A 454407-nucleotide genomic window follows, 5' to 3' on the forward strand; every position below is an offset into this window, starting at 1 on the left:
CCATGCCAAGAAATCCGGGCCGCTCGCGCTGCTGGAGCCGGGCGAGCCGTTGATCCTGGGCGGCACCTCGCGCCTGACGCCGGTGCTCCCGATGATCGGCTCGCCAACGAACCCGTCCGCGCGGGTCTGTATCGACCTCGGCCAAGACCCGGCCGGATTCATCGGCCTCTCCGCACCCGAGCTCCTGGCGCGCATCCGGTCCAGCCGCTCGCCCGTCAGGCAGGTCAAGACCAACGCGCAGCCTGTGTTGTTTGCCTGGGACCAAGCGGTACATGCGCTCGCCGAGCCCGAGCCCGAAGCAGTGTATCGTGAACGGGCCCGGGCACTATGGGCGCACCCAACCTTCACCCGCCAGCTCGCGCTGGCGCTGCAGGACCAATACGCCGATCGGGAGCCTTGCGCCTGGCGGCAAGAAGCTGGCAATGCTTCCCGCCGATGCGTTCGAGCAGCCGGCCTACAAGCATCACTACGTCGCCGGCGGCAGGATTGCGATCTACGCCGCCGGCTGCGGCTTCGACCATGTCAACGCCGCCGCCACAGGCCTCGTCGGGCTCGCGCGACGCCTGAAGGCGGCGGTCCATAAGCTGTCGACGACGACGCAGACCGATCTTCGGATGCGATCGGAAGAGCTCAACAAAGACCACTACGCCGCCCTGACTACGAGCGCCGATGGCTACCCCTGCAGCGATCTCGGGTTCGACACCTGGATGATGCAGCACATCCTCCCGCGCGGACTGCCTCTCGCCGGCTCACCCGTCTCGGTCGGGGACCGCTGCCTCGTCGTCCGTCTGCCGGCCGGTATGACCCCTCGCGAATTCGACAAGCAGCTCGCCTTCAGGATGAAGAGCGCTCGCCTGAACAGCTGGCTCAGGACACCGGATGGTGAGCGCCACTGCCAGTACCTCGGGATTGACCCGGCCCAGCTCGCGCGCGGTACGGCGTACGGGTTCAACGAGGCCTTGCGGCGCTCGGCCGGCGAGGAGATCTACTTCTTCCGCCCGAAGTCGTTCGACGCCGACCGGCTGCTCCGCCTCGCGGAGACGATCGTCTACCGGTACGTTACGACGCCGCCGGCCCTGCGCCGTAACATCTCCTGGCGCTCCCGAGCCCAAGGGACGCGCTCGGACTTTCGGCCGGCCGCACCCTAGCGTCACTCCCGAGAACGGCCTCCAAGGCGCGTCGGATCTCCTCGCCCTGGCAGTGCGCTTCACCGACGAGAAGAGCTACTTCGTCTCGGAGGCGTCGCATGGCTTTGCGAAACGCTGGATGTGTCGCGCTCGGGCTTCCATGCCTGGCTCAACCGGTCACCGAGCCGTCGAGCACGCGACGACGAGGAGATCGGCACCAGGGTCCGGGCAAGCTTCCTTGGTTCGGATCGGACCTATGGTGCCAGGCGTGTCTGGCGAACCGTGCTGGCGGAAGGCATCGATTGCGGCCTGCATCGCATCGAGCGGCTGATGCGTGCCCAGGCTTTGCGTGCCAGGCCGCGTCGGCGCAGCCTGCCCAAAGACGGTGGCCAGCGATCGGCCATCGCCCCGAATACGCTCGGCCGGGAGTTCAGTGCCGAGCGTCCGAACCAGCGCTGCCTTGATGCCTGCCGAAGCCAGGACCGCCAAGCCCGCCATAACCTATCTCGACACCCAGATGCCAAGAATAAAGCCGGCAGTCGCGGCCCACCCCAACGCCCGTACCGGCCGATCTCGAATCTCTTCGATAATCAAGCGTTGCAGTTCCGTGGCGCGTGCTCTCCCGGCATCGGAGAGCTCGTCATCATCGTCGAACTGCTTCAGCCTTGATGAACCGGGGGCAGGGGTCTTGCCTGGAGCGTCAGCGTCCGCATGCTGGGACATGGTCTTGAAGCCGTTTTCGGTATCCATGATGCTATTCCTTTCGCGCCCGTAACGAGGCGCTCCATCGTGCTGGCCTAACTATTACGCCCCCCCTCTGTTCCGAGGCGGACGACAGAAAAGACGGTCAGCTTCGGTCGCCGGGCTGGCCTTAGAATTATTCCGCGAGTAGGGCCGCCTGGCGGGGCGCTGTCTTATGACTTTGCGGAGAACGGCTTTGGCTGCGTAAGCTTGGTTATCGGCGGACCAGAGTGACATGGCAGAAGACACGAGCGAATCGGCAGAGTGCAGGCTGCGCGCGCGAGAAGCGGAATTCGCCCGTATTCAGCGGATAGGCCAGATCGGCGGCATGGAGGTCGATCTGCGGGGCAACAATTTCAAGAACGTGCGCTCACCAGAGTATCTGGTCGTGCATGGCCTGCCGCCCGACGCAACCCACGAGTCCCATGAGGCCTGGGTAGCCCGAATTCACCCGGAAGACCGTGACCGTGTGCTGAGCCACTTTCTTGCGACAGTAAACGGGCCGGAAACGGAGTATGAGGTCGAATATCGGATCATACGGCCCAGCGACGGACAGACACGCTGGATTCTCGCGAAAGCAGAAATAGTCCGGGACGATGCGGGAGCTCCCCTACGCCTGATTGGCGCTCACATCGACATTACCGCTCGCAGGCGGGCTGAAGAGCAGCGTGAGCTGGTCTCCCGCGAACTGTCGCACCGCATCGCCAACATCTTTACCGTCGTCAACAGCCTCGTTCGCATGGCAGCGAGGTTCGAGCCCACAAACAAGGAATTCGCGGAGAAGCTCGAAAGTCGGCTTCAATCCCTGCATCGCGCTCATGCTTTCGTCTCAAGAAAAGAGGTTGGAGATGGGGGGTTAAAGTTGCTCCTCGCGCGCGTGTTGGAACCATACCATGGCACTTCGGGCCGACGGGTTTCGATCGAGGGGGACGATGCCATTGTGGGCCCGAACGCAGCGACGGCCTTGGCTCTGGTCTTTCATGAGCTTTCTACCAACGCCGTGAAGTATGGCGCCCTGTCCATCGATGAAGGATCTGTTTATGTCGTGGTGGCGGCAGCGGCGGGGCAGCTGCGCCTTCTATGGCGTGAAGAGGGAGGTCCTGCGATCGTCAACGCGCCCTCCGGTCCAAACGGATTCGGGAGCGTACTTGTCGAAAGGGCTGCGCGGTCCCAGCTAGGTGCGAGCATGACCTATGACTGGCGCCCTGAAGGCCTCTCGGTAACAGTCGAAGTAAGCCTCGTCGATTTGGCGCGCTGAGTGCTCCAACCTTGGCTCATTGTGGGCGTCTACGGCTCGCCGTTCGGATATCTGGCGACGGGTCCTGAACCGTGATCGACCCGCCCCAAACGGGTTCTGGCCTCATGCCGCAGCTGACACGCCAAAAGCCCTCGCCCGTCGATTCGGCGTGTCGCCCGGGTAAGAGCGAGAGAGCGCCAGCGTCATGCCGCTCGGATCTGCTCTTCGAATTCATCCGGGATTTCGCCGTGACGCGCTGGGGAATGCCGTCCTCGAAGAAGGCCTTGCTCGACGCCGCGTCGAAGCGCGCCGACAAGCTTCGGGCCAAGGGAAAGGAGGTCGGAAACGATCGATCTCTATGCCTTTCTGACGACCGAGCCGAATGCTGAGGTTGGCGCGATCCACCCGAAGGCGATGCCGGTGATCCTGACGAGGCCAGAAGAATGTCAGGCTTGGATGACGGCGCCATGGGACCAGGCGAGGTCGCTGCAGCCACCTTTGCCGAACGGTTCGTTCGATATTGTGGCGCGCGGTGTAAAGACGGATGGGCTCCCCGACTTCCTGCCCGAAGGCGGCGGCACTCTTTTCGGCGGCGGATAGATCGTTCTTGCGCTTCGGCAGCCGCCCAGGATTCTCAATCGGGGCTGCTCAAGCCCTGCTTGGTTGCGGCGCCGACTGACGGTGGATTGGCATTCATGAGCCGTTGTGCGGCGCCGACGAGATCAGGCGGCGGCATCACGTCATGTTGCAAGTGTCGTTCGACGTAGCTTCGCTTCTGCCCCAGCGAATTGGCGAGATCCGCGACCCAATCCCGCTGCGGGAACAGCTGTGCCATCAAAAGAGCGAAACCAGCCCCGGTTTCGCGGGCTAGGGCGTCTGCAATGCTTCTTTTGCCGGCGGCCTCACCGCCCATGGTGCGGTCCCAATCGTCGGCAGCTAATAGGAGATGACGGAGTTCGCTTTCTTCCGCGACGGTTGCGGGGCTTCGGTTGCGAAGCTCCTGCACTCGGGCGATTGCCGTTTCGTAGTCGTCCTGGGATCGGATCGTGAAGGCCATCGGCAACCCTCCTGCCGGCACTACCCGTAAGAGAGAGATAGGTTCCGACGATCTCGGATGATGACTTTCGCCGGCCGTAAGATCGACCGTTTCACCGCCAAGCCCCTATCCACCAGCCTCGCATAGTTCGCAATATTGGCACTTATCCAAGCCAGCAGGTCAACGGAGTTGGGTTAATCACTGCCGCCTTGTCGCCCGGCAGCCATCTCATTTGCCTCGGGAGGAACATAAACCTCGTCTCAGCGGTTGCGATGACAAATCACGGAGTGTCGCAATGCGGATCGATGCGAAGGACCGTCTTATTCTGGCTTTGGCGGCGCAATTGCGAGCGGAGCGTGAGACACGAGACGCTCTTGCATGGGTCGTTGGGAACGGCCAACTGGACCCCGCCGTGTTGACCGCCATTCTCACTGACCCGGTCCCACTTGTCACCCATGAGGATGCTGCGCGGGCCGAACTCCTCGTCGCCCAGCCTGCAGGCCCCGCGCGCCGGCGTGAGGCGGCGTGATGGCCCCGCGCCCCGCCTGGAAGGGCTATCTCAAGCTCTCGCTGGTATCCTGCGCCGTCGAGCTGACCTCGGCGACCGACCGTAGCGAGAAGGTCTCTTTCCGTGTGATCAACCGCAAGACCGGCAACACCGTCCGCCGCCAATATGTCGACAGTGTCAGCGGCAAGCCGGTCGATCCCGATGACGAGGTCAAGGGCTACGAGATCGGCAGCGACGAATACCTACTGATAGAGGAGGACGAGATCGACGCGGTCCAGATCGAAAGCTCGCACACGCTCTCGATCGTGCAGTTCGTCGACCGCACTGCGATCCCGCAGATCTATTTCGACCAGCCCTATTATCTCAGCCCCTCCGACGAGGTCTCAGAAGAGGCCTTCGCTGTGATCCGCGAGGCGATGGCGAAGCAGAAGAAGGCCGGCATCGCCCGCATCGTGCTCTATCGCCGCGAGCGGCCGGCGATGATCGAGCCCTTCGACAAGGGGCTGCTGCTGACGACGCTGCGCTACGACAAGACCGTGCGCCAGCCGGACGAGGTCTTCGACGGCCTGCACGAGAGCAAGCTCGATCCGGAACTGGTCGATCTCGCCACCCACATCATCGACAAGAAGCAGGCGAAGTTCGATCCGAGCGGCTTCGAGGATCACTACGAGGAGGCGCTGCTCGCGCTGATCGAGGCCAAGCGCAAGGGCAAGAAGCCGCCGGTCGCGAAGCCGGCCGAGCGTCCCACCAATGTCGTCAACCTGTTCGAGGCGCTGAAGAAGAGCCTCGGTGAGGAGGACTCGCCGCGCGAGCCGCCGCGCAAGAGCTCTTCGCAGCGCAAGGCTTCGCCCGGGGCCGGCAAGCCGACGAAGAAACCTGCCGCTGCCAAGACCAGGAAGAGTGCCTGACCCGCCACGGAGGGCGCCATGGCCAATCTCGATCTCTACCGTTCGAAACGCGACTTTTCACGGACGCGGGAGCCGAAAGGCGCGGCGAAACGCCGGAGCAGGGCGGAACAGGCCGGCGGCGCCTTCGTCGTCCACAAGCATGCTGCCCGCCGCCTGCATTACGATCTCCGGCTCGAGCATGGCGGCGTGCTCTGGTCCTGGGCGGTGACGCGCGGCCCGAGCCTCGACCCCGCCGAGAAGCGTCTCGCGGTCCATGTCGAGGATCACCCCCTCGAATATGGCGGCTTCGAGGGCACGATTCCCGAGGGCGAATACGGCGCCGGCTCGGTCATCATCTGGGACGAGGGCAAGTGGATCCCCGAGGGCAACCCCGCCGGCGGCATGGAGAAAGGCCATCTCGCCTTCACGCTCGAAGGCCACAAGCTCGGCGGCCGCTGGAAACTGGTGCGGCTGAAGTCCCGCCGTGGCGAGAAGCGCGACAACTGGCTGCTGATCAAGGTCGACGACGATTTTGCCCGTGATGATGAGGATATTCTCAAAACCGCGCCGGACTCGGTGGTTTCGGGCAAGAGCGTCGAAGAGGTTGGCGACGATCCCGCAGGCGACGTCTGGTCCACCGACGAGAAGCCCGCTAAAGGGCGTAAGCCCCGAGGCACCAAGTCCAGCACAGCAAGATCCAAGGTATCCGGCCGCCCGGCCAAGATTGAAGCCGAGCCGCTGCCGCGCTTCGTCGAGCCATGCCTCGCGACCCTGGAGGACAAGCCCCCAGCCGGCGAGCATTGGCTGCACGAGGTCAAGTTCGACGGTTACAGGCTGCAGGCGCGGATATCCGGGGGAAAGGTCAGGCTGCACACTCGTACCGGCCTCGACTGGACCGATCGCTTCCGAGACCAGATTGCCGCTGCCTTCGCGGCACTTCCCTGCGACACTGCGCTGATCGACGGTGAAGTCGTGGCGCTGGGCAAGGACGGCATCTCCTCATTTTCAGCGTTGCAGGCGGCCCTATCGGACGGCGAGGCCACTGACCTCGTCTTCTATGCCTTCGACCTGCTCCATCTCGACGGTGAGGATCTGCGGGCGGAACCGCTGCTCGCGCGCAAGGAAAGGCTGGAGGAGCTGCTGCAGGCTACGAAACCCGACGCCGCCCTGCGCTATAGCGAGCACTTCGTCGAGCCTGGCCAGACCATGCTCCGCCATGCCTGCCGCATGGGGCTCGAAGGCGTGATCTCGAAGCGGGTCGACGCGCCGTATCGCAGTGGCCGGGGTCGCGACTGGATCAAGTCGAAATGCACGCAGCGCCAGGAATTCGTGATCGCCGGCTATGTCCCGTGCAAGGCCTCGCGCAACCAGCTCGGCTCGCTCGTCCTCGGTTATCATGAAGGCGGGGAACTGAAGCCGGCAGGCCGCGTCGGCACCGGCTTCACCCGCAAATCGGCCGCAAACCTGAAGCGGCGGCTCGACGCGATCGCCGCTGAAACCGCGCCTTTCGAGGGGGCGGCGGGGCGCGAGCGTGGTATCGTCTGGGTCAAGCCTGAACTCGTCGCCGAGATCGCCTTCGGCTCCTGGACGGCCTCGAAGACGCTGCGGCATTCGGCCTTCCTCGGCCTGCGCGAGGACAAGCCGGCTGATGAAGTGATCGAGGAGAAGCCGGTCAAGGCTGCGGCGAGCAGGACGCGATCAGCGGCAAAGCTGATGCCGCCGAGGGCATCCCGGCGGGAGACCACAGTGACGTTGAGCAATCCCGACAAGCCGCTCTGGCCCGATATCGGCTTCACCAAGCAGAACCTGCTCGACTACTACGCCAGTGTCTGGGAGCGCATGGCGCCCTTCGTCGTCGAACGACCCCTGAGTCTGCTGCGCGCGCCGGACGGGATCGGCGGCCAGGTCTTCTTCCAGAAGCACGCCGGCGCCGGGCTGCACAAATCCGTCTCCCGGATGAAGGACAAGGATGGCGAGGAGCTGCTCTTCATCCGCGATTTCGATGGTCTTGCGGCGCTCGTTCAGCTCGGCACGGTCGAGATCCATCTCTGGGGCGCGAAGGTGGATGCCGTCGAAACCCCGGATCAGGTGATCTTCGACCTCGACCCGGACAAGGGCGTGCCCATGGAGCGGGTGCGCGCGGCGGCGCTGACGGTCCGCGCTCGCCTTGATGAGCTCGGTTTTGCGAGCTTCCTCAAGACCTCCGGCGGCAAGGGTTTCCATGTTGTGATGCCGCTGAAGCCCAAGGCCGGCTGGGACGAGATCAAGGCATTCGCCCGCGGTTTCGCCAAGGCGATGGAGCAGGCGCAGCCGAAGCTCTACACGGCGACCCTGTCGAAACAGGCGCGCAAGGGTCGGATCTTCGTCGACTATCTCCGCAATGGCCGCGGTGCGACTGCGATCGCCCCCTATTCGACGCGGGCGCGGCCGGGTGCACCAGTAGCAATGCCGGTTGCGTGGGCTAGATTGGGCCAGCTCGCGCCGGACGCGTTCAAAGCCGGCACTATAGGTGCAGGCGAAAGTGAAGACGAAGCTTGGCGCGGCTTCTTCGAATTAGCGAGAACACTTACCGGGCGTCGCGATGCCGAGTAGCGTCCTCCATGGCGTCGCTGAAGGCGTCGGCTGCAGGTGTTCGGGCGGATCACTGTTGAGGGTGATGTTTGGATTGCTCCTGAGCGGCGCGAGCGAGCAGAGCTTCCAGCTGAGCGAGCGCCGCCGGCGACAGGATTAGTTCGACGTCCGCGTCAGCTTCTGTTTCAAATTTGACCAAGGCCCCTTCGCCTGGGTCACCGCTGACGGTGATCTTTGAGACGCTGACGACGGGGATTTCGACAACGGGCTTTTCTGGCATGTGGCTATTGAGCTCCAGACCGATTTTCAAGGCAAGTGCTCGAGAGCAAGGAACCTGCACCGTTCTCCGATGTTGCGAGGAGGACGCGGAGGTTCTGACATGCGAATCGAGAGCAAGGAAGAGTTTGCTGCCGCAGCTGCCCGCGCCAACGCGCTGAGTGACGCAGCTGAGGGCACGCCGGCGGCTGATGAGCTCGCGGCGCTGGTTTCAGCGATCCGAAACTGGGAGGCGCGTCGAAAGACCGAAGGTCACGGCGCCGAAGAGAATCCCGAGCCGGGCACGAACCGCAGTCCCGATGACCTCCCGTTTTCAGGACTGCCGGGCAACCTCGGCAAGCTTCGAGAGTAACCGTCCGGTCCCAGTCTGGAGCACGAGGGAGGCATCGATGGGCAAGACAACGATCGAATCTGAAAAGACCGGCGGGCAAGCTCGCAGGAGCGCAGATAGTCGCCCACGGCCAGGAACTGACATTCCCGAAGCCAAACCGAAAGGCGGGAGCGTGCGAACCTCGAGGGAGGAGGCCTCCAAGGGCGAACGGAAGCCATCGGAGTCGTGGAGCCCGATCGATCCAGGCCGGCCGACGCAGGACGATTAAGTGGCTTCATCCCCCCAGGGTCGATAGAGCGCCTTCATATTTCGCGATCAACCTTTCACGCGTATCTGAGGGCAGCTGGGCCAGCCGGGTACGGCTTAGATTGTCTTTGAGATCCTCGACCGTAACAGGGCGAGCGAGTACGTTCGCCGCGGCTCGGTGAATGAAATCGCCGTAGGGCTCGTCCTCTGGCACGGCTCCCCATTCGAGCCAGCCGTTGGGCTTTCCGATGGGAATGTAAGGTGAACTCGAGCTTGCTCTTGCCGGTCAACCAGAACGCTTCCTGCGATTGATTTTGGCGCGCCTGCTGGGATGCTGGCGCTGAACGTGATTAGGCGCAAGGCGACTGGTAGACCCCTTAGCGCACTTTCATTCGCGCCCGCAAAGGGAAGTTGCAGCCGCCCCTGGTTGCCGCCAACATTGCTGTTTCGTCAGGAACCAATTGGCGTCAGATGCGTTGACAGAGATCAAGGAGTAAAAGGGATGCGGCGAGCCTCACCGCGAACTAGCGCCAGATCGAACTGTGAGGGCGTCGTCTCTCATCTGGATCGGTGGCGTGCTTCTTGGCTGCCTCCCCCCAATGTTCTTGGTGTTGAACGCCAATATGCATGCCCGCTATCCGCATGGATGGCGGGTTTTTCTTTGCCAATCTTAGCGCGATCGCTTGGACGATCGTTGTCGATGGAACGCTGATCGTGGAAACCGCGATCAAACTGCTTCTGATTTCTGCAGGGATGCTGGGTGTTGCCGGTGCAACTTGGTTAATCGCCGAAAAATGGAAACTCTGATCGGCGGCCACATTAACTACATGCCGCATGGGCTCGGGACCATCTGGCAGGAAATGCCGGTCATCAGGATTCCGTCATTGCGCCGTCGCTCGGCATGGAGCGACGGGAAGTCTGTCGGAGGGATTTCAGTAGCGATGAGTCAACGATGCGGCAGTCAGTTCCGCGCTGGCGCCGGCATCCTGCAATCGATTCCATCTCGGCTTCCCGAATAGAGCGCACTCGCGCTTTCCAAGCACATGCGCCGTTCCTGCCCAAAGCGAAGGCTTTCGGGCCTGCCTGAATATCATACCGAGCGTAATGGTCCTGACATTTGTACCCCATGCCGCGCGGCATGGCGTTTGCTGACGTGCTCAGCGCTAACAAAGCAATCCCCCCGACTGCCAAAGCCACAATTGTCACGCGTGATCTCCACATTTTGGCCGCACTTCGTACTTGGCTGGAGCTAAGCTCCTGCGTCAAGTCGGCTCGTCTCGTACCGCGATGCTAGAGGAACGATGGGCCGACTGCGGACCGGCAGCGCGCAAATCGCTGTGCTAACCCGCCACCAGCAGCCCGCAGTCGCCTGGTCCTCGCAAGGGCTGCCCTCCTTGGGCGTTTCTCCCTGACTGGCCCGGTCTCGCTCGCGCCAGCGGGGCTTTTTTGTTTGGAGATGCCGCCCTCCGTGCAGCCCCTGTCCATGGTCTGCATGTCATTTGACATAGTGTGCAGCTCGAAGTGCGATTAAGCGCGAGGAATGCGAGAAATTGCTTCCGACCTGGTCCCGGTCCTAGCGGATCGATATGCCGCTTTGGCAAAAGAGGCTTTTGAAGCTCAGGCTTCGCTTGGCCGAGGCGGGGACGCCGAGCGGAAATGCGACTGGATGGCGTTTGCGGTGGCCCAGAAAAAGGTCTGGGAACTCATGATTGAGATTCGCGCCATTCAAGATCGAACGGCTGACGAAGCATAGATCTCGTCTCGCTTGGACTAAGGGCGATTATATTCGTCGGCAGGGGAGGGTAAAATGCCATTTCGATCATTGACCGACCCGGTCGATCTGGCCCGCGCATTTGCAGCCGTCGAGGAAGCCTGGGCAGAAATCCGATCGTCTTCACATGATCGAATGGGCACCGAGGAGCAGGAGCGCGAGCGCCTCAAGTTCATTGTCGCAAGCCTCGTTCCTATGGTGCTTGACGAGCAGGAGTTGGTGGCGCGAGCCGTTGAGCAATTTACCCGCACAGTCCGAACAAGCAGCGTTCTGTCCGGGCCTGAGAACGAGGAACCGCGCGCGCGGTAGTGCGTTACGACGATGGCGCTCTGAAGTCTCTTTCGTGCGCCAGGCCTGCGGCCCTCTTTCTTTTGAGCGGAGGCGCTCCGTGTTGCGTTGGGAAGCGTGTCATGGAAACAGATCGCGTCGAAAACATCGCTAGGGCGCTTTGCCGATCGGCAGGCTTTGATCCAGACGCCCTTCTTCCTCCTGAAATGAACTATGCATTGATGTCTCCGGCCCGAGAGCGGCTACCCGCGTGGCAGCGCTTTCGACGCGCTGCGGAAGTCTATTGTCAGGCCGGCGGTTATGAACATGCGGGCGAGCCGCAAAAACGTCCCGCCAGGATGCCTTCGATTTAGGGCTTCTGGGACGTATAGGATCGCAAATCCCTCGAGGACAGGCTGTGACGCATTGCCACCGTTCTGCTTCGACTGTTGATCTGACGCAAGGCCCCCTGTTAACGCCTGATCGAACTCTAGACAGAGGGCAAAAATCTGGACAGGTCTAGTGGTTACGGGCGGAATGCTAAGCGTTGCTGCCGTTACCTGGTGGGCCACTCGGCACTGGTCTCTTTAACCGCGCATGCAATCTCATTCTGGCGCCCGGTCCCGTTCACATCGGGGCCGGGCGCCTTTTTGCGTTAACGGGCGCCGTACGAGCTTCCGCGCCGGCTGCTCACGAAAGCGGTAACGTCGGGTGCGAGGATGTCGCGGCGTTCCGCCCATGAAGCGAAGAGCCCTCGTGCGGTCTCGATTTCGATTTCTCCACGGACCGCTGCAAGGCAGCCTTTCAACGCCAAGGGATGGGTTGCATCACGCTGCGCGACCGGCCAGTCGGTGAGAAACATATAGGCCTCCATAGCAGAGGAAACCGCCGTAGGGACGCCGAACCGGGTCAAGATGACGACCGGGCGTGCGAATTGGTCTGACAGGAGTGCCAAAGCCATATCCTCCTAGAGCAACATGGTTTTAGAGTCGCAGCGGAGCGAGAGCTGCGCGCTGGCGGCGCAGATAGATTTATTGCCCGAGGGGACCAGTTCAAGACGGCGAGGCCGCGCTCCTTTCTCGCGCATATGTCGAGCGCCTGGGCGGCGCTTGCAGGCTTGGTACGTTGCTCTACATCTGCCCTGGGATATGCCTATGGGAGACGCAGATGCCATTCAGTTCGTTGACGGATCCGGTCGATCTGGCGCGAGCGGGCGCAGCTCTGGAAGCGGCCTGGACCGCGATCAAGGTGCAGCAACCTGAGATTGACGAAAAGGAGCGGGAGCGGCTGGCATTCATCGTCGCCAGCCTCGCGCCGCTTGCAATGGATGAGGAAGACCTTGCGAAGCGGGCGGCCGAGAAGTTCCGTTCTTGAAATCCCTTGCCCGAGTGTGACGAAGAAGAGCCCCGCCAGCGCACGCCAGCGGGGCTTTTGCTTTTCGTGCTCAGGCGGCCTCGAGATGGCCGATGCCGTCCACCAGCATGTTGCAGCCGCGGCTGGCGAGACCCCACTGACGGGTGACGACGCCGGTCGCGGTGGTCAGGACGCCGCCCGTGGTGAGGGCGATGCCCAGGATCTTCTGGCCGATGCCGGCGCCGGCCACGGTGTCGAGCTCGTCATCGGTCAGGGCGATGGAGGTGTCGCGGGCGGTGTCGAAGGCGTTGGTGGCGGTCATGGTCGGTTTCCTCTCACTTCCGGCCGGCAACTGCTTCGTCCGGCCTGATGAGAGGCATTTGACCGTCTTGCGCTTACACGCACCTTACAGCCGCCGCGGGCATGGCTTGGAAGAGATCGGTCCGGTTGATGGCAAGGCTAGAGCGGTAAAGCTGGCGGTCGGTGGCGCCGTCTGCAGTGCCCGCCTGCCAGGGGTTAGGGATACCGCAGAGGATGAAGCCGATCGTGAGGATCACCAGACCGACGGCAAGCAGCCATAGGGCCGTTGGAGAAGACATCTCTAGCGTCTCCGGTCGAGAATGCGAAACACATTCGATATTGCGATCTGTGCTCAACGGCCGCCCCCGCTTCAGCCGATTCTCTCCGCACAAAAATTGGCCCCACTGGCTCGCGCGCCCGCAGGGCCTATTTGCAAGTTTAGCGGGCGGTTTTTCTGCTCCGATGCGCCCGATACAACCAAGCAGGGCGTTTTATGGCGCCGAGGATCCGACGGTCGGTCGAACGTACGGAGTTGCGTTGGCATCGAACTGCGTCCAGCCCTCCCGCTCATAGTCGGCCCGGCGCTGGACCATATCGATCGGGGTTGCACGGTCCATGATCGCCTCCGCTTCGGCGACGCGACCGTCAGCGGCACGAACCGACACAACCGATCCACCACGCCGAACGCTTTCTGCGTAGACGTGGGCTTCGCGCTCGTCGACGCCGGCACTGGTCATCGCACCGATAATGCCCCCCGCAGCCGCGCCCGCTGCGGCACCGGCGGCGGTCGCCGCTAGCCATCCGGCCGCTACAACGGGTCCGATACCGGGAATGGCGATCATCCCGAGGCCCGCGAGCAAACCGGCGGCTCCGCCGACACCAGCGCCAATTCCAGCACCTTCCCCTGCGTTGCTGTCATCGCCGTCATCGTTGCGAGGCCCGATCACGCTGATTTCAGAATCCGAGAAGCCGGCCCTTCCCAGGTCCTCCACGACTGCGGTCGCCACTGCGTAATCATCGTAAGACCGAGTGATTGTGCGAGTCATTGCAGATCTCCTTACAGAATAAACGGTCAATGGCGGGTGATGTTGCCGCGATAATCCACGCTCACGGTGACCGGCTGGCCGCCATGCGTGGCCGTGCCCTTCCAGACGCCGTTGTCGTCCTTCTTGAGCTCGCTGATGGCGCTGTATCCGTTGGCCTCAAGGCGGCTCTTGGCCTGGCCTTCGGTGAAGCTGTTCGCTCCCGGAAGCGGAGCATTCGCATCCGCCGGGGCTGGCGCCGGAGCAGGCGATGTCGTTGGTGTCTGGGCGTAAGCTCCGAGAGCGAAAAGCGATGCGACGATCGAGGCACTGAGTTGCCTTTTCATAGCGTCCTCCCACAGAATTCAGGCCAGATGGCCGATGCTAGGGGAACGGAGCTTGTGGGAAGATGTTCCCGGCAATCTGGTGGGCGCTTGGTTCTTTGAGCCGCGATGCCCCGGCACACTATGGCTTCAACCGGCATGAACCGCGGCTGACGATCTCGATCGCGCGCAGCGCATGATCGAGATTCTCGAATGTTTGCGCGACCATGTCCCCTAGAAGATAGGAAACGCGTTCGGTCGGCACTATTCGAACTTGGCCGGGACCTAGGGCCCAGACTCATAACCAGTAGCTGACGATCGCTGCGATGCAGACGGCGGCGAGGAAGTTGACGGCGTTTCGGTCGTATCGGGTTGCGACACGGCGGAAGTCCTTGAGGCGGCAGAACATACGCTCGATAGCGTTGCGGTCGCGATAGAGCTCCGGCGAGAAGCAGTTCTTCCAGCGCCGGTTCACTTTGGGCGGGATGTTGGGCATCGTGCCGTTCTCCTCGACCTGTCGGCGGATGGCGTTGCTGTCGTAGCCCTTGTCGCCATGAAGGATGCGCGCTGGCGGCATCTGCTTCAGCAAGGCTGATCCGGCCGTGCAATCAGCGACCTGGCCGCCGGTGAGCAGGAAGGCGATGGGTCGGCAGTCTCGATCGGTCAGCGCGTGGATTTTGGTCGTTCGCCCGCCGCGCGAGCGGCCGATGGCCTGGTTGCGTTCCCCCCTGTTCCACCTGAGGCTGAGCGGTGTGCCTTCACGGCGGAGGAGTCAATGAGCACCTGGGCCGGCGGACCACCGGCGCTCGCCAGAGCATGGAAGAGATCGAACCAGACGCCTTTGGCGGCCCAGCGGACGTAGCGGTTGTAGAGCGTCTTGCGCGGCCCGTAGTCAGGCGGCGCATCGATCCACCGACCACCGGACTTCAGAACATGGACGATGCCGCTGATCACGCGGCGGTCGTCAACACGCGGCTTGCCACGCGTATCCGTCGGTAGATGCCGCTCGATCCGTGCGAATTGCGCGTCCGTGAGCCAGAAACGATCCCGGTTCATCCGTGCTTCCTCCCGGAAGCCGTGAATCACACCGAGCCCACGACGCCAATCATTTTATGGGTCCGAACCCTAATCGCTCGATGCGACCCGCACACCGCCCAAGGAGATCGGTGAGAATCCAGCGGTCCGGCGCGGGGTTGGTGACGTTGAAATCCATGTTTGCCCTCCAAGCACCGCTAGCAACATCGCCGACCGTCACGCCGGTTTAAAAAGCTCCAGACCGAGGCTGATCGCAGTTCGGAGGGCCGCGTCGAGCAAAACGGCCGGGGGGAGTGGCCCGAATTCGCAATGACAGTCCAGCCTTCGGCCGCATTTAGTTGCAGCAGCTACAAAGATGCGGCCACGCGGGTTTCCGCGGTTGTCTTCAACGAAGCCGGTCACACCGGTCAAAGCAAGAGCGAAATCTACTGGAGCGTGCTCTAATGTTCCTTCCGCCATTGCTCGAGCGACGGGGCGCGAAACTGCGGAATATTCTTCGATGAGCGTCGGCGGAATTCCGAGCGCACTGATTTTGGCGGCTACCATATAGGTTACGAATCCGCCAAAGAGGACGTCGCCAGCTCTCTCGGGCTGCGCCAGGCTGTTAGCCAGAGCACCCGCGCTGCAGGATTCAGCGACGGCTATGGTACGGCTACTGTCAGAAAGACGCGAAACAAGCTGCTCGGCGAGCTTGGTAAGATCCGGCATCGACGAACCCGGCGGATCGTCGATGAACCGTGAGTACCAGTGAATGGAGCTGTCCATATCAGCCACGCCTTCAGGTCAAACCTGGCACGCTGCAACTGGGTTTAGCTCGAGCGTGCTTAGCTCGCATTTCATAATCTTCGCGGATTTGCGCGAGCTTCTCCTCATCGAGTTCTTCAAGATCCATGAGTTCCTCTCGAGCACCTTCGACCTTTGAAAGTGATCCACCCCCGTTGAATTGGTCCACCCTGAAGTATGTCTTTTGGCAGACAGGAGGACCGCCATGCCGAAGAAGCGCCACAAGCCCGAAGAGATCGTCGCGAAGCTGCGGCAGGTCGATGTGCTGGTCTCGCAGGGGCAATCCGTTGCCGACGCGATCCGCTCGATTGGCGTGACGGAGGTTAGCTATTACCGCTGGCGCCGGGAGTTCGGTGGGCTGAAGACGGATCAGGTCAGGCGGATGAAGGAGCTGGAGGCCGAGAACGCCCGGCTCCGCCGCGCCGTCGCTGACCTGACGCTCGACAAGCTGATCCTGAAGGAAGCCGCGTCGGGAAACTGGTAAGCCCCGCGCGTCGCCGTGTCTGCATCGACCACGTTCGGCTCGCTCTCAAAGTGTCGGAGCGGCGGGTCTGCCGCGTGCTCGGGCAGCATCGCTCGACCCAGCGCCGGATCCCCGCGCGGACGCGACGATGAGGAGCAACTCATCGCCGACCTCGTCGAACTGGCCCGCTGCTACGGCCGCTACGGCTATCGCAAGATCGCCGCGCTGCTGCGTTCGACGGCGGGCTGGGTCGTCAACGACAAACGGGTCGAGCGGATCTGGCGACGCGAGGGGCTGAAGGTTCCAGCCCGACAACCCAAACGCGGCCGTCTCTGGCTCGCGGACGGATCCTGCATCCGCCTGCGCGCCGAGCGCCCGAACCATGTCTGGTCCTACGACTTTGTCGAGGACCGCACCCATGACGGGAGAAAGTATCGCATGCTCAACATCATCGACGAGTTCACGCATGAATGCCTCGCGATCCGCATCGACCGAAAGCTGAAGGCGATCGACGTCATCGACGTGCTCTCGGACCTGTTCATCCTGCGCGGCGTGCCAGAGCATATTCGTTCAGACAACGGCCCCGAATTCGTCGCCAAGGCCGTGCAGGCCTGGATCGGCGCGGTTGGCGCCAAGACTGCCTACATAGCGCCCGGCAGTCCCTGGGAGAACGGCTTCATCGAGTCGTTCAATGCCAGGCTCCGCGACGAGCTTCTCGACGGCGAGATCTTCTATACCCTCGCTGAAGCGAAGATCGTCATCGAAAGCTGGCGGCGCCACTTCAACACGGTGCGCCCGCACGGCTCGCTCGGCTACAAGCCACCGGCTCCGGAAGTCTTCGTGCCCGCCATGACCGCGCGGGCGGCTGCGCTATCCAGACCAGCTACGCCGCCCGCGCTGGCCCCGAGGCCAACCGCACACTAACATTAAACCCGGACCTCTCGGCGGGGGCGGACCATGCTCGCGTAGCCACGCCTTCTGATCGTCGCCGAGATTATCCCACTCATCCCGTGCCGCGTGCCAGAGCTGGTGATGGAGACGCATCTCCTCGCCGGCGAGCATGGCAATGACGGCCTCGGGCAAGGGGGCCGTCTTCCGCGCATCGGCAAAGTCGTGCTTCACGGCGTAGAAGGAATAGCTGGCGCCCGCCGGCGCACCATCATGCTCGACTGTTCGGATGACGGTGCCCACCAGCGTTGGCTTTTGGATCGCCTGGGGCTTGAATTGCGGCTGGCGCGGCCACTGGGGTGCCAGAACGCATTGGTAGTCATAGATCCAGGATTGCCATGCCGAGCCCTTTCGGCCCGTGGCTCGGAAATTCAATGTAACGACATCGCCATCCGTGTAGATGCCCTCGACGAACAGAAAGGGGCCGCCAACCGCATGCGATTTTTGGATGCGCTCATCGAGCTCTTAGAGCCCCGGCGCAAACTGCTCCCCCATTTCCCGTTCCAGATGCTCATGGGCGTGCTGCGGTGTTGCCGTCTTCGTCCTGGCAGGCCTCGCGATAGAGTTCGAGCGGGATCGGAACGGGGACGCTAGCGACCTTGTCGCCCGCTTGGGCCTGTTTCGGTTGGGCACGCATCGGGAGCAACCTTAGCCCTTCAGCGAGTTGTCGGCTTGCAGGCTCTTTTTCAAAGCGTCGAAGAGATTAACGACGTTGGCGGGCCGGTCTTTCTCGCCGGAGCCGGCGGATTTGCGCGAGCCCTTGCGCTTCTTCGACGCGATCAGCTTCAGCAGGTGCTCTTGAACCGGATCCTTGACCAAGTCCGGTGACCAGTCCTGCGTCTTGGTCGCGATAAATTTTTGCGCGAGCGACAACAGCTCCGGTGCCGCCTTCTCCTTGGCGATCCCGCTGAAGTAATTCTTCTCGTCGCGGACTTCGTCGCCATATCGCAGCGTCCAGAGCACGATGCCCTGATCCCGGGGCTCCAGCATCACCGCCCGCTCGCGCCGGTAGAGCACGACCCGCGAGATTCCGACCATCTTCGTCGCTGCCATGGCGTCGCGGATGACGGAGAAGGCCTCTTCTCCCACCTCGTCATCGGGGACGAGGTAGTGCGGGCTGTCGAAATAGATCCAGGGAATGGAGTCGCGTGGGACGAAGGCGTCGATATCGATCGTGCGGACGGTATCGAGCCTAACCGCTTCGAGCTCCTCGTCCTCAACGATAACGAGCCGACCGGCCTCGGCCTCATAGCCCTTGGCCTGGTCATCGGGCTCGACCGGCTTGCCGCTGTCCGCATCGACATAGCGGCTGACAACGCGATTGCCGGTCTGCCTGTTCAAGGTGTGAAAGCGCACCTTCTCGCTCTCGGATGTGGCCGGGCTCATGGCGACAGGGCAGGTCACGAGCGAGAGCTTGAGATAGCCCTTCCAATAGGTGCGGGCGGGCATGGCGACGCAACTCCGGACACGAAACTGCCGAGTCAATGCAGTTGGACCAATAGAGTTCCCGTGGTCGGGAACCATGCGAGTTGCTGCGGATTGAATCGCTTGGGTTGCGATGTGGAGTTGCGTGTCATGGTCGCGGCGCGAGCGAACTGGAAGGGCTATCTGAAGTTTGGGGAAATCAGTTGCCCTGTCGCGCTCTACACCGGTGCGAGCACCTCCGAACGCATCTCGTTCCATACGGTTAATCGCGATACCGGCCACCGCGTTCGCCGAGAGTTCATCGATCCGGTCACCGAGAAGCCAGTCGAGCGGGAAGATCAAATCAAGGGCTTCGAGATCGACACCGACCGCTATGTCGAAGTCGAGCCAGACGAGATCGCGAATGCGGTTCCCGATAGCAAGAAGCTCCTGGCTGTCTCCTCCTTCATCCCCTGCAGCGAGATTGACACAGTCTTCTTCGACAAGCCCTACTATCTCGCCCCCTCCGGCAAGATCGGAGAGGATGCCTTCGCCGTGATCCGTGAAGCGCTGCGGGCGAGTAAGGTCGGCGCGCTCGCGCATGCCGTGCTATTCCGGCGCTATCGCGCTCTGATGATCCGGGCCCAGGGGCTTGGTCTCGTCGCCCACACCCTGAACTTCGACTACGAGGTTCGGTCCGCGGCCGAGGCCTTCGACGAAATTCCCAAGCTCAAGATTCAGAAGGAAATGCTCGAGCTCGCCAAGCACATCATCGAGACCAAGAAGGGCGAGTTCGATCCGTCGAAGTTCGATGATCGGTACGAAGCGGCGGTGGCGGAGATGGTGAAGGCGAAGCTCGCCGGTAAGCCTGTGAAGGTCCTCCAGAAGGCTAAGGCGCCTAAGGTGGTCGACCTTATGGACGCGCTGCGTGCGAGCGTCGGTGCTACCACCGAGGCGCCAAGGAGAAGCCGTCCTGTGAAGAGCGCAACCAGACTGAAGAAGGCGAGCTAGCGTCCTTGCATCGCGCTCCGATCACCGAGCGTGGCGACCGGCCAGTGGGGTGAGCGCAGCCAATCGAACAAATCACCGAAACTGACGTTCAGGCTTCAGGGCGGGCTTCCCTAACGTCCTCGAAGAGGTCTTCCCATGGTGCGGCAGTCTCGTTTGGCCGGCGTGGCCGTTACGGCTCTGTTGTTCGCAGGTTGCGGCAATCGGGAGCTGCCTGAGGAGGCAGGGTACGGGCCAAATCCCACGCTGCCGGAGCCTCAGTCGAGCTGGAGTTGACCCGTTTCCGTGGACTGTTCACGGCTATAGCGGGTCAGGTCAGTTCGTGGTGCTTCCTTTCGTATTCGATGGGCGAGAGGTATCCCAGCGCCGAATGGCGGCGTGACGGGTTGTAGAAGCCTTCGATGAAGTGGAAGACGGCCATCCGCGCCTCGCTGTGCGAGCGAAAGCGGTTTCGGTCGAGCAGTTCGCATTCGAGCGTCGCGAAGAAGCTCTCGCACATGGCATTGTCGTAGGCATCGCCGACCGAGCCGGTCGAGGGCCTGACGCCGGCGTCCTTGCAGCGATTGCCGAACGCCAGCGAGGTATATTGGGCGGATTCAACCGGTCGTCGCAACACCGGCATCATACTGCTGAGCGAGGAACTGATTGAGCATTTCGATCGGTGTTTTCCATCCGAGCGTTTTGCGAGGCCGCGTGTTCATCGCGTAAGCGACGGCAGCCAGCTCCCCGGTTGAGTGCCGGCTGAGATCGGTGCCTTTCGGGAAGTATTGGCGCAAAAGGCCGTTGGTGTTTTCGTTTGAGCCGCGCTGCCACGGGCTTTGCGGATCGCAGAAGTAGACTTCCAGCCCGCTCTCGATGCGGAGCCGTGCATGCTGAGCCATCTCGGCTCCCTGGTCCCAGGTCAGCGATTGACGAAGCGTCGCCGGCAGTTCGCTCATGGACTGGACGATCGCCGTGCGAACAGCTTCAGCACCGTGTCCGGCCAGTGGCGGGCCGTTCTTGACCCTCTGTCCCCGCTGATATCCCTCTTGGCGCGGCAGGTGCAGCAGCATCGTGAAGCGCGAGCTGCGTTCGACGAGCGTGCCGATCGCCGAGCTGTGCAGGCCCAGGATGAGATCACCTTCCCAATGCCCCGGTATCGCCCGGTCTTCGACCGCCGGTGGTCGTTCACTGATCATGATGGCGTCGCCCGCGCCGATGCGGGCCTGCCACGCCAGGCGTAATAGCCTGACGCGGAGACCTTGAAGACGCGGGCCATGGTCTTGATCGGGAAGATGGCCTGATGCGCGCTCATGAACCGGAAAACCCGTTCGGGTTCGCCTTGCTCTCCCGCGCGAACCAGGCCGCCGCCTTTGACAGGATATCGCGCTCCTGACGCAGGCGCTGGTTCTCGCGGCGGAGCCGGATCAACTCCTCTCGCTCGGCCGATGTGGGGCCGTCGGTTCGCTTGCCGGCATCGCGCTCGGCCTGACGGAACCAGTTCATGATGGATTGTGCTGTCGGCTCGAACTCGCGCGACAGCTCTTCAGGCGTTCGTCCTGATCGGACCAACTCGACCAGTTGCCGCCGGAACTCCGGCGGGTAGGCGCTTCGAAAACGCGGCATGGGACACTCCAGAAAATGACTTCAAGGGTGTCCACAAAACCGGGTCAACTCCAGGTCGGTTCGAATTCCAATGTCGGGGAGAACGGCATGACGGAGGAGGAACGCAGGGCGGCCGTCCTGGAGATCGATACGACGACGGGCGCGACGCAAGTCTTCGCTAGCGGCTTACGTAACCCGGTCGGCATCGACTGGAACCCAGTCACCAAGGAGCTTTGGGTCGCGGTCAACGAGCGCGATGAGATCGGCGACGACCTTGTTCCCGACTACATGACGTCGGTCAAACCCGGCGGCTTCTATGGCTGGCCCTATAGCTATTTTGGCCAGATCGTCGATAAGCGCGTCGAGCCGCAAAAGCCGGATCTCGTCGCCAAGGCGATCAAGCCTGATTACGCCCTCGGGTCGCATACGGCATCGCTCGGAATGACATTGGTCAAGAGCGAGGGGCTCGGGCCGAGGTATCTGGGGGGTGCCTTTATTGGCCAGCACGGTTCCTGGAACCGCAAGAATCCAGTTGGCTATCGCGTGATCTTCGTCCCGTTCGCCAATGGCAAGCCTTCGGGCATGCCAATCCCTGTCCTGACCGGCTTTCTGAACGACAAGGGGCAGGCTCGGGGGCGTCCCGTCGGCGTAATCGTGGATCGCCGCAATGGCCTGCTCGTCGCCGATGATGTTGGAAATGTCATTTGGCGTCTAACCGTGCCCCCGACTTGACTATCACGCCGTCCGGCGAGACCTCGATCACTCCGAAGGCGGGCAAACACGACCTCGATGAAAGGGGCCGCGCGATAAATCGCGAAACCCTGTCATTTGCTATTGCGCGTTTCTCAGGGCATCGCCATGCACCCTTGGCCGCTGGGTTTTGTCGATGCCTATCTCTCAATCGCAGTTTCTAAGATCCAACCTCATCCTGCTTGCAGGAGGGGCGCTGGTGCTGCTCGCGATTGTCTTCGCGTCCTTCTGGCTCACCCGGATTTCGGAGCGCCAGTTCGACGAGGTGGTCGCGGCGCGCGAGATCCGAAGTGCAGCCGCCGACCTGCTTTCGCTTGCCCAGGATGCCGAGACCGGCCAGCGCGGCTATCTGCTTTCGCGCGACGTTGCCTATCTTGGTCCCTATACGAACGCAGTCTCCAGGTTCGACACGACCCTCCAGCGTTTGAAGGAAACGGCCGGCGCCACTGACGTTACGCGGGCAGAGTTCAACCGTCTCGAGGGTGCGTTGCGCAGCAAGCTGGCGGAACTTGCCCAGGTCGTCACCCTGGCTGAACGGGGCGGCTGGGAGGAGGCAATCGCTGCGGTTCGGCAAGGACCTGGCCGTAATCTGATGGACGAGGCACGCGCCGGACTCAGTGCAATTGTCTCGCAATCGGAGCAACGATTGCAGCACGCCATTGCAGGGCAGGAGGCGGCGTCGGCTCGATTGCGCTGGACCATCGCGGCCGGCGCGGTTGCCCTCATCCTTTTGGCTGCAGCGGCGTTCTGGACGATTGCACACTACACGCGCGAGATCAGTGCCGCCCGAAACGAGGTCGCCGCCCTCAATCTCGGGCTCGAACAGCGGGTCCAGCAGCGGACCGAGGCTCTCACCAGGGCCAATGAAGAGATCCAGCGCTTCGCCTATATCGTGACCCACGATCTGCGAGCGCCACTCGTGAACATCATGGGCTTTACGAGCGAACTCGAAGCGACAGCAGCTCCGATCAAGGCGTATTTCGAGGCCGGTTCGTCGGCGGCCCCGGCGGCGCTGGAGGAGGCCAGCACTGCGGTCAACGTCGATCTTCCGGAAGCGATCAGCTTCATTCGCTCCTCGACGCGCAAGATGGATGGGCTGATCAACGCGATCCTGAAGATATCGAGGGAAGGCAAGCGCGTCCTGCGTGCCGAGGCGATCGATCTACCAGCGACGCTGGAAGCCGCGGCAGCGGCCGTACATCACCAGGCGACCGAGAGTTCCGAGAGCGGTGGTGGCGTAATTGTCGAGTGCCAGCCGCTCAAGATCCGCACCGATCGTCTTTCCATGGAGCAGGTGCTCGGAAACCTGCTCGACAATGCCATCAAGTATCGGTCATCGAGGCGACCGCTCAAGGTGGTCATGCGCGGCAAACGTGAGAAGTCGGGCTGGGTGGTTGTCGAGATCGAAGACAACGGCAGAGGTATTTCGCCTGCCGATCACGAACGGATTTTTGAGCTTTTTCGACGATCAGGGACGCAGGATATGCCGGGCGAGGGCATCGGTCTCGCACATGTCCGGACGATCGTTCGCAACCTCGGTGGCGATATCACCGTCAGCTCCGAGCTGGACGTCGGCACCACCTTCACCATTCTATTGCCGCCCGACCTCGGCGCGGTTCAGCGGAGTTCCACGACGTGAGCAACGGGAAGCCGGTTTCGATCGTGATGATCGAGGATGACGAAGGTCATGCTCGTCTCATCGAGAAGAATATCCGCCGCGCGGGGGTCAACAACGATATCATCCCGTTCAGGAACGGCACCGACGCGCTGAGTTTCCTGCTCGGCGAGGACGGTACGGGCGAGGCCAGCTCGGGGAGGCAGTTGCTGATCCTGCTCGACCTCAACCTGCCGGACATGGCCGGCGTCGACATCCTGGAGAGGGTCAAGGCGAATCCGCATACCAAGCGCTCGCCGGTTATCGTCCTGACGACGACTGACGACAGCCGCGAGATCCAGCGCTGCTACGATCTTGGCGCCAATGTCTACATCACCAAGCCGGTCGACTATGACGGGTTCGCGAACGCCATCCGGCAGCTGGGACTGTTCTTCTCGGTGATGCAGGTCCCGGAAACCGAATGATGCAGTCGGCGAAGACGCGGTAATGCCCAACCGCATAATCCAGGCTGTCTATATCGACGACGATGCCGCACTCGGGCGGCTCGTCCAGCGCATCCTCGGCCGCCGCGGTTACGAGGTCGAGCACGTCACGACCGCAGAATCCGGGCTCGCCCGTATTGCTGATGGCGATGTCGATGTCGTGATCCTCGATCATGACCTCGGAACGAGTTCCGGTGTCGCCGTTCTCGAAGCGCTCCGGGTACGAGAGCAAAGCCCACCGGTCGTTTACGTCACTGCCTCGACGGAACTCTCCATCGCCGTCCAGGCGCTGAAGGCGGGGGCCGTCGACTATGTCGTGAAAACGGTCGGAGATGATTTCGAAGTTCTGCTCGTTGCTGCACTGGAGCAGTCGGTCGAGCGCGCCCGGCTGATGCGGGCAAAGGAAGAAGCGGAGCGCCAGGTCCGGCAGGCAAAGGATCGGGCAGAGATGCTTCTTGCGGAGGTCAATCATCGCGTGGCCAACAGTCTGGCGCTCGTCGGCTCGCTCGTTCGGATGCAAGCGTCGGCCGTGGTCGATCCCGGTGCCAAGGCCGCTCTGGCGGAAACGCAGGCGCGGATAACCGCGATCGCGAACCTGCATCGCAGCCTCTACACATCGACGGATGTTCAGCAGGTCGATCTCGCCGCCTATCTGGAAACGCTGGTCGGCGAGTTGGGCAATTCCATCACGGCTTCAGGCCGGACGCCTACGATCAAACTTCACGCCGAGCCGGTCTCGATCAAGACCGATCGCGCCGTGTCCGTGGGCATGATCGCGACCGAGCTCGTCACAAACGCTTTGAAGTATGCCTATCCCGTTGGCGAGGGCGAAGTTCGCGTTAGTCTGTCCCGAACTCCGCCCAATCAGGTTACCCTGAGCGTTAGTGACGATGGCATCGGCTGGAACGGCAACGGGACGGCGAAAGGGAGTGGTCTCGGCAGCAAGATCATCGCTGCAATGTCGAAGAGCCTGGGTGCGCAGCTCGAGTATCACGATCGGCCGATCGGTACGCTGGCTTCGATCACGTTCGACGAGATGGCAAGCTAGCGACGGTGCCGACCTCCGCTAACGGAGCTCGCGTGCCCCATTCAGAGATTTATCGCCAGAGAGAGCGCGAGATTGAGGACCAGGGCAAGGAAGAGCCAGAATTCAACTGAAACGCCGTACCGCATCGAACAGTCCCTCGCTGGTCGCTTAGCAATTCGCAGTGAGGGCGATCGTTCCGATTTAGTTCAAATGCTGCCGACGATGGTTAACTGTCGGTTGCGCCCGGCCTCACTGCGCAACAAGCGCTTGGGATCCGCGTCTGATAGGGCGTGCAGGAACGGGAACCTAGGCGTCCTGGCGGGCAAAGAGGAAAGCGATGGATTGGATCCGCACGACCCAGAACCTCATTCCGAAGAGGGCCGATGGATAAAGAACAATATCTGCAAGGACTGGTTCGGAAGCTCGAGACCAGCTCCCCCCTTCCGTTAGAAGAGCGCGAACAGCTGCATCGCCTGCCGTTGACCCTGAAGCGTTTCGAGGGCGGCCAGGACATCGTCAGCGAAGGTGAGCGCACCAAGCAGTGCTGCCTCGTCTCGGAAGGCCTAGTCTGCCGCTACAAGATTGTCGGCGACGGACAGCGCCAGATCCTGTCTCTGCACCTTCCAGGCGACATTCCGGATATTCATTCTCTGCTCGTCGAGCAGATGGATCACAATCTGGGAACGTTAACTCCGGCGACCGTCGGCTTCATCCCGCATGAGGCGGTCAAGGCCTTGACGCGTTCCTATTACCGGATCGCCGAAGCATTCTGGCGCGAGACCCTTGTTGAGGCCTCCATCTATCGCGAGTGGATGGTCGGGATTGGCCGACGTTCTGCCCCGAGCCGTATCGCTCATCTATTTTGCGAGTTCATCACCAAGATGACCGCGATTGGACTATCTGACGGCGTCACATGCGAGCTGCCTCTCACACAGTCAGAAATTGCCGACGCGCTCGGACTGTCCACCGTCCACATGAACAAGAAACTGCGCGAAATCCGGCAGGCTGGGCTGGTTCGGGTCCGTTCAAGCCGACTGACCATTCTCGACTGGAATGGCCTGTGCGAACTGGCTGAATTCGATCCCGACTATCTGCACCTTCGACGCAGCTCCAAAATTTGAGATGGCGTCGGAACACCGGGCTGTGAATCGCATTTCACAAACATGCCCAAGTACTTCTTCCACACCCGAGACGGCGGACATGTCGAGCTGGACGACGAGGGCACTGACCTGCCCGACGATCAGGCCGCGAAGAACGCCGCCAAGGAACTCCTATCCGGGTTGAACCTCGAAAAGCTCCCGAACGGAGATCATATGGAACTAGCGGTCACCGTGAAAAACTCAGCCGGCGCGGAAGTGTATTCGGTGACCCTGAACCTGGATGGGCATTAGGGCGCCGCCCACTCGACAACCGTGTCGCTCAGTCCTTTCGGTCTGCGGCGTCGGCCCCGCGCAGGCCGATAGGCATTGCCGGCCCCTTCGTCGTGTCTCGATCTGTCTGCCGCTCGGCCTCGGAGTTCAATTCCGCTCCAATCAGCAGGATTGTCGCGGAGAGCCAGATCCACGTCAGCAAGCCGATCACCGCGCCGATCGTGCCGTAAGTCTTGTTGTAGTCGGCGAAATTGGCGACGTACCAGGAAAATGCGATCGAGCCCGCGATCCAGGAAATTGCGGCGAAGAGGGCGCCTGGGCTGACCCAGCGCCATTGAGCATCGTCGCGGCTCGGGCCAAGCCGATAGAGGATGGCGAGAGCGGCCATGAGGACAATGAATAGCACCGGCCAGCGCCCGACCGAGATCAGCCATTCGCTGAAGGTGCCGAGATAGAGATAGTCGAGAACCACGGGAATCACCGCGATCGCTCCCAGGGCCGTCAGGAGGAACAGCAGGATTCCGACGGTGAAGGCGAGCGAGATTGCATTGAGCTTGAAGAAGCCTCGCTTCTCATCTTCGCCATAGGCCACGTTCAGTGCGTCGAACAAGGCCTTCACGCCGGCATTGGCGCTCCAGATCGCAACGGCGAGACTGATGAAGAATGCCACGCCAAGCGTTGCGCCGCCGCTGCCGCGAATTCGAGCAACCTCATCGCGGAGGAAGTCGAGAGCGCCCGCCGGCAGGAAGCCATCCAACAGGGCGAAGTGGCCGGCGATGGTTCCGGGATCGGCCGCGAGGCCATAGAGCGACACGAAAGCCGTCAGTGCCGGGAAAAGTGCCAAGAGGCCATAGAAGGTCACGCCAGCAGCGACAGCCAGGACGCGGTCGCGCCCGACTTCGAAGTAAGTGCGCCGAAAAATCTCCTTCCAGCCTGGGAAAGGTATTTCGGTGGGAGCGGACGCTTGGTTTCCCTGGTCGCTTCGCGAGACCGCCTTACCGTCATAATGCCGATCGCGTGCGCTTCGGGCTCCAACACCCGTCGCCAGGAGAAATGCGAGCAGCAGGCCGAGCGAGCCAGCCAGGGCAGCCATCACGCTGGTTGAACCTCTATCGCGATCCGCCGGCACTGGATTGGTCGAGCGCTTCCGCCTGATCGACGCAATGGAGTGGGCGTTACGCCGATGCCGCTTGAAAGCACCTTGCCAGAGTGAGGTGAGATCAATCTGAGCGGCCATGCTTGCTCCTGCGCTGCTTCATTCCCAACAGCGGGAGAACCGATGGGTTCCCACCGAGCAGATCGCGCGTGGCGACACTCGTTCCAACCGCTGGCAAAGGCGGGCCTGCGGTCTCTCACCCCGTGCGCGAAGTCGTCCAGGACGCGGACTGGCGGTGGTCGTCGCTGAAGTTGGACTGAGCCGCCGCCAAGGATGCTGCCGCTCTACTGCAATGGGACGCGATCGGATCGGGCGAGGAGAGAGATAGCAGGCTGGAAAAATGCGATTGTTCGGCAGTCGTGGCCAAGATCGGACTACGCCGGTACGACAACTGTGGCAGTGCTTGGATCCGGAAGACGCTACGCTTCTGGCTCGCCGAGCGCCTCGATCTTCTCGATGACGAAGTCAAAAGACTTCGTTTCTTCCATCAACGCCATGTTGAGGTCGCCGCTTTTGAGGGCCGAAAGCAGCTTGGCCTTAAAATCGACGGCTGCCTGGGCCCCTTCATGTTTTGCGATATGTGTCATTGCGAAGGCGATGCATAGATAGAGCGTGTTCAAAACGATCTTGATCTGCTCCATGTCGGTTCCGTCGACACTTTCGGGTCCGTCCGCCATTTGCTCGGCTCCTTCCTTGGCTGCCCTCCTAACCCGCTATCGCTCTGACGGTTCCTAGGTCGGCAACGGACGACGCGGCAAAGGCTCACGCTGGTGTCCGAAATGCGGCTCGTTCAACGGGCGGTGACATCCCGTGCGCACGGCAAGATCACGCGGAATTGGGGGCGAAGCATGAAGAAGCTGTCCACCGTGATGTGCTGCCTGCTGTTGGCGGGATGTGCGGGCATTAGCAGGGGCTCCGGGCGTGGATCCTATGCAAAGCGATGGGCACAGCTATGTGCCGGTCGGAGCAGGAACCTATGATCCGCCGCCCGATGAACATCGTCCTGTCAGTACCTGCACGATGAGAGGGCAGAACGTCGTTTGCCGCTGAACACATGTCTCCGACCGGATTGGTGCTTCTCACTGTCGCGAGCTGAGCTTCCTGCCACGCAGCTCGGAAAGTACGACGACCTGTGTGCGCCCGCTATTTGCGGCTGCTGGATGGAATGCAAGGACGGTGAAACTGCTGGCCGAGCAAGCGCGCACAGTTGACCAAAGTGACCTTCAGCGCGCCGCCGGGCCGGCGGTCATCGGCAGGCGTCGAGCAGCAGCGCTGCGAGGCCGGCCCAGCAGACGCCGATAAGGCTCAGACCGTCGAGTGCAAGCGCCGTCAACCGTATGAACCGTTCGGCCTCGCAGCTTCCGCTCGTGTCGGTATTTCGGACGGTTCTGTGGGCGTGCAACAGGATCGCGGCAATCGCGAAGAAGGTCGAACCGGCAACGATCGCATCATGGGCCGCCGGCTCACTCCAGCGGCAGGCCAGCGATTCCGAGGCATAGACCGCGAGAAAATGGGCGGCCCAGATGACCGGCCCGGTCAAGGCAAAGCCGGCCCGGCGCAAGGGGGCGGTGTTGCTCATGTCTGCGCAACCAGCCGCGGGAAGCCATGGGTCAGCAGGAGCCCGAAAGCTGCCTGGCCGAGCGTGTAGAGCCAGAGGAGCATCAGGACATCGAAGACCGCCCGCCGGTTGCGGTCGAGCCGGTGGGCGAGAAGGCGTGCGACGGTGAACAGGGCCGTGACGAGGACGGCTGCTGCCATCTGCGCCTGCAGGGCGGCATTCGCGTAGACCATCGCGGTATAGCCGCTGGATTGCGGGCGAAGGCCGCTACGCCAATGGCTGGCGACATCGATGAAGAGCGCGCCGGCAAGCGCCGCTCCCCCGGCGATGAGAAGACTGGCTACGAGACCGGGGCGGGGTACATCACGACCAAGGACGAAACGGGTGCCGGCAAGAAGCGCTCCGCTGGCGCCCAGGGTCGCCAGGGACACCCATGCGCTGACTGCCGATGGCAGGTCGGTTTGCCGGGGCCATCCCTCGGGACCGACCGTCCAGAGGTAGAGGTAGCCGAACAGGTAGGAGAGATAGAGCGCCGCGGCGACCAGCAGCAGGATGATCGTCGCCCACCAGCTGTGTGAGATCGGCCCCGACGCATAGGTCGGGAGCATGATGCCGCCGCCGATATCGACATTCCCCGCCGACGGCGGATCACTGTTCCACATCCAGACCAGGATCGACGCCACGGCGAGAACGCCGCAGGTCGCTGCGAGCATCACGGCCTTGACGGTCAGCAGCAGGAAGAAGGCGGCGGTGAACAATGCGGCGCATAGATGCGCGTAGCCGGGGCGGCTGAGGCGCATGACGTATTGCGGCTCAGCCTCGATCGGCGAGGTCACGATCGTCTCGCGCGCGCCGGTCGCCGTTCCCGGCAGGTAGTATGCGCCGGCCTCCACATGTCCTGCGAGGTCGGGCTGCTGCCAGAGCGGCTCTCGACCGCGGACGCGCGGTATGCTGCGCGTGGCATAGGCGTGGTTCGGTAGCCATTCGAGCGTGCCCGCACGCCAGATGTCGCCAGCCCCGCGCTCGCCCGTCAGGCGCATGTTGCTGATGACGTCGATCAGGAAGACGAGGATGCCGGTGGCGAGGATGAAGGCGCCTATCGTCGAGACCAGGTTCAGCCCGTCCCAGCCCATCCCGGCCGGATAGGTGTAGACGCGCCGCGGCATGCCGATCAGCCCGGTCAGGTGCATCGGCAGGAAGGCGATATTGAATCCCGCGAATATCAGGCCGAAAGCCCAGCGGCCGAGCCGTTCGGACAGCGGCCGGGTACTGAAGGCCGGCGTCCAGTAGTAGATCGCGGCAAAGAGCGGGAAGACCATGCCGCCGAACAGCACATAGTGGAGATGGGCGACGACGAAATAGGTGTCGTGCGCCTGGCGATCGAACGGGACCATCGCGACCATGACCCCGGTCAGTCCTCCCAGCGTGAAGATCAGAAGGAAGCCGATCACGAAGAGCGACGCCACGGTCAGCCTGAGACGTCCGGCGGCGATCGTCGCGATCCAGGCGAAGACCTGGATGCCGCTCGGGATCGCGACTGCCATGCTCGCCGCCGAGAAGAAACCGAGCGAGCGGGCCGGGATGCCCGTGGTGAACATGTGGTGGACCCAAAGGCCGAAGGAGAAGAAGCCGACGGCGATCAGCGCCACCACGATCAGCCGGTAACCGACCAGTGGCGTGCCGGCCATGGTCGGGACGATCATCGAGACCATGCCGGCCGCCGGCAGGAAGATGATGTAGACCTCCGGATGGCCGAAGAACCAGAACAAGTGTTGCCAGAGCAGGGGATCGCCGCCGCGCTCGGCGATGAAGAAGGGCCAGTCGAAGGCGCGCTCGAGTTCGAGCAGAATCGTCGCCAGGATCACCGCCGGGAAGGCGAAGACGATCATCCCGGCGAAAATCAGCATGGTCCAGGCAAAGATCGGCATGCGTGCGAGCGTCATGCCGGGAGCACGAGTACGCAGCACGCCGACGATGATCTCGATCGCGCCCGCTATGGCCGAGATTTCGATAAAGCCGATTCCCAACAGCCACCAATCGGCGCCGACGCCGGGTGAGAAGCGGGCTCCGGTCAGCGGCGGGTACATGAACCAGCCGCCCGAGGGAGCGACCCCGAAGAACAGCGTGCAGAAGAACACCGACCCGCCGACGAAATAGGCCCAGAAGGCGAAGGCGCCGAGCCGCGGAAACGGCAGATCGCGGGCGCCGAGCATTTGCGGCAGCAGCAGGATGCCGACTGCCTCGACGGCAGGTACGGCGAACAGGAACATCATCACCGTGCCGTGCATGGTGAAAATCTGGTTGTAGGTCTCCTGAGAGAGGAAGTCGTTCCCGGGCGCCGCGAGCTGGAGGCGGATGAGCAGACCGAGCACGCCGGCGAGCAGAAAGAACAGGAACGCGGCGGCGATGTAGAAGTAGCCGATTATGGTGTTGTTGACTTCGCTGACGATGCGCCAGCCGCGCGGCCCCTTCCAGACCGCTTCCAATCTTTCGAGCTCGCCCTCCGGCCGCGGCAAGGTCGAGGGCAGCTCGGCCGCGGTTGCCGGGCCCATTTGCGGGCCGGCACTCATCGCAGGCTTCCGAGGTAGGCGGTCAAGGCGTCCATCTCCTCGCTCGTGAAGATCGCGAACGGCGGCATCAGCGCACCCGGCTTCGCGACCTGCGGATCGGTCATGAAGCCTGCAAGGTTCTCGGCGGTGTTGCGCAGGGTCGCGGCGGCGAGGAAGCGCCGGCCGCCGACCCGGCTGAGATCGGGGCCGACCATGCCTGCGGCCTGGGTGCCGCGAACCGCATGGCAGGCTCCGCAGCCGGTCGAGAGGAAGAGCTTTTCTCCCGCAGCGACCTTGGGTTCGGCCGGTTCGTTTCGAGCATCAGCAGCAGCCAGCCATGCCTGAAATTCGGCCTCTGGCACGGCGACGATCTCCAGGGCCATCAGTGCATGCGGTCCGCCGCAGTATTCGGCGCATTGGCCGCGATAGATGCCGGGCCGCTCGGCTTTCAGGCGAAGCGTGTTGGTCCGGCCGGGGATCATGTCGAGCTTGCCGCCGAGGCTCGGCACCCAGAAGGAATGGATCACATCGTTGGAGCGCAGCGCGAAATCGATCTCGCGGCCGACCGGAATCCTGATCTCGTTCGCCTCGCGAACGGGCGCGGCGCCGTCGCGCTGATAGTGGACGCGCCACCACCATTGTTCGCCGGTCACCGCGATACGAAGCGCCGGCGTCGTCTGCGCCGCTATGGTCTCGCGCATCAGCCAGAGGCCGTAGCCGAGCAACAGGGTCAGCACGACCGATGGAAAGACGATGCCGCCCCATCTGATCGCGCCTTCGCTGCCGATGACACGCCGCACGGGCTCCGCACCACGGATCGCTAGCGCCAGGGCGGCGATCACGATCAGCAGGATCGCCGTTGCCCCCACGAACAGGATCCAGCTCAGCAAAGCGATGCGCTCGGCCTCATCGCCGGCAGGAGAGAGGGCTGACTGCGGCGCCCAGCCGGGGAGGGCGGCCAGGATGAGGATCGCCGCCAGTCTGCGTCCGCGCACTGTCATCGGGGGGCCTCGCGGGGCGCAGCGAGGCTTGCGAAATAGGCTGCCAGATCACGCGACTGCGCCTCGCTGAGCCGGCGCGCGATCGGCGCCATGATCCGGCCCGTTGCACTGCGATCGTTGAGACCCTTTCGCCAGACCGCAAGCTGCCCTTCGAGGTAACGCGCCGGTTGGCCGGCGAGGTGGGGGTAGCCGGGAGCAGCGCTTTGCCCGTGGCAGCCGAGGCAGGACGGCACGCCATGCGAGGGGACGCCGTCGCGCGCAATCGCCTCACCGCGTGCCGCCGCGGCTTGATCGCTTGTCTCGATGCTGGCTGGCGGGCGGGGCAATGAGGCGTAGTAGGCCGCGAGGTGCCTGACCGTGCTGTCCGGCAGGCCGATGGCTGCTGTCTGCATCACGCCGCTGTCGCGCTCGCCCTTGGCATAGGCGCGCAGAGCGTTTTCGAGCATGGCGGCGGGTTGACCGTGCAGGATCGGCACAAGCCGGCTCGGCGGTCCCTGCCGCGCGCCGTGGCAACGGGCACAGGCGCCGATCGCATCCGGCTCGCTCTGCCCCGTGGCGACGTCCATGCCGCGCTGCGGCTCGGGTTCCACCTCGCCGAGCGCGAGGGCGCGATAGCCAGGGCGGTCCAGGCTCGGCAAGCGGCGCAGGAAGGCGATGACGGCCCAGATCTCGTCGTCGCGGTGCAGCGAGGGAAAGCCCGGCATGCCGGCATATTTCAGCCCGTGCTTGACGATCCAGAAAAGCTCTCCGTCGCTCCAACGGCCGACCCTTTCGGTGAGAATCGGTGGCGGCGGCAGCATGCTCGCGGCGACCGGACTGATCGGCGTCCCCGGTGAGCCATGGCAGTAGGCGCAGCCGGCATGGAAATGACCGGCGCCCAGGCGCACAAGGCTCTCGTCGATACCGGGCGGAAGGCTTGTCGAAGGAGCGCGCGCCCGAACCGAATTCTCCATGCCGAAGCGCAGGAAGTGGTCGACGACGCGGAAATGGCCGGTGCTCGCCGCGACATTGTAGACGCCGCTCCAGGCGAACAGCACGGCACCGGCCAATACCAACACCAGGGCCGAAATGGCCGCGACCAAAACGCGGGACGGCGCCGCAAGAAGCCACGCCGCTGTCCGCCTAGCGTGCGCGAGCGGTTGCATCGTCGGATCTGGGATTGTCGTCGAGGCGACCAAGCAGCCTGGCAGCGAGCGCCACGCCCGTGACGAGATAACTCAGCGGACAGGCGGTGATCATCAGCAGGCCGGCGAGGTGCTGGTCGGCGATCGTCGAGGGCCCGGTCGCGCAAAGCGAGAGGGCAAGCCCCGGCAGTTCGTAGAGATCGCGCGGGGCAAAAACCATCAGTGCCCCCAGCAGGCAGGCAAGCTTGCCTGTCAGCAGCAAGGCGGCGAGGGCTCGCCAATCGGCAGCCGCGATCACGGCCGACCAGAACCAGATGGCTGTGGCGCCCAGCGCTGCGATGAGAGCGAATTGCGCGAGCCCCGAACTCGCCGCCAGCTGCTGAATCATCGGGGCGTGCCACGCCCAAAGGGCAACTATTTGCGCAAGGCCTGCGGGAAGGATCGAGGTGCTGGCGTCGAAGCGATGGCGGAGCAGGACTGCGATGACGGGGGCGACGATGTTCATCAACCCGAGATGCAGCATCATCTGCACGGATAGCGGACCGGGTTCGACCAGTGGCAGCGTCACCCCTCCGGCGACGAGCAATGCAGACGCCCCGGCCAGGACCGGAACGGTGCTCGAGCTTGGCCGATGGACGTGATGCAAGCGCTCTCCCCCCGGTATGACAACCGGTGGATGCGGTCTGGGTTCCCCGCCAATCGCTCAAAGAGGGCGCCGGCCGACTCCCTACTACGCGGTGGCGCACAGCCTTGGCGCGGCGATTATCATTCCTACCGGACCGCGTAGTGAAGGATCACCCAGGCCAGCCCGGCCAACAGAAGTCCCCCGATCAGAACAGCCAAAACGGGTCTGCCGAGGAAGCCTTGCCGGCTTTCAACGGGCGTCGCCACAGCAGGGTCTTCGCTGGAATGGTCGTCGGCGCGCATGGGTGCCACCACTGAACCGCCGGGAAACTCGCTCTGCCTCTCGGCGCGGGCGGTCGCCTGCTTGATGTCGCTGTCGTTTGCATTGCTCATTGCACCACACCTCGATCAGGCCGCGCGTTTAGCCGTCGCAACCGATAGGGAGACCGTTGGGCTGCACGATTGTTCCACACGATGCTCTAGGCAGCACGCACACTGGCTCGTCGACTATCGGCGTTGCTTCTGACGGCGGTTCTGACGAAGTGCTGCCTGTTCTGACGCATCAAGGGGCAGGGAACATCAGACACCGCGACGCGTTCTCCGCGTGCCGACGACAGGAGCCTTGTCCGCTGGCCGAGTGAGCCGCGGAGGTTCATGGCAACTGGGTTGCGGGTTTGAGTCTCGCGTGGGAGACACTGCCATGGACGAATCCCGCGTCCGAGCGATCGCTAGGGCTCTTTGCCGATCCGCACGCGTCGATCCAGACTCCCTACTTTCAACCGATGCGGCGTGTTCGTTGCCCGAGCCGTGCGTTTCGCCAATTGCGTCCACACCCGCTTGGGAACGCTTCCGCGCAGCAGCTCAAAAATACTGCGAAACGGCCACTGTCCAAACCGAGGTTTTGCCGGCACGATCCGCTTCCAGGTGCACGATGGCGGGATAGCCGCTGAGGTACGATCCGGTTACAAGCTGTGGCGCGCTAAGAGGCCGAGGGTGCGGTTCTCATTTCCTCACAGTCACGCCTTCCCTGGCGCCCGTGTCATCGTTGCCGACGACGGTCTGGCCGAAGGAGAATGCCTGGTCGAGTTTGGGGATGGAGGTATGGTCCTTGCCTCGTTTCGAAGATGCGGTGGCGCGCTCCTTCTGAAAGTGCCGACCTATCGGACCGTCAGAGGCTCCGAAGTCGGAACGCGGCAATGGCTGATCGAGCTCCTGAACGGCGAGAGCTGGCGGGCGAGAGAGGCATAGCCGCGCTCTAAGCGGAACAATGCCTCCCGCCTGAACGGGCTCAGACGAGTGGGAGAGCAATCAGGGTCCCCAACCCCACCACGATAGCCGCCCTAATCCAGGCGCCACGAACGTCGGATGAAATAACGCGCCGCAACATGCCACATATCTCCGCCCTCCCTAGGCTGGGGAGGCCGAGGCATCGAGTCAAGTTGGATCAATCTTGTCGGCAACCGCGTCCTTTTTCTCCTGTGGTAGAAGCGTCATGGCCAGGATGAACAAGGCGAGCAGGAAGCAGACACTGTTTGTGAGGATCAGGGGCCACTCTCCGAGCCCAACTCCATACATGGTCCAGAGCAAGAAGCCTGAAACGGTGAAGCCATACGTCGTTGGAGAAATCGAGCTGGTATCTCTGCTCCTGACGATGCGCCAGGCTTGTGGAACGAAACTGATCATTGAGCACATGGCGGCTAGCGCGCCAGCGACAGTGATCCAGTTCACGGACAAGCTCCCCCAGTAAATCGGCGGCCGTGCTGGCCTCACGCGGAGAACGACCGACCTAATCTACGGTTCCGTCGTTGGGTAGTTCATCGCACCAACGAGTTTCGTAAGGCATGAGGCGCTCATCATTGACGCCACATGCAGGACGAGTTCGTAGCGCGCAGCCGATCACTCCACGAACCGAACGAGCGTCCTGGGCTTGACCATCTGCGCCAATTCCTCGGCATCCCAATTCGTCAGCCGGATGCAGCCATGGGAAGATGCCTTGCTGATCCGCGACGGCTCGGGGGTGCCATGAATGCCGAAAGTGGGCTTCGAGAGTTCGATCCAGATCGTTCCAACGGGGTTGTTGGGTCCCTTTGGCAAAACCAGCCGGCGCTTGTTCTTCCCCTGCTGGAAATTTTTGCCCGGATCGTAATGGTATGTGGGGTTCTTCACCACGCGAACCACCTGATGCTCGCCTTCCGGCGATGGCGTATCTTCGCTGCCTATGGTCGCCGGGTAGCTAGCTATGACCTTTCCAGTAGCATCCAGAGCACTCAGCGTGCCGCGGGTCTTATCAGCCTGGATCAGCGTGACTTCATCGGTCGGTCGTGTGCGGTCGGACGCAACAACATAAAGGGTTTCGCCGCGGCGCCGAAGGCGTGCGTCCGGGCTAAGCGCGATAAATAGCTTCTCGCTCATGTGAAATCGTTCGGCGAACATTTCGACCGGCTTTTTGTAGGCAAGTCGCTTCATACGGGCCTGACGGGCGTAATCGTGCGGTATTCGTCTGACGTAGCTGTACCGTGCATCCTCCTTGGTGATGCTGTATTCGGTGATGATGTCGCTGCTGCTTGCTTCAAGCAGAGCCTGCCATGTTGCAGCGTCGATAACGTCGCCACTGCCGAGATTCGCACGGCTTCGGAAGTTCGCGACCGCTTTCCGATAATTCTCGCCATCGATGCCGTCGATCTCGCCAGGTGAGATGCCTTGGCGCGCCAACAGCACCTGCGCTTTCACAATCGATGATGTGGGTCGGGTCACCTTGCTCCGTCCTGGAACGGGAGGCCCGGCCTTGTTGATCTCATCCAAGGTAAGGGCTTCGGCACTTCCGATCGCAAGCGCCAGGCAGTACATCCAGGCCGCTTGGCGTTTTAGAGTATTGAGGATGCGCATAAGAAGGGACCGTTGCTGCGAAAATATCTGTCGCTAACGCTGCGCCGCAGCTGACAGTTCCCTCCTACTCATTGCTGGAGCTAGCGAGATTTCAGAATCCGATCGGCAGCTGCTGCCGAGCCGAGCTCGCGCATCCGGGGGAGAGGCAGGGGTAATGACCGCGATGGCGGTTCAAAGCGGTCATCCCCAGAAGTCGTCAGGCTGCCCGACGACTGTGCTTCCCTTCCTGAAGCTCCTCGATGATCTTGGCGATGAAGGCTGGCAGATCATCAGGCATGCGCGAGGTTATCACGCCGTTGTCGGTTACCACCGCGGCATCTTCCCATTGGGCGCCGGCGTTGATGAGATCCTGCTTGATCGTCTTATAGGACGTCACCTTTCGAGCCTTTGCGATTCCCGTATCGATCAATAGCCACGGCGCATGGCAAACGGCCGCAACGACCTTGCCCTGATCAAAAAAGGCCTTGATCAACGCGAGAGCGTTTTCGTCGCCGCGCAACGTATCCGGATTCATCTGGCCGCCAGGAAGAACGAGAGCGTCGTAGGAGGCGACGTCGACCTCGTCCAGGGTCTTGTCGACATTCACGGCGCGCCCCCAGTTCTTGTTGTCCCAGCCCTTGATCCCTCCGGGCTCCAGCGAGGCGACGTGCACGTCCGCTCCCGCTTCCTTCAATCTCGTCTGCGGCAGCTCGAGCTCCGACTGCTCGAAGCCGTTCGTTGCGAGAATCAGAATGGCCTTGCCGTTCAGGGCGCTCATGGCGTGCTCCTCACTGATTGGGTTCGAAGACCAACCAAGGAAGCGATGAAGCGTTCCCACAAAGCTCGCCAATCAAAATCCGTCCCACAGCTGGAGCATCGGACCATCCCGCCCAAAGACCGGGTCCATCAAAGGTCTGGCGAGCTTGCTGATAGCGGCTCGGATTTCTGCAGTGGGCGCGTCGCGCAGAATGTCGCCGCTTTGGCCTGGCGGGTAGGCGCCGACAACCAGCAAGTCCGCGGTGGCCGTCAGCCGTCGGTGACCTGTGCCGGCGGGGAGCAGGATCACGTCACCGACCGACACTTGGAGTTCTCGTCCTCCTGCGCCGCCAATCATCAACTCGGCCGAGCCGTGCGCAATGCCGAGGACCTCGTGGCCTTTGGAGTGATAATGGTGGAAGTCGTAGATGCCGTTACGCCAAGCTGGCGGCCAGCCGTTATGATCGAAGCGCTCTTCCATCAAGCTCGCGAGATCAGAGATATGGCGCCCGAATGCCGCCCGATAGACGAGTGCTGGGAAGCGCTGGTTGTTGGGGATGCTGCCCCGCTCTTCGAAAGGCAGCGCCAGAATGGTTGGCGTCGACATCGCTTCGCCTTTCATTCGCGCCCTGCCAGGCTGGAGCCGGGTAGGGCTTTCAATCCATTTTTCGCGGTCAGATACCTGGCCTGACATAGGGCGTCGCATTGGCATCGAACTGAGTCCAGCCTTCGCGCTCATAGTCGGCTCGGCGCACCGCCATGTCGATCGGTGTCGCGCGATCCATGATCGCCTCCGCTTCTGGCGCTCGCTCCTCAGCAGTGCGAAGCGAAACTACGGATCCGCCGCGCCGGACGCTCTCGGCGTAGACGTGCGCGTCCCGCTCGTCGACGCCGGCGCTTGTCATGGCACCGATGATGCCTCCTGCAGCCGCCCCGGCCGCCGCCCCGGCGGCTGTTGCCGCGAGCCATCCTGCCGCCACGACTGGTCCGATCCCGGGGATGGCAATCATGCCCAGGCCTGCGAGAAGCCCGGCCGCTCCGCCGACGCCTGCTCCGATGCCTGCACCTTCCCCGGCATTGCTGTCCTCGTGATCCTCGCGGTGCCCGATGACGCTAATGTCGCTGTCCGAGAAGCCAGCATTTCCCAGCTCCTCCACGACCGCGGCCGCAGTGGCGTAGTCCTCATACGATCGGGTAATTGTGAGGGGCATTTCAAATCTCCTTTCAGCGACCTTGGTCAGTGACGGGTAATGTTGCCGCGATAGTCCACGCTTACGGTGACCGGCTGACCGCCATGCGTGGCAGTGCCCTTCCAGACGCCATTGTCATCCTTCTTGAGCTCGCCGATGGCGGTATAGCCGTTGGCCTCAAGGCGGCTCTTGGCCTGGCCTTCGGTGAAGCTGTTCGCTCCCGGAAGCGGAGCATTCGCATCCGCCGGAGCAGGCGACGTCGTCGACGTCTGTGCAAACGCCCCTAGCGACGTGAACGACGCGACTATCGCGGTGATGACGAGCTTTTTCATGTGTTCCTCCCGAGAACGCAGGCCTGAAGGCCGATGCCGCAGAGAACGGGGGCAGCCAAAATTAGTTCCAGTTCGGAGGTGGTTTAGACGCCGTCGGACGACGCGGAGGAAACGCTTTCCGGAGGCTTTGACGCGATCGCGTCTTCAAGGGCCTTGCCAAATCCCGATGTCTGGAATGCCACGGAACAATTGCGACCAGGCAGGATTGGATCACTGCCAGATCACGGTGGCCGCCCAGGGCTCCTGGGTGCAAATCGAACTCTCGAGGTTTCCCATGCGCATGACCGTTGCAACCCTTGGCCTGTCGCTGCTGACGAGCGCCGCTTTTGCGCAGTCGGCGCCGACATTGGCTCAGCCGCCCATGTTCACGGAGGTTAATCAGGCTTCAGCGCTTGGGAGCAGTCTCAAGGGCCTGAACGTGAAGAATGCCGGCGACGAAACCGTAGGCGAGATCGAGGATCTCGTTGTCGTCGGCAACACGCTCGCGTCGTACATTCTTTCCGTCGGCGGTTTCCTCGGAATGGGAACCCACTATGTCGCGGTCAGCCCGAACTCCATCGCCATTACGTGGAATGAAGCCGACAAAAAGTGGAATGCCCGGATCAACGCAACGAAGGATCAGCTGAAGGCTGCGCCCCAGTTCAAATACGAAGGCCGCTTCGCCAGATAGCGCTCTGCTAGTTGCTCATCATGGCCCCGCTGACTCCGGTTGGCGGGGCTCTCTCTTCGGCTCGCCACGGGCCAAAGCCCGCAGTCGATCGCGTCGGATTAATACCGGGAAGGTGTGCCACCCAGGGTGGCCGTCACGGATCACATTAGACAGAAGAGAGCCCGTTCGGCAGCGATCGCCCAGAGGGCGTCGTGAGACCGTCGCAGCAAAAGCCCTAGGTCGGCGGTATTCGGGCCAAGGGACGGGCGTCGGGGAGGAACTGGCCTGTTTCACTGGGAGCGCTGAACGAAGGCGGAGCGTCGATTAGACGCCCCGGGAACGGCAGGCGTCGCGCAGCGTTGAATTGGCCAATGAGCGCGGTGCCGCTTCTGGCGCCGCCGAGCCGGGCAATTCAGGGAGATTGGCTGATGAAGGGGACCAAGCAATCCAAACCGGGAAATGCCGGTGAAACACATCAGACCGCAACGGGGCGAGAACAGCGGATCACGACGAACCATGGCGTACCGGTCAGCGACAACCAGAACTCGCTCCGGGCCGGCTCACGAGGTCCTAGCCTCCTTGAAGACTTTGTGCTGCGCGAAAAAATCCAGCACTTCGATCACGAGCGCATCCCCGAGAGGATCGTGCACGCACGGGGTTCGGCGGCCCATGGGTTTTTCGAGCTCACGGATTCGCTTGAGGAATTCACTCGCGCCAGGATCCTGACCGAAGTCGGAGCGAAGACCGAGGTTTTCACCCGCTTTTCGACCGTGGCGGGTGGCGCCGGATCGGTCGACACCCCACGAGACGTTCGGGGTTTCGCGGTCAAATTCTATACGAAGGAAGGCAACTGGGACCTCGTTGGCAACAACATCCCGGTGTTCTTCATCCAGGACGCGATCAAATTCCCTGACCTAATTCACGCGGTCAAAATGGAAGCCGATCGGGGCTATCCGCAGGCCGCGAGCGCCCATGACACTTTCTGGGATTTCGTCAGCCTCATGCCTGAAGCAACGCACATGATCATGTGGGCGATGTCGGACCGCGCGATCCCCCGATCCTACCGCATGATGGAGGGTTTCGGGGTCAACACCTTCCGCCTGCTGAACGACCGTGACGAAGCTACGTTCGTCAAGTTCCATTGGCGTCCCAAGCTTGGGACGCAATCGACCTGCTGGGATGAGGCAGTCAAGATTGCAGGTGCCGACCCCGACTATCATCGTCGCGATCTATATGAAGCGATCGCTGCGGGCGACTTCCCTGAATGGGAATTCGGGGTCCAGCTCCTAAGTCAGAAGGATGCTGATGCATTGCCCTTCGACATCCTGGACGCAACGAAGCTGATCCCGGAAGAGCTCGTGCCAGTCCGGATGGTGGGCCGAATGGTTCTCAATCGGAACCCCGAAAACTTCTTCGCCGAAACCGAGCAAGCCGCATTTCTTCCGACCAATATGCCGCCCGGCATCGACGTTTCGGAGGACCCCTTGCTGCAGGGGAGGTTGTTTTCCTATCAGGACACGCAGCTATCGCGTTTGGGTACGGTGAATTTCCACCAGATCCCGATCAATCGGGCGAAGGGGTGCCCTTTCCAGAACCTCCAGCGCGATGGCCAGATGCAGACGCAGGTCTTCGCCGGCCGCGCCAACTACGAGCCTAACAGCCTGAATGAAGCGGGCGAGGAGGGCGGGCCTCGTGAAGACCCACGCGGTGGCTTTCGAACGTTTGCCAAGGATCTCGATGGAGCGAAGGTTCGGCTCCGCGCCGAGAGCTTCGCCGACCACTATTCACAAGCTCGGCTATTTTTCCGCTCACAGACGGAGATTGAACAGGCCCACATCGCCAGCGCTCTGGCTTTCGAGTTGTCGAAGGTCGCTCTGGAGCACGTCCGAGTGTGCATGCTTTCCAATTTGCGGAATGTCGACGAAACCCTGGCCAAGCGAGTTGCCGACGCTTTGGGCATGCCGCTGCCGACGGCTTCTCAACCCGCTCTCGCCCCGCAGGACATGGAGGCGTCGCCGGCCCTTCGTATCATCGGAAAGTATCCGCAGACCCTGGAGGGCCGAACCATCGGCATCCTGGTTACCGATGGCGCCGATGGCGAGATGATCAATGCTCTCAAGACAGCAGTCGAAACGGAGGGTGGCAAGACTAAGATCGTCGCGCCCAGGATAGGCGGCGTTTCGTTGAAGAAGGGCGGGAAGCTGAAGGCAGATGGTCAACTGGCCGGGAGCCCTTCGGTGATTTTCGACGCAGTCGCGCTCGTCCTGTCCGAAGAAGGCTGTATCGGCCTGCTTGATGATGCCGCCGCGGTCGACTTCACCAAGGACGCCTTCGGTCATCTCAAAGCGATGGGCTTTAGCCCCCAAGCAAGGCCGCTGCTGCAAAAGGCTGGTGTATTCGTCGATGCAGGTATCGTTGCGTTGAGTGATGACCCAGCTGCCTTTGTGGAAGCTGCTCGCACGCGGCAATGGGACCGAGAAGCCCAAGTTCGCTCACTCGCCTGAAGCAGTGAGCCGGCGACTGCGATGAGCTTGCTCTCGGCCATCGCCTCTAAGCTTCCTCCTCGAGGCGCTTGGTTTTTGTCCCTGCTGCGCTTCGCCGCCGCAGCCGAACAGGAACCAGCGCTCTGGCAGCCGGTTATGTCGCCGTGAAGTCGGAGTTTGCACCATGACCACAGATGCGGCTTTCGAAACGCTTCGACGGTTCGGCCAAGCGCCATCCACCGCACAGTTCTGGATGTCATCGACCCCGGCGAGAAATTTCAGCACCCTGAATGAATGCCTGCTGTTTCTCGCCGATGCGACTGAAGGCGAGCCCCTTCCGGATGTGCGCGTCCACTCTGAAACTGGCGACATCGCCTTAAACGGCCCAGAGCTGGAAAAGCTGATCTCAGCTGCCAGGCTGCTCCGCTCTCCCGCGTAGGGTCTTTAATCGACAATTACCGGCTGGCCGTCGGGGAGTAGCTTTGGATGCCGTCTATAACTGGAAAGCCCATTATTGAGATCCCGGTCGTGAATGTCTCGGAGGTCGTCGTCACTACGGATATGGGGGAAGGCGCGATGATCAAGCTAGAGACGGAAGTGTCAAACGGCCCGCAAAGTTGCCCCCCGATCGGCGTCCAATGTTGACCCCTTGAGTATGCTTCGCGGCGAGGAGGCGGCGCGGCGGAGCTGGTCTGGATTGCGCAGCCGCGCCGGCTCCGGATCGGTGGTGTGCGGGGAACTCAGAGCCTGTTCTTGAAGCGCCAGCTCTCGTTGCCCGTCTCGACGATGTCGCAGTGATGAGTGAGCCGGTCGAGGAGCGCGGTGGTCATCTTGGCGTCGCCGAAGACGGACGGCCATTCGCCGAAGGCGAGGTTCGTGGTGACGATGACGGAGCTCTGCTCGTAGAGCCTGCTGACCAGGTGGAAGAGCAGTTGTCCTCCGGACTGTGCGAAGGGCAGATAGCCGAGTTCGTCGAGGACGATGAAGTCCATGCGGGCGAGATAATCGGCCATGCGGCCCTGGCGGCCGGCGCGGGCTTCGGCCTCGAGCTTGTTGACGAGATCGACGACGTTGAAGAAGCGGCCGCGAGCGCCGGCGCGGATGCAGGCCCGGGCGATCGCGATGGCGAGATGGGTCTTGCCGGTCCCGGTGCCGCCGACGAGGACGACATTGCGCTGATGGGCCAGGAAGTTGCCGCCAGCGAGATCGTGGACGAGTGCTTCGTTGATCGGCGTGTCGTCAAAGGCGAAGTCGGCGATGTCCTTGGCGAGCGGCAGCTTGGCGATAGTGATCTGATACTTGATCGAACGAGCCTGCTTCTCGGCGATCTCGGCGGCGAGCAGATCGGCGACGACGCGCTGGGGCTCGTGCTGGCGCTTTACCGCCGAGGCGATGATCTCGTCGAAGGCGGCCTTCATGCCATAGAGCTTGAGCTCGCCCATGGTGGCGAGAATCTCCGAGCGTTCCATCACACGGCTCTCCTGAGGCTGTCGTAGCGGGCACAATCGGCGGCGGGCTCATGGCGCAGCCGCAAGGCATCGGGCGTCATGATCGTGATCGCTGCCGCGGGCTCGCGGCGCCGGGCCAGGATGTTGATGATCACGTCGGCGGAATGGACGCCTTGCCGCAGAGCGTCCGCGCAGGCGGCTTCGACGGCAGGCAGCCCGTCGCTGAGCACCGCCGTGAGGATCTCGACCATCTGCCGATCGCCGTCTTGAACGGCAGCGAGCTTGCGCCGGACCCGGTCGATCGCGCCGGGCAGAACCCAATCCTTGAAGGGCGCGCCATTGCGCAGAGCGCCCGGTTTGCGAGCCAGCACCGGGACATAGTGCCAGGGATCGTAGATGGTCTGGTCGCGGCCGTAGCAGCGGGGATGCTCGCCGACGAGGCGCCCGTCCTGGCGCAGTTCGATCCGATCGGCATAGGCGCGGATCTCGACGGGGCGCCCGACCGCACTCGCGATGACCGAGTACTTGTTGTTGTCGAAGCGCACGAGGCAGGTCTTCGACACCGAGGCCGGCAGCGCATGGAAGCCATCGAACCGCCCGGCGTAAGGCACGAGGCTCGACCGCTCGGCTTCGAACATCTCCCAGATCGTGCGGTCACGTTGCTCCGGATGGCGGTGAGCCTTGGCGTAGCGGAGCACCTGATCCATCAGCCAGGCGTTCAACTCGTCGTAGTTCTTGACCCGCAGGCGCGGGGCGAAGAAACGCTCCCGCACGAGCCCGACCTGGTTCTCGACCTGTCCCTTCTCCCAGCCCGAGGCCGGCGTACAGGCGACGGGATCGACCAGATAATGGCTGCACATCTGCTGGAAGCGACGGTTATAGGCCCGCTCCTTGCCGACGAAGATCGTCTCCACCGCGGTCTTCATATTGTCGTAGATGCCGCGCGTGCAGGCGCCTTTGAAGAAGGCGAAGGCCCGGTCATGGGCGTCGAAGACCATCTCCTGGCTCTCGCGCGGATAGGCCCGCACGAACAGCATGCGCGAGTGACAAAGCCGGACGTGCGCGACCTTTACCTGGGTCGTCACGCCGTTGATGACGACGATCTCGTGGCTCCAGTCGAACTGGTAGGCCTCGCCGGGCGCAAAGCTCAAAGGCACATAGGCGTCGGCCGTGACGGCGGATTGCTCGCGGCGCCAGCCTCTCGCATAGCGACGAACGGCATCGTAGCCGCCCTCGAAGCCGAGATCCCGCAGCTCTTCGAAAAGACGGATCAGCGTCAGGCGCTCGCGGGCCGGCTTGCCGTCGTTCGCCATCAGCAGCCGATCCAGCTCCTGGCGCCAGGGCCCGATCTTTGGTTGCGGCTGAACCTTCCGCTCATACTCGAACGACGTCGCGCCCGAGCGCAGCACCTTCCGCACCGTGTTCCGAGAGACGTGCAGCTCGCGGGCGATCTCCTTGATCGTCTTCCCGCGGATCGAAAACTCGCGCCGGATCCGCGCAATCGTATCCACGCCCTTCATCCCCCGCCCGCCCATCCGAAACCAGGACGGGCAGTCTCACCGAAACCGGCTCAAGGGGGTCAAAGTTGGACGCCGATCCCCCGCCTCACGGGGTCAAACTTGCACGCCGAAACACAACGGAAGCCGACGCAGATCTTTGGCTTGTCCTCTCGCCGACGGTGCTTGTCCAATTGGAAGTCATGCTCGCGCGCGCAGCGCAGGAGCAGGCCAAAAAAGTGCCAAGGCAGTAGTCTAACCGTGCCGAGGACGGCACTGGCCCGCTGCAAGCTCAGCCGCAAGCGGAGCACCATCTGGGATCGCGCGCGCAGTGACCTGAAAGGAACCTGCTGCGGGTTGGGCGGTTGCTCCGTGGGGGGCGATGGAGGAACCCATGCGTGACGGTCACGGCAACAAGCTCTCGCCCGAAGAGCAAGAGCGGGCAAAGTCGATCCAGGGTGCCCCTGACAAGGACTCCTTGAACAAGGTTTCGATCGATCCGCACGCCGACAAGGATACTGGCGAAGCGGACAAGCCCGATGTGAAATCGGAAGACAAGCCGGCCGCCGGGCCAGGTGAATAAGGTGGGCCATCGGTTGGGCATCAATTGCTTGAGGGGTCAGGCCGGCTTTGAAGCAAGGAACGGAATTGGCTGAGCGAGCAAGGCAGCCGGGAGCTTGCTTTCTTCTCCGCGATCGGCCGCCATTTCCCGAAGATCGATGAGCCGGCCAGGACTACGACCCGCTAGCTCCGCGTTTCCGCTTGCCCGGATTGTCGGAGACCACCGCAGAACTGTGTCTTCAGATCGCTTTAGCCAAGATGACCTGGCGTATCAGTTGGCAGGGCTTGTCGGTCGTCAGGAATGCAAGGTCTGCGGCATCTCGCCCGTGCACGATACGGACCAGCCCCTCGATCGGAGCGAGCCTGGTCGGATCGACGAGCCACCATCGATTATCCAGAAAGACCTCCATGACCGCGTGAAAGTCAGGCGGTTGCAGGTCGACTGCGTAGGCACTGACCGCTCGTGATGGAATGGACAGCGCCCGGCAAAGCGTAATGCCTAGGTGGGTGAAATCTCTGCAAACGCCGGCGCGAACCGTGAATGTGTGCGCGGCGTCGGTCTCGGCGGTGCTGACGCCGGACACATAATCTACGTTTCGATTTATCCATTCCATGATCGACATGACCCGAGCGACCCCGTCCTCCGCCTGACCAAACTCGCGCAATGCGAAGCGCTGGAACTGGTCGCTGGGGCAAAAGCGGCTTGGAAGCAGATAGGGCAGAACGTCGGCTGGAAGTTCGCTCCAGAGGTGCTGCCGGGCGGCCGAGGGCAGGAGCGCGCGCGTGCCGTTGTCGACCACGGCGTCGTAGGAGATTGTCACTTCCCCGGACAGACAGGCCCGGAAGCCCCGCTCGCCGTCGGGACCGGTATCGCATGCCAGTTCTGTCGAGGGCATCGCCGAGAGTGCTTCGGACAGCACCGTTTGATCCGAGGACCGGGCTGCCTCGATCTTGCCAATCACCTGGGTTGGAAAGGCAAAGCCGTAGACCAGGGTTGTAGTCGTTCGGACTTGCATTCTGTCGCCTCGAATAGTGTCGCGCGATCAATCGTGACCGCCGACCAGCGTTCAATCGGTATTGGCTCGATGAGGATTTTGTCGCGCGTGCGGATTTCAGCGTCGCTGCAAATCACTGGCTCCGACCGCTGCCTCTCTCGAAAAGGAGGTCGCTCCCGTCATGTAGAGCGCTTCTTCCTACGGGCGTGCGATGAGGTTGGCGTCGCGGCCGACTTCGATCGCCGTTTGGGCGTGACGTCCTTCGCTCGTCGGGCTCGGGCCTCGATATTCAAGCGATAGACCCCATAAGCTATAGTACCGGCAACGAGAACGGGTGTCGGCAGACGAGATGCGAGCAACGTCAATGGCACTGCCATGTTCTCAGGGATTTCGCCGTGAGCAACATCGTGCGCTATCCACGCACCCGCTAGGCTAGAGAACGAAGCTTTGATCATTGCTTATCCTCTGTGCCGCCTGGTATGACGGGAACCTGTTCGGCAACCGGGTCGCTCGCTGGAAAGGTGTCCTTCAAAGCCTTCTCCAGCTTTTGGTCGACCGTCATTTCGCGTTCTTCCTTGCGCTGAGCCTTCTGTTCCTGCTCGAGGCTTTTCACCGCGGGACTCTTCTTTTCGGTCACGTCGCCCTCCTGGGTGCTCGATCTTAGAGGTAGCAACGCGAGGCGCGCGTCTGCGTTCCCGCGCCGGCCGATCGATAAACTGCTCCAGGGCGGCAGCTAGCGACGTAGATTGGGTGCCCGCATTGCCGGAGTCACGAGCTTCTGGCCGTCCCGAGGCGGCTGAGCTGGCGCGTTGCGATCGGCTGGCCCGGCTGCTGGCCGGGGAAGAGCCAGCCGAGGGGCCGCTTCACCCGCCACCACTGCCGCAGGAGGCGAGCATGACATAGCGGTCCTTGCGGCCCTTGCGGCGCCCAGCCCGCCTCGATCTAGCGGCCTATCCGCACCTGCCGAAGACGGCAGTGAAGACGACCTCGGCCGCCGATTATGCCGTTCTCCTGCCTGGAGCGGCGGCATGACGGGCCCGGCGAAGGAGGTGATGCCGGCGGGCACCACCGCGGGAACGCCGCAGGTGCTGCTGGCCCATCACCTCAAGCATCTGAAGCTGCCGACGGTCCTGCGCGAATACGACAAGGTCGCGCGGGAATGCGCCCGGGACGGCGTCGATCATCCCCGCTACCTGCTGCGGCTGGTCGAGCTCGAACTGATCGACCGGGAACGGCGCATGGTCGAGCGGCGGATCCGGGCGGCGCGGGTCCCGGCGGTGAAGAGCTTCGACACCTTCGACTTCACGGCGATCCCGAGCATCAACAAGATGCTCGTGCTGGAACTGGCGCGCTGCGGCTACATCCTGCGCCAGGAGAACATCATCGCGCTCGGCAACAGCGGCACGGGCAAGACCCATGTCGCGATCGCGCTCGGGCTGGCCGCCTGCCAGAAGGGCTTCTCCGTCGCCTTCACCACGGCGGCTTCGCTGGTCAGCCAGCTCCTCGAGGCCCGCGACGAGAAGCGCCTGCTCAGCCTCCAGCGCGAGTTGCAGGCGGTCAAGCTGCTGATCGTTGACGAGCTCGGCTATGTGCCGCTGTCGCCGACCGGCGCCGAGCTTCTGTTCGAGGTCTTCTCGCAGCGCTACGAGCGCGGCTCGACCATCGTCACCTCGAACCTGCCCTTCGAGGACTGGACCTCGGTCCTCGGGTCCGAGCGGCTGACCGGTGCGCTTCTCGACCGGCTGACCCACCACGTCAGCATCCTGGCCGTGAACGGCAACAGCTACCGCCTCAGGCAATCCGCCGGCCGTCGCCGCGCCACCGCCGCGGCGGAGCAAAACCAGGCCACCGCCGACGAAGCCGATCCCGAAACCGGCGAGATCATCGCCTGAGCAATCCCGGCAGCGCGATATGGCGAGGGCCCCGATCGGGGCCCTCGCCATAGCCGCCGCACGCTGGCCTGGAATCCGACCGTCGTTGACACAGTGGCCTTTGATCGGAGAACGTTCAACGCCCCAAAAACAAGTAGCTACCTTATGGTATGAATTATGGTAGGAATGATGGTATGAATTGAAATCAGATGGCATTGTAAATATTTGATTTTATTTACTTATTGTCGTTATAGGTGCGTATCCCCTAGGGAGCGCCATTTTCGGCCAGATGCGCCTGTTTTATAAGGCCTTTTTTTGCTCTTCTTGCCCCACCTCGGAATCCGGTGGGACAATTATCGATCCAGCCTGAAGCTTCCTCATCGCTGAATCTGCCATCAGTGGCTTGCGAGCTGCGCGTGCGTAGCGTTCCACCTCCTCCAGTGTCTTGTGGCTCGTCACCGACATCAATTCATGTGGGGTCGCTTGGCTTTCAGTCAATCGCGCGGAGAGCCGAACCTTCAGTTTCCCAGGCACGCGGACGTACCACCGCACATTGCTGTGCCGGCCCACGTCTTTGCTGAGCCGCGGAGGGGTCGGACGAGGCATTAGGCGACATAATCCCATGGGTTAGCGTCAGACGTAGGCTCCGGTATCTGCGTGTGTCCAAGCAAGCCGTGGCACGCGCAGCAAATAGGAGCGGTGCGGGTGCCCGCTTTGGTCGCGATATTCGCTTCAGCGACGATGACGTTCGGGCGCTTTGGGAAGCCATGCGTTGCCAGCCTACGGGCAATCTTGGCCGGCATCTCGATCCGCTCCGTTCGCAGCAGAAAAGGCGTACGCAAGCCTTCGGAAAATGGCAGAGGGGAAGCGCAATGCGGTCCTGGCTGAGGGCCAACGCCGAAAAGAGGCGAACCAGCGTCTGCGTGACGAGACGCTTTCTGAGAAGGCCGCGCGCCTCCTAACCAGCGGCAGGCGGCCAAAGCAGCCAAAGTCATGAGCGACGATTCTACCCGCCCCGTATTCGTTAGCCGCACCACCGCTGCTGCACCGATGGAAATCAGCGCAGATACCTTCGACACGTGGGTGCGCATCGGTTTCGTTCCTCCCGCCCAGATCAATAGGGGGCAGATCATCCGCTGGCACTGGCCGACCGTCGAGGCACAGCTATCGACGCGAGCCTCGCAGCAGGCCCACGATCCGAGCATTGTAACGGGCAGGTATGTGTCCGATCGAACCCGCCCCAAGAAGCCCAAGTCCTCCCCTTCGACCCCTGCCGCCCCGGACCATTCGGTTGCGTTGAAGTCGTAGCCGTTGGCTGCGGCGAAGGCGGTCACATCCTCAGGCGACGCGCCCTGCGCCGCGCCATAGGCCGAGATTCAGCGGCCAGCGAGATATTCGTATTTTTGGAGGCGCATGGGGATTAGGATCGGCAAGCACAGCGTATCGTTGCACCAACGTTGCCCTTCGCATTCGCAATGGGATCTGACTATGCCAGACACATCTTCAAATGGCATCGATCGGCGAGACCTGATATTAGCCTCCATCGCCGCGGCCGGTACCATCGCTGCATCCAGCGTCACACCTGAGCCGGCCAATGCGCAGAGCACAGCTTCATCGCCTGCCAGATCGCCATTTGGGACAGTTTATACTGGTGATGTGATCGATGGCAAAAAGGTCGTCAGCAAGCTCGATGTTGCCGATCTGGAGCCGGGCAAGAAGCACTGTTTGTATTTTCAGGGCGTGAAGGCGCCCACCGGCCAGCATTGGTACGTGTCAGTCACTGTCGCCAAGGGCGCAAAGCCCGGAAAGCGAGTTGTGATGACAAGTGGCGTACATGGCGATGAAATGAGCTCCATTCATACGGTCCACACCGTGATGAGCCAACTCGATCCGGCGCAAATGTCGGGTACGGTGATGGCGGTCACGGATATTTCCCGCCCTGCATTGGAAGGTATGCAACGCCGGTGGCCCAATCAGGGCAGAGGCATTGATCTGATCGACATGAATCGTGAATGGCCCGGCAATGAACATGGCCTCACCGCGACGAGCCGCCATGCCGGATTGCTGTTTAACCGGCTGCTGAGTCCGAACGCCGACGCCGCGATCGATTTCCATACCGGAACCACTGGGATCGAGGTTACTGCATTCAATATTGGCGAGATCGATAGGCCCGAGGTTAAGGCTATGTTGGATCTCTATCCCGTCGGACAGATCTTTAATATGCCGAAACTTGCCTACCCAACCGTCCTGCATAATGCGTTCATCGATGTAGGTATCCCCGCCTTTACACCGGAGATCGGCGCTGCGCGCGTGCTCGACGCCAAGATGATACCGTTGTTCGTGGAAGGAACGATGAACGTTCTGAAGCATCACGGCATTATTGCCGGGCCGATGGGCCGGACCGGAAAAGACGTGGCTGTTTTCGTGGGAAACAGTGGCTTCCCAATCGTCGCCAGCGAGGGCGGAATCGTCGAATATCTGGTCACACTCAACGAAAAGATTGAGCCAGGACAGAAAGTTGCCATCCAACGCAACAGCTTCGGCGAAGTGATCAAGGAGTATACCAGCGCCATAGCTGGCGAAGTCATGGGCCTGCGCACCGATGCGATGGCCGAGCCCGGTAACCCTTTGGTTATGATCCTTTTCAATAGCCCGACGCAGGACGGCGTTGATACCTATCCCGAATAATCAATTGGACGTCAGCTCTGACGAGCGTCGATTACATCCGCAGCCGACGCCGGTTCTCCGCTTGCGCGGTGTCTCGCAGTCAGGCAGTCATGGATCTCCACTGCTAGCCAGCCTGCGTCATTATTTGACTGGCAGATGACCAAGAGCAATTGGAAATAAAGAATCCTGCAGTTCTTGCTGTTCGTGAAGCCGCATGCATGATGCATCGCGTGTCTACCTGACATCGCTTGCGAGGCGTTATGTTGAGACTGACTGCGGCTTTGATTTTGGCTTTTTTTTCCGCGCCCGCCTTTTCTCAAAGTCACCCATCGGACTTGATGAAAGAGCCGTGGATCAGGGCGAAGTGGTCTCAAGCGATCAAGGGCGCGAACCTCAAGCAATGGGATTCCTGGATCCGCGACCTGAACGGTGTGGGCTCGGGGCCTGACGACAAGCGGGACGCATCGGGCAAGAGCTGGACGGTCGCGCAGCTCTGCCAGCCACATGACTGCGCCGACAACAACCTTGCGGTAATTATCGATCGCCAGAATCGGAACCTCTGGGGCTTGCTCCTCAGGGCCAACCCGACCTCCCGCAAATATTTCGGCAACCCCGGCCCCGAAGAGAAGGCGATCCTGGAGGCCGTGTTTCACGGCAGCCTCGCCAACGTGCGTAGCAGGAGCACGGGCGTTGTCGCCGCGGAGCAAGACGATAGCGAAGTGCTGCTCAATACACTGCCCGAACCGCAGCAGAGCGCTCCGGCGCGCGCCGCCTCGCAGAGCGTACCGGCAGCCGCACAGGATCGGCCCCCGCGAGAGCAGCCGTCTGCCGATCCGGCGGTATGGCGCTATGGCAATCACCCGTTGTTCGGGTTATCCGCACATGTCGACGTAAACGGCGAGAGCGTCGGTCTAGCCTGCGGGTTTCGGGGCACCGACCTGATGCGGGCCGATTCCGTCCTGTTTCGGATTACGCGCGGCTTATCGCCGGACGCCACAAAGCCCAGTCACGGGATAATCATCGTCGAAGGCACGCCATACGCAGGCACTTCGCTGTTTACGGTTCACGCGCGAAGCTTCCTTGAGGAGAAGGAAAATGCCTGTGGCGTGATTCAGGCGCTGCAGCGCGGGAAGGCGATCCACTTTCCCGAGGGCATCATGACTGGCACTGAGTTTGCGACCAACAAGTATACTCTTACGCTGAAGCAGCGCGGCATAGAGAAGAAAATCAGCGGCGACCGCGACCTGCACAAGCTGGTCGATACCAAGCGGATACCATTGACTGGGGCGGCGAAGGCCATCCGGCAACTGATCAACGCCTGCCCTGCGATCAGGGCGGATTTCAGGAATGACTGCGGGGTTTGATTTCCTACACCGGCTGGGGCCAGTACATCCGTGCTCTCCAGCCGGTTTACCGCTTACGCAGCGTCTCTAAGGCAATCCCCGACTCTGTCGGGCCACCTATGGACAACGGCCTGATGGGTCGCGATCGGCGTCACGGTGGTCATGAGCAGGAACCCGCCGACACCGCCGTTCCCGTTTCATCGCGGTAGGCGCGCTGCTCTGCGGCCATGTAGTCCCGCGCTAGGCCGTGATCGATCTCTCGCAACGGCTTGGACGCCGTAGCCATGAGGGGGCTTTTCTTGGTCGACGGGCCGCCGACGAGAGCAACCCAGAGGCGCGGAGATTCCGCCCAGTCCGGGTCATGCTGTTTGACCTGCAACCGAACGCCGTCAGGGACTGCAGCAGCGCATACGGCGAGCGCAGCAGCGGCGATCCGTCCCCTACGCAGCCAAGCGCCGGCTCCCGGGCATCGAGGTCGGAGCATCGCGCCGCCGTCCCGCGCCTCGCACGATCCCGCCGACCAGGCCGCGCAGTGAAATCCCCATAGCGCACGGCCCCGGCAGCGGCTTCCTCCATTGGAGGCTTTCGAACGCCGGCCTTCAGCCCGGTACAAACCAGCCCGCACCGGCCGGCACCCGAAACCCTTCACAACTGCGGACATTGACCGCATGCCGCGAAAGCGGGCCTCCCTGGTTGGCTTCGAGCAAAGTGGAGAAACCGCGCGACAAGGCCGCAGGCTTGAACCGTCTTGAAAGACGATGGATAGCTGCCCAATATCCTCGATGGCCACTAGGCCCACCAACAGTATTCAGTGAGGGAACAGTATGTCGGATGCCCTGCGCATCGCGCACGGAGCTTTCGGCCGGGTGGCGCTGCTCGACATGGATCGCAGCCTAGTCCGGCACGCACACCCGCATTGCCATGTGCTGCTCAAGGTCGACGGCGACGACACGCGATTCCTGGTCGGGGACCATGTCGCGCCATTGACCGATGATCTCGCCGTGCTGGTCAATGCCTGGGAGACGCATGCCTATGTCCATGATCCCTCCAGAAAAAATGCGTTGATCCTGGCGCTTTACATCGAGCCGGACTGGCTGCGCAGCTTCCGGCCGAACTGGGCGGCGAGCGGTTCGCCCGGCTTCTTCGAGCATTCGGCCGGTGAGGTCAGCGCCCATATCCGCCAGACCGCGCTCGATCTCGCTGCGGAGATGGTGCACGAGCCCGGCGCGAGCCGCCGGCAGGAGGAGCTGCTCTCGGAACTGATGATTGCCGTGATCGAGCGGTTCACGCCCTGGCGCTCGATCGGGGCCTCGTTGCGCGAGATCGCGCGCTCGAACGCGGTCGATTTCCGGGTGCGCCGGGCGATCTCGCTGATGCGCTCGAATCCGGCGGCATCGCTCTCGATCGAGCGGCTGGCGAGCGAAGCCGGTCTGTCGCGGGCGCATTTTTTCCGGATGTTCGAGGCCTCGACCGGCGTGACCCCGCATGTGTTCCTCAATGTGTTGAAGGTCGAGCTTGCGGTCGGCGCTGTCGTCGACGGCGATGAGAACTTCAGCGCGATCGGGGACCGGCTCGGCTTTAGCGCGCCAGCCCATTTCACCCGTTTCTTCCGCGACCATTGCTCGGTGGCGCCGAGCGAGTTCCGCAGCGTGGCGCGTCTCGGCCGCTGAGGCCGTTCCTTCGAATTTGAGACTTTTCGGTAAGTCGCGAGACTGGGCGGGATCGAACCTGGCCGGCCGATGACCGATTCTTCCCGTGAGGCGCCTCCGTAAGAGCGCCTCACGGGAGCTGAACGCTGGTGAAGGCTGAAACCATTTCTTGGACCGGTCAGTCCGTGGAGCGCGTCGAGGACGCTGCCCTGCTGACTGGCCGCGGACGTTTCATCGACGACCTCGGCACCAGGCCGGGCACGCTGCACGCCGCTATCCTGCGCTCACCGCACGCACATGCCGACATCCTCTCGATCGAGACCGGGGTCGCCGCTGCGCTCCCGGGCGTGGTGGCGATTGTCACGGGACGTGACCTCGCAAAGCTCACCACACCGATGGTCGCCGGGCTGAAGATCGCCGCCGAGAACTGGCCGATGGCCGTCGAGCGCGTGCGCTATGTCGGCGAACCCGTCGCGATCGCGGTCGCGCAGAGCCGCTATCTCGCCGAGGATGCGCTGGATGCTATCGAGGTCGCATACCGGCCGCTGAAGGCCGTCGTCGATCCCGTCGCCAGCATAGAGGAGGGTGCGCCCGTCCTGCACGAGAAGGCCGGGGCTAACCTCGTCAGCGACCGGCGCTTCCGTTATGGCGAGCCTGATGCTGCCTTCGCCGCCGCCGCCCATACCGTCTCGGTCAGCATCGCCTATCCGCGCAATACCGGCTCGCCGATGGAGACCTTCGGGGTCATCGCCGAATACGATCCGCATGAGGACGTCTACGACATCCTCGCCAATTTCCAGGGCCCGTTCAGCATCCACACCGTGCTGGCGCGCGCCCTGAAGGTCCCCGGCAATCGCCTGCGGCTGCGCATGCCGCCGGACTCCGGCGGCAGCTTCGGCGTCAAGCAGGGCGTCGCGCCCTATGCCGTCCTCATCGGCGCCGCCGCCCGGATCGCCGGACGGCCGGTGAAATGGATCGAAGACCGGCTCGAGCATCTCGGCGCGGCGGTCGCGGCGACCAACCGCGTCACCACGCTCAAGGCTGCCGTCTCCGCCGAGGGACGCATCAGCGCGCTCGACTGGGATCAGCTCGAGGATTGCGGCGCCTATCCGCGCGCCCCGGAGCCGGCGACGCTCTACCGGATGCACGGCAACATGACCGGCGCCTACGACATCCGCCACGTCGCGATGCGCAACCGCGTTGTCCTGACCAACAAGGCGCCGACCGGACTGGTGCGCGGCTTTGGCGGCCCCCAGGTCTATTTCGCGCTGGAGCGGCTGATGCAGCGCATCGCCGTCGAGTTGCAGCTCGATCCGCTCGACGTCATCCGCCGGAACCTGATCCCGGCCGACGCCTTTCCCTATCGCACCGCGACCGGCGCGCTCTACGATTCCGGCGACTACCAGGCCGCGGTCGAGCAGGCGGTCGCCAGCCGCCTCGCCGATCTGAAAAGCCGCCGCGACGAGGCGCGCGCCTCCGGCCGGCGCTACGGCATCGGCTTTGCCGCGGCGGTCGAGCCCAGCGTCTCCAATATGGGCTACATCACCACCGTGCTGACCGCCGAGGAGCGGCGCAAGGCCGGGCCGAAGAACGGCGCGCAGGCGACGGCGACGATCTCGATCGACCCGGTCGGCTCGGTCAGCGTCCATGTCGCCTCGACGCCGCAGGGCCAGGGCCACCGCACCGTGCTGGCTCAGGTCGTCGCCGACATCTTCGGCCTGCCGCACCGCGAGATCAGGGTCGTCGCCGACCTCGACACCGGCAAGGACGCCTGGTCGATCGCCTCCGGCAACTATTCCAGCCGCTTCGCCGCTGCGGTGGCGGGGGCCGCCCATCTCGCCGCGACCCGGCTGCGCGACAAGCTCGCCTTGATCGCCGCGGATCAGCTCAAGGCTGAAGCCAGGCAGATCGGCTTCGCCGGCGGCGTGGTCTTCGCCAAGGGGAACCCGGACAAGACCGTTCCGTTCGGGCGGATAGCGGCGCTCTGCCACTGGTCGCCGGCACTGCTGCCGGAGGGCGTCGACCAGACCATCCGCGAGACCGCCTTCTGGACGCCGCCGCAACTCGCGGCGCCGAGCGAGGGCGACGAGATCAATTCCTCGCTCTGCCATGGCTTCATCTTCGACATGGCCGGCGTCGAGGTCGACCCGGCGAGTGGGAGGGCGCGGATCGACCGCTACGTCACGATGCATGACTGCGGGCGCGTGCTGCATCCCGGCATGGTCGAGGGCCAGATCCGCGGCGGTTTCGCCCAGGCGCTCGGTGCGACCTTCTACGAGGAGCTCGCCTATGCCGAGGACGGCGCCTTCCTGACCGGCACCTTCGCCGACTATCTGCTGCCGACCGCGACCGAGACGCCGGACATCGACATCCTGCACATCGAGACGCCGTCGCCGTTCACGCCGCTCGGCACCAAGGGGGTCGGCGAGGGCAATTGCATGTCGACGCCGGTCTGCCTGGCGAATGCGATCGCCGACGCACTCGGCGTCTCCGAAATCAACCTGCCACTGACCCCGGCCAGGCTCGCGGCGCTAGCCGCCGGGCCGGAACCGGTCCGGCCGGCGACGAGCCGCGCGGCGGCGCCTGCCGCCAGGCCGGGCGATCGCAGCCTGCGCGGGGAAGGCGAGGCCAGGGTCGCTGCCGCGCCCGAGGCGATCTGGGCGATGCTGCTCGACGTCGACACGCTCGCCTCGATCATCCCGGGTTGCCATGGCGTGCAGAAGCTCTCCGAGACGCATTTCAAGGCCGATGTCACGCTCGGCGTCGGCCCGGTGAAGGGGCGCTACAAGGCCGAGATCGAGCTCTCCGACCTCGACGAGCCCAGGGCCGCGACATTGACCGGCTCGGTCTCCGGCGCGCTCGGCACCGGCGGCGGCCACGGCCGCGTGACGCTGACGCCGGATGGCGCGGGCGGCACGGTGATCGGTTACTCCTATGAGGCCGCCGTCGGCGGCAAGGTCGCGGCGATCGGCGGGCGCCTGCTCGACGGGGCGGCCAAGGCGATCATCGGCCAGTTCTTCGCGGCGCTGGCGCGCAAGGCGTCGCCGGGCAGGCCCGGCCTGCTCACCCGCCTGCTCGGAAGGCGCGCATGAAGCCCGCGCCCTTCGACTATCTCCGCGCCGGCAGCCTCGACGAGGCCCTGGCGGCGCTCGCCGAGCATGGCTCCGACGCACGCATCATCGCCGGCGGCCAGTCGCTGCTGCCGATGCTGAACATGCGCCTCGCCAAGCCGACCCTGCTCATCGACGTCATGGGAGTCGCCGGTCTCGACCAGGTCCGGCGCGAAGGCGAGATGATCGTCGTGCCGGCAGGCGTGCGGCAAGCGGCGCTGCTGAAGCGGCCGGGCCTTGCGAGCGAGCAGCCGCTTCTGGCTTTCGCCTTGCCCTGGCTCGGCCACTACCAGACCCGCGCCCGCGGCACGGTCTGCGGTTCGGTCGCCCATGCCGATCCCAGCGCCGAGATCCCGCTCTGCCTGGTCGCGCTCGCTGGCGAGGTCCGCCTGCGCTCGCGCCGCAAGCGCCGGGTGCTCAAGGCGGCCGATTTCTTCTCCGGCATGATGGTCACCGAGAAGGCCGATGACGAGCTGATCGAGGCCGTCGCCTTCCCGGCGGCCAGGCCCGGCACCGGCTATGCCTTCAACGAGGTGGCGCGCCGGCATGGCGACTTCGCAATCGTCGGCTGCGCCGCGATAGTCGAGGCCGGGCAGATCCATCTCGCCGTCGCCGGCGTCGCCGACAAGCCGGAGCGCCGGAGCTGGCCGCGCCTCGACGGGGCGGCGCTCGACGATGCGCTCAACGTCTTCGCCTGGGAGCTCGACGCGCGCGAGGACCTGCATGCGAGCGCCCGGCTGCGCCGCGACCTCGTCCGTACGCTCGGCCGCAGCACGATCGAGGAGGCCAGCCGATGCCTCGCCTGAGCGCCGCTACCCGCCACCGCATCGGCTTCACGCTGAACGGCAAGCCCGTCTCGATCGAAGCCGAGCCACGCCTGCTCGCGACCGACGCGCTGCGCCACGGCCTCGGCGCGACTGGCACCCATGTCGGCTGCGAGCACGGCGTCTGCGGCGCCTGCACCATCCTGATCGACGGGGTACCGGCGCGTGCCTGCCTCACGCTCGCCGTCCAGCTCGAAGGTCGGCAGGTCACCACGGTCGAGGGGCTGGCGCCGGCGCAGGATCGTCTCTCGGTGCTGCAGGCCGCCTTCCGGCGTCATCATGCGCTGCAATGCGGATTCTGCACCGCCGGCATCCTGGTCTCGCTCGAAACCTTCCTGCGCGAGCAGCCGGAGCCGAGCGAGCAGGAACTGCGCGAGGTCGTCGGTGGGCATCTCTGCCGTTGCACCGGCTACACCCCGATCATCGCTGCCGCGCGCGAAGCCGCCGCCCTGCTGCGTCGTCCGTCTCAGACCATTACCGCGGAACCCCTCGATGTTTGACCTCGGGACCAGCTTCACCGCCAGCGTGGCGCGAACTCCGGACGCGCTCGCCATCGTCGATGGCGAGGTTCGCCTCAGCTATGCGCAATGGCTGGCGCGCATCTCCTCGCTCGTCGCCGCCTTCGACGGCCTCGGGCTCCGGGCGGGCGATCATCTCGTCACGGTTCTGCAGAACCGCTGGGAAGCGGCGAGCCTGCACTGGGCCTGCCAATTCGCCGGGCTGATCATGACCCCGATCAACTGGCGGGCGAAGCCGGACGAGATCGACTTCGTGCTGGAGAACGCCGGCGCCAGAGCGATCGCCTTCGAAGCCGTCTCCGCTGCTGCCATGGCCGAGAGTGCGCTCGCCAAGGGCCTGCTGAGAATCGCGGTCGGCAGCGATGCCGGGTCCGCCGACCTCGGCTTCGCGCAGATGATCGCAAGCGAGGCGCCGACCGCGATGCCCCGCGCTGGCGCCGAAGACTGGTCGTTGATGCTCTACACTTCCGGCACCACGGCCAAGCCGAAGGGCGTGCCGCGGCGGCACCGGGCCGAACGCATGGCGGCGCTCGCCCATGTCGCGCAGAACCTCTATGGCAGCGGCGAATGCACGCTCGGCGTCATGCCGCTCTATCACACGATGGGCGTGCGCTCGCTGCTGGCGATGTCGCTGATCGGCGGCACCTTCGTCTGCCTGCCGCGCTTCGATGCGGCGCGGGCGCTGGAGCTGATCGAGGCCGAGCGCGTCAGCAACCTCTACCTCGTGCCGACGCTCTATCACGACGTCGTCCATCACCCGCGCTTTGCTGCAGCTGACGTGTCCTGTGTGCGCAAGCTCGGCTTCGCCGGCGCGCCTATGACGGACGGGCTGCTCGGCAAGCTGACCGAGGCCTTCAGGCCCGAGCTCTTCGTCAACCATTACGGCTCGTCGGAGATCTACACTTTCACCATCAACCAGAACGCGGCGGCGAAGCCGGGCTGTGCCGGCAAAGCGGGGCTCAACCAGCTCATCCGCGTGGTCCGGCTCGGAGCGACTTCGGCCGCTGAGCTGGCCCGGGCCGGCGAGGAAGGCGAAGTCGTCGCGCTCGCCGCCAGTGACGAGGCCTTCGAGGGCTATTGGCGCCGGCCCGAAGCCGACGCCAAGTCGCTGCGCGACGGTTGGTACTTCACCGGCGACACCGGCTATTTCGATGAGGACGGCGACCTCTTCGTCACCGGACGCGTCGACGACATGATCATTACTGGCGGCGAGAACGTCTCGCCGGTCGACATCGAAAGCTGCCTGTCGCTGCACCCGGCCGTCTCGGAAGTGGCCGTGGTCGGCCTGCCGGACGAGCGCTGGGGCAAGATCGTCGTCGCTTTCGTGCACCGCACCTCAGCCGTGACTGCCGAGGAGCTCGACCTGCACTGCAAGGTCTCCGGCCTCGCCAATTTCAAGCGTCCGCGTCGCTACGAATTCGTCAAGGCGATCCCGAAATCGCCTGTCGGCAAGCTGCTGCGCCGCCAGCTCGTCGCCGGCGAATACGAGCTCGAACGGCCAGATCTCGCCGCCGAATAATCCGCCCCCTGCAATCGAGAGCCAACAACATGAACGCAGTCACCCCGATCCACCCCAGCCTTACCGGCCTCGACGGCTTCCGCGTCGAGATCGATCCCGCTCGCGAGCGGGCCGACATCATCCTCGACCGGCCGCCGATGAACACGGTCGCGATGGCCCAGCGCGACCAGCTGCGGAAGGTGTTCGAGGCGCTCGACGAAGACGATCGCGTGCGCATCATCGTGCTGCGCGCCGTGGGCGAGCACTTCTCCTCCGGCGGCTACATCAAGGGCTTCCTGGAGGCCTCGCCGGAGCATGTCTCCAAGCTCGCCTGGAACATTGCCGCCCCGGCGCGCTGCTCCAAGCCGGTGATCGTCGCCAATCGCGGCTACAGCTTCGGCGTCGGCTTCGAGATCTCGCTCGCCTGCGATTTTCGCATCGTCTCGGAGACCTGCCAGTACGCCCTGCCGGAGCAGAAGCTCGGGCAGATCCCCGGCTCGGGCGGCTCGGCCCGCTTGCAGAAGATCGTCGGCATCACCCGGACCAAGGACATCGTGATGCGCTCCAAGCGCATTTCCGGCAAGCAGGCGCTCGACTGGGGCATCGCCACCGAGTGCGTGCCGGATGGCGAGCTCGAGGCCGCGACCGACCGGCTGGTCGACGAGCTCCGCTCGTTCTCGCCGATCGCCCAGCGCACCGCCAAGAAGCTGCTCAACGACACCGAGGATTCGACGCTGGCGATCGCGATCGAGCTGGAAGGGCATTGCTACAGCCGCCTGCGCCAATCCGACGATTTCCGTGAGGGCGTCGAGGCCTTCCACGCCAAGCGCGCGCCGAAATTCACCGGGCGCTGAGCCCGCGAACGACCCGCGCGGACGAGGTTTCGCGCGGGGCCACCAGGCCGATATCGCAGAACAACAACCAGAACCGAGGGAACGACACCATGAAGACGACCGGATATTTCGCTGCCGTCGCCGGGCTGCTCGCCGCGACGGCGCTCACCGGCGGCGCGCTCGCTCAAAGCGGACCGATCAAGATCGGCGTCGTCACGCCGTTGTCGGGCACCTATACCCCGATCGGCCAGCAGGTCCGCTGGGGTCTGGAGCTCGCCGCCAAGGAGATCAATGCCGCCGGCGGCATCGCCGGCCGGCAAGTCAACCTGATCTTTGAGGACGAAGAGGCCAACCCTGCCGTCGCCGTGCAGAAGGCCGAGAAGCTGTTCCAAGTCGAGAAGGTCGACTTCCTTGCCGGCACGGTCAATTCCGGCTCGACCCTTGCCGTCGCCCAGCTGGCCGAGCGCAACGCCAAGCTCGCGGCGACGACCGTCTCCTTCGCCGACTCGATCACCACCGACAAATGCTCGCCGAACATGTTCCGCGTGAATGCGCGCGCCGAGCAACAATCGGTCGCGCTCGCCGCCTGGCTCGCCAAGGAGAAGCCGAAGGCCAAGGTTTATTATCTCGGCCCCGATTACGAGATGGGCCGCTCGACCGTCGCAGCATTCAAGAGCAGCGCCGAGAAATCCGGTGCGCCGACCGGCGGCGAGGTGTTCGCGCCGCTCGATTCCAAGGACTACACCCAGTATTTCGGCCAGATTCGCGCCTCGCGGCCGCAGGTGCTCTATACCTCAGTCGCCGGTAACGACACGGTCAGGCTGCTGACCCAGCTGCAGGATTTCGGCCTGCTCACTAACCTGCAGGTCGTCGGGGCGTCGGGCACCGTGACCTCGCAGAACATCGGCGCGATCGGCCAGGCGGCCGAAGGCTTCGCGACCGGCGTCGGCTACTCCCCGCAGATCGACACGCCCGAGAACAAGGCGTTCGTCGCGGCGTTCCGCGCCGCCAACAAGGCCGATCCGGACCTCTACGGCGCGGACAGCTACGGCCTGCTCTTCGCCTACAAGGCGGCCGTCGAGAAAGCGGGCTCGACCGAGACCGACAAGGTGCGCGAAGCCTTGCGCGGGCTGAGCTGGCAGACCCCGCAAGGGACCAAGACCCTCCGCGCCGGCGACCACCAGGCGATGCAACCGATGTATGTGGTGCGCGTCGCCAAGGGCAAGTTCGACATCATCGACAAGGTCGATGCCGACAAGGCGATCGGCCCCGACGCCTGCACCCGGTTCTGAGGACAGGCGCCGACCCCTCCCGTCACAGGGGAGGGGTCACACCGCCCTCGCGAAAGCACATGACATGAATGCCCTCGACTACCTCCAATTCGTGCTGGCGCCACAGGTCGTCAACGGGCTCGCGCTCGGGGTCGCCGTGGTGCTGGTCGCCCTCGGGCTGACGATCATCTTCGGCATGCTCGACGTCATCAATATGAGCCATGGAGAGTTCTACGCTATCGGCGCCTATGCGGCCCTCGCCCTGGGCGCGGCCGGGATCAGCTTCTGGTTCCTGCTCGTGCTGGTGCCGGTCCTGATGGTGCCGCTCGGCATGGCGGCCGAACGCCTGCTGATCCGGCCGGTCTTCGACAGCCGGGATCGACACGTCACCACGCTGCTCGTCACCTTCGGCCTCGCGCTGGTGGTCGAGGACCTGCTCAAGGTCGCCTTCGGGCCCAACACCCAGCGTCCGCCGACGCCGATCCCGGGGGCGATCGAGTTCGCCGGCATCATCGTGCCGAATTACCGGCTCTTCCTGATCGTGGTCGGCGCGGCGATCGTCACCGGCGTCGCCTATGTCGTCTACCGCACACGGCTCGGCGCGATGGTGCGCGCCGCCGCCTTCGACCGCAACATGGCGGCCTCGCTCGGCGTGCCGGTGGCGTTGGTCTATGCCGGCACCTTCGCCTTCGGCGTGGCGCTGGCCGGCCTTGCCGGCGTCCTGCTCGCACCGATCTATTCGGTCTTCCCGACCATGGGGCGAGACTTCATCCTGCTCGCCTTCACCGTCGTCATCGTCGGCGGCATGGGCTCGATCTGGGGCGCGGTCGTCGCCGGCCTGCTGCTGACGCAGGTCCAGGCGCTCGCCAGCCTGGTGATCTCGCCGGTCTGGACCGATCCGATCGTGTTCGGGACCATGGTCGCTTTCCTCGTTTTCCGCCCGCAGGGCCTGTTCGGGAGGCTCGGCCATGCGTGACCGGCTGACGCTATCAATGCGCGCGAGCCATTTGCTCGCCCTGATCTTCGTCGCGGCTGCGCTCGCGCTGGCCGCGATCGGCGCCACCAGCGGCGACACCTTCTATCTCCGCCTCGGCACGGAGGCGCTGATCTTCGCAGGGCTCGCGCTCTCGGTCGACCTGCTGCTCGGCTACTCCGGCGCGCTCTCGCTGGGGCAGGCGCTCTATTTCGGCGTCGGCGCCTATGTCTCGGCGCTGACCTTGCTGAAGGTGCCGTCCTTCTGGCTCGCCATGGCGGCGGCGGGCGGGGCGACGCTCGTCGCCTCCATCCTCGGCGGCCTGATCGCCAACCGGGTGCGCGGCGTCTATTTCGCGCTGATCACCTTCGGCCTGGCGCAGGTCGTCGCCAAGGTCGTCTACAATACCCGCGAGCTCGGCGCTTCCGACGGCATGATCGGCATTCCCGTCATCGAGATCGGCTTCGGCCCAGTTTCGGTCTCGGCCGGTAATCCGGTCGGCTTCTTCCTGATCGTGCTCGCGATCATCATGGGGCTGTACGGGCTCACCGCCTATCTGCTCGACACGCCGTTCGGGCGGGTGCTGACCGCGCTCAAGGCGAATGAGAAGCGCGTGCCCTTCCTCGGCTATTCGGTCTGGCGGGCGCGGATGTTCTCCTATGTGCTGGCCGGGCTTATCGCCGGGCTCTCGGGGGCGCTCTATCCGATGCTGCGCGGCTTCGTCTCGCCGGAGCTGATGTTCTTCGCCACCTCCGGTAATGCGGTGATCTCCGTCATCCTCGGCGGCGTCGGCACCCTGATCGGCGCGATCTACGGCTCGGTGCTGCTTGTCGTGCTGAAGTCGATTATCGGCAGCTGGACCGAGCACCATCTTATCGTGATCGGCCTGATCTTCATGGTCTGCGTGATGTTCCTGCCCAAGGGGCTCGTCGGCTTCATCCGGCCGCGCATCGAGGAGCGCCTGCTCGCCGGTGCGCGCGAGCAGGCTGCGCCATCCTTCGCTCCGGCCAAGCTCGAAACGGGGAGTGCCAAGTCATGACGGGTCCTGTCCTCGAAGTCTGCGATCTCGGCATCGCCTTCGGCGGCCTGAAGGCAGTCGATCAGGTCAGTTTCAGTGCGCAGCGCAACCGGATCACCACCGTGATCGGGCCGAACGGTGCCGGAAAGTCGACGCTGTTCAACCTGATCAGCGGGGCGCTCAAGCCTAAGTCCGGCCAGCTCCTGATCGACGGCGTCGACATGACCGGCGCCTCGCCGGCCCGAACCAAGGCGGCCGGGCTGTCGCGCTCCTTCCAGATCACCAATCTGTTCTTCGAGCTGACGGTGGCGGAGAATCTGCGCATGGCGGCACAGGTGCTGGAGCCGAAGGCCCGTGCCTTCCTGCCGCTCCGCCGCTCGATCCGGGCGCTCGCCAAGACCGCCGAGATGCTCGAGCGCTTCCATCTCGGCCACAAACGCGACGAGTTCGCGGGCAATCTCTCGCATGGCGACCAGCGCCGGCTCGAGATCGCGGTCTGCCTGGCGTCGGAGCCGAAGATCCTGCTGCTCGACGAGCCGACGCAGGGCATGAGCCATGCGGACACCGCCGACACCGCCGCACTCGTGCGTGAACTCAGTCGTGACGTCAGCGTGCTGCTGATCGAGCACGATATCGGGCTCGTCATGGACCTCTCGGACCATGTCGTCGTCATGCATCAGGGCCGCAAGCTTGCCGAGGGACCGCCCGCCACGGTGCGGGCCGATCCTGCCGTGCAGGCCGCCTATTTCGGACATCACTGACATGCTCGCGATCAACGGACTGCACAGCCATTACGGCCTGAGCCATGTCATCCAAGGCATCGATCTCTCGGCCGCACCCGGCGAGGTGATCGGCATCTTCGGCCGCAACGGCGTCGGCAAGACGACGCTGCTGAAGACGATCGCCGGCTGGGTCAGGCCGAGCGAAGGCGCGATCACGCTGGGCGGGCAATCCCTGAACGGGCTCGCGCCTGATCGGATTTGCCTCTCCGGCGTCGGGCTGGTGCCGGAAGACCGGCGCATCTTCCCCGGCCTCACCGTCGAGGAGAACCTGCAGCTGGGCCTGCTACAGGTGCGAGGCCGGGCAGCGAAAGCGGAGCGCGCTGCCATCGACCAGATCTACGACCGCTTTCCACGTCTCGGCGAGCGTCGTCGCCAGCTCGGCACGACGCTGTCCGGCGGCGAGCAGCAGATGCTCGCCATGGCGCGCGTGCTGGTCGGCGAGCCCCGGCTCGTGCTGGTCGACGAACCCAGCGAAGGGCTGGCGCCGATGATCGTCGCCGAGGTCTTCGCCATCGTGCGCGAATTGCGCGAGCGCGGCTGCATCGTGCTCCTCGTCGAGCAGAACGTGCATGAGGCGCTTTCTGTGACCGATCGCTTCGTCGTCATCGAACGTGGACGGATCGTGCTCAGCGGGGACGCCGAAGACCCGGAGGACCGCGCGAGGTTGCTGACTGCCCTGGCCGTCTGATGCCGAAACGTCATGTCGCAGGCCATTGGCTGCACTACAGGCTCTGGGGGGCTTTCTCGGGTCAGCTGGCGCCGATCGTGATGCTCCATCACGGCTTCGGTCATGCCGATGGCTGGGGCGGTTTTCCTGCGAGGCTCCATACGGCGACTGGTCGAGCCGTGCTCGCCTATTCGCGGCGCGACTGCGGGCGTTCCGAGGCGAGCGATGGAGACCGCCCCAGGGATTTCCTGGAGTACGAGGCCAACGAGGTGTTGCCTGCGGTGCTGTCGTCGTTCGGCCTCAGGCGCGCCTGCCTGTATGGCCATAGCGATGGTGGCAGCATCGCCCTGATCGCTGCCTCCCGCCACCCCGAGCTATTCGAGGCCGTGATCGCGGAAGCGCCCCACGTCTTCGCGGAGCCGCTCACGATCAAGGGGGTGCGGACGATGGCCCATCGCTTCGAAACCGACGCCCGCTTCCGGCGAAAGGCGCTGCAGGGGCATGAGCACGGCGCCAGACCGTTCCAACTCTGGCGCGATTTCTGGCTGCATCCACCGATGGCGGAATGGACGATCGCGGTGGCCGCCGCGTCGCTGCGCATGCCATTGCTGCTGCTTCAGGGCGACCGCGATCCGTTCGGTACGCCAGCGCATGTCCGGATCGCAGCGGAGAGAAATCCAGGGGCGGAGATCAACCTTCTGCCCGGCGTCGGGCATTCGCCCCATCAGACAGAAGCCGGGCTTCCGGACATGATCCGGGACTTCCTGAAATGTGCTGATCGATAATCGACTATGGTGGATTGTCGAAAGCGCCGGAAGCTGGAGCACGGTTGCGGCCGAGGAGCAGACACCAGTTCCCTGAGTTTGGCTCTGCGGGACGCGAGCACGTAGCTGTCGGTGCTGTGGGTGAAAGCTTCCGGCGCGACGGCTGCTCGCCGCGCCGGCTTGGTCACAGATCAGTCTGCTCGGACAGGAGCAGGGCATCATCAACTTCGATGCCGAGGTAACGGACGGTACTTTCCAGCTTGGAGTGCCCCCAGTAGCAACTGGCAGGCGCGAAGGCTGCCGGTACAATCTCAAGCGTATACGACCGATCATCATGGCGGTGATCTGATCGCGAAAGGTTCGGATCAGCGCGCAACGACGATGATCGTGATGACGCCCTCCGAAACAGGTCGGCCACCACCGTCTACCCCGACCCGCGCACAATTCTCATTATGCTGTCCATGTTCGCGACCTTGGCGCCGTCTCGGCTTTCGAGATCATGATCGTGGAAGCGGCGCCGACAGCTCTGCCGATTCCTACACCTTCTCCAGGGTGACAAGCGCCGGAGAGCGTTTGCTTGTTCCCCGCGATGATGAGCGCGAGGAAAGGATGGAAGGCCGCGCCCCGACTGTCGGTGAACTCGGTGGTGTCCTGCAGAATAAGGATCGGTCCCTCGCTCGCCACGCAGTGCATAGCGGTCGCAGTAGAATGGCTGGCCAGCGCCCCGCGCTCGGTGACGCGCGGGTTGTCGAAGAAACGATAGGCCGCCTTCGTCGCCGCCCAATCCCCGCAAGGCGCCGAGACCGGCTGACCAGGCGCTGCCGACATCTGATCAAGCAGGTGGCGCAACCAGCCCGCCAAGCACTTGTCCAGCAGCCCCGCCGGAACGACTTCATCGTCAAACCAGCCTGCGCCGCCGGCTTCCGTATTCCCGCTCATCTGTGACGCCTCCGCGATTCGGCGTCACAGACAGAATCACGGACGATTCAACGCGCGCAAATCCCCCGCATGTCAACGGCGGTCGGATTCCAGGCCAGTGTGGCGGAGCAAAAGCAGGCCGCTGGCGTCGAGGTGAGGTGTCTATGGCAGGGGCCCCGATCGGGGCCCCTGCCATATCGCGCTACCGATGTTGATCAGGCGATGATCTCGCCGGTTTCGGGATCGGCTTCGTCGGTGGTGGCCTAGTTTTGCTCCGCCGCGACGGTGGTGCGCCGGCGGCTGGCGGATTGCCTGAGGCGGTAGCTGTCGCCGTTCATGGCGAGGTTGCTGACGTGGTGGGTCAGCCGGTCGAGGAGCGCGCCGGTCAGCAGCTGCGATCCCAGGACCGAGGTCCAGTCCTCGAAGGGCAGGTTCGAGGTGACGATGGTCGAGCCATGCTCGTAGCGCTGCGAGAAGACCTCGAACAGGAGTTCGGCTCCGGTCGGAGGCAGCGGCACATAGCCGAGCTCGTCGACGATCAGCAGCTTGACCGCCTGCAACTCGCGCTGGAGCCTGAGCAGGCGCTTCTCGTCGCGGGCCTCGAGGAGTTGGTTGACCAGGGAAGCCGCCGTGATGAAGGCGACGGAGAAGCCCTTCAGGCAAGCGGCCAGCCCAAGCGCGAGAGCGAGATGGCTCTTGCCCGTGCCGCTGTTGCCGAGCGCGATGACGTTTTCCCGGCGCAGGATGTAGCCGCAGCGCGCTAACTCCAGCACGAGTATCTTGTTCAAGCTCGGGATCGTCATGAAGTCGAAGGTGTCAAAGCTCTTCACCGCCGGGAACTGCGCTGCCCGTAGCCGCCGCTCGACCGTGCGCCGCTCCCGGTCGATCAGTTCGAGCTCGATCAACCGCGTGGAGCCCCGAGCAAATCGCCCATCGATTTCGGATCGATTACCCGGATGATCCCAGCATGCGCATCAGCTACGAGGCGATCTACCAGTCTCTGTACATGCAGGGTCGTGGTGCGTTCCGCTGTGAGCTGACGGCTGGCTTGCGCTGGGGTCTAGCTCTGCGTGTTCCGCGTGAGCGGACCTGCGGCCGTGGAAAGACCTTGGTGGGTGATGCCATCATGATCAGCGAACGGCCACCGGCGGTCGAAGACCGGGCAATTTCGGGGCATCGGGAAGGTGATCTCATCCTGGGCCTGCACAGCTCGGCGATCGGCACTCTCGTCGAACGCAGCTCGCGCTTTACGATGTTGCTGCACCTACCGCGCCAAGAGGGATATCAGCGGGGACAGCGGGTCAAAAACGGCTCGCCACTTGCCGGCCACGGTGCTGAAGCCGTCCCTACGGCGATCGTCCAATCCATGAGCGAACTGCCCGCGACGCTTCGTCAATTGCTGACCTGGGATCAGGGAGCCGAGATGGCTCAGCACGCACGGCTCCGCATCGAGAGCGGGCTGGAAGTCTACTTCTGCGATCCGCAGAGCCCATGGCAGCGCGGCTCAAACGAAAACACCAACGGCCTTCTGCGCCAGTACTTCCCGAAAGGCACCGATCCCAGCCAGAACTCAGCCGAGGAGCTGGCGGCTGTCGCTCACGCGGTCAACACGCGGCCTCACAAAACGCTACAATGGAATACACCGATCGAGGCGCTCGATCAGTTCCTCGCTCAGCAGTATGATGTCCGTGTTGCGACGACCGGTTGAATCCTCCCAATATTCCTCGCTGGCTTTCGGCAACCGCTGCAAGGACGCCGGCGTCAGGCCCTCGGCCGGCTCCGTTGGCGACGTCCACGACAACGCCACGTGCGAGAGCTTCTTCGCGACGCTGGAATGCGAGCTGCTCGACCGGAAACGCTGCCGCTCGGCTACCTCTCGCCCATCAATACGAAAGGCTGCATTATGAACTGACCTAGCCCGCCATAGTCGTGAACAGTCCACGGAAGCGGGTCAACTCCAGCATGATATAAAAGCTAGGCTCAGGCAGGCGGCAAAATGAAGGACCAACAGCAATGTCAAAGGATAAAGATAAACCGGGAGTCGGCGCTGTCGCGCTTGCCTCCAAATCTCGAACGCTGATCGCCGGCGGGAAAACCTCAATAGGGCAAAACGGTAAGTCTCTCGGGAAGAAGGTCAGTTGCAGAAATAATTAGTAAGAATATTAATGGTAAATAAAATAATTTTTTGAAGCCGAAAATCAGAAAATTCGGATTAAGGCAATTGATTTTAAAATAACACCGCATGAATAAATCCAGTCTATTGGCAATTTTTATTGTTTTGGATTTCTGGATGCTCTTTTAGATCGCATCACGGCGAACGAGGTCAGCAGCCTTCTCCGCGATCATCAGCACAGCCGCTTGGGTGTTCCCCGAAATGATCGTCGGCATAACCGAAGCGTCGGCGATACGCAGGCCCTCAATGCCCCGGACGCGCAGTTCGGAATCGACCACCGAACCCGGCCCTTGTCCCATTCGGGCGGTGCCGCAGGCGTGATAGATCGTCTGCCCATTATCGCGGGCGAAGGCTAGCCAGTCGGCGTCACTCTCGCAGGTCTCTCCAGGCGCCATCTCATAAGCCCGATAGGGGTCCATCGCGGCCTGCCCGATGATCATGCGGGCGGTCTTCATGCCATCGACCATGCATTGCTGGTCGGTCACGGTTGCCAGGAAGTTCGGGCGGATGGCCGGCGGCGCGGCCGGGTCCGGCGAGCGCACATGGATCGTGCCGCGCGATTCCGGTCGAAGCTGGGTCACCCCGATCGTCATGCCCGGCTCATGGTCGAGCTTGCGCTCGGCGGCGTTGGCGTAGCTTGCATGCATGAAGAAGTATTGGACGTCGGGCCCCTCGATCTCCGGCCGCGTCCGCACAAAGCCGTAGGCCAGCCCGGTGCCGAGTGTCAGGATGCCCTTGCGCGTCAGGAAGTACTGCGCCACGGCGGCCCCAAGCCGCCAGCCGCGCGTCGTCTCGTTCAGCGTCACCGGCAGCTTCACGCGCCAGTTCATGCGCGTGCAGAAATGGTCGATATAGTTGGCGCCGACGCCGGGCAGCGCGTGGCGTAGAGGCAGGCCCGCCGCCGCGAGGACCGCCGGGTCACCGATGCCCGACAATTCAAGCAGATGCGGCGTCTGGATCGCTCCGGCGGTCAGGATGACGCTGCGCCGGGCGGTGGCCTGTCGCTCTTCGCCTGCACGGCGATAGGTGACGCCGGTGGCGCGTGCGCCGTCCAGATCGATGCGCCGGGCATGGGCGCCGGTCAGGACGCGCAGATTGGGCCGGCCGCGGGCCGGCGCCAGATAAGCGTCGGCCGCGCTGACCCGGCGGCCGCTGCGCTGATTGACCTGATAATAGCCGAAACCGTCCTGCGATTCGCCGTTGTAGTCCCGGTTGCGCGGATAGCCCGCCTGTCTCGCCGCCGCGATGAAGGCCTCGGCGACTTCCGGCCGCTCCCTGACTTCGGTCACCGGGAAGGGGCCTTCGCGGCCCCGCGTCTCGTCACCCTCGCCGTCATAGGCTTCGAGCTTGCGGAAATAGGGCATGACATCGTCATAACCCCAGCCGCCGCAGCCCTGCTGGGCCCAGCCGTCGAAATCCTGACGCTGGCCGCGCACATAGATCATGCCGTTGATCAGCGTCGAGCCGCCCAAGCCCTTGCCGCGCGGCACGGCGATGGTGCGGTTGTGCGTATTCTCCTCCGGCTCGGTCTGGAAGCGCCAGTTGAAGGCCGGGTTGACCAGGAGCTTGCTGAAGCCGGCCGGGATCGGGATCCAGAAGCCCTTGCCCTCGCCGCCCGCCTCCAGCAGCAGCACCGTGCGGCGGCCGTCCTCGCTCAGCCGGTTGGCCAGCACGCAGCCGGCGGTGCCGCCGCCGACGATGACGTAGTCATAGCTCTCGGTTGCAGGCGTGTTCATACGGCCGCTCCGGCCAGCGGCGTGCCGCGCTCGGCCATGGCCCTGGCGATGCCGGCCATCACCTCCTCGCGCCCTGCAAAAGCCGCCCGCTCCAGCACCTTGGAGATCGTCGGCGAGGCCTCGCGGCCATGCACGCGCTGGACCGGCTGGTCGAGCCAGTCGAACAGGCGCCGGTGCAACTCGTCGGCCAGCATCGCACCATAGGAGGTGCCGCGCGCACCCTGCTCGACGATCAGGACATTATGGGTCTTGCGCACGCTGGCGCCGATCGTCTCCCAATCGAGCGAGGCACGATCGAGCGTGCGCAAATCGACGATCTCGGCATCGACGCCAAGCGCCTCGACAGCCTCCAGGCTGCGATGGAGCATGGCCGAATAGGTCAGGATCGTGAGGTCGCGGCCGACGCGCGCGATCCGGGCCCGACCCAACGGGATAGTGTAGTCGAGGTCGCCAGCCGGAATCATGCCGTTCATCTGGTAGAGATCGACATGCTCGATCACCAGCACGGGATCGTGCCCCTTCAGCGCTGCGTTCATCAGGCCGATATAGTCCTGCGGCGTCGAGGGCGCGACGATGCGCCAGCCCGGTGAGGTCGCGAAGACCCCTGCCGGGTCGAGCGAATGTTGCGAGCCGTAGCCGGTCCCCATGGCGATCTTGCTGCGCAGGATCAGCGGCACATCGGTGGTACCGCCGAACATGTGCCTTGCCTTGCCGATCTGGTTGAAGACCTGATCGGCGGCGACCCACATGAAGTCTGGATACATGAACTCCACGATCGGCCGGTAGCGCCCGTCCATGGCGAGTCCGCCGGCTAGTCCGGTGAAGGCATTCTCGCTGATCGGAGTGCCCAGCACGCGCTGCGGAAAGGCGGCGGCGAGCCCGCGCGTCGCCCCGTTGGTGCCGCCCTTCAGCCGGTGGATATCCTCGCCCATGATCACGATGGAGGCGTCAGTCTCCATCCGGCGATGCAGCACGTCGGCGATGGCATCGACGAATCTGCGCTCGATCTCAGGCCCTGCCGGCGCCGGTTCCTGTGGCAGGCTCGGGAGTTCGCCGCGCAAGCCGACATCGACGAAGGCAGGGTCGGGCCAGAGCTCGGGACGGATGCGACGGCGATTGCCCTCGGGCTCCAGCAGCCGGTCGGCGATGCCCTTCATCAGGGCGACGCAGCGCTCGCGCAGATCGCCGACGATGCCGTCATCGATGAGTCCGAGCATCGTCATTTCGCGCGCGACGCGCGCCAGCGGATCGCGCGTGCGCCACGCCGCCTCCTCATCCTTCGGGCGATAGCCGAAGGCCGAGCCGGGCAACGGGCCGTTCTGGTGGAAATAGCGGTAGACTTCGACCTCGATCAGGGCAGGGCCCTTGCCGGCGCGCAGCAGCGCGGCCGCCTCCTGCGTCGCCAGATGTACGGCGAGCGGGTCCATGCCATCGACGCGCCATGAAGCAACGCCGAAGCCTGGGCCGCGCCCGGACAGGCGCGTCTCGCGTGTCGCCTCGTCGACATGGGTCGCGACGGCATAAAGATTGTTCTCGACGAAGAAGATCAGCGGCAGCGACCAGGCGGCGGCGAGGTTCATCGTCTCCAGCGTCGAGCCGATATTGATCGCACCGTCGCCGAAATAGGTCACCGCGATGTCGCCGGTCCCGGCGAGCTTGTGCGCCATCGCCGCACCGGCCGCCAATGGCACGCCGCCGCCGACGATCGCGTTGGTGCCGAGCGCGCCGGCCTCGATCCAGCGCAGATGCATCGAGCCGCCGCGACCATGGCCGAAGCCGGGTTCGAGCCCGAGGATCTCCGCCAGGCTGCGGTGCAGCACCGTCTCGACCGGCCTCTCGAAGCCCGCACTCGGATCGAAATGCGGCGCCACATAGGACAGAGCCTTAGCCAGGAACTGGTGGTGGCCGCGATGCGAACCGTTGACCTGATCGCTGGCGCGCAAGCCGATGACCGAGCCGACTGCTCCACCCTCCTGCCCGATCGAGGAATGCGCCGGCCCGTGGACCAGCCCGTCGCCGGCGAGTTCGAGTACGCTCTCCTCGAAGGCACGGATCAGATGGAGCTGCGTAAGCATGCTGCCGAGCAGGGCGGGATCGGCGGCCTTCCAGTCAGCCGGCGTCGAGCGCAGTATCGTCCAGGGCGCTTCCGCGTGAAGCTCCTCGCGCTTGGGCATCAGCGGGTTCCTCCGGCTGCGGTCTCAGAGATAGCCATTGGCGCTCCAGCCTCCATCGACGCCGGCGACCTGTCCGGTGATCGCGCTCGCCTCGTCGCTGGCCAGGAAGGCGGCGAGATCGGCCACTTCGCCGGCTTCGATGAAACGGCCGATCGGCATGCGCTCCGTCAGCCTGCCGGCATCGAGCCGGCCGCGCGCGATCAGGTCGGCGAGGAAGGGGGTGTGGACATAGCCCGGCGCAAGCGCATTGACCCGCACTCCGTGGCGCGCCCATTCGAGGGCCAGCGCCTTGGCCATCATCGCGACGCCACTCTTGGAGGCGCAGTAGCCGAGCCGCTCGGGCGCTGCGACGACGCCATACATCGACGACATCAGCAGGATGACGCCTCGCCGGCGCGGAACCATGCGTCGTCCGGCTTCCTGCGCGGTCAGGAAGACGCCGTCGAGATTGACGCCCATCACCTTGCGCCAGTCGGCGAAGCTCAGCTCCAGCGTCGGGCTGTTCTGCGAGATGCCGGCATTGGCGACGACGATGTCGAGCGCACCGCAATCCGCTTCGGCCCGCCGGAAGGCCGCGGGGACGGCTTCCGGATCGGCAACATCGCAGGGGATCAGCGTGATATCAGGCAAGCCGGCCAATGTCTTGGCGGCGCCGGGATCGCGGTCGAGCACGACGACACGGGCTCCGCGCGCCGCGAAGCGCTCGGTCATGGTGAGCCCAAGGCCGGCGCCGCCGCCGGTGATCAGCGCGACTTTGCCTGCGAGATCGTAGTTGCGGTCGCGGGGGGGAGCAGCGCTCATGCAGTCATCCCCATGAAGTCCGCCATCATCTCGAGCTGGCATTCGAGCATCGGCAGGCCGTAATGGATGCGGCAGCCCTTGGCCTGCGCAGCCGCCAAGAGCGCAGTGACGCGGGGCTGCATGATGACCTCGGCGACGATCTGTCGGTCCGTCAGGCGCGATGCGTCCAGTGGCAGCGGATCGCTCTCGGCGAGGCCGAGCGAGGTGCCGTTGACGACGATGTCGTAGTCGGCCGGGTCGGCACCATCGAGGTCGACACGCAGTTCCGGGAAGGCCAGCGCCAAACGCCGCGCCAGATCCTCCGATTTCGCCCGGGTGCGGTTCGCGATCGCGAGGCTGGCAACGCCGGCCCCGGCGAAGGCGAAGGCGATGGCATTGGCCGCGCCGCCGGCGCCGAGCAGCAGCACGCGGCGGCCCTTCGGCTCGCAGCCCTCGCGGCGCATCCCGGCAACGAAGCCGAGCCCGTCCAGTATCTCGCCGACGAGCCGGCCATCGGCCTCGCGGCGGACGCAGTTGACCGCACCGACCAGTCGGGCCTGGCGCGAGACCTCGTCGCAGAGAGCGACGATTCCGGTCTTGTGCGGCACGGTCACCACGAATCCGCCGAACGTCCTCATGCGCTTGAGGCCCGCGACCACGGTCGCGAGGTCGTCCGCGCCGACATGCACCGGCACCATCACCCCGTCATGACCGCGCGATTGCATCAATGCGTTCAGGTTCTGCGGTGTCAGCACATGGCGGACGGGGTCGGCGAGGATCGCATAGACCCGGGTATGGCCTGAGATATCCGTCATCTGCCCCTAGATCCCGAGATAGGCTGTCTTGATATGCGGGTCGGCGAGCAGGCCGGCGCCGGTGTTCTCCATGGCGATGCGACCGTTCTCGATCACATAGGCGCGCTGCGCGATCTTCAGCGCATGGAAGGCCTTCTGCTCGACCAGCAGCACCGTCGTACCCATCGCGCAGATACGCTCGACGATGCTGAACATCTGCTGGACAATGATCGGAGCGAGGCCGAGCGAGGGCTCGTCCAGCATCAGCAGCCGGGGCTTCGCCATCAGGCCGCGTGCGATCGCGACCATCTGCTGTTCGCCGCCCGAGAGCGAGCCTGCGAGCTGGTCGAGCCGTTCGCGGACGCGCGGGAAGATTTCCAGCACCTCCTCGAAACGGGCGGCTGAGCCCTCGCGGGCATTGGCGTGGTAGCAGCCCATCATCACGTTGTCCCGGACGGTCATGACCGGGAAGAGCTGGCGGGCTTCGGGGACCATGACGAGGCCGCGTCCGACGATATCGGCAGGTGTCGCCCCCGCAATCTCCTGTCCGTCGAACGCGATGCTTCCAGCGCTCGGCTTGACCAGCCCGGAGATCGCACGCAGCAGCGTCGTCTTGCCGGCGCCGTTGGCGCCGATGATGGTCACGACCTCGCCCTTGCCGATCCGGATTGAGACGTCCTGGAGGATGGTGGTGCGGCCGTAGCCGGCCGTCAGCTCAGAGACCTTGAGCATTGGCGAAATCCTCTCCGAGATAGGCCTCGATCACGCGGCGGTCGCGCACGACGGCCTGCGGGTCGCCCTGCGCGATCACCTTGCCGGAGTCGATGACGATGATGCGGTCGGACAGGCTCATGATCGCCTGCATGTTATGCTCGATGGCGATCACCGTGACGCCGGCGTCGCGCACGGCACGGATCAGTTCGACCATCTTCTGGGTGTCGGCCTGACTCTGGCCGGCCATGACCTCGTCGAGCAGCAGGATGTCGGGTTCGGTCGCGAGTGTGCGGGCGACTTCGAGCCGCTTGAGATCGCCGATCGGCAGGTTGCGCGCTTCGACCTCGCGGACGTGCTGCAGGCCGACGAGGGACGACACGCGCAGGGCCACCGCCCGCGCCGAGGCGACATCGGGATGGCGCATGAAGGCGCCGATCATGATGTTCTCGATCACGGTGAGCTTGCCGAAGGGCTGCACGATCTGGAAGGTGCGCCCGACGCCGGCCCGGGCGAAGGCATCCGCCGTCGCGGGCGTCGTCTCCTGCCCGTCAGAGACGATGGCGACGCTGCCCGAGGAGGGCTGGAGGAAGCCCGAGATCTGGTTGAACAGCGTCGTCTTGCCGGCGCCGTTGGGACCGATGATGCCGAGGATCTCGCCGCGCTTCAGCACCATCGAGACGTTGTCCGTCGCGGTCAGGCCGCCGAAGCGCATGACGAGGTTCTTCGTCGCCAGCATCGTCTCGCCCGGCGCGCCGGTGATCTGGCGCAGCGCCGGAGCCTCCTGCTCCGGCCGTGGTTGGCCGCCGGGCAGGCGGTCGACCCAGCGCCCGACGCGCACCCCGAAAGTGCCGACGAGACCGCCGGGCAGCGTCAGGGTGATCAGCACCAGCACCGTGCCATAGACGAACCCGTGCAGGCCGTTGGCCTGTGCGCCGAGCCAGCCGCGTGCCAGCTCCGCGAGCGGGACCACGAGCACCGTCCCAAGCAGCGGCCCCACGACAGTGCCGAGCCCGCCGATCAGAGAGAACATCGCAATCTCGATCGAAGTCGACAGCGAGAACATCGTCGCCGGCTCGAGGAAGGTTGTATACATCGCGTGAAACGAGCCGATCAGGCTGGTCAGCACCGCCGAGACGATCACAGCCTTGAGCTTGACCGTCGTCGGGTTAATGCCTGCGGCCGAAGCGGCGTCCTCGCGCTCGCGTACGGCGGTCAGATAGTAGCCGAGACGCGCATTGCGGATGATGTAGGACACGATCAGCGTCAGCAGCAGCAAGCCGAAGGCGATGATCAGGTAGTTGAACTTGTCCTGGAAGATCATCCAGGCCCAGCCCAGCTTCAGCGGCACGATCAGGCCGGCCGAGCCCCCCGTGACACCGTGGAAGTGGATCGCCAGAAGCCGGACGACCTCGAGGAATGCAATCGTCGCCAGCGCGAAGAACGGCCCGCGCAGACGAAAGCAAGGATAGCCGATGCACACGGCCACGAGTGCGGATAGCGCGGCACCCGCCCACATGCCGATCCAGGGCGAGAGACCGAAGTGCTGGATCAGCAGCGCGGTGGTGTAGCCCCCGATGCCGTAGAACATCATGTGACCGAGCGAGAGCTGCCCGGCATAGCCGCCGACGATGTTCCAGGCTGTGGAGAGCCCCGCGAAGACGCAGATCGTCACGAAGACGTGGATGATGAAAGCCGAGCCGCTGAGCGCCGGAACGATCAGGAGCAGCGAAAGCAGGAGCAGCGCGCAATAGACGCGCGGATGCGTCAGGACGGCGAACGGGCTGGGCTTGGGGGCGACAACGGACGCCACAATTGCGGTCTGCGAGGTCATGCGCTCACTCCGTCCCCCGACCGAAGCCGAACAGGCCCGTCGGCTTGAAGATCAGGATCAGGATGAAGATCGCGAAATAGACGACCTCCTTGAGGTCGGGCGCGATGTAGTAGCCCGACAGGGAATCGACGATTCCGATGATCATTGCCCCGGCGAAAGCGCCGTACATGCTGCGCATGCCGCCGAGCACGACGACGACGAAAGCCGTCAGCACGAAATAGGAGCCGATCGTCGGGGTGACGGGGAAGAGAGGCACGATCAGCGCGCTCGCCAGTCCAACACAGGCCGCCCCCAGGCCAAACGAGATGATGTAAATGCGATCGACACGCACCCCCATCAGCATCGCCGCGTTGCGGTTCTGCGCGGTGGCTCGAATGGCTCGGCCCAGCGGTGTCTTCTGCATGAACAGGTGCAGGCCGGCGACAAGCAGGAAGGCGCAGGCCAGAATGACGAGCTGGCCGGACAGCACCGTATAGCCGCCGAGCGAGACCGACTGGCGGGCGCTGGGCGTGGAGACGGAGTAGAGATCGGCCCCGAAGATCATCAGCGCCAGATTCACCAGCGCCGTCGAGAGGCCGACTGTGGCGAAGATCTGGATGTGCTCGTCGGCATTCAGCAGCGGCTGGATGATGAAACGCTGCACCAGCGCGCCGACGCAGAACAACAGCACGATGATCGGCACTGCTGAAACGTAAGGATGCCAGCCGAGCTTGGCGGCGAGCAGATAGGTCGCGTACATGCCGATCATCAGGAACTCGCCATGGGCGAAGTTCACGACGCGGACGATGCCGAAGATCAGCGTCAGGCCGACGCTGATGATGGCGTACATGCTGCCGAGCATGATGCCGTTGAGCAGCAACTGGACAAGCACGTCCATGAAGGGCGTCTCCGAAGTCGGATCGGTCGAAGAAAAGGTTTGTCGAGCACCGGGCATGAAGGGGTCGCTGCCTGCGGCCCCTCAGCCTTCGTCAGGTCCCGAGCGGACGGGACGGGCCGTCGGCGTTCAGTTGGCGCCGATGCCGACTTTCATCTTGGCGACCGCGGCATCGGCCGGAAACACGGTGACGAGCTCACCACCCTGCCACTGCATCAGGAAAGGCACGGCGCGGCCGTTCTGCCCGCTCTCTGCGAATTTCGCACCCCAGCCCGTGGCGGTCGCGCCCACCGGAACATCGACCTTCATCACCGAGGCGCGAATCGAGGCCGCCTTCAGGTCGGCCGCCTTCTCCATGGCATCGAGGAAGACCAGCGCCCCCATATAGTTGGCGAGCGAGTGGCCGGAGCGCGGTGCAGTGCCGTACTTGGCCTGGTATTTCTTGACGAAGGTATCGATGCCGGGCGCCGCCTTCGGATTGGTGCGGAACTGGGTGAAGTCGACGTTGAGCGCGCCCTCCATGTTCTCCGCACCGATCGCCAGCATGGTGTCGCGCAGCGAGTAGCCGCCGCCGGCACCGATCATCGCCTTGGGCTTGAACCCCTGTTCCTTCATCTGGCGGAAGAACAGCACTGTGTCGTTCTGGTAGGAGGTCTGAAGCACAACCTCGGCGCCTGCCGTCTTGAGGCGCAGGATCACGGGCGTCAGATCGACCGACTTGGCCGAATAGGGCAGCGTCTCGACGACATTGACGCCCTTTTCCTTGGCGCGCGCCGTCTGGTAGCCGGCGACCGTCTGGCCATAGAGCGAGTCCTCGTGGATGATCGCGACCTTGAGCGATTTGGCATCGACGCCGAGCGCCGGCGCGATCGCCTCACTGACCGCATCGACCATGCGGCTGGCAAAGTCCCGGGCGGTCGGATTGGTGCGGTAGACGTTCTTGAAACCGCGCTCGGTGATCGGATCGGAAATGGCTCCGAGCTCGAAATAGGGGACGCCGGCGAGTTCTGCGACCTGTGTCGCCGCGATCGAGAGCGACGAGGAATAGGTCCCGAAGATCACCGGAACCTTGTCGACCGAGGTCAGGCGCCGCGCCTCGCCGACCGCCTGGTTGGGCTCGACGGCATCGCCCTTGACGATCTCGAGCTTCTGGCCTTTCAGGCCGCCGGCCGCATTGCGTTCCTCGATGGCGATCTCGAGCCCCCGGAAGCTCTCGTCGCCGAGAAGGGCAAGGCCGCCCGAGAATGGATAGAGCGCACCAATCTTGACCTGGGCGAAGGCTTGCGTTGCCGAAAGAGTCAAAACCGCGGCGAGCGCCGCGTGTTTTACGAACCTCATCATGTCCTCCCTGAGACCGCTGTCACATTCATTTCTTGCGGTCCCCATCGCATGATGAGGCCGGCCGTTTCCCGGCGGGACGAATAATGCAGATAACCATGTTGCCTGACAAGTAGGGGTTTGCTAACCCTTGAGCCAAGGCTGGGCGGACCGGAAACGAGCGGTTCAAGCCTGCGCGAAAAGCGCGCCGTCGAAATGCGCGCATCGTGGAGGAGGGACAAACATCATGGTATTGCCGCAGACGATGAAGCAGGTGCTCTTTTCCGGGCCGGGCGGCCCGGAGGTGATCGAGGTCGAGACTGCGCCGGTACCTCAGCCCGGCCCAGGCCAGGTGCTGATCGCGGTCGCGGCAGCCGGCGTCAACCGGCCCGACTGCCTGCAGCGCGCCGGGGGCTATCCGCCGCCTCCGGGGGCGACCCAGGTTCCCGGACTCGAAGTCTCCGGCGTGATCGTCGCCGTCGGTCCCGGCGTGGCTGCGAGCCGCATCGGCGAGAAGACCTGCGCGCTGGTGATCAGCGGCGGCTACGCTGAGTACGCGGTGGCGGACGAGCCACTCTGCCTGCCGGTGCCGAAGCCGCTTTCGCTGCTCGAAGCGGGCGGGCTGCCCGAGACCTACTACACCGTCTACGACAACGTCTTCACGCGCGGCGGCTTGAAGAAGGGCGAGACGATCCTGATCCATGGCGGCTCCAGCGGCATCGGCTCGACTGCGATCCAGCTGGCGAAACAGGCCGGCGCGACGGTCTACGCGACGGCGGGATCACCTGAAAAATGCGCCTTCTGCCGCTCGCTCGGTGCCGACGAGGCGATAAATTACCGCGCGCAGGACTTCGTCGAGGAGGTCAAGCGGCTAACCCACGCCCGGGGCGTCGATGTCGTGCTCGACATGGTCGGCGGTCCCTATGTCCAGCGCAATCTCAACGTTCTGGCGCTGGAGGGCCGGCTCGTTCAGATCGCCTTCCTGCAGACCAGCAAGGTCGATCTCGACCTGATGAACGTCATGTTGCGGCGCCTGACCATCACGGGATCGACGCTGCGCGCCCGTTCGGTTGCCCTCAAAGCCGAGATCGCCGGGCATTTGCGGCAGGATGTCTGGCCGCTGCTCGAGGCCGGTACGGTCAAGCCGATCATCCATGCGGTCTTCCCGCTGGAGCAGGCCCGCGCAGCCCATGAGCTGATGGAATCGAGCGCCCATCTCGGCAAGATCATGCTCGAGGTCGCACGATGACCAGCCATCGCGGTAAGGTTGTCCTCGTCACCGGAGCCGGGCGCGGCATCGGCCAGGCCATAGCCGACGCCCATGCGGCAGCGGGCGCCAGTGTCGTCTATCTCGACCATGATGCGGGCCTTGCCGAGACCGCAGCCGCGGCTGCGCGGGCACGTGGTGCCAGGACCTGCGCCGTCGCTGCGGACGTCGCCGACGAGGCCTCCGTCAAGGCAGCCGTTGCGCATGTCGCCGAGGTGCTCGGGCCGATTGGCGTTCTTGTCAACAATGCCGGTATCTCGCCGAAATCGGGGGCGGACGGCAAGCGCGCCCGCCTCGGCGAGATGAGCGCCGATGAATGGCGCAGGGTCCTTGACGTCAACCTGACCGGGGCCTTTCTCTGCACCAGCGCGGTCGTACCGTTCATGCGAGCGGCGGGGCGCGGCGCGATCGTCAGCGTATCCTCGGTCGCCGGCAAGACCTATTGTGACATCGTCGGCGTCCATTATGCCGCAACCAAGGCCGCGCTCATCGGCTTCACCAAGCATCTTGCCGGCGAACTCGGCCCCGAGGGCATTACCGTCAATGCTGTCGCACCCGGTCGCATCGACACGCCTTTGATGCGCGGCACGGCGCCCGATGCCAATGAGGCAGCGCGGATGGCGACTCCATTGCGCCGGCTCGGCAGCCCCGAGGACGTGGCGCAGACCTGCCTGTTCCTGACTTCCGACAACGCCACCTTCGTCACCGGACAGGTCTGCGACGTCGCGGGCGGCTGGCTTATGACCTGACGCGCGCCATGATCGATTTCTCCGGCAAGGTGCTGCTGCTTACTGGTGCGAACGGCATGATCAGCCGCGCGGTGGCGCGGCTCTTCTACGGGCAGGGCGCGCTCTGCGTCCTGACCGACCTGGATGGCGACGGCGTCGCCCGCTTTGCGCACGAGCTCGACCCCGATGGCACCCGCACGCTTTCGCTCCGGCAGGATGCGGCCCTGGCTGAGGATGCCGAGCGCGCTGTCGCGGCTACTGTCGCTAGATTCGGCCGCATCGACGCGCTGGTGACGGCGGCTGGGCTCTATCGCGATCGGCTGGTCAGCGAGATGACCGAGGCCGAATGGCGCCAGTCCATCGCGATTAATCTCGACGGTGTGTTCCACAGCTGCCGCGCCGCTATTCCGCATCTGAGCGAGGGCAGCGCAATCGTGAACATCGCCTCGATGGCCGGCCATCGAGGCAGCTATGCGCACGCCCATTATGCCGCCGCCAAGGGTGGGGTACTGAGCCTGACACGTTCGCTGGCGCTGGAGCTCGCGCCGCGTATCCGCGCTAACGCCGTGTCGCCCGGCCTGATCGAAGGTCCGATGGTGCAGCCGCTCATCGCTGCCAGACCGGAGCTAATCCAGAACACGCCGATGAAACGTCTGGGGACGGCCGAGGAGGTCGCGGGCGTCGTCGCATTCCTCTGCTCGCACCTGGCTCAGTTCGTGACTGGCGAGACCATTCATGTCAATGGCGGGCTGCATATTGCCAGCTAGAGCATGGCGCGAGGAAGTGGATACCGGCTTTTCGCAGAAGTCATGCTCCAACTCTTGATCTAACGGGATTCGAGCCATGGTCGCCGACAAGAGCAGGTCCGAGCCGGTGCGCGATATCTTGGGCCGCGCGCCCTCGCTCGCCGACACGCTGGCGCTGCGCCTGCGCGACGAGATCGCATCCGGGCGCATCCAGGCTGGCGAGCGCCTGCCCACAGAACAGCAGCTTGCCCTCACCTATGGTGTCAGCCGGCCGATAGTGCGCGAAGCCGTAGGTCGGCTCAAGCATGATGGGCTGGTGGTATCGCGCCAGGGCGCCGGTGCCTTCGTCGCCGATCCCGGGTCGAGTTCCGTCTTCCGGCTCGACGTCGCGGACTTCTCGAACAAGGAAGAGTTGCGCAACATCGTCGAGTTGCTGATGGCGGTTGAGGCGTCCGCCACCGAGCACACGGCCGAGCGACGGAGCGAGGCCGATCTAAGGGCGATCCGGGCAAGGCTCGACGCCATGCAAGCCGCCATCGATCGCGGCGAATCCGGCGTCGATGAGGATGTCGCCTTCCACCGTGCCATCATCGACGCAACCGGCAACCCGTTCTTCCGCGATCTCTCGGAATTCCTCGACCGTCGCGTGCGCAACTTCATCCGCACCGCCCGGGCTAACACCGCCCGCCTGACCGGCATGGCCCAGACGGTGCAGGGCGAGCACCGGGCGATCTTCGACGCGATCGCCGCGCGGGATCCGCGGTCCGCCCGCGCCGCAGCCGAGATTCATCTCAAGAACGCAGCCAAGCGACTCGCGCTCTATCTCGGTCGGTAGGCGCGGCCTGTAAGCCAGGGGCGGGCCCGGCAGAGCCTTGGCATAATTCTCAAACGGACCTTGATGAGGCAAGTCACAAGGCTTCCATCATCTGGTAAAGATGCCCTTGTCGCCCCACCGCCTCCAGCGGTCATAGAGCGTCTTGGAGGAGCCGTATTCCTTCGGCGCATCCCGCCATCTGAGCCCATTGCGATTGACAAAGATGATGCCGCTCAGAACGCGCCGATCGTCAACGCGCTCGCGACCATGGCTCTTTGGAAAAGAGGGCCGAAGGCGAGCCATTTGCTCGTCCGTCAACCAAAACAAATTACTCATACTTCAGTCTCCTTGTAGGAGGCCTGAATCACCATCGTCAGCCAAGATCAACGGGTCCGACCCTAGGCGGGCAGATAGTTGACCCGGCTCAGGGGCACGTCGACGCCGACGATGTGCTCGTCCGGCAGATGCGACTCCCCGCGGGCATGGGGGATGTCGGCGAAAACCTCGCCTCCCTCCGTCCGGATGCCATAGCGCACCGAGGCTCCCAGGAACTCCTTGTGGGACACCTTGCCTTTGACCCGCACGCTGGCCGTCTCGGCTTGGCCTCCGGCGAGCGCCAGCCGCGCGTTTTGCGGCCTGAAGAACAGTTTGGCGCCGTTGCGGTGCTCGTCGGGCACCGGGAACCGGCTGCCGCAAGGCAGTTCGAAGACCTGCTCGCGTCCGTTCGTCCGCATCGCCCCGTCGAGGATGTTCGCCGTTCCGAGGAAGCTGGCGACGAAGAGATTGACCGGGTTGTCATAGAGCGCCATCGGCGTCCCGACCTGCTGGATCACGCCATCCTTCATCACGGCGATGCGGTCGCAGATCGTGTTCGCCTCCTCCTGGTCATGGGTGACGAAGATCGTGGTGAGGCCGAGCCGGCGCTGCATCGCCAGCAGGTCGCGCCGCACCTGCACGCGCAGGCTCGCATCGAGATTGGACAGGGGCTCGTCGAGCAGCAGCACCGTCGGCTCGATCGCGATGGTCCGGGCCAGCGCGACACGCTGCTGCTGGCCGCCGGAGAGCTTCGAGGGCCGGCGCGAGCCGAGATGCCCGAGGCCGACCAGTTCCAAAGCCTTGTCGACGCGGCGGCCGATCTCGTCCTTGGGCAGCTTGCGCTCTTCTAGCCCGAAGGCGACGTTCTTGCGCACGCTCATATGCGGCCAGAGCGCATAGGACTGGAAGACCATGCCGACATCGCGCTTCCAGGGCGGCAGGGACAGCACCTCGCGCCCGCCGACCGTGACGCTGCCGCTCTGCGGCGTGTTGAAGCCCGCGATCACCCGCAGCAGCGTGGTCTTGCCGCAGCCCGATGGTCCCAGGAAGGCGAAGAATTCGCCGGGCTGGATCTCGAGGTCGACGTTCTTCAGGACCTGCAGCGAGCCATAGGACAGGTTGACCTTGCGGATCGAAATGCCGGCGGTCTTGAGCCCGCTCGCGTCGATATGTGTCATGGCGCCTAAACCTCCGGCGATGGGACGTCGGGAACAAGGAAACGGGCGATTCGCGCGGCCATCACGCCGCCTCCTCGCGCCGGCCCGGGGCCGAGCGCCGCTCGAGATAGACATGGCTGAGATAGGTGCAGATGCCGACGATGACGACGGCGAGCACGCCGAGCGCCGCGCCGGCGCCGCGCCCGGCCGGTGACTGCATGAAGACGTAGAGCCCGTAGGCGAGCGGCGCATCGGCGGTCGACTGCACCAGCATCATGGTCGCGGACAGTTCGACCGCCGCGGTGGCGAAGCTGGTCACGAAGCCGGCGACGATGCCGCCGGTCATCAGCGGCACCACCACTCGCCGGATCGTCCGCGCCTTGGTCGCGCCGACATTCTCCGCCGCCTCCTCGAGCGAGACCGAGACCTGCTGCAGGGCGGCGCTGCAGGCCCTGAGGGCGTAGGGCAGGCGGCGCACGCTGAGCGCGATTGCGATCATGCCCCAGAACGCGGCCAGCGATCCGCCCCAGGGCAATTCGATCGCGTAGTAGGTGCGCAGATAACCCATGCCGAGGACAACCCCGGGTACGGCCAGCGCTGACATGGCGATGAAGTCGAGCCAGCGGGCGCCGATCACCTTGGTCCGCGCGACGATGTAGGAGATGGCGGTGCCGAGGCAGACGCCGATGATCCCGGCCAGTGTGGCGTAGATCAGCGTGTTGGTGATGAGCTGCGAGGATTCGCCGAAGATCGTGCGGTAGTGCGCCAAGGTGAAGCCGTCGGGCAGCGGCGCATAAGACCAGATCGTCGCGAAGGACAGCAGCAGCAGGCCAAGATGTGGGGCGAGCACGATCGCCAGGATGAAGCCGATCACGCCATAGGCGAAGACTGCGTCCAGCCGCGTCATCTGCCGCTTGGAGAGGCCGCCGCCGCCGCGCTGGATGGTGGCGTAGTCCTTGCCCCGCGTCGCGAAGGAGGCCAGCCAGAGAGCGAACACCGAGAAGAGGATCAGGACGACGGCGATGACATAGCCGATCGGGTCGGCAATGCCGATCGAGGTGATCCGCAGGAAGGCCTGCGGCGCTAGCATGTCCTGGACGTTGAGCAGTAGCGGCGTCGCCAGATCGTCGAAGACCTTGACGAAGACCAGGGAGGCGCCGGCGATGTAGCCCGGCATGGCCAGCGGGAACACCACCTTCCGGAACAGCCGGAAACCATGCGCGCCGAGATTCTGCGCCGCCTCCTCCATCGCCCGGTCGATATTGCGCAGGGACGTCGAGAGGTTGATCAGGATGAACGGGAAATAGTGCACCGCCTGGACGAAGATGACACCGTTGAGGCCCTCCATCAGCGGGATGTTGATGCCAAACCAGTCTCCCAGCAGCAGGTTGACCGTGCCGTTGCGCCCGAACAGGAGCTGCATCGCGATGGCGCCGGCGAAGGGCGGCATGATCAGCGGAATGATGCCGAGGGTCTGGATCATCACAGCGCCCCGGAAGGCGAAGCGCGTCGTGATGTAGGCCAGCGGCAGGGCGAGCACCGTCGCCCAGAGCACGGACATCAAGGAGACGTAGAGCGAATTCCAGAACGAGCGGAGAAACAGCTCGTTGCGCAGGAAGTCGTAGACATTGATCAGCGTGAAGGCCCCGCTGTGCTTGTCCTGGAACGCAGCCATGATCACTGTCAGCACCGGGACGACGAGGAAGGCGAGCAGGAACAGCGCGATCAGCCCGGCTGCAGCGTATTGCCCGAATGCGACGCCGCCCAGCCAGGTGGCGAATCCCGGCCGGTCGGCCAGGTCGGTCTTGGTAATCGACGACATTATGAGCCTTGTCCCCTGCGCCACTCGATCTGGAAGGGCGGCTCCGACGCCTGCCGGAGCCGCCTTTCGCCTGGGTCAGCCGGCCAGCTGGGCGGCCTTGTCGGCCAGTTGCTGCGCCCTCGCATAGTTGTCGCGGGCGAAGCTCGCCCATTTCTGCTCCAGTTCTGCCTGGCGCGGGCCCTTCTTTTTCTCGTTGGAGCCGTGGAAGGCCTCGGCGAACTCGGCCGATTGCGCCTCCTTCTCGTCGAACGGCATCAGGGCGATGGCTTCGCGTGCCTGCGCGGCCAGCGCCGCCGCCTCGGCATTCGGACGCTTGGCGATCTTGGCATTGACGGCGTGCAGGGTCTTGGTGACGTTCTTCAGCGGCTGAAGCTGGAAGCTGATGAGCTGGTCGAAAGCTACGTCGACGATGGCGTAGCGCTTCTCGGAACGGTCGACGTCGAACTTGAAGCCGCCGCCGCCGCCCCATTCGATCGCGAAGGGGTTGGGCGTGCCAGCGGGCGCCTTTTTGTAGGAATCGGGGCGCACCGGTAGCCGGCCGACCTTCGGCTCGAACAGGATCGCCTGCCCATCCGCCGAGAGCATGAACTCGATGAACTTCTGCGCGATGGCGCTATTGGGGGCATCCTTCACGACGCCGATATTGGAGGGCACTATCGTCGTGTCGCTCGGGTGCACGAACTCGACCGGGAAGCCGGCACCGCGCGCAGCCAGCGCCTGGTAGTCGAGCACGACGCCAAAGCCGAACTGCCCGGAGGTCACGCCGTCGGGCACGCCGAAGGAGCGCTCGGTAATCAGCCGCATGTTGCCGCAGACCGACTTCAGCAGCGCCCAGCCATTCTTCCAGCCTCGCGCCTGCAGGATGGTCTCGACCGTCAGATGGGTGGAGCCGGAACGCGAGGGCATCGCCATCGCGACATGGTCGAACATCACCGGAAGAGCCAGATCGTTCCAGCCCTTCACGGCCGGCAGGTTGTTGGCCCGGACATAGCGCGAGTTCCACATGATCGCTGCGCCGGACAGCGCGAAGCCGGCATAATAGCCCTCCGGATCATTGATCGGATAATCGCCGATCTTGGCCGGCACGCCGGTGTCGGTCGGCACGAACTTGGCCAGAAGGCCCTCGCCCTTGAGCACCTCGAAGGCATCTGGCGCCGAGGCCCAGAAGATGTCGGTCGCGCTCTTCGCCCGCGTCTCGCGCAGATAGGTGACGGTGGCTTGGGTTCCGCGCTGCTGGACTTCGACGTTGATGTCCGGATTGAGCTTCTCGAACGCCGCCTTGTAGGCCGAGGAGAGTTCCTTCGGCAGAGAGGTCACGATCGAAAGCGTCCGCTTCTGCTGCGCGTTGACAGATGCCGACAGAACGACCGGCGCAAGGCACGAGCCGATCAGAAAATCTCTACGCTTCATGTGTTTCCTCCTACCATGTTGGTTTTGATTTTCTTTTTTCCTGCCTTGTTCTTGTTGTCGTTGAATCCAAACAGACGTTCAGAAGCTGAAACGCGTATTCCTTCCTCCCGCACCGGCCGATCCGATCGGCCGGTGCGGACCCTGGGTTGAGGATCAGGCCAGCCGGAACGGTCAGGCCGTGCCGTTGAGCGCGAAATCGAAGATGTCGAAGTTCCGCAGGCGTTGCGCTCCGACGCGCGCCCGGTATTCGGCGTTGAGCGGGCGCGAGAGCATGAAGGGCACTGGCTGCTCCGAGAGCCCGCCATGCGAGCGCAGCTTGTGGCCGTTGAGACCGGAAAGATCGTGCTCGTCGGGACGCGAGCCGATCACGGTATGGGTGTCGCCGATCGCGACGAAATCGCCCTCGCGCTCGAGCGGCATCTCGAAGCGCCCGGCGGCGCTGACGCCGTCGAGCACCAGTCCGACACCCGGGATACGAGCGGCCGCGTCCATCAGCACATCCGCCGGCGTGTCGCCAGTGGCATAGACCCGCACGAACGAGCCGAGCGCGCCGTGATGCTTCACGAAAGGATCGGTGATCGGGCAGATCACCCGGGCCGAACCCGCGCCGAACTGCTGGTTCAGCAGGGTTTCGAGATAGACCACCTGGGGGCGGCCGTCGGGCCCGCTCTTGTCGGTCATGCCGTGATCGGCGACGATGCCGACGACTGCGCCCAGTTCGAGCAGGCGGCCGACGCGCTGGTCGACATCGCGGTTGAACTGGTCGGCCAGTGCATCACCTGGCGCCGCTGCGTGCTGCACCATGTCGGAAAGCGAAAGATAGAGCAGGTCGGCGCGCCCGGCTTCGAGCAGCTTGATGCCGGCATCGAGCACGAAGAGCGAGAGATCGGGGCTGTACATATCGGGGACTTTGCGCCCGACCAACGCCTCGACATTCTCGATGCCGTTCTCCGCGAGAGTGGCCTCGTCGGCGCGTTCCGAGGAGAAGCAGATTCCCTTCAGGCCACTGCCGAGCATCTTGCGCAGCTTGTCCTTGGCGGTAATCGCCGCGACGCGTGCGCCCGCATCGGCAAGCGCAGCCAGGATCGTGCCCGAGGCGACCAGCGAGGCGTCGGTGATCATCACCTCCTTGCCGGTCGCCCGGTCGAGGTAATAGTTGCCGGCGATTCCATGCACTTTCGGCGGCGCGCCGGCGACGATCGACATGTTGTTCGGGTTGGTGAAGGTCGGCATCGCGGCATCGGCGATGGCATAGAAGCCCTGCGAGATGACCCGCGAAATATTGGGGAGCAGGTTCGCTTCCAGGCCATGCGCAATGTAGCGCGGATCGCAGCCGTCGAAGCAGATCACGACGGTCGGAACGATCGGCTTGCGGTAGCTGCGTCCGTTGACCCTGATCTCTGCGTTGGTCTCCATCGTCATGCCAGCCATTCCTTCGTTCCAGGCGATGGGCTGACGATAGGGGCTTAAATTGCGCGAAAAAATCGATAATATCTCACTCATCTGTGCGCTGGAGTCACATGTGATGAAGCCTCGAGAATTGCCGCTCTCGGCCCTGCGGGCCTTTGCAGCCGCGGCCCAATGGACCAGCCTCGGTCGCGCCGCCGATGAGCTCGGCGTGACCCATGGCGCCATCAGCCGGCAGATCGGCAAGCTCGAGCAGTGGCTGGGACAGGACCTGTTCAGTCGTCAGGGCCGCCAGCTCGTGCTGACCCCGACGGGCGAACTGCTCGCTTCGCGGATCGGCCATTCGCTCACCGAGATGATATCGGCCTGCAGCGACATCGCGGGCACCGGCAAGCGCCATGTCGTGACGATCGAGGCGCCGACCACCTTCGCGATGTACTGGCTGCTGCCGCGGCTGAAGGAGTTCGAGGCGCGCGCCCCCGACACCGAGATCTCGCTGGCGACCCGGATGACCAATCAGAGCTATGACGGCCCGCTGGGGGACATCGTCATCACGCGTGATCGTGGCCTCGACCGACGCCTGCAGAGCTTCGAAAAGTTCGTGCTGATGAACGAGGATATGCGCCTGCTAGCGACACCGTCATTCCGAGAGACCGCCGATATCAGAAGCGCGCGCGACGTGTTGCGTCACCAAATGATCGGCACGGTGACGCGCCCGAGCGACTGGCCCAACTGGCTGAACAGTGCCGGATTGCGCGGGGAGCATGTCCGCTTCCGCCATCTGTTCGATCATCTCTTCGTCGCGCTGCACTGCGCCCGCGACGGGATCGGAACCATCGTAGCCCCGCACAACCTGTTCCAGAACGATGTAGGCGGGCCGATCTTCTATCCGGTTCTTCCGGAGATCGGCTTTCCCGGGCTGGCTTACTATGTCCATTATCGCTCGACGAGCCGGGCCGGATCGATCGCAAAGGTCGTCGAGCTCTTGCTTGGATGCAGATCGCGCGGGCTCTGAGAGGGGAGTAGGGCCAAGTTCGACAAGGACGCGGCCATGCTCCTCCTCGCTCAATTGAACGGCCTGAAGGCAGAGGTTCCAGACGTCAGCAGAGGGCCAAATGGGCTCTTCTGCAACAAGATCGACTCATAGACCTGCGGCGCATCCGCGCATCGTTGACACGGAGTAGGTGACGCGCTCGGCGGTCGCGTGCCGCGGAAGATTGCTTAGGTATAGGTCCAGGCCAGATCGAGGGCGCTTGGCAGAGTAAGCAGGACGGCCACGAAGGCTATGGATTGCGAGATGTTGTCAGCCCGTCAAGAGCGAGGATGGAGCAGGCGCTTCTCATTTTCCTGGCCGCCGTTCCGAGCGCTCATCCTCACACCCGCACGGTCCGCCCTGCAGGCTTTCCCAAGCGTGCTCCAGCGGAACTGGTACTGGACGGCCCACTGGCGCCGGTCGGCTATGTCGCGGACATGCTGAAGGGGTGGCAGATGCCGCGAGCCAAGAACGACCTGGGCTATGGTGAGCCGGTCTTCATGGGTCTCGATCTCGGCCCCGAAGAACTGAGAAAGTCGAAATAGCCCGACGCCTCTTCGACGATGAGGGCATTGATGGCCGCGAGCTGCTGTTCAGCGCTCCCCCAAGTCAATGACGCTTGGGGCGCGCAGCTTCACCCTCATAAGGATCTGATCGAATTGATTTTCGCCAAGGCCAGCAGCACGCGCCCTCAGGCGAAGTTCCTGAAGTTTGGTTGCATGGACGAATTGTTCTTTCAGCAAGGGGATTAGCGGGAACATGGCTCAGCTCCAGGCGACGCCGAACGCCCAGTAGGAGAATCGGTCTGCCTGCGACAGCCGGCCCTTCCGCTTCGCGGTGAGCGCCTTCATCGTCTCGACCTGCTCACGACGGCGCACGGCATGGATCGGCGCCGCGATTTCGTTCTCGGTCATGCGCAGCGCCACCTCGATCACGCGGTCGCTGACATCTCGGCCATAGCTTTTTGTTGTCCGCGGCTCGGCCTGCGCCAGCACCAGTTCACGAGCCACATGCAGCGGCTCGCCGGCGGCGTAGCGGTCTTCGATCTCAGCCCAGACATCTCGGGACCTCTAGCCCGGACGGCGCGGCGCAGCTTGGCGTTCAGAGCCTCTATGGCGTTCGTCGTGTACAAGATCCGGCGCACGTCAAAATGCAACGCATAGAACGGTACGACCTCGGTCCAGGCTCGGCGCCAGCTCCGGGCGATAGCCGGATAGCGGAGGGCCCAAAGCCCCTCCTCGAAGGCCCGTAGTTCCGCTTCGTCGGCCTCGGCGTCGACGGCGCGGTAGATTATCTTCAACGCGGCGGCGACGGGCTTTCGACCCTTGTAGGAGACGAAATCCAGGCTGTGCCGCAGCAGGTGGACCACGCAAGTCTGGACCACGGCCTCCGGGACCACGGCCCGGATCGCGTCGGGAAGCCCTTCAGGCCATCGATGACGGTGAGCAGAATGTCCTCGACGCCGCGGTTGCGCAGCTCGTTCATGACGCGCAGCCAGAACTTCGCGCCCTCATTCTGTTCCAGCCAGAGGCCGAAAATATCCCTGGCGCCATCGGCGCGCACGCCAAGAGCAATGTGGACGGCCTTGTTGCGCACGATGCCCTCGTCGCGGACCTTGACACGCAGGGCGTCGAAGAAGACGAGCGGATCGATCGGCCCCAGCGGCCGCGCCTGCCAGGCGGTGATCCCCTCCAGCACCGCGTCGGTGACGGCGCTGATCAGATCGGGCGAGACCTCGATCACGTAGAGCTCGCGCAGATGTCCGACGATCTCGCGGGTGCTCATGCTGCGGGCGTACATCGAGATGATCTTGTCGTCGAAGCCGGGAAAGCGGCGCTGGTACTTGGCGATCAACTGCGGATCGAAGCTCGCCTGACGATTGCGCGGAATCTCCAGCTCGATCCGGCCAGTCTCGGTCCTCACCGTCTTGCGCCCGTAGCCGTTGCGGCTGTTACGGGCTTCATCGCCCGCCAGGTGATGATCCATCTCGGCGTTCAGGGCCGGCTCGGCCAGCGCCTTCTTCAGATCGTCGAGCAGCCGTTGGCGTCGAAGGCCGTTTTCGAGACGGCGCCGGCCAGCAATTGGTCCAGCGGCGCGTCAGGAATGCGGGCAGCTTTGCGTCGTGCCATCGAGAACCTCCTTCAGGTCCATTATGGCCGCCCGCACACGGAAATCCTGCCAATCCAAAAGTGACGCGCAGGGCCAACAACGCGAAGTCGAAGATCCGGTCCCGGGTTGAGCATGTCTTGGCCGAGCAGAAGGCGAGGATGGGCCTCTTCGTGCGCAACATTGGCATTGCCAGGGCGAGGACTAAGATCGGCATGGCCAATCTCGTCTACAACATGCGCCGGCTTGTCTGGCTCACCCGGATAGCCGCAGCATAGCGCGCCTCAGCAGCACAATGGTCCAGGCCCATGCAGCTGCCTTGGGGGACGAAATCCAGGTTCAACTCGTCTCGACCGACCCAGGCACATTGAAAACACCCCGACCGGCCTAAAATTCGGGTTCTTCGAGCCCTCCAACTGTTCCGGCAACGCCGTGGTCGAGATCTTCTTCACGAAGCACAATCCGAGCCAATTGGAGCGGCAGGGCGCGCAAACTCGAAAACGGACTCCAAGCTCCCGGAGCAAATCCAAATTGCGGCCGAGCGGACCCTCTTGCCTCGTAGTCGCGCGACTTGCCTTTCGCGCTTGTCTCCGGCAGGGGCTTGCTGACAGATTGACGCTTTCCTGGCTGCTCGCCGGACGATCAGTGAACCGGTTCGATGGCCTTTACTCAAAAACTCATCATGCGTGGCGCGTTCTGGACGATCGGCGCCTATGGTGCCTCGGTCGGTCTGCGTTTCGGTTCGAATGTCCTGCTGTCGCGGCTGGTTGTGCCGGAGATTTTCGGCATCATGCTGATCATCAACACGCTGCGTAACGGCATCGAACTGATCTCCGATGTCGGGATCGGCCAGAACATCGTCCATAATCCGCAAGGCGAGGCCAAGTCCTTCCGCGACACGGCCTGGACGATCCAGATACTGCGTGGTGCGCTGCTGTTCTCGGCGCTCTTCCTTGCGGCCGCGCCGTTGGGTCAGCTCTATCAGCTTCCAGCATCGGCAATCGAATTGTCGGCGCTGGCGCTTGCGATCATGGGCGGTGCCTCGGTCTCGGTCTATCTTCTGCAGCGCCGGCTCCAGTTCGTCAGGCTCAACCTGTTCGACCTCGGAGTCGACTTCGTCGGGGCCCTGCTGGTCATCGGCCTCGCCTTCTACAGCCCGACGATCTGGTCGCTGATCGCGGCCAATATCCTGACCGCCGTCTTCCGCACGGGCATGACCTATCTTCTGCCCGAGGCCAGAAACTGGCTAGCCTGGGACCGCGTCCATGCGCGCCAGATCCTCTCCTTCGGCAAGTGGATCTATTTGTCCTCGCTGCTCGCCTTTCTGTGCGCCAGCTTCGACAAGCTCTATCTCGGCCAGAGCATCCCGCTGGCCCTGCTCGGCATTTACGGGCTGGCCCGCAACGTCGCCGAACTGCCCGCCGCCCTGTTCTCGCGGCTCGGGCATTCGCTGGTCTTCCCCGTCATTGCGGCCCAGCAGTCGCAGCCGCGCCACGAGATGCGGGCCCGCCTGTCACCGCTGCGGCTGAAGCTGCTGCTGGTCTGCGCCGCCTGCCTGGCCTTCGGCATCGCCTTCGGGGATTTCGCGATCCGCATCATCTACGACTCGCGCTATCATGCGGCGGGCTGGATGCTGCCGGTCATGCTTGCCGGTGTCTGGGGGGCGATCCTGTGCAGCATGAACGAATATGCGCTGATGGGGCTGGGCAAGCCGCTCTATGGCGCGGCCGGCAATCTGGTCAAACTCCTGAGCCTCGCGATCGGAATTCCGGTCGGGCTCCAGATGGCGGGACTGAGCGGCGCCATCCTGGTGGTGGCTCTCAGCGATTCCCTGCGCTATCTGCCGGTCCTGATCGGCCAGCGCCGGGAGCAGGTCTCGTTTCTCCGACAGGATCTCGCGGTGAGCCTCTTCATGTTTACACTGCTCGGCCTGTTCACGCTGCTGCGCGCATGGGCCGGATACGGCACCGCCTTCGATGGCTTCCTGTCCTGAGGCCGCGATGACCGGCGAGGCGACAGCGCAGCTTCCGGGCGAGCGGCTCGGCATCGTCGTGATCGGGCGCAATGAGGGAGAGCGTCTTGTCGCCTGCCTGGATTCGCTGGGGGCGCTCGCAGCGAACGCGGTCTATGTCGATTCCGGTTCGAGCGACGGCAGCGTCGAAATGGCCAGGGCGAAGGGTGCCGCGGTGGTCGATCTCGATCTCGCCAAGCCCTTCACCGCCTCGCGGGCCCGCAATGCCGGCTTCGCCGCACTGCAGGAAAGGCTCCCCGATCTCGCCTTCGTCCAGTTCGTCGATGGCGATTGCCGCCTCGCCGCGGGCTGGCTCGATAGGGCGGCGGCGTTCCTGCGCGGGCGCGACGATGTCGCGGTGGTCTTCGGACGGCGGCGGGAGCTTCATCCGGAGCGTTCGGTCTACAATCGGATGTGCGACCGCGAATGGGATGTCCCGATAGGCGAAGCGCTGGAATGCGGCGGCGATACTCTGATCCGGGCCGAGGCATTCCGGCAGGTCGGCGGCTATGCCGACGAGCTGATCGCCGGCGAGGAACCGGATATGTGCGTGCGGCTGCGGAGCGCCGGCTGGCGCATCTGGCGCATCGATGCCGAGATGACGCTGCACGACGCGGCCATGACGCGCTTCGGACAATGGTGGCTGCGCTCGGTACGCAGCGGCCACGCCTTTGCGGAAGTGTCGCGGCGGCATGCCGACTCGCCGTTCGGAATCTGGAAGCGCAGCACCTCTCGCGCGCTGATCTGGGGGCTCGCCTTGCCCGTTGCCGCCATTTTGGGGGCGGCATGGCTTCATCCCGCCCTGCTCCTGCTGCTGCTCGCCTATCCGCTGCAGGTCGCCAGGATCGCGCTGCGGTCCGGGGGAAGCAAACCGGAAAGCTGGCTCAATGCCGGGTTCGCGACGCTGGGGAAGTTCCCTGAAATGCAGGGCGTTGCCCGTTTCTATCTCAGCCGGCTTTCGGGCCGCCGCCGGAAATTGATCGAATACAAGTAGCCGGCGGCCCGCGGTCAGCGGGCAAGGCGCTCCGCGGACCCGCTTGCCGCCATCAGCGGCTTCAGTTCGCGGGCAAGCTGGCGCAGGTCATGCAGGCGCTCGACGCGCCGGCGCCCCTCCTGTCCCATCCGGGCGATCTGCGCCGGTTCGGCGGCAAGCGCGGCGCCGATTGCGGCGACAAGCTGATCTTGGTCGCCGGGCGTCACCAGCCAGCCGCATTCGGAATCGACCAATTCGGGGATGCCAGCGATCGTTGTGGTGATCACCGGGCGGCCCAGCGCGAAGGTCTCCATGATGACGATCGGCAGGCCCTCCGCATAGCTCGGCAGCAGCAAGGCGCGGCTTTCGGCGATCGCCTGCCGGACCTCGTCATTGGACGCCCAGCCGCGCAGCACCACCTCGCGGCCGACATCGTGCCGCGCGATCTCGCTTTCGATCTCGGCACGGCTCTCGCCATCGCCGACCAGCACGACCTTGATCGTCGGGAGACGCTGCTTCAGCGCCGCGACCGCCGCCGGGATGTGGACCTGGCCCTTTTGCGGGCAGAGGCGGCCTACGCAGACCAGGGTCTGGTTCTCCGCCTCGATCGGCGGCGCGACCCCGAACTGGCTGAGATCGATGCCGCAGCGCGCGATATGAATTTTGGCGGCGGCCTCGTCGTTCCCGGCCAGCCCGGCGAGGAGGTTCCGGCAATAGTCGGAGATCGCCACGACGAAGGCGGCCTGCTCGATCTTCAACGGGAAGCTCAAGCGCGGTGCCTCGACGAATTCATCCGGGCCATGCGCGGTGAAGCTGAAACGCGGGCCGCCCAGCAGCGCCGACAGCATCGCGACCGCCGCGGCATTGTTGCTGAAATGGGCGTGGACATGTCGCACATCCAGCCGCGTCGCCGCCTGACGCAGCGCTGCCGCCTGCATGAGATAGGCGACATGCCTGACGAAGCCGCCGCGCGCATTGCGCAGCAGTGTCCGCCATGCGGGCAGGGCGCGGCCGATGCCGGCTGGATTGGTGAAGAGTTCGCGCAGCGCGGCCACGAACAGGCCGGCGAGATTGCCTTCAAGCAGATAATGCGTCCGCCCGGCGTCGCGGATATCCGCCGGCTCGACGAGTAGCCCGGCGAAGCGGCGGACGGCGAAACGCGTCACCGCGACGTCGATCTCCTCCAGAGCCTCGATCTCGCGGCGGATGAAGGTGCCGCTCGGAGCGGGGTAGGTATTAAGCAGATAGGCTACCCGCATCGCCTCACGCTCGGCCGGCTCAGGCGGCATCGCGTCGTCCCGCCAGCGCCCCGAGGCGCGCCTGCTGCGCGACGATCGCGATCTCGGTCGAAAGCAGGCGCTCGGCGATACCGGGATTGGCCTTGTTGATCACCGAGCCGATCAGCCGGTCGCGGAAGGATCCGCCGACGGCAAGCGCGGCACGCAGCGTCTCCGCCGAAGCCTTGCCCCATTCGACGACAAGCAGGATGGCATGGATATGGGCGGCAGCGGCCCGCAGGTCGCCGGCCGCGACCAGCGGCGGCATGTCGAAGATGATCAGGTCGTAATCGCGCGCCTGCTCGAAGAGCGGCTTCATGCGGGCGGACCACAGGATCTGCGCGGTTGCGGCGCGGTCTTCCGCCTTGCCGAATGGCAGGAAATGCAGGCCGGACGCTGGGTCGGGGCGGACATGCTGCGCCAGGCCCGAAGCGGGATCGTCGAGAAAGGGCGCCAGACCAGCCGTCGCCGCCGGGGCCAGCATGGCGGAAAGCGCAGGGTCGTAGAGCTGGGCATCGACCAGCAGGATGCGCCTGCCGCTGCTCGCGGCCATCAAAGCGAGGTTCGCCGCGATCGTGGTCTTGCCTTCGCCGCCGAGGGCGGAGGTCACCGCCAGCGAGCGGGGGCCGGCCAGCGGGGCGGACAGGTCGCTGGCGACGCTGACATGGCGCAGGGCCTGCCAGAGCGGGGAGAAGGGCTTCGTCTGCGCCTCGGAGAGGATGGCCGGAGCGCTGGCCGGTGGTTCGGTCGAGGCCTGCGCCTCGTCGGCTTTCCTGGCGGAACCGGCCGGACGGAGCAGGGGGACGATGCCGAGGCATTCGACGCCGGTCACGGCCTGGGCCTGGTCCGGCTCCCGGATGCTGCGATCGAGGAAGGCGAAGATCAGCGCCAGCATCATCGCGAGGGCTGCGCCGACGGCCGCCGCCCCGCCGATGATCAGAATGCCGCGCAGATTGCTCTTGTCGAGCGGCGGCAAGGCGGCGGAGACGATATGGGCCTGAGGGCCGGCGCCGCGCATGCGCTCGCGCAGCCAGCTGCTGGCCGACTGCACGGCCTGCTCGCGGTCGGTGTTCAGCTTCGCGATATAGGTTGCGGCGACCGCATTGGCGACGAGCGCCGCCTGGGCCGGATTGTCGGCCGTGAATGAAACCTGGACCAGATTGCTCTGCCGCAATTGCTGCACGCCGAGGCTGCTGCGGAACTGCTTGAGGGCTCTTTGGGCATTGCCGCGCATCGCGCCGGCCAAGTCGAGCTTGTCGATCACCGCCAGGATCACCGGGTCGGAGGAAACCAGCTGAACCTGGGTGTCCAGGAATGACGGATCGAAATAGGATTCGGAAAAGAGCGTGTCCTGCCCACTCGCGGACAGGCGCAGATTGGTGACGTTGAGCACCGTCGAGGCCGTGTATTCGGAGGGCCGGAGGATTACGAAGCCGATCGCCAGCAGCGCGCCGATCGCCGGCAGGAGCAGCATCAGCCGCCAGCTGCGCAGCAGCGCCCGCAGCATCCATTTCCAGTCATAGATCGGTTCGCCCGCGGACTGTTCGGGGGCTGCCGGCATGGCGTAGATCGTTTCAGGCATGGTTTGGCTCATTCGGAGGCAGGCACAGGAGTCGCCGCCCGGTCGCCACCGCTTTCGATGCCCGCTGACGGTCCCGCGGATTCCGCGCTCTCCAGGATCTTGAAGACCTTCACGATATCGCCCGGCCGCACCGGCGTGGTTTCCGTCGCCTCGAATTCCTGGCTCGGTTCGCCGACGCGCAGGATCGTGTAGCGCAGCCGCGGCGTCTCCCGCGAGACTTCGCTCTGGACGATGTCGGAGGAGTACGAGGCGGCGCTGTCGAGCATCCGCGAGAGCGCCCTTTGCTGCTTGTCGACGGCGCGAAGCTGGGCGTTGACCCGCTGGATGCCGGCGAGAGCGTCGGCGCGCCGCTGGTTGTCGAGATTGGCGGCGATCGAACGAGCCTCGGACAGGCCTTGCTCGGCTCTGAGCTTGCGAATTTCCAGCTCCTGCTGCTCGCGCAACACATCGGCCAAGGTGCGCTCGAGCGGGAAGAGGCGATGCACGGCGAGATCGCGTTTGACGAGGCCCCGAACCTGCGCCAGCTCCTCCTCGGTGACCTTGCGCTTGCGTTCGAGATCGGCCTTCTGCGTCCCGAGCGATTCGATTTCCTTCTCGCGGGCAGTGAGCCCGATCTCGAGGGCGAGCTTTTCGGAGCGGCGCCTTTCCAGCGAGGCGTCGAAGATGCGCCGCTGCTCCTCGAGCGCGCCGAGGAATTGTGCGTCGGCATCATCGGGAAAGGGCGGGAACTTCGCGAGATCGTCGCGCTCGGCGCCGAGCCGGACTTTCTCGGCCAAGAGATCCTGCCGGCGCAGGGCGAGGACCGCGAGTTCGCCTCGGCTGCTGATCGTCACGCGCTCGACATCCCATTCCGACCGTCTTTCGGCGCGGTAGGCGCCGCCGGCGATGCTGACGGCATTGAGGACGACCATCCCGGGCCGGTACATGTACTCGCCGGGGGTGGTGACGCTGCCGAGAATGTAGAAGGGGCGATAGGCGACGATGTCGACGGTCACGTCCGGCAGGTTCGGCAGGCCGGCCTTGTCTTTGAGCCGTTCGGCGACGGCCTTGGCGAGCTCCACCGTATCGAGCCGGGCGGCGGGAACCTGGCCGATCAGCGGCAGGGTGATGTCGCCGCGGGCGCCGACGACGACCTCGCCGTTCAGCGCTGGCCATTCCGAGACATGGATGCGCAGGCGGTCCTGCACGCCGAGCTGATAGCCGGCTGCATCGGCGGCCGGCGACGACAGGATCGCCGCGACGAGCGTCATCACCGCAAACGCGACCTGCCGGATGATCATCGCAAGGCGGCTCATCTTTCCGGGTCTCCCATGACTTCGGCATGACGTAGCGCCAAGAGCCTAACAGCGGCTAAGGATCGGCCCGGTGCGGCGCCCGCCAGGGGCGAACTCGGCCGGCTTTGTCCATTCATGGTTACCATCCTGCCCGGATTCCGCCCGTTGCCGCCGGCATTCCGGCCCCGGCCGGCAGTGGCCTGCGCAGCAGCGGCAGCGCGTTGCGGCGGCGCCTCGCATTCATCCGCAGCGATATCCCGAAGATCATGCCCATGGTGTAGACGACGAGATACTGCACTTCCTTGATGAAGAAGATCCATTCGTAGAAGGAATGCAGGCAGACGATCAGTAATGCGATGCCCAGGCCGAGCAGGAGCGCTCCGCCGGCGTTGCTTCGTTCTCGCCAGCCGGTGCGGAAGGCGCAGGCCAGCGGCACCAGAAGCGCCAGGCAGAAAGTCACCAGTCCGAAATAGCCTGTTTCCGCGGCGGCGAGCCGATAGGCGCTGTGCACGATGTTGTTGCGGTTGCCTTCGGCCCGGGCCACGCCGGCCCGCTCGGAATAGCCCTTGTCCCTGGCGACATGGACATAGTGGTTCGAGCCGACGCCCAGCGGGTGGTCCGCCAGGATGAAGGAGGCCGCCCGGTTGAAGGCGGCGCGTTCGTCATACTGGTCCTCGTTCAGCGGGGTGTTGCTGAAGCGCTTCTCGAAGGACGACATGGCGAGCGGCGCGACCACCGCCAGCGCCAGCACCCCTCCCAGAGCGAACGCGACTTTCCTCTGGGTCAGGCCCGCCAGAGCCAGCACCAGATAGGTCAGGCCGATGCCCAGGACGGTGAAGCCGACCGTGGCGCGCGAGGCGGTGAAGACGACCACGACGATGGTGGCGAGCGTCGCGAGGATGAGGTTGCGGGTGCCCGGATAGCCGTGCAGCAGCAGGGCCAGATGGGGGAAAAGCACCATATGGGCGGTCATGCCCAGCGTGTTCTGGTGGATGAACAGCCCGTGTGCCTGAGGCAGGTTGAGCGCCAGACGCTGGTGGAGCACGGCGACGAAATGCGCCGCCATCCCCAGGGCCATCCCGCGCAGAATGTAGATCGCCGTTTTCGGCTCGAGGCAGGCACGCGCCACCACCACCATGATCAGGAACATGCGCGCGATCTGCCCGGCGCCGAAGGAGGCGGCAAGCGGTTCGTCCGCCTGGAAAATCGACAGGGTGACGGCGACGACATAGGCTAGGAACGGCAGCTTGCACCAGAGCGGAAGCCGCCCAGCAGGCAAAGCGAGGAAAGCCGCGACGGCCAGAATGTCGATGATGGTGACTTCGAGGCTGTAGACGAATCCGATCCACGAGCCCGCCAAGGAAACGATGCCCATGTCGAACATCGGCATCGCGGCGGAGAAAAACGGCAGCATTCCGAAGACCGTCCAGAAGACCGGCGCGAACTTCGGGTTGCCCCGCAGTATGAGGCTAAGCGGAACTATACAGGAGATGGCTATGAAAAGAGCCGCGAATTTCAAGTTGAATTTCTCTCTCTATTAACGGTTGGGATGTAACGCCGCGACATGACGGTCGGGTTAACGGCGCGCGGCATTCATCGATAGGGTTAATCTGAACGTGCAGCTCAAGGACGCCCCCGGAACAATCCTGGCCCTGTTTGCCTTCGTCCTGCTGATCGCAGGGGTGAGTGGCGCGAGGGCGGTCGAAGTCCAGTCGATCGGCCTGTCCGCCCCGGATGTCATACAGGTTACGCTGCTCGATCCGCCGTTCCGGCGGGGCCGCATCGAACGCCTCGAGCAGCCGCGCTCCGAAGCGAATGGCAGCTGGGTCTCCAGCAAGGGCGAATGGGGACTGGTGATAGGGCCCGGGCGCGATCATCTGCGCCTCTCCGACGCGCCGCCCGCGCATTTCCTCGACCGGGATGCCGTCGACCGGGCCTCGGCCTATGCTCCGGTCGGCGGCCGCCGGGTCATCGCGGTCTACCGCAAATCGATGCCCTATAATTCCGGATTGTTCCGGACGGCGGGCGGCGATACGCGGTCGGGGGCGAGCTTTCGGCACGAAGTGCATCTGCAGCTCGACGGACCGCTTCCGGCAGGGGCGCATGTGATCGGCTGGCCGGCCGGGACGCTCGCGGACACGCCCTTCCGGTTCGACGATCAGGCGACCCGCTCCCCGGCGATCCGTGTCAGCCAGAACGGTCACCGGCGCGCCGACCTAGCGAAGACCGGCTTTCTGGCGCTCTGGCTGCCGGGCGGGCCGGAGCAAGGTGCGGTCGATTTCCGACGCTACGGCATCGACCGCTTCAGGGTTCTCGACGAGGCCGGCGCGGAAGTCTTCGCAGCGCCGATCAGGCTGCGCGCAAGCCCCTCGGATCCCGAGCCCGGCAATGGTCTGCCCGGCGAATTGCTCGACTATGCGGATGCCGCCGCTCCGCGCCTGGCGCTGCTGCGGCTCGGCAACGGCAAGTTCGCGACGCGCGTGCCTCATGGCTTTTCCGTCGGTCAGCGGGTCGCCCTCGAAAGATTGCACGGCGACCAGGATGCCGGCGCGACCTTCGCCTCCGTAGCGTCCGTGACGACCTCCGAATTCGAACTCGCGAGCATCGGCGGCGAGGTGCCGGCGCGGCTGTGGTCAGGCGCCACGATCACGGCGGCCCACCGGGCCAATCGCGCCGGAACCTATGTGTTCGAGCTCGACTATTCGGATTGGCGCCCTGCCCGCGACGGGAGCTACCGGCTGCAGATCCCGGGGCTCGGCGTATCCGATCCGGTGTTTATTGCCGACGATGTCTGGCTCAGATCGGCCCGGATCTCACTCGCCGGCCTGTATCATCATCGCAGCGGCATCGCGCTTGATGGGCGCTTCGGCTATGCCCGCCCCGTTGCCTTCCGTCCCGGGCGCGATCTGACCATTCGCGAAAGCCGCCTGCCGCTGCTCTGGTCTTCCGAATTCATGGGCGGTTTCGTGCCCTTCGCGGATGGCGCCGGCAAGAACTGGATTACCGAGAAGGCGGCTCCGGCGGACTATTGGGGCGGATATATGGACGCCGGCGACTGGGACCGGCGCATCCAGCATCTCGACGTGTCCTCGCTGCTGCTCGAAGCCTTCGAGAGTACGCCGGCCGGAAAGCGCGCCCGTTCCTTCGGCCTGCCGCGCTCCAGCGACTATCTCGATCCGGGGCTCTATGGCGACACCAACGACCTGCCCGAGCTCGTGCATGAGGCGATCTGGGTGCTGGACTTCTTCCGCCGGCTGCAGCGGCCCGATGGCAGCGTGCGTGGCGGTATCGAAAGCGCCAGCCATCCCGCCAAGGGCGAGCCCAGCTTCCTCGAGCACCAGGGCGTCTTCGTCTATGCGCCCGACCACGTTTCGACCTATCGCTACGCTGCCGTCGCCGCGAAGCTCGCCCGCATTCTGAAGGAGCTGCACAGCGACCGGCTCGCTGAGGTTTTCGCGGCGAGCGCTTCCCTGGCCTGGAAGGCGGCGGAGCGCGGCTTTGCTGACCCGGATGCCTACTATGCCGAGGCGATCGCCGCCGGGACCGGCGCCGGTGCCTTTGGCGGTGCGCCATGGGAGCAGAGGCGCCGGCAGATCCAGGCCCTGGCAGCGGAGTACCGGCGCGCCGCAGCCGCCTCTCTGCTGCGTCTTGGCGGAGAACCGGGCTATCGCGCGATCTTCGAGGCCGAATGGCGGGCGCAGGCGAGCCTCTACGCGCATAATGGCGATGCGGCCTGGGACTATCTTGGCAGTCAGGGCGCCGATCCTGGGATCGCGGCCAGCATCACGCAGGCTTTCCTGTCAGAGGCGGCCTTCGTCGTAGAGGCGCAAAAGCGCTTCGCCTATCCCAGCATGAAGCATCCGGCGGCGCCTGCCGGTTGGGGGCAGGGCGGCGCGCCCGCCTATCACGAGATGCAGCTCCTGCTGCGCGCGCACCGCCTCGGCCGGGACCCGGAGATTCTGCGGACGATGGAGCTCGCCCATCACGTCATGCTGGGAGCCAACCAGCTCGGGCTCAGCCTGATGACAGGGACTGGCGCCCGTTTCGCGTCGAATCCCCTGCACGAGGACAGTCTCGCCATGGGCGTCGATGCCCCGGTGGGCATCACGATCTATGGCTGGGCTTCGCAGGCGCAGACGGCGCATGGCTGGATATTCGGCCCGCCCTGGTCCCCCTTGCCGGAGGTTGGTACGGCGGAGCAGGCGAGGCAGCGCCGCATCGAGCCGCCACGGTTCTCGCTGCCTTATTTCGACTATCTGGTGGAGCACCCTGCGGTGATCATGCAGCAGGAATACACGGTGCAGCAGACGATCGGCACGATGGCCACGCTGGCGCTGTATCTCGATGCGCAGTGAGCGCCGGCCTCAGCTCCGCCCGAGGATCCGGGTGGCCCAGCTCTGGCCGACCTCCTTCGCCGCCAGGCGCATGAGGGACGGCACGGCGAAGACGTAGCGACGCCAGAGCCGCTTCGGATCGGAGGCGAGACGGTGCACCCACTCGACGCCGACCTTGGTCATCCAGCGCGGCGCGCGCTTCTTCATGCCCGTCATGAATTCCAGGGAGGCACCGATGCACAGGCAGGTGCCCGAGGCACGCGCATCTCTGGACAGGGCATGGGCGATGATTTCCGATTGCGGGCTGCCGATGGCGATGAAGATGAAATCGGCCCTCTCGCGGAGCACGAACTCGACGCATTTCGCCAGTTCTTGGGGGTTCTCGGCGACGCCCAACGGCGGGACATGCACCCGCAATTGCAGATGCGGGTGTTTCCTCCGCATCGTCTCGGCCAGTTGCTGGCTCGACGCGATCAGGGCCAGCTTGTGTCCGGGCCGGATCACCTCGTTGAAAAGGCACACGGTCAGATCCGAGCCGGTCACGCGCGGCAGGATCATCGGCATGGCGCGCGCGAGCAGCATGATCGGCTTGCTGTCGCAAAGCGTCAGCCAGGCATTGTCGTAATAGACGCCCAGTTCCGGATGATGTGCCAGCCTTACGACGTGGTCGACATTCGGGGTTACGACATAGCGAAAGCCCGGATCGTGCTGCGTCTCCCCAATCAGCTTCAGGACCTCAGTGAAGGTGATCCTGTCGAAGGGGGTGCCGAGGAAGCGCAGGCGCGGGATATCGAAGCTCGCTGGTGACCCCCGACTAAGCTGGGCGGGGCCGATAGTGCCCGACATCGTTTGCGCTCCTCACTTTGCTGGACTGGACGGATGTCTTGGCGCACTGGCAGCCTTCGCGACCTAAGAACATCGGCGATACCCTATCGTCAAGTTGGCTAGTTTTCGGAAGACGGAAATGGAGGAACATCGTTAAATTCGGCCGCGACCAATCTCTTCCGGCAGAGTGAAAATCGAACTACTGTGCTGCCGGATTTATCTTCGTGCCTCTCCGGTAGCCGAGAGCAGAAAACGCTCATGATCGCCGTCTTCATCCTGTTCTTGCTCGCCAACCTCACCTTGCTGGTTCCGGCCTCGGTATTTGCCGTCGAGGTCCTGGCCGGCGCAACGCGGCGCGGTCATGCTCCGGCAGCCCTTCCGGGGAGGCGGCCTGGCGTGGCGGTCCTCGTCCCGGCGCATCAGGAAGAGGCGGGTATTGGCGAGACAGTGACCGCGTTGCGTGCTCAACTCGGCCCGGCGGACCGGCTGCTGGTGGTGGCCGACAATTGCTCGGACGAGACCGCAGCGCTGGCCAGGAGCGCGGGGGCCGAGGTCGTCGAGCGCCGCGATCCGGACCGGCGCGGCAAGGGCTATGCGCTGGATTTCGGCGTCAGGCATCTCGAAGCCTCGCCGCCCGAAATCGTGCTGATCGTCGATGCCGACTGCACACTCGCGGCCGGCGCCATAGATCGGCTCGCGGTTGAGGCGGTGGCTTCCCGGCGTCCGGTTCAGGGGTGCTATCTGATGGCGGTGCCGCCCGGGGGCGGGATCGGGATGCAAGTCGCGGAATTCGCCTTTCTCGTCAAGAACCGGGTCCGCCCGGCCGGGCTGCATCGGCTGGGCCTGCCCTGCCATCTCACCGGCACGGGCATGGCATTTCCCTGGGCGGTACTTCGCGACGCCGATCTCGCCCATGGCAGCCTGGTCGAGGACATGAAGCTCGGGCTCGATCTGGCCATGAAAGGCACCGCGCCGCGCTATTGCGAGAGCGCCCGGATTCACAGCTATTTCCCCTATTCGCAGACGGGCGCCGCGACGCAGAGGCGGCGCTGGGAGGAAGGCCATCTCGGCTTGCTCGCGCTTGCTTTCTCCCGCCTGCCCGTTGCGCTGGCCGCTCGGCAACCCGGCAGCGTCGCGCTGACCCTCGATATCCTGGTTCCTCCGCTGACGCTGCTGCTGCTGTTCGTCGGCGCGGCCTGGCTGGTGACCGGCGCCGCGACCCTTATGCTGGGCCTGCCGGCCCTGGTGTGGGGAATCGCCAGCGCGAACCTCATGCTCCTGCTGCTGGCGCTGGCGCTGGCCTGGCATGTCTTCGGGCGGGCCGTGCTGCCGGCACGTTCGCTGGTGCTGGTCGTGCCCTATGTCCTGCAGAAGCTGCGCCTCTATGGCGGCATGGCGCTCGGCTCGCGCAGCCGGGGCTGGGTGAGGACCGACCGGCAGGGGCCGAAGGAGTAGAGGCGCCGCCCAGGCGCTATGGCAGGCGCCACATTAAACGCAGCATCTCGCGCAGGCGCCTTATGGTGGCGCGGAAATAGCCGGCTTCTGCCAGTACGTAGGCGTCGCGCATATAGGCGGTATAGGCGGGGATGAAGTCGCGCGTGATCGTCGCGCAATCTGCCCCAGGCGGCAGCGTATCCGCGACGGCTCTCCCGCTCAGAAAGCGCGCCGCGGCTGTGCGCAGCGTCGCGGCGCGGGCGGGGTCGAGCCAGGCCGGCGCCCAGGCCTCCGCGATCTCGCCGCCGAAGAGCGAGGCATAGGTCACCAGGGCCATGAAATAATTGCCGGTCTCGGTGAGATGCACCTTGTCGCTGAACAGCAGCGCGACGATCTCGCCGGGCTTCAGGCCCTCGAAGCCCGGCTTGCCGCCATCGGAGGTCAGGTCGGCGACCAGTTCGGCCAGGGCCAGGGAGGCCGGAACGAAGCGGATGGCGTCCTTTCGGCTTTCCCGCACCAGCCCGTCATTGGCGCGCCTGACCACGCATTGCCAGACGCGCGAGGCGCCGCGCTCATAGTCGATCCAGGCCTGGGGGGCGGCGCGATCCGAAAGATCGGCCCAGGGCGCGTAGAAATAGGTCGTTCCCGCTGGGTTCGATGCGATGAAGCGATCATGGACGGCACGCAGATGGCGCACCGTGTCCTCGCGGTCGATGGCGTCAAGCACGCGGTGCCATTCGGTGATCAGGAGCACCTCGTAGCCGGGGCCAGTTCCGAATGCCGCCGCCATGTCGATCGGCTTGCCGTCGCGGTCGAGACCGGCGGCGTAGCCGGAGCCGGGAGGCGTGCCTTCGTCGCCTTGTGATCGGCGCTTGATCGTCGAGCCGCCGATGTGCTGGCGCTGCCATGCGAGCGGGCGGCCGGCCTGTGCCGCGATCGAAGCCATCATGTCGGGCATAGGCCGGTCGGTCAGGCTGTGGCCGGAAATGAACAGCCGCCGCGCTTGCGCCTCGGCGAAGGCCGGCGCCGGCAGCAGGGCGCCGGCCAGGCCGGCGGCGAGAAGCGTGGCTGCGGCGAGCCCGTATGCGGAGAGGCTAGCCATGGGCGGCGATCAGTCCGGCGCGTTCGCCATAGAGCTTCTCCTCGTCGAAGCAGCGGCCGGTGGCGGCGGCTTCGCGTACCAGACGTGCCAGCCCTTCGCGGTCGCCATGCAGGCGCGCGAGCGCGTCGGCGAGGGCCGCTGGATCGTTCAGCGGCGAGAGCAACCCGCCACCGCCGCGTGCGAGCAGGCCGGCCGGATAGGCGCCGGCATAGCCGACGATCGGGCAGGCGCAGACCAGCGCCTCGATCAGGCAGCGTGGCGATTCCGGGGTCTTGTGGCAGAACAGGAAGATATCGGCCTGCCGCATCCGGGAAAGCACGACCTCCCGGTTGCCGACATGCCCGGCGAAAGAGATGCAATCGGCGATGCCGAGCGCGGTGGCGCGCTGCCGCATCGCGGCGAGCAGCGGGCCATCGCCGAGCCATTCGGCCTGGAATTCGACGCCGCGGCTGCGGGCTCCGGCGATCGCTTCGAGCCAGTCGATCGGCCCCTTCATCTCGGCGGCGCGGCCGATATAGACGAGGCGCAGCGGCGCCCCGCTCTCGATCCGGGCGATCTTCTCGGCGATCGCCGGGGCGCTGGCGAAATCCTCCGCGAGGGTATGGACGTCGTAGACGCAGGCCGGATTGGTGGAGAAGGCGGAATAGGCGTTGAACGTGTCCATGCCTTGCAGGAGGGCCAGGCTGCTGCGGCGCGTCAGCAGGCGGTGATAGGGACCCATCGCCAGCAGCATAGCCTGTTCCTTGAATCGGCGCTTCAGCGGCAGGCTGGGCAGGAGGTTGCGGATCACTTCATGCTCGACACGGTCGAACCAGACCGCATAGCGGCGCCCCTGGGCGTGGGCTTCGAGCGCAGCGATGGCAGCCCAGTCGCCGATCACATAGCCCAGGGTGAAGCACAGGCTGTCGGCCTGCCGGATCGCATCGGCCAGGAGCTTGCGGGTGGCGCGATAGGTGCGGGCGAATGCGCCGACCCTGTAGGCCATGGGCAGGGCGTGGAAAGTCAGTTGCGCGGCGCAAGGAAGGCGGGCGACATCGACCCAGTCGGCCGTGGTTCCGTCTTCCTGCTCGGTCTCCAGGAGAATGCCGGCAAAGGCGACGTGGTTGAAATGCTCGGCCCAGCGACAGATGCCGGCGCAGGTCTGGGAATCGAGCTGCAGCCCGTTCGGACCGCGGCGCAGGCGGACGGCCGTCACCAGAAGCAGCCTGCCATGCGGTTGCGGGCGAAGCCGGTCCGGTGCCGCCAGCGAAGGCGGGGTGGTCGTTTCCGCGAGGCTCGGTGCGGCAGTCATGAAAGGCTCCCGGCCAGCCATTCCGGCCTGGCTGCGATGTCGCGATGTCCGAGCATGGTCGCGGTCGCGATATGGCCGTCGGCGATCGCAAGGCGTCCGTGCAAGCTGTCCCCGGCTCGGAACGGCGCGGCATCGACGGTAAAACGGGCGGTGAAACGACTTTCGGCGGGGTCGATCTCGATATCCAGGGCCTGAAAGTCAAGCAGCTGCCGCGACAGCGGATACTGGCATTTATAGGCGCTTTCCTTGGCGCTGAAGACGGCGCGGGCCAGGACGCCCTGCCGTTCTGCCGGGAGGCTCGCCAGCCAGGCGCGTTCCGCCGGCCCGCAAATCTCCGGCACCAGATCCGGGTCGAGCGCTTCGTCCGGCTCGATGTCGAGGCCGAGCGAGACGAAGCCGTCCGCCAGGCGCGCCACCGCGACCACGCAGAGATCGGCGCAATGGCTGATGCTGCCGGTCATGCCTTCCGGCCAGAGCGGCGCCCGGTCGGGACCGGCGGGGATTGCGGCGGCCGGCAGGCCGAGCGCCTGCATCGCCTGCCGGGCCAGCGCCCGCCCGCCGAGGAATTCCCGCCGCCGGGTCGGGGAGGCTCCCCGCAACGCAGGCTCCTCTGCCGGCAGCGGCCCGGCCCAATCGCCTCGGGGATCGCCCGTCGCGATGCGGATTGCCGGGTCGAAGAGCTCTTCGAGCCCCCTCATCCGGCTCAGCGCTCCCGCATCAGCGCCGCCCGGCGGTCGCCGAGGGCGGCACGGCGCATCGCGGCGCGGTCCGCGACCTTGCTCAGCCGCTCATCCGCCTTGCCACGATCCTGGAGATGCGCAGCGAGTGCCGCGACAGTCGGGAAGCGGAACAGGTCGGTGACGGTCAGTTCGGGGGCGACCCGTGATTTCAGCTCCTGATGTGCCTGCACCGCCAGCAGGGAGTGGCCGCCGAGCGCGAAGAAGCTGTCGGAAAGCCCGACCCGTTCGACGCCGAGAATACGCCGGAAGGTCTCGGCGATCTCGCGCTGGATGCCCTCAGCCGGGGCGACATAGGCGGCGGCGCTGCGTTGCGGCTGCTTGTCGGGGGCAGGCAGGGCCTTGCGGTCGATCTTGGCGTTCGGGGTCAGCGGAAAGCTGCCGAGCGTCACGAAATGCGCCGGCACCATGTAGTCCGGCAGGTGCCTGGCGAGATCCGTCCGCAAGCCGGCCTCGTCCAGCGCTGCGCCGGAGAGGCGCAGATAGGCGACGAGGCGGACATCGTCGGCCCGGTCCTCGCGGGCCATGACGACGACCTCGGCGACGCCCGGGAAGCTCGCGATCCGGGCCTCGATCTCGCCGAGCTCGATGCGATAGCCGCGGACCTTGACCTGATGGTCGCTGCGGCCGAGGAAATGCAACGTGCCATCCGCCGTATGGCGGGCGAGGTCGCCGGTGCGGTAGAAGCGGCCCGGGGCGAACGGATTGGGCAGGAAGCGCTCGGCGGTCAGGTCGGGGCGGTTGTGATAGCCGCGCGCCACGCCGTCGCCGCCGATATAGAGTTCCCCCGGCACGCCTGGAGGCACCGGGTGTCCGGCTTGATCGAGCACATAGAGCTGCGTGTTGGCGATCGGCCGGCCGAGCGGCGCTACGCCGTCACCGGCCGCGATGGTCGCGGTCGACGACCAGATGGTCGTCTCGGTCGGGCCGTACATGTTCTCGATGCTGGCCGATGTCACCCGTTGCAGTTCGGCGACCAGCGAGGTGGGCAGCGCCTCGCCGCCGATGAAGAGATGGCGCAACTTGCCGAGCGCATGACGGCTGGCATCGTCGAACAGGAACATCCGCGCCATGGAGGGCGTGCATTGCAGATGCGTGACGGCGTGCGAGGCGACCTCCGCCGCGAAGCCGGATGGCGCCGCGGCAGCGGCCGGCAGCACCTCGCGCGAGCGGGCCACGACCTGCGCCAGCGGCTCGAGATGGGAAAGCACGGTCTCGCCCGACACGCCGAAATCGATCAGGCAGGCGACTTCGTCGACGCCGATCGCGGCGATCTGGTCGATCCGGTGCAGCGCGTCTTCGACCGTTCCGAACAGGCCGCTATCGTCGAAATAGCGCTGGAAGGCGAAATCGAGGATCGTATCGAGCTCGGAGGCATCAAGCCCCTGCAGATCGATCGCCTCGGGATTGGGGATGCCCTGGGGCTTCTTGAAGGCGGGGAAGGCCCAGGCATATTGCTTGATCAGCGCGGTGGCGCTGCGCAGGTAGTCCTTCATCGGCTCGCGCGCCAGTTCGCGGACCTCGTCGCGGTCCGCGCCGACCAGCGTGTGCAACATCAGCGTGACCTTGTAGGCGGCGGGGTCGCGCCCCTCCTCGGCCAGGGTGCGGCGGTAGAGGGCGATCTTGCCGGCGAGTTCCTCGATCGATTGGCCGAGCAGATGGGTCAGCACATTGGCGCCGAGCCGGGCGGCATCGCGATAGGTCTCGGGATTGCCGGCGGTCGTCACCCAGATCGGCAGTTCCGCCTGGACGGGGCGCGGCTGGGTCAGGACGCCGATCTTGCCGCTGCCGAAGTCGAACTCGACCTTTTCGCCGCGCCAGAGCCGGCGCACCACCTCGATGTCGCGGAGCATGCTCGCCTTGTTGTGCGGCGGCGCATTCTCCGGCCGCAGGATGAAATCCTCCGGCATCCAGCCCGAGGCGAAGGCGAGACCGACCCGGCCATTGCTGATGTTGTCGATGACCGCCCATTCCTCGGCGACGCGGGCCGGATGATGTAGCGGCAGCACGCAGCTTCCGGCCCGGATCGACAGGTTGCGCGTCACGGCGGCGACGGCCGCCCCGGTGACGGAGGGGTTCGGATAGGGGCCGCCAAAGGCGTGGAAATGCCGCTCCGGGGTCCAGATCGCCTGGAAGCCATGCGCATCGGCGAATTTGGCGCCCTCCAGCAGCAGCCGGTATTTCGCCGGGCCGGCGCCGTCGTCATTGCCCCAGTAGAACAGGCCGAAATCCAGTGCCTTGCCGGATGCCGACATGCCGCGCCGGACGCTGGCCTCCTGAGTCTCGCCGACGTGGATCACGACCTTGAAGCCGCGCGCCAGCGTCCAGAACAGTTCCAGCACCGAGATATCGAAGGAGATGCTGGTGACGGCGAGCCAGACCGGCTGGCCCTGCGCAGGCAGGGGAATGCGCTCGTCCATGCCGGCGAAGAAGTTCGCGACATTGCGATGCTCGAGCATCACTCCCTTCGGCCGACCGGTGGAGCCGGAGGTGTAGATCACATAGGCGAGATTCTCCGGCGAGGCCGTGTTCGCCGGGCGGTCGGCCCTGCCGCTGGCCTCGACCAGATCCTCGAGGCAGAGAAGCCTGGCGCCCGGCACCGCGAGCGAGCCGCTCAGGGCACGCTCGGTCAGCACCACGGGGGCAGCGGAATCCTCGACCATCAGGGCAAGACGGTCGGACGGAAACAGCGGGTCTAGCGGCACATAGGCGCCGCCCGCCTTGAGGATGGCGAGCGCGCCGACGGCAAGGTCGACCGAGCGCGTCAGATGCAGGCCGACCATGACATCGGGGCCGATACCTTGCGCCCGTAGCGCGTGGGCGGCGCGATTGGCGCGTTCGTCGAGTTCGCGATAGCTCAGGCTGCGGCTGCCATCGACGACCGCCGGAGCGTCGGGCGTCAGATCGGCCTGGCGCTCGAACAGCACATGCATGCAGGCATCGTCATAAGGAAGGGCGGTGGCGTTCCAGTCGCGCAGGACGAGCAGGGTCTCCTCCTCGCTCATCAGCGGCAGCCCGGCGAACGTGCCGGAGCCGCGAAGGAGAGCGGGCGCCAGGACGCTCAGGCGACGGGCGAGCTGTTCGGCAGCGCTGTCCGCGATCCGCGTCCGATCGTAGACGAGCCTGTCGCCTGCGGCGGCCGCGACCAGCGCCAGCGCGCAACTGGTCGGCAGATCGGCGTCGGTGCCGCCTTCGCCCTCGACGAAGCCCGCCGTCAGGTGCGGGATCGCCAGGCCGGGGAAGCGCTGCGGCAGATCGAGGAGATAGCTGCCCCGTTCGCGGCTGGCGGCAAGGGTGCTGGCACTGCGCTCTCTGAAATCCGCGACGGAGATGCCGGCCGGCGCCTGGCAGTCGAGCGGAAGGCTGTCGGCGAAATAGCCGGGGAACTGTCGGGAGAGCGCAAGGCTTTGCCCATTCGCCCAAGCAATGGAAACCTCGTCCTGGCCGGTCAGCCGCAGGATGGTGGCGGCGAAGGCGGCGAATTTGTCATCGGGCGAAAGCTCTTCCGGCAAGGCAAGCGGCAACGACGCGATGTCGGGCCGAAGCGCCGGCGTCCAGGGCTTGACGTCGATGAGATCGGCATCACGCGCAGCGGCGAGGCCGGCCCGGATCGAGGCCTCGTTCCGGGCGGCCCGGGCGGCTTCGGCGTTCAACCGGCCGGCGTCGAGGCTGTCTGGCGCCGGCAAAACCATGCCGGCTGCGAGCTGGGCCGCAAGCGCGGCACCGTCGCTGCTGCGCCGGGCCCGGATCACCACGGGATCGGTCCTTGTCGCCACGGTGACGTCGTCACCGGAGACAGAGAGCACGGTTCCAGGATCGCCCCGGCCAGCATCAGGAGCGATCGCCAGCGAAGTGACGGTGTAGGCGCCATCGGGGCCGAGGAGTTTCGGCGTGAGCAGCGGATTGGCATAGCCGTCGCCGAAATCGAGGGCCCTGACCAGGCGGTCGAGCTCCACGGCCGCTCGTTCGAAGCGCAGGGTGCCGGCGAGATCCGGGCGCTGGTACCGGCCATAATAGCTGCGCTCGCCAAGCTGCTGCGGCCAGCCGGTCAGGGTGTCGCTTTCGATCCTGTCCCAGAGGGTCGTAAAGGTCGCGATGCCCGCCTCGAAACAGCGGCTGTTCAGCGTCAGCGCGGTCTCGCCCGGTTCGATCTCGAAGAGCTGCTGTTCGTAGATCAGGCCCTCGTCGACACGGGAGGCGATGGCGTGCCAGGTGACACCGTGGCGGGTCTGTCCTTCGAGGATCGCCCAGGCGGGAGCGTTCAGGCCCGCATAGCGCGGTAGCGGGCCGTCATGGAAATTCGCCGCTCCGGCCTTGGCCTTGCGCCAGACGGCGTCCGGGATGATCCGCAGATTGGCGATGCTGAACAGCCAGTCGTATTCGACGCCCGCCAGCGTCTCCTCGAGTTTCTCGCCCCAGGGCGCTGTCCTTATGCCGTGCTGGTCCGCATAGGAGCGGATGGCGGGGTTCTCCGAGACGATCTGCGCGATATGCTGATCGTTTCGGCGCAGAATCTCGGCGCACTGTACAAGAAGCAGCTCATTGCCGATCAGGACGTTGTTGAAACGGTGTTTAACCATATGCCTGTCCCAGCCTCCGGAGTTCCGCCGTCTCTGATCTTGAGTGTCAGATGATATGAGTCGACGATAATGTCATGGCGCCGGATTGCCATAGAGTCCCAAATCTCTGGTTAAACTCGTCGATGACGTTGTGCCTTTCAGGCAGGATCAGGGTGGTTACCCAAATGTTATGGTCGTTCGATTTAACGACCTTTTCAATTTTCGATGTTACGTGGCGGGTTCGACGCCATCGGGCGGGCCGAGCAGAGAAGACGCGCCCGGTCGGGCGGCTATCGACGCGAGCGGCTCCGCCGCGCGGATGTTCTGTCTCTACGCCAAGGCGAGATCAATGCTCGATTCCAGCGACCAGAGCTCCCCGAACGACATCGCCATTGTCGGCATGGCGCTGCGCGTTCCAGGGGCGCGCAATACCCGCGAGTTCTGGTCGAACCTGCGCGAGGGCGTCGAGTCGATCCGCGATGTCTCGGAAGAGGAACTCTTGGCGGGCGGCGAGGCGCCGTCGCGGATACATGCTCCCAACTATGTGCGGCGCACTGCCGAACTGCCGGACATGGAGATGTTCGACGCGGATTTCTTCGGCCTCGGGCCGAGGGAGGCGGCGATCATGGATCCGCAGCATCGGCAGTTCCTCGAATGCGCCTGGGAGGCGATGGAGGACGCCGGGCGCGTGCCGGATTCCGACTCCGGGCCGGTCGGTGTCTTCGCCGGCTGTGGCATGGGCTCCTATTTCTATTTCAACCTGTGCAGCAACCGGCAGCTCGTCGATCAGGTCGGCATGTTCCTGCTCAGGCATACCGGCAACGACAAGGATTTCCTCGCCACCCGCGCCTCCTTCGCCTTCGACCTGCACGGCCCCAGCATCAATGTGCAGACGGCCTGCTCGACCTCGCTCGTCGCCGTGCATCTCGCCTGCCAGAGCCTGCTCTCCGGCGAATGTGAGATGGCGCTCGCCGGCGGCGTGACGATCGAGCTGCCGCATCGGCGCGGCTATCTCCATCAGGAGGGCGAGATCCTGGCGCCGGACGGGCATTGCCGCGCCTTCGACCACCGGGCCGGCGGCACGGTGTTCGGCAGCGGGGTTGGTGTCGTCGCCTTGCGCCGACTCTCCGACGCGATTGCGGATGGCGACGTCATCCATGCCGTGATCAAGGGCTCGGCGGTCAACAATGACGGCGCCAGCAAGGCGACCTATCTGGCGCCGAGCGTTACCGGCCAGGCCGAGGCGATCATTGAGGCACAGGGCCTGGCCGGCGTTTCCGCCGATTCCATCGCCTATGTCGAATGCCACGGAACCGGCACCTTTCTCGGCGACCCGATCGAGATCGAAGCCCTGACCCAGGCCTTCAGACAAAGCTCGGAGCGGACGGGCTTCTGCCGGATCGGTTCGGTCAAATCGAATATCGGCCATCTCGACACCGCCGCCGGCGTGGTCAGCCTGATCAAGGCGGCGCTCGCGGTGAAGCATGGCGAGATTCCCGCGAGCCTCGGCTTCGAGAAGCCGAACCCGGCGATCGATTTCGCGCGCAGCCCGTTCATCGTCAACGACCGGCTGACGGCCTGGCCGCGTAGCGAAGGGCCGCGCCGAGCTGCGGTTAATTCGCTCGGCGTCGGCGGGACCAATGCACATGTCATCATCGAACAGGCGCCGTTCGCTCAGCGGCAGGCCCAGCGGCAGGGCCAGGAGGCCACGGAAGGCGCCGAGCCGCAGCTCTTCCTGCTCTCGGCCAGGAATCGCAAGCTGCTCGATCAGGCGATGCTGCAGCTTGGCGACGAACTTGAGCGCAGCCCCGAGATCTTGTTGGCGGACGCGGCGCTGACCCTGCATGCCGGACGCAAGCATTTCGAGCATCGTCGCGTGCTGGCCGCCCGGGGGCGCGCCGAGGCGGTGGCGCTGCTGCGCGATCCCCAGAGCAGGCGGGCCTTCAGCCACACCGCCATCGAGGCGGTTCGAGGCGCGGTCTTCCTGTTTCCGGGGGGCGGGGCGCAGCATCCCGGCATGGCTCGGCAGCTCTATCGCGAAGATGCACGGTTCCGCACCGATATCGATGAGGCGCTCTCGGCGCTGAAGCCGGAGGCGGCGGCCGAGATCCGGCGCGTCTGGCTGGATTTCGGGACGGATGCGGCTCAGGCCGCCGCTGCCTTCCTGCGGCCTTCACTGCAGCTTCCGGCGATCCTTGCCGTCGAGGTCGCCGTCGCGCGCCATTGGCTCCGGCAGGGCGTCTCGCCGGTCGCGCTGATCGGCCATTCCATGGGCGAGAACGCGGCCGCCTGCATCGCCGGCGTGATGAGCCTGCGCGATGCGATCAATCTGGTGCGCCTGCGCGGCGAGCTGTTCGATACGGTCGAGGCCGGCGGCATGCTGAGCGTGCCGCTTTCGGCCGCGGCGCTGGCGGCGCAGCTCCCCGCCGATCTCGATCTCGCCTCGGTCAATGCGCCCGAACTCTGCGTCGTCTCCGGCCGCAATCACGATCTGGAGGCGTTCCAGGCGGTGCTGCGCGAGAAGGGCATCGAAGCCTCGCGCATTCCGATCGATATCGCGGCGCATTCGCGCATGCTGGAGCCGATCCTCGGGCGCTTCGAGAGCTTCCTGCGCGGCATCGCGCTGAATGCGCCGGCAATCCCGATCGTCTCGAACCTGACCGGCCTCTGGCTGACGGAGGCGCAAGCGCGCGATCCGCTTTACTGGGTGCGCCATCTGCGCTCGACCGTCGAGTTCGGCAAGGGCGTGGCGCTCTTGGCGGCGGAGCCCGGCCATGTCTTCATCGAGGTCGGGCCGGGGCGGGTCCTGTCCTCGCTGGTCAAGATGCAGCCCGGGATCGACGCTAACCAGGTGATCAACAGCCTGCCGCATGCCGAGGAGGAGGCGGATGACCGCGGCCACCTGCTTGCGGCGCTGGGCCGGGCCTGGGCGACCGGGTTCGACCTGCCGCTCGGCCGGCTCTGGGAGGGCGGAGGCGCGCGGCGGGTCTCGCTGCCGACCTATCCGTTCCAGCGCCAGCGTCACTTCATCGAGCGGAGCATCACGGCTTCGGTGGGCGAGCCCGAGGAAGAGGTTTTGCGCAAGCTGCCGGACCTCGCCGATTGGGGCTATCGGCCGACTTGGCGGCAATCCAGCGCCGATTTCCTGCTCGGTGTCGACAAGGCGCCGGCCTCGTTTCTGGTCTTTCTGGACGATGCCGGGCTCGGCGGTCCGCTCGTGGCGCAATTGCGTGCGGCCGGGCATGGCGTGTGCACCGTTCGGGGCGGTGACGCTTTCGCCCGGCACGCGGCCGACGAGTACAGCCTGTGCCCGGAAGATGGCCGGGCGGGCTATGATGCGCTGCTCTCCGGGCTTGCGGCCGATGGGCCGCTGCCCGGCAGGATTCTGCATCTCTGGCTGGTGACCGCCGACGAGGCCCATCGTCCCGGCTCGAGCTTCCTCAACCGCAACCAGGAACGCGGCTTCCAGAGCCTGTTCCATCTGGCCCAGGCGCTCGGCGATGCCGGCTTCGCCGAAGGGCTCCAGATCACTGTCGTCACCAACGGCATGCAGCGTGTCGGCGACGAGCCGTTGCCCTATCCGGAAAAGGCGACGGTGCTTGGCCCCTGCCTGATGATCCCGAAGGAAATGCCGGGCGTCACGGTGCGCCAGATCGACCTGCAATTGCCGGAGCGCGCGCCGACGGGCCGCGGCCAAAGGCTGCGCGGCACGAGCGGCGCGGCGGATGCCTGGGAGGGGCTGCGGATGCAGCTTCGCGAGGATCTCTTCGCCGGTGCCGGTTCCGAGATCGTGGCCTATCGCGCTGGGCGGCGCTGGACGCGCGCCTATGACGGGCTGGCGCTGCCGCCGGTGGCGGACGGGCGGGAGGGGTTCCGGCAGGGCGGTGTCTATCTGATCACCGGCGGCTCGGGCGATCTCGCATTGGTGATGGCGCGCGAACTGCACGCGCGCTTCGGTGCGAGGCTGATGCTGGTCGGCCGTTCGGCCCTGCCGCCACGGGCGGAATGGCCGCTCCATATCCGCTGCCGACCCCGGCACGACCGGATGCGGCGGGTGATCGAGCTGATCGCCGCGGTCGAGGCCGAGGGCGGCCGGATCGCCTACCGGAGCGCCGATGTCGGCAATCCCGAGGAGATGGCGGGCGCCCTGGCGGAGACGGTCGAGAGGTTCGGCGCGCTCAACGGGGTGCTCCACACGGCCGGGCTCGTCGATGACGAGTTGATGCAGGTGAAGACCCTGGAGCGGGCCGAGGCCGTCCTGGCGCCGAAGCTGCACGGCACCATCGTACTCGACCAATTGTTGCGCGACGTGCCGCTCGAGCTGTTCGTGCTGTTCTCCTCGACCAGCACCGACACAGCCCCGGCCGGTCAGGCCGATTATGTCGCGGCCAATGCCTATCTCAACGCCTATGCCGAAAGCCGGGCCGGCATGGCGGGGCGCAGGACCGTCGCGATTCATTGGGGCGTCTGGAACGAGGTCGGCCTGGCGGCGCGCGCGACCGCGGCCCAGGCCGCCGGACCGGCCGAGATCGTGGCGTCGGTTCCGGCGAAGGGGCCTTTCTTCACGCATTGGGTAGAGGATATCGACGGCGTCTCCTGGCTCGAGACCGAACTCGCCGCCGCCACGCATTGGCTGCTGGACGAGCATCGCATGCTCTCGGGCGAGGCGGTTCTGCCGGGTACCGGCTATGTCGAGATCATCGCCCAGGCGCTGCGGGAATACGGGATCGAGGGGGCTGTCGCCATCCAGGATCTCGTGTTCATGCGCCCGCTGACGGTGCCGGATGGCGAGCGGTTCTCGTTGTGCGTCAGGCTCGCGCCCGAGGCGGAAGGCTATCGGCTGGAGGTCAGGGCCGGCCGGGCCGGGGAGGACGAAGCCGGCTTTGCGACCTATGCCGAGGCCAGCCTTCGCACGCTTCCCGCAGCGGCGGTCGTGATCGCCGATCTGGAGGGGACGGCCGCCAGGTGCACACGCGTCGAGCAGGCCAACGATATGCAGGCCCTGCGCTCGGTCCAGGCCGGCCATTTGCGTTTCGGGCCGCGCTGGCAGGTGCTGCGCGCGACCGCCTTTGCCGAAAGCGAGGCCTTCGCGACGCTGAGCCTGCCGGAGGCCTATCGCGCCGACCTGGAAACGGTGCTGATCCATCCGGCGCTGCTCGACATCGCGACCGGTTTTGCGATGCAGATTGCCCCGGACTATGCCGCTTCCGGCGTGCTCTGGGCGCCGATGTCCTATGGCCGGATCGCGCTGCTGACTGCCTCCCTGCCGGCCGGGATCAGGAGCCGGGCCCGCCGCCGCGACGATGCCGGGCTCGGCCAGGGCTATGCCTGTTTCGACGTGACGATCACCGATCCGGAAGGACGGGTGCTGATCGAGATCGAGCGCTTCGTGATGAAGCGCCTGGATGACGATCTCGGCCTGCTCGCGGCGCGGGCGCGTCCGGAAGCGGGGGTGCGGGCGCAGCAGCGTGCAGCGGCCCGGCCGGCGGCCCTGCAGCTTGCCGCGCAGGTCAGCCAGGGCATCCTGCCGCAGGAGGGCTTCGAGGCCATGCGCCGCGCGCTGGCTACCGGCGAGCCGCAGCCCGTGATTTCCTCGATGGAGCTGGAGGCGCTGCGCCGCCGTGCTTCTCAGCCGCCGCGTGCCTCTGCTGCCTCGGGCGAGCATTTCGAGCGCCCTGAGCTCGACAGCGACTATGTCGAGCCGCGCAACGAAATCGAGCGGACGCTGGCCCGGTTCTGGGCCGAACTGCTCGGCGTCGAGAAGATTGGCGTCGAAGACAGCTTCTTTGATATCGGTGGCCATTCGCTGATCGCGGTCCGGCTGTTCAGGATGATCAAGCAGGAGTTCGCACTCGACCTGCCGATTTCCGTGCTGTTCGAGGCGCCGACCATCGCCGCCTGCGCTGCGCTGATCGCGGAACATTGTCCTGACGCCGGCGACGGACCGGTCGCGGCGAAGGTCCCGGAGCCAGCTGGGACACGCCTTCATCTTGTGACGATGAGCGCGGGCGGCAATGGGGCGGGGACGCCGCTCTTCCTGTGCGCGGGCATGTTCGGTAATGTGCTGAACCTGCGCCAGCTCGCCATGCATCTGGGAGCGGACCGCCCGGTCTATGGTCTGCAGGCACGCGGACTCTATGGCGACCAGGAGCCGCACGAAACCTTCGAGGACGCGGCGCGGGACTATCTTGCTGAGGTCCGCACGGTGCAGCCGCATGGTCCCTATCTGCTGGGGGGCTTTTCCGGTGGCGGCCTTGCCGCTTACGAGATGGCGCGCCAGTTGCGGGCGGCGGGCGAGGAGGTCTCACTGCTCGTCATGCTCGATACCCCGCTGCCGTTCCAGGCACCGCTCGCTATCCAGGACAGGATCCTGATGAAGCTGCAGGATCTGCGCCGCCATGGTTTTTCATTCCTGGGCAACTGGATCCGCGAGCGCGTCAGATGGCGGGAGGAACAAAGCCGTAAGCGCGAGGCGGCCGGCAATGAGGCGATGGGAGCCCAGTTCCACAATATCCGGATCGAAGCGGCCTTTCGCGCGGCTCTCACCCGCTACCGCCTGCTTGCCTATGACGGATTTGTGCTCCTGCTGCGGCCGAAGCTGAATATCGTCTATCGCCTCAGCGGCGGGCGCCGCCTTCAGGAAGGACGCAACGAGGCCATTGAGGACAATGGCTGGACGCCCTATGTCGCCGAACTGCAGGTTCAGGAAGTTGCGGGCGACCATGACAGCATGGTGCTCGAGCCTTTCGTCCGCGTGCTTTCGAGCCGGATGCGTTCGGCGTTGGCGGAGGCGGATATGGGCCGGGTTCTGCTGCGCGATGCGGCGGAATAGGAGGAAAGGCGCTACTTTTCCGCCTGGGCGATCGCCAGCGACGCCGGCGGCGCCATCAGCCGCTCGATCAGGCCGGTCTCCGCCGCCAGGGTGTATTCGGCCGCCTGCAGCTCGTATTTGGCGAGGTTCATGCTCGTCTCGGCACTGGTGAGGTTCTCGATCGCGCGGATTTCGTCGAAGGTCGAGCGCTCGCCGACCTTCCTTTCGGCGCGCACACCCTCGAGCATCGCCACCGCGCTGCGCCGTTCGGCCTGGGCGAGCGTGTGCATTCGGCGCGCGCGCGCCCGGCGCTCGAAGGCCGAGTTCACCGCCGCGGAGACCCCGTCCAGGGCCGCTTCGCGGTCGAACTGAGCGGCGAGCTTCTCGTCCGACCGGCGCCGGATCGTCGCCGAGTGCACGCCGCTCAGGTCGAAGGGCATGGAGAGACGCAGTTCCGCCCTGCCGCCATGGATCTTGTCGGCAACCGCCAGCTCGGTCTTTTCGCCGACGGCCCGCATGCCGACCGAGACCGTGGGCAGCAATTCACCCTTCGCCTGGTCGATCCGGGCCTTAGCGGCGTCGACCCTGGCGCCGCGCTCGCGGATGCGGGGGTTGTTCTGCAGTGCCAGGTCGATCAGGGCCTGCTTGCTCTCGCCGAGCTTCAGCTGCGCGATACGGGGCGGCTTCGCATTGGCAGGGGCACCGAGGCGCTTCGTGGTCCGTTCGGCGTCGGCAATGGCGAGCTGCGCGCTTTCGCGGTACACGGCGATGCGGGCGACCTGGCGGCCGATATCGTCGAGATCGACGCGGCTGGCGCTGCCGGCGGTGAGTTCGACCTGCACATTGTCATGGAGCTTGCCAAGCGCGCTGCGCTGCCGGTCGAGTGCGGCAATCAACTCGCGCTGCTGCTGGATGCGCAGCAGGGCGATCGCCAGCTCGTAGCCGGTCGCGACGCGCCTGTCCGTGGCCGCTTCGCCCGAGGCCCTGTAATCGGCGCGCGCGGCGGCGATGGCCGCATCGGTCCGACCGCCCTGATAGAGCGGGATCTCGACGCCCAGCGCGTAGGAATAGACGTTCCCCGAGCGCTGGCCGGAATACCCCGCATAGCTGGAACTATACTCGCTCCCGGCACCATAGCTCGCCTGAATGCCGGCGGTCGGCAGCTTGGCGGCGCGCGCGATGTCGATCTCCTCGGCGGCAGCGCTGTGCCGGGCTTCAGCTGCCAGGACTTCCGGGCTCTTGGCGACGACGTCGAGCGCGGAGCCGGCGCGTAGCGATGGCGGCAGCGACAAGGCCGCGACGGTTGAAGTGGTGTTCGGTACAGCAAGCGTGCAGTCGGAGGCGGTGGTCTCGTCGTTCTCGCGCGGTAGGCACTCGGGCGATGTGGAAGCGCCTTGGAGACCGTTGCTCGCGCAGCCCGCCAAAGCGGACGCTGCGACTGCGAGCGCAACAAAGGCCACGATTTTCTTGGCTTGTCCCATCGTGTCGCTACTCGCCGGCCGGTGCCCGATATCTGCAATCGACGCCAGCCACTGGCCGACCACCCGTCATGGCTAAGAACAGGTAAAGATTCTGGGTAAACAAACTCCTAATGCGGTCAGTGCGGGGGAGACCGCTCCACATGCCCGTCAGCACCACACGAGGAGCGTTGTCAGGTTGCCCGCCGGCTTCCCGGTGGCTCGGGTGCGGCGGATCACGTCCGCTACCGCGGCAACGACGGTCGGATGTCGGGGGTCGCCGACATGTCCGAGACTGGCGGCGAGATGCGCTGGCCCGATGAAACCGCCGTCAACACTCTCGAACGAGGCGATCTCCTCGCGCCGCTCCAGAGCTTCGCCGGTCTCGGCCTGCACGAGCAGGCAGAGTTGCTCAGCGGCTTTCCTGGCATATCCGGCAACCCGGCCGAAGCGTGTTGCCCGTGTCAGACCAGATACCTACGCCCCCCTTCGGGCGTATAGTCGCTGAAGCTGTCGACGGTGTGGTCCTTATCCTCGTTTCCGCGATAGGTGCCTGCGTTATAAGTGCCCGGTGGGCCAGTATTTCTCTCATTTCTTCTTGCATGGTCGCCGTTTGTGTCGTGCGCTCCATCGCGTATGCCTGCTACTTGCTTTGGGCCGACGGTGATTGTGAGGTCTATCTCATTGCCGATGGGCTGAATTCGTGGCCAGCAGAAGCCATGTCTGTAATTCAAAATTTTGCGTCAAATCATCTTTCCAAACCGAGAGATGACAATGACAGAAGGTATCGCCATTCTCATCGGATGGATTTACATGGTCCTGACCATGTTTTACGGGTTTCTGCTCGTGAGCTGTTTGGTGGCAGGACTGCGCGTAGGGCTATAGCGATCGTCTCGCGCGCTCAAGAAACTGTGTCCGGACTATCGCGAGCCTACGCGACCGGTCCGCGCCGGTGGGGCCGGGGCTTCCCGATGCCTCCCTCCATCCCGATGAACATTGACCGACGGTCTTGTTCACCTCCCGTTGACCTGTGCCGGCGTCCAATGCCGGGAGAGAAGGAGAAATCATGCATAAACTTTTCGCGCTGGCGGCCTTTACGGTCGGCGCTGCCTTTATCACCCCCATTCAGGCTTCCGAGGCCATTCCTCAGAGTCTGGCGCAACGGCTGGACGGCACCGCGGCCGCGTACAGCATGACCGAGGCCAAGCGGCGCCGGCTCTACATGATGGATCAGGCCAATCGGCAGCAGCGCTATGGTCGCGGTGGCCCAGGGTATAATCGTGGTTACGGGCCGCCGCCGCGCTACGGATACGGCCCCGGGTACGGTTATGGCCCGCGTCCGGGTTATGGTCGCGGTCCGGGCTATTATGGTCCCCGTTCGGGGTATCGTCCGCCTCCGCGGTGGTGATGTTGGAGAGCGACGGGCAACCGTCGCTCTTTTCTTTGCGCGCAGGTTCATGAGCGCGCTCCGCTCCCGACGCGGACGGCCTGGACCTCGGCTACGCCAATATTCTCCAAACACCTAAGGTGTGCATACGGTTGCTCTCCGGGCTCCGCCGGTGGGCTGGGAGGCGACTCGTCCTCCGTCTCGGGCCTCAGGGGCGCGGTAAAGCATCTCGCCCGGACGCCCTCCGGACTCGTCAGCCGATACCCGCCGCCGTTTCCCAGTTGGAATAATTTCATCTCCGAGCAGACCTGCGTCGAGCATAGTAAGTGCTGACAGTGCGGGATTTTGAATAAATATACTTATTCTCCCGATGCTATTGATCAAGCATTCGATCCAGGTACGAATATCGATGACGACGGCCTGCCGAAGTCAGAGTGCAGTCATAGCTGCCTCAAATCTTATCGAGAGCGTATCATGGCATCTGGACACGATCATTTCGCGGCGCTGGTCGGCGATACGCCGCTGCTCGAACTCAACCGCTTCGCCGAGGGACTTAAGCTCGGCGCGCGGATCCTTGCCAAGATCGAGTATCTGAATCCTGCCGGCAGCATCAAGGACCGGACGGCCTGGGGCCTCATTCGCGACGCCGAGGAAAGCGGCCAGCTGAAGGCGGGCCAGCGTATCGTCGACCTCACCAGCGGGAATACGGGGATCGGGCTCGCTGCGCTGGCAGCCGCGCGCGGCTATCCCTCGAAGTTCTATCTGCGCAACACGATCAGCGACGACAAGCTCAAGCTGCTCCAGCATTATGGCGCCGAGATCGTTCTGATCGACAACAGCGTCTTCCTCGAACCGGGCGCCATTCACGCGATCATCGACCGGGTCCGTCGCGAGAACCCGAATGCCTACTACACCAATCAACGGGCGAACCCTGCCAATCCGCGTATCCATTTCGAAACGACCGGCCCCGAGATCTGGCGCGGGACGGAAGGCGAGATCGACATTTTCGTGGCAGCGGTCGGAACCGGAGGCACGATCTCCGGCACGGGGCGCTTCCTGAAGGCGCACAATCCCGAGGTGAAGGTCGTCGTCGTCGAGCCCGGACCGGCCTCCGTGCCCTCGCTCGAAACACCTTATCCGGACGCCATCGAGGGCGTTCACAAGGTCACGGATGTCGAACCCGGCTACTTGCCGGAGAATTTCGACGCATCCGTCGTCGACGAGGTGATCGTGACGGAGACGGCGCAGGCGCGGGAGTTCGTCCGGATTCTGGCGCAGCGGGAAGGTATCCTGGCCGGAACCTCGTCCGGCGCGGTGCTGTTCGCCGCCTCTGCGCTCGCGCGGCGGCCCGAGAACGCCGGCAAGACCATCGTCGCCATCGTCGCAGACAGTGGCGAGCGCTATCTCAGCCCGCCAAAGCTCGGCCCCGCTCTTGCCGAGAAGTCAGCGCGAGCGCCCTTTTCGGACGCTCCTGCGTAGCCGAGAAGCAGGGCCATCGCCGTGCAGCGACCAATCGTCTCGCGTTCCGGTCGCTTAGAAACAAATCCTCGCCTCATCTGACGAAAAACGCATGTTTTGTTTCGTTGCAATAAATAATAATCCAAGCAACAATCCTGAATGCGTTGATGCCTCGAACGTCTTCGCCGCGGGATTTGCTGGAGCAGCTTGCGCCGCGTCAACAACGCTAAAAGCACCACGATGTCTCGTGGGCTCCTTTTATTTTGGAGGCGCGAATGTCCATGACGTTCAGTACAGCAAAATCGGCCATGGGCTCGGTCTTCCATCGAAGGCCCTGACCTTCTGAGCCGTCGCCAGGAGCGGCTCGGGCCGCGATCCTGCACTCCCTTCGATTCAGTCACAGCCCTGGATCGGCGCAGTCCCATGCGGGCCGCAAGCGCGGCTGCGCAATCGAACCCGCGCGTCCATCCAGTCCAGACAGGCCGCTTCCATGTCCGATCTCAAGGAATATCTCGCCCAGAAGCGCGACGCCGTGCTGCGGCGCAGGGCTCATGCCCGCTCGGAAGGCGCGCACCCGCTGCGCCTGCAGGCGCGAGCCCAGGCAGAAGGGCGCAGCGGCGTCCGGCGTATCCGCATCCGTGACTTCCAGGTGATCAGCGACAGCCTGCCCGATTTCGCCGGCTACGATCTCGGGCCGAGCTCGCCGGAGCTGCTGCTCGGCGCGCTGTCGAGCTGCTTGACCCACACCTATCTCATCCAGGCCGCCGACCTGCAGATCGCGCTGGAGGATGTTTCGGTCGAGGTTCTCGGTCAGCTCGATCCGCGTGCCGGAGCGCCCGGCCACGAGACCACGCCGATCTATCCGCACGATCTGTCCTACACGGTGAGGCTGACGACGGATGTGACCGAGCTCGCTGCCCTCCACGCCGCCGTCGAGCGCTTCTGCCCGATCCTCAACCTGCTTCGGCAGGGCGTCGCTGTACGCGGCACCGTCGAGCGCATTCCCGCCAGCCGCGCCGCGGCCTGACCTTTCCCGACCCAGCATGCCGCCGCGACCGGAGCGGCAAGGAGCGACCATGACCCAGACCAGCTTCCCCTCCCGCCGTACCCTGCTGCGCGGCGCCGCCGCGCTGGCTGCCGCGCCGCTCGCCGGACTGGCCGGGCACCACGCCTTCGCCCAGGTCACGCCGCTGAAGCAGCGCCAGACGATCAAGCTCGCCTGGGGCCAGACCGCCGTCTGCCAGTCGCCGATCTCGGTCGCGCTGAAGCAGGGGTTGTTCGAGAAGTACAATCTCGCGGTGGAACCGGTGAATTTCAGCGGCCCGACCGACGCCCTGCTGCAGGCGATCGCGACCGGCCATGCCGATGGCGGCATCGGTATGGCGCTACGCTGGCTGAAACCGCTGGAGCAGGGTTTCGATGTCGGCCTCACGGTCGGCACGCATGGCGGCTGCATGCGCCTGCTGGTGCCGGAGGCCGCCAATATCCGCAGCCTCAAGGACCTCAAGGGCAAGGCGGTCGCCGTCACCGACCCGGCGAGCCCGGTGCGCAACTTCTTCGCCATCCGGCTGGCCCAGATCGGACTCGACCCCGAAAAGGACGTCAGCTGGGTACAGTATCCGCAGGACCTGTTCGGCGAGGCGCTGAAGAAGGGCGAGGTCCAGGCACTGGCCGGCGACGATCCGCATCTCTACCTGATCCGCGAGCGCGACAAGCTCGTCGAGCTCGCCACCAATCTCGAAGGCGAGTACGCGAAATCCACGTGCTGCGTGCTGGGTCTGCGCGGCGCCCTGATCCGCGACCAGCCTGAGGTCGCCGGCGCTATCTCCCGTGCGATCGTCGAGGCGCAGGCCTGGACTGCCGCCAACCCCGACAAGACGGCCGAGATCTTCGCGCCCTTCGTCCCGGCCAAGGTCACGCCCGAGACGGTGGCCGCGATCCTGCGCAGCCATACCCATGACCACCATTCCACCGGCGCGGCCCTGCGCGACGACGTCGCGCTGTTCACCGAGCAGCTCAAGCTCGTCAACGTGATCCGCAAGAACACCGACGCCAAGGCCTTCGCGCAGAAGATCGTGCCCCATGTCCCCGTTTGAACAGACCGGCGCCGTATCGGCCTTCGCCCAGCCGCGCCTGCAGGTCGATGGCTCGGTCCTGGCGCGGGGCGCGCTGGCCACGGCGGCGTGGACCGCGGTCGCGGCCTCCGTCACCCTGCTCGCGAACAGGAAGGTCGGCTTTGCCGACCCTCTCTATGTCGCCGAAACCAACGCCGGCTTCGTCGGCTGGGCCGTCGCCCTGGCTTTGGCGACGGTCGTGGGCGCGCTCTGGCCTCCGCTGGGCCAGCGCCTTGGCCGGGCGGCGCCCTGGCTCGTCGTCCTCGCGCTCCTCGTCGGGGTCTGGGATCTGCTGACGGCCAAGCTCGGCCTGCTGCCCGTGCCCTTCTTCGCCCCGCCATCCTCGCTGGTCGAGGTCTATGCCGAGGATTGGCCACGGCTGGGCGAAAGCGTGCTGCATTCGCTGCGCCTCCTGGCGCTCGGCTTTCTGTTCGGGACGGTCTCCGGCTTCGTCACCGGCGTCGCGATCGGCTGGTCGCGGGGGCTCGGCTACTGGGTCCATCCGGTGCTGCGCTTCCTCGGCCCGATCCCCTCGACCGCACTGCTGCCGATGGCGTTCTTCTTCTTCCCGTCGAGTTTCTCGGCGGCGATCTTCCTGATCGCGCTCGCCACATGGTTCCCGGTCACGGTGCTGACCTGGTCCGGCGTCGCCAGCGTCGACAAGGCCTATTACGACGTCGCCCGGACGCTGGGTGCAGGTCGCGCCTTCCTGATCTTCAAGGTCGCGATCCCTGCTGCGCTGCCGCATGTCTTCGTCGGGTTGTTCATGGGGCTCGGCGCCTCGTTCTCGGTGCTCGTCGCGGCCGAGATGATGGGGGTCAAGTCAGGCCTGGGCTATTATCTGCAATGGGCACAGGGCTGGGCCGCCTATTCCAACATGTACGGCGCGCTGATCGTGATGGCGCTGATCTTCTCGAGCCTGATCACGCTGCTCTTCACGCTGCGCGACCGCCTCCTCGGCTGGCAGAAGGATGTGGTGAAATGGTAGCGGCCCAGTTCGCCCTCTCGCCGCAGCCCGGCGCGCCCGCGTCCAGCGGCGCCGAGCTCACGATCGCCGGGGTCTCGTATGCTTTCGATCTCGACGGCCGCCCGCTACCGGTCCTCGACGACATCGATCTCGACATCAAGGCCGGCGAGTTCGTCGCTCTGCTCGGGCCGAGCGGTTGCGGCAAGTCGACCCTGCTCAGGCTGGTCGCCGGTCTCGAACAGCCCTCGCAGGGCCGGATCGCGGCGGCGGGCGAAGAGATCACCGCGCCCGATCCGTCCCGCGTCGTCGTCTTCCAGGATCCCACGCTCTATCCTTGGCGCACGGTCTGGAAGAATGTCGCGCTTGGGCTCGAGGCGCGGGGCCTGCTGGGCAGCCAGAACGGCCGTGTCGACGAGGCGCTCAAGACCGTCGGCCTCGCCGGTTTCGAGCGAGCCTTCCCGCGCCAGCTGTCCGGCGGCATGGCCCAGCGCGCGGCGCTGGCCCGCGCCCTCGTCAACGATCCCAGCGTGCTCATCCTCGACGAGCCGCTCGGCAAGCTGGATTCGCTGACCCGGATCGCCATGCAGGCCGAGCTCGCCGAGCTCTGGCGCCAGCGCGGCTTCACCACCCTTCTCGTTACCCACGATGTCGAGGAGGCGCTGTTCCTCGCCCAGCGTGTCATCGTGCTGAGCGAGCGCCCGGCCCGGATCAAGGCCGAGATCGTCAACGACCTGCCCTATCCGCGCCATCGCGGCGACCCGCGCCTGGCGGAACTGCGCGGACAGGCGCTCGCCCATCTCGGTCTCGATGCGAGCTGGTGAGCAAAACCCTTCCTTCTCTCCTCACAGGATGATCTCCATGTCTCGCCGTTTCGGGCTGGCGCTTGCCTTCGCCCTCGTTGCTTCGCAGGCTTTCGCGCATGCTCATCTCAAGACCGCATCTCCCGCCGACGGTGCGACGGTGGCTCCTCCGGGCGAGATCATTCTCGGCTTCACGGAGGAACTGGAGGTCAAGCTGAGCAGCATCACCGTCAAGGATGCGCGCGGCGCGACCGTCAGCCTGGCGCCGGTCGAGGCCGTGCCCGGAGACCGCAAGGCTCTGAAGGTTCGGCTGAAGCCGGTTTCGGCTGGCGCTTACAGCGTTGAATGGGCTGCGACTTCGGTCGACACCCACCGCGTCACCGGGCAGTATCGCTTCAACGTCAGGCCCTGATGTGGATGCGTTGATCGGGCCGGCTCTGCCGGCTGTCCGCTTGCTCCACCTGCTCGCCCTGTTGTCAGGGCTCGGCATCGAGGCCTTTCGTCTCCTGTCGCATCGCCTGCTCGCCGGCACGCCGGAAGGCCGGGAGCTTCTGTGCGGGTTCGCCGCCTGCAGCCGCCTGCTTGTCATCCTGGCGCTCGCCAGCGGCGCGGTCTGGTTCTGGTTGCAGGGCAGCGCCATGCTGGGCCGGCCGCTGGGCAGCATCGAGGCGGGCGCAGTGGTGGCGGGGACCCGTTTCGGCGAGGCTCTGCTGCTGCGTGCCGGCCTTCTCTTGCTGGCGGTCCTGCTTCTGCGCGGCAAGGAGTCTATGCGGGCGGCGGGGCTGATCCTGTTGGCGGCTGCGGCCTTGCTGCAAGGTCAGCTGGGACATGGCGCCGCGGTCGATCTCTGGACGGCGGTCGCTCTCGGCCTGCATGTCCTGGCGGCCGGCCTTTGGTTGGGAGCCTTGCCGCCGCTCCTGGCCGTCTGTCTTCGTCTGCCGGCGCAAGCCCCCGCGATCGCCCGGCGGTTCACGCCGCTCGGCTTCGGCTGCGTCGTCGTGCTCGCCGCGACCTCCGTCCTTCAGGTGCAGACGCTGGTCGGTGGGCTGCCGGCGCTGCTCGGAACCGATTATGGCAAGCTTGCGCTCGCGAAGCTCGCCATCTTCGGCGGGCTCCTCTTGCTGGCGCTCGCAAACCGCTTCCGCTTCGTGCCCTCGGCCGAGACCGGCGGCTCGGTGCGGAGCCTTGCCCTGTCGATCGCCACGGAGACCGGGCTGGGTCTGGCGATCGTGGCAGTCGCGGCCGCGCTCGCCAGCGAACCGCCCGCGATCCACGTGCCGCCGGCCTGGCCTTTCGCCCTGAGGCCGGTTCCGGCGTTCTGGGAGGATGCCTATCTGCGTGACGGGCTCCGCCGCCTGCTGAGCCCGGTTGCCATTGCCATTGCTCTCTTCGCCCTGGCCATGGCAGTTCGCAGGCTGCGTTGGCCGGCCTTCCTCGCCGGAGCCGTCAGCCTGGCTTTCGTCCAGCTTCCGCCCTGGCGCCCCTATGTCGTGGCTGCGGTGCCGACGAGCTTCCAGCCATCCCCGACCGGCTATGGCGCGCGCTCGATCGCGAACGGTCGGGACTTGTTCCAGAGCGGCTGCGCGAGCTGCCATGGTGGGGATGCGCGTGGCCGCGGAGCCCTTGCGATCGCCCAGTCCGTCTGGCCGCCGGATCTCTCCGCGCCCCTGATCGCAGGGCGGCCGGGCGGCGAATTGTTCTGGTCGATCAGGCACGGCATCGGCGCGATGCCGCCGGCGGCAGGGCTCGACGACGCGGCGATCTGGTCCCTGGTCGATTTCATCCGGCTGCGTGCGGGTGCGCGCATCTTCTCCCCTGACGAGATGCGCTGGTCCGGTGCCGTGCGCATGCCGGGCTTCGTCGCGCGCTGTGCCGACGGTGCTATCGTCGCGCCCGGAAATGGCAGGCCGCTGCGGATCTGGACAGGGCGCGATGAACATGGCGCGAGCGCACGGGTCCAGGTCGATGGCCTTGGCGAGCGTTGCGCTATCGAGGATGCCGAGCCGTTGGCGGCGGCTTTGGCCGAGCTGGCGGGCGGTTCCGTGCCGCCGGCGCAAATCCTCGTCGACGCCAATGGCTGGCTGCGGCGCGCCTTCGGTACGGACGGCGATGCTTCGCAAGACAGCGTCGCATCGGAGCTCGCGCTCATCCGCGAGCGCCCCCTTGACGGCGCGGCGCGACATCACTGATCGCCTCTCGGGCTTCGCCGCCGGTGATCGGGGGGAGGTGCTGGCGATGAGGGCTGACCTGCAAGGCTTGAAGCGATCCGGCAAGGCTTGGCCGCCTGCAACGGGCATCCCGCGCTAGCGGCCGGCCCGCCTGGGTCTGCAGTCGCCACGAAGCCGCCGGTCCGCGCTGAGCGGCCCGAACGGAAATGCTCTCGGCCGGTCGAAGCCAAGCTAGGAACAACTGGCTCGCTCCGGCGCATGTCGCCCTTTCGATCGGTGCTCAGGCGGCAAGGACGCCATGGGCGGCCAGCCGCGCCAGGATCAGGGCTTCCTGCTGATGCTTCAGCGCGGTGACGCGCGCCGTCGCAGCTTCGAGGGATGCGGCCGGTTCGTAGATCGGCGAGGTCCCGGATTGCCCGGTCTCGGCGCCGATGCGCTTTTCGAATGGCAGCGAGCGGTAGAGCGCCGGATCGGCGGTCACGTCGAATAGCGGCCGATAGCCCAGCTTGATATAGAGCGCCGTCGCCTCGGGCTGGCGGAAGCCCGTCGTGAGATAGGCCCGCCTGTAGCCCTGTGCGGCGGCCCGCGCTTCCAATTCGGCGACGATGCGCTCTGCCAGCCCCTGACGGCGAAATCCGTCATCCGTCCAGATGCGCTTGAATTCGGCCGTCTCGTCGTCATGGCTCATGAAGGCGCCGCCGGCGATGGTTCGGCCGGACCGCTGCAGCAGGATGAAGTCGCCTAGCGGTGGCGAAAAGGCTTCGGCCGGATAGCGGAACAGCTCCGAGCGCGCCCCGCCGGGCCGGCTGTTCGCGCCATAGCGGCCGTCATATTCGAGGATGAGCCCTTCGACGAGCGGCCGCGCCGCCTCGCAATGATGCGACGATCTGAGGATGACGTCGCTCATGGAAGCAGCCTCCCGACCCGGCCGTTCGATGGGACCCGCCCGTCCGGGGCAACGGCAGATGCAGGAGGCAATGTCGACATGGCACTCGGCTTCCGACCTGACGTATCGGCTGGAGCAGTCCGGTCAAGTCTTCAAGATGCAGAAAATCGGTTTCGTTAAGCCGTTTGGCTATTTTTAATAAGATAATTCTTCCGTCTCTAGGTCAAATTAAATGATCGAATAAGCTTTTTCGCCTACCGAATATTGGATTTGTGTGCGAAGTATATTTTTCATATGCAGATTGTAATTGAGTTTTGTTCCTTTTTTTATCGGTTGATTGGATTTTCTATACTCGAGAATGGCGTGTTCCGGGCTTCAGGTCGGCACTGCGCCGATGGCTCTGCTCACGATGCCCGCATCGAGCTCCGGCCTGCACAGCTCGATGAAGCGATGGGCGTAGCCGGGCAGGAAGCGCCCGCGCGGCGCTGCGATGTAGGATGTCGCTGTTGGAAAAAGGCCGTCGGCGATCTTGACCAGACCAGGATCGCATTCCGGATCAAAGGCGACTTCGGCGACGATGCCCAAGCCCAACCCCAATGCGACATAGGACTTGATCACGTCGGAATCGATGGCAGAGACGACGATATCGGGCCTCAACCCGCGATCATGGAACGCCGCATCGATCAGCGGGCGCCCGGTGAAGCCCTGGCCGTAAGTGACGATCGGCCGCTCCGCGATCTCGGACAGGCCGACATCGCTGCGGCTGGCGAGCGAGTCGTTCCGGCCGGCGATGACGATGTGGCGCCAGCTGTAGTAGGGGAAGGCGACCAGATCCGCCGCCTGGGCAAGGCTTTCGGTGGCGATGCCGATATGGGCGCTTCCTTCGCGCAAGCGGGCAACGATCTCGGTGGGCTCGCTCTGCCGGATCGAGAGACGCACGCGGGGAAACTCGTCCCGGAATTGCTTGATGATGCGAGGCAGCGCATAGCGCGCTTGGGTGTGCGTCGTGGCGATCACGAATTCACCGGAAGCGGGATCGCGCAACTGGTCAGTGACGCGCTTGATGCTCATCGCGTCGGCAAGGATGCGCTCGACATAGCTGATGACGGAGCGGCCCGCTTCGGTGAGGCCGATCATGCGTTTGCCGCGTCGCTCGAACAGCTCGACGCCGAGTTCCAGCTCAAGGTCCCGGATGTGCTTCGACACGCCGGATTGCGAGGTGTTCAGCGCCGCCGCAGCCTCGGTGAAGTTGTAGCCGCTGCGGACGGCTTCCTGGAGAATGCGAAACTGCTGCAGATTCATCTGGTTGGCGGCGTTTGTCCGGGCCTGGTGGCTCTTCGGCCATGATAGGGCCCGCCCGCGAGTGGGTCTTTGCGAAATCGGCCGCTTCCGGAGAACGAAACGACGCTGTCACGGCCTGACACGCATGGGTTTTTCCAGGCGCGGCATCGAAGCGGCAATCCGGCCGGAACCGGCTCTGCAAAGAGCAGCATCGCCCCGGCGTTTGGCCCCATCGGTTCCGGCACCGTTCAGGCCCGGGGCGGCGGCTTATTCATCGCAAAGTTTGCGAGAAACGGAGAATAGCCTTGCCGCTGGAAAGCGCGTGAAGGGAATATACGTATTGTTTCTTCGCCTTATGATCTATTTCGATAAGTAAAGATGAAATACTTGTTTCACTCCGCCTGCCGGTCGACGCGTAATTTATCGCATGTCGCTTTCCACGGCGCCGGCGGAGCCGAACATGACCTATTTTCTGAGCCTTCTCGACAAGAGCCCGATTCCCGGGGGCTCCAACCCTGAACGTGCCCTGGCCGATACCGTCGCCTATGCACGCCATGCGGAGAAGCTCGGCTATCATCGCTTCTGGCTGGCCGAGCATCATGGCAGCGCGGAGGTCGCCGGCGTGGCGCCGGAAATCCTGGCCGCGTGGGTTCTGGCATCGACGGAACGTATTCGCGTCGGATCCGGCGGCGTCATGCTGCAGCATTACAGCCCCTTCAAGGTCGCCGAGACCTTCAGGCTGCTGGCTGCGCTCGCGCCCGACCGGGTCGACCTCGGGATCGGCAGGGCGCCCGGCGGATTGCCGCAGACCACCCAGGCGCTTCAAGCTCGCCTCGACAAGTCGGCTCCGCCCGATTTCGCCGCTCTGGCCGAGGAGCTGGACGGACATCTGAACGGCGAACTCGCACGCCCGCTGCCGCGCGTCGCGCCGCGGCGGGTTCTGCTCGGCGGTTCCCCGGACAGCGGTGCGCTTGCCGCCCGACTCGGCTGGGATTTCGTCTTCGCCGGCCATTTCAATGGCGACGCGGCTTTGATCGAGGCCAGCCTCGGCGCTTATCGCGCCGGCGGGGGCCGCGCACCGGCGCTGGCCGTACATGCCTTCGCGGCAGCTTCGGCAGCTTCGGCGCGGGACGCGGTGCGCGAAACGCGCATCTTTCGCGTCACGCTGTCGGACGGTCGCGCGGTCAATCTGCGCAGCCGCGAGCAGGCCGAGAGCTTCGCGCGGCAGGCGGGCGACAGCGGTTTCACCATCCGCGAGACGCAGCCCCACGTCATCGCCGGCTCGGGCGAGGATGTGCGCGCCGCACTCGATGCGCTCGCAGCGCGCTTCGACGTGAACGAGTTCGTGCTCGACAACCCGGTTCCCGATGGCGCCGCGCGCCGGCTCTCCATCGAGTTGATCGCCACCGGCGCCCGCCGCGCCGCGGCCTGACCGCTGACCTGAAAGGAATGAGGCGCCCCATGACCGCGACCGACAAGAAGCCCGTAAAGTTCGGCATCATGCTGCATGGCGCGGGCGGGCACATGAATTCCTGGCGCCATCCCTCCGGCCGGGCCGATGCCAGCGTCAATCTCGACTTCTACATCGACACGGCACGGAAGGCCGAGGCGGCAGGCGTTACCTTCGCCTTCGTGGCGGACGGCCTCTACATCAACGAGAAGTCGATCCCGCATTTCCTCAACCGTTTCGAGCCGCTGACGATCCTGTCGGCGCTGGCGGTGGCGACGACGAAGATCGGTCTCGCAGGCACGGTCTCGACCTCCTATTCCGATCCCTTCACGATCGCCCGGCAGTTCGCCTCGCTCGACCTCATCTCCAAGGGGCGGGCCGGCTGGAACGTCGTCACCACGCCGCTCGAGGGCTCGGCCAACAACTACAGCCGCCAGCATCCCGAGCATGCGCTGCGCTACGAGATCGCCGACGAATATCTCGAGGTCACGCAGGGTCTTTGGGATTCATGGGATGACGACGCAGTCTTGCGGGACCGCGAGACCGGCCGCTTCTTCGATCCCGCCAAGTTGCATCGGCTTGATCACAAGGGGCGCTTCTTCCAGGTCGAAGGTCCGCTCAACATCGGTCGTTCGAAGCAGGGCCAGCCGGTGATCTTCCAGGCCGGCTCATCGGAGGCCGGCATCAAGCTGGCTGGCAAATACGCAGACGCCGTCTTCACCCATTCGCCCTCCGTCGCCGAGACGAAGACCTTCCGTGATCAGGTGCGCGCAGCGGCCGTCGCGCATGGACGACGCGCCGACGATGTGAAGGTCTTCCCTGGCATCGGCCCGATCGTCGGCCGCACGGCGCAAGAGGCGCAGGCGAAGTACGAGGTCATCCGGAACCTCCTGTCGATCGACGACGCGCTGGCCTATCTCGGCCGCTATTTCGACCATCACGACTTCACGCAGTACCCGCTCGACGCGCCATTCCCGGAACTGGGCGAGATCGGCAGGAACAGCTTCCGCTCGACCACGGACCGCATCAAGAAGAACGCACGGGAAAAAGGCCAGACGCTGCGCGAGGTCGCGCTCGAGGCCGCGACGCCCAAGCCCAACTTCATCGGCACCGGCGCGCATGTGGCGGATGAGATCATCCGCTGGATCGATGCGGGCGCAGCCGACGGCTTCATTCTCGGCTTCTCGGTGACGGCTGAGGGGCTGAGCGACTTCGTCGAGCTGGTGATCCCCGAACTCGAGTCGCGCGGCCGCTACAGTCGCGATCTTTCCGGCGAAACCCTGCGGGACCATCTCGGCCTGCCCTTCAAGCCGAGCCGCTACGCCGAGAACGAGGCGCCTGCGCTGCGGGCGACGGCGCGATGAACGCTCCGTTTCGAGCCCCGCCGCTCACCACGCCGGAGGTCGCGGCGGAGCTCGACCGCTTCGTCGCGCTGCGGCGCCATTTCCACCAGAATCCGGAGCTTTCGACCAAGGAGCGGCAGACGGCGGGGCGGATCGCGGAGCTGCTCGTCGAATGGGGCTACGAGGTCGAGACGGGCATCGGCGGAGAGGGAGTCGTCGCCTCCCTGCGCAATGGGGCCGGCCAGCGCGCCATCGGCATCCGTGCCGATTTCGACGCGTTGCCCATCGCCGAGGCGACAGGCCTGCCCTATGCGAGCCGGAGCCCAGGCGTGATGCATGCCTGCGGTCATGACGGGCATACGACGATCCTGCTGGCGGCCGCCCGTGCGCTCGCCCTGAGAAAGTCCTTCGACGGCACGCTGCGGCTGATCTTCCAGCCGGCCGAGGAAATCAGCGTCGGCGCTCGGGCGATGATCCGTGACGGGTTGTTCGAGCGCTTCCCGGTGGATGGGATCTTCGGCCTGCATAACTGGCCGGGCGTGCCCGAGGGCGTCTTCGGCTTCGCCGACGGGCCGGCCATGGCAGCGGTCGACAAGGCGGTCATCACGGTGGCCGGTAAGGGCGGGCATGGCGCCGCGCCGCACGAGACCGTCGATCCGGTGCTGGCAGCCGCCCATCTGGTCACGGCGCTGCAGAGCCTCGTTTCGCGCAATATCGATCCGCTGGACGCGGCCGTCGTCACGGTGGGCTCGATCCATGGCGGCACGGCGTCGAATGTCATCCCGGATTCGGTCGAGCTTCAGGCGACGATCCGCAGCTTCACGCCCGAGGTTCGCGCGTTGCTGGCCGAGCGGCTGCCGGCGCTGGCGCAAGCCCAGGCCGCCGCCTTCGGCGCGAAGGCCGACGTCGATTACCGGCTCGGCATGCCGGCCGTGGTCAATCACGCCGCCGAAACCCGCTTCGCGCGGGAGGCCGCCCTGTCCACCTTCGGCGCAGCCGGGGTGATCGAGCATCTGCGGCCACGCTCCGCGAGCGAGGATTTCGCTTATTTCCTGGAGCAACGCCCCGGCGCCTTCCTCTTCATCGGGGCTGGGGAGGGCCCGCCGCTCCATTCTCCCCGATACGATTTCAACGACGCGCTGATCGCGCCGGCCGCGACCTATTGGACGCGTCTCGCCGAGCGATTTCTGGCCTGAGCGAGGGAGATCCGATGGCCGATCAGTTCTTTTCGACCAGCCCGGCCGATCCGCTGGCGCAACCGTTGATCCAGGGCCTCATCCGTGAATATGACGGCCGCTATGGCGACATTCCCGGCCGCGACCCGGCGGTCGTCGAGCTGCACCGCTATCCGCCCGAGCTCTTCCTGCCGCCCCGCGGCCGCTTCCTGCTCGTGCTGCGTGCCGGCGAGGCGATCGCCGGTGGCGCCTTCATGCCGCATGCCGAGGAGGCGACGGCCGAGGTCAAGCGGGTCTGGGCGCGGCCCGATCTGAGGCGGCAGGGGCTTGCGGCGCGAGTCGTCATCGAACTCGAACGGCTCGCGCGGCTGCAGGGCTACACGGACCTCTACCTGACGACCGGCAGCCGCCAGCCGGAAGCCGTGCGGCTCTACCGGTCGCTCGCCTACGAGCCGCAATTCGACCTGAACGTCGATGCCACGAAGTTCAGCCTTCTGTCGTTCCGCAAGCGGCTCGCCACGCCCTTGAGCGCGCTGGCCGATGCGGCCGCCCTCCCGGCCTGAGCCCAAATCCCGAAGAGGAACCTGACATGTCTCTCGCCGTCGACGGCTCTGCGGCCGCCGTGCCCCTGTCCCAGCCGCGTCTCGACGCGGCCGGCCTGCGCATCGTGCCGGCCCGTCATCCCTGGCGCTTCGTCGGCGGAGCCTTCGCACTCGTCCTCGTCTTCGCGGTCGTCAACTCGGTGCTCGGCAATCCGCGCTGGGGCTGGGACGTCTTCGCCGAATGGTTCTTCTCCGAGCCGGTGATCGCGGGGCTCGGCCGCACCTTGCTGCTGACGCTGCTTGGTGCGCTCTTCGGCTTCTCCATCGGGGCTCTCCTGGCGCTGGCACGGCTATCCGGCTCGGTGCCTCTGGCCGCGGTGTCCTGGACCTTCGTATGGCTGTTCCGTTCAATCCCGCTGATCGTGCTCCTGCTGATCCTCAATAATCTCGGCTATCTCTACGAGACGGTTTCGCTCGGCGTGCCCTTCACGGGTTGGAACTTCTTTTCCTATCCCACCACGCAGCTCATCAGCCCCTTCATGGCGGCAGTGCTGGGCCTCACGTTGAACCAGGCCGCCTTCTCGGCCGAGTTCATCCGCGGCGGGCTGCTCTCCGTCGACCAGGGCCAGCATGAGGCCGCCGCGGCCCTCGGCCTGCCGCGGCAGCGGCAGTTCTTCCGCATCGTGCTGCCGCAGGCGATGCGCTCGATCATCCCGACGGCCTTCAACGACATTATCGGCCTCGCGAAGGGCACCTCCAACGTCTACATCCTGGCGTTGCCGGAACTGTTCTACACCGTACAGGTGATCTACCGCCGCAACCTGGAGGTGATCCCGCTGCTGATGGTGGCGACGGTCTGGTATCTCGTCATCCTGACCGTCCTCTCCCTGGTCCAGACGCAGATCGAGCGCTACTATGCCCGCGGCGCGCTCCGCCATCTCCCGCCTTCGATCTTCGATCCGTTGCTGCGCCGTCTCGCGCGCCGGGCCGTTCCCGCCGTGCCGCCGGCCGCCGCTTCCGCCGCGCCGGTGGATCCCGCCCCGCTGGCCTGGCGTCGCGGGGGTGAGATCACCATCCGGAACGTCTCGAAAAGCTTCGGCGAGCTGAAGGTCCTGGACGACGTCTCGCTCACCTTGCCGTCCGGATCGGTCACCGCGATCATCGGCCCCTCCGGGTCCGGCAAGTCGACGCTGCTGCGTTCGATCAACCATCTCGAACGCCTCGACCGCGGCGTGATCACGCTGGACGGCCAGCTCATCGGCTATCGGCAGGAGGGCGAGCTGCTCTACGAGCTGAAGGAGCGAGAGGTGCTCCGCCGGCGCGTCGATGTCGGCATGGTGTTCCAGAACTTCAACCTGTTCCCGCATCTGACGGCGCTCGAGAACATCGTCGAGGCGCCGGTCAATGCGCGCGGCGTCGCCCGCGCCGAAGCGGAAGCCGCCGCCCGCGAACTGCTTGCCCGCGTCGGCCTCTTCGACAAGGTGAACGCCTATCCGCGCCAGCTCTCGGGCGGCCAGCAGCAGCGCGTCGCGATTGCCCGCGCCCTGGCGCTGAAGCCCAAGGCGCTGCTTTTCGACGAGCCGACATCCGCGCTCGATCCGGAGCTGGTCGGCGAAGTGCTCGCCGTCATCAAGGAACTCGCCCGCTCCGGCGCGACGCTGGTCATCGTCACCCATGAGATCGGTTTCGCCCGCGAAGTCGCCGACACGGTCGTCTTCATGGATGCCGGCCGGATCGTCGAGGTCGGCGCGCCCGAAAAGGTGCTCGGCGCACCCGAGCATCCGCGTACGGCGGAATTCCTCGCGAAGGTCCTTTGATCCCCCTCCAACACGCGTTCTCTCCGAAGATTGAAAGGCTGATGCTCATGACGCATTCCCTCGCCATGCCGCGCCGCGTTGCGCTCGGCTTCGTCGCCCTTGTCGCGCTCGCCCCCTCGCTGGCTTTCGCCCAGCAGCAGTTCGATCTGACCTCCGTGCAGAAGGCGCAGCCGCGCGCCGAGCTCGTGCCGGAAGCGGTGAAGTTGCTCGGCAAGGACGTGAAGCTCGCCAAGCCCGGCACCTTCACCATCGCAACGACCGGCCAGCGCCTGCCCTTCGGCATCAATGCGACCGACAATCAGAGGATCATCGTCGGGTCCGAGCCCGATATCGGGCGGCTGATCGCCGACGGGCTGGGTCTCGAACTGGAGGTGGTGCAGGTGGCCTGGGCCGACTGGCCGTTGGGTGTCACCTCGGGCAAGTATGACGCGGCGATCTCCAACGTTACCGTCACCGAACAGCGCAAGGAGCGGTTCGACTTCTCGACCTATCGCAAGGACCAACTCGGCTTCTATGTCGGCAGCAAGAGCGCGATCAAGGAGATCGCCAAGCCGGAGGACGTCGCCGGCCTCAAGGTCATCGTCGGCTCGGGCACCAACCAGGAACAGATCCTGCTGCGCTGGATCAAGGCCAACGAGGCCAAGGGCCTCAAGACCACCGAAGTGCAGTATTTCGACGATGACGTCGTGCTCTATCTGGCCTTGGAATCCGGCCGTGCGGACGCGTATTTCGGTCCCAACGGCACGCTCGGCTTCAAATCCGCGCAGATCGGGACCACCCGCCTCGTCGGCTCCTTCTCGGGGGGCTGGCCAGAGATCGCCGAGATCGCGGTGACGACGAAGAAGGGCGCCGGTCTCGCCGAAGCGATCACCGCCGTGCTCAACGCGCAGATCAAGAACGGCAACTACCAGAAGTCGCTGGCGCGCTGGGGGCTCGCGCCGGAGGCAATCGAGGTCTCGCGCACCAACCCGCCTGGGCTCCCCAGGAGCTAACGCGAACCGCGAAACCGCGATGCGGGACGCTCAAAGCCGGCGGCCCGCTCCTTTCAAGGAGCAAACCAATGTTCATCCGCAAGGCGGCGCTGACCGCCGCCGCCATCGCTGCGTTCGCCACGCTCGCCTCGGCGCAGAGCGTCTATGATCTGAGCCCGCAACAGCCTGGCCGGCCTCGTACGCAGCCCAATCCCGCGGCGATCGCCGCCATCGCCGGGGACGCCAGGCTCGTCGAGCCCGGTATCCTGACCGTGGCGACCAATGCGAGCACGCCGCCGCTGGCGACCTATGCGACGGATTCCGCGACCCTCGTCGGCGCCGATCCCGATGTCGCGCAGCTCATCGCCGACAGCCTCGGCCTCAGGCTCAAGCTCATTCCCACGCCCTGGGCCGACTGGCCGCTTGGTGTCGCATCCAGAAAATACGATGCGGCCATCTCCAACATCGGCGTCACGGAGCAGCGCAAGGAGAAGTTCGATTTCTCGAGCTATCGCGCGGGCCTGCACGGTTTCTTCGTCAAGGCCGACAGCAAGGTCGGGAAGATCGCCGAGCCAAAGGATGCCGCGGGGCTGCGCATCGTGCTGGGGGGCGGCACCAATCAGGAGCGCATCCTGCTCGAATGGAGCAAGCAGAACCTTGCGGCGGGGCTGAAGCCGATCGAGCTCATCACCTTCGACGACGAGGCCAATCGCCTGCTGGCGTTGTCTTCGGGCCGCGCCGACGTGATCGTGCAGCCGCACGCGCAGCTGCTTTTCATCCAGCAGCGCGACAGGAACATCAGGCGCGTAGGCGTGCTGAGCGCGGGCTGGCCGGAAAGGTCGGACGTCGCCGTGGCGACGCGCAAGGGCGCTGGGCTGGCCCAGGCGATCACGCTCGCCCTGGAAGGCGCCTATCGGGACGGCACCTTCGATGCGGCGCTCAGGCGCTGGGGTGTCGAGGAGGAACGCCTCGAAAAGCCCGAGACAAATCCCCGCGGCCTGCCGAAATATTGAGGGCGCGATCATGAGCCCTCAAACGGCGGACATCGTCGTCCTCGGCCTCGGCGCCATGGGATCGGCGGCCCTGTTTCAGCTTGCATCGCGCGGGGCAGACGTCCTCGGGATCGATCAGTTCCATCCGCCGCACGAGTTCGGCTCGAGCCATGGCGAGACGCGCGTCACGCGCCTCGGCGTGGCCGAAGGCACGACACTGGCGCCACTGGTGAAGCGCTCGCATGAGATCTGGAAGGAGCTGGAGGGCCGGACTGGCGAAAGCCTGTTCGGGCAGGTCGGCTTCCTGGCCATATCGAGCGAGCCTTCGCAGCCCGGTGCAGCCGACTATGTCGAGCGCACGCTCGCCGTGGCTCGGCGCAGCGGCACGCGACACGAGCTGATCGCCCCCGAAGAGGCGCGCCGCCGCTATCCCTGGCTGAACGTCGCGGACGGGGACCGGGTCTATTTCGAGCCGGAAGGTGGGTACCTGCGTCCCGAGCGCTGCGTCGCGGCGCAGCTTCGGCTCGCCGCCGCAGCCGGAGCGCGGCTGGTGCTCGACACGCGGGTCGAGGCGATCGTCCCGCACGCCGGTCATGTCGAGATCAGGACCGGCAAGGGCAGGATCCTCGCGGGCCGCGTCGTGGTCAGCGCCGGCGCCTGGGCTGGCCGGCTGCTGGGGCCGCAGGTCTCCGGGCTGCTGCGCCCCACGCGCGAAATCCTGCACTGGTATGCGCTCGAGCCGTCTGCTCCGGCCGGATGGGGCGAGGCGCCGGTCTATATCTGGTCCTACGGGCACGGCGTGGAAGAGGGCTTTTACGGCTTTCCCGCCTTCGACGGCTCGGTGAAGCTGGCCCATGGCGAGAAGACCCGCAGCGTCGACCCGGATGGTTTTGATCGATCGAGCGAGGAGGAGGAGTCGCGTGAATTCTATGCGCGTTCCATCGCCGGGCGGCTGAAAGGCCTGCGCGTCGACCAATCGCGCCGCAAGACCTGCCTCTACACGGTTTCTCCGGATAACGGCTTCATCATCGACCAATGGCCGCAATGTGAGCGTGTGCTCGTCGTCTCGCCCTGCTCGGGGCATGGCTTCAAGCACTCGGCTGCGATCGGTGAGGCCGTCAGCCAGCGGCTTCTGGATGGCGCAAGCCGCATCGATCTCGCGGCTTTCGGACTGGCGCGGTTCGGCCATGCGCCGCTTCCTGACGTTGCTGCCTAGCCGACATATCGCCGAGCCGAGGCCGGAAGAGCATCCGGCCTGGTGCTCGATCACGATAGGCAGAGCCTCGCGGCCTTCGCCCGGTCCAGGGTGCCGGAGATAGAGCATGGCCGGCCGCCGCCAACCTTTCACAGAGAGCATCGATCCCGTGTACGACTTCGACCTCGCGCCAGACCGCCTCGAGACCGGCAGTACGAAATGGAGCCGCTATCCGGCCGACGTCCTGCCCATGTGGATCGCCGACATGGATTTCGCCGTCGCTCCTGACATCGTCTCGGCGCTGAAGCGGCGGCTCGACCATCCGGTATTCGGCTATGCCGTCGCCAAATCCCAGCTTCGCGAGCAGATCGTGGCCGATCTCGACAGGCGGTTCGGATGGCGGATCGCGCCCGATGACATCGTGTTCCTGCCGGGTATCGAGCCCGGCTTCAACATGGCCCTGAAGGCGAGCCTCTCGCCCGGCGAAAAGATCCTGATCCAGACGCCGATGTACAAGCCCATCCTGGATGCGCCGAGCCATTGGGGCCTCGAGGCGCTTCATGTGCCGCTCGTCCGTGGCGAGAAGGGCTACGGGCTGGATCGCGGCGCGCTGGCGGAAAAGCTGGCCGGGGCTGGCGCGTTCCTCCTGTGCAACCCGCACAACCCGACGGGCCATGTCTACGCGCGGGACGATCTCGCCTTCATCGCCGCGGCCTGCGAGGCCGGGGACACATTGATCATCTCCGACGAAATCCATTGCGATCTCGTCTTCGACGGCCGGTCGCATGTTCCGATCGCGAGCCTCGCTCCGGAGATCGCGAAGCGGACCATCACGCTCATGTCCGCCAGCAAGACCTACAACATCCCGGGACTCAAGACCGGCTTTGCCATCATCACCGACCGCGAGCTCCGCGATGCCTTCAACGCGGCCCGCAGCGGCATGGTCGACAGTGTCAATCTGATGGGGCTCGAAGCCACATTGGCGGCTTATCGCGACGCCGGCCCGTGGCGCGCGGCGCTTCTCGACTATCTGCAGGAGAACCGCGATCACCTGGGCCGCGCGCTTTGGCGGCTGATCCCGGACATCCGCTACCATCCTCCCGAGGCCTCTTTCCTGGCCTGGCTCGACTGCAGCGCGCTGGGCCTGAAGCAGAGGCCGCATGTCTTCTTTCTCGAGGAAGCGAAGCTCGGACTCTATGCCGGGGAGGTTTTCGGGGCGGGATACGAGCAGTTCGTCCGCCTGAATTTCGGCTGCACGCGAGCGACGCTGACGCAGGCGGTCGAGCGCATGGCTGCTGCCCTATCGCGGAATGCCGGGAACTGAGTTCCCTCACGGCGGGGCGGCGGTATTCCGGCCGCCTCCGATCTTGCGCCTCCGCGGCGGCCTTAAGCCGGCGCTTGGCTGGCGAATATCAGTCGGAACGCAGGCCGAGCGCGGCCGAGGCCTCCTCCGGCAACCAGCCCAGCCGCTCGTAATTGCCGCGCCAATAGGCCAGAGCGGCGTTTTCGCTGCCGAGCCGGATCTCGCGGACGCGGCCAATGACGATCGCATGGGAGTGCCGCTCGATCAGATCCTCCACCTCGCAGTCGAGAGCGGCCAGCGCGCCGACGAGGAGCGGAGCTCCGGTCGGGCCTTCGCTCCACTCCACCCCGGCATAGCGGGCCGCGCCCTTTTCGCCGCCACGGCCAGCGAAGCGATCCGCGACCTTGGCCTGGGCTGCGGTCAGGAAGTTGACGCCGAAGGCGCGGTGTCGGCCGAGCAAGGGAAAGCTCGACGATGCGAGGTTGAGCCCGAACATCACCGTCGGCGGTTCGGCCGAAAGGGACGACACCGAGGTTGCGGTCAGGCCGGTGCGGTCCTCGCCACGCCCGACGGTGACGACGCTGACGCCACCGACGAGCCGACGCAGCGCTGCGCGAAACGTGGCGGTATCGGGCGAGGCAGGTTGCTGCCGGAGAGCTGCCCTGGTGTGGAGCGGGATGATGGTCAAAAGGCTAGCTCCGTTTCAGCGCGCCATGCCGAATGCCGACGGCGCGCTTGATCGAGTAATCGACCGGCGGAAGGCCACGCCGTTTCTGGCTGGCGTCTCGTCAAAGTCGGTAAAAAACTCGCTCAGACAAGTTCTGACGTCAACAAGAATGTTCTTTTTAAAGAATGAAATGTCGAAACAATGTATTCTCTCGATCGGAGATACGGTAGAAAATATGCACTTTGCGCCGATATCGAGTGGCTATAAGTCCGGTTTGTGGGAATTTGTTGTTCTATAAAGAGAATGACTTACCGCCGTCTGCGTGTCGTTCCAAGCGCGCAATGGGCATCAACCGGACGGGCGCTCCTGCAGCGCGCCGTCGAGCGGTCGATCTTCAAGGCCAGGCACGCCCGACGCGGCTTGCCGCATGCACCGTGCAGGCAGGAGCCACCGCCTTCCGCCTTCGTCTAGTCCGCCTCCTTGATTGACGGCCTCGGCTCAAATCCGGAGGCAAATCAGGGTCTCGGCTCAGCGACAATCTCCCGAGAGTCCCGGGTCGTCTTCTCGCCGCCATGAGCCCTACGAGCTTGCCACGATCTTGTCGGCCAGCAGGCGAACGCGGATGGGATCTCGAGCCGCCCATGGATGGATCTGATGGGGAGCGTCGGGAAGATCGAGGTGATCGAGCATGGCCGAGGGGATGGCTCGGCGATAGGCTTCGATCACGCTAGCGGGAATTACGTGATCCTGCCCGGCGGTGACGAGGAGCACTTTTCCACGGAATGTGCGGAGGAGTGGGAGAGGGCGGGCATTCGCGAAATCCCGGCTCTGCCGCAGAACCTCAGTGAAATGATGATCGAAGTGCACATCGAATGCCTCCGCCACGTAAAGGGCGGGGCAGGAGAGCACCAGCGAACGCGGCTGCAGGAATGCGAGCAACTCGGCTGCCACATAGCCGCCCATGCTGTTGCCCATGACGATGCTGGGCTCGCTTTCGCCCATGAATGCGGCCGCGGCACGCGCCTGGTCGAGCCGTAGCCTGAGGCTGGATCCGGAGATCTGTCCGGAACTCTCGCCATGGCCGGAGAAGTCGAAGGCGAAGGTCGAGACGCCCCGCTCCGCCAAGGCCCGGGCAAGATAGCCGATACGCTTGCGGTTCCCCGAGCCGCCGCCGTGCAGATACAGCATGTGCCCCGTCGCGCTGCCGCTGGGCGCTACCCAGGTGTAGCGCAGCGTCTCGCCCGTGGCCTCGAAGCTGCCGTCCTGGCAGCGGATCAAGCGAGCCTCCCCAGGCTGGCTAGCGATGGAGGATTTGCCCGAGGAAGGCCTTCGTCCTCTCGTTTCGCGGATTGGTGAAGAACGCTTCCGGAGGCGCCTCTTCGACGATCTCCCCCTTGTCCATGAACAGGATGCGGTCGGCGACGGTGCGCGCGAAAGCCATCTCGTGGGTGACGCAGACCATGGTCATGCCCTGACCGGCGAGCTCGACGATCACGTCGAGGACCTCCTTGATCATTTCCGGGTCGAGGGCCGAGGTCGGCTCGTCGAACAACATGGCCGTCGGCTTCATGCACAGCGCCCGTGCGATCGCCACGCGCTGCTGCTGCCCGCCGGAGAGCTCGCCAGGGTATTTGTCCGCCTGCTCTCCAATGCGAACACGCAGCAGGTATTCGCGCGCCGTCGCCTCCGCTTCGTCCTTGCTGACGCCCTTGATCTTCACGGGGGCGATCATGAGGTTTTGCAGGACGGTGAGGTGCGGGAAGAGATTGAATTGCTGGAACACCATGCCGACCTCCTGCCGGACGGCGGCAACACTGCGCATGCTGTGGTCCAGGGTGACGCCGTTGACGAGGATCTCACCGTCGCGATGGTCCTCGAGCCGGTTGATGCAACGGATCAGGGTCGATTTTCCTGATCCGGACGGCCCGCAGATCACCACGCGCTCGCCGCGCGCGACCTCGAAGTCGATTTTCTTCAGAACCTGAAAGTCGCCATACCATTTGCTCACGCCGCGGAGGCGGATCATCGGAGCGGTGTCGGCTGCCGCCAGCGTCGATGTCGTCATCGTTTCGTTCCTTAGAAGCCTAGCTCGCCATCCAGCCGCCGTCGACGAGGAGATTCTCCCCGGTGATGAAGTTCGCCTCGTCCGAGGCCAGGAACAGCGCGGCGCTCGCAACATCGTCCGGCCTGCCGAAGCGCGGCCAGGGCGTCCGGTTGCGGGAGTATTCGAGCCAGCGCTCTTCGACTGCACGGCCGGTCTTGCCCGTCAGGATCTTGCCGGGAGCCACGGCGTTGCAGATGATGCCGTGTCTGGCATAGTCGGCGGCGATCTGCCGGGTCATGTAGACGACCCCGGATTTCGAGGTTCCGTAGGCGATATCCTCCGGAGCGGCGATCATGCCGTGCTGCGAGGAAATATTGACGATCCGGCCGCGAGCCTCGTTGCGGATCTCCTGGGTCATCATCTGCCTGACGGCGGCGCGCGCCATCAGGAACGGCCCCGTCAGATTGACCGCCAGAACCCTGTTCCATTCGGCGAGGCTGGTCTCGACGAGCGGCTTGCCGACGCCGATCGCGGCGTTGTTCACGAGGACGTCGAGCCGGCCGAAACGGCGGGTCGCTTCGTCGACCACCCTTTCGACATCCTCTTCGGTGGCGACGTCGGCCTTCAGAAAGGCGATGTCGTGTCCTTCGCGGCGAAGCACCGTTTCGATCGGCTCGCCACCCTCGCGGACCTCTTCCGTCCGATCGACGAGCACGAGACGTGCGCCTTCCGATGCGAAGCGCAGGGCGATGGCCCGCCCGATGCCGGATGAAGCCCCGGTGATGATCGTCACCTTGCCCGAAAGCCTGGTCATGGCCGTGCCTCCCCGAGCGCCGCAAGCTGGCGCGTCCAGTCGAGATATTCGCTCGCCGCCGCAGCGAGCTCGCGCCGGGCGGAGAACCCGGTGTCGGCCGCGAGGGCGGCGGTGCTCAGGGCCGGGCGATCCTGCTTGAGATTGTAGGCGATGCTCGCCGGCTCGCCGGCCTCCGCGAGGCGGTAGCGAAGGCCCGTGTGCCGGGCGATATGGCTGCACCATTCGAGTAGGTCGGTCGTGCTGCCAGCGCCGATATTGTAGATCCGCCGTTGCAAGGTCTGGCCGAAGAGAACCGCGACGATGCCGGAGGCCGCATCGCGCGAGTAGATCCAATCCGCGGCCATCGGGCGCGGCAGCACGACCTCTTGCCCGGCAAGAGCCTGATCGAGGATCTGCAGATGCGGGCTCATCGCGTCGCGCGCGCCGGAGCGATGTTCCCAAGGGCCAAAGACGGGCCCCAGGCGCACCACCCGGACATCGATGTCATACAGGCCGCCGAGATGCAGGGCAGCCTGTTCGGAGGCGAGCTTGGTGATGCCGTACAGCGAAGCGGGCGAAGGGCAGGAGCTTTGCTCCTCATAGGTGCCCGACAGGCCAGGAGGCGAGAAGCCGTAGACGGCGACGGAGCTGAGCATCGTCAGGCGCCGTATCCCGCCATGCTCGTGCGCCTGCTCCAGAACGTTCAGAGTCCCGTTCAGGTTGACGTCGACGATGCTGCGCGCGTCGGTCCTTTCCCTTTGCGGCCCGGCGGTGATCGCCGCCGTATGCACGATGCGGTCTATCGGGCAGCCGGCAAGCGCCCGACGGATATCGTCGGCGCAGGTCACGTCTCCGAGTACGGGCCTTGCCGCCTGCCCGAACTGCTTCAGGGCGTGGGGCGGGGGCTGGCGGGTATCGAAGAGGACGATGTCCTCGCCGCAGGCGAGCAGCTGCTCGGCGATCGCAAGGCCGACGAAGCCTGCGCCTCCGGTGATAAGAACGGTCATGGCAGATCCCTCAGCGGACGATCATGGTGCGCCGCTCGAGCTTCGCGACCCAGCGGGCAAACGGCCAAAGCAGGACGAAGAAGATCAGCGCCGCGGCCGTGAGCGGAGTCGGATTGTAGGTTTGTTCCTGTGCCACACGGGCGGAGCGCAGCAATTCGGGCAGGGCGACGAGGGCGGCGATCGAGGTGGTTTTCACGAGCTCGAGCGAGTTGCTCGCCAGGGGCGCCAGGACGTTTCGGATCGCTTGCGGCAGGATGATGTAGACCACTGTGCGGATCGGGCCGAAACCGAGGGCGTGGGCGGCTTCCCTTTGGCCCTTGGGTACGGATTCGACGCCTGCGCGCAGAATCTCGCCATAATAGCCGGAGTTGTTGACGGTTATGGCCATTACCACGGCGGCAAAGCTGCCGAGCTTGAGGCCCAGGAACGGCAGTCCGTAGAAGATCAGCACCAGCAGGACGATGACTGGAAACGAGCGCAGCACATCGACGTAGATCAGCAGCAGGATATTGAGCCAGCGAATGTGGAAGCTGTACAGGATCGCGATCAGCAGGCCGCAGAGCACGGCGAGCGGCAGAGTGACGATGGCCAGCAGGAGCGTCAGCTCCAGGCCCTGAACCAGAAGCGGGTATATCTGGATCAGAGAATCGACGTTGAAGAAGTTCTCGAGAAAGATGTCCATCGTGCCTGTACCTCAGCGGCTGCGCGGGCTGAACTTGCGTTCGACCCAGCGACTGGCGATGACCAGCGGGATGAAGAAGGTGAGGTAGAAGGCGGCCGCCAGCGTCAGGGGGGAGGGGTTGGCGACGATCGCCATCACGCTTTGCGCCTGCCCAAGGGTTTCCGGCAGGGCGACGGCTGTGCCCAGCGCAGTTCCCTTGCTGATCGCGATCGCACGGTTGGTCAGGAGCGGAATCGCCAGGCGGATGGCCTGTGGCAGCACGATGAGGAACAGTGCCCGAAAATAGGTGAATCCGAGCGCTTCGGAAGCTTCCCATTGCCCGCGCGGCACCGCCCTGATGGCCGAATGGAAAATCTCGGTGGCGAAGGCGGAGAGCACCAACGCGAGGGCGACGACCGTGGTGGCGAACGGCGACAAGGCCAGGCCGGCATAGGGTAGGCCGAAATAGACGAAGATGATGACGACGAGCTGGGGCAGCGTCCGGAAAAGATCGACATAGACGACGATCGCCGCGCTCAGGGCCCTGCTATTCATGCAGTGCAGAACGGCGAAGCCCAGCCCGACGCCGATGCCGAGTATGATCACTAGAACGGAGACCAGCACCGTCAAGCCAAATCCGCCGAGGACCGTCGGGAAGGCCTCGGCCATGACCTGAAGATTGAAGTAGTTCTCGACGATCTTATCCATGACAGATGTCCGCCCAAGGTCCGTCGCAGCCGGAACGGAGCCCGGCCGCGGTGGATTTTGCGTGCTTCACGCCAGGATTACTTGCAGTTGAGCGCGCTGGGCGTGGCTTCGAAGCCCTTGAAGCCGGGGGCGCCGTAGCCGAAATAGACGGTATCGATCGCGGAGCCGTCGTCCGGCTTACCGTACCATTTCTCGTGCATTTTCCGCATCGTGCCGTCGAGCTTCATGCATTGCAGGATGTCTTCGACCTTGTTGCGATATACGTTGCTTTCATTCCGGAACGCATATCCGAAATTGCGGCCGTTATAGTCTTTGAAGGCGACCTTGATCGCCTTGTTCTGCTTGGCAGCGTAGACGGCCGTCGGGATCTCGTTGAGCGCCGCGAAGGCGCGCCGCGTAATGAGCGCCTGGACGGTGTCGGGGAAAGCATCGTAGCGCTGGACCTCGAAGCCGTATTTCTCGGCATTTGCCGTGGCCCAGGTGTCGGAAATCGTGCCGCGATTGACGGCGATCGCCTTGCCCTTCAGGTCTTCGAAGCCTTTCATTTCATCGCTGGTGCGAACGAGAAAGCCGTTGCCGGTCGCAAACAGAGGCTCGGTGAAGAGCATCCGCTCGGATCGTTCCGCTGTGATGTTCAATGGGTTGACCGTGAACTCGATCCGCTTTGCGAACAGGGCGGCGAACAGGCCGGAGAAGGGAATGTCGACGATCTCGACCTTGGGGCGACCGAGGCGCTTGCCGACTTCGTTGATCAGGTCGGCGCCAAATCCCTCCGGGCCGCTCGCGCCGCGGACCATCCAGGGGGCCACGCCAAAATCGGTGCCGACGACCAGCGGCGCGTTTGCCGGGTGATCGGCTTCCTGCGCCAGGGAGGCGCTGCCGGCGAAGAGCGTCGCGCCAAGCAGAGCCGCTGCCGCGACTGTCAGGTTCTTGAAGTGTTTCATGGGGTTCCTCCTCAATTGTTGTTCTGGGTCGGGATCAGGGCCTTGCCGGATGGGTGGCCAGCCAGTGGCGCGCGATATCGGCGCGGCGGCAGACCCAGACATCCGGATGGCTGGCGACGTGGTCGAGAAAGCGCTCGAGCCCGGCCGCTCGGCCGGGGTGGCCGACGAGGCGAAGATGCAGTCCGACGGACATCATCTTGGGCGCCTGCGCGCCCTCCCGGTAGAGCACGTCGAAGGTGTCGCGCAGATATTCGAAGAGCTGGCTTCCGGTCGACATGCCGCCGCGAATGAATTTCGCGTCATTGTTGACCAGGCCATAGGGCACGACGAGGTGAGATTTGCCGTCTACTTCGGTCCAGTACGGCAATTCGTCGTTGTAGGCGTCCGAGTCGTACAGAAACCCGCCATGTTCGACGAGGAGGCGACGTGTATTGGTGCTCGATCCGTATCGGCAGTACCAGCCGAGCGGCGCCTCGCCAAAGAGGTGCGTCAGCTTCGCGGTGGCGTTGCGGATGCGCTCGCGTTCTTCCGCCTCGCTCATCCCCTGATGATGTTCCCAGCGCAGCCCATGGGAGCAGACATCGTATCCGCGAGCGCGGATGCGAGCGCAGACTTCCGGGTTGCGTTCCAGCGCCAGGGCGCATCCGAGGATCGTCGCGGTCATGCCGCGTTCCGCGAGCAGCCGGTCGACGCGCCAGAAACCCACCCGGCTGCCGTATTCGAACATGGACTCGGCCGCGAGGTCGCGCCCCTTGTAGCCGGAGGTTCCGCCCTCGGTCAGTCCGCTCTCGCTGGTGGCGTCGCCGTCCGGAACGGAGGGCTCGCCGCCTTCTTCGTAGTTGACGCAGATGTTCAGCGCGAGGCGGGCATTGCCGGGCCATTGCGGATGGGGCGGCTCGGCGCCATAGCCGCGAAAGTCGCGACGCAGATGATCAAGGCTGGACATGGCTTGCTCCCACGACGGCAGGCGCCGGGCTACGGATCTCGACCGGGCGATCGAGATCGAGGAAGACGTCGTCATCGTTCCGGCCGGTCAGCGACATGACCACGGCGTATTCGGCGGGCTGGTCGAGCGCGGTGAAGCCGTGGTGCCAGACGTCGCGGCCATAGGTCACGCCATGGTCCTGGGGCACCAGGAACGCGCGCAGCGTCCCGAGATCGGGCCGACCCTCGGCATCGGAATGGCAAACCACCGCGAGATGCTCCACGCCGCGCAGCGGCAGGAAGGTCTGTGCGGAGAAGGGATGGCGCTCCAGGTGGCGGACGATCAGGGGTAGGGTCACTGCGGCCGCCACCTGGCTGACCCATAGGGTCGGCTGTCCGGCCTCGTCGGTGCGTTCGAAAGCGCGCGGGACGTAGTGGCGGCGGGCCGTCCCGGAATGCAGGACAACGGTTCCGAAGGGGGCGAAGCCTTCGGCCGTGAGAGGCGCGACCTCGATCTGTATCGGACCGGCCGCCATCACAGGGCTCCCCGTCCGAAGGCAGCCAGAAACCCTTCACGGATATTCTCGAGATGGCGGAACATCGCCTCCTGCGCGGCCTTGCCGTCGCCGGCGCCGAGCGCGTCGATGATGGCGAGATGCTCTTCGCGCGCATGGCTTGTGCGGCCCGGAACCCGTTCGATATGCGACAGGCGGATGCGCCTGCGGGCCTCGCCGATCATCAGGGCGAGCGAGCGGTTGCCGCAGTGCTTCGCGATGAGGTCATGGACCTCGTCGCCCTTCAGCCAGGTATTGGTGTCGTTGTGATCGGCCGCGGGATCGTCGACATGGTCGCGTGCGGCCTGCAAGGCAGCGGCAGGAATCCGACCCGCGGCCATGGCCGCGGCCTCTGGTTCCAGCAGGCGGCGCACCAGGAGCAGCTCAAGCACCTCGCCGGCGCCTATATCCCTGACGACCATCGTGCCGTTCGCCAGGCGCACGAGATATCCCTCGCCTTGCAGCCGGCTCAGAACGTTGCGCAGCGGCGTTCTTGACACCTCTAGCGCCTCCGAGATGCGCCTCTCGTCGAGCACGGATCCCGCGCCGATCTCCCGGTTCTCGATCCAGCGAAGGATCGTTTCATAGGTGCGTTCGGTCACGCTCGAGGCGGCGGGCGGGGCTGGAGGCTTTGGGATGGGAGGCACTCGATCCTCTATGGCATTCATGGATTATTCTCTTGGGATACCAAGAGAGCGCCAGATCGCGCCGCTGTCAAGTTCCTGAGTGAGGCGCTGCCGTCAGGCTGGTGTGAGCGCCGGCGTCAGCAAGTCTTCAGGCGCGGAGGTCACGCCTCCCGGGCTTGGACATGGGATGATGGGACGCCGCCGATCCCCAGTGTGCGACACTCAGGTGAAGCGGATGCGGCGCCGAGATGATGTGGTTCCGATCGCGATTGTGGCGAACGTCTCGGCCGTTGTCCTGAACAGCACGCCGTGGCGAGCCAGGGGGGGAGCGCCTCAGCCTAGCTCGACCTGGAACCCTGCTGTCTTTCACCATCTGGGTTCGCCTGGAGCTCCGCGAGCAGCCAACTGATAAATGCCGCAACGATGGGCGCTTCCTGGGTGCCGCTCGGGCAGGCGAGATACAGTGATCGGTTCGCAGGAACGCTGGCGGCGAACGGGGCGACGAGCCGCCCGGTATCGAGGGCGTGCCGCGCTGTGAGATCGTCTCCCAGGGCGACGCCCTGACCGTAGATGGCCGCTTCGAGAGAGAGCTGGGCATCCGGAAGATATTGCCGGGCGTAAGGTCTTCCCCGCACGCCCGAGGATTGCAGCCATCTCTGCCATTCCGCCCCGTCATCGGCGTGCAGGAGCACGTGCCGGTCGAGATCGCGGATCGATCGGAGCGGAAGCCGGCCGGCGAGATGCGGGCTGATCACCGGGAAGAGGTTCAGGCCCGCGAGCAGATGAACCCACATGTCCGGCCAGTCGCCGTCCCCGTACAGGATGTTGACGTCGCCTTTTCCGACATCCGGGCCCGAGGAGCTCGTGGAAACGAACCGGACCTCGACATCAGGCAGATGCGCTCGGATCGCCTCGAGCTTCGGCATCAGCCAGTAGGACAGGAAGGCCGGAACGCAGCCCACGCAGAGCTTTCCGTGCGATATCGGCTTTTCGATCTTCGTTATCGAGCCGGACAGGATATCGAAGGCTGCGGCGCTGTCGGCATAGAGCTGTTCGCCCGCTCGCGTGAGGCTGACTTTCCGCTTTCCCTTTTCGAGCAGGCTTATCCGCAGGCCGGCCTCGAGCGCCCGCAACTGATGGCTCACCGCGCTCGGCGTGACATGCAGCTCCCCGGCTGCGCCGGTGAGGCTTCCATGCCTGGCAACGGCCTCGAAGGTTCTGAGCGCGTTGAGAAGGAGAGGTCGACGGCGCATCGGATCTGCCAATTTTTCTCATCATAGACCTGCTGATATTCTCAATTGCAATAGATTTTCTCGCAGGCAATCTGTCTGGACCACTCGCCATCGTCATGGATGCAGGGAGCCAGCGACAATGTGGAACTCCGATGATCTTGCGGCGCTCCGGAGCCGGTTCGGAACGGCCTCAGGCGGGGCAATGGAGACGCCGGCCTATCAGCGGATCGCCGACCTGATCTTCAAGGACGGAGACCGGCGCGAATTCCCCTATGCGGGTTTTCCGACCCTGCTGGATGCGCCCGCATTGAACCTCGTCGAAAGCCCGGAGCGCCTCGGCGCGTTGCAGGTCGCGCTTCTGGGTATCCCGATGGACCTCGCCGTGACCAACCGGGCCGGCTCGCGGTTTGGCCCGCGCGCCTTGCGGACGGTCGAGCGGATCGGGCCTTACAACGACGCGCTCGCCTGCGCCCCGGTCCACGAAATGCGCGTGGCCGATATCGGGGACGTGCCGTTTCGCAGCAGGTTCGACCTGGCGACGAGCCATGAGGACATCGAGCGCCATATCGGCAGGATCGTCGATGCCGGCGTCATCCCGCTCTCGGTCGGTGGAGACCACTCGATCAGCCATCCCATCCTGAAGGTTCTCGGCCGCCACGGCCCTGTCGGCATGATCCATATCGACGCCCATTGCGACACCGGTGGCGTCTATGAGGGCGAGCGCTTTCACCATGGCGGCCCGTTCCGGAACGCCGTGCTCGACGGCGTGCTCGACCCCACCCGGACGATTCAGATCGGGATCCGGGGCTCGGCCGAGTACATCTGGGAGTTCTCCCGGATATCGGGGATGACGGTGATCCCTGCCCGGGAGATTTCCGGGCTCGGCCTGCCGGCGATCATCGAGAAGGCGAGAGCTGTCGTGGGGGATGGGCCGACATACCTCTCCTTCGACATTGACAGCCTCGATCCGGCCTTCGCCCCGGGCACCGGCACGCCGGAGGTGGGCGGGCTCACAAACCGCGAAGCCCTCGAGATCCTGCGCGGGATGAAGGGCGTCAATCTGGTCGGCGGCGATGTCGTCGAGGTCGCGCCTGCCTATGACGCGACGAGCAACACGGCCCATAACGCGGCCCAGATGCTGTTCGAGATTCTGAGCCTCATCTTGTTCAGCCCCTCGCTCCGCGAGGCGGATCGCGCTTGATCGGCTTCCGGCAAGCAAGGCTTGGAGGCCGGCCTGTGCTTCCTTCCGCCTACGGGGGCGGCATCGGCCGGGCGAGGTGGCCCGGCCTGCCGCCGGCGCTGGGGATTGGTCTGGCCGCGAAAGGGTAAGTCGCCCGGATTTCATCAGCTTTCCCGGTAGATCATGCCCGATCGATGTCTCCGCCAGATGGGTCGCGCTGATCAATGCCTCCAGTACTGCGGCCTCGTTCTCGGCATCGAGCGCGGCGCTGGCCTCGTCTAGTAGGATGACCGGCGCAGCCTTGTGGGTTTCGCGATCGGCGGCGCAAGGGCATGTCAGGCCGGTGTCGCCTGATCGCTATTCGTGTCCACGGCGACTTGCCCACCGAGCAGGGCGCGGTGCGGTGCTGAGGCCGGCCTGTTTCCGGTCGTCTGCGCTCCGGCCCGCGAAACAACCCGGATCGGATCGTTCAGCAGCCGCAGGCCGTTGAGAACGACGAGAACCGTCCCGCCCTCGTGCCCGAGCACTGCGAATGGCAGAGGCAGGTCGAAAAAGGCGGCGCCGGTGACGAGAAGCAGCATCGCGCCGATCGCGAACATTAGGTTCTGGCGAATGATCCGTGCGGCTCGCTGCGACAGTCTGTGCGCCGCCGCGAGCCGCTCCATGTCTTCCGAGAGGAGGGCGACGTCGGCAGCCTGAAGGGCCACCTCGGAGCCGGCCGCGCCCATGGCGATGCCGACATCGGCACGCGCCAGCGCGGCCGCATCGTTCACGCCGTCGCCGACGAACGCGATTTTCCGTCGTTTCGCTGCCGCGGCTACCAGCCTGACCTTGTCCTCGGGCAGCATCTCCGCATGGATCTCGTCGCCGCTCAGGCCCAGCTCCGCACCGATCCGCAGCGCGACGGGACGTCTGTCGCCCGTCATCATGAGAATTGTTTCGACGCCGCTTCGCCGCAGCGCGGCGAGCGCGGCCGCGGAGGTTTCGCGCGGCTTGTCGGCGACGCTTGCGGCGCCGAGGAGGCGGTTGCCACGCCCCAGATAGACCACGGTCTCGGCTGCGTTGTGCAGTGCGCTTAGCGCCTCGTGATCCAGTGCTGCGCCCATGGCCTCCGCCATCCGGCGGTTCCCTGCCCAGAGCGGGCCGGCATCGTCTTCTCCCGTGATCCCCCTGCTGGGCAGCGCTTTCACGTTCCGCACTTCACGGATCGGCAGCCCGCGCCGCGCGACTTCGCGGCGCAGGGCATCGGCAATATGATGCTCGGAATGGGCCTCAAGGCTGGCGAGAGTCGACAGGAGGTCGCGCTCGTTCCCGTCGAGAGCGACGACGTTCGTCACGCTGGCCCGTCCTGCCGTCAAAGTTCCGGTCTTATCGAACGCAAAGACCTTGACATCGGCCAGGGTCTCCAGTGCCGCGCCGCCCTTGAAGAGAACGCCTCCGCGAGCTGCCGCCGCAAGCGCCGAAAGGATTGCGGCCGGCACGGAGATGACGACTGCGCAAGGACTTGCCGCGACCAGCATGGTCGCGGCGCGATAAAGGGCGATCTCCCAGCTGTTTCCGAGCCAGAGGAAGACAGCGAGCGCGGCGGCGGAGCCGGCGAGCACCGCGATCGTGTAGCGCTGTCCGAACCACGCGCTGAACCGTTCGGAGGGCGCCTTCGCCGCCTGAGCCTGCGTGACCAGCGCGATCATCCGGGCGACCGTGCTCTGCGCCAGCGTCTTGGTGACCCTCAGCTCGAGCACGCCATCGAGATTGACGGTCGCCTCGAAAAGCAGCTGGCCCGGCTCCTTGCTGACGGGCATCGACTCGCCGGTGATCGTGGATTCGTCCAGCGCACTCCGGCCGGAGACGACCACGCCGTCCGCCGGAACCCGTGAGCCCGGGCGAAGGATCAGCAAATCGCCGATCCGCAGATCGGCCGCAGGCACTTCCTCGACCCCGCCATGCGGCATCTTGCGGAAGGCCGTTTCCGGCCGCAGCGCCATCAAGGCCTCGATGGCACGCTTGGCGCGCCCCATGGCCCGTTCCTCGAGCGTCGTCGACAGGCTGAACAGCGTCAGCAGGATCGCGCCTTCGAGCGAGGCGCCGACGACTGCCGCGGCGATCGCCGCGACGATCATCAGGAGATCGATATCGAGGACATGGTCGCGTGAGAGCGCCGTCAGGGCCCGCCAGCCGGCCGGCACGCCGCCGGCCAGGTAGACGAGGGCCGTGCCGGCCAGGGCGGCTCGTGCCCCAGTCTCGCCCCCGAGGATCCAGTGGCCCGATACGGCCAGCACGAGGCCAATCACCGTGGCCATGGTGAGAACGACCGGGAGATTCAATCGGAAACGCGGCAACACCCCCTCCAATACGTGATCGGTGCCAGGCGGTCTTGGGACGTGGCATAGATTAGAATTGTTCTAATCTATGCCTGATGCACTCTTCGCGCAACTGCCGGGCCATCCGGACCGGATCATCCCAGCCGGCCGATCCGGAGCCGGACCTCGAAGCCGTCTTCGTGTCCCTCTCTCGGAGAGATCAGCTCGAGGCTGCTGCCGGTACCGGCGGCGATCGCCTTCGCGATGGCCAGCCCGAGCCCGGCGCCTTTCGCCTGCGTGCGGCCGCGCTCGAACGGGTCGAGCAGGCGGGCGAGCAGATCCTGCGGCACGGCCGGCCCGGCATTGGTGATGCGCAGCAGGCCGTCCATCGACAGCGTCACGCGGACCGGTTCGGTTTGCGAGCCGTGCTTCAGTGCATTCTCGATCGGGTTCCGCATCAGGATCGCGAAGGCATCGGGGTCGATGCGGGAGAGTACCGGGGCATCGGGCAGGGCCAGCTCGATCGGCCCGGCTGCGCCGGCGTTGGCGGTCAGTTCATCCACGATCAACCGGAGTAGGGCGCCGATGTCGACCGGCTTGGCGCCATGCAGGCTGCCGCCTTCCGCCCTGGCCAGCTGCATCAGTTTTTCCGAGAGAGCCGAGAGCCGCCGCAATGCGGTTTCAATGTCGCGAGCGCGGTTGCGTGCGGCTGCGTCGGTCGTTTCAACGATCAGTCTCTGTGCCTGCGCGAGCGCGGCGGCCACCGGCGTGCGTAACTCATGCGCGGAGTTGGCGGCAAAGCTGCGCTCGGCTTCCAGAGTGCGCCTGAGCCGTTCCAGCAGCTGGTTCACCGCCCGGGCGACGGGTCGGATTTCCGAGGGCAGGTCGTCGGCGGCGACGGCGGTCAGATCGCCGGCGCCGCGAAGTTCGATCTCGGAGCGGAAGCGCCGCAGGCTCATCGTCGACAGGCGTATGACGGCCCACACGCCGATCAGGCTGATCGGAACGATCAGGGCGAGCGGGCGGGCCAGTCCGACAAGCACTTCCCACGCCACGGCGCGACGGCGGATCTGCGGCTCGGCGACCGTGATCGTGATCGTGCCCTGCAGCGCAGCGTCCGAGTAGAGGCGGTGGGTTGGCGTATCGGAGAAGCCCATGCCGCTGAATGGCGGAAAGATCGCCGGGTCGGCTCTATGCGAGCGCAGCAGCACCTGCCCTTCGGCGTTTCGCACCACATAGGTGAAGTGCTCGTCATGCTCGCGCATCGTCGCGACGCTCTGGCTGGCGGCGTCGTCGCTGTCGCGCCCGATGATGTCGCGCACGGCCAGAGGCAGCAGACGCTGCCCGGTTTCGGCAAGAGCGCTGTCGAAGACCTCCTCCATTTCGTGACGCAGATTCTGGGCGGTCACCGCAGCGGCCAGCGCCCAGACGAGCGCGATGGCCAATCCCAGCCAAAGCGACAGCCGCCATTGCAGGCTTGTCGGCGCGATCATCGCGCGCTTCCGAGCCGGTAGCCTATACCGCGCAGGGTGTGGACGATCTCGGGTCCGAGCTTCTTGCGCAGGCGGCTTATATAGACCTCGATCGTGTTGCTCTCGACCTCGGTACCGAAGGCATAGAGCCGATCTTCCAGCTGTGCCTTGGAGATCACCAGGCCCGGGCGCTGGACGAAGGCCTCGAAAAGCGCCCATTCGCGTGCGGTGAGATCGACGAGCCGCCCGCTTTTCACGACCGTTCGCGCCGCGAGATCGATCTGCAGGTGGCCGATCTCGACGAGCGGGTTGGGATTGCCGCTGTAGCGGCGGGCCACCGCGTTCAGCCTGGCGGAGAGTTCCGAGAGGTCGAACGGCTTGGTCATGTAGTCATCCGCTCCCGCATTCAGCCCGGCGATGCGGTCGGAGATCTGGTCCAGCGCGGTCAGGATGATGACCGGCGTGGCGCAGCCCTTCCTGCGCAGCTCACGCAGGAAGGCGAGCCCACGCCCGTCGGGAAGCATCAGGTCCAGCAGGACCAGATCATAGGCGGCGCTGTCGAGATGCTCGGCGGCGCGATCGAGGCGGCCGACCCAGTCCACCGAATGGCTGTCGCCGACGATCTGGTCGCGCACCGCGGCGCCGAGGATCGTGTCGTCCTCGATCAGAAGAACTCTCATGAAGGCGCAATCCCATCTGTCGCAGACCAGTTGCCTGCGGAACCTGTCAGCTTGCTGAAAGGGCGGGCTCTGCCCGCTTCAGCTGCGCGTCAGGAAAGCTTGCCATCATTCCGGCTTGTGGAGACTGATCAGGGACAAATGCCATGATGAAGCAGTTCGTGGCGGGCTTGCTGCTCCTTGCCGTCGCTGGATCGGGCGCTGCGAGGGCCGATGACGATTGCGACGTGCCCCTGGGGCAGTGGCAGCCCCGAGAGGCCGTGCAGGCGATGGCGCAGGCCCGTGGCTGGCAGGTAGACCGGCTCAGGATCGATGACGGCTGCTACCAGATCAGGGGCACCGACGAGACGGGACGGCCTTTCAAGGCCAAGATCGATCCCGCCACTCTGGCGATCGTCAAGATGAAGCACCGGTCCCGGAGCGGCAGGCACCGGCATGAGCGGGCTCCGTCGGCCCCGACAGAGACGGCCGAGCCATCCGGCCCCGTGTCCCCGAAATCCCTGTTCGACCGCGGCGAACCGCCGAAGGCCAGGGTGAACTGAGCGGGCCGGACACCGTGTCCCGGGACGCCGCATCCCTTCGTCCAACGCTGGAGAAATGGCCATGTCCGTCGCAACCGCGCGCTATTCGAGAAGCCTGGTCGTCATTCACTGGGTGACGGCTCTCGCCGTGCTCGGCGCATGGCTGACGGCGGAAGGCGGCCGTGAAGTGGTCCGGAATCCGCCTTTGCTGCATTTCTGGCTGGGCCTTGCGGTCCTGGTTCTGGTCGTTCCTCGCCTGATCCTGAGGCTGGCCGAGCCCGGTCCCGAGGCCGGCCCGCGGCATGGCTGGCTCGCCATCGGTGCCACGCTCGGCCATGGGCTGCTCTATCTGCTCCTGATCGCCTTGCCGCTCACCGGCTGGTACGCCGCCTCGCGCATGGGCGTGTCCGTCCCCATTTTCGGCCTGCATCTGCCGGCCATCGCTGCCCCGGTGCAGGGCCGCCCCGGTCTGATCGCCGAACTCCACGAGAATGGCGGCACCTTCATCCTCATCCTCGCCGGCCTGCACGCCCTGATGGCGATCTGGCACCAGTTCGTTCTGCACGATGGGAGGCTGCGGCGGATGAGCCTGCGCTGAGAAGGCCGGCGGCCCGCGCCCTCCGCCTCTCCCGCCCTGCCTGCATCGGTCGCGGCGGGGAGGGCCGGAGACGCGCGGCATTTCCCACGATCCCGGCTCTTCCTGACGCCTGGCTGAAGCCGGAACCGTCACGGCGTCAGGAGGCCGTCAGCGCAGGGTCCCAGGTTGATCGTGCCGGATGGCGGGGCGCTGGCCTCGCCGGTGCGGCTCGATGCTCGCCGGCCGGGACATGCCGTTCTCGGGGCCGGGCAAAGGAGGTCCAGCTACCATGAAGACGATCCTGCCGGCCATCGCGTTGGCCACCGCGCTCACGCTGCCCGCTCTTGCCGAGGCGCGACCGCTCAAGCTCACAACCACGCTGGCCAATTATGGCGGCGACGGTGCCTATCTCGCATTCTATGTCACGAATGCGCAGGGGGCCTATGCCGGCAGCCTGTGGCTGGCTGGCCGCAAGTCGAAATACTATTCGCACCTGTCGGGTTGGCACCGCGCAACCGGCGGCAACCCCGCCGAGATCAACGGTATCACGGGCGCCAGTGTCGGCGCGGGCCGCACGCTCGAGATTTCGCTCGATCTGGCCGATGCGCTCTTCGACGCAGGCTACGTTCTGCATGTCGATGCTGCCGTGGAAGACATGCGCGACAGTCCGAACGAGATCGCAATCCCGCTGACGAGCGCGGGCGCGAAAACGCCGCTCCGTGGCCGGCGTTATATCTCGAGCCTGGCTTATTCTTTCTGAGCGGTGGCCGGCATGATCCGTGTTGTCCATCGCTGGCCGGGTCTTCTCGCCGGCCTTCTTCTGCTGGTGCTCAGCCTGAGCGGCGCGCTTCTCTCGCTATTCCCGGCCATTGAGCGCCTCTCCTCGGTGCAGCCGGCGGCACTTTCGACGGCGGAGCTCGCGGAGCGCATCCAGGCGGTTCATCCCGAGGTCGAGCAGATAAGGCGCAGGCCCTCGGGCCGGATTACCGCCTACTGGTCCGAGAACGGCGTGGCGCGGGCGGCGGTCATGGATCCCGCGAGCGGCCGGGAGATCGCCTCCGCCGATCCGAATCCGTTCGAGCGCTGGTTGACCAGGCTGCATCGTTCCCTCCTCTTCGATGATGCCGGCCGCATACTGACGGCGGTCGGCGCGGCCGCCATGCTGGTGCTGGCCGTTTCCGGGGCCGTGCTCGTCGCGCGGCGGGCTGGCTGCTGGCGGCGCTGGCTCTCGCCGTTGCGGGGGCCGTTCGCGGCACGCCTGCATGTCGAGATCGCGCGGATCGCCGTCGCCGGCCTGCTGCTGTCATCTGCCACGGCCCTGTGGATGTCGGCCTCGAGCTTCGACCTCCTGCCCGACGGGGCGCCTTCGGCCGTGACCGAGGCCGAGGGAAGCGGCCGGACGGGAATGCCTGTCGCAGATATGGACATGCTGAAACGGACACCGGTTTCCGAGCTGCGCAGCCTGTCCTTTCCCGATCCGGCGGATGCGGCCGATGTCTTCACGCTCAAGACGGATCGCGGCATTGGCCATCTCGATCAGGGAACCGGCGCGCTTCTTACCTGGAGCGAACCGAGCGCATGGCAGCGCGTCTCGGCAACCCTCTACATGCTGCACACCGGAAGGGGCGCAGCCGCCCTGGGGCTGATCCTTGGCTTCATGGCGCTCGGCGTGCCCGCGATGGCCGGGACGGGCTTCGTCCTGTGGTTCGCGGGCCGGCCTGCCCGTCCGCGCATTCGCGGCAATGTCGCAGCCGGGCGCGCCGAGACGATCCTGCTCGTCGGTTCCGAGGGCGGCAGCACATGGGGCTTCGCCGCGACGCTGCATGCGGCGCTCTCTGCATCCGGGCAGGCCGTTCATGCCGCACCGATGTCGTCCTTCGAGCCGGCCCGCTACCGGCAGGCGCGGCGCATCCTGATCCTGACCGCGACCTATGGCGATGGCGATGCACCGGCCTCCGCGCGCGGATTTCTCGACCGGCTGAAGTCCGTGCCGGCGGCTGCGCCGGTCGCACTCGCGGTTCTCGGCTTCGGCGATCGCAGCTTTCCCGGTTATTGCGCTTTCGGGCGCGCCGTCGCCGAGACGGCCGAGGCGCGGGGCTGGTGCATGCTGGTTCCGTTCATGGCGGTGAACCGCCAGTCACCGCAGGATTTCGCCCGCTGGGGCCGGTCGCTGGGGGCTGCGATGGGGATGACTCTGGACCTCGTCCATCATCCGGTCCTGCCGGCGGTTTTCCCGCTGAGGCTGGTTTCGCGCCGCGATCATGGGGCCGAGGTGCAGGCTCCGACCGCGATCCTGCGCTTTGCGCTGCCGACGCCGCCATTCTGGCTGCGGCTCACCGGCCGCGGTTTCGGGCGCTTCGTGGCCGGAGATCTCCTCGGTGTCCTGCCGGAAGGCTCTGCCGTTCCCCGGTTCTACTCGCTGGCCTCCGGGTGTCGCGACGGTTTCATCGAGATCGTCGTCAGAAAGCACCCTGCCGGCCTGTGCTCCGGCCAGCTCTTCGAGCTGCAACCCGGCGATACGGTCAACGCCTTCATGCGGCAGAATCCCGGCTTCCATGCCGGCCGTGACACCGCGCCCCTCATTCTCATCGGAGCGGGGACGGGCATCGGGCCGCTGGCAGGCTTCATCAGGGCCAATGCCCGGCGCCGCCCCATCCGTTTGTTCTTCGGGATGCGGCATCCCGACAGCGATTTTCTCTATGGCGATGAGCTGAAGGGCTGGCGGCGGAGCGGGCAGCTGCAACGGCTCGCCACGGCGTGCTCGCGCACGCAGCAGCCCAGCTATGTGCAGGATGTTCTGCGCGAAGAGGGAGCCGAGATCGCACGCATGGTTCGCGAGGGGGCGCGGGTCATGGTCTGCGGCGGGCGCGACATGGCAGCCGGCGTCTCCGCGGCGCTCGCCGACATTCTCGCGCCCACGGGGCTGACCCCGGCGCGGCTCCGGGCGGAGGGACGCTATGTCGAAGACGTCTTCTGACCGAGGTCGCCGGGCACTGAGCGGGCCGACCATGGGTACGCGCTGGTCGGCGCTGTTCCACACGATCTCGGCCTTCGACCCCGCGCCGGTTCGGAGCGCGCTTCAGGCTGCGGTGGACGAGGTGGACGAACAGATGTCCGGCTGGAAGCCGGATAGCGATCTGATGCGCCTCAATGCCGGGCCGGTGGGGCGATGGATGGCGGTGCCGGAACAGCTGATGAAGGTGCTCGGGCTCTCGCTCGAAATCGGTCGCGCCTCGGCCGGAGCGTTCGACATCGGCATGGGCGACGCCGTGGGCGCCTGGGGGTTCGGTCCGTCCGGCGCCGACCGGGCCCTGATCCGGGAAGAGCTCGAAGCTCCGCGGCTGGCCGCCCATGAGGTGCTGGAGCTGAATGTCGAGGGCGGCGAAATGCGCAAACGCGCTCCCATCGTCCTCGATCTCAACGGCATCGCCAAGGGCCATGGCACCGACCGGCTGGCCGAGACGCTGCGTGGCTTCGGCATCGTTTCCGGGCTGGTAGGCATCGATGGCGAGATGCGAGCCCTTGGCCTGCGCCCGGATGGCGAGCCGTGGACGATCGCCGTCGAGAAGCCCGATTTCGCCTCCCGTGCGCCGCATTCGATGCTTGCTCTGCAGGATGCCGCGGTGGCGACTTCGGGCGACTATCGGCACTGGGTGGACGTCGCTGGCCGTCGCCTGTCGCACACGATGGACCCGCGCCGCGGCGCACCGCTGGCGACGCCGCCCGCCTCGGTCACCGTAGTGGCGCGAACCTGCGCCGAAGCCGACGCCTGGGCGACTGCGCTGATGGTTCTGGGCCCTGGAGAGGGGGAAAGGCTGGCGCGGCGGCTCCGGCTCGACGTGCTGTTCCTGATGCGCGAGGGCGAAACCGTCCGGTCCCGGGCGGTCGGGGCCTTGTTCGCAGATGGCCCGTGCAGCCAGGCCGCGTTCTGAAGTTCGCGAGGCAGCCCTATCGCCACGACCGCAGCATGCTGCCGCACTTGCCTTGTTATCAATATATATTATATGTAATTGTATATTGATTTCTGATGAGGACGCAGGATGATCACCGAGAAGATCGTCGAAGCCGAGACCGTCACGATGCATCGCGCGGCAGGGCAGGGCTTCTGCCGGCTGAGCGAAGGGAAGGGCCGCGCCGCCGTTCGCAGCGCTCACGCCATCCACAGCGAACCGGAAACCCGCCCATGAGTGTCTATTGGCCTGTCTCGATGAGGCTCGGCCCGGCTCTCCCGTTCGTCGCGGCGATGACGACAGGGACGCTGCCGCAATGACCTGGACCCTCATTCCCGCGCTCGCGTCCGGCGGCCTCGTCGGCTTCAGCCTCGGCCTGGTCGGCGGCGGCGGCTCGATCCTTGCCACGCCGCTGCTGCTTTATGTCGTCGGTGTCGCCAGCCCGCATGTCGCGATCGGCACCAGCGCGCTGGCGGTCTCGATCAATGCCTATGCGAACCTCATTGCGCATGCCCGGAAGGGCCATGTGCGCTGGCTCTGCGCGGCCGTCTTCGCGGCGGTGGGCACGCTTGGCGCCCTGCTCGGTTCCAGCCTCGGCCTCGTCTTCGACGGAACGCGCCTTCTCCTGCTCTTCGGCGTGCTGATGGTCGTCGTCGGGCTGCTGATGCTGCGCCCACGCGGCATCGGAGGTGGCGAGGAGCGGCCGGTCGACCGGCGCACATGCGCACTCACCGCCGCCGCGGCGCTCGCGACAGGCATGGCTTCCGGCTTCTTCGGCATCGGCGGCGGCTTCCTCATCGTGCCGGCGCTGGTCCTCGCCACCGGCATGCCGATGATCAACGCCATCGGCTCCTCCTTGCTCGCGGTGGGAACCTTCGGGCTGGCGACGGCGCTGAACTATGCCCGCAGCGGCCTCGTCGACTGGGGCATCGCAGCGCAGTTCATCTCCGGTGGCGTCCTGGGCGGGATTCTCGGCATGCTGCTGGCGACGCGTCTCTCGGCGGGCAAGGCCACGCTGAACCGCATCTTCGCAGCGCTCATCCTGACCGTCGCGACCTATGTGATCTTCAAGACCCTGCCGGCGACGATCGGCTTCGGGTAGCCGCGGAGGCAGGCGTTGACTGCACCTGACCGCCGCCGGCCGGCGAACCGCCCGGGAACCCGGCGAGATCAGCGCGACCGGAGTGTCGCGCCTTGCCTGAACGGCGGCGACGCCGCGTGCATAGCCGCTATGGAGTCTGAACCAGCATGGATGCGCGATCAAAACAGCCGAGCCTGGCCGGTAGCAAGCCGAAGAAAACAAGCGTCTTCGGCCGGCGAGTCGTCCGGCGTGCCCTTGCGGGCATCGGGATCATCGTCACGCTTTTCGGTGCCGGCGTCGTCTACAGCAACCGTCCGGTCGAAGTCGAAACGGTCCGGCCCGAACGCGAGGTCCCGATCCGCGTGTTCGGGCTGGGCACGGTCGAGGCGCGGGTGACGTCGAAGGTCGGCTTCGAGGTCGGAGCCGCGCTGGTGGAACTCCACGCGGATCACGGCGACCAGGTTCGTAAGGGGCAAGTTCTGGCCCGGCTCAGTCTCGGCGAGCAGGAGGCCAAGATGGCAAAGGCACGTGCCGCACTTCGGATCGCCGAAGTCAGCATCGAGCGGGCGGACGCGAATCTGGAGAAGACGCGTGCCGTTCTGGCGCAAAGGCAGGTTGCCAATCGGCGCCGGCAGGAGCTCGCCGGGCGCAGCATCGTGTCGGAGCAGTCGGCCGAAGAGTCGGCCCGCGACGAGGCCGTCGCCAAGGCGGACGTCACTGTTGCCGAAAGCGAGGTCGCGAGCAGCAGGGCACAGCTGGTGGACGCCCGGGCGCAAGTCCAGTTCGAAGAGACCTTGCTGGGACACCGGACATTGACGGCGCCCTATGATGCGATCGTCATCGAACGGCACAAGGAGCTGGGCACCGTCGTCAAGGCCGGCGATCCGATCTTCACCCTGATCGCAAACGACAGCTACTGGGGTCTTGCCCATGTCGACGAGGCGCGTGCCGGCTTCATCGCCGAAGGCCAGCGGGTGCAGGCCCGCTTGCGTTCACGCCCGCAGGACGTCTTCACCGGCAAGGTGGTCCGCATCGGACTTGAAAGCGACCGAAGCACCGAGGAACGGCGCGCGTTCATCAAAGGCGATAATCCGCCGGCCCGCGTCTTCCTGGGAGAGCAGGTGGAGTTCCTGATCACGGCGGCCACGCTCGCCGAGGCGCTCCTGGTTCCGGAGGCCGCCGTCCATGGCTACACCGGACATGAAGGAACGGTCTGGACGGTCGAGGATGGTCGGCTGAACCGGCGGCTCGTCAGGTTCCGTCACCGCGCCGAAGATTCGCGCCTCGAGATCGTCGATGGGGTGCCTGAGCGCGCGCAGGTGGTCGCGCGACTCGCGCCGGGCCTGCGGGTCGGGCGCCAGGCACGGATCAGCGAGGTCAAGGGGCCGTGAACCTCGCCTATCGCGACATCAGACATGGCTTCGGGCGCTTCATCCTGACCTGTATCGGGCTTGGGCTCCTGCTCGGCGTCGTGCTCGCCATGATCGGCATCTATCGCGGGCTTGTCGTCGATGCACTGACCATCGCCCGGGCTCCCGCCGTCGATCTGTGGGTCGTCGAGGCCAATACGCGCGGTCCCTTCGCCGAGGCCTCGCGGATACCCGGCGACGTCCGTGACGCCGTCGCGCGCATAGCCGGTGTGAAATCGGCAGGCGGCATCACCTACCAGACGGTCGAAACCGAGCATATGGGCGCCAAGCTCCGGCTCTATGTCATCGGCTATGAGCCGGCGCGCCCTGGGGGGCCGCCGGAGGTCGTCGCCGGGCGCGGGATCACGCGCAGCCATTACGAGATGGTGGCTGATCAAAGCACCGGCCTGACGCTCGGCGATCGCCTCCATGTCGGCCGGAACACGTATTCGGTCGTGGGGTTGACGCGCCACCAGGTCAGCTCCGGCGGCGATCCGGCCGTGTATATCACCCTGGCGGATGCCCAGAAGCTGCAGTTCGACCTCGCACCGCCCGCTATACGTATCCAGCAGGCGCGCGGTGCCATCGCAGCGAGCCGCGACACCGTGAACGCCGTCGTCGCACGGCTGCAGCCCAATGCTTCTCCCGAAGCGGTGGCAGAAGCCGTCCGCCGCTGGAAACACCAGACTGCGATCACGCAGGAGGCCCAGGAGCAGATCCTGATCCGCTCCCTGGTCGACCGCGCCAGGCGTCAGATCGGCCTCTTCACCTCGCTCCTGCTCGTCGTATCCGCCGTGATCATCGCCCTGATCATCTACACCATGACCATGGAGAAGACGAAGCAGATCGCCACGCTGAAACTGATCGGCGCCCCGGACAGAACCATCATCGGGATGATCGTTCAGCAGGCGCTGGCGCTCGGTCTCATCGGATTTTCCATCGGTGCCACGCTGATCGTCGGCATCAGCGACCATTTTCCGCGCCGCGTGATCCTCGAAGCCGACAACATGTTCGCGCTCGGCCTCGTCGTGGTGGTCGTGTGCCTGATCGCGAGTGGCCTCGGGGTTCGCGCAGCGCTCCGGGTGGACCCCGCGACCGCATTGGGGAGTTGAGAGTTGGCAGATCATCCGCTCGTCCGCTGTGAGCGCATCTCCAAGCATTTCGGCGAAGGCGAGACGCGCGTGGATGCGCTTCGCGATGTGAGCCTGGACGTCTACCCGCGCGAGGTCGTCGCCTTGCTCGGCCCTTCCGGCTCCGGGAAGACGACGCTCCTCAACATCATCGGCTGCATTCTCGATGCATCCTCGGGCGCGATGGCGCTCGACGGCGAGACGGTGCTGAGCGAGGGACGATGGCTGAAAACCAATCTCAGGCAGCTCAGGCTTCACAAGATCGGCTTCATCTTCCAGTTCCACAACCTGATCCCGTTTCTCGACGCGACCGACAATGTGGCTCTCGTGCTGCAACTGGCCGGGGAAGAAGCGGGCGTGGCCCGGGCGCGAGCGATCGAGTTGCTCGACTATCTCGAGGTCGGGCACAGGCGGAATGCGATGCCCGCCAAGCTGTCGGGCGGCGAGGCGCAGCGTGTTGCCATCGCGCGCGCCCTGGCCAATCGGCCGCGCGTCATTCTCGCTGACGAGCCGACCGCAGCACTCGACTCGAAACGCGCTGGGATCGTCATGGACCTGCTGCGCAAGGTCGCCGTCGAGCAGGAGGCCGCGATCATCGTCGTCACCCATGACGAGAAGATATTCGACTGGTTCGACCGCAAATACGTCCTGCGTGACGGTCGTCTCGAACCAGACGATGGCGCCGTCCTGGGTGCGCATGGGACGTCGACCAACGAGGCGGAATAGCCGCGGATCCGCGACCTGCAACCCAAGCTGACCCACATCCGGATCCAGAAGTCCGGGGCCGTCGCCTTCGATCTCGGCCGTGCCCATCGAGGCTGCGAACTCGATCCATCTTTTTGTGCAAGCGCCGGCTTCACCCGAGGCGAGGATTCCGCTTTTCGGTCCGATGCACGAGCCGCGGTGGCAGCGGCTTCGACGGCGAGGCCCAAGCAGGCCGCATGCTCGGCTCAGTGATCCTCGCTCCGTCCACTTTCGTCGGCGGGCTCCGGCGCCGGGTAGACCACCTTCCCGTCGGCGGTTCGCTGAGCCCCCTGCGTCGGCGCAGCATGTTCGATGTGCCCCGGCCCCATCAGATGGTCGACCGCATGGCCATTCAGGAGCAGATAATCCGTGATGATCCGGCGATGGCACCGCCACCAGACCGCCTCCGAGCACATCAACGACAGGCGGCGATCCTCGCCGAGGCGAAGCAATTCCCGGAAGGCCGTGCCAAATTCGTCGCTCAGTGCGAAGTCGGCGTAGTTGTGGAAGCTCTGCACCTGCCAGAGCGCATTGAGGTGGCCATCCACCTCCTTTTGCTTTGGCCGCCGCCCGCCGAGGGCCTCAAAATGGCGATAGCCGATCTGGAAGCGCGCCAGATCGCTCGGAAGCCGGTCGATATTGAAGGCCGCATTGGCCCTCGATCGAGGAAATGCCCGGACATCGATCAGCAGATCGACACGGGCCTCCTGCAGCATCGATACGAACTCGGCAAGGGAGCGGTTGGAATGGCCGATGGTGGTGAACTGCGCCATCATCCATCGATCTTCGTCAGGGCAGCTTCCTTATGGGCGGCAACATGGTCGGTTCTGTCGCTCTTGATCTCGTATTGCGGCTCGTCCCTTGTGGCGCGATGCCGATGGCCCTTGTAGTCGAAGTCGGCGTGATGGACCTTGATGATCCGGCCGCTCACCATCCCGGCTTCGGAGTTCCACCGGACGTGGTCGCCTACGCTGAACCTGGTCATAAGCTCCCTACCTTTGCCGGGAAAACCCGGTCTCAGTGAGGTTGGTCCGGGCGGTCGAGTATTGAATTCCCACATCGCGATGTCGATGAGCCGCGCTGCTGTCTGACGTATACCCGACCAGCGTGAAGCGTCTCCCGGACTCCGTTCGAGAACGTCGCAACGGCGCCGGCCTAGGCTGGTCCGACGCCGGACATGTCGTCCATGGCCTGGGCTGCCCTAGGCTCGGGACTCAATCACACCAGAAGGTGATTGCAGCTGCGATGAAGACGCCTGCCATGAAGTTGGTGGCGAGCTTGTCGTAGCGGGTCGCGATGCGGCGCCAGTCTTTCAGCCTGCACCAGAGGCGTTCGACGAGGTTGCGGTTGCGATAGGCGTTACGGTCGTAAGGGATCGGGGCCTTGCGGCTGCGCGTAGCGGGGATGACAACCTCGGCACCCTGCTGCTGGATCGCGGCACGGATGGCATTGGTGTCATAGCCGCGGTCGGCGATCAGCTTGTCGAAGCGACCGCGCGCCGCTTCGATCAGAGCTGGTGCCATCGTCATGTCGGACGTGTTGCCCGGCGAAATCAACAGGATGCGCGGCCGTCCGGCGAGATCGGTCAGTCCGTGGATCTTGCTGGTACGTCCGCCGCGCGAGGTGCCGATGCCTTGTACGAAGGCCCCCCTTTTGCGCCGGCCGCCGAGCGGTGGACCTTGATGCTGGTGGAATCGATCGCGACCGCACCCCACGCGCCGCTGTGGCCGGTCAACGCCTCGAACACCGCAAACCAGACGCCCTGTCGGCTCCAGCGGTGAAAGCGATTGTAGATGGTCGTGTAGGGGCCATACTCCGGCGGGCAATCGCGCCAGCGCGCCCCGATCCGCAGCATATGCACGATCCCCGAGATTACCCGGCGATCATCCACACGCCGGGCTCCACAGCGACCGCGCGGCAGAAACGGCTCGATCCGCTCCCACTCCGCATCGCTTAACCAAGTCAGCGACTTGCCCATCCATGCCTCCACAACAGCAGAGACTTTGAATCAGCCGAGCAAACCAACCGCAACCCGATTGAGTTCAGAGCCTAATTCAAGCACAGCTGTCGCAAGATGCCGAGTGTTCGCACCGTGCTTGCCGGTCCAGGCCGCGATGCGTGCCGGAAAGGGCTTCGTCGGGCGGCAATCGCCGCCCGACATCTCTCCGGCGGTCCCGGTGTCCTAGAAGCCGAGGGCGATACCGTCGCCGCGCGGATCCGCCCCGCCTTCATAGATTCCGCTTTCCTGGTCGATGCGGATGGCCTGGGCATGGCCGAGGGTGCCATCCCAGGCGTCGACGGTCTTCACCGGGTGGCCGCGCAGGCGCAGCTCGCGCCGCACCTCGTCAGGGATGCGGGCTTCCAGGGCGAGATCGCGGGACGCCGTGCCCCAGGTCCGGCCCATGAGCCAGCGCGGGGCCTCGATCGCCTGCTGCACGTTGAAGCCGAAGTCGATGATCCGGGTCAGCATGGCGGCCTGGGTCTGCGGCTGCCCTTCGCCACCCATCGTGCCATAGGCGAGCACCGGTTTGCCGTCCTTCATCAGCATCGCCGGGATGATGGTGTGGAAGGTCCGCTTGCCCGGCTCGAGGCTGTTCGGATGGGAGGGGTCGAGCGAGAAGAAGGAGCCGCGGTTCTGCATGACGATGCCGGTATCGCCGGCGATCACCGCCGCTCCGAAGTCGTGGTAGATCGACTGGATGTTCGAAACCACGAGCCCGTCGGAATCGGCCGCGCAGAAATAGACGGTGTCGCCCGTCGGCGCCTGCCGCTCGGCCTTGCTGCCATGGCGGATGCCGGGCTCGATCGCCTCGAAGGGCCGCGCGGCGACCGGGTCGATCAGCTTGCGGCGCTCATTCGCATAGTCCATCGACAGGAAGCGTGCGAGCGGGATGTCGACATGGGCCGGGTCGCTCAGCCACTCGTCGCGATCAGCGAAGGCGATTTTGATCGCCTCGACGAGGTGGTGGTAATAGGCCACCGTGTCGCTGCCCCAGCTCCTCACATCATAGCCTTCGAGCAGGTTGAGGATCTGCAGGGCCGCAAAGCCTTGCGTCGAGGGCGGCAGCTGGAAGACCTCGTAGCCCCGATAGCGGCTCGAAATGGGCTCGCTCCAGCGTGCCCGATAGTTCGTCAGGTCCTCGAGGCGCAGCGGCGAGCCGGCCGCCTCCAGCGATCTTGCCATCTCCTTTGCGATCGGACCCTCATAGAAGCCCTCGCGCGGTCCGTGCTCGGCGAGGAAGGCGAGGGTCTTGGCGAGGTCCGCCTGGATCAGCCTCTCGCCGTCGCGCTGCGGCCTGCCCTTCGGCAGGAAGATGCGCGCCATATCCTTGTCGCCGTTGAGGATCGGCGCGTCGGTCACCAGCCAGTCGGCAAGCGAGCGGGTGATCGCCATGCCGTTGCGGGCATATTCGATCGCATCGGCGAAAAGGCTCTTCCAGGGCAGCTTGCCATGGCGCTCGTGAGCGAGGCGCCAGCCATCGACCGCGCCCGGCGCGGTCAGGGCGGCCAGCGGCCCGCGCATCGGAATCTGCTCGTCATGGCCGTTGGCCTTGTAGAACTCGCGCGTCGCGAGGCGCGCGGCAGGGCCGCTCGCCTCGATCGCCTCGACGCCCCTGGCGGCGCCCCCCGCGATCAGCCAGAAGGCGTCGCCGCCGAGCCCAGCCATGTGCGGATAGACCACGCAGAGCGTCGCATTGATGGCGATCGCGGCGTCGACCGCGCTGCCGCCGCGGCGCAGGGCGTCCTGCCCGGAGGCGGAGGCCAGGTAGTGCGGCGAGCTCACCATGCCCCTCGCAGCCTGGATGGCGGGCCTGCCGGTTCTCGGTCCGTTAGCGTTGATCATGATGGTCTTTCTTCCTTGAAATGGATGGGAAGGGGGCCGGGATCACTTCTTCGGCGGGAACAGCATTCGCTGCAGCGGCGGAATGATCGCGGCCATGCTCAGGGCGACCATCCCGGTCGTCGAGACGAGGCGCCAGTCATGGCTCGTCCCAATGCTGATCAGGGGCAGCGCCGCGAGGAACAGCAGGAACGAAACGCTGAGATAGGACAGTCTATTCTGCAGGATCCGCTTGATCATCTTGTTCCTCCACTCACTGGGTCACGAGGACCAGGGCGACCGTGGCGATGCCGGTGGCGACAAAAGCCATGACGGTCCAGGGGATGGTCTTGCGCAGGATGGCCCCTTCCTGCCCGTTGATGCCGGTGGTGCTGGCGCCCATCACCACATTGGCCGGGGCAATGGCGTTGCCGATGGCGCCGCCGGCGCTCTGCGCAGCCAGGATCGTCGCTTCCGGCAGGCCCTTGGCGCGCGCCAGCGTGACCTGGAGCTCCGAGAACAGCACCTGGGACGAGGTGCTGCTGGAGGTGATGAAAGCGCCGAGAATGCCGATGCCGTTCGCCAGGAAGGCGAAGACATAGGCCGGAGCGACTTCGGCGATGCCGAGCGCCAGCATCGTGTTCTGCCCCGAATGCTTCATGATCGAAGCCATGGTCAGGAAGGCGAGGATCGGCACCGAGGCCGGCACGGCGCTGGCGACCAGGCCCCAGACGATGCCGGGCTGCGCCTTGCCGCTGCGCCGGGCCCATTGCGCGAAGTAGCCCTTGCTCGCGAAAACCAGCCAGATGATCAGCGCGGTCAGCAGGATGGTGGCGCCGGGATGGCTGAGGAAGCGCAGCGCGGAGTACTGCTCCGTTGCAGCCGTGGTGATGCCCAGCCCGGTGGTCACCGCCGGGAAGGCCCAGCCGACGGCCGGGCCGTCCAGCATCTGGCGCAGCGGCTCGATCAGCGAGGTTCCGGTCGCAAGAACGGTCAGCAGGCCGTAGGGCGCCAGTGCGGCGAAGGTGCCCATGGGGGGCTCGGCGCCGCTCTCGTCCAGATGCGCGTCCTCGCGCATCGCCGGCCGATCGACGATGTCCGCGGCGGGCTGGCTGTAGCGCGACCAGCGCGACAGCGGATAGAGCGCGAGCAGCGCGACCGTCGCGGGCAGGAAGGCGGCGAGCACCGGGTCGATCCATACGGTGATGATCTGGCCGATGCCCTGGATGGCGGAGATGATCAGCACCAGCGGCCAGCCAGCGCGGATCGCCGGCCAGCGACCATAGAGCCAGACGATGGTGAAGCCGCCGAGCACAGCCTGGATGACGATCAGCAGCGCGGCCTGCACGCCGGTCGAGAAGGCGGTCGCGGCGTCGATATCGACGACCTGCAGGGTCGCCAGCCAGCCGACGCCCAGCGTGCCGTAGAACTTCGCCCAGATATGCGCGATGATCGGGATCGCGACCGCATAGATCGGCTTCATGCCGAAGGCGACGAGCAGCGGGGCGACCACCGCGATGGGTGTGCCGAAACCGTCGATCCCCTGCAGGAACGAGGTGAAGACCCAGCCGAGCGCAACGATGATGAAGAGCTCGTTGCGCGACATCCGGGCAATGCCGCGGCGCAGCGCGTCATAGCCGCCGGACTGGTTCATGATCTGGTAGAGCAGCAGGGCCGGCCAGATGACGTAGAGGATCGGGATCGCGTCCCAGATGCCCTTTGCCGAAGCCACCGCCAGGGTCCGTGCCGGGGTCTCGAACGCGAAGGCGGCGACACCGGCGGCGATGAAGATGCCCGTGCTGCCCGCCTGCTGCGCGGTCCAGCCGAGGCCGACCATGAGGACGATGAGAATCACGATCGGCACTGATGCTAATGTCCAGTGAAGCAAGTCTACGCTCATCAAGATAAATTACCTCATTTCTTTGGTGTAGATTGTGAATTTACCCCGCTATTCAGGTATCGATTCTGCGAAATGAATTGCCTGATCTAAAAAAATTTACTGCAATATATACAAATTAGATTGAAAGAATGTGTGGGGATTGCTCATGACTTACTTCATTGATAGGCGCGTTGATTTGATTCAGATCAACACGGCGGGCGGGGTGTCTGACTCCGGCGGGTCGACCCGGATACACGTTTAGGCTCGGCCGGCCCGATCGGGCGCGAGGCCGGTGGCGCGGAACAGCGGTGCCCATGCCTTGCCCTGGTCGTGACCCAGGTGACGAGCGGGCGCCATAGCGGTATCGGCGAGCCAGCGCATGCGGCCTTCCGGCAGGTCAAGGCGGCGAAGGGCCATGAGATCGTGACGATTCAGGCTGATCTCTCGCAGGCCGACCAGATGAGGAGTTCGATCAACGACGCGGCGGCAGCGCTCGGCGGCGTCGACATCCTCTGGGCTCATGCTGGCATTCCCGGCCCCGGCGGCATCGAGGACCTCGATCTTGTCGCCTATGATCAGGCCATCGCGCTCAACGTCACCTCCGCCGCACTCGCATCGGGAGAGGTCGTCGGTCACATGCGCAAGCGCGGCGGCGGCTCGATCTTCTTCACGGCCTCGGTCTCGGGCCTGGTCGGGTCGATGTTCAGTCCGATCTATTCGGCGGCGAAGTTCGCCGTCGTCGGACTGACCAAATCCCTCGCCCAGCGCTTCGCGCCGGACAATGTCCGCGTCAACGTCGTTTGCCCGGGGCTGGCCGATACGCCGATGAAGCTCGGCTTCACCGGGCGCTCGGGCGATCCGAAGCAGGCGGAGGAAAACCAGGCGCGGATGATGGCGGCGGTGCCGATGGGGCGGCTCTGCAAGGCCGAAGAAGCGGCCCATGCCGCGCTCTGGCTGGCCTCGGACGATGCGTCCTTCGTCACCGGCGTTGCCTTGCCCGTCGATGGCGGCTTCACTGCGCGCTGAACGGAGAACAGCCGCGCCATGCCGGGCCCGCTTCACGGTATCAAGGTCGTCGACCTGACCACGGTCATCGCTGGCCCTTATGCGACGCAGACCCTCGGCGACATGGGAGCCGAGATTCTGAAGGTCGAGCCGCCGGGCGGCGACATCATGCGCGCGCCCGGCCCGGCCAGATCACCGGGGATGGGAGCGGCCTTCCTCAACTGCAACCGCAACAAGCGCAGCATCACGCTCGACGTGAAGTGCGAACAGGACCTCGCCAAGCTGCGCGAGCTCATCGCGGAGGCCGACATCTTCGTCCACAATATGCGGATGGGCGCGGCACGCAGAAGCGGCCTCGATCCGGAGACGCTGCTCGCCCGCCACCCGCGCCTGATCTATTGCGCCATTGTCGGCTTCGGGCAGGACGGCCCTTATCGTGACCGGCCGGCCTATGACGATGTCATCCAGGCTGCCGCGGGCTGGGCCGCGCTCGCGGAACGTGCGGGCGAGGTGCCGCGTTATGCGCCCACCGTCGTCGCCGACAAGACCACCGCTCTTTTCGCCGTCGGCGCGATCAATGCGGCTCTCTATCACCGGGAGGTTTCGGGGGAAGGACAGGCGATCGAGGTTCCGATGTTCGAGGCGATGGTGTCGTTCCTCGCGATCGAACATCTCGGAGGCCGCAGCTTCGCGCCGCCGCTCGGCCCCAGCGGCTATTCGCGTGCCCTGTCGCCGCATCGGCGCCCCTACCGGACCGCGGACGGCTTCATTGCCGTCATGCCCTATACCGGCGCGCATTGGCGCGCCTTTTTTCGCGCCGCCGGGCGTGACGACTGGGTGGACGAGCCGGCGCTCGGTGAGGCGGCAGCCCGCGCCGCGATGATCGATACCCTCTATGAACGTCTCGCGGATTGCCTCACCGCACGCCGCACGGCGGAATGGGTCGCGATGCTGGAGGAGGCCGATGTGCCGTGCTCGACGATCAACAGCTTCGAGAACCTGCTCGACCACCCGCATCTGAAGGCGACCGGCTTCTTCGAGACCGTCGAGCATCCCAGCGAGGGACGGCTGGTCGGCACCAGGCCGCCGGTGCGCTTCAGCAAGACGCCCTGCTCGATCGACAAGCAGGCGCCTGGCCGCGATCCGGCGAATATCTGAGATGCGGCGCTGAAAGCTGAAATCGGGCCGGATCTCGCCCCGATGCGCTCCGCCCTGCCGCTTTCTCAGCCCAGCTGTTTAGTCCCTGCGTTTGATGGATCGGGTCCGGACCGTGCGGCTGGTCGTTTTCTCTGCCTGCTGCCTGCCTATCTCTGCCATCGGATCACCGCGCGAGCGCTGGTGATATCCGTCACAAGACCGGTCACGGTGTCGGCCTCGGCCTTCGGAACGGAGATCGTCAGAACTGCACCGGTATCCGTGAAGGCCTGATCGCAGAGCTGAACGCCCGGGATCACCGCAAGACGGGCCTGGACGAGCGCCAGATCGCCGAAGCCGCAGGCTATCGTGCCCGAGATGCTCTGGACGAGCATCGTCTTCTTCGCCTCCCGCAGGCACAGGGCCGCGGTTCCGCCATAGGCGCGGATCAATCCGCCGCCGCCCAGCAGGACGCCGCCGAACCAGCGCGTCACGACGACGGCGACACCATCGAGGGCTTGGCCATCGATCGCGGCGAGGATCGGCTTGCCCGCGGTTCCGCCGGGCTCGCCATCGTCATTGAACCGATAGCGCTGGCCGAGGCGCCAGGCCCAGCAATTGTGATTGGCGGCCGGATCGGCCTGCGCGGCGATGAAGTCCTTGGCCGCCGCCTCGTCGGCAACGGGGCCGGCGAGGGCCAGGAAGCGGCTCTTCTTGATCTCCTGTCGTGCGGTGGTGAGCTCGACGAGGGTCAGGCGCGTGATCATGCGCCGATCTATCATGGTGCCCCGTCATCACAAGCCCAGAGCAGCCGGGCGCACGGTCCGCGCGGCGAGGAGCGGTCATGGGAGGCGCTGCTTTGGCGGTCCTGGGGGGCCGCTCCCGGAAGCGTCCTCCGCGAGAAGGGCGCTGAAGGCCTGCGCGGCCCGGCTGAGATAGCGTTCCTTGTGCCGCAGCATGATGAAACGCCGGGCCGGAATATCCACTGCGACTTCGACGAGCGCACCCGAATGCAGGGCGTTGGCGACGACGAGCCGCGACATCAGGCTGGCGCCGGCGCCCGCCTCGACCGCGGCGCGCACAGCCTCGTTGGCGGGCAGTTCCAGTGCGATATCGAGCGCGGCGAGCGAGCCTCCGGCGTCGGCGAGCACGGTGTCCAGAAGTTGCCTCGTGCCCGAGCCGGGCTCCCGCAGGATCCAGGATGTCTGGTCGAAGGCCGATGCATCGATGTGGTCCCGCCTGGCCCAGGGATGCTCCGGCGCCACGACGATCGTCATCTCGTCCATCGCCACGACCTGACTCGCCAGATGGGGATCGTCGACCTCGCCTTCGACGAAGCCGATATCGGCGAGCCCGTCATGGATCGCGGCGGCGACCGTCTCGGTGTTGCCGATCACCAAGGACGTCTCGATGCCCGGATGCCGGGCGCGAAACGCTGCGAGCCGGCGCGGCAGCCAGTAATTGCCGATCGTCTGGCTCGCGGCGAGGGCCAGCCGGCCGCGCTTCAGCCCGGCGAGATCCGACAGGACCTGCTCGCCGGCCGTGGCGCGGGCGAGGATCGCGCGCGCTTCGACGAGGAACAGGGCGCCGGCATCGGTCAGCATGATCCGGCGCCCGACGCGGTCGAACAGCTTCACCGCATGGCGCTGTTCAAGCGCGGCGATGGCGGCGCTCGTTGCCGATTGGGTGAGGTTGAGCGCTGCGGCTGCGCGGGTGACGTGCTCGCGCTCGGCGACCGCTACGAAGATGCGAAGCTGCTCGAGGGTCATCGACTGCCAGCTGGTTCACAGAGCTGAGCGGCGAGCACGCGCGATTGTTGCTGCCGATCGATGCTGGACGGCGCCATTGGAGCACCCTTCTCGCCGAACGAGTTATTATGATCGATATTATCGATCATAATAACTCAATCAACCCGTTTGATTGATTGAAGGAGGCGAGGCAAAACTCGCCCCGTCAGATTCTCAGGTGCTCCAATGACTTTGCAGACCCAGGGCCAGGCCGGGCTGGCCGACCAGATCGCCGCCAAGGCAAGGCATTTCGGACCGGGCCTGCTGCTGTGTCTGGTCGTGTCGGGCGTGGCGCTGGCCGCCGAGCATGTCGAGGCCGGTTTCTTCGGGCGGGCCTGGCTCGAAGCGCTGGTTCTGGCGATCCTGATCGGCACCATGGTCAGGTCCCTCTGGCGTCCCGGTCGCCGCTGGCTCCCGGGCATCGCGCTCTCGGCGAAGACGCTGCTGGAGATCGCGGTCGTCTTGCTCGGTGCTTCGCTGAGCGCCGCGACGATCGCCGCAGCCGGCGCGCCGCTGCTGCTCGGGATCGCCGCGGTCGTCTTCGTGGCGATCGGCCTGAGCTATGGCATCGGCCGCCTGCTCGGCCTGCCGCAGCGCATGGCGATCCTCGTCGCCTGCGGCAACTCGATCTGCGGAAATTCAGCGATCGCGGCTGTCGCGCCGGTCATCGGGGCCGATGGCGACGATGTCGCGGCGTCGATCGCCTTCACGGCGGTGCTCGGGGTCGCGGTCGTCCTCGGCCTGCCGCTGCTGATCGCGCTGCTCGGCCTCAGCGTCCACCAGTTCGGCATCCTGGCGGGCCTGACGGTCTATGCCGTCCCTCAGGTCCTCGCGGCCACGGCGCCGGCCGGCCAGGCGGCGATCCAGCTCGGAACCCTGGTCAAGCTGGTGCGCGTGCTGATGCTCGGGCCCGTTGTGCTCGTGCTGTCGATGCTGTCGATCCGGCTGCGTGGACGGACAGACGCGCCTGCCGCCGGGCACCGGTTCGCCCCTCATCACATCGTGCCCTGGTTCATCGTCGGCTTCGTGGTGATGGCGGCGCTCCGCTCGGCCGGACTGATCCCGACGGTATTGCTGAGCCCGTTGGCCGGTCTGGCGAACCTGCTGACCATCATCTCAATGGCTGCGCTCGGGCTCGGCGTCGATCTTCGCTCCGTCGCCAAGGCCGGCCCTCGCGTCAGCGCCGCAGTCATCTTGTCGCTTCTCGCGCTCGGAGCGATCTCGCTCGGGCTGATCCATCTGCTCGCAGTGCCTTGAGAGCTGGCCCGGACGGGGAGGGGATATCCTCCCCGTCCGGGCTCGGTTTCAGCCCGGCAGCTCCCGTCACCGTCCGACGCGATAACAATGAGCAGATCGCCGTGATCGCGTCCGAACGGACGCGCGGCGATCTAGGGGCTTTCAGCTGCGGCTCGGCCGGCGATGGCGCCGAGCCAGAGCGAGACCGCCACCGCGCCGCCATCGGGCACGCCGAGGGCGCGATCGCCGAGATAGCTCGCGCGGCCGAGGCGGGGCTTCATCCCGGCTGTCGCCTCGGCGCCGCTCCGTGCCGCCTCGGCCGCCTGCGCCCAGGCTTCGGTTGCGGTGAGATCGCGCCGGACGGCGTCGGCCAGAGCATCGGCGGCAGGCAGCAGGGCGTCGAGCATGGTCCGGTCGCCGCCCCTGGCGCCGCCGAGCTCGGAAATGGCGGCGACGCCGGCCGCGAAGGCGGCGCTCCAGCTCTTCAGATCGCTCTGCGGTTCCCCGGCGAGCTGGCGCGCCGCACGCAGCAATCCGACGGCGTAGAACGGTCCGGAGCTGCCGCCGATCGCCCGCCGCAGGGCGCCTGCCAGCAAGGCCAGGACCGAGGCGGCGTCGGCCGAGCGGCTTGCTGCGCAGCTCGCGCGGATCGCATCCGCCGCCCGCTTCATGCTGATGCCGAGGTCGCCGTCGCCGGCGCCGGCGCGGCTGTCGAGTTCGGTGAGCTGCGTCTCGGCAGCTTCGAGAGCGGTTGCGGCGGCAAGGGCGGCGCGCCTGAGCGTTTCGCCGAGCGCGTCCGCCGAGACGACGGTCTCATTATCCGCGGCAGGCTCTCCGACCGAGACGATGCTCGCGCGCTGCGGCACGAGGCCGGGGCCGGCCCAGGCCGGAGCCTGGGTCGCCTGGTCGAGCAAAGCGAGGCGGGCATCGTCCAGCGCCATCACCGAGAGCGAGAAGCCCGGCATTTCGAGCGCGCTCAGCAGGGTGCCGGCCCAGGCCCGTCGCACGACCAGACCATGTTCGCGCAGTCGGGCGAGCGCGCGCCGGGCGACGACCGCGAGCTCCATCGTCGTGGTGCCGCCGAGATTGTTGACCAGCAGGGCGACGGGCGTGCCGGCGGGATAACCGCGATCGGCGAGGATCATGTCCAGCATCCGGTCGGTGATTGTGTCGGCCGATGCGATCTTCTGGCGGGCGATGCCGGGCTCGCCATGGATGCCGAGGCCGAGTTCGATCTCGTCCTCGCCGAGGCTGAAGCCCGGCGTGCCGGCGGCCGGGATCGTGCAGGCGCCGAGCGCGACGCCCATGGTGCCGGTCGCCGCCGCCGCTGCCCGGCCCGCCGCCGCGATCCTCTGCAGGTCCGCGCCGGCTTCGGCCAGCGCGCCGACGATCTTGTGGATCAGCACCGTGCCGGCAATGCCGCGCCGGCGCTCTTCCGGAACCGTGTCACGCAGGGCGACATCGTCGGCGACGACGACGATCTCGGTCGGGATGCCGCTGGCGCGCGCGAGTTCCGCCGCGAGCCCGAAATTCAGCCGGTCTCCGGTATAGTTCTTGACCACCAGAAGCGCGCCGGCCGGCCCCGCGACGGCCCGGATTGCGGCGAGGACCGCGTCGACGGAGGGCGAGGTGAAGACATCGCCGGAGACGGCCGCATGCAGCATGCCCGTGCCGACATAGCCGGCATGGGCGGGCTCATGGCCGGCACCGCCGCCAGAGATCACCGCGACCTTGCGCTGCGCCGCCTCCGGCGTGTCGCTGCGCAGCACGACGTCATGCTCCGCCAGCAGGGCGAGACCGGGATGAAGGGCAACGATCCCTTCCAGCATTTCGCGGACGACCTGGCGGGGATCGTTGATCAGCTTCTTCATGGCATCCTTCCAGAAGGCACGGCGCATTCTGCGGCACAGACTGGCGCATAGTTGAGCCCGGTCAACCCGGGAGGAGGCCCGGATGCCATGCGGCAGCGGCCGGGCGCCCTCAGGCGGGGTCTTAGTGGCGGCGCAATGCGTCCGAGAGGGTCTCGGCCAGGCGTCTCGTTTCAGGATCGAGCCGCGTTTCGCGCGCGGTCTGGCTCGCTTTGGCGCGCAGGCTGCCGGCATCGGTTCCGGCCGCTCTGCCGTTTCGGCAGAGGATCTTTCCCTCGACCATGGTCATGACGACGTCCCGGCCCGTCGCCCGCGCCAGCATGGCCTCGAGGACTTGCCCATCGGGGTCCAGATAGGCCCCCTCGGACGCCGCCAGATCGATCGCGACCAGATCGGCCTTGAGCCCTGCGCCGATGCGTCCCGTCCCGTCGAGAAAGGCGGCGTCGGCGCCTCGCTCCGTGGCGGTGGCGAGGAAAGCGCGCAGCTGTTCGGCCGGCGCCGCCGCGGCCGATCGCCCGAGCAGCCGCCCGAGCCGCAGCTCCGAGAGATAATCCTCATTGTCGTCGAGCGCGCAGTTATCGGTGCCCAGCGCGAAGCCGATACCGGCCTCCATCAGGGCCGCGACCGGCGGGGCGCCGTTGCCGAGGCGCAGATTCGAGCCGGGATTGACGACGATCCCCAGGCCAAGGCGTGCCGCATCGGCGATGTCCTCCGCCGTCGCCTGGACGAAATGCGCTGCGCTGGCGCGAGTCTCGAAGAGGCCGAGTGCTGCGAGCCGCACCAGCACCCGTTCCGGATAGAGCGTGCGGCAGCAGGTGGCCTGCGCCGGCGATTCAAGGAGGTGGAAATGCATGCCGACGCCGCGCGCGCCGGCGTCGGCGGTGAGAGCCCGCCAGGCTGCGTCGCTGACCCATTGCGGCCCGGCCGGCCCATAGGCGAAGCCCAGCCGCGGATGGCCGGCGTATTCGGCGCAAAGACGCGCCATCAGGCCGATCGTCTCGTCGAGCGGCAGGTAGCCTGGCCTGCCGGCACCGAGCAGCGCCTGTACATCGGCGGGCAGCGTCGCCAGGAAGGCGCTTTCGTCGGCCGGAGGGTAGACGAGGCCGCCGCGGTCGGCATAGCCGACGCAGATCGTGGCGCGCATGCCACTGTCGTCATAGGCTCGGATCGCGGCGCGCAGCTCCGCCTCATAGTCCCCCGAACCATAGGAGTAATTGGCGTGCAGCGTTGCGGTCACGCCGTTCTCGATCATCTGCAGGGCGGCGAGCCGGGTCAGCGCGTAGACATCGGGCGCGGCCCGTCCTCGCCGCCGGGCGATCCATGGCTCCAGCGCATCGTCGGGGAAGCCGAGCTGGATCTGGCTCAGGCCGCGGCCATGCTGATGCGCGTTGATCAGCCCCGGCATCAGGCAGGCATGGCCGAGCGAGACGATCTCGGCGCCCTGATGGGCGGCCCGCAATTCGCCGGCGGCGCCGCAGGCGGCGATGAGCCCGTCACGAACCAGGACCGCCCCGCCCGCGATCACGGGCGAGGCGGCATCCCGCAGGAGATAATCCGCCTCGAGAAGCAGCACGTCAGAACAGCTTCTGCGGCAGCCAGAGCGCCATTTGCGGCCAGAGGACCAGCAGCGCCGTGAAGCCGAGCATCAGCAGCACGAAGGGGAGCGCGCCATAGATCACATCCATGATCGAGCCCTGGTTCCTTACGCCCTGCACGACATAGAGGTTCATGCCGATCGGCGGCGTGATCAGCCCGATCTCCATCATCAGCACCAGGAAAATGCCGAACCACACCGGGTCGATGCCGAGATGCACGACCAGCGGGAAGACCACCGGAATGGTCGCGATCATCATGGAGAGCGTCTCCATGAAGCAGCCGAGGATCAGGTAGAAGATCACCAGGATCAGGATGATCTCGAGCTGGGTGGCACCGAACTGCGAGACGAACGAGGTCAGGGCCTGCGGGATGCCGAGCACGCCGATCACGAAGTTCAGGAAATGCGCCCCGACCATGATCAGCAGGATCATCGCGGAGATGCGCACCGTCGCGATCATGCTCTCATGCAGCAGCGCGAGCGAGAATTGCCGCTTCGCGATGGCGACGCCGAGCGCGCCGACGACGCCGATCGCGGCCGATTCCGTCGGGGTCGCCCAGCCGAGATAGATCGACCCCATGACGATGACGAAGATCACGAAGGGCGGGAAGATGTCGAGCAGGCTCTTGATCTTCTCGGCGCGCGGCCGGGCGGGCAGGACCGGCCCGGCGAGGCTCGGCTTCAGCAGGGCCATGACCACGATCAGGGCCATGAACAGCGCGGTCAGGATGAGGCCGGGAACGATGCCCGCCGCGAAGAGCTGGCCGATCGAGGTGTTCGTCATCGAGCCATAGATGATCATGTTGATCGATGGCGGGATCAGGATGCCGAGCGTCGCACCGGCCGCGATGGAGCCGGTGGTGAGGCGGTCGTCATATTGGCGCTCGTGCAGGAGCGGCACGGCGACGGTCCCGATCGTCGCGGCGGTCGCGACCGACGAGCCGGAGACCGCGGCGAACACCGCGCTCGCGCCGATATTGGTATGGAGCAGCCCGCCCGGTAGGCGCCGCAGCCAATCGGACAGGCAGCGATAGAGCCCGTCCGCGACGCCGGAGCGGACGAGGATCTCGCCCAGGAACACGAAGAGCGGAATGGCGGTCAGGATGAAGTCGTTCTGCCCGCTCCACATCTGGTTGCCGAAGCCCATCAGGGTCGGCCAGCCGAGGAAGCCCCAGGCCCCGATGAAGGCGGTCAGGAACAGCGCGATCGCCACGGGCAGCCCGATCATCATCAGGCCGAGCATCATCACGAAGCCGATCGCGGCGCCGGTTACCCCGATCATCGGCCCTGCACCTTCATTTCGAGGGTCGGCACGGTTTCCTCCTCGATGATCTCGTCGAGTGTCTTGACGCCGTAGAAGCGGTTCAGCCCCGATCGGTCGCGTGCCATCAGCCAGCTCGCATGCAGGGCGACGGCGGCGGAGGTGACGGCGAAGAACAGCAGGCCCGCGAACCAGAGGGTCTGCGGCTGCCATAACGGCGTCATCAGCGGGGTTCCGGACAGAGCGCGGTACTCGATGCTCTCGCTCAGCGCGGCATAGGCGCGCCAGGCCATGAAGCAGGCCATCACGGTGACGCACCAGGCCGAGATCAGGTTGAGGATGGAACGCGCACCGGTGCCGACGCGCTCGAGGAGAATCTCGACGCGCGTATGCGAGCGCTCCAGCAAGGCGTAGGAGAAGCCGAAGGCCGCGAGAATCGCCAGCACATAGCCGCCGAACTCGTCCCCGCCCTGCAGCGAGAAGTTCATGAAGCGCCGCAGCAGGATTTCGGTGGTGACGAGCAGCGCGAGGCCGAGCAGCAGATAGCCGGCGATCAGCGACAGCGCCCTGGCGGCGGGCAGCAGAGCGCGCGCGACCGGGTTTGCCTGGGTCATGACCATGTTCCCTGAAAAGAAGGGCCACCCCGGAGGGTGGCCCTGTTGGTTACTGGATGGTCAGGCCGACTGCGGCGCCCGCGGTCTCGCTCCATTTGGCCGAGCAGGTGGCGTCGACCGCATTGCAGGTCTTCTTCCAGATCGGCAGCACGACCTTCTCCGCGACATCCTTGATCGCGGCGCGGTCGGCCGCGCTGATCTCGACGAGCTTCATCGAGAACTTCTTGTGCGACTTGCAGCCGGCCTGCCCGGTGCTGCAGGCCGTGGCGTCGTCATTGGCGGTGATGGCGAGGTTCCAGAGCTGGTCCTCGAGTGCCTTGAACTGCGCGGAGAGCTTCGCCTGCTGCTCGGGGGTGAACTTCTTCCAGGTGTCGAGATTGATGAAATGTCCCTGGACCGAGCCGGATACCGAAAGCGGCAGGAGATGGGTCGTCACCTCCGGCCAGTTGCCGGTATTGCCCGAGGTCGGCGAGGTGACGCCGCAGGAAGCGACCCCGCGCTGGAGCGCCGGATAGACCTCGGAGAACTGCAGGGTGACCGGCGTGGCACCGAAATGCTCGAGCATGGCCGACATCGACGGCGTGAACGAGCGCACCTTCAGGCCCTTCAGATCCTGCAGGGACTTGATGTCGTGGTTGCAGTAGAAGACCTGCGGCCCGAACGGCCACAGCGTCAGCACCTTGGCGTTGAAGCGCGCCTGCAGGCGCGCATCGAAGGCGGCACGATAGGCGTCGACGACCTTTCGCAGGCTCGCCATGTCGGTGGCGACGCCGATCAGATCGACGCCTTCGAAGAAGGGATCGTCACGCGAGGCCATGCCGATCTGCACCGACATGACGTCGAAGGAGCCGCCGCGCAGCATGCGCAGGGCGTCCGGCGCCTTCACCCCGACGACATCCATCGGATTGTAGTTCATGGCGATCGGCACGCCCGCCTTGGCGCCGAGCGCATCGAAGAACGCCCGCTCGATTTCGACCTGCTTGACGTTCTGCGAGAAATTGCCGGCGACCCGAAGCGGTGTCTGAGCCGATGCGGAAACGACGCCGGCCACCATGGCCGCCGCGAAAGCCAAGCGCGGAAATAGATTCCTCATATCTGCCGTCCCCTTTTGCATTTTGCATTCAGAATGAGCATTGATCGTCAAAAAGGCGCTCTCGCCGAGACAATGCACATTTCAGGCCAGGCCGGTTCCCCAGGCGCACTCGCATCTGGTGAAGATGTGGAGCGCTCTTGCGGTTTTGAGCAGCCTATCGCGAAAAATGGCTCGTACAATAAAAAAATCGGCTCAGCGCGCACTTGCCAGCGATGTCGGATTCGCGACATACAGAGGTTTGAAATCTGGCGACCAGCCTATCGCCCTCCGGCTCTGTGAGTGATTTCTGAATGCAATATGACGTTAAGCCGACCGTGATCGGCATGCTCACCCCGTCCTCCAACACGGTGCTCGAGCCTTATACGGCAGCCATGGCCTGGCCGCTTTTTCCGGCGGTGAGCGTGCATTTCAGCCGCTTCCGGGTGACGAAGATCGCGCTCGACGCGGCGTCCAACAGCCAGTTCTCGCTCGAGCCGATCCTTCAGGCGGCAGATCTGCTCGCCGATGCCCGCCCCGATGTCATCGCCTGGAACGGCACCTCGGCGAGCTGGCTCGGCTTCGACAGCGATGAGAGGCTCTGCGCCGCCATCGCAGAACGGACCGGCGTGCGCGCCACCAGCGCGATCCTCAGCCTCAACCATCTGCTCAAGGCGATGGGTGTCAGGCGGCTCGGGCTGGTCACGCCCTATACGGGCGATGTGCAGCAGAAGATCATCGCCAATTATGCCGCGCTCGGCATCGAGACGGTCGCCGAGCGGCACAGCGGCAGGTCCGACAATTTTTCCTTCGCGGAAGTCGTCGAGGCCGAGATCGCCAGCATGTGCCGCGAGGTCGCCGCCAGTGCGCCGGATGCGATCGCCATCGTCTGCACCAATATGCGCGGCCCGCTGATCGCCCCGCAGCTCGAGCGGGAACTCGGTATCCCGGTCCTGGATTCCGTCGCCTTCACCTTGTGGGGCTGTCTCGATGCCACGGGCGCCGATATGCAGCCGCTGCGCAAGCTCGGTCGGATGTTCGGGCATCGAACACTGGCCGCGCCGGTTGTCGCGTGAGGCAGGCCTTGCCGGTGCCACCCACCTTTCCTGAGCCGGAAGCTGCGCCGATGGCGATGCCCCCGACCCTGCACGAGGCCCTGATCGCGCAATTGCGCACGCTGCTGCTCAATGGCGAGCTGGCCGACGGCAGCCGGATTCCCGAGGCCAAGCTGTGCGAGCGCTTCGGGGTATCGCGCACGCCCTTGCGCGAGGCGCTCAAGGTCATGGCTGCGGAAGGCTTCGTCACCTTGCGGCCGAACCGCGGGGCCGTGGTCGCGCCGATCGACCCCGGCGAGGTCGGCCCGCTCGTCGAGTTCAAGGGCGCGCTGGAGCGGCTGATCGGCCTGCTCGCCCCGGAGCGCGCGAGCGATGCCGACATCGCCGAACTCGAGCGCCTGCATCTTGCCCTGAAGGACGCCCTGATGCGGGACGAGCATGCGAGCTACACGCATCTCAATTTCGCCTTCCACCAGAAGCTGGCGCAGACGACGCAGAACCCGGTTCTGGTGCAGAGCTACGAGGCGCTGCAGCAGAAGATCTGGCGCTATCGCTTCACCATCAACGAGCTCTCCGAGCGGCTGGCGCAATCCTACCAGGAACATGAGCGGATCATGATCGCCCTGCGCGCCCGCGCCCGGCTCGACCTCGCCGAGCGGCTCGAGGAGCATAACCGCCTGACCGGCGAGGCCATGTCCCGGGCGCTCGCAGCGGTCGCCAGGCCGGGCAAGGCGCCGAGCGCCCGCAGACGGAGGAAGTCGGCATGAGGACGTTCGACACAATCATCCGCGGCGGGCGCATTTCGACCGCCTCCGACACGTTTCACTGCGATATCGGCATCAGGCATGGCAGGATCGCCGCGCTGGGCGAGGATCTCGGCGCGGCCGAGCGCGTCATCGACGTGCAGGGGAAATGGGTTCTGCCCGGCGGCATAGACAGCCATGTCCATATCTCGCAGCCCTCAGGCGAGGGCATCCGGATGGCCGATGATTTCGAGAGCGCGACGCGCTCGGCGGCACTTGGCGGCAACACCACCGTCCTGCCCTTCTGCCTGCAGGAAAGCGGGGTTCCGCTGCGCCAGAGCGTGCAGGCCTATCACGCCATGGCCGAAGGCGCCTGCTATACCGACATCTCCTTCCATCTGATCATCTCGGACCCGACCGAGCAGGTTCTCGGCCAGGAGCTGCCGGCGCTGGTCGGCGACGGCTACACCTCGTTCAAGGTCTTCATGACCTATGAGGGCCTCGCCCTGAGCGATCTGGAGCTGCTGAAGGTGATGGCGGTGGCGCGCGAGACGCGCGCACTCGTCATGGTCCATGCCGAGAATTACGACGTCATCCGCTTTCTGACCGAGCAGCTCGAGCAGGCGGGCAGGACGGCGCCACGCTTCCACGCCACCTCCCGCCCGGTCATCGCCGAGCGCGAGGCGACCTATCGCGCGATCTCGCTGGCGGAGCTGTCCGACGTCCCCCTGATGGTGGTGCATGTCTCCAACCGCGAGGCGATGGAGGAGATCCGCCGGGCCCAGCAGAAGGGCCTGAAGATCTTCGGCGAGACCTGCCCGCAATATCTGACCCTGACCGAGCAAGATCTAGACGGTCTCAACATGGAAGGGGCGAAATATGTCTGCTCGCCGCCGCCCCGCGATGCGGCTAGCCAGGAAGCCTGCTGGGAAGGGTTGCAGCAGGGCGTGTTCTCGGTGTTCTCCTCCGATCACTGCCCGTTCCGCTATGACGATCCGCAGGGCAAGCTCGCACCGAAAGGGCGCACCAGTTTCCGTTGGGTTCCCAACGGCATTCCCGGCGTCGGCGCGCGCCTGCCGATCCTGTTTTCCGAAGGGGTGATCGCAGGGCGGATCGATATCAACCGCTTCGTCGCCCTGACCGCGACCAACCATGCCAGGACCTATGGGCTCTATCCGCGCAAGGGTACGATCGCAGTCGGTGCCGACGCCGACATCGCGATCTGGGATCCGCAGATCGAGCAGGTGCTGACACATGCCATGCTGGACGACGGCTCCGACTACACGCCCTATGAAGGCATGAAGATCACCGGCTGGCCGGTCATCACCCTGGTCCGCGGCGAGATCGTCGCCCGCAACGGCAGGATCGAGGCCCGAAAGGGCCACGGAACCTACCTCAAGCGAGAGATCAGCCAGTTCGCCTGAGCCGGGAAAACCCGGCCGGCGCGACGGGCTTCGGAATTCGAGGCGGGCTGCTCAGCCCCGCATGCTGCCCGTCTCGATGAAGCGCTGGTGCCAGGACAGGGCTTCGGCCGGCAGGCAAGGCGATTGCAGACCGTAGGATCCGGCCTGGGCCCGGCGGTAATAATCCTCCAGTGCCGGCCGGTAGTCCGGATGCGCGCAGTTGGCGATGATCGTGCGGGCGCGCTGCTTCGGGCTGAGGCCGCGCAGATCGGCGAGGCCCTGCTCGGTGACGATGACCTGCACGTCCTGCGTGATGTGGTCGACATGGCTGGCCTGCGGCACGATCGCCGAGATCGTGCCGCCCTTGGCGGTCGAGGGCGTCATGAAGATCGAGATATAGGCGTTGCGCGCGAAGTCGCCCGAGCCGCCTATGCCGTTCTGGATGCGCGAGCCCATGACATGGGTCGAGTTGACGTTGCCGTAGATGTCGGCCTCGATCAGCCCGTTCATGGCGATGCAGCCGAGCCTGCGTATCAGCTCGGGATGATTGCTGATCTCCTGTGGTCGCAGGATCATGTGGTTGCGGTAGCGCGCCATCCCGGCATTGATCTTCTCGGCCGCCTGCGGGCTGACCGAGAAGGCGGTGGCCGAGGCGAGCGTCAGCTTGCCCGCATCGATCAGGTCGATCATCCCGTCCTGAATGACCTCCGTATAGGAGGTCAGGTTCTCGAACGGCGCGTCCAGCAGGCCCGAGAGCACGGCGTTGGCGATGTTGCCGACGCCCGATTGCAGCGGCAGCAGCGAGGCGGGCAGGCGGCCTTTCGCCACCTCATGGCTGAGGAAAGCGATGAGATGGCCGGCGATGGCCTTGGCCGCCGCATCCGGCGGCGAGAAGGGCAGGTTGCGGTCCGGCGCCTCGGTCTCGACGATCGCCGCGATCTTGGCGGGGTCGCAGCGCAGATAGGGTTCGCCGATACGGTCCTGCGGCTTCACGAGCGGGATCGGCACGCGGTGCGGCGGCAGGGCCGTGCCGTAATAGATGTCGTGCATGCCTTCGAGCGCGGTGCTCTGCCAGCGATTGACCTCGAGGATCACCTTGTCGGCGCGGTCGAGCCAGGTCTTGTTGTTGCCGACGGAGGAGGACGGAATGAGCGAGCCGTCCTCGCGGATGCCGGTGACCTCTACGACCGCCACGTCGAGCGGGCCGAGAAAACCCTGCCAGGCCATTGGCGCGACCTGCGAGAGGTGCATGTCGAAATAGTCCATCTGCCCGCTGTTGATCTTCTCGCGGGCGATGGGGTCGGAATTATAGGGCAGGCGGAATTCGATGCCGTCGACCTTGGCGAGGGCGCCGTCGAGCTCCGGGCCGGTCGAGGCACCGGTCCATATCCTGACGCGGAACGGATCGCCCGCCGCATGGGCCGCCTCGATGCGCGCCGCCAGGGCCAGCGGCACCGCCTTCGGATAGCCCGAACCGGTGAAGCCGCTCAATCCCACGGTCATGCCGCTCTTGACGAGCGCTGCTGCATCCTGTGCGCCCATTACCTTCGCGCGCAGTGCCGCATTCGCAATTCTCGACATCTCGAAATCCGTTTCTGATCGATCCGGTTCAGGCGAGCCGGAGGCTGCTCCGGTCAAATTCGTGGTTGAGAGAGCTCCACGGGGCTGAACCGGTCGCGGCCAGGGCAGTGTCCCCGCAGCCGCTTCCTGGTTCTTCCACGCCGAGACGGGGGCCAAGGTCAAGCCGTGCTTTGGTCGCAGCGGGCGCGGGCGGTGCTTCAGGGACGCCCCGGTCTGTGCGGCGGTGCCTGATCCGCGGCAGGATCTGGTGTGTGAACAGGCGTGAACATCGCCGCAATTCTAGCGATCCGATTGAACCGGATTTGACGCGCTTCGGGCATTTTGCGTGCACGTTCATCTGTTGGGGAAACCATGAAAAGCTGTTCGGTCATGATGCTCGCCTTGGCGGCGTTCTGCGGTGTCGAGGCGGGCGATGCGCGCTCTGCTTCAAATGAGGCCGAAACTGCCATTCTCACGGCCACGCCGGGGCGCGACGATCCTGCCAAAGCCGGCCTCGTGCTTTCAGCCACCCGATCTGTCGCGGATGACGAGCTCTTCGACTTCGAGACATTGGGCCATCTGGCCGCCTCCCACGGTCCCTACGACCATAATGGGAGCCTGATGAAGATGGCGTTCGAGCACGGCCTCATCGTCTACGAGGAGCCGAAGGCCTCCCTGAACGGCCTCGCCCGGAAGGGGACGGTCCTGTTCCGCGGACAGCCCTTCAAGGAAGGTGGCAAGCTTTCGGGCACCGCCTATGCGTTCAAGCAGGGTTGCCCGCCCGCACCCTACCAGGTGACGGGCGGATATTCGAAGGATCGCGCGACGGTGACGCTGCGTGGGGCGGGGCCGGTCCGGGAGGGCTGCAGGGTCGTCGGGCTCTCCTCGAAGAGCCCCCATTCGGTCCTGGTCTTCAGGAGCCTGATGAGCGATTGAGCCGGCATCGGGCGCCGATCGTTCGGCCGCCGCGACGCCATTTCGACGGACGGGAGCGGGTGGGGATCGGCGCCGGAAACATGGCACAGCCTGCCCGCCGTATCCGCGTCTGCCGCCTGCCAAAACGGGCGGGCATCGCGAAGCGCGGTTGCGGCGAGGCCACAAAAACCGTTCGGTCGCTATGCGGTCATGTCAGGTCCGCTTTCCCGCTCCGGCGTTCCTCACAGCTCCGCTCCGTGACAAGGAGGGGCGATCGCGTCCCCCGAGCTGGCGGCGCGCCGAGAGATCAGGGAGGGCTATCGTGAGAGAAACCGGCGCAACCGCGCTGTCCTATGGCGCGGGGCTGGCCGACGCGGCTTCGATCCGCGATCTGCGCACCCTGTCGCAGCGCCGCCTTCCGAAGGCGGTCTTCGACTATATCGACGGCGGGGCCGAGGACGAGACGGCGCTGCGCGACAATGAGGACGGCTTCCTCGGCTGGCATCTCGTGCATCGCATCGCCGTCAATGTCGCGGAACGCTCGGCGAAGGTCGAGCTGCTGGGGCGCGAGCAGGCGCTGCCGCTGGTCTTCTCGCCCACCGGCCTGACCGGATTCTACCACCCCAATGGCGAGATCCTCGCCGCGCGGGCCGCCGGCCGCATGGGTATCCCCTACACGTTGTCGACCATGTCGGTGGCCTCGATCGAGGAGGTCGCGAAGGGCGCGCCCGAGACCGATCTCTGGTTCCAGCTCTATGGCCTGCGCGACCGCGACTGGATGCACGGTCTGGTGCACAGGGCGCAGGAGGCGGGCTATCGCGTGCTCTGCGTCACGCTCGACCTGCCGGTCTCCGGGCGGCGCGAGCGCGACGTCCACAACCGCTTCACCATGCCGCTGCGGCCGAGCCTCGCCAATGTGCTCGATCTGGCCCTGCATCCCTCCTGGTCGCTCGGCGTGCTGCGCTCGCCGCCGCGCTTCGGCAATTTCGAGGATGCCGGGACGACCGGCTTCACCAATATCGCCCAGCGCATTGCCGGCTCCTTCGACGCGTCCCTGCACTGGGGCGATGTGCAGAAGCTGCGCGATCTCTGGCGCGGCCCGATGGTGATCAAGGGCGTGATGCATCCGGAGGATGCAGCGAAGGCGGTGGAGATCGGCTGCGAAGCGCTGATGGTCTCGAACCATGGCGGACGCCAGCTCGACCATTCGCCCGCTCCGGTCACGATGCTGCCCGAGATCGCGCGGGCGGTCGGACGCCGGGCGCAGCTCATCGTCGATGGCGGCGTGCGGCGCGGGACGGACATACTGAAGGCGGTCGGCCTCGGTGCCACCGCCTGCAGCATCGGCCGCCCCTTCCTCTGGGGGCTGACGGCCGGCGGCCAGGAAGGCGCGGAGAAGGCGATCGCGCTGCTGCGCCACGAGCTCGACGTGGCGATGATCCTGCTCGGCGTGGCGCGGCTCTCAGCCGTGACGCCGGATCATCTGCGTCCGGCCCAGCGGCGCACCCGCACCTGACGAAATGCTTGTCGGCCGGGCCCCGAAGGGCCCGGCCGGATTGGTCTCAGCCTTCGGCCCAGCGCTGCTGCAGGGCAGTGACGGACATGTAGTCATAGGCGAAGTCGGAGATCGCCCAATAGCGCAGGCTATCCTGCTGATACGCCCAGAGATGGTCGTAGATCTTCTTGAAGTTCGGGTTGGCGGCCGACATCTCGGCGTAGAGATCCTTGGTGATCTTGTAGCTCGCCTTGAGGATGTCGTTGGGCAGCTGCCGCAGCTGGGCGCCGCCGGCGACCAGCCGCTTGAGCGCAGCCGGGTTCAGCACGTCGTATTTCGCCTGCATGTCATGGCCGGTCGCCTCGGCGCAGACCTTCAGCGCCTTCTGATAGGCCGGCGGCAGGCTGTTCCACTTCTCCAGGTTGATGAAGAAGCTGAGCTCGGCCGAGCCGTCCCAGAAGCCAGGATAATAGTAATAGGGCGCGACCTTGGCGAAGCCGAGCTTCTCGTCGTCATAGGGGCCGACGAACTCCACCGCATCGAGCACGCCGCGCTCGAGCGCGGGATAGATGTCGCCGGCGCCGAGCTGCTGCGGCACCACGCCCATCTTCTGCAGCACATTGCCGCCGAGCCCGCCGATGCGCATCTTCAGGCCCTGGAGGTCGGCGGCCGACTTGATCTCCTTGCGGAACCAGCCGCCCATCTGCGCGCCGGTGTTGCCGGCCGGCAGGTTGTAGATGTTGAACTTGGCATAGAACTCGTTGAGCAGCTCCAGGCCGCCGGCATGGTAGAGCCAGGCCTGCATCTGGCGGCTGTTCGGGCCCCAGGGGATCACGGTTCCGAAGGCGAAGGCGGTGTCCTTGCCGATATAGAAATAGGAGCCGGAATGGCCCATCTCGACGGTACCGGTCGTCACGGCATCGGCGACCTGCAGCGCCGGCACGATCTCGCCGGTGGCGAAGACCTGGATCTTGAACTTTCCGTCGGTGACCGCAGCGACCGCTTCGGAGAAATGGGTACAGGCTCCGAACAGGGTCTCCAGCGACTTCGGATAGCTCGAAGCCAGGCGCCAGGTGATCGTCGGCTGGCTCTGTGCGATCGCCGGGCTGGCAATACCGGCGGCCACGCCGAGGCCGGCACCCTTCAGGAATGAGCGGCGTTTCATCAGTAACGTTTCCTCTGGAACAGCAGTTTTGTAGGCCACCGGTATCGGCTTGGGCGCGACCATGTCAGCGCCCTCCACCGGTGGCAAGCCGGACGGTCAACCCCGTAATTAGGCGAAGCAGGCGAAAGGCGAAGCTTTTGGTCCCGGGAGGCCGGTTTTCTGGAATAAACCACAGGGCGTTGGGCTTTTGCCGGCCTGCCGGCGCGCACCGAATTTTTGTTGCAGACGATGTCCGGGTGGCGCGCGAAGGCCGGCGGGATGATGGAGCCGCGCATTCGCTCCATCAGGGCATCCGTCCGGGATGATTGATTCTGCCGATGCGACGCGCCCGCCGATCCCGGAAACGCCCCCAGGAGCTTGCCGCTCCGGGCGCGCAGGCCTTAGTCGAGCGCCGTGACGCGTAGGCGCAGCGCGTTGCCGATCACGCTGACCGAGGACAATGCCATCGCCGCTGCCGCGATGATCGGCGAGAGCAGGATGCCGAAGAACGGGTAGAGCAGGCCCGCGGCGACGGGGACGCCGGCGGCGTTGTAGACGAAGGCGAAGAACAGGTTCTGTCGGATATTGCTCATCGTCGCGCGGCTGAGCTGGAGCCCGCGCACGATGCCCTGCAGGTCGCCCTTGACCAGGGTGACACCGGCGCTCTCGATCGCGACATCGGTTCCGGTGCCCATGGCGATGCCGACATCGGCGGCAGCGAGGGCAGGAGCGTCGTTGACGCCGTCGCCGGCCATCGCGACGACCCGTCCCTGGGCGCGCAGCTTGTCGACCACGGCGCTCTTTTCCTCGGGCAGCACCTCGGCCTCGACCTCGTCGATGCCGAGCTGGCGCGCCACGGCCTGCGCCGTCGTGCGGTTGTCGCCGGTCAGCATGACGACGCGAATGCCGGCGTCGCGGAGCGACCGGATCGCCGCCGGCGTCGTCTTCTTGATCGGATCGGCGATCGCCAAGAGGCCGGCGAGCTTGCCGTCGATGGCGACGAAGATCACCGTGCCGCCTTCGCCGCGCAGGGTCTCGGCCTCGGCGGACAACGCGGAAAAGTCGATGCCGAGCTCGCCCATGATCCGGTGGCTGCCGATGACCAGCGCGCGGCCTTCGACGCTGCCGGTCACGCCCTTGCCGACCGGGCTGTCGAAATCCCGGGCTTCGGCGAGGGCGAGGCCGCGCTCCTTGGCGGCTTCGACGATCGCGGTCGCGAGCGGATGCTCGCTGGCGCGCTCGAGCGAGGCGGAAAGGCGCAGCAGCTCGTTCTGGTCGATGCCGCCGGCCGTCCGCATGGCGATCAGCCGGGGCTGGCCCTCGGTCAGCGTCCCGGTCTTGTCGACGACCAGCGTGTCGACTTTCTCGAAGCGTTCGAGCGCCTCGGCATTCTTGATCAGCACGCCGAGGCCGGCGCCGCGCCCGACCCCGACCATGATCGACATCGGCGTCGCCAGGCCGAGCGCGCAGGGGCAGGCGATGATCAGCACCGCGACCGCGGCGATGAGGGCGTGGGCGAGGCGCGGTTCCGGGCCGAACATCATCCAGGCGGCGAAGGCCGCGATGGCAATGACGATGACGAGGGGGACGAACCAACCGGAGACCTGATCGGCCAGCCGCTGGATCGGCGCGCGCGAGCGCTGCGCGTCGGCGACCATTTTGACGATCCGGGCGAGCATGGTGTCGCTGCCGACCTTGCCGGCGCGCATGATGAAGCCGCCGGTGCGGTTGAGCGTGCCGCCGATCAGCGCGGCGCCAACCTCCTTGGTGACCGGCATGGATTCGCCTGTGACCATGGATTCGTCGAGCGAGCTGCGGCCCTCGACGAGCTCGCCATCGACCGGCACGGTCTCGCCGGGGCGCACACGCAAGCGGTCGCCGACATGGACGGATTCGAGCGGGATATCCTCATCCTCACCATCCTCGCGCACGCGGCGCGCCGTCTTCGGCACGAGGTCGAGCAAGGCGCGGATCGCGCCGCCGGTCTGCTCACGGGCCCTGAGTTCGAGGACCTGACCGAGCAGCACCAGCACGGTGATGACGGCGGCGGCCTCGAAATAGACGGCGACCGAGCCGTCGGCGGCGCGCAATGTCGACGGGAAGATGCCGGGGGCGATGGTCGCGATCACGCTGTAGATCCAGGCGACACCCGTGCCCATGGCGATCAGCGTGAACATGTTCAGGCTGCGATTGACGAGGGATGCGAAGGCGCGCTCGAAGAAGGGCCAGCCCGCCCAGAGTACGACCGGCGTCGCCAGGACGAGTTGCAGCCAGTTGGAGTTCTGCGGCGCGATCAGCTGGTGCAGGCCGAGGAGATGGCCGCCCATTTCGAGGACGAAGACCGGCAGGGTCAGGACGAGGCCGACCCAGAAGCGCCGGGTCATGTCGACGAGCTCGTGGCTCGGCCCCTGATCGGCAGTCGGCATCTCCGGCTCGAGCGCCATGCCGCAGATCGGGCAGCTGCCCGGGGCGGGCTGGCGGATCTGCGGATGCATCGGGCAGGTATAGATCGTGCCCTCGGGCGCGGGCGCTGCGGCGGGCTTCGGCGTCGTGCCCTCGGCATAGGCGGCCGGCTTGGCCTCGAACTTGCCGCGGCAGCCATCGGAGCAGAAGAAATAGCGCTTGCCGGCATGGGAGGCGCTGTGCTTCGCCGTGGCGGGATCGACGGTCATGCCGCAGACCGGGTCCTTGACGCTGTCCGGCGCGGGCGCGCCATGGCCGTGATGGTGACCATGCTCGTGATGTTCGTGGTGCTGGTGATCAGCCATCGTGCCTTCTCTCTTTCCCCGCGCCGTGATGCGAAGCCGGCGGGATCTGCCCGCCGGTCTCTCTCTCGGGTCAGCGCGTCAGCTGTGCGCTGGGGGTGTAGCCGGCAGCGGTCACGATCGCGCTCAGCGCTGCGAAATCGGCGCCGCCGCGGACGCTGACCAGCTTGGAGGCGGGGTCGGCGTCGACGCTGGTTCCCGGCAGCTTGCTCTCGATGGCGGTCTTGATGGTGCCGGCGCAATGGCCGCAGGTCATGTCCTCGACCCGGAAGCTGACGGCGCCTTCGGCCGGCGCCGCGGCGGTCGCGGCGGCTTGGGAATGTTGCTGGCAGGAGCACATGGTTCGCTGTCCTCGGTTGACGATGACAGCAGCCTGCACCTTCCCACAGTGGTAAGGTCAAGCCCTTCTGCACGTGCCGAGTGCGAAGCGCCGCGGCGGGCTCAGCCCGCCGTGTCGGCGAGTTCCTTCTGCCTGATGCAGGCGACGCTGTGGCCGAGGCCGACCTCCTCGATCTCGGGGATCGCGCTGGCGCAGGCGTCGATCACATGCGGGCAGCGCGTGCGGAAGACGCAGCCCGAAGGCGGGTTGAGCGGGCTCGGGATGTCGCCCTTGAGGATGACGCGCTCGCGCTTGATGCTCGGATCGGGCACCGGTGCGGCCGAGAGCAGCACCTTGGTGTAGGGGTGGCGCGGATTGGCGTAGACCTCCTGCGCCGGGCCCTTCTCCATGATTCGGCCGAGATAGAGCACGACGATGTCGTCGCAGAGATACTCGACGACGGAGAGGTCATGGCTGATGAAGACCATGGTCAGGCCGAGTTCGCGCTGCAGCTCCTGGATCAGGTTGAGCACCTGGGCCTGGACCGAGACGTCGAGCGCCGAGACCGGCTCGTCAGCGATGATCAGCTCGGGCTCCACCGCGAGCGCCCTTGCGATGCCGATGCGCTGGCGCTGGCCGCCGGAGAATTCATGCGGGTAGCGCCGTGCGTGCTCGGCGTTGAGACCGACCCGGTCGAGCAGCTCGGCGATCCGCGCCTCACGGGCCTTGCCCTTGGCGAGGCCGTGCGTGTCGATCGCCTCGCCGATGATCTCGCCGACCCGCATGCGCGGGTTGAGGCTGGAATACGGGTCCTGGAAGATGATCTGCAGCCGCCGGCGATAGCCGCGCAGCGCCTTCTCCGGCAGGCCGAACAGGTCGACGCCGTCGAACACGGCTTCGCCGCCGGAGGGCTCGACCAGACGCAATATGCAGCGCCCGACCGTGGTCTTGCCCGAGCCGGATTCGCCGACGATGCCGACGATGCTGCCGCGGCGAACCTCGAAGGAGACGTCGGAGACCGCCCGGACCTCGCCGCCACGGGTCGAGAAGACCTTCTGAAGATTGCGGACGGAGAGCAGCGGCGTCTCCGAAGCGACCGGGTTTGCGGGCGTGCTTGCAGCCGTCACAGCGCGTCGTGCCTCCAGCAGCGGGTGAGATGGGCGGCCGCGACGTCGAGCAGCGGCGGCACGGCCTGCGTGCAGCGTTCTTCGGCCAGTGGGCAGCGCGGCGCATAGGTGCAGCCGGGCGGCAAGGCGAGGGGGCTCGGCACGCTGCCAGGGATGGCGTTGAGCAGGCGGCGGCCCTGGCCGGGAACGCGGTCGCGCCTTGCATCGGGAATGCAGGAGAGCAGGCCGCGCGTATAGGGGTGGCGCTGTCGTGCGAAGACGTCGGCGACCGGCCCCTGCTCGACGACTCTGCCGGCATACATCACCGCGACCTCATGGGCGATCTCGGCGACGACGCCGAGATTATGGGTGATGAACAGGATGCTCATGCCGATCTCGGCCTGGAGCCGGCGCAGGAGGTCGAGGATCTGCGCCTGGATGGTGACGTCGAGCGCAGTCGTCGGCTCGTCCGCGATCAACAGGGCAGGATTGCAGGAGAGCGCGAGCGCGATCATCACGCGCTGGCGCATGCCGCCCGACATTTCGTGCGGATACTGTGCGAGGCGCCGCTCGGCCGCGGGGATCTCGACCAGTTCGAGCATGCGCTTGGCCCGTGCCCGCGCCTCGCGCCGCGACAAGGGCTCGTGCAGCAGGATCATTTCCATGATCTGGTCGCCGACGGTGAAGAGCGGGTTGAGGCTCGTCATCGGCTCCTGGAAGATCATCGCGATCTCGCTGCCGCGGATGGCGCGCATCCGCTTCAGCGGCAGCTGCGCGAGATCGACGACCTCGCCGCTGCGCAAGCGGTAGAGGATGCGCCCGCCGACGATGCTGCCGGGATGGGCAAGTAGCCGCATGATCGAGAGGCTGGTCACCGACTTGCCGGAGCCGGACTCGCCGACCACGGCGAGCGTCTCGCCGCGGCGCAGCGAGAAGCTGACGCCGTCGACCGACTTCACCGCCTGCGAGCCCAAGAGGAAATGGGTCTGGAGATCCTCGACCCTGAGCAGGATGTCGTCCTCGGCCGCGCCCGCGGCGACGGCTGTCGTTTCCGTGGTCGCCATGGTCAGAGGTCCTTGCGCAGGCGCGGATCGAGCAGATCGCGCAGACCGTCGCCGACCAGCTGCAGCGACAGCACGCTCAGCACGATCGCGGCGCCGGGGAAGAGCATCATCCAGTCGGCCTGGCCGATGTATTGCCGGCCGCCGGCGATCATCGTGCCCCAGGTCGGGATCTCCGGGCTGACGCCGACGCCGAGGAAGGACAGGCTTGCCTCCGCCAGCATCGCATAGGCGAAGATGAAGGTGGCCTGGACCAGGATCGGCGAGACGAGGTTGCGCAGGACATGGCGGGTCATGATCCGCCAGGTCGGCACGCCGAGCGCCCGCGCCGCCTCGACATAGGGCAGTTCGCGGATGATCAGCGTCGAGGCGCGCACGATGCGGGCGAGGCGCGGCGCGTAGACGATGCCGAGCGCGACGATGACCGTGGCGAGCGAGGGGCCGAGCGCCGCGACCAGCGAGATCGCCAGCAGGATGTCGGGGAAGGCCATCATTGCGTCGATGATGCGGGCGATGACGCCGTCGGCCCGGCGGAAGAAGCCGGCGACGAGGCCGAGGGTGATGCCGAGGATCGCGGCGAGCGTGGTCGCCGCCGCGCCGACCAGCAGCGAGAGCTGGCCGGCATAGATGGTGCGGCTGAAGATATCGCGGCCGAACTCGTCGGTGCCGAAGAACCAGCGTTCGCTCGGCGGCTTCAGCCGGTTGACCACCGAAAGCCGGCTCGGCGAATAGGGCGCGATCAAGGGCGCGAGGATCGCCAGCAGGGCGATGACGGCGATGATGACGAGGCCGATCACCAGCGTCTTGCGCTGCAGGATCAGGCTGGCGAGCCGCGGACGGGCGGCGGGCGAGGAGGGGGCGGCCATCAGTAGCGCACCCTGGGGTCGATCGCGAGATAGAGCATGTCGATCAGGAAATTGATCAGCACATAGAGGGCGGCGATGACGAGGAGCGCGCCCTGGATGACCGGATAGTCGCGGCGCAGCACGGCCGAGACGACGAGATTGCCGATGCCCGGCAGGCTGAACACGGTCTCGGTCACCACCGCGCCGGAGATCAGCAGTGCCGCGGTGAGGCCGATCACGGTCAAGACCGGGATCAGCGCGTTCTTGAGGGCGTGCTTCATCACCACGCCCCATTCGCCCATGCCCTTGGAGCGGGCGGTACGGACATAGTCGTCGTTGAGCACGTCGAGCATCGAGGCGCGGGTGAAGCGGGTGATCAGCGCCGAGGAGACGATGCCGAGCGCCAGCGCCGGCAGGACGAGATGGCGCAGCCGCTCGAGGAAGGAGGCGTCGGGGCCGCCATAGCCGGAGGCCGGCATCCAGCCATAACGCACGGCGAAGATCTGGATCAGGATCAGGCCGAGCCAGAAGCTCGGAATGCTCGCGGCGAACATGGCGAAGGTGGTGGCGAGCTGGTCGAAGAGCGAGCCGCGCTTGTAGGCCGAGAGGATGCCGACCGGCAGGGCGATGGCGCTTGCGATCAGGATCGAGAACAGGGTGAGGAAGAAGGTCGGCTCGGCCCGCTCGGCGAGCGCGCTCAGCACGGGCATGTTGAGGAAGATCGACTGGCCGAGATCGCCGCGCAGGAGCTGGCCGAGAAACAGCACGTATTGCGTCGGCAGCGACTGATCGAGCCCGAGCCGGCTGCGCAGGGCGCTGATGTCGGCGGCCGTCGCATCGGGGCCGAGCATGACCGCAGCGGGGTCGCCGGGGGCGACGCGGACGATGATGAAGACGATCGTCACGACCGTGAACATCACCGCCAGCATGCCGAGGATGCGCTGCATCACATATCGCGTCATCGCGTGCCGATCTTCCCTTCTGTGCTTCCCGGCGTTCATCGCCGGTCAGCCGCCGTTGCAGGCGTGTTCTGCCCATCGGCGTTCGAAAAACTCTGGTCATCCCGGACGGAGCGAAGCGGAGATCCGGGATCCATGCCGGAGCCTTTCCGCAAGAGTTTCCGGCATGGATCCCGGGTCTCCCTACGGTCGCCCGGGATGACACGCGCTTGATCGGGAGCAGCCCGAGGCCGCTCCCGAAGCGTGTGGAGTTGGCTTCCTGACGATCGCTTACGGCTTGAGCGAGGCGTTCCAGAAGTACGGCCAGGGCGAGGCGGTGTAGCCGTTCAGGCGCGGCGACTTGGCGCTGAGGGCGGCGAAATCGCCGACCTTGTAGAAGGGCACCTCTTCGAAGATCAGCTTCTGCAGGTCGGCGAAGATCGCCTTGCGCTTCGTCACGTCCGCTTCGGCGTTGAGCGCGTTGAGGAGCTTGTTCTTGCTCTCGCTCGCCCACCAGCCGGGATAGCTGTCGGGCAGCGGCGCGATCAGGGCCGGCTCGGCCAGGAACGGGCTGTGGGTGATGAAGATGTCCCAGAGGGCCGGCTCGGCGCGGCGCTGCACCAAGGTCGCCCAGTCGACGACCTGGAGGTCGACCTTGAGGCCGGCGGCCTTGAGGTATTCGGCCGCGACCTGCGCCATCTTGTAATGGAACTCGTATTGCCGGCTGGTCAGGATGCGGATCGGCGCGCCGTCATATTTCGCGGTCTTCGCCAGGGCCTTGGCCTTGTCGGCATCGCCCTGGTTGTAGGCCTTGATGCCGGCATCGCTGCGCCAGGCATAGCCTTCGGGGTACATGGCGCCGTCGACCTTGTAGAACTCCGGCTTGCCGAAGGCGGCAGCCAGCATGTCCTCGGCGTTCAGGGCAGCCTGGACAGCCTTGCGCATGTCCTGGTTGGTCATCATGCCCTGCTTGTTGTTCATGATGAACATCGGCCAGCCGAAGCCCTGCATCAGCAACGGCTCGGTCTTGGCCTGGCCCTTCAGCCGGTCGAAAGCCTCGACCGGGATCAGGTCGGCGAAGTCGAACTGGCCGGCGAGCGCGCCCTCGACGCGGGTGTTGGCGTCGGGCACCGGTACGAAGCGGATCTCGTCGAGATACTGCTTGCGGGCGCCGCCGAAGCCGTCGGGCTCGCCCTGGCGCTGCTTGTAGCCGTCGAAGCGGGTAAGCTGGATGTACTGGTCGGGCTTGCGCTCCTTGAGCTGGTAGGGCCCGGTGCCGATCACGTCCTTGATCGGATTTTCCATCTTGTCGGCTGGCATGATCACCGCCGCCGAGTTGTTGAAGGCGAGCAGCGCGGTCAGCGGCGCGAACGGGGCCTTCAGCGTGATCTTGACCGCCTTGTCGCCCTCCGCCTCGATCGAGGCGATGTTCCCGGCGACGAGCTTGCCGCGCGAGGCGAGCTCGGTCCAGCGCTTCAGCGAGGCGACGACGTCCTGCGCGGTCATCGCCTTGCCGTTGTGGAAGGTGACGCCCTGGCGCAACGGGATGGTGTAGACCTTGCCGCCGTCGCTGATCTGCGGAAGCGCCTCGGCCAGAAGCGGGGTCAGCGCCCAGTTCTTGTCGAAGGTGTAGAGCGTCTCGTAGAAGTGCTGGGTGATCATGCCCAGAAGGTCGCCGGCGGCGACCATCGGGTCGAGCGTGTTGGGCTCGCCGATCGTGGCGACGTTGAGCGCGCCGCCCTTCTGCTGGGCGAGGGCCGGCGCTGCGGCGCCCCATCCCGTGACGGCGAGCGCGGTCACGCCGATCCGGGCCAATTTCGTCAACATCTCAGCTTCCTCCCTGTGGTTTCTTGTCAGTCGGTGTTGAAATCAGCTGTGCGTCCCGTCAGCGCTGGCGGATGGTCTCCACGACATGGGCCAGCTGCTCGACCACGGCGGCGGTGATCTGCTCGCCCTTCTCGCGCGTCGCCAGCGAGGGGTCGCCGACGACCCCCGTGCCGCCGGACATCTCGTGCATCGAGCGGAACAGCGCGCCGCGGGCCGGCAGGATCATGTCGGCATTGGCCCAGTCATGGGTGCCGACATAGCTCATCCCCGAGACCAGCGCGGTGCGCACGCTTTTGGGCGCGCCGAGCAGCATCAGCGAGGTCTCGAATTCGCAGGCATGGTTGATGCCGGCAAAGCTGCTCTCGCGGATCGTGCCGAGTTCCTTGGCGGCCAGGCGCCACCAGGTCAGGAAGGCGACGCGGCAGTCGCGATGCTTCGTGCCGAAGGTCTCCAGCAGCACCTGGCCGATCGCCTGGTTGCCGCCATGGCTGTTGAACAGCACGATGTTGCGGAAGCCGTGGCGCACGACGCTTTCGAGGATATCCCCGACATAGGCCAGGAAGGTCTCGTGGCGGACGCTGAGCGTGCCGGCGAAATCCATGTGGTGCTCGGAGCAGCAGACCTTCACCTGTGGCAGGATCAGGACCCGATCCCCCAGCTTGGCTTCCAGCGCCTGCAGGAAATGATCGCCGATAACGGCGTCGGTTTCGAGCGGCAGATGCGGGCCGTGCTGCTCGATGGCGGCGACGTTCAGGACGACCGGGATGTGGCGATCGAGCGCGGCGACTTCGTTCGTCGTGAGGGGTTCCCAACGCATGGTTCTGGTCCGGCTCTCAGGAGATGGTGCGTTCGGAGACGCGGAAGCGGGCGATCGCGGCCTCGTCGAGGACGATGCCGAGCCCCGGCCCGTCATCGGGAATGCGCACATGCGGCGGCTCGAAGGCGAGCGGCTTGGCGAGCAGATCGTGGCTGCGGATCATCCGGCCGAAAATGTCGCTCGGCCAGACGCAGCTCTTCGCCGCGGCAGCCTGGTGGACATACATCGCTTCGAGAATGCCGAGATCGACCTCCGAGCCGTGCCAGCAATAGACGCCGGCGGTCGAGGCGATGTGGTCGAGCGTCTGGAACTTGGCGAGGCCGCAATTGAAGTTGAAGCCGTCGACGGCGCCATGGGCGATGGCGTTGATCGCGTCATGGGCGCGCTGGCCCTGATAGATATAGGGCAGCGAGACATGCAGCACGATCGGGATCGAGGAGAAGCGGCGCAGCTCCGCGAAATCCTGCAGCATCCAGCGCGGCAGCGGATCCTCGAGCAGCAGGACGTTGCCGATTTTTTCCAGCTCCCGGATGATCGGGCGCGCATTGCCCGAGTTCTCCCAGCGCTGGTTGGGATCGAAGATCACCTTCATGCCGGGCGCGTGCTGCTTGATCTGCGCGCACCAGCCGGCGACGTCGTCCTCAAGGTCGCATTTGAACTTGATGACCTTGTAGCCCTGCTCGAAATAGCGCTTCACCCAGGGGCCGACCTCGTCCTGGGTGCGGTGACTCGACCAGGCGCTGACATTGACCCGGTCGCGGATGGCGCCGCCGAGCAGCCGGTGCATCGGCACGCCCAGCGTCTTGGCATAGGCGTCCCAGATCGCGCATTCGAAGCCGTCATATTCGCGGCAGAGCGGCAGCGGCAGATCCTGCAGCGGCAGGTCGAAGATCGACTGGCCGATCAGGTTGGCGCAGATCGCCTCGAGGCGGGGCCATTCATGGTCGCGGTAGAACTCGCCGATGCCGACGACGCCGTTCTTCAGCGTCATCCTGACGATCAGCTTGGGGAGCTCGTCGAACTGTACGCTCCAGCTCGCCTTGCCGCCGACCGGCAGCATATGCAGCGGCTTGGCGAGGCTCTCGGAATTGATCACGCCGGGATTGGCGGGGACGATGACCTCGTCGAACTGGAAGGACAGGATCGTTCCGTCGGCTGGCTGCATGGCTCGGCTCGTCTTCTGGTCATTGGCGCGTGGCGCGCGACGGGCCGGGAATGTAGCTAGATTACATTTACTGTCAATCGAGCCGAAGATATTTGCACATGCGATGACGCTGTGGCGCCGTTTTACAAGGGGCGAGATGCCTGTGGGCCGGGCGCTGCGCAGCTGCCAAGGTGTCCTGATCGAACGTTATCTGATTGATTCTTCGGTTTTTTCTTTGAGGCAATACGCCGCTGCGCCATGCCGAGGGTCTCGGCCGGCTCTCAGGGTTTGTGGATGTAGCAAAATTACCTGATCGCGGAATCAGTCGCCGATCGGCTGCCCCTCTGTGCTGCCATGCAGGGCGATGAGCGTCGCGCGGGCGCGCCAGAGCTTCTTCGAGACGCTCTTCATGCGGCGGGCGCCGAGCAGGGTCGCGATGCAGTCGAGCAGGAAGAGCTGCCCGTAGCGGCCGCGATTGGGCATGTAGAAGAACTTTTCCTCGTCGAAGGCCTGGAGCGGCACGAGCACGCTGGCGAGTTCGGCGAGCGGGCTCGGCGGGTGGGTGACGGCGATGACGCCGGCGCCCTGGCTGCGGGCGATCTCGGCGCTGTCGAGCAGCGAGCGCGGCTTGCCGGTGACCGAGAAGATCAGCAACACGTCGTCGGGCCCGCAGGTCGCGGCCATCACGCGTTGCTGATAGGGGTCGGCCGTCGAGGATGCGGCGACATCTAGCCGGAACAGCCGGTTCTCCGCTTCGGTCGCGACATTGGCCGAGCTGCCGCCGACGCCGAAGCAGAAGATGCGGCGGCCCTTGTCGAGCAGGTCGACGGCGGCCTCGATCGCCTGCGGATCATGCTGGGCGAAGGCCATCGACAGCGCCTGCACGGTCGCATTGTAGACGTGCTCGGCGACCTCGTTGCCGGTGTCGGCGGGCTGCTGGCGCTCGGCGGCGAGATACATCCGGCCGATCGCGTATTCCTGGGCCAGGCGGATCTTGAAATCGGTGAAGCCGTCGCAGCCCATGCGGCGGGCGAAGCGCACCACCGTCGGTTCGCTGACATGGGCCTGGGTCGCCAGGTCGCGGGTGCTGATCCGGGCTGCGCCGTCGATGTCCGCCAGAATGATCTCGGCGACATTGCGCTCGGCCCGGTTCATCTCGGGGGCTTCGAGCCGCATGCGATCGATCAGGCTGCTCACGTGGCGCATCGTCCCCTTTCCGGCATTCGCAGTTGCGGCGTCGCATATCCCGTGATCGGGACCAAGGGTATCCGTGCGGTCGCGGGCGGTGTTCCACAGCCCGGCATGCGGCTCCGGCGAAACGCCGATTATCGCGACATGGACGGGCAGGGCAAGGCGTGTCGCCACAGGCCTGCCGCGAGATGGTCACGAAATCACCCCGCGGGAGCTCGGCCTCTGCTCCCATTCGTACGGTCTTATGCAGACGATCGACAATCAGGGGAGGAGGTCTCATGCGCACGATCACGATAGCGGCCGTCGCAGCGCTCGCCCTGGCGGGTGTGGCGCAGGCTCAGACGGAGCCGAGTGGAACGCCGCCGGTGCAGTCGCCGGTGGCTTCTCCCGACATTGTGCCGGCTGCTTCCGAGATCACGGCCATTCACGTGGTCGAGCTCGACGATCTGCCCGATGAGGCGAGGGCGAGAGTGAACCAGCATGTGGCGACCCGCACGGCCAACGAGGTGCAGCAGCTGCAGCAGGCGATCGAGGCTGTGCCGACGGTCAGATCGGCGGTAGAGGCGCAGGGGTTTTCGGTCCGCGACGTGGTGATGGCCGAGATGAGCGACGAGGGGGAACTGACCATCGTCACCAGGCGCATCGGCTGACAGCGGCGCCTTCGGCTATCGGCTTCCCGGACGGCGTCGCTCCCCGGTGAAGGAGCACTGTCACGCCGTCCGCTTCTTCTTCATTGAAATCGCCGGGGCGGGGGCGGGCGACAGTGTCGCCCTATGTGCTCAAGCCCTGCCTCCGGCGTCGCTTATCGACAGATCCAGCTTTCAGATGGCAACGTTGGACACTGCCATTTGAAAGCGTCCGGTACTAGCTCCAGAACCCATCCTGATGGGCGCGTGGCGAGAACGTTTCCGAGTCGTCCTGCTGGGTCGTCTCGATGTCGTCCTCGTGTTCGGCGTCAAGCGCGCCTTCCGAGTCGTGCCGTTCGAGCATGGTTCTCTCCTTTCATGATCTAGGGGGAGTTTTGCTTCTGGCACACCAAAGATAGGCCTTTTTGCTGCGCTGCACAAGGTTTTGGGCGGGGCAGGGATCTTCCCGAAGGGCAAGACCGGCTCAGCCATTGCCCCCCGAGGACCCTTCCGCAACGGTCGCCGACTGGCTTTCCGCAGCGCGATCCAGGCATGCGGCCATGGCCGACGTGCCCCAGGAATGCTTCGAGCATTGCGCCGTTCCGACGGTCAGATTGGGGGCCGATCCCTGCGGCTGCTGCGCTCCGCCGCATCCGCTGAGAGCCAGGGCGAGTATGGCCAGGGTCAGTCGCATTTTGGTCTCCCGTTTCGAAAGCCGACCAGTCGATCACAGAGATTTGGCAGGAGTTTGAAGTTGCACAAACGTCGATGCTGGCGCGCGATTTGCGCGTAAGAGATCAGACCGTGCCGATGCCGTCCTATTTCGAAACGCCTTGCTCCATAACAGCGCAATCGGAGACGTCCCATGTCGTCGCGCCCCCTGTCTCTGCGTCTGGCTCGCGTCTTCGAGCGCCTTGACCGGCGCAAGCGGGCTGCCCGAAAGGCGGCGGCTGCAAATGCCGTTCGGAACCCCGAGCTGCATGACGCCGAGATGTCGGAGACGAAGGAGGGCGGCAAGAAGCCGGCCCAGGCCGGCGAGAAATAGCCTCTCTCCTTTTTGACTGCCCACTGCCCGATCGGCGACGGGTGCAGGTTCGGCGTGGAGGGCGCCGAACCTGCACCCGCCGGCTGTCACCAACTCTGACGATCGTACCAGCTATCGATGTCCGCCTTCACGCGGTCCTTCTCGATGCCGTAGCGCTCCTGAATCTTGCCTTCGAGCTGGTCGCGCTTGCCGGCGATGACGTCGAGATCGTCGTCGGTCAGCTTGCCCCATTGCTCCTTGACCTTGCCCTTGAGCTGCTTCCAGTTTCCTTCGACGCGGTTCCAGTCCATCGGATCACTCCTTTCAAGGGGGAGGGGTAGGAGGCCGCCCAGGCGGCCGCGCGGTCAGATCAACGGGCCACGATAGGGCTCGGCCCGGTCGTCGAAACGACTCCAGCCGGTTCTGCGATATTCGGCGAGGCGTTCGTCGCGGTCGATCGGCGTGGCGCCGTCCATGATCGCCTCGGCGGCGGGCGCCCGGTCGTCGCTGGTGCGGACCGAGACGACCGATCCACCGCGGCGCACCGTTTCGGCATAGTAGTTGGCGTCATCCTCGCTGGCGCCCGCGCTGGTCAGCGCGCCGACGATGCCGCCCGTGGCGCCGCCGGCGACAGCGCCAGCCGCGGTCGAGGCGAGCCAGCCGGCCGCTACCACCGGCCCGATGCCGGGAATGGCGATCAGGCCGAGGCCCGCCAGCAGGCCGGCGGCTCCCCCGAGCGCGGCGCCGATGCCGGCACCTTCGCCGGCATTGCTGTCATCGGCCTTCTCGTGCCGCCCGACGAGGCTGATCTCCGAATTGGAGAAGCCCGCGGCTTCGAGCTGCTCGACGACGATGCGAGCGGATTCATAGGTGTCGTAGGATCGCGTAATGGTTTGGGTCATCTCTGCTTGTCTCCCGAAATCGATGAGGTCGCTCAGTTGCGGGTGATGTTGCCGCGGTAGTCGACCGAGACGCTGACCTGCGTGCCCGAATGCGTCGCCGTTCCCTTCCAGACGCCGTTGTCGTCCTTCTTGAGAGCGCTGACATTGGAGTAGCCATTGGCCTCGAGGCGGCTCTTGGCCTGGCCCTCGGTGAAGCTGTTGGCCCCCGGCAGGGGCGCATTGGCGTCGGCCGGCGCCTTCGGGGTCGGCATCGGCGATGTGGTCGAGGTCTGTGCCTGCGCGCCGGTCGCAATCAAGGCGCAGAAGATCGACGTGAGAACCACGTTCCGCATCATTATCTCCTTGTGGAAAAACGGTATTTCGTCCGCTGCCAATAAAACTGGCGGCGGACGGACAAGTTCCCGGAAAACTGAAAATGCGGCCGGCGCCGTCCGTTCCGCCGGGGTGGCGGGGACTTGCCGGGCGCGGCGTCGGGCGAGCGCGGCTCGTCCGCGGCTCAGCCGGAGAAGGCGAAATCCAGGCCTGCGGCGACGTGGAGCTGCGTCGTGTCGAAGACCGGCAGAGCGAAGTCACCCTGCGAGAGCAGCAGCGTCAGCTCAGTGCAGCCGAGGATGACGCTGTCGATCGCCTGAGGCCGCATGCGCTCGATTTCGTGCAGGCAGGTCGCGCGCGATTGTGGGCGTATGATGCCGCAGCAAAGCTCCTCGAAGATGATGTCGCTGATCGCGAGGCGCCCCAGCGCGTCGGGGATCGCCGGAGACAGCAGGCCGCCTTGCGCCAGGCGCTGACGATAAAAGCCCTGTTCCATGGTGTAGCGGGTGGCGAGCAGGGCCGGCCGCCGGCAGCCCGCGGCCTCGATGGCGCGTGCGGTGACGTCGACGACATGGATGAGCGGGATCCCGATCGCCGCCTCGATCTGCGGAGCGAGGCTGTGCATGGTGTTGGCACAGATCATGACGCCGGCCGCGCCCGCCCGCTCGAGGCCGCGGGCGGCTGCGGTCATCAGCTCCGCCAGCTCGGCCGTGGCGCCGGCCGCCTGAAGGCGGGCGATCGCGGCGAAGTCGAAGGAATGCAGCAGGAGCGGGGCGGAGTGGAGCCCGCCGAGCCTGGCCCGCGCGCCCTCGTTGAGCAGGCGGTAATATACCGCCGTGCTCTCCCAGCTCATGCCGCCGAGCAGGCCGAGCGGTTTCACGATCCGACGGCGTCCTGCGGGGCGTCGCCGTCGCGGAAATGCGGCCCGCTCATCGCTTCTGCGTATGCGCGAAGACGTCGTAGTTCAGCTCGGCGATGCGGAACCATTGCTGGATCTCGTCGCGGAAGCGCGTCCACGGCTCGTAGATCCGCCGGAACTCGGCATTGCGCGCCGCTTCCTCGCGATAATAAGCGTCTGCCGCCTTGAATGCGGCTTCCATCACGTCGCGGGGGAAGGAGCGGAGCTGTACGCCAGCACCGACCAGGCGGCGCAGGGCGGCCATGTTCTGGGTGTCGTACTGCGCCAGCATCAGCATGGTCGACTCGGCGCTAGCCGTCTCGATCGCCGCCTTGAACTCGTCGGGCAGGGCGGCCCAGGCCTTGTCGTTGATGTAGAGGCTGATCTGGGGACCGCAGTCCCACCAGCCCGGCGAGTAATAGTAACGTGCGACCTTCTGGAAGCCGAGGCGTTCATCATCGGCCGGGCCGACCCATTCGACCGCGTCGATGGTGCCGCGTTCCAGGGCCGAATAGATGTCCCCCGCCGCGATGGTCTGCGGCACGACGCCCATGCGCGACAGGATCTCGCCGCCGATGCCGGGAATGCGCATCTTCAGGCCGGAGAGATCGGCGACGCTGTTGATCTCCTTGCGGAACCAGCCGCCCATCTGGCAACCGGTGTTGCCGAGCGGGAACTGAACCACGCCGAAGCGGGCGAAGAGGGGCCGCAGCAATTCGAGGCCGCCGCCCTGCATCATCCAGGCGATGTGCTGGCGCGAGTTGAGGCCGAAGGGCAGGCCGGTATCGAAGGCGAGCGCCTTGTCCTTGCCGGTATAGTAGAAGGTCGCGCTGTGGCCGCATTCGATGGTCCCGGCGCCGACCGCATCGAGCACCTGGAGCCCGCCGACGATCTCGCCGGCAGCGAAGACCTGGATCTTGAACCGTCCCTTGGTCAGCTGATCGACCCGGCGCGCCAGGTTCTCGGCGGCATTGAACAGGATCGGCAGGGATTTCGGGAAGCTCGAGGCCAGGCGCCAGCGCAGCTCGCCGGATTGCTGCGCTATCGCCGGTGCTGCGATCGTCGTGGCCGCGGCTGCTCCGGCCAGTATCCGCCTACGCGTGAACGCCATTTTCTCCTCCTCCGAGAATTGCGTCGGCTTCGATCTCGATCAGGATGTCCGGGTGGATGAAGGTGATCCCGGCCAGAAAGGACGTGACGGGCTGGATCTGCCCGAAGAACTCGCCGTGGATCTTTCCGACCTTCTCCCAGTCTTCGGCATGGCGCAGGAAGATGCGGGTGCGGACCGTGTTCTCGAGCCCGTTCATGCCGCAGGACGTCAGGGCTTCGGCGATCTTGCGCAGGCTCTCCCGGGTCTGGACCTCGACATCGCCCGTCCCGGCCACGCCGTCCGGGCCGAGGGCGGTGGTACCGGCGACGACGGCATGGTTGCCGACGCGGACGGCGCGACAATAGCCAATCCGCTTTTCATAAGGGCCGTCGCTGGCTACCTGCTGTCTCACAACCGTCCCGCCCTCTTATGTTCCGTTCGGAACATAAGAGGGCGGGCGCCGATCCCTGTCAATCGGATTCAGCGCGCATGCGAGATTCAGCGAAGGCCATGCTCACCGGCAACGCGATCACTACCGGCTACCGGATCAGCTTCCTGGCCAATTATCTGATGGGCGTGATCTATGCCCGGGTGCAGGCCGATCTCGGCTTCAACCGGGCCGAGGCGGCGATCCTGTTCTGCCTGGCGCATATGACGCCGCTGAGCGGGATCGAGATCGCCGAGATGACCGGGAGGCCGCGCAACAGCATCAGCCCGGCGGTCGGCAAGCTGGTAAGGCTCGGCCTGATCGCGAAGGAACCGGCCGAGCAGAACCGCAAGATCGAGCTGCTCTCGCTGACGGAGGAGGGGCGCGCAATGAGCGAGAAGGTGGTCGCCTATTTCGTCGCGCGCGAGCGCCCGATGCTCGAGCCTCTGGTCTCCACGGCCGAGCGCGAATTGCTGGACGGGCTTCTCGCCCGGCTGATCTTCCGCGAGGACAACTGGCTCGACACCACGGTTTAGCGCGCGGCTTCCCTCGCCTTGTACCTTCGCTCCGGCTGGAGCGAAGGGAATACCGGATGAGACCGGAACCTAGCTGGCGCCGCTCGCGAGTTGACGGCGATATTCATCGACAGGCAGGCCGCCGACTCCCCAATCTTCAAAAGCGACCTCGTCGATCACGACGAAGGTGGTCGCCGGCTTCTTGTCGAGGATTGTAACGAGAAGATCCGTGACGCCTTTGATGAGCATCGCCTTCTGTTCCGCTGTCGCACCCTCGCGTGTGATCTTGATGTTGACGTAGGGCATCGCGTTACTCCGGCTTGCGCTCGATGATCTGGAATATCTTGGCCATGATGCGCCACTGCCCATCGACCTGCACCAGCGTCAGGAAATCGACGAAATCACGCGCGCCTATGGTACAGCGCACGCGGGCGAAGGCCGTGTTGTCGCCGGCGAAATCGATGGCGTCGATGACGTCGCGGCGTTCATCGCCGCGACTGGCCGGGGATTTTCTGGCCGCGATGGCCAGCATGTATTCCGGCATCGTGCGATACAGCAGCGGCGTTTCGTCAGCCGTCGCGTATATTGCTTTCGGATGAAAGACCTGCTCGAGCTTCGCGGCGTCGCAATAATATAGCCCGTCGAAATACGCCTCGAGGACCGCGGTGACGGCTTGAAATGGCGCGCTCATGCGGCGGCCTTCTCGATCAGCCCTTCGTCGACCATCGCCTTGCGGACCGCCGGCCGTGACGCCACGCTGGAGACGTATCGTTCGACCTGAGGCCAGCGGCTGAGGTCCAGTCCGACAAATCTCGCCCAGTTCAGAACAACGAACAGATATGCATCGGCAACACTGTAGGTTGCTCCGAGGACAAAGCTTCGTCCGTCGGCAAGCGTGTTTGCGACATCGCCGATCCGCCGGGCAAGCACTGCTTCGGCAGCCTCCTTTTCCGTTTGCGAGAGCAGGCGCTCGCCGAAATAGGGCGAAAACGCTTTGTGAAGTTCCGAGGAGATGAAGTTGAGGGCTTCCTGCAAGCGTGCACGATCGAGCGTGCCGGCCGCGGGTTGCTGCGCTTCATCGCCATAACGGTCGGCAATATATTGCAGGATCGCTGGATTTTCGGTGATGACCGTGCCGTCCTGAAGGACGAGCGCCGGCACATAGCCTCGCGGGTTGATCGATCGATAGTCAGCACCGGCTGCCGTCAGACCGGTCTTGGTGTCGACCTGCGTGGCTTCGAAAGGGATATTGAGTTCGGTGAGAACGATACGCGCGGCAAGTGAGCACGCGCCGGGCTTGAAATACAGGTGCATCAGCTACTCCATGTCGTCTGCTGGTTGACCGTCGACGATCTCAAGCTATGAATTTCGGTTACTAGTGGCAACGAAGTTTCCATTGGAAACCATCGTTTCACGTTTCCGCGGAGTAACCTGGTTTCGAGATGCCGATTAAGGTCAGAAAAAATCGAAGCGAGGCGCCGCCGCCGCCGTGCGCGCTCACCGAATGCATGGCGATCATAGAGGGCGCCTGGGCCCCAAATGTCATCTGGCAGTTGCGTGGCGGACCTCGCCGCTTCAGCGAGTTACGTATGGATATTCCGCCGATTTCCGCAAAGGTCCTCTCCCAGAGGCTCCGGGAATTGGAGCAACGCGGCGTCATCTCCCGACATGTTTTGGCGACGACGCCGCCGACTGTCGAGTATCGCCTGACGCCTCTCGGAAGCGAACTGCTTCCGGCGTTGAACGCCATCGTCGAGGTTGGTCATAAGCTCAAGCTTGCTGGTTTTCACGCTGATCAACGTTCGTGATCGTGGTCTGCCACTCGACGCCTTGCCGGTCGATGTGTTGAAAAACCTCCGTTTCTGCGTGGGCATGCACAGTTTTTACTTGCTGGTTCCTGCCGACGCTTTTGGGGGAAGGTGTCAGAAACAACATTGTCGCGACTGCGATGATGCCCCCGCTGCGCTCGGGGGCGGGCTTCCCAAAATGGTTGGCGTCGCCGGCCCGGTATGACTCGCGGCTTCCGAAAAAAAGGGGGCAGCGACCGGGATCGATTCCGGCTGACAGATGCGCAATTCGCGCGGATCGCGCTGCATCTGGCGACGGGTATAGGGGGCAAGCCGCATGTCGATGACCGCCGGGTCATCAGCGGCATCATAAATGGTTTGGAATTCGACGGAGGCTGGATCGACGCATCGTCCGATCAGGACGCGCGCAAAACGCTCTGCGATAGCTTTCGGTAGCTGCACTGCTTTGCGACTTGTCCGGAATGAGGCTTAGGCCGGACCAGAAATTACTCTCGCGCAGCGCCGGCGTTGCTTTCGGACAATGGTGCCGTCCGCTTCGCTTTTCCGTGCGGCGATAACGCAATTTACACAAGGTCACCCCTATCAACGGCGGTGATGCGGGGGGCATCGCAGCGCCGTCTTGCCCCCGCCGGAGCGGTCAGACGCGTCCGCAAAGAGGGGGTAGGGTTCGATGGAGATGTCCGTAAGCGGTGACCGTGCCGGTGTTCTGCATGGTGTCGTCGATCCCTCGCTGCTGCGGGATGAGCTGCTCTCCGAGATCTTCGAGGCTTCGGTCGTACGCACGCCCGAACGCACCGCGATCGTCTTCGAGGACCGGCGCATCAGCTATGCCGAGCTGAATGCGCAGGCCGACCGGGTCGCCCGGGCGCTGCGCCGGCAGGGGGTCAAGCCGGGCGAGTTCGTCGGGCTGTGGATGTCGCGCTCGCTCGACCTGCATGTCGGCCTGCTCGGTATCCTGAAGAGCGGCGCCGCCTATATCCCCTTCGACGTCGACGCGCCGGCAGAGCGCATCGGCGAATGCCTGAGCGATTGCGCGGCGAAGGTCATCGTCATCGATGCCGTGACGGCCGGGAAACTCGACCGCGAGCTGCCGGCGACGGCGCGCGACTGCCTGGAACTCGTCGCCGAAGGCGGGGAGGGCGCACCGCTCGACCTGCGGGCGGATGGCGTCACGCCCGAAACCCCGGCCTATGCGATCTACACCTCGGGCTCGACCGGCAAGCCCAAGGGCATCGTCATCGAGCACCGCAACATCTGCCACTATCTGCGCTCGTCCAACGCGATCTACGGGATGACGCAGGACGATGTCTCCTTCCAGGGCGCCTCGGTCGCCTTCGATCTGTCGCTGGAGGAGATATTCGTCCCCTACCTCGTCAGCGCGACGCTCTGGGTCGCCTCCCAGAAGGTGCTCGGCGAAGTCGAACGCCTGCCGGAGCTGATGAATGCGGCCGGGATCAGCGTGCTCGACACCGTGCCGACCCTGCTCGCCATGCTGCCGCAGGACGTCCCGAGCCTGCGCATCATCATCCTCGGGGGCGAGGCCTGCCCGCCCTCGGTGAAGCAGCGCTGGTGCCGTCCCGGCCGGAAGATCTTCAATTCCTACGGCCCGACCGAGGCGACGGTCGTCGCGACGGTGGACGAGGTCACGCCCGAGGAGGTGGTGACCATCGGCGTGCCGATCCCGAACTACACTTGCTATGTCGTCGACGAGCAGATGCGACTGGTCGGCCCCGGCGTCGAGGGCGAACTGCTGATCGGCGGGCCGGGCGTCGCGCGCGGCTATCTCGGCCGCCCGGACCTGACCGCCGAGAAGTTCATTGCGAATCCCTTCCACCCGATGGCCGGCGATCCGGTGCTCTACCGCTCGGGCGATGCGGTCAGCGTCGCCGAGAACGGCAAGATCCTGTTCCATGGCCGCATCGACGATCAGGTCAAGCTGCGCGGCTTCCGGCTCGAGCTCGGTGAGATCGAGGCGCGGCTCTCCGACCTGCCGGGTATCGCGCAGGCGACGGTGGTGCTGCGCCGCGATGACGGCATCGACCGGCTCGTCGCCTTCGTGGTGCCGGCGGCCGGTGCCGCGCTCGACCGCGCTCAGATCCGCAGCGCACTGAAGCAGACATTGCCGCCCTATATGGTGCCCTCGCATTTCGAGGAGATGGCCGAGCTGCCGCGCCTGACCTCGGGCAAGGCCGACCGCAAGGCGCTGAAGGCGGCGCCGCTCAGCGCCCCGGCCGAGACCGAGGAGCAGGAGGAGCCGCAGACCGAGACCGAGGCGGCGCTCCTGGCCGCAGCCAAGCCGCTCTTTCCCGGCCAGAATGTCGGCTTCGATGCGGATTTCTTCGCTGATCTCGGCGGCCATTCGCTGCTCGCCGCGACCTTCCTGGCGGCGGTGCGCGGCAATCCGGATCTGCCGGCGATCACGCTGGAGGACATTTACAGCCTGCGTACCTTAAGGGCGATCGCAGCCCGGATCGACGAGCGCGAGCAGGCTGCGGGCGGGCGCAAGCGGCGCGATCTCAGCTTCACGCCGCCGCCGCTGCTGCGCCGGGTGCTCTGCGGGCTGGCGCAGCTCGCCTGCATGCCCTTGCTGCTGCTGGCGCTGACCGGGCCCTGGCTCACCATCTTCGTGACCTATGAGCTGATCACCGTCGACGAGAAGGTCGAATTTCGCGAAGTCCTGATGCTGATGGGCGTCTACATGCTGGTGACGCTGGCGATCCTGATCGCCGGCATAATCGGCAAGCGGCTGGTGCTGTGGCGGACGACGCCGGGGCGCTATCCGCTCTGGGGCGTCTATTTCTTCCGCTGGTGGCTCGCCCGGCAGCTCACCTCCTTCATCCATCTCAACCGGATGCAGGGCACGCCGCTTGGGCCGTTCGTGCTGCGCCTGCTCGGCGCGAAGGTCGGCAAGCGCGTCTTCTTCAGCGGCTTCGAGGCCGGCGCGGTCGATCTCGTCGAGATCGGCGACGACGTCACCCTCGGCGGCAAGCTCAGCATCGCCAATGCCGAGGTGATCGGCAACGAGTTGGTGATCGGCAGGGTGACGATCGGCCAGGACGCCTATATCGGCACCTCCTGCGCACTCGGCCACGACACGGTCGTCGGCGAGGGGGCCGAGCTTTCCGACCTGACGGCGCTGTCGCCCGGTATGCGGGTCGGCGCCTTCGAGCACTGGGACGGCTCGCCCGGCCACAAGATAGGGACCGTCGACCCGGCGAACTGGCCACAGCACGCCCCGGCGCCCTCCGCTCCGGTCCAGGCCCTGCAGACGCTCTATTACGCGCTGCTGGTCCTGGCGATGCCGGCGCTCAGCCTGCTGCCGATCTTCCCGGCCTTCTACCTTTTCGACCGCTACGACACGGTCCTCCAGCAGATGGTCGGCGTCGACTATCACTGGTACCTGCCGGTGCTGACCTGGCCGACGGCGATGCTGATGATGCTCGGCACAGTGCTGCTGGTGACGGCGATCCGCTGGGTCGTGCTGCCGAGCGCGCCGGCTGGAACGAAGTCGATCCATTCCGGCTTTGCGGTGCGCAAATGGACGGTCGGGCTCGCCTCGGACGTGATGCTCGACAGCCTGAGCTCGCTGTTCTCGACCATCTATATGCGGGTCTGGTACCGGCTGATGGGTGCGAAGATCGGCAAGGACACCGAGATCGCCACCAATTTCGCCGGGCGCTACGACACGATTTCGATCGGCGACCAGTGCTTCGTCGCCGACGAGGTGGTGCTCGGCGACGAGGATGTGCGCCGCGGCTGGATGACCTCCGGTCAGGTCAGCACCGGTTCGCGCGTCTTCATCGGCAATGATTCCGTGCTGCCGCCCGGCGCCTCGATCCCAGACGGCGCGCTGATCGGCATCAAGTCGAAGCCGCCTGCCGACAAGCCGATGCAGCCGAACGAGACGCGTTTCGGCAGCCCGCCGATCCTGCTGCCGGCCCGCCAGCGCTTCGACGATGCCGATGTCGCCAAGACCTTCCGGCCGCCGGTCTGGCGGCGCGTGCTGCGGGCGGTGTTCGAACTGTTCAGCGTCTCGATGCCGACGATGATGTTCATCACGCTCGGCACCTTCGCCGCCGAATACGTGCTGTTCCCGGCACTGGAGAAGTCGCAGAGCTGGGCCGAGTTCGCGCCGGTCTTCATCGCGACCTGCGTCGCCTGCTCGATCATCCTGGCGAGCGTGGTGCTGGCGGTGAAATGGCTGCTGATGGGCGTCTACCGCCCCGGCAATCACGGGCTCTGGTCGTGGTGGGCGCTGCGCACCGAGGCGATGACGACCTTCTATTGGGGCACTGCGGGGGCGCTGTTGCTCAACGCGCTGCGCGGCACGCCGATGCTGCCCTGGGTAATGCGGATGTTCGGCGCCAAGGTCGGCAAGGGCGTCTTCCTCGACAGCACCGACATCACCGAGTTCGACTGCGTCGAGATCGGCGACCATGCGGCGATCAACGCGACCTCCAATCTCCAGACCCATCTCTTCGAGGACCGGGTGATGAAGGTCGGCCGGATCGAGATCGGCCAGGGCACGGCGATCTCGGCACTGACCACGGTGCTCTACGACACCCGCATCGGCGACTATGCGAGGCTGGGCAACCTCACCATCGTGATGAAGGGCGAGGCGATCCCGGCGCATACGCAATGGGCGGGAGCGCCGGCGCAGCCAGCGGCGGCGTAGGACGGTGGCGGGTCAGCGCAGGATGCTGGCGGCGAAGTCGCGGGCGATCTCGTCGATGCTCATGCGTTCGGGCCGGTACCATTCACCGGCCCAGTTGACCGCGCCGAGCAAGAGGAGACGCACCGCATCCTGCGAGACGCCCGGGGCGAGGAGCCCGGCTGCCGCGGCTTCCGTCACCAGTCCGCGCCAGATCTCCTCATAGCGTCGGCGCTCGACGCGGCAGTCCTCCTGGACCGCGGCCGGCAGGAAGGCGAAGGCACGGATGCTGGCCGAGGTGTAGGCGCTGTGCTCGAGCGAGGAGAGCAGGTGCGCCTTGATCGCCGCCTGCATCCTTTCGCGCGGCGATGCCGATGACCCGAGTGCCGCGAGCGCGCCCGTCACCGCCTCATGGACGACGCGCACGCCCTCGTTGACGACGGCACTGACGATCGCTTCCTTCGACGGGTAGTGATGATAGATGCTGCCGGCCTTGATCCCGACGCGGGCGGCGATCTCCCGCGTCGTCGTGGCGTCATAGCCCTGGCGGAGCAAAGCCGCGGCGGCGTCGAGGATCTGGCGGCGCGCGCCGCCTTCCGGGCGCTGGCCGCTCGCCGGATTGCCGGCCGGGTCCTGCTTCACGGAATTTCGCCCCAGGCAGTGCCGGCGATCCGCCGGCGTCGCATCAGCAGCCGCGCGGAGCCCTGCTGGACAACCGTTCCAGCCTGGTTCTCCAGCGCGATGGCAAGCCCGATCAGGCCGTGATCAGGGTGCTTGACTGCTCGCATCTCGGTCACCTCGATGATGGCGCGGATGGTGTCGCCGGCGCGGACGGGAGCGCGAAAATCCCAGTTCACGCCGAGCAGCGCGATCACCGTTCCGTCGATCAGGTCTAGCCGTGAGGCCAGTCCGAAGGCAATGCCGATGCCCATCGGGCCATGGGAAACCGGGGTCTTGAACTCGGTCTTCGCGGCGAAATCCGCATCGGTGTGGACGGGGTTGTAGTCGCCGGTGAGGCCGGCGAAGGCGCCGATATCAGCCTCGGTGATCGTCCGGCCCGGCGTGACGAAACGCTGGCCGAGCGAGAATTCGTCATAGACGCGCCCCATCGAAATCCTCCCGGTCTGCGGCAGGGCGCCCGCTGCGTAACCGCGCGGAAGGGCCTTGCCTATAGCGGCTCCCTACCGGTAGTTAGGTAGCAATGCCGCGGCGCGCGGGCAAGGCGCTGGCCGGCAGGTTGCGGGAGGCTTGGGCGAATGCCGGTGATCGAGAGCAGGCTGCGCGGCGGGGCCGAGCAGGACGAGCGGCGGGCCGCTTATGCAGGGCTGGTCGAGACCTTGCGCGAGCGGCATGGACGGGTGCTGGCCGGCGGCGGCGAGAAGCTGCAGGCGCGCCATCGCGAGCGCGGCAAGATCCCGGTGCGCGAGCGCATCGACCTGCTCGTCGATCCGTTCTCGCCCTTCCTGGAATTGTCGCCACTCGCGGCCTGGGAGCTCTATGGCAACGAGGTGCCGGCCGCCGGCATCGTCACCGGTATCGGCATGGTCTGCGGCACGCCCTGCATGATCATCGCCAATGACGCGACGGTGAAGGGCGGCTCCTTCTTCCACGAGACGGTGAAGAAGCATTTGCGGGCGCAGGAGATCGCCTTCGAGAACCGTCTGCCCTGCCTCTATCTCGTCGATTGTGGCGGCGCCTTCCTGCCCGAGCAGGACCGGGTCTTTCCCGACCGCGACCATTTCGGCGGCAGCTTCCTGCAGCAATGCCGGATGTCGGCTTCCGGCCTGCCGCAGATCTCGGCGGTGTTCGGTGGTTGCACGGCGGGCGGCGCCTATATCCCGGCGCTCTCCGACGAGGTGGTGATGGTGCGCGGCACCGGTCGCATCCATCTCGGCGGTCCGCCGATCGTCAAGGCGGCGATCAACGAGATCGTCGATGGCGAGACGCTGGGCGGGGCCGAGATGCACACCCTCGTCTCCGGCGTCAGCGACTATCTCGCCGAAAGCGAGTTCGAGGCGATCGCCAAGCTGCGCGACATCGTCGGCGCGCTGAACTGGCCGCCGGCGCCGCGTCCGCAGCCGCGCCCGGCGGGCCCGCCGCTCTACGATCCCGCCGAGATCGAGGGCATCGTCGGTACCGATCTGAAGCAGCCCTTCGACGTGCGCGAGGTGATCGCCCGCATGGTCGATGGCAGCGTCTTCGAGGCCTTCAAGCCGGATTATGGCGCGACCCTGGTCACCGGCTTCGCCCATATCCACGGCCAGCCGGTCGGCATCCTCGCCAATAACGGCGTGCTGTTCTCCGAAAGCGCGCTGAAGGGCGCGCATTTCATCGAGATCTGCGACCAGCGTCGGATTCCGCTGCTCTTCCTGCAGAACATCACCGGCTTCATGGTCGGCACCGAGGCCGAGCGCGGCGGCATCGCCAAGCATTCGGCCAAGCTCGTCTATGCCGTCTCGAACGCCCGTGTGCCGCGCTACACGGTGATCATCGGCGGCTCATATGGCGCCGGCAATTACGGCATGTGCGGCCGGGGCTTCCAGCCGCGCTTCCTCTTCGCCTGGCCCAATGCCCGGATCGCGACGATGTCGCCGGAGGTCGCGGCGACGGTGGTGACCGAGCTACGGCGCTCCAGCCTGACGCGCGGCGCCGCCGACGAAAGCGAGATCGACAGGGTCGACCGGGCGACGCGGGCGCAGTTCGAGGAGCAGAGCACGCCCTATTACGCCACCGCCCGGCTCTGGGACGACGGCATCATCGAGCCGGCCCAGACCCGCGACGTGATCGGGCTCTGCCTCGCGCTCGCCGCGCGCGAGGTCGAGCTGCCCGGGCATCGCCCCGTCTACCGGATGTGACCCAGATGATCGGCTCTCTTCTCGTCGCCAATCGCGGTGAAATCGCCGTGCGGATCATGCGCACCTGCCGGCGCCTCGGCATCCGCACCGTCGCCGTCTTCTCCGATGCGGATCGCGATGCGCTCCATGTCGCATGCGCCGACGAGGCGGTGCGCATCGGCCCGGCTGCGGCGCGCGACAGCTATCTGCGCGCCGAAGCGATCATGGAAGCGGCAGCGCGCAGCGGCGCCGAGGCGATCCATCCCGGTTACGGCTTCCTCTCCGAGAAGCCGGATCTGCCGCTGCTCTGCCGGGAGGAAGGACGCATCTTCGTCGGGCCATCCGCCGAGTGCATCACCGCCATGGGCCCGAAGATCGGCTCGAAGCTGATCGCCGAGCGGGCCGGCGTGCCGAGCGTGCCGGGCTATGCCGGCGAGGACCAGTCGAACGCCGCGCTCGCCGAGGCCGCGGCGCGGATCGGCTATCCCGTGATGATCAAGGCCTCGGCCGGCGGCGGCGGCAAGGGCATGCGCCGGGTGTTCCAGGCGGCGGAGCTCGTGCCGGCGCTCGACATGGCCCGCGCCGAGGCGCAGGCCGCCTTCGGCGATCCAACGCTGCTGATCGAGAAGCTGGTGCTGCGCCCGCGCCATCTCGAAGTGCAGGTCGCGGGCGACAAGCATGGCAATGTCGTGCACCTGTTCGAGCGCGACTGCTCGGTCCAGCGCAACAACCAGAAGGTGCTGGAGGAGGCGCCGGCGCCGAACCTCGCCCCGGTGATCCGGGCCAAGCTGCTGGAGCGCGGCGTCGCGCTCGCCCGGACCATCGGCTACGACAATCTCGGCACCGTCGAATTCATCCTCGAGGACGGCTTCGACGAGCCCTGGTTCCTGGAGATGAACACCCGTCTCCAGGTCGAGCACCCGGTGACCGAGGCGATCACCGGCTATGATCTCGTCGAATGGCAGATCCGGATCGCGGCCGGCGAGCGCCTGCCGGCGCTGCAGCACGAAATTCGTGAGAGCGGTCATGCGATCGAGGCCCGGATCACCGCCGAGCGGGCCGATCAGGGCTTTCGTCCCGATGCCGGCCGGATCGAGGGGTATCGTGAGCCCGGCGCGATCCGCATCGACAGCGGCGTACGCATCGGCTCGGAGGTGACGCTGTTCTACGATTCGCTGCTCGCCAAGGCGATCGCCGCCGGGAGCGACCGGGCCGAGGCCTGCGCCCGGCTGGCGGCAGGCCTGCGCGATTTCGCCATTCTCGGCCCGGCGACGACGCTGCCCTTCCTGGCCGATGCCGTCGAGCACAAGCTCTTCGCCGAGGGCCGGGCGACGACACGCTTCATCGAGGAGGCCTTCCCGGAGGGCTGGGTGGCCCGGCGGCCGCACCACCGTCTGGCGCGCGCCGCCGCCGCCTTGCTCTGGCTCGCGCGGCAGGAGGCGGCGCGACCCGGCGGCGATGCCTGGGCCGGGCTGTCCGGTTTCCGCGTGCTGGCGCCGGCGGGCGGCCTCGCCACCAGCCATCTCGTCGCGAGCGAGGAAGGCAAGGCGACGCGGCTGGAGGTTCGGGCCCTGCCGGACGGCGGGCGTGCGGTTCGCGACGAGGACGGTGAGATCGTGCTCATCCTGCACAGCGGCGGCGAGAGTTTCGAGGTCACCTGCGAGGGAAGGTTGTTGCGCGGCAGCCATGCCGTCGCGGATGGAGGCGTCAGGCTGATGCTCGACGGCGAGAGCTTCGATTTCAGCCTCGCGAGCGCGACGCGGATCGCAGCCGGCGCCAATGGCGCCTCGTCGGGATCGGGTGCCGTCAATGCCTCGATGCCGGGCGTGGTCGCAGAGGTCAGGATCGTCGCGGGCGAGCGGGTCGAGGCCGGGCAGGTCGTCGTCGTGCTCGAATCGATGAAGCTGTTCACCTCGCTGGCCGCCGAGATCGCCGGGGTCGTCTCGGATGTCGCTTGCCGGACCGGCGAGACGGTTTCTGCCGGCAAGCGACTGGTGCTGATCGAGCCGGCGGGCTGAGCGGCGCGCCGGCCCGGCCCTCACAGGCTCAGTTGCTCGCCGGAGCCGTCAGCAGCGTGGCGGTGTCGAGCAGGCCGCGGCGGCGCGCCGCCTCGGACGGCGTCAGCGCGGCGGCATTGCGCGCCTGCCGGTCCGCACCTGCCGCCAGCAGGAGTTCGGCGAGGTCGGCGGCGCCGGCGTCGTCATCGGGCAGGCAGAACAGTGGCGGATCGCCGGAGCGCGTCGGAGCGTTGGCGAGCCCCGGGGCTTCGGCGAGCAGCGCCTCCAGCCGCTCGCCCTCGCCGGCGCGGCAGAGCGCACCGATGTCGCGGCTGCGGGCGGCGAGCAGCGCCTGTGCGGCGCTCGCGCCCTGATGATGGGCCCAGCCGAGCGGCGTCGCGCCGAAACGGTGCTCCACCGGATCGATCTCGGCGCCGGCCGCGAGCAGCAAGGCGATGATCTCGACTGCGTCGGCGCCGGCCGCCTCGTGCAAGGCGCGCACGCCGTCGCGGCTTTCGGCATCGGGGGACAGGCCGAGGCCGAGCGCCAGGGCGGTGATTTCGGGACGGCCCTGGCGGATGGCGACCTGCATCGGGCCGGGATCGAGACGAAACTCGGGATGCGCTTGCAGCAGCCGGCTCGCCTCGACGTCGTCGGCACGGGCGATGGCGGCGATGAAGGCCTCGCGCTCGCCGAGTTCGACCGGGGCGGCGCCGTGATCGAGCAGAAGCGTGACGAGGTCGTCGCGGCCGTCGAGCAGTGCCTGCCTGACCAGGCTGTGCTTCGTGTGGGCATCGACCGCGTCGGCATGCGCGCCATGGGCGAGGAGCCAGGCGGCGCGCCGGGGCTGGCGCGGCACGGCATTGCCGAGCAGGTAGTCGAGTGGCGGCGCCGGCAGTTCGCGGATCGGCTCGTGCCAGCGGCCCTGCTGACCGCGCTTTGCCGTTTCGTCCCAGAAGAGTTCGAGCCAGAGCGTCGCGTCGGCGCCGAGCGAATTGTTGTAGAGCGCCTGCCCGTCGAGCGGATCGGCTCCGTGGGCGATCAGCAGCGGCACTAGCCCCTCTGCTTGCGGATGGGCCGGCTGGCCGTTCTCACCGCCGCCGACGGCGCCGGTCAGGGCGGTGAAATGGTTGCTGCCATCACTCCAGAAGCCGTTGGCGTCTGCGCCATGCGCGAGCAGGAGCTCGGCGATCCCCAGCGCATTCGCTGCCGCCGCGTGGTCCGGAAGCCGGGTGAAGGCGAGGCGGAGCAGCGGCGTCCAGCCGTCGAACGCGCTCCGGTCGGTCGCGAGAGCGGGATTCTCTGCCAGGAATGCGCCGATGGCGGCGAGGTCATGGGCGGCGACGGCAGTGTGGATGCTGTCGCGGGCGATTTCGGGGTGGCGTTCGAGTAGGTGCAGGGCAAGCGCGCCGCGGGCAGGGCGGTCGGCCTCATAACCTCCCCATTGCTGCGTGCCGGGCCGGACGCCATAGCGCAACGCCGATTTTTCCAGGAATAGCGCGACGACCGCCGCCTTGCCGCGCGCCGCGAGCTCACGGGCCGCGAGTTCCTGCTTCAGCGCCGCCCAGCTGGCGAAGCCGTATTCGCGGGCGAGGGCATGCTGGACCTCGCGCAGCTTCGGCAGGCGGGTCTGGTTCTGGGCGTGCCAGCGGGCGAGGGCTGCGCCGTCGCCGGCCTCGATCTCCTTCAGCCAGCGTTTGGCCTGGCGGCGGATGGTTTCGAGGTTCGAACGGGGTGTGAGCTCGCGGACGGACAAGGACATGGTTCTTCCTTCCGGAAAGAGCCTGATGTCCGCTTCACAGGCCGGAAGAAAGCGATGGTGAGATGCGCTCTAGCCGATTTGGGTGGGAGCAGGCTCCCTTGCCGCGGACAGGTGGCGCCCCATGCGCTCTGCGGCGATGAGAAACGCATGGCAGCGGGTAAGTCAATGCGATGGCTTGCTCCACCGTCATGCTCGCCCTTGTGGCGAGCATCCACGTCTTGAACACTGCCTCGATCAAGGAAGGCGTGGATGGTCGGCACAAGGCCGACCATGACGACAGGGGCTCACTTTGCCCGCTTCGCCCCGACGAGCTCGTCCCATTTGCGGAAGGCGACGACCATCTTGTCGGGCTTCAGCGGCAGCTCGATCGGGTTGTTGGCGATCAGGTCGGCATATTCCGGCCGGCCGAACTCGGCGATGACCTTCTGGCTCGCCTCCGGCGCCAGCGAGAGCGGTACGTTCCTCACCGCAGGACCCGGATAGAGATAGCCCTCGTCATAGGAATAAGCCTGCATCTTCGGCGTCAGCACATGGGCCATGATGTCGAGCACGACGGCGAGGCGATCGTTCGGGACGCCCTTGGGCACGCACATGAAGAAGGCGTCCGAGACCCAGTGGAAGCCCTTCAGCGTCTGGATCCTGGCTTCCTTCGGCACGATGCCGAGCGCGCGGGGATTGATGTCCCAACCGGTGGTCGAGATGATGATGTCGCGCGAGCCGTCGCCGAACTCCTTCATCGTCGCGCCGGTGCCGGCCGGATAGTACTCGATGTACTGGCCGAGCTCCTGGAGATAGGCCCAGGTCTTGTCCCAGCCATTGACCGGGTCCTGCGGGTCCTTGTCGCCGAGGATATAGGGCAGGCCCATCATGAAGGTGCGGCCCGGGCCGGAATTGGTCGGGCGGGCATACATGAACTTGTTCGGGTTGGCCTTGGCCCAGGCGAGCAGCTCCTCGGCGGTGGTCGGCACGTTCTTGACCCTGTCCGGCATGTATTCGAGCAGCGGGCCGGAGGGGTAGTAGTTGACGACGACGCCGAAGCCGTCGCCCTGCGCCTTGTGCAGGTTGAGCGCCGCCGGCTCGTAATTGGCCTCGATATTCGGGAACTTGTCGGAGAAATCGGGCAGGATCTTCTGCCAGAGCTTCTGCTCGAGGCCGGCGGCGAGGCCGTCGCTGCCGGTCAGGATCAGGTCGAGATCGACCCGCCCGGCATCCTGCTGCGCCTTGAGCTTGCTGGCGAGCTCCGGGGCGGGTGCCTTCACGAAGGCGATGCGCGAGACCAGCTTGGGATTGGCGGCGCGGTAATCCTCGAACGCCTTCTGCATCAAAGCGAGCGCGCCGCCGACATCCATGATGCTGATCACGACCGGGCTCGTCGGCAGCGGCGGCGAGGCCGCGAAGGCCGGGCCGCCGGCGGCGACCGCCGCGAGACCGCCGAGCACGGTGCGGCGGCTGATGGCATTGAAATCCTCGGTCATCGCGTTCCCCTGTTATTGCTATGGCGTCTTGCTAAGGCGTCGCGGCGGCTCAAGGCCGGCGTTCGTAACGGCGCTCGGCATCGCCGATGCGGATCCGCTCGACGAAGAGGCCATCCGACCATTCAACCGCGCCTTCGGCAAGGGTGATGCCATGCGCGTCGAGCGCTGGCCGGATTGCGGCGAGCGGATGGCGCGAGGCCATGGCGAGTGCGTCATCGGCGGTGGCGATACCCCAGGCGACGAGATTGCGCACCGCCTGGTCGAGGCAGAGCGCCGAGCCGGCGAGCAGGCCTTCGCCTTGGCGGACCGAGCCATCGGCGGTGAGATCGACCGCCATGCCGGCGAAGTGATAGCGGCCGATGGGGGCCGCGGCGGCGACCACAGCATCGGTGACCAGGATCGAACGTTCGAAGCCCTTGGCCCGGATCAGCGCCTTTAAGGCCTTGGGATGGAGATGGATGCCGTCGGCGATGAAGCCGGCCATCAGCCGGTCCTCGGCGAGCTGGGCGAAAACCGGGTTGGCGAGCTTGTGCAGGCTCTGCGGCAGGCCGTTGCCGAGATGGGTGGAGAGGCTGAGCCCGGCATCGGCGGCCGCAGCGACCACGTCGAAATCCGCCGCGGAATGGCCGATGGCGACGATCTTGCCGGCCTCGGCCAGCGCCTTCGTCAAAGCGAGGGCGCCTTCGCGCTCGGGGGCCAGAGTCACCATCAGGATCGGGCGGGTCAGGTCGCGCTCCAGCCCGCTGACGAGGTCGAGCTTGGCCGCGGTCATCGCCGCAGGCGGATGGCAGCCATGATAGCCCGGCGCGGGGTTCAGGAACGGGCCTTCGAGATGATAGCCCGGGCACATCAGCGGCCCGAGCCGGCTCTGCGACACCGCGGCGTCGAGCGCCCGGAAGCGCTCCTGCAATTCGTGCGGATGGGCGGTGATCAGCGTCGGCAGGCAGAAGGCGACGCCGGTCTTGAGCATCGCCTCCAGCGCCCGGTCGAGATCGGCCGCGGTGATCGCGGGATCGTTGAAATCGACCCCGCCGAAGCCGTTGACCTGGAGGTCGATGAGACCGGGCGAGACGGGCATCGCCGTCTCAGCCCTGCTTCAGCAGCGAGGCGGCCGCCGGATCGATGAACATCACGGTATTGGCGTGCCGGCGCAGGATCGAGGCCGGGTACTGTGGCGAGATTTCGCTTTCGAGCGCGTGCTGGACCGCCTTGGCCTTGCGGGTGTCCGAGACCGACAGGATGATCAATTCGCTCTTCAGGATCTGGTGCACGCTCATCGAGATCGCACGCTCCGGCACGGCTTTGAGGCTCTCGAACCAGCCTTCTCCGAATTGCTGGTTGCGACAGGCTTCGTCGAGCGTGACGACGATATAGGAGTCTTTCGTCTCGAAATCGGCCGGCGGATCGTTGAAGGCGAGATGGCAGTTCTCGCCGATGCCGGCGAAGCAGAGATCGATGCGCCGACCGGCGATCAGGGCGTTGAGGCGGCCCGTTTCGGCCTGCGCGTCGCCCTCGCCATTGACCGGCACGAAGGTCACCTTGCCGCCGAGCGGGGCGACGAAGCGCTCCTGCAGATAGCGCCGGAAGCTCGCCGGATGCGATACGGGCAGGCCGACATATTCGTCGAGATGGAAGGCGGTGACCTTTGACCAGTCGATGCCTTCGGCGGCGACGAGGTTCTGCAGCATCTCGAACTGGCTGGCGCCGGTGGCGACGATGATATTCGCTTCGCCATGACGGGCGATGGCGGCGCGGATCGTCTCGGCACCGAGTGCCGCAGCCTGCCGGCCGAGCTCCTGCTTGTCGGGGGTGATGCGGATATCGATCATGCTGCTCCTGCCCGGCACGACTATGGCGGTCGCCATCTGGGATACTACCATCCCAGCTGTCAGCCTAGCATGGGCGCGGGGCTATGCACCTGTCGCGAAGGCATGGCGCCGCAGCTTTTCGCGGGGCTTGCGCGCACAGGTTCGCAGCCAGCCAACGCGGTCTTTGACCACATCTGCGGCGACCCGATCCAGATCGGCCCGCGGCATGGATGGGCGGAGCGTGCACTCGCGCATAATAGCGGTCAGACTGCCGCTGAACCTCCTTCAAGGCGTGCAAGGACCTCATCCAACGTCAGGCGATACCACTTATTGTCGTGCACGAGATGGAATGTATCGCCCTTGCCATCGATCCAGGGCTGATACGGCAGCGTGCCCTCGGAGAGGCTGATCGTCGACATCGGCTAACCTGGCTCAGCGCTCGGTGATCTTGAACTCGACGCGGCGCCTGCCGCTGGCGATGGATGGCAAGCTCTAGCACAGCCGTGCCGGAAGGCATCGGCGGCCGGCGTGGGTGGTTCGTTCCCGCCGGCATGACGGGGGCCTTCCAAGCCCGCCAGCCCGCCAGAGCGTGGTCCGCTCCGTGATGTTCCGCGCAGGCTCCGTCAAAGATCGGATGTTAAACATCGGATGAATGATTGCAGGTGGTCCCGCGCTGTGCGAAAGAGCTGACACGAAGCCAACAAGGCGAAGTCAGGGAGGCGGAATGCGGCGTGGCGTGAAGCCCGGCAAGATCGGTGCGATCGTCGCCCATCTCGGCGCAGCGATCGTGCGTGGCGAGGTCGCTCCCGGCGCGGCGCTGCCGCCCGAGCACGAGCTCGAGGCGCGTTACCAGGCCGGGCGCGGGGTGGTGCGCGAAGCCGTGAAGATCCTGGCCGCCAAGGGGTTGGTCAGCGTACGCCCGCGCCATGGCACCCATGTCCGCCCCGCACATGACTGGTCGATGCTCGACCGCGACGTGCTCGGCTGGCTGCGCGGCGGCGACGGCCTCGGCAACGAGATCCTGCTGGCCCTCGACGAGACCCGCGCCATCATCGAGCCGGCCGCCGCGGCGCTGGCGGCCGAGCGGGCGACGGCGGAGGACTGCGCCCGGATCGAGGCTGCTCTCGCCGCGATGGAGCGCGGGCAGGACGATCCGGCCGCCGCGATCGCTGCCGACAAGGCGTTCCACCTCGCCATCATCGACGCCACGCACAATCCGATCCTGCGCAGCTTCCGCGGCGTGATCGACACCATTCTGAGCGCGCTCTTCGACATCACGGTCGGCGTCTTCGCCGGCAATCTCGCAAATCATGCGGCCGTGGCGCAGGCGATTTCCGCCCGCGACCCCGCAAAGGCGCGCCGGGCGATGGAAGAATTGCTCGGCTACACCCAGCAACACCTCCTCTCCGGCAGCCTGAAGCCGGCGCGAACCGAGAACGACAAACCCTAGGGAGAACGAGATGAAACTGAAGAGCCTGATGATGGCGGCCGCCCTCGCGGCCACGAGCTTCTCGGCGAGCGCGGCCTGGCCCGAGCGCCCGATCACGCTGGTCGTGCCCTGGGCCGCCGGCGGCGGTACCGACGCGGTGGCGCGCATGGTCGCTGCCGGACTCGAGAAGGAACTCGGCAAGCCGGTCAACGTCGTCAACCGCACCGGCGGCGGCGGTGTCGTCGGCCATACAGAAATGGTCAACGCCAAGCCGGACGGCTACACGATCGGCCTCGCCACGGCGGAGGTCACGACCTTCTACTGGTCGAACACCGCCCCCTTCACCTATGAGAAGCTGACGCCGATCGCGCTGGTGAACTTCGATTCCGCCGCCTTCAACGTCGCGGCGAACTCGCCCTGGGGCGATCTGCGCGCCGCGCTCGACGACATCAAGAAGCAGCCGGTCGGCAAGTACAAGCTCTCCGGCATGGCTGCCGGCGCCGCCTATCACCTCGCCTTCGCGGGCCTGCTCCAGCTCGAGGGCATCGACCCCAAGGCCGTCGTGGTGGTGCCGAGCCAGGGCGCGGCCCCGGGCTTCCAGGAACTGGCCTCGGGCGGCGTGCAGATCGTCCCGTCCTCGCTGCCGGAAGGCAAGCCGATGTTCGATGCCGGCCGGGTCAAGTCGCTCGCCGTGATGTCGAAGGAGAAGATCGGCGCCTTCCCGGCCGTTCCGACCGTCAAGGACGCGATCGGCAAGGACTACGAGGGCGGCACCTGGCGTGGCCTCGCGGCGCCGGCCGGAGTTCCGGCCGAGATCACCGCCAAGCTGGTCGAGGCGGCCGACAAGGTCGCGAATTCCGAGGAATACAAGAAGTTCCTCGCCGAGCGCGGCTTCGGCCATGCCTATGCCAAGGGCCCGGCCTTCGGCGAGTTCCTCGCCACGCAGCACAAGAACAATGGCGAGATCATGGGCGCGCTCGGCCTGCGCCTGCGCCAGTAGCAGCGAGACTCGCTCGCCTTATTCCTTGCGGAGCGCCGTCCCGGCGCTCCGCTCGCTCATCCGGGCAAATGCGCATGAAGTTCAATGATCTCGTCGCCGGGCTGATCTTCCTGGTGGTCGCCGGCCTCTTCGCTGCCGGCTCCTGGAACCTGCCCAATCCGTCGCAGCAGCCGCTCGGCCCTTCCGCCTTTCCGCTGATCCTCGCCGGCTTCCTGGTGCTCTGCGCCACGCTGCTCGCCTGGCAGGGCGCCCGCGCGCCCGAGCGTGGGCCGGCGCTGGCGCTGGCCGACTGGGCGCGGAGCCCCGTTGCGCTCGTCAGGCTCCTGCTCGTGCCCGGCGCGGTGCTGTTCTACGTGTTTGCCTCGGAAGCGCTCGGCTTCCTGATCGCCGGGTCGGTGATCCTGGCCGTACTCTTCCTCGCCGGCGGCGTCCGGCCAAAGCTCGCCGTGCCGCTCGCGCTCGCCGCCGCGCTGGTGATGCATTCGATCTTCTATCTCGGCCTCGGGGTGCAATTGCCCTGGGGGCTGCTCGAACCCGTGCGCTGGTGAGACCATGCTCGACGCTTATGTGACCGCGCTGGGGATGGTGCTCGATCCCTATGTGCTCTTCGTCATCACCGCCTCCGCGATCTACGGCCTGGTCGTCGGCTGCATTCCCGGCCTGTCGGCGACGATGGCGACGGCGCTGCTGGTACCGCTGACCTTCTTCATGCCGCCGGTGCCGGCGATCGCCGCGATCGTCACCACCTCGACCATGGCGATCTTCTCCGGCGACATTCCAGGCTGCCTGCTGCGCATTCCCGGCACGCCGGCCTCGGCGGCCTATGTCGAGGATTCCTACAAGATGACCCAGCGCGGCGAGCCGGAGCTCGCGCTCGGCATCGGGCTCTGGTTCTCGGTTCTGGGTGGGCTCTTCGGCACGGCGGTGATGATGGCGGCGGCGCCCGCGATCGCCGATTTCGCGCTGGGCTTCGGCTCGGTCGAGTTTTTCTGGATCGTCATGCTCGGGCTCGGCGGCGCCGTGTTCATCGGTTCCTCGACGCCGCTCAAGGCCTGCATCGCGCTGCTGCTCGGGCTGATGATCGCCATGGTCGGCATGAACAATCCGGCCGGCCAGCCGCGCTTCACCTTCGACTCCACCGAGATGCTCGGCGGCGTCTCGCTGATCCCGATGATGGTCGGCATGTTCGCCTGCTCGGAGGTGATGCGCCACATGATCGCCGATGGCAGCGCGCCGCAGATCAAGATCAAGAAGATCGGGCCGATCTTCGCCAATATGTGGCGGCTGACCAAGCAGTACCCGGTGCAGCTCCTGCGCGGCAGCGCGCTCGGCACGGTGGTCGGCATCCAGCCGGGAAGCGGCGCCGACATGGCGGCCTGGATGTCCTATGCGATGAGCAAGCGCTTCTCGCAGGAGCCGGAGAAGTTCGGCACCGGCCATCCGGAGGGGCTGATCGAAGCCGGCGCCTCGAATAATTCCTCGCTCGCCGGCGCCTGGATCCCGGCGCTGGTCTTCGGGATTCCCGGCGATTCGATCACCGCCATCGCCATCGGCGTGCTGATGATGAAGAACATGGCGCCGGGGCCGACGATCTTCGTCAGCAACCCGCAGAACGTCTATGCGCTCTTCCTCGTCTTCGTCATCGCCAATCTGATGATGCTGCCGCTCGGCTGGGCGATCATCAAGGTCGCTTCGAAGGTGCTGACGGTGCCGCGCAAAGTCCTGATGCCGATCATCCTGGTCTTCGCCATCCTCGGCTCCTACGCGATCAACAACTCGCTGTTCGATGTCGGGCTGATGCTGGCCTTCGGCGTGCTCGCCTTCGTGATGGAGGAGAACGGCTTTCCGGTCGCGCCGGTGATCCTCGGCGTGGTGCTCGGGCCGCTGCTGGAGGAGTATTTCATCAACTCGATGATCAAGTCCGATGGCAGCCTGCTCGGCCTCGTCGACCGGCCGATCGCCGCGGTGCTGGCGACGGTCACGATCGGCATCGTCGCCTGGACGATCCTCGCCTCGGTGCGGGGCGGGCGGCGCCGCGAGGTCACGGCGCAGGACCTGTAGGGACAGGTCGCTCCTGCTCGCGCTGCCCGGCGTCGCGCAGCGCAAGAGGACGGCACCGGATTTGTAGCGCCCGCAGGCCCAGCCTGCGGGCGCTTTTTTCGGGTGGGAGGATCAGGTTCCGGAAAGGCCCTTGAGATCTGCCGGCTCCGGGGCTACAGGCCTGCCATCGGCAGAAGGAAGTTTATGCGCAGAGGCCTCGTCTGAACCGCATCCAGCGGTGTCATCAGCCCCCCAAGGGGCTTCTCTGCTTGCATTCCGATCTGCGGAAACATCATGAAAAACCTGGAAACCACGATCCGCGCCTATGAGGCGTCGACGGATCTCGAAACGCTGTCGGCCATCTGGTTCGCAGCTTCGCTTCTGGCCCACCCCTTCATCGGCGAGGAGCGCCTGCGTGAGCAGCGCGTCCTGATCGAGACGAAATATCTCCCCGAGGCGGAGACCTTCGTGGCCTGCCGCGCCGGAGAGCCGGTCGGTTTCGTCAGCCTCCTCGACAACTTCATCGGCGGGCTGTTCGTCGCGCCCGGCCAGCAGGGGCATGGCATCGGCAGGACCCTGGTCGCCCATGCGCTGAAGCTGAAGGGCGAGCTCGTGCTGGAGGTCTATACCGGCAACGTCCAGGCCCTTCGCTTCTACGAGGCCCTCGGCTTCGAGGAGCAGTCGAGAAGGGCGCAGGACGATGAGGGCCTGCCGTTCGAGAACGCGCAGCTGCGCCTGAAGGCCTGAAGGCCTGAAGGCCTGAAGGCCTGAAGGCCCGGCCGGGCGTCGCTCTGCCTTTCCTCGCGAATGCGGCCCCGGCCGCATTCGTTTCCGGTGCGCCTCAGCGCTCGGTGATCTTGAACTCGATGCGGCGGTTGCGGCGCCAGGCCTCGTCATTGTTGGCGACGTCGAGCGGCTGGAACTCGCCGAAGCCGGTTGCGGCGATGCGGTCGGCCGGGATGCCCTTGGTGATCAGATACTCGACCACGGCGACGGCACGCGCGGTCGAGAGATGCCAGTTCGAGGGGAACTGGGCCGAGCGGATCGGGCGGTTGTCGGTATGGCCGTCGACGCGCAGGATCCAGGGAATGTCCGGCGGCATCTCGCTGCCGAGATCGGCGATGATCGTGCCGAGCTTGTCGAGCTCGGCACGGCCTTCCGGCTTCAGCACCGCCTGACCGGCATCGAAGAAGACCTCGGACTGGAAGACGAAACGGTCGCCGACGACGCGGATGTCGGGCCTGGTGCCGAGCACCTGGCGCAGCCGGCCGAAGAAGTCGGAGCGGTAGCGCGCCAGCTCCTGGACGCGCTGGGCGAGGGCGACATTGAGCCGCGAGCCGAGCTCGGCGATGCGGGTCTGCGATTCCTTGTCCTTGGCCTCGGCGGCACCGATAGCCTCCTCCAGGGCGGCGAGCTGGCGGCGCATGGCGAGGATCTGCTGGTTGACCAGCTCGACGGTGGCCTGAGCCCGCGCCGAAAGCTGCTTCTCGGCTTCGAGCGCCTTCTGGCTCTCGGCGAGCTGCGCCGGAGCCTTGCCGTTGACGCTGTCGAGCATGCCCTGGATGCGGCTGCGCTCGGCCTGCTCGGTGGTCAGGGTCGACTGCAGCAAAGCGAGCGAATCCTTGGCCTCCTTGCCGGCGGCGCGCTCCAGCGCCAGCAGGTCGGTGAGCTCGGAGAGCTGGCGGTTCAGCCGGTCGAGCACCGTGTCCTTGCCGGAGATTTCCTGCGACAGGAAGAACTGGCCGAGGACGAAGACCGAGAGCAGGAAGACGATGCCGATCAGCATCGTCGAGAGCGCATCGACGAAGCCCGGCCAGAAATTGACGTCCTCGCGGCGATGGGAGCGGGACAGGGCCATGCGCTAGCTCCTTGCGGTCAGAGCCGGCCAGGACCGGAGAACCGGGCCGGGCTCATGGCTCGGTCACCGTGTCGGCGGTCAGGCGTTCGATCAGGCGCTTCAGATCCTTTTCGCGGGCGGCCTGCGCTTCGACCCAGTCGCGAATCAGCTGCTGCTCGGAACGCATGTGTTGGACGAGGCCCTGGATGCCTTCGGCCAGATTGGTCATGGCCTGCGCCGCGGCGCGGCTGTTGGCGCCGTCCTGGATCGCGGCATGGAGCTTGTCGAAGCGCTCGCCGAGGCCGTCGAGGCCGGCACTGGTGCTCGTGGCGGTGCTGGCGCCGAGATAGCCCTCGATCTCGTTGCGGAAGCGGCGCTGGGCCTGCGCGACCTGGAGTTCGAGGAAGCCCAGCACCAGCGAGCCGGCGATGCCGAACAGCGAGGACGAGAAGGACAGGCCCATGCCCGCCAGCGGCGCGGCGAGGCCGGCCTTGAGCTCGTCGAACAGGACGCCGGCCTCGGCACCGGTGCGCAACGACTTGATGACGTTGCCGACGGAGGACACCGTGTCGAGCAGGCCCCAGAAGGTGCCGAGCAGGCCGAGGAAGACGAGCAGGCCGGCGAGATAGCGCAGGACCTCGCGGCCGTCGTCGAGCCTGACGGCGATCGATTCGAGCAGGCTCGCTGCCTGGTCGGAGGCGAGGCTGCGCCGTTGCAGTGCGGGCAGCACCGCGGCGAGCGGGCTGATCACCTGCGAGCGGCGAAGTGCGGCGTCCGCCGGGCTGGCGGCGAGCCGCGTCGCGGCGCGCGCCTCGCTGTCGATGCGCCAGAGCTCCCGCAGCGCGATCAGCACGCCGACCAGCAATGCGCCGACGATCAGGCCGTTCAGGCCCGGATTGGTCATGAAAGCGGAACGCAGACCGCCCTGGAGGATGAAGACCAGGAAGCCGATCAGCGCCAGGAATACCAGCGCCCGGACGAAGTAGCGCAAGGGCCGCGAGAAGCGGAGCGTTTCGGAATGCAATGCGGGCATCGGCGCCGCAGCCGCATCCTCCCGCGCCACGGCCTCTGGGGCCGCTTCGTCATTGGCCATGCGTGGTATTCCGTTCCGTTTCTCCGCCCTTGGCAATGTCGCCTCCCGCCACGCCGGGATCAAGCGCGAATGCGGTCTACCCCGCCTCAGACCACCGTTTTGAGGGCGGCGCGCAGCGCGGGCTCGCCGGCTTCATTGCCGCAGATCACGTCATGGGCCGAAGTCGGCTGCTTGCCGTCGAGCGTTCCGAAGGTGCCGCCGGCTTCACGGACCATCACCGCCGCCGCGCCGAAATCCCAGGTGTTGAGGCCGCGCTCCCAATAGGCGTCCATGCGTCCGGCAGCGACATAGGCGATGTCGAGCGCGGCCGAGCCCATGCGCCGGACATTGGCGAAGCGCGGCATCACCGCCGCCAGTTCGCGCAGGAAGAGCGGGTGGCCGCCCTTGCCGATATGCGGCACGCCCATGCCGATCAGCATCTCGGACGACTCGCGGCGGCCGGAGACACGCATGCGGCGGTTGTTGACATAGGCGCCCTTGCCCTTCTCGGCGATGAAGAGCTCGTCCTTGGCGGCATCGTAGACCACGCCGGCGATGAACTGGTTGTCGCGCTCCAGGGCGACGGAGATGTTCCAGTGCGGAATGCCGCGCAGGAAGTTGTGGGTGCCGTCGAGCGGGTCGATATGCCAGCGATTGCTCTCGTCGGTGCCGACGACGACGCCACTCTCCTCCATGACGAAGCCATAGCCCGGCCGGGCCTTCTCCAGGGCGGCGCGCAGGATCTCCTCGGCCTTGTGGTCGGCCTTGGAGACGAAGTCGCCCGGGCCCTTGGCCAGGACCTGCAGGTTCTCGACCTCGCCGAAATCGCGCTTCAGCGAACGCGACGCCTTCATCACGGCATCGGTCATCACGGTCATCAGCGGGGAACGGATCATCTTACGAACCTCAGGGCGCGCCGGGGGCGGCAGAACGGGAGTGGCTATCAAAGAGCGGGCAGTTGGCGCCGGTCGGGTGGCGCGAATTCCGCCGTCACTTGCTCGGTTGGCTCGGCGTCGTCAAGGCCGTGGCCTCGATCCGGTCGGCGGCGAGGCGGGCGACGCGGGCGAGTTGCTCCGGGGAGAGCCGCTCCAGCACCTCGTCCAGCGTCGCATCGGCGAGGCCCTGGCCGCGGGCCGCCAGATGCCAGGCCGCGGCCTCGGCGAGGTCGGGCGGCACGGTGCGGCCGAACTGGTAGAGCTTGGCCAGCCGGTTCTGGGCGATGGCGTTGCCCTTGTTGGCGGCGCGGATGAACAGCCGCGAGGCGGCGCGCTCATCCTTGGCGACGCCGTCGCCATTGAACAGCATGATCGCGTATTCGACCTCGCCGGCGACATTGCCGCTGGCGGCCGCCTTGGCCATCCATTGCGCCGCCTTCTCCGCATCGGCGGGAACGCCGCGGCCGATCTTGTGGAGCACGGCGAGCGCATGCATGGCGTCGCCGATCCCGGCATTGGCGGCGATGCCGAGCGAGGCGAGCGCACGCTTGTCATCGGCCGGCTGGCCGGTGGCGAGCAAGGCCAGAGCGAGATTGTAGTTCGCGGCCGGGTGGCCGGCGGCGGCGGCCTTCTCGAGCAGGGTGCCCGCCTTGGCGGAGTCGCGCGGCACGCCCTGGCCCTCAAGCGTCGCCATGCCGAGGGCGAAGATGGCGTTGATGTCGCCCCTTTCGGCGGCGAGCCGGTACCAGTCGGCGGAGGTGGCCGGGTCAAGCCGGATGCCGAGGCCCTGGCGGTAGATCTCGCCGAGCAGCGTCATCGCAGCAGCGTCGTTCGGATTGGTTTCGAGCCGCTTCAGCGCTTCGGTCTGGGCGCGGCGATAGTGACCGGCCTGATAGGCGCCATAGGCGAGGTCGGGCTCCGCCGCCCGGGCCGGCAGGGCGATCGCCAGCGCCAGCAAAGCGAGGCGCAGCCTCATCGAGCCTCCTTGCGCGCGGCATGTGCGGCGATCGCCGCATCGGCGGCGGCGACCTCGGCGCGGATATCGACCCCCTCGGCGAAGAGCCACGCGCCCAGAGCCAGGAATTCGGCGCCGGTCTCGACCAGCGCGGGCACCGACTCGGCGTCGGGCGCATAGGCGATGCAGGGTGTCTCGAAGATCTCGGCCCACCAGGAGGCGCGCTCGAGCACTGCGGGGAGCGGCGGCAGCGAGCCGTCCGGCCGCGGCTCGCCGAACATCACATAGTCGACCCCGGCCTCGCCGGCATCCATCGCGTCATGGCGCGAGCGCAGGCCGCCGACGCCGATGATCCGCTCCTGGCGCAGGCTGGAGCGGGCTTCGGCGATCGCCTCGATGCCCTCGGTGACATGGACACCGTCGGCGCCGCCGCGGCTGGCGACCTGGGCCGAGGCTTCGACCACGAGCGCGACGTTCTGCGCCTGCACCGGCGGGGCCAGTGCCTTGACGCGCTCGGTCAGGCTGCGCTCGTCGCCGGGCGCGAGCCGCAGCAGCACGGCCGCGACATCGCCGCCGGCGAAGGCCTGCATCAGGCGAAAGGAGATCGCGCCGGGGTCGAGGACCGGGGGCGTGACCAGCATCAGACGGGTGCGGGGCGGTTGTGTGCTCATGATCGGCTGCGCAAACGGCCCGCGACGTGGTCCAATGTCAAGACCGCGAGGCCGGCGACGAGACTCCAGAAGGCCGAGCCGACGCCGAAAAGCGACAGGCTCGAGGCGGCGACGGCGAAGGTGACGACCGCGGCGAAGCGCTCCTTGTCGCTGCCCATCGCCTGGCCGAGCGCGCCGGTGAGCGAGCCGACGAGGCCGAGTCCGGCGACGGCGATGATCAGCGCCTTCGGCATGGCGAGGATCAGCGCCAGCAAGAGGCCGGCGGTGGCGGCGATGGCGAGCCAGAAGAAAGCGTACCAGATTCCGGCCTTCCAGCGCTCCTTCGGGTCGGGATGGGTATCGGCGCCGGTACAGATCGAGGCGCTGATCGCCGCCATGTTGACCATATGGGCGCTGGTCGGCGCGGTCAGGAACGACATCAGCCCGGTGACGAACAGGCAGGAGGCGGTCGGCGGATGATAGCCGGAGGCACGCAGCACGGCGAAGCCCGGCAGGTTCTGCGCGGCCATGGTGACGAGATAGAGCGGTATGCCGATGCCGAGGATCGCCGTCAGGTCGAGATGCGGGGCGATCAGCTCGATATGGGTCAGCGCGACCGACCCGGCCGGCAAGGTCGCGGTGCCGGTGGCGAAGGCGAGCGCGAGGCCGGTGCCCAAGGCCGCGATGACGCCGAGGAACGGGTTCCATAGCCGCGCCAGCAGGAAGACGACGAGCAGGGGCAGCACCAGCGCCGGCTGCAGGCGCATCTCGTCGAAGACGGCGACGACGAAGCGGAAGATCACGCCGGCCAGCATCGCGGCGGCGATGCTCATCGGAATGCGCTCGACCAGCGCGCCGAGCGGGCGGAAGGCGGCGGTCGCCATCATCAGCGCAGCGGCGGCAAGGAAGGCGCCGACGGCCGAGGCCATGTCGACGCCGCTCGCAGCCGCGATCAGCGCGGCGCCCGGCGTCGACCAGGCGCAGATGATCGGCATGCGGTGCCGCCAGGACAGGATGAGGCTGGCGAGCCCCTTGGCGATGGCGAGACCGGCGAGCCAGGAGACGGTCTGGCCGGGCGTCGCGCCGAGCGCCTGCGCCGCCGCCAGCACGACCGCGACCGAGGCCGCATAGCCGACGAAGACCGCGACGAGGGCCGAGAAGAGCTGCGACATCGGCGCGCCCTTACGAATCCCAGGCGGTCGGCCAGGTCTCGGCGAGCTCGGGACCGATCCTGACCGCCGAGACGAATTTGGCGAGGCCGCTGACATCGTCGGTCTCGACGGCGATGCCGGAGAGCGTGCCCTGGCCGAGCGCGGCCTCGAGCCTGGAGCCCGGCGTCTTCTGCAGGAAGCGGCGGATCGACTCGTCCTTCTGCATGCCGAGGATCGAATCATAGTCGCCGCACATGCCGGCATCGGACTGATAGGCCGTGCCGGCGGGCAGGATGCGGGTGTCGGAGGTCGGGACATGGGTGTGGGTGCCGACGACGAGGCTGGCACGGCCATCGAGGAAATAGCCCATGGCCAGCTTCTCGCTGGTCGCCTCGGCGTGGAAGTCGACGACGATCGCATCCGCGACGTCACGCAGCGGGCAGGCGGACAGCTCGCGCTCGACCGCGGCGAAGGGATCGTCGAGCGGGTCCATGAACAGGCGGCCCATGACATTGACGACGAGGACGCGGGCCCCGTTGCGCGCCTCGACCACGGCGGCGCCGCGCCCGGGCGTGCCCGGCGGGTAGTTGGCCGGGCGGATCAGCCGGGGCTGGCGCTCGATGAAGACCAGCGCCTCGCGCTGGTCCCAGGAATGGTTGCCGAGGGTGATGACGTCGGCACCGGCGGCGAGGATCTCGTCGCAGATCGCCTCGGTGATGCCGAAGCCGCCGGCGGCGTTCTCGCCATTGATGACGACGCAGTCGAGATTCCAGCGCTGGCGCAGGCCGGGGAGGCGGTCCAGCACGGCCTGGCGGCCGGCGCGCCCGACGATGTCGCCGAGGAAGAGTAGACGCATTGTCGGGGTCTCTGTGGCAGCAGCGGTCGCTTTCACTGCCGCGATTGCGTCGGCAAATCAACCGCTGCGCCGCTCAGGCGCAGCGTATGGTTTCGTTCTCGGTGACGATCCAGTCGAGGCTGCGGTCATGCGGTTCGTCGGGGACGGCCGGGATTTCCTGCGCGGCATAGCCGATGCCGACCGTGGCGAGGGGGCGCAGCTCGGTGATGGCACGGTCGTAATAACCCTTGCCGTAGCCGATGCGGAACCCGCGCCGGTCGAAGGCGGCGAGCGGCACGATCAGCACGGCCGGCCGGAGCTCGGCCTCCGAAGGCTGCGGCACCAGCGTGCCGAAACCGCCGGGGACGATCGGCTCCCAGGGGGCCCAGCGCCGGAAATGCATGCGCCCGGCGACGATCGCCGGCAGGCAGAGCGGCAGGCCGCGCTCATGCAGCGCTTCGAGAATCGGGCGCGGATCGGCTTCCGAGCGCATCGGCCAATAGGCCGAGACCGGGCCTTCCGGGAAAGCCGGCAGCGCCAGCACCCGCTCGGTGATGGCCTCGTCCCAGATCAGCCGGTCGTCGAGCTCGAGCGCGTCGCGCCGGGCCAGGGCCTCGGCACGCAGCTTGGCCTTGCGGGGGGAGGGGGCGGGAGAGGTGGCTTCGGTCATGGACAGTGCGGAGCCACCTCGGCCGTGGAGATTTCGATCCCGGGACACCTACAAAGTAGGTGGGCGCCGTGTGTCCGGGTCCAGGGACCCGGTCAGGGACAGCTCCCTAGGGAGTCGTATGGGCCCGGGAATACATGACTCTCACGCACCAGGCAGCCCCGCCCCGCCAAGGTAAGGCGCATGTCGGCAAAGCGCCAGAGGGTTCATGTGATCGCCCGAGAAATTATGCGGCACTCCACCGCGAACCCTCATCCTGCGAGACGCCGCCTCGTGCTCGCCCCTCAGGATGAGGGCGCTGCCGGGTGTGTGCCTCAGGCCCCCCGCGCCAGCCCGTGGCGGATCACCCGATCGATCAGATCGGGATAGGCGATGCCGCTGGCGGCGAGCGCTTTCGGGAACATGCTGATATCGGTGAAGCCGGGGATGGTGTTGATCTCGTTGACCAGCGCGCTGCCGTCCGGGCGCAGGAAGAAGTCGACGCGGGCCATGCCGTCGCAGCCGAGCGCATGGAAGGCGCGCTTCGCCAGGGCCTGGAGCTTCGCGATCGTCTCCTGCGGCAGATTGGCCGGCACCTCGACCCGGGCCCCGTCCTCGTCGATATATTTGGCCTCATAGGTGTAGAAGCCATGGCTCGCGGCGGCGGCGATCTCGCCCGGCAGCGAGACGATGGTCTCGCCATCGGCCTGTTCGAGGACGCTGAGCTCGATCTCGCGGCCTGCGATGAACTCCTCGACGAGGACGACGCGGTCGTGGCGGAAGGCCTCGGCGAGCGCGGCCGCGAAGCTCTCCGCGCTCGTCGCCTTGCTGACGCCGACCGAGGAGCCCTGCCGAGCCGGCTTGACGAAGAGCGGCAGGCCGAGCGCTTCGGTGGCCTGTTCGAAGCTCGGCATCTCGCCCGGCCGGGCGGTGAGCGAGCGGGCGACGCCGAGTCCGGCCTCGCGCAGCAGCCGCTTGGCGATGTCCTTGTCGAGCGCATTGGCCGAGCCGACGATGCCGCAGCCGGCGAGCGGGACGCCGGCGACCGCAGCCAGTCCCTGGACCGAGCCGTCCTCGCCGTCGAGACCGTGCAGCACCGGGAAGAGCACGTCGATCTTGGGCAGGGCCTGCGGCGCGGCGCCATCCTGCAGGCGCAGCAGGCGCCCGCCACCGCCGGGCAGCAGGCAGAGCTCGGGGCCGCCCTGCGGGATCGGATCGGGCAGGACCCCGTTCTCCAGCGCGAGCTCGCGCCACTGGCCGGCCTTGGTGATCAGGATCGGCACGACGTCGTATTTCGCTTTGTCGATCGCCTTCACCACATTGGCGGCGGACATCAGCGAAACCTCGTGCTCGGCGGATTTGCCGCCGAGGAGAATTGCCACCCGGACCCTGTCGCTCATCATCATCGCCTTCATCGACTCGTTCAGCTCCCGAGCCTCAGTCCGGGATGATTGAGGAATTGCAAAGGCGGCGGTGCCGCCGCGATGATGGCTTGATCAGCCCGCCGCGGTCGGAAGCAGGCTGCGCGCCACGCCCTCGATGCGCTCGGCCGCCGCTTCGAGCGCATCGGCCGCGCGCTGCTCGATCTCGCCGGCGCGCTGGTCGGCCGAGCCGGCGTGGCCCTGCAGCGAAGCCAAATGGTCCTCCAGCCTTGCGACCTTTTTCTGCAACTCGCTGACCTCGTCGGCGACCATCAGCGCGGCCATGACATGCAGGCGCATATCGCCGATCTCGCCGAAAGCCTGACGCATCTCCTCGATCTTGCCGTCATAGAGGCGGGCGAGATTCTCCAGATGGGGCTCCTCGCCCTCGCCGCAGGCCATCCGGTAGGCCTTGCCGGCAATGGTGACGTTCACCTGCGGCATCTCTGCTCTTTCTTCAGCTTTCAGCGTCGTCCGGCGCTTCGGCGCGCGCGATCATCTCGTGCAGGGCCGTCATCGCCTTGTCGAGCCGACGGTCGACCTCTTCGGCAGCGCCCTGGACATGGCCGAGCTTCGCCATGGTGCCGTCGAGCTCGACGGCGAGGCGGGCACGGTCGTCCTGCATCAGCGTCAGCTCGGTTTCGAGATTGGCACGGCCGCGCTCGGCCTCGAGCCGCCGGCGGGCGGCCGCTTCGAGCTGGCCGAGCGCGCCTTCGAGGCGCGACAAGGCGTGATCCAGTGCCGGAGACGCCACGTTTCTTCCTTTTCAGGCCGGCGCAAGCCGGCTCAACCGATTCGGGAGCCTAGTGCATGTCGCCGCACCCCGAAAGGCCGACCTTGGCCCGGAAACGCCTCTAAGGCTCTGAAGCGCCGGGCGATTCACAGGAATTCCATGCCGTGCGCTAGCCGCTACCAGTCCGGGAAGCGGTGGATTGCGCCAAAATCGCCTGGGCGGTTCGAATTGACTCCGCTCGCGGCGAAGGCATATCGAACGCGCGCCTTTTTCCGCAACCGTTTCCCGCTCGCCGGCCCGTTTTCACGCGCGAGCGGACGTCCTGCCCCCCGGAGTGAGCCAATGACGATGCCCGCGATCGACCGCGCCCAACACGAGCGGCTCGCCAACGCCATTCGCTCGCTCTCCATGGATGGTGTCGAGCAGGCCAAGTCCGGCCATCCCGGCCTGCCGATGGGCGCCGCCGACATCGCCGCGGTGCTGTTCTCGCGCATCATGAAGTACGACGCGGCCGCGCCGTCCTGGCCCGACCGCGACCGCTTCGTGCTCTCGGCCGGCCATGGTTCGATGCTGATCTACGCGCTGCTCTATCTGACCGGCACGGGCGGCCTCGGGCTCGACGACCTCAAGAAGTTCCGCCAGCTCGAATCGAAGACCCCGGGGCATCCCGAAAACTTCATGACCAAGGGCGTCGAGACCACCACCGGCCCGCTCGGCCAGGGGCTCGCTACCGCGGTCGGCATGGCGATGGCCGAGCGCATGCTCGCCGCCGAGTTCGGCAAGAAGCTGGTCGACCACAAGACCTATGTGCTGGCTTCCGACGGCGACCTGATGGAGGGCATCAGCCAGGAGGCGATCGCGCTCGCCGGCCACCACAAGCTCAACAAGCTGATCGTGCTCTGGGACGATAACGGCATCTCGATCGACGGGCCGCTGTCGATTTCCGATTCGGTCGATCAGGTCGCCCGCTTCAAGGCCTGCGGCTGGAAGTCCGAGCGCGTCGACGGCCATGATCCCGATGCGATCGAGGCGGCGATCCGCCGCGCCCAGAAGTCGAACAAGCCGACCATGATCGCCTGCAAGACGGTGATCGGCTTCGGCGCGCCGAAGAAGGCCGGCACCTCCAAGGCCCATGGCGAGCCGCTCGGCGCCGAGGAACTCGCCGCCGCCAAGAAGGCGCTCGGCATCACCGGCGGACCGTTCGAGGTCGCCGCCGACGTGCTCAAGGCCTGGCGCGATCTCGGCGCCGCCGGCGCCGCGGCGCATAAGGAATGGCAGGGGCTGCTCGCCGGCCTCTCCGAGCGCAAGCGCGGCGAATTCGAGCGCCGTCTCGGCCTGACCCCGCCGGCCAAGCTCGGCAAGGCGGTCATCGCCCACAAGAAGGCGCTCGCTGCCAATCCGCAGGCGGTCGCGACCCGCAAGGCCTCGGAGCTGGCGCTCGACGCGATCGTGCCGGTGATGCCGGAGCTGGTTTCCGGCTCGGCCGACCTGACGCCGTCGAACAACACCAAGGCCAAGGGCCTCGAGGACTTCACCCCGAAGACCCCGAAGGGGCGTTATATCCGCTACGGCATCCGCGAGCACGCCATGGCGGCGGCGATGAACGGCATCACCCTGCATGGCGGCTTCCGCACCGCCGGCGGCACCTTCCTGGTCTTCGCCGACTATGCCCGCCCGGCGATGCGCCTCGCCGCGCTGATGGGGCTGCCGGTCGTCTATGTGATGACCCATGATTCGATCGGCCTCGGCGAAGACGGGCCGACCCATCAGCCGGTCGAGCACCTCGCCTCGCTGCGCGCCATGCCGAACATGCGCGTGCTGCGCCCGGCCGACGCGATCGAGACCGCCGAGTCCTGGCAGATCGCGCTCGAGCGCACCGACGGGCCGACCGTGCTCGCCCTGTCGCGCCAGAATCTCGCGCCGCTGCGCCAGGACGGCACGGCGACCAACCGCTCGGCGAAGGGTGGCTACGAGCTGCTCACCGCCGAGGGCGGCAAGGCGCAGGTCTCGCTCTTCGCCTCGGGCTCCGAGGTCGAGATCGCGGTCGCGGCGCGCAAGCTCCTGGCAGAAAAGGGCGTGCGCGCCCGTGTCGTCTCGGTGCCCTCGCTCGAGCTGCTGCTGGAGCAGGACGAGGCGGTGAAGGCGGCGATCATCGGCGAGGCGCCGGTCAAGATCGCGGTCGAGGCGGCGGTCCGCTTCGGCTGGGACGCCGTGGTCGGCGCCGATGGCGGCTTCGTCGGCATGTCCTCCTTCGGCGCCAGCGGCCCCTACAAGCAGGTCTATGCGCATTTCGGCATTACGCCGGAAGCAGTGGCGGAAGCCGCGCTCAAGCGCCATAACGCCTGAGTTTCTGCGGCCGAACCATGCATCCGCCATGGTTTGGCCGATTTGCCCGCACTAATGGCGCTGACTGCGCCGCCTGAAGGCGAAGGAGAGGATTGAGATGACGGTCAAGGTGGCGATCAACGGCTTCGGCCGCATCGGGCGCAATGTTCTGCGCGCGATCATCGAGTCGAAGCGCAAGGATATCGAGGTCGTGGCGATCAACGACCTCGGCCCGGTCGAGACCAATGCGCATCTCTTCCGTTTCGATTCGGTGCATGGCCGCTTCCCCGGCACCGTGACCGTCTCCGGCGACACGATCGATGTCGGCCGCGGGCCGATCAAGGTCACCGCCGTGCGCGATCCCAAGGATCTCCCGCACAAGGCGCTCGGCGTCGATATCGCGCTGGAATGCACCGGCATCTTCACGACGCGCGAGAAGGCGAGCGCCCATCTCGCCGCCGGCGCCAAGCGGGTGCTGGTCTCGGCCCCCTGCGACGGCGCCGACCTCACCGTGGTCTACGGCGTCAACCATGGCGAGCTGACCAAGGACCATATCGTCGTCTCGAACGCCTCCTGCACGACCAACTGCCTCGCGCCGGTGGTCAAGGTGCTGCATGACGCCGTCGGCATCGACAAGGGCTTCATGACCACGATCCATGCCTATACCGGCGACCAGCCGACGCTCGACACCATGCACAAGGATCTCTATCGCGGCCGCGCCGCGGCGATGTCGATGATCCCGACCTCGACCGGTGCCGCCAAGGCGATCGGTCTCGTCATCCCCGAGCTGAAGGGCCGCCTCGACGGAACCTCGATCCGCGTGCCGACGCCGAACGTCTCGGTCGTCGACTTCAAGTTCATGTCGAAGCGCAAGACCACGGTCGAGAAGATCAACGACGCCATCATCAAGGCCAGCAAGCGCGGGCCGCTGAAGGGTATCCTCGCCGTCACCGACCAGCCCAACGTCTCGATCGACTTCAACCATGATCCGGCCTCGTCGACCTTCGCGCTCGACCAGACCAAGGTGATGGACGAGAAGCTCGTCCGCATCCTGACCTGGTACGACAATGAGTGGGGTTTCTCGAACCGGATGAGCGACACCGCCGTCGCCATGGCGAAGCTGATCTGACCCGACCGGGTCCATGAATGGCCGCGCCCTGCGCGGCCATTCCTCTTTCACGAACGGGAAAGCCAGAGCGCATGAACAAGATCGAGCCTACCGTCGCGAACCCGTCGCCCGCTCCCGAGGCGATCATTCCGCCCGCCCCGACCATGGCCGAGGCCGCTGCGGCCCGCGCCGCCGAGATCAAGGTCGCCGAGCCGGTCGCCGCCGGCGATCCGCGCAAGCTCGACCAGCTCTCGCGCATCGAGGAGAAGGCGGCCCGGATCGAAGAGAAGTTCGCCCGCTACGAGGCCGTGCTGACGCGCGCCGAAGCCTCGCTCGAGCGCAGCGCCCAGAAGGTCGATCTCGCCGCCGGGACCATGGACTTCGCCGGGCTGCGCGAGGAGCTTTCTGCGCTCCGCCAGCGCGTCAACGCGACGCCGCGTTTCGGCGCGCTGCTCCTGACCGGCATCGTGACCGCGATCCTGACGGTGATCCTCACCGTGATCGTGCTGAAGAACGGCTTGCCCGGTATCCTGCCGCCGAGCCTGCCGCGCTGACGCTGCCCACGCCCCGACCATCAGAAGAGATCGCGATGCCCGCTTTCCGTACCCTCGACGACGCCGACCTCGCCGGAAAGCGCGTTCTCGTCCGCGTCGACCTCAACGTGCCGATGGAAGACGGCAAGGTCACCGACGCGACAAGGATCGAGCGGGTGCTGCCGACCATTCGCGAGATCTCGGAAAAGGGCGGCAAGGTCGTCCTGCTGGCGCATTTCGGCCGGCCCAAGGGCCGCGACGACAAGAACAGCCTGCGGCAGGTCGTTCCGGCACTCGCCCATGCGCTCGGCCAGCCGGTGATCTTCGTCGCAGATTGCATCGGCGAGGATGTCGCCAAGGCGGTCGCAGCGGCGAAGAACGGCGAGGTGCTGCTGCTCGAGAACACCCGCTTCCATGCCGGCGACGAGAAGAATGACCCGGATTTCGTCAAGGCGCTCGCCGCCAATGGCGACATCTATGTCAACGACGCCTTCTCCGCGGCGCACCGGGCGCACGCCTCGACCGAGGGGCTGGCGCATGTGCTGCCGGCCTATGCCGGCCGCACCATGCAGGCCGAGCTCGAGGCGCTCTCGGCCGGCCTCGACAGCCCGGCGCGGCCGGTGATGGCGATCGTCGGCGGCGCCAAGGTCTCGACCAAGCTCGAACTGCTCGGCAATCTCGTCAGGAAGGTCGATGTGCTCGTCATCGGTGGCGGCATGGCCAACACCTTCCTGGCGGCGCGCGGCGTCAATGTCGGCAAGTCGCTCTGCGAGCATGATCTCGTCGGCACTGCCCGGGAGATCGAGGCGAAGGCCAAGGCGGCCGGCTGCGAGATTCTGTTGCCGGTCGATGCGCTGGTGGCGCGCGAGTTCAAGGCCAATCCCGGCCACCGTGTCGTCTCGATCGGCGAGGTCGCCGATGACGAGATGATCCTCGATGCCGGGCCGCTCAGCGTCGCCGAGGTCGTGCTCAAGCTCGACAAGGTCAAGACCGTGGTCTGGAACGGCCCGTTCGGCGCCTTCGAGTTGCCGCCCTTCGACACCGCGACGGTGACGGTCGCCAAGGCGGTGGCGGAACGCGCCCGGACGAACCGGCTGGTCGCGGTCGCAGGCGGCGGCGATACCGTCGCGGCGATGAACCATGCCGGTGTTGCCGACGAGCTGACCTATGTCTCGACCGCGGGCGGCGCCTTCCTCGAATGGATGGAAGGCAAGGCACTCCCCGGTGTCGAGGCGCTGCGGCAGGGCTGACCGGCGGCCGCAGCCTGCGGTTGCACGACGTCGTGTTTATGCTATGTTCTCTTTCTGGAGTGCGCGAAGCTCAGGGATGGGCTGATCCGCTGGACGCGAGTCGTGAGGCTTTTTTCCTCTTGGATGCGATGTCACGACGATTTCGCTGGAGCCGCGTTGCGATGAGCGAAAATGTTCAGACTGCAATGTTCGAGATATTGAAGAAGATTCAGGCGGACATTGCCTCGTTCCGAACCGACGTGAACGAGCGCTTCACGCGTGTTGAAGCGCGCTTCGAAGGGCTCGATGAACTCGTCCGCAAGCAGCGGCGCGACACGGCTGGCCTCCTCGTCATGGCCAAAGCCGTGACCGGCGACTTCGCCGAGCAGGTCGCGGCTATCGAGGAGCGCGTCGCGGCGCTCGAAACACGCGGTCGCTGACCGCGTTCACGCTGTCGGCGCCTTTCGCTTTGCGTCCGCCACAGTTCGATTCTAAACCCCTTCAGATAAGTCAGAATCCACCCGGAGGACCGCTGTGGCCCGTATTACGCTTCGCCAATTGCTCGACCATGCCGCCGAGAACGACTACGGCGTGCCCGCCTTCAACATCAACAACATGGAGCAGGCGCTGGCGATCATGGCGGCTGCCGACGCCACCGACGCGCCGGTGATCATCCAGGCCTCGCGCGGCGCGCGTTCCTACGCCAACGACATCATGCTCAAGCACATGATGGACGCCGTCACCGAGATCTATCCGCATATCCCGGTCTGCGTGCATCTCGACCACGGCAACGAGCCGGCGACCTGCATGACCGCGATCCAGGCCGGCTTCACCTCGGTGATGATGGACGGCTCGCTCAAGGCCGACGGCAAGACCCCGGGCGACTGGGACTACAATGTCGGCGTGACCAAGACCGTGACCGAGATGTCCCATCTCGGCGGCATCTCCGTCGAGGGCGAGCTCGGCGTGCTCGGCTCGCTCGAGTCCGGCGAGGGCGAGAAGGAGGACGGCCACGGCTTCGAGGGCAAGCTCAGCCACGACCAGCTCCTGACCAACCCGGACGAGGCGGTGAAGTTCGTCGCCGAGACCAAGGTCGATGCGCTCGCCATCGCCATGGGCACCTCGCATGGCGCCTACAAGTTCACGCGCAAGCCCGACGGCGCGATCCTCGCGATGCACGTCATCGAGGAGATCCACAAGAAGCTGCCGAACATGCACCTCGTCATGCACGGCTCGTCCTCGGTGCCGCAGGACCTGCAGGACATCATCAACCAGTATGGCGGCAAGATGCCCCAGACCTGGGGCGTGCCGGTCGAGGAGATCCAGCGCGGCATCAAGCACGGCGTGCGCAAGATCAACATCGACACCGACAACCGGATGGCGATGACCGGCCAGATCCGCAAGATCCTGTCCGAGAACCCCGGCGAGTTCGATCCGCGCAAATATCTCAAGCCGGCCATGGAGGCGATGACCAAGCTCTGCAAGCAGCGCCTGGAAGAGTTCAACACCGCCGGCCAGGCTTCGAAGATCAAGCGCGTCATCACCCTGGCCGACATGGCCAAGCGCTACGCCAAGGGCGAGCTCGACCCGACCTTCGGCGCCAAGAAGGCGGCTTGAGGTAACGCGACCTACTCCCTCTCCCCTTGCGGGAGAGGGTTGGGGTGAGGGGTCGCGCGACGTTTCCGAGGAGAGCTCCAAGGCTTTTCCGGAGGCGTCGGGCGACCCCTCATCCGTCTCCGCTTCGCGGAGCCACCTTCTCCCGCATGGGGAGAAGGAAAGATCTCACACGCCGATCTTGCCGCCGCCCTTGCGGGTGATCGCCACCACTGAAGGGCGCACCGGCATGTCGGGCCTGAAGTCGGGCCAGCGGGTCGAGAGGTCCTCGTAATAGGAGCGGCGGCCGAATTCCGGCCAGTCCGGGCCGTCGTCGCCGGGGTGCTGGACCGCGACGAAGGCGGTGGTGTCGTCGGGCGTGAAGCAGGGGCCGCAGAGCTCGGCGCCGTGCGGCACGCGGTAGAACAGCTTCGAGGTCCGGCGCGCCGCGCCTTCGGTGTCGACTGCCCAGAGCCCGTCGGTGCGGCCGGTCTCCTTGGGTCCGTTGCCGTCGGTCGCGACCCAGAGGCGCCCGGCGGAATCGACCACGGCATTGTCGGGCATGCCGAACCAGCCATTCTTGCTGGTCTCGGTCGAGAAGCTCGCCCCGACCGCGGCGACCGACGGATCGCCACAGGTCAACAGGATCTCCCATTTACCCCTGGTCGCGGTGAAATCGCCGTCATCCTCGATGATCTCGATGATGTGGCCGAAAGCGTTCCTGGCGCGCGGATTGGCGGCATCGACCTGGTCGTCCTTGCGGCGCGTATTGTTGGTCAGCATCACATAGACACGGCCATTGACGCCGTTGGGGGTGATGTCTTCCGGACGGTCCATCTTGGTGGCGCCGAGCAGATCGCCGGCGCGGCGGGCCTCGATCAGCACATCGGCCTGGCCAGAGAAGCCGTTGGCGGCGGTGAGCGGCCCCTCTCCGAAGGCGAGCGGCAACCATTGGACCGTGCCGTCCGCCGCGAATTTCGCGACATGGAGCGTGCCGGAATCGAGCAGATCCATGTTGGCGGCGCGATTATTCGGATCGAAGCGGCCGGTCGTGACGAATTTGTAGACATAGTCGAAGCGCTCATCGTCGCCGAGATAGACGACGACGCGGCCATCCTTCGCGACGATGTTGTCGGCGCCCTCATGCTTGAAGCGGCCGAGCGCGGTGCGCTTCTTCGGTACCGAATTCGGATCGAAGGGGTCGACCTCGATCACCCAGCCGAAGCGGTTGGCCTCGTTGGGCTCGCTGGCGAGGTCGAAGCGCTCCTCGAAACGGCCCCAGGCATAGGGCGAGGAGGGGATGGCGAGACGCTTGTAATTGGCCTCCTCGCGATGGCCTTCCGGCAGCTTGCCGGAGAAATAGCCGTGGAAATTCTCCTCGCCGGAAACGAAGGTGCCCCAGGGCGTCATCGCGCCCGAGCAGTTGTTCAGCGTGCCGAAGACCTTGCGGCCGCTGGCATCGGCCTTGGTCCTGACGCGCTCGGTCCCGGCGACGGGGCCGGACAGCTGCATCTCGGTGGCGGCGGTGAGGCGGCGGTTCAGCTTTGAATCCCTGACCAGCGCCCATTTGCCGTCGGTCCGGCGGATCTCGGCGAGGGTCGCGCCATGGGCCATCGCCTCGATGGCGTAGCGCTCCCGGGTCGCGTTCTTCATCACCGGCTTGCCGTCCTTGATCTCGACGACGCCCGGGAACATCAGATGCGGGTTGGTGTATTCGTGATTGATGAAGAGCACGCCATGGCCGGACGGATCGGCGGCGCCCGGCAGGGGCAGATAGCCGACGAAGTCGTTGTTGTAGCCGAACTGTCTGGCCTGGGCCTCCGGCGTCTGCCCGGCCGGATCGAAGGCCGGCGCGTCGGGGAAGAGCGGGTCGCCCCAGCGCAGCAGGACATCGGCGTCATAGCCTTCGGCGACATGATGGTCGGCATCGACACCGGCTTCGACCTCCTTGAAGGCGAAAGCCGAGCCCTCGGCGCCGCGCGCTTCGGCGCGTTCGGCGGTCGCCAGTGCGGCGGTGCCGACCGTTGCGGAGATCGCCGAGACGGCGAGCGCGCCCTTGAGCAGGCCGCGCCGCGAGAAGCGCTGGCCGATTAGCTCACCCAGGGTCGGGTTGTCGGTGGGGTTCTGCGGGGCGGCATCCTCATGCTCGAGCAGGCTCGCGCCGAAGGTCGATTCATAATGGGGATCGTCGCTCATCACCGTCTCTCCATGGCCTGCCTCGACCCGGTCGTACCTAGCCGTTCGGCTTGACGGGGCCGTGACAGCGCCGCGACGGCCGACGCCGTTCAGGCCGCGCGATTGCGATGGGACAGGTTCTCGAAGGCTTCGGCAAGCAGCCCGGCGTGGTGGGAAAGCGATTGCGCCACGCCGAGCACGTCGCCGACGCTGGCGCCGGCGATCTGGGCCGCCTCATTGACCGAGCCGATGGTCTGGGCGACCTCCTGGGTGCCCTGTGCGGCGAAGTTGACGCTGCGGGCGATCTCCTCGGTCGCGGCGCGCTGCTGCTCGATCGTGCCCGCGATGTTCAGCGTCGTTTGGTCCATGCCCGAGACGAAGCCGGTGATGCTCTCGATGGCGAGAATCGCCTCGCGGCTGCGAGCCTGCATGGTGGGGACCTGTGCGGCGATCTCGTCGGTCGCCTTGCCGGTGCGCTCGGAGAGCTGCTTGACCTCCTGGGCGACGACGGCGAAGCCGCGTCCGGCCTCGCCGGCACGGGCTGCCTCGATCGTCGCATTGAGCGCCAGCATCGAGGTCTGGCTGGCGATGGTCCTGATCAGGTCGACGACCGAGCCGATGGTTTCGGCGGATTGCGCCAGACTCTTGACGATGACCTCGGTGGTCCGCGCCGCGGCGCTGGCGTCGTGGGTCTTGGTCGTGGCGCCGGTGATCTCGGCGGAGATGTGGCTCAGCGAGATCGACAGCTCCTCCGTCGCATTGGCGACATTGCGGACATTCTCGGACGCCGCGTCGGAGGCGCTGGCTGCCGCCAGCGCCTGGAAGCTGGTTTCCTGGACGGTGTCGCTCATGGTGCGCGCCAATGTCTCGATCACCCGGGCGCTGCCGCCGACCGAGGCGACGACGTCGCGAACCGTGACCTCGAAGGCCGCGATTTCGGCCTGGCTGCGCTCGCGGCTCTGCTTCTGGACGAGGGTATAGGTCTCGAGCAGCAGTTCGAGGTCGAGCTGCACGGCCTTCTGCAAGGCGGCGCGCAGAGCTATGCGCCGGTTGAGCTCGCGACGCTGCCAGAAGCGCAGCTGTCCCAGGCCGACGCGCAACAGGCCGAGCTCGGCCCCGATCGCATTGCCGACGATGGCATGGCAGATGGCGACGCCGTGGACGGGCACACCATGAGCATGGAAGGCGCTGGCCAGCGCATGCGCCGATTTCAGGAACCCGTCGTCGATCTCGCCCGAGACCAGCCTGATCCAGTGCGCGAGGCGCAGCGCGTGGACCTCCGGTTCCTGCATGGCCCGCAGGATCTCGGGCCAGGCCTCGAAGCTGGCGTGAAGTTCCTCCAGCAGGCTGGGAAGGCGGCTCTGGGCGAAGTCGCGCTGCCGCTTCAGCAAGGCGAGGTCATAGGCTTCGATGCGAAAGGTGCGCAAGCGAGCGTCGTGTTCGATGATGGCGTCGCTCATGCGCAACTTCTGATCGCCTGGGACATGGAGAAAGGTGCTCCTGGCGACTTTGCGAAGAGTTCGAAAACAAAGCCTTAAGCACGAGCCGCCGTTGCGTTATCCCGAACCCGGCGCCCTGTGCGCTTGCTTCCGGCCGACGCCACTGACTATAACGCGCGCCTGCGCGCGCCCGCGGGCAGGCACAGCGATCAGAGCGGAGGCGACCAAGCCATGGCCGGGCATTCCCAGTTCAAGAACATCATGCACCGAAAGGGCAAGCAGGACGCGGTGCGTTCCAAGCTGTTCTCGAAGCTGGCCCGTGAAATCACCGTCGCCGCCAAGATGGGCATGCCCGACCCGAACATGAATCCGCGCCTGCGCATGGCCGTGCTGGCCGCGCGGGCGGAGAACATGCCGAAGGACAATATCGAGCGCGCGATCAAGAAGGCGATCGGCGGCGAGGGCGAGAACTATGACGAGGTCCGCTACGAGGGCTACGGCCCGGGCGGCGCGGCCGTCATCGTCGAGGCGCTGACCGATAACCGCAACCGCACGGCCTCGGCGGTGCGCTCCTACTTCACCAAATCCGGCGGGGCGATGGGCGAGAGCAATTCGGTCTCGTTCATGTTCAACCGGGTCGGCGAGATCAGCTATCCCGCCGAAGCCGGGGATGCCGACAAGGTGATGGAGGCGGCGATCGAGGCCGGCGCCGACGATGTGATCAGTGACGAGAACGGCCACACCATCCTTTGCGCCTTCGATGCGCTGAACGATGTCAGCAAGGCGCTGGAGACGTCTCTCGGCGCGCCGGCCTCGGCCAAGCCGGTCTGGCGGCCGACCACGACCGCACCGCTCGACGAGGACAAGGCGGCGTCGATGATCCGCCTGATGGAAGCGCTCGACAATGACGACGACGTCCAGAACGTCTTCGCCAATTTCGAGATCGCCGACGAGGTGATGGCCAAGCTCAGCGGCTGAGGCTGGACAGGCGGAGCGCGATGGTCGGGCCCGTCCCGACCATCCGCGTCTTCCGCTGTGAAGGGCGGTGGCCAAGGCCTGGGTGCTCGCCACAAGGGCGAGCCTGACGGCTGTGGTGCGTTAGCGCCCGAGCAGCGCATCCCAGAGCGGCAGGCCGGCGATCGCGCTGAGGAAGATCGTCAGATAGGCGATGCGCCGGAAGGTCTGCTCGGAGGCGAGCCTGAAGGCGTGCGTGCCGATCCAGAGGCCGGCGCCGTAGATCAGGAAGAGCGGCAGCGCCATCATCAGGGCCGCGACGCCGAGAATGCCCTTGATCCAGAGGATGGTGCCGCTGACGATGGTGCCCAGGCCGAAATAGGTCTGCATGTTGGCACGCGTCTTGTGGCGGTCGTTGCGCTGGGCACCGAGCCAGAAGACGGCGAGCGGCATGCCGCCGATGCTGGCGAGCCCGTTGCAGAGCCCGGACAGGGCGCCGACACCGAGCGAAAGCGGGATGCCAGGCCGGCCGTGATAGCGCCAGCCGGAGGCGAGCAGCGCCACCGTGGCGAGCACGAGCGAGGACAGCAGCCAGCGCATCGTCGTCTGGTCGAGCCAGACCAGCAGGGTGAGGCCGATCGGCAGGGTCAGCGTCGCGGCGATCAGCAGCGGAACGACCTCGCGCCATTCGGCTCTTTTGGCTGAGCGCGCCGCCAGCGGCAGGGCGAAGGGCACGTCGATCACCCAGATCAGGCCGAGCGCCGCGACCGGGCCGAGCACGACTGAGGCGAGCGGCATGAAGACCATGGCGAAGCCGAAGCCGGTAAAGCCGCGCACCAGCCCGCCGAGAAAGGTGGCGAAGAGCAGTGTGGCGATGCCCGAGGCGGTGAGGCCGGGGAAGAAGGGGGCGATGAGTTCGAGCATGGCCTCGGGCGGGGTGACTGAACTCTCAACTCGCCCCAAGCGGCCATGCGATCAACCCCTGTTGCCGTGATGACGGCGATGACCGTCAAGCATCGATCGGACGATGGGCGTTCGTGAAGACCAGCCGCATGATGGCGTGAGGCTTCGCCCCGACGGAGAAGGCAAGCTGCCCGGAACGTGCTCTAAGCTGCCGTGATGAACGCGATTCGCATCCTCGGCATCGACCCCGGTCTGCGCAAGACCGGCTGGGGCGTCATCCTCAGCGAGGGGACCAAGCTCGCCTTCATCGCCTGCGGCGTGGTCGAAAGCGAGCAGAAGGCCCCGCTGGCCGAGCGGCTGCGGCAGTTGCATGACGGCATCGCCGGCGTGATCGCTGCGCATGCGCCGGGGGAGGTCGCGGTCGAGGAGACTTTCGTCAACCGCGATCCGCAATCGGCGCTGAAGCTCGGCCAGGCGCGCGGAGTCGCTTTGGTGGTGCCGGCGCTGGCGGGGCTCGAGGTCGCCGAATATGCGGCGAATCTGGTCAAGAAGACGGTGGTGGGCGTCGGCCATGCCGACAAGAAGCAGGTCCAGGCGATGATCCGCGTGCTGCTGCCCAAGGCCGAGACGAAGAGCGCCGACGCTGCCGACGCTCTGGCGGTGGCGATCTGCCATGCCCAGCATCGTGGGGCCCGGGCGATGCTGGCGAAGTATCAGGTCCGGTAGGCGTAGAGTTCGGCGTCCGGATCGCCCTTGCCGGTGAGCCCGGCCCGGACGATCTCGGCGCCGATGCGGCTATAGGTGATGCCGTTGCCGCCGAAGCCCATGACCGCCCAGCAATTCTTCAGCCCGGGCAGCTCGCCGATCGTCGGTAGCCCCGTGGCCGAGGCGCCGAAGGTGCCGGCCCAGGCAAAATCGGCCCGTATGTCGAGTTCCGGGAAGAGCCCGGCGAGCTTCCTCTGCAAGGTTTTGGTCTTGGCTGCGATCAGCCGGTCGCGCGCCTCTTCGTCGACGAAATCCTCGTCCTCGCCGCCGCAAATCACCCGGCCATCGGGCGTGGTGCGTAGATAGAGATAAGGCTCGGAAGCCTCCCAGACGAAACAGCGCTCCGGCCAGAGGCGGCGCGGCTGCGCGGGGGTGGCGATCGCCCAGGTCGAGATCGCCTGATGTCCCTTCGGCTTCAGCCCGAGCGGGATCTCGTAGCCGGTGCAGAACACGACATGGCGGCAGCTTATATGCGTGCTGGCCTTGGTCCGCAGAACGACCGAGCGCGGTCTCGCGTCGATGTCGACGATCTCGACCGGGCTGGCGAGCCGCGCACCGCGGCCGATCGCGGTGCGCAGGAAACCAGCGGCGAGTGCGCGCGGATCGACCTCGACATTGTCATAGCCGAGCAGGGCGGCCCGGTGTGCGATGCCGAAACGCTCCTCGACCGCGGTTGTGCCGAGGAAAGCGGTCTCGAATCCGGCGCGGCGGCGGGCCTCGCCCTCGTGCGACAGGGCCTCGGCATCGAGCAGATCGCCGGCGAGATAGAGGGAGTCGCGCCGCCGCATCGGTGCCAGCGACAAAGCTCGGATGCGGGCGTAAAGCCCGTCCAGGGCCAACCGAGAGCGCCGCCAGGCCCGGATCGCCGCTTCCTCGCCGATCTGGCGCGAGAGCTTGGTCAGGGGCTGGTCGATCTCGTATTGGAGGAGGGCGGTGCTGGCGACGGTCGAGCCGTGCACGGGGCCGCGCCGGTCGACGATCAGCACGTCCAGCCCGACCTCGCTGAGCGCGTCGGCGACCATGGCGCCCGAAATGCCGGCGCCGATGACGACGACATCGGCACGCGCATCAGCCGCAAGTTTCCAGCCCGGCACGGACGGCGCCCGCTTCTCCTGCCAGACCGAGCGGCCGGTCCGCAGGTCTCTCTTTCTCGTCAGCACGCGGCGCCCCCATTTCCAGCGAAGAACGCATGATCGCCGCGAATGATCCGCGCTGGCCGAAAGGGGCGATCATGCTAACAGGTTGGCATGATCGGAAAGCTAAAGGGCCTCATCGATTCGTATGGGGAGGACTTCGTCATCGTCGACGTTCAGGGCGTCGGCTATGTCGTGCAGTGCTCGTCGCGGACCCTGCAGCGCCTGCCCAAGACGGGCGAGGCTGCGGCCCTGTCGATCGAGACCCATGTCCGCGAGGATGCGATCCGGCTCTACGGCTTCCTGTCGGATACCGAGCGCGACTGGTTCCGGCTGATGCAGACGGTCCAGGGCGTCGGCGCCAAGGTCGCGCTCGCGATCCTCTCGACGCTGGAGCCCGGGGCGCTGGCAACCGCGATCGCGACCGGCGACAAGGCAGGGGTTGCGCGCGCGCCCGGTGTCGGGCCAAAACTGGCCCAGCGCATCTGTGCCGAGCTCAAGGACAAGGCGCCGTCCTTCGGCCATATCGATGCCGGCGTCGCCGAGCTCGCCGGTGCGCTCGACGACAAGCGCCTGCCGCAGCCGGTCGCCGATGCCGTCTCGGCCCTGGTCAATCTCGGCTATCCTCAGGCGCAGGCGGTGGCGGCGGTCGCGGCTGCGTCCCGCGCCGCAGGAGAGGGAGCCGGGACGGCCCAGCTGATCCGCCTCGGCCTGAAGGAGCTGGCGAAATGAGCCACGCGCCCGAACTGGTCCGCGACGTCGAGGACAAGAGCGCCTTCCTGGCGCTGATGATGCGGCATTGGGGCTCGCATCGCATGATGATCGGCCTGAAGACTTATGATTGCGCCGAGATCCCGCTGCTCGGCCTGTTCTCTGCCGCCGGCGAACCTTTGGCGCTGGCGAGTTGGTCACCCGATGGCGACACGGCCGTGCTCTGCGCGCTGCATGCGCTGAAGCCTGGCGAGGGCGCGGCGGAGCGACTGCTCGAGGCGGTCAAGACCGCGGCGAAGGCGCGCGGCGCCGTCAGGCTGCGGGCGATGCTGACCAATGACAACATGCCGGGCCTCGCCTTCTACCAGAAGCTCGGCTTTCGTTTCTCGGGGCTCTATGTCGAGGCGATCGACGCCTATCGCTCGGTGATCCCGACGATCATCAAGACCGGCTATCAGGACATTCCCGTGCGCGACGCGCTCGAACTGGAGATCGCGCTGTGAGCGAGCCGCGCCGATTGGTGACGCCCGAGCGCCGCGAGGACGACAGCGAGAACTCGCTGCGGCCGCTTTCGCTCGCCGATTTCACCGGCCAGGCGGCGGCGCGGGCGAACCTCCAGGTCTTCATCAATGCGGCGCGGGCGCGCGGCGACGCACTCGACCATGTCCTGTTCGTCGGGCCGCCTGGCCTCGGCAAGACGACATTGGCGCAGATCGTGGCGCGCGAGCTCGGGGTGAATTTCCGCTCGACCTCGGGGCCGGTGATCGCCAAGGCCGGCGACCTCGCGGCGCAATTGACCAATCTCGAAGAGCGCGACGTGCTCTTCATCGACGAGATCCACCGGCTCAACCCGGCCGTCGAGGAAATCCTCTATCCGGCGATGGAAGACTACCAGCTCGACCTGATCATCGGCGAGGGGCCGGCCGCGCGCTCGGTCAAGATCGACCTGCCGAAGTTCACTTTGGTCGGCGCGACGACGCGGGCGGGGTTGCTGACGACGCCGCTGCGCGACCGCTTCGGCATTCCGGTGCGTCTGCAATTCTACACGGTCGAGGAATTGCAGGGCATCGTCGCGCGCGGCGCGCGGGTGCTCGGCGTGCCGATGTCGGATGACGGCGCCAACGAAATCGCGCGCCGGTCCCGCGGGACGCCGCGCATTGCAGGGCGCCTGCTGAGACGCGTGCGCGACTTCGCCATCGTCGATGGCGACGCCATCGTCACCCGCAAGGTCGCCGACAAGGCGCTGGGCCTGCTCGAGGTCGACGGCATCGGTCTCGACCTGATGGATCGGCGCTATCTGACCATGGTCGCGGTGAATTTCGGCGGCGGGCCGGTCGGCATCGAGACCATCGCTGCGGCGCTCTCCGAACCGCGCGACGCGATCGAGGAGATCATCGAGCCCTTCCTGCTGCAGCAGGGCTTCCTGCAGCGTACGCCGCGCGGGCGCCTTTTGACCGCGCATGCCTTCCGGCATCTCGGCATGGCCGAACCCAACCGCGAGACGGCACAGTTCGGCCTGTTCGGCGACGACGAGGACGCCTGACCGGGGGCCTAACGGCGCGCGAATTTCGCGCGCTGCATGGCCGGCAGCTGGCCGGCATGCTCGAGCGCGCCGGAAGGCGCCTCCCGAGCATTCTCGATCGGCTGCATGCCTTCGCCGGCGTTGCGGCTGTCGGGAGGTGTCGGCCCGGTTTCGGCCTTGCGCTTCTGATCGAGCGCCTTGCGGGCCCTGGCCTGCTGGGCTGCATCTCGCAGCTTCGACATCGGCAAGTCTCCTCGTGTCCTGCGAGGATAACCCCGGGGTCCCGGTCGGGTTCCGTGCCGGCATGCACTTGACAGGATGATCCGGAAACTGCTCGCACGGTGGGCGCGCCACCTAGCAAAGGAGCAAGCCAGCTCGCGATGACCGATTTGCAGCCCAGGCCCGCCGACCATAAGTCCGCCGACCACAAGCCCGCCGGCCACCGGATTTCCGTCCGCGTCTACTATGAGGACACGGACTTCTCCGGCGTCGTCTATCACGCCTCCTATCTGCGCTTCATGGAGCGCGGCCGCACCGAGCTGATCCGTGCGCTCGGGATCGAGCAGCGCGAATTGTTCGACGGGGATGCGGCTCTCGGCTTCGCGGTGCGGCGCATGACGATCGATTTCGTCCGACCGGCGGTGATGGACGACCTCTTGACGGTCGAGACGGTGCCGACCCTGGCGCGCGGCGCCACCATGGAGCTCGACCAGCGCGTCCTGCGCGGCGAGGAGGTGCTGATCACCGCGCAGGTCAAGGTCGCTTGCGTCGGTGGCGGCAAGGCGCGACGCATCCCCGACGTGCTGCGGCAGAGGCTCGGGCTGGAGATCGTCTGATCGGGCTTGCACGGGTTGGCATCGACGCTCGTCGGTCACCATGTTAGGGCCGCTAACATGAGCTGGAAACGCAACGAGCCCGAGCAGCCGCGCGGCTACCATCACGGCAATCTCAAGGAGGCGCTGGTGCGCGCCGCGCTCGGCCTGATCGGCGAGAAGGGGCCGAACGGCTTCACCTTCGCCGAAGCCGCCCGGATGGCCGGTGTCAGCCCGGCTGCGCCCTATCGGCATTATCGCGACCGCGACGAGTTGCTGGCGGATGTCGCGGCGCGCGGCTTCGCCGCCTTCGAGGACGCCTTGGCGAAAGCCTGGGACGAGGGCAGGCCCGATGTCGAGACGGCCTTCCACCGGCTCGGCCGGGCCTATCTCGCCTTCGCCCACGATCAGCCGGCTTTCTATTCGGCGATGTTCGAGGCCGGCGTGCCGCTCGACGCCAGCCCGGAACTGCGCAATGCGGCGGAGCGCGCCTTCCAGCAATTGCGGCAGGCGGCCGAGACGCTGATCTCGGCCTTGCCGCCGGGCAAGCGGCCGCCGGCGCTGATGATGGCGCTGCATATCTGGGCGATGTCGCATGGTGTCGCAGCCCTGTTCGGACGCGCCGATGGCGGCCGGCGCCCGCTGCCGATGTCGGCTTCCGACCTGCTCGAGGCGGGCATGCTGATCTATCTCAAAGGGCTCGGCCTGCCGCCTGACAAGGCCGGCTGAAGCTCGCCCGCACATCTTCAGATCATCGACGTCCCGAGCGTAGCGAAGCGGAGATCCGGGAGCCATTCCGGGATCTTCTTCGGAAAGGCTCGGGCATGGCTCCCGGATCGGCGCCGCCGGCGCGGCTTGTCCGGCAAACCGAGTTGATGGCGGGCAGGGAAGGTGCCTGCGCAAAAATTTGTGGCCCTCGTCTTGAAAGGCTTGGCAGCTGCGGCCAGATATGTGAATGTGATTTACATTCACACGATCGACGCTCGTCGATCGAAGGGTTGGCCGGCAGCTTCATCCGTCGCTGCCATTCAGTTTCGAGAGGGAACGATGCCGATCGTCGCCAAGTTGGACGAATACGGGAAAGGGGCCTGGATCGCCTTGGCGGTGCTCGGCTTCATCGTCTGGTGGCCGCTGGGTCTGGCGACCCTGGCCTTTCTGTTCTGGAGTGGACGCATGGGACATGGTTGCGGACAGGCGCGTTACGAGCACCGGATGAGCCGCCTGCAGGACAAGATGGAGCGCCTGCGCGACCGCATGGGGGGCGGGCAGGGCTGGGGCAGCTCCGGCTTCGGCGGCGGTTGGGGGCGCGGCCCGTCCAGCGGCAACCGCGCCTTCGACGAGTATCGCGAGGAGACGCTGCGTCGCCTCGAGGATGAGCAGCGCGAATTCCAGGACTTCCTCGGCCGGCTGCGCATGGCCAAGGACAAGGCCGAGTTCGACGAGTTCATGAGCGAGCGGCGCCGCGGCGCAACCGATGCCGAGACCGGCGGTAACGCCTGACCCTACGGCCCGACAGACTACGCGACCCGCCTTGTCAACGAGGCGGGTCGTTTGCTTTTGCGGGCTCCTTCGCCGCTTCCGGCTTCTTGCGGCTGGTGGTGATGAAGAAGATCACGATGGTCAGCGCCGAGGTCAGCGAGGCGATGACCGCGGTGAGCTGGCCCTTCAGGCTCTCGATCTTGTCGATGCGGCCAGAGACGATGTTGTGACGCAGCTGCAGGGCGGTCAGATGCGCGCCCGCCTCCTGCACCATGGCGCTTTCGAGCGCCTGGATGTTCCGGACCGTGCCGGCATCGCTGTAGTCCTGGTCGACCAGCGCGTCATAGGCGGCCATGCGCGCCTGCCAGTCGCCTGGGTGGACGATTGCCGTGATGCGTCGCACCGCCTGCTTGGCGTTCTGCCGGAAGAGCCGGTCGAGCAGGTACTTGTACTGCATCTCGGCCGTGGCGCCGTTCATCACGAGCAGAAATGCGCCGCGACCGAGCTGCAGGGTCTCGAAGGCCTTCACCTGTCCGTCGAGCGCGCCGATATCGCGGGTGATCGCGTCGCGTTCGCCCGAGAAGCGGGCGACGCGGCGATCGAGCGAGTTCGACATCGCAAAAGTGCCGAGCGAGGACAGGATGGCGGGGGAAGCGATCAGCATCGCGCTCAGCGTCGTGCGGTTCCAGAAATAGCGCCGGAACGTACCGGCCACCTGCTCGCCCAGCTGCATTTTCCCGCTCCCGCGCGCACCCCGATTCGGGCCGGAGCACCGGCGCCATAACCCGATGTTAACCACGCGGGTTGTTAAGGTTGACCGGGCCTTAATCCGAAACAAGGCCTTTGGCGCGCCGAATATCGCCGTTCGGCCCATCTTTCGCCGGATTCAGCGGCGATTGGTTCTGACGGCATATCCCCGGAGCGCAGATCGGGCGGCGGCGCGAACTTCGCGGCGCGTCTAGCGGGCTGTGCGGAGTCGGTCGGATTTCGCATCGGCCAGGCAGAAGGATGACAGGATGAACCCCGCCGCGGAGGTCGCGCAGGTCGCGCCGCAGATCGACATGTCGTTCTGGTCGCTGTTCTGGCACGCGCATTTCGTCGTCAAGATCGTGATGATCGGACTCTTGGCTGCGTCCGTCTGGTGCTGGTCGATCATCGTCGACAAGACCCTGCTCTACCGCCGCACCCGCCGCGACATGGACGCCTTCGAGGAGGTGTTCTGGTCGGGTCGCTCGCTCGAGGAGCTCTATCGCGAGCTCGCCAACCGGCCGGTCAGCGACATGGCCGCGGTCTTCGTCGCGGCGATGCGCGAATGGAAGCGCTCCTTCGAGAATGGCGGGCGCTCGGTCGCAAGCCTGTCGCAGCGCATCGACAAGGTGCTCGACGTCACCATCCAGCGCGAGGCCGAGCGGCTGGAATCGAAGCTGCTGGTGCTTTCCACCATCGCTTCGGCGGCTCCGTTCATCGGCCTATTCGGCACGGTCTGGGGCATCATGAACTCCTTCACCGCGATCGCGGTCTCGAAGAATTCCTCTCTCGCCGTCGTGGCGCCGGGCATTGCCGAGGCGCTGTTCGCCACGGCGATCGGCCTGTTCGCCGCGATCCCCGCGCTGATGGCCTACAACAAGCTCCAGGCCGAGGTCGCCAAGGCGCAGAACCGGCTGGAAGCCTTCGCCGACGAATTCTCCGCGATCCTGTCGCGGCAGATCGACGAACGGCTGGCGGCGTAAGGGGCGCTGGGCATGGGCATGTCAGCTGCTGCCGGCGCCAGGGCCGGGGGACGCCGCAGCCGCCGCCGGCGGCACGGCGCCATCGCCGAGATCAACATGACGCCGTTCATCGACGTCATGCTGGTGCTCCTGATCATCTTCATGGTCGCCGCGCCGCTGATCGCGACGGGCGTGCCGATCGACCTGCCGCAGACCGGCGCCAAGCCGATCAATGTCGACCAGAAGCCGATCACCATCGCCATCGACGACAAGGGCCAGATCTTCCTGCAGGACCAGCCGACGCTGGAGCCCGACCTCGTGCAGAAGCTGCAGGCGATCGCCAAGCAGGGCTTCGACGATCGGATCTATGTTCGTGGCCACAAGCAGGTCGACTATGGCCGCGTCGCCTCGGTGATGTCGACCATCACCAGCGCCGGTTTCAAGCGCGTGGCGCTGGTCACCGAGCCGAGCACGCACTGAGCGAGAGGATGCTGCCGCGTTGATGGTTTCGCGTTCCGAACCGGGCTTGGCGGTTTCCGCCCTGGGCCACGCGTCCTTCCTGGTCGCGGGGCTGCTGGCGTTTTCCTCGCCGAACCCGCTGCCGGAGCATATGGAGGCGATCGCCGTCGAGGTGATCGACCCGTCCGCGCTGAACCAGGTGACGCGCGGCGAGCGCCAGGCCGAGAAGGTCCAGGAGCAACCGCAGCAGCGCGCCGAGCGCCAGTCCGAGGTGGTCGAGCGCAAGGAGGCCGGAGAGGCCAAGCACGACACGCCGGCGCCGCCCTCGCGTCCGCCCGAGCTCAAGGTCGCCGAGGAGAATGTCGCGGCGCCTCTGCCGCCATCGCGGCCGACGCCGAAGCCGACCCCACCGGCCGAGCCGGTGAAGCAGCCGCCGCAGAAGACCGAGCAGGCCGCGGCCCGCGAGGCCGAGCAGCGCCGCGAGGAGCTGGCGAAGCTGGCCGAAGAGGCCGAGCGCGAGAGCAAGGCCAAGCAGGCCGAGGAAGAGGCCAAGGCGGCCGCCAAGGCGAAGGCCGAAGCGGAGGCGCAGGCCAAGGCGGAGGCCGCCAAGCTCGCCAAGGCGAAGGCCGAAGCCGAAGCCAAGGCCAAGGCGGAAGCCGAGCAGAAGGCCAAGCTCGCGGCGGAAGCCAAGGCGAAGCGCGAGGCGGAGGCCAAGGCCAAGCGCGAGGCCGAGCTTGCCAAGAATTTCAATCCGAACGACATCGCCAAGCTGCTGCAGTCGAAGGAGCAGGCGCAGTCCTCGGGCTCGAGTGCGCCGCAGATCAACCGCACCGCTTCGCTCGGCACCCAGACCGGAACCTCGCAGAAGCTCTCGCCCTCGCTGAGGGCGCAGCTGATGGGCATCATCCAGGACCAGTTGCAGAAGTGCTGGAACGTGCCGATCGCGCTGCAGAGCTCGCAGAAGCCGGTGGTGCCCCAGGTCCGGATGAAGCTCAACACCGACGGCTCGCTGCTCGGCCAGGCGAGCGTAACCAATTCCTCGTCCGACCCGCTCTTCCGGGTCGCGGCGGATTCGGCTCTGACGGCGACGCGGCGCTGTTCGCCGCTGCGTATTCCCGCTCAGTTTGCCGCGTATTATGACGATTGGCGTGATGTCGTCGTCAATTTCGACGCAAGGGACGTGCTGTGACCGCGATCGACCGCTATCCTCTCCCCATCATCCGGACGGCGCCGTGCGCGCCCGGGCTGACGCGCCGCCATGCCTTGGCTCTCGGCGGCGCCGCACTCGCCGGCACGGCCTTGTTGCCGGCTGCGGCGCGCGCCGAGCTGGTCATCGACCTGCGCAAGGGCACCTTCCAGCCGATGCCGATCGCGATCGCCGATTTCGCGGGCGAGGGCGGCGTCCAGGTTTCGGGCATCATCACCAATAATCTGAAGCGCTGCGGCTATTTCCTGCCGATCGAAAAGGCGCGCCATCCCGAGAAGAACCCGCCCTTCGACAGCGTGCCGCAATTCGAGGCCTGGAAGAGCGCCGGCATCCAGGCGCTGGTGACGGGCCGCGTCTCGCGCGACGGTGCCGGCCGCCTCAAGGCCGAGTTCCGGCTCTGGGACGTGCTGACGGGCCAGCAGATCGACGGCCAGCAATACTTCACCGATCCCAATAATTCCCGCCGCGTCGGGCACATCATCTCGGATGCGGTGTTCACCAAGGTCACCGGCGTCGGCGGCTTCTTCGACACCCGCGTCGTCTTCGTCGACGAGTCCGGGACGAAGGAGAACCGTCGCAAGCGCCTCGCCATCATGGACCAGGACGGTGCCAATGTGCGCTATCTGACCGGCGGCGAGACCGCCGTGGTCACCCCGCGCTACTCGCCCGTGGCGCAGGAAGTCACCTATATGGCCCAGCGCACCGGTGAACCGCCGCGCGTCCATGTGCTCAACATCGAGACCGGGCAGCGCCAGGTCGTCGGCAACTTCCCCGACATGACCACGAGCCCGCGCTTCTCGCCCAATGGCGCGCGCATCGCACTCAGCCTGCAGCAGGGCGGCAACGCCAATCTCTACGCGATCGACATCGGCTCGCGCACCACGACGCGGCTGACCTCGACCCCGGCGATCGACACCTCGCCCTCCTATTCGCCCGATGGCGCGCAGATCGTCTTCGAGAGCGATCGCGGCGGCTCGCAGCAGCTCTATCTGATGGGCGCCGGTGGCGGCGAGGGCAAGCGCATCTCCTTCGGCCAGGGCTCCTATTCGCAGCCTTCCTGGTCGCCGCGCGGCGATCTCATCGCCTTCACCCGCCAGGGCGGCGGCGCCTTTTCGATCGGCGTGATGCGGCCCGACGGCTCGGGTGAGCGCATCCTGACCGAGGGGTTCCACAACGAGGCGCCGAACTGGGCGCCGAACGGCCAGTACATCATGTTCTTCCGCGATCCCGGCGGGCAGTCCGGGGGCAAGCTCTACATGGTCGACATCACCGGGCGCGTCGAAGTGCCGGTGCCGACCCCCGCCTTCGCCTCGGACCCGACCTGGTCGCCGCTGCTCACCGCCGCGCGCTGAGGCAGGCGGAGAGCATCCGGGGGCTCCGCGCCGGCGCGGCGCCGAGCCCTGAGGACCTCTGCCCGGACCGCGCCGGCAGGCAGGCTGTTTTCAGCGGCGCTCGTACGTTTGCAGGACGCGGAAGGGCAAACCTGCAGCGAGCCTATGGTACATTTTTGCCACGGGCGTGCGAATGCAGTAGATCGTGGCATTTCATTAACCATGCGCCGCAATGCCGCCACTTCGCCTTGGTTTGGCAAGGTCTCGTTTAGGTTGATACATCATTGATTGCAGGACGTGCGACGCCGAAAAGGCGCGTCCTCGCCTTGGAAAGCCCGGAGAAACATTATGCTCGCGTCCTTCGCCGCCAGCGCGCGCACCGCGCGCTTCGCCGTCGCCATGCTGGGCGCGCTCGCCCTCGGCGCCTGCGCCAAAGACCAGAATGCCGATGGCTTCGGCGCCGGCGGAGCGGCGACCCCGGGCAGCGCTCAGGACTTCGTCGTCAATGTCGGCGATCGCGTGTTCTTCGAGACCGATTCGACCGATCTGACCCCGACCGCCGTGGCCACGCTCGACAAGCAGTCGGCCTGGCTCGGGCGCTATCCGCGCTATACCTTCACCATCGAGGGCCATGCCGACGAGCGCGGCACTCGCGAGTACAACTATTCGCTCGGTGCCCGCCGCGCCCAGACGGTCCGCGACTATCTGGCTTCGCGCGGCATCCCGGCCAACCGGATGCGCACGATCTCCTATGGCAAGGAGCGCCCCGTTGCGGTCTGCAACGACATCTCCTGCTGGTCGCAGAACCGCCGCTCCGTGACCGTGCTCGACGCCGGCGCCGGCGTCTGAGGTTCCCTCCGGGACGCGAGAGGGCCGGCGCTTCCCGAGAGGAAAGCGCCGGCCCTTTCACATTTTGGCCGTGGTATCGCGGTGTGATAGGCTCTGGTTTCGACGTAGGGCGGTTTGCTGGATGATGATCGGGTCGAGAATCTGCGTTTCCTCTGCGAAGCGACGGGGTGTTCTTCATGGCGTCGCCGCCGCGGCGCTGGCCTTTGTCGTCGGCGTCGGGGCGCTGCCGGCCTCTGCGCAGGATGCCGCCGACCTGCTGGTGCGCACGACGCGGCTCGAGAACCAGCTGCGCCAGCTCTCGGGCCAGATCGAGCAGCTGCAGTTCGAGAACCGGCGCCTGACCGAGCAACTCCGGAAATTCCAGGAAGATGTCGACTTCCGGTTTTCCGAGCGTGGTGGCGCGCGTTCCGGCGCCGCGCCGGCCTCGCCGCCGCCCCAGCCATCGCGCCAGCGCCGCGGCGACGCCTTCGATCCCGCGGCCAATCCGAGCGCGGCCGGTGCGCCGCGCCGGATCGGCGAAGTGATCGACGATGATTTCGCCGGCAGCTCCACGGCAGGGCAGGGGCCGCTCGATATTTCCGGCGTCGGCCGTCAGCCACAAGGCGCGCTGCCGCCGGCCGCGCCGCGTGGTCCGAGCGTCGCCGCCGCCGGTCAGGCCGCCAGCCCGCGGGAAATCTACGACGTCGCCTATACCCATGTGCTGCGCAAGGAATATGAGCGGGCGGAGATGAGCTTCCGCGAATTCCTGCAGAGCTATCCGCGTGACCGGCTCGCGCCCGACGCGACCTTCTGGCTTGGCGAGAGCTATTTCCAGCGCCAGCGCTATCGCGAGGCCGCCGAGCAGTTCCTGAAGATCTCGCGTGATTATCCCAAGGCCGGCAAGGGCCCCGACAGCCTGCTCAAGCTCGGCATGGCGCTGAACGGGCTCGGTGCCCGCGACCAGGCCTGCGCCACCTATGCCAAGGTCGGGATCGACTATCCCGGCGCCTCGAACGCGGTGCGCAAGGGTGTCGAGCGCGAGCAGAAGCGCGCCCGCTGCGCTTGAGCGCGGCGCCGCCTGCCGCCGCCGCGCCGGCGGCTCTCTCGGAGGCCGAAGCGGAGGCGCTGTTCGCGCCGCTGGCCGCCGAGGAGGGCCTGCTGGTCGCCGTATCGGGCGGCCCCGATTCCATCGCGCTGCTCGCCCTGCTCTCTGACTGGGTGAAAGCCCGTGCGGGGCGGCCGGCACTCCATGCCGCGACCGTCGATCATGGCCTGCGACCTGAGGCCGCCATGGAGGCGGCTGCGGTCGGGCGCCTCTGCCGCAGCCTCGATGTTCCCCATGCCATCATCCGTTGGGAGGGCGAGAAGCCCCGCTCGGGCCTGCAAGAGCAGGCACGGCTGGCGCGCTATGCGCTGCTCGCCGAGCAGATGAAGGCGCTTGGCGGGGGCGTCATCGTCACCGCTCATACGCTCGACGACCAGGCCGAGACCCTGCTGATGCGGATGGCGAAGGGTTCGGGCCCTGGCGGCCTTTCCGGCATGCGCGCGCGTACCGTCAAGGAAGGCGTGCCGCTGGTCCGTCCGCTGCTCGGGGTCGCGAAGGCGCGCCTCGTCGCCACCTGTCTGGCACGCGGTCTCGATCATGCCAGCGATCCGTCGAACGAGGATTCGAATTTCACCCGCGTGCGCTGGCGCAGGCTGATGCCGCTATTGGCGGAGGAGGGGCTGACATCGGCCCGGCTTGGCCAGCTCGCGACACGAATTGCACGAGCGGAACAGGCGCTGGATCAGCGTATGGCGGCCTTGCTGCCCGCCTTGTCGACGTGGGGTGAAGACGGTTTGCGGCTCGATTTCGAGGCCCTGTGCCGCGAGCCGGAGGAGATGATCATCCGCGTTCTGGGGCGAGCGCTGGCGGCGTTCCAGCCGGATGTCGCAGCGAGGCCCGACATGCGTCTCGAAAGACTGGAAAGCTGTGCTCTCGCCCTGGCCGAGGCGGTGCGAGATGGCCAACCGCTCCGACGCACGCTAGCCGGCTGCGTGCTGCGGCTTGCCGGCGACGGGGTCCTGACCGTAACGCGCGAGCCGCCGCGGCGACGCGGCGTTCACCCTGCGGCGGAATGAGGCGGGCAAAACGCAGCCTTCCCTTGGCAAAAAGGGCAGAGGCTCCTAGATTAGACCGTGAATATCTCAGGCTCGTCCGGCACTTCCGCTGGAGAGCGGATCGGAACCCTGATGAATCCGAACTTCCGAAATTTTGCCCTCTGGGTGGTGATCTTCCTGCTGGTTCTGGCGCTGGTCACCCTGTTCCAGAGCCCGAGCCAACGGGTCAGCACCAATGAGATCCCCTACAGCCAGCTGATCAACGAGTCCGAGGCCGGGCGTATCACCAATGTCGTGGTGGCCGGTCAGGAGATCACCGGCACCTTCTCGGATGGCCGCAGTTTCGTGACCTATGCGCCCTATGGCGACCCGGCCCTGCTGAAGACGCTGGCGCAGAAGGGCGTTCAGGTCTCGGCCCGCGCTCCGTCCGAGGGCACGCCCTGGTTCATGGCGCTGCTGGTCAATTCGCTGCCCTTCGTGATCTTCATCGGCCTGTGGATCTTCATGTCCCGCCAGATGCAGAACGGCGCCGGCCGCGCCATGGGCTTCGGCAAGTCGAAGGCGAAACTCCTCACCGAGGCGCATGGCCGCGTCACCTTCGAGGACGTCGCCGGCATCGACGAGGCCAAGGAGGATCTGCAGGAGATCGTCGAGTTCCTGCGCGACCCCCAGAAGTTCCAGCGCCTCGGCGGCCGCATCCCGCGCGGCGTGCTGCTGGTCGGCCCTCCGGGCACCGGTAAGACGCTGACCGCGCGCGCCGTCGCCGGCGAGGCGAACGTGCCGTTCTTCACGATCTCGGGTTCGGACTTCGTCGAGATGTTCGTCGGCGTCGGCGCATCCCGTGTCCGCGACATGTTCGAGCAGGCCAAGAAGAACGCGCCCTGCATCATCTTCATCGACGAGATCGACGCCGTCGGCCGTCATCGCGGCGCCGGCCTCGGCGGCGGCAATGACGAGCGCGAGCAGACCCTCAACCAGCTCCTGGTCGAGATGGACGGCTTCGAGCCGAACGAGGGCGTGATCATCATCGCCGCGACCAACCGGCCCGACGTGCTCGATCCCGCCCTGCTGCGCCCGGGCCGTTTCGACCGCCAGATCGTCGTGCCGAACCCGGACGTCGCCGGCCGCGAGAAGATCCTGCGCGTGCATGTCCGCAAGGTCCCGCTCGCTCCGGATGTCGACCTCAAGGTGCTGGCCCGCGGTACGCCCGGCTTCTCCGGCGCCGACCTGATGAATCTCGTCAACGAGGCCGCTCTCCTCGCCGCCCGCCGTGGCAAGCGCATGGTCACGCATCTCGAATTCGAGGATGCCAAGGACAAGGTCATGATGGGCGCCGAGCGCAAATCGATGGCGATGTCCGAGGAGGAGAAGAAGCTGACCGCCTATCACGAGGCCGGTCACGCCATCGTCGGTCTCTATGTCCCGGCCGGCATTCCCGTCCACAAGGCGACGATCATCCCGCGCGGACGCGCCCTCGGCATGGTCAAGTTCCTGCCGGAGGGGGATCGCTACTCGATGAAGTTCAAGGAGTTCACCTCGCAGCTCGCGGTCGCCATGGGCGGGCGCGTCGCCGAGGAGATCACCTTCGGCAAGGAGAACATCACCTCCGGCGCGACCGGCGACATCCAGCAGGCGACCAAGATGGCGAAGGCCATGGTCACGCAGATGGGCTATTCGGAGGAGCTCGGCCTGGTCGCCTATGGCGACAATCAGGAGGAGGTCTTCCTGGGCATGTCGATGGGCCGCAGCCAGAGCATCTCGGAATCGACGGCGCAGAAGATCGACAGCGAAGTCCGCCGCCTGGTCAACCAGGGCTATCTCGACGCCAAGGAGATCCTCAGCAAGCACCATGACGAGTTCGTCGCGGTGGCCGAGGCGCTGCTCGAGTTCGAGACGCTGACCGGCGACGAGATCCGCGACCTGATCGCCGGCAAGCGCCCGATGCGCGATACCGACGACACGCCGCACGCTCCGCGCGGCTCGGCCGTGCCGAGCGCCGGCAAGGGCCGCAAGCGCGACGAGCCCGATGCCGGTCTGGAGCCGCAGCCGCAGGCCTGAGGCGGTTTTCAGGAGAACGAGATCGGGCGGCCCACCGGGCCGCCCTTTTCTTCGAGAGGGGCAGGCTTCGGAAGGCTCTGACCGGCGGTTTTCCTCGAAGGCGTCCTTGGCGGCGCGGGGCGGATACGTTTCGTCACAATTTGTGAGGAGATGAGCGGGCTTTCAGCCTGTATGACCGCACAAGGTAATGTCGAGCCGGCAAGGCTCCAGGGAAGAACTTCGACCATGACACGCAAATACTTCGGCACCGATGGCATTCGCGGCCGCGCCAATGGCGTGATCACGCCGGATCTGGCGCTGCGGGTGGGCCAGGCGACCGGTCTTGCCTTTCGCCGCGGCGAACACCGCCATCGCGTGGTGATCGGCAAGGACACGAGACTGTCGGGCTACATGATCGAGAACGCGCTCGTCGCCGGCTTCACCTCGGTCGGCATGGACGTTCTGCTCCTGGGGCCGATGCCGACGCCCGCCGTCGCGATGCTGACGCGCTCGATGCGTTCCGATCTCGGCGTGATGATCTCCGCCTCGCACAACGCCTATGAGGACAATGGCATCAAGCTGTTCGGGCCGGACGGCTACAAGCTCTCCGACGAGGTCGAGTCCGAGATCACCCGGCTGATCGACTCCGATCTCGGCAAGCAGCTTTCGGCTTCGCCGGCGCTCGGGCGAGCGAAGCGCATCGAGAGCGCCGACGCCCGCTATATCGAATTCGCCAAGCGCACCTTGCCGCGCAATCTCAGCCTGGAAGGGCTGCGCATCGTCGTCGACTGCGCCAACGGTGCCGGCTACAAGGTCGCGCCCGAGGCGCTCTGGGAACTCGGGGCCGAAGTCATCGCCATCGGCGTCGAGCCGGACGGCTTCAACATCAACCGCGATGTCGGCTCGACCAAGCCGGAGGCGCTGAGCCAGAAGGTTCGCGAGCTGCGCGCCGATGTCGGCATCGCGCTCGATGGCGATGCCGACCGCGTGCTGATCGTCGACGAGAACGGGCAGGTCGTCGATGGCGATCAGCTGATGGGCGTGATCGCGCGCAGCTGGCAGGAGGACGGGCTGCTTTCGGCGCCGGGCATCGTCGCGACCGTGATGTCCAATCTCGGGCTCGAGCGCTATCTGGCGGGGCTGGGCCTGTCGCTGGCCCGCACCGCCGTCGGCGATCGCTATGTGCTGGAGCATATGCGGGCCAATGGCTTCAATCTCGGCGGCGAGCAGTCGGGCCATATCATCCTCTCCGATTATGCGACGACCGGCGACGGGCTGGTCGCGGCGCTGCAGCTGCTGGCGGTGGTGAAGCGCAAGGAGAAGCCGGTTTCCGAGGTCTGCCATTGCTTCGAGCCGCTGCCGCAGATCCTCAAGAACGTCCGCTACAAGCAGGGACGGCCGCTGGAGGAGAAGCCGGTGGTCAGCGCGATCAAGGCCGCAGAGCAGATGCTGGGCGAGAGCGGGCGCCTGGTGATCCGGCCCTCCGGCACGGAGCCGGTGATCCGGGTCATGGCCGAGGGCGATGATCGCGACCTGGTCATGCGGGCGGTCGACGAGGTCGTGGAGGCGGTGGCGAAAGCCGCGGCCTGAACCCGGCTTTCGTTTCGCCGCGTCTTCCGTCGCCGCGAACCAGACAGGACTGCAAATCTCGGCAGCGCCGGAGCCATGCGCAAGGCTCCGGCGCTTCTTTGTCTCGTGGCCCCCGGGCCGGCCCGGTATTCGGCGCGGTCAAGCATGGCCAAAGGTGATGTGGCCGAGAGTCTGAGCTCCGGGGCGCTGCAGCACTCTCGTTCACGCAAAAGTAGGGTTAGGTTTTAAGGTTAAGTGTCGTTTAAGAAATCAATGGCAAGGTCTTCCCATCGGTAACTCGCGCGAGCTGCGTTCCGCCTGCGCAAACACGAAGGAACCCTGCCATGGGCAGCCTTAAAACCCTAGCGCTCGCCGGCGCCATGGCTCTGGGCGCTTCCGCCGTCGCCAAGGCTGCTGATTTCCCGGTCGCACCTCCGCCGCCCCCGCCGGAGCCCGTCGCGCTGCGCGGCACGCTTTCCTCGGGCATCTATCTGCGCGGCGATGTCGGTGTCGGTATCACCAGCATCGGTAAATACGAGCAGGACGATCTGCGCAATGGAGGCGGAGTCTTCATCAGCGAGGGCGATCGCACGACGACCTTCTTCGCCGGGCTCGGCCTCGGCTATCGCTTCAACAACTGGTTCCGCGTCGACGGCACGCTCGAATTTCGCGGGGGCGGCGAGGCCAGCGCCACGGACAGGTGGGATTACACCAACCAGTACGGCCGGCCCGGCATCCTGACCAACACCTATAAGGGCAATGTCAGCTCGATGGTGGCGTTGTTCAACGCCTATGTCGATCTCGGCACCTGGAACTGCCTGACGCCCTATCTCGGCGCCGGTATCGGCGTGGCGCAGAACCGCGTGACCGGCCTCACAGATCAGGGCGCCAACTGGATCGATCCCACCGGCCAGTACGCCGCGATCATCCAGCCGACGCTCGGCACGGCCAGCAGTGGCTCGAACACCAACATGGCCTGGGCGCTGATGGCCGGTGTCGGCTACGAGGTGAACAAGAATCTGACCCTCGAGCTCGGCTACCGCTATCTCAATCTCGGCGACGCCCATTCGGGCCGTCTGGTCAATGCCTTCACCGGGCAGATCCAGGGCCCGCTGAAGGTCAAGGACATCGACAGCCACGACATCAAGATCGGCATGCGCTGGAATTTCGGCGACCCGGATTGCTGCGGCCCGAAGGAGCAGCCGATCTACGCGCCGGCCACCCACGTCGTTCGCAAGTACTGATCCGTCTCCGCCTTGCATCACGAGGCCGCGCGAACCCGGTTCGCGCGGCCTTTTTCGTTGCGACCAGCTACCGGGTCGGTGTTTCGGGGGCGGCTCGGGTCGGAAGGCCGCGTTCCTGCGGGCTAAGGGGCGAGCCGCCTTCGCAAGGCCGCAGCGACCTCCTCCAGCTCCTGCACGGGGGGCTGCGCCGGCAGCGTGAAAGCCTCGATGCCCTGCTCGAGATAGACGGCCGAGGTGATGTCGTGCCGGTGATGCATCGGCACGATATGGGCATGGGCGTGGTTCACATGGATGCCGGTGTAGAGCATGGCGACCCGCTCGACCGGGTAGAGCGCCTTCATCTCGCGGGCGAGGCGTTGCGATAGCGTCATGATCTTGCCGGCGAGCTCGGGCGGGATGTCCTCGAACCAGGGATAATGGGCGCGCGGTATCACCAGCGTATGGCCTGGCCGGACCGGATGGATGTCGAGAAAGGCGAGGACATCCTCGTCCTCATGAACGGCGTGGCAGGGGATCTCGCCGTGCGCGATCCGGCAGAACAGGCAATCATTGGTCATCCCGGCCTCCAGCCCAGCATCCGGCGCGCAGGTCCGCTGGCCGGGGAGAGTCCTATGATTGACATACTCCCCTAGAGTATTCTAGGCCTAGAGAATGAAATGCCATGCCGCATAGCCCGGAAGAGAAGAAGCGTGCTGTCGCGCGCCTGCGCCGCATCCGGGGGCAGGCCGAGGCGCTGGAGCGCGCCGTCGAGGCCGGCACGGATTGCAGCACGCTCTTGCAGCAGATCGCCGCGTTGCGCGGCGCGGCCAACGGGCTGATGGCGGAAGTGCTCGAAGGCCATCTGCGCGAGACCTTCGGCCAAGCGCGCGGCGGCTCGCCGGGCGGGCAGGGGGCGGCGGACTTCGACGCCGATGCCGAGATCGACGGCATCATCAGGACATTGCGCACCTATCTGAAATAGGCGCGCCGGGACCAGTTCAAGGAGGACATCAAGATGAAGACACGCGCCGCCGTCGCCTGGGAGGCCGGAAAGCCGCTGACCATCGAGACCATCGAGATCGGCGGCCCGAAGGCCGGCGAGGTGCTGGTCGAAGTGATGGCGACCGGCATCTGCCACACCGACGCTTATACGCTGTCGGGGCTGGATTCCGAGGGCAAGTTCCCGGCGATCCTCGGCCATGAGGGCGCCGGCATCGTGCGCGAGGTCGGCGCGGGCGTCACCACGCTGAAGCCGGGCGACCATGTCATCCCGCTCTACACGCCGGAATGCCGCAGCTGTAAGTCCTGCCTGTCGCGCCGGACCAATCTTTGCACCTCGATCCGAGCGACGCAGGGCCAGGGCCTGATGCCGGACGGCACCTCACGCTTCTCCTGCGATAGCGGCACCGTGTTCCACTATATGGGCTGCTCGACCTTCGCGAACTTCACCGTGCTGCCGGAGATCGCGCTCGCCAAGGTCCGCGAGGACGCGCCCTTCGACAAGATCTGCTATATCGGCTGCGGGGTGACGACAGGGATCGGCGCGGTGATCTATACCGCCAAGGTCTGGCCCGGCGCCAATGTCGTGGTCTTCGGCCTCGGCGGCATCGGCCTCAACGTGATCCAGGGCGCCCGCATGGTCGGCGCCGACAAGATCATCGGCGTCGACATCAACCCGGCCAAGCGCGCCATGGCCGAGAAGTTCGGCATGACCGACTTCGTCAACCCGCGCGAGATCGGCAACGACAAGGTGGTGCAGGCGATCGTCGACCTGACCGGCGGCGGCGCCGACTTCTCCTTCGACGCGACCGGCAATACCGATGTGATGCGCCAGGCGCTGGAGTGCTGCCATCGCGGCTGGGGCGAGTCGATCGTCATCGGCGTCGCCGAGGCTGGCAAGGAGATCGCGACGCGTCCGTTCCAGCTGGTCACCGGCAGGGTCTGGAAGGGCACGGCCTTCGGCGGCGCGCGCGGGCGTACCGACGTGCCGAAGATCGTCGACTGGTACATGGAGGGCAAGATCAACATCGACGATCTGATCACCCACAAGCTGAGCCTGGACGAGATCAACCATGGCTTCGACCTGATGCATGAGGGCAAGTCGATCCGCTCGGTGGTGGTCTACTGAGGCGGTCGTTCTTCCGCCGCATCGAGCGGGCAGCAAGGCGGTAGGGTCGGTCTTGAGCCGACCATCGTACAGAACGGTGCTGCCGTCATGGTCGCGCTCGTGGCGACCATCCACGTCTTCGGTCGCCACAGGCGGTGGTCAGGACGTGGATGCTCGGGACAAGCCCGAGCATGACGCGAATGTGCCGCCGGTGGTCCGGCGGGCGATGAACGACCGAAAGGAATTGCGATGGAACTCGTCTCCTCCTCGAAGGCTTTTGGCGGCCAGCAGCGCGTCTATCGCCATGACAGCGCGGCCTGCGCCTGCCCGATGACCTTCGCGGTCTTCCTGCCGCCGCAAGCGGAGGCGGGCCCGGTTCCGGTGCTCTGGTATCTCTCCGGACTGACCTGCAGCCATCAGAACGTGATGGACAAGGGCGAGTACCGGGCGGCGGCGGCCGCCAACGGCATCGCCATCATCTGCCCCGATACCTCGCCGCGCGGCGAGGGCGTGCCGGACGAGCCGGAGAACTGGCAGTTCGGCTCGGGCGCCGGTTTCTATCTCGACGCGACGCAGGCGCCCTATGCGACGAACTACCGGATGGAGAGCTATATCCGGGACGAATTGCCGGAGCTCGTCGCCCGCGAATTGCCGCTCGACATGTCCCGCCAGGGCATTTTCGGCCATTCCATGGGCGGGCACGGGGCGATCACGCTGGCGCTGAAGAATCCCGGGCGCTACGCCTCGGTCTCGGCCTTCGCGCCGATCAGCCAGCCTTCCACCGCCGGCTGGTCGCGGCCGGCCTTCGAGAAATATCTCGGCCCGGACGAGGCGGCGTGGCGCGGCTATGACGCGACGCTGCTGATCGCCGACGGGCATCGCGTCAAGGAGCTGCTCGTCGACCAGGGCACCGCCGACGGCTTCCTGCAGGAAGGGTTGCGGCCGCAGCTGCTCGAACTCGCCTGCACCACGGCCGGCATTCCGCTGACGCTGACGATGCGGGAGGGCTACGACCACTCCTATAATTTCGTCTCGACCTTCATGGCCCAGCACATCGCCTGGCATGCCGAGCGGCTGACGGCCGGCTGAGGAACGCCTTCCCCGCTGCGGCCTCGCACGTCAGCGGTGCGGACCGGGAACGGCAGGGCTCACTGTTCGCGCGGCTTGTCCGGGATGACGAACCCCCTCGGCAAGGAGGCCGAAAACCTTAGCCCGCCAGCACGAAATCGAAGCGGCCGAGCTGGCCGCCCTCGGCTGGGCGCAGCTTCATCAGCAGCCTTGAATCGAACAGGCCGTCGCGGCGATTGCCGGGCTCGTCCGGGAAATAGAGCTGCGTCGTCAGCACCGGGCTCTGCGCGCCGCCGCGCAGCTTGACGTGGAGATGGCGGGTGCGGCCGGGATAGAGCCCGGGCGCCCGGGTGATGAACTGATAGCGGCCCTGCTGATCGGCGAAGAGATGGCCGCGAAAGCGGAAGCCGCGATTATCGTATTGGCCGGTCGGATCGGCCTGCCAGAAATCGAGCAGTGCGCCGGGGACCGGCCGGCATTGCCGCGTCAGCACGAAGCCGCTCAGGACGAGCAGCTGACCTGTCCCATCCTCGCGCAGATCGGAACGCTCTGGCGACGACGGGGTGAAATAGGGGCCCTCGGTCTGGCGCGGGGTCGCGGCGGCCTGGCCGTCGCAGGCGGGAGTCGCCGGCAGCTCGGCGCCTTGCGCCAGCGCTTCGGGCGGCAGGGCGAGGCTGGCGAAGCCCGCGGCCGACAGGCTCGCGATGATGAGGTCGCGGCGGCTCGGTGCTGCGGTCATGGTCTGCTCTCTCCCATTCATTGGTCCACGCCGTTCTTGGATCCACACCGTTCTTGCCGGACAGCTTCGGGCAGATTTCAGGCAGAGCGCATCTGGCTCGCCGAACTGTGATGCGCGGCGCCGCTCGGCATCTGCCCACCACGCGGGTCGGGTCCCGGACGCGAGCGCTGGCGGCGGGCGCGCTTTTTCGGCACAGTCGCGCCAAGGGGAATCGGCCGGCAAGGCGTCCCGTTCGAGACAGTATCAAGGGGACGACATGCCGACCGATATCGAGATCGCCCGCAAGGCGAAGCTGCAGCCGATCGGGGCGATCGCCGCCAAGGCAGGCATCCCGGACGCGGCATTGCAGCCCTATGGAAAATACATCGCCAAGGTCGATACCGGCGCAATCGCCGAGTTCACTTCGCGGCCGGACGGTAAGCTGATCCTCGTCACGGCGATCAGTCCGACGCCGGCCGGCGAGGGCAAGACGACGACCACGGTCGGTCTCGGCGACGGGCTGTCTCGGCTTGGCAAGCGCACCATGATCGCCCTGCGCGAGCCCTCGCTCGGTCCCTGCTTCGGCCAGAAGGGTGGCGCCGCCGGCGGCGGCCATGCCCAGGTCGTGCCGATGGAGCAGATCAACCTGCATTTCACCGGCGATTTCCACGCCATCACCAGCGCGCATAATCTGCTCGCGGCGATGCTCGACAATCATGTCTACTGGAGCAACGAGCTCGGCTTCGATGCCCGTCATGTCGCCTGGCGCCGCGTCATGGACATGAACGACCGGGCGCTGCGCAGCGTGGTCTCCTCGCTCGGCGGGGCGAGCAACGGCTTCCCGCGCGAGGACGGCTTCGACATCACCGTCGCCTCCGAGGTGATGGCGATCTTCTGCCTCGCGACAGATCTGGCCGATCTCGAGGCGCGGCTCGGGCGCATCGTCGTCGGCCGCCGGCGCGACAAGAGCCCGATCACCGCAGCTGATCTCAAGGCGGCGGGCGCGATGACCGTGCTGCTCAAGGACGCGCTGATGCCGAACCTGGTGCAGACACTGGAGGGCACGCCGGCCTTCGTCCATGGCGGGCCCTTCGCCAATATCGCCCATGGCTGCAATTCCGTGATCGCGACGCGCGCCGCGCTCAAGCTCGCCGACTATGTCGTGACCGAAGCCGGCTTCGGGGCCGATCTCGGGGCCGAGAAGTTCTTCGACATCAAATGCCGCAAGGCCGGGCTGAAGCCCGATGTCGCCGTGGTGGTCGCGACCGTCAGGGCGCTGAAGATGCATGGCGGCGTCGCCCGCGACGCGCTCTCGGCCGAGAACCTGCCGGCGCTCGAGGCAGGTCTCTCCAATCTGGCGCGGCATGTCGACAACCTCCGCAAGTTCGGCGTGCCGCCGATCGTCGCGATCAACCATTTCGTCAGCGATACGCCGGCCGAGCACGCGCTGATCCAGAATTTCTGCCGCAACCATCTCGGCGTCGAGGCGGTGATCTGCCGGCACTGGGCGCAAGGTGGCGCCGGCACGGAAGAGCTCGCCGCCAAGGTCGCGGCGCTGGTCGAGAGTGGCGAGGCCGATTTCGCGCCGCTCTATCCGGACGCGCTGCCGCTGCGCGAGAAGCTCGAGAAGGTGGCGCGCGAAATCTACGGTGCCGCCGGCATCTCGGCCGATGCCCGGGTGAGCGCGCGCTTCGCCGAGCTCGAAGCGGCCGGGCATGGCGACCTGCCGGTCTGCGTCGCCAAGACCCAGTACTCCTTCTCTGCCGATCCGACGCTGCGCGGAGCGCCCTCCGGCCATACCGTGCCGGTGCGCGAACTCAGGCTGGCGGCGGGTGCCGGCTTCGTGGTGGCGATCTGCGGGGACATCATGACCATGCCGGGCCTGCCGCGGCAGCCGGCGGCCGAGCGCATCCATATCGATGCGAACGGGCAGATCGAGGGGCTGTTCTAGACTTCGTTCGGCGTCCGGACATGGCGATGCGATCGCGCTCTCCCTGAGCCCGCCGGGGGCGTCGGCTATGCGGGGTCTGCGTTCGTAGAGGACGCAATGGCGCGGCAGCGATGCAGCTGGCCGGGCAGCCCCGTCGGATCAAGTTGAGTGGCGATCACAGAGCGGCAGCCCGCCGCAGCGTTTTGAACTCGCCATCGTTATATTCATCCGTATATAACGATTGAGGTTTCGGGGTCGGGATTCCGCGACTGCCGGGTACCGGCGTATGAGGATGAATTGATGATACCTGCCTCTGCCTTTTCCAAGCCGCTCGCCACGCTCGGGTTAGGCTCTGAACTCAATCGGGTTGCGGTTGGTTTGCTCGGCTGATTCAAAGTCTCTGCTGTTGTGGAGGCATGGATGGGCAAGTCGCTGACTTGGTTAAGCGATGCGGAGTGGGAGCGGATCGAGCCGTTTCTGCCGCGCGGTCGCTGTGGAGCCCGGCGTGTGGATGATCGCCGGGTAATCTCGGGGATCGTGCATATGCTGCGGATCGGGGCGCGCTGGCGCGATTGCCCGCCGGAGTATGGCCCCTACACGACCATCTACAATCGCTTTCACCGCTGGAGCCGACAGGGCGTCTGGTTTGCGGTGTTCGAGGCGTTGACCGGCCACAGCGGCGCGTGGGGTGCGGTCGCGATCGATTCCACCAGCATCAAGGTCCACCGCTCGGCGGCCGGCGCAAAAGGGGGGCCTTCGTACAAGGCATCGGCACCTCGCGCGGCGGACGTACCAGCAAGATCCACGGACTGACCGATCTCGCCGGACGGCCGCGCATCCTGTTGATTTCGCCGGGCAACACGTCCGACATGACGATGGCACCAGCTCTGATCGAAGCGGCGCGCGGTCGCTTCGACAAGCTGATCGCCGACCGCGGCTATGACACCAATGCCATCCGTGCCGCGATCCAGCAGCAGGGTGCCGAGGTTGTCATCCCCGCTACGCGCAGCCGCAAGGCCCCGATCCCTTACGACCGTAACGCCTATCGCAACCGCAACCTCGTCGAACGCCTCTGGTGCAGGCTGAAAGACTGGCGCCGCATCGCGACCCGCTACGACAAGCTCGCCACCAACTTCATGGCAGGCGTCTTCATCGCAGCTGCAATCACCTTCTGGTGTGATTGAGTCCCGAGCCTAGTCCTGTCTCTCTCGGGTGGGATGGCGTCCGGAGCATCCGCGCAGGACCGCGATCTCGTGCTTTACGGCGCCGGCAGTCTGCGCGAGTCGATGGCGGAGATCGCGGATCTGTTCAGTGCGGGGCATAAGATCCCGGTCAAAACCCAATTCGGTGCCTCCGGCCGCATGCGCGAGCGGATCGAGACCGGCGAAGCCGTCGATGTCTTCACCTCGGCGGATATCGGCCATCCTCGCAAACTCGTCGCGGACGGCCGGGCCACGACCATGGCCATGTTCGCGCGCAACACCCTGTGCCTGCTGGTCCCCGAGCGGATGGGGAACCTGCAGAGTGCAGACGCGCTCGGCACACTCCTGAAGGAGGATGTGAAGGTCGGCGTTTCGCCGCCGAAGATCGACCCGCTGGGTGACTACACGGTTCGTCTGATCGATGTCGCCGAGCAACGGCGCCCGGGCGCGCGGGCCTCGATCGAGAAGCGCACGACCATCCTCGACAACCCGCCCGGCGCGCCGGCGGCGAAGTCGGGCGATTATGTGCTCGACGCCCTCAATGCGGGGCGTGTCGACCTCGCCGTGGTCTACTGCTCGGGGCAGCGTCGCTATGCCAAGCTCAGCACGGCGGTCCGCATGGTCGCGTTTCCGGCTGAGCTTGAGGTCGGGCCCGAATACGGCCTCGCCGTCGTGAGCAACACGCCGCAGGCCATGCAGCTGGCTCTGGCCATCCTGTCGCCACAGGGCCAGGCGGTTCTGGCGAGCTATGGCTTCAAGCCGGTCGGACTTCCCCAACCCGCCAAGCCCTGACGACTGCGCTCGCGGGAACGAAGAGACCGCAAGTCAGCTTCTCTTCGTTCCGGCAGCGGTCCCCTTCGCAAGAGGGGCTCCGCATTCCGGTCCGATCTTCCTGCCTGGTCGCCGGTTGCCTCCTGCGACCCTGCGTCAACAAAACATAAACCATATCGTCGCAATGATCCTATTCCGCTCCTTCCGAATCCCCGGAAAGGCGTGTGGTCGGAGGTCTTTGCCCTATGCGCTTGCTCGATGCCTGGCGCAGCTCCGGTCTGAAGGGGCGCGTTCTGGCCCTCGTGCTGGCGACGATGGTCGCGATCGCCCTGCCGGCCTCGGGCATCTTCCTCTGGATCGTCAACGGCACGGTGGTGAAGCTCGGCACGCTTTTCGCCGAGAAGCAGATCCTGTTCGACCGTTTCCGTGGGCTTGAGGCCCTGATGCGCGAGGTTTCGCTGGCCGAGACCGTGGCGCGCGCGCCAGTGATCGTCGAATGGGCGCAGGACGAGCGTGACCCGGAAAAGGCCAGGCGCGGCCTCGCCGAGCTCGAGCACTACCGGCTGTCCTTCAATGATCGCAGCTATTTCGCGGTCGTCGACAAGAGCGGCAACTACTATTTCAACGACAAGGACAACAGCTACGAGCACAACCGGCTGCGCTATGCCGTCTCGCCGGACGCGCCGCAGGACGCCTGGTATTTCAAGACGCGCGCACTCGGCAAAGGCTGCCATCTCAACGTCAATCGCGACGAGACGCTCGGTGTCACCAAGGTCTGGATCAACTGCATCATCCAGAAGGACGGGCAGGTGCTCGGGCTTATCGGCACCGGCGTCGACCTCACCCAGTTCATCAGGGAGGTCGTCGAATTCCCGCAGACCGGCGTGCAGAGCATGTTTGTCGACCTGCAAGGGGCGATCCAGGCGCATCGCGATCCGCGCGTCGTCGACTTCCACAGCCTGACCAAGGACATCTCGGCGAAGAAGACGATCTTCAACCTGCTCGACCGCGAGACGGATCGCGTGGCGCTGGCAGAGATGATGAAACAGGTCTCGCGTGGCGACGTGCTCGTGCTCTCGCGCTTCATGCAGATGGAGGGGCGCGAAGTGCTGGTCGGCGTCGGTTTTCTCGACCGGCTGGGCTGGTTCAACGTCACTGTGATGGATGTCGACGCGATCATCGACCGCAAGCTGTTCATGCCGCTGGCGGCCCTGATCGCCGCGATCCTGCTTGCGGCCGCGACGCTGATGACCCTCCTGTTCAAGCGCAAGGTGCTCGACCGGCTCGCCTGGGTCGAGCAGGGACTGGCGCGGCTGCGCGGCGGTGATTTCAAGGCGACTGCGCGCGAGGACGGTCATGACGAGATCGCCCGCCTGGCGCACGCCTTCAACGAGATGGCGCAGGCGGTCGGCGACAATACCGGGCGGCTCGAAGCGATGGTGCGCGAGCGCACCGAGCAGCTGGAACGCCTGGCGCAGTACGACCCGCTGACATCGATCCTGAACCGGCGTGGCTTCGACCACGCCTTCGCGCGCGAGCAGAACCGAGCCCGGCGTGAGGGCAAGCCCTGTGGCCTGCTGATCGTCGATCTCGATCGCTTCAAGCGCGTCAATGACGAGCACGGCCACCAGGGCGGCGATGCGGTGCTGGTCGCCTGCGTGCAGCGCATGTCGTCGGTGCTGCGCAATTACGATGCTTGCGCCCGCTGGGGCGGCGACGAGTTCATCCTTTTGATCAGTGGCTGCGATGTGCCGGCGCTGTCGGCGATCGCGGCCAAGCTCGGGGCCAATCTGCGCGATGCGCCGGTCCCGCTCGCGGATGGCCGGATGGTCGCGGTGACGGCCAGCATCGGCGCGGTGCTGGTCGGCCAGGATGAAAGCCTGTCCGATGCCGCCGCGCGAGCGGACGCGGCGCTCTACGAGGCCAAGCGCAATGGTCGCGATCGCTTCGTGCTGCACAAGACGCCATTGCGGGCGGCGTAGCCCTCCAGGACACCGGACCGAAAAGCGAGATCCAGTTTTCGGGTGCAACCAGTGCAACGCGGTGAAGCCGCCGCAACGGAGCTGAAGCCAGGGAAGGGCAGTTCAGGGATTGCCGAGCGGCAATGTGATCTCCTCGGGCCGCAAGGGCCGCACCGCGCCCTTGGCGAGGTCGCTGAGCGGCAGGGCGCCGATGCCGACCCTGACGAGGCGCTGCACCTTGGCTCCGGCCGCCTCGACGATGCGCCGGATCTGCCGGTTGCGGCCTTCGTCGATCACCATCTCGATCCAGGCATTGCGCCGGCCATGGCGCAGCAGCGTCGCGGCCCGGGTCGTGAGGCGTTCCTCGCCGTCGACGGCGCCGGCACGGAGCCTGGCCAGCATCGCCTCGTCGGGCACGGTGTCGATCTGGACGTGATAGGTCTTCTCGACGCCGGAGGCGGGGTCGAGAATGGTCTGCGCCCAGCGCGTGTCGTTGCTCATCAGCAGCAGGCCCTCGCTCGCCTTGTCGAGCCGGCCGACCGGGGCGAGGAAGGGCAGGTCGAGTCCGTCGAGGCAGGCATAGACGGTTTCCCGTCCTTCCGGATCATGGCGCGTCGTCACCATGCCGCGCGGCTTGTTCACCATCAGATAGACGCGCTGCTCGGCTGAGACCGCCTCGCCATCGACGGCGATCCTGGCGAGGCCCATGTCGAGGCGCAGCGAAGGGTTTCGGGCGGGCCGGCCATCGACCCGGACGCGGCCGTCGAGAACGAGGCGCTCCGCCTCGGTGCGCGAGCAATAGCCGAGCTTGGAAAGGGCGCGCGCGAGGCTGACGAGACCGGCCGGGCCGGGGTCAGATCGTCTGGTCATGGTCGGAGATTCCAAAGGGAGGGCCGGCTTTGCGCCATGGCGTTCCCTTGCGAAGCACCAGGGCCCTCATGAGCGGCCGTGCCGCGCGGGAGCGCGTTGCCGGCCTTATCGTCGCGGGGAGCGGTGCTGTTCTGAAAGGCGCCGCTCAGGCGCCGTGGCCGACCGCAAGGCCACATTCCCCGAACCTGCGGCTGCGCAGGGTCCGGGGCTAGGTGCCCGCGATGATCACGCTCCCGGGGCGCCAGGAGCGCGACAGAGTGCAGATATTGCGCTTCATCACGCCTAGAAAACGGCTGACGCCGAGGCTGTCAATGCTCCCTGTTGCCGCGCCGCACTACCCTGCTGACGCGGGGCCGACTTGACGATGCGCCCGTTTCGGCGTGTCGCAACGGGAGCGAGGGTTTCGCGCCGCCGCAATCCGGCCTATGAGCCGAAGGCGAAAACACGTCGGGTTCCCATGTCGCACAACAGTTTCGGCCATCTCTTCCGCGTCACCACCTTCGGCGAAAGCCATGGGCCAGCCATCGGCTGCGTCGTCGATGGCTGCCCGCCGCTGATCCCGATCACCGAGGCGGAGATCCAGCTCGAGCTCGACCGGCGCCGTCCTGGCCAGTCGCGCTATACGACGCAGCGCCAGGAGCCGGACGAGGTCCGCATCGTCTCCGGCGTCTTCACCGACGAAGCGAGCGGCGAGCAGGTCACCACCGGTACCGCGATCGGGCTGATGATCGACAATGTCGACCAGCGCTCGAAGGATTATTCCGAGATCAAGGACAAGTACCGGCCGGGCCATGCAGATTTCACCTATGACGTGAAATACGGCATCCGCGACTATCGCGGCGGCGGGCGCTCCTCGGCGCGCGAGACGGCGATGCGGGTCGCGGCCGGGGCAATCGCCCGCAAGGTCGTGCCCGGCCTCAAGGTCCGTGGTGCGCTGGTGCAGATGGGCCCGCACAAGATCGACCGCGGCAATTGGGACTGGGAGGAGGTTTCGCGCAACCCGTTCTTCTGCCCCGACGCCAAGGCCGCCGCCTTCTACGCCGATTATCTCGACGGCATCCGCAAATCCGGTTCCTCGATCGGCGCGGTGCTGGAGATCGTCGCCGAGGGCGTGCCGGAGGGGCTGGGCGCGCCGATCTACGGCAAGCTCGATGCCGATATCGCCGCGGCGCTGATGAGCATCAACGCGGTCAAGGGCGTCGAGATCGGCGAAGGTTTCGGCGCCGCCGAACTCTCCGGCGAGGACAATGCCGACGAGATGCGCGCCGGCAATGACGGCAAGCCCTTGTTCCTGACCAATCATGCCGGCGGCATCCTGGGCGGCATCTCGACCGGCCAGCCGATCGTCGCGCGCTTCGCGGTGAAGCCGACCTCCTCGATCCTGTCGCCGCGCGCCACCGTGACGCGCAGCGGTGGCGAGGCCGAGATGTTCACCAAGGGGCGCCACGATCCCTGCGTCGGTATCCGCGCCGTGCCGGTCGGCGAGGCAATGGTCGCCTGTGTGCTGGCCGACCATTATCTGCGCCATCGCGGCCAGGTCGGGGTGGTGGAGCCGCGCTGGCCGTTCGGGCGCTAGAGCCGCCCGCTTCTCGGCCGTCATTCCGGCCGCAGCGAAGCGGAGCGCCGGAAACCATCGTAGAGTGCGACGCTCTCCGATGGATTCCGGATCTGCGCCGCTCTACGGCTTGTCCGGAATAACGATAGCAATGCCTGGTTTTCAGTATCACTGAAATTTGTGTAACGGTTCATTGCGAGCGAAGCGCTGGCGTATTAGATTGACGCCATGAAACTCGACGCTTGGCTCCAACAGCAGAAGATCGGCCGCAGTGCCTTTGCGCGCCAGGCAGGCCTGTCGCCCGCGAGCGTGACCGCGCTCTGCAACGACCCCGATGCCTGGATCTCGCGCGAGAGCGCCGAGCGCATCGCCGCCGCCACCGGCGGTGCCGTCACCCCCAATGATTTCCTGGGCCTGCAGGGCCCCCGCGAGGCCGCCATGACCCAGAGCAATGTCGCCGAGACCATCGAAGCCTTCGCGCGCGGCGAGATCGTGATCGTCACCGATGACGACGACCGCGAGAACGAGGGCGATCTCATCGTCGCAGCCTCGCTCTGCACGCAGGAGAAGATGGCCTTCATCATCCGCAACACCTGCGGCATCGTCTGCGCGCCCCTGACCGGCGACGAAGCCCGCCGTTTGCGGCTCGACCCGATGGTCTCCTCCAACGACGCCCCGCTCGGCACGGCCTTCACCATCACGGTCGACGTCAAGCACGGGCTGACCACCGGCATCTCGGCCGAGCAGCGCAACAATACGGTGCGCGCGCTGGCCAACGGCAATATGGGCGCCGCCGATTTCGTCCGCCCGGGCCATGTCTTCCCGCTGATCGCCAAGGAAGGCGGCGTGCTGATGCGCTCCGGCCATACGGAGGCGGCCGTCGATCTCTGCAAGCTCGCCAATCTGCCGCCTGTCGGCGTGATCTGCGAACTCGCCAACGATGACGGCACAGTGATGAAGGGGCCGCAGATCGCCGCCTTCGCCGAGAAGCACAAGCTGAAGCAGATCACCGTCGCCGACCTGATCGCCTATCGCCAGGCGCGCGAGAAGCTCGTCGAGCGCGTGCACTCCTTCCCGGTCAAGACCGAGTTCGGCGAGATGACCGGCCATGTCTATGTCACGCGCTTCGACGACACCCAGCATTTCGCCTTCGTGATGGGCAAGCTCGGCGATGGCGAGAAGGTGCCGGCCCGGCTGCATCGCGCCAATGTCGTCGCCGATGTGCTCGGTGGCGCCTCCTCGATCCAGTGCGCGCTGCGCCGGTTCCAGAAGGAGGGGCGCGGCGTGCTGGTCTATCTGCGCGACGGCTCGGCCGGCGTGCCGATCAAGAGCGTCGAGGAAGGCTCGGACGCAGTGCGCTTCCAGCAATGGCGCGAGATCGGCCTCGGCGCGCAGATCCTGCGCGATCTCGGCGTCGCCTCGATCGTCAACCTCGCCTCGACCTCGCGCTCCTTCGTCGGTCTTTCCGGCTTCGGCATCGAGATCGCCGAGACCGAGCCGCTGGAGTAGGGTTTCGCGCTGTCGGAAATCCAAGGGGTCGGGCCCTCATCCTGAGGAGCGGCCGCAGGCCGCGTCTCGAAAGATGATCCAGCTGGTTCCAAAGCCTTTTGGAACATCCTTCGAGACGCCGCTTCGCGGCTCCTTAGGATGAGGCTGTGCGGTGCGATCCCCGGATGACGTTCACCCCCGCATCAGCGCCATGACATGCGCGGCCACCGATCTCGACAGGCCCTCGAGATCGTAGCCGCCTTCCAGGATCGAGACGAGCCGGCCGCCGGCATGGCGGTCGGCGAGTTCCATCAGCTTCTGCGTCGCCCAGGCGAAGTCCTGTTCCTTCAGGTTGATATTGGCGAGCGGGTCGCGCCAATGCGCGTCGAACCCGGCCGAAACGATCACGAGATCCGGCCGGAAGGCTGCGATCGACGGCAGGATCGCGCTCTCATAGGCATCGCGGAAAGCATCGCTGCCGTCCCCGGCGCGCAAGGGGGCGTTGACGATGGTGCCGTGCTCACCGCGCTCGGAGGCGGCGCCGGTGCCGGGAAACAGCGGCATTTCGTGGATCGAGGCGTAGAGCACGCTGGCATCGTTCCAGAAGATCTCTTGCGTGCCGTTGCCGTGGTGGACATCCCAGTCGAGGATTGCGACCCGTTCGGCGCCGTGAGCCTTCTGCGCATGCCGGGCGGCGATCGCGGCATTGTTGAAGAAGCAGAAGCCCATGGCGCGCTTGCTCTCGGCATGGTGACCGGGCGGACGCATGGCGCAGAAGGCATTGGCGGCGCGCCGGGTCATGATCTCGTCGACGGCGAGCACGGCGGCGCCGACCCCGTGCAGTGCAGCCGAGAGTGTGCCCGGCGACATCGTCGTGTCGGCATCGAGCTCGACGAGGCCGTCCCGCGGCGCAGCGGCGACCACGCCCTGCACGAACGGGGCGGGATGGCAGAGTTCGACCTGCGCCAGCTCGCCCTCTGGGGCGGTGACACGCTGCAGGGTCGCGAAGCGCTCGTCCTCGAGCACGCGCTCGACGGCGCGAATCCGGTCGGAGCGTTCGGGGTGGCCGGTCGGCGTGGCATGCTGGAGGCTGGAGGGGTGGCTGATCAGGAGCGTGGTCACGCGGAAGGCTCTCCAGGGGTATCTTTGGGTCAATCGGCGTCGGCAAGCGTGACCATATTGTCACTGCAACGCAGCAAGAAGCCAAATCGCATCGAAATCCCGGAACCTCGTTGCACGGCTGACGTTGGAGCCGTAAATCTGGGCTCCGTTCCGGCCCTGGCTTGCGTCTGTCGGGTCACAGAATCTTAACGATCCATTCATCATAACAGACGCCGTCCTGGCGTCGTCGGTGGAAGTCATGAAGCGGTCTCTGGTTGCTGCGCTCGGCGTGTCCGTCCTTCTCGGGGCGTGCCAATACAAGACCGTGAATGCGCCCGCGCTCTCGGTACGCGATGCCGAATACATGGCGCTGGTTCCGAAATTCGAGACGCAGATCACGCATCTTCCCTATGAGATCAATGATCCCACCGGTGAAGCGCCGGGCACGATCGTGGTCGATACGACAGAGAAGTTCCTCTACTTCGTGCTGCCCAACAAGAAGGCGATTCGCTACGGCGTCGCGACCGGCGACGAGGCCTTCGGCTGGACCGGCACGGCGGTGATGCAGCGCAAGGCGGAATGGCCGCGCTGGACGCCGCCGGCCGAGATGATCAAGCGCTGGCCGCATCTGGCGCCGCGCGCCGGCGGCATGGAAGGCGGACCGGACAATCCGCTCGGGGCCCGGGCTCTCTATCTCTACCAGAACGGCAAGGACACGCTGTACCGCATCCACGGCACCAACGAGCCCGAGACGATCGGCCGTTCGGCCTCGTCGGGCTGCATCCGGATGCGCAACATCGATGCGATCGACCTCTATAATCGCTCCGAGGTCGGCGGCAAGGTCATCGTCCGCTGAGGCTGGAGCGGCGCCAGTCGGTGCCGCATCTCGGTCGACCTTTCGCCGCGTCCTCGCGCGAGCCGGGTCCGGCTTCGCGCGAAACTGATTCAACCCAGTTCGATCAGCACGATCTCCGGCGGGGCGCCGAACCTCACCGGTAATTTGCTCGTCCCCAGCCCGGCCGAGACCACGAGGTCACGGCCATTCTCGACGACATGGCCATAGGCATAGCGGTTGCCATAGTGCGACGGCACGATCGGCGACCAGCCGAGAATCCGGACCTGCCCGCCATGGGTGTGCCCTGAGAGTGTCAGCGAGACGCGGGCCGGCATGCGCGCGAAGATGTCCGGCTCATGCGCCATCAGGATCACGGGTGCGTCGTCGTCGATCCCGGCGAGGGTTGCCGCGAGATCGTGGACGCCACGGCGCTGGCCGCGGCGCGGCCGTAGAAAGGCGAGCTGGTCGCCGAGACCGGCGAGCCAGAGCGGCCCGGCTTTGGTGTCCAGTCGCCGCGCATCGTTCTCTAGGACCGGAATGCCGACCGCTTCGAGGGCGAGCCTGACCTCGGTAGGGCCGCGATAGTCGCGCTGCGCCCGGGCGTCATGCCACCAGTCGTGATTGCCGAGTATGGCGAAGCGGCCATGGGCCGCCCGCAAGCGGGCGAGTTCGGCTGCCCACGCCGCCTCGGGCGGGTCGTCCGGGCGCTTCGGCCTGCTGGCGATGAAGTCGCCGAGTAGCAGGGTGAGATCGGGCTGAAGGAGATTGGTCTGGTCGACGATCGCGCGCACCCGCGACACCGGCATATGCGGGCCGCCGACATGCAGATCGGAGATCACGGCGAGGCGGAGAGTCTCGCCTTGCGGCCAGCGCGCCGGCTTCAAACGGTAGCGCGTCACGCCCTGACGGGTCGGTTCCCAGGCATAGGCGTAGCTGCCCAGGCCGATGGCGGACAGAAAAAGACCGGCGAGAGTCTGAAGAACTCTGCGCCGGTCAAGCATGGAGGGTCTCGGTAGAAGGTCGTGCCGTGGTCAATCTTCAGAACCGCTGCGCAGGATCGCCGGGACGTCCCTGCGCTGCGGTGTCAACGCGGCGGGTGCCCAGCGAGTTCCAGCGAGAATGGCAGGAATTGCGATTGGGCGAAAGCGGGATGCGTAGGCCTCGCGCGCCGTGGCGTCGTGAAAGCTGGCGCTGCGCGGTGCCGTCTGTTGGGGCTTTTGCGAAGACATGACTCTCGGGTTCCATCTAGGCTTGCCGACGGTTCCTGGCCGTCGACAGAGGCAATGTCGCAGCCGATCGGGTCGGGCCGGCGGCGGCATCGTGAAAACATCATGACGTTTTCTGCGTCACAACGAGGCCTTGGCCGGCTTTGGTGTGGTTTCGCTGGCGGCTACCGATAATCCGCTGCTGTCACGTCCCCGCTATCGCCGTGCCCCGTCCCCGCCATCTGGGCGTTCGTCAGATCTAGATTGGACCTCAAATGAAAATGCCCGCCACGAGGGCGGGCATCGCGATCATGAACGCGCAGGCCGCTGTCAGGCGGCGAGCAGGCCTTCGGCCTTGACCCAGTCGAGCGTCTTGCCGAGTGCCCGCTCATAGCGGTCGAACATCTCGTCGATCTCGGCCTCGCTGATCACCAGCGGCGGACAGAAGGCGACGCGGTCGCCGCCCATGGCGCGCAGGATCACGCCCTCCTCCTGGGCGAAGGAAACCGATTTGGCGGCGACGGCCTTCTTGGCCTCGAACTGCGCCTTGCTCGCCTTGTCCTTGACGAGTTCGATGCCGCCGATCAGGCCGACGCCGCGTGCCTCGCCGACCAGCGGATGCTCGGCCAGCTTGCCGAGGCGGGCGAGGAATTTCGGCGAGACCTGCCGGACGCGCTCGATGATCTTGTCGCGCTGGTAGATCTCCAGCGTCTTGACCGCGACCGCGCAGCCGACCGGGTGGCCGGCATAGGTGTTGCCGTGGCCGAAGGTGCCGATCTTGCGGCTCTGGTCGACGAGAACCTCATAGACGGCTTCGTTGACCATCACGGCGCTGAGCGGGAAATAAGCCGAGGTCAGCGCCTTGGCGCAGGACAGCGTGTCGGCATTCATCTTGTAGGTGGTGGTGCCGAACATCTCGCCGGTGCGGCCGAAGCCGGTGATGACCTCGTCGGCGATGAACAGGATGTCGTATTTGGCGAGGACGGCGTTGATCGCCTCGAAATAGCCCTCGGGCGGGGTCACCGCGCCGCCGGCGCCCATCACCGGCTCGGCGATGAAGGCGGCGACCGTGTCCGGGCCCTCGCGCTGGATCATCTCGTCGAGCTCGGCTGCCAGCCTCGCCGAGAAATCGAGCTCGCTCTCGCCGGGATGGGCGAAGCGGTAGTGATGCGGGCAGGAGGTGTGGAGAATGCCGGGGAGCGGCAGGTCGAAATCGGTATGGTTGGCGGGCAGACCGGTCAGCGACGCCGAAGCGACGGTGACGCCGTGATAGCCCTTCAGCCGCGAGATGATCTTCTTCTTCTTGGGGCGACCGAGCGCATTGTTCATGTACCAGACCAGCTTGACCTGGGTGTCGTTGGCATCGGAGCCGGCCGATCCGTAGAAGACCTTGGAGATCGGTACGGGCGCGATCTCCTTCAGCTTCTCGGCGAGCTCGATCGCCGGGTCGTGGCTGCGGCCCGAGAAGATATGGGTGAAGGGCAGTTTCTTGAGCTGCTCATAGGCGGTTTCGGCCAGCTCGTCGTTGGAATAGCCGAGCGAGGTGCACCAGAGCCCGGCCATGCCCTCGATATAGTCCTTGCCGGTGGTGTCGTAGACGAAGACGCCCTTGCCGCGCTCCAGCACCAGCGGGCCGACCTCGCGATGGGTGGCGAGATTGGTATAGGGGTGAATCAGCGTTTCGATATCGCGCACGGCGAGGTTGGTCAGCATGCCCGGCTCCGCTTCCTTATGGGACGTTTATGCGAGCATAGCTCCGCAGCCGCGCAAGCGCTGAGCGATTTTCTTGCAGATCGAAGCAGAGTCTGGCGCAGGGCAGGGCCGCGGCGTCGGAAACTTGAGGCGGCTTTTTTCCGATGGAGCCGCCATCCTTCGAGACGCCGCTGTGTGGCTCCCGTGGCACGAGGGCCGATGCCAGGAAATCGCGTCTGGAACGGTTCCAATCATGGCTTGCCAGCGGCAGCGGCGATGCTCATGGTGCGGCCGGTTCACGAGAGGTCCGCATGATCGATCCCGCCACCCTGGCGAACCGGCCGGCGCCGGGCCGCGATTGCGGCAGCTGCACATTGTGCTGCAAGGTCTATGACAATCCGGAGGTCGACAGCGTCGCCGGCGCGTGGTGCCAGCATTGCCTGCCCGGGCGATCCTGCAAGATCTACGCGCAGAGGCCGCAGCAATGCCGCGACTTCTTCTGCCTGTGGATGACGCAGGGCTTCCTCGGCCCGGAATGGAAGCCGGATCAGGCGCGTTTCGTGCTGACAATGGACCCGGCGACCAAATGGCTGTTCGCCCAGGTCGATCCCGGCGCGGCGCAGGCCTGGCGCAAGGAACCCTATCTCGGCCAGTTCCGCCGCTGGGCGAGCGCCGGCCAGCGGCCGGTGATCGTCTTCGTCGGCAAGCTCGCCACCGCGATCCTGCCGGACCGCGAGGTCGCGATCGGCGCGATCGGGCCGCATGAGCGCCTGGTGCTGCGCGAGGAGCTGGTCGGCGGGCGCTCGCGGCCGACGGTCGCCAAGGTGACGGTTGCGGCGTGAGCGCATCGGGCCGGCCCATGCTGCATCATCTCTCCTTCGGCGTCGCCGATATTATGCGCGCCGCAGCCTTCTACGATGCGGCGCTGGCGCCGCTCGGCTATGTCCGCGTCTGGCAGGATCTGCGGCCGGGCGAAGCCGGACAGGCCATCGGCTATGGGGTGCCGGGCAGCGGCGACCAATTGGCTCTGAAGCATCGCCCTGACGGGCAAAGGCCGCCGGGGCCTGGTTTCCATCTCGCCTTGGCGGCGCCGGGTCGTCAGGCGGTCGCGGATTTTCACTGTGCGGCTCTGGAGCATGGCGGCCGCGACAATGGCGCGCCCGGCCTGCGGGTGCATTACGGCCCGAACTACTATGCGGCCTTCGTCGTCGACCCCGACGGGCATCATCTCGAAGCCGTGTTCAACGCCGCTGTCTGATCGTCGCCGGAGGAGGAGGGCACCTTGCACAAGAGGGCACGCGACCATGGTCTGATCTGCGGCTCGCTGACGACCGGCCCGCTCAACGCGATCACGGATGTGGCCGGCGTCACCGTGGGCCACCGGACCATCCGGGAAGGCGGTGTCAACACGGGTTTCACGGTGGTGCTGCCGCATGACGGGGATCTCTTCCGCGAGAAGGTCCGCGCCGGTGTCGAGATCATCAACGGCTTCGGCAAGAGCGCCGGGCTGATGCAGCTCGCCGAGCTCGGCCAGATCGAGACGCCGATCCTGCTCGGCAACACGTTTTCGGTCGCGACCGGGATCGAGGCTTTGGTCGGGCGGGCGCTCGCCGCCAATCCGCAGATCGGGCGCAGCACCGGCACGGTCAACTCGCTGGTGCTGGAATGCAATGACGGTTTCCTCTCGGACATCCGGGCACGGCGCCTGACGCTCGCGGATGCGGAAGCCGCGCTCGATGCCGCCACTGGCGGACCGGTCGAGGAGGGTGCGGTCGGCGCCGGTACCGGCATGAGCGCTTTCGGCTTCAAGGGTGGCATCGGAACGGCGTCGCGGCTGGTGGAACTGGATGGCCGCAGCTTCACGCTCGGCGTGCTGGTGCAGGCGAATTTCGGCAATGCCGGCGATCTCGTATTGCCCGATGGCCGTCGCCCGGTGCCATCGGCGAAGCGGACGGCCCAGCCGCCCGAGCGCGGCTCGGTGATCATCATCGTGGCCACCGACCTGCCGCTGGAGAGCCGGCAATTGACGCGCGTCGCCCAGCGCTGCGGCGCGGGCCTCGCCCGGCTCGGCGCCTTCTGGGGCAATGGCAGCGGCGACATCGCCATCGCCTTCTCGACAGCGAACAGGGTCGCGCATCACGAGAAGGCCGATATCGTGCCGCTCGCCGCGCTCAACGAGAACCGCATCGACCTGCCCTTCCGGGCCGCCGCCGAGGCGACGCAGGAGGCGGTGCTGAACGCCATGCTGGCGGCGCCGGAGACGGTCGGTCGCGACGGAAACCGCAGGGCTTCGCTGGCGGATTACTTGTAGGCTTTTACGCCGCGGCAACCGGCGGAACGCGATAGCCGCCGCCCAGTTTCTCGAGCATGGCCCCGACCGCGATGGCGCTGCGGTCCTCACCCATCGGCGCGACGACCTGCACGCCGAGCGGCATCCCGGCCTGCGACGGGCCGACCGGTACGGAGAGCGCCGGCAGGTCGGCGCCGGTCGCAAGGCTCGCCCAGCACAGGAAGTCGAGATAGGGCCGCTCGACACCGTCGATATCGAGCCTGCGGGCATGGAAGTCGGGCAGATGGTCGTGCTTCAGCGCGCCGACCGGGGCGGGCGGGCAGAGCAGCACGTCGTAATTCTGGAAGAAGCGGGTCCATTGCCGCTTCAGCGCGAGGCGGCGCTGCTGGACCTGCTGGTAGAGGCCGGGCGTCATGCGGGCGCCGCGGGCCTGCAGCGACTGATGCGAGAGATCGCTCGGGCTGAACCTGCCGGCCTGCGCCTGGATGCGGGCGCGCACTTTCGGCGGCAGGCCATAGGCGACGACGGCGTGGTTCAAGAGCGCATAGACCTCATAGGCTTCGCTGAAGCGGAAGCCCGGGCGGGCCGCCTCGTCGACCAGCGCGCCGGCCGCGGCGAGGCGCCGGCCGGCCTCGCGCACCGCCTCGGAAACCTCGCGGGTCACCGGCGCGAAGGGCTCGCTCGCCCAGACCGCGACGCGCAGCCCTTTGGCGTCGGCGTGGCGGGGAGCGGGCAGGGGCGGGCCGGAGACATGGGCGTCACGCGGGCCGGCGAGCACTGCGAGGACGAGGTCGAGATCCTCGGCGTGGCGGGCGATCGGGCCGGCGACCATCAGGTCGACATTGCGCGCCGTGCGCCGCTCGGGCGGCGGCGGCACGGCGCCCCAGGTCGAGACCAGGCCCCAGCTGGTCTTCAGGCCGAGCACGCCGCAGGCCTGGGCCGGCCAGCGGATCGAGGAGCCGAGATCGGAGCCGAGCTCGAAGGCCGCCATGCCGGTCGCGACGGCGATGGCGGCGCCGCCGGAGGAGCCGCCGGGCGAGTATTCGGGGTTCCAGGGATTGTTGGCGATGCCATGGGCAGGGTTGTAGCTCTGGAAATCGCCGGAGAAGACCGGAACGATGGTTTTGCCGATGATCACCACGCCGGCGGCGCGCAGGCGGGCGACGGCCGCCGCATCCTCTGCCGGAATGCGGTCCTTATAGGCCGGCAGGCCGCCGGAGGAGGGCAGGCCGGCGACGTCGAAGGCGTCCTTGATGGTGATCGGCAGGCCTTCCAGCGGGCGCGCCTGCCCCGCCGCGATGCGTCGGTCGGATTCCGCGGCCATGGCGCGCGCCGCCTCGCGATCCTGCGCGACGATGGCGTTGAGCGCGGAATTCAGCGCATCGATGCGGGCAAGGGTCGCCTCGAGCAGCTCGCTGGCGCTGAAGCGGCGGGCGATGAGGCCGGCGCGCAGGCTGGTGGCGGAGGCGGTGAGATCGATCGAAGGCATGGCTGATTCCGGCGGCCGAATACCGAATCGTAGCCTGTCCGGAAGGGCGATGAAAACGGGTCTTGCCGCACGATGCGGATCGGCATTGCGCGGCGATGGTGTCTAGGGCGCGATCGAGGCCTTGCGGGCGCGCTTGCCTTCCAGGGTTCGGAGAAACGCCTCGCCATCGCGGATCCCGAGCTCATAGGCGAAACGGATGCCGTCCCAGTCGCGGATGGTGAACTGGCTGACCGGGATCGTCTCGGACGGGCCGGTATAGGTCCGGTTCGCGACCTCGGGCACTTGCGCGAAGGGGCGGGTGAGCAGCACGAGCGTCGGCTCGCCTTGCTGCTCCAGCTCGGCCAGCGCCCAGGCCGGGGCGCTGTCGACGAGGCCGCCATCGAGCGCGGCGCGGCCCGCGACCAGACCGCCGGGCATGAAGGGCGGTACCGAGGCGCTCGCCATCAGCGCGGCGACCAGTTCGGCCGGCGTGGCACAATCGGCGATGCGGATCAGGTCGGGCACGAAGCCGAGCCTGCGCCCGGCTGTCGGATGCACGGGGCGACGCAGACGCTTTTCGAGCTGATAGGCGCCGATGCCGAGCGCTGCGGCGACGGGCAGCGGCCAGAAGCGCGGCGGCCGCGAGATCGCGATCCGGAAATCGGCCCTGGACTTTAGCTCGGTCAGGCGCTCTTCGGTGAACAGCGCGGCGAGCATGGACTGGTAGAGCTCGCCGACCGGGAAGAGGCGGCCACCCCGGCGAAAGGCTGGCCAGTCGACCTCGGAGGTCCGGCCGATGCAGGCCTCGCGCACCAGCTCGCGCACGGTCGGGCCGAGGCCGAGCGCGGTATAGAGCATGGCGAAGGCGCCGGCGCTGGCACCGACTACAAGGCGCGGATTCAGGCCGATCCCCGGCGCCACCGTTTCGTAGAAGCCGCCCTGCCAGTAGCAACGATTGCCGCCGCCGGCATAGGCCAGCCCCGCGAACATGCGCTTGACCTATGTCTCGTCGACGGCGCGGGCGAGGTCGCGCCAGGCCAGCACCAGACGGTCGAGCTCGGCAAGGTCGCCGGTCGGCAGCTTGCCGAGGGTGGAGGCGACGAAGTCGCGCTGCGTCTGCATGCCGGCCTCCGCCAGCCGCCGACCTTCGGGCGTCAGGTGCATGGCGTAGGAACGCCGGTCGCCGGCGATGGCGCGGCGCTCGACGAGCCCGGCCTGGACCAGCCGGTCGACCAGGCCGGAGACATTGCCTTTGGTGACGTAAAGCCGCTCGGCGAGTTCGCTCTGGCTGATGCCTTCGCGCTCGGTCAGGGTCGAGAGCAGATCGAATTGCGGGATGGAGAGGCCGAGCTCGCGGATGCGCGCGGTCATCTGGCCGAGCATGCGCTGGTGCAGCCGCATGAAGCGGAACCAGACGCGGTCTGGCTCGACGGGCTCAGGCACAGGGGCCGGGCGTGATGCTGGCAACGGCTCTTTCCCCCGATGGTTCATCCCTGAACTAGCTTATCTTCGGCCGTCGCGCGAGGGCTTTCGCGTCCGCACGTCCCCTGGCTATGCTGCGCAAAACAGGTAGTACCAATGGGGAGAAGGCGCATGCTGGGCTTGATGCAGGACTGGCCCCTGCTGATCCATCGGATCATCGACCATGCCGCGATCCAGCATGGCAATCGCGAGGTGGTCAGCCGCAGCGTCGAGGGGCCGATCCGGCGTACCACCTACGCAAAGGTGCGCGAGCAGGCGCTGAAGCTGGCGAAGAAGCTCTCGGGCAGCGGGGTCAAGGTCGGCGATCGCGTCGCGACGCTGGCCTGGAACACCGATCGGCATCTCGAGCTCTGGTACGGCATCACCGGCATCGGGGCGATCACGCATACGGTCAATCCCCGGCTGTTCCCCGAGCAGATCGCCTGGATCATCGATCATGCCGAAGACCGGCTGCTCTTCCTCGACCTGACCTTCGTCAAGCTGGTCGAGGGCATCCAGGACAAGCTGCCGACGATCGAGCGCTACATCATCCTGACCGATCGCGAGCACATGCCGGAGACCGCGCTGAAGGGCGCCGTCGCCTATGAGGACTGGCTCGCCGAGGGCGATGCGGATTTCGCCTGGGCGAGGCTCGACGAGAACACCGCCGCCGGGCTCTGCTACACCTCGGGCACCACGGGCGGGCCCAAGGGCGTGCTCTATTCGCACCGCTCGAACGTGCTGCACGCCATGGCCTGCGCCATGCCCGACTATATGGGCCTGTCCTCGCGCAGCGTCGTGATGCCGGTGGTGCCGCTGTTCCACGCCAATAGCTGGTCGCTGGCCTATTCGGCGCCGATGACCGGGGCGAAGCTCGTCCTGCCGGGCATGAAGCTCGACGGCGCCTCGCTGCTCGAACTCCTGAACGGCGAGGGCGTGACGCTGACCGCCGCCGTGCCGACGGTCTGGCTCGGCCTGCTGCAGCATCTCGAGGCGACCGGCGAAAAGCTCACCAGCCTGAAGCGGGTCGTGATCGGCGGCTCGGCCTGCCCGCGGGCGATGACCGAAGCCTTCGAGACAAAATACGGCGTCACCGTCGACCATGCCTGGGGCATGACCGAGACCAGCCCGATCGGCTCCTTCTGCACGATCAAGCCCGATTATGCCGATCTCGAGGGCGAGGCGCTCTATGACCTCAAGGTCAAGCAGGGCCATCCGCAGTTCACGGTCGAATTCCGGCTGACCGATGATGAGGGCAGGGAGCTGCCCTGGGACGGCAAGACCTTCGGGCGGCTGAAAGTGCGCGGCCCGGCCGTCGCCGGCGCCTATTACCGGCACGACCAGCCGATCCTCGACGAGCATGGCTTCTTCGACACCGGCGACGTCGCGACCATCGATCCGCATGGCTACATGCAAGTGACCGATCGCTCCAAGGACGTGATCAAGTCCGGCGGCGAATGGATCTCCTCGATCGAGCTCGAAAACCTCGCCATCGGCCATCCCGATGTGGCGGAAGCGGCGGTGATCGGCGTCGCCCATCCGAAATGGGATGAGCGGCCGCTCCTGGTGATCGTGCCCAAGCCCGGCCGGACGCCCGGCAAGGAGGAGATGATCGCCTTCATGACCGGCAAGGTCGCGAAATGGTGGCTACCCGACGATGTCGTGCTGGTCGAGGCGATCCCGCACACCGCGACCGGCAAGATCCAGAAGACGGCGCTGCGCGAGATGTTTCGGGAGTACCGGCTGCCCGCCGTTTAGGCGACGCCGCGGCCAGCCGATCGGCCTGGGGACAACCCGCTGTCGCGGTGCGCGGCGGGCAAAGCTTCATCCCCTCTTAACTCTGCCGGGGTACGCCTCGAAGCAGTCGTTAACCAATGTGCCGTGCTTGCTGATGTCCATGCGTCGAGTGAATTGGAATCTCCAGGCGGAAGGCGCCGATTCCCCCCTTCAGCCCCAAACCGGCCAGTCGGCTTCCGAGCCGGCCGCGGTCCGTTACTGGCGGACGCCGAGGAAGACCGCGAAGCCGCGTGTCGAGCCGGAAGTCGTCGAGGCGGAGGTCGTCGAGATCAGCCTTCCCGAACCCGAGCCCGAGCCGGAGCCAGTGCCGCTTGCCCCGGCCGAACTCGACCGCGTCCGCTTTTGGCGGACGCCGCGGCATCTGATGCAGCAGGTCTGGGGCGAGGCGCAGCTCGCCGAGATCGCCGCCGCCGAAGGCACGTCGGAAGCGATGGTCGCCGCCCTCGACAGCGAAGGCGCCGCGCACGCGCCTGCCATGGCGTGCGAGGAGGTGGAACCGGACCTTGGGATGATGCCGTCGACGCCTTTCGCCTTCCTGTCCGACGACGCCTTCTGGGAGTTCATCCCGGATGCCGAGCGGGCCGACGAGACCGCGATCGAGACCCTGGCCGAGACGCTCCCCGAGCCGGCCCTGCTGCCCGCCCCGCCGCTGCCGCCGGCTCTGGCCGAAGAGCGGCGGGTCGTTCCGCAGGCCGACGGCTTCACGGGTGCCGCGGCGACCGCGACGCCCTGGAGCGGCATGGGCTGGACGCAGAGCTATCGGCTCGATGTGAGCTTCACCGCGCCCGCCATGCCCTCCGCTCCGCCGGCAACCGCACCGGTCGAGCCGCCGGTGCAGGAAAGCCCGCCGCCGGCACAGGCGACGAAGAATGCCGTCCCGATTCTCAAGGCCGAGCGCCCGCAACGCGCGCCCGAGCCCGACGCCTCGGCGCAGCGCGCGAAGCGCCGCGGCGTCGAGATCGCGCCGGCTGTTTCGGTGGTGATCCCCGGCTTCGAGCTGCCGCCGATCGAATTCCTGGCCGAGCCGCCGCAGATCGAGAGCGCGATCCCGGTCGAGGTCCTGCAGCAGAATGCGGGCTTCCTCGAAGGCGTGCTGGAGGACTTCAATGTCCGCGGCGAGGTCGTCCAGGCCTGCCCCGGCCCTGTTGTGACGCTTTACGAATTGGAGCCTGCACCGGGGACCAAGTCGTCGCGGGTGATTTCGCTGGCGGACGACATCGCACGTTCGATGAGCGCGATCTCGGCGCGCGTCGCGGTGGTGCAGGGCAAGAACGCGATCGGCATCGAGCTGCCCAACACCAAGCGCGAGACCGTCTTCCTGCGCGAATTGCTGGCGAGCCAGGACTTCGAGGCGACCAAGCACAAGCTGGCGCTCTGCCTCGGCAAGACCATCGGCGGCGAGCCGGTGATCGCCGACCTTGCCCGCATGCCGCATCTGCTCGTCGCCGGCACCACCGGCTCGGGCAAGTCGGTGGCGATCAACACCATGATCCTCTCGATCCTCTACCGGCTGAAGCCGGAGGAGTGCCGGCTGATCATGGTCGATCCGAAGATGCTCGAGCTCTCGGTCTATGACGGCATCCCGCATCTGCTGACCCCGGTCGTCACCGACCCGAAGAAGGCGGTGGTCGCCCTGAAATGGGCGGTGCGCGAGATGGAGGAGCGCTACAAGAAGATGTCGAAGCTCGGTGTGCGCAACATCGACGGCTTCAATGTCCGCGTGGCGGAGGCAGCCGCGGCCGGAGAGGTGATCACCCGCACGGTGCAGACCGGCTTCGACCGCCATACCGGCGAGGCGATCTACGAGGAAGAGGCGATGGCGCTCGAGCCCTTGCCCTATATCGTGGTGATCGTCGACGAGATGGCCGATCTGATGATGGTCGCCGGCAAGGAGATCGAGGGCACGATCCAGCGCCTCGCCCAGATGGCGCGCGCGGCCGGCATCCATGTCGTGCTGGCGACGCAGCGCCCCTCGGTCGACGTCATCACCGGCACGATCAAGGCGAACTTCCCGACGAGGATCTCCTTCCAGGTCACCTCGAAGATCGATAGCCGCACCATTTTGGGCGAGATGGGCGCCGAGCAGCTGCTCGGCCAGGGCGACATGCTCTACATGGCCGGCGGCGGGCGGATCACCCGCGTGCACGGCCCCTTCGTCTCGGATGCCGAGGTCGAGAAGGTGGTGGCGCATCTGAAGACGCAAGGCCGGCCGGACTATCTCGACGCCGTCCTCGCCGAGGAGGAGGAGGGTGCCGGTGCGGAGGAGGACGGCGCCGTCTTCGACAAGACCGGCATGGGCCAGGCCGAGAGCGAGGATCCATACGACCAGGCGGTCGCCGTCGTGCTGCGCGACAAGAAGGCCTCGACCTCCTACATCCAGCGCCGCCTGCAGATCGGCTACAACCGCGCCGCCTCGATCATGGAGCGCATGGAGAACGAGGGCATCGTCGGCCCCGCAAACCACGCAGGTAAACGCGAGATCCTGGTGGAAAGCCTGCCCGAGCGCGAAGGCTGAGCCGGCTCCGGCGCCCTCGACCATGAAGCGGTCAACAACTGGGCGCCTGATCCGGCCGGGAAGCCGAGGGTGAGGACGATACCCGTCCCCGCCGCCGCGGTGTCAGGGGGAGCTCTGGCCCATGTCCAGCGCTGGCGTGCCTGCGAAGACCGCGTTCGTCATGGCTGGGGGCGGCAGTTTCGGCGCCATTCAGGTCGGCATGCTGCGCTCGCTGGCGCGGCGCGGCATCGTTGCCGATCTCGTCGTCGGATCGAGCGTTGGGGCGCTGAACGGAGCCTACTATGCCAGCAATCCGACCCCTGAAGGGGTCGGACAGCTGGAGGCGATCTGGCGTGGCCTGCGGCGCAGCGACGTGTTTCCGCTGAGTTGGAAGTCGCTGGCCGGGTTTCTCTACCGGCGGGATTTCCTCACCACTTCGGACGCGCTGCGCGCCCTCGTCGAGCGCCATCTCAGCTATCGCAATCTCGAAGACGCGGCAGTTCCGCTGCACATCGTCGCCACCGATATCCTGTCCGGCGACACGGTCGTGCTCTCGAGCGGGCCGGCGGTGGAGGCCGTCATCGCGAGCGTGGCCATTCCGGCGGCCTTTGCGCCCGTGCGGCTCAACGGTCTCTATCTCGCCGACGGTGCGATCTCGAGCAATACGCCGGTCAAGGTCGCGATCGCACGCGGCGCGCGGCGCCTGATCGTCCTGCCCACCGGCTACGCCTGCGCCCTCGACAAGCCGCCAGTCGGGGCGATGGCCAGCGCCCTGCATGCGCTGACCCTGCTGATCGCCCGGCAATTATACATCGAGCTCGCCGGGCTCGATGACGATATCTCGTTTTTTGTCCTGCCGCCGCTCTGCCCACTCACTGGCTCGCCCTACGACTTCTCGCAGACCGGCGCGCTGATCGATCGTGCTGCCAGGAGCACGGACGCCTGGATCGAGAAGGGCGGCCTCGACCGACCGGGCGTCCTGGCGCATTTCGAGACGCACAGGCACGCGCCGCGGCACAGCCTGCGCGACCTTGCGCCCCGCCATTGAAGCAGAGACTGCCCCTCAGCCGGGCAGGGGCTTCTCGACTCGTAGTTCCCCGGAAAGGAAGGCGCTGAGCGCGCGGGCCGCGGCGCCGGGGCGTCCCGGGGCGAGATGCAGCGCGATCTCGGAAGCGGGCAGGGCGGGAAGCCCGTGCTCGGTGCCGAGCAGGCGCAGGCCGGGCCGTGCGGTGCCGGCCTTGACCACGGTCAGCGCGGCGCCAGCCGCCGCCATCGCCTCGACGGCGCCGATGCTGGAGCTGGAGAACAGGATGCGCCAGCCGAGCCCGGCCTCGTTCAGCGCCTCCAGCGCCCATTCGCGATACATGTTCGGCGCCTTCAACAAGGCGAGCGGCAGCGGGCCGGCGAGCGAGAGATCATGCCGGTCGGAGGCCGCCCAGGCGGTGCGCTCGGTGCGCAGCACCTCGCCGCGCCCGTCGCCGGCGCGCTGGGTGGCGAGCACGAGGTCGAATTCCTCGCCAAGCGCATTCATCAGATCGCGGGTGAAGCCGGTGGTGACCTCGAGCTCGACCTCCGTATGCGAGCGGGCGAAGCGGGCGAGGGTTTCGGGCAGGACGATGGTGGCGTAGTCGTCCATCACGGCAAGGCGGACGCGTCCTGACACGCCCTGTGCCCTGACCACGTCGAGCGCCTCGTCATGCAGTGCGACGATGCGGCGGGCATAGCCGAGGAAATCCTCGCCGGCGCGGGTCAGCAGCACCTCCTGCGGCGAGCGCCGCAGCAGGGTCTGGCCGGCGATCTCCTCGAGCCGGCGCACTTGCGTCGAGATGGTCGACTGCGTCCGCGACAGGGCGGCGGCGGCACGGGTGAAGGAGCGCAATTCGGCGATGGTGACGAAGGAGCGCAGCAGGTCGATGTCGATGTTGCGGAGCGCCGTCACGCCATTCCCTTTTCCAGCCCTCATCCTGAGGAGCAGCCAAAGGCTGCGTCTCGAAGGATGCTCCAGCAGGCCCCGGAGATATCTGAACCATCCTTCGAGACGCGATCTACGATCGCTCCTCAGGATGAGGGCTGAGTTTTCCTACACAGCCCATTTCGCGCCCGCAGCATGGACCGCGCCGATGGTCAAAATCGAATAATTCAATTTTGGCTGGTCAGCCGCGGTCGCTAGCCTTAGTCCCAAACTCTCTGTTTGAGCGTATGGGCGAAGAGGTCAAGCATGCCGAGGTTGAGATCCGCCACCACCACCCATGGCCGCAACATGGCCGGCGCCCGTGGGCTCTGGCGCGCCACCGGCATGAAGGATTCGGATTTCGGCAAGCCGATCATCGCGGTGGTGAACTCGTTCACCCAGTTCGTGCCGGGTCATGTCCATCTGAAAGATCTCGGCCAGCTCGTCGCGCGCGAGATCGAGAAGGCCGGCGGCGTCGCCAAGGAATTCAACACCATTGCGGTCGATGACGGCATCGCCATGGGCCATGACGGCATGCTCTATTCGCTGCCCTCGCGTGAGCTGATTGCCGACAGCGTCGAGTACATGGTCAACGCCCATTGTGCCGACGCCATGGTCTGCATCTCGAATTGCGACAAGATCACGCCAGGCATGCTGATGGCGGCGATGCGCCTCAACATCCCGACCGTCTTCGTCTCGGGCGGCCCGATGGAGGCCGGCAAGTTCATCGCCGAGGGCGTGCTGAAGAAGGTCGATCTGGTCGATGCCATGGTCGCTGCCGCCGACAGCAACCTCAGCGACAGCGAAGTCGAGGTGATCGAGCGCTCGGCCTGCCCGACCTGCGGCTCCTGCTCGGGCATGTTCACCGCCAATTCGATGAACTGCCTGACCGAGGCGCTCGGCCTCGCGCTCCCGGGCAATGGCTCGACGCTGGCGACCCATGCCGACCGCAAGCGCCTCTTCGTCGAGGCCGGCCATCTGATCGTCGACATCGCCAAGCGCTGGTACGAGCAGGACGACGTCTCGGTGCTGCCGCGCAATGTCGCGAGCTTCAAGGCCTTCGAGAACGCGATGACGCTCGACATCTCGATGGGCGGCTCGACCAACACCGTGCTGCACCTGCTGGCAGCGGCGCATGAGGCCGAGATCGACTTCACCATGGCCGATATCGACCGGCTGTCGCGCAATGTCCCGGTGCTGTGCAAGGTCGCGCCCTCGGTCGCCAACGTCCATATGGAGGACGTGCACCGCGCCGGCGGCATCATGGCGATCCTCGGTGAGCTCGATCGCGCCGGGCTGATCGACACCTCGCTGCCGACCGTGCATGCCGCGACGATGGCTGAGGCGCTCGAGCGCTGGGACATCAGGCAGACCACCAGCGAGGCGGTGAAGAGCTTCTACAGCGCCGCGCCGGGCGGCGTGCCGACGCAGACCGCCTTCAGTCAGGACCGGCGCTATGCCGAGCTCGATCTCGACCGCGAGACCGGCGTGATCCGCGACAAGGCGCATGCCCATTCGCAGGATGGCGGCCTTGCCGTGCTCTACGGCAACATCGCGCTCGATGGCTGCATCGTGAAGACGGCCGGCGTTGACGCCTCGATCCTGACCTTCTCGGGCGCCGCGGTGATCTTCGAGAGCCAGGACGCGGCGGTCGAGGGCATCCTCAACAACAAGGTCAAGCCCGGCGAGATCGTGCTGATCCGCTATGAGGGGCCGCGCGGCGGGCCGGGCATGCAGGAAATGCTCTATCCGACCAGCTATCTGAAGTCGAAAGGGCTCGGAAAGGCCTGTGCGCTGGTCACCGACGGGCGCTTCTCGGGCGGCTCCTCCGGCCTCTCCATCGGCCATGTCTCGCCGGAAGCGGCGGAAGGGGGCGCGATCGGCCTGGTCGAGGGCGGCGACGTCATCGAGATCGACATCCCGAACCGCAGCATCAACCTGAAGATCTCCGACGAGGAGCTGGCGCGCCGCCGCGCCGCGATGGAGGCCAAGGGCAAGGATGCCTGGAAGCCGGCGGCGCCGCGCAAGCGCAAGGTCTCGACCGCGCTGAAGGCCTATGCGGCGCTGGCGACCAGCGCGGCGAAGGGGGCGGTCCGGGCAATCGACTGAGCGCGTCGCCCGGGCCTTTCCCGGTCGTCCCGGGCGAGCGCAGCCCGACCCGGGATCCATGCCGGAGCCTGTTCCGGCGAAGTTCAGGCTGGGATCCCGGCTCTGTGCCGCCTCGCGGCGCCGGCCGGGATGACCCACCAGGAAGCGGTGCCGAAATCGCCCGCTTGCCTTCCGCGCGGCGCTCGGCCACCTAAGAGGCATGCACCGCCGTCTCGTCTTCGAGGAACCGGTTTCGCGTGCGGCGATCTGGAGCCGCCGGCTGGCGCTGTTCGGTCTGACGGTCGTCGTGCTCGCGGTGGTGATCTTCCGCTTCGGGCAGCCTTCGGTGGAAAGGCTGGCGCCGATCGCCGGAGCCTATGTCTTCGTTCTGCTGGCCCTGCTGCTGTCGCTCGCCGCCTTCGTGCGGATCTGGCAGGACGGGCATCGCGGCATCGGCATCGCCGCCTTCGCCTTCGTGCTCAGCCTGCTCCTGCTGCTGCCGGTGGCTTATGCCGGTTTCCAGCTCGCGACGCTGCCGCTGCTCAGCGACGTCTCGACCGATATCGAGGAGCCGCCGGCCTTCAGCCGCTCGCGCGTCGCGCTCGCGGCGCGTCAGGGGCTGGTGCCGCCGGATGTGCCGGCCGAGCGGCGCAAGGCGCAGCGCCAAGGCTATCCGCGCGCTTTGCCGATCGTGCTCGAGCTGCCGGCCGAGGTCGCCTATGACATTGCCCGCAAAGCCTCCGTCAATCTCGGCTGGCGGGTGCTGGAGGGCGCGGCGCCGGGTGGGCGCAGCGGCGCGGGGCGGCTCGATGCGGTGGCGCATTCGCGCGTGCTGCGCCTGGTCGACGATATCACCATCCGGATCCGGCCGCGCGCCGATGGCAGCCGGATCGACATCCGTTCAGCCTCGCGGCTCGGCGGTTTCGATTTCGGCGGCAATGCCAGGCGCATCGCCGCCTTCGAGGAGGAGGTGAAGCTGCTGGTGGAGTTGCGCTGAGGCTCCGCTCTCAAGCCAATTGGTAGCGGCTCGCCAGCGCGGGCAGGGCGTCGTCGCAGAGCACGATGCCGCGCGCGACCAGATCCTCGAGCTGTGCGAGGACCGAGAGCGAGGCGGCGCCATGCAGCGCCGGTGCCAGATCCAGATAGATCATCGGCACCATGGCGGAGATCGTCTCGTCGCCGGCCCGCAGCCGGTTGAGAATCGCCGCTTCGCGCTGGCGCCGGTGCTGCACCAGCCCGCGCAGGAAACGCTGCGGCTCACGCACCGGCCCGCCATGGCCCGGCCAGTAGAGGCGATGGTCCGCGCCGCGCAGCTTCTCGATCGAGGCCATATAGGCGACCATCGAGCCGTCGGGCGGCGCGACGATCGAGGTCGACCAGGCCATGACATGGTCGCCGGAGAACAGCGTCTCCTCCTCGTCGAGGGCGAAGGCGAGATGGTTGGCGGTGTGGCCGGGCGTCTCGACCGCGCGCAGGCTCCAGCCCTGGCCGGAAACGGCGTCGCCATCACCCATCACCAGATCCGGCGCGTAGTCCCTGTCGGCTGCGGCGTCGAGCGGGTTGATCTCGCCGAGCGCGAGCTCGCGGGCGGGGCGGTGCGGGCTGCAACCGACGATCGCGGCGCCGGTCGCGGCCTTGATGGCGCGGCTCGCCGGAGAATGGTCGCGATGGGTGTGGGTGATGACGATCTGCTCGACGCTCTCGCCCGCGACTGCCGCGAGCAGGCTGGCGACATGGGCGGGGTCGTCGGGGCCGGGGTCGATGATCGCGACCTTGCCGTGGCCGATTATGTAGCTGCAGGTGCCGGTGAAGGTCATCGGCCCGCCATTGCCGGCGACGATGCGACGGACCAGCGGCGAAAGCTGCACCACAGTACCAGAGCTCAGCGCCTCGCGGTCGAAGGTGAGCGGCTCGGCCATCTCGTTGCCCGTCCTCTGTTCGCGGCTCTGGTTCATGACTGCATCCGGGGCCGGCCGGCCCTGTGCCGCGCGCGGCCGTTCTAGAGCATCATGCCGAGAAGTGGAAACCGCTTTTCGGGCGAATCGGACGCTTTCACAAAGAGATAGATCGTCAATCGGCATCCACCGGCAGGCTCGGAGGTCCGGCCGCCGGGGCGCAGGGCGCCATGCATGGGCGGCACCCTCGCCGAGGGGATGTCGGCGAGCTCAGCCGCCGGGCTTGCTGTCGGTGCAGACCTTCTTCACCGGCTGGAGGAACATGTCGAGCTCCAGCAGCTTACCGCAACGGTCGCAGCCGGCGAGCGTAAGCGCCAGGCCGAGGATTGCAGCGATTCGAACGATGCGCGTCATTGCCGGCCCTGCTCCGCTTGCCGGGACATAGCCTAGCGAAAGCCGGTCGGGGGCGCCAAGGGGCGAAAGTGCTGGAGCCGGCGCCATCTGCCGTCGAGAAATGCCGGGCCGCTTTCTGTGCCCACAGGCTACTCGCCCCTCGCGATCCTATCCGTCTCGTGATCGCTGATCGCGTCGCTTTCGGGCACGGCGCCGGGGCGACGCGGCCGGCACGGAACGGGAGGTGACGGCGAGCGCCCCGAGCGAATGGCCGCCGATCTGTCGGGCGGCCATTCGCTCGCTGGCCTGATCGGCAAAAAAAGAAAGGGCGCCCTGAGGCGCCCTCTTAACCAGTTGACTTAACTGGAAATTTTGGTCGGAGTGGCAGGATTTGAACCTGCGACCCCCTCGTCCCGAACGAGGTGCTCTACCAGGCTGAGCCACACTCCGATCAACTGGTGGCCGGCTTATAGCCAGCCGCTTGATGCTGCGCAACAGGCAACCGACAGGAAAACGCAAACTTCTGCAGAAAGCTGCGATGGCGCCTGTCAGGGCCAAGACATCTTGTGATCGACGCCGATCCGATATTGCGCGCTTCGCTGCTGCGCTCTAGAAGGCAAGCCGCATTGGGGCGTCGCCAAGTGGTAAGGCAGCGGTTTTTGGTACCGCCATTCGGAGGTTCGAATCCTCCCGCCCCAGCCATTTTTCTCGATTTTTCAATAAGTTGGCGTTCAGTGAGTGACACTCAGCGACTCTGAGCGACCCTCGGACTCGGCCACTTTGTCCATGAATTGACTGTAGCGCGCCGCGATCTTTGAGACGGTTCGCCGCGATCTTTGAGACAAGGCCGTAGCGCGCTGCGATCTTTCCCAGAAGGTCTAAAACCGCGTAGCGAAGCCAGCGGCATCTGATTGCGCGCGCGGGCTGACGCTCTCGGGGGCCGCTCGGGTGCCGCAGTTCTCGCAAACTAGATGCGCGGCAATGTCCGCCAGCTTGTGGTTCCCCAGGATGCCCGGCATCAGGCGCCAGGGGATTTGCTTCATGACCCTGCAGGGCTCGTATCGCAATGCCAGATGCGCTGGTCCGCATGGATGCGTTGTGGGCGGTTTCCATCGCTAGACCGCTAAAACAGTACTTCGTCCATGTTCGCGGGTGTCGGCATGTTGTGGCGCGGCTGGCCCTGCATCCCTGGCGATTCCGAATCCGCCGCAAAACCTACCGGACGCGCGATGAGGCTCGGCAGGACCTGTTCGATGAGATGGAAATGTTCCGCAAGCCCAGACGCACGCATGTCAGGAGCGGGATGCTGTCACCCGCCGTGTCCGGACGACAGCACGATATCCAGCCCGACCGCGTCTACGAAACCCGGGACCATTCAAATCGATAGAACGGATCCCGCAAACCGGATTCCGGCGGGCGAGATCAGCGATAGACGAGATCGCGCAGAGCCAGCGAAATCCAGGGTGCGTATGTGATCAGCATCAGGCAGGCCAGCACAACGCCGATGAACGGCATCAGCGATTTCGTCATGCGATCGAGCGAGATCCTCGCCACGGCGCAGGCTGCGAAGAGATTGACGCCGAAGGGAGGCGTGATCATCCCGAGCGCCAGATTGACGACCATGACCATGCCGAAATGGACGGGGTCGATGCCGAAGCTGGCTGCGACGGGCGCAAGGATCGGCGCCAGCACGATGATCGCGGCCGAGGTCTCGATGAACATGCCGATGATGAAGAGGAACAGGTTCACCGCGAGCAGGAACGACCAGCCGCTGTCGAAGGTCGCGATGATGTAGGCGCCGATCTGCGCGGGAACGCCGGCGCGCGTCAGCAGGAAGCTGAACAGCCCCGCCATCGCGATGATCATCATGATCACCGAGGACGATATCACCGACTTGCGCAGGATCGCGATCACACCGGGCAGATCGAGCTCGCGGTAGATGAGGCAGCTGACGATCAGCGCGTAGAAAACGGCGACGATCGATGCCTCCGTGGGGGTGAACACCCCTCCGTAGATGCCACCGAGGATGATCACCGGCATCATCAGCGCCAGCCCCGCCGCGCGCGTCGCCGGCAGGACTCCGAGGCGGCCCTCCCGGTCGGTCTTGCCGTAGCCCTTGATGCGGCACCAGAGCCAGACCGCCAGCATCAGCGCGCCAGCGATCAGGAAGCCCGGCCCGAAGCCGGCGACGAAGAGCTCGCCGATCGAGACTTCGGCCGCCACGCCATAAAGGATCATCGGGATGGATGGGGGGATGATGACGCCGAGTTCCGCCGCGCTCGCCTGCAAGGACGCCGCGAAGGGCAATGGATAGCCGTGCCGGACCATGGCCGGGATCAGGATCGCGCCGATCGCGAAGGTCGTGGCGACGCTGGAGCCCGAAACCGCAGCGAAGATCATGCAGGTCAGGATGCAGGAGCAAGCCAGCCCGCCCTGCACGCCGCCGACGAGGCTCTTGGCGAAATCGACGAGCCTTCGCGAGATGCCGCCTTCGCCCATCAGATTGCCGGCGAGGATGAAGAAGGGCACCGCAGCGAGCGGGAACTTGTCGAGCGCGGCGAAGGCCTGCTGCGCCACGAGGACCAGAGGCAACTGCGTGTGAAGTCCAAGCCCCGCGACCGCCGCCAGCCCCACTGCGATAGCGACAGGCACGGAGCACAGGAACAGGACGCACATCGTGACGAGCATGGTCGCGGTCATGATCGGCTCCTCAGACCGCGGTTTCGAGTTCTTCGCGGCGCGGGTCGAAGAAGTGCGCAACGACGGCCAGCATCGAGACCAGGGCGCCCGCCGGGATCGCGGCATAGGCATAGCTCACCGGGATCTCGAGACCGGCGAGGTTCTGGAAGCGCACGCGGTCGGTCAGATCGATGCCGAACCAGACGAGGACGCCGAGCAAGGCAAGAGTCACCAGCGCGATCAGCCCCTCGAGCACGCGGCGCCTCCGGCCACGCACCAGCCGATAGAGCAGATCGACTGAAACCAGCGAGCCGGCCCGCACCGCCGCCGCAAGCCCGAGATAGGCCATCCAGATCAGCATCATCCGGATCAGCGGCTCCGACCAGGTCGCCGGCTCCTGCAGGATGAACCGGGTGAGCACCTGGAAGAGGCCGGCGCAGGCGGCAACCGCCATCGCGACGCAGCCCAGGCCGAGCGCTGCGCCGGTGACGAGGCGCTCGGTCGCGAGCAGCAGCGCGACCGGCCGGTTCGGCTGCGCGCTCACTTCTGGTCCTTGATGCGCGCGATCGTCGCTTCGCCGAAGCGCTTGCCGAGTTCGGCGAAAGCCGGCTTCAGCAGGTCCTGGAACTTGGCGGTGTCGACCTTCTCGACGACCTGCAGGCCGAGCTTGCGCAATTCGTCGATGCCGGTCTTCTCCACCTTCGCAACCTCGTCCTTGCAGATCGCCATGGCGCGGCGCCCGGCCTCGACGAACAGCTTCCGGTCCTCCGGCGACAGCGCTTCGAAGGCGCGCGGTGCCATGACGAAGCCGACCGGCGTGAAGGCGTGGTTGGTGATGGTGAGATACTTCTGCACCTGGCCGAACTTGTTGTTGAGGATAGCGCCGATCGGATTTTCCTGTCCGTCCACGACGCCCTGCTGCAGCGCCGTGAACACCTCGGGCAGCGCCATCGGCGTCGGCAGAGCACCGAGCGCGCGCCAGACCTGGAGATGGATCTGGTTCTCCTGGGTGCGGATCTTCAGGCCCTTGACGTCTTCGGGGGCGTTGACCGGCCGGCGGCTATTGGTGAGCTGACGAAAGCCGATGCCCCCGAAGGCCAGGCCCTGCAGGCCCTTGGCCTTGAACTTGGCCAGGATCTCCTGGCCGATCGGACCGTCGAGCACAGCCTGCGCGTGGTCGAAGTCGCGGAACAGGAACGGAATGTCGAAGACCTGAACCTCGGGCACGAAATTGGCGATGACCGAGGTCGAGGGGACGGTCAGGTCGACGGTGCCGATCTGCAGGCCTTCCAGCACCTCGCGATCGCCACCCAGCGCTCCGCCGGGATGCAGACGAATCTCGATGCGGCCATTGGTCTTGGCCTTGATCTCCTCGGCGAAGGCGGTCATCGCGACGCCTTCGGGCGCCGTGGCGCGACCGACGAAAGCCAGGTTGAGCACCTTGGGCTGCTGCGCCGAGGCGGATGAGAAGCCGGCGAGGCAGGCCGCGCCCAGAAGCGCGGAACGGAGAATGGCGGTCAGTCGCATGGTCGTCTCCTCTGTGATGACGGTCGCGGTTGGATCCGACGAGCCGGTTATTCGATGGTCCAGTGGCTGGTGATGAAGGGTTCGAGCCGCTCAGGCGTCAGGTCGAGGCCCAGTCCCGGTGCGTCCGGGACGGCAACCGCGCCGTCGGCGTCTAGGGGATGGCTGGCAAAGGCGGTGCGCAGCGGATTTTCCGACGGATCATACTCGAACAGTGGCCAGCGCTGGCGGCCGCGCCGCTCCGGCAGGCAGGCGGCGAAATGCAGCGACGCCTGGAAGTTGACGACCGAGCCCCAGACATGGGGAACCAGCGCGACCTCGAACGCCTCGCACAGAGCCGAAATCCGCATGCCTTCGGAAAGCCCGCCGCACAGCCCGAGATCGGGCTGGACGAAGTCGAAGACGCCGGCCGCCAGGTAGTCGCGGAAGGCCCGCAGTCCGAAAAGGGCCTCGCCTCCCGCCAGCGGAATCGGCGAGGCCGCGGCAAAGCGGCGATAGCCTGGCAGGTTGTCGTGAGCGATCGGCTCCTCGAGCCAGACCGGGTCGACCTCGGCGAGGCGCTGCGCGATCGCGAGCCCACCTTCGACGGAAAAGCCCTCGTTCAGGTCGATCATCAACGGCATCGTCTCGCCGATCTGCGCGCGGACCTTGCGAGCCGTTGCGCCGTCGCAGGCCGGATCGGTGCCCATCCTGAGCTTGATCGCCCGGAAGCCGGCATCGAGATAGCCGGCGATATCGGCCACGAAATCACGATAGGGCGCGCTGCCGGGCTTCATGAACGGGCCACTGACATAGGCCGGGATCCGGCTGCGCAGCTTGCCGCCGAGCAGGGCGTGAACCGGCTTGCCGGCGATCTGGCCGGCGAGATCCCAAAGCGCGACGTCGAGCCCACCGAGCGCCATCGTTGAGATGCCGCGCCGGTCATAGCCCAGTCGCGCGGCCATGGCCTGCCAGCCGGCCTGCGGCAGCGTCGCATCATGGCCGATCAGCGCCGGCGCGAAGTGCTCCCGCACAAGCGCCGCGGCCGCGCCGGGATAGGCCCAGCTTTCGCCCCAGCCGACCGCACCGCTATCGCTCACCACCCGCAGCAGCAGCGCGCCGCGGCGGTCGAACATCTGCCGGGAATTGCCGATGGTCTGGCTCAGCTTGGCGCAGAGCTCGAACCCGTCGATGCGGATGATCCTGGGAGGCGTTGAAAGCATGACAAGTGATGAACCGAGGCAGGGAAGCCATCGTAAAGCATCTTTGCCAACGCTAATCTAATTTGATTATCTACGGCACGATTCATCAGAAATCCAAATATGGAATGCCATGGGCCTGAGGTTCACCATCGCGCAGCTCGAGGCTTTCTTCTGGACCGCCCGGCTGGGTTCCCTCAGCAAGGCGGCCAGCCACCTTCACATGTCGCAGCCGACCATTTCGCTGCGCCTGCGGGATCTCGAACAGGCGCTCGACGTCAAGCTCTTCCAGCGCAACGGCCGTGGGCTCGTGGCGACCGCCGACGGCCTCGCGCTCCTGCCGCGCGCCGCGGCGCTGCTGGAGGAGGCGGACCGGATCATGCTCCAGACGGACCCGGAGGTGGTGACGGGAAGCATCCGCGTCGGCTTTGCGGAGGGCTTCGCGATGACCTGCCTGCCGACGCTGCTCGAGACTGTGCGGAGCGACTATCCGTTGTTGAAGGCAGAATATGTGGTCTCGATCAGCTATGAATTGGAGCGAGAGCTGAACGACCGGCATCTCGATCTCGCCGTGCTGGTCAACCCTATCGGCAGGCCCGGCATGAAGCTCGTCCCGCTCGGCGTGCAGGACACGGCCTGGGTCGCCTCGGTGAAATGGGGGCTGGGACCGGAAGTGCGCCCGCGCGATCTGGTCGGCCTGCCGATCGTCAGCAATCAGCCGCGATCGGCGATGTTCCGCCAGATCAAGGACTGGTTCGCCACTGCCGGCCTCGAACCGCTGAGCCACGATCTGTGCAACAGCGTCGCCGTCATCGGCCATCTCGTCTCGTCGGGTGTGGCGCTCGGGGTGCTGCCGGCCCGCATGATGGAAGCGGAAGTCGGGGCTGGACTGGTCACCGTCCTGCGATCGGTGCCGGACCTGATCCATGGCCGGGTCTATGCGAGCTATCCCGAGGGCGGCCTGACCGCACCGGTGAGCGCGATGGTGAAATCGATCCAGAAGGCTCTGGAGGCCATCGACTACCTCAAGGTCGATGGGGCGAGCTGAGTGGCCAAGCCCGAATACAAGCAGCGGGGTGTCAGGCTTCCGAGCCCAGCGGCGACAACAGGAACGGAACCTGGCCCAGGACACGTTGCGCCGCGGCGATGACCGCCTCGATCTCGGCCGTGGCCCCGCCGATGCGATGACCGGCGCAGACGGCTGCATGAGGAAACTCAGGCACGGAGCGTAGCTTGATGACGCTCCCGCTCACGAGGACCGGCTCCATCAGCTTCACGGGCAGGAAGGCGGCAGCAACGCCCTCCTGGACCAGATGGGCAATGACCATCTGGCCCGTGCAGAAGTCGAGCCGTCGGGGTTTCACATCCGCTGCGCTGAACCAGTCGGTGATCTGCCGATGCATGGCAGAGGGGGGAGGGTTGGTCAGGATCTGACAGTCCTGCAGATCGGCTGGTCGCACGATCGGGCCCAGTCGCAGGCTCTCGGCCGCAACCCATGCAGCCTCCTGGCGTCCAAGCTCGACCAATCTGATGGCCGCGCCGTCGCTGGGATGAACCAGAATGGCGAGATCGAGTCGGTGTTCGCGCAACTCGTCCTCAAGCTGCGTGCTCGTCGCGATAGACAATTCGAGGCGCAGCATCGGATGGAGCGCGGCAAGGTCTTTGAGGATTCTGGGCAGGCAAGCGACCGCGAATGTTTCCGGCATGCCGACCTTCACCGTGCCGTGCAGGGCGCCGGTCGACCCCGCCCGTTCGCGCATGCGCGCGAGTTCCTCGATGATCGATATGGCGTGCCCGAAGAGCTGCTCTCCGTCGGGGCTCAGTCTCAATGTCGCGCCGGATCGCTCGAAGACCCTGACGCCGAGCTCGTCCTGAAGGGATTTCAGCCGCAGCGACACAGTGGGCTGAGCCAGGAAGAGATGTCTGGCTGCGGACTGCACGGAGCCCAGCCGGGCTGTCCAGACAAAGGCCTCCAGTTCCGCAATCGTCGGGCGCATTGAAAAATCCAATGTGATCTAACGAGATAATCCAATTGGATTTACGATTGCAATGCGGCTTAGGCTTCTCACCAGAAGTCGGATAGCCGACCCGCCAGGGGAGAAGATGATGCAGCGACCGATCCGCACTTTGACGTTCCTCGCGAGCTTCGGCCTGTCGGCCATGGCTGCGCAGGCCCAGGACTTTCCCAAGATCAATCTGAAAGTGTCTGGCGGGAACCAGACGCAGAACCTGTTCCAGAAGGTCTACAAGCCGTTCTTCACGGAGACGCTTTCCGCGAAGACGAACGGCGCGATCACGACGACCTTCGGATCGCTGGAGGAACTCGGCCTGCGTGGACCCGAGGTGCTGCGCCTGCTTCGCCAGGGTGTGTTCGACATCTCCGAAGCGACGATGAGCTACATGGCCGGCGAGGATTCCCGGTTCGACGGCCTCGACCTGCCCGGCGTCACGGTCGACATCGCCACCCAGCGCAAGGCCGCCGACGCCTTCCGGCCCGCCCTCGCGAAGGCCCTGGAGACCAAATACAACACCAAGCTCCTGAGCATGAGCCCGGTCGCAGCGCAGATGTTCTACTGCAAGGGCGATGTCGCCGGGCTCGACTCGCTACGCGGCAAGGCGGTGCGGACCTTCAACCGCGCCATGTCGCAAATGGTCGAGGGCGCCGGCGGCTCCTCGGTGAACGTGCCCTTCGCAGAGGTGATCCCGGCGATGCAGCGCGGCGTCGCCCAATGCGCCGTGACCGGCACCTCGGCCGGCAATACGGCACGCTGGTGGGAGGTGAGCGATCATCTCTACGCGCTGCCGATGGGCTGGTCGATGACGTTCTTCGGCGCCAATCTGCGCAGTTGGTCGCGGCTGGATGAGAAGACGCGGACCTTCCTCGAGCAACAATTCGCCGAGCTCGAGGATCGCATGTGGGCGCAGGCCGGCAGCGACATCCAGGACGGCGTGAACTGCAATACCGGCCTCGGCCCGTGCAAGGATGGCATCGAAGCCAATCCCAAGATGAAGTTCGTCACCGTGTCCGATACGGACAAGGCTGCGGCGCAGAAGATCCTGCGCGAGCGTATTCTGCCAGATTGGGCCAAGCGCTGTGGCGCCGAATGTGTGGCCGAGTGGAACGCCACCGTCGGCAAGGTCGCGGGCATCGAGGCGACGGCGCAGTAGCGCCGCCGCCCAGCGAGGCGCATCACATGGTGGGATTTCACACACTCGTCGCGGTCGTCTCGCTCTGGATGGCCCGCATCGGCGGTCTGATGCTCGTCGGATCGGCGGTGGTGATCACCGTCGAGATCCTGGCACGCAAGGTGATCCATATCCCCTTCAGCGTCGGCACGGAATTGTCGAGTTATGCGCTCGCGATCTCCGCCAGCTGGTCCTTCAGCTACGCCCTGCTGAACCGCGCACATGTGCGCATCGACGTGGTCCGGAACTGGATGCCACCCGGCATCCGCTTCGGCCTCGACGTTCTCGCGCTGGGCGCGCTCGGTGCGGTGGCGCTGATCCTCGCCTGGTTCGCCTGGGATACGGTCTATGCCTCCTGGGAGCTCGGGGCGCGGGAAAACACCTCGCTCGGCACGTTGCTGGTGATCCCGCAAGGCCTCTGGTTCGTCGGGCTGGTCTGGTTCGCGCTTGTCTGTGTGGAACAGCTGGGTTGCGTCGCCCTGGCGCTGATGCGCGGCGACGGAGCCGCGGCCAGCGCGATCGTCACGACGCCTGATGTCGCTGACGAGATCGAAGAGGCACTCGAAGCCGTCGACGCGCAACCCGTGATCCCGAGATAAGCGACCATGGTCCCCACCTCGCTTGGCCTGCTGATCGTCCTGCTCGGGCTCAGCATCCCCGTTGGCGCGGCGCTCCTGCTGCTTGCGCTCTCGCTCGGGGCGGCGTTCTCGCCGATGCCGATCTATCTCGCCATGGGCGAGGTTGTCTGGTCGGCCTCGACCAACGCCATCCTCGTCAGCGTGCCGCTGTTCGTGCTGCTCGGCGAGATCCTGTTGCGTTCGGGCATGGCGGACCGCCTCTATCGCTCGATGAGCCACTGGCTCGCCTGGCTTCCCGGTGGGCTGATGCATGCCAATATCGGCGCGTCGATGGTCTTTGCGGCGACCTCGGGATCGAGCGTCGCGACCGCCGCCACGATCGGGACGGTCGCGACCCCGGTCATCAAGACCTATGGCTATGGCGAGCGCCTCTTCCTCGGCACGGTCGCCGCGGGTGGGACACTGGGCATCCTGATTCCGCCCTCGATCAACCTGATCATCTATGGCTGGCTGACGCAGACCTCGGTGCCGCAGCTCTATCTCGCCGGTTTCGTGCCCGGTATCGCGCTCGGGCTGATCTTCATGGCGACGATCCTGATCTGCTGCCTCATCCGGCCGCAATGGCGCGGGCGCGCGATCGAGACCTCGTGGAACGAGCGTATCGCCAGCCTCGGCGGGCTGGTGCCGCCAGCGATCATCTTCCTGATCGTGATCGGCAGCATCTATGCCGGTTTCGCGACGCCGACGGAATCGGCTTCGCTCGGCGTGGTCGTCGCAATCGGGCTGGCTGCGATCAACCGCAGGCTCTCCGTCTCGATGATCCTCGAGGCGCTCGACGGCACGATGCGGACATCGGCGATGATCATGCTGATCGTCGCAGCGGCCTTCTTCCTGAACTTCGTGCTGTCCGCGATCGGCCTGGTCGGCGCGCTGAACAGCTTCATTACCGGCCTCGGGCTCGACCCGATGGGAACGCTGGTCGCGATCATCATCTTCTATCTGATCCTCGGCTGCTTCATGGAGCCATTGCCGATGATGATCGTGACGGTTCCGATCATCGTCCCGGTCGTGATCCAGGCCGGATTCGATCCGGTCTGGTTCGGCATCATGGTGGTCCTGCTCTGCGAGACGGCGATGATCACGCCGCCTGTCGGGGTCAATCTCTATGTCGTGCAGGGCGTCCGGGGGCGCGGCGTCATCAGCGACGTCATTCTCGGAGTCCTCCCCTTCATCGGCAGCCTGCTCGTCATGATCGTCCTGATCATCGCCGCGCCCGGCATCGTCATGTGGCTGCCGCGCCTGATCGGCGCGCAGTGACCATCGTCCAACGATCTGTAATTCGGAGAAGAATGTGACCTATCCGCGAACCGTATCGCTGCGTGGCAAGTCGATCGAGATCACCGAAGCCAAGCGGGCCGCCCGCGTCGCCGAGATGCCGGAGATCGATTGGATCGGGGATCGCGATCTGCGTGACAAGGTCATCGACGCCTGGGTCGCTGCGCTCGAAGCCCATGGCTTCACGCAGATCGGCGAGATGAAACCCTCGGGCAACTACGACTCGATGCCCTTGCTGACCGGCACGCAATGCGACCATATGCGCTCGGTCTGCCGCCTGGCGGTGAAGACGGCGGAGGAGATGGCGGGCCTGTTCCCCAATTTCCGCTATGACCGCGACATCCTGATCGCCGGCGCGCTCTGCCACGACATCGGCAAGGTCTGGGAGTTCAAGCCCGACAATGTCCAGCGTTGGAAGGCCGATCGCCACGCTGTCGGCTTCCCCTCGGTCCGTCACCCCGGCTACGGCGTTTTCATCTGCTTTGCCATGGATCTGCCGGAGGCGGTGGCCCATATCGCAGCCGCTCACTCAGCCGAGGGTGAACTGCTGGAGCGCAGTCTCGAAAACACGATCGTCCATTGGGCCGACGTAACCTTCTGGAAGACGGTCGAAGCCGGTGGCCAGTTCGCAACAACCGACACTTGGCTCGATGGTCTGACCGGCGGCGTCAGCGGAAAGCCAAAATCCGCGGCGCTCTAGCCCCCACATCGCGGGCGCCAAATCGGGTCATGAGCAGCTTGGCGAGATAGGTCTCGAAGGCGTCGCGGTTGACGGCCCGTCCAGCAGCCAGGGTGCGATGAAGCCGCGCAGCCTTAACGCGCCGACGAAGGTCGTCGTGATCGCTGCTACGCGCGACCCTCCGGGTGCAACGGCCATGCGGCACGGCTATTCGCTGGCGTTCACCGCTGACAGCGGCCGTGTCGGCGGGCCATGTTGGTCGAGGCCCGGGGCTGGTCGATGAGGACGAGGCGCTGCGGATCGAGATCGGGCCGGCTTTCTGACCAGCCCTGCCGGCGCTTCAGGATGTCAGAGGGGCTCTGCTCGCTGGCATGCGCCGATGCGCATGTCGCGAGCTGCCAGCTCGGCCCTGATCTCAGCCGGCCCTTCCATCGAGATTTCGTGTTCTTTCCTCAGAACGGCAGGCCGACATAATTCTCCGCCAGCGCCGCCATCGCAGCTGGCGACGAGATCAGATAGGCGCGCTCGGCCTGCTGGATCCGGCCGCCGAAGCCGTCATGGTCGGGAAAATGATGCATCAGCCCGGTCAGCCACCAGGAAAAGCGCTCGGCCTTCCAGACGCGGGCGAGGGCGCGGGCCGAGTAGGCGTCGATGCCGGCGGATGAGCGCTCGGCATAATGCTCGCCCAGAGCTTGCGAGAGATAATGGACGTCGCTGGCGGCGAGGTTCAGGCCCTTGGCGCCGGTCGGCGGCACGATATGGGCGGCATCTCCGGCGAGGAACAAGCGGCCGAAGCGCATCGGCTCGGCGACGAAGGAGCGCAGGGGTGCCAGCGACTTTTCGAGCGAAGGGCCGGTGACCAGGGCGTCGGCGGTCGCAGGGTCGAGCCGGCGGCGCAGCTCGGCCCAGAAGCGTTCGTCCGTCCAGTCGTCGACGCGCTCGTTCAGGGCGCATTGCAGGTAATAGCGGCTGCGGCTGTTCGAGCGCATCGAGCAGAGCGCGAAGCCGCGCTCCTCGCCGGCATAGATCAGCTCATGCGAGACTGGCGGGACATCGGCAAGCAGACCGAGCCAGCCGAAGGGGTAGACCCGTTCGAAGGTCTTGAGGGCGCGGCTTGGCACGCTGGCGCGCGAGACGCCGTGATAGCCGTCGCAGCCGGCGATGAAGTCGCAATCGAGACGCTTCTGCTCGCCGTGGTCGAGATAGGTGACGTAAGGGGCGTCGCCGTCGAAATCATGCAGGGCGACCTTCTCCGCCTCGTAGACGGTGAGCGCGCCCTGGCTGGCGCGCAGGTCCATGAGGTCGCGGGTGACCTCGGTCTGGCCGTAGACGGTGACATGCTTGCCGGTCAGCCCGGCGAGGTCGATCCGGTGGCGCTTGCCGTCGAAGAGCAGGTCGAAGCCGTCATGCGGCAGGCCCTCGGCGTGCAGGCGGGTGCCGGCCCCGACCGCATCGAGGAGCCGGACCGTGCCGCTTTCGAGGACGCCGGCCCGGATGCGCGAGAGCACATAGTCGCCGCTGCGCTGCTCGAGGATGACATTCTCGATCCCGGCCGCATGCAGCAGCTGGCCGAGCAGCAGGCCGGCCGGGCCCGCGCCGATGATCGCGACTTGCGTGCGCATTCTGGTTACGTCCTCGGCCGTTCCGGCTCGGAGCTGGCCGGTTACGCGTTCCCCGCGCATATCCTGCGCGGAGTTCCGAAGCTGCGTCCAGAGTGCCGGCCGCCGGTATTTGGTCGTAGTTAGCGGCCCGGAAATGGCTCAGAAGCCGGCGGCGTGCCCGTCTTTCCGGAAATCGGAGCCGCCGACATAGCCGCCCGCGATCCGGTGGACGAGCTGCGCGCCGCCGAAGCCGAAGCTCGAATCGGGGGACTCCAGCGCGATACGGTGGCCGAGCGCGCCGAGTTTCTGCACCACGTCCGGCTTCATCGTGCTTTCGATCGCGACGTCGAGCCCCACGATGACGCGCCAGCGCGGCGCGTCGGCGGCGGTCTGCGGGTCCTGACCCCAGAGCTGGGTGCGCAGCATCATCTGCAGGTGACCCTGTGCCTGCATCGGCCCGCCCATCAGGCCGAAGGCCATGATCGGCTCGGAAGCGCCCATGACGAAGCCGGGGATGATGGTGTGGAAGGGGCGCTTGCGCGGCCCGACCTCGTTGGGGTGGCCCGCCTGCGTGGTGAAGCCGAAGCCGCGGTTCTGCAGGCTGATGCCGGTGCCGGGAACGACGACGCCGGAGCCGAAGCCGGCATAGTTGGATTGGATGTAGGAGACCATCATGCCGTCGGCGTCGCCGGTGGCGAGGCAGACCGTGCCGCCCTGCTTCGGCGCGCCGACCGGGAATTCGGTCGCGCGGCTGCGGTCGATGAGCCTTGCCCGCGAGGCGAGATAGGCCGGGTCGAGCAGATGCGCCGTCTTGACCTCGTGCATGCTGCCTTCGTCGGCGACATAGGTCTCGACGTCGAGGAAGGCGAGCTTCATCGCCTCGATCTGGAGATGCAGCGCCTCGGCGCTGTCGGGCGCAAAATCTGCGATATCGGTCTGGCTGAGCATGCCGAGCGCCATCAGCGTGGCGATGCCCTGGCCGTTGGGCGGGATCTCGTGCAGCGCCGCCTCGCCGAAGCGCTGGCTGATCGTGCCGCACCAGTCGTTGCGATGAGCGGCGAGGTCGTCCTCGGTCAGGGCCGCGCCATGCTGCCGCGCGAAGGCGGCGATCTTGCCGGCGAGCGCGCCGCGATAGAAGGCTTCGCCGCGCGTCTCGGCGATCAGGCGCAGGCTCTCTGCCATATCGGGCGTGCGGAAGATCTCGCCGGCGAGCGGCGCCCTGCCGCCCGGCATGAAATGCGCGGCGAAGCCGGGCTGCTCCTTCAGCGTGCTGGCGCCACGCCGCCAGAGCTCGCCGATGATCGGGGTGACGTGGAAGCCGCGCGAGGCGTAGTCGATCGCCGGTTCGAACAGGGTCTCGAAGGGCAGCTTGCCGAAGCGCTGCGACAGCTCGGCCCAGGCCGAGACGGCGCCCGGCACGGTGACGCTCTCCCAGCCGCGCTGCGGCATGCCGCCCTTTCCGGCGAAGCGCTCGGGCGTCCAGGCGGAAGGCGAGCGGCCCGAGGCGTTGAGCCCGTGCAGCTCCTTGCCGTCCCAGAGGATGCAGAAGGCATCGGAGCCGAGGCCGTTGCCGGTCGGCTCGACCACCGGCAGGGTGATCGCGGCGGCGAGCGCCGCATCGAGCGCATTGCCGCCCTTGCGCAGCATCGAGAGGCCGGCCTCGGTCGCCAGGGGATGCGAGGTCGCGACGAGGTTGCGGGCGAGGACGGGAGAGCGCCGGGACGGGTAGGGCGCGTCGATCGGGAATTTCATGGCGAGGCCTTCAGCGGAGTTTTTGCGCACGGACGCGCGGCAGGGCGAGAAGCGGCGGGGCCGACCGGGTGACTGGTGAAATCCGAGCGCGGCCGGCAAACGGGCGAGCGCCCAGACCCTGCCGCGAAGCGCCGGCTTCGACAAGCCTTCGCGGCCGTCTCCGAGGCTGGCCGGCTATGCCTTGCGCGAAGCCGGGATCATGATCGCACCGGAGGCCGCGACGACGAGGGCGAGGCCGAGCCAGTCGGTCGCCGTCGGGCGCTCGCCGAGCAGCAGCACGGAGCCGAGCGCGCCGACCGCCGGCACCATCAAGGTCCCGAGGCTGGCGATGCCGGCCGGCAGCCGCGCGACCACGACGAACCAGAGGAAATAGGCGAGCGCCTGCGCGCCGAGGATGTGGAAGCTCAGTGCCGCCGCGACCTTCGGCGAAAGCAGCTTTGGCACGGGAAAGCCCTCGAAGACGAGCATGCCGAGGCCGGCCGCGACGCCGCCGACCAGCAATTGCCAGGCGGCGATGGTGAGCGCCGGCGCCGCCACCGGCCAGCGCTTGGTGACGATGGTGCCGAGCGCCCAGCTCAATGCGGCGAGCAAGGCGAGTGCCAGTCCGGGCGAGAACTGGCCGCTGCGGATCAAGGGCAGGCCGAGGCAGACGAGGCCGGAGATGCCGAGCCCGAGGCCGAGGAGCCGGCGCCGGTCGAAGCGTTCGCCGAGGATCGGCAGAGCGAGCAGCGTCGCCCAGATCGGCATGGTGAAGGTCAGGATCGCGGCGCGCGAGGTCGGCGCCATCAGCTGGGCGAAGGCGAGCAGGATGTTGAAGGCCGCGATCGAGAGGAAGCCGGCGATGATCAGCCGCGACCATTGCTCCCTTGGCACGGCGAGCGGGATGCCGCGGGCGAGCGCGACGGCGACCAGCACCAGCCCGGCGAAGGTCATGCCGGCGGCGCGCAGCGTCCAGGGCGCGATCTCGGTGAGCGATATCCGCACCGCCGGCCAGTTGAAGCCCCAGAGCAGGCCGAGCAGCGGGACGAGCAGAAGCGAGCGGGAAGGGGCGGGCGGCATGGCGAGACTATGCGGGATGGCGGGACGCGGGCGTCATGTCATTTCGATGGAGGCTCGATGCGCGGCAGACGGGCGCCGCTTTTCCCTTCTCCCCTTGCGGGAGAAGGTGGCTCGAAGGGCCGGATCAGGGGCGCTCAGGTCTTCCTTCGTCATGGTCGGGTTTGTCCCGGCCATAACGAGCGTGATTACCGCCCGAACCATTTGCCGCCGGGGACGGCGGCGAGGAGCTGGCGGGTATAGTCATGCTGAGGTGCGGCGAAGAGGGCGGCCGTCGGGCCGCTCTCGACGATCCTGCCGCGCTGCATCACCGCGATCTTGTCGCAGATCTGGGCGGCGACGCGCAGATCATGCGTCACGAACAGGATGGCGAGGCCGAGCCGCTGCTGGATGTCCTTGATCAGGGTCAGGATCTGCGCCTGGACGGAAACGTCGAGCGCCGAGACGGCTTCGTCGGCGACGAGCACATCGGGCTCCAGGGCGAGGGCCCGTGCGATGCCGATGCGCTGGCGCTGGCCGCCGGAGAATTCGTGCGGGTAGCGGTCGATGGCATTGGCCGAAAGCCCGACCAGCTCGAGCAGCTCCTTCGCCCGCGCCAGCGCCTGGGAACGCGGCGTGCCATGCGCGACCGGCCCGTCCGAGATGATGCGCCCGACGGTCTGGCGCGGGTTGAGCGAGGCGAACGGGTCCTGGAAGACCATCTGGATACGCTTGCGGTGCTGGCGCAAGGCGGCGGCGCCGAGATCGCTGAGCACGAGGTCGCCGAGCGTGATCCTGCCGCCATCGGGCTCGATCAGGCGCAGGCAGCAGCGCCCGACGGTCGACTTGCCGGAGCCGGATTCGCCGACGAGCCCGAGCGTCTCGCCGCGGGCGAGGGTGAAGCTGACATCGTCGGCCGCTTTCACTTCCCGCCCGGGACGGAAGAGGGAGCGCTTGCGGTAGACCTTGCCGAGCTTCTCGACGGTCAGCACCGGCTTGGTGTCGGGAAGCGCCGGCCGTTCCGGCGGCGTCAGCGAGGGCACGGCCGCGAGCAGCTTCCGGGTATAGGGATGGCGGGCCGCGCCGAGTACCTCGTCGACCGTGCCTTCCTCGACCAGCACGCCCTTTTCGAGCACGGCGATGCGGTCGGCGATCTCGGCGACGACGCCCATATCGTGGGTGATGAACAGCACGGCGGTGCCGTGCTTGTGGCGGAGATTGTCGATCAGCTTGAGAATCTGGGCCTGCGTCGTCACGTCGAGCGCCGTGGTCGGCTCGTCGGCGATCAGCAGCTTCGGTTCGAGTGCGAGCGCCATCGCGATCATCACGCGTTGGCGCTGGCCGCCTGAGAGCTCGTGCGGATAGGCGCGCGCCAGCCGCTCGGGCTCGGGTAGGCCGACCTCGGTCAAGAGCGCGACGGCTCTCGCATAGCGCTCGGGCTTGCTCAGCAACCCATGCGCCTCGAAGGTCTCGACGATCTGGTCGGCGACCCGCATCACCGGGTTGAGCGAGGTCATCGGCTCCTGGAAGATCATGCCGACCTCGCGGCCGCGCACGCCTTCCATCGCCGCCTCGTCGAGCGAGAGCAGGTCGCGGCCGGCGAGCCGGATCGCGCCGCCGGCCGGCTTCACCGCCTTGGGCAGGAGGCCCATCACGGCATGGGCCAGCATCGACTTGCCCGAGCCGGATTCGCCGACGACGCAGAGCGTCTCGCCGGGTGCGATCGAGAGAGTCACGTCCTCGACAGCATAGGGGCGGTCGGCGAGGGCGGGGAGGGCGAGCCGCAGCCCTTCGACGGCGAGAGCCGGAGCCACCATCATTCCCGCTCCCGGGCTAGACGCGGATTGAGGGCATCGTTCAGCCCTTCGCCGGCGAGGTTGAGGGCGAGCACGGTGAGGAAGATCGCGAGCCCCGGGAAGAAGCTGATCCACCAGGCGTCGAGCAGCCGGGTCCGTCCGGCGCCGACCATATAGCCCCAGCTCATCAGATTGGGGTCGCCGAGGCCGAGGAAGGAGAGCGAGGATTCCAGCAGGATCGCCGAGCCGATCATCAGCGAGCCCATGACGATGATCGGCGCCAGCGTGTTGGGCAGGACCTGGCTGAAGATGATGCGCGGCGTCGACTGGCCGATGGTGACGGCGGCCTGGACATATTCGCGCGTCCGCAGCGAGAGCACCTCGCCGCGCACCAGCCTCGCCACCGGTGGCCAGGAAACGACGCCGATGGCGAGTACGATCGAGCCGAGCTGCGGCTGCAGGATCGCGACCATGACGATGGCGAGGGCGAAGGAGGGGATGGTCTGGAAGAACTCGGTGAAGCGCATCAGCGCATCGTCGACGAAGCCTCCGGCATAGCCGGCGACGGCGCCGAGCGGCACGCCGATCAGCAGCGCGACGAGCGTCGAGACCACGCCGATCATCAGCGAGACGCGGGCGCCATGGACGAGGCCCGAGGCGAGATTGCGTCCGAGCGTGTCGGTGCCGAGCGGGAAGCGCTCCATCACGAAGGGGGCGAGGAAGGGGCGGCCGACCGTGCGCCAGGGCGATTGCGGGTAGAGCCAGGTCGCGAGCAGCGCGAAGGCGATCACGACGAGCAGGATCAGCACGCCGATCACGGCGCCGCGATTGCGGGCGAAGCGCTTCAGGAAGCTCATGACGTCGCCTCCGCTGCGACCAGACACACTCCGTCATGCGCGGCCTTGTGCCGAGCATCCACGCTTTGTGACGCTGTGGTTGGCTGAGGCGAAGACGTGGATGGTCGGCACAAGCCCGACCATGACGGGAAGGCGGATCGGATCATGACGCTGCCTCGATGCGCGGATCGACCAGGCGATAGACGAGGTCGGTCAGGATGTTGAAGCCGACGACCATGGCCGAGGAGATGAAGAAGACGCCGAGCAGCACCGAATAGTCGCGCTGGACCAGCGCGTCGAACATCAGCCGGCCGATGCCCGGCCAGGCGAAGACGGTTTCGGTCAGGACGGCGCCGCCGACGAGCTGGCCCGCCTGCAGGCCGGCCAGCGTCACCACCGGCAGGATCGCATTGCGCGCCACATGCCGGCGCGAGACGACCGCCGGTGAAAGTCCCTTGGCACGCGCGGTCTTGACGAAATCGGCGCCGGCCACTTCCAGCATCGAGGCCCGCATCATCCTGGCATAGAGCGCGGTGAAGAACAGGCCGAGCGTCAGTGCCGGCAGGATGAGGTGGCGACCGATGTCGAGCGCGCGGGCAAAGCCGGTATAATTCGCGCCGATGGTCTCGTAGCCGACATTGGGAACGAGGCCGAGCTTCAGCGCGAAGGCGATCTGACTCAGCAGCGCGACCCAGAACAGCGGGGTCGCGTAGAAGACGAGCGCCAGCGTGGTGATCAGGCTGTCCTGCCAGCGCCCGGCCCGGCGGGCGGCGAGCGCGCCCATCAGCGTGCCGAGCCCGAGCGAGACGATGAAGGCGGCGCCGGTGAGCAGCAGGGTCGCCGGCAGGCGCTCGAGGATCAGGTCCAGCACCGGGCGCTGCTGGCGATAGCTGAAGCCGAGATCGAGCGAGGCGTAGCCCTTGAGATAGATCCAGAGCTGCTGGAGCAGCGGCTGGTCGAGGCCGAAGCGCTCGCGCAGCTGCTGCAGCAGCACCTCGTCCGCGGCGCCGGCCTCGCCCGCCAGCACCTGTGCGGGGTCGCCGGGCGCGGCCCGGATCAGGAAGAAATTGAGCACCGCGATGGCGAAGAGGACGACGACCCCCTTCGCGAAGCGGCCGGCAAGGAACTGGGGCAGGTTCATTCAGACGATCCGAAGAGACTGGCGATCTGCCGATCGATCGCAGGCCGCGAGGGCCTCACCCGTCATGGTCGGGCTTGTCCCGACCATCCACGTCTTCATTGGTCGAGGGCGGAGTTCAAGACGTGGATGCTCGGCACAAGGCCGAGCATGACGGTACGATGCGGCGGTCGAAGGCATCACTCCTTCCAGGCATCCCGGAAGCCGTCGTTCACGCCGACGCCGGTGGTGACGAGGTTCTTGACGTTGCAGCGATAGATGGTCGGGAAATCCATCTCGAGCAGCCAGAGCACCGGCAACTCGTCGGCGAGCAGCTTCTGCACCTTCGTATAGAGTTCCTGCCGCTCCTTATCCGTGGGCGCGATCGCGGCCTCGGCGAAGAGCTTGTCGACCTCCGGATTGGAGTAGCCGCCGACATTGGCGAAGGGATTGCCCTTGGCGATGTTGGACGAGATGTAGCTGCGCGCCACGCCCATTGCGGGGTCGCCGAGCTGGTAGAGGAAGTTGAAGTTGAGATCGAAGTCCCAGTTGCTGGCCTTCTGGGTCCAGCCGGGCACGTCGGTGTTCTCGATCTGAACCTTGACGCCGACATCCTCGAGGTTCTGCTTGATCGCCTCGGACCAGCGACTCCAGGTCTCGCCATAGGGCAGGTTGAGCAGCTTGATCGTCTCGCCCTTGTAGCCGGAGGCCTTGATCAGCTCCTTCGCCTTCTTCGGGTCGAAATCATATTTCGGCACGTCGGCGGAATAGAAGCGCGTCTTCGACGAAATCGGCCCGGTCGGCAGCTTGCCGAGGCCGCCCCAGACCACTTCGCGGCCGAATTCGCGGTCGATCGCGTGCATCAGGCCCTGGCGGAACTGCTTGTTGCCCAAAATGCCGTTGCGGACGTTGGGGGTCAGCCAGGCATGGGGAGCGAACATCTCCCAGCCCTTGGTCGTCATGCAGGTATTGGGCAGCTTGGAGAGGCGGGCGACGTCGTAGACATCGACCGAGCCGCCGGTCAGCACGTCGACCTTGCCAGTCTCGTAGGCGACGGCGCGGGCCGCCGCATCGGGGATGATCTGCCAGTAGATCTCGTCGATGTTCGGCTTGCCCTTCAGCCAGTAGTTCTCGTTCTTGACGAGGTGGATATAAGAGCCCTTCTTCCACTCCTTGAACTTGAACGGGCCGGTGCCGATCGGCGTGTTGTTGGCCGGGTTGGCGCGGTAATCGGTGCCGTCATAGATGTGCTTCGGGATCATCGGCGCCGAAGCGACTTCCTGCGTCATGATCAGCGGCCCGAAGGGCTGCTTCAGCGTGATCTTGACGGTGAGGTCGTCGACCTTCTCGATCTTCTCGACCTGGGCGTTGACGATCGGGCGCCAGCGCGGATGGACCTCGCGCAGGAACTTGTCGAGCGTGAAGACGACGTCGTCGGCGGTGAAGGGCTTGCCGTCATGCCAGGTCACGCCCTCCTGGAGCTTGAAGGTGTAGACCTTGGCGTCGGGCGAAATCTCCCAGCTCTTGGCGAGCGAGGGCTGCGGCTCGAGCTTCTCATTATAGCGCAGCAGCGATTCATAGATGTTACCGGCGACCATGTTGGTCGGGCCGTTCTGGTTCAGCCCCTGCATAAGCATCGGCGGCTCGGGCTGGACCACGACATGGACGGTGCCGCCCTTCTTCGGCTCCTGCGCGGTCGCGGCGCCGAGCGCCAGCACCGACACGGCGAGTGCGAGTCCCAATCTCGATACCGTCATCGTCGTTCTCCGTTCCCTTGGCCTGCTCCCGGCAGCAACAGGCAGCGCTGCCGGGGCGACCTCTGTTTTGACCTGCTCCGCGGCCTGACGGGATCGCACCCGATCACACGCCGATTGGCAAGCTCCGTGCCATTGAAAGCGAGACTCAAAATTCGTGTCAATCTCTGACATGCTGTGTTAATAGGCGACACAGCGAGTGTTCAGGTGACGGGCGGATCGTGAGCGCAACCGATGGGGCGGGGGGAGATCGGGCAGCGCGCCTGCCGCCGGGTGTCCCGATCGTCAGGGCGGTCGACCGGGCGATAGCGCTGCTACGCGCTTTTCGTCCGGAGCAGCCGCGCCTGGGTCTCAGCGAGCTTTCGCGGCAGGTGGGGCTCGACAAGGGCACGGCGAGGCGGCTGCTATCGACGCTGCAGCTCAACGAGCTGGTCGAGCATGACGAGCGCACCCAGACCTATGCTCTGGCGGTCGGGCTCGCCGAGCTCGGCAGCGCCGTCCCGACCGGGCGTGAACTGCGCGATATCGCCGGCCCCTGTCTGACCGAGATCGCCGAGAAGACCGGCGCGACCTCCTTCCTCTGGGTCCATGTCGCCGGGCGCGGTCTCTGCGTCGATCGCGTACGGGCCTCGCTGCCACATGTCGACGCGACCTGGTTCGCGGTCGGGGCGCAGGCGCCCTTGAATTGCGGGGGCGGCCCGCGCGTGCTGCTCGCCTATCTCGATGACGAGCAGCGTCGGCTCGCGCTGTCGATCGACATGCCCAGGCGCGCACCGGCGAGCCAGACCGACCCCGAACTGCTCTGGCGTGAGGCCGAGCGGATCCGGGCCCAGGGCTGGGAGCTGGCCGCGGACGATTTCTTCATCGGCCTGACCGGAGTGGGCGTGCCGATCTTCGACCGTTCGGGCGCGCTCGCCGGTGCGCTCAGCATTTCGTCGTTGACCTCGATCGTGGCGCCGGACGGTCACCCCGTGCATCTCGAGGCCCTGTTCGATGCGGCCAGGCGGATCGGCAGCAGGCTTCTGCCTGACTGAGCGGACTTGGCGGCTCCGGCCCAGGCCTGTATCAGCCTTGCCATGGAACTGAGGCATCTGCGCTATTTCGTCGTGCTGGCCGAGCAGCGCCATTTCGGCCGCGCCGCCGAGATCCTGCACATGGCGCAACCGCCATTGTCGCAGCAGATCAAGGCGATGGAGGAAGAGCTTCAGGTCACGCTCTTCGACCGCAGCGTGCGCCCGATCGAGCTCACCCCCGCCGGCAAGACGCTGCTGCGCGAGGCCCGCCAGATCCTGCAGCAGATGGCGCGCGCCCAGGCGATGACCAAGCGCGTCGGCCGGGGCCAGGAGGGTAGCCTCGTCATCGGCGTCACCGGCTCGGCGGCGGCCGAGTTCCTGCCGCCGATCCTCGAAGCCTTCTACGAGCGCTGGCCGGATGTGACGCTGTCGCTGCGCGAGATGTCCTCGCCCGCCCAGCTCCTGGCGCTGGAGAAGGGCGAGATCCATCTCGGCTTCGTGCGCCCGCCGATCCTCGACGACACGCTCGGCATCCGCCTCGTCCATCAGGAGCCTTTCCTGCTGGCGCTGCCGGAGAGCCACCCATTGGCAGCCTCGCCTGCGGTCCGTCTCGCCGATCTCGCCGGCGCGGCACTGGTGATCTTCGATCGCGACGAGGCGCCGGGTTTCCGCGATCTGATCATGCATCTGTGCCAGAGCGCCGGTTTTTTTCCGGCGCGGGTCCAGGAGGCGCACCAGATGGTGACGATGCTGGCGCTCGTCGCTGCGCGGGTCGGGGTCGCGCTGGTGCCGCGCTCGGCGAGGCATCTCACCCCTGAGCGCGTCGTGCTCAGGCCGATCCTCGACGACACGCCGCTGATCGAGCTCTATGCCGCCTGGCCGCGCGACCGGCACTCGGTGCTGATTGAGGAATTGCTGGCCGTGATCGACGAGGCGCGTATCACGCAGGCCGTCGATCTCGACCCGACGCCGGTATAGACGCCGGCCGGCGCGATATGCGTAGCGCTATAATAGGATAGAAACTCGATATTGGACCCTGGTCGGAGCCGGCAACTAGCCTCATCGCGTCGGTGTTGCCTCGATAATCATATCGATCCCAGCGCCTTCGTCGATGAGAGGCCGAGGCGTGAGCAATTCCGTAGATCCGATCACCCGATCCGTCGTCCAGCACCGGCTGATTTCGATCGTCGAGGAAATGGGCGAGGCGATGCTTCGCACCTCCTATTCGCAGATCCTCAACGCCAGCCGCGATTTCTCGATCGGCATCTGCGATCCGCAGAGCCGGCTGATCGCGCAGGCCGACCATATCCCGATCCATGTCGGCGCCCTGACCTGGGCGGTGCGCGCCGTCGAGGAGAAGTTCGGCGACGCGGTGCAGCCGGGCGACGTCTACCTGCTCAACGACCCTTATTGCGGCGGCAGCCATCTGCCTGACGTGACCGCCTTCGTGCCGGTCTATGGCGATGGCAGACGCCTGCTCTGGAGCGTGGTGCGGGCCCATATGGGCGATATCGGCGGCGCGACGCACGGCGCCTACAACCCGCAGGCGACCGAGATCTGGCAGGAAGGCCTGCGCATTCCGCCGATCCGCCTCGCCGAGGCCGGGCGGATGCGCGAGGACATCCTCGACATGCTGGCGCTGAACGTGCGTTTTCCCCGCGATTTCCGCGGCGATCTCGCGGCGATGATCGGCGCGGCCCATCTCGGCGAGAAGCGGATCGGCCGGCTCTTCGCAGATGTCGGCACCGACACGGTCTCCGATGCGATCGAGGCGATCCTCGACGGCGCCGAGCGCCAGTCGCGCGCCATCGTCGAGAGCTGGAAGGACGGGGTCTATCATGGCGAGGCGCTGCTCGACGATGACGGGCGTGGCCGCACCGACATCAAGGTGGTCGCCAAGGTCACCAAGCGGGGCAGCGATCTCGAAATCGATCTGACCGGCAGCGATCCGCAGTCGAAGAGCTTCGCCAACTCGCCCCATGCCAACACCCAGGCGGCGGTGGCGATGGCCTTCGCCTATCTCGTCGATGCCGAGATCCCGAAGAATGACGGCTGCTTCCGGCCGCTTTCGGTGAAGCTCAAGCCCGGCACGATCGTCTGCGCCGACGACAATGTTCCGGTGACTTTGTGCACCACCCATCCCGCCAACGAGATCGTCGAGGCGGTGATCCGGGCGCTGAGCCAGGCCTGCCCCGACCGGGCGATGGGCGGCTGGGGACGGCGCTTTCGGATCTCGATCACGGGCGATAATCCGCGTACCGGCAAGCGCTTCATCTGGCACATGTTCCATGCAAGGCCGGGCGGCGGCGGCTCGCCGCGCGGCGATGGCTGGTCGGCGGCCGGCGAATGGCATTCGGTCGGCGGCATCAAGTTCGGCAGCATCGAGGTCGCCGAGGCGCGCTTCCCCTTGCGCTTCGAGAGCCATGAGTTCCGCCCAGGCTCCGGCGGTGATGGCGAGCATCGCGGCGGGCTGGGCACGAGCATGGACCTTGTGGTCGAGGTTCCGGCCTATGCCCATACTGCGGGCGAGGGTGCCAAACACGGTTCGGCCGGCATGCTCGGAGGGCAGGATGGCGCGCCGCATGACTATCGGATCGTCTCCGGGGACAGCAGCCGTGCCTTGAAGACCAAGGAGTTCGGCATCGGCATTGCGGCCGGCGACCGGCTGGAGATCCGCTCCTCCGGCGGCGGCGGCTGGGGGCCGCCGGAACGGCGCTCCGCCGAAGCGCGACAGCGCGACATCGACACCGAATTCACGAGCGCCTGAGCGGAGCCCACGCGTCATGACCAAGCTTTTCCGCGTCGGCATCGATGTCGGCGGAACCTTCACCGATCTCGTCGCGATCGACGAGGCCGGCGTCACCACCTTCACCAAATCGCCCTCGACGCCGCAGGACCAGTCGATCGGCGTACTCAACGGTCTCGCCGATCTGGCCGGGCGGGTCGGGCTCGACCTGCCGGGCTTCCTGGCGGCGATCGAGCGTATCGTCCACGGCACTACGGTCGCGACAAACGCGCTGCTCGAAGGCAAGGGCGCCAAGGTCGGCCTGCTGACGACGCAGGGCCATCGCGACGTGCTGGAAATGCGCGAGGGGCTGAAGCCCGAGCGCTACAATCTCCTGCTGCCGCCGCCGGATCCGCTGGTGCCGCGCCAGCTGCGGCGCGGCGTCAAGGAGCGCATCGCCTTCGACGGCAGCGTCTCCGTGCCGCTCGACAAGGCATCGCTCGACGCGGAGATCGCGCGGTTGAAGCAGGAGGGCGTGACCTCGGTCGCGATCTGCTACCTGCATTCCTACCGCAACGCCGCGCATGAGCGCGAGACGGCGCTGGCCTTGGCGCAAGCCCTGCCGGAGGCCTTCGTCTCGCTGTCGAGCGAGGTGCTGCCGCAGATCAAGGAATACGAGCGCGTCTCGACGACCGTGGTGAACGCATATGTCGGTCCGGCGGTGCGCAAATACTTGCAGAGCCTCGAGACGCGGCTGGAACAGGCGGGCTTTGCCGGCTCGCTCTTCATCATCCTCTCGCATGGCGGCATGGCGCCGTTGCAGGAGGCCGCGCGGCTCGCCGCCGCGACGGTGCTCTCCGGCCCGGCCGGCGGTATTGCCGGCTCGCGCCGCGTCGCCGAACTGATCGAGACCCGCAATCTCGTGCCCTTCGACATGGGCGGGACCAGCACCGACATCTCGCTGATCGAGGATGGCGAGATCGCGCTGTCGGCCGAGCGCGGCCTCGCCGGCCAGCGGATCGCGCTGCGCAGCCTCGACATCGCCAGTATCGGCGCCGGCGGCGGCTCGATCGCCTATGCCGATGCCGGTGGCACCTTCCATGTCGGCCCGCGCAGCGCCGGCTCGGTCCCGGGGCCGGCCTGCTACGGCAATGGCGGGGAGGAGCCGACCGTCACCGACGCGAACGTGCTGCTCGGCTATCTCGGCGCCGAGACCTTCATGGGCGGGCGCCGCAAGCTCGATACAGCAGCGGCTGAAGCCGCCGTCGACCGGCTCGCGGCCCGGCTCGGCATCGACCGGATGCACTGCGCCGCCGGCATCTACCGGCTGATCAATCTGAAAATGGCCGACGGTATCCGCCTGATGACCTTGCGCCGCGGTGTCGACCCGCGCGGCTATACCCTGCTCAGCTTCGGCGGGGCGGCCGGTCTGCACGCTGTCGAGGTGGCGCGCGAGATGGAGATGCGCCGGGTCGTGGTGCCGACCGTCGCCTCGGTGCTCTCGGCCTGGGGCATGCTCGCCAGCGACCTGCGCTACGAGGTCACCCGCAGCCATCTGGGCGACATGGCGCAACTCGACGGCAAGGCGCTGCGTGCCGCCTTCGACAGCCTGGCGGGCGAGGCGACGGCGCATCTGAAGTCCTGGTTCAACGGACCGATCCGGATCGAGCGCTCGGCCGAGATGCGTTATGGCGAGCAGATCTTCGAGGTCGACGTGCCGCTCGACGGGCTCGACCTCGACGATGCGGGCGCGATGACCGAACTGGTCGAGCGCTTCCATCGCCGCCATGAGGAGCTCTACACCTATTGCTCGCCCGGCCAGGAGGTGGTGCTGGTCAATGCCCGCGTCGCGGCCGTCGGCCTGGTCGAGCCGCCGCGCGACGAGCCGGGCCTCGCGGTTGCCGGCGAGGCGCCGCAGCCGGCCGGGATGCGCCGTGCCTTTTTCGGCGAATGGCGCGAGGTGCCGGTCTTCCGCTTCGAGACGCTCGGCCCCGGCAACGCGGTCGAGGGGCCCGCCATCGTCGAGGCGGAGACCACCACCGTGGTGCTGAATGATGGGGACAGATTGAGTGTCAACGGGCTCGGCTGGCTCGACATTGCGCTGAAGCCGCGGCCCGGTGCCTGAAACCCGGCGCTTTCGCCGTTTTCGGAGGCATCATATGCGCAGGCTAATAATCGTATACGAACTGGGTATTTGACGATCAAGCTGCTGAAAACTCAAGGTATTTCAGCAGGGAAACCGAAAGCTACAACCAAGAAGAGGGGTCGTGTCATGTCCGTCCTGAACTGGCTCGGAGGAGCCTTCATCACTGCGGCCATGGCCGTAAGCGGCCAGGCCGCCGCGCAGACCAGTCTCAAGGTCGTGGCGCCCTGGTCGAACCTCAATGCCTATGGCAAGGTCGAGCAGCCTTTCTGGTCGAAGACGTTCGGCGAGCTCACCGGCGGGCAGGTCACGGCCCAGGTCACCTCCTATTCGGAGCTCGGACTGTCCGGCGTCGAGCTGCTGCGTCTCGCCAAGCTCGGCGTCTTCGACATCGCCCATATCGTCGTCGGCTATTCGGTGGCGGACGATCCGGTGATCGAGGGACTCGAGCTCTCGACCCTGATCCAGGACATCCCGACCGGCCAGAAGGCGCTCGACGCCTACCGCCCGGCCGTCGCCGAGACGCTGCTGAAGAAGCACAATCTCGTTCTGCTCGGCGCCTATCCCAATCCGAGCCAGGTGCTCTATTGCCGCGAGCCGGTGAAGAGCCTCGCCGATCTGAAGGGCCGCAAGGTCCGCTTCTACGGCGCCAGCATGAACGACTTCATCTCGGCGGCCGGGGCGGTCGGCGTCAGCGTGCCGCTGGCCGAGGTCGTGCCTTCGCTGCAGCGCGGCGTGGTCGATTGCGGCATCACCGGCACGCTGACCGGCTATTCGTTCAAATGGCCGGAGGTGACCAAGAACCTCTACACCATGCGCTTCGGCTGGGGCCTGACCCTGATCGCCGCCAGCAAGGCGAAGTGGGATGCGCTGCCGAAGGATCGCCAGGAGGCGACGCGCAAGGCCGTCGGCACCCTGGAGCAGGAACTCTGGGCGCTGGCCGCCTCCGACGACAAGGCCGGCGTCGACTGCAATACGGGCCGCGCCGCCTGCCCCTATGGCGCCCCTGCCGCCATGGCGCTGGTCGAGCCCTCGGTGGCCGACGAGGCCGAGCGCAAGCGCATCCTCCAGGATGTCGTGCTGAAGAAGTGGGCGGGCCGCTGCGACAAGGCCTGTGTCGAGCAGTGGAACGCCACGGTCGGCAAGGTCGCCGGCGTCACCGCGGCTCCCTGATCGCGATCTCGCCCGGCGCGTCAGGCGCCGGGCGAGATCGTTTGCCGGAGCCGGCAAGCGGGCATTGCCAGAGGGGCCGCGATACGGTCTTTCGTCTTGGCGCCAGCCGTGCGGTTCGCACGGCTCCGCAAATCGCATCGCAGTGCCTTTGCCCCGATGCGAGCCCAATCAGCGCGAGGGAAGAGAGTGATGGATCCGGTGACGCGCCCGCAGGGGCGAGAGGGCGGTACGCTGGGCCGGCTGGACGATACCTTGCGCCGCCTCGCGCGGGCGATGCTGCTGGTCGCGGGCTGGGGCCTGCTGCTGCTCGGCATGCTGGTCGCGGTCGATGTCGCGGCGCGCAACACGATCGGCCGCAATATCGGCGGGGTCGACGAGATCGCCGGCTATATCTTCGCCATCGGGATCTCCTGGTCGCTGACCGAGGCCTTCTACGCTCGCAGCCATGTCCGGATCGATTTCCTCTACCAGAAGGCGCCGCCCGGCCTGCGCGCTCTGCTGGACGTTTCATCGATTCTGGCGCTGGGCTTCGCCGCCGCCTTTCTCGCCTTCAGCGGCTGGCTGGTGGTGTCCGGTTCCTGGGGCATGAGCTCGCGTTCGGCCAGCGTGCTGCAGGTGCCGCTGGTCATTCCGCAACTGCTCTGGTTCGCCGGGATGCTCGTCTTCCTGGCTGCGCTGCTGGTGTCCTCGCTTCAGGCCTGCCTTGCCCTCGCGGCCGGGCGGCATCCGGAGCTGGCGGCACGCTTCGGCATCATGTCGGCCTCGGAAGAGGCCCAGGAAGCGCTCGGCGCCCGCGAGGAGAAAGCCTGATGCTCGCCAATGCCTCGCTGCTGCTGGCCATTCTGATCGGCGCGAGCCTGCCGATCGCCGCGACGCTGATCATCTGCGCGCTGCTGCTCAGTGCGATCTATTCGCCACTGCCGCTGTTCCTGGCGGCCTCCGAGATCTTCTGGAAGGTCTCGACCGAGTTCACCCTCACCAGCGTGCCGCTCTTCATCCTGCTCGGCGAGATCCTGCTGCGGGCGGGCATCGCGGAGCGCATGTACGGTGCCGTCGCGCTCTGGCTCAACCGCCTGCCGGGCGGGCTGCTGCATGCCAATATCGGCGCCTCGACCCTGTTCGCCGCTACCTCCGGCTCCAGCGTCGCGACCGCGGCGACGATCGGCACTGTGGCGCTGCCCGAGGTGCGCCGGCGCGGCTACAATGAACGCCTCTTCCTCGGCAGCCTCGCCGCCGGTGGCACGCTCGGCATCCTGATCCCGCCCTCGATCCACCTGATCATCTACGGGATGATCACCAACACCTCGGTGCCGAAGCTCTATCTCGCCGCGGCCATTCCAGGGCTGTTGCTGGCGGCGTTGTTCTCATTGATCATCGTCGTGATCTGCATGGCCAAGCCCGGTTTCGGCGGCGAGCCGATCAGGGCGACCTGGCGCCAGCGCTTTACCAGCTTGGTCGATCTCGTCCCGATCCTGCTGCTCTTCCTCGTCGTCATCGGCTCGATCTATGCCGGTTTCGCGACCCCGACCGAGGCGGCCTCGCTCGGCCTCGTCTTCGCGGTGGTGCTCGCCTGGTGGTATGGCAAGCTCTCGCTGGCGCTGCTGCATGAAAGCTTCATCGGAGCGATGAAGGCGACGGCGATGATCATGCTGATCGTGCTCGCCTCCTATTTCCTCAATTTCGTGCTCTCGGTGATCGGGCTGTCGCAACAGCTGACCAGCTTCATTTCCGGGCTCGGCTTGTCGCCGCTGCAGACCATGCTGGTGATCATCGCCTTCTTCGTGGTGCTCGGCTGCTTCCTGGAATCGCTGTCGATGCTGGTGACGATCACGCCTCTGGTCGCGCCGATCGTGATCGGCCTCGGCTACGACCCGATCTGGTTCGGCGTGATCCTGACGATCCTGCTCGAGCTGGCGCTGATCACCCCGCCGGTCGGCATCAATCTCTACGTCGTCCAGGCGATCCGCGGCCGCGGCAGCATCCAGGACGTCATCGCCGGTTCGTTGATCTTCGTCGTCAGCATGTTCGCGCTGATCGGGCTGCTGCTGGCCTTCCCCGAGATCGCGATGTGGCTGCCGACGCATTACGGCGATTAGAAGAGCCGGTCTTCGGTTCGCACCGACATCTTCCGTCCTCCCGGGCCGGGCCCTGGAGGACGTTTCGTTTCTGGCACCTCTGTGTCCCGTCTCAGCCGCAGCCCGTACGACAGGTGATGCGGCTGACTCTCGCACGCTCCTCGCCATAGGTCGCGACTTCGATCGTCACGGCGCCGCGGCGCCAGAGAAAGAGGCAGGGCGCCACGCCCGTGCCGGCGCAGGCGAACATTTCCGGCCGGCCGGCGCAGCGTCTGTCGCCCGGTCGGCACTGATCGGCGCCCGGAAGGTGCAGTGGTGCCCAGCCCTGGGCCAGCAGCGCCTTGCGAGTCCGGCCATAGTTCTGTCCCTTTGGAAATCTCGGCAGCGCAGCCATGGCGCTGGCGCTGGCGCAAAGAGCGAGCAGCGCAGCCAGAGACAGAAAAGAGCGCATGGCGGGCATCGGCCTGTCCTCCGGCGCGGCGGCCTTCGCCTGCGTCCGCCCGCGCCCAGCAATAGCCGGGGTTCGCGCCCTGGCGCGATGCCGGCCCGGACGCGAAGCCCGGGCGCGGCGATATCGTGGCCGATGACGAGCCCGGGGTCAGATGACGCGGGCGCGGATCACCGAGGTGACGAGCTCGGTCACGACGACGACGGCGAAGATCACCACGAGGACGAGGCCGACCTGGTCCCAGTAGAGATTGTCCATCGCCGCTTGCAGCGCGACACCGAGGCCGCCGGCGCCGACCAGGCCGAGCACGGCGCTCTCGCGGACATTGATGTCCCAGCGGAACAGGCTGACGGCCAGGAAGGCCGGCTTCACCTGCGGCCAGAAGCCCTTGAGCAGCACGGCGCGGCGGGGTGCCCCGGCGGCGCGCAGCGCCTCGATCGGGCCGGGCTTGGCCTCCTCGATCGCCTCGGCCAGGAATTTCCCGGTGAAGCCGATCGAGTGGACGGCGACCGCCATCACGCCGGCGAGCGCGCCGGGACCGAAGACCGCGACGAAGAGCAGGGCCCAGACCAGGGTGTGGACCGAACGGGTCGCGACCAGGATGAAGCGGCCGAGCGTGTTGACCCAAACGGAGGAAGAGACGTTCCGGGCGCACATCAGCGCGACCGGCGTCGCCAGCAGGATCGCCAGGATGGTTCCAAGCGTGGCGGTGTGCAGCGTCTCGACCAAGGCCGTCTGCACCGTGCTGGCATAGTAGCTCCAGTCGATCGGCCACATCCGGGCGAACAGGTCGACCGTCTGCTGCGGCGCGTCGTAGAGGAACTCCGGGATGATCTCGATGGTCTGGAACGACCAGCCGAGCGCCAAAGCGGCGATGCCCCAGAAGGCGAGCCGCAGCGTCCGCTCCGTCGTGGTGAAGCGGTGCCAGACCATGCCGGAGGGGCCGCGCTTGACCTCGCCCGTCGGCGCCTCGTCCTGGTAGATCCGGCGCATGAAGGCCGAGAGCACCTCGCCCGCCATCACGGCGGCGATGATCGCGATGATGATGGTCAGCACGAAGTCGTAGTCGAAGCGCTGGAAGGCGGTGAACAGGGTCGCACCGATGCCGCCGCCGCCGACCAGGCCGACCAGCGCCGAGTTCCTGAGATTGGAATCGAGCTGATAGGCGGCAAAGCCGATGAAGCGCGGCAGGACCTGCGGCACCACGCCCATCACCACGACGGAGAGGAACGGCGCGCCGGCGGCACGCAGCGCCTCGATCGGCTTCATCGACATTTCCTCGATCGCCTCCGCGATCAGCTTGGCGATGAAGCCGAGCGTCGCGACGATCAGGGCGAGGATGCCGGCGAGCGCACCGAAGCCGACCGCCTTGACGAAGAGGATCGCGACGATGACCGGATGGAAGGTGCGGCAGAGCGCGATCAACCCCCGCGCCGCCACCGTCACCGGCAGCGGCATCAGGTTGCGGGCGGCGAACAGGCCGAGCGGCAAAGCGAGGAGAACGCCGGCGCCGGTCGCGATGATCGCGATCTGCAGCGATTCCAGCATGCCGTCCAAGAGCAGCTGCATCTTGTCGGCTGCGGTGTTGGGCGGGAACATCCGGCCAAGGAAGCGGGCACCGTTGTCGAGCCCCTGGACGAAGCGCTCCCAGCGAATGTCGAGGATCTGCGCGGCATAGGCGACATAGGCAAGGAACAGCAGGGCGCCGATGCGCAATGGCCAGTTCGGCGGGAAGGCGCGGCTGCGCAGGCTGCCGGTGGCGGGAAGCGCGCTCATTCCATCCAGCCTTCGCCGCCATAGATCTCGGCGAGATGGGAATCCTGCAGGCCCTCCGGCGGGCCGTCATAGACGATCAGGCCCTTCGACATGCCGATGATGCGCCGGGCGAAACGCTTCGCCAGCGCGACATTGTGGATGTTGACCAGGACCGGGATCGAGCGCTCGCGGCCGACCTCGGCGAGCAGCTCCATGATCTCGACCGAGGTTTTCGGATCGAGCGAGGAGGTCGGCTCGTCGGCGAGGACGAGATCCGGTTCCTGCATCACGGCGCGGGCGATGCCGACGCGCTGGCGCTGGCCGCCGGAGAGCTGGTCGGCCCGGCGCGTCGCGAAATCGCCGAGCCCGACGGATTCGAGCAAAGCGAAGGCGCGGGCGATGTCGGCCTCCGGGAAACGCCGGGTCCAGCTGCGCCAGACCGGGACATAGCCGAGCCGGCCGCAGAGCACGTTCTCGATCACGGTCAGCCGCTCGACGAGATTGTACTCCTGGAAGACCATGCCGAGGCGGCGCCGCGCCTGGCGCAGCGCGTCGCCCTGGAGCTTCGCCAGATCGACGCCGTCGAGCATGATCGAGCCAGAGGTCGGGTCGACCAGCCGGTTGATGCAGCGGATCAGCGTCGACTTGCCGGTGCCGGACGGGCCGATGATGGCGACCGTGCCGGGTTCGTCGATGGTGAGGGAGATATCACGCAGGACGGGCTGGCCGGCCCGGTATTCCTTGACGAGATTGCGGATGATCAGCGTCCGGCAAGTGCCGGACGCTTCGTTTGGCAGGGCGCTCATGAAATGCGGCTGCTTTCCGATCAGGGAGCCTTGGCCGGCGCGGGCTGCGCCTTCTTCTTGGCGGCGGCATCCGCCTCGCGCTTCGCCTCGGCGTCGTAGGCGGACTTGTTGTAGGGCGTGCCCGACTTCTCGGCGACATCACGCACGATCGCCCAGTCCTTCTGGTAGGTGATCGGCAGGAAGCGGTCGTCGCCGTTGAACTCCTTGGTCATCTCCGGGGTGAAGCGGAAGGAGAAGAAGCAATCGGTCAGCTTCTTGGCGAGCTCGGGCTTCAGATCGTGCGCATAAGCGAAGGAGGAGGTCGGGAACACGGCGCTGCGATAGATCTCGCGCGTGTCGTCCTTCTTGATCGTGCCGCGCACGATCATCCGCTCATAGACGTCGCCGGCGACGGCGCCCATGTCGTAGTCGCCCGAGACGACGCCGAGGATCGACTTGTCGTGCCCGCCGGACATCAGCGGCTTGTAGTCCTTCTCGGCTTCGAGCCCGTGCTCCGGGAAGAGCACGCGCGGGGCGAGGTTGCCCGAGTTGGACGAGGGCGAGGTGTGGGCGACCTTCTTGCCCTTGAGGTCGGAGAGTTTCTGGTAGGGGCTGTCCTTCTTGACGACGGCGACGAGGTTGTAGCCGCGCACGCCGGCCTCGGAGCCCTTGGCGGCGAAGGGGATCGCGCCGGCGAGATTGACGGCAAAGCCCGTCGGACCGGTCGAGAAGCCGGCGAAGTGCAGGCGCCCGGACCGCATGGCCTCGATCTCGGCCGAGTTGGACTGGACGGGATAATAGACGATGCGCTTGCCGGTGCAGGTCGCGAGATGGTCGGTCAGCGGCTTGAAGATGTTGGCATAGACCGCGGGATCCTCGACCGGCGTATAGGCCCAGACCAGCGCCGAGGGGTCCTTCAGCTTGGAGGCATCGGTCGGGACGTCGGCGACGAGATCATTGTTCGCATCGCAGTAATTGGTGTCGAGCTGGCCGCGGTTCGGGCAGGCATCCTGCGCCTGGGCAGGGGCGGCGACGACGGTCGCGAGGGCGAGGGCCAGCGGCGCGACCGTGGCGAAGCAAGCGGATTTCAGGTTGAACAAGGCGTCTTCACTCCCTTTCGACAAGGCTCCACGCGAGGGAGCCTTGTCGGTACTATGTGACACAAAACCGTCACAATCCAGTCATGCGGCAAAGACCGTCAGCCGGCAAGCCACATCAAAGCGTGCTGCGGCAGGGTCAAAGTCGCGTCGCTGCCGATCTCGTGGAGGTCCGCGCCGGACTGGAAAGGCAGGTCGACGGAGACCTCCGCATTGCCGATCCGGGCGCCGTAGCGGACGCTCGCCCCGAGGAATTCGCGATGGACGATCCGGCAGGGCAGGGCGATCAGCCCGGGGGCGGCAGCACCAGCGGCCAGCAGGTTGGCATGCTGCGGACGGAAGACCAGCCTTGCGCCTTCCGGCACCTTGCGATCGGCCGGGATCGGCAGCGAAAAGCCGCCCTCGATCGCGAAGGCACGGGCCGCGCCGGCGCCGGTGACCTTGCCTTCCAGGATGTTCGCCGTTCCCAGGAAGTTGGCGACGAAGAGGTTCGCGGGGCGCTCATAGAGCTCCATCGGCGTGCCGACCTGCTGGACCATGCCGTCGCTCATCACGGCGATGCGGTCGCATATCGTGTTGGCCTCTTCCTGATCGTGGGTGACGAAGATCGTCGTCAGGCCGAGGCGCTGCTGCAGGTCGCGCAGCTCGCGGCGGACCTGCACGCGCATCTTGGCGTCGAGATTGGAGAGCGGCTCGTCAAGCAGCAGCACCTTGGGCTCGACCGCGACGGTGCGGGCGACGGCGACGCGCTGCTGCTGGCCGCCGGAGAGCTGGGAAGGTCGCCGGTCGGCGAGATGGGCGAGCCCGACCAGGCCGAGTGCGGCCTCGACGCGGCGCTCGACCTCGGCGCGCTTCACGCCGCGCTCCTCGAGCCCGAAGGCGACGTTGCGGCGAACCGTCATATGCGGCCAGAGCGCATAGGACTGGAAGACCATGCCGACATCGCGCTTCCAGGGCGGCAGGTCGGTGATCTCCTTGCCGCCGATCCGGACATGGCCGGTATCGGCCTGGTTGAACCCGGCGATCAGGCGCAGCAGCGTGGTCTTGCCGCAGCCTGAAGGGCCCAGGAAGGCGAAGAACTCGCCCGGCTGGATCGCGAGGCTGACGTCCTTCAGCACATGATTGGTGCCGTAGGACAGATTGACGCCTTCGATGTCGACGGAGACGGCCGGCGTGGTCAGTGAGACGTTTGCGTTCATGGTCAGTGGCCCATTCCCTTGGCCTTCTGGCTGCGTTCGATGATGAGATGCGAGATGAAGGTGCAGGCGGCGACGAGGAGGACCGCGACGACGCCGAGCGCGGCGCCGGGCCCCCGGCCGGCGGCCGATTGCATGAAGACGTAGAGTCCGTAGGCGAGTGGCGCGTCCGAGTTCGACTGCACCAGCATCAGCGTCGCCGAGAGCTCGACCGCGGCGGTCGAGAACGAGGTGACGAAGCCGGCGAGGATGCCGCCGGCCATCAGCGGCACGACGATGCGGCGCACGGTGCGCGACTTGGTCGCCCCGAGATTCTCCGCAGCTTCCTCGAGCGAGACCGAGATCTGCTGGAGCGCCGCATAGCAGGCGCGCAGCGCATAGGGCAGGCGCCTTATGGCGAGCGCCAGCACGATGGTGATCCAGAGCGACGCCAGCGGCGTGCCGTCAGGCAGGGTCACGCCGTAGAAGGTCCTGAGATAGCCGATGCCGAGCACGACGCCGGGGATGGCGAGCGCGGCGGTGGCCATCCAGTCCAGCCATTCGCGCCCGACGAGCTTGGTGCGCAGGACGAGATAGGCGATGGCGACGCCGAGCACGATGTCGATGCCGCCGGCGAGGGTGGCATAGATCAGCGTGTTCTTGATGTAGATCGAGCTCTCGCCGAAGACGCGGCCGTAATGGGCGATGGTGAAGGCGTCGGGCAGGGGCGAGTACGACCAGATCGTGGCGAAGGAGAGCAGCAGCAGGCCCATATGCGGAGCCAGCACCAGCGCCAGGATCAGGAAGACGGTGCCATAGCCGAGCACGGCCTCCCAGCGCGTCATCTCGCGCTTGGCGAGACCGCCGCCGCCGCGCTGGGTGGTGGCGTAGTCGCGCCCCTTCAGCGCCCGCGCCGAAAGCCACATGGCGGTGACCGAGGCGACGATCAGCACGACCGAGATGACATAGCCCATCGGGTCGGCGATGCCGATCGAGGTGACGCGCAGGTAGGCCTGCGGCGCCAGCATGTCCTTGACGTTGAGCAGGAGCGGGGTCGCGAGGTCGTCGAAGACCTTGACGAAGACCAGCGAGGCACCGGCGAGATAGCCGGGCATGGCGAGCGGGAAGACGATCCGCCGGAACAGCCGGAAACCCGAGGAACCGAGATTCTGCGCGGCTTCTTCCATGGCGCGGTCGATATTGCGCAGCGCCGCCGAGAGATTGATCAGGATGAACGGGAAATAATGGACCGACTGGACGAAGATGACGCCGTTTAGCCCTTCCATGAAGTCGATCTTGAAGCCGAACCAATCGTCGAGCAGCAGGTTGATCGAGCCGTTGCGGCCGAAAAAGAGCTGCATCGCGACCGCGCCGACGAAGGGCGGCATGATCAGCGGCAGGAAGCCGAGGGTCTGGACGATGGCGGCGCCGCGGAAGACGAAGCGCGTGGTCAGGTAAGCCAGCGGCAGGGCGAAGACCGAGGCCCAGACCACCGACATCGCCGAGACGTAGAAGGAGTTCCACAGCGAGCGCATGAACAGCTCGGTGCGGAAGAAGTCGTAGAAGTTCACCAGCGTGAAGTTCGAGGTGCCCTTCTCGGTGAAGGCGACGTAGATCACCGTCGCCACCGGCAGTACCAGGAACATCAGCAGGAAAGCGGCGATGGCGAGCGCGAGCGCGATCTGGCCGGGTGTTGCCGCCAGGCGTCGGGCGCGGGGAGCCGAGGTCGGGATTGCGGTCATGGTGATCCTGATCGTCGACGAAAGGGCGCAGCGTCACCCGGGCCGCAGCCGCGCGGGCCAGCCGGGAGCCAGCGCTGCTTGCGGCGCCGGGTTGGACCCCGGACCCGTGCGGCTCTGCCGCGGGTCCGGGGTGACGTTGCGGTTCGAGGGCCTTACTTGGCGGCCTTGAGCGCTTCTTCCGCCTTGACCTTGGCCTTGGCGTAGTTCTCGCGGGCGAAGCTCGCCCATTGCGCCTCGACCTCGGCCTGGCGCGCGCCCTTCTCCTTGCCGCCGGTGAAGGCGGCGCGCAGCTCGGGGCTCGAGGCCTGGATCTGCGTCACGGGGAGCGCGGCGATCAGGGCGCGGGCCTCGTCGGCAAGCGCCTTGGCCTGCGGGTTGGGCTTCTTGGCGAGCGCGGCATCGACCTCGTGCAGCGTCTTGGTGACGCCCTTCAGCGCATCGAGCTGGAAGGAGATCAGCTGGTCGAACAGCGTGTCGACCACGGCGGTGCGGGCCTCCGACTTGTCGACGTCGAAGCCGATCATCTTCTGGAAGCGCGGATCGGTGAAGGGGTTGGGGTAGTCGGCGCCGGCCTTGGCGTAGACAGCCGGATTGACCGGCAGGCGACGGATGCCGGGCTCGAGCAGCACTTCCTGGCCGGTCGGCGAGAGCAGGAACTCGATGAAGGCCTCGGCGGCCGCCTTGTTCGGCGGATTGGCGACGATGCCGACATTGGCCGGGACGACGGTGGTCACGCTCGGATAGACGAACTTGACCGGGAAGCCCGAGGCCTGCGCCGAGAGGGCGAAGAAGTCGATGACGATGCCGACGCCGACCTGCCCGGAATTGACCGCCTCCGGCACGCCGAAGGAACGCTCGGTGATCGAGCGGAAATTGCCGGCCATGTTCTTGATGGTGCGCCAGCCATTCTCCCAGCCTTCGCCCTGGAGGATGGTTTCGATCGTCAGATGCGTGGTGCCCGAGCGGGCGGGCGAGGCGATCGAGACATGGTCGTAGAAGACCGGCTTGGCGAGGTCTTGCCAGTCCTTCGGCTCGGGCAGCTTGTTGGCCTTGGCGTAGCGGTCATTCCACATGATGCCGTAGCCCGAGGCCGCGAAGCCGAAATAGAAGCCCTGCGGGTCGTTGATCGGATAGGAGCCGATCTTCTCGGGGATGCCGGTGGCCTTGGGCTTGTAGGCGGTGAGCAGCTTCTTGCCCTTCAGCACCTCGAAGGCGTCCGGCGCCGAGGCCCAGAACAGGTCGACCTGGTTGTTGGCCTTGGTCTCCTCGACATATTTCACACCGGCATTGGTGTTGCGGTTCTGGACTTCGAGGGTGACGCCGGGAACCGCCTTCTCGAAGGCCTTCTTGATGGGGTCGGTGACGTCCTTGGAGAAGGAGGTGACGACCGTGACCTTGCCGGCGGGCGCCTGGGCGATGGCGATGGTCGCGAACGAGGCGCTCAGCGAAAGACCGAGGGTGGCCGCCAGTGCGGCTCTGCGATTGAGCATGGTTTCCTCCAGGACAATTTCTTCAGCTCGACCTCGAGGCCGATGCATCCTGGACAGCAACTGCGATGCCAACCGCCGCTGCCTTTGAATCCATTCAGGAATCCGGCGGAAGGTTACCGGGCGGGCCTGAGAACGGGGTCGCTCCGGTAACCTGCGGGCCTGGGCGATGGGTCAGCGCGGTAACATGAGCGCTGCGGCCTGGCCGCTCAGTCGGCGAGCGCGGCGGAGCCGCCGAGGCCATAGCGCCGCATCTTGAGGTAGAGCGTCTTGCGGGTGATGCCGAGCGCTCCGGCGGTGACGCCGATGCGCCCGCCATGGCGCTTCAGCGCGGCCCCGATCGCTTCCGCCTCGGCGAGAGCGACCTCTTCCTCGAGTGTCCGCTCGACGCCGCTTGCGGTGGCGGCGGTATCGAGGTCCTCGAAATCCTCGTCCATGCCGAGCAGGCTGCGTTCGGCGGCATTGCGCAGTTCGCGGACATTGCCGGGCCAGTCCTGCCGTGACAGGCGCTGCAGGAGATCGCGCCCGAGCGCTGGCGCGGAACGGCCGACGCGGGCGGCGGCCAGCGCCAGGAAGTGCCGGAACAGCATCGGGATGTCCTCACGCCGGTCGCGCAGCGGCGGCAGGCGCAAGGTCACGACATTGAGCCGGTAGACCAGGTCCTCGCGGAAGCCGCCGGTCTTGGCGAGGGCGGCGAGGTCTGCCTTGGTGGCGGCGACGATGCGGATGTCGACGGCGATCTCGCGATTGGAGCCGAGCCGCTCGATGCGGCGCTCCTGTAGTGCGCGCAGCAGGCGGACCTGCGCCGCCATCGGCATGGATTCGATCTCGTCGAGGAAGAGCGTGCCGCCGCTGGCATGCTCGATCTTGCCGATCCGGCGCTCGCGCGCGCCGGTGAAGGCGCCAGCCTCGTGGCCGAAAAGCTCGCTCTCGATCATGGTCTCGGGGATGGCGCCGCAGTTCACGGCGACGAAGCGGCCGGCACGGCGCTGGCCGAGATCGTGCAAAGCACGCGCCGCGACCTCCTTGCCGGTGCCGGTCTCGCCGAAGAGCAGGACGTCGGTGTCGGCGTCGGCGAGGAGCGCGAGCCGCCCGCGCAGCTTGGCGATGGCCGGCGAATTGCCGACCAGGCGCGCGGCCCAGGGGTCTTCCGGCGCGACGCCGGCGCGCAGCGCACGGTTCTCGATGATCAGCCGGCGATACTCGCTGGCGCGCCTCACCGTCTCGATCAGCAGCACGGGATCGGCCGGCTTCTCGACGAAATCCCAGGCGCCGTCGCGGATCGCCTTCACCGCCATCGGGACATCGGCATGGCCGGTGATCAGCACGACCGGGATTTCCGAGTCGATCGCGGTCACCGCCGACAGCAGGCCGAAGCCGTCGCGGCCGGGCATGCGGACATCGCTGACGATCACGGCAGCGCTGTCGCGGTTGAGCAGGGCGAGCGCGGCATCGCCGGAGCGCCTGGCTGCGACCTCGAAACCGTCGAGCTCCAGCGTCAGCCGCCAGGCTTCGAGGACCTCGGCGTCGTCATCGACGAGGATCACCTTCGGGGCGCTCATGCGTTCGTATCCAATGGGGCCATGACATGGGTGGTCGTGCCCTCGAGCGTGATCAGGAAACGCGTGCCCGCGGGGCCGGTTTCCGCCACGGCGAGGGTGCCGCCCAGGTCCTTGATGATGTTGTAGGACAGGGAAAGACCGAGGCCGAGCCCCGAGCCGACTGGCTTGGTCGTGAAGAAGGGATCGAAGATCCGCTCGACATGCGGGCGGTCGATGCCGGGACCGTTGTCCTCGACCCAGAGCCCGACGCTGCGGCCACGTCGTCGCGCGCCGACCGTCAGCGTCGCGCCCGCCCGGCTGGCGACGGCGTCGAGCGCGTTGGCGATGAGGTTGACCAGCACCTGCTCGAGCCGGATCTCCTCGGCGTGGACATAGAGCCGGTCGCTCGGCAGCTCGCGCTTCAGCGTCACGCCTTCTGCCGCGAGGCGCGGCTCGAACAGGGACAGGGCGGTTTCGAAGACCTCGCCGACCTCGACCGGGGCGAGCACGACGCCGGGCTTGCGGGCGAAGCGCCTGAGATGGGCGATCAACTCGGCGGCGCGGGTCGTCAGGGCCTGGATCCGGGCGAGGGCCTGGCGGGCATCTTCCGGACGGTCGCGCTCGAGCAGCAGCGCGCCGTTATGGGCATGGGAGCGGATCGCGGCGAGCGGCTGGTTGAGCTCGTGGCTGAGCCCCGCGGCCATCTGGCCGAGGGCCGCGAGCTTGGCGGCCTGGATCAGGTCGTCGCGCGTCTGGCGGAAGACGGCGAGCGCGCGGGCGAGATCGCCGAGCTCGTCATTGCCGGCCTTCGGCAGAACGGCGGAGGATTGGCCGCTGGCGATGCTGGTCGCGGCCTCGGTGAGGACCCGCAGCCGCGCCACGAGATGGCGCCGGACATAGAACCAGCCGATCAGCAGCGCCCCGAGCAGCGAGGCGGCGGCGATCGCCAGCAAGAGGTTGCGCCCCAGCAGGATTGCCTCGGCCGAACGCTCGGCGGCGGCCTTGGCCACGGCCTCGGTGCGCTGGACTTCCTGCGAGACCAGCGTGCCGAGCTCGGTGACGAGGCGCCGGCTCTCGAAGATCAGGCGCTGCGCGTCGGCCAGCGCCGAAAGCTCGGCGCGCTTGATCGCAGGCAGCCCGGTCGTCGTGTCGGCGAGGCCGATCAGGCGCTGGGTGATCTGGCGGACGGTGATGGTGTCGGGCCAGCCGGTGAGGGCCTTGGCCTCGACCTCGAGCTGGTCGACCGCTTCGCCGATGACATGGCCGGTCTGCTCCATGTCCTCGCGGGTCCGCACCGCGCCCAAGCGGCCGAACAGCCCGACGATCAGGTTCGCCTGGGCGTTCAGCGTCATCAGCGCCTCGCTCTTGCGGGTCTCCTCGCGGATGGCGTTCGGGCGGCTGGTTTGCGTCGCGACCGTATTCGCCTGCCCGAGCGCGGTCTCGATGTTGAACCGGGCATCGTCGGTCAGCGGCTCGATCTCGTCGAGCAGATCGGCCTGGAGCCAGCGCAATTCCTCGCCGAGGGCGCGGTTGCGCTCGCCCAGCGGGAAACGGCGTTCCGAGACGGCATCGATCGCCGCGAGATTGCCGCGGATCGCGGTCGCGACCGAAGTCAACGCCGGCACGTCGAAACCGCCCTGCTTGCGTTCGGAGAGGACGCGGTCGAGCTCGTCCAGGCGCTCGCCGACGGCGCGCCGGCTGCGCTCGTAGACGTCGCGCCGCTCGGCATTGGCGAGCTCCGGCATCGCCGAGATCACGCGCGCGCTGGCCTCGGCCAGCCTTGCTGCCGAGGCGAGGCCGGGAAGGTGGTCGCTGGCGATGGCGGCGAGCTCCTTGCTCAGCCGCTCATAGGAGATGACGCCGACGATGCCGGCGCCGACGGCGAAGAGGCCGACGCCGAGGAAGGCGGCGATCAGGCGGCCGCCGATGCCGAAGCGCCGGCCAGGCCAGAGGCGTCTCACGGCCTCGCTCCCGCAAGGCCATCCTCGGCCCCGGCCCAGCCCAGGCTGACGAGCCGTTCGGTCGCCCGTCGCAGGGCGTCGGCGGCCTCCGCGGCATGGCCGGCGATCGCGGCCCGGATCTCGGCCTCGAGCTTCGCCTGCGCTTCGGGCGGGGCAACGCCGCGCGGGACGCGGACGAGGTTGCGGAAGCGCTCGGGCTGCTCCAGCTGCGCGGCGGCGATCGGCGGACGGGTGAGGGCGGCGCGGGCCTGCGTCAGAAACTGCGCCGCCTGCTCGTCGGGATGGCGAAGGAGCGCCGCTTCCATGGCCTGGAGGCTGCGCCAGAGTCGGGCATGCTCGGCGCGCCGGAAGGTGATCCATTCGTCGAAGATGATGTTGACGAGTTCGTAGCGGCTGGCCGAGAGGCCGGCGTCGAAACGGGTCTTGCTGAACAGGCCGGCTGTTTCCGAGAGATGCGGCGGCGTCTCGTCAGGGCCATAGGCGGCCGGCGAGACCGCGAGGCGGCCGATCCGCGGCTCGCGCAGCAGCCTTTGGCCTTCGGGAGACAGCACGAAGTCGACGAAGAGCTCGGCCTCCTTGGGATTGGGCGATGTCGCGAGCCGCGCGATGCTGGCCGGCGCGAACAGCGTCTCCTCCGGCAGCACGAAACGGTTGGTCTCGGCTTCGCCGGTACCGGAATCCGTCAGGAAATCGATGGAGATGCCGATGCCGAAGCGGCCGCGCGCGACGCCGGTGGTGACGCCGAAGCTGCGTGCGGTCAGTGTCGCGAGATTGCCGCCGATCGCCGACCAGAGCGCCCAGCCGCGCTCCCAGCCGAGCGATTGCAGCAGCGCCTCGACCATCAGATGGGTGGTCCCGGAGCGGGCCGGCGAGGTCAGGCCGATATGGCCGGCATAGGCGGGAGCGGCGAGGTCGGACCAGTTGCGCGGCACGGGCAGATTGCGCGCCGAGAGATAGCCGGGGTTGTAGACCAGCCCGTAGCCGGAAATGGCGAAGCCGAGATAGCGGCCGGCAGGGTCGTTGACCGGATAGCCGGCGATGCTCTCCGGGGCGCCGGTGGGGCGCGTCTGCAGAGGCGCCAACAGTCCGGCCTGCTTCAGCAGCTCGAAGGCATCGGGTGCCGAAGCCCAGAACAGATCGGCCTCCGGCCGTTTCTGAGCGTGGATGTCGGCGAGCGCGGCGGTCGTCTTGCGCTGCACGATCTCGACGGCGATGTCCGGGTGACGGGCGCGGAAGGCGACGCGGAAAGGCTCGAAGAAGGAAGGCGGGAACGAGGTGACGACCTGGACGCGACGCGCCTGCGCCGGGCCGGCGGTGAGCCAGCCAAATGCGGAAAGGGCAAGCCAGAGACAGAGGGCGCGGCGGCTCATCGCACCGTCATATAGCCGGGCAATCGGCAGGCATAGATCGGCCGTGCAGTCGCCGGGCCGGGGGAAGGGCCGCGGTCGGCGGCCCTTCGCTCATGTCGCGCCTCTCACTTCACGTGCAGGAGAACGGCGCCTTCCAGGACGGTGGGAGCGCCGACGCCGGTATTGCCGGCGTGCTCCTTGATCCACTCCTTCGCCATTTTCAGGCTTTCATCGGTGCCGGCCTTGTCCTTGCAGACCGTGACGGAAACCCCGCCATCGGCGGTGCGGATCAGCGCGTAGTTCGAGAAGCCCGTTACCGTCCGCATCAGCTTCTCGACATCTGCCTTGCGCTTCTCGAGCAGGTCGAAAAGCTCCTTGGCGCCCTTGCCGGAATAGGTTCTGACGATCGCGTGCATGGCCAGTCCTCCGTTCAAGGCCCCGCCAGCCGCGATAGCTATGCGCCTGCGCGCAGCGCTTGCCAATTCAAGATGACGCAAGGGAGGGCGCTTTGGCCCCGGCGCGCATTGCTCCGGCGAGGTACTCCCTTCGCTCCCGCGAGACGGCAGGGTGAAAGCATCTGTGCAGCGGCGCAGGATATGGTTGCAGAGGTCATGAAACTGTCACACAAGCTGGCGGCAATTCGGCTCGTATCCTGCCGCGACGAAGGCGGCGCGGCTGGCCGTGCGATCACGACGAGGTGCGCGGTGCTCGGCTGGTTTCAGAAGCTGCTCCCGAAAGAACCCAAGTTCTTCGATCTGTTCGAGGCGCATGCGGTCACGCTGGTCGCGGGCGCCAGGGCGCTGGATTCCCTGCTCGCCGGCCGCGTCTCGATCGAGAGCGGCTGCGCCGAGATCTTCAAGCAGGAGCACCTGGCCGACGAGATCGCCGGAGAGGTCATGCATGAGACCGGCCGGAGTTTCATCACCCCGTTCGACCGCGGCGACATCGAGGAGCTGATCGGCTCGATGGACGACGCGATCGACCAGATGCGCAAGACCGCCAAGGCGATCGCGCTCTACGAGGTCGAACGCTTCGAGCCTGATATGGCCGAGCTCGGCGTGGTGGTGGTGCAGGCGTCGGAGCGCGTCGCGCGGCTCCTGCCGATGTTGCGGGACATCAAGAAGAACGCCGTCGCGATCGGGGCGCTGGCCAAGGAGATCGGCGCGATCGAGGAACGTTCCGATGTGCTGCACGGCCAGGGACTGAAGGCGCTGTTCAGGGCGCATCGCGGCGGCGAGGCGATGGGATTCATCGTCGGCGCCGAGGTCTACGACCATCTCGAAAAGGTGGTCGACCGGCTGGAGGACGTCGCCAAGCGGGTCAGCCGCATCGTGCTCGAACATCTCTAGACGGCGCGCGCCGTGGACCTTTCCGCCGTCGCCACCTCCCTGATCTTCCTGATCGCCGTCGCCCTGCTGTTCGACTTCCTGAACGGCCTGCATGACGCCGCGAACTCGATCGCGACCATCGTCTCGACGCGGGTCCTGCCGCCGCGCTGGGCGGTTTTCTGGGCCGCCTTCTTCAATTTCATCGCCTTCCTGTTCTTCGGCCTGCACGTCGCCCAGACGGTCGGCTCGGGCATCATCCAGGCGGCGATCGTCGACGACCGCGTGATCTTCGGGGCGCTGACCGGAGCGATCGCCTGGAATGTGCTGACCTGGATCGCCGGTATCCCGTCGAGCTCCTCGCATGCGCTGATCGGCGGGCTGGTCGGCGCCGGGCTCGCCAAGGCGGGCTTCTCCTCGATCGTCTGGTGGGGGCTGGGCAAGACCTTCGTCGCGATCTTCATGTCGCCGGCGATCGGCTTCGCGCTGGCGCTGCTGCTCGTGCTGTTCGTCTCCTGGAGCTTCCTCAAAGTGGCGCCGATCAAGGCGGACAGCACCTTCCGCTCGCTGCAGTTCGTCTCCGCCTCGCTCTATTCCCTCGGCCACGGTGCCAATGACGCGCAGAAGACCATGGGTATCATCGCCGTGCTCTTGTTCTCGCATGGTTTGATGGGCGACAGCTTCTCGGTGCCGTTCTGGGTGGTGATCTCCTGCCAGGCGGCGATGGCGCTCGGCACGCTCTGCGGCGGCTGGCGGATCGTCCACACCATGGGCTCGAAGATCACCCGGCTGACGCCGCAGCAGGGTTTCTGCGCCGAGACCGGCGGGGCGATCACCCTGTTCATGGCGACCTATCTCGGCATCCCCGTCTCGACCACGCACACCATCACCGGCGCGATCATCGGCGTCGGGGCGGCGCGTCGGATGGCGGCGGTGCGCTGGGGCGTGGCGCGCGGCATCGTCTTCGCCTGGATCGTGACGATGCCGGCCGCGGGCGCGATCTCGGCCGTCGCCTATCTCCTCTCCGGCTATTTCCTGACCGGGCGCTGAAGGGCGCCCGGCACATCGAGACTCAGGGCAGGTTCTCGCGGAGCACGATCTCGGTGCTCGGCCGGCTGGTACCCTCGGTCGCCGGGCGCCCGGCACGCAGATTGGCGAAGATCGAGACGCAGGTCATCAGCGTCGCCTGCGGGTGCTGCGTGATCACCGCGTCCATGGTGCCGTCGATCAACAGGGCGCGGGTATCCGGCGTCAGGCCATGGCCGACGAAGACGACCTCGTGCTGGCGTCCGGTCTCCTTCAGGGCCCGGCCGATGCCCTCGGCGCCGCCGCCGATATTGTAGATGCCGGCAAGATCGGGGTGCTGTGCCAGCAGAGTTCTGGTCTGCCGGTAGTTCTGACCCTCGTCGTCGTGGCCTTCGCGCAAGCCGACGACCTCGATCGCCGGGTAGAGCTCCTGGAAGAGATGGAGGAAGCCCATCTCGCGCTCCTCATGGGCGCGGTAGCTCAGACTGCCGGCGATCATCGCGACCTTGGCCGGGCGGCGGCCGATGAAGCGGGCGACGAGGTAGCCCGCCGTGCGCCCGGCCGAGCGGTTGTCGAGCCCGACATAAGCGACGCGGCGGCTGTTGGCGATGTCGGAGATCAGCGTCACCGTCGGCACGCCGCGCTCGGCCAGGCCGTCGACCGCCTCGCGCACGGAAGGGTGCTCCAGCGCCATGAAGGCGATGCCGTCGACGTCGCGCGCCGCCTGGCGCAGATGCTGGGCGAGGAGCTCGGGCTTGAAACTCTCGATGTACTCGACCCGGGCCCGCATGTTGAAGGAGGTGAGCTGATCCTGCGCGCCGGCGATCTGGCGGCCGAGCAGGGTGAGGAAGCGGTTGGTGCCGGCCGGCAGCAGGAAGGCGAGCCGCAGCGGCCGCAAGGCGCTCGCCGGTAGCGCGCCTTCCATGACGTAGCCGAGCTCTCCTGCCGCCTTGAGCACGCGCTGCACAGTCGCCGCCCGCACGCCCGGCCGCTGGTTCAGCACCCGGTCGACGGTCGCGGTCGAGACGCCGGCGAGCTTCGCGACATCTTCGACCCGGGCCATCTGGCGGCGGCGCGGGGCGACCTCCGTGCTGACGTCCAAAGGCGGCGTCGGTGTCGAAATCGGGATATTCATTCCATCAAAAACCATCATAAAATGAGCTTGATGACCATCAGACGTGATTTCTATCCTGAGTGCAAGACGATCAAGAGCAATCAAATCGCATCAAGCGAATCTGGGAGGACATCATGACCGGACTGACCCGCCGCGCTGCGTTGCAGAGCCTCGCCGCCGTTCCCGCTGCTTCGCTGATCGGCATGCCGATGATCGCGCGGGCCGCCGAGATCGAGCTGAAATACGGCAACAACCTGCCGCTCAGCCATCCGCTCAACATCCGCGCGCAGCAGGCGGCGGAGCGCGTCGCCAAGGAGACCAACGGCCGGGTCGAGATCAAGATCTTCCCGAACAACCAGCTCGGCGGCGACACCGACATGCTGAGCCAGGTCCGCAATGGCGGCATCACCTTCTTCACCCCGTCGGCGCTGGTGATCGCGACCTTGGTGCCGGTCGCGGCGATCAATGCGGTCGGCTTCGCCTTCGCCGATTACGACCAGGTCTGGAAGGCGATGGACGGGCCGGTCGGCGCGCATGTCCGCGCCGCGATCGAGAAGGTCAACCTCTACGCCTTCGAGAAGATGTGGGACAATGGCTTCCGCCAGATGACGACCTCGGGCAAGCCGATCGAGCAGGCCGCCGACATGGCTTCGCTGAAGATCCGCGTTCCGGTCTCGCCGCTCTCGATCTCGATGTTCAAGGCGCTCGGCGCCGCGCCGGCCAGCCTGCAGTTCTCGGAGGTCTATTCGGCGCTGCAGACCAGGGTCGTCGACGCGCAGGAGAATCCGCTGCCGATCATCCAGGTCGCCAAGTTGTTCGAGGTGCAGAAGCATTGCGCGATCTCGAACCATATCTGGGACGGCTTCTGGTTTATCGCCAATGGCCGCGCCTGGCGCGGCCTGCCGCCGGACATCCAGAAGATCGTCGCCTCCGCGATCAACGATGCCGGCGTCGCCCAGCGCGGCGACATCAAGAGCCTGAACGAGACCGTGCAGGCCGATCTGCAGTCGAAGGGGCTTTCCTTCAACAAGACCAACCCGGACAGCTTCCGGGCCAAGCTGCGCGAAGGCGGCTTCTACAAGGAATGGCAGGAGCGCTTCGGCGCCGAGGCCTGGGGCCTGCTCGAAGGCGCGGTCGGCAAGCTCGCTTGAGGGCCGACGCCACTATGCTTTGATGCGTCATCCCGGCCGGAGCGGCGCAGCCGCGCAGAGCCGGGATCCATGCCTGAAGCGGTTTCGGAAGGCGCTCTGGCATGGATCCCAGGTCTCCCTGCGGTCGCCCGGGATGACGCGAGACTGATAAGGAAGGAATTCGCCATGGCCGGGCACATCGCCTTGATGCCGACGCAGGCCGTGCCTGCGACCGGGCTCGGACGCCTCGCCGACCGGCTCGACCGGGCCGTCGGAGCGATGGTCGAGGCGATCGCGGCGGTGCTCGTCCTCACCGAGATCGTCATCCTCGGTGCGGGGGTCACCGCCCGCTATGCCTTCCACGCCCCGCTGGTCTGGTCGGACGAGCTCGCCTCGATCCTGTTCCTGTGGCTCTCCATGCTCGGCGCGGTCGTCGCGCTTCGGCGCGGCGAGCATATGCGGATGACCGGCCTCGTTTCCCGTGTCGGGCCGCAGACACGGCTCCTGCTCGAGGCGCTCGCGATCACCGCCGCCATCGCCTTCCTGGTGATGATCCTGCCGGATGCGCTGGACTATGCCGAGGAGGAGCGCTTCATCGTCACGCCGGCGCTGGAGATCGCCAATAGCTGGCGCGCCGCGGCGCTGCCGATCGGCATCGTCTTGATGCTGTTCGCCGCCTTCTGCCGGCTGCTGCGCTTCGGCTCCTGGAAAACCGTCGTGCTGGCAGCCGGGATAACCGTGGCGTTGGTCGCGCTGTTCTATGTCGCAGGTCCGGCGCTGAAGCCGCTCGGCAAGCTCAACCTCCTGATCTTCTTCGTCGGCATCGTCGCGGCGAACGTCTTCGCCGGCGTGCCGATCGCGTTCTCCTTTGCGCTCGCCACCTTCGGCTATCTCTCGCTGACGACCTCGACGCCGATGATCGTCATGGTCGGCCGGCTCGACGAGGGTATGAGCCATCTGATCCTGCTCGCTGTGCCGCTCTTCATCTTCCTCGGTGCGCTGATCGAGATGACCGGCATGGCCCGCGCCATGATCCAGTTCCTCGCCTCGCTGCTCGGCCATGTCCGGGGCGGGCTCTCCTATGTGCTGGTCGGTGCGATGTATCTGGTCTCCGGCATCTCCGGCTCGAAGATCGCCGACATGGCGGCGATCGCGCCGGTGCTCTTCCCGGAAATGCAGAAGCGCGGCGCCAAGCCGGGCGATCTCGTCGCGCTGCTCTCGGCGACCGGCGCGCAGACCGAGACGATCCCGCCCTCGATCGTCCTGATCACCATCGGCTCGGTCACCGGCGTCTCGATCGCGGCCCTGTTCACCGGCGGCATGCTGCCGGCGGTCGTGCTCGGCATCGCGCTCTGCTTCGTCGTCTGGCGGCGCAACCGCGGCGAGGATCTCAGCCACGTCACCAAATATTCGAAGCGCGAGATCGGCCGGCTCTGCCTGATCGCGGCGCCCGCCATCGCGCTGCCCTTCGTGATCCGCGCTGCCGTCGTCGAGGGCGTTGCCACCGCGACCGAGGTCTCGACCATCGGCATCGCCTATGCCGTGCTGGCCGGCATCCTGATCTATCGGCAGTTCGACTGGCGCCGGCTGAAGGGCATGCTGGTCGACACCGCCTCGCTCACCGGCGCGATCATCTTCATCATCGGCTGCGCGACAGCGATGGCCTGGGGGCTGACGCAATCGGGCTTCTCGCAGGACCTCGCCAAGGTCATGGCGGCGGTGCCCGGCGGCAGCTGGGGGTTCCTCGCCATCTCGATCGTCGCCTTCGTCATCCTCGGCAGCGTGCTCGAGGGCATCCCGGCGATCGTGCTGTTCGGACCGCTCCTTTTCCCGATCGCCAAGCAGATCGGCGTGCACGAGGTGCACTATGCCATGGTCGTGATCTTCGCGATGGGCATCGGGCTTTTCGCGCCGCCCTTCGGCGTCGGCTATTACGGCGCCTGCGCGATCTCGAAGATCAATCCCGACGAGGGGCTGAAATACATCTGGGGCTATGTGCTCGCCCTGCTTGTCGGCCTCGTCATCGTCGCGGCCGTGCCGTGGATCTCCATCGGCTTCCTCTGATTCCCTTCTCAAAAGCGAAAGACCAAAGCCATGAGCCGCTTCTTCGGCCAGATCCGCCAGGCGGGCTATGTCGTCCCCGATATCGAGGCGGCGATGGATTACTGGAGCCGGGTGCTCGGCGTCGGCCCGTTCTTCTACAATCCGAAGGTTCCGATCAAAAACTACCGGTACAAGGGCGAGGAATACGAGCCGCATAATTCGGTGGCGCTCGCCAATTCCGGGCCGCTGCAGATCGAGCTGATCCAGTGCCGCAACGCGGTGCCGTCGATGTACAAGGACTTCACCGATGCCGGGCATACCGGCCTGCAGCATGTCGCCTATTGGACCTCGGACTATGATGCCGACATGGAGCGGCTGCTCGCCGAGGGCTTCAAGCCGGTGATGTCGGGTGAGGTCGGCGAACGCGGCCGCTTCGTCTATTTCGATACCCATTACCATCCCGGCACGGTGATCGAGCTCTCCGAGGTCGCAGGACCCAAGGGCGAGATGTTCCGCCTGATCCGCGACGCCGCGGACAACTGGGACGGCAAGGACCCGGTGCGGCCGTTTCCGGATCTGAGCAGGCTTTGAGGCTTTCGTCTTAGCTCTGCGGTCGTCCCGGGCGACCGTAGGGAGACCTGGGACCTATGCCTGAGCCTCGCTGAATTGGGCTCAGGAATGGGTCCCGGATCGGCGCCGCCGAAGGCGGCTTGTCCGGGACGACCGCCTTGGTGAGTATTGCCACATGTCCGCTGCTGAACGCTTCGAAGCCTCCTATCTGATCGAGACGCCGCTCGACCCGCGCAAGGTCGCGGAGGTGATGGCGGGCGAGCAGTCCTGTGGCACCTTCACCCGCGTCGCCGGGGAGACCGATGAACTGCGCGAGCGGGCGCGGGCCGTTGTCACCAATGTCGCGATTCTCGAAACGGTGGACGAGCCGAGCCTTCCCAATGCCTGGCTGGCGCGCAAGGGCGTCGACGGGCCGTGGCGGCGGGCGCGGGTGACGATCTCCTTCCCGGTCGACAATGTCGGCGCCAATCTTGCGACGCTGGCCTCGATCGTCGCCGGCAATCTCTATGATCTTGGCGAGGTCACGGGTCTCAGGCTCGACACGATCACGCTGCCCTGGTCCTTCCGCCGACGCTTTGCCATGCCGACGCAGGGCATCGCCGGAACGCGCCGGCTCGCCGGGGTCGCCAGCGGGCCGCTGGTCGGCTCGATCATCAAGCCCAATGTCGGCTTGAGCGCATATGAGACGGCCGAGCTGGTCGCGGGGCTCTGCGCGGCCGGACTCGACTTCATCAAGGACGACGAGATCTGCGCCGATCCGGTGCATGCGCCGCTGGCCGAGCGCGTGCCGGCGGTGATGGCGGCGGTCAGGCGCCATCAGGACAAAACCGGCAAGGCGGTGATGATCGCCTTCAACATCACCGACGAGACCGATGCGATGCGTCGCCATGCCGATCTCGTGGCGCGCGAGGGCGGCTCCTGCGTGATGGCGAGCCTGAACTGGTGCGGCTTCTCGGCCATCGAGACGCTGCGGCGCTCGACCGATCTCGCCTTGCATGGGCACCGCAACGGCTATGGCGCGATTTCGCGCCATCCGCTGCTCGGCATCTCCTTCCAGGCCTATCAGACGCTCTGGCGCCTCGCCGGTGTCGACCACATGCATGTCCACGGCGTGCAGGGGAAGTTCGCGCAGGAGGACGAGGAGGTCGTCTCCTCGGCGCGGGATTGCGTGACGCCGCTGACCGACGGCGCCGACGACCGGGTCATGCCGGCCTTTTCGTCCGGGCAATGGGCCGGGACGGCCCAGCCGACCTTCGACGCGATCGGCCATGCCGACCTGCTGTTCATGACGGGCGGCGGCATCCTCGCCCATCCCGGCGGGCCGGCGGCTGGCGTCGCCAGCATCCGCCAGGCCTGGGAGGCGGTCGCCGGCGGGGTGCCGGTCGCGGAGGCGGCGCAGCGGCACCCGGAACTGAAGCAGGCGCTCGACTTCTTCGGCGCGGCGGCGGGCTGAGCCGTCATGGCCGACGCCGCGCCCCGCTACGCCTGGTATGGCGACGATTTCACCGGCTCGACCGATACGCTCTCGGTGCTCGCCGAGGGCGGGCGGAAGGCGCTGCTCTTCCTCCGGATTCCGACCTCAGAGCAACTGGCCCGTACGGGTGATCTCGACGCGCTCGGCATTGCCGGCGCGACGCGGGCGATGGCTCCCGAGGCGATGGCGGCCGAACTCGACCCGGCCGGCGGCTTCTTTGCCGGGCTCGGCATCGGTCTGCTGCATTACAAATGCTGCTCGACCTTCGACAGCGCGCCGCATCTCGGCAGCATCGGCGCGGCGGTGCGGGCGCTGCAGCCGCATTTCACCAATACCCTCCTGCCGATCATCGGCGGTCAGCCCAATCTCGGCCGCTACTGCCTGTTCGGGAACCTGTTCGCCGCGGCCGGCACCGGCGGCACCGTGCACCGGATCGACCGCCATCCGACGATGAGCGTCCATCCGGCGACGCCGATGGGCGAGGCGGATTTGCGCCTGCATCTCGCCGCGCAGGGGCTCGGCGCAGTCGGGCTGGTCGATTATCGCAGCTATGGCGATCCCGATGGCCTCGCTGCGCGTCTCGCCGAGAGCACCGGCTCGCTGCTCTTCGACATTGCGCGCATCGAGGACCTCGCCGTGGCTGGCCGGGCGATCGCCGCCCGTGCGGCGCTTGCTCCCATGCTCGTCGTCGGCCCGAGCTCGGTCGCGCAGGCGCTGGCGGGGACGCCGTTGCTCGGCCGTTCAGGGGAGGCGAGGGCCGCGGCGACGCCGAAGCCAGCGGGGCCGGTGCTGGCTTTGGTCGGCAGCCTCTCGCCGGTGACCCGAGCTCAGGTCGAGGCCGCTTCGGGCTATGCCCGGATCGCCGTCGATCCCGCCCGCCTGCTCGGGGAGCGGGGCTATGCGGCGGCGCTGCGCAACGAGGCGCGGCGGTTGCTCGGGGAAGGTAATGTCATGCTGGTCACCGACCGGCCTGCCGGCGCGCCGGGCGATACCGCCAGCGTCGCGAAAGCGACGGGCGAACTCTTGCGCGCCATCGTGGCCGAGGCTGCGATCGGGCGGTTGGTGGTGGCCGGCGGCGATACCTCGACGCTGGCCGTGCGCATGCTCGACATCTGGGGGCTGTCGCATCGCGCAGCCCTGGTGCCGGGCGCGCCGCTCTGCCTCGCCCATAGCGACGATCCACGGCTCGACGGGATCGAGATGGTGCTGAAGGGCGGCCAGATGGGGCCGCCCGACTTCTTCACGCTGGTGGCGGGGCGCTGAAGCGCGCCGCTCTCGTTCGGAATCAGGCCGTCATCCCGGAGCTGCGCCGCTGGCGCGGCTTGTCCGGGATGACGGAACGGGTGTGCGGAAAGCCGGCAGGCGCTAGAAATTGACCTTGTCGGCGCCCTTGAGCTGGAGCTGCTCGCGGGCATCGTCCGGAGTGGCGATCTCGAGGCCGAGTCCCTCGACGATCTGGCGGGCGGCGCGGACCTGATCGGCGTTCGACTTGGCGAGCTGGCCGGGACCGAGCCAGAGCGAGTCTTCCAGGCCGACGCGCAGGTTTCCGCCCATCGCCACCGCCATCGCCGCGATCGGCAGCTGGTGACGGCCGGCGCCGAGCACCGACCAGTGATAGTCGTCGCCGAAGAGCCGGTCGGCCGTGCGCTTCATGTGCATGACGTCTTCCGGATGCGGGCCGATGCCGCCGAGGAGGCCGAAGACCGACTGGACGAAGAAGGGCGGCTTGACCAGCCCGCGGTCGACGAAATGCGCCAGCGTGTAGAGATGGCCGATATCGTAGCACTCGATCTCGAAGCGCGTGCCGTTCTCGGCGCAGGTCGTCAGGATGTTGGCGATGTCCTTGAAGGTGTTCTTGAAGACGCGGTCGTCCGAGCCTTCGAGATAGGGGCGCTCCCAGTCGTGCTTGAACTCCTTGAAACGGTTCAGCATCGGGTAGAGACCGAAATTCATCGAGCCCATGTTGAGCGAGGCGACCTCGGGCTTGAAATGGGCGCAGGGCTTCAGGCGTTCCTCGACCAGCATGGTCGGCGCGCCGCCGGTGGTGATGTTGATGACGCAGTTCGAGCGCTGCTTGATCACCTTGAGGAAGGGCTCGAAGGCCTCGGGCGACTGGTCGGGCTGGCCGGTCTTCGGATTGCGGGCATGGACATGGACGAGCGCCGCGCCGGCCTCGGCCGCGCCGACGGCGGCGTCGATGATCTCATCGGGCGTCACCGGCAGATAGGGCGACATGGATGGCGTATGGATCGCGCCGGTGACGGCGCAGGTGATGATGACTTTGCGGTTCTTCGCCATGCGATACGTCCTTCGAGGCTGATTGGTCTTGAATTCAGTCCGGCTTGTGCTGCGAGGCGCGCTTGTGCGCCTGCAGCGCGGCGAGGCGGCTGTCGCGCCAGTCGCTCAGGCGCTTGACGCGCTCTGCCTCCTGCGCGCCGCGCCATTCGCGCATGACTTCGGCGACCGTCTCCGGCTTGAATGGGTTGCCGAGCCCTTCCGAGGATTTGACCATGCGGTCGAGCGACTCGGAATAGCGGGCGCAGTAATCGGGAATGCCGCCTGGCGCGTTGAGTTCGATCGTTTCGAACGGGCCCATGAAGGACCAGCGCAGACCGAGCCCGTCACGGATCGTCTTGTCGACATCCTCGGCACTGGCGACGCCTTCGCCGACAAGGCGGAAGGCTTCGGCGAGCAGCACGGCCTGGAGACGGTTGAGCACGAAGCCGGCCTTCTCCTTGCGCAGGGTGATCGGCACCTGGCCAGCCTGCTCGTAGATCCGCTTGGCCTCGGCGACGACAGCCGGATCGGTCCAGGGCGCCGGGGCGAGCTCGACGATCGGCACCAGATGCGGCGGGTTGACCGGATGGGCGACGAGGCAGCGGGAGCGTCCCGGCAGCGCGTCGGAAAAGGCTGAGGCCATGATGAACGAGGTCGAGGAAGCGAGGATGGCGCCCGCCGGCGCGAGCCGGTCCATCTCCGCGAACAGCTCGCGCTTCGCCTCGATCGTTTCGGGACCGTTCTCCTGGGCGAGAACGATGTCCTTCAGCGCATCGGCGAGATCGGCGGCGACACGGATGCGGGCCAGCGCCGCCTTGGGATCGTCGACCAGCCCGTGGCCGGCGAGTTCCTCGAGATTGGTGCCGATATGGGCGCGCGCCGCCTGAGCGGCCTCCTGCTTCAGATCATAGAGCGCGACCTCGAAGCCATGGCTGGCGAAGACGGTGGCCCAGGCACGGCCGATCAGGCCCGAGCCGACGATGGCGATCTTGGTCATAAGGCAGTGTCTCGATTGGTGTGGTCGGACGCGGGGAACCCCTCTCCTGGAAGGAGAGGGGCAGGGGTGAGGTGTGCGGGAGAGAAGTCGTTGGCTTGAACATGGCCGTGCGGCGAGCGCTCGCGCAATGGGTCGAACCGCCTGCGCCTCACCCTGCCCTCTCCTTCCAGGAGAGGGTTCCCCGCGCCTCTGTCGTCTCTCGGGCGGTTCATCACAGCCACAGCACCTGCCGGCGTAGCGCGAGGTCCTGGCTCAGCGCCCGCGAGGGACCGGTATGGGTGACCTGGCCGCGTTCGAGCACGACGGTGCGGTCGGAGAGCGCGAGCGCGAGATCGAGATGGTGGTCGACGATCACGATGGCGATCTCCCGGCGCAGCTTGTCGAAGGCCTCGAACAGCTCCTCGACGACGGCGGGCGCCAGGCCCTCGAAAGGCTCGTCGAGCAGCAGCACCCTGGTGTCGCCGGACAGGGCCCGGGCCACCGCCACCATCTGCTGTTCGCCGCCGGAGAGGTAGTCCGCCGGCGAATGCCAGCGTTCCCGAATGCGCGGGAAGAAGGAGAAGATCTTCTCGTCCTCCCAGCGTACGCCATTGCCGGTCAGGCGCTTGAGGCGGCCGAGCTCCATATTGTCCTTGACGCTCATGCCGGCGAAGAGGCCGCGCCCCTGCGGGACATAGGCGATGCCGGCGCGCGCGATCCGGGCAGGCGGCAGCCTGGCGATGTCGCTGCCGGCCAGCATGATCGCGCCCTGGGCCGGCGGAGCGATGCCGGTGATCGTCTTGAGCAGGGTCGACTTGCCGGCGCCGTTGCGCCCGAGCAAAGCGACGATCTCGTTCTCGTGCACGTCGAGCGAGACCTGCCGCAGGATGTGGCTCTTGCCGTAGAAGGTGTCGACCTCATTGAGCCCCAGCAGGACCTTGGAGCCGGCGGCGCTCTCGCGTGGCTTCTCGGCGAGCGCATGGGCACCGGAGCCGATATAGACCTCCTGCACCTTGGGGGAGGAGCGAGCATCCTCGACCGTGCCGTCGACCAGGACGGACCCCTCGTTCATCACCGTGACATGGTCGGCGATCGCGAAAACGCGGTCGATGTCGTGCTCGACCAGCAGCACCGGCAGGTCGCGCGAGATCGACTTGATGAGGTTGCCGACGCGCTCGCGCTCGGCCGCGGCGAGGCCGGCGAGCGGCTCGTCGAGCAGAAGCACGCGCGGGCTCGTCGCCAATGCCAGCGACATGTCGAGCAGGCGCTGGCCGCCATAGCTCAGCGAGCCCGCTTCCGCCGTCTCGATGCCGGAAAGCCCCATGGTCGAGATGACCTGGCGGGACTCGTCGTTGATCTTTTCCAGCGCACCGGCCGCGCGCCAGAAGCCGAAGCGTTCCGGAGCCCGCGCCTGCACGGCGAGGCGAACGTTCTCGGCGACGGAGAGCGTCGGGAACAGGTTGGTGATCTGGAAGGCGCGGCCGATGCCGGCTTGCGTGATCGCCTCCGGCGAGAGCCCGGCAATGTCGCGCTGGCGCAGGCGGACCTCGCCGCGATCCGGCGGGAACAGGCCGGAGATCAGGTTGAAGGCGGTGGTTTTGCCGGCGCCGTTCGGGCCGATCAGCGCATGCAGCTTGCGGTCGCGCATGGTGATGTCGACATTCTCGACCGCCTTGATGCCGCCGAAGCTCTTGGCGAGGCCTTTCGCGGCGAGGATCGTGCCGTCGCCGGCATCGGCCGGCTTCATGAAGACCGGCAGCTCGACCGCGCCGGCCTTGCGCGCCGACATTGCGGCATCCTCGGCCGGGACCTTGCGGAAGGGCTTGAGCAGGCGCTGGCCGACGCCGATGAGCCCGTCCGGCGAGAAGACGATGAAGGCGACGAAGAGCAGGCCGAACCAGAACAGCCAGTTCTCGGTGACGCTGGAGAGATAGTCGCGGAAGACGACGAAGAAGAGCGCGCCGAGCGCCGGCCCGAGAAAGGAGCGCATGCCGCCGATCACGACCATCGCCAGCAATTCGCCGGAGAAGGCGACCGAGATCGGCTCGGCCGAGGTCATGCGGTTGTTGAAGAGGAGGAGCGTGCCGGCGAGCCCGGTCAGCATCGCCGAAAGCGTGAAGGCGACGAGCTTGTAGCGGGTGGTGGCGTAGCCGAGGAAGCGGGCGCGCTGCTCGTTCTCGCGGATCGCGACCAGGACGGTACCAACGGGCGAGCGATGGAAGCGCCAGAGGCAGTAGACCACACCAAAACCGATCGTCGCGACCAGCATGTAGAAGGGCAGGGCGGTCTCGAAATCGATGCCGGCGAAGAGCGGGCGCTTGATGCCGCCTAATCCGTCCTCGCCGCCGGTCACGCTGGTCCAGCGGAAGGCGACCGAATAGACCATCGCGGTCAGTGCCAGCGTCAGCAGCGAGAAATAGACACCCCTGCGACGCAGGATCAGCGCGCCGAAGCCGACGGCGACGAGCCCGACGAAGACGAGCGCCAGCAGGATCGGCAGCACGAACTGGCCGGGCAGCCAGTTGCGCTGGATCAGTCCCGCCGCATAGGCAGCGAGCCCGAACCAGGCGCCATGGCCGAAGGAGACCAGGCCGGTGGTGCCGACCAGGATGTTCAGCGCCATGCAGGCGATGGCGAAGACGACGATCTCGGTCGCCGAAGTGGTGCCGAGCCCGATCGCATGCATCAGCGAGGGCAGGGCGGCCAGGCCGATGGCGGCGATGGCGAGCGGGAGGTAGTCGCGTGCGGTCGGGTTCATCGCGGCCTCACTCGAAGCGCTGGATGCGCTCGCCGAACAGGCCGCGCGGACGGAAGAGGAGGACGAGCAGCATCATCAGATAGATCACCGCGGTCGACCATTGCGTGAAGCCGAGGCCGATGGTGATGCCCTTGACGAGGCCGACCATGATGGCCGCGACGACGACGCCCCAGAAGGAGCCGAGCCCGCCGATGACGACGACGACGAAGGCCGGGGTGATGATCTCCTGGCCCATGGCGGGATGGATCGAGTAGATCGGCGCCAGGAGCACGCCGGCGAGGCCGGCAAGGCCGATGCCGATGCCGGCGATCGTCATCATGTAGGGCTGCAGGGAGATGCCGAGCGCACCGACCATGTCGGGGTTCTGGACGCCGGCGCGCACGACGCGCCCGAAGGCGGTGCGCTGCAGCAGGAACCAGAGGCCGAGCACGCAGGCCGCCGCGATCAGCAGCAGCAAGGCGCGGTAGCGCGAATAGATGAAGTCGCCGATGAAGATCTGGCCGCGCAGCTCCGGCGGGATCGAGAAGGAAAGCGGTGGCGCGCCGAAGATCATGCGCAGCGACTGCTCGGCGACCATGGCGAGGCCGAAGGTGAGCAGCAGCGAGAGAATGGGATCGGCTCTGTAGAAGCGCTGGAACAGCCCGCGCTCGATGACGATGCCGAGCAAAGCGACGAGCACCGGCGAGGCGATGATCGCGCCGCCGAAGCCGAGATGGGGCGCGAGCACGATCGTGAGATAGGCGCCGATCGCATAGAAGGCGCCATGCGCCAGGTTGACGATGCCGCCGAGCGAGAAGATCAGCGACAGGCCGAGCGCGATCAGGAGGTAGTAGACCCCGTCGAGCAGCCCGTTCAGCACCTGCTGGATGAAAAGGGTGAGCAAGGGAATGCCTTTGCGGGATAGGGGCGTTCAAAATGTAAGGTGAGGAAACGCGTCGTCATCCTGGGCGCCCGGAGGGCGTCCCGGGATCCATCGTAAAGCGTGACGAGCCCTGCGATGGATCCCGGAGCTGCGCGGCTTCGCCGCTTGTCCAGGATGACGAGGAGCGTTCAGGAGAACCCTCAGCTCATCTTGCAGACGGCTTCGTCGCCCTGGGTTGCGATGACCTCCATGCTCTCGTTCGGGCCGGGGATCGGCGGCGAGGAGGTGAAGAGGTCCCACTGGTTCTTGACCTTGGCGGCGGGCAGCGCGGTGATCGCGTACATCTCGCTGATCAGCTGATGGTCGGAGGCGCGGAAATAGCCCTCGCGCGTCTTCAGAACGTCGAACTTGGCGCCCTTCTCGAGATGTTCGAGAATCTTGGCGGTCTCGGCGCTCTTCAGCTCGTTCATCGACTGGGCCATCATCTTCACGGCCATGTAGTCGCCCCAGGCTTGGTTCTCCGGGGGCTTGCCGTACTTCTTGGTGAAGGCGGCGACGAAGGTCTTGGTGCCGGGGGTCTCGATGAGATGGTGCCAGACGCAGGGCCAGATGCCGCCGAAATTGTCCTTGCCGGCAGCCCAGGCGAGGGCGGTGTCGAAACCGAAGCCGGCGACCGGGAAGGTCAGGCCGAATTCGGAATACTGCTTGAGGAAGTTGGTGATCTGGTTGCCGGCGAGGTTCGAGATCACCATGTCGGGCTTGGCGGCCCGGATCTCGAGCAGCAGGGCGGAGAAGTCGGTCGCGTCGGTCGGCACCAGCTTGTCGGCGGCGAACTGGCCGCCATTGGCCTCCATGAAGCGTTTGGCGACCTTGAGCAGGTCATGACCGAAGGCGTAGTCGGCGGTGAGCGAGAACCATTTCTTGCCCTTGACCAGACCCTGCTCCATCAGCGCCCGGCCGCAGCTCTTCACATACATCGAGTTCTGATGCTCGACATGGAACATGTAGCGGTTGCAGTTCTCGCCGCGCAGCGCGTCCGAATTGGCGCCGGTGTTGACGAAGAGCGTCTTGGTCCGGCCGGCGACCTGCGCGATGGTCAGCGCCGAGGCGGAGGAAATCTCGCCGATGATACAGGCGACCTTGTCGCGCTCGACCATGCGCTCGGCCTTGGTCGAGGCGGTCTGGGGATTGACCGAGTCTTCCTTCAGCAGTTCGAGTTTGCGGCCCATGATGCCGCCGGCGGCATTGATTTCCTCGGCGGCGAGGTCGGCCGCCATGACGCCGTATTCGCCGAGCGGGCCAAGGAAGCCGGTGCGCGGCGTCAGGTGTCCGAAGCGGATCGCGTCCGGCGTCTGCGCCAGGATGATCGAGGGGCTGGCGATCAGCCCCGTCGCGGTCACGCCGAGCCCGGCCAGCGCCTGGCGGCGCGAAAGGCCGGTTTTCTTTTGATCTGACATTTGGTTCCTCCCAGAACGCATTCCGCGCCTCTTGGCGTCGGGGCTTCGATGTCGTTCGTCTCGTTTGCGGTCTTTGTGCCGCTTGTCGTGATCTGTGATCACAGTTAGGTTGGCAGACATGACGGTCCCTGTCCAGTCCTCCCGCCGGTCGTCCGAGCTGGATGCCGCTGCCGCTGCCCCCGCAGCGCCGGAGGGCGCTGCCCTGGATGAAATCGGTTCGCTCGCCCGCGAGACATTGGGAGAGCGGGTCACGGAGGAACTGCGCGCGCTGCTCATTTCCGGACGGTTGGCGCCCGGCGAAAAGCTCTCGCTTCGCCGCGTCGCCGAAGCGCTCGGGGTCTCGATGATGCCGGTGCGCGAGGCGGTGAACCGGCTCGTCGCCGACAAGGCTCTCGAGGTCCTGCCGGGCCGGGCCGTGCGGGTGCCGGTGCTGACACTGGCGCAGTTCCGCGAGCTGACCCGGGTGCGTCTCGTCGTCGAGGGCTTCGCCGCCGAGGAGGCGACGAAGATCGCGACGCCCGACCAGATCGCCGTGATCGCCAGCCATGAAGACGCGTTCCGGCAGGCGGCGAGCGCCGACCCACCAGATCTGGCGGGAGCGGTCGCAGCGAATCGAAACCTGCATTTTGCGCTCTACGAGGCGGCCGGGATGCCTCTCCTGGTAGAGACGATCGAGCGGCTCTGGCTCAAGGCGGGCCCGATCCTCAATCTCGACATGCGCGCCGAGGCGCGCCGGCTCGACCGCGGCAGCGCCGTCCTGATGCACGCGGCGCTCGTCGTCGCGCTGCGCGAACGCGACACGGCGGCGGCGCGCGAGGCGCTGGCCGAGGATATCCAGCAGGCCGCGGACCATATCGAGGGCACGGGAAGGCTGGCCGAGGGATAGGGCCGGCAAGGATCGCAATCACGACCGGCAATGGCCGGCAAACGACAAAAGGCAAAGGGACGGAAACGATGGATCTGACGATCAAGGGCCTGCGCGTGCTGGTGACGGCCGGCGCCAATGGTATCGGCCGCGCGACGGCGCGGGCTTTCGCGGCGGAAGGGGCGAGGGTCCATATCTGCGATGTCGACGAGAAGGCGCTGGCCGCGATGGCGCAAAGCGATCCTGCGATCACGCGCTCGGTCTGCGATGTTTCCGACCGCAAGGCAGTGGCGCGGCTGTTCGACGAGGCCCTGATCGCGCTCGGCGGGCTCGATTGCCTCGTCAACAATGCCGGCATCGCCGGGCCGACCGGTCGTGTCGACGAGATCGCGCCCGAGGACTGGGATTCCTGCGTCGCCATCGACCTGACCGGCCAGTTCAACTGCACGCGGCTCGCCGTGGAGCACCTCAAGCAGTCGAAGAACGCCTCGATCGTCAACCTCTCGAGCCAGGCTGGCAAGCACGGCTTCCCGCTGCGCTCGCCCTATGCGGCGGCGAAATGGGGCGTGATCGGCTTCACCAAGGCGCTCTCGGCCGAGCTCGGCGAGTTCGGCATCCGCGCCAACGCGATCTGCCCCGGCCTCGTCGACGGGCCACGCATCCAGAGCGTGATCGCCAACAAGGCGCGCTCGCTCAACGTCTCGCATGAGGAGATGACCGGGCGGCTCTTCGCCGGTGTCTCGATCAAGCAGTTCGTCGATCCCAACGACATCGCCAAGCAGATCGTCTTCCTCGCCTCGCCCTTCGCCAAGACGATTTCCGGACAGGAGATCTCGGTCTGCGGCGATACGCGGATGCTGAGCTGAGGCGCTGGCGTCATGCTCGCCCTCGTGGCGAGCATCCACGGCTTGAACTCGACATCTTAGGAAGGAAGACGTGGATGGTCGGGACAAGCCCGACCATGACGGCAGAGCTCGCGCCCGCTTGCCCTCGACCTTCGCCCCTTAATCGCCTAGAGGATGCCGCCTGGACAGGAGCGGCGGCTTGGCGAAGGGCGTGCATCACGAATTCGGGGCCGGGGCCGGCCATGACGATGGTGAGGGATCGAGCGATCGCTCCTTCGGCCTCGTCTTCGCGGCCGTCTTCGCGCTGATCGGCCTCTACAACGCCTGGCACCATGGCCGGGCCTGGCCCTGGCTCGCGCTCGTCGCCGCCGGCTTCCTCGCCGTCGCGCTGATCCGGCCGGCGGTGCTTGCGCCGCTGAACAGGCTCTGGATGAAGTTCGGCCTGCTGCTGGCTGCGATCATCAACCCGATCGTGCTCGGCATCCTGTTCTTCCTCGTCTTCACGCCGACGGCGCTGGTCGCCCGGCTGGTCGGCAAGGATTTTCTCAAGCTCAAGTCTCAGCCGCAGGCGAAGAGCTACTGGGTCGTCCGCGATCCGCCGGGACCGGAGCCGGTCTCGATGAAAGACCAGTTCTGACAGGGAATAACCGATGTCGTTCCTGCGCGAGTTCTTCCGCTTCATGGCGGCGCGAAAGAAGTTCTGGCTGGCGCCGATCCTCTTGATGTGCGTGCTGCTCGGCGGCCTGCTGTTCCTGACCAAGGGCAGCGCGATCGCGCCCTTCATCTACACGCTGTTCTGAGCCGCAAGCGCATGCGCGTTCTGGGGATATCGGGGCTCTATCACGACAGCGCGGCGGCGCTGGTCGTCGACGGGCGGATCGAGGCGGCGGCGCAGGAGGAGCGCTTCACGCGCAAGAAGCACGACGCCGAGTTCCCGAAACATGCGGTCGAGTACTGCCTCTCGGTCGCCGGTTGCGGGCTCGATCAGCTCGACGCCGTCGTCTTCTACGACAAGCCCTTCATCAAGTTCGAGCGCCTGCTCGAGACCTATCTCTCCTTCGCGCCGCGCGGCTTCCAGTCGTTCAAGATGGCGATGCCGCTCTGGCTGCGCGAAAAGCTGTTCCAGAAGCAGATCATCGCCAAGGAGCTGAAGAAGCTCAGTCCCGGCTTCGATGTCGGGAAGCTGCTCTTCACCGAGCATCACCTCTCGCACGCCGCCTCGGCCTTCTATCCCTCGCCCTTCGAGGAAGCGGCGATCCTGACCATGGACGGGGTCGGCGAATGGGCGACGATGACGCTCGCCATCGGCAAGGGGAAGGACCTCAAGGTCCATAAGGAGCTGCATTTCCCGCATTCGCTCGGGCTGCTCTACTCCGCCGTGACCTATTATATCGGCTTCAAGGTCAATTCCGGCGAGTACAAGGTGATGGGGCTCGCCCCCTATGGCGAGCCGCGCTTCGCCCAGCTGATGCTGGAGAAGCTGGTCGACCTCAAGGAAGACGGCAGCTTCCATCTCGACCAGAGCTACTTCAACTACGGCGTCGGCCTGACCATGACCAACGACAAGTTCGCCGCGCTGTTCGGCGAGCCGGTGCGTGGGCCGGAGCAGTTGCTGACCCAGTTTCACATGGACATGGCGGCCTCGATCCAGGCGGTGACCGAGGAGATCGTGCTCAGGCTCGCCCGTTCGGTGCGGGCCGAGACCGGCATGAAGAATCTCTGCCTCGCCGGTGGTGTCGCGTTGAACTGCGTCGCCAATGGCAAGCTGCTGCGCGAGGGCATTTTCGAGGGCTTGTGGATCCAGCCGGCGGCGGGCGATGCCGGCGGCGCGCTCGGGGCGGCGCTGGCAGGCTACCATCTCTTCCACGGCAAGCCGCGCGAGGTGCCGGAAACCGGCGATGCCATGCGCGGCAGCTATCTCGGCCCGAGCTTCAGCCAGGCCGAGATCGAGGCCGAGCTGACGGCCGCCGGAGCGAAATTCGCGGTCCTGGATGATGCCGCGCTGATCGAGGCGACGGCGCAGGGTCTCGCCGATGGCAAGGCGGTCGGCTGGATGCAGGGGCGTATGGAGTTCGGCCCGCGCGCGCTCGGCGGCCGCTCGATCCTCGGCGATCCGCGCTCACCGGCGATGCAGAAGACGCTGAATCTCAAGGTGAAATACCGCGAGAGCTTCCGGCCTTTCGCGCCTTCGGTGCTGCGCGAGGATGTCGCCGACTGGTTCGATCTCGACGGCGATTCGCCCTATATGCTGCTGGTTGCCGATGTGCGCGAGGAACTGCGTCGCGAGATGACGGCAGAGGAGAAGGTGCTGTTCGGCATCGACAAGCTGAACGTGCCGCGCTCGAGCATTCCGGCCGTCACCCATGTCGACTATTCGGCCCGGATCCAGACCGTTCATGAAGCGACCAATCCACGCTATCACCGGCTGATCTCGCGCTTCAAGGCGCTGACCGGCTGCCCGGTGGTGGTCAACACCTCCTTCAATGTCCGCGGCGAGCCGATCGTCTGCAATGCGACCGACGCCTTCCGCTGCTTCATGGGCTCGGAGATCGAGCTCCTGGTCGTCGGCAACTGCATCCTGCGCAAGGAGGATCAGGACCCGGCGCTGAAGCTCGACTACAAGGAAGCCTTCGAACTGGATTGAGGGAGGGAGCGGTCGGGCCGCCTTCGTCATTCCGGTCGCAGCTCCTGCCGGTGCTGCGGTCGCAAGGCAGGGGCCGGCAAGGCCAATAGTCTTCCACCCCGGTCTGCGCTCGGATAAGAGGGGCCTCCTTTTCGCAGCGAGAGGCCTCGCCTGTGTGCGGTTTGTTTGCTTCAATCGGCTTCGAGCCCGATCCGGCGCGCATCGATATCGTCGCGCATCGCGGCCCGGACGGCCGCGGCTGGCAGACCTATGAGAGCCCGGGCGGGCCGGTGGCACTGGGCCACAGGCGGCTGGCGATCATCGACGTCTCGGACGCCGGCCTGCAGCCGATGAGCGACGCCTCCGGGCGGTATCACCTGGTTTTCAACGGCGAGATCTACAACTATCTCGAATTGCGCGAGGAGATGCGGGCCAAGGGCGAGGTCTTCGTCAGCGATTCCGATTCCGAAGTGCTGCTGCGCGCCTATATGCTGTGGGGCGAGGCGGCCCTGACCCGCCTGCGCGGCATGTTCGCCTTCGTGATCTGGGACCGGCGCGACAAGAGGCTTTTCGCCGCGCGCGACCGCTATGGCATCAAGCCGCTCTATCTCGTCACCACGCCGCGCGGCGCCGCCTTCGCCTCGGAAATCAAGCAGCTGCTCGGCCTGCCCGGGCTCAGCGGGCGGATGAATGTCGCGCGCGTCCACGATTTCCTCGCCTCCGGCATGGCCGACCACACCGCCGAGACGATGTTCGAGGGGGTGATCCAGCTCCGTGGCGGCGAATGCGCCAGCCTCGATGCCGCTCGCCCGGGGCCGCTCGAGCTGTCGACGCGGCGCTGGTACCCCGCCGAGGCCGGCGAGATCTCGATCTCCGAAGCCGAGGCGGCCGAGCGTTTCCGCGAGCTCCTGAGCGATTCGGTGCGGCTGCATCTGCGCTCCGATGTCCCGGTCGGCTCCTGCCTGTCCGGAGGGCTCGATTCCTCGGCGATCGTCTGCCTGATGTCGGGCCAGATGGGCTCGAATGCCGGCGGCTCGCAGGTCAACACCGTCTCGGCCTGCTATGCCGAGAAGAGCGTCGACGAGAAGCCGTTCATGGATGCGGTCGTCGCGCATGCGCATACGCAGCCGCATTTCGTCTTTCCGAAGGCCGAGGACGTCTTCCAGCGTGCCTCGGACATCACCTGGCATCAGGACGAGCCTTTCGGCTCGACCTCGATCTTCGCGCAATGGTGCGTGTTCGAGGAGGCCCGCCGCGTCGGCGTCAAGGTGATGCTGGACGGGCAGGGGGCCGACGAGCAGCTCGCCGGCTATCACGGCGGCTTCTCCTATTACATGGCTGCGCTGACGCGCCAGCGCCGATTCGGCCAGCTCCTGCGCACCATCGTCGAGCGCAACCGCTATCACGGCACCTCGATCTACCAGCAGATCCGCAACCATCTCGTGCCGCTGCTGCCGCAGGGGCTCGCGGGAGCGTTGCGGCGTCAGCATCGCGCGCTGACCCAGCATGACTGGCTCGGCACCGATATCCTGCGCGAGCATGGCAATCCGCGCACGGCGCTCGAGCTCGCCGGCGACGAGCTCGGCCTGCCGCCGGTCGCCGATCTGCGCAGCCTGTGCCTGACGATGACCTATGCCTCGAATCTGCCGATGCTGCTGCATTGGGAGGACCGCAATTCCATGGCCCATTCGATCGAGGCGCGGGTACCGTTCCTCGATCATCCCCTGGTCGAGTTCTCGCTGGCGCTCGGCAATGATCACAAGATCGTCGGCGGCGACACCAAGCGCGTACTGCGCCGCGGCATGGCCGGGGTCCTGCCCGAAAGCGTCAGGGAGCGCCGCGACAAGCTCGGCTTCGCGACTCCGGAGGAGATCTGGTTCCGTGGACCGCTGCGCGGACAGGTCGAGGACGGCATCGAGAAGACGCTGGCGCGCTATCCCGGCTTGCTGAACGCCGCGGGGGTGCGCCGGCTTGCGCGCTCGATGCTCGATGGCGAGCGGGGGCTGGACTTCACGCTCTGGCGGATCGTGAATCTCGGGCTCTGGGGCGAGCGTGTCGGCGTCGGCCTGTAGGGCGCCCGGGCCGGCGATCCAGCGGGCGCGGGTCATGACGGGCGCGAGCGGCCGGTGCGTCCTGTCTTGGGATGGTCACTTGGCATGTTGTTGCTGCTCTGCTAACAGCCTGCGCCTTGCGAGGTCGCTCAGGCTGGGCCGTTGAGGCCTACGGCGCGGGCGGGCTGTGATCGTCCGGGTCGAGAGCGGCCCCACCATGTTCCGAAGGCGCAGTGCATGCTTGAGAACAAGCGGGTTTTCATCACCGGCGGAGCCGGCTTCATCGGCTCGAACCTTGCCGGTCTGCTCATGGACCGCAACGAGATCGCGACCTATGACAATTATGCGCGCGATGCGGCGAGCACGGTGCTCGGCGACAATGTCAAGCGCATCAAGACCTATCGCGGCGACGTGACCGACGAGGCGACGCTGGCGGCGGCGATCAAGGAATTCCGTCCGACCCATCTGGTGCATTGCGCCGCGGTGGCGGGCATCGACACGGTGCGCCAGAAGCCGGTCTCGACGCTGGAGATCAACACGCTGGGCACGGTCTATGCGCTGCGCGGGGCGCTGGCGGTCGGCGACGACATCGAGCGGGTGGTGACCTTCTCGACCAGCGAGATTTTCGGCTCGCATGCCTATGGCTCGAACGAGACCTCCTCGGCGGTGATCGGGGCGGTCGGCGAGGCGCGCTGGGGCTATGCGGTCTCGAAGCTGGCGACCGAGCATCTCACCCTGGCCTATTGGGCCCAGCACAAGCTGCCGACGGTGGCGCTGCGCCCGTTCAACGTCTACGGCCCCGGCCAGGTCGGCGAGGGTGCGCTCTCGACCTTCATCAAGCGGGCGATCCGCAACGAGCCGATCCAGATCCACGGCTCGGGCACGCAGATCCGCGCCTGGTGCTATGTCAACGACATGGTCGCCGGCGTGATGGCGGCGATCGAGCACCCCAATGCGCCGGGCAAGGCCTTCAACATCGGCAATCCGCGCGCCGTGACCACGATCTACGGCCTGGCCAGCACGGTCATCCGCCTGCTCGGCTCCTCCTCCAAGATCGAGTTCACCTGGAAGGACTATGCCGATATCGAGCTGCGCGTCCCCGACACCAACTGGGCCCGCACTCAGATCGACTTCGAGGCCAAGGTCGACCTCGAGGAAGGCATCCCCCTGACAGCCGAATACTACCGCTCCCAGATGAAAAAGTGACAGCATGTCGTGGCCGCAGCGGGCTTCCGCCCGCTGCGTGACGGTTCGGCAAGGAAACGGGCAGCGGTCATGGAATTTCAGGATAAACGCGTCGTGGTCATCGGCGGAGCCGGCTTGATCGGCTCTCACACGGTCGACCGCCTCATTCGCGAGGATGTCGGCGAGATCGTCATCTATGACAATTTCGTACGCGGCCGGGAGGAGAACCTAGCCACGGCCCTGCGCGATCCGCGCGTCACGATCTACGATGTCGGCGGCGACATCACCCAGGTCGACATCCTGGAATCGGCACTGAAAGGCGCCGACGGCGTCTTCCATTTCGCCGCCCTCTGGTTGCTGCAATGCCATGACTACCCGCGCTCGGCCTTCAAGACCAATGTCGAGGGCACCTTCAACGTGCTCGAAGCCTGCGTGAAGCAGAATGTCCGGCGGCTGGTCTATTCCTCCTCGGCCTCGGTCTATGGCGACGCCATCGAAGAGCCGATGACCGAGGAACATCCGTTCAACAACCGCAATTTCTACGGCGCCACCAAGATCGCCGGCGAGGCGATGCTGACCGCCTATTGCCACCGCTACGGCCTCGAGGCGGTCGGCCTGCGCTATATGAACGTCTATGGCCCGCGCCAGGACTATAAGGGCGCCTATATCGCGGTGATCATGAAGATGCTCGACGCGATCGACCGCGGCGAGGGGCCGACGATCATGGGCGACGGCTCGGAGGCCTTCGACTTCGTCGCGGTCGAGGATTGCGCCAAGGCCAATCTCTGCGCGATGCGCGCCGATACCAGCGCCAGCTTCTACAATGTCGGCACCGGCACCCGTACCTCGCTGCGCGAGATCGCCGAGAAGCTGGTGAACCTCACCGGCTGCAACCAGCCGATCAACTATGCCCCGCGCAGCCAGGCCACGCTGGTACGCAACCGCATCGGCTCGCCCAAGAAGGCGGCCGCCGAGATCGGCTTCACCGCCGAGATCGACCTCGACGACGGACTGCGCCGGCTGATCGAGTGGCGCGCCGCCCATAAGAGCGAGGTCGAAGCCCGCCGCGCCGCGGCGGCGTGAGCCCGGCGTCATGAGCGACCAGGCAAGCCGGCGCGACCTTGGCGGCGAGAACGCCGGGCTTCCGACACTCTTCGCGCGGCTCTGGCGACACCGCGAGCTGTTGCGCGAGCTGGTGTCTCGTGACCTCAGTGAAGCTTACGCCGGCTCCATGCTGGCACGAGCTTGGGCGGTGTTGCATCCGCTCCTGCTCATCTGCCTCTACTTGTTCGTCTTCGGCTATGTATTTACTGCCCGTGTCGGCGGAGATCTGCCGAGCGAGCCCGATTTTGCCGTGTTCATGCTATCGGGCCTGGCGTGCTGGCTCACTATCCAGTCGGCTCTCGGCAAAGCGACAAGCTCGCTTGTCGCCGCGAGCAATCTGGTGAAACAAGTCGTATTTCCGCTGGAGCTCCTCCCGATTCGATCTGTAGTCGCGGCGCAACTCCCGCTTTTGATCGGCTTGGCAGGCGTAACTATTTATTCCCTCCTTCGGTTCGGGATGATTTCCCCTCTCCTGCCTCTGGTGATTTACGTCGTGGTCGCACAGGGAGTTCTTCTCACCGGCCTGACTCTCTTTCTCTCGGCGATGACCGTGTTTGTGCGCGACACGCGTGACCTCGTGCAGTTCTTTACAGCCTTTGGCATCTTCCTGCTGCCGGTGATCTATCTTCCGGGAAGTCTGCCGGCTGCCTTCGAGATCGTGCTCTGGGTCAATCCGTTGTCGCATGCAATCTGGTGCCTTCAGGACATCTTCTTCTTTCAGTCGTTCCGCCACCCGTCTTCATGGCTGATCCTCGGGGTGCTTGCGCCGCTGGCACTGTGGTTCGGCTGGCGCTTTTTCGAGCGAACGCGCGCGAATTTCGGAGACGTGCTGTGAGCCGCTCCAGCGATATCGCGATAAGCGCGAAGGGCCTCTCCAAGACCTACAAGATTTATCCAAAACCTGCAGATCTCCTGGCCGAGATCTTCACTGGCCGGACAAAACACGCGCTTCACCATGCGCTTGCCGATGTCAGCTTCGACATGCTGAAGGGGGAATGCGTCGGCGTGATCGGCCCTAACGGCGCGGGCAAGAGTACCTTGCTCAAGATGATCGCGGGTACTTTGACTCCGACGTCCGGCTCGCTTTCCGTCAATGGGCGTGTCTCGGCGATCCTTGAACTGGGTACAGGCTTCCATCCCGAATATTCCGGCCGCGACAACGTCTTTCTCGGAGGCATGTGCCTTGGCATGAGCCGCGATGAGATGGAGCGGAAATTCGATTGGATCGTAGAGTTCTCAGAGCTTGGGGACGTTATCGATAAGCCGTTCAAGACCTATTCGAGCGGCATGCAGGCTCGTCTGACCTTCGCTACGGCGATCAGTGTCGAGCCCGAAATCCTGATCATCGACGAGGCACTGGCAGCCGGTGACTCCTATTTCGTCGTGAAATGTGGACGCCGGATTCGCGAGATCTGTGAAGGCGGAGCAACGGTCCTCTTCGTTAGCCATTCCACCAGCCAAGTCGCGACCCTGTGCAGCCGAGCCATATGGATCGAGAGCGGCAGCGTGCGCGAGATCGGTGATGCGATCGAAGTGTGCCGGCATTACGACTACGCCGTGCATGAGCGCATTTCCGGCGGGGCCGGGCGCGCTATCACCCTGCCGTTTCCAACCGCGCAAGAGATTGCGGCTGAGATTCCGGATGGTGTCGAAAGCCTCGAATCGCTGACGGAAAGCAGTTCAGCCGAGACCTCCGACCTCACCGTGACCGGGAGCCTGCGGGTGCCTGTGGTGCCCGCTAAAAGCGCTTATAGCCCTGGTCTGGAGCGCTCCGATGTCGTTGGGTTATCGGTATTGCATGATGACATTTTCAGGCGCGGCCCGGTCGTTATCGACAAGGTCGAGTTCCTGACCAAGGGAGGCCGTGCTGCAGGCGCCCTGCACTGCCGCGATCCGCTGACGATCCGCGTCCATTACAGTTGCGAACACCCCGAGAAGCTTGACGAAACACTCGGGTTGGCGATCGGCATCGAGCGGCGGCCGGATATGCTGCTGGCCGCCCAGCTCTCTACCGTCAACCCCGCCCGCGACGAGGAGCTGCGCGACTATACGAAAGCGCCATTCCGCAGCAAGGCTGGGCGAACCGGCGTGATTGAAGCGGTGTTTCCCGCTTTCGAGCTCATGGCAGGCGATTATTCGCTGTCGCTCGGCCTTTTGCCGAACGCCCCCGGGCTTTCGGAGTTCTACGAGTATCACCACCGCCGCTATTCGTTGACGGTGCTGCGCTCCGGCTACCCGAGCGGCGCCGTCTTCTACCCTGCTGTGCAGTGGCACCATCGGTCGTAGGCGGCTGGCTTCGACCGCCGAACAGAGTGCAATGATCTGTCTTACATCGGCGACGAGGTAAAGCGATGTTCGTCGCCACCCCAAAGGCTCTAGTATCTTGATGCGACCGTTGCGTATCCTTCATATCGGCAACATCGCCAACAACGCCTATTCAAATGCCAAGCTGCTGCGCGAGCAGGGGCATGAATGCCATGTCGCATTCTATGATTATTACCATTTCGCCTGTTGCTGCGAATGGCAGGAGCTCGACGCCGGCGTCGACCGCTCCCTGATCGGCGATCCGCTGTTTCCCAATTTCTGGCGGCTCGGCGAGCAGTGCCCGACCGTGCCCCGCTGGTTCGCACATGGCCCGCAAAGCCGCGTCATCACCTATCTGCGCCATGTCGTGGCCGGCGAGCGCCGACTCGCGGAGATCGCCTGGGCCTGCCTGCGCTATGCCCGTTTCAAGGTCGTGGTCGGCGGCGACACGCTGGGCGCCCAGCAGCCCTGGAGCGAGGCCCGTTTCCAGGAGGCTGTCGCGCGGACGCCGCTGACGCCGACCGATCGCCGTGAGCTGATGCAGGGGCGCATGTTCGAGCAGTTCGACAGCCTGGTGCGCCAGGGACTGCGCAGGGTCGCCGACGATCAGGCCATTGCCAGCCTGTCGCTGCCGCTCGACCGGGCCTGGCTCGAGGCGATCGGTCAGCTGGACGCAGCCGTGGCCGGCATGCTCGCCGGCCTGCCGGCCGGCCAGGTGCTCTGCGCCGCCGGAATCGAACTCGACGAGGGACGCAGCGCCGATGGCTCATGGCCAGCGAATGCCGCTCCGGGGGACGCCGAAAAATTCTCCGCCCATCTCAAGGGCTGGCGCTGGCTGATGCGGCAATATGATCTCGTCATGGCCTATGGCCCTGACGCCGTCCTGCCTTTCCTCGCCAATGAGGCGCCCTATGTCGCCTATGAGCATGGCACCCTGCGCGACATCCCCTATGAGGACAGCAGCCTCGGCCGCCTGATCGCCGGAGCCTATCCGGGCGCACGAGCCGTCTTCATCACCAACAACGACTATCTCACGCAGAAGCGGCAGCTGCCGATCGAGCCGCAGCGCCTGCACCCGCTGCCCCACGCCTTCGACGAGCGGCCGCTGCGCGCCTTCGCCGAACGGCACGGGCGTCAGCGCTCGCAGATCGTCACCTTCTTCGCGCCCGCCCGACAGGACTGGCTCCCGAAGGTGCCGATCATGATGAAGAACAACCACTTCGTCGTGCATGCCGCGCACGAGCTGAAGCAGCGCGGCATCACCAATTTCCGGACCATCTTCGTCGAATGGGGCGTCGATGTCGCCGCGACCAAGGCCCTGATCGACGAGCTCGATGTCGGCGAGCATTTCGTCTGGGTGCAGCCGCTGCCGAAGCACCAGCTCTGGGAGCATTATCTCGACTGTCACGCCGTCATCGACCAGTTCCTCCTGCCTTCGCTTTCAGGGGTGAGTTTCGAGGCTCTGGCGCTCGGCTGCCGCGTGCTGACGCGCGATGACGGCGTCGCAAACCGCCTCGCCTTCGGCGAGCAGCCGCCCTTCCTGGATGGTCACGACGTCACCAGCGTGACCGAGGCGATGCTGCGCATCATCGAGGATCCCGACGACGAGGCCGGGATCGGCAAGCGCTCATGGGACTGGGTCGACCGCTGCCATTCGGGGCGCCGCATCGTCGAGATCCAGGAGCGGGTTTTCACTACAATCATGGACGAACTCGCCAGCCCGGCCCCGGCACGGAGCGCCGCGAATTGACATCCCGCCGGCCGCACAGCACAAGGCACGCCTCGTGGCCGCGCCCGGCGCCCGGAGCAGAAATCGGAAGGCATTTGCGTTGAAGCCGTCGATCTTGACCTCGCTGCGCCGCTACATCGCCAACATGGTGCTTCAGGATTTCACCGCCGCCACGACGGAGCGGCTTTCGACGCTCGATCAGCGCCTGGCGACGACGGAACGGCGTCTGAACGAGATCCTCGGCGAGGACATGCGGCAATCCGAGCAAACCGGTGCGCAGATGAGCCAGGCCAAGACGCCGCGCCTGCTCGAACAGCGCCTGCGCCTACTCGAGGAGCGTGTGCGCCTGCTCGAGCCGGACAGCGCCAGCGCCGAAGCCATGTCGGCCCCCGACGCGGCCCGCACCAACCTGCTGAACATTCGTCTTGGCGAACTCGAGAGCCGCATCATCACGGTGCTCGAAGGCCCCTATTTCGATCGCATTGCCGAGCATATCCGGTCGGAACGCGCCGAGCGGCGCGACCCTGCCGGCCTGAGCTCGTGACCAGGCGGACACATCCATGACCGACGTCAGATACGAGCTCAGCGCCATCCGCGAGGAGATCGCCCGCCTGTCGAGCCAGGTCGAGCGGCTGCTGCAAGGCGGCACGGACACCGCCAATACGCTCAACATGCTGACCGTGCAGGCCAATGCGCTCAACAGCGGCCAGATCGGCGCGGCGAATGCTCTGAACGGGCTCGAAGTCGCCCTGCACGGCGTCACGCATACGCTGGCCTATCTGCGTGAGATGGCGGAAGCCAGCTCACGCCTGGCCTGGCTGGAACGACGCGGTGCGGCTGCGATGCGGGCCCGCCTGCTGACCGGCGCGCGCGATGAAGGTCCTTCCGTCGTCGCGCCGGCAGCGGCGGACTGGGATGCGCAGATGGCCGAGCTGCGTCGCCGCGCGCCGCGCAATTTCGACGCCTGGCTACGCTGCTTCGAGGCCGGCCGGCGCGAATATGAGAAGCGTCTTCCCGACAGTCTCTCGACCGCAGCCCATGCCTACGCCGCGGATTTCGGCACGTTCATCCAGATTCACGGTCGGGGCAGGATGCTCGATCTCGGTGTCGGCCCGCTGGCGAAGCCGACCTATCTGGACGGCGTCACCGACGACAAGCTGGGCGCGATCGATCCGCTACAGCCCTATGAGCCCCATCCTTTCGCCTTCTCGCTCAGCGCCGCCGAATTCCTGCCCTGGCCCGATCGGAGCTTCGACACGGTGATCTCGGCGACCTCGATCGACCATGTCTATCTGCTCGACGTCACCTTCGACGAGATCAAGCGCGTGCTGACGCCGGGCGGGCGCTTCCTGGTCTGGACCGGGGTATTCGAGAACACCCGTCCCTACGAGCCCTATAGCGCGGCGATGGACCCGCTCGACGCCTACCACCTGTTCCATCCCGGCGAGAACTGGTTCCCCCAGCTCCTCCAACAGCATTTCCGCCTGATCGAGCGCTTCGATATCGCCTCGGTCGGCTACTCCAACAGCTTCCTTGCCTACGAAGTCGGCTGAACTCGGGAGCGAGGCACGCCGCGATAGACCGGCGCCGAGGCCTCAGGCCAGGTTCCAGGTCTCCAGCGCCTGCTCGAGATAGATCAGCGACCAGATCAGCAGGCGGTTGTTGCGGCTGCCACAGAAATGCTCCTGCAGCAGCAGGTTGGTCGTGTCGTAATCGACGAAGTTGTAGATGCGGGCGCGTTTCGTGCCGATGCGCGACTTCACATAGTCGATGCTCTGGCCCTTGAACCAGCCGGCGTCCGGAGCCGAGAAGCCCTGCTTCTCGCGGGCCATCACCTCCGGAGGTACCAGATCGGCGACGGCCTGGCGCAGCAGGCGCTTGCCGTCGCTGCTGCGCCGGATATCGCCGCCATTGCCCGATCCATTCGTGGTCGGTAGGCCGAATTTGTAGCGCAGCGGCAGGCTCGTCGCGAAATCGGCGAGGTCGTTGTCGAGGAAGGGCACGCGGCTTTCCAGCCCGTGCGCCATCGAGACCTTGTCTTCCATGGTCAGCAGGCCGAGCAGGAAAGTGTTGGCCTCATAGGTCAGCACGGCGTTCATCCGGTCTTCGGCGCTGGCATCGGCGGCTGGCCGCTCCATCACGCTCTCGAAGATCTCACGGGCGTCCGGGCCGGTCAGTTCCGACAGCATCGGCGCAAAATAGGTCGCGCGCCCGGCATGCGGGAAGAGACGCTGCCAGTTGGCGAAGGTATTCTCCATCACGGCGTCGCTGTCGGCGCCGAAGGCCGCGAGATAGCGCCAGGGGTAGCCGCCGAAGAGTTCATCGCCTCCGGTGCCGCCGAGCACGACCTTGTTGAACTTCGAAGCGAGCCCGGCAATGTAGAAGTTCGGGTAGCATTGGCCGACCCGGGGCTCCTCGAGATGCCAGACCAGCTTCGGGATAATGCGTTCCATGTCGCCGGCCTTGAGCACCATCTCGTAATGCTCGGTGTGCAAGCGCGCCGACATCATCTCGGCATCGCGCCGTTCGTCGAAATAGACTTCAAGGCCGGAGGCCGACGACAGGTCGAAGCCGCAGGTGAAGGTGCGCAGATGGCCGAGTTCGCCGGCGGCGATCGCCGTGATCGCACCTGAGTCGATGCCTCCCGAGAGATAGGCGCCGAGCTCGACATCCGCGACCAGCTGACGGCTGACGGCCTGCTTGAAGAGATACTCGATCTGCGCGACCGCCTCGGCCTCCGAAGGAGCCACGGCCGGCTCCTGGAAGCGCATCCGATAATAACGTTGCGGCTGCCCGACGCGTCCGTCCCCGGCACGAATCGTCATGAACGAGCCCGGCGGCAGCATGCGCACGCCGGCGAAGAGCGTCCGATCGGTGTGAAAGTTCTGGAAGACCAGATACTCGCTCAGCGCATCCACATCGAGCGCCGTTCGCGCCGTCGGATGAGCGAGGATCGCCTTGACTTCGGACCCGAAGAGCAAGGTCTTGCCGGTCGTCTTCCAATAGAGCGATTTCACGCCGAAACGGTCACGTGCAAGCGTCAGCTCGCGGGTCTGCGAATCCCAGAGCGCGAAGGCGAACATGCCGTTGAGGCGCGGCAGGGCTCCGGCGAGGCCCCATTGCGCGATCGCATGCAGCAACACTTCGGTGTCGCTCGTCGAACGGAAGTTGTGGCCGAGCGCGCGCAGCTGCGCCTTCAGCTCGGCGTAATTATAGATCTCGCCATTATAGGTGATGGTGAAGCGTCCGTCCGGGGTCTGCATCGGTTGGCGACCACCATCGGAGAGGTCGATGATCGCCAGGCGCCGATGGCCGAAGGCGACCGGTCCCTCGACCCAGAAGCCGTCGCCATCCGGGCCGCGATGGGCGATCGCATCGGTCATGCGACGCACCAAGGCGACGGCCGCAGGCTCGCGGTCCAACGTCAGATAGCCTGCAATGCCGCACATCCCGACATTCCTTCAACGGCATGCGGCGCGCCCTCGCGCCGCTGAGGCACCGGGCGGAGCCGGGCTGTTGCGCCGGGTAAGTGCTCAACGAGGCGACGTCAAGGCAGGGACGCGATCGCGCTGGCGCTTGAGAGTGGAGTCCTCTAGAAGTCGCGACGAACCCCAGCAACATGCGGAACGACCCGTGCCGAAACTCAAGGTTCTCCATATCGGCAACGTGGCGAACTACGCATACAATGTGGGCAAGGTTCTGCAGACCGCGGCGGTCGAAAGTCATGCGGTCAACTGGGACTACTATCACATCAACGCCCAGCCCGTCTGGGAAGAGGGCGACTTCGACGCGAGCTCTGTCGGCGACCACTTCTTCCCGGTCCTGCCCGACTCGGAGAAAGCGGGTTTCTCCGCTCCCGGCTGGTATATCAGCGGTCCTCGAACACTCGCCTGCCTCGCGCTGATTGCCACCAATGAAGGCATGTCCCGGCGCGCCAGGCTGTTCCGCTGGCTCAACCAGCGCCATCTGCGGAAGATCGGCGCCTCGGCCTATCGCGAGCGTGACGCGAAGTTCGGCCTGACACGGCTGACCGAAGCCGTCTGCCTGGATCTCGTCGGCGGCTTCGGCCGCAGCAATGCGCTGGGCATGATCGGTCGAGCGGCGTCGCGCTTTCTGGCCAGCCCACCTGCCGTACCGTCGACCGCCTCCAGCGGACTGGTTTCGCGCGTCGTATGGCGCCTGCGCAGCGCCGCGCATCGCCTGGGTTGGCTCGTGCTAGGGGCCTGTCGCCGCCTCTGGGACCGGCTGAAATGGCCGATGCTGAACATGGTGGAGCGCGTGCAGCGCTATGGCCGCCGCATCCTGCGGCGCCTCGGCCTGCTGCCGGCGCCCTCGCTTGTCGCCGAGACCGCGGCCCCGGCTGCAGCGGCCGTCAAAGCCCCCGCGATTGCCCCCCTGGCCTGCGCCACAGCGCAGCCGGCCATGGCGGATGCCTCGCCCGCAATGGAGATGCCGGCATCGCAGGCGGCTTTGCCCAGCGATTTCGACGCGCGCGTCGATGCTCTCATCGCCCGCTATCATGGGCTCTATCCCGATCGCAGCTTCGATCCGCTGCTGCTGCGCCAGTTCAAGAGCGCACTGCCGCTGATGCAGCGGCTGTTCGCTCCCTATGATGTGGTCATCGGCTATGCGCTGGAAGGCATCTGGCCGCTCGTCGCCAATCGGCCCTATGTCGCCTATGAGTTCGGCACGATCCGCAACCTGCCTTTCGAAGACAGCGCCACCGGCAGGCTCGCCTCGCTCGTCTACCATCATTGCGAGCAGACCATCGTCACCAACAGCGACAACCAGGCCCCGGCCGAGCGCCTCGGACAGCCCTATTTCTTCCTGCCGCATATCGTGAACGAAAGCGGGCTGCTCGACGAAGGCGCCGCCGCCGCTTTCCGCGCCGAGCTTCAGGCCCGGCATGGCGGCGATTTCTTCATCTTCCACCCGCCACGGCAGCATTGGGACGAGAGCCGCGACACCAATTGGGACAAGGGCAATGACCACCTGTTCCGGGGCTTCGCCGATCTCGTGCGTTCCGGGGCCGACGGCGCGCGCTGCATCGCGGTCGCCTGGGGACAGACCCTGGAAAAGAGCCGCCAGCTCGTGCAGGAGCTCGGCATCGCCGACAATGTCATCTGGATCGAACCCCAGCCGCACATCGCCATGATGCGCTATATCTGCGCCTGCGACGTCGTCTGCGACCAGTTCACCATTCCGACCTTCGGCGGCATCCCGCCAAAGGCCTTCCACTCCGGCAAGCCCGTGGTGACCGCCTTCGATCCAGCTTTGCACGCCTGGTGCTTCGATGAAATGCCCCCGCTGTTGCCGGCGCGCTCCGCGGAGGCTGTGGCCGAGGCGCTGCGCCGGCTCCATGGCGACGCCGACTTCCGCGCGGAAGTCGGGGCGCGTGGCGCCGACTGGTACCGTCGCTCGAATTCCAACGCACGCGTCCTCGCCGTGCTGGAGCAGAATCTCGTCGGCCTCGTGGCCCCGGCGGCCGCGACGTCTCAACCCATCAGGACCCCTGCAGCATGACATCCCAGCGCATTCTCGTGACCGGCGGCAGCGGCTTCATCGGCCAGGCCCTGACCGGCGACCTTCTCGCCGCCGGCCATGAGGTGACCCAGCTCGGCCGCCAGGCGTCGATCGCCGGCTCGCGCCATGCCAACGCCGATCTTTCCGACCCTGCCTCGCTGCGTTCGGCTCTCGCCGAATTGCGCAAGCAGCCGCGCTTCGACGCGATCATCCACCTCGCCGTGTCGCGGCACCATCGCGAATTCCCGCAGCGCGCCCTCGACATGTTCTATGTCAACACCGCCGCCGCTGCAGAGCTGCTCGACTTCGCCCGCGAGACGGGGGTCGGCCGAGCCGTTTTCGGCTCGACCGGGACCGTCTACAGCTCCACGGTCAGCGCCGAGGATACCGAGCAGCCAGGCAGCCATGAGAGCGAGTTCCGTCGGCCCAGCTCGTATTTCGCGGCCTCGAAACTGTTCGCCGACAGCTTCTGCGATCTCTATCGCGGCTTCCTGCCGATCGCGACCTTGCGCTTCTATGCGCCCTATGGGCCGCATCTCGAGGACCGGATGCTGAGCGATCTCGTCGCGCGCGTGCGATCGGGCCGGCCGCTGTCATTGCCGGCTTCCGGTTCGGGCCTCGCCTTCTCCGCGACCTATGTCGACGATGCGCTCGCGGTCATCAAGGCGGCGATCGCCGAGGGCTGGAACGAAACGGTCAATGTCGCGGCCCCCGGCTATGAGACGATCGAGAGCGCCGGACATCTGATCGGCGATCTCGTGGGTAAGGCCCCCTGTTTCGAGCGCGGCAAGGCCGGCCTGGCGCCCAAGATCGTTCCGGACACGGCGCGGCTCGGCGAATTGATGCCGCAGCATCGGTTTACCGACCTGCGCACCGGTCTGGCCGCGATGATCGCCGCCCAGCAGCACGCCTGACGAGGTCGCCAAGCCGCGCGGGCGACCTTCCGAAACCGGAGGCCGCCCGCCGGCAGGCCGATCATGGGGTCGCCGGGTTTCACCCGGCGTTGCCGCAGATCACCTCGTCAGGACAAAAGCCGTCTCTGCCGCCGCATCGCTGGCGATGGAATTCCGCCGGGTTGGAATGTATAGCTCGAACGCTCTGGAAATCTCATCTCTGCTCTGGTTGGGCGTATCTCGCCGTTGTCCCCCTCAGCTGCCTTGACCGGTCGCCCGCTCCGGATCGTGCATTTGCCGATCGATCTGGGAGGCCATGCATCCGGTCTCGCCGAGGCTCAGCGTCAGCTCGGCCACGAGGCGGAGGCGATCTCGCTGCACTGGTCGCCGCTCGGCTTCAACGGCGACACATGCCTCGAGCCGCCCCCGGGCAGCCGGCATCGCCTGCTGCGCCGCGAGCTCGGGCGCTTCTCGCTGCTTTGGCGAACCCTGCGCGCCGCGGACGTCGTTCACTGTCATTTCGGCCAGACGGCGCTTTCAGTCCGGGCCTTTCCGCTGCGTGAGGCAAATCCGTCGTCGGAGCTGGGAGAGAGCTTGCGCCTCGCCTATGCGCGCCTGCTCTGGCTCAAGGACCTTTCGCTGTGGCGCGCCACGGGCAAGACCCTGGCGATGACCTTCTATGGGGACGATATCCGCTCGATCGAGGCCAGCGTCCGTAGCAATCCCTATTCGCATCTGGCATTGCCCGAGATCGCCGGGCCGCTGCGCCGGCGCAACGAGTTCCGCAGCCGCTATCTCGACGTCGTCGATCGCAATGTTCAGCTGATCTATGCCGTCAATCCCGACCTCCTGCCCGGCCTGCCCCCCCGTGCGCGCTGGCTGGCCTATAGCCACTGCAATCCATCCCGCCAGCTGCCCCGCCCCTGGCCCGGCGAGGCGCGGCCATTGCGCCTGCTGCACATGCCGACCAATCGGGCGGTGAAGGGAACGGCCGCCCTGATCGCCGCGGTCGAGCGCTTGCGCGCCGAGGGGCACGCGCTGCATCTCACCCTGGTCGAGGATCGCCAGAATGCCCAGGCGCTGGCGGAACTCGACAGCCATCACGTGCTGATCGACCAGTTGCGTGTCGGCTGGTATGGCGGCGTCGCGGTCGAAGCGATGATGGCGGGGCGTCCGGTCGTCTGCTACATCCACGAGGCCGATCTGGCACGCACCCCGTCGGCGTTCGCGGCCGAGTTGCCGGTCATGCGTGCCAATCCGGATACGATCGAGGGCGTTCTGCGCGGTCTCCTGGGCCTGTCCGAGGGCCGCTTGCGGGAGATGGGGGAACAGGCGCGTCGCTTCGTCGAAACCTGGCACGACCCGGCGCAGATCGCTGCATCGGTGCTCAACGATTATGCCGGGCTTGCGCGACCACCCGGGAAACCGTGAGGCTATAGCATCGGGCCGAAAAGTGGACTTCACTTTTCGGAAAATTCCGATGCGATAACACTGAGATAGATCACCGTGATCGCGTCCGACCGGACGCGCGGCGATCTAGCCCGGCTCGGCTGAGCCTGCCGATCGCTTGGCTGCTCCCGTGGCGGGCTCCGGTCGGCGCAGCCTTCACGAGGGGCTCACCGAGACCCGGGCAGGTCGCCGGTCTGCCCGCCCATCTCCTCCTCCAGCCCGGCATAGACGGCAACCAGCCTGTTCTGTTCCTGCTCCCAGCAGAACTCCCGGCCCAGGGCCAGAGCCCTGGCGCGCATCGCCGCCAGCGTTTCGGGGGCCAGCGCGCCGAGAGCACCCGCTATCGCCTCCGGCGTGGCAGCCTCGGCCACCAGGCCACAGCCATGTTCCGTCACCAGATCGGCGAGGTCCGTCCCAGCCGCGACCAGCGGCGCCAGGCCCGCCATCAGGTATTCATAGACCTTGTTCGGCATTGCGAAGCGGTTCTGGCCCGTGGCCGGCGAGGCGCAGAAGATTCCGATATGTGATGCAGCCGCGGCGGCAACGACCTGCACATGCGGTACGGCGGGTTCGAACCGGATGCGCTCGCCGAGGCCGAGCCGCGCCACCAACGCCTGCAGCTTTGCAAGATAATGGGTGGAACCATTGCCGCGCAGGGTCAGGCGGTGGCGCGGCAGCAGCGGCATGGCGCAAATCAGGGCCTCGATGCCCCGGCCAGCCTTCAAAATGCCGTGGAAGAGCAGTCGAACCGGCTCGCCGGGCGGCGCGGGAACGACTGCCTGAAACGCCGGTGCGTTGCGGATCACCGAAGGGCGCGTCGGCAGCCCGTAGAGCTGTTGCAGGGTCGTCGCGATGCCTTCGCTGACGGTGATGACCCTGTCGGCATCGCCGATATAGCGCGCTTCGATGGCGCGCGTATGCCGCTGGGCCACGAGGCGCCAGAGCCAGTTGTCCGCGTGCTCCTCGCTCGCCAGTTCGTGGCTGTCATAGACGATCCGCGAGCCGGCCTCGCGCTTCGCGGCTTCGGCCGCGACCAAGGCCTGCCAGTCATTGGCATGGACGATGTCGGGCCGCAGAGCGAGCAACGCCCGCCGGGCCGCCGCATGATACGGCAACAGCAAGTGCAGAAATGCCGCCGAGGCAGGAACGAGGTTCGCAGGAAACTGTGTCGCCGCGATCGCGAGGCGCTGGCCGGCCGGCCCGGGCGGGTCGGGAAGCCGGATCATCCGGATCGGCAGCGCCGGCGGCTCGCCGAAGCCGATCGCCGTAACCTCGTGCCCGCGCGCTGCCAGCGTTTCCAGCGTTCGCAGGACGCGATGGTCCCGCGCGATCGCAGTGTAGGACAGCACTGCTATTCGCAGCGCCGGTTGGGGGCGAGTACGCACGGGTCGGAAGGATCCAGGAGAGTCGACGGTGGAGTATAGCTAAAGCGCCCTAGGCAAGGAACGCTTTTGTCGCGCGCGCAGGCGGCAGGGCTCCGCCGCCGACAGTCAGGCGCCAACCGTCCGGGATCGGATTCTCAGCGCTTGAAACTGATTCCGGACGGCGCGGTGAACATCGAGCGATCGACGCTGCCGCCGCGGATCTGCTGGATCATCTCCGACGGCACCATCTTGCCATTGAGAGGCACCGTCGAGCGCCGGCCGAGGAGAGCGCCATCGCTGCGGCAGGTCACCTCATTGACCACCGTCCAGCTGCCGTCGTCGGTGCGCGTCTCGAGGATGATCCGGCTGTTCGAGCCGCTGCGCTCCTCGCGAGCGCGGATCGAGCCTTCCGGCGTCTTCGGCCTGCCGCCGGCCGCCACCGAACGGCGCATGCCGACCTTCGCCTCCGGGAAGAAGCTCAGCACCTCGCCGCGCGCGACGATGATCACCTCGGTGCGGCCACCGCCATGATCGATCTCCTCCCGCTCCATGTCGCCCATCACATAGACGCGGGACCGGAAGGTATCGCCGCCGATCTTGACCAGCCTGTCGGCCTGATAGGTCGGCTTGCCGTATTTGGCGCATTCGCCGCTCGCCCGGGCTTCGCCGACATACAATCCCGTGGCCATCATTGCGGCGACGGCAACAAGCGCGGGGCGGCTCCTGAGAGTGTCGGACATTGGCTGTTTCCTTCTTCCTAGCCCGGAGGCTACAATTTATCCGGGCTAGATCAAATGCTTGACCGTATTGGGAAGGCGCATTTCGCCGACCCCGCGGAACATGTCCTCGCCGTCGATCCAGGGCCCCGGGCGGTCGAGCGCGGTATTGCGCGGTGGCGGCTTGGACTTGACCCAGATCGCCAGCGCCGCGCCGGTATAGATCCCGTCGAATTCCTCATTCGACAACGTGATCGCCCCCTCGATCGGATCGGACAGAAAGGTCCGCCCGAACTTGCGCGCGCGCAGCACCGTGAAATGCTCGAAGGTTCCCTTGTTGACGTGCACGATGACTGGTCCGTTCAGATCGGACAGGTCATTGGCCGAAACCCGCGCGGCCTGCGCCTCGAAGCCGAGCTGATTGGAAACCCAGATCAGATCCTCGAGCGAGAAACCGCTCTTCTGCAGCGCGTCCCAGCTCTTGCCGGGGTAGCGGGAGCGCAACTTGTCGAGAACCTCGACCTCTGTCGTCGGGCGGCCGAGGTGATGGGTCAGCAATGTCGCGATCGCCGCGCCACCACAGGAGAAATCGAAGGCCTGCCGGACGGTTACGGCATATTTCAGCGAAGCATAGGACTGGACTTCGCGATAGGGACGCTTGCCTTCGGTGCTCAGGCAGCCGCCGGCGAAGCCGGCAAGCACGACGGCCGCGAGCACCGCCAATTTCGGTGATCTCGCCTGACGGGGCTTGGCCGGGCGCAAGGACCTAGAACCTCTTGCGGACCGTGAGCGAAGCGCTGACCTGCGGCGTGTCCTTGCTCAGGCCGATGCCGACCGACGGTTCGATGTAGAAATTGGGCGCCAGTCTCTGGGTCAGGGTCAGGCGACCGACGATCGGTTCGGACTGGGTGTTCTTGGCGCGGGCCCCGTTGACGCGGACGTCGCCCTGATAGGAGCCGATCAAGGCGAAGCCCAGGGTCGAGGTATTGGACATGATGAAGGAGAAGCCGGCATTGTAGTTGAACCGTATCGGCCACTCGACTTCATAGCCCTGATGTGCCGTCGCGAACGAATACTCCGCGCCGAAACCGGCGAACAGGACGACGGGATCATAGGTCTTGACGAACTGCACATTGCCGAAAGCGCCCCATTCGCCGCGTGATTGGCGGCCGAACAGCGGATCGATCGGGTTGTTTCCGGGACGATAGGCCTCGCCGAAATAATAGGGCCTCGCGCCGGTCGGGATGACCGCGCCGATGGTCGCGTTGACGGCCGGCAGATTCGGCGTCTCCTTGCTGACCAGCGCGGTCACCTGGACGAGCGTGTCGCCCATGCTGGCCGCGCGGTTCGCCTCCAGCTCGGTCGGCGAGACCTGCGTATAGCGATAGCTGTAGTAATATGGCAGATTGACGCCGAGCTCGACGCCGTCAAAAATGCCGTAGCGCCCGGAAATGAAGGACGTGAACGCTCGGTCGCTCTGCAGCAGCGACGCGTTCTTGGTATAGCCGATGCCGGCTGCGATCTCGAAGGAGCGCGACGACAATGTCGCGACGTTCTCGCGAACGACGCTGAATTCGGGATTGTCGTTGACCACCTCGGGCTTAGCGACCAGGACATCGCCGGTTTGAGCTGCCGCCGCGCCACCGCCCGGCGCTGTGGCCGCCGCCTGGCGTGCTTCCGGAGCAGTTCTTTTGTTCGATGTTGCGGCACGCTGGGCACTGCTGGCCTTGGCTTCGGCCGCCGCAAGACGGCGTTCCATCTGAAGGAGGCGCTGTTCCAGCTGTTTGATCCGCTCTTCAGCCGTCTGCCCATGAGCGGAGGCCGGTAGGGCTATAGCGACCAGTACTGCCAGGTTGAACGGGCGACCGATCCTTATAGACACCGTCATATGCAAACACCCGACGATACTCTCGTCTCCATGGAGACGCGTTACCCTGGCAAGGAATGGCGGGAAGGACCGTAAAACGTCCCTCCCGCAAGTAAGAAGGCTATCAGCCGTAGTTAACCTTGGCGTAATAAGCACTGTAATAGTACGAGGCCGCCGTGGCGGCATAGCTGTAGGCGGTATAATAGTAGGTGTAGCTCGACGAATAGCCGTTGACGTCGTTCACGAGCGAGATGGCGCCGTAGTAATGGGCGTAGGAGTTATAGAGGTTGGCGTAGTAGGCGTAGTAGATCGAGGTCGATCCCTTTCCAACCACAGCCTTGGCATCGTTCTGGCTCAGCGAAACGGCCTTTGCCTTACCGAAAACCGGGCTCAGCTCGTTTGCGGCAGCCGGCGTCGCGAGGGCCATCGCGATCGCGGCGGGAATAGCGATCTTCTTCAACATTTAAACCTCCACTCGCTGCTAAGCGTGGGGAAACTTGCCCACAACGCTTTTATAGGCGCGCCTTCTGATAAATTGCAACCGATTTCACGCCATAACGCTGCGGCGCACCCTAGATGAAAAAAGCGAGATCAAATTATTTAACTTGCAGAAATTCGCCCGGATATAGGATTGGAGTTTTTAATTCGATGGATATGACGTAGTTATTGATGATTGTTATTTGACGGCGGGATATTAAATGTTCAAAAAATCGAACTATACAAAAACAAGGTAATTAAATTTCTTTGATTTTCATCTAAGTATATCCGCCTCGATGCATGCTGGCCATGCTGGAATTCTTTGAAGAGTACTCCCTGCCCCCTGCGGCCGAGGCGCTGCCCTGCGCTCACCAGACCGTGTCGCAGAAGATTCCCGATGGTTCGCTCGGGGCATGTGAACGTATATTCCGCAACGTCACCTGTTAGGGCGCTTGCATTAAGATCGTCGCCGATACTTCCGGTTGCCTCGTCGCTGGTCGGCACTGAGACCCGAGCACTCGCCAAGATCTTCGCTTACCGGTTCTGGGGAGCCTCGCTTCGTTCGGTCGGCGGGATGCCGGGTCTTGTAAGCCAGTTTGCCGAGCCTCCTGCCGGACGCGGAATGCGATCTCTCTCTTTGGGAAAGGATCGGAGAGTGCTCAAGAATAGCAAGCCTCATTCTGAGGAGCTGCGGTGCAACGTCTCGCAAGATGCTCCGGATGGTTCCGGAGCATCCTGAAACATCTTTCGAGACGCTATCCCTGACGGGGGACCTCCTCGGGATAAGCGCTGCATGACATCTCGAACTGGGACCAAGGTGCCGGACAGGGGCAGACATTGGAAATTGTCGGGTGGTCAGCCGGCCGGATCGGCATTGAGGGGCCGGCCGATCGTCGCATGCAGGATGCGGTCAAGCTCTTCGCCACGGCGCCGCCAACTCGCCTCGCGCGCGACGTAGCTCGCGCCTCCCGCTCGCATCTCGGCGAGGTCGGGCATCTCCGCCAGCGCCCGTACCGCCTTGGCCAGCGCATCGGCGTCGGCAGCCGGAATGATCATTCCGGCGCCAGCCTGCCGGACGATGTCGGCCTGGAACGGCAGATCGCTCGCAATCACGGGGATGCCGCAGGCCATGGCTTCGAACAGCTTTAGCGGCGCGACGCCCGAGGCGGAACGGCCATCCTGGTCCTCGATCACGCAAAGTGCCGCCAGCGCACCGCGCAGCAAGGCGGGGACCGCGTCGTAAGCTTGCCGTCCGAGCCAGAGGAGGCGGGGATCGGCCTTCGCGGCCTCGACCTTGCCGCGCTCGACGCCGTCGCCGACGATGACGAGCTTCACATCCACGGGCCAGGCCGGTTCCTGCAGCGCCGCGAGCATGCTCCCGACACCGTGCCAGGCGACGAGACCGCCGACGAAGATGACATAGCGGCCGGGAATGTCGGCGCGCGGTCCGTCGGGCCTGAACAGCTCGGTGTTGGCGCCGTTGGAGACGGTGCTGACCCGATCATGGCCGGCAAAGCCGCGGGCCCAGTGGGCGAGGCCTTCGGTGACGGCGACCAGATGGGCGGCCAAGCGGAATTGCGTCCGGTAGAGCCAGGCGAAGAGCGGTGCGAACGGCTTCAGGGCCGGATAGGTCACCCCGATATCGGCCGGCTTGCCGTTGATCTCCTGCACGACCGGCACTTTGCGCCGGCGCGCGCACAGCGCGAGCGGCAATGCCATGAAATGCGAACGGACGAAGACTGCGTCGAACTCACCCAACCGGCGCGCCAAGGCGAACTGCACCCGGCCATAGTCGAGCAGGCGCTGCAGGAAAGAGGTCCGGGCACTGGCTCCGCCGCGCGTGGTGGCGAAGAGTTCGACCTGCCAGCCGCAGCCCTCGAGGCTGGCGATGATCTCGTCGATATGGGTCTGCGATGCCTGGCCCGGCCTTGGCGTCTCCAGGGATAGATAGGCCAGGCGCCGCGGCCTGTTCATGCCAGCGCGGTCGCCCGCACCTGCAACGCCTCGCGGACCGCTTCGATGATGTAGTCCTGCGTCGTCTCGTCGAGATAGGGATGCATCGGCAGGGCTACGACCTCCTGCGCCACCCGCTCCGAGATCGGCAGGCCGTTCCCGGCGACCGGGAAGTGCTTGTAGGCGGTCTGCTGGTGCAGGGGCTTGGGATAGTAGACGGTGGTCGGCACGCCCTTGGCCTTGAGCGCGGCCTGGAAGGCGTCGCGGCGGCCGGCGTCGACACGGATCGTGTACTGGGCCCAGGTCGAGACGCAGTCCGCCATGACATGAGGCGTGGCCACGAGATCCTTCAGCGCTTCGGTATAGCGGTGCGCCACCTTCTGGCGCTTCTCGATCTCTTCGCCATAGATCTTGAGCTTCTCGATCAGGACTGCGGCCTGGATCGTGTCGAGCCGTGAATTCACGCCGACGCGGACATTGTCGTATTTGTAGGAACCCTTGCCGTGGAAACGCAGCGAGCGCAGCAATGCGTCGTGCTCGTCGCTGGCGGTGAGGATCGCGCCGCCATCGCCATAGCAGCCGAGCGGCTTGGCCGGGAAGAAGCTGGTGGTGGCGAAGTCGCCGATCGCGCCGGCGACCCGGCCCTTGTAGCTCGCGCCGTAGCCCTGCGCCGAATCGCAGATCAGGACGAGGTCGTTCTGCTTGCAGAAGGCCTCGATCGGGTCGTAGTCGCAGGCTTGGCCGAAGAGATCGACCGTGATCAGGGCGCGGGGCTTGAGATCGTGCTTCCGCGCCGTATCGAGCGCGGCGGCGAGGCCCTTCGGGTCGAGATTATAGGTCGCTTCGTCGATCTCGGCGAAGACCGGCGTCGCACCCATCCAGGCCACCACCTCGGCGGTCGCGGCAAAGGTGAAGCTCGGGCAGATCACCGCGTCGCCGGGGCCGATGCCGAGCGCCTCGAGCACCAGGATGAGCGCGTCGGTGCCATTGGCGACGCCGATCGCATGCTTCGCCCCGCAGAACGCGGCAAGCCCGGCCTCGAACTGGCCGACCTGCTCGCCGAGGATGTAGTTGCCATCGTGGACGACCTTCAGGATCGCCTCGTCCATGGCCTTGCCGATATGCTGGCGCTGGGCTTTGAGGTCGATGAATTCGATCGCGGGACGCTCGCTCATCAGACGATCTCCTCCAGGGTATCGGGACCGGTCTCGCGATAGCGCCGGCCGGTTTCGGGGCAGGTCAGATCAGGGCCGAGCTTGGCGCCGTCATGGCTCATCCAGCCGATGCGGCGGGCCGGGACGCCAGCCATCAGGGCAAAATCGGGCACGTCCTTGGCCACGACCGCACCCGCGGCGATGAAGCAATAGGCACCGAGCGTATGGCCGCAGACGATGGTGGCGTTGGCGCCGATGCTCGCCCCCTTCTTGACCAGCGTCCGACGGAATTCGGATTTGCGGTTCAGGAAGGCGCGCGGGTTGTTGACGTTGGTGAAGACGCAGGACGGGCCGCAGAAGACGTCGTCCTCGAGCACGACGCCGTCATAGAGGGCGACGTTGTTCTGGACCTTGCAGCCATTGCCCATGGTGACGCGCGGCCCGACCATGACGTTCTGGCCGAGCACGCAGTTCTCGCCGATCGCGGTCTCGCCGAGGACATGGACGAAGTGCCAGACCTTGGAGCCGGCGCCGATCGTCACGCCATCATCGACATAGGCGCTCTCATGGATCTTCGCGCCGGGAAAGCGCGGATCGTCACGCATCTCCGGCGCGGCCATCCAGGGTCAGCCTTTCAGATATTTGTCGACGAAGGGATGCCGCTCGCCATTGGCAATGACCGGCAGGCTGCGGAACTGCGAGACCACTTCGACGCAAAAGCGGACGTCCTCGAGGCCGTAGCCATTTCCGGCCAGGACTTCCTGATAGCTGCGGGTATGCAGATCGGTGAAGCCTTCCGAGAACTCGACCTCCTCGCCATCGAGGGTGATCGAGCGATAGGTCGTCTTCTTGCCTTTGACGGTGTCTGGCAGGTCGTTGGAATCGACCGAGAGGAACCAGCGCACATCGGCCTTCTCATAGGAGAGCAGGCCGCCGGCGCGCTCGCCCTGGCGCAGGCTCGCGGTCTGCGATTTCAGCGGACCGAAGACATAGGCCAGCATGTCGAAGAAATGCACGCCGATATTGGTGGCGACACCGCCCGACTTGGCTTCGTCGCCCTTCCAGGAGGCGTGGTACCAGCGACCGCGCGAGGTGATGTAGGTCAGGTCGACGGCATGGCGCTCGTTCGACTGGGCGATGCGCTCCTTCAGGGCCTGGATCGCCGGGTGCAGGCGCAGCTGCAGGATGGTGTTGATCTTCTTGCCGGTCTGCTCCTCGATCTCGGCGAGGCCGTCGATGTTCCAGGGATTGAGGACGAGCGGCTTCTCGCAGATCACGTCCGAGCCCGAACGCAAGCCGAAGCGGATATGGGCGTCGTGCAGATAGTTCGGCGAGCAGACGCTGACATAGTCGATATGCTCGCCGCGGCGGCGCAGCTTGTCGATATGGCGATCGAAACGCTCGAACTCGGTGAAGAAATGCGCCTGCGGGAAATGGCTGTCGATGATCCCGACCGAGTCGTTGGGATCATAGGCGACCTTGAGGTCGCCGCCGATCGCCTTGATGGCCTGCATATGGCGGGGAGCGATGTAGCCGGCGGCGCCGATCAGGGCGAAGCTTGTCATGATTACGTTCTCGATCTGGTCCATCGCGCCGACGGGCGATGCCGTCGGCGCCGTTCAATCAGGCCTTGAAGACGTTCGCGGCGACCACGCCCTTGCGGGCGCATGCGTTGCGGGTATCGACCACGATCCTGGAATTGGCGACCACGAAAGCGTAATCGACGTCGTCATGATCGGTGGCGATCAGCACGGCATCATAGCCTGCGAGCGCGTCCTTGCTGACCGAGGCGCTCTTGCGGCCGGTGAGCTCGGCATGCTCGCGGGTCGGCGGAATCACCGGGATGAAGGGATCGTGGAACTCGACATGGGCGCCGCGCTTCTCGATCAGCTCGATCAGCTTGAGCGCGGGGCTCTCGCGCATGTCGTCGATGTTCTTCTTGTAGGCGATGCCGAGGATCAGGATCTTCGCGTCGCTCAGATTCTTGTGGCCCTTGGCGTCGAGCACCTCGGCGAGCTGATTGACCACCCGGTAAGGCATGCGCGTGTTGATCTCGCCGGCGAGCTCGATGAAGCGGGTGGCAACATCGTATTCGCGCGCCTTCCAGGTCAGGTAGAACGGGTCGATCGGAATACAGTGACCGCCGAGGCCCGGACCCGGATAGAACGGCATGAAACCGAAGGGCTTGGTCTTGGCGGCGTCGATCACCTCCCAGACGTCGATGCCCATCGCGGCGTAGACCGTCTTCAGCTCGTTGACGAGCGCGATGTTGACGGCCCGGAAGATGTTCTCGGTCAGCTTCACCGCCTCGGCGGTGGCGGTCGAGGAAACCGCCACGGCCTTGACGACGAGCGCGCCGTAGAGCGCGAGCGACATGGCCAGAGCATCGGCGCCGTCGCCACCCACCACCTTCGGAATCGTCGAGGTGCCGAAATCGGGGTTGCCGGGATCCTCGCGCTCCGGCGAGAAGGCCAGGAAGAACTCCTCGCCGCTCTTCAGCCCGCTCGCCTTTTCGAGGATCGGGCGCATCACCTCGTCGGTGGTGCCGGGATAGGTCGTGGATTCGAGGACGATGAGCTGATCCTTGCGCAAGCGCTTGGCGATCGCCTCGGTCGTCTTGACGACATAGGACAGGTCGGGCTCGCGATATTTGGTCAGCGGAGTCGGCACCGCGATCAGGAGCGCGTCGGGCTCGGCCATCCGGTCGAAATCGGTGGTTGCGGCGAAGCGTCCGGTCTTCGCACCCTCGATGATAAGATCCATCGGGATATGCTTGATCGCGCTCTTGCCGGCATTGAGATCATCGACGCGCTTCTGATCAATGTCGAAGCCGATCACCTTGATGCCCTGGCGCAGCGCGGCGAGCGCCAGAGGGATGCCGACATAGCCGAGGCCGACAATGCCGATGACAATCGAACGATCATTGACGCGCTCGATAAATCGCTGCGCAGTTTGCGAAGTCACATTGCACCCCGGGTATTGCGGCAAGGCCGGCATCGGGCCGGTTCGTGCGCGTGCTTCTTCCAGACTTGTGAAATGACGTCAACCGCAAGCGGCTCGCGCAATTGTGCACGCCCAAATGCAACGACACGCAGCATCGCTCGAAAATACCGCGAACACAGCGACCCCGTCCATATCGGATACATTCATCGGCGACGGATTGCGCCAAGGCCGGCGAGAGCAGGCCAGGGGCGCCCCTTGTGCCGCAAGCGGCAAAGCGAGGCAGCGCCGATCGCCGAAGATCTGACCAGACCAACAAGAGAGGATGTCTTTGTAGATCAAGGCATTGCCTCTATAAAAAAAATTCAAAAAGATTATAATAAATAAACGAAAATGCCTGATGTGATTTTTGATTCAAAAATCGACCTGACAAAAGACCCAAAAGACGGACTATAGAAAAATATTAAACCATCAACATTGTTGTATCTATATTTTACTATATCGATACATTTGGATCGACGCCCCTATCGAAGGCTATTACGATAGCTGGTCGAGCGCCGGATTGTCACGCTGTGGAGAACCCGCTATGCACGGTCGCGCTATGATACCAGCAATGCCGCAATGGGAGTCCCATGAGCATTTCATCCTTGGAGTTCCGTCAGGACCCGCCGGTTCCTGCCTTCCTGATCCATGACGTGCTTGCGAAACTCGCTTATGTCGATGAGCGTGTGCAAGGCGCGCAGATTTCGGGCTCCGGCGATACGATTCAGCTCATGCTCCGAGCCGCGCTGGGCGCAGGCGAAATCGAGGCCTTGAAGGCGCGCGTCGCGACGCTCGTCACCGCGATGTCCGACGGCGCCTTCGAGCCGGAGCTGCGCGTGCTGGAAGCCCATGAGGGCCAGATCAAGACCGACATCGATCCGATGGCCGAACTGCTCGCCCGCCGCGAGGTCGTACAGGAGGGTGCCGGTTTCTTCATCATCGGGCCGCTGCTCACGCATGTCGTGTCCTATGTCGAGGATCGCCTGCTCGAGATCGCCGGAGAGCTCGGCGCCACGCCCTTCCGCTTTCCCGCCCTGATTGCTCCCGGTTATTTGGAGCGGGTGCAGTATTTCAAGAATTTCCCGCACTCTCTGAGCTTCGCGACGCATTTGCGCGAGAACCTGCCGGACATCCAGCGCTTCTCCGCCGAGGCGACGACGATCGGCAGCAGAGTCGAGGCCGATCCGGAGCTGTTCGCGCGTCCTGCGGCGATGCTGGCCCCCACGGTCTGCCACCATCTCTACCTGGCGCTCAGCGACACGGAGCTCGATCAGGACGGGATCATCGCCACGGCCAGCGGAAACTGTTTCCGCTTCGAGTCGATCAACATGGTCTCGCTTGAGCGCGTCTGGAATTTCACCATGCGCGAGATCATCTTCGTCGGCGAGGACGAGCAGGTCCGCGAGCGTCTCGACAATGTTCGCGCCGCCGTCCGGCCGCTGCTGGAGGAGCTCGGTCTCGCCTATAAGGTGATGACGGCCAATGATCCGTTCTTCATCGGCACCTTCCGCGATCAGGCCGCCTATCAGGCCGCTTTCGAGCTGAAATACGAGATCCGCGCCGAGCTGCCCTATAAGAAGGGCACCGTTGCGATCGGCTCCTACAACCGCCATGGCGACTTCTTCGGCCGTAGCCTGAACATCCGGACGCCCGATGGCTCGCCGGCTTGCACGGGCTGCATCGGCATCGGCTTCGAACGGCTCGCGCTCGCCTTCGTCGCGCAGCACGGGCTCGACCCGGACAACTGGCCGAAGCCCATTCGGGATGCGGTCGCCAAAGCAAAAGCGCGGCCATTTCGCTTCAAGCCGCTCGCCTCCTCGCATTGCCCGGTCTGCTGACCGGGTCTCCCTTACAGCCACTCAAGGAAACCAGCATGGCGTCGGAACAGACCTACGAAGGCTTGACCTCAGTGATGCGCGAGCTGTTTCGCGATCCCGCCCTGAACGCGACCCCGGAACTGACCGCCCGCGACGTCAAGGGCTGGGACAGTCTCGCCCATATCCGCTTCGTGCTCCAGGTCGAGAAGGCCTTCGGCATCAAGTTCGCCACCACCGAAATCTCACGCTTCAAGAATGTCGGCGAACTCGCGGATATGATCGAACGCAAAAAACAGTCTTAACGCAGCCTTCGCGGCTTTATGCTGCCATCATGCTTGCCGGGGTTTCTCGGAATTGAGTACTTTGCTGTCAAAGCTCGCGGGCCCCAGTATTGCGGCGTTAGCTCTTCTATGCCAGGCTCTGACTGTCAGTGCAGTTGAGCCTGGCGAGATCAGGCGCTTCCCCTATCCATTTGGTAATCTTGTCGCCTTTTCTAGCGATGCTGATTCCCAAAGCGGTGAGCATGGCGTTAATATCCACCGCTTTTTCAATGAACGGCTCGGACTGCCGATATCCGACTCTACCTTCCCCCTTGCTACATACGCTGCGTCTTTTTTTTCCAGCCAAGTAGAGCTTAACCGAAAGAAGATTGGGAAGCTGCCGACCTTCGCCGTTCTTCTGCGCGAGTGGCATCGCGGCAATATCGATCATTTCCATAGCTGGGAGGAAGGCGCATTTCCGAGAATTATTAGCAGATCCGCTGCAGGCCGTTTCTTGCGCAATGGGTTGCAGGTCGAGACCGCTGGCGCTGCGCATCCATTTCAGATGGGCGCGAGATATGATGTTCTGCGTCTGCGCTTTGACCGCCAGCCCCCGGCGGATCTGAGTTTAGTCCTAAAATTCGCGGACGGGAGTGAGCATGCCGTAAGCTCCGGGGCTATCGAGCAAGCTCGTTATGCGCAGGTGGCAACAAGCGAGCTTTTCGGTGTCATCGTCGATATCCTCGCGCCGGATATTCAGGAGAAAGTCGTCAACTTCACGGACCTGCGGCGTGTCGAGTTCATATCGCCCTCATGTCAAGAGACTTGTGAAGTCCGTATCCTAGAGCTCTCACGTGACGGCTTCAGCCGGCGGACAGCTTTAATTCAGGCCCCTGTTCTGGAGGCCTGGAATGTCCGCCCTTTCATTTACACCTCGCACGGGTCCCAGACAAAGAATGCGTCATTCGGGACCGCCCTGCTGGGCGTCAATGCGGTGGCAGCGGAAGCGTCGACCTCCGCCATCGATACCGAAGTCACTCCACTGGCCGCGAATCCAACACGCCATGCCTATCTCGTCGATATATTGAAGCGGCTTGGCGTGGGGTCCGTATGGCCATTTGAGGTTTCTGGCTATCTTTATAGCGCCAGCATCGACACGCCGCCGGCAAACAGCTTTGACGGTTTCCATGTTACGAGGCGTACATGGCCTTTCTGGAATCCTGCGACTTCTATCGATGAATATAAGAATAATATTTTTAAGAAATTTCCAAACCTATCAAGGGATTTGATAGAGAAAATTATTGTCTGCAAAACAACAGGGCCTTGTTCGATGGAGCAAGGGACAGTGATAGGCTTGCTGCCTGCGATTAGCCTTTCTGAAATTACTCGACGCGCAGGAGTAGAACATCTTTGGTATACGCATTTCGGAACCGCCCCGTCTTTCGGTCAATCATTTTTTAATTCCACCCCGGATCAGCCTTTTCCTGCCGCTAATTTACCTCCCTTCGCAACATTGACCAATCGCTTCTACAATTTCTCTGGGCTGGTACCGAAATCAGAGAGGGTCTGGGTCGCGCCTGCAGGCACTGTCGAGAGATATCGGCGGATGCACCATCAGATTGGTGGTCTTCTGCGGTACAGGCGCGAAACGCAGACGGTTGAGATTCGCTCCTGGCTCGACCCGGTGCTCGCGACGCGTGTGCCGGATCGCGGGGCAGGAACGCGCGACCTCCATGGCCTGACGGTGTATGTCGAAGACGCCAGCCGCAGCCGGGTCACAGTGGACGATCAGGAGATCGACAGTTTTACTCGGAATTCCGCCGACGCTTCCGGCCGGGAATCAATTACCGTGGTGGACGACAGTGCGCCGACTGTGCTGATCGGCAAGGCCCCGCTTGAGAGTCGTGGCATTGCCATCGCGACCCAGGGGCACCTCATACGCGGAGCTCACGAATTGTCTCTGGAGACAGGGGCGGATAAACGAGCAGCCTTCACTTTCGTTCCCAATGAGCTCAAGCTCTGGAATACTTCCCATATCAAGATTCGCTACCGCAAATCAGGCCCGGGTCGAGCTTACATAACGCTGACACTTCAAGATGGACAGTTATTGTCGTTGGGCGAGGGCGACAGTCCCAGCCTGGAAGCGAGTGGGTACTTGTCCATGCCAGAAGCTGCCAGCGAGGAATGGGTTTCGTCCGTACTTTCGCTTGCTGACGCAGATTGGCTTGATACGCCCGACGCCAAGGATACCTTGGACAGCGGGCAGCGACTGCCGTTGCCGCTCGGGCAGATCAGGCAGATCGAGGTCGAATTGCGCGATGCTGCGGAAAATTCGCGCCTTTCGATCGAATATCTCCACGCCTTGCGTCCCAACGGCAACGGAGTCGCTCCCGATGGCCGGAAAGTCGTCGCGGGCCGGGTTGCAAACGCCGATGGTGAACCGCTTTCCAACGTCACGGTCGAGGCCTCCGACGGCGACGGTACCGCGCGCCGCACCGCCACTGACAGGGACGGCCTTTACTTCTTCCCGGCGATATCGATAGGTTCGGTTCTTCGCTTGCGCCTGCCATATACTAACTGTTACCCTGATCGCGGCTCGGCAATCGAGGTGCTGAAGGACGAAGTTGAAGTCGACTTCGATACCGGCCGTTGCGACTATTCGCGCTCCCAGGGGCTTCAAACCCATCGGCCTCTGCTCACGCCAACGGAAATTTTTAGTAAATGAACAAGCCGCAGCTTCTGGCGATCGGGCTCGCCACCGCCGTTGTCGTTACCGTCGGCGCCGTCGCCACGGGGCAGTATTTCCAGATGGCGAAGGCGCTCAAGCGCCAGGGCCAGCGCATCGAGGCCGTCACCCTATCGGTACAGGAAGCGCGCGCGACGCTCGGCGCGCTTCAGGGCGTCAATGCGGCCGCCATGGAGAAGCTCACCGGTCTCGAGGCCGCCCAGACGAAGGCCGCGACCAGCCTGGCAGAGATGCTGGAGGCTCACTCCCGGACGGCGTCTAGCCTCACAGAAATGCTGGAGGCTCACTCCCAGACCTCGTCTAGCCTCGCGATGATCGAAACGGCCCAAGCAAGGCTCGCTGCCTCCATGCAGCGGGAGCTGCGCATGGCGCTGCGTTCCGGCGGAGCCGATCTGACCGAGCAGCAGCGCGCCGAGCGGCTGGCCCGAAACGAGGCCCTGCGCACCACGCACGGGCTCAAATCGGATGATGCCACAGTGCAGCCCGGTCCTGTCCTGGCGCTGATCGATCGGGTCGGTCTCGAACGCAAGGGCGGGCTCTACGAGAATTACGGGCTAGACGTCCGGCCTCGCCGGGCCGGCCCGATCAGCCTGTCGGCGACCGAACTCGTCGTGCGCGAAGAGCAGTCGATCCTGATCTGGCGTCCGACCGCCAACCCGGCCCGACCGCCGAACGCGATCGAGATCGCATTCCACGATGCGATGCCTGCGAAGGGCACACTGACGATCGGGCTGGAACTGGCCTCCGGCGAGGTCGTCCGGTTCGCGCATGGATTCAGCAGCGACAACGCCCCCGGTGCCGCGCCGGCCAATCTGCCGGCCGACATCGCCAGCTATTTTGCCGCAGGCGATGCGAGCATCGCCCTCCAGCGCAACAATGATCGCCTTGTGGCGGCACTGCCGCCCAAACTCGCCGAAGCGCTCGGCAGGCCGGACGGCAAGCCACAGGTGAAGGCCTGGTTTCTGATCCTGAGTGGCATGTCCGGCACGACGCTCTCGCTGACCCAGGCCGCGCTTCTGGCGCCCCTGCCGCCAGCCGAGACGGTCACCTTGCGCGGCCGCGTGACGAATGTGGCGATCGAACGGGGGGCTTCGGTCGAGATCATCGACGAGAGCAACCGCCGGCGGACCGTGGGCCTGTCGGCATCCGGAGAGTTCATGCTGGCTGGCGTCGACGCCCGTCGCCCGATCTCGGTGCGCTACAAGCACCAGAACCAGCTGTATTTCAGCCGTCTCGGCCGCTGGTTCGAACCGGTTCTCGATCGCAACGATCTCGATATCGCCGTAGCCCCGGCCTTTTCCAACCCGACCGGCGCCAAGCCCGATGTTCGCCTGTCCTCGCTGAAATTCGGGACAGATGCCGAGCTTGCCTCACGGTACGTTCTGCATAGCCGCCAACGCTGGGTCGGCTATGATCACGCTGCCCAAGAATACGATAGTGTGACTTTCGCGAACAATCTCGGCCATATCGACATCGACCGTTTCAGCGGCAGGCCCGACAGCTGCGTGCGCGTCGCCTTTGCCGGCAGCAGCTTTTCGGTCGCTCTGCAGGTCAACCGTTCCGACAAGTACAACATCCTGCTGGAGGAGGAGCTCGGGCTGCGCCTCGGCCGCTGCGTCGAGGCGATCGTGGTCGGCCGCGACAATGGCGACCCGGGCGCGCTGTACCCTCGACTCAAGCATGTCGTGAAGGATCTGAAGCCGGACATGCTGTTGATCGAGATCTCCTCGATCGCGATGAACCAGCTCAGCCCGGAGATCCTGAGGCGGACTTATGGCTTCGACTACGAAAGCAGCCCGCTCGACCATTTCGAGTACGACTCGGCAGGCAAGCTCGTCTTCAAGCGCTGGGAACCGAACTACGGCGTGTTCACGACCAAGGCGACGAACGAGCCGCTGCGGGCCGGAATCCCGCTGGCAGCCGAGTCCACCGTTCCCTTCGGCCAGATGACCCCGGAGATGAAGGACGCCTACAAGCTGCTGGCCGACATGCTGCGCCTGTACAAGGAGGAGTTCCAAGGCACGCCGCTGGCCCTGTTTACCGGCTTCGACCAGGCAGCCTGCCGCAATCTCTGCCAGCCCGTGGCCAAGCTCGCGGACGGCACAGCGGTGGAGTATGGCGCGGTTCCGTTCCTCGCCAATCAGAGCCGCGTCTGCAAGGAGGCCGGGATCGCCTGCGTGCATCCGAATCTGCCGCGCGGATTCAATGATCGCAGTGGCGCCTATCTCACCTGGGATAATGATTTCCATCTGAGCCCTCGCGGCCATCAGTGGTTCGCCCAGCAAATGGCGGAGAAGCTGGCGCCGGCGCTTGCCGCCATTCCCGTCCGAGCTGAAACGCCGTGAAGGACGGGACCGTGACCACGCCCTCCTTCGCGCCCTGCCGCGATCTCGACGCGCCCAGCCGCCTTGCGGCGGCGGCCTTGGCTGTCGAGGCCCTGCAGGAATTCTATGAGCGACTGCCCTTTTCGCACGAGGATCTGCTCGCCTGCGTGGCGGATGAATTCGTCACGGAAGGCTCGGAGCTGGGTGACGCGGTCGCAGCGTTGCAGGAAGGCGTGGTCGTCGGGCTGTTCGCCGGCTACCCCGCCGACGCGCAGGCCGAGCGCCAGCAGCAGAGCGTCTTCCACTGCCTCTCGAGGTTGGATCCGGACAAGCTCGAGCAGGCGCTCGCCGTGCTGGACGAGCATCGCCGCAGCGTTCCCACGGTGCCCGCCGGCAGCTTCTATCTCGCCCGCATCGCGGTCGCCTCCGCGCAGCGTGGCACGGGGCTGGCCGGGAAGGTTCTCGACGCTTTCCACCGGGCGGGGGCAGGCCATGCCGGGCTGAGCCTGCATGTGCGCGCCGACAACCGGCGCGCCATCGCCTTCTATCGCAAGAACGGTTTCGCGCTGGCCGGGACGGAAGGCATGAACTATCAGGTGATGAGCCGCGCGACATGAGCAACGGGACTTTCCAGCGCGGGCTCAGCATCTTCTGGCTGATGCTCAAGATCGGCCTCATCCTGTTGCTGGTGAGAAGCGAGACGGCCCGGTTCATCTATCAGAACTTCTGATCGTGCCACCTCCTCTGATGCGATCCAGGCGGCCCTTCGGTTTGGAAACATGATGCGAATCTGGCTCTGGCTCCTGGCTGCCGCGGCGGCTATCGGCTGCTTCGTGACGGTCGACCGCCTCGTCGCGTCGAACCTCTATGAGGCGCACGCCCTTGCGGAAGCCGTCGATATCGAAAGCACCGATACCTATCTCGCCAAGCTGGAGCTGATCCGGCGCCATCCCGGACCGGTGGTCGCGGTCATCGGCGATTCCCAGGTCGTCGGCGAGACGATGGCCGAGCACGGCGATCGGAGCTGGCGCAACCATACCATCGATCGCCAGTTGCAGCAGCGGCTTTCGGCCGATCCGGCGCTGAAGAGCGCGCTCGTCGTCAATCTCGGCGCCAATGGTATGCTGCCGGCCGATATGGAATTCGTCGCGCGCGACGCGCTGAAGGCGGGGGCCGACGCGATCATCACCAATGTCAGCATTCGCAGCTTCTCGGCGGATTTCGACAAGGCCGAAGCTGCGATGGCCAGGCCCTGGCTCGCCAGGCTCTGCCGCGACGCGCAGGACGCTTTGCCGCGCAGCTGCGACGAGGCTTCCTGGTCGAAGCGGACGCGTGACCTGCTGGCATCGCATTGGGTCCTGTACCGGAACCTGGACTTTCTGCAGGAGCGCTATCTGGGCGGCTCCTATCGGGAAGCCCTGCACACGCTCACCCGGTTCCTGCCCCTCTATCTGGCCGACCCTGACGCTGCCTCGCCGCCCGGCGACGAGCTCGTGCTCCTGTTCCGTGCGAGGGCGCGCTTCGAGAGCGTGGCGTTTTCCGACCAGCACCTCCAGGCGCAGGCGCTGAAGCGGACCCTCGACTTCGTCCGCGGCGCCGGCGCGCATGCGATCGTCTTCTACTCGACCGAGAATCCGACCCAGATCGGTCAGCTCATGGCACCGGCCAAGGCCGAGGAGAACCGACAGAAGATCCTGTCATTCCTCCAGGGCTACGCCTCGGAAAAACTGGTCATGGTGCCGCCGCTGCCCGAACTCTCGGCCCGTTTCTTTCTCGACTTCATGCATCTCGACGCCGATGGCTATCGCATCCTGGCCCAGCATCTCAGCCAGCCGCTTGCCCGTCTTCTGGCCGCGTCGGCCAATCCCCGCTGAGCGTCGTTCGAAGGAGCGGTGACGAGTGTCTTTCTGGGCATCCCCGATCACGGTCGGCACGGTCGGCTTTCTTGTTCTCGTCCTCGCGCTGGTGGTCGCGGCCTGGACCCCGATGCGGCGGCATTTCCTGACCGTCCTGATCGCCGTCAACCTCGCCATGCTGTTCTCCTGGCTGCGCTGGATCGATGCCGCCTGCCTGCTGATCTTTCTCGTCCCGCCCTTCCTGATGGCGCGGCATCACTGGGGATCGGGCAAGCCGGCGCCGACGCGGGCCGTGCTCGGCACCGTGCTCCTCCAGATCGCGCTCTTCCTGGTCCTGCGGCGCTATCCCGGTTTCGACGTCACCGGGCTGCTCGGCCACCCCGTGGCGGTGATCGGCGTCTCCTACATCATGTTCCGGCAGATCCACCTGATCGTGGATGCCCCCTACAGCACCGAGCCCTTCTCGCTCGCGCGCTACTTCGCCTATACGACCGCGGTCTGGAGCCTGTTGGCCGGGCCGATCCAGCGCTATCCCGACTTCGTCGCCGGCCTCGGCAAGATCGGTCGCCCCGGCGAAGATGCTTTGCTCGCCAGCGCGCACCGGATCACGACAGGCATCCTCAAGGCGTTCGTGCTGGCGCCGATGTTGCTGGAAACCAGCAAGCTCGGCAGCGCCGCCGGCGGTGAATTCAACGCCCTCGCCTGGCTCGTCACCTTCTACAGCTACTTCATCTTCCTCTATCTGGACTTTTCCGGCTACACCGACATCGTCATTGGATGCGCTGGCCTGTGCGGGTTCAGCACGCTTCCCGAGAACTTCAATCGCCCCTACCTGTCGCGCAATGTCCAGGAGTTCTGGGCGCGCTGGCACATCTCCCTCGGCACCTGGTTCCGCGACTATGTCTTCACGCCGCTGTTCCGCCTGCTCGGCGACTGGAGCGGCTGGCGCAGCCTGTTCCTGACCAATATCGCGGCCCTGGCGGTCACCTTTCTGCTCGTCGGGGCCTGGCACGGGCCGGGCCTGAATTTCGTGGCCTTTGGCATCGCTCAGGCTGCGGGCGTCGTCGCGGCGGTCAGCGCACGCGCGCTGCGGGAGCGTTTCCTGACGCCCGAAACCCAGGCGAGGGTCGAGAGCAACCCGATCCTGATCGGCCTGTCCTGGCTGCTTTGCTTCCACTTCATCTGCGCCAGCTTCCTGCTCCTCGAGAATTCGCCGGGCGATGTCGCGCGCTTCCTGGGTGCGATGTTGGTGCATCTGGCCACCTAGCCCGGGCAGCGCGGTTGACGCAGGTCCGCCGGGCTCGCTGGATCGCCGCGCGTCCGTTCGGACGCGGTTACGGTGATCCAGCTTTTTGTTATCGCATCGGAGTTTTCCGAAAAGTGGATTCCACTTTTCGGTCCGATGCTATAGAGCAGGCCCGTGAAGATCGGCTCGGGTTCGCGATGCGGGCCAGAGAGCGTCGAGCCGGAAGGGCAGGTGTATTCGCCCGGTTTCCGGCGACCCGGCGGCAGCCAGTTCGCTGTCATGCCGGCTGAACTGGAGAGATGACGATGCGTGGCAGGCTCGCGGCACTTGCCGCAACACTCGTATTGACGGCTGGCGTGTTCGTCCAGCAACCGTCCTGGGCACAGGATGCCAAGAGCGCCGTCACGGTGGAGGAGAAGCAGGTCTTCTTCGTCGCGCGCCGCGATACGGTCTTTGCCCTGATCGATCTCTATTCCCAGCGCGCACAGATCGAGGCGCTGTCTCCTGCCGAGCAGAAGGCGGCGCTCAAGGCGACCGCGGAACAGCAGGGGCGGCTGCTGCTGGCCAAGCCCGGCATGGAGGGCGTTTCCAAGGTCCGGATCGAGTTCGGCTACATCAAGAACATGGACGAGTATGCCCGCCAGGACTTCAGCTCGATGGTGCGCCACGGCCATGTGCTGCTGCAGAAGGACAGCGATTCCATGCGCTTCCTCGAGGAGAAGCTCGACTTCAAGGCCGGCGCCTGACCAGGAGCCCGGCCGCGCCGACGCGGCTTGGTCGGCTCAGCCAGCCTGCCAGCGTCCGTCCTGATAGCAAAGACGCGCCAGCAGCGCCTCATAGGCGCTGAACTGTTCGCGCAGCTGGCGCTCGACGCTGTGCTCGCGCCGCATCCAGTCCTGCGCCGCACGGCCCAGCCCCGCCTCGTCCGTGGGGTCGCGCAGGCAGGCCTCCATCGCATCGGCCACCTGCTCGGCGGTCCGGCAATTGTGGATCGGCGGCGGTGCCGAGAAGAACGCTCCGCCCAGCCCATGATCGTAGCCGGTGATCAGCCGCTTGCCGAGCGCCAGCGCCTCGAGCGAGACGCCGCCGAAGGCCGGGCTGCGGAACTGATCGATGATGGCGCGGGCCCGCATATAGGCGGGCCAGAGCTTGTGGCGCGGCAGCGGCTTGGCCCAGTCGATCCGGTCGGCGATGTCGAGCTCGACGATCAATTTACGGCTCAGCCCGATTTCCTCGCCCCATTCGCCGAGCACCAGGCGAAAATCGTGGCCGCGCGCCTTCAGCAGCGCCGCCCCCCGGATCGCGACGTCATTTCCCTTCAGGATTGAATCATTGCCGTGCTTCCAGTGCTGGCGGGCGGGCGCATAGAACACCGGCGGGCCGCTCGGCTCGGGCTCGTTCCAGGTGGCGGCGAAAGCGATGGCATCGTCGATGTCGAAGGCGTGCAGCACCTTGTGGACATGGCCCATGTCGAGGCCGAGCGCCTCGGCCGCCGGCATGCAGTCGCTGTTGGTGACGAAGACCTCGGGCGACATGCGATAGACCCAGCGCGTCAGCCTGCCTTCGGGCGTTTCCTCGAAGGGCAGGCCCCGGATGGTTCCGAGCTCATAGGACAGGAAATTGGGCAGCCCGGCCGCGGCCGGATAGACGGACTGGATGGTGTAGCCCTGGATCACGTCGTACCAGGCGAGCGTGTCCCGCCAGAGCGCGCTGCGCTGGATGAAGGGCAGGACCGCGGGCGGGGGCTCGATCGCGAAGCTGCCCGCCGCCAGCATGGCTTCCGCCCCCGCCGCTGCGGGCAGCGTCTTGCCCGGGCCGCGCAGCAATCGCTTCACATAGTGCCGCAGGCGCATCGCCAGGGGATTGCGGCTCGTCAGCAGCGCCTTCATGACGCCGGCCGGCAGCGGCATATCCTGCGCGTAGCTGCGGGCGTGGAAGGCGATCTGGCGCTGGAGCTTGCGCGCTTCCTCCGCCTGCCCGTGCTGGCGCGCCGCGAGATAGCGGAAGGCCAGGCCCTCCTCGCCGAGAACGAACCAGTCCGGACGCTTGTAGCCGCCGAGATCGACCCTGGACCATTTTGGCGTGCGGTCATCGCCATGGTCGCCCTCGATCGGTGCCTCCAGCCATTCCGGGCAGGCCATGATGTGGAAGAAGCCCGGCTCGATGCAATCGGCGTCGATCCCGGCCCGGCGCTGCATGCGGGCATTGACGAAGGCGTAATTGGCGATGTTGCCGATATGGAGCACTCGCATGCGCCGGCCGAAACGCTGCTCGAAGCGGTGTGGCAGATCGAGCGCGTCCGGACCGGTCGTCCAGCCTGCCGGCGTCATGGGCGCGCCCCGCACCCTGCGTTGCCTGGAGCATGTTCGAGCGAAGCGCAGCCCGCTCCGGCGCAGCTCATGCGCATCGCCTGTCCGTCCGTTCCGTCAGTCGCTCGAAGGCCGCGAACTGGCCGGCGAGCTGGCGCTCGATGCCATGCTGCTGCGCCATCCAGCCCCGGCCGTCGGCGCCACGGCCGGCGCGATCATCGGGATCGTCGAGGCAGGCGGCCATCGCCGCGGCGAGCGAGGCGACGTCGCTGGCGGCGAGCAACGGCGGCGGCTCCGCGAAATAGAGTTCGCCCGCCGCTTCGTCATAGCGCGAGACGAGACGGCGCCCGCGCGCCAGGCTCTCCAGCCCGATCCCGCCCAAGGCCTGGGCACGGAACTGGTCGAGCACAGCGACCGCGCCGTCATAGAGCGGCCAGAGCCGGCGCCGGCAGACCGGGCGCAGCCAGATCGTCCGGTCGGCGAGCCGGTGGCGCTCGATCAGCGCCCGCGTCGCCGCGACATCTTCGCCCCATTCGATGAAGACGAGACGGAAGGCCCGCCCCTGCGCGGCGAGCCGGGCCGCGGCCTCGATGATGACATCGTTGCCCTTGAGGAAGCTCGCGCTGCCGCCGGTCCAGTGCTGGCGCGCCGGAGCCAGGAAATAGGGGGCGCCGTCAGCGATCCCGTTCGGCAGCGCCGCCGGGGCATCCGCCGTGTCGAGATCGAAAGGATGCAGGATCGGCAGGCGATCGGCGTCGGCGATTCCGAGCCGTTCGGCGCTGGCGACGCAATCGGCATTGGTGATCATCACCATGGCGGCATTGCGATAGGTCCAGGCGCAGAGCCGCCCGGCCGGCGTGTCCTCGAAAGGCAGGCCGCGCAGCGTGCCGAGCTCGCAGGCGACGACGGCAGGGTGACGCGCCGCGAGCCCGTAGATCGCGCCCAGCGCATAGCCGACGACGACGTCATAGCCGGCCAGCGCCCGCTCGAGCGCCGGCCCCAGCGCCCGCAAGGCGGTGATTTCGGGGGGGAGCCCGGGATCGGCCGGAACCTGGGTCGAGACAGGGGTGGAGGCAGCCGGAGCCTTTCGTCCGTAGACCAGGCCACGTCCCAGTCCGCGCGCGATCCGCGTCAGGGCCGGGGCGGCGGCAAGGGCTGGCCGGAGCCGGCGGGTCAGGGCGAGCAGGCGGGCCCGGCGCCGGACGGCGGTGTCGATCTGGATGCGTGCCTGCGCCGCGCCCGCGGCATCGCCTGCGGCGCGGGCGGCGGCGAAGCCGAGAACGAGATCGCGCGGCCCCTGGGCGAACCAGTCGGGCGCGCGGTAGCCGCCGAGATCGACCCGTGCCCAGCTCGGGTTGAAATCATCGCCCCAGTCGCCGCTGATCAGCGCCTCCGACCAGGCCGGATGGGCCATGATGTGATAGGAATCGGGGTCGATGACATCGGCCTCGACCCCGTGCCTGCGCATCAGCGATGCATTGACGAAGGCATAGTTCGCGACATTTCCGACATGCAGGACGCGCGGCGGGCGGCCATGCCGGGCCCTGAACCGCTGCGGCCACGACATGCTGTCACTTTTTCATCTGGGAGCGGTAGTATTCGGCTGTCAGGGGGATGCCTTCCTCGAGGTCGACCTTGGCCTCGAAGTCGATCTGAGTGCGGGCCCAGTTGGTGTCGGGGACGCGCAGCTCGATATCGGCATAGTCCTTCCAGGTGAACTCGATCTTGGAGGAGGAGCCGAGCAGGCGGATGACCGTGCTGGCCAGGCCGTAGATCGTGGTCACGGCGCGCGGATTGCCGATGTTGAAGGCCTTGCCCGGCGCATTGGGGTGCTCGATCGCCGCCATCACGCCGGCGACCATGTCGTTGACATAGCACCAGGCGCGGATCTGCGTGCCCGAGCCGTGGATCTGGATCGGCTCGTTGCGGATCGCCCGCTTGATGAAGGTCGAGAGCGCACCCTCGCCGACCTGGCCGGGGCCGTAGACGTTGAACGGGCGCAGCGCCACCGTCGGCAGCTTGTGCTGGGCCCAATAGGCCAGGGTGAGATGCTCGGTCGCCAGCTTCGAGACCGCATAGCCCCAGCGCGCCTCGCCGACCGCCCCGATCACCGCCGAGGAGGTCTCGTTCGAGCCATAGGCATGCGAGCCGAAAATCTCGCTGGTCGAGAAGGTCACCACCCGCTCGATGTCGTCGCCGACCGCCAGCGCCCCGCGCAGCGCATAGACCGTGCCCAGCGTGTTGATCTCCAGCGTCGAGACCGGCTTCTGGCGCACCGTGTCGATGCCCGCCACCGCGGCGCAATGCACCAGATGGGTCGGACGGAATTCCTTGATCGCCGCCGCCAGCGTCGCCTCGTCGGTCACGTCGCCGCGATAGGTCTTGATGCGCTTGACATTGTCGCCGAGCACCGTGCTCGCCGCATCGCGCGCATAATTGTCATAGGTCGCGATCTCGTTGCGGTCCATGAGCAGACCGGCAAGGTTCGAGCCGATGAAGCCGGCTCCGCCGGTGATGAAAACCCGCTTGTTCTCAAGCATGCACTGCGCCTTCGGAACATGGTGGGGCCGCTCTCGACCCGGACGATCACAGCCCGCCCGCGCCGTAGGCCTCAACGGCCCAGCCTGAGCGACCTCGCAAGGCGCAGGCTGTTAGCAGAGCAGCAACAACATGCCAAGTGACCATCCCAAGACAGGAGGTGCGAGAAGAGGAGGGCGCGGCAGAGCAAAAGTCAGCCGCGCCGTCGTAATCAGTGGATCTCCGGTTCCGCCACCTTCGCCGTGCCGGTGAGGTAGTCGAAGTCGCAGCCCTTGTCGGCCTGCTGGATATGGGCCGCCGACATCTTGCCATAGCCGCGGGCATAGTCGCGGTCGGGCGGCGTCCAGCTCTTCAGCCGCGCGGCGATCTCGGCGTCTGTCAGATCGACCGAGATGCTGCGGGCCTCGACATCGACGCTGATGATGTCGCCGGTCTGCACGGCGGCGAGCGGGCCCTTGATATAGGCTTCCGGAGCGATGTGCAGGACGCAGGCGCCGTAGCTGGTGCCGGACATGCGGGCGTCGGAGAGGCGCAGCATGTCGCGCACGCCCTGCTTAAGCAGCTTCTTCGGGATCGGCAGCATGCCCCATTCCGGCATGCCGGGGCCGCCGACCGGGCCGCAATTCTTCAGCACCATGATGTGCTCGGCGGTGACGTCGAGATTCTCGTCGTTCACCGCCCGCATCATCGCGTCATAGTCCTCGAAGACCAGCGCCGGGCCGGAATGCTTCAAGAGGCGCGGCTCGGCGGCGGAGGGCTTGATGACGCAGCCATCGGGGGCGAGGTTGCCCTTGAGCACGGCGAGCCCGTTGGCGGTCGAGACCGCCTTGTCGAGCGGACGGATGACGTTGTCGTCATAGACCTGGGCGAGGGCGATCGTCTCCGAGATCGGCTTGCCGGTCACGGTCATCGCGTCGGTGTGGAGCTTGCTCTCCAGCTGCTTCAGCAGGGCAGGGAGCCCGCCGGCATAGAAGAAGTCCTCCATGAGGAATTCGCCGGAAGGCCGCAGATTGGCGATCACCGGCACCTTGCGCGAGAATTCGTCGAAATCATCCGGGGTGAGCGGCACGCCGGCGCGCCCGGCCATGGCGACGAGATGGATGATCGCATTGGTCGAGCCGGCGACCGCCATATGGACGATGAGCGCGTTCTCGAAGCTCTTGCGGGTGAGGATGCGGTCCGGCGTCAGGTCTTCCCAGACCATCTCGACGATGCGCTTGCCGGAAGCCGCCGCCATGCGCGGATGGGCGGCGTCGGCGGCGGGGATGGCCGAGGCGCCGGGCAAGGTGAGGCCGAGCACCTCGGCATGGCTCATCATGGTCGCGGCGGTGCCCATCACCATGCAGGTGCCGTGCGAGCGCGCGATGCCGCTCTCCATCTCGCGCCATTGCTCGTCGGAGATGTTGCCGGCCTCCTTCTCGGCCCAGTATTTCCAGACATCGGCGCCGGAGCCGAGCGTCTTGCCGGCCCAGTTGCCGCGCAGCATCGGCCCGGCCGGCACGAAGATGAAGGGGAGCCCTGCGCTGCAGGCGCCCATGATCAGGGCCGGGGTCGACTTGTCGCAGCCGCCGAGCAGCACGGCGCCGTCGAGCGGATGGGAGCGGATCGATTCCTCCGCCTCCATCGCCAGGAAGTTGCGATAGAGCATGGTCGTCGGCTTCTGGTACTGCTCGGAGGCCGACATCACCGGGATCTCGACCGGGAAGCCGCCGGCGGCCCAGACCGCGCGCTTCACCGCCTCGGCGCGGTCGCGCAGATGAGTGTGGCAGGGGTTGATCTCGGACCAGGTGTTGAGGATGCCGATCACCGGCTTGCCCATGAACTCGTCATGGTTGAGCCCCATCTGCAGCGCCCGCGAGCGATGCCCGAAGGAGCGCAGGTCGCTCGCCCCGAACCAGCGCTTCGAGCGCAGCGTGTCGGGCGTCTTGCGGGGATGGGACATCGGCGTTTCCTCGGTGTGTTCTTTGGCAATTCAACGACTTGTCATTCCGGGGCGGCCCGCAGGGTCGAACCCGGAACCCACGACTGGGTGAAACGACTTTCACTAGACGAGGGGCTCACCTGGTCGTGGGTTCCGGGTTCATCGCTGCGCGAGGCCCCGGAATGACAGGGGTTATTCCGCCGCCGCCCGGCGGCTGCCCCAGCTCGAAACGATCGCCCGCAACTCGGCGCGCTCGCTCGCGTTGAGCTCCGGGAGACCGGGCAGGCGGACCGGGCCGACATTGGTGCCGAGCAGGCCGAGCGCCTCCTTGACCACGGTGACATTGGCGCCATTGCCGTATTTGGTCCGCAGCTTCTCGAAGCCGGCGATGGCGTCGACCTCGCGGCGCGCGGCGTCGTAATCGCCGGCCTCCAGCGCCCGCCAGACCGCCAGCGACCGCTCGGGAGCGACATTGATCAGGCCGGAGGTGAAGCCGCGCGCGCCGAGCGCATAGAAAGGCGCGGCCCAGCCCTCGGCGAGGCCGCAGATCCAGTTGGCGCTGGAGCCTTGCGTCTCGCGGACGCAATCGGCCAGCAGCATCATGTTGGACGACGCGAACTTCACGCCGGCGACGTTCGGGTGGTTGGCGACGCGGGCGAGATCCTTCACGCCGATCGCATCGGAGCGGACATAGGCGACGAGCGGGATCTCCAGCGCCTCGGCGATCGCCAGGAAATAGTCTGCCTGGGATTGCGGCGCGGCGAAGGGATCGAGCGGATGATGCACCATCACCGCATCGCAGCCGGCCCTGGCGGCGAGCCTGCCGGTCGAGACCGCTTCGCGCAGCGAGCGGCCGATGCCGGCGGTAACCAGCGCCTTGCCGGCGGCCGCCTCGGCCGCGACGGCATGGCTGCGCACCACCTCCTCGGTGGTCATCGGGTAGAACTCGCCGGTATTGCCGGCCGAGACGATGTTGTGGATGCCGGCCTCGGCGATACGGGCGACGATCTCGCCGGTCAGCGCCCAGTCGGCTTCGCCATCGCTCTTCCAGGCGGTGACGTGCACGCCGGAAATGCCGCGCAGGGCCGTGCGCACCTTCTGCTGCCGTCCGCTCTCATTCGTCATAGGCCAATCCTTCCGCGTCGGCGCCGAAGACCTGGCGCACATGGCTCTTGGCGGAGCGCACGATGTGGCTCCGCATCCTCTGCTCGGCGAGTGCCGGATCATGGGCGGCGAGCGCTTCGAAAATGCCCTTGTGCTCGACATAGCCCTGGCGCCGTTCGGCCGGCTCGCCGAGCAGAGCGATGCGCTGGGCGTGGTCGTACATGCGCTGGCCATCGAGCCGGCGCTCGAGATAGGCGCAGCCAGAAATCCGGTGGATCATGCCGTGATAGGCCTCGTTCAGGGTGACGAGGTCCTCGAGCGCGCTGTGCTCGGTCGCATGCGCCATCTCGTCGATCAGGCCCGCCATCTCGGCGATCTCGGCGTCGCCGATCCGGTTTGCGGCGATATGGGCCATGACGCTTTCGAGCGCGGCGCGGCCGAGTGCCATTTCCAGCGCCTGCCTGGCCGAGAATTCGACGAAGACGCCGCGGCGCGCCTCGGTGCGGACGAGGCCCTCGCTTTCGAGCCTGCGGATCGCGTCCTTGACCGGGGTGGTCGAGACGCCGAGCAGGTCGGCAAGGTGGCGCTCGTTCAGGCGCTCACCATTGCGGAAATTGCCCGCGACGATCGCCCGGCGCAGGCGCTCATGCACATGCTCGCGCAGCGAGCGCAGCAGATGTGGCGAGACGGGTTCGATCGTGAGCGGTTCCGACATCTGAACTCCAGCCATCCGCTGATCGGGTTCCTCATGCAGGGCCGGGCGGACAGCGCCATTCCGCATCAGTCACCATAAAGCGCAAGCTGTATCAAGTCTGAAATTTCAGATTTCAAATCTCAAATACCATGCTATGGGAAGAGCAAGACGCCCGAAAGAGGCGCGGCCCGAAGGCGCGCGACAGGGCGGCAAATGCAGAAGGGGAGGAAACAGATGACGAGGTTCACACGCCGGGCCGTGCTGGCCGGTGCGGCCAGCCTGATCGCGGCGCCGGCCCTGGCGCAGCCCGGCTATCCCGGCAGCAAGGTCGTCACCATCGTGGTGCCCTTCGCCGCGGGCGGCACCACCGACCTGCTCGGGCGCATCCTGGCCGAGCGGCTCAGCGCCCGCCTCGGCGGCAAGTTCATTGTCGAGAACCGGCCGGGAGCCGGCGGCAATACCGGGGCCGCGGCGGTCGCCCGGTCCGAGCCCGACGGCTACACGCTGACCATGGGTACGGTGTCGAGCCATGCGATCAACCCCGGCGTCTATGCCAGGATGCCCTATGATCACATCAAGGATTTCGCGCCGATCTCGCAGGTGGCGAGCGTGCCGAACATCTTGATGGTCAATCTCGATTTGCCGGCCAAGACCGTGCCGGAGCTGATCGAGCTCCTGAAGAAGAACCCCGGCAAATACTCGTTCGGCTCGTCGGGGGCCGGTACCTCGACTCATATGGCGGCCGAGCTGTTCAAGGTCGCGACCGGCACCGATATGGCCCATGTGCCCTATCGCTCGAGTGGGCAGGTGACGCAGGACCTGCTCTCCGGCCAGATCCAGCTGACCTTCGACAACATCACCATCGCCTGGCCGCATGTCGAAGCCGGCAAGATCCGGGCGCTCGCCACGGCGACGCCGAAGCGCCTCGCGGTCGCGCCCGACCTGCCGGCGCTCTCCGAATTCATCCCGGGCTATGACGCCAGCTCCTGGCACGGCTTCTTCGCGCCTTCGAAGGTGCCGCCGGAGATCGTCGCCAAGCTCTCCACCGAGACCCAGGCGATCATGCGCGAGCCGGCCGTGATCGAGCAGCTGAAGAAGCTCGGCGTCGATGCCGTCGGCTCGACCCAGGCCGAGTTCACCGCCCACATCGCCAACGAGACCAAGCGCTGGGCCGAGGTGGCGCAGAAGGCGAATGTCAGGATCGAGTGAGCGGCAGGTTCGCTGCTAGCCGCGCCCGTCATCCCGGCCGCAGCGAAGCGGAGTGCCGGAATCCATCACAGGGCTCGCCTCTAGATGGATTCCGGAGCTGTGTGGCTTTCGCCACTTGTCCGGAATGACGATCCTGACGCTGATTGAGTCGTGGCCCGAACGAGGACGCCTACCCATGACATCGACTGCCCTGACGCCCGAGAACCGCGAGAAGCTCAAGCGCGTCTCGACCGCGACTTTGACCACCGCCCTGTTCAAGCGCGGCTTCCGCAATGTCTTCATCCAGGACGTGCGCCCGCTCGATCCGAAGGCGCGGATGGTCGGCGAGGCCTATACGCTGCGCTATATTCCGGCACGCGAGGATCTCGACCATCTCGGCGTCTTCGCCGGTACCGAGCACCCGCAGCGCGTCGCGGTCGAGGCCTGTCCGCCCGGCCATGTCATGGTGATCGACAGCCGCAAGGATCCGCGCGCTGCCTCGGCCGGCTGCATCCTGGTGACGCGGTTGATGCAGCGCGGCGTCGCCGGCATCGTCAGCGATGGCGGCTTCCGCGATAGCCCGGACATCGCGGCGCTCGGCTTCCCGGCCTATCACAACCGGCCGAGCGCCCCGACCAACCTGATCCAGCACCATGCGCTCGACCTCAATGCGCCGATCGGCTGCGGCGATGTCCCGGTCTATCCCGGCGACATCATCGTCGGCGACGGCGAGGGCGTCTGCGTCATCCCCGCCCATCTCGCCAACGAGGTCACGGCCGAAGCCTATGAGCAGACCGCCTATGAGGATTTCGTCGAGGAGAAGGTGCGCGAGGGGCGCGGCATTTTCGGACTCTACCCGGCCGATGACGAGACCAAGGCCGAATTCGCGAAATGGCGGCCCGGCTGGAAGTGAGGGCTGCGCGCCACCGATGAACGCGGGCCACTGCTCCGGAGAAGTGGCAGAAGCCGCGCCGTACCGATTTCCGGCGCGGTCGATGGTTCAGCCGAGCATTTCACGCACCAGCGGCATGACCTCGCGGCCATAGAGCGCGATGCAGCGCATCATCTTCTCATGCGCCAGCGGGCCGGCGCTGATCTTGAGCTGGAAGCGCGACAGGCCGAGGCCCTTGATGGTCGCCGCGATCTTGCGGGCGACCGTCTCGGGCGAGCCGAGATAGAGCGAGCCGCTGGCGACCTCGCGCTCGAACTCCTCGCGCGTCATCGGCGCCCAGCCGCGCTCGCCGCCGATCCGGTCGCGCATCTGCTTGTAGGCGGGGAAGAACTCTTCGACGGCCTCAGCATCGCTGTCGGCGATATAGCCGGGCGAGTGCACGCCGACCGGGCGCACGGGTCGGCCGAGGCGCTCGAAGGCATCGTGATAGAGATCGACGAAGGGCCGGAAGCGCTGCGGCGGCCCGCCGATGATGGCGAGCATCATCGGCAAATCGTAGCGGGCGGCCCGAATGACCGATTCCGGGCTACCGCCGACGCCGATCCAGGTCGTGAGCCCACCCTTCTCGATCGGCGGGAAGACCTGCTGGTCGCGCAGCGGCGGGCGCAAGTTTCCCCGCCAGGTCACGCTCGTCTTGCGGATCAGCTCGGCGAAGAGGTCGAGCTTCTCCTCGAACAGCGCCTCGTACTGGCGCAGGTCGAAGCCGAATAGCGGGAAGGATTCGGTGAAGGAGCCGCGGCCGAGAATGACCTCGGCGCGGCCATTGGAGAGCGCATCGACGGTCGAGAAGCGCTGGAAGACGCGGATCGGGTCGTCCGAACTGAGGACCGTCACGGCGGAGCCGAGGCGGATGCGGCTGGTGCGCGTCGCGATGCCGGCGAGTACGGTCTCGGGCGAGGATACCGCGAAATCGGCGCGGTGATGTTCGCCGATGCCGAAGAAATCGATGCCGAGTTCGTCGGCGAGAACGCCTTGGTCGACGAGGTCGCGGATCACCTGCGCATGCGGCTTGAGCGCGCCGTCCGGGCCGGCGGTGACGTCGCCGAAGGTGTCGAGGCCAAGCTGAAGCTGCGTCGTCATCTCGTTTCCCTTCGAGGCGCGTCCGGACGTCCCGCTGAGTTGTGTGCCGCGCGCGCCGCCGTCAATACGCGCAGCGCAGCGATGGAGGATAGGCGGTGCGCTCGCGCCCGACGCCATCGGCAGGCTCGACGCGCGGCGCCGATGCGGGCAAGAGATCGAACTCTTGTTGCCACGGCAGAGCGGAAAGCGCGGTCATGACCTCCGGGATCCACCATCTCACGCTGATCACGCGCGACGTGCAGGCCAATATCGACTTCTATGCCGGTTTCCTCGGCATGCGGCTGGTGAAGCAGACGGGCGGCTATGAGGACGCCGAGCAGCTTCATCTGTTCTATGGCGACCGGCTGGGGACGCCGGGTTCGCTGATCACCTTCCTGGTCTGGCAGGATGGCTCGGCCGGGCGCGTCGGCCATGGCCAGGTGAGCGAGATCGCGCTGGCCGTTCCGCCGGCCAGCATCGGCTTCTGGCTGACGCGGGCGCTGACGCGGCAGGTGCCGGCCGCAGGACCCCGGCAGGAATTCGGCGAGCCGGTACTGCGGCTGCGCGATCCCGACGGGGTGGTGGTGAAGCTGGTCGGCGTCGAGATGCCGGCGGCTTCGCCCTGGCTGTCGCCCGGTATCGAGCCGGGCGATGCGATCCTGCGGCTGCGCGGCGCGACGATCCTTTCGGAGACGCCGGAGGAAACCGCGCATTTCGTCGGGCGCTTCGGCTATGAGGCGGCGGCGAAGGCCGATGGCGTCCAACGTCTGGTCTCCGGAAGCGGCGATGTCATCGATGTTCAGGAGGCCGCGGGGTTCTGGCCGGGCGCGCCGGGCACCGGCGTCGCCGACCATGTCGCCTTCCGGGCGGAGGACGTGGCGGCTGTCACCGCGGCGGAGGCCTCGCTGGCGCGTCTCAACTCCTCGATCACCAACCGGCACGACCGGAAATATTTCACCTCGCTCTATGCGCGCGAGCCCGGCGGCACGCTGATCGAACTGGCGACGGACGGGCCGGGCTTCACCGTCGACGAGGCGGAGCCGGAGCTCGGCAAGACGCTGATGGTTCCGCCTTCCGATGCCGAGCGCGCCGAGGCGATCCGGGTGATGCTGCCGCAATTCGCGCTGCCGGGGGAGCCGCGCCCGACTTATCGCGACCTGCCCTTCGTCCACCGTTTCCATGTGCCGGAGCAGGATGACGGCAGCACGATCGTGCTCCTGCACGGCACCGGCGGCAGCGAGGCGGACCTGATGCCGCTTGCCCGCCGCGCCGCGCCGCGCGCCGGCCTGCTCGGCCTGCGCGGGCGCAGCACCGAGGAGGGGACGGCACGCTGGTTTCGCCGCCTCGGTGAAGGCAGGTTCGACCAGGCCGATATCCGCACCGAAGCGGAGGCGTTCGCCGCCTTCGTCGAGGAGGCCGTCAAGGCGTACGGGCTCGATCCGGATCGGACGACCTGGCTCGGCTATTCCAACGGCGCGAATTTCCTCGCCGCGGCGATGCGGCTCCATCCCGGCCTCATCCGCAAAGCCGTGCTGCTGCGGGCGATCGACGTGCTGGAGGAGCAGCCTCAGGCCGATCTCTCGGACAGCGCGACGCTGATCGTCGCCGGTGCATCCGATCCCTATGCGCCCGGCGCGGCGGCACTGGCGGAGCGGCTTCGCAAGGCCGGCGGGCATGTCGAACTGGCCCGGATCGATGCCGGCCACGCGCTTGCCGACGCCGACGCCGGGACGATCAAGGTCTGGCTCGGCGGGGCGCCGGCGAAATAGCGGCGCCCCGCCGAGCCGGCGCCACGCCTCAATCCGTCTTGCCGCCCAGCGCTTCGCGTTCCTTCAGCAGCGTGTTGAGACGCTGCTGAAGATCGTCCAGCCTTGCCGCGATGCTCTCTTCGGTGGCGGAGCCCGAAGCAGCCGTTGCCTGCTCCATCAGGTCTGAAATGGTTCGCCGGAGAAGCGCGATCCGTTCGTCTAGAGTTGTCATGGCGTCAGACACGGCCCACCACTCCTTCCGTTTCGCGACCGCAGGCAAAGGCGTCCGCGTCGCTGCAGCCCAAGCAGCAGACCACCGGGCTTCGCGTTTGTACAGATGACGCACGGGCGAGCCGGGATGGCCAGGGCGAGGCAATGGCCGACGCCAGCCTTGCCGGCTAGCGGGAAGCTCGTACGGGACCCGTAGAGCCGCGGATCACGACTGCTTCATAGGGCAGGACGACATTGGTTTCCGTGACGCTGCGCCCCTCGACCAGATCGATCAGGATGCTCGTGGCGCGGTACCCGAGGTCTTCGAGGGGATAGCGGACCGCGGTGAGCGGCGGCTGCAGCAATTCTGCGACCGGCCCGTCATAGAAGCTGGCGATCGAAAGATCTGCCGGCACGGACAGGCCATGACGGCCTGCCGCGACGATGGCGCCGGCCGCGACCAGGTGGTTGGTCGCGAAGACGGCCGTTGGCGGGGAGGGCAGGCGAAGCAACTGTTCCAGGCCGGTCTCTCCGCCTTCGCGAAAATAGCCTGTATCGACGATCAGGGCGGGGTCGAGGGCCACGCCGACTTCCTCTAGCGCCGCCTTGTAACCGGCCAGACGCCGAATGCCGAGAAAACGCTCGGAAGGACCCAGGAAGCCGATGCGCCGGTGCCCGAGATCTGTCAGGTGCCGGACGACCGCCAGGACGCCGCCCGTATCGTCGAGAACGACATGAGGCTGCTCCTCGTCGCGGTAGCGGTTCAGCAGGACGTAAGGAGCGTCGAGGTCGCGCAGGGCGGCAAAAGCCTCGGTTTCCCGGCGCCCGGCGGTTATGAGGAAGCCGTCGACCCGGTTCTTCTCGAGCAATCGTGCAGGGAGCTCGGGGTCGTCGCCGTCCGGGCCGACGCCGCCGAGCAGCATGGAATAGCCACGCTCATGCGCGGCCTTTTGCGCGCCCTGGATCATGGCGGCGAAAGCCGGACTGTGGATCTCGGGAAGGATCATCGCCAGACTGCCGGTGCGCGCGGTTCTCAGGCTGCGCGCATGCGGATTGGGAGAATATCCGAGCTCGGCGATCTTGCGCAGCACCGCCTCCCGGGTCTCCTCGCGGACGTTGAGCGAGGGATCCTTGTTGAGGATCCGGGAAACGGCGCCGATCGATATGCCAACCGCATTGGCGACGTCGGAGATGGTTGCGCGCCTGGATGACATGATCCTACGAATTTGCCTGTTCGCCGACGCCTTCTTTGACGAAATGCCGGGCCTTCGTCCAGTTCAGGCGGTCGGCCGCCGCAAAGCGACCGGCAGATGGTCTCGACGGTCGCAGCCACAATACAACCGGCTTCGCGCTCGGGCGAAGCGGAATGGTCGTGCAGATCCTGGCGCATCTCCGCGTTCCTTCGAAGCGTGCAAATGCGCCAGGCCCTTATTCTATCGCATCTTCCTCCCGCGGATCGATACCCGCCCCGCACCGAACACGCTCCCGGGCGGGCAGCCCGTCCTCCGGCGCGGGCTGTGCGTGCGGCATCGCGTTCTCCAGGAATTATCGCCGGGAACGTCGCGTCAGGCCCCGGCGATGGCGCGTGCAGTCGAAAGGCCCTCGGAAATGAAGGGCGGTACGGATGCCAGAAGTTCTCGCGTATAGGCCTCCCGGGGAGCGGCGATCACCTGCCCGACACTGCCTTCCTCGACGATGCGCCCACCCCGCATGACGACGACGCGGTCGGAGATCTGCGAGATCACGGCGAGGTCGTGAGAGACGAACAGGATCGCGACATTGAGGCGATCGCGCAGGTCCTTGATCAGATCCAGGATCGAGGCCTGCACCGACACGTCGAGCGCCGAGGTGACTTCGTCGCAGATCAGGATCTCGGGTTCGAGCGCCAGCGCCCGGGCGATGCCGATCCGCTGCTTCTCGCCGCCGCTGAGCTGGTGGGGATAGCGGCTGACATAGGTCTCGGGCAGACGCACCAGGGCCAGAAGCTCCTTGACCCGCTGGTCGGCCTCGCGCTTCGATTTTCCGACCAGCCGGAGCGGCCGGCCGAGGATCTCGCCGATCCGGTGGCGGGGATTGAGCGAGGAGTCGGGGTTCTGGAAGACCATCTGGATGCGTCGGTCAGACCGGTCGGCCCGCGGGTTGGTCGCTCGGCCGTCGAGGCGGATCTCGCCGGATTGCGGCGCATAGATCCCGACCAGGCAGCGCCCGAGAGTCGATTTCCCCGAGCCGCTCTCCCCCACGAGGCCGACGATCTCGGCCTTTCGCAGGGACAAGGAGACGTTCGCCAACGCCTGGACGGCGTTGCCCTCGGCGCCGAGGAGTCGGGAGATCAGGCCCGGGCGCCCGCCGAAGCTCAGCGAGACGTCGCGAGCCTCGATCACCTCGGCTTGCGGCGCTTCCTCGTTCGCCGGGCCTGGGGCCGGGGTCGCGGGCTTCAGGAGGCGCGGGAGGGAGCCGAGGAGCTTTTGCGTATAGGCATGGTTCGGGCGCCGGAGCACCTGTTCCGCAGCGCCGGCTTCGACGACGCGGCCGGACTGCATCACGGTGACGGAAGAGCAGAGCTGCTCGACGATGCCGAGATTGTGGCTGATGAACAGCATGCTCAGGCCGCGTGTCTTCTGCAACTCGGCCAGGAGCCGCAGGATATGCGCCTCGACCGTCACGTCGAGCGCCGTCGTCGGTTCATCAAGCACCAGCAATTTCGGCGAGCAGGCGAGGGCCGAGGCGATCACGATCCGCTGTTTCATGCCGCCTGAGAGCTGGTGCGGATAGGCATCGTAAAGCTCCGAGGCGCGGGGCAGCTTGACCTCGTCCATCAGCCGCAAGCCTTCGCGCCGTGCCGCGCCGGCGTCGACGAGACCGCGCTCCACGAGGACCTCGGTGAGCTGCTGCCCGACCGTCAGACAGGGGTTCAAGGTCGTGAAGGGGTCCTGGAACACCATGGCGATGGACTTGCCGCGCAGTCGCCTGCGCTCTTCGACAGACATGGCGAGAAGCTCGTTTCCTTCGAAGGATACCGAGCCTCGGGTGACGCGGGCGCCGGGTGGCAACAGCCCCATCACGGTCCATGCGACGGTGCTCTTGCCCGAGCCGCTCTCTCCGACCACGCCGACGGCCTGGCCGGTCGCGATCTCGAGGTCGACGCCGTGAAGCGTGGGCTGCGACCCGGCGCCGTAGACGAGTTGCAGGTCTTTGATTTCTAGGATCGCCGACATGGTTACGCCCCTGGCTGGCTGCGGACGTCGAGGAACTGGCGCAGGCCTTCCCCGACGAGGTTGATCGAGATCACGGTCACGCAGAGCGCGACGCCAGGCGCCAATGCGATCCAGGGGGCCTGTTCGAGATAGGGGCGTGCTTCCGCGATCATCAGTCCCCAGTCGGAGGAAGGCGGCTGCGTGCCCAGGCCGAGGAAGCTGAACACCGCCCCCAGCAGGATCGCGAAGCTGATCCGCAGCGATGTCTCCACCACCAGCGGCGGCAGGGCATTCGGCAGGATCTCGCGGAACAGGATCCAGCCCAGCCCCTCGCCGCGCGTGCGCGCCGCCAGGATGAACTCCTCCTGGGCAAGGGACAGCGCGACGCTGCGTGAAAGCCGGATGAGGATCGGGATGTAGATGATCCCCACGGCGAGCGCGGCCTTCCAGACGCCTGGGCTGGTCGAAGCCAGGATCAGCAGTCCCAGCATGACCGGAGGTATCGAGACGAGGATGTCGACGGTGCGCATGATGGCATCGTCCAGGCGGCCCCGCATATAGCCTCCGAGCAGGCCCAGCGGCACCCCGATCGCGAAAGCGAACGCCGTCGCGGCGACACCGAGGCCGATTGAGGTCGAAGCGCCGTGCAAGGTCCTGCTGAGGACGTCGCGGCCGAATTCGTCGGTGCCGAGCAAATGGACTGCGTCGGGCGCCTTCATGCGCGCGGTCACATCCATCGCGTCGAAATCGAAGGCCGTGATGAAAGGCGCTGCGAGGGACGCCATCAGGATCGCGAGCAGCAGGCTGCTGCCGATCACGAGTGGAAGGGGCAGCCGCGGCCGCGCGCGGAGTTCAGCGGACGCCAGCATGACCGGTCCTCAGACGTGGATCGAGAGCGAGATAGCAGAGGTCGGCGATTAGGTTCGCGAAGGCGTAGATCACGGTCACCGTGAGGACGCTTGCCTGCAGCACGGGCAGGTCCTTCTGTTCGACGGCCGTGATCATCAGCCGCCCCAGGCCCGGATAGGAGAACACGGTCTCGACCACGACGATGCCGCCCATGAGGATGCCGAGATCGAGGGTCAGCACGGTAACCGTCGGGATCAGGGCGTTGCGCAGGGCGTGGCGCGTGATGACCTTGCGCTCGCTCAGACCCTTTGCTCTGGCAGCCCTGACATAGGAGGCGCCCAGGGTTTCGATCATGCTCGCGCGCTGGAGGCTCGCGACATGTGCGAACAGGCCGACGACCAGCGTCGCGACCGGCAGGATCAGGTGGGAGAGCCAGTTCAGCACGCCCCCGCTGATCGGCGTGTAGCCGGTCGCCGGGAGCCAGCCGAGATGCCCGGAGAACAGGAGCACGAGGACGATCGCGATGAAGAACTGCGGCATGGCCACCGATAGCCAGGTCACGACGAGCGCGACGCGATCGAACCAGCCGCCGGCCCTTACGCCGGACACCACGCCCACGACCACGCCGATCATCGCGACCAGCAGGAAGGAGACGCCGGCCAGTTGAGCCGACCGGCCCAGGGCCTCGGCGACGAGCGGGCCGACGGGCCGGCTCATCACCATGGAGGTCCCCAGATCGCCTTGCAGCGCGGCGCCGGCCCAGCGGAGGAATTGCTGCCACATCGGGTCGTTCAGGCCGAGCCTAGTCTCGATGGCCGCGATCTGATCGGGCGTGGCGAACTGCCCGGCGATGACATAGGCGACGTTGCCGGGCAGGACCTGCGTGATCCCGAAGATGACGACCGACATGGCCAGGATCGTGAAGACGATCTGGCCGAGCCGGCGGGTGAGGTATCCTGCCATCACGGTGCCTTGACGTTCTCGACATCAGCGAGGTCGAGCCACAGGAAGGGGTTCGTCCGATAGTTCTTGACCGAGGTCCGATAGGCGGTGGCGACGTTCGAGACGTAGGCGATGATGCCGGGAACCTCGTCGACCATGATCTGCTGATACTGCCGGTAGAGATCGCGCTGCTTGTCCACGGCCGGCGTGCGACGCGCCTCGTCCAGGACCGCGTCCATGCGCGGGCTGCTGTAGCGCCACATCCGGCCGTTCCAGGCGCCCTTGCTGTGGAACCAGGGATAGACCGCGGCATCGATGACGGTTCTCGCGAAGAAGCCGTCGACATACATCGGGGCGATGCCTGCGATCTCGGTGCTGTACCGGTTGTAGGGCACCCGCTGGACGGCCACCTGAATGCCGATCTGCCGCAGAAGCTGCTGGGCCACCACGCCCAGGCGCTCGCGAGCCGGGCGGCCGACGGGGACGGTGATGTCCAGCTTGAAGCCGTTCGGGTGCCCGGCTTCGGCCATCAGGCGCTTGGCTTCGGCGATGTTGGGTTGGAAGCCGATCGCCTTGTTGAAAGCCGGGTCGGTCGGCGCGATCGGGGAATGGGTCGGCTCGCCCTGGCCGTCGAGCGCGAACTGTACGAGCGCGCGCTTGTCGAGCGTCAGATAGACGGCTCTGCGCACGCGGACGTCGTTGAAGGGCGGCTTGGTGTTGTTCAGGACGAAACCGTCCCAGGTGCCGCTCGGCCTGGCATCGACCGCGACGTCGGGATTGCGCTTGAGATCGGGAATCGTCTCCAGCGGCGCGTTCCAGATCATGTCGATGTCGCCGGCCCGCAAGGCGGCGACGCGTGAGGCCGCTTCCGGGATGATGCGCAGCACGACCTTGTCGAGCTTGATCCTGTCGGCGCCGTAATAGTCGGGGTTGCGCTCCAGCTCGACGGAATCGCCGGGCGTGTACTTGACGAAACGGAACGGACCGGTGCCGCTCGGGCTAGTCTTGATGCTGTCGGCGCGGTCGGATGCGAGGATGCGCATATGGCGGCCGGTCAGCAGTTCCGGAAAGCTCGCATAGGGCACGCTGAGCTTGAAGCGAACCGTCATGTCGTCGACCGCCTCGACGCTTTCGACAAGGCCGAGATCGGACCTAGCGCCGGAACCGGTCCCCGGTTCCAGGATGCGGCGGAAGGTGAAGACGACGTCTTCGGACGTCAGGGGCTTGCCATGCTGGAAACGCACGCCGGGACGCAGCTTGAAATCCCAGGACTTCAGGTCCGCGGAGGCCTGCGAGCTGACGGCAAGGTCCGGATAGACCTTGCCGTCCGCGTCCGTCCCCATCAGCGCGCTGAAGACCAGGCCGCTATAGACATATTCCTCCCCGAAGGTCGCGGTGGCGGGATCGAGGGTGTTGAGGTTGGTGCTCAATGCGACCTTCAGATCGGCCGCCGCCGCGGAGCCGATGAGGCCTCCGAGCGCGGCGACGATGAGACAGGCACGCGAGACGGTGAAGAAGCCGGGCATCTATGTTTCCCCCAATGTTTTCGATTTTGATGTGAACTTCAGCCTTCGCCGCCGAGAAAGTCCCAGGCGGCGAGGGTGTGTGTCTTGACGACTGCGAGGAACTCGGAGACCGGCACGCTCTCATTGGTCATCGCCATACGGCCCGGCGCCGGGCCGTAGACATAGGCGGGCACGTTGCGGTAGCGCCAGAACTTGCAGTCGGTCGCGCCGAGCGAAGGCACAGCGACCGGCCTGATCCCCGTGACGGTTTCGGCGTTTCTGGCCAGAAGGCCGACCATGCGGTGATCGTGGGCACAATAGGCGGCCGGATTGCTGGCGGCTTCCTGCACCGATATCTCGGTCTGGGGAAAGTCCTCGAGAATCCCGGCAATGACCGCCAGGACCTGCTCGGCCTTCAGGCCCATGGGCAGCCGGATATCCGCCTCGACGCGGCAGTGGTCGGGGATCATGTTGACCTTGAGGCCGGCCTGTACCACGCCGATGTTCAGTGTCGTCTGGGTCGCGACGTCTGCGGCGCCGGGGCCCATCGCGGCATCCATGGCGTCGCGCACGTCGGCTCTCGCCATATGGGCCGCCAGATCCGGCGGCAGATCCGGTGTCATCGTCTCGACGATCGCGAGGCGGGCGATCAGGGCTGCCGCGATGCGGCTCGCACTCTCGGTCCTGTGCACATAGGCGCCATGCGCGCCGGCCGTCCGCACGATGAAGGTGATCCGCAAGGTTCCCTTTTCCGCGAAGCGGATCGCGTGGAGGCTGCCCGGCTCCGCGTTGATCATGCAGTCGCCCTGCCAGCGGGTATCGTTTTCCAGGAGCCAGCGGCTGCCGTATTTGCCACCCGTTTCCTCATCCGACACGGCGGTCAGGCCGAGGCTTCCGCGCAGCTTGCTGCGATAGCGATGCAGGTAGCTGAAGGCGATGATGGAGGCGGCGGTCCCCGTCTTCATGTCCGTCGTGCCGCGGCCATGGATGCAGCCGTCCTCGAGATCGCCCGACCAGGGATCGCGGTCCCAGCCTGCACCGTCTCCGACGGGGAAGACGTCGAGATGGCCGTTCATCACGAGCCGCTCGCCGGTGCTGCCTCCGTCGAACTCGCTGACGACGTTCGGCATCGTCGCCTGAGGCGCGATGATCGCTGACCCGATGCCTCTTTGCTCCAGAAAGGCCGAAACGAGGCCCGCAGCTTCGCGGGTGTCGCCCGGCGGATTGGGCGAGGGCGCTCGGACGAGGCGGCGGAGAAAATCGACGAGCTGATCCTGGTCGCGGTCGATCGCGTCGAGAAGTTCTTTGTGAGACATGTCAAAGCGCCTTGGTAAAAGGTTTTACTAAAAAGGCTGGGATCGTGTCCGATGTCAATCGGCTGTGCGCGAGAAATTCGGATCGCAGGGGAACAGCGCCTCGGAACGACGCGTAGGGGGCTGGGGGAACTGCTTGCCGCGAACGCGGAGAACCGCGCCGCGTATGGCTTACCCCGATGCGCCTGTTCGAGGAGATCGAGGCGAGAACGGGCCATGCCGGCGGCTGCGATGCGGTCCGTCGTCCTGCCCGGCGCCGGCAGGGCGAGGATGCCGCTCACGCTCAGTGATCGAAGCGATCCTTGACCGTCGGATAGGGCGGATATTCGGCCAGGCGGTCGCAGCAGCGCCGGCCGCACCTCAGCACAGGAACGATCCCACCGAGAATGCGCCGATCGTCGCCCCGCAGCGGGCTGCGATGGCGCGGCAGCGGCGGCTAGATATTCTGCCGCCGCTCGTCATTCAATCAAGACAAGCGGCTCTTGGAACTCGCCACTCCCCTGAGTCGCTTGCGTCGCGATCCGTCCTTTGAGTTGAGAGCAAGCCCATGGGTCGCGAAGGTCGCTCGGAGCTGTGCGGGGGCACGTCAATTCGCACGATCTGGGCGTGCCTTCCCCAGGTTGAATGGGCAGCTGGTTGCATCGGCACGCATCCGGTTTGATGATCGCCGCTTCGGCATGCTCCGGCGGTGCCGCAACGCAAGATAAAAACGGACTTCAGGTCAGGAAACGTGACGATCGACGTTGAGAGGGCGCCTGCTCCGGCCTTGCAGGATCCGGAATTCGGCCCATGGCTGGCGCAGGCCACGATTCTCGTCGTCGACGACGAGCCGGGGATGCGCAACTTCCTGCTGCGTATCCTCGGGCCGCGCTGCAAGCGCATCGAGGAGGCGGCCGATGTCGAGGAGGCCGCGCGCAAGCTCGATGCCCAGCATTTCGACGTCGTCATCCTCGACAACATCATGCCGCGCAAGAACGGCGTCGACTGGCTGGCCGAGCAGCGTGCTACCGGCTTCTTCTCCGATGTCATCTTGATCACCGCCTATGCCGATCTCGATACGGCGATCCAGGCGCTGCGGGCCGGCGTCGTCGATTTCGTCCTGAAGCCGTTCCGCTCGAACCAAATCCTCAACGCCGTCGCGCGCTGCCTCGACCGGGTCCGGCTCCAGCGCGAGAACATCGTGCTCAGGCACGAGCTGCGCTCAAGTTCCGATCATATCCTGCTGCGCGACAGGCTGATCGGAAATTCGGAGGTCATCGCGCGCGTCCGGGAGACGATCGCGCGCGTTGCGCCGCTGCCATCCTCGGTGCTGATCACCGGCGAGTCCGGCACCGGAAAGGAGGTCGCGGCGCGCTCGCTGCACGCCTTGTCCGACCGCGCCGACAAGCCCTTCGTGCCGGTGAACTGTGCCGCGATCCCGGCCGACATGCTCGAGAGCGAGCTGTTCGGCCATCTGAAAGGCTCCTTCACCGGCGCCAACGCCTCGCGCGAAGGGCTTTTCCTGCATGCGCGCGGCGGCACGCTCTTCCTCGACGAGATCGGCGAAATGCCGGCTGCGACGCAGAGCAAGCTGCTGCGCGTGCTCGAAGACAGGCGTGTCCGGCCGCTCGGCTCCGAGCGCGAGGTGCCGATCGACCTGCGCTTCGTCTTCGCGACCAATGCCGACCTCGAAGCCGATGTCAGGCGCGGGCGTTTCCGGGCGGACCTGTTCTACCGCATCAACGTGATGCAGCTTCAGCTCCCACCTCTGCGCGATCGTGGCGACGACGTGCAGGAGCTTGCGACGCTGTTCATGCGCAGGCTGTCCCAGCAGCTGGCGATGCCGCAGGTGCCGATCGAAGCGGGCATACGCGCCGCGCTGGCGCGCTATCGCTGGCCGGGCAATGTGCGCGAACTGCGCAATCTGATCGAGCGCACATTGATCCTCGGGAAGTTCCCCGAGGATTTCGGCGACCGCCTGGCGCCGCAATCCGGCGCCGCAGACGAAAGCCTGGAAGAGATCGAGCGCCGGCACATCCTGGCCATGCTGCAGGAGACGGCAGGCGACCGCAACGAAGCGGCGCGACGGCTCGGCGTTTCGCGCAAGACCATCGACAGGAAGTGCGCGGCCTGGAATGTCTGACGCCACGGTCCAGGCGCCGGCGCGGCGCGGACGCTCGGTCCGCTACAGATTGCTGGCGATCGCGCTGCTGCCGTTCCTGGTCGTGGTCCCGCTGCTGCTGGCGCTCGTCATCGGCCGCCTCAACACCAAATTCGACGCGCTGCTGATCACCAAGGTCAATGGCGATCTCACCATCGCGCATCAGTATTTCGCCCGTATCCTCGACAATACCAGCGACCATATCCGCGCGCTCGGCGACTCTGCAGCGTTCCGGACCATTGCCGACGCGGATAGCGGGCCGAAGCTGGCAGACTGGCTGGAGGCGAGCCGCAAGGAACTCGGCCTCGACTTCCTGAACCTCCTCGAAGGCGATGGCAGCCTGCTCGCCACGGCGCCGAAGACGGGCGAAACGCGTACCCGCAGGGATTGGCCGGTGATCGTTTCAGCTATGGCTGGGACGCCATCGACTGCGGTCGACATCTTCAGCGCGGAAGAGCTGGCCGCGATCTCGCCGGCGATAGCGGAGCGTGCCAGGGTCGAGCTGGTTCCCACCGAGAATGCTGCGCCGACTGACAGGGCGGCGGAGACGCGCGGCATGGTCGTGCACTCGGCGAGCCCGGTTCATCTCGCCGATGGGCGCAGGGCCGTGCTGGTCGGCGGCCTCCTGCTCAACCAGAATCTCGTCTTCATCGATACGATCAACGATCTGGTCTATCGCCAGGCCAGCTTGCCGGAGGGCAGCCAGGGCACGGCGACGCTCTTCCTCGACGATGTCCGCATCAGCACCAATGTCCGCCTGTTCGAGGGTCGGCGGGCGCTGGGAACGCGCGTCTCGGCGGCCGTGCGCCAGGCCGTTCTCGGCGAGGGCCGGACCTGGCTCGACTCCGCCTTCGTCGTCAACGACTGGTACATTTCGGCCTATGAGCCGATCAGCGACAGCCATGGCAAGCGCGTCGGCATGCTCTATGTCGGCTTTCTCGAGACACCGTTCCGCCACGAGAAGCTGATCACGCTGGCGACGATCATCGGTGCCTTTCTGCTCGTCACGGCGCTCAGCGTGCCGATCTTCCTGCGCTGGGCGCGGGCGATCTTCAAGCCGCTCGAGCAGATGACCGACACGATCTCGAAGGTCGAGGGCGGCGATCTCGACGCCCGTACCAGCCTGCCCGCCGCGCGCGACGAGATCGGCCGCGTCGCGACGCATCTCGACGAGTTGCTCGACCGTCTGCAGGCGCGCGACCGGCAATTGCGCAGCTGGAACGAGGAGCTGAACAAGCGCGTCGCCGAGCGGACGCGCGAGCTGGAAGCCGCCAATAAGGAGCTGGAGCTCACCACCAAGCAGCTCGTCATGTCGGAAAAGCTCGCCGCGATCGGCGAGATCACCGCCGGCGTCGCCCATGAGATCAATAATCCGGTGGCGGTGATCCAGGGCAATCTCGACGTGGTCCGCCAGGTGCTCGGCAACCAGGTCCAGCTTGCCAGCACCGAGTTCCGCCTGATCGACGAGCAGATCCGCCGCATCGAGGACATCGTCACCCGGCTGCTGCAATTCGCCCGGCCGGAGGAATTTGCCGGCTATCTCGAGCGCCATGCGCCGCGCGACGTGATCGAGCATTGCCTGCCGCTGGTGCAGCATCTGCTCAACCGGGCCGAGATCGACATCGTCGAGGATCATCGCGCCACGGGCCTCGTCCTGATGAACCGCACCGAGCTCCTGCAGGTGTTGGTCAACCTCATCGTCAACGCGATCCATGCGATGCCGTCCGGCGGCACTGTGACACTCCGCGACTTCGACGAAGAACGGCAGGGCACGCCGGGCATCGTGATCGAGATCGCCGATACCGGCACCGGCATGGATGCCGAGACGCTGGCGCGCATCTTCGATCCGTTCTTCACCACCAAGAGCCGGGAAGGCACGGGGCTCGGCCTCTCGATCAGCCAGAAGCTGATCCTACGCCAGGGCGGGGCGATCAGCGCCGAAAGCGAGCAGGGCAGGGGCACGCGTTTCCTGATCTGGCTGCCGCAGGCTCTTTAGCCCGAACATTTTGTCCGGCAGCTTGGACAATTTGTCCGAAGTCTGCCTGCTTTAGAATTCTAACTATTTGAAAATATTCGGTTCCCGCTCTCGGCATGAGCTTTGCGCTGTGATCGACAAGATCGATCGAGCGATAGGGGGGGACCGCACGGGCGTTTCGCCGAGACGGCCATCGGGCCGGCGATGACAAGGCCGGCGCCTGAGCGCGACGGCCAATCGAAGCAACCATAACCAGAAACTGAGGGACCGCCGGTATCGGCGGCGAGGAGGAACGATTCATGTCCACTGCGACAGGAACCTTTGACGAGGGCCGGGCGGGCGCCGGGATTCTCGATCGCGAGCGCACCATCGCGAAAGCAGGCTTCAACCGCTGGCTGGTGCCGCCGGCTGCGCTCTGCATCCATTTGTGTATCGGCATGGCCTATGGCTTCAGCGTGTTCTGGCTGCCGCTGAGCCAGGCCATCGGCGTCAGCAAGCCTGTCGCCTGCGGGGCCGATGTCGGCCTGATCGGCTCGCTGTTCACCACGAGCTGCGACTGGAAGATCGCCGATCTCGGCTGGATCTACACGCTGTTCTTCGTGCTGCTCGGCTCCTCCGCCGCGATCTGGGGCGGCTGGCTCGAGCGGGTCGGTCCGCGCCGGGCAGCCTTCGTCTCGACGATGTGCTGGTGCGGCGGCTTGCTGATCTCGGCCTTCGGCATTTACACCCACCAGCTCTGGCTGATGTGGCTCGGCTCTGGCGTGATCGGCGGCATCGGCCTCGGTCTCGGCTACATCTCGCCGGTCTCGACCCTGGTGAAGTGGTTCCCGGACCGGCGCGGCATGGCGACCGGCATGGCGATCATGGGCTTCGGTGGCGGTGCGATGATCGGCTCGCCGCTCGCCGACATGTTGATGAACTATTTCAGGACACCGGAATCGGTCGGCGTCTGGCAGACCTTCGTGGTGATGGCGGGGATCTATTTCGTCTTCATGATGGCGGGCACCTTCGGCTACCGCATCCCGCCGGCTAATTGGCGCCCCGACGGCTGGACCCCGCCGACGACGCAGAATGCGATGATCACCTCCGGCCACGTCCATCTCAAGGATGCGCACAAGACCCCGCAATTCTGGCTGATCTGGTCGGTGTTGACGCTCAATGTCTCGGCCGGCATCGGCGTGCTCGGCATGGCATCGCCGATGCTGCAGGAGATCTTCGCGGGCTCGCTGATCGGCAAGCCGGAGATCGGCTTCGCGGCACTCGATGCCCAGCAGAAGGTGCAGGTCGCTACCATCGCGGCGGCCTTCGTCGGCCTGCTCTCGCTGTTCAATATCGGCGGCCGCTTCTTTTGGGCCTCGCTGTCGGACAAGCTCGGGCGCAAGCTGACCTACGCCACCTTCTTCGTCCTCGGCATTGTGCTGTATGCGCTCTCGCCCTGGGCGGCGCATGCCGGGTCGCTGGCGCTGTTCGTGGCCTTCTTCTGCATCATCCTGTCGATGTATGGCGGCGGCTTCGCGACCGTGCCGGCCTATCTCGCCGACATGTTCGGCACCCAGTTCGTCGGCGCGATCCATGGCCGCCTGCTGACCGCCTGGTCGACGGCAGGCATCGTCGGCCCGGTGGTGGTGAACTATATCCGCGAGGCACAGATCGCCGCCGGCGTGCCGCGCGCCCAGGTCTATGATCGGACGATGTACATCCTCGCCGGCTTCCTGGTGCTCGGCTTCATCTGCAACCTGCTCGTCCGCCCCGTCGCGACCAAATGGTTCATGAAGGATGCCGAGGTCGCGGCGCTCCAGGCCAAGACCGCCAAAGCCGGTGCCACGGCGCAATACGGCTCCTTCGGCATCGGCAAGGGCGGTTTCGACACGGCCGCCATGTTGGCCTGGGCCGTGGTCGGCATCCCGATCATCTGGGGTGTCTGGATCACCCTGTCGAAATCGCTCGCGCTGTTCCGCTGAGGCGAAATCGGCTTCGCACCGCGAAGCTCGAGTGTTGCATGCCTCCGGCGCGAGCCCGAGGCATGCGTTTTTTTTGCGCGGGTGGCGCCCGTCCGCCTCCTGCACGCCCCCGCGATGCTGGCTTTCGGGGCCGGAACTTGCCTGGACCGGCCGCGTGAATGGGATGGCCGGCGTCCGTGATCCGAGCCGCCGGCCATCGTCGGCAGGGCGTTGCCGCGTTGGTGATCTCCGGCGCGAGGCCGAATGTCAGGCTCGCTTGCGACAAGGCGAATTTCGCCGGCGCGCGAACCCGGTCCGGCCTGCCGGACTATCCTCCGGCCGCTCGACGCTCTCGCTGCTCCTGATCGGTGTGGAATTCCGGCCGGCGCCAGAATGCCTCGAGCGTCTCGATGACCAGGGCCGCGCCGCTGAAATCCTCGCCGGCACTGTAGAGGCTCGGCGTGACGATGGTCGGCAGCCCCGCGCCGAGGGCGGCGCGCAGGCCGTTCTGCGAATCCTCGAAACAGAGACAGTCGCGCGCCGGCAAGCCGAGATCAGACAAAACGAGGTGGTAGACCTCCGGATCCGGCTTCTTGGCTGCGACGTCCTCGCCGGTCCGAATACTCGCGAACCAGCCGATCGCCTCTGCCCCCAGGGTAGCGCCGATCAGGGAGGTGACATTGGTGCGGCTCGTCGTCGTCGCGATGGCGAGCGCCATGCCCTCGCGCCGGGCTTGCCCGATCAGCGCGGCTACGCCGGGCCGGAGCGCCAATCGTCCAGCCGCGACCCGCGCGCCATAGATGCGGTTCTTGCGCTGGTGGAGCGCGGCGGCGTCGACTTCGACTCCGAGGCTCCGGGCATGGACGAGGATGCGCTCGTGCCCGCCGGTCGTGCGCAGCAGATCGCGGTAGAGGGTGCGGTCCCAGGACCAATCCAGACCGTCGACGGCGAAGGCGGCATTGAAGGCCGCGCGGTGGAGTTCCTCGGTCTCGGCCAGCGTGCCGTCGACGTCGAAGATGAGCGCCCGCAACGTCATGGCACGGCCTCACAGGCGCGCAGCAGCGCCGGCACGGCGTCGAGTTCGTCGATGACCAGATCGGCGCCGAGTTCGTCGGCCGGGCGGTCGCAATAGCCGCCGCGCACGAGGATGCAGCCGGTGCCGGCGGCGCGGGCTGAGGCGAGGTCGGCGCGGCTGTCGCCGATCAGGACGGTTTCCGATGGCGAGGCGCCGAGCTGGGTGCAGGCGGCGAGCAGCATGTCGGGGGCCGGTTTCCGTGGGTAGCCGCTATCGCCGCCGATGACGAGATCCAGGTCGGCGAGAAGGCCGAACTGGTCGAGTATCCGGCGTGAGAGCCCTTCGGGCTTGTTGGTGACGACGGCGCTGCGCAGGCCCAGTTCCTGCACCGCCTGCACGGCTGCACGCGCCCCGGGACGCAATGCCGTCAGCTCGACGAGATGCCCAGCATAAACGGCGTGCACGACGGCATGCCGCTGGCGCAGCGCTTGCGGGTCGAGATCTGCTCCCCGTGCCGCGAAGGCCCGTTCGACCAGCTTCTCCAGCCCATGGCCGATCATGCCACGCACGGCGTCGAGCCCGAGCGGCGCCAGCCCGTCGGCTTCCAGCACTGCATTGACGGCAAAGGCGATGTCCGGCGCTGAATCGATCAGCGTGCCGTCGAGGTCGAAGAGAATGGCTGCCGGCGCGGATTGCGCGGCTTTCCGGGTCCAGCTGGTCATGCCTCGCCTCCCCCTACCGCCCTGTCGGCGGCGGTCCGAATGCTGTCGATGTTCCCGGCATAGGCCTCGGCCGTGCCGCCGCCGAACACGGCCGAGCCGGCGACCAGGACATTCGCCCCGGCGGCAGCGACTAGAGGGGCGGTCTGCGCGGTGATGCCGCCGTCGATCTCGATGTCGATAGGGCGGCTGCCGATGAGCGCCTTCACCTGGCGAACCTTCTCGACCATGGCGGGGATGAAACCCTGGCCGCCGAAGCCGGGGTTGAGCCCGGTGACCGCGCCGGACTTCACCAGGGCGCGGACCTCACGAGCCCGGGCGAGATCGTCGACCAGCAGCCGGCCGGATACAGCGAGGCCCTTTGCGGTCTCGGTGATCGACTCCCAGACGCCGATGGGATCGTCTGGCCGATGGAACGCGAGCAGCGGCAACGGAGCCTTCGCGCCCTTGAAGGCGCCCGGCATGATCTCGTCGCCCATGCGGTCAGGTGTGCCGAATGGCCAGGCCATGCCGGTAATGGTGCCGGCTTCGTCGACCGAGACGGCGGCTTTGAGCTCGAGCGCGATCACGCGGCGTCCTCCTGCTGCTGCGCAGAATTTTCTGCCGAGCCGCTGGTCGTGTTCGGGTTTTCGAACTTGTCGCCGCCGGCGTAGGGCGGGCGGTTCTCCATCTGCCTGACTTCGTTCGGACAGAAGACCCGGCTGGAGATGGCGGAGGCGTAGGCGGCGAAGCGCTTTTCGATATCCGCCATGACGATGCCGTCGACGACGAATTCCGGGACCAGCGTCTTCTGCTCCTCCGGCGTGAGCAGCCGGGAGACCGCGCCGCACCACAGCTTGAGCCGGGCCAGCAGGGTGAAGGTGAGGAAGGCTTGCGCCATCTCGGCAGCGTTCGCCCAGGTCGCGCGGCCAAGGTCGAAAATCAGCGTGGGAGGCACGCCAAGCGCGCGGGCGATCTCGACAACCTGAAAGCCGCGCAGCTCCAGGAACTGGTTGTCGACGCTGCTGAAGGCCAGCGCCTGCCAATCCATCCCCTCTTCAAGGATCGCAGTGCCGCCGCTGGCCTCGCCGGAGTGCGTCTTGTTCCAACTCTCCTTCAGTCGGACGAGCACCGGCTCGCTGATCTTCTTCGGTGATTTCAGGATGCCGGACGGACGGCCGCCGTTGGCGAAGATCCGCGCCGCGTGCCCCTGCATCGCCATGCAGAGGCCGATCGCCTCGCGAGCCTGCTTGATCGGTGAGACGCCCCCGATGTTCGGAATGTGGAGGATATCCCGCCAGGGATAAGTCCGCTGGCCGCCGCCCTTTTGGCTGACGAGATATCGAGGCTCGCCGCTGAAGTCGGTCTCCACCGTCACCGTGTCGGGCTTCAGTCGGATCAGCTCATGGATGCGGCCACCGTCGACCCGATTCGCCGCCGCGAAGGCGCCGGCGTCGTTCATGAGCGTGTCCCGCTCCAGCTCCATCAGGAACTGCGGCGCGGAGGTCCAGCCGTTCGGCCTATTGCTCAGCAGATCCGCGAGCGGATGATCGGCGCGTTCCTTCCCGCCATCCTCGAGCCGGCGGTACAGGTGCAGCGGCAGCACGCCCAACGTCTCGGAGCGCACCGCCACCGCGCGAGCAACGGGCGCGCATTCCAGAGCCTTCGACGGCGAGACAGCGATCTTGCTGGCCGTGCCGTTCGCCGCGGCAAAGAACTCCGCCAGAGCCTCAAGGCTCTTCGCGTCTTCTGCTGACGAATCCTTGCGCGCAAATGGCCACATGCGGAAAGATATGCTTCAATCGTGAAAATTGAGCAATTAACGTGCAATAATACCCGGTTGCACCGCAGAATATGGCAAGCGATGACGCGCGAGCGCATCCGATCGCGAGGCGAACATTTCAGGGGAAGGGATGGGAGTTTGTGTTGCGGCGATGTTGCGTGGAGGCGCCGTCACCCCCTTGTAAGCCGTTGAAATCAAACGAATCGTGTTGCGTGTCGCTGCAACACGAAATCACGCTCTGTTCTCAAGCGTGATCTGGTCTATGTTCTTGATTTCACTACGGAAAGTAGTGGTAGCGGGAGAGGGACTTGAACCCCCGACACGCGGATTATGATTCCGCTGCTCTAACCAGCTGAGCTACCCCGCCCCGATGCGCCGCGTCTCGAAAGACGCTCAATCGCGACGGCGCGGATATAGGGTTTTGCGGGGGGGCGCGTCAAGCCTTCCCGGCGCAGGCTTTCACCGCAATTTTTTCAAGCGCACGACCTTGAAGTAGCCCTGGCCGACATGGACGGTCTCATAGCGGCCCGTCGCGGCGGCCCAGTCGGTCAAACGGCTGACCTTGAAATCGCTGCTCCAGCCGACAGCCTTGGCCAGCGGTGCGACCAGCGACCAGAGCGGCGCGGCAAGCCCGCCTTCGCCGACGAGGCGGCTGGAGATGACGATCTCACCGCCCGGCCGCAGCACGCGGTCCATCTCGGCGAGCGCCTGCTCGGGATCCGGCACCAGCGTGATCACGAACTGCGCGGTGACCGCGTCGAAGGAGCGGTCGGCGAAGCCGAGGCGGCAGGCGTCCATCACGAGCAGGCCGATGACGTGATCGAGCCCCTGGCTCTGGACCTTGGCGTGGGCAACGCGCAGCATGTCGAGCGAGAGGTCGGCGCCGACGACCTGCCGGTCGCGATCGAAATAGGGCAGGGTGAGCCCGGTGCCGACACCGATCTCGAGGATGTCGCGGCCGCAGGCGCAGGCTGCCGCCACCGCTTCGCGCTGGGCGCGCGACAGCAGCCCCTGATAGATCCGGTCGTAGAATTTCGCCCAGACCGCATAGACGCGCTTCTGCGCGTCGAGACCCTTGCCAGCCGTCATGATGTCGCGAGCGAAAGTTCCGGTGTGTCGGGAAGCTGGCGGGCTTTCTCCGCCAGGATGACGCCGCCGCCGAGGACGCGCGCGCCTGCGCCGGCATGATCGTAGATCACGCAGGCCTGGCCGGGCGAGACGCCTTCCTCGCCCTGGGCGAGCAGGACATGCACCCCCTTGTCGTCGGCGTGGAGGCGCGCCTCGCGCGGCGCCCGGGTCGAGCGCACGCGCACCGCGACTTCGAGGCCTTCGGGCGGCAGCGCGGAAAGCGGTGTGTCGCCGATCCAGTTGAGATCGCGCAGATCGACGCGGCTGACGCTCAGCGCCTCCCGCGGGCCGACGATGACGCGGGCGTTCTGCGCGTCGAGCGCGACGACATAGAGCGGCTCGGCGGCGCTGAGGCCGAGGCCCTTGCGCTGGCCGACGGTATAGCGCAGCACGCCTTCGTGCTGGCCGAGCACGCGCCCGTCGAGATGGACGATCTGGCCGGGGCGGGCGGCCCCGGGCTTGAGGCGCTCGATGACGTCGGCATAGCGGCCGTTCGGCACGAAGCAGATGTCCTGGCTGTCGGGCTTGTCGGCGATGGCGAGGCCGAATTCGGCGGCGAGCGCCCGGGTCTCGGCCTTTTCCATCTCACCGAGCGGGAAGCGCAGCAGGTCAAGCTGCTCCTGCGTGGTGGCGTAGAGAAAATAGCTCTGGTCGCGGTTCTCGTCGGCGGCGCGGAACAGGCCGCGATGGCCGTTGCCGAGATCGCGGCTGGCGACGTAGTGGCCGGTGGCGAGCGCATCCGCCCCGAGCTCGCGGGCGAGGCCGAGCAGGTCGCGGAACTTCACGGTGCGATTGCACTCGACGCAGGGGATCGGCGTCTCGCCGGCGAGATAGCTTTCGGCGAAGCGCTCGATCACGGCGTCGCGGAAGCGGCTTTCATAGTCGAGCACGTAATGGGGAATGCCGATCGCTTCGGCGACGCGGCGAGCGTCGTGAATGTCCTGGCCGGCGCAGCAGGCTCCGGCGCGGTGGACGGCGGCGCCATGATCATAGAGCTGGAGCGTGACCCCGACGACGTCATAGCCTTGGCGCTTCAGCAGCGCCGCCACCACCGAGGAATCGACGCCACCTGACATCGCGGCGACGACGCGCGTCGCCGCGGGCGGCTTGGCGATGTCGAGCGAGTTGAGCGGGACGGTCATGGCGATGTCTGGCGCAGGGTGAAGCGAGGGCGGGGTGCCCTCCTGGCGCGTTCTATACCGGCTTTGCCGGGTCTGGACCAGCATCGGCCCGGCAAATACTGCCGGGTGCCGGCGTACAGCCGGCGCTTCCTGCCGGTCCGGATGGCGTCTTTGTTTCGCAAGATATTGATTTCAAACAACTATCGCTCTGGCTCGGCTCTTGCTCGGGCGGGGGCGGTGCGTTTTCGCCATCCGCCCAGTTCCGGAGCATTCCATGTCCACCGCGTCGATCTCGCGTTCTCCGTTCGAGACTGCACAGCCCGTCCGCCGCGACCCGGGCAAGGCGCGCGCGACGAGCGAGGCCTTCACGCTGCCGCCCGTCGAAAAGCCGGTCGCGCAAGCCCCGGTGAGCCGCGTGCGGCCCGACGAGACGCGCGCCGCCAATGAGACCGCGCCTCCGGCAGGCGAGCGCGCCGTCGGTGCGGAAAAGGCAGAGGCTGTCGCCCCGGCGGAAGGAGCGGTGAAGGCCGATGGCGAGGTCGTCGCGTTCTCCGGCGAACCGGTGTCCGGTGAGGCGAAGGCCGAGACAGGCAAGCAGAGCGGTTCGGAGAATGCGACCGGCGAGAAGCCCGAGGCCGGCACGGAAACCAGCCCGGTTCTGCCGCAGCTGGCACCGGCCGTGGTCAAGAGCGACGAACAGAAGGCGCTCGATGCCGGGACCGCGGCGTCTACGGCGCCATCCACCGCCAACCCTACCCCTGTCAACGAGGAGAAGGCGCAGTCGGAAGGCGCCGAGCCGGTGACAGGGGCGAGCGCGACCGAGGCGCAGTTCCGGGCGCTGGCCGCGAATCCGGTCCAGCCCGGTGCCCAGCCCGTGGCAACCGATGAGGCGCAGGCCAAGGCTGCGGCCGAGACGAGCCCGGCGCGCCAGAGCGGCGAGCAGGCGACAATGGCGATCCCCGGGCAGAACGCTCTGATCTCGCCAATCGCGCCGGAGCAGGCGGTCCAGAGCGATGGCGAGGCGAATGCCGCGGTCGAGACGGGCACGGCGCCGGCTGAAACCGGGCGCAAGACCGCCACCCCCGCCGCCATAATGCCGGCGGAGACGGCTAAAACAGATTCCGAGACCGGTGAAGCGAGCGAAGCCGGCCAGCCCAAGGCCGCGACGAGCGCCGGGGCCGAAACCAAGGCTGCCGAGCGGCCGGCGACGATGGGGCAGGCGCAGAGCGCAGCTGCAGCCGATGCGCAGGTCGAGGCGCCGCAACAGGCGACGACGCCGGCCGTGCAGGCCGTTCCCGCATCCGGCCCGCAGGTGCCGGGGCGGCCGGAGCCGCAGGCCGAGATTCTCGAGACCGCCGCCCAGGCCAATGCCCGGACGCAGGCCGAGGCGAGCACGCGGGCACAGGTCGAGACTACGCGCCCGACCCCGCTGCATGTCGTGCCGGTCGAGATCGGCGCGCGGGCGCTCGCCGGCAGCAAGCGCTTCGACATCAGGCTCGATCCGGCCGAACTCGGTCGCGTCGATGTCCGTCTTGAAATCTCCGATGACGGCAGCGTCAGCGCCAAGCTGACGGTCGACCGGGTCGAGACGCTGCAATTGCTGCAGCGCGATGCGCGGACGCTGGAACGGGCTTTCGAGCAGGCGGGTCTGAAAGCCTCCGAGGGCGGGGTCGAGATGAGCCTGCGCGATTCTCCCGACCAGAGTTCGCGCCAGCACCGCCAGGACGAGGAAGGCGCACGCCTGCGTCGAAGCTGGGTCGAAACTGCCGAAGAGAGCGCGCTCGTCACCGAAACGGCGCCGCTGAGCCGGGCCGCAAGGCTCGGCGGCGTCGACCTCAGCATCTGAAGAAAGGCGACAAAGTGAGCGTCTCCAATACCAGCAAGTTGAGCAATGCGGCCGTCAACGCCGCGCAGAACAACACTAACGCCTCCGGCAACGGCACCTCGATCGCCAATAATTTCGACCAGTTCCTGACGCTGCTGACGACGCAGCTCCGGAACCAGAACCCGCTCGATCCGCTCGACACCAACCAGTTCACCCAGCAGCTGGTGCAGTTCGCCGGCGTCGAGCAGCAACTGAAGCAGAACGAGACGCTGACGGCGCTGCTCGGGGTCAGCAAGGCGACGACGGGGGCGAGCGCCATCGGTTTCGTCGGCCAGACGGTGACGGCGGACGGGGCGGCGACGCAGCTCAAGGAAGGCAAGGCCGAATGGAAGCTCAACGCTTCCAAAGGCGGTACTGCGACGATCACGATCAAGGATGCGAGCGGCAAGGTCGTGCAGACCGGGACGACGACGCTGACGGCCGGCGACCAGACCTATAGCTGGGACGGCAAGACGTCGACCGGAAGCACCGCTCCGGAGGGCGAATATACGATCACCGTCGACGCCAAGGACCTCGCTGGTACGGCGATCACGGTGAAGACCGAGATCAGCGGCGTCGTCGACGGCGTCGACTTCTCGACAGCGGTTCCGACCCTGCTGATCGGCGCGATCAAGGTGCCGCTCGATCGGGTCAAGTCGGTGAAGAGCAGCTCTTGACGTGTGGGCTCCGTCGTCGGCGCGGCATAGTGAAAGCCTGTGTGGTTGCCTTAGGCAAAATTTAAGTCCGGGGGGGTACGGTCAGCGACAAGTAGGTCTTGTTGAGTTGTGTGAGAGTACCATGACCGAGCCGCTGCGACCGCGCGTGAAGTATGTCATCGGGCCCGATGGGAGCCCGTTGACCATCGCCGACCTGCCGCCGATGAACACCCGCCGCTGGGTTATCCGGCGCAAGGCCGAAGTCGTCGCCGCCGTGCGCGGCGGCCTGCTCAGCCTGGAGGAGGCCTGCCAGCGCTATACGCTGACGGTGGACGAGTTCCTGAGCTGGCAGATGTCGATCGACCAGCACGGGCTGGCCGGTCTGCGCACGACGCGGATCCAGCACTACCGCCAGTAGCCGCGCCGTTATTCCAAGGTTTCCAGAAAGGCGCCGGTCCAGGCAGGACCGGCGCCTTTCTGCGTTCGCGCCGGGACGAAACCGGCGCCTTCCTTTCGAAAAATTAACCGTCGTTAACCCGGTGCTAACCATGCACCGGGAAAAACTTGCCTAGTGGATGATCCCGCGGCCGGTTCTGCGGGGCGAGGGCGACGGAAGGAACGGCGTGAACGGCTTGGTCGATCAGTTCCGGAGATTCGGTGCGGCGCGGCTGGCGGCGATGTTGGCGGTGACGCTGGCGCTGGTCGGCTTCTTCGCCTTCGTCATGCTGCGCATGTCGCAGCCGGCGATGGGCGTGCTCTTCGCCGACCTGTCGAGCCAGGATGTCAGCGCGATCCTGAAGGATCTCGACGCGCGCGGCGTCAAATACGAACTGCGCGGCGACGGGCAGACCATTCTCGCGCCGCGCGCCGATGTGCCGCGCCTGCGCCTCGATCTTGCTGGCAAGGGCATCCCGTCCGGCGGCGGTGTCGGCTATGAGATCTTCGACAAGGGTGACGCCTTTTCCTCGACCAGCTTCGTCCAGAACATCAACCATCTGCGGGCGCTCGAGGGCGAGCTCTCGCGCACCATCCGCTCGATCAGCCGCGTCCAGGCGGCTCGCGTCCACCTCGTCATCCCCGAGCGCCGGCTGTTCGAGCGTGACCGGGAGCCACCGCGCGCCTCGATCGCGCTCAAGCTCGCCGGTGATCTCGACGCCGCCCAGGTCCGGGCGGTGCGCCATCTCGTCGCCTCGGCGGTGGACGGGCTGAAGCCCGAGCGCGTCTCGATCGTCGACGAGCGTGGCCGGCTGCTGGCGGACGGCGCCCAGGGGGAGCAGGGCCTGGCCGGCGTCGGCCTCGACGAGCGCCAGGGCGCGATCGAGCGGCGGATCAAGTCGCAGGTCGAGGATATCGTCGCCAGCATCGTCGGCCCCGGCCGGGCACGCGTCCAGGTCTCGGCCTCGCTCGACAGCAACCGCATCGAGAGCCGCTCCGAGACCTTCGACCCCGAGAGCAAGGTCATCCGCTCGAGCCAGAACCGCAACGAGACCTCGACCACCAACGAGGCGCGCGAGGGTGTCACCGTCGGTAACGAGCTGCCGGGTGCCCAGCAGCCCAACCAGGCCCAGCAGGGCGTGCAGAGGGATGCCACCAACAAGAACGAGGAGGTGGTCAACTACGAGATCTCGCGGACCACGCGCACCGAAGTGCTCGAGGGCGGGCGGGTGCGCAAGCTTTCGGTCGCGGTACTGGTCGACGGCACCTATGCCCGTGGCCAGGGTGCCGAGGCGAGCTACCAGCCGCGCACGCAGGAGGAGCTGGAGCGGATCAGCCAGCTTGTGCGGACCGCGATCGGCTTCGACCGGCAGCGTGGCGACCAGGTCGAGGTCGTCAATCTGCGCTTCGCCGAAGGGCCGCAGGCGCAGGTCGATCTCGTCGAGCAGAGCCTGGTGCAGCAGCTTCTCTCTTTCTCGAAGGAGGACATGGTCCGCTTCGCCGAGATCGGCGTGATCTCGCTGCTGATCCTGATCGTGCTGATGGTGGTGGTGCGTCCGCTGCTCAAGCAGGTGCTGGCGCCCGAGCATGAGTTCCGCGCGATCCCGAGCTTCATGCGCAATGGCGTCGTCGTCACCAGCGCGGCCCAGGGCACCGGCGATCCGGCAAGCCTGCCCGCCAATGGCGACTCCGAATCCGGAGAGTTCGGGGATGTGGATGTCGCCGCCCCCTCCGAGCGCATGCTCGCGATCGCGCAGGTGAAGGGCCAGCTGAAGGCGCAGTCCGTCGAGAAGATCGGTGCGATGGTTGCCAAGAACCCCGCCGACTCGGTCGCGGTGCTGCGTGGCTGGATCCACGAAAAAGCGCCGGCGTGAGGGGCTGAGCCATGGCCACACGCTCGATCGCCACGAGAAGCGCCGGAGAAAGCGACCTCGCCGCAAGCCTGGCCGAGCAGTTGCCGACGGTTTCGGTGGAGGCGATGACCGGTCCGCAGCGCGCGGCCGTGATCCTGCTGGTGCTCGGCGAGCAGCATGGCCGGGTGATCTGGCAGGAGTTCGACGACGAGGAGATCCGGATTATCACTCGGGCGATGGCCGAGCTCGGCACGGTGGATTCGGACCAGGTCGAGCGGCTGATGCTGGATTTCGTCGGCAAGCTCTCCAGTGCAGGCGCCATCACCGGCTCCTTCGACCGGACGATCTCGCTGCTCGAGAAGATCCTGCCGACCGATCAGGTCGCCCTGATCATGGAGGAGATCCGGGGGCCGGCCGGCCGCAATATGTGGCAGAAGCTCGGCAATATCGACGCGGTCGTGCTCGCCAATTTCCTGAAGAACGAATATCCGCAGACCATCGCGGTGATCCTGTCGCGCATCCGTCCGGAACACTCCGCCAATGTGCTGCGCAATCTGCCGGGCGAGCTCTCGATCGAGGTCGTCAGCCGCATGCTGCGGATGGAATCGGTGCAGAAGGAAGCGCTCGACCATATCGAGAATACGCTGCGCACCGAATTCGTCTCGACCCTGACGCAGACGCGCCGGCGCGACCCGCACGAGATGATGGCGGAGATCTTCAACGGTTTCGACCGGCAGACCGAGACGCGTTTCCTGGCGGCGCTCGATGCCACCAATCAGGAATCGGCCGAGCGCATCCGGGCTTTGATGTTCACCTTCGAGGATCTCGCCAAGCTCGATTCCGCCGGGCTGCAGACGCTGATGCGCCAGGTCGACAAGGACACGCTGGCGCGCGCGCTCAAGGGCGCTGGCGAGGAGATGCGCAAATTCTTCCTCGGCGCGATGTCGCAGCGTGCCGCCAAGAACCTGCTCGACGACATGCAGGGGCTCGGCCCGCTCCGCCTGAAGGAAGTCGATGAAGCGCAGATGAAGATGGTGACGCTGACCAAGGATCTCTCCGAGAAGGGAGAGATCGTCATCGCCAAGGGCAATTCCGAAGACGAGCTGGTTTATTGACGATGGCCTCCGCCAAGAAATTCCTGTTCGACACCGACTTCCGCGGCAACAGCCGCAAGGCGGTCGACGAGGGGGCGCTCGATGCGGCCCGGGCCGAGGGCTTTCACAGCGGTCTCGACCAGGCGCGCCGCGAGGCCGACCACCAGACGGGGACGCTGCTGTCGCTGCTGGTCCGCTCCTGCGAGCAGTTGCTGGCGCAGCAGGATGCGCGCCTCGCCGCGATCGAGGAACAGGCGGCGCATCTCGCCGTGGCCGTGGCGCGCGGCCTTGCTGGCGCTGCTCTGGCCGACAAGCCGCTGGTTCAGCTGCTGGCGGCCGTTCGTGAATGCCTCGGCCATGCAAGGCTGGCGCCGCATCTGGTGATCCATGTGCATGAGAGCCTGGTCGAAACCGTCGAGGCTAGGCTCGGCGGGCTGGCGCGCGAGACGGGTTTCGCCGGCCGGATCGTCGTGCTCGGCGAGCCGGATATCGCGCCGGGGGACGGGCGGATCGAATGGGCCGATGGCGGGCTCGCCATCGACCGCTCCCAACAGGACGACGCCATCGAGGCGGCGATCAGAAGCGTATTTGGCCCGGCGGCTTCGTCCGGCGGGACCGTGAGGTAACAGACATGGCCGAGAACGACCTCAACCTGCCACCGCTGAACCCGGCCGATCTCTCCTTCGACCATAACAGTGACGGCTCCGTCGCCCGTTCCGGGCCGGTACCGGTCAAGACGGCGGAGGACCTGGAGCAGGTCTTCGACGTACCGGTCACGGTCTCGGCCGTGCTCGGTTCCTCGCGCATCGCCGTCGGCGACCTCCTGCGGATCACGCCCGGCGCCGTGCTCGAGCTCGACCGGCGCGTCGGCGAGGCCATCGACATCTTCGTGAATGAGCGCCTGGTGGCGCGCGGCGAGGTGGTGGTGGTCGAGGAGCGGCTCGGCGTCACCATGACGGAAATCATCAAGGCCGACCGGTGACGAACCGGACGGCGCAAGCAGATCACGCAAGGAAGCTCTGACCCATGCGCCTCATCATCGTCGGCAGCCTCAAGGGCCAGCTCATCACCGCGGCGAAGATCGCCGTCTCGCAGGGCGCCGCGGTCACCCATGCCGAGAGCGCCGAGCAGGCGCTGGCCGTGCTGCGCGCCAAGGGCGGCGACCTCCTGATGGTCGATGTCGAGCAGCCGATCGCGAGATTGATCGCGGCGCTCGAGGTCGAGCGCATCCGTACCCCGCTGGTCGCCTGCGGCACCTCGACCGATGCGCGGGCCGCGGTCGCGGCGATCCAGGCGGGCGCGCGCGAATATGTGCCGCTGCCGCCGGATCCCGAGCTGATCGCGGCGGTGCTCGCCGCCGTCGCCTCCGACAAGGCGAGCCTGATCTGGCGCGACCCGGCGATGGAGCGCGTCGTCCAGCTCGCCAACCAGATCGCCCGCTCCGACGCGCCGGTGCTGGTCACCGGCGAGAGCGGCACCGGCAAGGAGATGATCGCCCAGCACCTGCACCGGCAGTCGCTGCGCAAGGACAGGCCCTTCGTCGCGGTGAACTGCGCGGCGATCCCCGACAACCTGCTCGAATCCGAATTGTTCGGCCATGAGAAGGGCGCCTTCACCGGGGCGATCGCCCGCCGCATCGGCAAGTTCGAGGAAGCCAATGGCGGCACGCTGCTGCTCGACGAGATTTCCGAGATGGATGTGCGCCTGCAGGCCAAGCTGCTGCGCGCGCTCCAGGAGCGGATGATCGACCGGGTCGGCGGCACGCAGCCGGTCAAGGTCGATCTGCGCATCATCGCGACCTCGAACCGCAATCTCGGCGACGCCGTGCGCGACGGCTCCTTTCGCGAGGACCTGTTCTACCGGCTCAACGTCGTGCATCTGCGCCTGCCGGCGCTGCGCGAACGTCCGGGCGACATCCTCGCCCTGGCCGATCACTTCGCCCGCAAATATGCCGAGCTGAACGGCCTGCCGCAGCGCCCGATCGCGGCCGAGGCGCGCAAGCTGCTGCTCGGCAATGGCTGGCGCGGCAATGTCCGCGAGCTCGAGAACACCGTCCACCGCGCCGTGCTGCTGGCGCAGGGCGTCGAAATCGGCGCCGATGCGATGTTGACCCCTGAGGGCGAGACGCTCGGCCCGGCCACGGGACGCGACGTGGCCTCGCGCGCCGCCCAGACGGCGGAAGCGGTGACGCGCGGTCTCGTCGGGCGCACCGTCGCCGATGTCGAGCGCGACCTGATCCTCGACACGCTCGACCATTGCCTCGGCAACCGTACCCATGCGGCCAAGATCCTCGGCATCTCGATCCGGACCCTGCGCAACAAGCTCGGCGAATATGTTTCCGCGGGCATTCCGGTGGCCGAGCCCGGGCAGGCGCGGACACAGTCGCTCTGAGGGCCTCAGAAATGAAGCGGGCCGGAGCGCAGGCTCCGGCCCGTGGAAGGCAGCTCAGTAGTAGTAGCGGCGGCGATAATAGGGCCGCGGGCGGTAATAGTAGCGCGGGCGATAATAGGGGCGCCGATAATAGCGCGGACGGTAGTACGGCCGCCGGTAGTAGCGCGGGCGGCGATAGTAATAGTACTGGCTGAAGTCGGCGTCGGCCTTGTCGAGCGCGGCGCTGGTCTCGGCATCGAGCGCCTCGCCGCCTTCGGCGGCCTTGGGCTCCGGGGTCGGCGTCGGAACGGGCTTGGCCTGGGCCGCTTCGGCCGCGGCAATGCCGCCGACGCTGGCGGCGGCGAGACCGCCGAACAGCGCCATCACGAATGAACGTCTATCCATGCATTCCTCCATCAGGTTCGATCCGAGCGCCGCGTTGCCGCGAAGCTACTCTATTCCCCTGCTACCGACCCGTCACGTCCGCGACGCGCCGATGGGTGCGGGGGCTGACGGCGCGGGGGGCCGGCCGTTAGCGGTTTGGGGAGGTCTGAGCCGGAATCGCCGCGCCTCGCCAGCATTGTGAAGGGTCCTTCCCTGAAGCTGCTTCATCGTGCGCCGAGCGGGCGGCTGACCTCCTCCAGCGAACGCCTTTCGGCTCGAACGGCGAACTTGCCGGCGATCAGCCCGGCGCCGATCATCAGCAGGGCGCCGAACAGGTAGCCGCCGAAGACGCTGATGCGCGAGCCGGTGTCGATCAGGGCGCCGAACACCCAAGGGCCGGCGACGCCGCCGAGCGCCGTGCCGAGCGCATAGAAGACGGCGATGGCCAGCGCCCTGATCTCGAGCGGATAGGTCTCGCTTACGGTCAGATAGGCCGAGCTCGCGGCTGCCGATGCGAAGAAGAAGACGACGCTCCAGCAGGCGGTGAGCTGGCTGGCGGTGAGCAGGTCGCGCGCGAACAGGAAACCGGTGGCGGCCAGCAGCACGCCGGAGAGAACATAGGTCGAGGCGATCATCGGACGGCGGCCGAGGCTGTCGAAGAGCCGTCCGAGAAGCAGGGGCCCGAGGAAATTGCCGGCGGCGAAGGGCAGGATGAACCAGCCGATCGCATTGGAGGGCACATCGTAGAAATCGGTGAGGATGAGCGCGTAGCTGAA

At 66.2% G+C, this 454407-nt stretch carries 400 protein-coding genes, 3 tRNA genes, 1 other RNA gene and 17 pseudogenes (2 of these 421 only partly in view); 204 read left to right on the forward strand and 217 right to left on the reverse strand.

Annotation, left to right across the window (positions count from 1 at the left end):
- The 4 genes and pseudogenes from AC3RCC_RS06685 to AC3RCC_RS06700 all read left to right on the forward strand — a co-directional run.
- Window positions 1–583: the end of an exonuclease domain-containing protein gene (locus AC3RCC_RS06685; protein WP_492257980.1), read on the forward strand. 605 nt of this gene lie to the left of the window's left edge; the window shows 583 of its 1188 coding nt (coding positions 606–1188); its start codon lies beyond the left edge, outside the window; the stop codon is at window positions 581–583.
- 658 nt (window positions 584–1241) lie between these two features.
- Window positions 1242–1583, forward strand: a pseudogene (locus AC3RCC_RS06690) (IS3 family transposase); the annotation flags it as partial.
- A gap of 520 nt (window positions 1584–2103) precedes the next feature.
- Window positions 2104–3126 (forward strand): sensor histidine kinase, encoded by a 1023-nt coding sequence (locus AC3RCC_RS06695; protein WP_492257981.1) that lies wholly within the window; start codon window positions 2104–2106, stop codon window positions 3124–3126.
- 215 nt (window positions 3127–3341) lie between these two features.
- Window positions 3342–3705 (forward strand): annotated as a pseudogene (locus AC3RCC_RS06700) (hypothetical protein); the annotation flags it as partial.
- Between the two features lie 34 nt (window positions 3706–3739).
- Here the strand turns inward: AC3RCC_RS06700 and AC3RCC_RS06705 are convergent.
- Window positions 3740–4162 (reverse strand): hypothetical protein, encoded by a 423-nt coding sequence (locus tag AC3RCC_RS06705; protein ID WP_291645616.1) that lies wholly within the window; start codon window positions 4160–4162, stop codon window positions 3740–3742.
- 274 nt (window positions 4163–4436) lie between these two features.
- Here AC3RCC_RS06705 and AC3RCC_RS06710 point away from each other — a divergent pair, with 274 nt between their 5' ends.
- Genes AC3RCC_RS06710 through ligD form a run of 3 tightly spaced genes read left to right on the forward strand, consistent with a single transcriptional unit; the run spans window position 4437 to window position 8128 of the window.
- Window positions 4437–4670: a hypothetical protein gene (locus AC3RCC_RS06710; protein WP_291642761.1), complete on the forward strand. Its 234-nt coding sequence runs from the start codon at window positions 4437–4439 to the stop codon at window positions 4668–4670.
- Window positions 4670–5557 carry a non-homologous end joining protein Ku gene (gene ku / locus AC3RCC_RS06715; protein WP_291642763.1) on the forward strand — a complete coding sequence of 296 codons (888 nt, stop codon included), beginning with the start codon at window positions 4670–4672 and terminating at the stop codon, window positions 5555–5557. The genes AC3RCC_RS06710 and ku (AC3RCC_RS06715) overlap by 1 nt, the downstream gene beginning before the upstream one ends.
- A gap of 18 nt (window positions 5558–5575) precedes the next feature.
- Window positions 5576–8128, forward strand: coding sequence for a DNA ligase D (gene ligD, locus AC3RCC_RS06720; protein WP_492257982.1), 2553 nt, complete (start codon window positions 5576–5578; stop codon window positions 8126–8128).
- A gap of 49 nt (window positions 8129–8177) precedes the next feature.
- Here the strand turns inward: ligD and AC3RCC_RS06725 are convergent, their stop codons facing one another.
- A complete protein-coding gene (locus AC3RCC_RS06725; RefSeq protein WP_291642767.1) occupies window positions 8178–8417 on the reverse strand; it encodes a hypothetical protein in 240 nt (79 codons plus the stop codon).
- 69 nt (window positions 8418–8486) lie between these two features.
- Here AC3RCC_RS06725 and AC3RCC_RS06730 point away from each other — a divergent pair, with 69 nt between their 5' ends.
- The 3 genes from AC3RCC_RS06730 (at window position 8487) to AC3RCC_RS06740 (ending at window position 11040) form a co-directional block, all read left to right on the forward strand.
- A complete protein-coding gene (locus AC3RCC_RS06730) occupies window positions 8487–8735 on the forward strand; it encodes a hypothetical protein (RefSeq protein ID WP_291642769.1) in 249 nt (82 codons plus the stop codon).
- A gap of 852 nt (window positions 8736–9587) precedes the next feature.
- Window positions 9588–9767: a hypothetical protein gene (locus tag AC3RCC_RS06735; RefSeq protein WP_291642771.1), complete on the forward strand. Its 180-nt coding sequence runs from the start codon at window positions 9588–9590 to the stop codon at window positions 9765–9767.
- Between the two features lie 1000 nt (window positions 9768–10767).
- A complete protein-coding gene (locus AC3RCC_RS06740; protein WP_291633066.1) occupies window positions 10768–11040 on the forward strand; it encodes a hypothetical protein in 273 nt (90 codons plus the stop codon).
- 613 nt (window positions 11041–11653) lie between these two features.
- Here AC3RCC_RS06740 and AC3RCC_RS06745 read toward each other — a convergent pair.
- Window positions 11654–11959 (reverse strand): DUF982 domain-containing protein, encoded by a 306-nt coding sequence (locus AC3RCC_RS06745; RefSeq protein ID WP_291633064.1) that lies wholly within the window; start codon window positions 11957–11959, stop codon window positions 11654–11656.
- A 206-nt stretch (window positions 11960–12165) separates the two neighbouring features.
- Here AC3RCC_RS06745 and AC3RCC_RS06750 point away from each other — a divergent pair, with 206 nt between their 5' ends.
- A complete protein-coding gene (locus AC3RCC_RS06750) occupies window positions 12166–12372 on the forward strand; it encodes a hypothetical protein (RefSeq protein WP_291633062.1) in 207 nt (68 codons plus the stop codon).
- 70 nt (window positions 12373–12442) lie between these two features.
- Here the strand turns inward: AC3RCC_RS06750 and AC3RCC_RS06755 are convergent, their stop codons facing one another.
- From AC3RCC_RS06755 to AC3RCC_RS06780, 6 genes are all read right to left on the reverse strand, one after another.
- Entirely contained in the window at window positions 12443–12673 is a 231-nt protein-coding gene (locus tag AC3RCC_RS06755) for a hypothetical protein (RefSeq protein ID WP_291639579.1), read from the reverse strand.
- Between the two features lie 73 nt (window positions 12674–12746).
- Complete coding sequence (locus AC3RCC_RS06760) at window positions 12747–12950, reverse strand: hypothetical protein (protein ID WP_291633058.1); 204 nt, start codon at window positions 12948–12950, stop codon at window positions 12747–12749.
- Window positions 12951–13142: 192 nt separating this feature from the next.
- Window positions 13143–13697 carry a hypothetical protein gene (locus AC3RCC_RS06765; protein ID WP_291633056.1) on the reverse strand — a complete coding sequence of 185 codons (555 nt, stop codon included), beginning with the start codon at window positions 13695–13697 and terminating at the stop codon, window positions 13143–13145.
- Between the two features lie 26 nt (window positions 13698–13723).
- Complete coding sequence (locus AC3RCC_RS06770) at window positions 13724–14020, reverse strand: PepSY domain-containing protein (RefSeq protein ID WP_291633054.1); 297 nt, start codon at window positions 14018–14020, stop codon at window positions 13724–13726.
- 274 nt (window positions 14021–14294) lie between these two features.
- Window positions 14295–15052, reverse strand: a protein-coding gene (locus AC3RCC_RS06775; protein WP_291642693.1) for an IS5 family transposase whose coding sequence is annotated in 2 segments (ribosomal slippage) — window positions 14295–14719 and window positions 14719–15052 — 759 coding nt in all. Because the reading frame shifts where the segments join, the coding sequence is not laid out codon by codon here.
- A 195-nt stretch (window positions 15053–15247) separates the two neighbouring features.
- The gene (locus AC3RCC_RS06780; protein ID WP_291642695.1) at window positions 15248–15796 is read right to left on the reverse strand and encodes a CinA family protein; all 549 of its coding nucleotides are present in this window, start codon (window positions 15794–15796) and stop codon (window positions 15248–15250) included.
- A gap of 223 nt (window positions 15797–16019) precedes the next feature.
- On the opposite strand from AC3RCC_RS06780, the pseudogene AC3RCC_RS06785 reads away from it, so the two are divergent.
- Together AC3RCC_RS06785 and AC3RCC_RS06790 are read left to right on the forward strand one after the other, a co-directional pair.
- Window positions 16020–17201, forward strand: a pseudogene (locus AC3RCC_RS06785) (IS3 family transposase).
- Window positions 17202–17309: 108 nt separating this feature from the next.
- Complete coding sequence (locus AC3RCC_RS06790) at window positions 17310–17819, forward strand: hypothetical protein (RefSeq protein WP_492257983.1); 510 nt, start codon at window positions 17310–17312, stop codon at window positions 17817–17819.
- Between the two features lie 54 nt (window positions 17820–17873).
- Here AC3RCC_RS06790 and ku (AC3RCC_RS06795) read toward each other — a convergent pair whose 3' ends face one another.
- Entirely contained in the window at window positions 17874–18674 is an 801-nt protein-coding gene (ku, locus tag AC3RCC_RS06795) for a non-homologous end joining protein Ku (protein WP_492257984.1), read from the reverse strand.
- A 126-nt stretch (window positions 18675–18800) separates the two neighbouring features.
- Here ku (AC3RCC_RS06795) and ku (AC3RCC_RS06800) point away from each other — a divergent pair, with 126 nt between their 5' ends.
- Window positions 18801–19640, forward strand: coding sequence for a non-homologous end joining protein Ku (gene ku / locus AC3RCC_RS06800; RefSeq protein ID WP_492257985.1), 840 nt, complete (start codon window positions 18801–18803; stop codon window positions 19638–19640).
- 307 nt (window positions 19641–19947) lie between these two features.
- On the opposite strand, the pseudogene AC3RCC_RS06805 reads toward ku (AC3RCC_RS06800), so the two are convergent.
- The 3 genes and pseudogenes from AC3RCC_RS06805 to AC3RCC_RS06815 form a co-directional block, all read right to left on the reverse strand.
- Window positions 19948–20229: pseudogene (locus AC3RCC_RS06805) on the reverse strand (transposase); the annotation flags it as partial.
- Window positions 20230–20233: 4 nt separating this feature from the next.
- A pseudogene (locus AC3RCC_RS06810) lies at window positions 20234–20818 on the reverse strand (IS30 family transposase); the annotation flags it as partial.
- Window positions 20819–20927: 109 nt separating this feature from the next.
- Complete coding sequence (locus AC3RCC_RS06815; RefSeq protein WP_291649098.1) at window positions 20928–21242, reverse strand: transposase; 315 nt, start codon at window positions 21240–21242, stop codon at window positions 20928–20930.
- Between the two features lie 51 nt (window positions 21243–21293).
- Here AC3RCC_RS06815 and AC3RCC_RS06820 point away from each other — a divergent pair.
- From AC3RCC_RS06820 to AC3RCC_RS06845, 6 genes and pseudogenes are all read left to right on the forward strand, one after another.
- A pseudogene (locus AC3RCC_RS06820) lies at window positions 21294–21953 on the forward strand (PQQ-dependent sugar dehydrogenase); the annotation flags it as partial.
- A gap of 217 nt (window positions 21954–22170) precedes the next feature.
- Window positions 22171–23610 carry a sensor histidine kinase gene (locus AC3RCC_RS06825; protein WP_291649101.1) on the forward strand — a complete coding sequence of 480 codons (1440 nt, stop codon included), beginning with the start codon at window positions 22171–22173 and terminating at the stop codon, window positions 23608–23610.
- 26 nt (window positions 23611–23636) lie between these two features.
- Window positions 23637–24050, forward strand: a complete 414-nt coding sequence (locus tag AC3RCC_RS06830; protein WP_291649246.1) for a response regulator — start codon at window positions 23637–23639, stop codon at window positions 24048–24050.
- 22 nt (window positions 24051–24072) lie between these two features.
- Complete coding sequence (locus AC3RCC_RS06835; protein ID WP_291649103.1) at window positions 24073–25116, forward strand: sensor histidine kinase; 1044 nt, start codon at window positions 24073–24075, stop codon at window positions 25114–25116.
- Between the two features lie 362 nt (window positions 25117–25478).
- A complete protein-coding gene (locus AC3RCC_RS06840; RefSeq protein WP_291649105.1) occupies window positions 25479–26216 on the forward strand; it encodes a Crp/Fnr family transcriptional regulator in 738 nt (245 codons plus the stop codon).
- A gap of 42 nt (window positions 26217–26258) precedes the next feature.
- Entirely contained in the window at window positions 26259–26486 is a 228-nt protein-coding gene (locus tag AC3RCC_RS06845; protein WP_291649107.1) for a DUF6894 family protein, read from the forward strand.
- Window positions 26487–26514: 28 nt separating this feature from the next.
- Here AC3RCC_RS06845 and AC3RCC_RS06850 read toward each other — a convergent pair whose 3' ends face one another.
- The 14 genes from AC3RCC_RS06850 to AC3RCC_RS06915 all read right to left on the reverse strand — a co-directional run bounded on the left by AC3RCC_RS06850 (window position 26515) and on the right by AC3RCC_RS06915 (window position 39620).
- On the reverse strand, window positions 26515–27702 hold the full coding sequence (locus AC3RCC_RS06850) for a YihY/virulence factor BrkB family protein (RefSeq protein ID WP_291649109.1): 1188 nt from the start codon (window positions 27700–27702) through the stop codon (window positions 26515–26517).
- Between the two features lie 338 nt (window positions 27703–28040).
- Window positions 28041–28298, reverse strand: coding sequence for a hypothetical protein (locus AC3RCC_RS06855; RefSeq protein ID WP_291649111.1), 258 nt, complete (start codon window positions 28296–28298; stop codon window positions 28041–28043).
- A 569-nt stretch (window positions 28299–28867) separates the two neighbouring features.
- A complete protein-coding gene (locus AC3RCC_RS06860; RefSeq protein WP_291649113.1) occupies window positions 28868–29161 on the reverse strand; it encodes a hypothetical protein in 294 nt (97 codons plus the stop codon).
- Between the two features lie 35 nt (window positions 29162–29196).
- Complete coding sequence (ctaD, locus tag AC3RCC_RS06865; protein WP_291649115.1) at window positions 29197–31749, reverse strand: cytochrome c oxidase subunit I; 2553 nt, start codon at window positions 31747–31749, stop codon at window positions 29197–29199.
- The gene (gene coxB / locus AC3RCC_RS06870) at window positions 31746–32729 is read right to left on the reverse strand and encodes a cytochrome c oxidase subunit II (RefSeq protein WP_291649117.1); all 984 of its coding nucleotides are present in this window, start codon (window positions 32727–32729) and stop codon (window positions 31746–31748) included. The genes ctaD and coxB overlap by 4 nt, the downstream gene beginning before the upstream one ends.
- Entirely contained in the window at window positions 32726–33874 is a 1149-nt protein-coding gene (locus AC3RCC_RS06875; RefSeq protein WP_291649119.1) for a c-type cytochrome, read from the reverse strand. Before AC3RCC_RS06875 ends, coxB begins: the two co-directional genes overlap by 4 nt.
- Window positions 33852–34499 carry a cytochrome c oxidase assembly protein gene (locus AC3RCC_RS06880; protein WP_291649120.1) on the reverse strand — a complete coding sequence of 216 codons (648 nt, stop codon included), beginning with the start codon at window positions 34497–34499 and terminating at the stop codon, window positions 33852–33854. The genes AC3RCC_RS06875 and AC3RCC_RS06880 overlap by 23 nt, the downstream gene beginning before the upstream one ends.
- Window positions 34500–34624: 125 nt before the next feature.
- Window positions 34625–34870 carry a hypothetical protein gene (locus AC3RCC_RS06885; protein WP_291649121.1) on the reverse strand — a complete coding sequence of 82 codons (246 nt, stop codon included), beginning with the start codon at window positions 34868–34870 and terminating at the stop codon, window positions 34625–34627.
- 1041 nt (window positions 34871–35911) lie between these two features.
- Window positions 35912–36205, reverse strand: a complete 294-nt coding sequence (locus AC3RCC_RS06890; RefSeq protein WP_291649123.1) for a SemiSWEET family sugar transporter — start codon at window positions 36203–36205, stop codon at window positions 35912–35914.
- Between the two features lie 168 nt (window positions 36206–36373).
- A complete protein-coding gene (locus AC3RCC_RS06895; RefSeq protein WP_291649125.1) occupies window positions 36374–37363 on the reverse strand; it encodes a L,D-transpeptidase family protein in 990 nt (329 codons plus the stop codon).
- A gap of 196 nt (window positions 37364–37559) precedes the next feature.
- Window positions 37560–38120, reverse strand: coding sequence for a type 1 glutamine amidotransferase domain-containing protein (locus tag AC3RCC_RS06900; protein ID WP_291649127.1), 561 nt, complete (start codon window positions 38118–38120; stop codon window positions 37560–37562).
- 72 nt (window positions 38121–38192) lie between these two features.
- Window positions 38193–38705: a cupin gene (locus tag AC3RCC_RS06905; RefSeq protein WP_291649129.1), complete on the reverse strand. Its 513-nt coding sequence runs from the start codon at window positions 38703–38705 to the stop codon at window positions 38193–38195.
- Between the two features lie 67 nt (window positions 38706–38772).
- Window positions 38773–39309: a general stress protein gene (locus AC3RCC_RS06910; RefSeq protein WP_492257986.1), complete on the reverse strand. Its 537-nt coding sequence runs from the start codon at window positions 39307–39309 to the stop codon at window positions 38773–38775.
- Window positions 39310–39335: 26 nt separating this feature from the next.
- Complete coding sequence (locus AC3RCC_RS06915; protein WP_291649133.1) at window positions 39336–39620, reverse strand: PepSY domain-containing protein; 285 nt, start codon at window positions 39618–39620, stop codon at window positions 39336–39338.
- Window positions 39621–39894: 274 nt separating this feature from the next.
- On the opposite strand from AC3RCC_RS06915, the gene AC3RCC_RS06920 reads away from it, so the two are divergent.
- From AC3RCC_RS06920 to AC3RCC_RS06930, 3 genes are all read left to right on the forward strand, one after another.
- Window positions 39895–40290, forward strand: coding sequence for a PRC-barrel domain-containing protein (locus tag AC3RCC_RS06920; protein ID WP_291649135.1), 396 nt, complete (start codon window positions 39895–39897; stop codon window positions 40288–40290).
- A 407-nt stretch (window positions 40291–40697) separates the two neighbouring features.
- Window positions 40698–42773, forward strand: a complete 2076-nt coding sequence (locus tag AC3RCC_RS06925; protein WP_291649248.1) for a catalase — start codon at window positions 40698–40700, stop codon at window positions 42771–42773.
- Window positions 42774–42936: 163 nt separating this feature from the next.
- Entirely contained in the window at window positions 42937–43191 is a 255-nt protein-coding gene (locus AC3RCC_RS06930; protein ID WP_291649136.1) for a hypothetical protein, read from the forward strand.
- 301 nt (window positions 43192–43492) lie between these two features.
- On the opposite strand, the gene istB (AC3RCC_RS06935) is transcribed toward AC3RCC_RS06930, so the two are convergent.
- Together istB (AC3RCC_RS06935) and istA are read right to left on the reverse strand one after the other, a co-directional pair.
- Window positions 43493–44221, reverse strand: coding sequence for an IS21-like element helper ATPase IstB (gene istB, locus AC3RCC_RS06935; protein WP_492257987.1), 729 nt, complete (start codon window positions 44219–44221; stop codon window positions 43493–43495).
- A complete protein-coding gene (gene istA / locus AC3RCC_RS06940; RefSeq protein ID WP_492257988.1) occupies window positions 44221–45720 on the reverse strand; it encodes an IS21 family transposase in 1500 nt (499 codons plus the stop codon). Before istA ends, istB (AC3RCC_RS06935) begins: the two co-directional genes overlap by 1 nt.
- Window positions 45721–46090: 370 nt before the next feature.
- Between istA and AC3RCC_RS06945 the strand changes: the two genes are divergently transcribed.
- Complete coding sequence (locus tag AC3RCC_RS06945; protein WP_291649140.1) at window positions 46091–46279, forward strand: hypothetical protein; 189 nt, start codon at window positions 46091–46093, stop codon at window positions 46277–46279.
- Window positions 46280–46496: 217 nt separating this feature from the next.
- Here AC3RCC_RS06945 and AC3RCC_RS06950 read toward each other — a convergent pair whose 3' ends face one another.
- Together AC3RCC_RS06950 and AC3RCC_RS06955 are read right to left on the reverse strand one after the other, a co-directional pair.
- Window positions 46497–47273: a transglutaminase-like domain-containing protein gene (locus AC3RCC_RS06950; protein WP_291649142.1), complete on the reverse strand. Its 777-nt coding sequence runs from the start codon at window positions 47271–47273 to the stop codon at window positions 46497–46499.
- A gap of 430 nt (window positions 47274–47703) precedes the next feature.
- Complete coding sequence (locus AC3RCC_RS06955) at window positions 47704–47889, reverse strand: hypothetical protein (RefSeq protein ID WP_291639912.1); 186 nt, start codon at window positions 47887–47889, stop codon at window positions 47704–47706.
- Between the two features lie 415 nt (window positions 47890–48304).
- Here AC3RCC_RS06955 and istB (AC3RCC_RS06960) point away from each other — a divergent pair, with 415 nt between their 5' ends.
- The 4 genes from istB (AC3RCC_RS06960) to AC3RCC_RS06975 all read left to right on the forward strand — a co-directional run bounded on the left by istB (AC3RCC_RS06960) (window position 48305) and on the right by AC3RCC_RS06975 (window position 53154).
- The gene (gene istB, locus AC3RCC_RS06960) at window positions 48305–49144 is read left to right on the forward strand and encodes an IS21-like element helper ATPase IstB (protein ID WP_291649250.1); all 840 of its coding nucleotides are present in this window, start codon (window positions 48305–48307) and stop codon (window positions 49142–49144) included.
- Between the two features lie 972 nt (window positions 49145–50116).
- Window positions 50117–50431, forward strand: coding sequence for a hypothetical protein (locus tag AC3RCC_RS06965; protein WP_492257989.1), 315 nt, complete (start codon window positions 50117–50119; stop codon window positions 50429–50431).
- Window positions 50432–50611: 180 nt separating this feature from the next.
- Entirely contained in the window at window positions 50612–51811 is a 1200-nt protein-coding gene (locus AC3RCC_RS06970; protein WP_291638204.1) for a M14 family metallopeptidase, read from the forward strand.
- 239 nt (window positions 51812–52050) lie between these two features.
- Window positions 52051–53154 carry an Ivy family c-type lysozyme inhibitor gene (locus tag AC3RCC_RS06975; RefSeq protein ID WP_492257990.1) on the forward strand — a complete coding sequence of 368 codons (1104 nt, stop codon included), beginning with the start codon at window positions 52051–52053 and terminating at the stop codon, window positions 53152–53154.
- A 139-nt stretch (window positions 53155–53293) separates the two neighbouring features.
- Here the strand turns inward: AC3RCC_RS06975 and AC3RCC_RS06980 are convergent, their stop codons facing one another.
- Window positions 53294–53803, reverse strand: coding sequence for a DUF3987 domain-containing protein (locus tag AC3RCC_RS06980; RefSeq protein WP_492258760.1), 510 nt, complete (start codon window positions 53801–53803; stop codon window positions 53294–53296).
- Between the two features lie 154 nt (window positions 53804–53957).
- Between AC3RCC_RS06980 and AC3RCC_RS06985 the strand changes: the two genes are divergently transcribed.
- The 12 genes from AC3RCC_RS06985 to AC3RCC_RS07040 all read left to right on the forward strand — a co-directional run bounded on the left by AC3RCC_RS06985 (window position 53958) and on the right by AC3RCC_RS07040 (window position 67061).
- A complete protein-coding gene (locus AC3RCC_RS06985; RefSeq protein WP_291638202.1) occupies window positions 53958–54803 on the forward strand; it encodes a helix-turn-helix domain-containing protein in 846 nt (281 codons plus the stop codon).
- A 164-nt stretch (window positions 54804–54967) separates the two neighbouring features.
- The gene (locus AC3RCC_RS06990) at window positions 54968–57874 is read left to right on the forward strand and encodes a xanthine dehydrogenase family protein molybdopterin-binding subunit (RefSeq protein ID WP_492257991.1); all 2907 of its coding nucleotides are present in this window, start codon (window positions 54968–54970) and stop codon (window positions 57872–57874) included.
- Window positions 57871–58698, forward strand: a complete 828-nt coding sequence (locus AC3RCC_RS06995; protein ID WP_492257992.1) for an FAD binding domain-containing protein — start codon at window positions 57871–57873, stop codon at window positions 58696–58698. Before AC3RCC_RS06990 ends, AC3RCC_RS06995 begins: the two co-directional genes overlap by 4 nt.
- Entirely contained in the window at window positions 58686–59216 is a 531-nt protein-coding gene (locus AC3RCC_RS07000) for a (2Fe-2S)-binding protein (RefSeq protein ID WP_291638199.1), read from the forward strand. Before AC3RCC_RS06995 ends, AC3RCC_RS07000 begins: the two co-directional genes overlap by 13 nt.
- Window positions 59209–60753 carry an AMP-binding protein gene (locus AC3RCC_RS07005; protein WP_492257993.1) on the forward strand — a complete coding sequence of 515 codons (1545 nt, stop codon included), beginning with the start codon at window positions 59209–59211 and terminating at the stop codon, window positions 60751–60753. Before AC3RCC_RS07000 ends, AC3RCC_RS07005 begins: the two co-directional genes overlap by 8 nt.
- A 29-nt stretch (window positions 60754–60782) precedes the next feature.
- Window positions 60783–61586, forward strand: a complete 804-nt coding sequence (locus AC3RCC_RS07010; RefSeq protein WP_492257994.1) for an enoyl-CoA hydratase/isomerase family protein — start codon at window positions 60783–60785, stop codon at window positions 61584–61586.
- Window positions 61587–61675: 89 nt separating this feature from the next.
- Entirely contained in the window at window positions 61676–62857 is a 1182-nt protein-coding gene (locus AC3RCC_RS07015) for an ABC transporter substrate-binding protein (protein WP_291638196.1), read from the forward strand.
- A 64-nt stretch (window positions 62858–62921) separates the two neighbouring features.
- Entirely contained in the window at window positions 62922–63812 is an 891-nt protein-coding gene (locus AC3RCC_RS07020) for a branched-chain amino acid ABC transporter permease (RefSeq protein ID WP_291638195.1), read from the forward strand.
- Window positions 63805–64848 (forward strand): branched-chain amino acid ABC transporter permease, encoded by a 1044-nt coding sequence (locus AC3RCC_RS07025; protein WP_492257995.1) that lies wholly within the window; start codon window positions 63805–63807, stop codon window positions 64846–64848. Before AC3RCC_RS07020 ends, AC3RCC_RS07025 begins: the two co-directional genes overlap by 8 nt.
- On the forward strand, window positions 64845–65588 hold the full coding sequence (locus AC3RCC_RS07030; protein WP_492257996.1) for an ABC transporter ATP-binding protein: 744 nt from the start codon (window positions 64845–64847) through the stop codon (window positions 65586–65588). The genes AC3RCC_RS07025 and AC3RCC_RS07030 overlap by 4 nt, the downstream gene beginning before the upstream one ends.
- Window position 65589: 1 nt before the next feature.
- Window positions 65590–66297 carry an ABC transporter ATP-binding protein gene (locus tag AC3RCC_RS07035; RefSeq protein WP_291638192.1) on the forward strand — a complete coding sequence of 236 codons (708 nt, stop codon included), beginning with the start codon at window positions 65590–65592 and terminating at the stop codon, window positions 66295–66297.
- Complete coding sequence (locus AC3RCC_RS07040) at window positions 66297–67061, forward strand: alpha/beta fold hydrolase (protein ID WP_492257997.1); 765 nt, start codon at window positions 66297–66299, stop codon at window positions 67059–67061. Before AC3RCC_RS07035 ends, AC3RCC_RS07040 begins: the two co-directional genes overlap by 1 nt.
- Window positions 67062–67224: 163 nt before the next feature.
- Here AC3RCC_RS07040 and AC3RCC_RS07045 read toward each other — a convergent pair.
- From AC3RCC_RS07045 to istB (AC3RCC_RS07055), 3 genes and pseudogenes are all read right to left on the reverse strand, one after another.
- Window positions 67225–67345, reverse strand: a pseudogene (locus AC3RCC_RS07045) (integrase); the annotation flags it as partial.
- Window positions 67346–67490: 145 nt separating this feature from the next.
- On the reverse strand, window positions 67491–67979 hold the full coding sequence (locus tag AC3RCC_RS07050; RefSeq protein ID WP_492257998.1) for an IS4/Tn5 family transposase DNA-binding protein: 489 nt from the start codon (window positions 67977–67979) through the stop codon (window positions 67491–67493).
- Window positions 67980–68221: 242 nt separating this feature from the next.
- Window positions 68222–68866 (reverse strand): annotated as a pseudogene (gene istB / locus AC3RCC_RS07055) (IS21-like element helper ATPase IstB); the annotation flags it as partial.
- Between istB (AC3RCC_RS07055) and AC3RCC_RS07060 the strand changes: the two are divergent.
- Both AC3RCC_RS07060 and AC3RCC_RS07065 read left to right on the forward strand, forming a co-directional pair.
- Window positions 68782–69666 (forward strand): annotated as a pseudogene (locus AC3RCC_RS07060) (IS30 family transposase); the annotation flags it as partial. The pseudogenes istB (AC3RCC_RS07055) and AC3RCC_RS07060 sit on opposite strands and share 85 nt — an antisense overlap.
- Window positions 69667–69673: 7 nt before the next feature.
- A pseudogene (locus tag AC3RCC_RS07065) lies at window positions 69674–69826 on the forward strand (IS3-like element ISMxa1 family transposase); the annotation flags it as partial.
- Window positions 69827–70256: 430 nt separating this feature from the next.
- Here the strand turns inward: AC3RCC_RS07065 and AC3RCC_RS07070 are convergent.
- The 8 genes from AC3RCC_RS07070 to AC3RCC_RS07105 all read right to left on the reverse strand — a co-directional run bounded on the left by AC3RCC_RS07070 (window position 70257) and on the right by AC3RCC_RS07105 (window position 80372).
- Window positions 70257–71867, reverse strand: coding sequence for a GMC family oxidoreductase (locus tag AC3RCC_RS07070; protein WP_291639792.1), 1611 nt, complete (start codon window positions 71865–71867; stop codon window positions 70257–70259).
- The gene (locus AC3RCC_RS07075) at window positions 71864–74041 is read right to left on the reverse strand and encodes an alpha-ketoacid dehydrogenase subunit alpha/beta (protein WP_492257999.1); all 2178 of its coding nucleotides are present in this window, start codon (window positions 74039–74041) and stop codon (window positions 71864–71866) included. Before AC3RCC_RS07075 ends, AC3RCC_RS07070 begins: the two co-directional genes overlap by 4 nt.
- A 24-nt stretch (window positions 74042–74065) precedes the next feature.
- A complete protein-coding gene (locus tag AC3RCC_RS07080; RefSeq protein WP_492258000.1) occupies window positions 74066–74842 on the reverse strand; it encodes an SDR family NAD(P)-dependent oxidoreductase in 777 nt (258 codons plus the stop codon).
- Window positions 74839–75636: a shikimate dehydrogenase family protein gene (locus AC3RCC_RS07085; protein WP_492258001.1), complete on the reverse strand. Its 798-nt coding sequence runs from the start codon at window positions 75634–75636 to the stop codon at window positions 74839–74841. Before AC3RCC_RS07085 ends, AC3RCC_RS07080 begins: the two co-directional genes overlap by 4 nt.
- 6 nt (window positions 75637–75642) lie before the next feature.
- Window positions 75643–76347 carry an ABC transporter ATP-binding protein gene (locus AC3RCC_RS07090; RefSeq protein WP_492258002.1) on the reverse strand — a complete coding sequence of 235 codons (705 nt, stop codon included), beginning with the start codon at window positions 76345–76347 and terminating at the stop codon, window positions 75643–75645.
- Entirely contained in the window at window positions 76331–78160 is a 1830-nt protein-coding gene (locus AC3RCC_RS07095; RefSeq protein ID WP_291639782.1) for a branched-chain amino acid ABC transporter ATP-binding protein/permease, read from the reverse strand. The genes AC3RCC_RS07090 and AC3RCC_RS07095 overlap by 17 nt, the downstream gene beginning before the upstream one ends.
- Before the next feature lie 4 nt (window positions 78161–78164).
- The gene (locus AC3RCC_RS07100) at window positions 78165–79037 is read right to left on the reverse strand and encodes a branched-chain amino acid ABC transporter permease (protein WP_291639780.1); all 873 of its coding nucleotides are present in this window, start codon (window positions 79035–79037) and stop codon (window positions 78165–78167) included.
- A 126-nt stretch (window positions 79038–79163) separates the two neighbouring features.
- Window positions 79164–80372 carry an ABC transporter substrate-binding protein gene (locus AC3RCC_RS07105; protein ID WP_291639778.1) on the reverse strand — a complete coding sequence of 403 codons (1209 nt, stop codon included), beginning with the start codon at window positions 80370–80372 and terminating at the stop codon, window positions 79164–79166.
- 226 nt (window positions 80373–80598) lie between these two features.
- Between AC3RCC_RS07105 and AC3RCC_RS07110 the strand changes: the two genes are divergently transcribed.
- The 4 genes from AC3RCC_RS07110 to AC3RCC_RS07125 all read left to right on the forward strand — a co-directional run bounded on the left by AC3RCC_RS07110 (window position 80599) and on the right by AC3RCC_RS07125 (window position 83927).
- Window positions 80599–81600, forward strand: a complete 1002-nt coding sequence (locus AC3RCC_RS07110; RefSeq protein WP_492258003.1) for an NAD(P)H-quinone oxidoreductase — start codon at window positions 80599–80601, stop codon at window positions 81598–81600.
- The gene (locus AC3RCC_RS07115) at window positions 81597–82367 is read left to right on the forward strand and encodes an SDR family oxidoreductase (RefSeq protein ID WP_291639774.1); all 771 of its coding nucleotides are present in this window, start codon (window positions 81597–81599) and stop codon (window positions 82365–82367) included. Before AC3RCC_RS07110 ends, AC3RCC_RS07115 begins: the two co-directional genes overlap by 4 nt.
- Window positions 82368–82375: 8 nt before the next feature.
- The gene (locus tag AC3RCC_RS07120; protein ID WP_291639772.1) at window positions 82376–83113 is read left to right on the forward strand and encodes an SDR family NAD(P)-dependent oxidoreductase; all 738 of its coding nucleotides are present in this window, start codon (window positions 82376–82378) and stop codon (window positions 83111–83113) included.
- Window positions 83114–83189: 76 nt separating this feature from the next.
- A complete protein-coding gene (locus AC3RCC_RS07125) occupies window positions 83190–83927 on the forward strand; it encodes a FadR/GntR family transcriptional regulator (protein WP_492258004.1) in 738 nt (245 codons plus the stop codon).
- Window positions 83928–84017: 90 nt separating this feature from the next.
- On the opposite strand, the pseudogene AC3RCC_RS07130 reads toward AC3RCC_RS07125, so the two are convergent.
- The 5 genes and pseudogenes from AC3RCC_RS07130 to phnA all read right to left on the reverse strand — a co-directional run.
- Window positions 84018–84242 (reverse strand): annotated as a pseudogene (locus tag AC3RCC_RS07130) (transposase); the annotation flags it as partial.
- 62 nt (window positions 84243–84304) lie between these two features.
- Window positions 84305–85399, reverse strand: a complete 1095-nt coding sequence (locus tag AC3RCC_RS07135) for an ABC transporter ATP-binding protein (RefSeq protein WP_492258005.1) — start codon at window positions 85397–85399, stop codon at window positions 84305–84307.
- Between the two features lie 61 nt (window positions 85400–85460).
- On the reverse strand, window positions 85461–87200 hold the full coding sequence (locus AC3RCC_RS07140) for an ABC transporter permease (RefSeq protein ID WP_492258006.1): 1740 nt from the start codon (window positions 87198–87200) through the stop codon (window positions 85461–85463).
- Window positions 87201–87275: 75 nt separating this feature from the next.
- On the reverse strand, window positions 87276–88610 hold the full coding sequence (locus tag AC3RCC_RS07145; RefSeq protein WP_492258007.1) for an ABC transporter substrate-binding protein: 1335 nt from the start codon (window positions 88608–88610) through the stop codon (window positions 87276–87278).
- Window positions 88611–88781: 171 nt separating this feature from the next.
- On the reverse strand, window positions 88782–90026 hold the full coding sequence (gene phnA, locus AC3RCC_RS07150) for a phosphonoacetate hydrolase (RefSeq protein WP_465247528.1): 1245 nt from the start codon (window positions 90024–90026) through the stop codon (window positions 88782–88784).
- A 109-nt stretch (window positions 90027–90135) separates the two neighbouring features.
- Here phnA and AC3RCC_RS07155 point away from each other — a divergent pair, with 109 nt between their 5' ends.
- Together AC3RCC_RS07155 and AC3RCC_RS07160 are read left to right on the forward strand one after the other, a co-directional pair.
- The gene (locus tag AC3RCC_RS07155; protein ID WP_492258761.1) at window positions 90136–91032 is read left to right on the forward strand and encodes a LysR family transcriptional regulator; all 897 of its coding nucleotides are present in this window, start codon (window positions 90136–90138) and stop codon (window positions 91030–91032) included.
- 308 nt (window positions 91033–91340) lie between these two features.
- A complete protein-coding gene (locus tag AC3RCC_RS07160) occupies window positions 91341–91595 on the forward strand; it encodes a hypothetical protein (protein ID WP_291639756.1) in 255 nt (84 codons plus the stop codon).
- A gap of 48 nt (window positions 91596–91643) precedes the next feature.
- On the opposite strand, the gene AC3RCC_RS07165 is transcribed toward AC3RCC_RS07160, so the two are convergent.
- The 3 genes and pseudogenes from AC3RCC_RS07165 to AC3RCC_RS07175 all read right to left on the reverse strand — a co-directional run bounded on the left by AC3RCC_RS07165 (window position 91644) and on the right by AC3RCC_RS07175 (window position 93179).
- Window positions 91644–91811 carry a hypothetical protein gene (locus AC3RCC_RS07165; RefSeq protein ID WP_492258008.1) on the reverse strand — a complete coding sequence of 56 codons (168 nt, stop codon included), beginning with the start codon at window positions 91809–91811 and terminating at the stop codon, window positions 91644–91646.
- Between the two features lie 3 nt (window positions 91812–91814).
- On the reverse strand, window positions 91815–92045 hold the full coding sequence (locus tag AC3RCC_RS07170; protein WP_492258847.1) for a hypothetical protein: 231 nt from the start codon (window positions 92043–92045) through the stop codon (window positions 91815–91817).
- A pseudogene (locus AC3RCC_RS07175) lies at window positions 91982–93179 on the reverse strand (IS256 family transposase). The gene AC3RCC_RS07170 and the pseudogene AC3RCC_RS07175 overlap by 64 nt, the downstream one beginning before the upstream one ends.
- Before the next feature lie 54 nt (window positions 93180–93233).
- Here AC3RCC_RS07175 and AC3RCC_RS07180 point away from each other — a divergent pair.
- The 3 genes and pseudogenes from AC3RCC_RS07180 to AC3RCC_RS07190 all read left to right on the forward strand — a co-directional run.
- Window positions 93234–93434: pseudogene (locus AC3RCC_RS07180) on the forward strand (IS5/IS1182 family transposase); the annotation flags it as partial.
- A gap of 404 nt (window positions 93435–93838) precedes the next feature.
- Complete coding sequence (locus AC3RCC_RS07185) at window positions 93839–95149, forward strand: oligosaccharide flippase family protein (protein ID WP_291639754.1); 1311 nt, start codon at window positions 93839–93841, stop codon at window positions 95147–95149.
- Window positions 95133–96161: a glycosyltransferase family 2 protein gene (locus tag AC3RCC_RS07190; RefSeq protein WP_492258009.1), complete on the forward strand. Its 1029-nt coding sequence runs from the start codon at window positions 95133–95135 to the stop codon at window positions 96159–96161. The genes AC3RCC_RS07185 and AC3RCC_RS07190 overlap by 17 nt, the downstream gene beginning before the upstream one ends.
- A gap of 14 nt (window positions 96162–96175) precedes the next feature.
- Here the strand turns inward: AC3RCC_RS07190 and AC3RCC_RS07195 are convergent, their stop codons facing one another.
- The 4 genes from AC3RCC_RS07195 to AC3RCC_RS07210 form a co-directional block, all read right to left on the reverse strand.
- Window positions 96176–97429, reverse strand: a complete 1254-nt coding sequence (locus AC3RCC_RS07195; protein ID WP_492258010.1) for a glycosyltransferase family 4 protein — start codon at window positions 97427–97429, stop codon at window positions 96176–96178.
- A complete protein-coding gene (locus tag AC3RCC_RS07200; RefSeq protein ID WP_492258011.1) occupies window positions 97419–98999 on the reverse strand; it encodes a tyrosine-protein kinase domain-containing protein in 1581 nt (526 codons plus the stop codon). Before AC3RCC_RS07200 ends, AC3RCC_RS07195 begins: the two co-directional genes overlap by 11 nt.
- A gap of 8 nt (window positions 99000–99007) precedes the next feature.
- On the reverse strand, window positions 99008–100294 hold the full coding sequence (locus tag AC3RCC_RS07205) for a polysaccharide biosynthesis/export family protein (RefSeq protein WP_492258012.1): 1287 nt from the start codon (window positions 100292–100294) through the stop codon (window positions 99008–99010).
- A 118-nt stretch (window positions 100295–100412) separates the two neighbouring features.
- Window positions 100413–101792: an O-antigen ligase family protein gene (locus AC3RCC_RS07210; RefSeq protein WP_492258013.1), complete on the reverse strand. Its 1380-nt coding sequence runs from the start codon at window positions 101790–101792 to the stop codon at window positions 100413–100415.
- A gap of 97 nt (window positions 101793–101889) precedes the next feature.
- Here AC3RCC_RS07210 and AC3RCC_RS07215 point away from each other — a divergent pair, with 97 nt between their 5' ends.
- Window positions 101890–104628 (forward strand): glycoside hydrolase family 9 protein, encoded by a 2739-nt coding sequence (locus AC3RCC_RS07215; RefSeq protein WP_492258014.1) that lies wholly within the window; start codon window positions 101890–101892, stop codon window positions 104626–104628.
- 9 nt (window positions 104629–104637) lie between these two features.
- Here the strand turns inward: AC3RCC_RS07215 and AC3RCC_RS07220 are convergent, their stop codons facing one another.
- A complete protein-coding gene (locus tag AC3RCC_RS07220; protein ID WP_291639741.1) occupies window positions 104638–105453 on the reverse strand; it encodes a WecB/TagA/CpsF family glycosyltransferase in 816 nt (271 codons plus the stop codon).
- A 237-nt stretch (window positions 105454–105690) separates the two neighbouring features.
- Between AC3RCC_RS07220 and AC3RCC_RS07225 the strand changes: the two genes are divergently transcribed.
- The gene (locus AC3RCC_RS07225) at window positions 105691–106887 is read left to right on the forward strand and encodes a glycosyltransferase family 2 protein (RefSeq protein WP_492258015.1); all 1197 of its coding nucleotides are present in this window, start codon (window positions 105691–105693) and stop codon (window positions 106885–106887) included.
- A gap of 16 nt (window positions 106888–106903) precedes the next feature.
- Here the strand turns inward: AC3RCC_RS07225 and AC3RCC_RS07230 are convergent, their stop codons facing one another.
- The 4 genes from AC3RCC_RS07230 to AC3RCC_RS07245 are packed head-to-tail and all read right to left on the reverse strand — an operon-like array spanning window position 106904 to window position 114576.
- The gene (locus tag AC3RCC_RS07230) at window positions 106904–107968 is read right to left on the reverse strand and encodes a hypothetical protein (RefSeq protein ID WP_492258016.1); all 1065 of its coding nucleotides are present in this window, start codon (window positions 107966–107968) and stop codon (window positions 106904–106906) included.
- Window positions 107961–109259 (reverse strand): glycosyltransferase, encoded by a 1299-nt coding sequence (locus AC3RCC_RS07235; RefSeq protein WP_492258017.1) that lies wholly within the window; start codon window positions 109257–109259, stop codon window positions 107961–107963. The genes AC3RCC_RS07230 and AC3RCC_RS07235 overlap by 8 nt, the downstream gene beginning before the upstream one ends.
- Complete coding sequence (locus tag AC3RCC_RS07240) at window positions 109256–109957, reverse strand: 4'-phosphopantetheinyl transferase family protein (RefSeq protein WP_492258018.1); 702 nt, start codon at window positions 109955–109957, stop codon at window positions 109256–109258. The genes AC3RCC_RS07235 and AC3RCC_RS07240 overlap by 4 nt, the downstream gene beginning before the upstream one ends.
- Window positions 109958–109962: 5 nt before the next feature.
- Window positions 109963–114576 carry a MupA/Atu3671 family FMN-dependent luciferase-like monooxygenase gene (locus tag AC3RCC_RS07245; RefSeq protein WP_492258019.1) on the reverse strand — a complete coding sequence of 1538 codons (4614 nt, stop codon included), beginning with the start codon at window positions 114574–114576 and terminating at the stop codon, window positions 109963–109965.
- A gap of 169 nt (window positions 114577–114745) precedes the next feature.
- Between AC3RCC_RS07245 and AC3RCC_RS07250 the strand changes: the two genes are divergently transcribed.
- On the forward strand, window positions 114746–121387 hold the full coding sequence (locus AC3RCC_RS07250; protein ID WP_492258020.1) for a type I polyketide synthase: 6642 nt from the start codon (window positions 114746–114748) through the stop codon (window positions 121385–121387).
- Between the two features lie 11 nt (window positions 121388–121398).
- Here the strand turns inward: AC3RCC_RS07250 and AC3RCC_RS07255 are convergent, their stop codons facing one another.
- Window positions 121399–122910, reverse strand: a complete 1512-nt coding sequence (locus AC3RCC_RS07255) for a TolC family protein (protein WP_492258021.1) — start codon at window positions 122908–122910, stop codon at window positions 121399–121401.
- A 105-nt stretch (window positions 122911–123015) separates the two neighbouring features.
- Window positions 123016–123300: pseudogene (locus AC3RCC_RS07260) on the reverse strand (aldolase/citrate lyase family protein); the annotation flags it as partial.
- Between the two features lie 589 nt (window positions 123301–123889).
- On the opposite strand from AC3RCC_RS07260, the gene AC3RCC_RS07265 reads away from it, so the two are divergent.
- The 8 genes from AC3RCC_RS07265 (at window position 123890) to AC3RCC_RS07300 (ending at window position 131738) form a co-directional block, all read left to right on the forward strand.
- Window positions 123890–124231: a hypothetical protein gene (locus AC3RCC_RS07265; RefSeq protein WP_291634446.1), complete on the forward strand. Its 342-nt coding sequence runs from the start codon at window positions 123890–123892 to the stop codon at window positions 124229–124231.
- 453 nt (window positions 124232–124684) lie between these two features.
- On the forward strand, window positions 124685–125689 hold the full coding sequence (locus AC3RCC_RS07270) for a PLP-dependent cysteine synthase family protein (RefSeq protein WP_492258022.1): 1005 nt from the start codon (window positions 124685–124687) through the stop codon (window positions 125687–125689).
- A 469-nt stretch (window positions 125690–126158) separates the two neighbouring features.
- On the forward strand, window positions 126159–126695 hold the full coding sequence (locus tag AC3RCC_RS07275; RefSeq protein WP_291634450.1) for an OsmC family protein: 537 nt from the start codon (window positions 126159–126161) through the stop codon (window positions 126693–126695).
- Between the two features lie 49 nt (window positions 126696–126744).
- Window positions 126745–127764, forward strand: a complete 1020-nt coding sequence (locus AC3RCC_RS07280) for an ABC transporter substrate-binding protein (protein WP_291649177.1) — start codon at window positions 126745–126747, stop codon at window positions 127762–127764.
- On the forward strand, window positions 127751–128770 hold the full coding sequence (locus tag AC3RCC_RS07285) for an ABC transporter permease (RefSeq protein WP_291649179.1): 1020 nt from the start codon (window positions 127751–127753) through the stop codon (window positions 128768–128770). The genes AC3RCC_RS07280 and AC3RCC_RS07285 overlap by 14 nt, the downstream gene beginning before the upstream one ends.
- Window positions 128764–129570, forward strand: coding sequence for an ABC transporter ATP-binding protein (locus AC3RCC_RS07290; protein WP_492258023.1), 807 nt, complete (start codon window positions 128764–128766; stop codon window positions 129568–129570). Before AC3RCC_RS07285 ends, AC3RCC_RS07290 begins: the two co-directional genes overlap by 7 nt.
- 37 nt (window positions 129571–129607) lie before the next feature.
- Entirely contained in the window at window positions 129608–129961 is a 354-nt protein-coding gene (copC, locus tag AC3RCC_RS07295) for a copper homeostasis periplasmic binding protein CopC (RefSeq protein ID WP_291634457.1), read from the forward strand.
- 1 nt (window position 129962) lies between these two features.
- On the forward strand, window positions 129963–131738 hold the full coding sequence (locus tag AC3RCC_RS07300) for a CopD family protein (RefSeq protein ID WP_492258024.1): 1776 nt from the start codon (window positions 129963–129965) through the stop codon (window positions 131736–131738).
- Between the two features lie 259 nt (window positions 131739–131997).
- Here AC3RCC_RS07300 and AC3RCC_RS07305 read toward each other — a convergent pair whose 3' ends face one another.
- On the reverse strand, window positions 131998–132624 hold the full coding sequence (locus AC3RCC_RS07305; protein WP_291649184.1) for a GNAT family N-acetyltransferase: 627 nt from the start codon (window positions 132622–132624) through the stop codon (window positions 131998–132000).
- A gap of 354 nt (window positions 132625–132978) precedes the next feature.
- Window positions 132979–133905: a LysR substrate-binding domain-containing protein gene (locus tag AC3RCC_RS07310; protein WP_492258025.1), complete on the reverse strand. Its 927-nt coding sequence runs from the start codon at window positions 133903–133905 to the stop codon at window positions 132979–132981.
- Between the two features lie 439 nt (window positions 133906–134344).
- On the opposite strand from AC3RCC_RS07310, the gene AC3RCC_RS07315 reads away from it, so the two are divergent.
- The 9 genes from AC3RCC_RS07315 to AC3RCC_RS07355 all read left to right on the forward strand — a co-directional run bounded on the left by AC3RCC_RS07315 (window position 134345) and on the right by AC3RCC_RS07355 (window position 144693).
- The gene (locus tag AC3RCC_RS07315) at window positions 134345–135316 is read left to right on the forward strand and encodes an MsnO8 family LLM class oxidoreductase (RefSeq protein ID WP_492258026.1); all 972 of its coding nucleotides are present in this window, start codon (window positions 134345–134347) and stop codon (window positions 135314–135316) included.
- A 29-nt stretch (window positions 135317–135345) separates the two neighbouring features.
- The gene (locus tag AC3RCC_RS07320) at window positions 135346–136698 is read left to right on the forward strand and encodes an LLM class flavin-dependent oxidoreductase (protein WP_492258027.1); all 1353 of its coding nucleotides are present in this window, start codon (window positions 135346–135348) and stop codon (window positions 136696–136698) included.
- Window positions 136695–137873 carry a M20 aminoacylase family protein gene (locus tag AC3RCC_RS07325; protein WP_291634468.1) on the forward strand — a complete coding sequence of 393 codons (1179 nt, stop codon included), beginning with the start codon at window positions 136695–136697 and terminating at the stop codon, window positions 137871–137873. The genes AC3RCC_RS07320 and AC3RCC_RS07325 overlap by 4 nt, the downstream gene beginning before the upstream one ends.
- A gap of 14 nt (window positions 137874–137887) precedes the next feature.
- Complete coding sequence (locus AC3RCC_RS07330) at window positions 137888–138415, forward strand: GNAT family N-acetyltransferase (RefSeq protein WP_492258028.1); 528 nt, start codon at window positions 137888–137890, stop codon at window positions 138413–138415.
- A 26-nt stretch (window positions 138416–138441) separates the two neighbouring features.
- Complete coding sequence (locus AC3RCC_RS07335; RefSeq protein WP_492258029.1) at window positions 138442–140211, forward strand: amino acid ABC transporter permease/ATP-binding protein; 1770 nt, start codon at window positions 138442–138444, stop codon at window positions 140209–140211.
- Between the two features lie 47 nt (window positions 140212–140258).
- Window positions 140259–141203 (forward strand): ABC transporter substrate-binding protein, encoded by a 945-nt coding sequence (locus AC3RCC_RS07340; RefSeq protein ID WP_492258030.1) that lies wholly within the window; start codon window positions 140259–140261, stop codon window positions 141201–141203.
- Between the two features lie 68 nt (window positions 141204–141271).
- Entirely contained in the window at window positions 141272–142195 is a 924-nt protein-coding gene (locus AC3RCC_RS07345; RefSeq protein ID WP_492258031.1) for an ABC transporter substrate-binding protein, read from the forward strand.
- Between the two features lie 10 nt (window positions 142196–142205).
- Window positions 142206–143390, forward strand: coding sequence for an N-methyl-L-tryptophan oxidase (solA, locus tag AC3RCC_RS07350; protein WP_492258032.1), 1185 nt, complete (start codon window positions 142206–142208; stop codon window positions 143388–143390).
- A 148-nt stretch (window positions 143391–143538) separates the two neighbouring features.
- A complete protein-coding gene (locus AC3RCC_RS07355) occupies window positions 143539–144693 on the forward strand; it encodes a MalY/PatB family protein (RefSeq protein ID WP_492258033.1) in 1155 nt (384 codons plus the stop codon).
- A gap of 88 nt (window positions 144694–144781) precedes the next feature.
- On the opposite strand, the gene AC3RCC_RS07360 is transcribed toward AC3RCC_RS07355, so the two are convergent.
- From AC3RCC_RS07360 to AC3RCC_RS07415, 12 genes are all read right to left on the reverse strand, one after another.
- Window positions 144782–145351 (reverse strand): flavin reductase family protein, encoded by a 570-nt coding sequence (locus AC3RCC_RS07360; protein WP_492258762.1) that lies wholly within the window; start codon window positions 145349–145351, stop codon window positions 144782–144784.
- A gap of 567 nt (window positions 145352–145918) precedes the next feature.
- Window positions 145919–146617, reverse strand: coding sequence for an alpha/beta hydrolase (locus AC3RCC_RS07365; protein WP_492258034.1), 699 nt, complete (start codon window positions 146615–146617; stop codon window positions 145919–145921).
- A gap of 19 nt (window positions 146618–146636) precedes the next feature.
- Complete coding sequence (locus tag AC3RCC_RS07370) at window positions 146637–147404, reverse strand: amino acid ABC transporter ATP-binding protein (protein WP_492258035.1); 768 nt, start codon at window positions 147402–147404, stop codon at window positions 146637–146639.
- Between the two features lie 19 nt (window positions 147405–147423).
- Entirely contained in the window at window positions 147424–148197 is a 774-nt protein-coding gene (locus AC3RCC_RS07375; RefSeq protein WP_291634488.1) for an SDR family NAD(P)-dependent oxidoreductase, read from the reverse strand.
- The gene (locus tag AC3RCC_RS07380; protein ID WP_492258036.1) at window positions 148194–149183 is read right to left on the reverse strand and encodes an NAD-dependent epimerase/dehydratase family protein; all 990 of its coding nucleotides are present in this window, start codon (window positions 149181–149183) and stop codon (window positions 148194–148196) included. The genes AC3RCC_RS07375 and AC3RCC_RS07380 overlap by 4 nt, the downstream gene beginning before the upstream one ends.
- Window positions 149184–149193: 10 nt before the next feature.
- On the reverse strand, window positions 149194–149865 hold the full coding sequence (locus tag AC3RCC_RS07385) for an amino acid ABC transporter permease (RefSeq protein WP_291634492.1): 672 nt from the start codon (window positions 149863–149865) through the stop codon (window positions 149194–149196).
- A gap of 12 nt (window positions 149866–149877) precedes the next feature.
- A complete protein-coding gene (locus AC3RCC_RS07390; RefSeq protein WP_492258037.1) occupies window positions 149878–150552 on the reverse strand; it encodes an amino acid ABC transporter permease in 675 nt (224 codons plus the stop codon).
- Window positions 150553–150629: 77 nt separating this feature from the next.
- Complete coding sequence (locus tag AC3RCC_RS07395) at window positions 150630–151598, reverse strand: substrate-binding periplasmic protein (protein WP_492258038.1); 969 nt, start codon at window positions 151596–151598, stop codon at window positions 150630–150632.
- Window positions 151531–152517: an allantoinase PuuE gene (locus tag AC3RCC_RS07400; RefSeq protein WP_492258039.1), complete on the reverse strand. Its 987-nt coding sequence runs from the start codon at window positions 152515–152517 to the stop codon at window positions 151531–151533. The genes AC3RCC_RS07395 and AC3RCC_RS07400 overlap by 68 nt, the downstream gene beginning before the upstream one ends.
- Window positions 152429–152956, reverse strand: a complete 528-nt coding sequence (locus tag AC3RCC_RS07405; protein ID WP_492258040.1) for an ureidoglycolate lyase — start codon at window positions 152954–152956, stop codon at window positions 152429–152431. The genes AC3RCC_RS07400 and AC3RCC_RS07405 overlap by 89 nt, the downstream gene beginning before the upstream one ends.
- Window positions 152956–153576, reverse strand: a complete 621-nt coding sequence (locus AC3RCC_RS07410) for a GntR family transcriptional regulator (RefSeq protein WP_492258041.1) — start codon at window positions 153574–153576, stop codon at window positions 152956–152958. Before AC3RCC_RS07410 ends, AC3RCC_RS07405 begins: the two co-directional genes overlap by 1 nt.
- A gap of 362 nt (window positions 153577–153938) precedes the next feature.
- On the reverse strand, window positions 153939–154865 hold the full coding sequence (locus AC3RCC_RS07415; RefSeq protein WP_291634502.1) for a LysR substrate-binding domain-containing protein: 927 nt from the start codon (window positions 154863–154865) through the stop codon (window positions 153939–153941).
- A 106-nt stretch (window positions 154866–154971) separates the two neighbouring features.
- Here AC3RCC_RS07415 and speB point away from each other — a divergent pair, with 106 nt between their 5' ends.
- Window positions 154972–156033: an agmatinase gene (speB, locus tag AC3RCC_RS07420; protein WP_492258042.1), complete on the forward strand. Its 1062-nt coding sequence runs from the start codon at window positions 154972–154974 to the stop codon at window positions 156031–156033.
- Between the two features lie 314 nt (window positions 156034–156347).
- Here the strand turns inward: speB and AC3RCC_RS07425 are convergent, their stop codons facing one another.
- The 3 genes from AC3RCC_RS07425 to AC3RCC_RS07435 all read right to left on the reverse strand — a co-directional run bounded on the left by AC3RCC_RS07425 (window position 156348) and on the right by AC3RCC_RS07435 (window position 160464).
- Window positions 156348–158312 carry a heavy metal translocating P-type ATPase gene (locus tag AC3RCC_RS07425; protein WP_492258043.1) on the reverse strand — a complete coding sequence of 655 codons (1965 nt, stop codon included), beginning with the start codon at window positions 158310–158312 and terminating at the stop codon, window positions 156348–156350.
- Between the two features lie 155 nt (window positions 158313–158467).
- Window positions 158468–159805 carry a sensor histidine kinase gene (locus tag AC3RCC_RS07430; protein WP_492258044.1) on the reverse strand — a complete coding sequence of 446 codons (1338 nt, stop codon included), beginning with the start codon at window positions 159803–159805 and terminating at the stop codon, window positions 158468–158470.
- Window positions 159802–160464, reverse strand: coding sequence for a response regulator transcription factor (locus AC3RCC_RS07435; protein WP_291649228.1), 663 nt, complete (start codon window positions 160462–160464; stop codon window positions 159802–159804). The genes AC3RCC_RS07430 and AC3RCC_RS07435 overlap by 4 nt, the downstream gene beginning before the upstream one ends.
- 143 nt (window positions 160465–160607) lie before the next feature.
- Here AC3RCC_RS07435 and AC3RCC_RS07440 point away from each other — a divergent pair, with 143 nt between their 5' ends.
- The 10 genes from AC3RCC_RS07440 (at window position 160608) to AC3RCC_RS07485 (ending at window position 169855) form a co-directional block, all read left to right on the forward strand.
- Window positions 160608–161003 (forward strand): PepSY domain-containing protein, encoded by a 396-nt coding sequence (locus AC3RCC_RS07440; RefSeq protein ID WP_291634512.1) that lies wholly within the window; start codon window positions 160608–160610, stop codon window positions 161001–161003.
- Window positions 161004–161064: 61 nt separating this feature from the next.
- Window positions 161065–161580 (forward strand): cytochrome b, encoded by a 516-nt coding sequence (locus AC3RCC_RS07445; RefSeq protein WP_492258045.1) that lies wholly within the window; start codon window positions 161065–161067, stop codon window positions 161578–161580.
- A gap of 268 nt (window positions 161581–161848) precedes the next feature.
- Window positions 161849–162319 (forward strand): DUF2271 domain-containing protein, encoded by a 471-nt coding sequence (locus tag AC3RCC_RS07450; protein WP_492258046.1) that lies wholly within the window; start codon window positions 161849–161851, stop codon window positions 162317–162319.
- A gap of 12 nt (window positions 162320–162331) precedes the next feature.
- Window positions 162332–164536 (forward strand): PepSY domain-containing protein, encoded by a 2205-nt coding sequence (locus AC3RCC_RS07455; protein WP_492258047.1) that lies wholly within the window; start codon window positions 162332–162334, stop codon window positions 164534–164536.
- Window positions 164517–165491 carry an FAD:protein FMN transferase gene (locus tag AC3RCC_RS07460; RefSeq protein ID WP_492258048.1) on the forward strand — a complete coding sequence of 325 codons (975 nt, stop codon included), beginning with the start codon at window positions 164517–164519 and terminating at the stop codon, window positions 165489–165491. Before AC3RCC_RS07455 ends, AC3RCC_RS07460 begins: the two co-directional genes overlap by 20 nt.
- Before the next feature lie 108 nt (window positions 165492–165599).
- Entirely contained in the window at window positions 165600–165746 is a 147-nt protein-coding gene (locus tag AC3RCC_RS07465; protein ID WP_492258049.1) for a hypothetical protein, read from the forward strand.
- Between the two features lie 79 nt (window positions 165747–165825).
- Window positions 165826–166611 (forward strand): sulfite exporter TauE/SafE family protein, encoded by a 786-nt coding sequence (locus AC3RCC_RS07470; protein WP_492258050.1) that lies wholly within the window; start codon window positions 165826–165828, stop codon window positions 166609–166611.
- 146 nt (window positions 166612–166757) lie between these two features.
- Window positions 166758–167981, forward strand: coding sequence for an efflux RND transporter periplasmic adaptor subunit (locus tag AC3RCC_RS07475; RefSeq protein ID WP_492258051.1), 1224 nt, complete (start codon window positions 166758–166760; stop codon window positions 167979–167981).
- Between the two features lie 89 nt (window positions 167982–168070).
- Window positions 168071–169111, forward strand: a complete 1041-nt coding sequence (locus tag AC3RCC_RS07480; RefSeq protein ID WP_492258052.1) for an ABC transporter permease — start codon at window positions 168071–168073, stop codon at window positions 169109–169111.
- Window positions 169112–169114: 3 nt separating this feature from the next.
- A complete protein-coding gene (locus AC3RCC_RS07485) occupies window positions 169115–169855 on the forward strand; it encodes an ABC transporter ATP-binding protein (RefSeq protein ID WP_291634527.1) in 741 nt (246 codons plus the stop codon).
- Window positions 169856–170079: 224 nt separating this feature from the next.
- On the opposite strand, the gene AC3RCC_RS07490 is transcribed toward AC3RCC_RS07485, so the two are convergent.
- From AC3RCC_RS07490 to AC3RCC_RS07515, 6 genes are all read right to left on the reverse strand, one after another.
- The gene (locus AC3RCC_RS07490; RefSeq protein WP_492258053.1) at window positions 170080–170649 is read right to left on the reverse strand and encodes a DUF488 domain-containing protein; all 570 of its coding nucleotides are present in this window, start codon (window positions 170647–170649) and stop codon (window positions 170080–170082) included.
- The gene (locus tag AC3RCC_RS07495; protein ID WP_452117076.1) at window positions 170646–170858 is read right to left on the reverse strand and encodes a hypervirulence associated TUDOR domain-containing protein; all 213 of its coding nucleotides are present in this window, start codon (window positions 170856–170858) and stop codon (window positions 170646–170648) included. Before AC3RCC_RS07495 ends, AC3RCC_RS07490 begins: the two co-directional genes overlap by 4 nt.
- A gap of 229 nt (window positions 170859–171087) precedes the next feature.
- A protein-coding gene (locus AC3RCC_RS07500; protein ID WP_492256049.1) for an IS5 family transposase occupies window positions 171088–171851 on the reverse strand; the annotation gives its coding sequence in 2 pieces (ribosomal slippage) (window positions 171088–171515 and window positions 171515–171851; 765 coding nt in all).
- Between the two features lie 204 nt (window positions 171852–172055).
- Window positions 172056–173717: a gamma-glutamyltransferase gene (gene ggt, locus AC3RCC_RS07505; protein ID WP_492258054.1), complete on the reverse strand. Its 1662-nt coding sequence runs from the start codon at window positions 173715–173717 to the stop codon at window positions 172056–172058.
- Window positions 173718–173759: 42 nt separating this feature from the next.
- Window positions 173760–173954, reverse strand: a complete 195-nt coding sequence (locus tag AC3RCC_RS07510) for a hypothetical protein (RefSeq protein ID WP_291634536.1) — start codon at window positions 173952–173954, stop codon at window positions 173760–173762.
- Window positions 173955–173967: 13 nt separating this feature from the next.
- The gene (locus AC3RCC_RS07515; protein WP_492258055.1) at window positions 173968–175557 is read right to left on the reverse strand and encodes an L-lactate permease; all 1590 of its coding nucleotides are present in this window, start codon (window positions 175555–175557) and stop codon (window positions 173968–173970) included.
- Between the two features lie 345 nt (window positions 175558–175902).
- Between AC3RCC_RS07515 and AC3RCC_RS07520 the strand changes: the two genes are divergently transcribed.
- Window positions 175903–176598 carry an SDR family NAD(P)-dependent oxidoreductase gene (locus AC3RCC_RS07520; protein WP_492258056.1) on the forward strand — a complete coding sequence of 232 codons (696 nt, stop codon included), beginning with the start codon at window positions 175903–175905 and terminating at the stop codon, window positions 176596–176598.
- An 18-nt stretch (window positions 176599–176616) separates the two neighbouring features.
- Complete coding sequence (locus tag AC3RCC_RS07525; protein WP_492258057.1) at window positions 176617–177735, forward strand: CaiB/BaiF CoA transferase family protein; 1119 nt, start codon at window positions 176617–176619, stop codon at window positions 177733–177735.
- 146 nt (window positions 177736–177881) lie between these two features.
- On the opposite strand, the gene AC3RCC_RS07530 is transcribed toward AC3RCC_RS07525, so the two are convergent.
- Both AC3RCC_RS07530 and AC3RCC_RS07535 read right to left on the reverse strand, forming a co-directional pair.
- The gene (locus AC3RCC_RS07530) at window positions 177882–178478 is read right to left on the reverse strand and encodes an IMPACT family protein (RefSeq protein ID WP_291634546.1); all 597 of its coding nucleotides are present in this window, start codon (window positions 178476–178478) and stop codon (window positions 177882–177884) included.
- Between the two features lie 75 nt (window positions 178479–178553).
- Window positions 178554–179480, reverse strand: coding sequence for a LysR family transcriptional regulator (locus tag AC3RCC_RS07535; RefSeq protein ID WP_492258058.1), 927 nt, complete (start codon window positions 179478–179480; stop codon window positions 178554–178556).
- 204 nt (window positions 179481–179684) lie between these two features.
- On the opposite strand from AC3RCC_RS07535, the gene AC3RCC_RS07540 reads away from it, so the two are divergent.
- The gene (locus tag AC3RCC_RS07540) at window positions 179685–180755 is read left to right on the forward strand and encodes a YeiH family protein (protein ID WP_492258059.1); all 1071 of its coding nucleotides are present in this window, start codon (window positions 179685–179687) and stop codon (window positions 180753–180755) included.
- 131 nt (window positions 180756–180886) lie between these two features.
- Here AC3RCC_RS07540 and AC3RCC_RS07545 read toward each other — a convergent pair whose 3' ends face one another.
- The 5 genes from AC3RCC_RS07545 to AC3RCC_RS07565 form a co-directional block, all read right to left on the reverse strand.
- Window positions 180887–182605 (reverse strand): dihydroxyacetone kinase family protein, encoded by a 1719-nt coding sequence (locus AC3RCC_RS07545; RefSeq protein ID WP_492258060.1) that lies wholly within the window; start codon window positions 182603–182605, stop codon window positions 180887–180889.
- 121 nt (window positions 182606–182726) lie between these two features.
- Entirely contained in the window at window positions 182727–184175 is a 1449-nt protein-coding gene (locus AC3RCC_RS07550; RefSeq protein WP_492258061.1) for an amidohydrolase family protein, read from the reverse strand.
- A gap of 1 nt (window position 184176) precedes the next feature.
- Window positions 184177–185478 (reverse strand): TRAP transporter large permease, encoded by a 1302-nt coding sequence (locus AC3RCC_RS07555; RefSeq protein WP_291634556.1) that lies wholly within the window; start codon window positions 185476–185478, stop codon window positions 184177–184179.
- A complete protein-coding gene (locus tag AC3RCC_RS07560) occupies window positions 185475–186071 on the reverse strand; it encodes a TRAP transporter small permease subunit (RefSeq protein WP_492258062.1) in 597 nt (198 codons plus the stop codon). Before AC3RCC_RS07560 ends, AC3RCC_RS07555 begins: the two co-directional genes overlap by 4 nt.
- Before the next feature lie 49 nt (window positions 186072–186120).
- Window positions 186121–187143 carry a TRAP transporter substrate-binding protein gene (locus tag AC3RCC_RS07565; protein WP_291634560.1) on the reverse strand — a complete coding sequence of 341 codons (1023 nt, stop codon included), beginning with the start codon at window positions 187141–187143 and terminating at the stop codon, window positions 186121–186123.
- Window positions 187144–187454: 311 nt separating this feature from the next.
- Between AC3RCC_RS07565 and AC3RCC_RS07570 the strand changes: the two genes are divergently transcribed.
- The 3 genes from AC3RCC_RS07570 to hydA are packed head-to-tail and all read left to right on the forward strand — an operon-like array spanning window position 187455 to window position 190362.
- A complete protein-coding gene (locus AC3RCC_RS07570; protein ID WP_492258063.1) occupies window positions 187455–188216 on the forward strand; it encodes a maleate cis-trans isomerase family protein in 762 nt (253 codons plus the stop codon).
- Between the two features lie 50 nt (window positions 188217–188266).
- Entirely contained in the window at window positions 188267–188962 is a 696-nt protein-coding gene (locus AC3RCC_RS07575) for a GntR family transcriptional regulator (protein WP_492258064.1), read from the forward strand.
- Complete coding sequence (gene hydA / locus AC3RCC_RS07580; RefSeq protein WP_492258065.1) at window positions 188959–190362, forward strand: dihydropyrimidinase; 1404 nt, start codon at window positions 188959–188961, stop codon at window positions 190360–190362. The genes AC3RCC_RS07575 and hydA overlap by 4 nt, the downstream gene beginning before the upstream one ends.
- 51 nt (window positions 190363–190413) lie before the next feature.
- On the opposite strand, the gene scpC is transcribed toward hydA, so the two are convergent.
- Window positions 190414–191922: a succinyl-CoA:acetate CoA-transferase ScpC gene (gene scpC, locus AC3RCC_RS07585; RefSeq protein WP_291634568.1), complete on the reverse strand. Its 1509-nt coding sequence runs from the start codon at window positions 191920–191922 to the stop codon at window positions 190414–190416.
- Window positions 191923–192294: 372 nt separating this feature from the next.
- Here scpC and AC3RCC_RS07590 point away from each other — a divergent pair, with 372 nt between their 5' ends.
- Together AC3RCC_RS07590 and AC3RCC_RS07595 are read left to right on the forward strand one after the other, a co-directional pair.
- Window positions 192295–192837 carry a hypothetical protein gene (locus tag AC3RCC_RS07590; RefSeq protein WP_492258066.1) on the forward strand — a complete coding sequence of 181 codons (543 nt, stop codon included), beginning with the start codon at window positions 192295–192297 and terminating at the stop codon, window positions 192835–192837.
- A gap of 301 nt (window positions 192838–193138) precedes the next feature.
- Entirely contained in the window at window positions 193139–194332 is a 1194-nt protein-coding gene (locus AC3RCC_RS07595; RefSeq protein ID WP_291634573.1) for an alpha-hydroxy acid oxidase, read from the forward strand.
- Window positions 194333–194378: 46 nt separating this feature from the next.
- On the opposite strand, the gene AC3RCC_RS07600 is transcribed toward AC3RCC_RS07595, so the two are convergent.
- The 11 genes from AC3RCC_RS07600 to AC3RCC_RS07650 form a co-directional block, all read right to left on the reverse strand.
- Complete coding sequence (locus AC3RCC_RS07600) at window positions 194379–195476, reverse strand: TRAP transporter substrate-binding protein (RefSeq protein WP_492258067.1); 1098 nt, start codon at window positions 195474–195476, stop codon at window positions 194379–194381.
- Between the two features lie 380 nt (window positions 195477–195856).
- Complete coding sequence (locus AC3RCC_RS07605; RefSeq protein ID WP_492258068.1) at window positions 195857–198223, reverse strand: heavy metal translocating P-type ATPase; 2367 nt, start codon at window positions 198221–198223, stop codon at window positions 195857–195859.
- A gap of 70 nt (window positions 198224–198293) precedes the next feature.
- Window positions 198294–198560: a heavy-metal-associated domain-containing protein gene (locus AC3RCC_RS07610; RefSeq protein ID WP_291634579.1), complete on the reverse strand. Its 267-nt coding sequence runs from the start codon at window positions 198558–198560 to the stop codon at window positions 198294–198296.
- 101 nt (window positions 198561–198661) lie between these two features.
- Window positions 198662–199666 carry an ABC transporter ATP-binding protein gene (locus AC3RCC_RS07615; protein ID WP_492258069.1) on the reverse strand — a complete coding sequence of 335 codons (1005 nt, stop codon included), beginning with the start codon at window positions 199664–199666 and terminating at the stop codon, window positions 198662–198664.
- Window positions 199663–200709 (reverse strand): ABC transporter ATP-binding protein, encoded by a 1047-nt coding sequence (locus AC3RCC_RS07620; protein WP_492258070.1) that lies wholly within the window; start codon window positions 200707–200709, stop codon window positions 199663–199665. The genes AC3RCC_RS07615 and AC3RCC_RS07620 overlap by 4 nt, the downstream gene beginning before the upstream one ends.
- A gap of 2 nt (window positions 200710–200711) precedes the next feature.
- A complete protein-coding gene (locus AC3RCC_RS07625) occupies window positions 200712–201572 on the reverse strand; it encodes an ABC transporter permease (RefSeq protein ID WP_291634585.1) in 861 nt (286 codons plus the stop codon).
- Window positions 201572–202513, reverse strand: coding sequence for an ABC transporter permease (locus AC3RCC_RS07630; protein WP_291648328.1), 942 nt, complete (start codon window positions 202511–202513; stop codon window positions 201572–201574). The genes AC3RCC_RS07625 and AC3RCC_RS07630 overlap by 1 nt, the downstream gene beginning before the upstream one ends.
- A 267-nt stretch (window positions 202514–202780) precedes the next feature.
- Entirely contained in the window at window positions 202781–204316 is a 1536-nt protein-coding gene (locus AC3RCC_RS07635) for an ABC transporter substrate-binding protein (RefSeq protein ID WP_492258071.1), read from the reverse strand.
- A gap of 58 nt (window positions 204317–204374) precedes the next feature.
- Window positions 204375–205133: a creatininase family protein gene (locus AC3RCC_RS07640; RefSeq protein ID WP_492258072.1), complete on the reverse strand. Its 759-nt coding sequence runs from the start codon at window positions 205131–205133 to the stop codon at window positions 204375–204377.
- A 16-nt stretch (window positions 205134–205149) separates the two neighbouring features.
- The gene (locus AC3RCC_RS07645) at window positions 205150–206298 is read right to left on the reverse strand and encodes a mandelate racemase/muconate lactonizing enzyme family protein (RefSeq protein WP_492258073.1); all 1149 of its coding nucleotides are present in this window, start codon (window positions 206296–206298) and stop codon (window positions 205150–205152) included.
- A gap of 300 nt (window positions 206299–206598) precedes the next feature.
- A complete protein-coding gene (locus tag AC3RCC_RS07650; protein WP_291634596.1) occupies window positions 206599–207483 on the reverse strand; it encodes a MurR/RpiR family transcriptional regulator in 885 nt (294 codons plus the stop codon).
- Window positions 207484–207746: 263 nt separating this feature from the next.
- Here AC3RCC_RS07650 and AC3RCC_RS07655 point away from each other — a divergent pair, with 263 nt between their 5' ends.
- Window positions 207747–208118 carry a hypothetical protein gene (locus tag AC3RCC_RS07655; RefSeq protein ID WP_291634598.1) on the forward strand — a complete coding sequence of 124 codons (372 nt, stop codon included), beginning with the start codon at window positions 207747–207749 and terminating at the stop codon, window positions 208116–208118.
- Between the two features lie 214 nt (window positions 208119–208332).
- Here the strand turns inward: AC3RCC_RS07655 and AC3RCC_RS07660 are convergent, their stop codons facing one another.
- Window positions 208333–208458: a hypothetical protein gene (locus AC3RCC_RS07660; protein ID WP_291634600.1), complete on the reverse strand. Its 126-nt coding sequence runs from the start codon at window positions 208456–208458 to the stop codon at window positions 208333–208335.
- A 501-nt stretch (window positions 208459–208959) separates the two neighbouring features.
- Here AC3RCC_RS07660 and AC3RCC_RS07665 point away from each other — a divergent pair.
- Entirely contained in the window at window positions 208960–209139 is a 180-nt protein-coding gene (locus AC3RCC_RS07665) for a hypothetical protein (RefSeq protein ID WP_492258074.1), read from the forward strand.
- An 86-nt stretch (window positions 209140–209225) separates the two neighbouring features.
- Here the strand turns inward: AC3RCC_RS07665 and AC3RCC_RS07670 are convergent, their stop codons facing one another.
- From AC3RCC_RS07670 to AC3RCC_RS07695, 6 genes are all read right to left on the reverse strand, one after another.
- The gene (locus AC3RCC_RS07670) at window positions 209226–209429 is read right to left on the reverse strand and encodes a CsbD family protein (protein WP_492258075.1); all 204 of its coding nucleotides are present in this window, start codon (window positions 209427–209429) and stop codon (window positions 209226–209228) included.
- Window positions 209430–209483: 54 nt separating this feature from the next.
- A complete protein-coding gene (locus AC3RCC_RS07675; protein WP_492258076.1) occupies window positions 209484–210020 on the reverse strand; it encodes a hypothetical protein in 537 nt (178 codons plus the stop codon).
- A 32-nt stretch (window positions 210021–210052) separates the two neighbouring features.
- Window positions 210053–210352 (reverse strand): PepSY domain-containing protein, encoded by a 300-nt coding sequence (locus tag AC3RCC_RS07680; protein WP_492258077.1) that lies wholly within the window; start codon window positions 210350–210352, stop codon window positions 210053–210055.
- 164 nt (window positions 210353–210516) lie between these two features.
- Window positions 210517–211212: an aspartate/glutamate racemase family protein gene (locus tag AC3RCC_RS07685; RefSeq protein ID WP_492258078.1), complete on the reverse strand. Its 696-nt coding sequence runs from the start codon at window positions 211210–211212 to the stop codon at window positions 210517–210519.
- A gap of 49 nt (window positions 211213–211261) precedes the next feature.
- On the reverse strand, window positions 211262–212341 hold the full coding sequence (locus tag AC3RCC_RS07690; RefSeq protein ID WP_492258079.1) for a TRAP transporter substrate-binding protein: 1080 nt from the start codon (window positions 212339–212341) through the stop codon (window positions 211262–211264).
- Window positions 212325–212732, reverse strand: coding sequence for a Rid family hydrolase (locus AC3RCC_RS07695; RefSeq protein WP_492258080.1), 408 nt, complete (start codon window positions 212730–212732; stop codon window positions 212325–212327). The genes AC3RCC_RS07690 and AC3RCC_RS07695 overlap by 17 nt, the downstream gene beginning before the upstream one ends.
- Window positions 212733–212809: 77 nt before the next feature.
- Here AC3RCC_RS07695 and AC3RCC_RS07700 point away from each other — a divergent pair, with 77 nt between their 5' ends.
- On the forward strand, window positions 212810–213283 hold the full coding sequence (locus AC3RCC_RS07700; protein ID WP_291634614.1) for a MarR family winged helix-turn-helix transcriptional regulator: 474 nt from the start codon (window positions 212810–212812) through the stop codon (window positions 213281–213283).
- Window positions 213284–213352: 69 nt separating this feature from the next.
- On the opposite strand, the gene AC3RCC_RS07705 is transcribed toward AC3RCC_RS07700, so the two are convergent.
- Genes AC3RCC_RS07705 through AC3RCC_RS07715 form a run of 3 tightly spaced genes read right to left on the reverse strand, consistent with a single transcriptional unit; the run spans window position 213353 to window position 214576 of the window.
- Window positions 213353–213568: a tautomerase family protein gene (locus AC3RCC_RS07705; RefSeq protein WP_291634616.1), complete on the reverse strand. Its 216-nt coding sequence runs from the start codon at window positions 213566–213568 to the stop codon at window positions 213353–213355.
- Between the two features lie 4 nt (window positions 213569–213572).
- Window positions 213573–213953 (reverse strand): nuclear transport factor 2 family protein, encoded by a 381-nt coding sequence (locus tag AC3RCC_RS07710; protein ID WP_492258081.1) that lies wholly within the window; start codon window positions 213951–213953, stop codon window positions 213573–213575.
- Window positions 213950–214576 (reverse strand): glutathione S-transferase N-terminal domain-containing protein, encoded by a 627-nt coding sequence (locus tag AC3RCC_RS07715; protein ID WP_492258082.1) that lies wholly within the window; start codon window positions 214574–214576, stop codon window positions 213950–213952. Before AC3RCC_RS07715 ends, AC3RCC_RS07710 begins: the two co-directional genes overlap by 4 nt.
- A 128-nt stretch (window positions 214577–214704) precedes the next feature.
- Between AC3RCC_RS07715 and AC3RCC_RS07720 the strand changes: the two genes are divergently transcribed.
- From AC3RCC_RS07720 to AC3RCC_RS07730, 3 genes are all read left to right on the forward strand, one after another.
- Window positions 214705–215070 (forward strand): winged helix-turn-helix transcriptional regulator, encoded by a 366-nt coding sequence (locus AC3RCC_RS07720; protein ID WP_291634622.1) that lies wholly within the window; start codon window positions 214705–214707, stop codon window positions 215068–215070.
- Between the two features lie 201 nt (window positions 215071–215271).
- The gene (locus AC3RCC_RS07725) at window positions 215272–215505 is read left to right on the forward strand and encodes a transposase (RefSeq protein WP_492258083.1); all 234 of its coding nucleotides are present in this window, start codon (window positions 215272–215274) and stop codon (window positions 215503–215505) included.
- Window positions 215506–215740: 235 nt separating this feature from the next.
- Entirely contained in the window at window positions 215741–219745 is a 4005-nt protein-coding gene (locus AC3RCC_RS07730) for a Pls/PosA family non-ribosomal peptide synthetase (RefSeq protein WP_492258084.1), read from the forward strand.
- A 12-nt stretch (window positions 219746–219757) separates the two neighbouring features.
- On the opposite strand, the gene AC3RCC_RS07735 is transcribed toward AC3RCC_RS07730, so the two are convergent.
- Together AC3RCC_RS07735 and AC3RCC_RS07740 are read right to left on the reverse strand one after the other, a co-directional pair.
- Window positions 219758–220363, reverse strand: coding sequence for a TetR/AcrR family transcriptional regulator (locus tag AC3RCC_RS07735; protein WP_492258085.1), 606 nt, complete (start codon window positions 220361–220363; stop codon window positions 219758–219760).
- On the reverse strand, window positions 220360–220830 hold the full coding sequence (locus AC3RCC_RS07740; RefSeq protein ID WP_291648292.1) for a MaoC/PaaZ C-terminal domain-containing protein: 471 nt from the start codon (window positions 220828–220830) through the stop codon (window positions 220360–220362). The genes AC3RCC_RS07735 and AC3RCC_RS07740 overlap by 4 nt, the downstream gene beginning before the upstream one ends.
- A 147-nt stretch (window positions 220831–220977) precedes the next feature.
- On the opposite strand from AC3RCC_RS07740, the gene AC3RCC_RS07745 reads away from it, so the two are divergent.
- Window positions 220978–222576: an acyl-CoA carboxylase subunit beta gene (locus AC3RCC_RS07745; protein WP_492258086.1), complete on the forward strand. Its 1599-nt coding sequence runs from the start codon at window positions 220978–220980 to the stop codon at window positions 222574–222576.
- 5 nt (window positions 222577–222581) lie between these two features.
- On the forward strand, window positions 222582–224573 hold the full coding sequence (locus AC3RCC_RS07750; RefSeq protein WP_492258087.1) for an acetyl/propionyl/methylcrotonyl-CoA carboxylase subunit alpha: 1992 nt from the start codon (window positions 222582–222584) through the stop codon (window positions 224571–224573).
- A gap of 28 nt (window positions 224574–224601) precedes the next feature.
- Here AC3RCC_RS07750 and AC3RCC_RS07755 read toward each other — a convergent pair whose 3' ends face one another.
- From AC3RCC_RS07755 to AC3RCC_RS07775, 5 genes are all read right to left on the reverse strand, one after another.
- Entirely contained in the window at window positions 224602–226314 is a 1713-nt protein-coding gene (locus AC3RCC_RS07755) for an ankyrin repeat domain-containing protein (protein WP_492258088.1), read from the reverse strand.
- Window positions 226315–226598: 284 nt separating this feature from the next.
- Window positions 226599–227789 carry an extracellular solute-binding protein gene (locus AC3RCC_RS07760; protein WP_291641708.1) on the reverse strand — a complete coding sequence of 397 codons (1191 nt, stop codon included), beginning with the start codon at window positions 227787–227789 and terminating at the stop codon, window positions 226599–226601.
- 49 nt (window positions 227790–227838) lie between these two features.
- Window positions 227839–228867 carry an N-acetylglucosamine-6-phosphate deacetylase gene (locus AC3RCC_RS07765; RefSeq protein ID WP_492258089.1) on the reverse strand — a complete coding sequence of 343 codons (1029 nt, stop codon included), beginning with the start codon at window positions 228865–228867 and terminating at the stop codon, window positions 227839–227841.
- 7 nt (window positions 228868–228874) lie between these two features.
- Window positions 228875–229618, reverse strand: coding sequence for a glucosamine-6-phosphate deaminase (locus tag AC3RCC_RS07770; RefSeq protein ID WP_492258090.1), 744 nt, complete (start codon window positions 229616–229618; stop codon window positions 228875–228877).
- A gap of 242 nt (window positions 229619–229860) precedes the next feature.
- Window positions 229861–230016: a hypothetical protein gene (locus AC3RCC_RS07775; RefSeq protein ID WP_291648278.1), complete on the reverse strand. Its 156-nt coding sequence runs from the start codon at window positions 230014–230016 to the stop codon at window positions 229861–229863.
- Window positions 230017–230321: 305 nt separating this feature from the next.
- Here AC3RCC_RS07775 and AC3RCC_RS07780 point away from each other — a divergent pair, with 305 nt between their 5' ends.
- The 5 genes from AC3RCC_RS07780 (at window position 230322) to AC3RCC_RS07800 (ending at window position 234813) form a co-directional block, all read left to right on the forward strand.
- Window positions 230322–231047 (forward strand): FadR/GntR family transcriptional regulator, encoded by a 726-nt coding sequence (locus AC3RCC_RS07780; RefSeq protein WP_492258091.1) that lies wholly within the window; start codon window positions 230322–230324, stop codon window positions 231045–231047.
- A 10-nt stretch (window positions 231048–231057) separates the two neighbouring features.
- Window positions 231058–232026: a tripartite tricarboxylate transporter substrate binding protein gene (locus AC3RCC_RS07785; protein WP_291648276.1), complete on the forward strand. Its 969-nt coding sequence runs from the start codon at window positions 231058–231060 to the stop codon at window positions 232024–232026.
- A gap of 74 nt (window positions 232027–232100) precedes the next feature.
- Window positions 232101–232574, forward strand: a complete 474-nt coding sequence (locus AC3RCC_RS07790) for a tripartite tricarboxylate transporter TctB family protein (RefSeq protein WP_291648274.1) — start codon at window positions 232101–232103, stop codon at window positions 232572–232574.
- Window positions 232575–232578: 4 nt separating this feature from the next.
- A complete protein-coding gene (locus AC3RCC_RS07795) occupies window positions 232579–234087 on the forward strand; it encodes a tripartite tricarboxylate transporter permease (RefSeq protein WP_492258092.1) in 1509 nt (502 codons plus the stop codon).
- A 273-nt stretch (window positions 234088–234360) separates the two neighbouring features.
- Complete coding sequence (locus AC3RCC_RS07800) at window positions 234361–234813, forward strand: GNAT family N-acetyltransferase (protein WP_492258093.1); 453 nt, start codon at window positions 234361–234363, stop codon at window positions 234811–234813.
- 94 nt (window positions 234814–234907) lie between these two features.
- On the opposite strand, the gene AC3RCC_RS07805 is transcribed toward AC3RCC_RS07800, so the two are convergent.
- The 12 genes from AC3RCC_RS07805 to AC3RCC_RS07860 form a co-directional block, all read right to left on the reverse strand.
- The gene (locus tag AC3RCC_RS07805) at window positions 234908–235924 is read right to left on the reverse strand and encodes a peptidoglycan -binding protein (protein ID WP_291641689.1); all 1017 of its coding nucleotides are present in this window, start codon (window positions 235922–235924) and stop codon (window positions 234908–234910) included.
- Between the two features lie 52 nt (window positions 235925–235976).
- Window positions 235977–236936, reverse strand: coding sequence for a flagellar motor protein MotA (locus tag AC3RCC_RS07810; RefSeq protein ID WP_291641721.1), 960 nt, complete (start codon window positions 236934–236936; stop codon window positions 235977–235979).
- A gap of 146 nt (window positions 236937–237082) precedes the next feature.
- The gene (locus AC3RCC_RS07815; RefSeq protein ID WP_452117011.1) at window positions 237083–237871 is read right to left on the reverse strand and encodes an inositol monophosphatase family protein; all 789 of its coding nucleotides are present in this window, start codon (window positions 237869–237871) and stop codon (window positions 237083–237085) included.
- Window positions 237872–237965: 94 nt separating this feature from the next.
- Entirely contained in the window at window positions 237966–238886 is a 921-nt protein-coding gene (locus tag AC3RCC_RS07820; protein ID WP_492258094.1) for a tetratricopeptide repeat protein, read from the reverse strand.
- Window positions 238883–239536, reverse strand: a complete 654-nt coding sequence (locus AC3RCC_RS07825) for a thiamine phosphate synthase (protein WP_492258095.1) — start codon at window positions 239534–239536, stop codon at window positions 238883–238885. The genes AC3RCC_RS07820 and AC3RCC_RS07825 overlap by 4 nt, the downstream gene beginning before the upstream one ends.
- The gene (locus tag AC3RCC_RS07830; RefSeq protein ID WP_492258096.1) at window positions 239533–240687 is read right to left on the reverse strand and encodes a benzoate/H(+) symporter BenE family transporter; all 1155 of its coding nucleotides are present in this window, start codon (window positions 240685–240687) and stop codon (window positions 239533–239535) included. The genes AC3RCC_RS07825 and AC3RCC_RS07830 overlap by 4 nt, the downstream gene beginning before the upstream one ends.
- A gap of 10 nt (window positions 240688–240697) precedes the next feature.
- Window positions 240698–241522: a TIGR00282 family metallophosphoesterase gene (locus tag AC3RCC_RS07835; protein ID WP_291633070.1), complete on the reverse strand. Its 825-nt coding sequence runs from the start codon at window positions 241520–241522 to the stop codon at window positions 240698–240700.
- 73 nt (window positions 241523–241595) lie between these two features.
- Window positions 241596–242171 (reverse strand): 5-formyltetrahydrofolate cyclo-ligase, encoded by a 576-nt coding sequence (locus AC3RCC_RS07840; protein WP_291633072.1) that lies wholly within the window; start codon window positions 242169–242171, stop codon window positions 241596–241598.
- Between the two features lie 6 nt (window positions 242172–242177).
- Window positions 242178–242333: non-coding RNA, 6S RNA (gene ssrS, locus AC3RCC_RS07845), on the reverse strand.
- Window positions 242334–242482: 149 nt separating this feature from the next.
- A complete protein-coding gene (locus AC3RCC_RS07850; protein WP_291648260.1) occupies window positions 242483–243547 on the reverse strand; it encodes a D-alanine--D-alanine ligase family protein in 1065 nt (354 codons plus the stop codon).
- Between the two features lie 96 nt (window positions 243548–243643).
- Window positions 243644–244012 carry a cell division protein ZapA gene (locus AC3RCC_RS07855; protein ID WP_492258097.1) on the reverse strand — a complete coding sequence of 123 codons (369 nt, stop codon included), beginning with the start codon at window positions 244010–244012 and terminating at the stop codon, window positions 243644–243646.
- A gap of 13 nt (window positions 244013–244025) precedes the next feature.
- Window positions 244026–244295: a DUF4164 family protein gene (locus tag AC3RCC_RS07860; protein ID WP_492258098.1), complete on the reverse strand. Its 270-nt coding sequence runs from the start codon at window positions 244293–244295 to the stop codon at window positions 244026–244028.
- Between the two features lie 354 nt (window positions 244296–244649).
- Between AC3RCC_RS07860 and tkt the strand changes: the two genes are divergently transcribed.
- The 6 genes from tkt to fba all read left to right on the forward strand — a co-directional run bounded on the left by tkt (window position 244650) and on the right by fba (window position 251113).
- Window positions 244650–246647: a transketolase gene (gene tkt / locus AC3RCC_RS07865; protein ID WP_492258763.1), complete on the forward strand. Its 1998-nt coding sequence runs from the start codon at window positions 244650–244652 to the stop codon at window positions 246645–246647.
- A gap of 97 nt (window positions 246648–246744) precedes the next feature.
- Window positions 246745–247755, forward strand: a complete 1011-nt coding sequence (gene gap, locus AC3RCC_RS07870) for a type I glyceraldehyde-3-phosphate dehydrogenase (protein ID WP_291641405.1) — start codon at window positions 246745–246747, stop codon at window positions 247753–247755.
- A gap of 71 nt (window positions 247756–247826) precedes the next feature.
- Window positions 247827–248288 carry a hypothetical protein gene (locus AC3RCC_RS07875; RefSeq protein WP_291648256.1) on the forward strand — a complete coding sequence of 154 codons (462 nt, stop codon included), beginning with the start codon at window positions 247827–247829 and terminating at the stop codon, window positions 248286–248288.
- A gap of 35 nt (window positions 248289–248323) precedes the next feature.
- The gene (locus AC3RCC_RS07880) at window positions 248324–249517 is read left to right on the forward strand and encodes a phosphoglycerate kinase (protein ID WP_291648254.1); all 1194 of its coding nucleotides are present in this window, start codon (window positions 248324–248326) and stop codon (window positions 249515–249517) included.
- Window positions 249518–249678: 161 nt separating this feature from the next.
- Complete coding sequence (locus AC3RCC_RS07885) at window positions 249679–249936, forward strand: hypothetical protein (RefSeq protein ID WP_492258099.1); 258 nt, start codon at window positions 249679–249681, stop codon at window positions 249934–249936.
- 94 nt (window positions 249937–250030) lie between these two features.
- Window positions 250031–251113: a class II fructose-bisphosphate aldolase gene (gene fba / locus AC3RCC_RS07890; RefSeq protein ID WP_291641413.1), complete on the forward strand. Its 1083-nt coding sequence runs from the start codon at window positions 250031–250033 to the stop codon at window positions 251111–251113.
- 165 nt (window positions 251114–251278) lie between these two features.
- On the opposite strand, the gene AC3RCC_RS07895 is transcribed toward fba, so the two are convergent.
- Window positions 251279–253285, reverse strand: coding sequence for a PhoX family protein (locus AC3RCC_RS07895; RefSeq protein ID WP_492258100.1), 2007 nt, complete (start codon window positions 253283–253285; stop codon window positions 251279–251281).
- A gap of 89 nt (window positions 253286–253374) precedes the next feature.
- The gene (locus tag AC3RCC_RS07900) at window positions 253375–254724 is read right to left on the reverse strand and encodes a methyl-accepting chemotaxis protein (protein ID WP_492258101.1); all 1350 of its coding nucleotides are present in this window, start codon (window positions 254722–254724) and stop codon (window positions 253375–253377) included.
- 210 nt (window positions 254725–254934) lie between these two features.
- Here AC3RCC_RS07900 and AC3RCC_RS07905 point away from each other — a divergent pair, with 210 nt between their 5' ends.
- Window positions 254935–255681, forward strand: coding sequence for a YebC/PmpR family DNA-binding transcriptional regulator (locus AC3RCC_RS07905; protein WP_452117002.1), 747 nt, complete (start codon window positions 254935–254937; stop codon window positions 255679–255681).
- Between the two features lie 120 nt (window positions 255682–255801).
- Here AC3RCC_RS07905 and AC3RCC_RS07910 read toward each other — a convergent pair whose 3' ends face one another.
- Window positions 255802–256581 (reverse strand): sulfite exporter TauE/SafE family protein, encoded by a 780-nt coding sequence (locus AC3RCC_RS07910; protein WP_291641425.1) that lies wholly within the window; start codon window positions 256579–256581, stop codon window positions 255802–255804.
- 195 nt (window positions 256582–256776) lie between these two features.
- On the opposite strand from AC3RCC_RS07910, the gene ruvC reads away from it, so the two are divergent.
- Window positions 256777–257286, forward strand: coding sequence for a crossover junction endodeoxyribonuclease RuvC (gene ruvC / locus AC3RCC_RS07915; RefSeq protein ID WP_492258102.1), 510 nt, complete (start codon window positions 256777–256779; stop codon window positions 257284–257286).
- Here ruvC and AC3RCC_RS07920 read toward each other — a convergent pair.
- Entirely contained in the window at window positions 257274–258485 is a 1212-nt protein-coding gene (locus AC3RCC_RS07920) for an NAD(P)/FAD-dependent oxidoreductase (protein ID WP_492258103.1), read from the reverse strand. The genes ruvC and AC3RCC_RS07920 overlap by 13 nt on opposite strands.
- An 87-nt stretch (window positions 258486–258572) precedes the next feature.
- Here AC3RCC_RS07920 and ruvA point away from each other — a divergent pair, with 87 nt between their 5' ends.
- Genes ruvA through ruvB form a run of 3 tightly spaced genes read left to right on the forward strand, consistent with a single transcriptional unit; the run spans window position 258573 to window position 260712 of the window.
- The gene (gene ruvA / locus AC3RCC_RS07925; protein WP_492258104.1) at window positions 258573–259190 is read left to right on the forward strand and encodes a Holliday junction branch migration protein RuvA; all 618 of its coding nucleotides are present in this window, start codon (window positions 258573–258575) and stop codon (window positions 259188–259190) included.
- On the forward strand, window positions 259187–259672 hold the full coding sequence (locus tag AC3RCC_RS07930) for a GNAT family N-acetyltransferase (RefSeq protein WP_492258105.1): 486 nt from the start codon (window positions 259187–259189) through the stop codon (window positions 259670–259672). Before ruvA ends, AC3RCC_RS07930 begins: the two co-directional genes overlap by 4 nt.
- On the forward strand, window positions 259669–260712 hold the full coding sequence (ruvB, locus tag AC3RCC_RS07935; protein ID WP_291641434.1) for a Holliday junction branch migration DNA helicase RuvB: 1044 nt from the start codon (window positions 259669–259671) through the stop codon (window positions 260710–260712). The genes AC3RCC_RS07930 and ruvB overlap by 4 nt, the downstream gene beginning before the upstream one ends.
- A gap of 8 nt (window positions 260713–260720) precedes the next feature.
- On the opposite strand, the gene AC3RCC_RS07940 is transcribed toward ruvB, so the two are convergent.
- Window positions 260721–260933, reverse strand: coding sequence for a hypothetical protein (locus AC3RCC_RS07940; RefSeq protein ID WP_291648236.1), 213 nt, complete (start codon window positions 260931–260933; stop codon window positions 260721–260723).
- A 138-nt stretch (window positions 260934–261071) separates the two neighbouring features.
- On the opposite strand from AC3RCC_RS07940, the gene ybgC reads away from it, so the two are divergent.
- The 3 genes from ybgC (at window position 261072) to AC3RCC_RS07955 (ending at window position 263003) form a co-directional block, all read left to right on the forward strand.
- Entirely contained in the window at window positions 261072–261527 is a 456-nt protein-coding gene (gene ybgC / locus AC3RCC_RS07945; protein WP_291641438.1) for a tol-pal system-associated acyl-CoA thioesterase, read from the forward strand.
- A 57-nt stretch (window positions 261528–261584) separates the two neighbouring features.
- Window positions 261585–262232, forward strand: a complete 648-nt coding sequence (locus tag AC3RCC_RS07950; protein WP_291648232.1) for a TetR/AcrR family transcriptional regulator — start codon at window positions 261585–261587, stop codon at window positions 262230–262232.
- 318 nt (window positions 262233–262550) lie between these two features.
- Window positions 262551–263003 carry a DUF2852 domain-containing protein gene (locus AC3RCC_RS07955; RefSeq protein WP_492258106.1) on the forward strand — a complete coding sequence of 151 codons (453 nt, stop codon included), beginning with the start codon at window positions 262551–262553 and terminating at the stop codon, window positions 263001–263003.
- A 34-nt stretch (window positions 263004–263037) separates the two neighbouring features.
- Here the strand turns inward: AC3RCC_RS07955 and AC3RCC_RS07960 are convergent, their stop codons facing one another.
- Window positions 263038–263715, reverse strand: coding sequence for a hypothetical protein (locus AC3RCC_RS07960; protein ID WP_492258107.1), 678 nt, complete (start codon window positions 263713–263715; stop codon window positions 263038–263040).
- A 283-nt stretch (window positions 263716–263998) separates the two neighbouring features.
- On the opposite strand from AC3RCC_RS07960, the gene tolQ reads away from it, so the two are divergent.
- From tolQ to AC3RCC_RS08010, 10 genes are all read left to right on the forward strand, one after another.
- Window positions 263999–264712 (forward strand): protein TolQ, encoded by a 714-nt coding sequence (gene tolQ, locus AC3RCC_RS07965; RefSeq protein ID WP_291641444.1) that lies wholly within the window; start codon window positions 263999–264001, stop codon window positions 264710–264712.
- A gap of 12 nt (window positions 264713–264724) precedes the next feature.
- Window positions 264725–265171 carry a protein TolR gene (gene tolR, locus AC3RCC_RS07970; RefSeq protein WP_291641446.1) on the forward strand — a complete coding sequence of 149 codons (447 nt, stop codon included), beginning with the start codon at window positions 264725–264727 and terminating at the stop codon, window positions 265169–265171.
- Between the two features lie 46 nt (window positions 265172–265217).
- The gene (gene tolA / locus AC3RCC_RS07975) at window positions 265218–266339 is read left to right on the forward strand and encodes a cell envelope integrity protein TolA (RefSeq protein WP_452116991.1); all 1122 of its coding nucleotides are present in this window, start codon (window positions 265218–265220) and stop codon (window positions 266337–266339) included.
- A 56-nt stretch (window positions 266340–266395) separates the two neighbouring features.
- A complete protein-coding gene (gene tolB / locus AC3RCC_RS07980) occupies window positions 266396–267709 on the forward strand; it encodes a Tol-Pal system beta propeller repeat protein TolB (protein WP_465247225.1) in 1314 nt (437 codons plus the stop codon).
- Between the two features lie 327 nt (window positions 267710–268036).
- Window positions 268037–268537, forward strand: coding sequence for a peptidoglycan-associated lipoprotein Pal (gene pal / locus AC3RCC_RS07985; protein WP_291642597.1), 501 nt, complete (start codon window positions 268037–268039; stop codon window positions 268535–268537).
- A 124-nt stretch (window positions 268538–268661) separates the two neighbouring features.
- A complete protein-coding gene (ybgF, locus tag AC3RCC_RS07990; protein WP_492258108.1) occupies window positions 268662–269582 on the forward strand; it encodes a tol-pal system protein YbgF in 921 nt (306 codons plus the stop codon).
- On the forward strand, window positions 269579–270637 hold the full coding sequence (gene tilS / locus AC3RCC_RS07995; protein ID WP_492258109.1) for a tRNA lysidine(34) synthetase TilS: 1059 nt from the start codon (window positions 269579–269581) through the stop codon (window positions 270635–270637). The genes ybgF and tilS overlap by 4 nt, the downstream gene beginning before the upstream one ends.
- A gap of 111 nt (window positions 270638–270748) precedes the next feature.
- Entirely contained in the window at window positions 270749–272674 is a 1926-nt protein-coding gene (gene ftsH / locus AC3RCC_RS08000) for an ATP-dependent zinc metalloprotease FtsH (protein WP_291642592.1), read from the forward strand.
- 225 nt (window positions 272675–272899) lie between these two features.
- Window positions 272900–274243, forward strand: a complete 1344-nt coding sequence (gene glmM / locus AC3RCC_RS08005) for a phosphoglucosamine mutase (protein WP_291642591.1) — start codon at window positions 272900–272902, stop codon at window positions 274241–274243.
- 323 nt (window positions 274244–274566) lie between these two features.
- Window positions 274567–275466: an outer membrane protein gene (locus AC3RCC_RS08010; protein WP_291642589.1), complete on the forward strand. Its 900-nt coding sequence runs from the start codon at window positions 274567–274569 to the stop codon at window positions 275464–275466.
- A gap of 122 nt (window positions 275467–275588) precedes the next feature.
- Here AC3RCC_RS08010 and AC3RCC_RS08015 read toward each other — a convergent pair whose 3' ends face one another.
- Window positions 275589–276023, reverse strand: coding sequence for an HIT family protein (locus AC3RCC_RS08015; protein ID WP_492258110.1), 435 nt, complete (start codon window positions 276021–276023; stop codon window positions 275589–275591).
- 104 nt (window positions 276024–276127) lie between these two features.
- On the opposite strand from AC3RCC_RS08015, the gene AC3RCC_RS08020 reads away from it, so the two are divergent.
- The 3 genes from AC3RCC_RS08020 to fghA all read left to right on the forward strand — a co-directional run bounded on the left by AC3RCC_RS08020 (window position 276128) and on the right by fghA (window position 278641).
- Entirely contained in the window at window positions 276128–276427 is a 300-nt protein-coding gene (locus tag AC3RCC_RS08020) for a metal/formaldehyde-sensitive transcriptional repressor (protein WP_291642585.1), read from the forward strand.
- 33 nt (window positions 276428–276460) lie between these two features.
- Entirely contained in the window at window positions 276461–277573 is a 1113-nt protein-coding gene (locus AC3RCC_RS08025; RefSeq protein WP_291642583.1) for an S-(hydroxymethyl)glutathione dehydrogenase/class III alcohol dehydrogenase, read from the forward strand.
- Window positions 277574–277801: 228 nt separating this feature from the next.
- On the forward strand, window positions 277802–278641 hold the full coding sequence (fghA, locus tag AC3RCC_RS08030) for an S-formylglutathione hydrolase (RefSeq protein WP_452116984.1): 840 nt from the start codon (window positions 277802–277804) through the stop codon (window positions 278639–278641).
- Window positions 278642–278759: 118 nt separating this feature from the next.
- Here the strand turns inward: fghA and AC3RCC_RS08035 are convergent, their stop codons facing one another.
- Window positions 278760–279359, reverse strand: a complete 600-nt coding sequence (locus AC3RCC_RS08035; protein WP_492258111.1) for a dioxygenase family protein — start codon at window positions 279357–279359, stop codon at window positions 278760–278762.
- A 256-nt stretch (window positions 279360–279615) separates the two neighbouring features.
- Here AC3RCC_RS08035 and AC3RCC_RS08040 point away from each other — a divergent pair, with 256 nt between their 5' ends.
- From AC3RCC_RS08040 to AC3RCC_RS08055, 4 genes and pseudogenes are all read left to right on the forward strand, one after another.
- Window positions 279616–281289: a formate--tetrahydrofolate ligase gene (locus AC3RCC_RS08040; RefSeq protein ID WP_291648208.1), complete on the forward strand. Its 1674-nt coding sequence runs from the start codon at window positions 279616–279618 to the stop codon at window positions 281287–281289.
- A gap of 399 nt (window positions 281290–281688) precedes the next feature.
- Window positions 281689–282452 (forward strand): annotated as a pseudogene (locus AC3RCC_RS08045) (IS5 family transposase).
- 69 nt (window positions 282453–282521) lie between these two features.
- Window positions 282522–283262, forward strand: coding sequence for an extracellular solute-binding protein (locus AC3RCC_RS08050; RefSeq protein ID WP_492258112.1), 741 nt, complete (start codon window positions 282522–282524; stop codon window positions 283260–283262).
- Between the two features lie 224 nt (window positions 283263–283486).
- Window positions 283487–285223 (forward strand): sensor domain-containing diguanylate cyclase, encoded by a 1737-nt coding sequence (locus AC3RCC_RS08055; protein WP_492258113.1) that lies wholly within the window; start codon window positions 283487–283489, stop codon window positions 285221–285223.
- A gap of 102 nt (window positions 285224–285325) precedes the next feature.
- Here the strand turns inward: AC3RCC_RS08055 and AC3RCC_RS08060 are convergent, their stop codons facing one another.
- Window positions 285326–286072, reverse strand: a complete 747-nt coding sequence (locus AC3RCC_RS08060) for a pseudouridine synthase (RefSeq protein ID WP_492258114.1) — start codon at window positions 286070–286072, stop codon at window positions 285326–285328.
- A 457-nt stretch (window positions 286073–286529) separates the two neighbouring features.
- Here AC3RCC_RS08060 and aroC point away from each other — a divergent pair, with 457 nt between their 5' ends.
- Both aroC and ribB read left to right on the forward strand, forming a co-directional pair.
- The gene (gene aroC / locus AC3RCC_RS08065; protein ID WP_291641605.1) at window positions 286530–287648 is read left to right on the forward strand and encodes a chorismate synthase; all 1119 of its coding nucleotides are present in this window, start codon (window positions 286530–286532) and stop codon (window positions 287646–287648) included.
- 207 nt (window positions 287649–287855) lie between these two features.
- A complete protein-coding gene (ribB, locus tag AC3RCC_RS08070) occupies window positions 287856–289136 on the forward strand; it encodes a 3,4-dihydroxy-2-butanone-4-phosphate synthase (RefSeq protein WP_452116976.1) in 1281 nt (426 codons plus the stop codon).
- 171 nt (window positions 289137–289307) lie between these two features.
- Here the strand turns inward: ribB and AC3RCC_RS08075 are convergent, their stop codons facing one another.
- On the reverse strand, window positions 289308–290237 hold the full coding sequence (locus tag AC3RCC_RS08075) for a histone deacetylase family protein (protein WP_291641606.1): 930 nt from the start codon (window positions 290235–290237) through the stop codon (window positions 289308–289310).
- Window positions 290238–290475: 238 nt separating this feature from the next.
- Between AC3RCC_RS08075 and AC3RCC_RS08080 the strand changes: the two genes are divergently transcribed.
- Window positions 290476–291072, forward strand: a complete 597-nt coding sequence (locus AC3RCC_RS08080; protein ID WP_291641608.1) for a L,D-transpeptidase — start codon at window positions 290476–290478, stop codon at window positions 291070–291072.
- 89 nt (window positions 291073–291161) lie between these two features.
- Here the strand turns inward: AC3RCC_RS08080 and AC3RCC_RS08085 are convergent, their stop codons facing one another.
- Window positions 291162–292052 carry a metallophosphoesterase gene (locus AC3RCC_RS08085; protein WP_291641610.1) on the reverse strand — a complete coding sequence of 297 codons (891 nt, stop codon included), beginning with the start codon at window positions 292050–292052 and terminating at the stop codon, window positions 291162–291164.
- A gap of 534 nt (window positions 292053–292586) precedes the next feature.
- Entirely contained in the window at window positions 292587–293969 is a 1383-nt protein-coding gene (locus AC3RCC_RS08090) for an aminotransferase (protein ID WP_291641612.1), read from the reverse strand.
- A 290-nt stretch (window positions 293970–294259) separates the two neighbouring features.
- Here AC3RCC_RS08090 and AC3RCC_RS08095 point away from each other — a divergent pair, with 290 nt between their 5' ends.
- From AC3RCC_RS08095 to AC3RCC_RS08105, 3 genes are read left to right on the forward strand one after another with little or no spacing between them, the layout of a single operon-like run.
- Complete coding sequence (locus AC3RCC_RS08095) at window positions 294260–294790, forward strand: hypothetical protein (protein WP_291641614.1); 531 nt, start codon at window positions 294260–294262, stop codon at window positions 294788–294790.
- 17 nt (window positions 294791–294807) lie between these two features.
- Window positions 294808–295206 carry a VOC family protein gene (locus tag AC3RCC_RS08100; RefSeq protein ID WP_492258764.1) on the forward strand — a complete coding sequence of 133 codons (399 nt, stop codon included), beginning with the start codon at window positions 294808–294810 and terminating at the stop codon, window positions 295204–295206.
- Window positions 295207–295230: 24 nt separating this feature from the next.
- Window positions 295231–296259, forward strand: coding sequence for a DmpA family aminopeptidase (locus AC3RCC_RS08105; protein WP_492258115.1), 1029 nt, complete (start codon window positions 295231–295233; stop codon window positions 296257–296259).
- A 4-nt stretch (window positions 296260–296263) separates the two neighbouring features.
- Here AC3RCC_RS08105 and AC3RCC_RS08110 read toward each other — a convergent pair whose 3' ends face one another.
- The 3 genes from AC3RCC_RS08110 to AC3RCC_RS08120 all read right to left on the reverse strand — a co-directional run bounded on the left by AC3RCC_RS08110 (window position 296264) and on the right by AC3RCC_RS08120 (window position 299107).
- The gene (locus AC3RCC_RS08110; RefSeq protein WP_492258116.1) at window positions 296264–297727 is read right to left on the reverse strand and encodes an amidase family protein; all 1464 of its coding nucleotides are present in this window, start codon (window positions 297725–297727) and stop codon (window positions 296264–296266) included.
- 102 nt (window positions 297728–297829) lie between these two features.
- Entirely contained in the window at window positions 297830–298696 is an 867-nt protein-coding gene (locus tag AC3RCC_RS08115) for a patatin-like phospholipase family protein (protein ID WP_492258117.1), read from the reverse strand.
- A 9-nt stretch (window positions 298697–298705) separates the two neighbouring features.
- Entirely contained in the window at window positions 298706–299107 is a 402-nt protein-coding gene (locus tag AC3RCC_RS08120; protein ID WP_316017707.1) for a MarR family winged helix-turn-helix transcriptional regulator, read from the reverse strand.
- Window positions 299108–299299: 192 nt separating this feature from the next.
- Here AC3RCC_RS08120 and AC3RCC_RS08125 point away from each other — a divergent pair, with 192 nt between their 5' ends.
- From AC3RCC_RS08125 to AC3RCC_RS08135, 3 genes are all read left to right on the forward strand, one after another.
- Complete coding sequence (locus tag AC3RCC_RS08125; RefSeq protein WP_492258118.1) at window positions 299300–300925, forward strand: long-chain-fatty-acid--CoA ligase; 1626 nt, start codon at window positions 299300–299302, stop codon at window positions 300923–300925.
- Between the two features lie 133 nt (window positions 300926–301058).
- On the forward strand, window positions 301059–303479 hold the full coding sequence (locus AC3RCC_RS08130) for a DNA translocase FtsK (RefSeq protein ID WP_492258119.1): 2421 nt from the start codon (window positions 301059–301061) through the stop codon (window positions 303477–303479).
- Window positions 303480–303600: 121 nt separating this feature from the next.
- Entirely contained in the window at window positions 303601–304506 is a 906-nt protein-coding gene (locus tag AC3RCC_RS08135) for a patatin-like phospholipase family protein (protein ID WP_291642781.1), read from the forward strand.
- A 15-nt stretch (window positions 304507–304521) separates the two neighbouring features.
- Here AC3RCC_RS08135 and AC3RCC_RS08140 read toward each other — a convergent pair whose 3' ends face one another.
- Window positions 304522–305397, reverse strand: coding sequence for a LysR substrate-binding domain-containing protein (locus AC3RCC_RS08140; protein ID WP_291642779.1), 876 nt, complete (start codon window positions 305395–305397; stop codon window positions 304522–304524).
- 279 nt (window positions 305398–305676) lie between these two features.
- On the opposite strand from AC3RCC_RS08140, the gene ilvD reads away from it, so the two are divergent.
- Window positions 305677–307518 carry a dihydroxy-acid dehydratase gene (gene ilvD / locus AC3RCC_RS08145; RefSeq protein WP_492258120.1) on the forward strand — a complete coding sequence of 614 codons (1842 nt, stop codon included), beginning with the start codon at window positions 305677–305679 and terminating at the stop codon, window positions 307516–307518.
- Between the two features lie 199 nt (window positions 307519–307717).
- A complete protein-coding gene (locus AC3RCC_RS08150) occupies window positions 307718–308494 on the forward strand; it encodes a DUF1499 domain-containing protein (protein ID WP_492258121.1) in 777 nt (258 codons plus the stop codon).
- 10 nt (window positions 308495–308504) lie between these two features.
- Here the strand turns inward: AC3RCC_RS08150 and AC3RCC_RS08155 are convergent, their stop codons facing one another.
- From AC3RCC_RS08155 to AC3RCC_RS08165, 3 genes are all read right to left on the reverse strand, one after another.
- Window positions 308505–309452 (reverse strand): MBL fold metallo-hydrolase, encoded by a 948-nt coding sequence (locus tag AC3RCC_RS08155; RefSeq protein WP_291644414.1) that lies wholly within the window; start codon window positions 309450–309452, stop codon window positions 308505–308507.
- Window positions 309453–309662: 210 nt separating this feature from the next.
- Window positions 309663–309806 carry a hypothetical protein gene (locus AC3RCC_RS08160; protein WP_291644416.1) on the reverse strand — a complete coding sequence of 48 codons (144 nt, stop codon included), beginning with the start codon at window positions 309804–309806 and terminating at the stop codon, window positions 309663–309665.
- A 352-nt stretch (window positions 309807–310158) separates the two neighbouring features.
- A tRNA-Pro gene (locus tag AC3RCC_RS08165) sits at window positions 310159–310235 on the reverse strand.
- Window positions 310236–310412: 177 nt separating this feature from the next.
- Here AC3RCC_RS08165 and AC3RCC_RS08170 point away from each other — a divergent pair.
- Both AC3RCC_RS08170 and AC3RCC_RS08175 read left to right on the forward strand, forming a co-directional pair.
- A tRNA-Gln gene (locus AC3RCC_RS08170) sits at window positions 310413–310487 on the forward strand.
- Window positions 310488–310977: 490 nt separating this feature from the next.
- A pseudogene (locus tag AC3RCC_RS08175) lies at window positions 310978–311172 on the forward strand (hypothetical protein); the annotation flags it as partial.
- Window positions 311173–311207: 35 nt separating this feature from the next.
- On the opposite strand, the gene AC3RCC_RS08180 reads toward AC3RCC_RS08175, so the two are convergent.
- From AC3RCC_RS08180 to AC3RCC_RS08195, 4 genes are read right to left on the reverse strand one after another with little or no spacing between them, the layout of a single operon-like run.
- Window positions 311208–312485 carry a TRAP transporter large permease gene (locus tag AC3RCC_RS08180; RefSeq protein ID WP_452119395.1) on the reverse strand — a complete coding sequence of 426 codons (1278 nt, stop codon included), beginning with the start codon at window positions 312483–312485 and terminating at the stop codon, window positions 311208–311210.
- A gap of 10 nt (window positions 312486–312495) precedes the next feature.
- Window positions 312496–313008: a TRAP transporter small permease gene (locus AC3RCC_RS08185; protein ID WP_492258122.1), complete on the reverse strand. Its 513-nt coding sequence runs from the start codon at window positions 313006–313008 to the stop codon at window positions 312496–312498.
- Complete coding sequence (locus AC3RCC_RS08190; protein WP_492258123.1) at window positions 313005–313991, reverse strand: TRAP transporter substrate-binding protein; 987 nt, start codon at window positions 313989–313991, stop codon at window positions 313005–313007. Before AC3RCC_RS08190 ends, AC3RCC_RS08185 begins: the two co-directional genes overlap by 4 nt.
- Before the next feature lie 47 nt (window positions 313992–314038).
- Entirely contained in the window at window positions 314039–315190 is a 1152-nt protein-coding gene (locus AC3RCC_RS08195; protein WP_492258124.1) for a mandelate racemase/muconate lactonizing enzyme family protein, read from the reverse strand.
- Window positions 315191–315299: 109 nt separating this feature from the next.
- Between AC3RCC_RS08195 and AC3RCC_RS08200 the strand changes: the two genes are divergently transcribed.
- Entirely contained in the window at window positions 315300–316214 is a 915-nt protein-coding gene (locus AC3RCC_RS08200) for a LysR family transcriptional regulator (RefSeq protein WP_291637160.1), read from the forward strand.
- Between the two features lie 31 nt (window positions 316215–316245).
- Here AC3RCC_RS08200 and AC3RCC_RS08205 read toward each other — a convergent pair whose 3' ends face one another.
- Window positions 316246–317163 carry a LysR family transcriptional regulator gene (locus tag AC3RCC_RS08205; RefSeq protein ID WP_492258125.1) on the reverse strand — a complete coding sequence of 306 codons (918 nt, stop codon included), beginning with the start codon at window positions 317161–317163 and terminating at the stop codon, window positions 316246–316248.
- A gap of 109 nt (window positions 317164–317272) precedes the next feature.
- Here AC3RCC_RS08205 and AC3RCC_RS08210 point away from each other — a divergent pair, with 109 nt between their 5' ends.
- From AC3RCC_RS08210 to AC3RCC_RS08225, 4 genes are read left to right on the forward strand one after another with little or no spacing between them, the layout of a single operon-like run.
- Window positions 317273–318334: a TRAP transporter substrate-binding protein gene (locus AC3RCC_RS08210; RefSeq protein WP_291637156.1), complete on the forward strand. Its 1062-nt coding sequence runs from the start codon at window positions 317273–317275 to the stop codon at window positions 318332–318334.
- Window positions 318335–318360: 26 nt separating this feature from the next.
- Window positions 318361–318951: a TRAP transporter small permease subunit gene (locus tag AC3RCC_RS08215; RefSeq protein ID WP_291637154.1), complete on the forward strand. Its 591-nt coding sequence runs from the start codon at window positions 318361–318363 to the stop codon at window positions 318949–318951.
- 6 nt (window positions 318952–318957) lie between these two features.
- Complete coding sequence (locus tag AC3RCC_RS08220; protein ID WP_492258126.1) at window positions 318958–320247, forward strand: TRAP transporter large permease; 1290 nt, start codon at window positions 318958–318960, stop codon at window positions 320245–320247.
- A 34-nt stretch (window positions 320248–320281) separates the two neighbouring features.
- Window positions 320282–320965 carry an HD domain-containing protein gene (locus tag AC3RCC_RS08225; protein ID WP_492258127.1) on the forward strand — a complete coding sequence of 228 codons (684 nt, stop codon included), beginning with the start codon at window positions 320282–320284 and terminating at the stop codon, window positions 320963–320965.
- Window positions 320966–320969: 4 nt separating this feature from the next.
- Here the strand turns inward: AC3RCC_RS08225 and AC3RCC_RS08230 are convergent.
- From AC3RCC_RS08230 to AC3RCC_RS08265, 8 genes and pseudogenes are all read right to left on the reverse strand, one after another.
- Window positions 320970–321324, reverse strand: a pseudogene (locus AC3RCC_RS08230) (transposase); the annotation flags it as partial.
- Between the two features lie 72 nt (window positions 321325–321396).
- Window positions 321397–322566, reverse strand: coding sequence for a 4-hydroxybenzoate 3-monooxygenase (gene pobA / locus AC3RCC_RS08235; RefSeq protein WP_291637149.1), 1170 nt, complete (start codon window positions 322564–322566; stop codon window positions 321397–321399).
- A 138-nt stretch (window positions 322567–322704) separates the two neighbouring features.
- Window positions 322705–324297: a gamma-glutamyltransferase family protein gene (locus AC3RCC_RS08240; protein ID WP_492258128.1), complete on the reverse strand. Its 1593-nt coding sequence runs from the start codon at window positions 324295–324297 to the stop codon at window positions 322705–322707.
- A gap of 174 nt (window positions 324298–324471) precedes the next feature.
- Window positions 324472–325356, reverse strand: coding sequence for a DMT family transporter (locus AC3RCC_RS08245; protein ID WP_452119406.1), 885 nt, complete (start codon window positions 325354–325356; stop codon window positions 324472–324474).
- A 185-nt stretch (window positions 325357–325541) separates the two neighbouring features.
- Window positions 325542–327149 carry an ABC transporter ATP-binding protein gene (locus AC3RCC_RS08250; protein ID WP_492258129.1) on the reverse strand — a complete coding sequence of 536 codons (1608 nt, stop codon included), beginning with the start codon at window positions 327147–327149 and terminating at the stop codon, window positions 325542–325544.
- The gene (locus tag AC3RCC_RS08255) at window positions 327149–327985 is read right to left on the reverse strand and encodes an ABC transporter permease (protein ID WP_492258130.1); all 837 of its coding nucleotides are present in this window, start codon (window positions 327983–327985) and stop codon (window positions 327149–327151) included. The genes AC3RCC_RS08250 and AC3RCC_RS08255 overlap by 1 nt, the downstream gene beginning before the upstream one ends.
- 142 nt (window positions 327986–328127) lie before the next feature.
- On the reverse strand, window positions 328128–329105 hold the full coding sequence (locus tag AC3RCC_RS08260) for an ABC transporter permease (RefSeq protein WP_492258131.1): 978 nt from the start codon (window positions 329103–329105) through the stop codon (window positions 328128–328130).
- Between the two features lie 176 nt (window positions 329106–329281).
- A complete protein-coding gene (locus AC3RCC_RS08265) occupies window positions 329282–330838 on the reverse strand; it encodes an ABC transporter substrate-binding protein (RefSeq protein ID WP_291637143.1) in 1557 nt (518 codons plus the stop codon).
- A gap of 218 nt (window positions 330839–331056) precedes the next feature.
- Here AC3RCC_RS08265 and AC3RCC_RS08270 point away from each other — a divergent pair, with 218 nt between their 5' ends.
- The 7 genes from AC3RCC_RS08270 to AC3RCC_RS08300 all read left to right on the forward strand — a co-directional run bounded on the left by AC3RCC_RS08270 (window position 331057) and on the right by AC3RCC_RS08300 (window position 339985).
- Window positions 331057–331869, forward strand: a complete 813-nt coding sequence (locus tag AC3RCC_RS08270) for an IclR family transcriptional regulator (RefSeq protein ID WP_492258132.1) — start codon at window positions 331057–331059, stop codon at window positions 331867–331869.
- 42 nt (window positions 331870–331911) lie between these two features.
- Entirely contained in the window at window positions 331912–332826 is a 915-nt protein-coding gene (locus tag AC3RCC_RS08275) for a LysR family transcriptional regulator (protein ID WP_291637139.1), read from the forward strand.
- A gap of 148 nt (window positions 332827–332974) precedes the next feature.
- On the forward strand, window positions 332975–334615 hold the full coding sequence (locus AC3RCC_RS08280) for a hydantoinase B/oxoprolinase family protein (protein WP_492258133.1): 1641 nt from the start codon (window positions 332975–332977) through the stop codon (window positions 334613–334615).
- Window positions 334616–334631: 16 nt separating this feature from the next.
- Complete coding sequence (locus AC3RCC_RS08285; RefSeq protein WP_492258134.1) at window positions 334632–336698, forward strand: hydantoinase/oxoprolinase family protein; 2067 nt, start codon at window positions 334632–334634, stop codon at window positions 336696–336698.
- Window positions 336699–336845: 147 nt separating this feature from the next.
- Window positions 336846–337889, forward strand: a complete 1044-nt coding sequence (locus AC3RCC_RS08290; RefSeq protein WP_492258135.1) for a TRAP transporter substrate-binding protein — start codon at window positions 336846–336848, stop codon at window positions 337887–337889.
- Between the two features lie 189 nt (window positions 337890–338078).
- Window positions 338079–338699, forward strand: a complete 621-nt coding sequence (locus AC3RCC_RS08295) for a TRAP transporter small permease subunit (protein ID WP_291637131.1) — start codon at window positions 338079–338081, stop codon at window positions 338697–338699.
- Complete coding sequence (locus AC3RCC_RS08300) at window positions 338699–339985, forward strand: TRAP transporter large permease (protein ID WP_452119415.1); 1287 nt, start codon at window positions 338699–338701, stop codon at window positions 339983–339985. Before AC3RCC_RS08295 ends, AC3RCC_RS08300 begins: the two co-directional genes overlap by 1 nt.
- Window positions 339986–340076: 91 nt before the next feature.
- On the opposite strand, the gene AC3RCC_RS08305 is transcribed toward AC3RCC_RS08300, so the two are convergent.
- The 11 genes from AC3RCC_RS08305 to AC3RCC_RS08355 form a co-directional block, all read right to left on the reverse strand.
- On the reverse strand, window positions 340077–340415 hold the full coding sequence (locus tag AC3RCC_RS08305; protein WP_492258136.1) for a hypothetical protein: 339 nt from the start codon (window positions 340413–340415) through the stop codon (window positions 340077–340079).
- A 147-nt stretch (window positions 340416–340562) separates the two neighbouring features.
- A complete protein-coding gene (gene phnE, locus AC3RCC_RS08310; RefSeq protein WP_492258137.1) occupies window positions 340563–342188 on the reverse strand; it encodes a phosphonate ABC transporter, permease protein PhnE in 1626 nt (541 codons plus the stop codon).
- Complete coding sequence (gene phnC, locus AC3RCC_RS08315) at window positions 342185–342973, reverse strand: phosphonate ABC transporter ATP-binding protein (RefSeq protein WP_291637125.1); 789 nt, start codon at window positions 342971–342973, stop codon at window positions 342185–342187. Before phnC ends, phnE begins: the two co-directional genes overlap by 4 nt.
- Before the next feature lie 20 nt (window positions 342974–342993).
- On the reverse strand, window positions 342994–344052 hold the full coding sequence (gene phnD, locus AC3RCC_RS08320) for a phosphate/phosphite/phosphonate ABC transporter substrate-binding protein (protein ID WP_492258138.1): 1059 nt from the start codon (window positions 344050–344052) through the stop codon (window positions 342994–342996).
- 98 nt (window positions 344053–344150) lie between these two features.
- Entirely contained in the window at window positions 344151–345248 is a 1098-nt protein-coding gene (locus AC3RCC_RS08325) for an ABC transporter ATP-binding protein (protein WP_492258139.1), read from the reverse strand.
- A 2-nt stretch (window positions 345249–345250) separates the two neighbouring features.
- Window positions 345251–346966: an ABC transporter permease gene (locus AC3RCC_RS08330; protein ID WP_291637122.1), complete on the reverse strand. Its 1716-nt coding sequence runs from the start codon at window positions 346964–346966 to the stop codon at window positions 345251–345253.
- Window positions 346967–347118: 152 nt separating this feature from the next.
- The gene (locus tag AC3RCC_RS08335; RefSeq protein WP_452119422.1) at window positions 347119–348456 is read right to left on the reverse strand and encodes an ABC transporter substrate-binding protein; all 1338 of its coding nucleotides are present in this window, start codon (window positions 348454–348456) and stop codon (window positions 347119–347121) included.
- Between the two features lie 206 nt (window positions 348457–348662).
- Complete coding sequence (locus tag AC3RCC_RS08340; RefSeq protein WP_492258140.1) at window positions 348663–350015, reverse strand: sigma-54-dependent transcriptional regulator; 1353 nt, start codon at window positions 350013–350015, stop codon at window positions 348663–348665.
- Window positions 350012–351955, reverse strand: a complete 1944-nt coding sequence (locus AC3RCC_RS08345; protein WP_492258141.1) for an ATP-binding protein — start codon at window positions 351953–351955, stop codon at window positions 350012–350014. Before AC3RCC_RS08345 ends, AC3RCC_RS08340 begins: the two co-directional genes overlap by 4 nt.
- Window positions 351952–353325, reverse strand: a complete 1374-nt coding sequence (locus AC3RCC_RS08350) for an ABC transporter substrate-binding protein (protein ID WP_492258142.1) — start codon at window positions 353323–353325, stop codon at window positions 351952–351954. Before AC3RCC_RS08350 ends, AC3RCC_RS08345 begins: the two co-directional genes overlap by 4 nt.
- A 104-nt stretch (window positions 353326–353429) precedes the next feature.
- Window positions 353430–353720, reverse strand: coding sequence for a hypothetical protein (locus tag AC3RCC_RS08355; protein WP_291637111.1), 291 nt, complete (start codon window positions 353718–353720; stop codon window positions 353430–353432).
- A 288-nt stretch (window positions 353721–354008) separates the two neighbouring features.
- Here AC3RCC_RS08355 and AC3RCC_RS08360 point away from each other — a divergent pair, with 288 nt between their 5' ends.
- Both AC3RCC_RS08360 and AC3RCC_RS08365 read left to right on the forward strand, forming a co-directional pair.
- Window positions 354009–354653 (forward strand): DUF47 domain-containing protein, encoded by a 645-nt coding sequence (locus AC3RCC_RS08360; RefSeq protein WP_291649494.1) that lies wholly within the window; start codon window positions 354009–354011, stop codon window positions 354651–354653.
- Between the two features lie 12 nt (window positions 354654–354665).
- The gene (locus AC3RCC_RS08365) at window positions 354666–355679 is read left to right on the forward strand and encodes an inorganic phosphate transporter (RefSeq protein WP_492258143.1); all 1014 of its coding nucleotides are present in this window, start codon (window positions 354666–354668) and stop codon (window positions 355677–355679) included.
- Window positions 355680–355701: 22 nt separating this feature from the next.
- On the opposite strand, the gene AC3RCC_RS08370 is transcribed toward AC3RCC_RS08365, so the two are convergent.
- The gene (locus tag AC3RCC_RS08370; protein ID WP_291637107.1) at window positions 355702–356790 is read right to left on the reverse strand and encodes a LacI family DNA-binding transcriptional regulator; all 1089 of its coding nucleotides are present in this window, start codon (window positions 356788–356790) and stop codon (window positions 355702–355704) included.
- Between the two features lie 113 nt (window positions 356791–356903).
- Between AC3RCC_RS08370 and AC3RCC_RS08375 the strand changes: the two genes are divergently transcribed.
- From AC3RCC_RS08375 to AC3RCC_RS08395, 5 genes are all read left to right on the forward strand, one after another.
- Window positions 356904–357920, forward strand: a complete 1017-nt coding sequence (locus AC3RCC_RS08375) for a TRAP transporter substrate-binding protein (RefSeq protein ID WP_066476270.1) — start codon at window positions 356904–356906, stop codon at window positions 357918–357920.
- Between the two features lie 165 nt (window positions 357921–358085).
- Window positions 358086–359963 (forward strand): TRAP transporter large permease, encoded by a 1878-nt coding sequence (locus tag AC3RCC_RS08380; protein ID WP_492258144.1) that lies wholly within the window; start codon window positions 358086–358088, stop codon window positions 359961–359963.
- Window positions 359964–359993: 30 nt separating this feature from the next.
- Window positions 359994–360533, forward strand: coding sequence for a VOC family protein (locus tag AC3RCC_RS08385; RefSeq protein WP_492258145.1), 540 nt, complete (start codon window positions 359994–359996; stop codon window positions 360531–360533).
- A 154-nt stretch (window positions 360534–360687) separates the two neighbouring features.
- A complete protein-coding gene (locus tag AC3RCC_RS08390; protein WP_492258146.1) occupies window positions 360688–361965 on the forward strand; it encodes a ribulose-bisphosphate carboxylase large subunit family protein in 1278 nt (425 codons plus the stop codon).
- Between the two features lie 6 nt (window positions 361966–361971).
- Window positions 361972–363249, forward strand: a complete 1278-nt coding sequence (locus AC3RCC_RS08395) for a four-carbon acid sugar kinase family protein (protein ID WP_492258147.1) — start codon at window positions 361972–361974, stop codon at window positions 363247–363249.
- 102 nt (window positions 363250–363351) lie between these two features.
- On the opposite strand, the gene kce is transcribed toward AC3RCC_RS08395, so the two are convergent.
- From kce to AC3RCC_RS08420, 5 genes are all read right to left on the reverse strand, one after another.
- Window positions 363352–364284: a 3,5-dioxohexanoate:acetyl-CoA acetone transferase gene (kce, locus tag AC3RCC_RS08400; RefSeq protein ID WP_291649462.1), complete on the reverse strand. Its 933-nt coding sequence runs from the start codon at window positions 364282–364284 to the stop codon at window positions 363352–363354.
- Window positions 364285–364318: 34 nt separating this feature from the next.
- The gene (locus AC3RCC_RS08405) at window positions 364319–365260 is read right to left on the reverse strand and encodes a 3-hydroxyacyl-CoA dehydrogenase (protein WP_492258148.1); all 942 of its coding nucleotides are present in this window, start codon (window positions 365258–365260) and stop codon (window positions 364319–364321) included.
- A gap of 211 nt (window positions 365261–365471) precedes the next feature.
- Complete coding sequence (locus AC3RCC_RS08410; protein WP_492258149.1) at window positions 365472–367997, reverse strand: branched-chain amino acid ABC transporter ATP-binding protein/permease; 2526 nt, start codon at window positions 367995–367997, stop codon at window positions 365472–365474.
- 7 nt (window positions 367998–368004) lie between these two features.
- The gene (locus AC3RCC_RS08415) at window positions 368005–368886 is read right to left on the reverse strand and encodes a branched-chain amino acid ABC transporter permease (RefSeq protein ID WP_291637176.1); all 882 of its coding nucleotides are present in this window, start codon (window positions 368884–368886) and stop codon (window positions 368005–368007) included.
- Window positions 368887–369059: 173 nt separating this feature from the next.
- Window positions 369060–370316 carry an ABC transporter substrate-binding protein gene (locus AC3RCC_RS08420; RefSeq protein ID WP_291637091.1) on the reverse strand — a complete coding sequence of 419 codons (1257 nt, stop codon included), beginning with the start codon at window positions 370314–370316 and terminating at the stop codon, window positions 369060–369062.
- A 118-nt stretch (window positions 370317–370434) separates the two neighbouring features.
- Here AC3RCC_RS08420 and AC3RCC_RS08425 point away from each other — a divergent pair, with 118 nt between their 5' ends.
- From AC3RCC_RS08425 to AC3RCC_RS08485, 13 genes are all read left to right on the forward strand, one after another.
- On the forward strand, window positions 370435–371202 hold the full coding sequence (locus tag AC3RCC_RS08425; RefSeq protein ID WP_291649456.1) for a GntR family transcriptional regulator: 768 nt from the start codon (window positions 370435–370437) through the stop codon (window positions 371200–371202).
- 68 nt (window positions 371203–371270) lie between these two features.
- Entirely contained in the window at window positions 371271–372047 is a 777-nt protein-coding gene (locus tag AC3RCC_RS08430; RefSeq protein ID WP_291637087.1) for an SDR family oxidoreductase, read from the forward strand.
- A 178-nt stretch (window positions 372048–372225) separates the two neighbouring features.
- On the forward strand, window positions 372226–372663 hold the full coding sequence (locus AC3RCC_RS08435; RefSeq protein WP_291637085.1) for an SxtJ family membrane protein: 438 nt from the start codon (window positions 372226–372228) through the stop codon (window positions 372661–372663).
- 13 nt (window positions 372664–372676) lie between these two features.
- A complete protein-coding gene (locus AC3RCC_RS08440) occupies window positions 372677–372826 on the forward strand; it encodes a DUF5989 family protein (protein ID WP_184231721.1) in 150 nt (49 codons plus the stop codon).
- A gap of 11 nt (window positions 372827–372837) precedes the next feature.
- On the forward strand, window positions 372838–374670 hold the full coding sequence (locus AC3RCC_RS08445; RefSeq protein ID WP_492258150.1) for a carbamoyltransferase family protein: 1833 nt from the start codon (window positions 372838–372840) through the stop codon (window positions 374668–374670).
- A gap of 161 nt (window positions 374671–374831) precedes the next feature.
- Window positions 374832–376721: an asparagine synthase (glutamine-hydrolyzing) gene (asnB, locus tag AC3RCC_RS08450; RefSeq protein ID WP_492258151.1), complete on the forward strand. Its 1890-nt coding sequence runs from the start codon at window positions 374832–374834 to the stop codon at window positions 376719–376721.
- A 216-nt stretch (window positions 376722–376937) separates the two neighbouring features.
- Window positions 376938–377906, forward strand: coding sequence for an NAD-dependent epimerase/dehydratase family protein (locus AC3RCC_RS08455; RefSeq protein ID WP_452120066.1), 969 nt, complete (start codon window positions 376938–376940; stop codon window positions 377904–377906).
- A 69-nt stretch (window positions 377907–377975) separates the two neighbouring features.
- Complete coding sequence (locus AC3RCC_RS08460; protein ID WP_492258152.1) at window positions 377976–378968, forward strand: NAD-dependent epimerase/dehydratase family protein; 993 nt, start codon at window positions 377976–377978, stop codon at window positions 378966–378968.
- Window positions 378969–378978: 10 nt separating this feature from the next.
- Window positions 378979–379824 carry an ABC transporter permease gene (locus tag AC3RCC_RS08465; RefSeq protein WP_291640233.1) on the forward strand — a complete coding sequence of 282 codons (846 nt, stop codon included), beginning with the start codon at window positions 378979–378981 and terminating at the stop codon, window positions 379822–379824.
- The gene (locus AC3RCC_RS08470) at window positions 379821–381275 is read left to right on the forward strand and encodes an ABC transporter ATP-binding protein (RefSeq protein ID WP_492258153.1); all 1455 of its coding nucleotides are present in this window, start codon (window positions 379821–379823) and stop codon (window positions 381273–381275) included. The genes AC3RCC_RS08465 and AC3RCC_RS08470 overlap by 4 nt, the downstream gene beginning before the upstream one ends.
- Window positions 381276–381384: 109 nt before the next feature.
- Window positions 381385–383043, forward strand: a complete 1659-nt coding sequence (locus AC3RCC_RS08475) for a glycosyltransferase (RefSeq protein WP_492258154.1) — start codon at window positions 381385–381387, stop codon at window positions 383041–383043.
- A 34-nt stretch (window positions 383044–383077) separates the two neighbouring features.
- Window positions 383078–383566, forward strand: coding sequence for a hypothetical protein (locus AC3RCC_RS08480; protein WP_492258155.1), 489 nt, complete (start codon window positions 383078–383080; stop codon window positions 383564–383566).
- Between the two features lie 16 nt (window positions 383567–383582).
- Entirely contained in the window at window positions 383583–384575 is a 993-nt protein-coding gene (locus AC3RCC_RS08485; protein WP_492258156.1) for a methyltransferase domain-containing protein, read from the forward strand.
- 42 nt (window positions 384576–384617) lie between these two features.
- On the opposite strand, the gene asnB (AC3RCC_RS08490) is transcribed toward AC3RCC_RS08485, so the two are convergent.
- Window positions 384618–386471, reverse strand: a complete 1854-nt coding sequence (gene asnB / locus AC3RCC_RS08490) for an asparagine synthase (glutamine-hydrolyzing) (protein ID WP_492258157.1) — start codon at window positions 386469–386471, stop codon at window positions 384618–384620.
- 184 nt (window positions 386472–386655) lie between these two features.
- Here asnB (AC3RCC_RS08490) and AC3RCC_RS08495 point away from each other — a divergent pair, with 184 nt between their 5' ends.
- From AC3RCC_RS08495 to AC3RCC_RS08505, 3 genes are all read left to right on the forward strand, one after another.
- On the forward strand, window positions 386656–388545 hold the full coding sequence (locus AC3RCC_RS08495; protein ID WP_492258158.1) for a glycosyltransferase family protein: 1890 nt from the start codon (window positions 386656–386658) through the stop codon (window positions 388543–388545).
- Window positions 388542–389459 (forward strand): NAD-dependent epimerase/dehydratase family protein, encoded by a 918-nt coding sequence (locus tag AC3RCC_RS08500; RefSeq protein WP_492258159.1) that lies wholly within the window; start codon window positions 388542–388544, stop codon window positions 389457–389459. Before AC3RCC_RS08495 ends, AC3RCC_RS08500 begins: the two co-directional genes overlap by 4 nt.
- Before the next feature lie 273 nt (window positions 389460–389732).
- Window positions 389733–390869, forward strand: coding sequence for a glycosyltransferase family protein (locus AC3RCC_RS08505; RefSeq protein ID WP_492258160.1), 1137 nt, complete (start codon window positions 389733–389735; stop codon window positions 390867–390869).
- Window positions 390870–391054: 185 nt separating this feature from the next.
- On the opposite strand, the gene AC3RCC_RS08510 is transcribed toward AC3RCC_RS08505, so the two are convergent.
- The 10 genes from AC3RCC_RS08510 to AC3RCC_RS08555 form a co-directional block, all read right to left on the reverse strand.
- Window positions 391055–392272 carry a glycosyltransferase gene (locus AC3RCC_RS08510; RefSeq protein ID WP_492258161.1) on the reverse strand — a complete coding sequence of 406 codons (1218 nt, stop codon included), beginning with the start codon at window positions 392270–392272 and terminating at the stop codon, window positions 391055–391057.
- A 134-nt stretch (window positions 392273–392406) separates the two neighbouring features.
- A complete protein-coding gene (locus AC3RCC_RS08515) occupies window positions 392407–392991 on the reverse strand; it encodes a hypothetical protein (protein WP_291640213.1) in 585 nt (194 codons plus the stop codon).
- Window positions 392992–393036: 45 nt separating this feature from the next.
- Entirely contained in the window at window positions 393037–393684 is a 648-nt protein-coding gene (locus AC3RCC_RS08520; RefSeq protein WP_291640211.1) for a C39 family peptidase, read from the reverse strand.
- 49 nt (window positions 393685–393733) lie between these two features.
- Entirely contained in the window at window positions 393734–394861 is a 1128-nt protein-coding gene (locus tag AC3RCC_RS08525; protein ID WP_492258162.1) for a hypothetical protein, read from the reverse strand.
- A 97-nt stretch (window positions 394862–394958) separates the two neighbouring features.
- Complete coding sequence (locus AC3RCC_RS08530) at window positions 394959–395297, reverse strand: hypothetical protein (protein WP_492258163.1); 339 nt, start codon at window positions 395295–395297, stop codon at window positions 394959–394961.
- 869 nt (window positions 395298–396166) lie between these two features.
- Window positions 396167–397285, reverse strand: coding sequence for a glycosyltransferase (locus tag AC3RCC_RS08535; RefSeq protein ID WP_492258164.1), 1119 nt, complete (start codon window positions 397283–397285; stop codon window positions 396167–396169).
- Window positions 397282–398439: a DegT/DnrJ/EryC1/StrS family aminotransferase gene (locus AC3RCC_RS08540; RefSeq protein WP_492258165.1), complete on the reverse strand. Its 1158-nt coding sequence runs from the start codon at window positions 398437–398439 to the stop codon at window positions 397282–397284. The genes AC3RCC_RS08535 and AC3RCC_RS08540 overlap by 4 nt, the downstream gene beginning before the upstream one ends.
- Window positions 398439–399038: an acyltransferase gene (locus AC3RCC_RS08545; protein ID WP_291640201.1), complete on the reverse strand. Its 600-nt coding sequence runs from the start codon at window positions 399036–399038 to the stop codon at window positions 398439–398441. Before AC3RCC_RS08545 ends, AC3RCC_RS08540 begins: the two co-directional genes overlap by 1 nt.
- Window positions 399039–399044: 6 nt before the next feature.
- Entirely contained in the window at window positions 399045–399983 is a 939-nt protein-coding gene (locus AC3RCC_RS08550) for a Gfo/Idh/MocA family oxidoreductase (protein ID WP_492258166.1), read from the reverse strand.
- A 58-nt stretch (window positions 399984–400041) separates the two neighbouring features.
- Window positions 400042–401382: a nucleotide sugar dehydrogenase gene (locus tag AC3RCC_RS08555; protein WP_291640197.1), complete on the reverse strand. Its 1341-nt coding sequence runs from the start codon at window positions 401380–401382 to the stop codon at window positions 400042–400044.
- Window positions 401383–401990: 608 nt separating this feature from the next.
- On the opposite strand from AC3RCC_RS08555, the gene AC3RCC_RS08560 reads away from it, so the two are divergent.
- The 8 genes from AC3RCC_RS08560 (at window position 401991) to AC3RCC_RS08595 (ending at window position 412395) form a co-directional block, all read left to right on the forward strand.
- The gene (locus tag AC3RCC_RS08560) at window positions 401991–403238 is read left to right on the forward strand and encodes a class-II aminoacyl-tRNA synthetase family protein (RefSeq protein WP_291640195.1); all 1248 of its coding nucleotides are present in this window, start codon (window positions 401991–401993) and stop codon (window positions 403236–403238) included.
- 35 nt (window positions 403239–403273) lie between these two features.
- Complete coding sequence (locus tag AC3RCC_RS08565) at window positions 403274–403519, forward strand: acyl carrier protein (protein WP_291640193.1); 246 nt, start codon at window positions 403274–403276, stop codon at window positions 403517–403519.
- Between the two features lie 61 nt (window positions 403520–403580).
- On the forward strand, window positions 403581–406202 hold the full coding sequence (locus AC3RCC_RS08570; protein ID WP_492258167.1) for a carboxypeptidase-like regulatory domain-containing protein: 2622 nt from the start codon (window positions 403581–403583) through the stop codon (window positions 406200–406202).
- Window positions 406199–408568 carry a hypothetical protein gene (locus AC3RCC_RS08575; protein WP_492258168.1) on the forward strand — a complete coding sequence of 790 codons (2370 nt, stop codon included), beginning with the start codon at window positions 406199–406201 and terminating at the stop codon, window positions 408566–408568. The genes AC3RCC_RS08570 and AC3RCC_RS08575 overlap by 4 nt, the downstream gene beginning before the upstream one ends.
- A gap of 11 nt (window positions 408569–408579) precedes the next feature.
- A complete protein-coding gene (locus tag AC3RCC_RS08580; RefSeq protein WP_492258169.1) occupies window positions 408580–409164 on the forward strand; it encodes a GNAT family N-acetyltransferase in 585 nt (194 codons plus the stop codon).
- 165 nt (window positions 409165–409329) lie between these two features.
- Window positions 409330–410421 carry a hypothetical protein gene (locus AC3RCC_RS08585; RefSeq protein WP_492258170.1) on the forward strand — a complete coding sequence of 364 codons (1092 nt, stop codon included), beginning with the start codon at window positions 409330–409332 and terminating at the stop codon, window positions 410419–410421.
- A 25-nt stretch (window positions 410422–410446) separates the two neighbouring features.
- On the forward strand, window positions 410447–411670 hold the full coding sequence (locus AC3RCC_RS08590) for an MBOAT family O-acyltransferase (protein WP_492258171.1): 1224 nt from the start codon (window positions 410447–410449) through the stop codon (window positions 411668–411670).
- Window positions 411671–411954: 284 nt separating this feature from the next.
- Window positions 411955–412395 (forward strand): hypothetical protein, encoded by a 441-nt coding sequence (locus AC3RCC_RS08595; protein ID WP_492258172.1) that lies wholly within the window; start codon window positions 411955–411957, stop codon window positions 412393–412395.
- A gap of 36 nt (window positions 412396–412431) precedes the next feature.
- Here the strand turns inward: AC3RCC_RS08595 and AC3RCC_RS08600 are convergent, their stop codons facing one another.
- From AC3RCC_RS08600 to AC3RCC_RS08625, 6 genes are all read right to left on the reverse strand, one after another.
- The gene (locus tag AC3RCC_RS08600) at window positions 412432–413979 is read right to left on the reverse strand and encodes a glycosyltransferase family protein (protein WP_492258173.1); all 1548 of its coding nucleotides are present in this window, start codon (window positions 413977–413979) and stop codon (window positions 412432–412434) included.
- Window positions 413980–414046: 67 nt separating this feature from the next.
- Window positions 414047–415525: a glycosyltransferase family protein gene (locus AC3RCC_RS08605; protein WP_492258174.1), complete on the reverse strand. Its 1479-nt coding sequence runs from the start codon at window positions 415523–415525 to the stop codon at window positions 414047–414049.
- A 4-nt stretch (window positions 415526–415529) separates the two neighbouring features.
- Window positions 415530–416498, reverse strand: a complete 969-nt coding sequence (locus tag AC3RCC_RS08610; protein ID WP_452120066.1) for an NAD-dependent epimerase/dehydratase family protein — start codon at window positions 416496–416498, stop codon at window positions 415530–415532.
- A 209-nt stretch (window positions 416499–416707) separates the two neighbouring features.
- A complete protein-coding gene (gene araD, locus AC3RCC_RS08615) occupies window positions 416708–418438 on the reverse strand; it encodes an L-arabinonate dehydratase (RefSeq protein ID WP_492258175.1) in 1731 nt (576 codons plus the stop codon).
- Between the two features lie 171 nt (window positions 418439–418609).
- On the reverse strand, window positions 418610–419542 hold the full coding sequence (locus tag AC3RCC_RS08620; RefSeq protein WP_492258176.1) for a dihydrodipicolinate synthase family protein: 933 nt from the start codon (window positions 419540–419542) through the stop codon (window positions 418610–418612).
- On the reverse strand, window positions 419532–420236 hold the full coding sequence (locus AC3RCC_RS08625; protein WP_291642796.1) for a GntR family transcriptional regulator: 705 nt from the start codon (window positions 420234–420236) through the stop codon (window positions 419532–419534). The genes AC3RCC_RS08620 and AC3RCC_RS08625 overlap by 11 nt, the downstream gene beginning before the upstream one ends.
- Window positions 420237–420449: 213 nt before the next feature.
- Here AC3RCC_RS08625 and AC3RCC_RS08630 point away from each other — a divergent pair, with 213 nt between their 5' ends.
- Both AC3RCC_RS08630 and AC3RCC_RS08635 read left to right on the forward strand, forming a co-directional pair.
- Window positions 420450–421424: a Bug family tripartite tricarboxylate transporter substrate binding protein gene (locus AC3RCC_RS08630; RefSeq protein WP_492258177.1), complete on the forward strand. Its 975-nt coding sequence runs from the start codon at window positions 420450–420452 to the stop codon at window positions 421422–421424.
- Window positions 421425–421599: 175 nt separating this feature from the next.
- The gene (locus tag AC3RCC_RS08635; RefSeq protein WP_492258178.1) at window positions 421600–422316 is read left to right on the forward strand and encodes a ribonuclease activity regulator RraA; all 717 of its coding nucleotides are present in this window, start codon (window positions 421600–421602) and stop codon (window positions 422314–422316) included.
- Between the two features lie 87 nt (window positions 422317–422403).
- On the opposite strand, the gene AC3RCC_RS08640 is transcribed toward AC3RCC_RS08635, so the two are convergent.
- Both AC3RCC_RS08640 and AC3RCC_RS08645 read right to left on the reverse strand, forming a co-directional pair.
- Window positions 422404–423435 (reverse strand): LLM class flavin-dependent oxidoreductase, encoded by a 1032-nt coding sequence (locus AC3RCC_RS08640; RefSeq protein ID WP_492258179.1) that lies wholly within the window; start codon window positions 423433–423435, stop codon window positions 422404–422406.
- A 61-nt stretch (window positions 423436–423496) separates the two neighbouring features.
- Window positions 423497–423631 carry a hypothetical protein gene (locus tag AC3RCC_RS08645; protein ID WP_492258180.1) on the reverse strand — a complete coding sequence of 45 codons (135 nt, stop codon included), beginning with the start codon at window positions 423629–423631 and terminating at the stop codon, window positions 423497–423499.
- On the opposite strand from AC3RCC_RS08645, the gene AC3RCC_RS08650 reads away from it, so the two are divergent.
- Complete coding sequence (locus AC3RCC_RS08650; protein WP_492258181.1) at window positions 423630–425183, forward strand: VOC family protein; 1554 nt, start codon at window positions 423630–423632, stop codon at window positions 425181–425183. The genes AC3RCC_RS08645 and AC3RCC_RS08650 overlap by 2 nt on opposite strands.
- 28 nt (window positions 425184–425211) lie before the next feature.
- Here AC3RCC_RS08650 and AC3RCC_RS08655 read toward each other — a convergent pair whose 3' ends face one another.
- The 7 genes from AC3RCC_RS08655 to AC3RCC_RS08685 all read right to left on the reverse strand — a co-directional run bounded on the left by AC3RCC_RS08655 (window position 425212) and on the right by AC3RCC_RS08685 (window position 433178).
- Entirely contained in the window at window positions 425212–425406 is a 195-nt protein-coding gene (locus tag AC3RCC_RS08655; RefSeq protein ID WP_492258182.1) for a hypothetical protein, read from the reverse strand.
- A gap of 154 nt (window positions 425407–425560) precedes the next feature.
- Window positions 425561–426586, reverse strand: coding sequence for a LacI family DNA-binding transcriptional regulator (locus tag AC3RCC_RS08660; RefSeq protein WP_291633132.1), 1026 nt, complete (start codon window positions 426584–426586; stop codon window positions 425561–425563).
- Window positions 426587–426937: 351 nt separating this feature from the next.
- The gene (locus AC3RCC_RS08665) at window positions 426938–428587 is read right to left on the reverse strand and encodes a dipeptide ABC transporter ATP-binding protein (protein ID WP_492258183.1); all 1650 of its coding nucleotides are present in this window, start codon (window positions 428585–428587) and stop codon (window positions 426938–426940) included.
- Between the two features lie 2 nt (window positions 428588–428589).
- Entirely contained in the window at window positions 428590–429435 is an 846-nt protein-coding gene (locus tag AC3RCC_RS08670) for an ABC transporter permease (RefSeq protein WP_291633136.1), read from the reverse strand.
- Complete coding sequence (locus AC3RCC_RS08675; RefSeq protein WP_291633138.1) at window positions 429419–430378, reverse strand: ABC transporter permease; 960 nt, start codon at window positions 430376–430378, stop codon at window positions 429419–429421. The genes AC3RCC_RS08670 and AC3RCC_RS08675 overlap by 17 nt, the downstream gene beginning before the upstream one ends.
- On the reverse strand, window positions 430378–431883 hold the full coding sequence (locus AC3RCC_RS08680) for an ABC transporter substrate-binding protein (RefSeq protein WP_291633140.1): 1506 nt from the start codon (window positions 431881–431883) through the stop codon (window positions 430378–430380). The genes AC3RCC_RS08675 and AC3RCC_RS08680 overlap by 1 nt, the downstream gene beginning before the upstream one ends.
- Window positions 431884–431921: 38 nt before the next feature.
- Complete coding sequence (locus tag AC3RCC_RS08685; protein WP_492258184.1) at window positions 431922–433178, reverse strand: M20/M25/M40 family metallo-hydrolase; 1257 nt, start codon at window positions 433176–433178, stop codon at window positions 431922–431924.
- 763 nt (window positions 433179–433941) lie between these two features.
- On the opposite strand from AC3RCC_RS08685, the gene AC3RCC_RS08690 reads away from it, so the two are divergent.
- From AC3RCC_RS08690 to AC3RCC_RS08700, 3 genes are all read left to right on the forward strand, one after another.
- Complete coding sequence (locus tag AC3RCC_RS08690) at window positions 433942–435297, forward strand: sigma-54-dependent transcriptional regulator (protein WP_492258765.1); 1356 nt, start codon at window positions 433942–433944, stop codon at window positions 435295–435297.
- Entirely contained in the window at window positions 435290–437311 is a 2022-nt protein-coding gene (locus tag AC3RCC_RS08695; RefSeq protein WP_492258185.1) for a sensor histidine kinase, read from the forward strand. Before AC3RCC_RS08690 ends, AC3RCC_RS08695 begins: the two co-directional genes overlap by 8 nt.
- A 278-nt stretch (window positions 437312–437589) precedes the next feature.
- Window positions 437590–439251, forward strand: a complete 1662-nt coding sequence (locus tag AC3RCC_RS08700; RefSeq protein WP_492258186.1) for an OFA family MFS transporter — start codon at window positions 437590–437592, stop codon at window positions 439249–439251.
- Window positions 439252–439558: 307 nt separating this feature from the next.
- Here AC3RCC_RS08700 and AC3RCC_RS08705 read toward each other — a convergent pair whose 3' ends face one another.
- The 7 genes from AC3RCC_RS08705 to mnmA form a co-directional block, all read right to left on the reverse strand.
- Window positions 439559–440266 carry an HAD-IA family hydrolase gene (locus AC3RCC_RS08705; RefSeq protein ID WP_492258187.1) on the reverse strand — a complete coding sequence of 236 codons (708 nt, stop codon included), beginning with the start codon at window positions 440264–440266 and terminating at the stop codon, window positions 439559–439561.
- Window positions 440263–440967: a phosphoglycolate phosphatase gene (gene gph / locus AC3RCC_RS08710; protein WP_492258188.1), complete on the reverse strand. Its 705-nt coding sequence runs from the start codon at window positions 440965–440967 to the stop codon at window positions 440263–440265. The genes AC3RCC_RS08705 and gph overlap by 4 nt, the downstream gene beginning before the upstream one ends.
- Window positions 440964–441533, reverse strand: coding sequence for an HK97 family phage prohead protease (locus AC3RCC_RS08715; protein ID WP_492258189.1), 570 nt, complete (start codon window positions 441531–441533; stop codon window positions 440964–440966). Before AC3RCC_RS08715 ends, gph begins: the two co-directional genes overlap by 4 nt.
- On the reverse strand, window positions 441530–442726 hold the full coding sequence (locus AC3RCC_RS08720) for a phage portal protein (protein WP_492258190.1): 1197 nt from the start codon (window positions 442724–442726) through the stop codon (window positions 441530–441532). The genes AC3RCC_RS08715 and AC3RCC_RS08720 overlap by 4 nt, the downstream gene beginning before the upstream one ends.
- 290 nt (window positions 442727–443016) lie before the next feature.
- A tRNA-Met gene (locus AC3RCC_RS08725) sits at window positions 443017–443093 on the reverse strand.
- A 92-nt stretch (window positions 443094–443185) separates the two neighbouring features.
- Complete coding sequence (locus tag AC3RCC_RS08730; protein ID WP_492258191.1) at window positions 443186–443815, reverse strand: class I SAM-dependent methyltransferase; 630 nt, start codon at window positions 443813–443815, stop codon at window positions 443186–443188.
- Entirely contained in the window at window positions 443812–444996 is a 1185-nt protein-coding gene (gene mnmA / locus AC3RCC_RS08735) for a tRNA 2-thiouridine(34) synthase MnmA (protein ID WP_291633184.1), read from the reverse strand. Before mnmA ends, AC3RCC_RS08730 begins: the two co-directional genes overlap by 4 nt.
- Before the next feature lie 253 nt (window positions 444997–445249).
- On the opposite strand from mnmA, the gene AC3RCC_RS08740 reads away from it, so the two are divergent.
- The 8 genes from AC3RCC_RS08740 to flbD all read left to right on the forward strand — a co-directional run bounded on the left by AC3RCC_RS08740 (window position 445250) and on the right by flbD (window position 453268).
- The gene (locus tag AC3RCC_RS08740) at window positions 445250–446821 is read left to right on the forward strand and encodes a flagellar hook-length control protein FliK (RefSeq protein WP_492258192.1); all 1572 of its coding nucleotides are present in this window, start codon (window positions 445250–445252) and stop codon (window positions 446819–446821) included.
- A gap of 14 nt (window positions 446822–446835) precedes the next feature.
- Window positions 446836–447516: a flagellar hook assembly protein FlgD gene (locus tag AC3RCC_RS08745; RefSeq protein WP_492258193.1), complete on the forward strand. Its 681-nt coding sequence runs from the start codon at window positions 446836–446838 to the stop codon at window positions 447514–447516.
- 121 nt (window positions 447517–447637) lie between these two features.
- A complete protein-coding gene (sciP, locus tag AC3RCC_RS08750) occupies window positions 447638–447913 on the forward strand; it encodes a CtrA inhibitor SciP (RefSeq protein WP_038359348.1) in 276 nt (91 codons plus the stop codon).
- A gap of 205 nt (window positions 447914–448118) precedes the next feature.
- The gene (gene fliF, locus AC3RCC_RS08755) at window positions 448119–449804 is read left to right on the forward strand and encodes a flagellar basal-body MS-ring/collar protein FliF (protein WP_465247448.1); all 1686 of its coding nucleotides are present in this window, start codon (window positions 448119–448121) and stop codon (window positions 449802–449804) included.
- An 11-nt stretch (window positions 449805–449815) separates the two neighbouring features.
- Window positions 449816–450898 (forward strand): flagellar motor switch protein FliG, encoded by a 1083-nt coding sequence (gene fliG, locus AC3RCC_RS08760; RefSeq protein WP_465247449.1) that lies wholly within the window; start codon window positions 449816–449818, stop codon window positions 450896–450898.
- Window positions 450895–451503 (forward strand): FliH/SctL family protein, encoded by a 609-nt coding sequence (locus tag AC3RCC_RS08765; RefSeq protein WP_492258194.1) that lies wholly within the window; start codon window positions 450895–450897, stop codon window positions 451501–451503. Before fliG ends, AC3RCC_RS08765 begins: the two co-directional genes overlap by 4 nt.
- 5 nt (window positions 451504–451508) lie before the next feature.
- On the forward strand, window positions 451509–451859 hold the full coding sequence (gene fliN, locus AC3RCC_RS08770; protein WP_291633219.1) for a flagellar motor switch protein FliN: 351 nt from the start codon (window positions 451509–451511) through the stop codon (window positions 451857–451859).
- A 44-nt stretch (window positions 451860–451903) separates the two neighbouring features.
- Window positions 451904–453268 (forward strand): sigma-54-dependent transcriptional regulator FlbD, encoded by a 1365-nt coding sequence (gene flbD, locus AC3RCC_RS08775; RefSeq protein ID WP_452118657.1) that lies wholly within the window; start codon window positions 451904–451906, stop codon window positions 453266–453268.
- A 54-nt stretch (window positions 453269–453322) separates the two neighbouring features.
- On the opposite strand, the gene AC3RCC_RS08780 is transcribed toward flbD, so the two are convergent.
- Both AC3RCC_RS08780 and AC3RCC_RS08785 read right to left on the reverse strand, forming a co-directional pair.
- Window positions 453323–453652 carry a hypothetical protein gene (locus AC3RCC_RS08780; protein WP_291633223.1) on the reverse strand — a complete coding sequence of 110 codons (330 nt, stop codon included), beginning with the start codon at window positions 453650–453652 and terminating at the stop codon, window positions 453323–453325.
- Window positions 453653–453855: 203 nt separating this feature from the next.
- Window positions 453856–454407 carry the final stretch of an MFS transporter gene (locus tag AC3RCC_RS08785; protein WP_492258195.1) on the reverse strand. The gene runs 891 nt beyond the window's last position, so only the last 552 of its 1443 coding nucleotides appear in the window; its start codon lies off the right edge, out of view; the stop codon is at window positions 453856–453858.

The organism is Allobosea sp. GW823-FHT01F03 (genome assembly GCF_058798075.1).

Excerpts from the sequence above, each read along its gene's own strand:
- AC3RCC_RS08155 (WP_291644414.1), bottom strand. The coding sequence starts at position 309,452 with ATGAACCAGAGCCGCGAACAGAGGACGGGCAACGAGATGGCCGAGCCG.
- AC3RCC_RS07910 (WP_291641425.1), bottom strand. The coding sequence starts at position 256,581 with ATGCTCGAACTCATCGCCCCCTTCTTCCCCGGCCTCACCGCCTCGGGC.
- AC3RCC_RS06755 (WP_291639579.1), bottom strand. The coding sequence starts at position 12,673 with ATGACCGCCACCAACGCCTTCGACACCGCCCGCGACACCTCCATCGCC.
- AC3RCC_RS06980 (WP_492258760.1), bottom strand. The coding sequence starts at position 53,803 with ATGCGGTCAATGTCCGCAGTTGTGAAGGGTTTCGGGTGCCGGCCGGTG.
- AC3RCC_RS07280 (WP_291649177.1), top strand. The coding sequence starts at position 126,745 with ATGACCCAGACCAGCTTCCCCTCCCGCCGTACCCTGCTGCGCGGCGCC.
- AC3RCC_RS07665 (WP_492258074.1), top strand. The coding sequence starts at position 208,960 with ATGTCGTCGCGCCCCCTGTCTCTGCGTCTGGCTCGCGTCTTCGAGCGC.
- AC3RCC_RS07850 (WP_291648260.1), bottom strand. The coding sequence starts at position 243,547 with ATGAGCGACAGGGTCCGGGTGGCAATTCTCCTCGGCGGCAAATCCGCC.
- AC3RCC_RS08265 (WP_291637143.1), bottom strand. The coding sequence starts at position 330,838 with ATGACGGTATCGAGATTGGGACTCGCACTCGCCGTGTCGGTGCTGGCG.
- AC3RCC_RS06965 (WP_492257989.1), top strand. The coding sequence starts at position 50,117 with ATGAGCGACGATTCTACCCGCCCCGTATTCGTTAGCCGCACCACCGCT.
- tolR (WP_291641446.1), top strand. The coding sequence starts at position 264,725 with ATGGGCATGTCAGCTGCTGCCGGCGCCAGGGCCGGGGGACGCCGCAGC.
- AC3RCC_RS07105 (WP_291639778.1), bottom strand. The coding sequence starts at position 80,372 with ATGAGGTTCGTAAAACACGCGGCGCTCGCCGCGGTTTTGACTCTTTCG.
- AC3RCC_RS08205 (WP_492258125.1), bottom strand. The coding sequence starts at position 317,163 with ATGCGCCCGACGATTGCGGAACTGGAGGCCTTTGTCTGGACAGCCCGG.
- AC3RCC_RS06730 (WP_291642769.1), top strand. The coding sequence starts at position 8,487 with ATGCGAATCGAGAGCAAGGAAGAGTTTGCTGCCGCAGCTGCCCGCGCC.
- copC (WP_291634457.1), top strand. The coding sequence starts at position 129,608 with ATGTCTCGCCGTTTCGGGCTGGCGCTTGCCTTCGCCCTCGTTGCTTCG.
- AC3RCC_RS08605 (WP_492258174.1), bottom strand. The coding sequence starts at position 415,525 with ATGTCGTGGCCGCAGCGGTTCAGGGCCCGGCATGGCCGCCCGCCGCGC.
- AC3RCC_RS07815 (WP_452117011.1), bottom strand. The coding sequence starts at position 237,871 with ATGATCCGTTCCCCGCTGATGACCGTGATGACCGATGCCGTGATGAAG.
- AC3RCC_RS06740 (WP_291633066.1), top strand. The coding sequence starts at position 10,768 with ATGCCATTTCGATCATTGACCGACCCGGTCGATCTGGCCCGCGCATTT.
- AC3RCC_RS07625 (WP_291634585.1), bottom strand. The coding sequence starts at position 201,572 with ATGGCCGCCCCCTCCTCGCCCGCCGCCCGTCCGCGGCTCGCCAGCCTG.
- AC3RCC_RS07805 (WP_291641689.1), bottom strand. The coding sequence starts at position 235,924 with ATGGCCCTGTCCCGCTCCCATCGCCGCGAGGACGTCAATTTCTGGCCG.
- asnB (WP_492258157.1), bottom strand. The coding sequence starts at position 386,471 with ATGTGCGGCATTGCAGGCTATCTGACGTTGGACCGCGAGCCTGCGGCC.
- AC3RCC_RS07785 (WP_291648276.1), top strand. The coding sequence starts at position 231,058 with ATGAAACTGAAGAGCCTGATGATGGCGGCCGCCCTCGCGGCCACGAGC.
- AC3RCC_RS06760 (WP_291633058.1), bottom strand. The coding sequence starts at position 12,950 with ATGTCTTCTCCAACGGCCCTATGGCTGCTTGCCGTCGGTCTGGTGATC.
- AC3RCC_RS08010 (WP_291642589.1), top strand. The coding sequence starts at position 274,567 with ATGGGCAGCCTTAAAACCCTAGCGCTCGCCGGCGCCATGGCTCTGGGC.
- AC3RCC_RS06840 (WP_291649105.1), top strand. The coding sequence starts at position 25,479 with ATGGATAAAGAACAATATCTGCAAGGACTGGTTCGGAAGCTCGAGACC.
- AC3RCC_RS08210 (WP_291637156.1), top strand. The coding sequence starts at position 317,273 with ATGCAGCGACCGATCCGCACTTTGACGTTCCTCGCGAGCTTCGGCCTG.
- AC3RCC_RS07555 (WP_291634556.1), bottom strand. The coding sequence starts at position 185,478 with ATGATCGGGGTAACCGGCGCCGCGATCGGCTTCGTGATGATGCTCGGC.
- AC3RCC_RS07185 (WP_291639754.1), top strand. The coding sequence starts at position 93,839 with ATGCGTGGCGCGTTCTGGACGATCGGCGCCTATGGTGCCTCGGTCGGT.
- AC3RCC_RS08780 (WP_291633223.1), bottom strand. The coding sequence starts at position 453,652 with ATGGATAGACGTTCATTCGTGATGGCGCTGTTCGGCGGTCTCGCCGCC.
- AC3RCC_RS07640 (WP_492258072.1), bottom strand. The coding sequence starts at position 205,133 with ATGCGTTGGGAACCCCTCACGACGAACGAAGTCGCCGCGCTCGATCGC.
- AC3RCC_RS07445 (WP_492258045.1), top strand. The coding sequence starts at position 161,065 with ATGTCCGTCGCAACCGCGCGCTATTCGAGAAGCCTGGTCGTCATTCAC.
- AC3RCC_RS08660 (WP_291633132.1), bottom strand. The coding sequence starts at position 426,586 with ATGTCATCCAGGCGCGCAACCATCTCCGACGTCGCCAATGCGGTTGGC.
- AC3RCC_RS07110 (WP_492258003.1), top strand. The coding sequence starts at position 80,599 with ATGGTATTGCCGCAGACGATGAAGCAGGTGCTCTTTTCCGGGCCGGGC.
- AC3RCC_RS07285 (WP_291649179.1), top strand. The coding sequence starts at position 127,751 with ATGTCCCCGTTTGAACAGACCGGCGCCGTATCGGCCTTCGCCCAGCCG.
- AC3RCC_RS08195 (WP_492258124.1), bottom strand. The coding sequence starts at position 315,190 with ATGCTTTCAACGCCTCCCAGGATCATCCGCATCGACGGGTTCGAGCTC.
- flbD (WP_452118657.1), top strand. The coding sequence starts at position 451,904 with ATGCGCCTCATCATCGTCGGCAGCCTCAAGGGCCAGCTCATCACCGCG.
- AC3RCC_RS07345 (WP_492258031.1), top strand. The coding sequence starts at position 141,272 with ATGTTCATCCGCAAGGCGGCGCTGACCGCCGCCGCCATCGCTGCGTTC.
- AC3RCC_RS06970 (WP_291638204.1), top strand. The coding sequence starts at position 50,612 with ATGCCAGACACATCTTCAAATGGCATCGATCGGCGAGACCTGATATTA.
- AC3RCC_RS06915 (WP_291649133.1), bottom strand. The coding sequence starts at position 39,620 with ATGAAAAAGCTCGTCATCACCGCGATAGTCGCGTCGTTCACGTCGCTA.
- AC3RCC_RS07600 (WP_492258067.1), bottom strand. The coding sequence starts at position 195,476 with ATGAAACGCCGCTCATTCCTGAAGGGTGCCGGCCTCGGCGTGGCCGCC.
- AC3RCC_RS07955 (WP_492258106.1), top strand. The coding sequence starts at position 262,551 with ATGCCGATCGTCGCCAAGTTGGACGAATACGGGAAAGGGGCCTGGATC.
- AC3RCC_RS07200 (WP_492258011.1), bottom strand. The coding sequence starts at position 98,999 with ATGCCTGAAACGATCTACGCCATGCCGGCAGCCCCCGAACAGTCCGCG.
- AC3RCC_RS06765 (WP_291633056.1), bottom strand. The coding sequence starts at position 13,697 with ATGACTCGCACAATCACTCGGTCTTACGATGATTACGCAGTGGCGACC.
- AC3RCC_RS08290 (WP_492258135.1), top strand. The coding sequence starts at position 336,846 with ATGTCCGTCCTGAACTGGCTCGGAGGAGCCTTCATCACTGCGGCCATG.
- AC3RCC_RS07140 (WP_492258006.1), bottom strand. The coding sequence starts at position 87,200 with ATGTCGTCGATTACCAAGACCGACCTGGCCGACCGGCCGGGATTCGCC.
- AC3RCC_RS07335 (WP_492258029.1), top strand. The coding sequence starts at position 138,442 with ATGTCTCTCGCCGTCGACGGCTCTGCGGCCGCCGTGCCCCTGTCCCAG.
- AC3RCC_RS07400 (WP_492258039.1), bottom strand. The coding sequence starts at position 152,517 with ATGACGACGTCTTCCTCGATCTCGATCGCCCGGTCGAGATCCGTAGCC.
- AC3RCC_RS08300 (WP_452119415.1), top strand. The coding sequence starts at position 338,699 with ATGCTCGCCAATGCCTCGCTGCTGCTGGCCATTCTGATCGGCGCGAGC.
- AC3RCC_RS06985 (WP_291638202.1), top strand. The coding sequence starts at position 53,958 with ATGTCGGATGCCCTGCGCATCGCGCACGGAGCTTTCGGCCGGGTGGCG.
- AC3RCC_RS07205 (WP_492258012.1), bottom strand. The coding sequence starts at position 100,294 with ATGAGCCGCCTTGCGATGATCATCCGGCAGGTCGCGTTTGCGGTGATG.
- AC3RCC_RS07080 (WP_492258000.1), bottom strand. The coding sequence starts at position 74,842 with ATGAGCGCTGCTCCCCCCCGCGACCGCAACTACGATCTCGCAGGCAAA.
- AC3RCC_RS06930 (WP_291649136.1), top strand. The coding sequence starts at position 42,937 with ATGACCACAGATGCGGCTTTCGAAACGCTTCGACGGTTCGGCCAAGCG.
- AC3RCC_RS07510 (WP_291634536.1), bottom strand. The coding sequence starts at position 173,954 with ATGATCAAGCGGATCCTGCAGAATAGACTGTCCTATCTCAGCGTTTCG.
- AC3RCC_RS07290 (WP_492258023.1), top strand. The coding sequence starts at position 128,764 with ATGGTAGCGGCCCAGTTCGCCCTCTCGCCGCAGCCCGGCGCGCCCGCG.
- AC3RCC_RS08545 (WP_291640201.1), bottom strand. The coding sequence starts at position 399,038 with ATGGCCGCGCCGGAGATGCGTGACGATCCGCGCTTTCCCGGCGCGAAG.
- AC3RCC_RS06900 (WP_291649127.1), bottom strand. The coding sequence starts at position 38,120 with ATGAGCGCCCTGAACGGCAAGGCCATTCTGATTCTCGCAACGAACGGC.
- AC3RCC_RS08180 (WP_452119395.1), bottom strand. The coding sequence starts at position 312,485 with ATGACCGCGACCATGCTCGTCACGATGTGCGTCCTGTTCCTGTGCTCC.
- gap (WP_291641405.1), top strand. The coding sequence starts at position 246,745 with ATGACGGTCAAGGTGGCGATCAACGGCTTCGGCCGCATCGGGCGCAAT.
- AC3RCC_RS07755 (WP_492258088.1), bottom strand. The coding sequence starts at position 226,314 with ATGTCCTTGTCCGTCCGCGAGCTCACACCCCGTTCGAACCTCGAAACC.
- AC3RCC_RS07525 (WP_492258057.1), top strand. The coding sequence starts at position 176,617 with ATGCCGGGCCCGCTTCACGGTATCAAGGTCGTCGACCTGACCACGGTC.
- AC3RCC_RS08115 (WP_492258117.1), bottom strand. The coding sequence starts at position 298,696 with ATGTTCGCGGGGCTGGCCTATGCCGGCGGCGGCAATCGTTGCTACTGG.
- AC3RCC_RS08390 (WP_492258146.1), top strand. The coding sequence starts at position 360,688 with ATGTCCGCTGCTGAACGCTTCGAAGCCTCCTATCTGATCGAGACGCCG.
- AC3RCC_RS08410 (WP_492258149.1), bottom strand. The coding sequence starts at position 367,997 with ATGAACCCGACCGCACGCGACTACCTCCCGCTCGCCATCGCCGCCATC.
- ribB (WP_452116976.1), top strand. The coding sequence starts at position 287,856 with ATGAAACTCGACGCTTGGCTCCAACAGCAGAAGATCGGCCGCAGTGCC.
- AC3RCC_RS07620 (WP_492258070.1), bottom strand. The coding sequence starts at position 200,709 with ATGGCGACCACGGAAACGACAGCCGTCGCCGCGGGCGCGGCCGAGGAC.
- mnmA (WP_291633184.1), bottom strand. The coding sequence starts at position 444,996 with ATGACCGTCCCGCTCAACTCGCTCGACATCGCCAAGCCGCCCGCGGCG.
- AC3RCC_RS07030 (WP_492257996.1), top strand. The coding sequence starts at position 64,845 with ATGACGGGTCCTGTCCTCGAAGTCTGCGATCTCGGCATCGCCTTCGGC.
- AC3RCC_RS06895 (WP_291649125.1), bottom strand. The coding sequence starts at position 37,363 with ATGCGCATCCTCAATACTCTAAAACGCCAAGCGGCCTGGATGTACTGC.
- AC3RCC_RS06735 (WP_291642771.1), top strand. The coding sequence starts at position 9,588 with ATGCCCGCTATCCGCATGGATGGCGGGTTTTTCTTTGCCAATCTTAGC.
- AC3RCC_RS08720 (WP_492258190.1), bottom strand. The coding sequence starts at position 442,726 with ATGTGGCCATTTGCGCGCAAGGATTCGTCAGCAGAAGACGCGAAGAGC.
- AC3RCC_RS07725 (WP_492258083.1), top strand. The coding sequence starts at position 215,272 with ATGACTCGCGGCTTCCGAAAAAAAGGGGGCAGCGACCGGGATCGATTC.
- AC3RCC_RS07840 (WP_291633072.1), bottom strand. The coding sequence starts at position 242,171 with ATGACCGAAGCCACCTCTCCCGCCCCCTCCCCCCGCAAGGCCAAGCTG.
- AC3RCC_RS07875 (WP_291648256.1), top strand. The coding sequence starts at position 247,827 with ATGAACAAGATCGAGCCTACCGTCGCGAACCCGTCGCCCGCTCCCGAG.
- AC3RCC_RS07435 (WP_291649228.1), bottom strand. The coding sequence starts at position 160,464 with ATGAGAGTTCTTCTGATCGAGGACGACACGATCCTCGGCGCCGCGGTG.
- AC3RCC_RS07020 (WP_291638195.1), top strand. The coding sequence starts at position 62,922 with ATGAATGCCCTCGACTACCTCCAATTCGTGCTGGCGCCACAGGTCGTC.
- AC3RCC_RS07035 (WP_291638192.1), top strand. The coding sequence starts at position 65,590 with ATGCTCGCGATCAACGGACTGCACAGCCATTACGGCCTGAGCCATGTC.
- AC3RCC_RS07790 (WP_291648274.1), top strand. The coding sequence starts at position 232,101 with ATGAAGTTCAATGATCTCGTCGCCGGGCTGATCTTCCTGGTGGTCGCC.
- AC3RCC_RS06875 (WP_291649119.1), bottom strand. The coding sequence starts at position 33,874 with ATGCAACCGCTCGCGCACGCTAGGCGGACAGCGGCGTGGCTTCTTGCG.
- AC3RCC_RS07480 (WP_492258052.1), top strand. The coding sequence starts at position 168,071 with ATGATCGGCATCTATCGCGGGCTTGTCGTCGATGCACTGACCATCGCC.
- AC3RCC_RS08295 (WP_291637131.1), top strand. The coding sequence starts at position 338,079 with ATGGATCCGGTGACGCGCCCGCAGGGGCGAGAGGGCGGTACGCTGGGC.
- AC3RCC_RS07745 (WP_492258086.1), top strand. The coding sequence starts at position 220,978 with ATGCCGGTGATCGAGAGCAGGCTGCGCGGCGGGGCCGAGCAGGACGAG.
- AC3RCC_RS08565 (WP_291640193.1), top strand. The coding sequence starts at position 403,274 with ATGGCGTCGGAACAGACCTACGAAGGCTTGACCTCAGTGATGCGCGAG.
- AC3RCC_RS08640 (WP_492258179.1), bottom strand. The coding sequence starts at position 423,435 with ATGACGACGCAGCTTCAGCTTGGCCTCGACACCTTCGGCGACGTCACC.
- AC3RCC_RS08665 (WP_492258183.1), bottom strand. The coding sequence starts at position 428,587 with ATGTCGGCGATCCTAGAAATCAAAGACCTGCAACTCGTCTACGGCGCC.
- ruvA (WP_492258104.1), top strand. The coding sequence starts at position 258,573 with ATGATCGGAAAGCTAAAGGGCCTCATCGATTCGTATGGGGAGGACTTC.
- fliG (WP_465247449.1), top strand. The coding sequence starts at position 449,816 with ATGGCCACACGCTCGATCGCCACGAGAAGCGCCGGAGAAAGCGACCTC.
- AC3RCC_RS07475 (WP_492258051.1), top strand. The coding sequence starts at position 166,758 with ATGGATGCGCGATCAAAACAGCCGAGCCTGGCCGGTAGCAAGCCGAAG.
- AC3RCC_RS08350 (WP_492258142.1), bottom strand. The coding sequence starts at position 353,325 with ATGAGCCGCCGCGCCCTCTGTCTCTGGCTTGCCCTTTCCGCATTTGGC.
- AC3RCC_RS06885 (WP_291649121.1), bottom strand. The coding sequence starts at position 34,870 with ATGAGCAATGCAAACGACAGCGACATCAAGCAGGCGACCGCCCGCGCC.
- AC3RCC_RS08120 (WP_316017707.1), bottom strand. The coding sequence starts at position 299,107 with ATGCGGCTGCACCAGCGCATGCTCGGCCAGATGACCGCGCGCATCCGC.
- AC3RCC_RS06780 (WP_291642695.1), bottom strand. The coding sequence starts at position 15,796 with ATGGACAGCTCCATTCACTGGTACTCACGGTTCATCGACGATCCGCCG.
- AC3RCC_RS07385 (WP_291634492.1), bottom strand. The coding sequence starts at position 149,865 with ATGGACATCTTTCTCGAGAACTTCTTCAACGTCGATTCTCTGATCCAG.
- AC3RCC_RS08240 (WP_492258128.1), bottom strand. The coding sequence starts at position 324,297 with ATGAAATTCCCGATCGACGCGCCCTACCCGTCCCGGCGCTCTCCCGTC.
- AC3RCC_RS08405 (WP_492258148.1), bottom strand. The coding sequence starts at position 365,260 with ATGACCAAGATCGCCATCGTCGGCTCGGGCCTGATCGGCCGTGCCTGG.
- AC3RCC_RS07115 (WP_291639774.1), top strand. The coding sequence starts at position 81,597 with ATGACCAGCCATCGCGGTAAGGTTGTCCTCGTCACCGGAGCCGGGCGC.
- AC3RCC_RS07690 (WP_492258079.1), bottom strand. The coding sequence starts at position 212,341 with ATGGCGTTCACGCGTAGGCGGATACTGGCCGGAGCAGCCGCGGCCACG.
- AC3RCC_RS07010 (WP_492257994.1), top strand. The coding sequence starts at position 60,783 with ATGAACGCAGTCACCCCGATCCACCCCAGCCTTACCGGCCTCGACGGC.
- AC3RCC_RS08330 (WP_291637122.1), bottom strand. The coding sequence starts at position 346,966 with ATGACCGCAATCCCGACCTCGGCTCCCCGCGCCCGACGCCTGGCGGCA.
- AC3RCC_RS07095 (WP_291639782.1), bottom strand. The coding sequence starts at position 78,160 with ATGACCTCGCAGACCGCAATTGTGGCGTCCGTTGTCGCCCCCAAGCCC.
- AC3RCC_RS08610 (WP_452120066.1), bottom strand. The coding sequence starts at position 416,498 with ATGCTTGAGAACAAGCGGGTTTTCATCACCGGCGGAGCCGGCTTCATC.
- AC3RCC_RS08245 (WP_452119406.1), bottom strand. The coding sequence starts at position 325,356 with ATGCCGCCCGCCCCTTCCCGCTCGCTTCTGCTCGTCCCGCTGCTCGGC.
- AC3RCC_RS06705 (WP_291645616.1), bottom strand. The coding sequence starts at position 4,162 with ATGGCCTTCACGATCCGATCCCAGGACGACTACGAAACGGCAATCGCC.
- AC3RCC_RS08695 (WP_492258185.1), top strand. The coding sequence starts at position 435,290 with ATGTCTGACGCCACGGTCCAGGCGCCGGCGCGGCGCGGACGCTCGGTC.
- AC3RCC_RS07270 (WP_492258022.1), top strand. The coding sequence starts at position 124,685 with ATGGCATCTGGACACGATCATTTCGCGGCGCTGGTCGGCGATACGCCG.
- tkt (WP_492258763.1), top strand. The coding sequence starts at position 244,650 with ATGCCCGCGATCGACCGCGCCCAACACGAGCGGCTCGCCAACGCCATT.
- AC3RCC_RS07660 (WP_291634600.1), bottom strand. The coding sequence starts at position 208,458 with ATGCTCGAACGGCACGACTCGGAAGGCGCGCTTGACGCCGAACACGAG.
- AC3RCC_RS08020 (WP_291642585.1), top strand. The coding sequence starts at position 276,128 with ATGCCGCATAGCCCGGAAGAGAAGAAGCGTGCTGTCGCGCGCCTGCGC.
- AC3RCC_RS07165 (WP_492258008.1), bottom strand. The coding sequence starts at position 91,811 with ATGTTCCCGCTAATCCCCTTGCTGAAAGAACAATTCGTCCATGCAACC.
- AC3RCC_RS08305 (WP_492258136.1), bottom strand. The coding sequence starts at position 340,415 with ATGCGCTCTTTTCTGTCTCTGGCTGCGCTGCTCGCTCTTTGCGCCAGC.
- AC3RCC_RS08325 (WP_492258139.1), bottom strand. The coding sequence starts at position 345,248 with ATGAACGCAAACGTCTCACTGACCACGCCGGCCGTCTCCGTCGACATC.
- AC3RCC_RS07145 (WP_492258007.1), bottom strand. The coding sequence starts at position 88,610 with ATGAAGCGTAGAGATTTTCTGATCGGCTCGTGCCTTGCGCCGGTCGTT.
- AC3RCC_RS08355 (WP_291637111.1), bottom strand. The coding sequence starts at position 353,720 with ATGCACGCGATCGTCAGAACCTATTCCGGCAAGGGCGCCAAGGAGCTT.
- AC3RCC_RS08445 (WP_492258150.1), top strand. The coding sequence starts at position 372,838 with ATGCGCGTTCTGGGGATATCGGGGCTCTATCACGACAGCGCGGCGGCG.
- AC3RCC_RS08025 (WP_291642583.1), top strand. The coding sequence starts at position 276,461 with ATGAAGACACGCGCCGCCGTCGCCTGGGAGGCCGGAAAGCCGCTGACC.
- AC3RCC_RS08190 (WP_492258123.1), bottom strand. The coding sequence starts at position 313,991 with ATGCGACTGACCGCCATTCTCCGTTCCGCGCTTCTGGGCGCGGCCTGC.
- AC3RCC_RS08260 (WP_492258131.1), bottom strand. The coding sequence starts at position 329,105 with ATGAACCTGCCCCAGTTCCTTGCCGGCCGCTTCGCGAAGGGGGTCGTC.
- AC3RCC_RS06770 (WP_291633054.1), bottom strand. The coding sequence starts at position 14,020 with ATGAAAAGGCAACTCAGTGCCTCGATCGTCGCATCGCTTTTCGCTCTC.
- AC3RCC_RS08500 (WP_492258159.1), top strand. The coding sequence starts at position 388,542 with ATGACATCCCAGCGCATTCTCGTGACCGGCGGCAGCGGCTTCATCGGC.
- AC3RCC_RS07155 (WP_492258761.1), top strand. The coding sequence starts at position 90,136 with ATGAAGCCTCGAGAATTGCCGCTCTCGGCCCTGCGGGCCTTTGCAGCC.
- AC3RCC_RS07820 (WP_492258094.1), bottom strand. The coding sequence starts at position 238,886 with ATGAGGCTGCGCCTCGCTTTGCTGGCGCTGGCGATCGCCCTGCCGGCC.
- AC3RCC_RS08125 (WP_492258118.1), top strand. The coding sequence starts at position 299,300 with ATGCTGGGCTTGATGCAGGACTGGCCCCTGCTGATCCATCGGATCATC.
- AC3RCC_RS07560 (WP_492258062.1), bottom strand. The coding sequence starts at position 186,071 with ATGACCCAGGCAAACCCGGTCGCGCGCGCTCTGCTGCCCGCCGCCAGG.
- AC3RCC_RS07375 (WP_291634488.1), bottom strand. The coding sequence starts at position 148,197 with ATGACCAGGCTTTCGGGCAAGGTGACGATCATCACCGGGGCTTCATCC.
- AC3RCC_RS07015 (WP_291638196.1), top strand. The coding sequence starts at position 61,676 with ATGAAGACGACCGGATATTTCGCTGCCGTCGCCGGGCTGCTCGCCGCG.
- AC3RCC_RS06835 (WP_291649103.1), top strand. The coding sequence starts at position 24,073 with ATGCCCAACCGCATAATCCAGGCTGTCTATATCGACGACGATGCCGCA.
- AC3RCC_RS08255 (WP_492258130.1), bottom strand. The coding sequence starts at position 327,985 with ATGAGCTTCCTGAAGCGCTTCGCCCGCAATCGCGGCGCCGTGATCGGC.
- ku (WP_492257984.1), bottom strand. The coding sequence starts at position 18,674 with ATGCCCGCCCGCACCTATTGGAAGGGCTATCTCAAGCTCTCGCTCGTG.
- AC3RCC_RS06950 (WP_291649142.1), bottom strand. The coding sequence starts at position 47,273 with ATGCAAGTCCGAACGACTACAACCCTGGTCTACGGCTTTGCCTTTCCA.
- AC3RCC_RS07575 (WP_492258064.1), top strand. The coding sequence starts at position 188,267 with ATGGCGATGCCCCCGACCCTGCACGAGGCCCTGATCGCGCAATTGCGC.
- AC3RCC_RS07810 (WP_291641721.1), bottom strand. The coding sequence starts at position 236,936 with ATGCCCGCATTGCATTCCGAAACGCTCCGCTTCTCGCGGCCCTTGCGC.
- AC3RCC_RS08575 (WP_492258168.1), top strand. The coding sequence starts at position 406,199 with ATGAACAAGCCGCAGCTTCTGGCGATCGGGCTCGCCACCGCCGTTGTC.
- AC3RCC_RS07720 (WP_291634622.1), top strand. The coding sequence starts at position 214,705 with ATGCCGATTAAGGTCAGAAAAAATCGAAGCGAGGCGCCGCCGCCGCCG.
- AC3RCC_RS07395 (WP_492258038.1), bottom strand. The coding sequence starts at position 151,598 with ATGTCTGGGTCTGCCGCCGCGCCGATATCGCGCGCCACTGGCTGGCCA.
- AC3RCC_RS07905 (WP_452117002.1), top strand. The coding sequence starts at position 254,935 with ATGGCCGGGCATTCCCAGTTCAAGAACATCATGCACCGAAAGGGCAAG.
- AC3RCC_RS08585 (WP_492258170.1), top strand. The coding sequence starts at position 409,330 with ATGCGAATCTGGCTCTGGCTCCTGGCTGCCGCGGCGGCTATCGGCTGC.
- AC3RCC_RS07230 (WP_492258016.1), bottom strand. The coding sequence starts at position 107,968 with ATGGCTAGCCTCTCCGCATACGGGCTCGCCGCAGCCACGCTTCTCGCC.
- AC3RCC_RS07005 (WP_492257993.1), top strand. The coding sequence starts at position 59,209 with ATGTTTGACCTCGGGACCAGCTTCACCGCCAGCGTGGCGCGAACTCCG.
- AC3RCC_RS07530 (WP_291634546.1), bottom strand. The coding sequence starts at position 178,478 with ATGATCACGCGCCTGACCCTCGTCGAGCTCACCACCGCACGACAGGAG.
- AC3RCC_RS08730 (WP_492258191.1), bottom strand. The coding sequence starts at position 443,815 with ATGACGGCTGGCAAGGGTCTCGACGCGCAGAAGCGCGTCTATGCGGTC.
- AC3RCC_RS07900 (WP_492258101.1), bottom strand. The coding sequence starts at position 254,724 with ATGAGCGACGCCATCATCGAACACGACGCTCGCTTGCGCACCTTTCGC.
- AC3RCC_RS08015 (WP_492258110.1), bottom strand. The coding sequence starts at position 276,023 with ATGACCAATGATTGCCTGTTCTGCCGGATCGCGCACGGCGAGATCCCC.
- AC3RCC_RS07135 (WP_492258005.1), bottom strand. The coding sequence starts at position 85,399 with ATGACACATATCGACGCGAGCGGGCTCAAGACCGCCGGCATTTCGATC.
- AC3RCC_RS08375 (WP_066476270.1), top strand. The coding sequence starts at position 356,904 with ATGACCGGACTGACCCGCCGCGCTGCGTTGCAGAGCCTCGCCGCCGTT.
- AC3RCC_RS07425 (WP_492258043.1), bottom strand. The coding sequence starts at position 158,312 with ATGGCCACGGTGATTGGCCTCGTGCTGGCCGTATCGGGCCACTGGATC.
- phnE (WP_492258137.1), bottom strand. The coding sequence starts at position 342,188 with ATGAGCGCGCTTCCCGCCACCGGCAGCCTGCGCAGCCGCGCCTTCCCG.
- AC3RCC_RS07465 (WP_492258049.1), top strand. The coding sequence starts at position 165,600 with ATGATCACCGAGAAGATCGTCGAAGCCGAGACCGTCACGATGCATCGC.
- AC3RCC_RS07825 (WP_492258095.1), bottom strand. The coding sequence starts at position 239,536 with ATGAGCACACAACCGCCCCGCACCCGTCTGATGCTGGTCACGCCCCCG.
- AC3RCC_RS08685 (WP_492258184.1), bottom strand. The coding sequence starts at position 433,178 with ATGTCTCACAAAGAACTTCTCGACGCGATCGACCGCGACCAGGATCAG.
- AC3RCC_RS07770 (WP_492258090.1), bottom strand. The coding sequence starts at position 229,618 with ATGATCGATATCCGCATCACCCCCGACAAGCAGGAGCTCGGCCGGCAG.
- AC3RCC_RS07780 (WP_492258091.1), top strand. The coding sequence starts at position 230,322 with ATGCGGCGTGGCGTGAAGCCCGGCAAGATCGGTGCGATCGTCGCCCAT.
- AC3RCC_RS07075 (WP_492257999.1), bottom strand. The coding sequence starts at position 74,041 with ATGCCCAAGCGCGAGGAGCTTCACGCGGAAGCGCCCTGGACGATACTG.
- AC3RCC_RS08670 (WP_291633136.1), bottom strand. The coding sequence starts at position 429,435 with ATGCTGGCGTCCGCTGAACTCCGCGCGCGGCCGCGGCTGCCCCTTCCA.
- AC3RCC_RS07655 (WP_291634598.1), top strand. The coding sequence starts at position 207,747 with ATGCGCACGATCACGATAGCGGCCGTCGCAGCGCTCGCCCTGGCGGGT.
- AC3RCC_RS07455 (WP_492258047.1), top strand. The coding sequence starts at position 162,332 with ATGATCCGTGTTGTCCATCGCTGGCCGGGTCTTCTCGCCGGCCTTCTT.
- AC3RCC_RS07160 (WP_291639756.1), top strand. The coding sequence starts at position 91,341 with ATGGAGCAGGCGCTTCTCATTTTCCTGGCCGCCGTTCCGAGCGCTCAT.
- AC3RCC_RS07440 (WP_291634512.1), top strand. The coding sequence starts at position 160,608 with ATGATGAAGCAGTTCGTGGCGGGCTTGCTGCTCCTTGCCGTCGCTGGA.
- gph (WP_492258188.1), bottom strand. The coding sequence starts at position 440,967 with ATGACCAGCTGGACCCGGAAAGCCGCGCAATCCGCGCCGGCAGCCATT.
- AC3RCC_RS08080 (WP_291641608.1), top strand. The coding sequence starts at position 290,476 with ATGAAGCGGTCTCTGGTTGCTGCGCTCGGCGTGTCCGTCCTTCTCGGG.
- AC3RCC_RS08440 (WP_184231721.1), top strand. The coding sequence starts at position 372,677 with ATGTCGTTCCTGCGCGAGTTCTTCCGCTTCATGGCGGCGCGAAAGAAG.
- AC3RCC_RS08515 (WP_291640213.1), bottom strand. The coding sequence starts at position 392,991 with ATGTCCGACACTCTCAGGAGCCGCCCCGCGCTTGTTGCCGTCGCCGCA.
- AC3RCC_RS06710 (WP_291642761.1), top strand. The coding sequence starts at position 4,437 with ATGCGGATCGATGCGAAGGACCGTCTTATTCTGGCTTTGGCGGCGCAA.
- AC3RCC_RS08380 (WP_492258144.1), top strand. The coding sequence starts at position 358,086 with ATGGCCGGGCACATCGCCTTGATGCCGACGCAGGCCGTGCCTGCGACC.
- AC3RCC_RS07490 (WP_492258053.1), bottom strand. The coding sequence starts at position 170,649 with ATGATGGCGCAGTTCACCACCATCGGCCATTCCAACCGCTCCCTTGCC.
- AC3RCC_RS07940 (WP_291648236.1), bottom strand. The coding sequence starts at position 260,933 with ATGTCGAAGCTGCGAGATGCAGCCCAGCAGGCCAGGGCCCGCAAGGCG.
- AC3RCC_RS07700 (WP_291634614.1), top strand. The coding sequence starts at position 212,810 with ATGCGAGATTCAGCGAAGGCCATGCTCACCGGCAACGCGATCACTACC.
- AC3RCC_RS07895 (WP_492258100.1), bottom strand. The coding sequence starts at position 253,285 with ATGAGCGACGATCCCCATTATGAATCGACCTTCGGCGCGAGCCTGCTC.
- AC3RCC_RS08650 (WP_492258181.1), top strand. The coding sequence starts at position 423,630 with ATGACCTCCGGGATCCACCATCTCACGCTGATCACGCGCGACGTGCAG.
- AC3RCC_RS07740 (WP_291648292.1), bottom strand. The coding sequence starts at position 220,830 with ATGGGGCGCGTCTATGACGAATTCTCGCTCGGCCAGCGTTTCGTCACG.
- AC3RCC_RS07025 (WP_492257995.1), top strand. The coding sequence starts at position 63,805 with ATGCGTGACCGGCTGACGCTATCAATGCGCGCGAGCCATTTGCTCGCC.
- AC3RCC_RS06790 (WP_492257983.1), top strand. The coding sequence starts at position 17,310 with ATGGAGACGCATCTCCTCGCCGGCGAGCATGGCAATGACGGCCTCGGG.
- ctaD (WP_291649115.1), bottom strand. The coding sequence starts at position 31,749 with ATGAGTGCCGGCCCGCAAATGGGCCCGGCAACCGCGGCCGAGCTGCCC.
- AC3RCC_RS08460 (WP_492258152.1), top strand. The coding sequence starts at position 377,976 with ATGGAATTTCAGGATAAACGCGTCGTGGTCATCGGCGGAGCCGGCTTG.
- kce (WP_291649462.1), bottom strand. The coding sequence starts at position 364,284 with ATGGCGAAGAACCGCAAAGTCATCATCACCTGCGCCGTCACCGGCGCG.
- fliN (WP_291633219.1), top strand. The coding sequence starts at position 451,509 with ATGGCCGAGAACGACCTCAACCTGCCACCGCTGAACCCGGCCGATCTC.
- AC3RCC_RS08560 (WP_291640195.1), top strand. The coding sequence starts at position 401,991 with ATGAGCATTTCATCCTTGGAGTTCCGTCAGGACCCGCCGGTTCCTGCC.
- AC3RCC_RS08275 (WP_291637139.1), top strand. The coding sequence starts at position 331,912 with ATGGAACTGAGGCATCTGCGCTATTTCGTCGTGCTGGCCGAGCAGCGC.
- AC3RCC_RS07535 (WP_492258058.1), bottom strand. The coding sequence starts at position 179,480 with ATGACCCTCGAGCAGCTTCGCATCTTCGTAGCGGTCGCCGAGCGCGAG.
- ftsH (WP_291642592.1), top strand. The coding sequence starts at position 270,749 with ATGAATCCGAACTTCCGAAATTTTGCCCTCTGGGTGGTGATCTTCCTG.
- coxB (WP_291649117.1), bottom strand. The coding sequence starts at position 32,729 with ATGACAGTGCGCGGACGCAGACTGGCGGCGATCCTCATCCTGGCCGCC.
- AC3RCC_RS06830 (WP_291649246.1), top strand. The coding sequence starts at position 23,637 with ATGATCGAGGATGACGAAGGTCATGCTCGTCTCATCGAGAAGAATATC.
- AC3RCC_RS07340 (WP_492258030.1), top strand. The coding sequence starts at position 140,259 with ATGACGCATTCCCTCGCCATGCCGCGCCGCGTTGCGCTCGGCTTCGTC.
- AC3RCC_RS07050 (WP_492257998.1), bottom strand. The coding sequence starts at position 67,979 with ATGAGCGGGAATACGGAAGCCGGCGGCGCAGGCTGGTTTGACGATGAA.
- ilvD (WP_492258120.1), top strand. The coding sequence starts at position 305,677 with ATGCCGAGGTTGAGATCCGCCACCACCACCCATGGCCGCAACATGGCC.
- phnA (WP_465247528.1), bottom strand. The coding sequence starts at position 90,026 with ATGGAGACCAACGCAGAGATCAGGGTCAACGGACGCAGCTACCGCAAG.
- AC3RCC_RS07570 (WP_492258063.1), top strand. The coding sequence starts at position 187,455 with ATGCAATATGACGTTAAGCCGACCGTGATCGGCATGCTCACCCCGTCC.
- AC3RCC_RS08625 (WP_291642796.1), bottom strand. The coding sequence starts at position 420,236 with ATGTCGGAACCGCTCACGATCGAACCCGTCTCGCCACATCTGCTGCGC.
- AC3RCC_RS06925 (WP_291649248.1), top strand. The coding sequence starts at position 40,698 with ATGAAGGGGACCAAGCAATCCAAACCGGGAAATGCCGGTGAAACACAT.
- AC3RCC_RS08485 (WP_492258156.1), top strand. The coding sequence starts at position 383,583 with ATGACCGACGTCAGATACGAGCTCAGCGCCATCCGCGAGGAGATCGCC.
- AC3RCC_RS08680 (WP_291633140.1), bottom strand. The coding sequence starts at position 431,883 with ATGCCCGGCTTCTTCACCGTCTCGCGTGCCTGTCTCATCGTCGCCGCG.
- AC3RCC_RS07430 (WP_492258044.1), bottom strand. The coding sequence starts at position 159,805 with ATGATCGCGCCGACAAGCCTGCAATGGCGGCTGTCGCTTTGGCTGGGA.
- AC3RCC_RS08335 (WP_452119422.1), bottom strand. The coding sequence starts at position 348,456 with ATGCTCAATCGCAGAGCCGCACTGGCGGCCACCCTCGGTCTTTCGCTG.
- AC3RCC_RS08090 (WP_291641612.1), bottom strand. The coding sequence starts at position 293,969 with ATGCTGACCAACCTCGCCGTGCGCGATATCGAAACGCTGATTCACCCC.
- phnC (WP_291637125.1), bottom strand. The coding sequence starts at position 342,973 with ATGAGCGCCCTGCCAAACGAAGCGTCCGGCACTTGCCGGACGCTGATC.
- AC3RCC_RS07325 (WP_291634468.1), top strand. The coding sequence starts at position 136,695 with ATGAACGCTCCGTTTCGAGCCCCGCCGCTCACCACGCCGGAGGTCGCG.
- AC3RCC_RS08395 (WP_492258147.1), top strand. The coding sequence starts at position 361,972 with ATGGCCGACGCCGCGCCCCGCTACGCCTGGTATGGCGACGATTTCACC.
- ybgC (WP_291641438.1), top strand. The coding sequence starts at position 261,072 with ATGACCGATTTGCAGCCCAGGCCCGCCGACCATAAGTCCGCCGACCAC.
- solA (WP_492258032.1), top strand. The coding sequence starts at position 142,206 with ATGAGCCCTCAAACGGCGGACATCGTCGTCCTCGGCCTCGGCGCCATG.
- AC3RCC_RS07250 (WP_492258020.1), top strand. The coding sequence starts at position 114,746 with ATGGTCGTTCGATTTAACGACCTTTTCAATTTTCGATGTTACGTGGCG.
- AC3RCC_RS08425 (WP_291649456.1), top strand. The coding sequence starts at position 370,435 with ATGACGGTCCCTGTCCAGTCCTCCCGCCGGTCGTCCGAGCTGGATGCC.
- AC3RCC_RS07645 (WP_492258073.1), bottom strand. The coding sequence starts at position 206,298 with ATGCAGCCAGCCGACGGAACGATCCTGTCCTTCCAGTTCGACGAGGTC.
- AC3RCC_RS07675 (WP_492258076.1), bottom strand. The coding sequence starts at position 210,020 with ATGACCCAAACCATTACGCGATCCTACGACACCTATGAATCCGCTCGC.
- AC3RCC_RS08430 (WP_291637087.1), top strand. The coding sequence starts at position 371,271 with ATGGATCTGACGATCAAGGGCCTGCGCGTGCTGGTGACGGCCGGCGCC.
- AC3RCC_RS08600 (WP_492258173.1), bottom strand. The coding sequence starts at position 413,979 with ATGACGCCGGCAGGCTGGACGACCGGTCCGGACGCGCTCGATCTGCCA.
- AC3RCC_RS08250 (WP_492258129.1), bottom strand. The coding sequence starts at position 327,149 with ATGGTGGCTCCGGCTCTCGCCGTCGAAGGGCTGCGGCTCGCCCTCCCC.
- AC3RCC_RS08150 (WP_492258121.1), top strand. The coding sequence starts at position 307,718 with ATGCACCGCCGTCTCGTCTTCGAGGAACCGGTTTCGCGTGCGGCGATC.
- AC3RCC_RS07855 (WP_492258097.1), bottom strand. The coding sequence starts at position 244,012 with ATGCCGCAGGTGAACGTCACCATTGCCGGCAAGGCCTACCGGATGGCC.
- AC3RCC_RS07635 (WP_492258071.1), bottom strand. The coding sequence starts at position 204,316 with ATGTTGACGAAATTGGCCCGGATCGGCGTGACCGCGCTCGCCGTCACG.
- AC3RCC_RS07090 (WP_492258002.1), bottom strand. The coding sequence starts at position 76,347 with ATGCTCAAGGTCTCTGAGCTGACGGCCGGCTACGGCCGCACCACCATC.
- speB (WP_492258042.1), top strand. The coding sequence starts at position 154,972 with ATGTGGAACTCCGATGATCTTGCGGCGCTCCGGAGCCGGTTCGGAACG.
- AC3RCC_RS07760 (WP_291641708.1), bottom strand. The coding sequence starts at position 227,789 with ATGACCGAGGATTTCAATGCCATCAGCCGCCGCACCGTGCTCGGCGGT.
- AC3RCC_RS07750 (WP_492258087.1), top strand. The coding sequence starts at position 222,582 with ATGATCGGCTCTCTTCTCGTCGCCAATCGCGGTGAAATCGCCGTGCGG.
- AC3RCC_RS07460 (WP_492258048.1), top strand. The coding sequence starts at position 164,517 with ATGTCGAAGACGTCTTCTGACCGAGGTCGCCGGGCACTGAGCGGGCCG.
- AC3RCC_RS06920 (WP_291649135.1), top strand. The coding sequence starts at position 39,895 with ATGCGCATGACCGTTGCAACCCTTGGCCTGTCGCTGCTGACGAGCGCC.
- AC3RCC_RS08705 (WP_492258187.1), bottom strand. The coding sequence starts at position 440,266 with ATGACGTTGCGGGCGCTCATCTTCGACGTCGACGGCACGCTGGCCGAG.
- AC3RCC_RS08635 (WP_492258178.1), top strand. The coding sequence starts at position 421,600 with ATGACATCGACTGCCCTGACGCCCGAGAACCGCGAGAAGCTCAAGCGC.
- AC3RCC_RS08130 (WP_492258119.1), top strand. The coding sequence starts at position 301,059 with ATGTCCATGCGTCGAGTGAATTGGAATCTCCAGGCGGAAGGCGCCGAT.
- AC3RCC_RS07885 (WP_492258099.1), top strand. The coding sequence starts at position 249,679 with ATGAGCGAAAATGTTCAGACTGCAATGTTCGAGATATTGAAGAAGATT.
- AC3RCC_RS07040 (WP_492257997.1), top strand. The coding sequence starts at position 66,297 with ATGCCGAAACGTCATGTCGCAGGCCATTGGCTGCACTACAGGCTCTGG.
- AC3RCC_RS07330 (WP_492258028.1), top strand. The coding sequence starts at position 137,888 with ATGGCCGATCAGTTCTTTTCGACCAGCCCGGCCGATCCGCTGGCGCAA.
- AC3RCC_RS08220 (WP_492258126.1), top strand. The coding sequence starts at position 318,958 with ATGGTCCCCACCTCGCTTGGCCTGCTGATCGTCCTGCTCGGGCTCAGC.
- AC3RCC_RS08675 (WP_291633138.1), bottom strand. The coding sequence starts at position 430,378 with ATGGCAGGATACCTCACCCGCCGGCTCGGCCAGATCGTCTTCACGATC.
- AC3RCC_RS07930 (WP_492258105.1), top strand. The coding sequence starts at position 259,187 with ATGAGCCACGCGCCCGAACTGGTCCGCGACGTCGAGGACAAGAGCGCC.
- AC3RCC_RS07310 (WP_492258025.1), bottom strand. The coding sequence starts at position 133,905 with ATGAATCTGCAGCAGTTTCGCATTCTCCAGGAAGCCGTCCGCAGCGGC.
- AC3RCC_RS08135 (WP_291642781.1), top strand. The coding sequence starts at position 303,601 with ATGTCCAGCGCTGGCGTGCCTGCGAAGACCGCGTTCGTCATGGCTGGG.
- AC3RCC_RS07390 (WP_492258037.1), bottom strand. The coding sequence starts at position 150,552 with ATGGATAAGATCGTCGAGAACTACTTCAATCTTCAGGTCATGGCCGAG.
- AC3RCC_RS08550 (WP_492258166.1), bottom strand. The coding sequence starts at position 399,983 with ATGACAAGCTTCGCCCTGATCGGCGCCGCCGGCTACATCGCTCCCCGC.
- scpC (WP_291634568.1), bottom strand. The coding sequence starts at position 191,922 with ATGTCGAGAATTGCGAATGCGGCACTGCGCGCGAAGGTAATGGGCGCA.
- AC3RCC_RS07710 (WP_492258081.1), bottom strand. The coding sequence starts at position 213,953 with ATGAGCGCGCCATTTCAAGCCGTCACCGCGGTCCTCGAGGCGTATTTC.
- AC3RCC_RS06815 (WP_291649098.1), bottom strand. The coding sequence starts at position 21,242 with ATGCCGCGTTTTCGAAGCGCCTACCCGCCGGAGTTCCGGCGGCAACTG.
- ybgF (WP_492258108.1), top strand. The coding sequence starts at position 268,662 with ATGATCGGGTCGAGAATCTGCGTTTCCTCTGCGAAGCGACGGGGTGTT.
- AC3RCC_RS07240 (WP_492258018.1), bottom strand. The coding sequence starts at position 109,957 with ATGAGGGGGCTCGAAGAGCTCTTCGACCCGGCAATCCGCATCGCGACG.
- AC3RCC_RS08595 (WP_492258172.1), top strand. The coding sequence starts at position 411,955 with ATGCGTGGCAGGCTCGCGGCACTTGCCGCAACACTCGTATTGACGGCT.
- AC3RCC_RS07610 (WP_291634579.1), bottom strand. The coding sequence starts at position 198,560 with ATGTGCTCCTGCCAGCAACATTCCCAAGCCGCCGCGACCGCCGCGGCG.
- AC3RCC_RS07125 (WP_492258004.1), top strand. The coding sequence starts at position 83,190 with ATGGTCGCCGACAAGAGCAGGTCCGAGCCGGTGCGCGATATCTTGGGC.
- AC3RCC_RS07765 (WP_492258089.1), bottom strand. The coding sequence starts at position 228,867 with ATGCCCGTCTCGCCCGGTCTCATCGACCTCCAGGTCAACGGCTTCGGC.
- AC3RCC_RS07000 (WP_291638199.1), top strand. The coding sequence starts at position 58,686 with ATGCCTCGCCTGAGCGCCGCTACCCGCCACCGCATCGGCTTCACGCTG.
- AC3RCC_RS07085 (WP_492258001.1), bottom strand. The coding sequence starts at position 75,636 with ATGACGGATATCTCAGGCCATACCCGGGTCTATGCGATCCTCGCCGAC.
- AC3RCC_RS08630 (WP_492258177.1), top strand. The coding sequence starts at position 420,450 with ATGACGAGGTTCACACGCCGGGCCGTGCTGGCCGGTGCGGCCAGCCTG.
- AC3RCC_RS07070 (WP_291639792.1), bottom strand. The coding sequence starts at position 71,867 with ATGAACACGCCTGCAACCGAGAGCTATGACTACGTCATCGTCGGCGGC.
- AC3RCC_RS06945 (WP_291649140.1), top strand. The coding sequence starts at position 46,091 with ATGCGTGACGGTCACGGCAACAAGCTCTCGCCCGAAGAGCAAGAGCGG.
- AC3RCC_RS08740 (WP_492258192.1), top strand. The coding sequence starts at position 445,250 with ATGTCCACCGCGTCGATCTCGCGTTCTCCGTTCGAGACTGCACAGCCC.
- AC3RCC_RS08385 (WP_492258145.1), top strand. The coding sequence starts at position 359,994 with ATGAGCCGCTTCTTCGGCCAGATCCGCCAGGCGGGCTATGTCGTCCCC.
- AC3RCC_RS08085 (WP_291641610.1), bottom strand. The coding sequence starts at position 292,052 with ATGCTTGACCGGCGCAGAGTTCTTCAGACTCTCGCCGGTCTTTTTCTG.
- AC3RCC_RS06695 (WP_492257981.1), top strand. The coding sequence starts at position 2,104 with ATGGCAGAAGACACGAGCGAATCGGCAGAGTGCAGGCTGCGCGCGCGA.
- AC3RCC_RS07275 (WP_291634450.1), top strand. The coding sequence starts at position 126,159 with ATGTCCGATCTCAAGGAATATCTCGCCCAGAAGCGCGACGCCGTGCTG.
- AC3RCC_RS07235 (WP_492258017.1), bottom strand. The coding sequence starts at position 109,259 with ATGACTGCCGCACCGAGCCTCGCGGAAACGACCACCCCGCCTTCGCTG.
- AC3RCC_RS06855 (WP_291649111.1), bottom strand. The coding sequence starts at position 28,298 with ATGGCGGACGGACCCGAAAGTGTCGACGGAACCGACATGGAGCAGATC.
- AC3RCC_RS08215 (WP_291637154.1), top strand. The coding sequence starts at position 318,361 with ATGGTGGGATTTCACACACTCGTCGCGGTCGTCTCGCTCTGGATGGCC.
- AC3RCC_RS08645 (WP_492258180.1), bottom strand. The coding sequence starts at position 423,631 with ATGACCGCGCTTTCCGCTCTGCCGTGGCAACAAGAGTTCGATCTCTTG.
- AC3RCC_RS08420 (WP_291637091.1), bottom strand. The coding sequence starts at position 370,316 with ATGTCAGATCAAAAGAAAACCGGCCTTTCGCGCCGCCAGGCGCTGGCC.
- AC3RCC_RS08340 (WP_492258140.1), bottom strand. The coding sequence starts at position 350,015 with ATGAGCGCCCCGAAGGTGATCCTCGTCGATGACGACGCCGAGGTCCTC.
- AC3RCC_RS06975 (WP_492257990.1), top strand. The coding sequence starts at position 52,051 with ATGTTGAGACTGACTGCGGCTTTGATTTTGGCTTTTTTTTCCGCGCCC.
- AC3RCC_RS07705 (WP_291634616.1), bottom strand. The coding sequence starts at position 213,568 with ATGCCCTACGTCAACATCAAGATCACACGCGAGGGTGCGACAGCGGAA.
- AC3RCC_RS07795 (WP_492258092.1), top strand. The coding sequence starts at position 232,579 with ATGCTCGACGCTTATGTGACCGCGCTGGGGATGGTGCTCGATCCCTAT.
- AC3RCC_RS07380 (WP_492258036.1), bottom strand. The coding sequence starts at position 149,183 with ATGACCGTTCTTATCACCGGAGGCGCAGGCTTCGTCGGCCTTGCGATC.
- istB (WP_492257987.1), bottom strand. The coding sequence starts at position 44,221 with ATGGAACGCTCGGAGATTCTCGCCACCATGGGCGAGCTCAAGCTCTAT.
- AC3RCC_RS07495 (WP_452117076.1), bottom strand. The coding sequence starts at position 170,858 with ATGACCAGGTTCAGCGTAGGCGACCACGTCCGGTGGAACTCCGAAGCC.
- AC3RCC_RS07830 (WP_492258096.1), bottom strand. The coding sequence starts at position 240,687 with ATGTCGCAGCTCTTCTCGGCCCTCGTCGCGGTCTTCGTCGGCTATGCG.
- tolQ (WP_291641444.1), top strand. The coding sequence starts at position 263,999 with ATGAACCCCGCCGCGGAGGTCGCGCAGGTCGCGCCGCAGATCGACATG.
- AC3RCC_RS07220 (WP_291639741.1), bottom strand. The coding sequence starts at position 105,453 with ATGTCGGGCACTATCGGCCCCGCCCAGCTTAGTCGGGGGTCACCAGCG.
- AC3RCC_RS07405 (WP_492258040.1), bottom strand. The coding sequence starts at position 152,956 with ATGGCGGCCGGTCCGATACAGATCGAGGTCGCGCCTCTCACGGCCGAA.
- AC3RCC_RS07650 (WP_291634596.1), bottom strand. The coding sequence starts at position 207,483 with ATGCGCCACGTGAGCAGCCTGATCGATCGCATGCGGCTCGAAGCCCCC.
- AC3RCC_RS07545 (WP_492258060.1), bottom strand. The coding sequence starts at position 182,605 with ATGAAGAAGCTGATCAACGATCCCCGCCAGGTCGTCCGCGAAATGCTG.
- AC3RCC_RS07730 (WP_492258084.1), top strand. The coding sequence starts at position 215,741 with ATGGAGATGTCCGTAAGCGGTGACCGTGCCGGTGTTCTGCATGGTGTC.
- ku (WP_291642763.1), top strand. The coding sequence starts at position 4,670 with ATGGCCCCGCGCCCCGCCTGGAAGGGCTATCTCAAGCTCTCGCTGGTA.
- AC3RCC_RS08530 (WP_492258163.1), bottom strand. The coding sequence starts at position 395,297 with ATGTTGAAGAAGATCGCTATTCCCGCCGCGATCGCGATGGCCCTCGCG.
- AC3RCC_RS07195 (WP_492258010.1), bottom strand. The coding sequence starts at position 97,429 with ATGCCGCCTGAGCCGGCCGAGCGTGAGGCGATGCGGGTAGCCTATCTG.
- AC3RCC_RS07800 (WP_492258093.1), top strand. The coding sequence starts at position 234,361 with ATGAAAAACCTGGAAACCACGATCCGCGCCTATGAGGCGTCGACGGAT.
- AC3RCC_RS07190 (WP_492258009.1), top strand. The coding sequence starts at position 95,133 with ATGGCTTCCTGTCCTGAGGCCGCGATGACCGGCGAGGCGACAGCGCAG.
- AC3RCC_RS07225 (WP_492258015.1), top strand. The coding sequence starts at position 105,691 with ATGATCGCCGTCTTCATCCTGTTCTTGCTCGCCAACCTCACCTTGCTG.
- hydA (WP_492258065.1), top strand. The coding sequence starts at position 188,959 with ATGAGGACGTTCGACACAATCATCCGCGGCGGGCGCATTTCGACCGCC.
- aroC (WP_291641605.1), top strand. The coding sequence starts at position 286,530 with ATGTCGCACAACAGTTTCGGCCATCTCTTCCGCGTCACCACCTTCGGC.
- AC3RCC_RS08200 (WP_291637160.1), top strand. The coding sequence starts at position 315,300 with ATGGGCCTGAGGTTCACCATCGCGCAGCTCGAGGCTTTCTTCTGGACC.
- AC3RCC_RS07950 (WP_291648232.1), top strand. The coding sequence starts at position 261,585 with ATGAGCTGGAAACGCAACGAGCCCGAGCAGCCGCGCGGCTACCATCAC.
- AC3RCC_RS07470 (WP_492258050.1), top strand. The coding sequence starts at position 165,826 with ATGACCTGGACCCTCATTCCCGCGCTCGCGTCCGGCGGCCTCGTCGGC.
- AC3RCC_RS06995 (WP_492257992.1), top strand. The coding sequence starts at position 57,871 with ATGAAGCCCGCGCCCTTCGACTATCTCCGCGCCGGCAGCCTCGACGAG.
- AC3RCC_RS08455 (WP_452120066.1), top strand. The coding sequence starts at position 376,938 with ATGCTTGAGAACAAGCGGGTTTTCATCACCGGCGGAGCCGGCTTCATC.
- AC3RCC_RS07670 (WP_492258075.1), bottom strand. The coding sequence starts at position 209,429 with ATGGACTGGAACCGCGTCGAAGGAAACTGGAAGCAGCTCAAGGGCAAG.
- AC3RCC_RS08100 (WP_492258764.1), top strand. The coding sequence starts at position 294,808 with ATGCTGCATCATCTCTCCTTCGGCGTCGCCGATATTATGCGCGCCGCA.
- glmM (WP_291642591.1), top strand. The coding sequence starts at position 272,900 with ATGACACGCAAATACTTCGGCACCGATGGCATTCGCGGCCGCGCCAAT.
- AC3RCC_RS07880 (WP_291648254.1), top strand. The coding sequence starts at position 248,324 with ATGCCCGCTTTCCGTACCCTCGACGACGCCGACCTCGCCGGAAAGCGC.
- AC3RCC_RS08540 (WP_492258165.1), bottom strand. The coding sequence starts at position 398,439 with ATGAGCGAGCGTCCCGCGATCGAATTCATCGACCTCAAAGCCCAGCGC.
- istB (WP_291649250.1), top strand. The coding sequence starts at position 48,305 with ATGCCGGCGGGCACCACCGCGGGAACGCCGCAGGTGCTGCTGGCCCAT.
- AC3RCC_RS07320 (WP_492258027.1), top strand. The coding sequence starts at position 135,346 with ATGACCGCGACCGACAAGAAGCCCGTAAAGTTCGGCATCATGCTGCAT.
- AC3RCC_RS06850 (WP_291649109.1), bottom strand. The coding sequence starts at position 27,702 with ATGGCCGCTCAGATTGATCTCACCTCACTCTGGCAAGGTGCTTTCAAG.
- AC3RCC_RS08370 (WP_291637107.1), bottom strand. The coding sequence starts at position 356,790 with ATGAATATCCCGATTTCGACACCGACGCCGCCTTTGGACGTCAGCACG.
- AC3RCC_RS08160 (WP_291644416.1), bottom strand. The coding sequence starts at position 309,806 with ATGACGCGCATCGTTCGAATCGCTGCAATCCTCGGCCTGGCGCTTACG.
- AC3RCC_RS08060 (WP_492258114.1), bottom strand. The coding sequence starts at position 286,072 with ATGACCAGACGATCTGACCCCGGCCCGGCCGGTCTCGTCAGCCTCGCG.
- AC3RCC_RS07450 (WP_492258046.1), top strand. The coding sequence starts at position 161,849 with ATGAAGACGATCCTGCCGGCCATCGCGTTGGCCACCGCGCTCACGCTG.
- AC3RCC_RS07120 (WP_291639772.1), top strand. The coding sequence starts at position 82,376 with ATGATCGATTTCTCCGGCAAGGTGCTGCTGCTTACTGGTGCGAACGGC.
- AC3RCC_RS08620 (WP_492258176.1), bottom strand. The coding sequence starts at position 419,542 with ATGACGAATGAGAGCGGACGGCAGCAGAAGGTGCGCACGGCCCTGCGC.
- AC3RCC_RS07370 (WP_492258035.1), bottom strand. The coding sequence starts at position 147,404 with ATGACGACATCGACGCTGGCGGCAGCCGACACCGCTCCGATGATCCGC.
- AC3RCC_RS07315 (WP_492258026.1), top strand. The coding sequence starts at position 134,345 with ATGACCTATTTTCTGAGCCTTCTCGACAAGAGCCCGATTCCCGGGGGC.
- AC3RCC_RS07590 (WP_492258066.1), top strand. The coding sequence starts at position 192,295 with ATGCTCGCCTTGGCGGCGTTCTGCGGTGTCGAGGCGGGCGATGCGCGC.
- AC3RCC_RS06845 (WP_291649107.1), top strand. The coding sequence starts at position 26,259 with ATGCCCAAGTACTTCTTCCACACCCGAGACGGCGGACATGTCGAGCTG.
- AC3RCC_RS06750 (WP_291633062.1), top strand. The coding sequence starts at position 12,166 with ATGCCATTCAGTTCGTTGACGGATCCGGTCGATCTGGCGCGAGCGGGC.
- AC3RCC_RS08035 (WP_492258111.1), bottom strand. The coding sequence starts at position 279,359 with ATGACCGCAGCACCGAGCCGCCGCGACCTCATCATCGCGAGCCTGTCG.
- AC3RCC_RS07715 (WP_492258082.1), bottom strand. The coding sequence starts at position 214,576 with ATGCACCTGTATTTCAAGCCCGGCGCGTGCTCACTTGCCGCGCGTATC.
- AC3RCC_RS08040 (WP_291648208.1), top strand. The coding sequence starts at position 279,616 with ATGCCGACCGATATCGAGATCGCCCGCAAGGCGAAGCTGCAGCCGATC.
- fghA (WP_452116984.1), top strand. The coding sequence starts at position 277,802 with ATGGAACTCGTCTCCTCCTCGAAGGCTTTTGGCGGCCAGCAGCGCGTC.
- AC3RCC_RS07265 (WP_291634446.1), top strand. The coding sequence starts at position 123,890 with ATGCATAAACTTTTCGCGCTGGCGGCCTTTACGGTCGGCGCTGCCTTT.
- araD (WP_492258175.1), bottom strand. The coding sequence starts at position 418,438 with ATGTCCCATCCCCGCAAGACGCCCGACACGCTGCGCTCGAAGCGCTGG.
- ku (WP_492257985.1), top strand. The coding sequence starts at position 18,801 with ATGGTCGCGGCGCGAGCGAACTGGAAGGGCTATCTGAAGTTTGGGGAA.
- ggt (WP_492258054.1), bottom strand. The coding sequence starts at position 173,717 with ATGATCAACGCTAACGGACCGAGAACCGGCAGGCCCGCCATCCAGGCT.
- AC3RCC_RS07835 (WP_291633070.1), bottom strand. The coding sequence starts at position 241,522 with ATGCGTCTACTCTTCCTCGGCGACATCGTCGGGCGCGCCGGCCGCCAG.
- AC3RCC_RS07775 (WP_291648278.1), bottom strand. The coding sequence starts at position 230,016 with ATGTCGACGATCAGCCTCTCCGAGGGCACGCTGCCGTATCAGCCCTGG.
- AC3RCC_RS07680 (WP_492258077.1), bottom strand. The coding sequence starts at position 210,352 with ATGCGGAACGTGGTTCTCACGTCGATCTTCTGCGCCTTGATTGCGACC.
- AC3RCC_RS06910 (WP_492257986.1), bottom strand. The coding sequence starts at position 39,309 with ATGCCCCTCACAATTACCCGATCGTATGAGGACTACGCCACTGCGGCC.
- istA (WP_492257988.1), bottom strand. The coding sequence starts at position 45,720 with ATGAAGGGCGTGGATACGATTGCGCGGATCCGGCGCGAGTTTTCGATC.
- AC3RCC_RS07960 (WP_492258107.1), bottom strand. The coding sequence starts at position 263,715 with ATGCAGCTGGGCGAGCAGGTGGCCGGTACGTTCCGGCGCTATTTCTGG.
- AC3RCC_RS08110 (WP_492258116.1), bottom strand. The coding sequence starts at position 297,727 with ATGCCTTCGATCGATCTCACCGCCTCCGCCACCAGCCTGCGCGCCGGC.
- pal (WP_291642597.1), top strand. The coding sequence starts at position 268,037 with ATGCTCGCGTCCTTCGCCGCCAGCGCGCGCACCGCGCGCTTCGCCGTC.
- AC3RCC_RS08095 (WP_291641614.1), top strand. The coding sequence starts at position 294,260 with ATGATCGATCCCGCCACCCTGGCGAACCGGCCGGCGCCGGGCCGCGAT.
- ligD (WP_492257982.1), top strand. The coding sequence starts at position 5,576 with ATGGCCAATCTCGATCTCTACCGTTCGAAACGCGACTTTTCACGGACG.
- pobA (WP_291637149.1), bottom strand. The coding sequence starts at position 322,566 with ATGCGCACGCAAGTCGCGATCATCGGCGCGGGCCCGGCCGGCCTGCTG.
- AC3RCC_RS08700 (WP_492258186.1), top strand. The coding sequence starts at position 437,590 with ATGTCCACTGCGACAGGAACCTTTGACGAGGGCCGGGCGGGCGCCGGG.
- AC3RCC_RS08465 (WP_291640233.1), top strand. The coding sequence starts at position 378,979 with ATGAGCGACCAGGCAAGCCGGCGCGACCTTGGCGGCGAGAACGCCGGG.
- AC3RCC_RS07305 (WP_291649184.1), bottom strand. The coding sequence starts at position 132,624 with ATGAGCGACGTCATCCTCAGATCGTCGCATCATTGCGAGGCGGCGCGG.
- AC3RCC_RS07100 (WP_291639780.1), bottom strand. The coding sequence starts at position 79,037 with ATGGACGTGCTTGTCCAGTTGCTGCTCAACGGCATCATGCTCGGCAGC.
- AC3RCC_RS07605 (WP_492258068.1), bottom strand. The coding sequence starts at position 198,223 with ATGGCTGATCACCAGCACCACGAACATCACGAGCATGGTCACCATCAC.
- AC3RCC_RS07245 (WP_492258019.1), bottom strand. The coding sequence starts at position 114,576 with ATGGTTAAACACCGTTTCAACAACGTCCTGATCGGCAATGAGCTGCTT.
- AC3RCC_RS06905 (WP_291649129.1), bottom strand. The coding sequence starts at position 38,705 with ATGTCGACGCCAACCATTCTGGCGCTGCCTTTCGAAGAGCGGGGCAGC.
- AC3RCC_RS06745 (WP_291633064.1), bottom strand. The coding sequence starts at position 11,959 with ATGGCTTTGGCACTCCTGTCAGACCAATTCGCACGCCCGGTCGTCATC.
- AC3RCC_RS08055 (WP_492258113.1), top strand. The coding sequence starts at position 283,487 with ATGCGCTTGCTCGATGCCTGGCGCAGCTCCGGTCTGAAGGGGCGCGTT.
- ruvC (WP_492258102.1), top strand. The coding sequence starts at position 256,777 with ATGAACGCGATTCGCATCCTCGGCATCGACCCCGGTCTGCGCAAGACC.
- AC3RCC_RS08535 (WP_492258164.1), bottom strand. The coding sequence starts at position 397,285 with ATGAACAGGCCGCGGCGCCTGGCCTATCTATCCCTGGAGACGCCAAGG.
- AC3RCC_RS07540 (WP_492258059.1), top strand. The coding sequence starts at position 179,685 with ATGACTTTGCAGACCCAGGGCCAGGCCGGGCTGGCCGACCAGATCGCC.
- AC3RCC_RS07630 (WP_291648328.1), bottom strand. The coding sequence starts at position 202,513 with ATGACGCGATATGTGATGCAGCGCATCCTCGGCATGCTGGCGGTGATG.
- sciP (WP_038359348.1), top strand. The coding sequence starts at position 447,638 with ATGACCGAGCCGCTGCGACCGCGCGTGAAGTATGTCATCGGGCCCGAT.
- AC3RCC_RS08285 (WP_492258134.1), top strand. The coding sequence starts at position 334,632 with ATGACCAAGCTTTTCCGCGTCGGCATCGATGTCGGCGGAACCTTCACC.